Source organism: Sphingomonas sediminicola (genome assembly GCF_049991885.1).
In the GTDB taxonomy this organism is placed as follows: Bacteria; Pseudomonadota; Alphaproteobacteria; order Sphingomonadales; family Sphingomonadaceae; genus Sphingomicrobium; species Sphingomicrobium sediminicola.
The window spans coordinates 554,046-997,504 of the sequence record NZ_CP178916.1 but is presented as its reverse complement, the minus strand read 5'-3'; the positions used below and the strand labels follow the sequence as shown (position 1 = coordinate 997,504).

At 62.9% G+C, this 443,459-nt stretch carries 445 protein-coding genes, 8 tRNA genes, 2 other RNA genes, 5 pseudogenes and 2 riboswitches (2 of these 462 cut by a window edge); of the genes and pseudogenes, 206 read left to right on the top strand and 254 right to left on the bottom strand.

The window, feature by feature from the left end:
• Positions 1 to 408: the 3' portion of a hypothetical protein gene (locus ACMC5O_RS05245; protein WP_187709629.1), read on the top strand. Its footprint begins 234 nt before the window's first position; only the last 408 of its 642 coding nucleotides appear in the window; its start codon lies beyond the left edge, outside the window; its stop codon occupies positions 406 to 408.
• 20 nt (positions 409 to 428) lie between these two features.
• Here the strand turns inward: ACMC5O_RS05245 and ACMC5O_RS05240 are convergent.
• A tRNA-Ser gene (locus ACMC5O_RS05240) sits at positions 429 to 518 on the bottom strand.
• 118 nt (positions 519 to 636) lie between these two features.
• On the opposite strand from ACMC5O_RS05240, the gene ACMC5O_RS05235 reads away from it, so the two are divergent.
• From ACMC5O_RS05235 to mazG, 10 genes are all read left to right on the top strand, one after another.
• Positions 637 to 1,767, top strand: coding sequence for a lytic murein transglycosylase (locus ACMC5O_RS05235; RefSeq protein WP_426693370.1), 1,131 nt, complete (start codon positions 637 to 639; stop codon positions 1,765 to 1,767).
• Between the two features lie 73 nt (positions 1,768 to 1,840).
• A complete protein-coding gene (locus ACMC5O_RS05230; RefSeq protein ID WP_187709630.1) occupies positions 1,841 to 3,016 on the top strand; it encodes a D-alanyl-D-alanine carboxypeptidase family protein in 1,176 nt (391 codons plus the stop codon).
• Positions 3,013 to 3,639, top strand: a complete 627-nt coding sequence (gene tmk, locus ACMC5O_RS05225; RefSeq protein WP_187709631.1) for a dTMP kinase — start codon at positions 3,013 to 3,015, stop codon at positions 3,637 to 3,639. The genes ACMC5O_RS05230 and tmk overlap by 4 nt, the downstream gene beginning before the upstream one ends.
• Positions 3,636 to 4,607 (top strand): DNA polymerase III subunit delta', encoded by a 972-nt coding sequence (locus tag ACMC5O_RS05220; protein WP_187709632.1) that lies wholly within the window; start codon positions 3,636 to 3,638, stop codon positions 4,605 to 4,607. Before tmk ends, ACMC5O_RS05220 begins: the two co-directional genes overlap by 4 nt.
• A 33-nt stretch (positions 4,608 to 4,640) precedes the next feature.
• Positions 4,641 to 6,149: a methionine--tRNA ligase gene (gene metG, locus ACMC5O_RS05215; protein WP_187709633.1), complete on the top strand. Its 1,509-nt coding sequence runs from the start codon at positions 4,641 to 4,643 to the stop codon at positions 6,147 to 6,149.
• On the top strand, positions 6,146 to 6,925 hold the full coding sequence (locus ACMC5O_RS05210) for a TatD family hydrolase (RefSeq protein WP_187709634.1): 780 nt from the start codon (positions 6,146 to 6,148) through the stop codon (positions 6,923 to 6,925). Before metG ends, ACMC5O_RS05210 begins: the two co-directional genes overlap by 4 nt.
• A complete protein-coding gene (locus ACMC5O_RS05205) occupies positions 6,922 to 7,686 on the top strand; it encodes an MBL fold metallo-hydrolase (RefSeq protein ID WP_426693369.1) in 765 nt (254 codons plus the stop codon). Before ACMC5O_RS05210 ends, ACMC5O_RS05205 begins: the two co-directional genes overlap by 4 nt.
• On the top strand, positions 7,686 to 8,267 hold the full coding sequence (locus ACMC5O_RS05200) for a retropepsin-like aspartic protease family protein (protein WP_426693368.1): 582 nt from the start codon (positions 7,686 to 7,688) through the stop codon (positions 8,265 to 8,267). Before ACMC5O_RS05205 ends, ACMC5O_RS05200 begins: the two co-directional genes overlap by 1 nt.
• A complete protein-coding gene (locus ACMC5O_RS05195; RefSeq protein ID WP_187709636.1) occupies positions 8,267 to 8,854 on the top strand; it encodes a retropepsin-like aspartic protease family protein in 588 nt (195 codons plus the stop codon). Before ACMC5O_RS05200 ends, ACMC5O_RS05195 begins: the two co-directional genes overlap by 1 nt.
• Positions 8,855 to 8,903: 49 nt before the next feature.
• Positions 8,904 to 9,680 (top strand): nucleoside triphosphate pyrophosphohydrolase, encoded by a 777-nt coding sequence (gene mazG / locus ACMC5O_RS05190; RefSeq protein WP_187709637.1) that lies wholly within the window; start codon positions 8,904 to 8,906, stop codon positions 9,678 to 9,680.
• Here mazG and hflX read toward each other — a convergent pair.
• The 5 genes from hflX to dusB form a co-directional block, all read right to left on the bottom strand.
• A complete protein-coding gene (gene hflX, locus ACMC5O_RS05185) occupies positions 9,659 to 10,960 on the bottom strand; it encodes a GTPase HflX (protein WP_187709638.1) in 1,302 nt (433 codons plus the stop codon). The two genes, mazG and hflX, sit on opposite strands and share 22 nt — an antisense overlap.
• On the bottom strand, positions 10,957 to 11,445 hold the full coding sequence (gene hfq, locus ACMC5O_RS05180) for an RNA chaperone Hfq (protein ID WP_426693367.1): 489 nt from the start codon (positions 11,443 to 11,445) through the stop codon (positions 10,957 to 10,959). Before hfq ends, hflX begins: the two co-directional genes overlap by 4 nt.
• Positions 11,446 to 11,461: 16 nt before the next feature.
• Positions 11,462 to 12,841 carry a sigma-54-dependent transcriptional regulator gene (locus tag ACMC5O_RS05175; protein ID WP_426693366.1) on the bottom strand — a complete coding sequence of 460 codons (1,380 nt, stop codon included), beginning with the start codon at positions 12,839 to 12,841 and terminating at the stop codon, positions 11,462 to 11,464.
• Positions 12,831 to 15,050, bottom strand: coding sequence for an ATP-binding protein (locus ACMC5O_RS05170; protein ID WP_426693365.1), 2,220 nt, complete (start codon positions 15,048 to 15,050; stop codon positions 12,831 to 12,833). The genes ACMC5O_RS05175 and ACMC5O_RS05170 overlap by 11 nt, the downstream gene beginning before the upstream one ends.
• 144 nt (positions 15,051 to 15,194) lie before the next feature.
• On the bottom strand, positions 15,195 to 16,193 hold the full coding sequence (gene dusB / locus ACMC5O_RS05165; RefSeq protein WP_426693364.1) for a tRNA dihydrouridine synthase DusB: 999 nt from the start codon (positions 16,191 to 16,193) through the stop codon (positions 15,195 to 15,197).
• A 66-nt stretch (positions 16,194 to 16,259) separates the two neighbouring features.
• On the opposite strand from dusB, the gene ACMC5O_RS05160 reads away from it, so the two are divergent.
• Both ACMC5O_RS05160 and ACMC5O_RS05155 read left to right on the top strand, forming a co-directional pair.
• The gene (locus ACMC5O_RS05160) at positions 16,260 to 17,405 is read left to right on the top strand and encodes a bifunctional 2-C-methyl-D-erythritol 4-phosphate cytidylyltransferase/2-C-methyl-D-erythritol 2,4-cyclodiphosphate synthase (RefSeq protein ID WP_187709640.1); all 1,146 of its coding nucleotides are present in this window, start codon (positions 16,260 to 16,262) and stop codon (positions 17,403 to 17,405) included.
• Entirely contained in the window at positions 17,398 to 17,901 is a 504-nt protein-coding gene (locus ACMC5O_RS05155) for a CinA family protein (protein ID WP_187709641.1), read from the top strand. Before ACMC5O_RS05160 ends, ACMC5O_RS05155 begins: the two co-directional genes overlap by 8 nt.
• Here the strand turns inward: ACMC5O_RS05155 and ACMC5O_RS05150 are convergent.
• Together ACMC5O_RS05150 and lipA are read right to left on the bottom strand one after the other, a co-directional pair.
• Complete coding sequence (locus ACMC5O_RS05150) at positions 17,862 to 18,323, bottom strand: type II toxin-antitoxin system RatA family toxin (protein WP_187709642.1); 462 nt, start codon at positions 18,321 to 18,323, stop codon at positions 17,862 to 17,864. The genes ACMC5O_RS05155 and ACMC5O_RS05150 overlap by 40 nt on opposite strands.
• A complete protein-coding gene (gene lipA, locus ACMC5O_RS05145; RefSeq protein WP_187709643.1) occupies positions 18,323 to 19,240 on the bottom strand; it encodes a lipoyl synthase in 918 nt (305 codons plus the stop codon). Before lipA ends, ACMC5O_RS05150 begins: the two co-directional genes overlap by 1 nt.
• Before the next feature lie 65 nt (positions 19,241 to 19,305).
• On the opposite strand from lipA, the gene ACMC5O_RS05140 reads away from it, so the two are divergent.
• Entirely contained in the window at positions 19,306 to 19,941 is a 636-nt protein-coding gene (locus ACMC5O_RS05140) for a carbonic anhydrase (RefSeq protein WP_187709644.1), read from the top strand.
• A gap of 9 nt (positions 19,942 to 19,950) precedes the next feature.
• Here the strand turns inward: ACMC5O_RS05140 and ACMC5O_RS05135 are convergent, their stop codons facing one another.
• Entirely contained in the window at positions 19,951 to 20,292 is a 342-nt protein-coding gene (locus ACMC5O_RS05135) for a hypothetical protein (RefSeq protein ID WP_187709645.1), read from the bottom strand.
• 110 nt (positions 20,293 to 20,402) lie between these two features.
• Between ACMC5O_RS05135 and ACMC5O_RS05130 the strand changes: the two genes are divergently transcribed.
• Positions 20,403 to 21,131, top strand: a complete 729-nt coding sequence (locus ACMC5O_RS05130; protein WP_187709646.1) for an NYN domain-containing protein — start codon at positions 20,403 to 20,405, stop codon at positions 21,129 to 21,131.
• Between the two features lie 128 nt (positions 21,132 to 21,259).
• The gene (locus ACMC5O_RS05125; protein ID WP_187709647.1) at positions 21,260 to 21,820 is read left to right on the top strand and encodes a PAS domain-containing protein; all 561 of its coding nucleotides are present in this window, start codon (positions 21,260 to 21,262) and stop codon (positions 21,818 to 21,820) included.
• Here ACMC5O_RS05125 and ACMC5O_RS05120 read toward each other — a convergent pair.
• The 7 genes from ACMC5O_RS05120 to ffs all read right to left on the bottom strand — a co-directional run bounded on the left by ACMC5O_RS05120 (position 21,817) and on the right by ffs (position 28,580).
• Positions 21,817 to 22,104: a DUF1905 domain-containing protein gene (locus ACMC5O_RS05120; protein WP_187709648.1), complete on the bottom strand. Its 288-nt coding sequence runs from the start codon at positions 22,102 to 22,104 to the stop codon at positions 21,817 to 21,819. The genes ACMC5O_RS05125 and ACMC5O_RS05120 overlap by 4 nt on opposite strands.
• Complete coding sequence (locus ACMC5O_RS05115) at positions 22,101 to 23,015, bottom strand: DMT family transporter (RefSeq protein ID WP_426693363.1); 915 nt, start codon at positions 23,013 to 23,015, stop codon at positions 22,101 to 22,103. The genes ACMC5O_RS05120 and ACMC5O_RS05115 overlap by 4 nt, the downstream gene beginning before the upstream one ends.
• Before the next feature lie 4 nt (positions 23,016 to 23,019).
• Positions 23,020 to 24,699 carry an energy-dependent translational throttle protein EttA gene (gene ettA, locus ACMC5O_RS05110; RefSeq protein ID WP_187709649.1) on the bottom strand — a complete coding sequence of 560 codons (1,680 nt, stop codon included), beginning with the start codon at positions 24,697 to 24,699 and terminating at the stop codon, positions 23,020 to 23,022.
• Between the two features lie 72 nt (positions 24,700 to 24,771).
• A complete protein-coding gene (locus ACMC5O_RS05105; protein WP_187709650.1) occupies positions 24,772 to 26,376 on the bottom strand; it encodes a long-chain fatty acid--CoA ligase in 1,605 nt (534 codons plus the stop codon).
• Between the two features lie 102 nt (positions 26,377 to 26,478).
• Positions 26,479 to 26,808 (bottom strand): YbaB/EbfC family nucleoid-associated protein, encoded by a 330-nt coding sequence (locus tag ACMC5O_RS05100; protein ID WP_426693362.1) that lies wholly within the window; start codon positions 26,806 to 26,808, stop codon positions 26,479 to 26,481.
• 3 nt (positions 26,809 to 26,811) lie between these two features.
• Positions 26,812 to 28,440: a DNA polymerase III subunit gamma/tau gene (locus tag ACMC5O_RS05095; RefSeq protein WP_426693361.1), complete on the bottom strand. Its 1,629-nt coding sequence runs from the start codon at positions 28,438 to 28,440 to the stop codon at positions 26,812 to 26,814.
• Between the two features lie 42 nt (positions 28,441 to 28,482).
• Positions 28,483 to 28,580, bottom strand: an RNA gene (gene ffs, locus ACMC5O_RS05090) — signal recognition particle sRNA small type.
• Between the two features lie 220 nt (positions 28,581 to 28,800).
• Between ffs and ACMC5O_RS05085 the strand changes: the two genes are divergently transcribed.
• Positions 28,801 to 29,409 (top strand): hypothetical protein, encoded by a 609-nt coding sequence (locus tag ACMC5O_RS05085; protein ID WP_281389447.1) that lies wholly within the window; start codon positions 28,801 to 28,803, stop codon positions 29,407 to 29,409.
• 42 nt (positions 29,410 to 29,451) lie between these two features.
• On the opposite strand, the gene ACMC5O_RS05080 is transcribed toward ACMC5O_RS05085, so the two are convergent.
• Genes ACMC5O_RS05080 through ACMC5O_RS05070 form a run of 3 tightly spaced genes read right to left on the bottom strand, consistent with a single transcriptional unit; the run spans position 29,452 to position 31,972 of the window.
• Complete coding sequence (locus ACMC5O_RS05080) at positions 29,452 to 29,787, bottom strand: 2Fe-2S iron-sulfur cluster-binding protein (protein ID WP_187709652.1); 336 nt, start codon at positions 29,785 to 29,787, stop codon at positions 29,452 to 29,454.
• Positions 29,784 to 30,899 (bottom strand): cysteine desulfurase family protein, encoded by a 1,116-nt coding sequence (locus ACMC5O_RS05075; protein ID WP_426693360.1) that lies wholly within the window; start codon positions 30,897 to 30,899, stop codon positions 29,784 to 29,786. Before ACMC5O_RS05075 ends, ACMC5O_RS05080 begins: the two co-directional genes overlap by 4 nt.
• Entirely contained in the window at positions 30,896 to 31,972 is a 1,077-nt protein-coding gene (locus tag ACMC5O_RS05070) for a cysteine desulfurase family protein (protein ID WP_187709653.1), read from the bottom strand. The genes ACMC5O_RS05075 and ACMC5O_RS05070 overlap by 4 nt, the downstream gene beginning before the upstream one ends.
• A gap of 111 nt (positions 31,973 to 32,083) precedes the next feature.
• On the opposite strand from ACMC5O_RS05070, the gene ACMC5O_RS05065 reads away from it, so the two are divergent.
• Positions 32,084 to 32,755 (top strand): alpha/beta hydrolase, encoded by a 672-nt coding sequence (locus tag ACMC5O_RS05065; protein WP_187709654.1) that lies wholly within the window; start codon positions 32,084 to 32,086, stop codon positions 32,753 to 32,755.
• A gap of 3 nt (positions 32,756 to 32,758) precedes the next feature.
• Here the strand turns inward: ACMC5O_RS05065 and ACMC5O_RS05060 are convergent, their stop codons facing one another.
• On the bottom strand, positions 32,759 to 32,902 hold the full coding sequence (locus ACMC5O_RS05060) for a hypothetical protein (RefSeq protein ID WP_426693359.1): 144 nt from the start codon (positions 32,900 to 32,902) through the stop codon (positions 32,759 to 32,761).
• Positions 32,903 to 32,980: 78 nt separating this feature from the next.
• Here ACMC5O_RS05060 and ACMC5O_RS05055 point away from each other — a divergent pair, with 78 nt between their 5' ends.
• Positions 32,981 to 33,232 carry a hypothetical protein gene (locus ACMC5O_RS05055; protein WP_187709655.1) on the top strand — a complete coding sequence of 84 codons (252 nt, stop codon included), beginning with the start codon at positions 32,981 to 32,983 and terminating at the stop codon, positions 33,230 to 33,232.
• Here the strand turns inward: ACMC5O_RS05055 and ACMC5O_RS05050 are convergent.
• Positions 33,229 to 34,176: a threonine ammonia-lyase gene (locus ACMC5O_RS05050; RefSeq protein WP_187709656.1), complete on the bottom strand. Its 948-nt coding sequence runs from the start codon at positions 34,174 to 34,176 to the stop codon at positions 33,229 to 33,231. The two genes, ACMC5O_RS05055 and ACMC5O_RS05050, sit on opposite strands and share 4 nt — an antisense overlap.
• Positions 34,177 to 34,367: 191 nt before the next feature.
• On the opposite strand from ACMC5O_RS05050, the gene ACMC5O_RS05045 reads away from it, so the two are divergent.
• The 3 genes from ACMC5O_RS05045 to ACMC5O_RS05035 all read left to right on the top strand — a co-directional run bounded on the left by ACMC5O_RS05045 (position 34,368) and on the right by ACMC5O_RS05035 (position 37,302).
• Complete coding sequence (locus ACMC5O_RS05045; RefSeq protein ID WP_187709657.1) at positions 34,368 to 35,591, top strand: type III PLP-dependent enzyme; 1,224 nt, start codon at positions 34,368 to 34,370, stop codon at positions 35,589 to 35,591.
• A gap of 120 nt (positions 35,592 to 35,711) precedes the next feature.
• Positions 35,712 to 36,794 carry a 1,9-bis(guanidino)-5-aza-nonane synthase gene (locus ACMC5O_RS05040; RefSeq protein WP_187709658.1) on the top strand — a complete coding sequence of 361 codons (1,083 nt, stop codon included), beginning with the start codon at positions 35,712 to 35,714 and terminating at the stop codon, positions 36,792 to 36,794.
• A gap of 61 nt (positions 36,795 to 36,855) precedes the next feature.
• Complete coding sequence (locus ACMC5O_RS05035) at positions 36,856 to 37,302, top strand: MAPEG family protein (protein ID WP_426693358.1); 447 nt, start codon at positions 36,856 to 36,858, stop codon at positions 37,300 to 37,302.
• Between the two features lie 14 nt (positions 37,303 to 37,316).
• Here ACMC5O_RS05035 and ACMC5O_RS05030 read toward each other — a convergent pair whose 3' ends face one another.
• The 5 genes from ACMC5O_RS05030 to ACMC5O_RS05010 form a co-directional block, all read right to left on the bottom strand.
• Entirely contained in the window at positions 37,317 to 38,489 is a 1,173-nt protein-coding gene (locus tag ACMC5O_RS05030) for a class I SAM-dependent RNA methyltransferase (protein WP_426693357.1), read from the bottom strand.
• Complete coding sequence (locus ACMC5O_RS05025; RefSeq protein WP_246444520.1) at positions 38,482 to 39,840, bottom strand: NAD(P)H-hydrate dehydratase; 1,359 nt, start codon at positions 39,838 to 39,840, stop codon at positions 38,482 to 38,484. The genes ACMC5O_RS05030 and ACMC5O_RS05025 overlap by 8 nt, the downstream gene beginning before the upstream one ends.
• A gap of 10 nt (positions 39,841 to 39,850) precedes the next feature.
• Positions 39,851 to 40,657, bottom strand: coding sequence for a 4-(cytidine 5'-diphospho)-2-C-methyl-D-erythritol kinase (locus tag ACMC5O_RS05020; protein WP_187709886.1), 807 nt, complete (start codon positions 40,655 to 40,657; stop codon positions 39,851 to 39,853).
• Positions 40,654 to 42,210, bottom strand: coding sequence for a tetratricopeptide repeat protein (locus ACMC5O_RS05015; protein WP_426693356.1), 1,557 nt, complete (start codon positions 42,208 to 42,210; stop codon positions 40,654 to 40,656). Before ACMC5O_RS05015 ends, ACMC5O_RS05020 begins: the two co-directional genes overlap by 4 nt.
• 88 nt (positions 42,211 to 42,298) lie before the next feature.
• A complete protein-coding gene (locus tag ACMC5O_RS05010) occupies positions 42,299 to 43,948 on the bottom strand; it encodes an electron transfer flavoprotein-ubiquinone oxidoreductase (RefSeq protein ID WP_187709661.1) in 1,650 nt (549 codons plus the stop codon).
• 90 nt (positions 43,949 to 44,038) lie between these two features.
• Here ACMC5O_RS05010 and ACMC5O_RS05005 point away from each other — a divergent pair, with 90 nt between their 5' ends.
• From ACMC5O_RS05005 to ACMC5O_RS04980, 6 genes are all read left to right on the top strand, one after another.
• On the top strand, positions 44,039 to 44,755 hold the full coding sequence (locus ACMC5O_RS05005; protein WP_426693355.1) for a uracil-DNA glycosylase: 717 nt from the start codon (positions 44,039 to 44,041) through the stop codon (positions 44,753 to 44,755).
• Positions 44,752 to 46,602, top strand: coding sequence for a lytic transglycosylase domain-containing protein (locus ACMC5O_RS05000; protein ID WP_187709663.1), 1,851 nt, complete (start codon positions 44,752 to 44,754; stop codon positions 46,600 to 46,602). Before ACMC5O_RS05005 ends, ACMC5O_RS05000 begins: the two co-directional genes overlap by 4 nt.
• A 49-nt stretch (positions 46,603 to 46,651) precedes the next feature.
• Positions 46,652 to 47,722, top strand: a complete 1,071-nt coding sequence (locus ACMC5O_RS04995; RefSeq protein ID WP_187709664.1) for a PA0069 family radical SAM protein — start codon at positions 46,652 to 46,654, stop codon at positions 47,720 to 47,722.
• A 70-nt stretch (positions 47,723 to 47,792) separates the two neighbouring features.
• Positions 47,793 to 49,163, top strand: a complete 1,371-nt coding sequence (locus tag ACMC5O_RS04990) for a M28 family peptidase (protein WP_426693354.1) — start codon at positions 47,793 to 47,795, stop codon at positions 49,161 to 49,163.
• 21 nt (positions 49,164 to 49,184) lie between these two features.
• Positions 49,185 to 49,445 (top strand): hypothetical protein, encoded by a 261-nt coding sequence (locus ACMC5O_RS04985; RefSeq protein ID WP_187709665.1) that lies wholly within the window; start codon positions 49,185 to 49,187, stop codon positions 49,443 to 49,445.
• A 51-nt stretch (positions 49,446 to 49,496) separates the two neighbouring features.
• Positions 49,497 to 49,573, top strand: a tRNA-Pro gene (locus ACMC5O_RS04980).
• 79 nt (positions 49,574 to 49,652) lie between these two features.
• Here the strand turns inward: ACMC5O_RS04980 and ACMC5O_RS04975 are convergent.
• The 5 genes from ACMC5O_RS04975 to ACMC5O_RS04955 form a co-directional block, all read right to left on the bottom strand.
• Entirely contained in the window at positions 49,653 to 50,978 is a 1,326-nt protein-coding gene (locus ACMC5O_RS04975) for a sugar MFS transporter (RefSeq protein ID WP_187709666.1), read from the bottom strand.
• A 117-nt stretch (positions 50,979 to 51,095) separates the two neighbouring features.
• Positions 51,096 to 51,968, bottom strand: a complete 873-nt coding sequence (locus ACMC5O_RS04970) for an SMP-30/gluconolactonase/LRE family protein (RefSeq protein ID WP_426693353.1) — start codon at positions 51,966 to 51,968, stop codon at positions 51,096 to 51,098.
• 56 nt (positions 51,969 to 52,024) lie between these two features.
• Positions 52,025 to 53,611: an MFS transporter gene (locus ACMC5O_RS04965; RefSeq protein WP_426693352.1), complete on the bottom strand. Its 1,587-nt coding sequence runs from the start codon at positions 53,609 to 53,611 to the stop codon at positions 52,025 to 52,027.
• On the bottom strand, positions 53,604 to 54,590 hold the full coding sequence (gene glk / locus ACMC5O_RS04960; protein WP_187709667.1) for a glucokinase: 987 nt from the start codon (positions 54,588 to 54,590) through the stop codon (positions 53,604 to 53,606). Before glk ends, ACMC5O_RS04965 begins: the two co-directional genes overlap by 8 nt.
• A 74-nt stretch (positions 54,591 to 54,664) precedes the next feature.
• Complete coding sequence (locus ACMC5O_RS04955; protein WP_187709668.1) at positions 54,665 to 55,039, bottom strand: winged helix-turn-helix transcriptional regulator; 375 nt, start codon at positions 55,037 to 55,039, stop codon at positions 54,665 to 54,667.
• Between the two features lie 129 nt (positions 55,040 to 55,168).
• Between ACMC5O_RS04955 and ACMC5O_RS04950 the strand changes: the two genes are divergently transcribed.
• Both ACMC5O_RS04950 and ACMC5O_RS04945 read left to right on the top strand, forming a co-directional pair.
• Positions 55,169 to 55,720 carry an FMN-dependent NADH-azoreductase gene (locus tag ACMC5O_RS04950; protein ID WP_187709669.1) on the top strand — a complete coding sequence of 184 codons (552 nt, stop codon included), beginning with the start codon at positions 55,169 to 55,171 and terminating at the stop codon, positions 55,718 to 55,720.
• Between the two features lie 104 nt (positions 55,721 to 55,824).
• Positions 55,825 to 56,574: a class I SAM-dependent methyltransferase gene (locus ACMC5O_RS04945; RefSeq protein ID WP_187709670.1), complete on the top strand. Its 750-nt coding sequence runs from the start codon at positions 55,825 to 55,827 to the stop codon at positions 56,572 to 56,574.
• A 10-nt stretch (positions 56,575 to 56,584) separates the two neighbouring features.
• On the opposite strand, the gene ACMC5O_RS04940 is transcribed toward ACMC5O_RS04945, so the two are convergent.
• The 3 genes from ACMC5O_RS04940 to ACMC5O_RS04930 form a co-directional block, all read right to left on the bottom strand.
• Positions 56,585 to 56,659, bottom strand: a tRNA-Ile gene (locus ACMC5O_RS04940).
• 45 nt (positions 56,660 to 56,704) lie between these two features.
• Positions 56,705 to 58,363: a HAMP domain-containing histidine kinase gene (locus ACMC5O_RS04935; protein WP_187709671.1), complete on the bottom strand. Its 1,659-nt coding sequence runs from the start codon at positions 58,361 to 58,363 to the stop codon at positions 56,705 to 56,707.
• 171 nt (positions 58,364 to 58,534) lie between these two features.
• Positions 58,535 to 59,854: a tetratricopeptide repeat protein gene (locus ACMC5O_RS04930; RefSeq protein WP_187709672.1), complete on the bottom strand. Its 1,320-nt coding sequence runs from the start codon at positions 59,852 to 59,854 to the stop codon at positions 58,535 to 58,537.
• Positions 59,855 to 60,285: 431 nt separating this feature from the next.
• Between ACMC5O_RS04930 and gyrA the strand changes: the two genes are divergently transcribed.
• The 3 genes from gyrA to ACMC5O_RS04915 all read left to right on the top strand — a co-directional run bounded on the left by gyrA (position 60,286) and on the right by ACMC5O_RS04915 (position 64,060).
• Positions 60,286 to 63,096, top strand: coding sequence for a DNA gyrase subunit A (gene gyrA / locus ACMC5O_RS04925; protein ID WP_246444523.1), 2,811 nt, complete (start codon positions 60,286 to 60,288; stop codon positions 63,094 to 63,096).
• 90 nt (positions 63,097 to 63,186) lie between these two features.
• Positions 63,187 to 63,642, top strand: a complete 456-nt coding sequence (locus ACMC5O_RS04920) for a host attachment family protein (protein WP_426693351.1) — start codon at positions 63,187 to 63,189, stop codon at positions 63,640 to 63,642.
• A gap of 154 nt (positions 63,643 to 63,796) precedes the next feature.
• Positions 63,797 to 64,060, top strand: coding sequence for a hypothetical protein (locus ACMC5O_RS04915; protein WP_187709674.1), 264 nt, complete (start codon positions 63,797 to 63,799; stop codon positions 64,058 to 64,060).
• Positions 64,061 to 64,075: 15 nt separating this feature from the next.
• Here ACMC5O_RS04915 and ACMC5O_RS04910 read toward each other — a convergent pair whose 3' ends face one another.
• Positions 64,076 to 64,507, bottom strand: coding sequence for a DUF488 family protein (locus ACMC5O_RS04910; protein WP_187709888.1), 432 nt, complete (start codon positions 64,505 to 64,507; stop codon positions 64,076 to 64,078).
• Positions 64,508 to 64,548: 41 nt separating this feature from the next.
• Here ACMC5O_RS04910 and trmFO point away from each other — a divergent pair, with 41 nt between their 5' ends.
• A complete protein-coding gene (gene trmFO, locus ACMC5O_RS04905; RefSeq protein ID WP_426693350.1) occupies positions 64,549 to 65,880 on the top strand; it encodes a methylenetetrahydrofolate--tRNA-(uracil(54)-C(5))-methyltransferase (FADH(2)-oxidizing) TrmFO in 1,332 nt (443 codons plus the stop codon).
• Here trmFO and ACMC5O_RS04900 read toward each other — a convergent pair.
• The 7 genes from ACMC5O_RS04900 to eno form a co-directional block, all read right to left on the bottom strand.
• Positions 65,877 to 66,296: a BLUF domain-containing protein gene (locus ACMC5O_RS04900; RefSeq protein ID WP_187709675.1), complete on the bottom strand. Its 420-nt coding sequence runs from the start codon at positions 66,294 to 66,296 to the stop codon at positions 65,877 to 65,879. The two genes, trmFO and ACMC5O_RS04900, sit on opposite strands and share 4 nt — an antisense overlap.
• A 60-nt stretch (positions 66,297 to 66,356) precedes the next feature.
• Positions 66,357 to 66,677 carry a histidine kinase gene (locus ACMC5O_RS04895; protein WP_426693349.1) on the bottom strand — a complete coding sequence of 107 codons (321 nt, stop codon included), beginning with the start codon at positions 66,675 to 66,677 and terminating at the stop codon, positions 66,357 to 66,359.
• Positions 66,678 to 66,859: 182 nt separating this feature from the next.
• A complete protein-coding gene (locus ACMC5O_RS04890) occupies positions 66,860 to 67,465 on the bottom strand; it encodes a hypothetical protein (RefSeq protein WP_187709676.1) in 606 nt (201 codons plus the stop codon).
• Positions 67,466 to 67,505: 40 nt separating this feature from the next.
• Positions 67,506 to 68,915, bottom strand: a complete 1,410-nt coding sequence (locus tag ACMC5O_RS04885; RefSeq protein WP_187709677.1) for a pyruvate dehydrogenase complex E1 component subunit beta — start codon at positions 68,913 to 68,915, stop codon at positions 67,506 to 67,508.
• Positions 68,915 to 69,970 (bottom strand): pyruvate dehydrogenase (acetyl-transferring) E1 component subunit alpha, encoded by a 1,056-nt coding sequence (pdhA, locus tag ACMC5O_RS04880; protein WP_246444528.1) that lies wholly within the window; start codon positions 69,968 to 69,970, stop codon positions 68,915 to 68,917. The genes ACMC5O_RS04885 and pdhA overlap by 1 nt, the downstream gene beginning before the upstream one ends.
• An 83-nt stretch (positions 69,971 to 70,053) precedes the next feature.
• Positions 70,054 to 70,335 carry an FtsB family cell division protein gene (locus ACMC5O_RS04875; RefSeq protein ID WP_426693348.1) on the bottom strand — a complete coding sequence of 94 codons (282 nt, stop codon included), beginning with the start codon at positions 70,333 to 70,335 and terminating at the stop codon, positions 70,054 to 70,056.
• Positions 70,336 to 70,434: 99 nt separating this feature from the next.
• A complete protein-coding gene (eno, locus tag ACMC5O_RS04870; protein ID WP_426693347.1) occupies positions 70,435 to 71,724 on the bottom strand; it encodes a phosphopyruvate hydratase in 1,290 nt (429 codons plus the stop codon).
• 139 nt (positions 71,725 to 71,863) lie between these two features.
• Here eno and ACMC5O_RS04865 point away from each other — a divergent pair, with 139 nt between their 5' ends.
• The 5 genes from ACMC5O_RS04865 to ACMC5O_RS04845 are packed head-to-tail and all read left to right on the top strand — an operon-like array spanning position 71,864 to position 73,830.
• Positions 71,864 to 72,388, top strand: coding sequence for a hypothetical protein (locus ACMC5O_RS04865; RefSeq protein ID WP_426693346.1), 525 nt, complete (start codon positions 71,864 to 71,866; stop codon positions 72,386 to 72,388).
• 13 nt (positions 72,389 to 72,401) lie between these two features.
• Entirely contained in the window at positions 72,402 to 72,755 is a 354-nt protein-coding gene (locus ACMC5O_RS04860; RefSeq protein WP_187709680.1) for a phage holin family protein, read from the top strand.
• On the top strand, positions 72,752 to 73,120 hold the full coding sequence (locus tag ACMC5O_RS04855) for a DUF3618 domain-containing protein (RefSeq protein ID WP_187709681.1): 369 nt from the start codon (positions 72,752 to 72,754) through the stop codon (positions 73,118 to 73,120). Before ACMC5O_RS04860 ends, ACMC5O_RS04855 begins: the two co-directional genes overlap by 4 nt.
• Positions 73,117 to 73,542, top strand: a complete 426-nt coding sequence (locus ACMC5O_RS04850; RefSeq protein ID WP_187709682.1) for a hypothetical protein — start codon at positions 73,117 to 73,119, stop codon at positions 73,540 to 73,542. Before ACMC5O_RS04855 ends, ACMC5O_RS04850 begins: the two co-directional genes overlap by 4 nt.
• Before the next feature lie 51 nt (positions 73,543 to 73,593).
• Positions 73,594 to 73,830, top strand: coding sequence for a DUF4170 domain-containing protein (locus ACMC5O_RS04845; RefSeq protein WP_187709683.1), 237 nt, complete (start codon positions 73,594 to 73,596; stop codon positions 73,828 to 73,830).
• Here the strand turns inward: ACMC5O_RS04845 and ACMC5O_RS04840 are convergent.
• The 5 genes from ACMC5O_RS04840 to carA all read right to left on the bottom strand — a co-directional run bounded on the left by ACMC5O_RS04840 (position 73,827) and on the right by carA (position 79,807).
• Positions 73,827 to 74,453 carry a rhomboid family intramembrane serine protease gene (locus ACMC5O_RS04840; protein WP_187709684.1) on the bottom strand — a complete coding sequence of 209 codons (627 nt, stop codon included), beginning with the start codon at positions 74,451 to 74,453 and terminating at the stop codon, positions 73,827 to 73,829. The genes ACMC5O_RS04845 and ACMC5O_RS04840 overlap by 4 nt on opposite strands.
• A gap of 14 nt (positions 74,454 to 74,467) precedes the next feature.
• Positions 74,468 to 74,947 carry a transcription elongation factor GreA gene (gene greA / locus ACMC5O_RS04835; RefSeq protein ID WP_187709685.1) on the bottom strand — a complete coding sequence of 160 codons (480 nt, stop codon included), beginning with the start codon at positions 74,945 to 74,947 and terminating at the stop codon, positions 74,468 to 74,470.
• 83 nt (positions 74,948 to 75,030) lie between these two features.
• Positions 75,031 to 78,375 carry a carbamoyl-phosphate synthase large subunit gene (gene carB, locus ACMC5O_RS04830; RefSeq protein ID WP_187709686.1) on the bottom strand — a complete coding sequence of 1,115 codons (3,345 nt, stop codon included), beginning with the start codon at positions 78,373 to 78,375 and terminating at the stop codon, positions 75,031 to 75,033.
• Complete coding sequence (locus ACMC5O_RS04825) at positions 78,375 to 78,581, bottom strand: hypothetical protein (protein ID WP_187709687.1); 207 nt, start codon at positions 78,579 to 78,581, stop codon at positions 78,375 to 78,377. The genes carB and ACMC5O_RS04825 overlap by 1 nt, the downstream gene beginning before the upstream one ends.
• A 56-nt stretch (positions 78,582 to 78,637) precedes the next feature.
• Positions 78,638 to 79,807 (bottom strand): glutamine-hydrolyzing carbamoyl-phosphate synthase small subunit, encoded by a 1,170-nt coding sequence (carA, locus tag ACMC5O_RS04820; protein WP_426693345.1) that lies wholly within the window; start codon positions 79,805 to 79,807, stop codon positions 78,638 to 78,640.
• Positions 79,808 to 79,952: 145 nt separating this feature from the next.
• On the opposite strand from carA, the gene ACMC5O_RS04815 reads away from it, so the two are divergent.
• Positions 79,953 to 80,405, top strand: a complete 453-nt coding sequence (locus ACMC5O_RS04815; protein ID WP_187709688.1) for a GatB/YqeY domain-containing protein — start codon at positions 79,953 to 79,955, stop codon at positions 80,403 to 80,405.
• A gap of 52 nt (positions 80,406 to 80,457) precedes the next feature.
• Here ACMC5O_RS04815 and ACMC5O_RS04810 read toward each other — a convergent pair whose 3' ends face one another.
• Complete coding sequence (locus ACMC5O_RS04810; protein ID WP_187709689.1) at positions 80,458 to 80,835, bottom strand: hypothetical protein; 378 nt, start codon at positions 80,833 to 80,835, stop codon at positions 80,458 to 80,460.
• Positions 80,836 to 81,067: 232 nt separating this feature from the next.
• On the opposite strand from ACMC5O_RS04810, the gene dnaG reads away from it, so the two are divergent.
• Positions 81,068 to 82,924 carry a DNA primase gene (dnaG, locus tag ACMC5O_RS04805; RefSeq protein ID WP_187709690.1) on the top strand — a complete coding sequence of 619 codons (1,857 nt, stop codon included), beginning with the start codon at positions 81,068 to 81,070 and terminating at the stop codon, positions 82,922 to 82,924.
• A gap of 12 nt (positions 82,925 to 82,936) precedes the next feature.
• On the top strand, positions 82,937 to 84,988 hold the full coding sequence (gene rpoD / locus ACMC5O_RS04800) for an RNA polymerase sigma factor RpoD (RefSeq protein WP_187709691.1): 2,052 nt from the start codon (positions 82,937 to 82,939) through the stop codon (positions 84,986 to 84,988).
• 3 nt (positions 84,989 to 84,991) lie between these two features.
• Here the strand turns inward: rpoD and ACMC5O_RS04795 are convergent, their stop codons facing one another.
• Together ACMC5O_RS04795 and ACMC5O_RS04790 are read right to left on the bottom strand one after the other, a co-directional pair.
• Complete coding sequence (locus tag ACMC5O_RS04795; RefSeq protein ID WP_222949947.1) at positions 84,992 to 86,659, bottom strand: ATP-binding protein; 1,668 nt, start codon at positions 86,657 to 86,659, stop codon at positions 84,992 to 84,994.
• Positions 86,656 to 88,110 carry an ATPase domain-containing protein gene (locus ACMC5O_RS04790; RefSeq protein WP_187709891.1) on the bottom strand — a complete coding sequence of 485 codons (1,455 nt, stop codon included), beginning with the start codon at positions 88,108 to 88,110 and terminating at the stop codon, positions 86,656 to 86,658. Before ACMC5O_RS04790 ends, ACMC5O_RS04795 begins: the two co-directional genes overlap by 4 nt.
• A 427-nt stretch (positions 88,111 to 88,537) precedes the next feature.
• Here ACMC5O_RS04790 and ACMC5O_RS04785 point away from each other — a divergent pair, with 427 nt between their 5' ends.
• Positions 88,538 to 89,188 carry a hypothetical protein gene (locus ACMC5O_RS04785; RefSeq protein ID WP_426693344.1) on the top strand — a complete coding sequence of 217 codons (651 nt, stop codon included), beginning with the start codon at positions 88,538 to 88,540 and terminating at the stop codon, positions 89,186 to 89,188.
• A gap of 122 nt (positions 89,189 to 89,310) precedes the next feature.
• Positions 89,311 to 89,724: a hypothetical protein gene (locus ACMC5O_RS04780; protein ID WP_426693343.1), complete on the top strand. Its 414-nt coding sequence runs from the start codon at positions 89,311 to 89,313 to the stop codon at positions 89,722 to 89,724.
• Positions 89,725 to 89,909: 185 nt separating this feature from the next.
• Here ACMC5O_RS04780 and ACMC5O_RS04775 read toward each other — a convergent pair whose 3' ends face one another.
• Together ACMC5O_RS04775 and ACMC5O_RS04770 are read right to left on the bottom strand one after the other, a co-directional pair.
• Positions 89,910 to 90,425: a GNAT family N-acetyltransferase gene (locus ACMC5O_RS04775; protein WP_187709694.1), complete on the bottom strand. Its 516-nt coding sequence runs from the start codon at positions 90,423 to 90,425 to the stop codon at positions 89,910 to 89,912.
• Between the two features lie 223 nt (positions 90,426 to 90,648).
• Positions 90,649 to 91,101, bottom strand: a complete 453-nt coding sequence (locus tag ACMC5O_RS04770) for a pyridoxamine 5'-phosphate oxidase family protein (RefSeq protein ID WP_187709695.1) — start codon at positions 91,099 to 91,101, stop codon at positions 90,649 to 90,651.
• A 264-nt stretch (positions 91,102 to 91,365) separates the two neighbouring features.
• Here ACMC5O_RS04770 and ACMC5O_RS04765 point away from each other — a divergent pair, with 264 nt between their 5' ends.
• Together ACMC5O_RS04765 and ACMC5O_RS04760 are read left to right on the top strand one after the other, a co-directional pair.
• Positions 91,366 to 91,692, top strand: coding sequence for a PspC domain-containing protein (locus ACMC5O_RS04765; protein WP_187709696.1), 327 nt, complete (start codon positions 91,366 to 91,368; stop codon positions 91,690 to 91,692).
• A 103-nt stretch (positions 91,693 to 91,795) separates the two neighbouring features.
• Positions 91,796 to 92,467 (top strand): DUF6975 family protein, encoded by a 672-nt coding sequence (locus tag ACMC5O_RS04760; protein WP_246444530.1) that lies wholly within the window; start codon positions 91,796 to 91,798, stop codon positions 92,465 to 92,467.
• A 67-nt stretch (positions 92,468 to 92,534) separates the two neighbouring features.
• On the opposite strand, the gene ACMC5O_RS04755 is transcribed toward ACMC5O_RS04760, so the two are convergent.
• From ACMC5O_RS04755 to ACMC5O_RS04745, 3 genes are all read right to left on the bottom strand, one after another.
• Positions 92,535 to 93,932, bottom strand: a complete 1,398-nt coding sequence (locus ACMC5O_RS04755) for a methyl-accepting chemotaxis protein (RefSeq protein WP_187709697.1) — start codon at positions 93,930 to 93,932, stop codon at positions 92,535 to 92,537.
• Between the two features lie 76 nt (positions 93,933 to 94,008).
• Positions 94,009 to 95,205: an exo-beta-N-acetylmuramidase NamZ family protein gene (locus ACMC5O_RS04750; protein ID WP_187709698.1), complete on the bottom strand. Its 1,197-nt coding sequence runs from the start codon at positions 95,203 to 95,205 to the stop codon at positions 94,009 to 94,011.
• 9 nt (positions 95,206 to 95,214) lie between these two features.
• The gene (locus tag ACMC5O_RS04745) at positions 95,215 to 95,751 is read right to left on the bottom strand and encodes a DOMON-like domain-containing protein (RefSeq protein ID WP_187709699.1); all 537 of its coding nucleotides are present in this window, start codon (positions 95,749 to 95,751) and stop codon (positions 95,215 to 95,217) included.
• 46 nt (positions 95,752 to 95,797) lie between these two features.
• Between ACMC5O_RS04745 and tyrS the strand changes: the two genes are divergently transcribed.
• The gene (gene tyrS, locus ACMC5O_RS04740; protein ID WP_187709700.1) at positions 95,798 to 97,021 is read left to right on the top strand and encodes a tyrosine--tRNA ligase; all 1,224 of its coding nucleotides are present in this window, start codon (positions 95,798 to 95,800) and stop codon (positions 97,019 to 97,021) included.
• Here tyrS and recG read toward each other — a convergent pair.
• Together recG and ACMC5O_RS04730 are read right to left on the bottom strand one after the other, a co-directional pair.
• On the bottom strand, positions 97,018 to 99,078 hold the full coding sequence (gene recG, locus ACMC5O_RS04735) for an ATP-dependent DNA helicase RecG (RefSeq protein WP_426693342.1): 2,061 nt from the start codon (positions 99,076 to 99,078) through the stop codon (positions 97,018 to 97,020). The two genes, tyrS and recG, sit on opposite strands and share 4 nt — an antisense overlap.
• Positions 99,078 to 99,971 carry a LysR family transcriptional regulator gene (locus ACMC5O_RS04730; protein WP_426693341.1) on the bottom strand — a complete coding sequence of 298 codons (894 nt, stop codon included), beginning with the start codon at positions 99,969 to 99,971 and terminating at the stop codon, positions 99,078 to 99,080. The genes recG and ACMC5O_RS04730 overlap by 1 nt, the downstream gene beginning before the upstream one ends.
• Before the next feature lie 103 nt (positions 99,972 to 100,074).
• Here ACMC5O_RS04730 and ACMC5O_RS04725 point away from each other — a divergent pair, with 103 nt between their 5' ends.
• The 3 genes from ACMC5O_RS04725 to mfd are packed head-to-tail and all read left to right on the top strand — an operon-like array spanning position 100,075 to position 104,525.
• Entirely contained in the window at positions 100,075 to 100,710 is a 636-nt protein-coding gene (locus ACMC5O_RS04725; RefSeq protein ID WP_426693340.1) for a hypothetical protein, read from the top strand.
• Positions 100,711 to 100,764: 54 nt separating this feature from the next.
• Positions 100,765 to 101,031 (top strand): succinate dehydrogenase assembly factor 2, encoded by a 267-nt coding sequence (locus ACMC5O_RS04720; RefSeq protein WP_187709702.1) that lies wholly within the window; start codon positions 100,765 to 100,767, stop codon positions 101,029 to 101,031.
• Entirely contained in the window at positions 101,028 to 104,525 is a 3,498-nt protein-coding gene (mfd, locus tag ACMC5O_RS04715) for a transcription-repair coupling factor (protein WP_426693339.1), read from the top strand. Before ACMC5O_RS04720 ends, mfd begins: the two co-directional genes overlap by 4 nt.
• Here the strand turns inward: mfd and ACMC5O_RS04710 are convergent.
• Positions 104,522 to 105,352 carry an EAL domain-containing protein gene (locus tag ACMC5O_RS04710; RefSeq protein ID WP_187709703.1) on the bottom strand — a complete coding sequence of 277 codons (831 nt, stop codon included), beginning with the start codon at positions 105,350 to 105,352 and terminating at the stop codon, positions 104,522 to 104,524. The two genes, mfd and ACMC5O_RS04710, sit on opposite strands and share 4 nt — an antisense overlap.
• 120 nt (positions 105,353 to 105,472) lie before the next feature.
• Between ACMC5O_RS04710 and ACMC5O_RS04705 the strand changes: the two genes are divergently transcribed.
• On the top strand, positions 105,473 to 106,294 hold the full coding sequence (locus tag ACMC5O_RS04705) for an NAD kinase (RefSeq protein WP_425506902.1): 822 nt from the start codon (positions 105,473 to 105,475) through the stop codon (positions 106,292 to 106,294).
• Between the two features lie 72 nt (positions 106,295 to 106,366).
• A tRNA-Asn gene (locus ACMC5O_RS04700) sits at positions 106,367 to 106,441 on the top strand.
• A 150-nt stretch (positions 106,442 to 106,591) separates the two neighbouring features.
• Here ACMC5O_RS04700 and putA read toward each other — a convergent pair.
• The 5 genes from putA to ACMC5O_RS04675 form a co-directional block, all read right to left on the bottom strand.
• Positions 106,592 to 109,717, bottom strand: coding sequence for a bifunctional proline dehydrogenase/L-glutamate gamma-semialdehyde dehydrogenase PutA (gene putA / locus ACMC5O_RS04695; RefSeq protein WP_426693512.1), 3,126 nt, complete (start codon positions 109,715 to 109,717; stop codon positions 106,592 to 106,594).
• A gap of 5 nt (positions 109,718 to 109,722) precedes the next feature.
• A complete protein-coding gene (gene secA / locus ACMC5O_RS04690) occupies positions 109,723 to 112,458 on the bottom strand; it encodes a preprotein translocase subunit SecA (RefSeq protein ID WP_187709705.1) in 2,736 nt (911 codons plus the stop codon).
• A 212-nt stretch (positions 112,459 to 112,670) separates the two neighbouring features.
• Positions 112,671 to 112,991 (bottom strand): thioredoxin, encoded by a 321-nt coding sequence (trxA, locus tag ACMC5O_RS04685; protein ID WP_187709706.1) that lies wholly within the window; start codon positions 112,989 to 112,991, stop codon positions 112,671 to 112,673.
• A gap of 63 nt (positions 112,992 to 113,054) precedes the next feature.
• The gene (locus tag ACMC5O_RS04680; RefSeq protein ID WP_426693338.1) at positions 113,055 to 113,678 is read right to left on the bottom strand and encodes a PD-(D/E)XK nuclease family protein; all 624 of its coding nucleotides are present in this window, start codon (positions 113,676 to 113,678) and stop codon (positions 113,055 to 113,057) included.
• Entirely contained in the window at positions 113,675 to 116,467 is a 2,793-nt protein-coding gene (locus ACMC5O_RS04675; protein WP_426693337.1) for a UvrD-helicase domain-containing protein, read from the bottom strand. Before ACMC5O_RS04675 ends, ACMC5O_RS04680 begins: the two co-directional genes overlap by 4 nt.
• Before the next feature lie 71 nt (positions 116,468 to 116,538).
• Between ACMC5O_RS04675 and ACMC5O_RS04670 the strand changes: the two genes are divergently transcribed.
• Positions 116,539 to 116,685: a hypothetical protein gene (locus tag ACMC5O_RS04670; RefSeq protein WP_246444534.1), complete on the top strand. Its 147-nt coding sequence runs from the start codon at positions 116,539 to 116,541 to the stop codon at positions 116,683 to 116,685.
• Positions 116,686 to 116,687: 2 nt separating this feature from the next.
• Here ACMC5O_RS04670 and addB read toward each other — a convergent pair whose 3' ends face one another.
• The 10 genes from addB to ACMC5O_RS04620 form a co-directional block, all read right to left on the bottom strand.
• Positions 116,688 to 119,594: a double-strand break repair protein AddB gene (gene addB / locus ACMC5O_RS04665; protein ID WP_426693336.1), complete on the bottom strand. Its 2,907-nt coding sequence runs from the start codon at positions 119,592 to 119,594 to the stop codon at positions 116,688 to 116,690.
• The gene (locus ACMC5O_RS04660) at positions 119,587 to 120,348 is read right to left on the bottom strand and encodes a nucleotidyltransferase family protein (RefSeq protein WP_187709708.1); all 762 of its coding nucleotides are present in this window, start codon (positions 120,346 to 120,348) and stop codon (positions 119,587 to 119,589) included. Before ACMC5O_RS04660 ends, addB begins: the two co-directional genes overlap by 8 nt.
• Positions 120,345 to 121,331 carry an aminoglycoside phosphotransferase family protein gene (locus ACMC5O_RS04655; protein WP_187709709.1) on the bottom strand — a complete coding sequence of 329 codons (987 nt, stop codon included), beginning with the start codon at positions 121,329 to 121,331 and terminating at the stop codon, positions 120,345 to 120,347. The genes ACMC5O_RS04660 and ACMC5O_RS04655 overlap by 4 nt, the downstream gene beginning before the upstream one ends.
• Positions 121,328 to 121,762: a tRNA (adenosine(37)-N6)-threonylcarbamoyltransferase complex ATPase subunit type 1 TsaE gene (gene tsaE / locus ACMC5O_RS04650; protein ID WP_187709710.1), complete on the bottom strand. Its 435-nt coding sequence runs from the start codon at positions 121,760 to 121,762 to the stop codon at positions 121,328 to 121,330. Before tsaE ends, ACMC5O_RS04655 begins: the two co-directional genes overlap by 4 nt.
• On the bottom strand, positions 121,759 to 124,116 hold the full coding sequence (locus ACMC5O_RS04645) for a PAS domain-containing sensor histidine kinase (RefSeq protein ID WP_187709711.1): 2,358 nt from the start codon (positions 124,114 to 124,116) through the stop codon (positions 121,759 to 121,761). Before ACMC5O_RS04645 ends, tsaE begins: the two co-directional genes overlap by 4 nt.
• A gap of 150 nt (positions 124,117 to 124,266) precedes the next feature.
• On the bottom strand, positions 124,267 to 127,362 hold the full coding sequence (locus ACMC5O_RS04640; protein ID WP_187709712.1) for a TonB-dependent receptor domain-containing protein: 3,096 nt from the start codon (positions 127,360 to 127,362) through the stop codon (positions 124,267 to 124,269).
• 186 nt (positions 127,363 to 127,548) lie between these two features.
• Positions 127,549 to 128,670, bottom strand: a complete 1,122-nt coding sequence (locus tag ACMC5O_RS04635; protein WP_187709713.1) for a TIGR03032 family protein — start codon at positions 128,668 to 128,670, stop codon at positions 127,549 to 127,551.
• Between the two features lie 73 nt (positions 128,671 to 128,743).
• Complete coding sequence (locus ACMC5O_RS04630) at positions 128,744 to 130,639, bottom strand: sulfotransferase (RefSeq protein WP_426693335.1); 1,896 nt, start codon at positions 130,637 to 130,639, stop codon at positions 128,744 to 128,746.
• A 109-nt stretch (positions 130,640 to 130,748) separates the two neighbouring features.
• Entirely contained in the window at positions 130,749 to 132,161 is a 1,413-nt protein-coding gene (ahcY, locus tag ACMC5O_RS04625; protein WP_187709716.1) for an adenosylhomocysteinase, read from the bottom strand.
• A 113-nt stretch (positions 132,162 to 132,274) separates the two neighbouring features.
• Positions 132,275 to 132,847, bottom strand: coding sequence for a YqgE/AlgH family protein (locus tag ACMC5O_RS04620; protein ID WP_187709717.1), 573 nt, complete (start codon positions 132,845 to 132,847; stop codon positions 132,275 to 132,277).
• 99 nt (positions 132,848 to 132,946) lie between these two features.
• Between ACMC5O_RS04620 and ACMC5O_RS04615 the strand changes: the two genes are divergently transcribed.
• On the top strand, positions 132,947 to 133,426 hold the full coding sequence (locus ACMC5O_RS04615; RefSeq protein WP_187709718.1) for a peroxiredoxin: 480 nt from the start codon (positions 132,947 to 132,949) through the stop codon (positions 133,424 to 133,426).
• A gap of 101 nt (positions 133,427 to 133,527) precedes the next feature.
• Entirely contained in the window at positions 133,528 to 133,932 is a 405-nt protein-coding gene (locus tag ACMC5O_RS04610) for a hypothetical protein (RefSeq protein ID WP_187709719.1), read from the top strand.
• 54 nt (positions 133,933 to 133,986) lie between these two features.
• Here the strand turns inward: ACMC5O_RS04610 and ACMC5O_RS04605 are convergent, their stop codons facing one another.
• From ACMC5O_RS04605 to ACMC5O_RS04595, 3 genes are all read right to left on the bottom strand, one after another.
• Positions 133,987 to 135,867, bottom strand: coding sequence for a M2 family metallopeptidase (locus ACMC5O_RS04605; protein ID WP_187709720.1), 1,881 nt, complete (start codon positions 135,865 to 135,867; stop codon positions 133,987 to 133,989).
• A gap of 89 nt (positions 135,868 to 135,956) precedes the next feature.
• Entirely contained in the window at positions 135,957 to 136,721 is a 765-nt protein-coding gene (locus ACMC5O_RS04600; protein WP_187709721.1) for an alpha/beta fold hydrolase, read from the bottom strand.
• Positions 136,718 to 137,164, bottom strand: coding sequence for a GFA family protein (locus ACMC5O_RS04595; RefSeq protein ID WP_187709722.1), 447 nt, complete (start codon positions 137,162 to 137,164; stop codon positions 136,718 to 136,720). The genes ACMC5O_RS04600 and ACMC5O_RS04595 overlap by 4 nt, the downstream gene beginning before the upstream one ends.
• Before the next feature lie 46 nt (positions 137,165 to 137,210).
• On the opposite strand from ACMC5O_RS04595, the gene ACMC5O_RS04590 reads away from it, so the two are divergent.
• Positions 137,211 to 138,215, top strand: a complete 1,005-nt coding sequence (locus tag ACMC5O_RS04590) for a hypothetical protein (protein WP_426693334.1) — start codon at positions 137,211 to 137,213, stop codon at positions 138,213 to 138,215.
• Positions 138,216 to 138,878, top strand: coding sequence for a Fe2+-dependent dioxygenase (locus ACMC5O_RS04585; RefSeq protein ID WP_187709725.1), 663 nt, complete (start codon positions 138,216 to 138,218; stop codon positions 138,876 to 138,878).
• 3 nt (positions 138,879 to 138,881) lie between these two features.
• Here ACMC5O_RS04585 and ACMC5O_RS04580 read toward each other — a convergent pair whose 3' ends face one another.
• Both ACMC5O_RS04580 and ACMC5O_RS04575 read right to left on the bottom strand, forming a co-directional pair.
• The gene (locus ACMC5O_RS04580) at positions 138,882 to 139,352 is read right to left on the bottom strand and encodes a YybH family protein (protein ID WP_187709726.1); all 471 of its coding nucleotides are present in this window, start codon (positions 139,350 to 139,352) and stop codon (positions 138,882 to 138,884) included.
• Positions 139,353 to 139,387: 35 nt separating this feature from the next.
• Entirely contained in the window at positions 139,388 to 140,416 is a 1,029-nt protein-coding gene (locus ACMC5O_RS04575) for an aspartate-semialdehyde dehydrogenase (RefSeq protein WP_187709727.1), read from the bottom strand.
• A gap of 168 nt (positions 140,417 to 140,584) precedes the next feature.
• On the opposite strand from ACMC5O_RS04575, the gene ACMC5O_RS04570 reads away from it, so the two are divergent.
• A complete protein-coding gene (locus ACMC5O_RS04570; protein WP_222949951.1) occupies positions 140,585 to 141,400 on the top strand; it encodes a DUF2189 domain-containing protein in 816 nt (271 codons plus the stop codon).
• Positions 141,401 to 141,403: 3 nt separating this feature from the next.
• On the opposite strand, the gene rplS is transcribed toward ACMC5O_RS04570, so the two are convergent.
• Both rplS and trmD read right to left on the bottom strand, forming a co-directional pair.
• On the bottom strand, positions 141,404 to 141,805 hold the full coding sequence (gene rplS, locus ACMC5O_RS04565) for a 50S ribosomal protein L19 (RefSeq protein WP_187709728.1): 402 nt from the start codon (positions 141,803 to 141,805) through the stop codon (positions 141,404 to 141,406).
• Positions 141,802 to 142,539 (bottom strand): tRNA (guanosine(37)-N1)-methyltransferase TrmD, encoded by a 738-nt coding sequence (gene trmD / locus ACMC5O_RS04560; protein ID WP_426693333.1) that lies wholly within the window; start codon positions 142,537 to 142,539, stop codon positions 141,802 to 141,804. The genes rplS and trmD overlap by 4 nt, the downstream gene beginning before the upstream one ends.
• Before the next feature lie 49 nt (positions 142,540 to 142,588).
• Here trmD and ACMC5O_RS04555 point away from each other — a divergent pair, with 49 nt between their 5' ends.
• The gene (locus ACMC5O_RS04555) at positions 142,589 to 143,503 is read left to right on the top strand and encodes an NAD(P)/FAD-dependent oxidoreductase (RefSeq protein ID WP_187709729.1); all 915 of its coding nucleotides are present in this window, start codon (positions 142,589 to 142,591) and stop codon (positions 143,501 to 143,503) included.
• On the opposite strand, the gene rimM is transcribed toward ACMC5O_RS04555, so the two are convergent.
• From rimM to ACMC5O_RS04535, 4 genes and pseudogenes are all read right to left on the bottom strand, one after another.
• Positions 143,495 to 143,980 (bottom strand): ribosome maturation factor RimM, encoded by a 486-nt coding sequence (rimM, locus tag ACMC5O_RS04550; protein ID WP_187709730.1) that lies wholly within the window; start codon positions 143,978 to 143,980, stop codon positions 143,495 to 143,497. The two genes, ACMC5O_RS04555 and rimM, sit on opposite strands and share 9 nt — an antisense overlap.
• 267 nt (positions 143,981 to 144,247) lie before the next feature.
• Positions 144,248 to 144,700 (bottom strand): annotated as a pseudogene (gene rpsP, locus ACMC5O_RS04545) (30S ribosomal protein S16); the annotation flags it as partial.
• A 27-nt stretch (positions 144,701 to 144,727) separates the two neighbouring features.
• Complete coding sequence (gene ffh / locus ACMC5O_RS04540; protein ID WP_426693332.1) at positions 144,728 to 146,206, bottom strand: signal recognition particle protein; 1,479 nt, start codon at positions 146,204 to 146,206, stop codon at positions 144,728 to 144,730.
• 219 nt (positions 146,207 to 146,425) lie between these two features.
• Positions 146,426 to 146,926 carry a cupin domain-containing protein gene (locus tag ACMC5O_RS04535; RefSeq protein WP_187709731.1) on the bottom strand — a complete coding sequence of 167 codons (501 nt, stop codon included), beginning with the start codon at positions 146,924 to 146,926 and terminating at the stop codon, positions 146,426 to 146,428.
• Positions 146,927 to 147,153: 227 nt separating this feature from the next.
• Between ACMC5O_RS04535 and ACMC5O_RS04530 the strand changes: the two genes are divergently transcribed.
• Positions 147,154 to 149,061 (top strand): winged helix-turn-helix domain-containing protein, encoded by a 1,908-nt coding sequence (locus ACMC5O_RS04530; protein WP_426693331.1) that lies wholly within the window; start codon positions 147,154 to 147,156, stop codon positions 149,059 to 149,061.
• Here the strand turns inward: ACMC5O_RS04530 and ACMC5O_RS04525 are convergent.
• A complete protein-coding gene (locus tag ACMC5O_RS04525) occupies positions 149,058 to 149,513 on the bottom strand; it encodes a hypothetical protein (protein ID WP_426693330.1) in 456 nt (151 codons plus the stop codon). The genes ACMC5O_RS04530 and ACMC5O_RS04525 overlap by 4 nt on opposite strands.
• Positions 149,514 to 149,574: 61 nt before the next feature.
• Here ACMC5O_RS04525 and dapF point away from each other — a divergent pair, with 61 nt between their 5' ends.
• Genes dapF through ACMC5O_RS04485 form a run of 8 tightly spaced genes read left to right on the top strand, consistent with a single transcriptional unit; the run spans position 149,575 to position 156,311 of the window.
• A complete protein-coding gene (gene dapF, locus ACMC5O_RS04520; RefSeq protein ID WP_187709735.1) occupies positions 149,575 to 150,375 on the top strand; it encodes a diaminopimelate epimerase in 801 nt (266 codons plus the stop codon).
• Complete coding sequence (gene mtaB / locus ACMC5O_RS04515) at positions 150,372 to 151,553, top strand: tRNA (N(6)-L-threonylcarbamoyladenosine(37)-C(2))-methylthiotransferase MtaB (protein ID WP_187709736.1); 1,182 nt, start codon at positions 150,372 to 150,374, stop codon at positions 151,551 to 151,553. Before dapF ends, mtaB begins: the two co-directional genes overlap by 4 nt.
• Positions 151,550 to 152,467 carry a signal recognition particle-docking protein FtsY gene (gene ftsY / locus ACMC5O_RS04510; protein WP_187709737.1) on the top strand — a complete coding sequence of 306 codons (918 nt, stop codon included), beginning with the start codon at positions 151,550 to 151,552 and terminating at the stop codon, positions 152,465 to 152,467. The genes mtaB and ftsY overlap by 4 nt, the downstream gene beginning before the upstream one ends.
• Positions 152,464 to 153,078 carry a septation protein IspZ gene (gene ispZ / locus ACMC5O_RS04505; protein ID WP_187709738.1) on the top strand — a complete coding sequence of 205 codons (615 nt, stop codon included), beginning with the start codon at positions 152,464 to 152,466 and terminating at the stop codon, positions 153,076 to 153,078. Before ftsY ends, ispZ begins: the two co-directional genes overlap by 4 nt.
• Entirely contained in the window at positions 153,075 to 154,013 is a 939-nt protein-coding gene (locus ACMC5O_RS04500; protein WP_187709739.1) for an ABC transporter ATP-binding protein, read from the top strand. Before ispZ ends, ACMC5O_RS04500 begins: the two co-directional genes overlap by 4 nt.
• Entirely contained in the window at positions 154,010 to 154,771 is a 762-nt protein-coding gene (locus ACMC5O_RS04495; RefSeq protein ID WP_187709740.1) for an ABC transporter permease, read from the top strand. The genes ACMC5O_RS04500 and ACMC5O_RS04495 overlap by 4 nt, the downstream gene beginning before the upstream one ends.
• A gap of 41 nt (positions 154,772 to 154,812) precedes the next feature.
• The gene (locus tag ACMC5O_RS04490) at positions 154,813 to 155,244 is read left to right on the top strand and encodes a hypothetical protein (RefSeq protein ID WP_187709741.1); all 432 of its coding nucleotides are present in this window, start codon (positions 154,813 to 154,815) and stop codon (positions 155,242 to 155,244) included.
• Positions 155,241 to 156,311: a hypothetical protein gene (locus ACMC5O_RS04485; RefSeq protein ID WP_426693329.1), complete on the top strand. Its 1,071-nt coding sequence runs from the start codon at positions 155,241 to 155,243 to the stop codon at positions 156,309 to 156,311. Before ACMC5O_RS04490 ends, ACMC5O_RS04485 begins: the two co-directional genes overlap by 4 nt.
• Before the next feature lie 3 nt (positions 156,312 to 156,314).
• On the opposite strand, the gene ACMC5O_RS04480 is transcribed toward ACMC5O_RS04485, so the two are convergent.
• Entirely contained in the window at positions 156,315 to 157,889 is a 1,575-nt protein-coding gene (locus tag ACMC5O_RS04480; RefSeq protein WP_426693328.1) for an FAD-binding oxidoreductase, read from the bottom strand.
• Positions 157,890 to 157,956: 67 nt separating this feature from the next.
• Positions 157,957 to 158,613 carry a superoxide dismutase gene (locus tag ACMC5O_RS04475; protein WP_187709742.1) on the bottom strand — a complete coding sequence of 219 codons (657 nt, stop codon included), beginning with the start codon at positions 158,611 to 158,613 and terminating at the stop codon, positions 157,957 to 157,959.
• A 144-nt stretch (positions 158,614 to 158,757) separates the two neighbouring features.
• Between ACMC5O_RS04475 and ACMC5O_RS04470 the strand changes: the two genes are divergently transcribed.
• Positions 158,758 to 159,336 carry a urate hydroxylase PuuD gene (locus ACMC5O_RS04470; protein WP_187709743.1) on the top strand — a complete coding sequence of 193 codons (579 nt, stop codon included), beginning with the start codon at positions 158,758 to 158,760 and terminating at the stop codon, positions 159,334 to 159,336.
• 15 nt (positions 159,337 to 159,351) lie between these two features.
• Here ACMC5O_RS04470 and ACMC5O_RS04465 read toward each other — a convergent pair whose 3' ends face one another.
• Both ACMC5O_RS04465 and pspF read right to left on the bottom strand, forming a co-directional pair.
• Positions 159,352 to 159,903 (bottom strand): tetratricopeptide repeat protein, encoded by a 552-nt coding sequence (locus ACMC5O_RS04465; protein WP_187709744.1) that lies wholly within the window; start codon positions 159,901 to 159,903, stop codon positions 159,352 to 159,354.
• 78 nt (positions 159,904 to 159,981) lie between these two features.
• Positions 159,982 to 161,025: a phage shock protein operon transcriptional activator gene (gene pspF / locus ACMC5O_RS04460; RefSeq protein WP_187709745.1), complete on the bottom strand. Its 1,044-nt coding sequence runs from the start codon at positions 161,023 to 161,025 to the stop codon at positions 159,982 to 159,984.
• 164 nt (positions 161,026 to 161,189) lie between these two features.
• Between pspF and pspA the strand changes: the two genes are divergently transcribed.
• Genes pspA through ACMC5O_RS04410 form a run of 10 tightly spaced genes read left to right on the top strand, consistent with a single transcriptional unit; the run spans position 161,190 to position 164,858 of the window.
• Positions 161,190 to 161,858, top strand: a complete 669-nt coding sequence (gene pspA / locus ACMC5O_RS04455) for a phage shock protein PspA (RefSeq protein WP_187709746.1) — start codon at positions 161,190 to 161,192, stop codon at positions 161,856 to 161,858.
• A gap of 3 nt (positions 161,859 to 161,861) precedes the next feature.
• Complete coding sequence (gene pspB, locus ACMC5O_RS04450) at positions 161,862 to 162,170, top strand: envelope stress response membrane protein PspB (RefSeq protein ID WP_187709747.1); 309 nt, start codon at positions 161,862 to 161,864, stop codon at positions 162,168 to 162,170.
• Complete coding sequence (gene pspC / locus ACMC5O_RS04445) at positions 162,167 to 162,562, top strand: envelope stress response membrane protein PspC (RefSeq protein WP_246444544.1); 396 nt, start codon at positions 162,167 to 162,169, stop codon at positions 162,560 to 162,562. Before pspB ends, pspC begins: the two co-directional genes overlap by 4 nt.
• Before the next feature lie 24 nt (positions 162,563 to 162,586).
• Positions 162,587 to 162,841, top strand: coding sequence for a hypothetical protein (locus ACMC5O_RS04440; protein WP_187709748.1), 255 nt, complete (start codon positions 162,587 to 162,589; stop codon positions 162,839 to 162,841).
• 2 nt (positions 162,842 to 162,843) lie between these two features.
• A complete protein-coding gene (locus tag ACMC5O_RS04435) occupies positions 162,844 to 163,104 on the top strand; it encodes a hypothetical protein (protein ID WP_187709749.1) in 261 nt (86 codons plus the stop codon).
• Between the two features lie 12 nt (positions 163,105 to 163,116).
• A complete protein-coding gene (locus ACMC5O_RS04430; RefSeq protein WP_187709750.1) occupies positions 163,117 to 163,452 on the top strand; it encodes a hypothetical protein in 336 nt (111 codons plus the stop codon).
• A complete protein-coding gene (locus tag ACMC5O_RS04425; RefSeq protein WP_187709751.1) occupies positions 163,452 to 163,736 on the top strand; it encodes a hypothetical protein in 285 nt (94 codons plus the stop codon). The genes ACMC5O_RS04430 and ACMC5O_RS04425 overlap by 1 nt, the downstream gene beginning before the upstream one ends.
• Positions 163,733 to 163,975 (top strand): hypothetical protein, encoded by a 243-nt coding sequence (locus tag ACMC5O_RS04420; protein ID WP_187709752.1) that lies wholly within the window; start codon positions 163,733 to 163,735, stop codon positions 163,973 to 163,975. The genes ACMC5O_RS04425 and ACMC5O_RS04420 overlap by 4 nt, the downstream gene beginning before the upstream one ends.
• Positions 163,976 to 164,016: 41 nt before the next feature.
• Positions 164,017 to 164,424 carry a SufE family protein gene (locus tag ACMC5O_RS04415; protein ID WP_187709895.1) on the top strand — a complete coding sequence of 136 codons (408 nt, stop codon included), beginning with the start codon at positions 164,017 to 164,019 and terminating at the stop codon, positions 164,422 to 164,424.
• Positions 164,421 to 164,858 (top strand): PaaI family thioesterase, encoded by a 438-nt coding sequence (locus ACMC5O_RS04410; protein ID WP_426693327.1) that lies wholly within the window; start codon positions 164,421 to 164,423, stop codon positions 164,856 to 164,858. The genes ACMC5O_RS04415 and ACMC5O_RS04410 overlap by 4 nt, the downstream gene beginning before the upstream one ends.
• Here the strand turns inward: ACMC5O_RS04410 and ACMC5O_RS04405 are convergent.
• From ACMC5O_RS04405 to ACMC5O_RS04365, 9 genes are all read right to left on the bottom strand, one after another.
• On the bottom strand, positions 164,855 to 165,394 hold the full coding sequence (locus ACMC5O_RS04405; RefSeq protein WP_426693326.1) for a J domain-containing protein: 540 nt from the start codon (positions 165,392 to 165,394) through the stop codon (positions 164,855 to 164,857). The genes ACMC5O_RS04410 and ACMC5O_RS04405 overlap by 4 nt on opposite strands.
• 48 nt (positions 165,395 to 165,442) lie before the next feature.
• Positions 165,443 to 165,817: RNase P RNA component class A (gene rnpB, locus ACMC5O_RS04400), an RNA gene on the bottom strand.
• A gap of 15 nt (positions 165,818 to 165,832) precedes the next feature.
• Positions 165,833 to 166,519, bottom strand: coding sequence for an N-acetylmuramoyl-L-alanine amidase (locus tag ACMC5O_RS04395; RefSeq protein ID WP_187709753.1), 687 nt, complete (start codon positions 166,517 to 166,519; stop codon positions 165,833 to 165,835).
• A gap of 44 nt (positions 166,520 to 166,563) precedes the next feature.
• Entirely contained in the window at positions 166,564 to 167,436 is an 873-nt protein-coding gene (locus tag ACMC5O_RS04390) for a CheR family methyltransferase (protein ID WP_426693325.1), read from the bottom strand.
• Positions 167,427 to 168,539, bottom strand: a complete 1,113-nt coding sequence (gene cheB, locus ACMC5O_RS04385) for a chemotaxis-specific protein-glutamate methyltransferase CheB (RefSeq protein ID WP_426693324.1) — start codon at positions 168,537 to 168,539, stop codon at positions 167,427 to 167,429. Before cheB ends, ACMC5O_RS04390 begins: the two co-directional genes overlap by 10 nt.
• Positions 168,540 to 168,549: 10 nt before the next feature.
• Positions 168,550 to 168,915, bottom strand: a complete 366-nt coding sequence (locus ACMC5O_RS04380; RefSeq protein ID WP_187709755.1) for a response regulator — start codon at positions 168,913 to 168,915, stop codon at positions 168,550 to 168,552.
• A gap of 63 nt (positions 168,916 to 168,978) precedes the next feature.
• The gene (locus ACMC5O_RS04375) at positions 168,979 to 169,416 is read right to left on the bottom strand and encodes a chemotaxis protein CheW (protein ID WP_187709756.1); all 438 of its coding nucleotides are present in this window, start codon (positions 169,414 to 169,416) and stop codon (positions 168,979 to 168,981) included.
• Positions 169,416 to 171,749: a chemotaxis protein CheA gene (locus tag ACMC5O_RS04370; RefSeq protein ID WP_426693323.1), complete on the bottom strand. Its 2,334-nt coding sequence runs from the start codon at positions 171,747 to 171,749 to the stop codon at positions 169,416 to 169,418. The genes ACMC5O_RS04375 and ACMC5O_RS04370 overlap by 1 nt, the downstream gene beginning before the upstream one ends.
• A 74-nt stretch (positions 171,750 to 171,823) precedes the next feature.
• Positions 171,824 to 172,465 carry a histidine phosphotransferase family protein gene (locus tag ACMC5O_RS04365; RefSeq protein ID WP_426693322.1) on the bottom strand — a complete coding sequence of 214 codons (642 nt, stop codon included), beginning with the start codon at positions 172,463 to 172,465 and terminating at the stop codon, positions 171,824 to 171,826.
• Positions 172,466 to 172,618: 153 nt separating this feature from the next.
• Here ACMC5O_RS04365 and ACMC5O_RS04360 point away from each other — a divergent pair, with 153 nt between their 5' ends.
• The 8 genes from ACMC5O_RS04360 (at position 172,619) to ACMC5O_RS04325 (ending at position 183,229) form a co-directional block, all read left to right on the top strand.
• Positions 172,619 to 173,845, top strand: a complete 1,227-nt coding sequence (locus ACMC5O_RS04360; RefSeq protein WP_426693321.1) for a serine hydrolase domain-containing protein — start codon at positions 172,619 to 172,621, stop codon at positions 173,843 to 173,845.
• 44 nt (positions 173,846 to 173,889) lie between these two features.
• Positions 173,890 to 174,843 carry an RluA family pseudouridine synthase gene (locus tag ACMC5O_RS04355; protein ID WP_426693320.1) on the top strand — a complete coding sequence of 318 codons (954 nt, stop codon included), beginning with the start codon at positions 173,890 to 173,892 and terminating at the stop codon, positions 174,841 to 174,843.
• A 57-nt stretch (positions 174,844 to 174,900) separates the two neighbouring features.
• Positions 174,901 to 175,803, top strand: a complete 903-nt coding sequence (rpoH, locus tag ACMC5O_RS04350; RefSeq protein ID WP_187709757.1) for an RNA polymerase sigma factor RpoH — start codon at positions 174,901 to 174,903, stop codon at positions 175,801 to 175,803.
• A 6-nt stretch (positions 175,804 to 175,809) separates the two neighbouring features.
• Complete coding sequence (locus ACMC5O_RS04345) at positions 175,810 to 176,472, top strand: hypothetical protein (RefSeq protein WP_187709758.1); 663 nt, start codon at positions 175,810 to 175,812, stop codon at positions 176,470 to 176,472.
• A gap of 401 nt (positions 176,473 to 176,873) precedes the next feature.
• Entirely contained in the window at positions 176,874 to 178,226 is a 1,353-nt protein-coding gene (locus tag ACMC5O_RS04340; RefSeq protein WP_426693319.1) for a vanadium-dependent haloperoxidase, read from the top strand.
• Positions 178,227 to 178,853: 627 nt separating this feature from the next.
• Positions 178,854 to 180,878: an elongation factor G gene (locus tag ACMC5O_RS04335; protein WP_426693318.1), complete on the top strand. Its 2,025-nt coding sequence runs from the start codon at positions 178,854 to 178,856 to the stop codon at positions 180,876 to 180,878.
• Between the two features lie 54 nt (positions 180,879 to 180,932).
• Positions 180,933 to 182,237, top strand: a complete 1,305-nt coding sequence (locus ACMC5O_RS04330) for a lipopolysaccharide biosynthesis protein (RefSeq protein ID WP_426693317.1) — start codon at positions 180,933 to 180,935, stop codon at positions 182,235 to 182,237.
• Positions 182,237 to 183,229, top strand: a complete 993-nt coding sequence (locus ACMC5O_RS04325) for an ELM1/GtrOC1 family putative glycosyltransferase (protein ID WP_187709764.1) — start codon at positions 182,237 to 182,239, stop codon at positions 183,227 to 183,229. Before ACMC5O_RS04330 ends, ACMC5O_RS04325 begins: the two co-directional genes overlap by 1 nt.
• On the opposite strand, the gene ACMC5O_RS04320 is transcribed toward ACMC5O_RS04325, so the two are convergent.
• The 5 genes from ACMC5O_RS04320 to ACMC5O_RS04300 are packed head-to-tail and all read right to left on the bottom strand — an operon-like array spanning position 183,209 to position 187,523.
• Positions 183,209 to 184,084 (bottom strand): hypothetical protein, encoded by an 876-nt coding sequence (locus ACMC5O_RS04320; protein WP_187709765.1) that lies wholly within the window; start codon positions 184,082 to 184,084, stop codon positions 183,209 to 183,211. The two genes, ACMC5O_RS04325 and ACMC5O_RS04320, sit on opposite strands and share 21 nt — an antisense overlap.
• The gene (gene kdsA, locus ACMC5O_RS04315) at positions 184,081 to 184,932 is read right to left on the bottom strand and encodes a 3-deoxy-8-phosphooctulonate synthase (RefSeq protein ID WP_187709766.1); all 852 of its coding nucleotides are present in this window, start codon (positions 184,930 to 184,932) and stop codon (positions 184,081 to 184,083) included. Before kdsA ends, ACMC5O_RS04320 begins: the two co-directional genes overlap by 4 nt.
• A gap of 10 nt (positions 184,933 to 184,942) precedes the next feature.
• Positions 184,943 to 185,746, bottom strand: coding sequence for a TIGR01459 family HAD-type hydrolase (locus tag ACMC5O_RS04310; RefSeq protein WP_426693316.1), 804 nt, complete (start codon positions 185,744 to 185,746; stop codon positions 184,943 to 184,945).
• A complete protein-coding gene (locus tag ACMC5O_RS04305) occupies positions 185,743 to 186,540 on the bottom strand; it encodes a 3-deoxy-manno-octulosonate cytidylyltransferase (RefSeq protein ID WP_187709769.1) in 798 nt (265 codons plus the stop codon). The genes ACMC5O_RS04310 and ACMC5O_RS04305 overlap by 4 nt, the downstream gene beginning before the upstream one ends.
• Positions 186,537 to 187,523, bottom strand: coding sequence for a KpsF/GutQ family sugar-phosphate isomerase (locus ACMC5O_RS04300; RefSeq protein ID WP_187709770.1), 987 nt, complete (start codon positions 187,521 to 187,523; stop codon positions 186,537 to 186,539). The genes ACMC5O_RS04305 and ACMC5O_RS04300 overlap by 4 nt, the downstream gene beginning before the upstream one ends.
• 97 nt (positions 187,524 to 187,620) lie before the next feature.
• On the opposite strand from ACMC5O_RS04300, the gene ACMC5O_RS04295 reads away from it, so the two are divergent.
• The gene (locus tag ACMC5O_RS04295) at positions 187,621 to 188,937 is read left to right on the top strand and encodes a dicarboxylate/amino acid:cation symporter (RefSeq protein WP_426693315.1); all 1,317 of its coding nucleotides are present in this window, start codon (positions 187,621 to 187,623) and stop codon (positions 188,935 to 188,937) included.
• Between the two features lie 4 nt (positions 188,938 to 188,941).
• On the opposite strand, the gene ACMC5O_RS04290 is transcribed toward ACMC5O_RS04295, so the two are convergent.
• Positions 188,942 to 190,201 carry a M24 family metallopeptidase gene (locus ACMC5O_RS04290; protein ID WP_187709771.1) on the bottom strand — a complete coding sequence of 420 codons (1,260 nt, stop codon included), beginning with the start codon at positions 190,199 to 190,201 and terminating at the stop codon, positions 188,942 to 188,944.
• 63 nt (positions 190,202 to 190,264) lie between these two features.
• Between ACMC5O_RS04290 and ACMC5O_RS04285 the strand changes: the two genes are divergently transcribed.
• Positions 190,265 to 191,539 (top strand): multidrug effflux MFS transporter, encoded by a 1,275-nt coding sequence (locus ACMC5O_RS04285; protein WP_281389444.1) that lies wholly within the window; start codon positions 190,265 to 190,267, stop codon positions 191,537 to 191,539.
• Positions 191,540 to 191,548: 9 nt separating this feature from the next.
• Here the strand turns inward: ACMC5O_RS04285 and recA are convergent, their stop codons facing one another.
• From recA to dapA, 7 genes are all read right to left on the bottom strand, one after another.
• Entirely contained in the window at positions 191,549 to 192,631 is a 1,083-nt protein-coding gene (gene recA, locus ACMC5O_RS04280) for a recombinase RecA (RefSeq protein ID WP_187709773.1), read from the bottom strand.
• 159 nt (positions 192,632 to 192,790) lie between these two features.
• Positions 192,791 to 193,144, bottom strand: coding sequence for a response regulator (locus tag ACMC5O_RS04275; RefSeq protein ID WP_187709774.1), 354 nt, complete (start codon positions 193,142 to 193,144; stop codon positions 192,791 to 192,793).
• A 44-nt stretch (positions 193,145 to 193,188) separates the two neighbouring features.
• Positions 193,189 to 195,561, bottom strand: coding sequence for a response regulator (locus tag ACMC5O_RS04270; RefSeq protein WP_187709775.1), 2,373 nt, complete (start codon positions 195,559 to 195,561; stop codon positions 193,189 to 193,191).
• Entirely contained in the window at positions 195,561 to 197,627 is a 2,067-nt protein-coding gene (locus ACMC5O_RS04265; protein WP_187709776.1) for a M13 family metallopeptidase, read from the bottom strand. Before ACMC5O_RS04265 ends, ACMC5O_RS04270 begins: the two co-directional genes overlap by 1 nt.
• A gap of 10 nt (positions 197,628 to 197,637) precedes the next feature.
• The gene (locus ACMC5O_RS04260; RefSeq protein ID WP_246444552.1) at positions 197,638 to 198,222 is read right to left on the bottom strand and encodes a DUF2062 domain-containing protein; all 585 of its coding nucleotides are present in this window, start codon (positions 198,220 to 198,222) and stop codon (positions 197,638 to 197,640) included.
• Entirely contained in the window at positions 198,215 to 198,697 is a 483-nt protein-coding gene (smpB, locus tag ACMC5O_RS04255) for an SsrA-binding protein SmpB (protein WP_187709777.1), read from the bottom strand. Before smpB ends, ACMC5O_RS04260 begins: the two co-directional genes overlap by 8 nt.
• A gap of 12 nt (positions 198,698 to 198,709) precedes the next feature.
• Entirely contained in the window at positions 198,710 to 199,585 is an 876-nt protein-coding gene (gene dapA, locus ACMC5O_RS04250) for a 4-hydroxy-tetrahydrodipicolinate synthase (protein WP_187709778.1), read from the bottom strand.
• Between the two features lie 20 nt (positions 199,586 to 199,605).
• On the opposite strand from dapA, the gene ACMC5O_RS04245 reads away from it, so the two are divergent.
• Positions 199,606 to 201,717, top strand: coding sequence for a transglycosylase SLT domain-containing protein (locus ACMC5O_RS04245; RefSeq protein WP_426693314.1), 2,112 nt, complete (start codon positions 199,606 to 199,608; stop codon positions 201,715 to 201,717).
• 24 nt (positions 201,718 to 201,741) lie between these two features.
• Here ACMC5O_RS04245 and ACMC5O_RS04240 read toward each other — a convergent pair whose 3' ends face one another.
• Complete coding sequence (locus ACMC5O_RS04240; RefSeq protein WP_187709783.1) at positions 201,742 to 201,903, bottom strand: YdcH family protein; 162 nt, start codon at positions 201,901 to 201,903, stop codon at positions 201,742 to 201,744.
• Between the two features lie 164 nt (positions 201,904 to 202,067).
• Between ACMC5O_RS04240 and ACMC5O_RS04235 the strand changes: the two genes are divergently transcribed.
• The 4 genes from ACMC5O_RS04235 to ACMC5O_RS04220 all read left to right on the top strand — a co-directional run bounded on the left by ACMC5O_RS04235 (position 202,068) and on the right by ACMC5O_RS04220 (position 204,439).
• Entirely contained in the window at positions 202,068 to 202,262 is a 195-nt protein-coding gene (locus ACMC5O_RS04235) for a YdcH family protein (protein WP_222949954.1), read from the top strand.
• A gap of 96 nt (positions 202,263 to 202,358) precedes the next feature.
• Complete coding sequence (locus ACMC5O_RS04230; protein WP_187709899.1) at positions 202,359 to 202,844, top strand: DUF1465 family protein; 486 nt, start codon at positions 202,359 to 202,361, stop codon at positions 202,842 to 202,844.
• A gap of 21 nt (positions 202,845 to 202,865) precedes the next feature.
• Positions 202,866 to 204,011 carry an iron-containing alcohol dehydrogenase gene (locus tag ACMC5O_RS04225; RefSeq protein ID WP_187709785.1) on the top strand — a complete coding sequence of 382 codons (1,146 nt, stop codon included), beginning with the start codon at positions 202,866 to 202,868 and terminating at the stop codon, positions 204,009 to 204,011.
• Positions 204,008 to 204,439, top strand: coding sequence for an acyl-CoA thioesterase (locus ACMC5O_RS04220; RefSeq protein WP_246444556.1), 432 nt, complete (start codon positions 204,008 to 204,010; stop codon positions 204,437 to 204,439). The genes ACMC5O_RS04225 and ACMC5O_RS04220 overlap by 4 nt, the downstream gene beginning before the upstream one ends.
• Here ACMC5O_RS04220 and ACMC5O_RS04215 read toward each other — a convergent pair.
• A complete protein-coding gene (locus ACMC5O_RS04215; RefSeq protein WP_222949973.1) occupies positions 204,432 to 205,388 on the bottom strand; it encodes an NAD(P)H-dependent flavin oxidoreductase in 957 nt (318 codons plus the stop codon). The genes ACMC5O_RS04220 and ACMC5O_RS04215 overlap by 8 nt on opposite strands.
• Before the next feature lie 70 nt (positions 205,389 to 205,458).
• Positions 205,459 to 205,992, bottom strand: coding sequence for a CAP domain-containing protein (locus ACMC5O_RS04210; RefSeq protein ID WP_187709787.1), 534 nt, complete (start codon positions 205,990 to 205,992; stop codon positions 205,459 to 205,461).
• A 142-nt stretch (positions 205,993 to 206,134) separates the two neighbouring features.
• On the opposite strand from ACMC5O_RS04210, the pseudogene ACMC5O_RS04205 reads away from it, so the two are divergent.
• A pseudogene (locus ACMC5O_RS04205) lies at positions 206,135 to 206,227 on the top strand (hypothetical protein); the annotation flags it as partial.
• Between the two features lie 79 nt (positions 206,228 to 206,306).
• On the top strand, positions 206,307 to 206,441 hold the full coding sequence (locus ACMC5O_RS04200; protein ID WP_187709901.1) for a hypothetical protein: 135 nt from the start codon (positions 206,307 to 206,309) through the stop codon (positions 206,439 to 206,441).
• A gap of 13 nt (positions 206,442 to 206,454) precedes the next feature.
• Here the strand turns inward: ACMC5O_RS04200 and ACMC5O_RS04195 are convergent, their stop codons facing one another.
• From ACMC5O_RS04195 to tkt, 29 genes are all read right to left on the bottom strand, one after another.
• On the bottom strand, positions 206,455 to 207,126 hold the full coding sequence (locus tag ACMC5O_RS04195) for a biotin--[acetyl-CoA-carboxylase] ligase (protein ID WP_426693511.1): 672 nt from the start codon (positions 207,124 to 207,126) through the stop codon (positions 206,455 to 206,457).
• Between the two features lie 11 nt (positions 207,127 to 207,137).
• On the bottom strand, positions 207,138 to 208,574 hold the full coding sequence (gene nuoN, locus ACMC5O_RS04190; protein WP_426693313.1) for an NADH-quinone oxidoreductase subunit NuoN: 1,437 nt from the start codon (positions 208,572 to 208,574) through the stop codon (positions 207,138 to 207,140).
• A complete protein-coding gene (locus tag ACMC5O_RS04185; protein WP_187709788.1) occupies positions 208,574 to 210,106 on the bottom strand; it encodes an NADH-quinone oxidoreductase subunit M in 1,533 nt (510 codons plus the stop codon). The genes nuoN and ACMC5O_RS04185 overlap by 1 nt, the downstream gene beginning before the upstream one ends.
• Positions 210,103 to 212,139, bottom strand: coding sequence for an NADH-quinone oxidoreductase subunit L (gene nuoL / locus ACMC5O_RS04180; RefSeq protein WP_187709789.1), 2,037 nt, complete (start codon positions 212,137 to 212,139; stop codon positions 210,103 to 210,105). Before nuoL ends, ACMC5O_RS04185 begins: the two co-directional genes overlap by 4 nt.
• Entirely contained in the window at positions 212,139 to 212,444 is a 306-nt protein-coding gene (gene nuoK, locus ACMC5O_RS04175) for an NADH-quinone oxidoreductase subunit NuoK (protein ID WP_187709790.1), read from the bottom strand. Before nuoK ends, nuoL begins: the two co-directional genes overlap by 1 nt.
• Positions 212,441 to 213,049, bottom strand: a complete 609-nt coding sequence (locus tag ACMC5O_RS04170; protein WP_187709791.1) for an NADH-quinone oxidoreductase subunit J — start codon at positions 213,047 to 213,049, stop codon at positions 212,441 to 212,443. Before ACMC5O_RS04170 ends, nuoK begins: the two co-directional genes overlap by 4 nt.
• Before the next feature lie 24 nt (positions 213,050 to 213,073).
• Positions 213,074 to 213,556 carry an NADH-quinone oxidoreductase subunit NuoI gene (gene nuoI, locus ACMC5O_RS04165; protein WP_426693312.1) on the bottom strand — a complete coding sequence of 161 codons (483 nt, stop codon included), beginning with the start codon at positions 213,554 to 213,556 and terminating at the stop codon, positions 213,074 to 213,076.
• Positions 213,553 to 214,626 carry an NADH-quinone oxidoreductase subunit NuoH gene (nuoH, locus tag ACMC5O_RS04160; RefSeq protein ID WP_187709793.1) on the bottom strand — a complete coding sequence of 358 codons (1,074 nt, stop codon included), beginning with the start codon at positions 214,624 to 214,626 and terminating at the stop codon, positions 213,553 to 213,555. Before nuoH ends, nuoI begins: the two co-directional genes overlap by 4 nt.
• Complete coding sequence (gene nuoG, locus ACMC5O_RS04155) at positions 214,623 to 216,632, bottom strand: NADH-quinone oxidoreductase subunit NuoG (RefSeq protein WP_187709794.1); 2,010 nt, start codon at positions 216,630 to 216,632, stop codon at positions 214,623 to 214,625. Before nuoG ends, nuoH begins: the two co-directional genes overlap by 4 nt.
• Positions 216,625 to 216,765 carry a hypothetical protein gene (locus ACMC5O_RS04150; protein ID WP_187709795.1) on the bottom strand — a complete coding sequence of 47 codons (141 nt, stop codon included), beginning with the start codon at positions 216,763 to 216,765 and terminating at the stop codon, positions 216,625 to 216,627. Before ACMC5O_RS04150 ends, nuoG begins: the two co-directional genes overlap by 8 nt.
• The gene (nuoF, locus tag ACMC5O_RS04145; protein ID WP_187709796.1) at positions 216,762 to 218,072 is read right to left on the bottom strand and encodes an NADH-quinone oxidoreductase subunit NuoF; all 1,311 of its coding nucleotides are present in this window, start codon (positions 218,070 to 218,072) and stop codon (positions 216,762 to 216,764) included. The genes ACMC5O_RS04150 and nuoF overlap by 4 nt, the downstream gene beginning before the upstream one ends.
• On the bottom strand, positions 218,065 to 218,220 hold the full coding sequence (locus tag ACMC5O_RS04140; protein ID WP_187709797.1) for a hypothetical protein: 156 nt from the start codon (positions 218,218 to 218,220) through the stop codon (positions 218,065 to 218,067). Before ACMC5O_RS04140 ends, nuoF begins: the two co-directional genes overlap by 8 nt.
• A complete protein-coding gene (locus ACMC5O_RS04135) occupies positions 218,217 to 218,912 on the bottom strand; it encodes a complex I 24 kDa subunit family protein (RefSeq protein ID WP_426693311.1) in 696 nt (231 codons plus the stop codon). The genes ACMC5O_RS04140 and ACMC5O_RS04135 overlap by 4 nt, the downstream gene beginning before the upstream one ends.
• A complete protein-coding gene (locus ACMC5O_RS04130) occupies positions 218,912 to 220,141 on the bottom strand; it encodes an NADH-quinone oxidoreductase subunit D (RefSeq protein WP_187709798.1) in 1,230 nt (409 codons plus the stop codon). The genes ACMC5O_RS04135 and ACMC5O_RS04130 overlap by 1 nt, the downstream gene beginning before the upstream one ends.
• Entirely contained in the window at positions 220,138 to 221,025 is an 888-nt protein-coding gene (locus ACMC5O_RS04125) for an NADH-quinone oxidoreductase subunit C (RefSeq protein WP_426693310.1), read from the bottom strand. The genes ACMC5O_RS04130 and ACMC5O_RS04125 overlap by 4 nt, the downstream gene beginning before the upstream one ends.
• Complete coding sequence (locus tag ACMC5O_RS04120; protein WP_426693309.1) at positions 221,025 to 221,606, bottom strand: NuoB/complex I 20 kDa subunit family protein; 582 nt, start codon at positions 221,604 to 221,606, stop codon at positions 221,025 to 221,027. Before ACMC5O_RS04120 ends, ACMC5O_RS04125 begins: the two co-directional genes overlap by 1 nt.
• Complete coding sequence (gene ndhC, locus ACMC5O_RS04115) at positions 221,597 to 221,974, bottom strand: NADH-quinone oxidoreductase subunit A (protein ID WP_426693308.1); 378 nt, start codon at positions 221,972 to 221,974, stop codon at positions 221,597 to 221,599. The genes ACMC5O_RS04120 and ndhC overlap by 10 nt, the downstream gene beginning before the upstream one ends.
• A gap of 92 nt (positions 221,975 to 222,066) precedes the next feature.
• Positions 222,067 to 222,879 carry an inositol monophosphatase family protein gene (locus ACMC5O_RS04110; protein WP_187707613.1) on the bottom strand — a complete coding sequence of 271 codons (813 nt, stop codon included), beginning with the start codon at positions 222,877 to 222,879 and terminating at the stop codon, positions 222,067 to 222,069.
• Between the two features lie 11 nt (positions 222,880 to 222,890).
• Positions 222,891 to 223,454 carry an elongation factor P gene (efp, locus tag ACMC5O_RS04105; protein WP_187707614.1) on the bottom strand — a complete coding sequence of 188 codons (564 nt, stop codon included), beginning with the start codon at positions 223,452 to 223,454 and terminating at the stop codon, positions 222,891 to 222,893.
• 64 nt (positions 223,455 to 223,518) lie between these two features.
• Positions 223,519 to 224,163, bottom strand: coding sequence for a M23 family metallopeptidase (locus tag ACMC5O_RS04100; RefSeq protein ID WP_426693307.1), 645 nt, complete (start codon positions 224,161 to 224,163; stop codon positions 223,519 to 223,521).
• Between the two features lie 8 nt (positions 224,164 to 224,171).
• A complete protein-coding gene (locus ACMC5O_RS04095) occupies positions 224,172 to 225,239 on the bottom strand; it encodes a L,D-transpeptidase family protein (protein WP_187707615.1) in 1,068 nt (355 codons plus the stop codon).
• A 117-nt stretch (positions 225,240 to 225,356) separates the two neighbouring features.
• On the bottom strand, positions 225,357 to 226,361 hold the full coding sequence (locus tag ACMC5O_RS04090) for an outer membrane protein (RefSeq protein ID WP_426693306.1): 1,005 nt from the start codon (positions 226,359 to 226,361) through the stop codon (positions 225,357 to 225,359).
• A gap of 163 nt (positions 226,362 to 226,524) precedes the next feature.
• Positions 226,525 to 227,199 carry a thiamine phosphate synthase gene (gene thiE / locus ACMC5O_RS04085; protein ID WP_343070156.1) on the bottom strand — a complete coding sequence of 225 codons (675 nt, stop codon included), beginning with the start codon at positions 227,197 to 227,199 and terminating at the stop codon, positions 226,525 to 226,527.
• A 2-nt stretch (positions 227,200 to 227,201) separates the two neighbouring features.
• Positions 227,202 to 228,101, bottom strand: a complete 900-nt coding sequence (locus ACMC5O_RS04080) for a fructose bisphosphate aldolase (protein ID WP_187707617.1) — start codon at positions 228,099 to 228,101, stop codon at positions 227,202 to 227,204.
• 22 nt (positions 228,102 to 228,123) lie between these two features.
• Entirely contained in the window at positions 228,124 to 228,732 is a 609-nt protein-coding gene (locus tag ACMC5O_RS04075) for a TIGR02466 family protein (protein WP_426693305.1), read from the bottom strand.
• A gap of 8 nt (positions 228,733 to 228,740) precedes the next feature.
• Positions 228,741 to 229,940 carry a phosphoglycerate kinase gene (locus ACMC5O_RS04070; protein WP_187707620.1) on the bottom strand — a complete coding sequence of 400 codons (1,200 nt, stop codon included), beginning with the start codon at positions 229,938 to 229,940 and terminating at the stop codon, positions 228,741 to 228,743.
• Positions 229,937 to 230,380 (bottom strand): MOSC domain-containing protein, encoded by a 444-nt coding sequence (locus ACMC5O_RS04065; protein ID WP_187707621.1) that lies wholly within the window; start codon positions 230,378 to 230,380, stop codon positions 229,937 to 229,939. Before ACMC5O_RS04065 ends, ACMC5O_RS04070 begins: the two co-directional genes overlap by 4 nt.
• A 1-nt stretch (position 230,381) precedes the next feature.
• A complete protein-coding gene (gene gap / locus ACMC5O_RS04060; RefSeq protein ID WP_426693304.1) occupies positions 230,382 to 231,389 on the bottom strand; it encodes a type I glyceraldehyde-3-phosphate dehydrogenase in 1,008 nt (335 codons plus the stop codon).
• Positions 231,386 to 233,374, bottom strand: coding sequence for a transketolase (gene tkt, locus ACMC5O_RS04055; RefSeq protein ID WP_426693303.1), 1,989 nt, complete (start codon positions 233,372 to 233,374; stop codon positions 231,386 to 231,388). Before tkt ends, gap begins: the two co-directional genes overlap by 4 nt.
• 154 nt (positions 233,375 to 233,528) lie before the next feature.
• Between tkt and ACMC5O_RS04050 the strand changes: the two genes are divergently transcribed.
• From ACMC5O_RS04050 to ACMC5O_RS04030, 5 genes are read left to right on the top strand one after another with little or no spacing between them, the layout of a single operon-like run.
• Positions 233,529 to 233,705 carry a hypothetical protein gene (locus ACMC5O_RS04050; RefSeq protein ID WP_426693302.1) on the top strand — a complete coding sequence of 59 codons (177 nt, stop codon included), beginning with the start codon at positions 233,529 to 233,531 and terminating at the stop codon, positions 233,703 to 233,705.
• Entirely contained in the window at positions 233,705 to 234,019 is a 315-nt protein-coding gene (locus tag ACMC5O_RS04045; protein WP_187707623.1) for a cell division protein ZapA, read from the top strand. The genes ACMC5O_RS04050 and ACMC5O_RS04045 overlap by 1 nt, the downstream gene beginning before the upstream one ends.
• 1 nt (position 234,020) lies before the next feature.
• Positions 234,021 to 234,758 carry a 5-formyltetrahydrofolate cyclo-ligase gene (locus tag ACMC5O_RS04040; RefSeq protein WP_426693301.1) on the top strand — a complete coding sequence of 246 codons (738 nt, stop codon included), beginning with the start codon at positions 234,021 to 234,023 and terminating at the stop codon, positions 234,756 to 234,758.
• Positions 234,758 to 234,985, top strand: a complete 228-nt coding sequence (locus ACMC5O_RS04035; protein ID WP_187707625.1) for a DUF2842 domain-containing protein — start codon at positions 234,758 to 234,760, stop codon at positions 234,983 to 234,985. The genes ACMC5O_RS04040 and ACMC5O_RS04035 overlap by 1 nt, the downstream gene beginning before the upstream one ends.
• A gap of 35 nt (positions 234,986 to 235,020) precedes the next feature.
• Complete coding sequence (locus ACMC5O_RS04030; protein WP_246443969.1) at positions 235,021 to 236,112, top strand: cell wall hydrolase; 1,092 nt, start codon at positions 235,021 to 235,023, stop codon at positions 236,110 to 236,112.
• 34 nt (positions 236,113 to 236,146) lie between these two features.
• Here ACMC5O_RS04030 and ACMC5O_RS04025 read toward each other — a convergent pair.
• From ACMC5O_RS04025 to ACMC5O_RS04005, 5 genes are all read right to left on the bottom strand, one after another.
• Positions 236,147 to 236,223: transfer RNA gene (locus ACMC5O_RS04025), tRNA-Asp, on the bottom strand.
• A 20-nt stretch (positions 236,224 to 236,243) separates the two neighbouring features.
• Positions 236,244 to 237,443: an AI-2E family transporter gene (locus tag ACMC5O_RS04020; protein WP_426693300.1), complete on the bottom strand. Its 1,200-nt coding sequence runs from the start codon at positions 237,441 to 237,443 to the stop codon at positions 236,244 to 236,246.
• A 54-nt stretch (positions 237,444 to 237,497) separates the two neighbouring features.
• A tRNA-Leu gene (locus ACMC5O_RS04015) sits at positions 237,498 to 237,582 on the bottom strand.
• Between the two features lie 52 nt (positions 237,583 to 237,634).
• Complete coding sequence (locus ACMC5O_RS04010; protein ID WP_187707626.1) at positions 237,635 to 238,081, bottom strand: DUF805 domain-containing protein; 447 nt, start codon at positions 238,079 to 238,081, stop codon at positions 237,635 to 237,637.
• Positions 238,082 to 238,262: 181 nt separating this feature from the next.
• Positions 238,263 to 238,760, bottom strand: a complete 498-nt coding sequence (locus tag ACMC5O_RS04005; protein ID WP_246443972.1) for a DUF805 domain-containing protein — start codon at positions 238,758 to 238,760, stop codon at positions 238,263 to 238,265.
• A 306-nt stretch (positions 238,761 to 239,066) separates the two neighbouring features.
• On the opposite strand from ACMC5O_RS04005, the gene ACMC5O_RS04000 reads away from it, so the two are divergent.
• The 7 genes from ACMC5O_RS04000 (at position 239,067) to ACMC5O_RS03970 (ending at position 243,211) form a co-directional block, all read left to right on the top strand.
• Positions 239,067 to 239,423, top strand: coding sequence for a hypothetical protein (locus ACMC5O_RS04000; protein WP_246443975.1), 357 nt, complete (start codon positions 239,067 to 239,069; stop codon positions 239,421 to 239,423).
• 88 nt (positions 239,424 to 239,511) lie between these two features.
• Positions 239,512 to 239,646 carry a 50S ribosomal protein L34 gene (rpmH, locus tag ACMC5O_RS03995; RefSeq protein ID WP_037504084.1) on the top strand — a complete coding sequence of 45 codons (135 nt, stop codon included), beginning with the start codon at positions 239,512 to 239,514 and terminating at the stop codon, positions 239,644 to 239,646.
• On the top strand, positions 239,646 to 239,969 hold the full coding sequence (gene rnpA, locus ACMC5O_RS03990; RefSeq protein ID WP_187709907.1) for a ribonuclease P protein component: 324 nt from the start codon (positions 239,646 to 239,648) through the stop codon (positions 239,967 to 239,969). Before rpmH ends, rnpA begins: the two co-directional genes overlap by 1 nt.
• Positions 239,966 to 240,178: a membrane protein insertion efficiency factor YidD gene (gene yidD / locus ACMC5O_RS03985; protein ID WP_426693299.1), complete on the top strand. Its 213-nt coding sequence runs from the start codon at positions 239,966 to 239,968 to the stop codon at positions 240,176 to 240,178. The genes rnpA and yidD overlap by 4 nt, the downstream gene beginning before the upstream one ends.
• 13 nt (positions 240,179 to 240,191) lie before the next feature.
• Positions 240,192 to 241,889 (top strand): membrane protein insertase YidC, encoded by a 1,698-nt coding sequence (gene yidC, locus ACMC5O_RS03980; protein WP_222949975.1) that lies wholly within the window; start codon positions 240,192 to 240,194, stop codon positions 241,887 to 241,889.
• Complete coding sequence (gene yihA / locus ACMC5O_RS03975) at positions 241,849 to 242,532, top strand: ribosome biogenesis GTP-binding protein YihA/YsxC (RefSeq protein ID WP_426693298.1); 684 nt, start codon at positions 241,849 to 241,851, stop codon at positions 242,530 to 242,532. Before yidC ends, yihA begins: the two co-directional genes overlap by 41 nt.
• Before the next feature lie 13 nt (positions 242,533 to 242,545).
• Positions 242,546 to 243,211, top strand: coding sequence for a glutathione S-transferase family protein (locus ACMC5O_RS03970; protein WP_222949976.1), 666 nt, complete (start codon positions 242,546 to 242,548; stop codon positions 243,209 to 243,211).
• Here the strand turns inward: ACMC5O_RS03970 and ACMC5O_RS03965 are convergent.
• Positions 243,208 to 243,654 carry a cupin domain-containing protein gene (locus ACMC5O_RS03965; protein WP_187707628.1) on the bottom strand — a complete coding sequence of 149 codons (447 nt, stop codon included), beginning with the start codon at positions 243,652 to 243,654 and terminating at the stop codon, positions 243,208 to 243,210. The genes ACMC5O_RS03970 and ACMC5O_RS03965 overlap by 4 nt on opposite strands.
• Positions 243,655 to 243,681: 27 nt before the next feature.
• On the opposite strand from ACMC5O_RS03965, the gene dapE reads away from it, so the two are divergent.
• On the top strand, positions 243,682 to 244,806 hold the full coding sequence (gene dapE, locus ACMC5O_RS03960) for a succinyl-diaminopimelate desuccinylase (RefSeq protein ID WP_187707629.1): 1,125 nt from the start codon (positions 243,682 to 243,684) through the stop codon (positions 244,804 to 244,806).
• Positions 244,807 to 244,813: 7 nt separating this feature from the next.
• Here dapE and ACMC5O_RS03955 read toward each other — a convergent pair whose 3' ends face one another.
• The 5 genes from ACMC5O_RS03955 to ACMC5O_RS03935 all read right to left on the bottom strand — a co-directional run bounded on the left by ACMC5O_RS03955 (position 244,814) and on the right by ACMC5O_RS03935 (position 249,194).
• On the bottom strand, positions 244,814 to 245,056 hold the full coding sequence (locus ACMC5O_RS03955) for a hypothetical protein (RefSeq protein WP_187707630.1): 243 nt from the start codon (positions 245,054 to 245,056) through the stop codon (positions 244,814 to 244,816).
• Between the two features lie 20 nt (positions 245,057 to 245,076).
• On the bottom strand, positions 245,077 to 246,756 hold the full coding sequence (locus ACMC5O_RS03950; RefSeq protein WP_426693297.1) for a putative bifunctional diguanylate cyclase/phosphodiesterase: 1,680 nt from the start codon (positions 246,754 to 246,756) through the stop codon (positions 245,077 to 245,079).
• Positions 246,757 to 246,842: 86 nt separating this feature from the next.
• Positions 246,843 to 247,382: a Smr/MutS family protein gene (locus ACMC5O_RS03945; RefSeq protein ID WP_187707631.1), complete on the bottom strand. Its 540-nt coding sequence runs from the start codon at positions 247,380 to 247,382 to the stop codon at positions 246,843 to 246,845.
• Positions 247,360 to 248,544 carry a murein transglycosylase A gene (mltA, locus tag ACMC5O_RS03940; RefSeq protein ID WP_426693296.1) on the bottom strand — a complete coding sequence of 395 codons (1,185 nt, stop codon included), beginning with the start codon at positions 248,542 to 248,544 and terminating at the stop codon, positions 247,360 to 247,362. Before mltA ends, ACMC5O_RS03945 begins: the two co-directional genes overlap by 23 nt.
• Positions 248,541 to 249,194 carry a Tim44/TimA family putative adaptor protein gene (locus ACMC5O_RS03935; RefSeq protein ID WP_187707632.1) on the bottom strand — a complete coding sequence of 218 codons (654 nt, stop codon included), beginning with the start codon at positions 249,192 to 249,194 and terminating at the stop codon, positions 248,541 to 248,543. Before ACMC5O_RS03935 ends, mltA begins: the two co-directional genes overlap by 4 nt.
• A 184-nt stretch (positions 249,195 to 249,378) precedes the next feature.
• On the opposite strand from ACMC5O_RS03935, the gene secB reads away from it, so the two are divergent.
• The 4 genes from secB (at position 249,379) to ACMC5O_RS03915 (ending at position 253,324) form a co-directional block, all read left to right on the top strand.
• Positions 249,379 to 249,927 (top strand): protein-export chaperone SecB, encoded by a 549-nt coding sequence (gene secB / locus ACMC5O_RS03930; RefSeq protein WP_187707633.1) that lies wholly within the window; start codon positions 249,379 to 249,381, stop codon positions 249,925 to 249,927.
• A 29-nt stretch (positions 249,928 to 249,956) separates the two neighbouring features.
• Positions 249,957 to 251,516 (top strand): murein biosynthesis integral membrane protein MurJ, encoded by a 1,560-nt coding sequence (gene murJ, locus ACMC5O_RS03925; RefSeq protein WP_187707634.1) that lies wholly within the window; start codon positions 249,957 to 249,959, stop codon positions 251,514 to 251,516.
• A gap of 7 nt (positions 251,517 to 251,523) precedes the next feature.
• Positions 251,524 to 252,519, top strand: a complete 996-nt coding sequence (gene trpS, locus ACMC5O_RS03920) for a tryptophan--tRNA ligase (protein ID WP_187707635.1) — start codon at positions 251,524 to 251,526, stop codon at positions 252,517 to 252,519.
• 82 nt (positions 252,520 to 252,601) lie between these two features.
• The gene (locus ACMC5O_RS03915; protein WP_187707636.1) at positions 252,602 to 253,324 is read left to right on the top strand and encodes a DUF4136 domain-containing protein; all 723 of its coding nucleotides are present in this window, start codon (positions 252,602 to 252,604) and stop codon (positions 253,322 to 253,324) included.
• A 78-nt stretch (positions 253,325 to 253,402) separates the two neighbouring features.
• Here the strand turns inward: ACMC5O_RS03915 and dnaA are convergent, their stop codons facing one another.
• The 3 genes from dnaA to mutM form a co-directional block, all read right to left on the bottom strand.
• A complete protein-coding gene (gene dnaA / locus ACMC5O_RS03910) occupies positions 253,403 to 254,803 on the bottom strand; it encodes a chromosomal replication initiator protein DnaA (protein WP_187707637.1) in 1,401 nt (466 codons plus the stop codon).
• Positions 254,804 to 255,174: 371 nt separating this feature from the next.
• Complete coding sequence (rpsT, locus tag ACMC5O_RS03905; RefSeq protein ID WP_187707638.1) at positions 255,175 to 255,438, bottom strand: 30S ribosomal protein S20; 264 nt, start codon at positions 255,436 to 255,438, stop codon at positions 255,175 to 255,177.
• A 107-nt stretch (positions 255,439 to 255,545) separates the two neighbouring features.
• On the bottom strand, positions 255,546 to 256,352 hold the full coding sequence (gene mutM, locus ACMC5O_RS03900; protein WP_187707639.1) for a bifunctional DNA-formamidopyrimidine glycosylase/DNA-(apurinic or apyrimidinic site) lyase: 807 nt from the start codon (positions 256,350 to 256,352) through the stop codon (positions 255,546 to 255,548).
• A 48-nt stretch (positions 256,353 to 256,400) separates the two neighbouring features.
• Here mutM and ACMC5O_RS03895 point away from each other — a divergent pair, with 48 nt between their 5' ends.
• From ACMC5O_RS03895 to ACMC5O_RS03865, 7 genes and pseudogenes are all read left to right on the top strand, one after another.
• Entirely contained in the window at positions 256,401 to 257,141 is a 741-nt protein-coding gene (locus ACMC5O_RS03895; RefSeq protein WP_426693295.1) for a class I SAM-dependent methyltransferase, read from the top strand.
• Positions 257,138 to 258,670 carry a 2-polyprenylphenol 6-hydroxylase gene (gene ubiB / locus ACMC5O_RS03890; RefSeq protein WP_426693510.1) on the top strand — a complete coding sequence of 511 codons (1,533 nt, stop codon included), beginning with the start codon at positions 257,138 to 257,140 and terminating at the stop codon, positions 258,668 to 258,670. Before ACMC5O_RS03895 ends, ubiB begins: the two co-directional genes overlap by 4 nt.
• A gap of 171 nt (positions 258,671 to 258,841) precedes the next feature.
• Positions 258,842 to 259,795, top strand: coding sequence for a hypothetical protein (locus ACMC5O_RS03885; RefSeq protein WP_187707641.1), 954 nt, complete (start codon positions 258,842 to 258,844; stop codon positions 259,793 to 259,795).
• A 117-nt stretch (positions 259,796 to 259,912) separates the two neighbouring features.
• A complete protein-coding gene (locus tag ACMC5O_RS03880; RefSeq protein ID WP_187707642.1) occupies positions 259,913 to 261,580 on the top strand; it encodes a DUF885 family protein in 1,668 nt (555 codons plus the stop codon).
• Between the two features lie 44 nt (positions 261,581 to 261,624).
• A pseudogene (gene coaBC / locus ACMC5O_RS03875) lies at positions 261,625 to 262,802 on the top strand (bifunctional phosphopantothenoylcysteine decarboxylase/phosphopantothenate--cysteine ligase CoaBC).
• On the top strand, positions 262,799 to 263,236 hold the full coding sequence (gene dut, locus ACMC5O_RS03870) for a dUTP diphosphatase (protein WP_426693294.1): 438 nt from the start codon (positions 262,799 to 262,801) through the stop codon (positions 263,234 to 263,236). The pseudogene coaBC and the gene dut overlap by 4 nt, the downstream one beginning before the upstream one ends.
• A complete protein-coding gene (locus ACMC5O_RS03865; RefSeq protein ID WP_426693293.1) occupies positions 263,233 to 263,991 on the top strand; it encodes a HesA/MoeB/ThiF family protein in 759 nt (252 codons plus the stop codon). Before dut ends, ACMC5O_RS03865 begins: the two co-directional genes overlap by 4 nt.
• Here ACMC5O_RS03865 and topA read toward each other — a convergent pair.
• The 3 genes and pseudogenes from topA to plsY all read right to left on the bottom strand — a co-directional run bounded on the left by topA (position 263,988) and on the right by plsY (position 267,763).
• The gene (gene topA, locus ACMC5O_RS03860; RefSeq protein WP_187707643.1) at positions 263,988 to 266,462 is read right to left on the bottom strand and encodes a type I DNA topoisomerase; all 2,475 of its coding nucleotides are present in this window, start codon (positions 266,460 to 266,462) and stop codon (positions 263,988 to 263,990) included. The genes ACMC5O_RS03865 and topA overlap by 4 nt on opposite strands.
• Positions 266,463 to 266,513: 51 nt before the next feature.
• Positions 266,514 to 267,099 (bottom strand): annotated as a pseudogene (locus tag ACMC5O_RS03855) (DNA-processing protein DprA); the annotation flags it as partial.
• Between the two features lie 73 nt (positions 267,100 to 267,172).
• The gene (gene plsY / locus ACMC5O_RS03850; RefSeq protein ID WP_187707644.1) at positions 267,173 to 267,763 is read right to left on the bottom strand and encodes a glycerol-3-phosphate 1-O-acyltransferase PlsY; all 591 of its coding nucleotides are present in this window, start codon (positions 267,761 to 267,763) and stop codon (positions 267,173 to 267,175) included.
• A 74-nt stretch (positions 267,764 to 267,837) separates the two neighbouring features.
• On the opposite strand from plsY, the gene murI reads away from it, so the two are divergent.
• The 9 genes from murI to rpsD all read left to right on the top strand — a co-directional run bounded on the left by murI (position 267,838) and on the right by rpsD (position 274,913).
• The gene (gene murI, locus ACMC5O_RS03845) at positions 267,838 to 268,626 is read left to right on the top strand and encodes a glutamate racemase (RefSeq protein WP_187707645.1); all 789 of its coding nucleotides are present in this window, start codon (positions 267,838 to 267,840) and stop codon (positions 268,624 to 268,626) included.
• Between the two features lie 119 nt (positions 268,627 to 268,745).
• The gene (gene hemA, locus ACMC5O_RS03840; protein ID WP_187707646.1) at positions 268,746 to 269,960 is read left to right on the top strand and encodes a 5-aminolevulinate synthase; all 1,215 of its coding nucleotides are present in this window, start codon (positions 268,746 to 268,748) and stop codon (positions 269,958 to 269,960) included.
• Between the two features lie 53 nt (positions 269,961 to 270,013).
• Positions 270,014 to 270,346: a GFA family protein gene (locus ACMC5O_RS03835; RefSeq protein WP_187709911.1), complete on the top strand. Its 333-nt coding sequence runs from the start codon at positions 270,014 to 270,016 to the stop codon at positions 270,344 to 270,346.
• 200 nt (positions 270,347 to 270,546) lie between these two features.
• Positions 270,547 to 271,035: a hypothetical protein gene (locus ACMC5O_RS03830; protein WP_187707647.1), complete on the top strand. Its 489-nt coding sequence runs from the start codon at positions 270,547 to 270,549 to the stop codon at positions 271,033 to 271,035.
• Positions 271,036 to 271,204: 169 nt separating this feature from the next.
• On the top strand, positions 271,205 to 271,654 hold the full coding sequence (gene rpiB / locus ACMC5O_RS03825; RefSeq protein ID WP_187707648.1) for a ribose 5-phosphate isomerase B: 450 nt from the start codon (positions 271,205 to 271,207) through the stop codon (positions 271,652 to 271,654).
• Complete coding sequence (glyA, locus tag ACMC5O_RS03820) at positions 271,654 to 272,958, top strand: serine hydroxymethyltransferase (RefSeq protein ID WP_426693292.1); 1,305 nt, start codon at positions 271,654 to 271,656, stop codon at positions 272,956 to 272,958. The genes rpiB and glyA overlap by 1 nt, the downstream gene beginning before the upstream one ends.
• Positions 272,958 to 273,437, top strand: coding sequence for a transcriptional regulator NrdR (gene nrdR / locus ACMC5O_RS03815; RefSeq protein WP_187707649.1), 480 nt, complete (start codon positions 272,958 to 272,960; stop codon positions 273,435 to 273,437). Before glyA ends, nrdR begins: the two co-directional genes overlap by 1 nt.
• The gene (locus ACMC5O_RS03810) at positions 273,434 to 274,165 is read left to right on the top strand and encodes an RNA methyltransferase (RefSeq protein ID WP_426693291.1); all 732 of its coding nucleotides are present in this window, start codon (positions 273,434 to 273,436) and stop codon (positions 274,163 to 274,165) included. The genes nrdR and ACMC5O_RS03810 overlap by 4 nt, the downstream gene beginning before the upstream one ends.
• A gap of 133 nt (positions 274,166 to 274,298) precedes the next feature.
• Positions 274,299 to 274,913, top strand: a complete 615-nt coding sequence (gene rpsD, locus ACMC5O_RS03805; RefSeq protein WP_187707650.1) for a 30S ribosomal protein S4 — start codon at positions 274,299 to 274,301, stop codon at positions 274,911 to 274,913.
• Between the two features lie 57 nt (positions 274,914 to 274,970).
• On the opposite strand, the gene ACMC5O_RS03800 is transcribed toward rpsD, so the two are convergent.
• Positions 274,971 to 276,761: a M61 family metallopeptidase gene (locus tag ACMC5O_RS03800; protein ID WP_187707651.1), complete on the bottom strand. Its 1,791-nt coding sequence runs from the start codon at positions 276,759 to 276,761 to the stop codon at positions 274,971 to 274,973.
• A gap of 121 nt (positions 276,762 to 276,882) precedes the next feature.
• Here ACMC5O_RS03800 and ACMC5O_RS03795 point away from each other — a divergent pair, with 121 nt between their 5' ends.
• The 3 genes from ACMC5O_RS03795 (at position 276,883) to ACMC5O_RS03785 (ending at position 279,253) form a co-directional block, all read left to right on the top strand.
• Positions 276,883 to 277,860 (top strand): agmatine deiminase family protein, encoded by a 978-nt coding sequence (locus ACMC5O_RS03795; RefSeq protein WP_426693290.1) that lies wholly within the window; start codon positions 276,883 to 276,885, stop codon positions 277,858 to 277,860.
• A complete protein-coding gene (gene aguB, locus ACMC5O_RS03790) occupies positions 277,857 to 278,708 on the top strand; it encodes an N-carbamoylputrescine amidase (protein WP_426693289.1) in 852 nt (283 codons plus the stop codon). The genes ACMC5O_RS03795 and aguB overlap by 4 nt, the downstream gene beginning before the upstream one ends.
• A 62-nt stretch (positions 278,709 to 278,770) precedes the next feature.
• The gene (locus ACMC5O_RS03785; RefSeq protein WP_426693288.1) at positions 278,771 to 279,253 is read left to right on the top strand and encodes a YybH family protein; all 483 of its coding nucleotides are present in this window, start codon (positions 278,771 to 278,773) and stop codon (positions 279,251 to 279,253) included.
• Here the strand turns inward: ACMC5O_RS03785 and ACMC5O_RS03780 are convergent.
• On the bottom strand, positions 279,243 to 279,911 hold the full coding sequence (locus tag ACMC5O_RS03780; RefSeq protein ID WP_426693287.1) for a uracil-DNA glycosylase: 669 nt from the start codon (positions 279,909 to 279,911) through the stop codon (positions 279,243 to 279,245). The two genes, ACMC5O_RS03785 and ACMC5O_RS03780, sit on opposite strands and share 11 nt — an antisense overlap.
• A 23-nt stretch (positions 279,912 to 279,934) precedes the next feature.
• Here ACMC5O_RS03780 and folK point away from each other — a divergent pair, with 23 nt between their 5' ends.
• Entirely contained in the window at positions 279,935 to 280,426 is a 492-nt protein-coding gene (gene folK / locus ACMC5O_RS03775) for a 2-amino-4-hydroxy-6-hydroxymethyldihydropteridine diphosphokinase (protein ID WP_426693286.1), read from the top strand.
• 16 nt (positions 280,427 to 280,442) lie between these two features.
• A tRNA-Lys gene (locus ACMC5O_RS03770) sits at positions 280,443 to 280,518 on the top strand.
• A 60-nt stretch (positions 280,519 to 280,578) separates the two neighbouring features.
• On the opposite strand, the gene ACMC5O_RS03765 is transcribed toward ACMC5O_RS03770, so the two are convergent.
• On the bottom strand, positions 280,579 to 283,365 hold the full coding sequence (locus tag ACMC5O_RS03765) for a TonB-dependent receptor plug domain-containing protein (RefSeq protein ID WP_426693285.1): 2,787 nt from the start codon (positions 283,363 to 283,365) through the stop codon (positions 280,579 to 280,581).
• Positions 283,366 to 283,520: 155 nt separating this feature from the next.
• Positions 283,521 to 284,294: a Crp/Fnr family transcriptional regulator gene (locus ACMC5O_RS03760; RefSeq protein ID WP_222949787.1), complete on the bottom strand. Its 774-nt coding sequence runs from the start codon at positions 284,292 to 284,294 to the stop codon at positions 283,521 to 283,523.
• A 71-nt stretch (positions 284,295 to 284,365) separates the two neighbouring features.
• Between ACMC5O_RS03760 and ACMC5O_RS03755 the strand changes: the two genes are divergently transcribed.
• The 3 genes from ACMC5O_RS03755 to ACMC5O_RS03745 all read left to right on the top strand — a co-directional run bounded on the left by ACMC5O_RS03755 (position 284,366) and on the right by ACMC5O_RS03745 (position 286,343).
• Positions 284,366 to 284,791 carry a hypothetical protein gene (locus ACMC5O_RS03755; RefSeq protein ID WP_187707654.1) on the top strand — a complete coding sequence of 142 codons (426 nt, stop codon included), beginning with the start codon at positions 284,366 to 284,368 and terminating at the stop codon, positions 284,789 to 284,791.
• Between the two features lie 65 nt (positions 284,792 to 284,856).
• Positions 284,857 to 285,600: a cytochrome b/b6 domain-containing protein gene (locus ACMC5O_RS03750; RefSeq protein ID WP_187707655.1), complete on the top strand. Its 744-nt coding sequence runs from the start codon at positions 284,857 to 284,859 to the stop codon at positions 285,598 to 285,600.
• Complete coding sequence (locus tag ACMC5O_RS03745; protein ID WP_187707656.1) at positions 285,597 to 286,343, top strand: molybdopterin-dependent oxidoreductase; 747 nt, start codon at positions 285,597 to 285,599, stop codon at positions 286,341 to 286,343. The genes ACMC5O_RS03750 and ACMC5O_RS03745 overlap by 4 nt, the downstream gene beginning before the upstream one ends.
• Here the strand turns inward: ACMC5O_RS03745 and ACMC5O_RS03740 are convergent.
• From ACMC5O_RS03740 to ACMC5O_RS03705, 8 genes are all read right to left on the bottom strand, one after another.
• Positions 286,340 to 287,509 carry an NnrS family protein gene (locus tag ACMC5O_RS03740; RefSeq protein ID WP_426693284.1) on the bottom strand — a complete coding sequence of 390 codons (1,170 nt, stop codon included), beginning with the start codon at positions 287,507 to 287,509 and terminating at the stop codon, positions 286,340 to 286,342. The genes ACMC5O_RS03745 and ACMC5O_RS03740 overlap by 4 nt on opposite strands.
• Before the next feature lie 114 nt (positions 287,510 to 287,623).
• On the bottom strand, positions 287,624 to 289,216 hold the full coding sequence (locus ACMC5O_RS03735; RefSeq protein WP_426693283.1) for a serine hydrolase: 1,593 nt from the start codon (positions 289,214 to 289,216) through the stop codon (positions 287,624 to 287,626).
• Positions 289,217 to 289,232: 16 nt separating this feature from the next.
• A complete protein-coding gene (locus ACMC5O_RS03730) occupies positions 289,233 to 290,366 on the bottom strand; it encodes a YkvI family membrane protein (protein ID WP_426693282.1) in 1,134 nt (377 codons plus the stop codon).
• Positions 290,363 to 291,430 (bottom strand): DUF1611 domain-containing protein, encoded by a 1,068-nt coding sequence (locus ACMC5O_RS03725; RefSeq protein ID WP_187707657.1) that lies wholly within the window; start codon positions 291,428 to 291,430, stop codon positions 290,363 to 290,365. The genes ACMC5O_RS03730 and ACMC5O_RS03725 overlap by 4 nt, the downstream gene beginning before the upstream one ends.
• Positions 291,431 to 291,441: 11 nt before the next feature.
• Positions 291,442 to 293,586: a TonB-dependent receptor gene (locus tag ACMC5O_RS03720; protein ID WP_426693281.1), complete on the bottom strand. Its 2,145-nt coding sequence runs from the start codon at positions 293,584 to 293,586 to the stop codon at positions 291,442 to 291,444.
• 165 nt (positions 293,587 to 293,751) lie between these two features.
• Positions 293,752 to 295,077: a peptide MFS transporter gene (locus tag ACMC5O_RS03715; RefSeq protein WP_187707660.1), complete on the bottom strand. Its 1,326-nt coding sequence runs from the start codon at positions 295,075 to 295,077 to the stop codon at positions 293,752 to 293,754.
• Positions 295,074 to 296,084: a dipeptide epimerase gene (locus ACMC5O_RS03710; protein WP_426693280.1), complete on the bottom strand. Its 1,011-nt coding sequence runs from the start codon at positions 296,082 to 296,084 to the stop codon at positions 295,074 to 295,076. The genes ACMC5O_RS03715 and ACMC5O_RS03710 overlap by 4 nt, the downstream gene beginning before the upstream one ends.
• The gene (locus ACMC5O_RS03705; protein ID WP_187707661.1) at positions 296,084 to 298,102 is read right to left on the bottom strand and encodes a serine hydrolase domain-containing protein; all 2,019 of its coding nucleotides are present in this window, start codon (positions 298,100 to 298,102) and stop codon (positions 296,084 to 296,086) included. The genes ACMC5O_RS03710 and ACMC5O_RS03705 overlap by 1 nt, the downstream gene beginning before the upstream one ends.
• Positions 298,103 to 298,224: 122 nt before the next feature.
• Here ACMC5O_RS03705 and ACMC5O_RS03700 point away from each other — a divergent pair, with 122 nt between their 5' ends.
• A complete protein-coding gene (locus ACMC5O_RS03700) occupies positions 298,225 to 298,878 on the top strand; it encodes a helix-turn-helix domain-containing protein (RefSeq protein ID WP_425506876.1) in 654 nt (217 codons plus the stop codon).
• 8 nt (positions 298,879 to 298,886) lie between these two features.
• Here ACMC5O_RS03700 and ACMC5O_RS03695 read toward each other — a convergent pair whose 3' ends face one another.
• The 7 genes from ACMC5O_RS03695 to ACMC5O_RS03665 form a co-directional block, all read right to left on the bottom strand.
• A complete protein-coding gene (locus ACMC5O_RS03695; protein ID WP_187707662.1) occupies positions 298,887 to 300,056 on the bottom strand; it encodes an MFS transporter in 1,170 nt (389 codons plus the stop codon).
• A gap of 13 nt (positions 300,057 to 300,069) precedes the next feature.
• Positions 300,070 to 301,137: a LacI family DNA-binding transcriptional regulator gene (locus tag ACMC5O_RS03690; RefSeq protein WP_187709914.1), complete on the bottom strand. Its 1,068-nt coding sequence runs from the start codon at positions 301,135 to 301,137 to the stop codon at positions 300,070 to 300,072.
• Positions 301,138 to 301,166: 29 nt separating this feature from the next.
• Complete coding sequence (locus ACMC5O_RS03685; RefSeq protein WP_426693279.1) at positions 301,167 to 302,669, bottom strand: tryptophan halogenase family protein; 1,503 nt, start codon at positions 302,667 to 302,669, stop codon at positions 301,167 to 301,169.
• Positions 302,666 to 303,697 (bottom strand): cupin-like domain-containing protein, encoded by a 1,032-nt coding sequence (locus ACMC5O_RS03680; protein WP_187707663.1) that lies wholly within the window; start codon positions 303,695 to 303,697, stop codon positions 302,666 to 302,668. The genes ACMC5O_RS03685 and ACMC5O_RS03680 overlap by 4 nt, the downstream gene beginning before the upstream one ends.
• Positions 303,690 to 304,406 (bottom strand): SapC family protein, encoded by a 717-nt coding sequence (locus tag ACMC5O_RS03675; protein ID WP_187707664.1) that lies wholly within the window; start codon positions 304,404 to 304,406, stop codon positions 303,690 to 303,692. The genes ACMC5O_RS03680 and ACMC5O_RS03675 overlap by 8 nt, the downstream gene beginning before the upstream one ends.
• Positions 304,403 to 305,965 carry a tryptophan halogenase family protein gene (locus ACMC5O_RS03670; protein ID WP_426693278.1) on the bottom strand — a complete coding sequence of 521 codons (1,563 nt, stop codon included), beginning with the start codon at positions 305,963 to 305,965 and terminating at the stop codon, positions 304,403 to 304,405. Before ACMC5O_RS03670 ends, ACMC5O_RS03675 begins: the two co-directional genes overlap by 4 nt.
• 111 nt (positions 305,966 to 306,076) lie before the next feature.
• Complete coding sequence (locus ACMC5O_RS03665; protein WP_426693277.1) at positions 306,077 to 309,142, bottom strand: TonB-dependent receptor; 3,066 nt, start codon at positions 309,140 to 309,142, stop codon at positions 306,077 to 306,079.
• A 417-nt stretch (positions 309,143 to 309,559) separates the two neighbouring features.
• Between ACMC5O_RS03665 and ACMC5O_RS03660 the strand changes: the two genes are divergently transcribed.
• Positions 309,560 to 312,058, top strand: a complete 2,499-nt coding sequence (locus tag ACMC5O_RS03660; RefSeq protein WP_426693276.1) for a TonB-dependent receptor — start codon at positions 309,560 to 309,562, stop codon at positions 312,056 to 312,058.
• Positions 312,059 to 312,127: 69 nt separating this feature from the next.
• The gene (locus ACMC5O_RS03655; RefSeq protein ID WP_187707670.1) at positions 312,128 to 312,793 is read left to right on the top strand and encodes a PilZ domain-containing protein; all 666 of its coding nucleotides are present in this window, start codon (positions 312,128 to 312,130) and stop codon (positions 312,791 to 312,793) included.
• A 2-nt stretch (positions 312,794 to 312,795) separates the two neighbouring features.
• Here ACMC5O_RS03655 and ACMC5O_RS03650 read toward each other — a convergent pair whose 3' ends face one another.
• The 8 genes from ACMC5O_RS03650 to ACMC5O_RS03615 all read right to left on the bottom strand — a co-directional run bounded on the left by ACMC5O_RS03650 (position 312,796) and on the right by ACMC5O_RS03615 (position 320,022).
• Positions 312,796 to 313,206 (bottom strand): PilZ domain-containing protein, encoded by a 411-nt coding sequence (locus ACMC5O_RS03650; RefSeq protein WP_187707671.1) that lies wholly within the window; start codon positions 313,204 to 313,206, stop codon positions 312,796 to 312,798.
• Between the two features lie 35 nt (positions 313,207 to 313,241).
• The gene (locus ACMC5O_RS03645) at positions 313,242 to 313,892 is read right to left on the bottom strand and encodes a DUF938 domain-containing protein (protein WP_187707672.1); all 651 of its coding nucleotides are present in this window, start codon (positions 313,890 to 313,892) and stop codon (positions 313,242 to 313,244) included.
• Entirely contained in the window at positions 313,893 to 315,458 is a 1,566-nt protein-coding gene (gene gcvPB / locus ACMC5O_RS03640; RefSeq protein WP_426693275.1) for an aminomethyl-transferring glycine dehydrogenase subunit GcvPB, read from the bottom strand. It lies immediately after the preceding gene.
• Positions 315,455 to 316,813 carry an aminomethyl-transferring glycine dehydrogenase subunit GcvPA gene (gene gcvPA / locus ACMC5O_RS03635; RefSeq protein WP_187707673.1) on the bottom strand — a complete coding sequence of 453 codons (1,359 nt, stop codon included), beginning with the start codon at positions 316,811 to 316,813 and terminating at the stop codon, positions 315,455 to 315,457. The genes gcvPB and gcvPA overlap by 4 nt, the downstream gene beginning before the upstream one ends.
• Positions 316,814 to 317,578 (bottom strand): class I SAM-dependent methyltransferase, encoded by a 765-nt coding sequence (locus ACMC5O_RS03630; RefSeq protein WP_187707674.1) that lies wholly within the window; start codon positions 317,576 to 317,578, stop codon positions 316,814 to 316,816.
• Positions 317,560 to 317,931 carry a glycine cleavage system protein GcvH gene (gene gcvH / locus ACMC5O_RS03625; protein WP_426693274.1) on the bottom strand — a complete coding sequence of 124 codons (372 nt, stop codon included), beginning with the start codon at positions 317,929 to 317,931 and terminating at the stop codon, positions 317,560 to 317,562. The genes ACMC5O_RS03630 and gcvH overlap by 19 nt, the downstream gene beginning before the upstream one ends.
• Positions 317,928 to 319,052 (bottom strand): glycine cleavage system aminomethyltransferase GcvT, encoded by a 1,125-nt coding sequence (gcvT, locus tag ACMC5O_RS03620; RefSeq protein ID WP_426693273.1) that lies wholly within the window; start codon positions 319,050 to 319,052, stop codon positions 317,928 to 317,930. The genes gcvH and gcvT overlap by 4 nt, the downstream gene beginning before the upstream one ends.
• A 55-nt stretch (positions 319,053 to 319,107) precedes the next feature.
• A riboswitch (glycine riboswitch) is annotated at positions 319,108 to 319,201 on the bottom strand.
• Position 319,202: 1 nt separating this feature from the next.
• A riboswitch (glycine riboswitch) is annotated at positions 319,203 to 319,306 on the bottom strand.
• An 83-nt stretch (positions 319,307 to 319,389) separates the two neighbouring features.
• The gene (locus tag ACMC5O_RS03615; protein WP_343070168.1) at positions 319,390 to 320,022 is read right to left on the bottom strand and encodes a hypothetical protein; all 633 of its coding nucleotides are present in this window, start codon (positions 320,020 to 320,022) and stop codon (positions 319,390 to 319,392) included.
• Positions 320,023 to 320,114: 92 nt separating this feature from the next.
• Here ACMC5O_RS03615 and ispH point away from each other — a divergent pair, with 92 nt between their 5' ends.
• Positions 320,115 to 321,071: a 4-hydroxy-3-methylbut-2-enyl diphosphate reductase gene (ispH, locus tag ACMC5O_RS03610; RefSeq protein ID WP_426693272.1), complete on the top strand. Its 957-nt coding sequence runs from the start codon at positions 320,115 to 320,117 to the stop codon at positions 321,069 to 321,071.
• Complete coding sequence (gene rnhA, locus ACMC5O_RS03605; protein WP_426693271.1) at positions 321,071 to 321,541, top strand: ribonuclease HI; 471 nt, start codon at positions 321,071 to 321,073, stop codon at positions 321,539 to 321,541. The genes ispH and rnhA overlap by 1 nt, the downstream gene beginning before the upstream one ends.
• Here rnhA and ACMC5O_RS03600 read toward each other — a convergent pair.
• The gene (locus ACMC5O_RS03600) at positions 321,538 to 322,581 is read right to left on the bottom strand and encodes a rod shape-determining protein (RefSeq protein ID WP_281389361.1); all 1,044 of its coding nucleotides are present in this window, start codon (positions 322,579 to 322,581) and stop codon (positions 321,538 to 321,540) included. The genes rnhA and ACMC5O_RS03600 overlap by 4 nt on opposite strands.
• Positions 322,582 to 322,738: 157 nt before the next feature.
• Complete coding sequence (locus tag ACMC5O_RS03595; RefSeq protein ID WP_426693270.1) at positions 322,739 to 323,833, bottom strand: NAD(P)/FAD-dependent oxidoreductase; 1,095 nt, start codon at positions 323,831 to 323,833, stop codon at positions 322,739 to 322,741.
• Between the two features lie 50 nt (positions 323,834 to 323,883).
• On the opposite strand from ACMC5O_RS03595, the gene ACMC5O_RS03590 reads away from it, so the two are divergent.
• The 8 genes from ACMC5O_RS03590 (at position 323,884) to ACMC5O_RS03555 (ending at position 331,230) form a co-directional block, all read left to right on the top strand.
• Positions 323,884 to 324,357: an A24 family peptidase gene (locus ACMC5O_RS03590; RefSeq protein ID WP_187707675.1), complete on the top strand. Its 474-nt coding sequence runs from the start codon at positions 323,884 to 323,886 to the stop codon at positions 324,355 to 324,357.
• 45 nt (positions 324,358 to 324,402) lie between these two features.
• Positions 324,403 to 325,431, top strand: a complete 1,029-nt coding sequence (cpaB, locus tag ACMC5O_RS03585; RefSeq protein WP_426693269.1) for a Flp pilus assembly protein CpaB — start codon at positions 324,403 to 324,405, stop codon at positions 325,429 to 325,431.
• Positions 325,432 to 326,859 carry a type II and III secretion system protein family protein gene (locus tag ACMC5O_RS03580; protein WP_187707676.1) on the top strand — a complete coding sequence of 476 codons (1,428 nt, stop codon included), beginning with the start codon at positions 325,432 to 325,434 and terminating at the stop codon, positions 326,857 to 326,859.
• Positions 326,860 to 326,888: 29 nt separating this feature from the next.
• Positions 326,889 to 327,527, top strand: coding sequence for a CpaD family pilus assembly lipoprotein (locus ACMC5O_RS03575; protein WP_187707677.1), 639 nt, complete (start codon positions 326,889 to 326,891; stop codon positions 327,525 to 327,527).
• Positions 327,527 to 328,810 carry a pilus assembly protein CpaE gene (locus tag ACMC5O_RS03570; RefSeq protein ID WP_187707678.1) on the top strand — a complete coding sequence of 428 codons (1,284 nt, stop codon included), beginning with the start codon at positions 327,527 to 327,529 and terminating at the stop codon, positions 328,808 to 328,810. The genes ACMC5O_RS03575 and ACMC5O_RS03570 overlap by 1 nt, the downstream gene beginning before the upstream one ends.
• Positions 328,811 to 328,864: 54 nt before the next feature.
• Positions 328,865 to 329,836, top strand: a complete 972-nt coding sequence (locus ACMC5O_RS03565; RefSeq protein ID WP_187707679.1) for a type II secretion system F family protein — start codon at positions 328,865 to 328,867, stop codon at positions 329,834 to 329,836.
• A gap of 16 nt (positions 329,837 to 329,852) precedes the next feature.
• On the top strand, positions 329,853 to 330,842 hold the full coding sequence (locus ACMC5O_RS03560; RefSeq protein ID WP_187707680.1) for a type II secretion system F family protein: 990 nt from the start codon (positions 329,853 to 329,855) through the stop codon (positions 330,840 to 330,842).
• 118 nt (positions 330,843 to 330,960) lie between these two features.
• A complete protein-coding gene (locus ACMC5O_RS03555; protein WP_187707681.1) occupies positions 330,961 to 331,230 on the top strand; it encodes a hypothetical protein in 270 nt (89 codons plus the stop codon).
• 36 nt (positions 331,231 to 331,266) lie between these two features.
• Here ACMC5O_RS03555 and glyS read toward each other — a convergent pair whose 3' ends face one another.
• A complete protein-coding gene (glyS, locus tag ACMC5O_RS03550) occupies positions 331,267 to 333,297 on the bottom strand; it encodes a glycine--tRNA ligase subunit beta (protein WP_246444584.1) in 2,031 nt (676 codons plus the stop codon).
• 47 nt (positions 333,298 to 333,344) lie between these two features.
• Positions 333,345 to 334,205, bottom strand: a complete 861-nt coding sequence (locus ACMC5O_RS03545) for a glycine--tRNA ligase subunit alpha (protein WP_187707683.1) — start codon at positions 334,203 to 334,205, stop codon at positions 333,345 to 333,347.
• A 132-nt stretch (positions 334,206 to 334,337) separates the two neighbouring features.
• Between ACMC5O_RS03545 and ACMC5O_RS03540 the strand changes: the two genes are divergently transcribed.
• The 5 genes from ACMC5O_RS03540 to ACMC5O_RS03520 all read left to right on the top strand — a co-directional run bounded on the left by ACMC5O_RS03540 (position 334,338) and on the right by ACMC5O_RS03520 (position 338,349).
• Positions 334,338 to 335,237, top strand: a complete 900-nt coding sequence (locus tag ACMC5O_RS03540) for a TraB/GumN family protein (RefSeq protein WP_187707684.1) — start codon at positions 334,338 to 334,340, stop codon at positions 335,235 to 335,237.
• A gap of 244 nt (positions 335,238 to 335,481) precedes the next feature.
• Complete coding sequence (locus ACMC5O_RS03535; protein ID WP_426693268.1) at positions 335,482 to 336,294, top strand: TraB/GumN family protein; 813 nt, start codon at positions 335,482 to 335,484, stop codon at positions 336,292 to 336,294.
• A gap of 110 nt (positions 336,295 to 336,404) precedes the next feature.
• Entirely contained in the window at positions 336,405 to 337,085 is a 681-nt protein-coding gene (locus tag ACMC5O_RS03530) for a 50S ribosomal protein L25/general stress protein Ctc (protein ID WP_187707687.1), read from the top strand.
• An 86-nt stretch (positions 337,086 to 337,171) separates the two neighbouring features.
• Entirely contained in the window at positions 337,172 to 337,753 is a 582-nt protein-coding gene (gene pth / locus ACMC5O_RS03525; RefSeq protein ID WP_187707688.1) for an aminoacyl-tRNA hydrolase, read from the top strand.
• Positions 337,750 to 338,349 carry a TIGR02466 family protein gene (locus tag ACMC5O_RS03520; protein ID WP_187707689.1) on the top strand — a complete coding sequence of 200 codons (600 nt, stop codon included), beginning with the start codon at positions 337,750 to 337,752 and terminating at the stop codon, positions 338,347 to 338,349. The genes pth and ACMC5O_RS03520 overlap by 4 nt, the downstream gene beginning before the upstream one ends.
• Here ACMC5O_RS03520 and ACMC5O_RS03515 read toward each other — a convergent pair whose 3' ends face one another.
• Together ACMC5O_RS03515 and ACMC5O_RS03510 are read right to left on the bottom strand one after the other, a co-directional pair.
• Positions 338,350 to 339,036, bottom strand: a complete 687-nt coding sequence (locus ACMC5O_RS03515; RefSeq protein WP_187707690.1) for an alternative oxidase — start codon at positions 339,034 to 339,036, stop codon at positions 338,350 to 338,352.
• Between the two features lie 136 nt (positions 339,037 to 339,172).
• Positions 339,173 to 339,871, bottom strand: coding sequence for a glutathione S-transferase N-terminal domain-containing protein (locus tag ACMC5O_RS03510; RefSeq protein WP_187707691.1), 699 nt, complete (start codon positions 339,869 to 339,871; stop codon positions 339,173 to 339,175).
• 155 nt (positions 339,872 to 340,026) lie between these two features.
• Here ACMC5O_RS03510 and ychF point away from each other — a divergent pair, with 155 nt between their 5' ends.
• Positions 340,027 to 341,127, top strand: a complete 1,101-nt coding sequence (gene ychF / locus ACMC5O_RS03505) for a redox-regulated ATPase YchF (protein ID WP_187707692.1) — start codon at positions 340,027 to 340,029, stop codon at positions 341,125 to 341,127.
• Here the strand turns inward: ychF and ACMC5O_RS03500 are convergent.
• The 5 genes from ACMC5O_RS03500 to ACMC5O_RS03480 form a co-directional block, all read right to left on the bottom strand.
• On the bottom strand, positions 341,117 to 341,311 hold the full coding sequence (locus ACMC5O_RS03500) for a hypothetical protein (protein ID WP_187707693.1): 195 nt from the start codon (positions 341,309 to 341,311) through the stop codon (positions 341,117 to 341,119). The genes ychF and ACMC5O_RS03500 overlap by 11 nt on opposite strands.
• Complete coding sequence (locus tag ACMC5O_RS03495) at positions 341,308 to 341,925, bottom strand: phosphatase PAP2 family protein (protein ID WP_426693267.1); 618 nt, start codon at positions 341,923 to 341,925, stop codon at positions 341,308 to 341,310. The genes ACMC5O_RS03500 and ACMC5O_RS03495 overlap by 4 nt, the downstream gene beginning before the upstream one ends.
• Before the next feature lie 42 nt (positions 341,926 to 341,967).
• Positions 341,968 to 342,231, bottom strand: coding sequence for a hypothetical protein (locus ACMC5O_RS03490; RefSeq protein WP_426693266.1), 264 nt, complete (start codon positions 342,229 to 342,231; stop codon positions 341,968 to 341,970).
• Positions 342,232 to 342,261: 30 nt separating this feature from the next.
• Positions 342,262 to 344,577 carry a TonB-dependent receptor gene (locus ACMC5O_RS03485; RefSeq protein ID WP_426693265.1) on the bottom strand — a complete coding sequence of 772 codons (2,316 nt, stop codon included), beginning with the start codon at positions 344,575 to 344,577 and terminating at the stop codon, positions 342,262 to 342,264.
• A gap of 111 nt (positions 344,578 to 344,688) precedes the next feature.
• Entirely contained in the window at positions 344,689 to 346,278 is a 1,590-nt protein-coding gene (locus tag ACMC5O_RS03480) for a tetratricopeptide repeat-containing sulfotransferase family protein (protein ID WP_426693264.1), read from the bottom strand.
• Positions 346,279 to 346,340: 62 nt separating this feature from the next.
• On the opposite strand from ACMC5O_RS03480, the gene ACMC5O_RS03475 reads away from it, so the two are divergent.
• Positions 346,341 to 346,793: a MaoC family dehydratase gene (locus ACMC5O_RS03475; RefSeq protein WP_187707695.1), complete on the top strand. Its 453-nt coding sequence runs from the start codon at positions 346,341 to 346,343 to the stop codon at positions 346,791 to 346,793.
• Positions 346,794 to 346,834: 41 nt separating this feature from the next.
• Here ACMC5O_RS03475 and ACMC5O_RS03470 read toward each other — a convergent pair whose 3' ends face one another.
• The 4 genes from ACMC5O_RS03470 to petA form a co-directional block, all read right to left on the bottom strand.
• Entirely contained in the window at positions 346,835 to 347,461 is a 627-nt protein-coding gene (locus ACMC5O_RS03470; RefSeq protein WP_187707696.1) for a hypothetical protein, read from the bottom strand.
• 141 nt (positions 347,462 to 347,602) lie between these two features.
• The gene (locus tag ACMC5O_RS03465) at positions 347,603 to 348,526 is read right to left on the bottom strand and encodes a cytochrome c1 (protein ID WP_426693263.1); all 924 of its coding nucleotides are present in this window, start codon (positions 348,524 to 348,526) and stop codon (positions 347,603 to 347,605) included.
• Positions 348,527 to 348,540: 14 nt separating this feature from the next.
• Complete coding sequence (locus ACMC5O_RS03460) at positions 348,541 to 349,851, bottom strand: cytochrome b (RefSeq protein WP_187707697.1); 1,311 nt, start codon at positions 349,849 to 349,851, stop codon at positions 348,541 to 348,543.
• Positions 349,852 to 349,868: 17 nt separating this feature from the next.
• Entirely contained in the window at positions 349,869 to 350,441 is a 573-nt protein-coding gene (gene petA, locus ACMC5O_RS03455; protein WP_187707698.1) for a ubiquinol-cytochrome c reductase iron-sulfur subunit, read from the bottom strand.
• A gap of 176 nt (positions 350,442 to 350,617) precedes the next feature.
• Here petA and hemF point away from each other — a divergent pair, with 176 nt between their 5' ends.
• Positions 350,618 to 351,481 (top strand): oxygen-dependent coproporphyrinogen oxidase, encoded by an 864-nt coding sequence (hemF, locus tag ACMC5O_RS03450; protein WP_187707699.1) that lies wholly within the window; start codon positions 350,618 to 350,620, stop codon positions 351,479 to 351,481.
• A complete protein-coding gene (locus ACMC5O_RS03445) occupies positions 351,478 to 352,059 on the top strand; it encodes a GNAT family N-acetyltransferase (RefSeq protein WP_426693262.1) in 582 nt (193 codons plus the stop codon). The genes hemF and ACMC5O_RS03445 overlap by 4 nt, the downstream gene beginning before the upstream one ends.
• Here the strand turns inward: ACMC5O_RS03445 and ACMC5O_RS03440 are convergent.
• Positions 352,056 to 352,877, bottom strand: coding sequence for a glycerophosphoryl diester phosphodiesterase membrane domain-containing protein (locus ACMC5O_RS03440; RefSeq protein WP_426693261.1), 822 nt, complete (start codon positions 352,875 to 352,877; stop codon positions 352,056 to 352,058). The two genes, ACMC5O_RS03445 and ACMC5O_RS03440, sit on opposite strands and share 4 nt — an antisense overlap.
• A 40-nt stretch (positions 352,878 to 352,917) precedes the next feature.
• Between ACMC5O_RS03440 and lipB the strand changes: the two genes are divergently transcribed.
• The 3 genes from lipB (at position 352,918) to ACMC5O_RS03425 (ending at position 354,400) form a co-directional block, all read left to right on the top strand.
• A complete protein-coding gene (lipB, locus tag ACMC5O_RS03435) occupies positions 352,918 to 353,637 on the top strand; it encodes a lipoyl(octanoyl) transferase LipB (RefSeq protein WP_187709917.1) in 720 nt (239 codons plus the stop codon).
• Between the two features lie 87 nt (positions 353,638 to 353,724).
• A complete protein-coding gene (locus tag ACMC5O_RS03430) occupies positions 353,725 to 353,982 on the top strand; it encodes a hypothetical protein (protein ID WP_187707702.1) in 258 nt (85 codons plus the stop codon).
• A 97-nt stretch (positions 353,983 to 354,079) separates the two neighbouring features.
• Entirely contained in the window at positions 354,080 to 354,400 is a 321-nt protein-coding gene (locus ACMC5O_RS03425) for a membrane lipoprotein lipid attachment site-containing protein (protein WP_187707703.1), read from the top strand.
• A gap of 1 nt (position 354,401) precedes the next feature.
• Here ACMC5O_RS03425 and queE read toward each other — a convergent pair whose 3' ends face one another.
• The 6 genes from queE to ACMC5O_RS03395 form a co-directional block, all read right to left on the bottom strand.
• Entirely contained in the window at positions 354,402 to 355,034 is a 633-nt protein-coding gene (gene queE / locus ACMC5O_RS03420) for a 7-carboxy-7-deazaguanine synthase (protein ID WP_426693260.1), read from the bottom strand.
• The gene (gene queC, locus ACMC5O_RS03415; RefSeq protein ID WP_426693259.1) at positions 355,034 to 355,741 is read right to left on the bottom strand and encodes a 7-cyano-7-deazaguanine synthase QueC; all 708 of its coding nucleotides are present in this window, start codon (positions 355,739 to 355,741) and stop codon (positions 355,034 to 355,036) included. Before queC ends, queE begins: the two co-directional genes overlap by 1 nt.
• Positions 355,742 to 355,908: 167 nt before the next feature.
• Complete coding sequence (locus ACMC5O_RS03410) at positions 355,909 to 356,268, bottom strand: hypothetical protein (protein WP_187707705.1); 360 nt, start codon at positions 356,266 to 356,268, stop codon at positions 355,909 to 355,911.
• A gap of 81 nt (positions 356,269 to 356,349) precedes the next feature.
• A complete protein-coding gene (locus ACMC5O_RS03405; RefSeq protein ID WP_426693258.1) occupies positions 356,350 to 357,252 on the bottom strand; it encodes an Hsp33 family molecular chaperone HslO in 903 nt (300 codons plus the stop codon).
• A 39-nt stretch (positions 357,253 to 357,291) separates the two neighbouring features.
• Positions 357,292 to 358,482 carry an aspartate aminotransferase family protein gene (locus tag ACMC5O_RS03400; RefSeq protein WP_187707706.1) on the bottom strand — a complete coding sequence of 397 codons (1,191 nt, stop codon included), beginning with the start codon at positions 358,480 to 358,482 and terminating at the stop codon, positions 357,292 to 357,294.
• Positions 358,483 to 358,615: 133 nt separating this feature from the next.
• On the bottom strand, positions 358,616 to 359,095 hold the full coding sequence (locus ACMC5O_RS03395) for a hypothetical protein (protein WP_187707707.1): 480 nt from the start codon (positions 359,093 to 359,095) through the stop codon (positions 358,616 to 358,618).
• Positions 359,096 to 359,302: 207 nt separating this feature from the next.
• Between ACMC5O_RS03395 and ACMC5O_RS03390 the strand changes: the two genes are divergently transcribed.
• Positions 359,303 to 359,824, top strand: a complete 522-nt coding sequence (locus ACMC5O_RS03390; RefSeq protein ID WP_426693257.1) for a carbohydrate binding domain-containing protein — start codon at positions 359,303 to 359,305, stop codon at positions 359,822 to 359,824.
• A 3-nt stretch (positions 359,825 to 359,827) separates the two neighbouring features.
• Here the strand turns inward: ACMC5O_RS03390 and ACMC5O_RS03385 are convergent, their stop codons facing one another.
• Positions 359,828 to 360,712 carry an ABC transporter permease gene (locus tag ACMC5O_RS03385; RefSeq protein ID WP_187707709.1) on the bottom strand — a complete coding sequence of 295 codons (885 nt, stop codon included), beginning with the start codon at positions 360,710 to 360,712 and terminating at the stop codon, positions 359,828 to 359,830.
• 15 nt (positions 360,713 to 360,727) lie between these two features.
• Between ACMC5O_RS03385 and ACMC5O_RS03380 the strand changes: the two genes are divergently transcribed.
• Complete coding sequence (locus tag ACMC5O_RS03380) at positions 360,728 to 361,387, top strand: GcrA family cell cycle regulator (protein WP_187707710.1); 660 nt, start codon at positions 360,728 to 360,730, stop codon at positions 361,385 to 361,387.
• Positions 361,388 to 361,390: 3 nt separating this feature from the next.
• Here ACMC5O_RS03380 and ACMC5O_RS03375 read toward each other — a convergent pair whose 3' ends face one another.
• A complete protein-coding gene (locus tag ACMC5O_RS03375) occupies positions 361,391 to 364,096 on the bottom strand; it encodes an alpha/beta fold hydrolase (protein WP_426693256.1) in 2,706 nt (901 codons plus the stop codon).
• A gap of 323 nt (positions 364,097 to 364,419) precedes the next feature.
• Here ACMC5O_RS03375 and ACMC5O_RS03370 point away from each other — a divergent pair, with 323 nt between their 5' ends.
• The 4 genes from ACMC5O_RS03370 to ACMC5O_RS03355 are packed head-to-tail and all read left to right on the top strand — an operon-like array spanning position 364,420 to position 367,239.
• On the top strand, positions 364,420 to 365,325 hold the full coding sequence (locus tag ACMC5O_RS03370) for a diiron oxygenase (RefSeq protein ID WP_426693255.1): 906 nt from the start codon (positions 364,420 to 364,422) through the stop codon (positions 365,323 to 365,325).
• A 27-nt stretch (positions 365,326 to 365,352) separates the two neighbouring features.
• The gene (locus ACMC5O_RS03365; RefSeq protein WP_187707715.1) at positions 365,353 to 365,916 is read left to right on the top strand and encodes an OsmC family protein; all 564 of its coding nucleotides are present in this window, start codon (positions 365,353 to 365,355) and stop codon (positions 365,914 to 365,916) included.
• 56 nt (positions 365,917 to 365,972) lie between these two features.
• Positions 365,973 to 366,806 carry a class I SAM-dependent methyltransferase gene (locus ACMC5O_RS03360; RefSeq protein ID WP_246443986.1) on the top strand — a complete coding sequence of 278 codons (834 nt, stop codon included), beginning with the start codon at positions 365,973 to 365,975 and terminating at the stop codon, positions 366,804 to 366,806.
• A 22-nt stretch (positions 366,807 to 366,828) separates the two neighbouring features.
• A complete protein-coding gene (locus tag ACMC5O_RS03355; protein ID WP_222949791.1) occupies positions 366,829 to 367,239 on the top strand; it encodes a hypothetical protein in 411 nt (136 codons plus the stop codon).
• Between the two features lie 105 nt (positions 367,240 to 367,344).
• Here ACMC5O_RS03355 and ACMC5O_RS03350 read toward each other — a convergent pair whose 3' ends face one another.
• Positions 367,345 to 367,854: an Hsp20 family protein gene (locus ACMC5O_RS03350; RefSeq protein WP_187707717.1), complete on the bottom strand. Its 510-nt coding sequence runs from the start codon at positions 367,852 to 367,854 to the stop codon at positions 367,345 to 367,347.
• A 182-nt stretch (positions 367,855 to 368,036) separates the two neighbouring features.
• Between ACMC5O_RS03350 and parE the strand changes: the two genes are divergently transcribed.
• Together parE and ACMC5O_RS03340 are read left to right on the top strand one after the other, a co-directional pair.
• On the top strand, positions 368,037 to 370,034 hold the full coding sequence (gene parE, locus ACMC5O_RS03345; RefSeq protein WP_426693509.1) for a DNA topoisomerase IV subunit B: 1,998 nt from the start codon (positions 368,037 to 368,039) through the stop codon (positions 370,032 to 370,034).
• 159 nt (positions 370,035 to 370,193) lie between these two features.
• Positions 370,194 to 370,790, top strand: coding sequence for a DUF4142 domain-containing protein (locus ACMC5O_RS03340; RefSeq protein ID WP_187707718.1), 597 nt, complete (start codon positions 370,194 to 370,196; stop codon positions 370,788 to 370,790).
• 19 nt (positions 370,791 to 370,809) lie between these two features.
• On the opposite strand, the gene ACMC5O_RS03335 is transcribed toward ACMC5O_RS03340, so the two are convergent.
• The gene (locus tag ACMC5O_RS03335) at positions 370,810 to 372,714 is read right to left on the bottom strand and encodes a TIR domain-containing protein (protein WP_187707719.1); all 1,905 of its coding nucleotides are present in this window, start codon (positions 372,712 to 372,714) and stop codon (positions 370,810 to 370,812) included.
• A 69-nt stretch (positions 372,715 to 372,783) separates the two neighbouring features.
• Entirely contained in the window at positions 372,784 to 374,874 is a 2,091-nt protein-coding gene (locus ACMC5O_RS03330; RefSeq protein WP_426693254.1) for an EAL domain-containing protein, read from the bottom strand.
• Between the two features lie 88 nt (positions 374,875 to 374,962).
• Between ACMC5O_RS03330 and ACMC5O_RS03325 the strand changes: the two genes are divergently transcribed.
• Together ACMC5O_RS03325 and ACMC5O_RS03320 are read left to right on the top strand one after the other, a co-directional pair.
• Positions 374,963 to 376,240, top strand: a complete 1,278-nt coding sequence (locus ACMC5O_RS03325; RefSeq protein ID WP_222949978.1) for an MFS transporter — start codon at positions 374,963 to 374,965, stop codon at positions 376,238 to 376,240.
• Positions 376,237 to 376,911, top strand: a complete 675-nt coding sequence (locus ACMC5O_RS03320; protein WP_187707724.1) for an HAD family hydrolase — start codon at positions 376,237 to 376,239, stop codon at positions 376,909 to 376,911. Before ACMC5O_RS03325 ends, ACMC5O_RS03320 begins: the two co-directional genes overlap by 4 nt.
• Here the strand turns inward: ACMC5O_RS03320 and ACMC5O_RS03315 are convergent.
• Positions 376,908 to 378,221, bottom strand: coding sequence for a UDP-glucose dehydrogenase family protein (locus ACMC5O_RS03315; protein ID WP_187707725.1), 1,314 nt, complete (start codon positions 378,219 to 378,221; stop codon positions 376,908 to 376,910). The two genes, ACMC5O_RS03320 and ACMC5O_RS03315, sit on opposite strands and share 4 nt — an antisense overlap.
• 143 nt (positions 378,222 to 378,364) lie before the next feature.
• On the opposite strand from ACMC5O_RS03315, the gene ACMC5O_RS03310 reads away from it, so the two are divergent.
• Genes ACMC5O_RS03310 through rimO form a run of 3 tightly spaced genes read left to right on the top strand, consistent with a single transcriptional unit; the run spans position 378,365 to position 380,746 of the window.
• Positions 378,365 to 378,934, top strand: a complete 570-nt coding sequence (locus tag ACMC5O_RS03310) for an isochorismatase family protein (RefSeq protein WP_187707726.1) — start codon at positions 378,365 to 378,367, stop codon at positions 378,932 to 378,934.
• 36 nt (positions 378,935 to 378,970) lie between these two features.
• On the top strand, positions 378,971 to 379,303 hold the full coding sequence (locus ACMC5O_RS03305) for a hypothetical protein (protein WP_187707727.1): 333 nt from the start codon (positions 378,971 to 378,973) through the stop codon (positions 379,301 to 379,303).
• Positions 379,304 to 379,348: 45 nt separating this feature from the next.
• Positions 379,349 to 380,746, top strand: coding sequence for a 30S ribosomal protein S12 methylthiotransferase RimO (gene rimO, locus ACMC5O_RS03300; protein ID WP_426693253.1), 1,398 nt, complete (start codon positions 379,349 to 379,351; stop codon positions 380,744 to 380,746).
• Here the strand turns inward: rimO and ACMC5O_RS03295 are convergent.
• Positions 380,743 to 381,201, bottom strand: coding sequence for a PilZ domain-containing protein (locus ACMC5O_RS03295; RefSeq protein ID WP_187707728.1), 459 nt, complete (start codon positions 381,199 to 381,201; stop codon positions 380,743 to 380,745). The two genes, rimO and ACMC5O_RS03295, sit on opposite strands and share 4 nt — an antisense overlap.
• Before the next feature lie 109 nt (positions 381,202 to 381,310).
• Here ACMC5O_RS03295 and ACMC5O_RS03290 point away from each other — a divergent pair, with 109 nt between their 5' ends.
• The 3 genes from ACMC5O_RS03290 (at position 381,311) to ACMC5O_RS03280 (ending at position 383,510) form a co-directional block, all read left to right on the top strand.
• Entirely contained in the window at positions 381,311 to 382,723 is a 1,413-nt protein-coding gene (locus ACMC5O_RS03290) for a leucyl aminopeptidase family protein (RefSeq protein WP_426693252.1), read from the top strand.
• 135 nt (positions 382,724 to 382,858) lie between these two features.
• Entirely contained in the window at positions 382,859 to 383,206 is a 348-nt protein-coding gene (locus ACMC5O_RS03285) for a MarR family winged helix-turn-helix transcriptional regulator (protein WP_187709919.1), read from the top strand.
• Positions 383,115 to 383,510 (top strand): hypothetical protein, encoded by a 396-nt coding sequence (locus ACMC5O_RS03280; protein ID WP_187707729.1) that lies wholly within the window; start codon positions 383,115 to 383,117, stop codon positions 383,508 to 383,510. Before ACMC5O_RS03285 ends, ACMC5O_RS03280 begins: the two co-directional genes overlap by 92 nt.
• Here the strand turns inward: ACMC5O_RS03280 and mltG are convergent, their stop codons facing one another.
• The 3 genes from mltG to ACMC5O_RS03265 form a co-directional block, all read right to left on the bottom strand.
• Complete coding sequence (mltG, locus tag ACMC5O_RS03275; RefSeq protein WP_187707730.1) at positions 383,511 to 384,479, bottom strand: endolytic transglycosylase MltG; 969 nt, start codon at positions 384,477 to 384,479, stop codon at positions 383,511 to 383,513.
• On the bottom strand, positions 384,479 to 385,738 hold the full coding sequence (fabF, locus tag ACMC5O_RS03270; RefSeq protein WP_187707731.1) for a beta-ketoacyl-ACP synthase II: 1,260 nt from the start codon (positions 385,736 to 385,738) through the stop codon (positions 384,479 to 384,481). The genes mltG and fabF overlap by 1 nt, the downstream gene beginning before the upstream one ends.
• 107 nt (positions 385,739 to 385,845) lie before the next feature.
• A complete protein-coding gene (locus tag ACMC5O_RS03265) occupies positions 385,846 to 386,082 on the bottom strand; it encodes an acyl carrier protein (protein WP_187707732.1) in 237 nt (78 codons plus the stop codon).
• Between the two features lie 187 nt (positions 386,083 to 386,269).
• Here ACMC5O_RS03265 and ACMC5O_RS03260 point away from each other — a divergent pair, with 187 nt between their 5' ends.
• From ACMC5O_RS03260 to ACMC5O_RS03250, 3 genes are all read left to right on the top strand, one after another.
• Positions 386,270 to 386,668 carry a vgr related protein gene (locus ACMC5O_RS03260; protein ID WP_187709920.1) on the top strand — a complete coding sequence of 133 codons (399 nt, stop codon included), beginning with the start codon at positions 386,270 to 386,272 and terminating at the stop codon, positions 386,666 to 386,668.
• 126 nt (positions 386,669 to 386,794) lie between these two features.
• Entirely contained in the window at positions 386,795 to 389,389 is a 2,595-nt protein-coding gene (locus ACMC5O_RS03255; RefSeq protein ID WP_426693251.1) for a TonB-dependent receptor, read from the top strand.
• Positions 389,390 to 389,504: 115 nt separating this feature from the next.
• On the top strand, positions 389,505 to 390,671 hold the full coding sequence (locus tag ACMC5O_RS03250) for an FAD-dependent oxidoreductase (RefSeq protein ID WP_426693250.1): 1,167 nt from the start codon (positions 389,505 to 389,507) through the stop codon (positions 390,669 to 390,671).
• Here ACMC5O_RS03250 and grpE read toward each other — a convergent pair.
• Both grpE and hrcA read right to left on the bottom strand, forming a co-directional pair.
• Positions 390,668 to 391,222 (bottom strand): nucleotide exchange factor GrpE, encoded by a 555-nt coding sequence (gene grpE, locus ACMC5O_RS03245; protein ID WP_187707735.1) that lies wholly within the window; start codon positions 391,220 to 391,222, stop codon positions 390,668 to 390,670. The two genes, ACMC5O_RS03250 and grpE, sit on opposite strands and share 4 nt — an antisense overlap.
• The gene (gene hrcA, locus ACMC5O_RS03240) at positions 391,219 to 392,253 is read right to left on the bottom strand and encodes a heat-inducible transcriptional repressor HrcA (RefSeq protein WP_187707736.1); all 1,035 of its coding nucleotides are present in this window, start codon (positions 392,251 to 392,253) and stop codon (positions 391,219 to 391,221) included. The genes grpE and hrcA overlap by 4 nt, the downstream gene beginning before the upstream one ends.
• 73 nt (positions 392,254 to 392,326) lie before the next feature.
• On the opposite strand from hrcA, the gene rph reads away from it, so the two are divergent.
• The 3 genes from rph to hemW are packed head-to-tail and all read left to right on the top strand — an operon-like array spanning position 392,327 to position 394,781.
• Entirely contained in the window at positions 392,327 to 393,043 is a 717-nt protein-coding gene (gene rph / locus ACMC5O_RS03235; protein WP_187707737.1) for a ribonuclease PH, read from the top strand.
• A complete protein-coding gene (gene rdgB / locus ACMC5O_RS03230) occupies positions 393,040 to 393,648 on the top strand; it encodes an RdgB/HAM1 family non-canonical purine NTP pyrophosphatase (protein WP_246443996.1) in 609 nt (202 codons plus the stop codon). Before rph ends, rdgB begins: the two co-directional genes overlap by 4 nt.
• Positions 393,645 to 394,781 carry a radical SAM family heme chaperone HemW gene (gene hemW / locus ACMC5O_RS03225; protein ID WP_187707738.1) on the top strand — a complete coding sequence of 379 codons (1,137 nt, stop codon included), beginning with the start codon at positions 393,645 to 393,647 and terminating at the stop codon, positions 394,779 to 394,781. Before rdgB ends, hemW begins: the two co-directional genes overlap by 4 nt.
• Positions 394,782 to 394,784: 3 nt before the next feature.
• Here the strand turns inward: hemW and ACMC5O_RS03220 are convergent, their stop codons facing one another.
• Positions 394,785 to 395,102 carry a hypothetical protein gene (locus ACMC5O_RS03220; RefSeq protein ID WP_187707739.1) on the bottom strand — a complete coding sequence of 106 codons (318 nt, stop codon included), beginning with the start codon at positions 395,100 to 395,102 and terminating at the stop codon, positions 394,785 to 394,787.
• Positions 395,103 to 395,227: 125 nt separating this feature from the next.
• On the opposite strand from ACMC5O_RS03220, the gene rsmI reads away from it, so the two are divergent.
• The 4 genes from rsmI (at position 395,228) to ACMC5O_RS03200 (ending at position 398,444) form a co-directional block, all read left to right on the top strand.
• Complete coding sequence (gene rsmI / locus ACMC5O_RS03215; protein WP_426693249.1) at positions 395,228 to 396,064, top strand: 16S rRNA (cytidine(1402)-2'-O)-methyltransferase; 837 nt, start codon at positions 395,228 to 395,230, stop codon at positions 396,062 to 396,064.
• A gap of 257 nt (positions 396,065 to 396,321) precedes the next feature.
• On the top strand, positions 396,322 to 397,284 hold the full coding sequence (gene gshB, locus ACMC5O_RS03210) for a glutathione synthase (protein ID WP_187707740.1): 963 nt from the start codon (positions 396,322 to 396,324) through the stop codon (positions 397,282 to 397,284).
• A gap of 4 nt (positions 397,285 to 397,288) precedes the next feature.
• The gene (locus ACMC5O_RS03205; RefSeq protein ID WP_187707741.1) at positions 397,289 to 397,897 is read left to right on the top strand and encodes a DedA family protein; all 609 of its coding nucleotides are present in this window, start codon (positions 397,289 to 397,291) and stop codon (positions 397,895 to 397,897) included.
• A gap of 43 nt (positions 397,898 to 397,940) precedes the next feature.
• On the top strand, positions 397,941 to 398,444 hold the full coding sequence (locus tag ACMC5O_RS03200) for a hypothetical protein (protein WP_187707742.1): 504 nt from the start codon (positions 397,941 to 397,943) through the stop codon (positions 398,442 to 398,444).
• Between the two features lie 9 nt (positions 398,445 to 398,453).
• On the opposite strand, the gene apaG is transcribed toward ACMC5O_RS03200, so the two are convergent.
• The 6 genes from apaG to ACMC5O_RS03170 all read right to left on the bottom strand — a co-directional run bounded on the left by apaG (position 398,454) and on the right by ACMC5O_RS03170 (position 404,248).
• Positions 398,454 to 398,840 (bottom strand): Co2+/Mg2+ efflux protein ApaG, encoded by a 387-nt coding sequence (apaG, locus tag ACMC5O_RS03195; protein ID WP_187709922.1) that lies wholly within the window; start codon positions 398,838 to 398,840, stop codon positions 398,454 to 398,456.
• Positions 398,841 to 398,903: 63 nt separating this feature from the next.
• Positions 398,904 to 399,641 (bottom strand): DNA repair protein RecO, encoded by a 738-nt coding sequence (recO, locus tag ACMC5O_RS03190; protein ID WP_187707743.1) that lies wholly within the window; start codon positions 399,639 to 399,641, stop codon positions 398,904 to 398,906.
• A 3-nt stretch (positions 399,642 to 399,644) separates the two neighbouring features.
• Positions 399,645 to 401,588 (bottom strand): excinuclease ABC subunit UvrC, encoded by a 1,944-nt coding sequence (gene uvrC / locus ACMC5O_RS03185; protein WP_426693248.1) that lies wholly within the window; start codon positions 401,586 to 401,588, stop codon positions 399,645 to 399,647.
• A 39-nt stretch (positions 401,589 to 401,627) separates the two neighbouring features.
• Positions 401,628 to 402,344: an aspartate/glutamate racemase family protein gene (locus ACMC5O_RS03180; RefSeq protein WP_187707744.1), complete on the bottom strand. Its 717-nt coding sequence runs from the start codon at positions 402,342 to 402,344 to the stop codon at positions 401,628 to 401,630.
• A 209-nt stretch (positions 402,345 to 402,553) separates the two neighbouring features.
• A complete protein-coding gene (locus ACMC5O_RS03175; protein WP_426693247.1) occupies positions 402,554 to 403,963 on the bottom strand; it encodes an NAD(P)(+) transhydrogenase (Re/Si-specific) subunit beta in 1,410 nt (469 codons plus the stop codon).
• Positions 403,964 to 403,966: 3 nt separating this feature from the next.
• On the bottom strand, positions 403,967 to 404,248 hold the full coding sequence (locus ACMC5O_RS03170) for an NAD(P) transhydrogenase subunit alpha (protein WP_187707745.1): 282 nt from the start codon (positions 404,246 to 404,248) through the stop codon (positions 403,967 to 403,969).
• Between the two features lie 269 nt (positions 404,249 to 404,517).
• Between ACMC5O_RS03170 and ACMC5O_RS03165 the strand changes: the two genes are divergently transcribed.
• The 3 genes from ACMC5O_RS03165 to ACMC5O_RS03155 all read left to right on the top strand — a co-directional run bounded on the left by ACMC5O_RS03165 (position 404,518) and on the right by ACMC5O_RS03155 (position 408,179).
• On the top strand, positions 404,518 to 406,815 hold the full coding sequence (locus ACMC5O_RS03165) for an EAL domain-containing protein (RefSeq protein ID WP_426693246.1): 2,298 nt from the start codon (positions 404,518 to 404,520) through the stop codon (positions 406,813 to 406,815).
• A 462-nt stretch (positions 406,816 to 407,277) separates the two neighbouring features.
• Complete coding sequence (locus tag ACMC5O_RS03160; RefSeq protein WP_187707748.1) at positions 407,278 to 407,700, top strand: secondary thiamine-phosphate synthase enzyme YjbQ; 423 nt, start codon at positions 407,278 to 407,280, stop codon at positions 407,698 to 407,700.
• Positions 407,697 to 408,179 (top strand): YbaK/EbsC family protein, encoded by a 483-nt coding sequence (locus tag ACMC5O_RS03155; RefSeq protein WP_187707749.1) that lies wholly within the window; start codon positions 407,697 to 407,699, stop codon positions 408,177 to 408,179. Before ACMC5O_RS03160 ends, ACMC5O_RS03155 begins: the two co-directional genes overlap by 4 nt.
• Here ACMC5O_RS03155 and ACMC5O_RS03150 read toward each other — a convergent pair.
• The 3 genes from ACMC5O_RS03150 to ACMC5O_RS03140 are packed head-to-tail and all read right to left on the bottom strand — an operon-like array spanning position 408,144 to position 410,563.
• Positions 408,144 to 409,274 (bottom strand): NAD(P)/FAD-dependent oxidoreductase, encoded by a 1,131-nt coding sequence (locus tag ACMC5O_RS03150; RefSeq protein ID WP_426693245.1) that lies wholly within the window; start codon positions 409,272 to 409,274, stop codon positions 408,144 to 408,146. The genes ACMC5O_RS03155 and ACMC5O_RS03150 overlap by 36 nt on opposite strands.
• Positions 409,271 to 410,407, bottom strand: a complete 1,137-nt coding sequence (locus ACMC5O_RS03145) for an NAD(P) transhydrogenase subunit alpha (protein ID WP_187707751.1) — start codon at positions 410,405 to 410,407, stop codon at positions 409,271 to 409,273. Before ACMC5O_RS03145 ends, ACMC5O_RS03150 begins: the two co-directional genes overlap by 4 nt.
• 6 nt (positions 410,408 to 410,413) lie before the next feature.
• On the bottom strand, positions 410,414 to 410,563 hold the full coding sequence (locus ACMC5O_RS03140) for an aa3-type cytochrome c oxidase subunit IV (protein ID WP_187707752.1): 150 nt from the start codon (positions 410,561 to 410,563) through the stop codon (positions 410,414 to 410,416).
• Between the two features lie 125 nt (positions 410,564 to 410,688).
• Here ACMC5O_RS03140 and ACMC5O_RS03135 point away from each other — a divergent pair, with 125 nt between their 5' ends.
• Together ACMC5O_RS03135 and ACMC5O_RS03130 are read left to right on the top strand one after the other, a co-directional pair.
• Positions 410,689 to 412,125, top strand: coding sequence for a sigma-54-dependent transcriptional regulator (locus tag ACMC5O_RS03135; RefSeq protein WP_187707753.1), 1,437 nt, complete (start codon positions 410,689 to 410,691; stop codon positions 412,123 to 412,125).
• A gap of 48 nt (positions 412,126 to 412,173) precedes the next feature.
• Positions 412,174 to 412,884, top strand: coding sequence for a phosphodiester glycosidase family protein (locus ACMC5O_RS03130; RefSeq protein ID WP_187707754.1), 711 nt, complete (start codon positions 412,174 to 412,176; stop codon positions 412,882 to 412,884).
• A 15-nt stretch (positions 412,885 to 412,899) separates the two neighbouring features.
• Here ACMC5O_RS03130 and folP read toward each other — a convergent pair whose 3' ends face one another.
• From folP to ACMC5O_RS03100, 6 genes are all read right to left on the bottom strand, one after another.
• Positions 412,900 to 413,979, bottom strand: a complete 1,080-nt coding sequence (gene folP / locus ACMC5O_RS03125) for a dihydropteroate synthase (RefSeq protein WP_187707755.1) — start codon at positions 413,977 to 413,979, stop codon at positions 412,900 to 412,902.
• 55 nt (positions 413,980 to 414,034) lie between these two features.
• Positions 414,035 to 414,451 (bottom strand): ExbD/TolR family protein, encoded by a 417-nt coding sequence (locus ACMC5O_RS03120; protein ID WP_187707756.1) that lies wholly within the window; start codon positions 414,449 to 414,451, stop codon positions 414,035 to 414,037.
• A 77-nt stretch (positions 414,452 to 414,528) separates the two neighbouring features.
• The gene (locus tag ACMC5O_RS03115; RefSeq protein WP_187707757.1) at positions 414,529 to 415,164 is read right to left on the bottom strand and encodes a hypothetical protein; all 636 of its coding nucleotides are present in this window, start codon (positions 415,162 to 415,164) and stop codon (positions 414,529 to 414,531) included.
• A 66-nt stretch (positions 415,165 to 415,230) separates the two neighbouring features.
• A complete protein-coding gene (locus ACMC5O_RS03110) occupies positions 415,231 to 416,778 on the bottom strand; it encodes a DHA2 family efflux MFS transporter permease subunit (RefSeq protein WP_426693244.1) in 1,548 nt (515 codons plus the stop codon).
• A gap of 1 nt (position 416,779) precedes the next feature.
• Positions 416,780 to 417,862, bottom strand: a complete 1,083-nt coding sequence (locus tag ACMC5O_RS03105; RefSeq protein WP_426693243.1) for an HlyD family secretion protein — start codon at positions 417,860 to 417,862, stop codon at positions 416,780 to 416,782.
• Positions 417,859 to 418,302 carry a MarR family winged helix-turn-helix transcriptional regulator gene (locus tag ACMC5O_RS03100; RefSeq protein WP_187707758.1) on the bottom strand — a complete coding sequence of 148 codons (444 nt, stop codon included), beginning with the start codon at positions 418,300 to 418,302 and terminating at the stop codon, positions 417,859 to 417,861. Before ACMC5O_RS03100 ends, ACMC5O_RS03105 begins: the two co-directional genes overlap by 4 nt.
• Before the next feature lie 179 nt (positions 418,303 to 418,481).
• On the opposite strand from ACMC5O_RS03100, the gene ACMC5O_RS03095 reads away from it, so the two are divergent.
• Positions 418,482 to 418,658, top strand: coding sequence for a hypothetical protein (locus tag ACMC5O_RS03095; RefSeq protein WP_187707759.1), 177 nt, complete (start codon positions 418,482 to 418,484; stop codon positions 418,656 to 418,658).
• Positions 418,659 to 418,784: 126 nt separating this feature from the next.
• The gene (locus tag ACMC5O_RS03090) at positions 418,785 to 418,958 is read left to right on the top strand and encodes a hypothetical protein (RefSeq protein ID WP_222949793.1); all 174 of its coding nucleotides are present in this window, start codon (positions 418,785 to 418,787) and stop codon (positions 418,956 to 418,958) included.
• Here ACMC5O_RS03090 and ACMC5O_RS03085 read toward each other — a convergent pair.
• A complete protein-coding gene (locus ACMC5O_RS03085; RefSeq protein WP_246444008.1) occupies positions 418,955 to 419,179 on the bottom strand; it encodes a helix-turn-helix domain-containing protein in 225 nt (74 codons plus the stop codon). The genes ACMC5O_RS03090 and ACMC5O_RS03085 overlap by 4 nt on opposite strands.
• Positions 419,180 to 419,222: 43 nt before the next feature.
• Positions 419,223 to 419,561 (bottom strand): P-II family nitrogen regulator, encoded by a 339-nt coding sequence (locus ACMC5O_RS03080; protein ID WP_187707761.1) that lies wholly within the window; start codon positions 419,559 to 419,561, stop codon positions 419,223 to 419,225.
• A 92-nt stretch (positions 419,562 to 419,653) separates the two neighbouring features.
• Here ACMC5O_RS03080 and ACMC5O_RS03075 point away from each other — a divergent pair, with 92 nt between their 5' ends.
• Positions 419,654 to 420,403 carry an NTP transferase domain-containing protein gene (locus tag ACMC5O_RS03075; protein ID WP_187707762.1) on the top strand — a complete coding sequence of 250 codons (750 nt, stop codon included), beginning with the start codon at positions 419,654 to 419,656 and terminating at the stop codon, positions 420,401 to 420,403.
• A gap of 290 nt (positions 420,404 to 420,693) precedes the next feature.
• Here the strand turns inward: ACMC5O_RS03075 and ACMC5O_RS03070 are convergent, their stop codons facing one another.
• Positions 420,694 to 421,455 carry a LytTR family DNA-binding domain-containing protein gene (locus ACMC5O_RS03070; protein WP_426693242.1) on the bottom strand — a complete coding sequence of 254 codons (762 nt, stop codon included), beginning with the start codon at positions 421,453 to 421,455 and terminating at the stop codon, positions 420,694 to 420,696.
• A gap of 111 nt (positions 421,456 to 421,566) precedes the next feature.
• On the opposite strand from ACMC5O_RS03070, the gene ACMC5O_RS03065 reads away from it, so the two are divergent.
• On the top strand, positions 421,567 to 422,004 hold the full coding sequence (locus ACMC5O_RS03065) for a hypothetical protein (RefSeq protein WP_187707764.1): 438 nt from the start codon (positions 421,567 to 421,569) through the stop codon (positions 422,002 to 422,004).
• 77 nt (positions 422,005 to 422,081) lie between these two features.
• Here the strand turns inward: ACMC5O_RS03065 and ACMC5O_RS03060 are convergent, their stop codons facing one another.
• Both ACMC5O_RS03060 and map read right to left on the bottom strand, forming a co-directional pair.
• Positions 422,082 to 422,492, bottom strand: coding sequence for an acyl-CoA thioesterase (locus tag ACMC5O_RS03060; protein WP_187707765.1), 411 nt, complete (start codon positions 422,490 to 422,492; stop codon positions 422,082 to 422,084).
• A 58-nt stretch (positions 422,493 to 422,550) separates the two neighbouring features.
• The gene (gene map, locus ACMC5O_RS03055; RefSeq protein WP_426693241.1) at positions 422,551 to 423,381 is read right to left on the bottom strand and encodes a type I methionyl aminopeptidase; all 831 of its coding nucleotides are present in this window, start codon (positions 423,379 to 423,381) and stop codon (positions 422,551 to 422,553) included.
• Positions 423,382 to 423,444: 63 nt separating this feature from the next.
• On the opposite strand from map, the gene ACMC5O_RS03050 reads away from it, so the two are divergent.
• Positions 423,445 to 424,203, top strand: coding sequence for a competence/damage-inducible protein A (locus ACMC5O_RS03050; RefSeq protein ID WP_187707766.1), 759 nt, complete (start codon positions 423,445 to 423,447; stop codon positions 424,201 to 424,203).
• A gap of 140 nt (positions 424,204 to 424,343) precedes the next feature.
• Here ACMC5O_RS03050 and ACMC5O_RS03045 read toward each other — a convergent pair.
• Positions 424,344 to 424,417: transfer RNA gene (locus ACMC5O_RS03045), tRNA-Gly, on the bottom strand.
• 72 nt (positions 424,418 to 424,489) lie between these two features.
• Here ACMC5O_RS03045 and ACMC5O_RS03040 point away from each other — a divergent pair.
• The 4 genes from ACMC5O_RS03040 to ACMC5O_RS03025 all read left to right on the top strand — a co-directional run bounded on the left by ACMC5O_RS03040 (position 424,490) and on the right by ACMC5O_RS03025 (position 428,578).
• Positions 424,490 to 425,227, top strand: coding sequence for a queuosine precursor transporter (locus ACMC5O_RS03040; RefSeq protein ID WP_187707767.1), 738 nt, complete (start codon positions 424,490 to 424,492; stop codon positions 425,225 to 425,227).
• A gap of 57 nt (positions 425,228 to 425,284) precedes the next feature.
• Complete coding sequence (locus ACMC5O_RS03035; RefSeq protein ID WP_187707768.1) at positions 425,285 to 425,614, top strand: PilZ domain-containing protein; 330 nt, start codon at positions 425,285 to 425,287, stop codon at positions 425,612 to 425,614.
• Positions 425,615 to 426,194: 580 nt separating this feature from the next.
• Complete coding sequence (glnA, locus tag ACMC5O_RS03030; RefSeq protein ID WP_187709926.1) at positions 426,195 to 427,607, top strand: type I glutamate--ammonia ligase; 1,413 nt, start codon at positions 426,195 to 426,197, stop codon at positions 427,605 to 427,607.
• Between the two features lie 41 nt (positions 427,608 to 427,648).
• Positions 427,649 to 428,578, top strand: a complete 930-nt coding sequence (locus tag ACMC5O_RS03025) for a PilZ domain-containing protein (RefSeq protein ID WP_187707769.1) — start codon at positions 427,649 to 427,651, stop codon at positions 428,576 to 428,578.
• Here ACMC5O_RS03025 and ACMC5O_RS03020 read toward each other — a convergent pair.
• The 3 genes from ACMC5O_RS03020 to ACMC5O_RS03010 are packed head-to-tail and all read right to left on the bottom strand — an operon-like array spanning position 428,575 to position 432,695.
• The gene (locus ACMC5O_RS03020; protein WP_426693240.1) at positions 428,575 to 429,975 is read right to left on the bottom strand and encodes a hypothetical protein; all 1,401 of its coding nucleotides are present in this window, start codon (positions 429,973 to 429,975) and stop codon (positions 428,575 to 428,577) included. The two genes, ACMC5O_RS03025 and ACMC5O_RS03020, sit on opposite strands and share 4 nt — an antisense overlap.
• Entirely contained in the window at positions 429,975 to 431,273 is a 1,299-nt protein-coding gene (locus tag ACMC5O_RS03015; protein ID WP_426693239.1) for an MFS transporter, read from the bottom strand. The genes ACMC5O_RS03020 and ACMC5O_RS03015 overlap by 1 nt, the downstream gene beginning before the upstream one ends.
• A 3-nt stretch (positions 431,274 to 431,276) precedes the next feature.
• Positions 431,277 to 432,695 carry an amino acid permease gene (locus ACMC5O_RS03010; protein WP_187707771.1) on the bottom strand — a complete coding sequence of 473 codons (1,419 nt, stop codon included), beginning with the start codon at positions 432,693 to 432,695 and terminating at the stop codon, positions 431,277 to 431,279.
• A 570-nt stretch (positions 432,696 to 433,265) separates the two neighbouring features.
• Here ACMC5O_RS03010 and ACMC5O_RS03005 point away from each other — a divergent pair.
• Positions 433,266 to 434,306, top strand: a complete 1,041-nt coding sequence (locus tag ACMC5O_RS03005; protein WP_426693508.1) for a fatty acid desaturase — start codon at positions 433,266 to 433,268, stop codon at positions 434,304 to 434,306.
• A 29-nt stretch (positions 434,307 to 434,335) separates the two neighbouring features.
• Positions 434,336 to 434,509, top strand: coding sequence for a hypothetical protein (locus ACMC5O_RS03000; protein ID WP_187707772.1), 174 nt, complete (start codon positions 434,336 to 434,338; stop codon positions 434,507 to 434,509).
• 48 nt (positions 434,510 to 434,557) lie between these two features.
• Here ACMC5O_RS03000 and ACMC5O_RS02995 read toward each other — a convergent pair whose 3' ends face one another.
• The 5 genes and pseudogenes from ACMC5O_RS02995 to ACMC5O_RS02975 form a co-directional block, all read right to left on the bottom strand.
• The gene (locus ACMC5O_RS02995) at positions 434,558 to 434,809 is read right to left on the bottom strand and encodes a hypothetical protein (protein WP_426693238.1); all 252 of its coding nucleotides are present in this window, start codon (positions 434,807 to 434,809) and stop codon (positions 434,558 to 434,560) included.
• 161 nt (positions 434,810 to 434,970) lie between these two features.
• Positions 434,971 to 436,170, bottom strand: a pseudogene (locus ACMC5O_RS02990) (translocation/assembly module TamB domain-containing protein); the annotation flags it as partial.
• A gap of 2,220 nt (positions 436,171 to 438,390) precedes the next feature.
• Complete coding sequence (locus ACMC5O_RS02985; protein ID WP_426693237.1) at positions 438,391 to 439,137, bottom strand: hypothetical protein; 747 nt, start codon at positions 439,135 to 439,137, stop codon at positions 438,391 to 438,393.
• On the bottom strand, positions 439,138 to 441,087 hold the full coding sequence (locus ACMC5O_RS02980) for an autotransporter assembly complex protein TamA (protein WP_246444020.1): 1,950 nt from the start codon (positions 441,085 to 441,087) through the stop codon (positions 439,138 to 439,140).
• A gap of 78 nt (positions 441,088 to 441,165) precedes the next feature.
• On the bottom strand, positions 441,166 to 441,375 hold the full coding sequence (locus ACMC5O_RS02975) for a hypothetical protein (protein WP_187707774.1): 210 nt from the start codon (positions 441,373 to 441,375) through the stop codon (positions 441,166 to 441,168).
• A 115-nt stretch (positions 441,376 to 441,490) separates the two neighbouring features.
• Here ACMC5O_RS02975 and ACMC5O_RS02970 point away from each other — a divergent pair, with 115 nt between their 5' ends.
• Complete coding sequence (locus ACMC5O_RS02970) at positions 441,491 to 441,664, top strand: hypothetical protein (protein WP_426693236.1); 174 nt, start codon at positions 441,491 to 441,493, stop codon at positions 441,662 to 441,664.
• Here ACMC5O_RS02970 and ACMC5O_RS02965 read toward each other — a convergent pair.
• Entirely contained in the window at positions 441,661 to 442,068 is a 408-nt protein-coding gene (locus tag ACMC5O_RS02965; protein WP_187707775.1) for a GNAT family N-acetyltransferase, read from the bottom strand. The genes ACMC5O_RS02970 and ACMC5O_RS02965 overlap by 4 nt on opposite strands.
• 58 nt (positions 442,069 to 442,126) lie before the next feature.
• A complete protein-coding gene (locus ACMC5O_RS02960) occupies positions 442,127 to 442,771 on the bottom strand; it encodes a S24 family peptidase (RefSeq protein ID WP_187707776.1) in 645 nt (214 codons plus the stop codon).
• Positions 442,772 to 443,185: 414 nt separating this feature from the next.
• Here ACMC5O_RS02960 and ACMC5O_RS02955 point away from each other — a divergent pair, with 414 nt between their 5' ends.
• The gene (locus ACMC5O_RS02955) at positions 443,186 to 443,371 is read left to right on the top strand and encodes a hypothetical protein (protein ID WP_187707777.1); all 186 of its coding nucleotides are present in this window, start codon (positions 443,186 to 443,188) and stop codon (positions 443,369 to 443,371) included.
• Position 443,372: 1 nt separating this feature from the next.
• Here the strand turns inward: ACMC5O_RS02955 and ACMC5O_RS02950 are convergent, their stop codons facing one another.
• Positions 443,373 to 443,459, bottom strand: partial view of a hypothetical protein gene (locus ACMC5O_RS02950; RefSeq protein ID WP_187707778.1) — the end only. Its footprint extends 444 nt past the window's final position; 87 of the gene's 531 nt are visible here — the last part of the coding sequence; the start codon falls outside the window, past its right edge; the stop codon is at positions 443,373 to 443,375.

The window sequence follows — 443,459 nt, the reverse complement described above, 5'->3', positions numbered from 1 at the left end:
GCATTCGGGCTTGAGCTTCAGCCCTTCGGGATGATGCAGGTGGCGGACTTGCTCTCGCGGACCCAGCAGATGCCAAAGCGAGCATACCGGATGCTCATCGACCCTGCCTTCACCTGTGGTCGAGCAGTCGCCGTGGTTCCGTCGCCGGAGGGGGAGGGTTGGCTCTATGTCCCCTACGGTCCCGGCACGGCAAGGTTGGGCCACGACTTCAGAGCGGCGGTGATCGTCGATGTCGATCGCCTAATCCTCGAAACTCTCGAGCGCATGGTTGCGGTCGCCAATGGTGGAAAGGCTTTCACACCTGACGGCGAAGAGGGAATGAACGTCCAGCGCTGGAGCGGCGAGATTATCGACGAGGACTTTGGCGACGATTATCTAATCGTCTCAACAATACCGACCAAGTACTAGAAAATAAGCTTTAAAGTCGCTGGCGGATGGGGTGGGATTCGAACCCACGGTGGGCTTGCACCCACGGCGGTTTTCAAGACCGCTGCCTTAAACCACTCGGCCACCCATCCTTCGTTCAGCTTTTCCCGCTATCGCGTGTCGGGATGGGACGTGCAAGGCGCGCGGCGAACACGGCTGGCCTAAAACAGCGTTTAGCCCGTAGCGTCACGCGGTGGAGGGAGTGTCGAATTGCGGTTGATTGGTGCCTGGATTCTGGCGGCTGGAGCGGTGCTGGCCTCGTGGCCTGCGCGTGCTCAGTCCGACCCGCTGGGGCCTCTTCCTCAGCCTGCGCAGTCATCTGCCGTGCTCCAGCCGGTCTCCATGCAGCCGGTTCAAACATACGTCACGCGACCCACTTACGCCGCACCGACCGGATTCGACGCCTACAAGCTGTACCTGGCGGGGCGGGCGCGTAGCGCAGGAATACGTGAGGCGACGATCCAGGCGAATGTCCTGGGCCTGGATTTGAACCGGCGAGCCATCCAGCTCGACCAGTCTCAGCCGGGCGGGCCGCCGAACAGCAGCTACATCCCGCCGTTCGCGCCCTATCAGCGCGACCATGTCACTCCGACCCTGATCCGGCGCGGGCAGGATCGCTACGCTTCGATCTACGGCAATCTCGCCCGGATTCAGGCGCGCTACGGCGTCGATCCGGGCATTCTCATGGCCATTTACGGTCACGAGACCAGCTATGGCGCGGTCACCGGCGGATTCGATCTGCTCGAAGCCTTGGCGAGCCTCGCTTACGAGGGACGTCGACGCCCAATGTTCGAGAGCGAGTTCATCGCCGCGCTTCGGCTTATCGACATGGGTGTTCCGCGATGGCGCCTGAAGGGCAGTTACGCCGGCGCGACGGGATATCCCCAATTCATGCCTTCGGTCGTCGTCCGGCTTCGTGCTGACGGCGACGGAGACGGTTATGCGGATATCTGGGGAAGTGAATCAGACGGTCTCGCGTCGATCGCCAATTATCTTCGCAATGCCGGGTGGAAGCCGGGCGTGCCTTGGGGCGTCGCGGCCCGGGTTTCGCCGACGTTGAACCGAGCAGCTATCCGGTCGACGCTTCGGGCCCCGCGCTGCGAGCGCGTGTATGCGCGGCACAGCCGATGGCTCACGGTTGGCCAATGGCGATCGATTGGAGTCGTGCCGTACGGTTCGTCGCTTTCCGACCAGGAGGTGGCCACCCTGCTGGAGCCGGACGGGCCGAACGGAACGGCCTATCTGCTGACCGGCAACTATCGCGCGATCCTCGATTACAACTGCTCGAATTTCTACGCTTTGTCCGTCGGTCTTCTAGCAAACGCGATAACCCGCCGCTGAACCCCCTCGCGCGAGTGGAATCGCGGCGATAGGAGGGTGTTCCAATAAGCCCAGCAGGACGAACCCCGAGTCGATGAAACGCGCAATACTATTCGCTTCAGCCGCCGCTCTCACACTTTCCACCGCTGCTCCGGCCAAGGCACCCCCGTTCGATACGCCAGCGAGGGTCGCCTATCTGATCGACCTTTCGTCCGGTGCGGTCCTGCTGTCCAAAAATGCCGACGTCCGAATGCCGCCGGCATCGATGGCGAAGATGATGACGACCAACGTCGCCTTCGAGCTCATCAAGAAGGGCGACCTTAAGACGGACAAAATGTGCACGGTCCGGCCCGAGACCTGGCAAAAGTGGCACGGTCCGCAGGCGGGCTCGACGATGTTCCTGAGCCCCAACGAGCAGGTGTCGGTCGATGAGCTGCTCAAGGGCATCATCACCTTGTCCGGCAATGACGCGTCGGTGGTGCTCGCTGAGTGCATTGCCGGCACCGAAGAGGCATTCACCAACATCATGAATGAGAATGCGAAGCGGCTGGGACTTACCAACAGCCACTTCGGCAACTCGAACGGCTGGCCGGATGAGGGTCGCACTTATGTCACTGCGCGCGACCTCGCGACCCTCGCTCGCGCCGAGATCGAGAACTATCCGGACCTCTACAAGAAATATTACAGCCTGACTGAGTATACCCACGGCCAGACGCTGGGGTCGGGCGCCGCGATCACTCAGGCCAACCGCAATCCGCTCTTGGGCAAGGTCCCGGGTGCCGACGGTCTGAAGACGGGCCATACCGAAGAGGCCGGCTACGGCTTCACCGGATCTGCCGAGCAGAACGGGCGCCGCCTGATCATGGTTGTCGCCGGGCTCGACAGTTACAACGGGCGGATTCAGGAGTCGGTGCGGCTGATGCAGTGGGGCTTCAACGCCTGGCAGTCGAAGCCGCTTTTCAAGTCTGGAACCAATATCGGCTCGGCGAAGGTTCAGATGGGAAGCAGCAGCGAAGTGCCGCTGATCGCACCGCGCGACCTTGCCTTGACCATTCCTGCAGGCATCCTTTCGAAGACCGGAGCGATGAAGATCCGCTATCAGGGGCCGGTAAAGGCGCCGATTGCCAAGGGGCAGCACATCGCTGACCTGGTTGTCGTGATGCCCGACGGCGAGCAGGTCATGCCGCTGGTCGCTGGTGAGGACGTCGGACAAGCGGGCTTCTTCGGACGCATCTGGATCGGGCTCAAGCAGCTGTTCGGGATGGCGTGAACCCGACCCCACGCTTCATCACGCTCGAAGGCGGTGAAGGGGTCGGCAAGTCGACCCAGCTGAAGGCTCTTCAAGCTGCGCTGGCCCAGCGCGGTGTCGACTGCGTCGTCACCCGCGAGCCGGGCGGAAGCGAGGGAGCCGAAGCCATTCGAGCGCTTTTGCTCTCGGGAGATGAGGCGCGCTGGTCGGCCGAATCGGAAGCGTTGCTCTTCGCAACGGCACGTGCCGACCATGTGGAGAAGACGATCCGCCCTGCGCTGAGCCAAAGGAAATGGGTGCTTAGTGACCGTTTCCTCGATTCCTCGCTTGCCTATCAGGGCGGTGCCGGCGGGCTCGGAATCGAGCGAGTGCGGGATCTTTATCGTTTCGCGTGCGGCGACTTCCTGCCGGATCGCACGCTGGTCCTGATTCTGGATGAGGGCGCGGAGCGTGCCCGTGCCCGCGACACCGACGGAGCCGACAGAATAGGCGGCCGCTCGGCCGAATATCACCATAAGGTCGAGACGGCCTTCCGGATCATCGCCGCGGAAGAGCCTGAGCGCGTTCGGTTGATCGACGCATCCGGCACTCCAGAGCAAGTTACGCAGCGTTTGCTCGACGGCCTGAAGGATCTTCTGTCGTGATCGTCGGCCAGGATCGCGCCGTAGGACAGTTCTCGGACGCGTGGAAGCGCGGCGCGCTGCACCATGCGTGGCTGCTCGCAGGGCCCAAGGGGGTAGGGAAAGCGACTTTCGCTCGCGAAGCGGCGACGCGAGTTCTCGCGGACGCCGCAGGGCCGCAAGTCGATGCTCCCGGGCTGGAAACGCCTGAAGATCATCGCATCGCAAAGCTGGTGGAAGCAGGCAGCCATCCGGACCTGCGCTGGCTCGAGCGATTGGTGAACGACAAGACGAACAACCTCGCCCGCAATATTACGGTCGACCAGGTGCGGTCGCTCGCTGACCTGTTCGACCTCACGCCGGCACTGTCGCCTTGGCGCGTCGTGGTGATCGACTCCATCGACGACCTCGAAAAGTCTGCTGCGAATGCGCTCCTGAAGATGCTTGAGGAGCCGCCCGCGAACACGATATTCTTTCTCGTCAGCCATTCACCGGGTCGGCTCCTGCCGACCGTTCGCTCGCGCTGCAGGAGGCTGGATTTTCAGTCGCTCGATGACGACGCCATGACGTCAATTCTCGCCAAGGCATTGCCGGAACAAAAGGATTTCGAGCGGGCGCGAGTCATTGCGGCAGCGGACGGATCGGCGGGAAGGGCCATTGCCTTGGCCGGGCTCGACCTCGTCAGTCTCGAAGACAAGGCAATCAAGATCCTGCGGCAGGGCGATCCGACCAACGGCCGCCGATCGGATCTGGCTCTTGAGCTTGGGAAACGCGGCGCCGGCGATCGCTATGCAGCCTTCCTGGAAATGCTGCCGTCCGTAATCGCAAGGGAGGCGCGATCGCTAACCGGCGCGCCTCGGCTGCGGGCAGTCGACGCTTATGCTCGCACGCGCGAATTGGTGGCGATTGCTCCCCGGCTGTCCCTCGATCCCGCGTCGACCGTGTTCCAGCTTGGCGGGATCCTGGCATCGGTTGCCGACCCGCTTCCTTGAAGCGCCCAACCGCCGCCGCTAGGGCGGTGAGGAATGTCCGAACCTTTCTACATCACCACCGCAATCAGCTACCCGAACGGCCCGCCGCATATCGGTCACGCCTATGAGGCGATTGCCGCCGACGTGATCGCGCGCTTCCAGCGTTCGCAGGGGCGCGACGTGCGCTTCCAAACCGGCACCGACGAACATGGGTTGAAAATGGCCCAGACTGCCCGTGCCGAGGGCATTGAGCCGCGCGCACTTGCGGACAGAATGTCACTCCTTTTCCGAGAGATGTGCGACACTCTTAACGTGTCGTACGATCGTTTCATTCGTACATCTCAGCCCGATCATTATCGCGCAAGCCAGGCGATCTGGAAGGCGATGGAGGAGAGGGGAGACCTCTATCTCGACCGCTATGAAGGTTGGTACTCGGTCCGCGACGAGGCCTATTACGAGGAAGACGAGCTCGTTCCCGGTGAGGACGGCGAAAAGCTGTCTCCGCAGGGAACGCCGGTCGAATGGACCGTCGAGGAGAGCTGGTTCTTCCGTCTGTCGAAATATCAGCAACCCCTGCTCGACCTTTACGCTGCAAAGCCGGAGTTCATTCGGCCCGATAGCCGCCGCAACGAGGTCGTCCGCTTCGTCGAGGGCGGCCTCAAGGATCTCAGTATCTCGCGCACCAGCTTCGACTGGGGCGTGCCGGTGCCTGGGAGCGACAACCATGTGATGTACGTCTGGCTCGATGCCCTGACGAATTACATCACCGGCCTCGGCTATCCCGACGAAACCGAGCTCTGGAAGCGGTATTGGCCCGCGGACGTCCACCTGATCGGCAAGGACGTCGTCCGGTTCCACGCGGTCTACTGGCCGGCGTTCCTGATGTCGGCTGGGATCGATCTGCCGAAGATGATCTACGGTCACGGCTTCCTGCTCAGCCGCGGCGAGAAGATGTCCAAGAGCGTAGGTAATGTCGTCGACCCGCTGGCGCTGGCCCAGGGCTTCGGCGTTGACCAGCTGCGCTACTTTCTGATGCGCGAGGTCACTTTCGGCCAGGACGGCAGCTATAGCGCGGAAGCGATCGTCAATCGCGTGAATGCGGAGTTGGCGAACAGCTTCGGCAATCTCGCGCAGCGCACCCTTTCGATGATCTTCAAGAATTTGGAGGGCATCATTCCGGCTGCTGGAGACGCCGCCGAAGACAAGGACCTGCTTCAAAAGGTGGATCAGGCCTGTGCCGAGTTGACGCAGCGCTTCGGCGATTACGCGTTCTCAGTGGGGCTAGAGGCGTGGATGGGCGCTGTGTTCGCCTGCAATGCCTATATCGACGCTCAGGCGCCGTGGGCGCTGCGCAAGACCGACCCGGAGCGCATGATGGCGGTTCTCGGCACGTTGGTCGTGGCTGTTCGGAAGCTGACTGAAGCGGTCGCGCCCGTCATTCCGGCCTCGGCGGAAAAGCTGCTGGCCCATATCGATAGCGGTAAAGCCGGCCAGCCGATCGCCCAGCCTCAGCCGCTGTTCCCGCGCCTCGAGCTTTCGGAGGACGAGGAGGCAGCCGCTTGAGACTCATCGATAGCCATTGTCACCTTAATTACGCGGGTCTCGCTGAGCGCCAGGACGAGGTACTCGCGAACGCTCGGGCGAACGGCGTGACGGGCTTCCTGAATATCTCCACGCGCCAGAGCGAGTGGGGCGATGTGCTTGGCGCTGCCGAGCGTAACTCGGACGTCTGGGCCACCGTCGGCGTTCATCCGCACGAGGCCGATGCGCATCCCGATCTCGGCGCCTCGGCGCTGGTCGAGGCTGCATCACATCCGCGTGTGATCGGCATCGGGGAATGTGGGCTCGACTATTTCTACGACAATTCTGAGAGAGATGCTCAGAAGGAGCGCTTCGAAGCCCACATTGACGCGTCCCGCCAGAGCGGCCTTCCGTTGGTCGTTCACACTCGAGACGCCGAGGAAGACACGGCGGAAATCCTCGCCCGCGCGGTGCGGGAAGGGGGCGTCAGCGGCGTTCTCCACTGCTTCACCGGTACGGCCGACCTTGCCCGCAAAGCCCTCGACCTTGGCTTCTACATCTCGCTGTCGGGCATCGTGACCTTCAAGAATGCGAAGGAATTGCAGGAAACGGCCAGCTGGCTTCCGTCCGATCGCATGCTGGTCGAGACAGACTCGCCATTCCTCGCTCCTGTCCCGCACCGCGGGCAAACGTGTGAGCCGGCCTTTGTGGCCGACACGGCCCGGTTCGTTGCTGAACTGCGTAGCGAACCGCCCGAAGCGCTGGCAGAGACGACGACTGCCAATTTCTTCCGGCTGTTCTCCCGGGCCTCTGCGTGAAGGTAAGAATTCTCGGCTGTGGAACGTCATTCGGTGTTCCGCGGATCGGGAATGACTGGGGCCAATGCGATCGAGCTGAGCCGCGCAATCGACGCCTACGCTCATCGATCCTTCTCGAGGGTGGGGGCAGCAGGCTCCTTGTCGACTGTGGGCCCGACATCCGCGAGCAACTGCTCCAGGCGCAGGTTGCGACGGTCGAGGGCGTGATCATCACCCACGATCATGCCGACCATTGCCATGGCATCGACGAATTGCGGGCAATCTCGCAGACCCTGGGCAAGCCGGTTCCATTCTATGGCCGAGCCGACGTGCTTGAGCGGCTCCGGAGACGGTTCGGTTACATCTTCAAGTCGGCGAGCTTCTATCGTGCGGTAGGCGAAGCGGTCGAAGTCGGTTCGGAATTGACCTTCGGCGGCGCACAGATACGCTTTGTCGACCAGCCGCACGGAGGAATCACGTCGCTTGGGTTGCGTATCGACATCGGCTCGCGGTCACTGGCTTATGCCATAGATTTCAATGAGCTGACCGATGACATGCGGACACTGTATGAAGGTGTGGACGTGTGGGTCAGCGACTGCCTCAGCCGGCGACCGCATCCAACGCATACCCACCTCGACGCTGTCCTTGGCTGGGCGGAGGAAATGAAGGTGGGGCAGCTCTACCTCTCGCACCTCAACAACAGCATGGACTACACAACGCTGGTCGATGAACTGCCGTCCTGGGCGGCACCGGCGCATGACGGACTGGAGATCGAACTCTGATGGAAGAGCGGGGGCCTTACATCATCTATTATGTGGTGGCGGCCGTGTTCGTCGCCAGTTCGCTCATCGGGATGCGCCAGCCCATCGGCAAAACTCTGAAGATAGCCCTGGCCTGGGTGGCAATCTTCGGGGTGGGATTCCTTCTCTTCTCGTTTCGAAGCGAATTCTCCGGCGTTGGCCAACGGTTGAAGGCCGAGGCCATGGGCACCCCCATCCTCGACGGCCGGCAGATCAGAATACCCATTGCCGATGACGGTCACTTCTGGGTCGCGGCCAAGCTGAACGGACGTGATGTGCGCTTCATGGTGGACAGTGGAGCTTCGGTAACGACCGTATCCAGGGAAACCGCTGTCGCGGCCGGAGTTCCAATCGGCAACGAGCATGTGATCGTGAACACTGCGAACGGACCGGCGCGTGCGACCAAGGCATATGCGGAACAGCTTCAGATCGGCTCCATCGAGAAGACCGACTTTCCGATTGATATCAATGAGAACGACGACACCAATCTACTCGGGATGAACTTCCTGTCGTCGCTTCAAGGTTGGCGTGTCGAGGGTACTTACCTGGTGCTTCAGCCGTGATGACGAACAGCCTCATGCTGGGCGGCGTCTATCTGGTCATGGCGATCATGCTGGTGCTGGGGAGCCTTATGGCCCGGCGGGAGCCATTTGCCCGGAAACTGACCATGGTGCTCGCCTGGATTGCAATCTTTGCCGGCGGTTTCGTCGTCTTCACGTTTCGTGACGATCTTGGCTATGTCGGGCAAAGGCTTCGAGCCGAAGCGACAGGCGAGCCCGTCAAGCAAGGACGGGAAATTCGCATTCCGATGGCGCTGGACGGCCATTTCTGGGTCGACGGACTGGTCAATGGAAGAAAGGTGAAGTTCCTGATCGATAGCGGTGCGACCATGACGACGATCGGGCGGGAAACTGCGGCTGAGGTCGGAGTCCGGGCAAGCCCAACACGCAATCAGATCGTCCGGACCGGAAATGGATTCATTCGTGTGGCTACAGGTACGGCGCAAGAACTGGAAGTCGGCGACATTGAGCGCCGGGATCTCGCGCTGCACATTGCCGACGATGAGGACTTGAACGTCCTCGGAATGAATTTCCTGTCCTCTTTGCAGCGTTGGGGAGTGGAAGGGCGATGGCTGATCCTCGTCCCCTGATTACTCGGGAACTTTACATAATACATATTATCATACTTACGAGGTAGAAATGGAAATCGCCGTGGGGACGTCCTTTAGCCTCGATCGGCTCGTTTCAATCATGAAGCGGCTTCGCGACCCCTCGACCGGCTGCGAATGGGACAGCGTGCAGACATTCGCAACGATCGCGCCGTACACGATCGAAGAAGCCTATGAAGTTGCAGACGCAATTGCTCGCAATGATATGGGCGCGCTGGTCGACGAGCTCGGCGACCTCCAGCTCCAGGTCGTCTTCCATGCACAAATGGCTGAGGAAGCCGGCCATTTCGCGCTCGACGACGTCATCAACGGCATATGCGACAAGATGGAGCGCCGGCATCCGCACATCTTCGGCGACGCTGAGAACGGCGGCCATCACCTGTGGGAGATCATCAAGGCCGAAGAACGCTCGGCAAGCGAAGACAAGAGCGCCCTCGCGGGTGTTGCTCTGGCTCTCCCGGCGCTGGAACGAGCGGCAAAGCTCCAGCGACGCGCTGCGCGGACCGGTTTCGATTGGCCCGATGCGTCAGGGCCTCGTGCGAAGATCGATGAGGAACTGGAAGAGCTGGAGCTCGAAACCGAGCATCAGGGCATGCTTGAGGAGATGGGAGACCTCCTCTTCGCAGTCGTTAACCTCGCACGGAAGCTTAACATTGAGCCGGAAGCTGCTCTCCGTGAGGCCAATCGGAAGTTCGAGCGGCGCTTTCGGGCTATCGAGCAGGAACCCGGCTTTTCCGATATGACGCTGGGTGAAATGGAAGAGCTTTGGAGGCGCGCGAAGGCTGATCAGGCGGACTCGCTCGCCTGAAAACGCGCCCAATTCTCAGGCGAAAGTCGAACAGAAAGCTCGATCTCATCGCCGTCAACGCGTTGTTCGAGGACTTCTCCACGCGAGTGCAGCCAGGCGAGCCGGCTTCCTTCGCTGGAGCTCAGCCGGATCACATGGACCTGCGTGTCCTGCTGCAAGGCTTCGGCAATCCTTTCTCTAATGTGGTCGACGCCCCATCCGCTAAGCGCTGAAATTGGAACGACATCTGCTCGCCGCTCGGCTTCGGCCAAGAGCGCCCGCCGGTCGGTCTCGTCCAGGAGATCCACCTTGTTCCAGGCCTCTATCCGGGCCGGACCCTCCCCTTCCCCGATGCCAAGCGAAGACAGCACGTCTTCGACGTCCTCTGCCTGCGCTTCGTGGTCCGGGTGCGCCATGTCACGCACGTGGATTAGCAGGTCGGCCGACGCGACCTCTTCCAGCGTGGCCCTGAAGGCAGCGATCAGCTCGGTCGGAAGGTCGGAAACGAAGCCGACCGTGTCAGACAATATGGCCTTGTCGAAGCCCGGGATTTTCACGTTCCGCATCGTTGGATCGAGCGTCGCGAAGAGCATGTCTTCGGCAAGCACGCCGTCACCGGTCATCATGTTGAAAAGGGTGGATTTCCCGGCGTTCGTGTATCCAACAAGCGCAATGACGGGCCATGGTGCGCGCTGACGACGGCCGCGATGCAAAGCGCGGGTTCGCTTGACCTGCTCCAGCTCGCGCCGAATACGCGCCATGCGGTCGCGGATCAGCCGACGGTCGGCCTCGATCTGTGTTTCACCCGGGCCGCCGAGGAAACCGAAACCACCGCGCTGCCGCTCGAGGTGGGTCCACGTTCGCACTAGGCGGCCCGCCTGATAATCGAGATGGGCAAGTTCGACCTGAAGCCGTCCCTCCGCAGTGGCCGCCCTTTCCCCAAAGATTTCGAGGATGAGGCTCGTGCGATCGATCACCTTTGTACCGACCTGCTCTTCGAGTGATTTTTGCTGAACCGGCGACAGCGCCGCATCGACGATTAGAAGCTTTGCGTCGCTTTCACTGGCAAGTTCCGCGATTTCCTCCACCTGCCCCTTGCCGAGCAAAGTTGCCGGACGAACTTGCCGGAGGCGAAACGCCTTGCGAGCGACCACGTCGACGCCAATCGCACCGGCCAGCCCTTCCGCTTCGTCCAGCCGCGCTTCCGTTGAGCGGCGGGATCCCTCGCCAACGCGCTCCGGCACGACGACGACCGCTCGTTCGCCGCGGGCAACATCGTTGACGGGGTCGTAGAAGGTCACGCGTTCGGCTCTTCCGTCGCGCCCTGATCGCCAAGATCCAGCGCGTGCGGCGGTTGCAGGGTCGAAACCGCGTGCTTGTATACCAACTGCAATTGTCCATCGCGTTCGAGCAACATGGAAAACTGGTCGAAACCGGCCACATGACCCTGCAGCATGACGCCATTGACGAGAAACAGGGTCATTGGCGCCTTCTCGCGGGCGGCGGCAGCAAGAAAGATGTCCTGCAGGCTCCCCCGGCCTCCTTGCGGCTCAAGAAACCCCTTCGGCAGGTCCGTCGGAGTGCGTTGCGGCATGATCGTCGAAATCGCGTGCTTGTAGACAAGCTGCGAAGACATGTCGCGCCGCAGAAGGATAGAAAAGGCATCAAACCAGGTGATTACGCCCTGAAGCTTCACACCTTTGACAAGAAAGACGACCGCCGGCGATTTGGATCGCCGGACGCTGTTCAAAAACTGATCCTGGAGGCTGAGGGGCTTGTCCGGCATTTGCGATCGCCCGAGCTCAATCCTCTCCGTCGCGCTTGTCTGCAATGCCCAGCGCCTTGAGTTTTCTGTGAAGCGCCGATCGCTCCATTCCGATGAACGATGCGGTGCGGGAGATGTTGCCGGAGAAGCGGCGGATTTGGATCTTAAGATATTCGCGTTCGAAAGACTCACGCGCTTCGCGAAGCGGGCTGCCCATGATCGTGAGCGTCGCGCTCGAAAGACCCGCCGCCCCCTGGTTGTCGAGCACCTCCGACGGCAGGAGATCGACGTCGATGCACGAAACGTCGCCAGGCGCCAGGATCACTGTCCGCTCGATGATGTTACGAAGCTGGCGGACGTTGCCCGGCCAGTCGTGGGCTTGCAGCGCCGCGATGGCCTCTTCGGAAAAGCTTGGCGGGGTAATGCGACGCTCCGCGGCGAAGCGGGTCAGGAAGTGGTTCGCAAGCTCGGGAATGTCTTCACGGCGTTCGCGCAGCGGGGGAATGCGAACGGGAACGACATTGAGCCGGTAATACAGATCCTCGCGGAAGCGGCCATCGGTGATCTCGTCGGCCAGGTTTCGCGAGGTCGCCGAGAGAACCCGGACGTCGACCTTGATCGGCCGCTGGCCTCCGATCCGGTGGTAACTCTGATCCGTCAGCACCCGCAGGATCTTGCCCTGCGTGGTGAGCGGCATATCGGCGATCTCGTCGAGGAACAGGGTCCCGCCATGAGCCTGCTCGAGAAGGCCAGGCCGCGCGACACCGTCCACCTCGCTGCCGAAAAGCTCCTCCTCGACCCTGTCCGGGCTCATCATCGCTGAAGACACCACGATAAAAGGCGCCTTCGCGCGCGGGCTCCACTGATGGATCATCCGCGCCGCAATCTCCTTCCCCACGCCTGCGGGGCCGGTGATGAGGACGCGGCTTCCAGTCGGGGCAACGCGCTTCAGCGTTGCCCTGACATTGTTGATTGCGACTGAAGTGCCATGAAGCTGGTCGTCCTGCCCCACCTGCTGGCGGAGATTTTCGTTTTCGCGCCGTAACCGGTCGGTTTCCGTAGCTCGCGCAACCAGATGGACGAGCCGCTCGGCCTCGAAGGGCTTCTCGATGAAGTCGATCGCTCCTTCACGAATGGCGGCGACGGCCGTGTCCAGATTGCCATGGCCGGAGATCATCAACACGGGCAGATTCGGGTCGCGGCGCTTTACCTCCTGAAGAATCTGCAGACCGTCCATGCGAGAACCCTGAAGCCAGACGTCGAGAAGCACGAGCGAAGGCCTGCGCTCTTCGATTGCGTCGAGCGCGGCGGAACTGTCGGCGGCAGAGCGCACCGAATAGCCCTCGTCTTCCAGCACCCCGCTTACCAGGTCCCGGATATCGGCCTCATCGTCGACTACGAGCACTTCAAGCGCCATCAATTACTCCATTATCGCTGTCCCCCTGTTGACCCCCTACAGGTGAGTTTTCCGCGGAAGAGTCCGCTGGTGCTTCCGATTCAAGCGTAGCAAGCTGCTCCGCATCGAAAGCAATTCGCACGTGCGTGCCACCGCCCGGTCGATCAAGGAAGGCAATCTCGCCGTGATGCTCCTCGACAATCTTCTTGACGATCGCGAGGCCCAGGCCGGTCCCGCGCACTCGGGTGGTCATGTACGGCTCAGTCAGTCGCTCGCGCTCTTCAGGTAGCCCCACTCCCGTATCTGTGAGGTCGAAAATCAGCTGCCCGCCGACCTTATGCAGCTTCAAATCGACGCGATCGCCGGCAAGGTTGTGTTCGCCCCTGCTCCGCCGAGCCTCGATCGCTTCGACCGCATTCTTCACGACATTGCTAAGCGCCTGGCCCAGCTGTCGGCGATCACAAACCATCTCGAAGTCGCCCTGCGGCGGCTGGAGCGCGAAACTGATTCCCGGATGGGCGACTTCGTGCAGGAACAGCGACTGACGCGCGATTTCATGCACATTTTCGCGCCGGAACACCGGCTTCGGCATTCGTGCGAAGTTCGAGAATTCGTCGACCATCCGCCGAAGATCGCCGACCTGCCTTACAATCGTTCCGGTCAGCCGCTCGAACGTCTCGCTGTCCGAGGCGATCTCCTTGCCGAAGCGCCGTTGCAGGCGCTCGGCGGCAAGCTGGATCGGGGTCAGCGGGTTCTTGATCTCGTGCGCGATGCGGCGGGCGATATCCGACCAGGCGGCGCGGCGCTGGTCCGAAAGCTGATCTGTGATATCGTCGAAGGTAATGACCGCACCCTGCTGATAACGCACACGCTTTACCGCCAGCGTGCGCTCGCCGGACTTGGACTCCACAAGCACATCGGCCTCACGCTGCTCACCCGCCATGAACTCGCCCAACTCCGGCGAAACATCGGCCAGCGGAACGCCTTCCAGCCCCTCCTGCTCATGTTGCAACAGGCTCTCGGCCGAACGATTGATCAGCAGAATTCGATTGTGTGCATCCAGGGCGACGACACCGGCGGTCACGCTGGAAAGCACGGCCTCGGTAAACGCCCGCCGAGCGTCGAGCTGAGCGTTCGCGGACATCAAGGCGCCCGTCTGCTCTTCCAAGCGCCCGGACATGCGGTTGAAAGCGCTGGCCAGCGTCTGGATCTCGTCCTCAGTCTTCGCGACCGGGACGCGCGTTGAGAAATCGCCCTCTTCAATGCGCCCTGCAGCAGTGACCAACTGACCCACCGGTCGAACGAGCCGGTCCGCGAGCTTCAGGGCCGCAGATATCGCCAGTCCCACGATGACCAAGGCGACGACCAGCAGAGCGCCGTTGAAACGAAGCTGGTTCGTTCGAGAACGAGCGAGAAGGGCCTGATAATCATCAAGCACTTCATTCGCTCGACCGACCTGAAGCGCGATCTCCGGGTCAACGTCGCGTGCGACATAGAGATAGCTGTTAGGCCCGTATGATAGGCGCGTGAGCACAGAAATTCGGTCGGGAGTGTCTGCATCGACCACCGTGTCTGGCGGCGTGCCCTTGAGTTTCCGGACGGCGCTATTGATCCGCTTCTCGTCGATCATCCCGTCGTAGCCATTTACGACAGCCAGCGACTGAACCTGCCCGTTTTGCCTGATTTCAAGAAGCGCCGCCTGGTTCAGCGAACGGAGATAGACTTGCTGAGCCAACGCTTGCTGAAAACGAGGGTCGTCGAGGGTGATCTGTTCCAGAATATCGCCGACGTTTCCGGACATCGCAGTCGCCTCAGCGCCCACTCGGCCCAGTTCATATCGATAAGTGGCATGTGCGACCTGGACCGTGTTCTCGAGCATCGACCGAGCCCGATCCGAGAACCAAAACTCCAAGCCACTTTGAAAAAGCAGTGAAGCGAAAATCGCCACAAATACGGTCGGAACGGCGGCGAGCACTGAGAATAGGGTCACCAGCCGGGCATGAAGCTTTCCGCTTCCCAGCCCCTCCCTCTTCGCGCGACGCCGAGCGACCCGGCGAGAGTAAAGGACCATCAGGGCGATAGCGGGGATGAGGTTTGCCACCAGCAGGAGCGCTATCAGGGGCGGTGAAAGCAGCGACCCCGGCACCGAGCTACGCGTCAAAGCCCAGACACTGAACGCCACCGTCACGACCAGGACGGCCGCAACACCCCAGGTCGCGTAACGGGTCACTCGGCCGTTCGCTCGATTGCGAGCGAGCCAAGCGGCGAAGTCAGACCTGGTCAGATTCGATTCGGATGCAGGCGCGTCCACGGGGGCGGCCTAGCACGGCAGTTGCACAAAAAACACAGCTACTGAAGCCTATTTGCCGCTTTTTCAGGCTGCGGCCCGGGACAACCAGGGCGAATAGAATTCCCGAAGCATTTCAATGACTACCCGCGGGTCGTCCTGCTGGTTGATCTTGTTTCGAAGCTCGGCCGACCCCGGAAGCCCCTTGGTATACCAGCCGATATGCTTGCGGGCGAGGTTCACTCCCGTGTGCGTGCCGTAGAGCGAGAGCATGTCTTCGTACTGCTCGAGCATGGTCGAAAGTTGCTCATCCAGCTCCGGATCGGGCTTGCCCCCTCCTCCGCCCAGCTCGGCCATCGCCTGGCCCAGCAGCCACGGCTTTCCGTAGGCGCCTCGGCCGATCATGACACCGTCGGCACCCGACTGACGAAGCGCCTCTCGCGCATCTTCGATCGAGCAAATGTCGCCGTTGACGATGACCGGGAGCGAAACGGCATCCTTCACGCTGCGGATGAACGCCCAGTCGGCGGTGCCCTTGTACAGCTGGCAACGCGTGCGTCCGTGGACGGTGATCAATTTGATGCCCAGGTCCTCGGCGATGCGGGCGAGCTCGGGCGCGTTAAGGCTCGAATGATCCCAACCCATGCGCATCTTCAGCGTGACAGGCACCTGCACGGCCTTCACCGTAGCTTCTATGAGCGCAGCAGCGAGCGGCAGGTCGCGCATCAAGGCCGAGCCGGCATCGCCGTTTACGACCTTCCTGACCGGACAGCCCATATTGATGTCGATGATCGCGGCACCGCGCTGCTCGTTCAGCCTCGCGGCCTCAGCCATGACGTCAGGCTCGCACCCCGCGAGCTGGACCGATACCGGCTCCTCCGCGGGGTCCCACAGAGCCTTTTGCAGCGACTGACGCGTCTCACGGATCATCGCCTGGCTGGCGATCATCTCGCTGACGGTCAGACCGGCGCCATAGCGCTTCACGACCTTCCGGAACGGGAGGTCGGTGACGCCAGTCATCGGCGCCAGAATCACTGGCGACGCGATCTGGACGGGGCCGATCGATATGGGCTTCAGCTCGGTCATGAGTTCGGCGCATTTAGGGGAACGGCCCTTGGCGGACAAGGCAAGCCGCCGTAAGGCGCCCGCCGCATGACCGTTACCGCTCTCATCGTGGCCGCCGGCAAGGGCGAGCGCCTTGGCGGAGACGTGCCGAAACAGTTCCGTCCGATCGGCGGAAAGCCTGTGCTGCGCTGGGCAGTCGAGGCGATGGTTCGCCACCCTTTGATCAACCAGGTTCGCGTGGTGATCGGAGCAGGCCAGCGCGATCTTGCCGAGGCGGCGCTTAGCGGCCTGCCGGTTGGCGAACTAATTGAGGGTGGCGTGGAACGGTCGGACAGCGTTCTCAACGGCCTCATGGCGATCGCCGAAGGTACGGTGCTCGTCCACGATGCGGCTCGGCCCTTTTGTCCAACTGACGTCATCGACCGCCTGCTTGGCGCCCTGGAAGGCTGCGACGGGGCGGTTCCGGTTGTTGCAGTGGCCGACACGCTCGGGAAGGGCTCCGGTGGCGTCCTCGATGAGCCAGTCGATCGCAAACAACTCTTTCGCGTGCAGACCCCGCAGGCATTTCATGTGGAAGACTTGATCTACGCCTATGAGGAAGCGGGTCGTAATTCCGCAACCGATGAATCTACGGTGATGCTGGCGGCTGGATTGAAGGTGGCGACGGTGGAAGGCGATCCAATGCTTGAGAAGCTGACCACACCGGCGGATTGGTCCCGTGCCGAAGCGATCCTGTCATCGCGTTTCGTTTCAAGGACCGGCCTGGGTTTCGACGTCCACGCCTTCGAAGGTGAAGGACCAATCATGCTCGGCGGAATCGCCATCCCGCACGGACGCGGCCTCGCCGGGCATAGTGATGCCGACGTCGCCTTGCACGCGATCACCGACGCCCTTTTCGGCTGCGCAGGGCTTGGAGACATTGGCCAGCACTTTCCGCCCTCCGACCCCCAATGGAAAGGCGCATCGTCGGACCTGTTCCTTAAGCACGCTGCTGGCATGATCCGCGAGCGCGGTGGCATCATCGATCATGTTGACGTTACGATCATCGCCGAGGAGCCGAAAGTCGGCCCACATCGTTCTGCGATCAGAACGAGGGTCGCGGAGATCCTGGAGCTTGGTGAGAATCAGGTGAGCATCAAGGCGACGACGACCGAGGGCATGGGCTTCACTGGCCGCCGCGAAGGCATTGCGGCACAGGCCGTTGCCAGCATACGGATGATGCGCAATGCCTGACGCCCTGCTCCCCAAAGAACTTGTCGAAAAAGCGCAGCAGGTGGTCGACGCCAATCGCGCCGCCGGGAAGCGCATTGCCGTGGCAGAAAGCTGCACGGGCGGTTTGGTGAGCGCCGCCATCACCGAGATCGCGGGTTCATCAGACGTATTCGAGGCTGGCTACGTCACCTATTCGAACGCCGCCAAAATCGCCGACCTTCACGTCAGCCAGGAAGTCGTCGAGACGTTCGGCGCTGTCAGCATTGCGACCGCCTGGGCAATGGCTCGAGGTGCGCTCCAAGCCTCGGAGGCGGATACTGCGGTTGCTATCACTGGCGTTGCCGGCCCCGGCGGCGGCTCGCCGAGCAAGCCGGTAGGCACTGTCGTCTTCGCCAAGGCGGAGCGCGGAAAGGACCCGTCTCAGATCGTCGCGGACCAGAAGTTCTTCGACGAGCCAAACCGGGCCGGCGTCCGATTTCAGGCTGCGCTTTGCGCGCTCGAATTGTTGATGCCGTAAAGGACGGCAGCGCGCTCCTCGAAGGCACGCGTCATCCGCCGAAGAGCCCTGTCGAACATCTGACCCGCAAGCGCTTCGAAGATGCGTGACCGAAAGGCGAAATCCACCGAAAAGCAGAGGTTCGTGCCGCCGTCGTCCGCAGGCTCGAATTTCCACTCGTTGTGAAGATACTTGAGCGGGCCTTCGACATAATCGACGCAAATTCGGCCGGGCCGCTCCTTAACCACGCGGCTGGTGAAGCGCTCCTTGAAGGCATTGAAGCCCACGACGAGGTCGGCGACTGTTTCCCTTGGGCTCGATGAGCGCACGCGAACAGCGACGACCCAGGGCAGAAATTCGTCATACCGGGCAACGTCCGCAACGAGTTCGAACAACTGCTCGGGTGAGTATGGAAGATGCTTCGTCTCGCTGTGACGCGGCATCAGCCGTTCGCCCGCTCCAGTTGCGCGTTACGGTTCGCCTGCATCTTCTTGAAGTCGTCGCCGGCGTGATAGCTCGACCGCGTCAGCGGCGATGCTGCGACGAGCAGGAAACCCTTTGCACGAGCGATCGCCGCATAGGCGTCGAAAGCCTGAGGAGGGACGAATTCCTCCACTTTCGCATGCCTCGGAGTAGGCTGCAGGTATTGGCCCATGGTCAGAAAATCGACGCCGGCGGAGCGCATATCGTCCATGACCTGGTGCACCTCAAGGCGTTGCTCGCCTAGGCCGACCATCACGCCCGATTTGGTGAAGATATGCGGCGCCTTCCGTTTGACGCTCTCCAAGAGCCGCAGCGACGCATAATATCGAGCACCCGGGCGGATCGTCGGATAGAGCCTCGGTACCGTCTCCAGATTGTGATTGTAAACGTCCGGACCGGCTTCGACGATCGCATCGACCGCGGCTTCGCTCTTGTTCCGGAAGTCGGGCGTCAGGATCTCGATGGTCGTGTTCGGCGTCTGTTTGCGAAGAGCTTCGATCACCTTCACGAACTGCGACGCGCCGCCGTCCGGCAAATCGTCGCGGTCGACCGAGGTCACGACAATATGCTCCAAACCAAGCTCGGCGGCCGCGATCGCCACATGCTCAGGCTCAAGCGGATCGACCGCGCGCGGCATCCCCGTCTTCACGTTGCAGAAGGCGCAGGCTCGCGTGCAAGTGTCGCCAAGGATCATCACGGTCGCGTGTTTCTTGGTCCAGCATTCGCCGATGTTCGGGCAAGCGGCTTCTTCACAAACCGTCGCTAGTCCAAGGTCGCGCATCAATCGGCGCGTCGAATGATACCCTGGGCTGGTCGGCGCCTTTACCCGGATCCAGTCCGGCTTGCGTTGACGAATTACCTGTGCGGGCTCGGTCATGCGGGCCAGATAGCGACTGGCTGAGCCGCTTGCCACCCCTGCCCTCGTGACGCTAGCGGGCACGTATGACGCGCTTCACCGACATGGTCGACGGATATCGACGCTTCCGCACGAACGAATGGCAAGACGAACGGGAACGCTGGAACGAATTAGCCGACGGTCAGAGCCCGAAGGTGATGGTCATCGCCTGTTCCGACAGTCGCGTCGAGCCTGCGATCATTTTCGACGCACGGCCCGGCGAAATGTTTGTGGTGCGCAACATCGCCGCTCTCGCCCCACCATATGAGACGACGCCCGGCCACCACGGCGTTTCGGCGGCGTTGGAATTTGCGGTGACCCAGCTGGAAGTGGAAGAGATCGTCGTCATGGGCCACGGTTCATGCGGAGGTTGTGCCGCGGCTTTGACCGGCCAGTTCGACGAGGCCGAACACGGCGCTGGCCGATTCATCGCCAATTGGGTGAGGATGCTGGATGGGGCCCGGGATGCCGTGACGGCCGAGCACTCTCATCTCGACCCTAAGGCGTTTCTAGAGATGGAGCTGAGGGCGGTTCAGGTGTCCCTCGCCAACCTTCGTACGTTCCCATGGATCGCGGAACGCGAAACAGCCGCGAAGCTCGCGCTTCACGGCTGTCACTTCTCCATCAACGATGGAAAACTTTACGTGCTTGACGAGGCGGAAGGTGTTTTCCGCCCCGCCTGACACGTTCGCCTAGCAGCGAGTGTTGTAGTCGTAGACCGGACGACCGTACTGGTCGACGTAGTAGCAGTAGCCGCGGGTATCGCGGTAATACTGACGGCCATTGACGACAGCGCCGAGAACACCGCCGAGGACAGCGCCAGCGACAGCACCTTCGACCGTGCTCACGCCCGGAACGACAGCGCCCAGGACGCCGCCGGCAACCGCGCCGGCTGCGGCGCCGGTTGCGGCACGGCGAGCCTGATCGTTGCTCTGGCCGTTGTAGTACGGGTCATTGTATCCGTACGGATTGGTAGCGCACGCACTCACAGCGAAACTCGCGGCAAGGGCGGCAGTTATTGCAAACTTCTTCATCGACTGATCCTCCAAGCCCGTTACTCTCCCAATGCGGGTTCAGTGCTCGAACAGGCGTTTCGTTCCCGCATCGATCTATTACGGTACGGTAACATGAATGGATTCCGAACATGAATGACAGGCTCGAAGAGCGCGAAGACAACATCGCTTTGCTCATTGACGCTGACAATGCGAGCCCGGAGCACCTGGACGAGGTCTTGCTCGTCCTCGGCGAGCTAGGTGCGATAAACGTGCGCCGGGCCTACGGAAATTGGGCAAAGACCAGCCTCAAGGGCTGGGGCAATCTCACCGGCATCCATTCAATCGTCCCGATGCAGCAGTTCGACGTTGCCAAGGGTAAGAGCGCAACCGACATGCGCATGACCATCGATGCGATGGATCTCCTCTATCGCGGCCATGTCGACGGATTTGGGATCATGTCCAGCGACAGCGATTTTCTGCCGTTGGCCCAGCGTATTCGCGAGGAAGGCCTTCCGGTCTACGGCTTCGGCACAGCGAAAACGCCATTGGGCTTCCGCCAGGCCTGCACCCGCTTCTTCGATGTCGCGGCGTTGCACTTGCCGCATGACGTTGAGGCCGCCGGAAAGTCAGCGGATGATTCAGCTGGCGTGGTCGACGACGAACTCATTGATCTGCTTGGACAAGCCTACAAAGCTTCGAAGCGCGACGACGACGGCTATGCCTCCCTGTCGGAGCTCGGACAGCGAGCAACCGCGGTCTCGAGCTTCGCGGCGCGCAACTACGGGTTCACGCGCTTGTCGGACCTCATTCGTTCGGTCCCGAATTTCGACGTGCGAACTGCTACCGACGGCAGCTTATTAGTGAAGAGGCTCCGCTAGATTCGGACTGTTGCCTGACTGACACAGGATTCCGAAAGCTGCGTTTCCCACAAGCAACTTAGGAACATAATTTCCGAGCGAAGGTTGTCCCTCGCCGAAGAGGGACGTGGGCTAGACCGGGATTTTGAATGCTGGAAACGAGCCAACCAGAGGCTTTGCTCAACAGCGCGCTTGCCGCTGTAGAAGACGGCGACGGATACCGCGCTGAGCTCGATAAGATCCGGATTCCAATCTACACCACAGATGCGGACGGCTGGGTCACCTACTGGAACCAGGCGTGCGTCGATTTCGCGGGCCGCGAACCTCAACTCGGGGAAGATCGATGGTGCGTAACCTGGCGACTTTTCACGCAGGAAGGCGAATCCCTACCCCACGATGAGTGCCCCATGGCGACGGCAATCAGGGAAAGACGGTCGGTAAGGTCCGAGATCGCGATTGCCCTGCGCCCGAACGGAAGCCGGGTGGCCTTCCGCCCATACCCCACACCTCTATTCGACAAAGCAGGTGATCTCCAGGGTGCAATCAATATGCTGATCGATATCAGCGAAGAGCAGGCCGAAACGCTCAAGGAGCAGGCCGCTCGTTGTAGGCGGCTCGCCAACTCGACCGAAGATCTGTCCGCGCGTGAGATCCTGCGCTCAATGGCCGCGGGCTATGACCGGTCTGCCCAATCTCTCCAGCACAGCTAGAGAATCTCGAGGACCAGCTCGACTTCGTCTCCAGCGGCAATTCCGGCGCGGCGACGGACGTCCGCTTTCACGGGCAGGATGTAGCCTCCGCTCTTCTGCGGAAAAACGGACGTGCGCCACGTCACGTCACCAACCGTCGCTTCGACACGGACTGATCCGAACCCGCCCCGCCGAGCGAAGCTCTCGGCACGGATTTCGCCGGCCATTGCCTCCGGCACGGTCATGAAATGCCAGGTCGCGCTCTCACCGCTCCAGATCCAAAGGGTCGCGGTGAGCTTGATCATACTGCCGGCACCGCGGTCGGGCCCTCCCTCAATCGCCGGCGATGCTCGCGAAGCGCGGTGTAAATGCCGCTGCCGGCGATGAGGGCTGCCCCTAGGATCGTGTGAAGGCTCGGCACGTCGGAGAACAGCAGCCAGCCGTAGATCGTGGCCGCGACGATCTGGAGATAATCGAATGGCGATACGACGGACACGGGAGCGCGCAGCGATGACGTCATGAGCAGCTGGCCGACACCTCCGGCAAGACCGCCCGCAACCACCAGGGCCAAGGCGGTCAATCCGTGCAGCCGCCCGAAGAAAGGCATGAGAAGCCCGCCCACGACTATCCCCGCAATCGCGAACCAAAACACGATCGCCGCAACATTCTCGCTTCGCTGAAGATGCCGCAGGGTGGTCGTGACACCGGCCTGCCCAACTGCGCCGACCAGCGCGATCGCGATGCCGAGGATTGGCAGGCTCGAACCGCCCGGGCGCGCGACGATCAGCACTCCGATGAAGCCAAGCACCACGGCGCCCCAGCGATGCAGGCCGACATCCTCTCTCAGGATGAGAAACGAAAGGATGGTGGCAAAGATCGGCGCGGTGAAGTTGATCGCCGTGGCGTCAGCGAGCGGGAGCAGGATCAAGGCCTGGAAGGTCAGACCCATCGAGAGCAGCCCGAGGCAACTTCGCCAGACATGGGCCAAGGGCCGGTTCGGCTTCAACGATGTCAGGCTCTCGCGTTTCAGCACCCAGAACAGGACGACCGGCAAGCTGAAGAGCGAGCGATAAAAGACGAGCTCCGGCGCGTTGAGCCCTTCCATGGACGCCAGCTTGAGCAAGGCGCCCATGGTCGAGAAGCTCACCCCCGACCCGACCCTGCAGAGGATACCGCTAACGACATGATCGTGGTCATGCGCGGTCCCCCCAGGCATCGGATTACCGGGTCAGCTTGCGGTAGCTCATCCGGTGCGGGCGGGTAGCTTCCTCACCCAGGCGCCGGACTTTGTCCTCTTCGTACGCCTCGAAGTTGCCCTCAAACCACTCGACGTGGCTGTCGCCCTCAAACGCCAGAATGTGTGTGGCGAGACGATCGAGGAAGAAGCGGTCGTGGCTGATGACCACGGCGCAGCCGGCGAAGTTCTCGATCGCTTCTTCGAGCGCACCCAGAGTCTCGACGTCGAGATCGTTGGTCGGCTCGTCGAGCAGCAGGACGTTGCCACCGCGCTTCAGCATCTTGGCGATGTTGACGCGGTTGCGTTCACCGCCGGACAGCTTGCCGACGTTCTTCTGCTGGTCCTGGCCCTTGAAGTTGAAGGCCCCGACGTAGGCGCGAGTGGACTGATCGTGGCCGTTGACCTTCATGTAGTCGAGACCGTCCGAGATCTCCTCCCAGACGTTCTTCGAATTATCGAGGTGGTCCCGGCTCTGATCGACGTAGCCGAGGTGCACCGTGGGCCCGATATCGATCTCACCTGAGTCCGGTTTTTCTTGGCCAGTGATCAGCTTGAACAGGGTCGACTTTCCGGCGCCGTTCGGACCGATGACTCCAACGATTCCGCCCGGCGGCAAGGTGAACGACAAATTCTCGAACAACAGCTTGTCGCCATACGCCTTGCTGACGTTCTTCACCTCGATGACCTTGCCACCGAGACGCTCGGGCACCTGGATGAGGATCTCGGCCTTGCCCGGGACGTGCTTTTCCTGCGCAGCCACGAGCTGGTCGAACTTGGCGATACGAGCCTTGGATTTCGTCTGGCGGGCCTTGGCGCCCTGGCGGATCCACTCGAGCTCGTGCCGGATTGCCGTCTGGCGGCCGGTTTCCTCACGCTCTTCCTGCTCAAGGCGCTTGGCCTTCTTCTCCAGGTAGGTCGAATAATTACCCTCGTACGGGAAATACTTCCCGCGATCGATTTCGAGGATCCAGCTCACCACATTGTCGAGGAAGTAGCGATCGTGGGTGATCATCAGGACCGCGCCCGCATATTCCTTGAGGTGCGCCTCGAGCCACTGAACGCTTTCTGCGTCCAGGTGGTTGGTTGGCTCGTCGAGCAGCAGGATCGACGGTTTCTGGATCAGGAGCCTTGTCAGAGCGATACGGCGCTTCTCACCGCCTGAGAGGTTTTCGACCGACCAGTCGGACGGCGGGCAGCGCAGCGCTTCCATCGCAACTTCGAGCTGGTTGTCGAGCGTCCAGCCGTCGACCGCGTCGATCTTGCCCTGAAGTTCGCCCATTTCCTCCATCAGCGCATCGAAGTCGGTGTCGTCCTTCGGATCGCCCATTTCGGCCGAAATTGCATTGAAGCGCTCGACCATATCGGCGACGTCGCGGGCGCCGTCCCTGACGTTCTCGAGCACGTTCTTGTTCGGATCGAGCTGCGGCTCCTGCGGCAGATAGCCGACCGTGACGTTCTCGCCCGGCCAGGCCTCGCCTTGGAAGTCCTTGTCGATGCCGGCCATGATTTTCATCAGCGTCGACTTGCCGGCGCCGTTGGGCCCGACGATGCCGATCTTGGCGCCGTGATAGAATTGCAGATTTATGTGGTTCAGCACCGGCTTCTGGGCGCCGGGGAAGGACTTGGTCATGTCCTTCATGACAAATGCGTATTGGGCGGCCATTGGGTCGCAAGCTTCCTTCGAGTTCGGGATTTGACCGCGAGTTAGGCGATGAACGGCGGGATTTCCACCCCGTCAGTCGCGCCCGACCATCTCCTCGGCATTCCGGAAGCGATAGTCCTTGAACTGCTGCCGGAGCTGGAGCTTTGAAAGCTTGCCTGTCGCCGTATGCGGAAGCTCATCCACGAACTCGATGGCATCCGGCATCCACCACGATGCCACATGCTTTTTCATATGATCGCGGATCTCACCCTCGGTGATGCTGCTTCCCTTGGCACGGACGACGCATAGGAGCGGCCGTTCGTCCCATTTCGGGTGCGGAATTCCGATAGCAGCCGCCTCTGTGACCCCGCCGCAACCAACCGCCGCATTCTCAAGCTCGATCGAGCTGATCCATTCGCCTCCCGACTTGATCACGTCCTTCGACCGGTCGGTGATCTGCATCGTACCGTCGGGATGAAGGACGGCTACGTCGCCGGTATCGAACCATTGCTCTTCGTCGGTCGCGTCCTGCTCGGCTTTGAAGTAGCGCTTGATGACCCACGGTCCGCGGCATTGAAGCCGGCCCGACGACTTGCCGTCGCGCGGCTGAACATTGCCCTCGTCGTCGACGATACGAAGCTCGACGCCGAAAGGCACTCGTCCCTGCCGCGCGATATATTCGACCTGTTCGTCGTCGCTCATCTCATCGAATCCTTGCGGAGGCGCTCCGCAAGTTCCGATCGGCGACGTCTCGGTCATTCCCCAGGCATGGCCAACCCTAACGCCGCGCTCGCGAAGCCAGCGGATCATCGCTCTTGGAGCAGCGGATCCGCCGATCGTGACCTGCTGAAGATCGGGGAACGTGTCTCCTGTGCGCTCGACGTGTTCGATCATCGTCAGCCAGACGGTCGGGACGCCGGCTGAATGGGTGACCCTTTCATCGCGGAAGAGCTGGCACATCTTTTCCGGACGATAGTCGGCCGACAGGACGAGCTTCGCACCTGCGGCCGGCGCAGCCCAAGGCACGCCCCAGGCATTGGCATGGAACATGGGGACGATTGGAAGCACGATCGCCTGCTTCGAAATGCCCATGATGTCGGGGCTCAGCTGGGACAGCGTGTGAAGCATCGTCGAGCGATGCTCGTAGAGCACGCCCTTGGGATTCCCCGTGGTGCCGCTCGTGTAGCAAAGGCCGATCGGTTCGCGCTCGTCGCCATCAATCCAGGTGTAATTGCCGTCTTCGGAATCGATCCATTCACGGAAACCCGGCTGGCCTGGTTCCGGGTCAAAGCAGATGTAATGCTCGATCGTTTTCCACTTCGGCTTCATCCGCTCGACGATCGGCGTGAAGACCCGGTCGTAAAACAGGACGCGGTCCTCGGCGTGGTTCGCGATATAGTCCAGCTGGTCGTCGAACAGCCGCGGATTGATCGTGTGAAGCACCCCACCCATGCCGGTCGTGCCGTACCAGGCAATCAAGTGGTGCTCATGGTTCATCGCGAGAGTGGCGACGCGATCACCTCGGTTGATCCCTAGCCGCTCAAGGGCCTGCGCCATTTTCCGCGCGTCGCGAGCGACGTTGCGCCAGTTCGTTCGTGTCAGCCGTCCATCGGCCCAAGCGGTCACAACCTCCCCGTCGCCATGCTCGCGTTCGGCATGATCGATCAGCCGCGTGACGCGCAGCGACCAGTCTTGCATCGCCCCAAGCCGCACCGTTCTCTCCCCAACTGCAGCGGGAGCAGTGTGTACTTTCAGTTCGAAACCGACAACTGGTTCGTTTTCGCTACGGAAATCAGCTGTTTAAAAGGGCATTTTCATTCCCGGCGGCAGGGGCAGGCCGCTGGTTACCTTCTGCATTTCCGAATTCGCCGCCTGGTCAGCCTTGGCGCGGGCGTCATTGATGGCAGCGGCGACCAGATCCTCTACCATCGCCTTCTCGGACGGCTGGAGCAGGCTCTCGTCGATATCGATGCCGAGGATGGTGCCCTTGGCAGTCGCACGAATCTTCACCAAGCCCCCGCCCGCGATGCCTTCAACCTCGATGCTTTCGAGGTTCTGCGTAGCCTTCTGAAGCTCGCTCTGGGCGTTCTGCGCCATCTCCATGAGCTTGTTGAGGTCTAGGTCGGGCATGTTTCAGGCGCCTTTCGTGGAAACAAAGGATTCAAGCGTGGCATCCGGAAACGCTTCGAACGCAGCGCGCACCGCCGGATCGGCCAGCACTTCGGAGCGAACGCGCTCCTCGGCGATTTTCTCCTGATCCAGCAGCGACGGCTCGCCCGTCTCGTCAGAAAGCGACACTTGCCAGTTGCCGCCCGTAGCATCTTTCAGGGCAGCCGCTAGGTCACGCGGCCAATCGCCGCCAAGCGGACGCAGCGGCCTCAGAACAATCTCTGGCGGCGCAAAGCGAACGAGGCCGACCTGATCGTGAAGCTGCACGGCAAGCTGATGCCTTCCCGACCTTTCAAGCGAAGCGATGAGAGCCGGGAAGTCAGCGGGAAGCTGGGCTCTCGGCCCGGCTGGCCGCGACGTCGCGGGCGCCGAGACCGGGACAGCCCCCGCCTCACCAGACAGGCGCGACAGGACGCTTGCGGGATCGGGCAAGTCGGCCGCGTGGATCAGCCGAAGAAGCGCCATCGTCGCCGCTTCCCGGGGATCCGGGGCGACCTGGACGTCGGAGAGACCCTTCAGGAGCATCTGCCAAACTCTGTGGATCTGTCCCCACCCGAGTTGCTCGGCAAGCCGCTCAGCCGATTCGCGCTGCTCGACTGGAAGAGATTCGGCAGAGGCCCCAGCCTTGGTCCGAGTCGCCAGATGCAACTCTTCCATCAACCCACGGATCAGCGAGCCCGGATCGATGCCAAGATCATGCGCTTCATCGAGGTCGGCGAGTGTCGCTCCCGCGTTTGCGGAAAGCACATGTTCCAGCAATCGACGAATGCGGCCACGATCCGCGAGGCCGAGCATGTCACGGACCTGCTCGGCGGTCACGGTACCGCCGCCGTGAGCAATCGCCTGGTCGAGGATAGAGAGACCGTCGCGGGCGGAACCTTCGGCTGCCCGTGCAATCATCCTGAGCGCGTCCTCGTCCACTTCGACACCCTCGGCCTTCGAAACTTCCGCGAAATGAGCCGCGAGCTTTTCAGCTGGAATCCGCCGGAGGTCGAAACGCTGGGTCCGCGACAGGACAGTGAGCGGAACCTTTTCCACTTCGGTCGTTGCGAAAAGGAATTTCACATGCTCAGGCGGTTCTTCAAGAGTCTTCAGCAACGCGTTGAAAGCGCTCTTTGAAAGCATGTGGACTTCGTCGATGATATAGATCTTGTAGCGCGCGCTGACCGAGGCATAGCGGACCGCGTCGATGATCTCCCGGACGTCGTCCACACCCGTGTGTGATGCGGCGTCCATTTCGATCACATCGATATGTCGTCCTTCCGCGATCGCCTTGCACTGTTCGCAAATGCCGCAAGGCGTGATGGTCGGACCGCCTTGCCCGTCCGGCCCAATGCAGTTGAGCGCTTTGGCCACGAGACGCGCGGTCGAGGTCTTGCCGACCCCTCGGACGCCGGTGAGCAGGAATGCGTGGGCAATGCGGCCGCGCTGGATCGCGTTGGCGAGCGTTTGCACCATGGCATCCTGCCCGATTAGCTCGGAGAAATCCTGCGGGCGGTACTTTCGCGCAAGCACGCGATACGGAGAGGCGGCAGCCTTCTGAGGCACTTCGGGCAAGTCGAGGCCCAGGCCAGGCGATTCGGATTCGTCCATCAGCTGTGGTTTAGGGGCGCTGTGGGGTCCGCGCCAAGGGCTGGAGGTGGGAGCCGGAACGACCCGAGACGAAATCGTTGTGGCTGCTTCCTTCCGGATCTGACCAGGTTGGCGACAGCCTCGTCCGCCCGACTCCCGCGGCGCATATGGGTTAAGACCTGGGGGCGCGCAAGTTTGCTGCGTATCATGCCCCTTCATCGACCATTCACGCAGCCTGCAGGATGTCGCGATAGCCGAGCCGGAGGCGCCTGCATGTTCCTATTCGCTTTGATTTCATTTCTCGCTTCCGCAACGCAGGCGGAGGAACCAACGGCGCCGATCATTGTCAGAGCATATCCCTGGGCGCCGTTCATAAGCCCGATGGGAGAGCCGTTTCGGTCGCACGCGCCGGATGATGATCCGTTTGCACGCTGGTTTCACCAAGCCGACCGAAACCAGGACGGAATGCTGACAGCCGACGAAATGCGTAGCGACGCGGAGCGGTTCTTTGCCAGGATCGACGCCAATCAGGACGGCAGAATCGATTCCGAGGAACGCATGACTTACGAATCGGAAATCGCACCGGAGGTTCAGTCCGGCTCACAGTGGAAGCGCAGGCGCCAGGAGAGCACTGCAGAGCCTTGGTTGGGGGATGATTCGCAACGAAGCGAACGGCACCGGCGATGGGCGAACGACATCGACGGATATCAACCGGACGGCCTGCAGGGTGCGGCCCGATACGGCTTACTCAATCTCCCGGAACCCGTCGCGGGCGCGGATGCGGATTTCGACCGATTCGTTTCGCTGGACGAATTCAGGCGCGCTGCCTCATATCGCTTTCAACTGCTCGACAACGATCGCTCGGGCCGGCTCTCAATGCAGAACCTCAAAGTGCTTCTGCCGTCCCGACCGAAAGAGGGAAAGCGCGTCAAGCGCCCCAAGAACGCCCCCGACACGAGAATCGGTCTTCCCCTGCCAGAGAGGAGCTAGGTCCTCGGGGACCCGTGCCCTCAATCCATTAATCCGCCTTCTTCAGCCGTACAGCCAATTCTTGGAACCCGCTGGAATGCGGACGCCCAAAGTCTCCATGTCCTCGGTAAGGATGATCTGGCAGGCGAGCCGAGACGTTCTGGTCGCGTGGGCGGCGAGATCCAGTAAGTCCTCTTCCTCGTCGCTTGCATGCGGCAATTTCTCGAAATCCACCTTGTCGACGATTACGTGGCAGGTCGAGCAGGCCATGACGCCCTCACAGGCACCCTCAATGGGCTGGCCCGCGGCCCAGGCGACATCGAGCAGCCGCTGACCGGACTTGGCCTCGACTTCCTTGTCGAGGGTGCCGTCCGGCTTGTGGAAACGCACCTTGATCACGCGGCCAGGCCTCGTTGGGTGCGGGCAGCCGCGTCAATGCGGTTCACGGCGTCGAGGACCTCTTCCTTGCTGGTGTACCTTCCGAACCCGAGCCGGATGGATGAGCGGGCATCGCGATCACTGAGACCGATGGCGCGCAACACGTGGCTCGGGCGGCCAGATCCGCTTGCGCAGGCTGAACCGAGAGAAAAAGCAACATCCCGAAGCTCGGCGATGATCCGAGCCGCGTCGACGCCGGGCCAGCATATATTGAGGTTCCCATGGTAGCGCTGGGTCATGCTGCCGTTGATGATCCAATCGGTCATCAGTGAAGAACCGGCTGCGATCCAAAGCTCTTCGACATGCTCGTGATCGGATTGGCGGCGCTCCGTGGCCAGCTTCGCCGCAACTCCGAATCCGACGCACAGTGCTGGAGACAAGGTTCCTGAACGCAACCCCATCTCCTGCCCGCCTCCATGGATCAACGGCGCCGGCTCAACGCCGTCCCGCATCCAAAGCGCTCCGATGCCCTTCGGCCCGTGAATCTTATGGGCAGATACGGCGGCGAGATCGGGTCCCTCCGGTATTTCGACACGCCCAAGCCCCTGAACCGCGTCGCAAAGCATCAGCGCTCCAACCTCATGCGCGAGCTCCGCAATTTCGGCGATCGGCTGGATCACACCGATCTCATTGTTGACGAGCATGACTGCGACAATCGCAACGCGGTCATCCAACTCGGCCTTCACATTTTCGAGATTGAGCAGGCCGTCGGCCCCGACGGGAAGGCGCGTAAGGTCAAAGCCCCTCCCCTTGAGCCACTCGCACGTATCGAGGACCGCGGCATGCTCGGTGGCGACCGTAACGATTCGATTGCGGCCCTTCGTCTTTTCCAGCGTGCCCTTGAGGGCCCAGTTGAGAGCCTCTGTCGCGCTCCCGGTAAACGCCAGGCGTCCGCCAGTGAGCCCGATCGCCTCTGAAACCTCCTTACGGGCCATTTCGATGGCCGCAGCGGCCTCACGGCCCCAGCGCGAGGGCGAGTGAGGATTGGCGAACTTCTCCTCGATCCAGGGCCGCATCGCGTCCGCGACTTCCGGAGCGACCGGAGTGGTGGCCTGATAATCGAGGTAGATCATGCCGCCCTGGACGCGGCTCGCTCGTATATCCGCCGCCATTCACCAAGGAAGCGATCGATATCCGCTTCATTCGTCTGCGGACCGAAGCTGATGCGGATGAAGCAGCTGCCGACTTCCGCTGGCAGACCCATTGCCTCGAGAACCCGGCTCGGCTTCATGCTCCCCGATGAGCAGGCGCTACCCGCAGACACTGCTATTCCGGCTAGGTCGAACTGGACCAGCTGGCTCGAACTGGCGACGCCCGGCATCGCATAGGCTCCGATCGTCGGATTGCGCGGACTGTCGCCGGCAATGACAGTACCACCTGCCGATACGATTGCGTCCTCGAGGCGAGTGCGCAACGCGGTCAGGCGGTCCATGTCATAGGGCTTCGCTGCAAGTGCCGCAGCGAAACCAGCTGCGCTCGGAACATCCTGGGTACCGCGCCTATAGCCCTTCTCCTGCCCGCCGACCGGCTCAAGAGTTGCGAGATCCCTGACCAGCAACACACCGACGCCAGGTGGTCCGCCAAGCTTGTGAGCACAGGCCGCGATGAAGTCGGCATCGGGAAGCGGCAATTTGCTCGCTGACTGAGCGCAGTCGGCCAGAAGCAACGATCCCGCCTCACGAATACGCGGCGCCAATCGCTCCAGCGGCTGGACGACCCCCGTTTCGTTGTTCACGTGCTGAATCGCGACGAGGGCCGGCCCATCGGCAATGATCGCGTCGAGAGCATTCTCGTCGACTAGACCGTCCGAACCAACCGGTATGACCTTTGATGCCTCACCCATGGCATGCGGGACGATTGCATGTTCCGTCGCCCCGTAGACCCGCCCTGGAATTCGCGCGCGGCTGCCCGCGATCTCCACGGCCTCACTCGCACCTGATGTGAAGATGACGTCATGGCGCCAGTCGAGAACCTCGGCGATTGTGCCGCGCGACTGCTCGAGCAGCCCGCGGGCAGCGCGTCCCTCGGCATAAGGCGAATTCGGATTCGCCCATGAGTCGAGTGCATTGGCGATGGCTGCTCTCGCCTCCGGAAGAACGGGAGTAGTCGCTGCATGGTCGAGATAGAGGCGGTCGTTGACGGTCAAAACGCTCGGATTCCTGCCGATTGCCAGTTGAACGGCCGCACCTATATAGGAGCCACCGCCGCGGTGCACCCGCAGTTGCGGCCAAAGCTATACGCGAACTCACGGAATTCCATGCCCGAAGTCATTTTCCCTGGCCCCGAGGGCCGCCTCGAAGGTCGTTTCCATCCCGGCACGCGCCCGCGCGCGCCGGTCGCCATGGTCCTGCACTCACATCCGCAGGCCGGCGGCACGATGAACAACAAGATCGTCCAGCTGCTCTATCAAACCTTCGTGAAGCGCGGCTTTGCGACCCTGCGGTTCAATTTCCGCGGCGTTGGCAAGAGCCAGGGCACGTTCGACAACGGCATCGGAGAGCTCAGCGATGCAGCTTCGGCCCTCGACTGGGTGCAGCAGATTCACCCGGAGGCCGAGACGACCTGGGTTGCCGGCGTCAGCTTCGGTGCCTGGATCGGCATGCAGCTTCTCATGCGCCGTCCGGAAATCCGCGGTTTCATCTCGATCGCTCCGCCGGCGAACATGTACGACTTCAGCTTCCTAGCGCCATGTCCCTCTTCAGGCATCATCATCCAGGGCGAGGCGGACGAAGTCGTGACGCCAAGCGCTGTCCAGAAGCTCGTCGACAAGCTCCGCACCCAGCGGCACATCACCATTCATCACGACACGATCCCGGGCGCGAACCACTTTTTCGCGAACGAACTCGATCTGCTGATGAAGAGCGTCGACGATTATCTCGACATGCGGCTGGCAACCGACAAACCGGCTCCGGCGATCACCAAGCGCTAAAGCTCAAACCGTCCAGATCAGGACGTTCGCCACCAAGACGGCCGCGGCTCCCAGCATCAGGAGTCCGCGGCCGCGGTCTTCCTTGCGCCTGAGCATCCGGACCCCGCCGATGACCAGCAGGAAGGCGGCGATCATCACGATCGCCATCAAAGTCGAACCTAAGCCCCCCAAAATTCCGCTCCCGTTTCACCAAGACTTAACTGCTGCTGCCTTAAGGCAGGCGTCATGCCGATCGAAGAGCAGCAGGCACGCCTGGAAGAGGCGTTCGACCGAATCGAGGAAACGATCCTCCCCTGCATCGCAATGATGCTGGAGACGTTGCTCGAAGCCTCGGAAAGCGTCGCGAAGACCGACCCGAAAGCCCTGGCCGCCGAATTGCAGATCCTCGCTGCCGAACTCGAAGAGCTCACCCGCGCCGTGGAGCGCAGCAGCCCGGTCCACGTCGAGCCCGGCGAATACAAGACGGCTGCAGCCTAAGCGACGATCTCGGCATGCAGCGCCGGATCGATATTTCCGCCGGACAGCACAACAACAGTTCCATCGGCAGGTTCGACCTGGCCCGACAACAATACAGCAAGCGCGACTGCACCTCCCGGCTCGACGACCAATTGATGCCTCTCCCAGGCCCAGCGGATCGCCTTGCGGACCGCCTCCTCGCTGGCTGACAGCGCTTTCGCATCCCCATTGCGCAGAATTTCGAACGTAATCGGCGAAACTCGCGGCGTCTGGAGCGCGTCACACAGCGTGGGCGACGCATCGGAGCTGACGGGGACGATCTCTCCGACCTCCAGCGAGCGTTTCATATCGTCCCAGCCTTCCGGCTCGACGATGACGATCTCCGTGTCCGGACATGCCAGCACTATGCCGGATGCCAACCCGCCGCCGCCGCAGGGCACCACAATGCGCGTGGGTGCTTCCGGCATCTGCTCCAGTATTTCGAGGCCGACCGTGCCTTGTCCGGCCACGATGTGTGCATCGTCGAAGCTGGGAACGACAGTTGCACCGGTTTCCTTGGAGATTCGCTCAGCGATCGCCTCGCGGCTTTCGCGATAGCGGTCGAAGAAGATGATTTCGGCGCCCTCAGCCCGGGTGCCGTCGACTTTCACTGCCGGCGCATCCTTCGGCATGACAATTATTGCCCGAATCCCGAGGCGTCTGGCCGCGATTGCGACCCCTCGGGCATGATTTCCCGAAGAAAATGCCACCACCCCGCTCTTCCGCTCTTCTTCCGATAGCTGGAGCAGCCGATTGCTCGCTCCGCGCAGCTTGAAGGCGCCGCCCGTCTGTAAACACTCGCATTTGAGCCAGATCGTCCGGCCATCCAGGTCGGATCCAATCAGTGGAGTGTGCTCGATCGAGGCTGCAATGCGTCTTCCAGCCTCGACAACGTCGGTTCGCGTCACCGTCTGAGTGTCGTTCAAGACTTTGATTTTCCTACCGTTTCGACCAACCGTTGCACGAAGGGGACAAAAGTTCTCCTTCGAGCCTTAATTGTTCGGAAAATTCTTTACTTGAGGATACCCCATACATATATCGCGCGTCCGCTGCCCCATGGGACTTCCAACCGCAAGGCAGCTCTCTCTGTCGAACTACCAGTTGGAGGTCCCTTGAGTTGCACAAGCACCATAGCGCGCTGGGGCTAGCTGCCACCCCTCTCGGCAATCCAGTTGCCGATATCGCAAATAGCCGACCCGCTCAGCCGGTGACGCTTCTCCGACCGCATGCTGCGCGCCGCGCGGCTCGCTTCTTCGTGGACAAGTTCCCGGGACGGTCGCTGTACGCTGTGAAGGCGAATCCGTCGCCGGAACTGCTCAAGATCCTCTGGGACGAGGGCGTGACTCACTATGACGTCGCGTCGATCGGCGAGGTGCGACTGGTTCACGAGACGCTGCCCGAGGCAGTGCTCTGCTTCATGCACCCGGTGAAGGCCGAGGAAGCCATTGCAGAGGCCTATTTCGGGCATGGCGTGAAGACCTTCAGCCTCGATACGCTCGAAGAGCTGGAAAAGATCGTTCGCGCGACCTCGAGGGATGGCGTTGCGCCGACCGATCTCAACCTGCTCGTTAGACTTCAAGTGAGCAACGAACACGCCAAGCTCAGTTTGGGAGCCAAGTTCGGCGCTGCGGCCGATGAGGTAAAGGCGCTTCTGTTCGCAGTTCGCCAGGCTGCCGATGCCTTGGGAATCTGCTTCCACGTCGGAAGCCAGGCAATGACTCCCTCGGCGTACGCCCAGGCGATGTCCCGAGTTCGCGACGCGATCGTCGAAGCAGCGGTTACCGTCGACATCGTCGATGTTGGCGGCGGTTTTCCGTCGACCTACCCCGGCATGGAGCCTCCGCCCCTGGAGGCTTATTTCGAGGTCATCCACTCGGCGTTCGAAGCACTTCCGATCAGCTACTCGGCCGAGTTGTGGTGCGAGCCGGGCCGTGCGCTTTGCGCCGAATATGCGAGCCTGCTCGTGCGTGTCGAAAAGCGCCGCGGCAGCGAACTGTACATCAACGACGGTGCTTATGGCGCCCTCTTCGATGCAGCGCACATCGGCTGGCGTTATCCCGTACGGTTGATCCGGGACGGCGGGTCCAACACACGCCCGATGGATTTTAGCTTCTACGGGCCGACCTGCGACGACCTCGATCACATGACGGGACCGTTCCAGCTTCCGGGCGATGTCGCCAACGGCGATTACATCGAGATCGGAATGCTGGGCGCATACGGTTGCGCCATGCGCACCGCGTTCAACGGTTTCGGCGCCGAGCGCACCGAAATCGTCGACGATGAGCCGATGGCGACGCTCTATGCGGGCGAGACCAAGCGCTCCAACGTCGTGACGCTGTAAGGAACCCTCCCCTCCTGCTTCGCGTAGGAGGGGAATGGGGTGAGGCTGTCCCCCGCTAACAAAACGACATGCCCTTTTCCGATGTCGAGCCTATAGGCGCGGCAACCATTGGAGCATGAAATGACGACCGATACGCTGAACAAGGTTCAGGACGCCGAGCGCATCAACGACACGCGCAAGTCCGAGCTTCTTTCGACGCCGATCGAGCATATCGACATCACCAAGTTCGATGCCCGCCCGATCATCGATTCAATGGGCAAGATGAGCTTCACCAGCCGCGACCTGTCCCGCGCCACCGGCATCTACAACACGATGCTGGAGGACAAGGACTGCTCGATCATCCTGGTGATCGCCGGATCGACCTCGGCCGGCGGCTGCATGGATCTCTATGCTGAGCTCGTGAAGTCCAATATGGTCGACGCGATCGTCGCCACCGGCGCCTCGATCGTCGACATGGATTTCTTCGAAGCACTTGGCCACAAGCACTACCAAGCCAATGAAATTCCTGACGATGATACGCTGCGCTCGCTCTACATCGACCGCATCTACGACACCTACATCGACGAGCAGCAGCTACAGGATTGCGACTTCACCATCGGCAAGATCGCCGACAGCCTGGAGCCGCGCGCGTACTCCAGCCGCGCCTTCATCCGCGAGATGGGCAAGTGGCTGAGCGAGGGCAATGCCAAGAAGCAGGGCAGCCTCGTCCAGCTAGCCTACGAGCATGACGTGCCGATCTTTTGCCCGGCGTTCGTCGACAGCTCGGCCGGCTTCGGCCTTGTGAAGCACCAGGTCGACGCGATGAAACGCGGCGGCCACTATATGGTGCTCGACGCGATCGCGGACTTCCGCGAGCTCACCGATATCAAGATCAAGGCGGGCACGACCGGCCTGCTGATGATCGGCGGCGGCGTTCCCAAGAACTTCACCCAGGACACTGTCGTCTGCGCCGAAATCCTCGGTCACGACGATGTCGAGGTGCACAAGTACGCAGTGCAGATCACCGTCGCAGACGTCCGCGACGGTGCCTGCTCCTCCTCGACGCTTCAGGAAGCGGCGAGCTGGGGCAAGGTCTCGACCGCCATGGAGCAGATGGTATTCGCCGAAGCGACTAGTGTCCTTCCGCTGCTGGCGTCCGACGCCTGGCACCGCGGAGCATGGCGTAATCGCGAGAAGCGCCGCTTCGCCAAGCTCTTCGACTAATCGATTGCCAACCGTAACGAACTGAAGCAGCCTCCCTCTGGAAGCAGGGGGAGGCTTTTTCATGGAATACAGCCCGATTCTCGTACCGGTGGTGGCGCTGGTCGCGTGGACCCTCGTGGTGATGGTCTGGATGGTCGTGACCCGCATCCCGGCAATGAGAAAGGCGGGGATAACGTTGGGCACAGCTCGCCGGGGTGGGCGCGGCGCGAACCTCGACGGAGTTCTACCTGACGAAGTCCAGTGGAAATCCCACAATTACATGCACCTGATGGAACAGCCGACGATCTTCTATGCGATCGCGCTGACCCTCGCACTGATGGGCATGGGCCACGGCATCAACTACTGGCTCGCCTGGGGTTATGTCGGCCTGCGCATCCTCCACAGCCTCATTCAGTCGACTGTGAACATCGTCCTCTACCGGTTCACGATATTCGCCTTGGCCTCATTGTGCCTGCTCGGCCTGACGGTGCACGCAGGCGCTCGCATACTTCACGATTGCCTGGGCTGAGGCCTGTTCGTCCACTAACGGCTGAAGGCGGCTCCCAGCTCGACGTGGGTCGACCAGCGAAACTGGCCGACCGGGCGTATCCAATCGATCCGGTAACCACCATCGGCCAAGATCATCGCGTCTCGGGCGAAGGTCGCAGGATTGCAGCTGACATAAGCGATCCTCGCGACGCCCGAGGATGCGAGCTCTTTCACCTGTTCCTCGGCCCCTGCTCTCGGCGGATCGAGAACAACTGCGTCGAAGCTCTTCAGATCGTCCTTGTCGAGCGGACGGCGGTAAAGGTCCCGATGCTCGACCGCGATATTGGGCGCGGCACGTTTCAGCGCCTGAACCGCGTCGCGAGACGCCTCGGCAGCATAGACCTTTCCGGGCAGGGCAAGAGCGAAGGTACCGAGCCCAGCGAACAGGTCGGCAATACGCTCGCCCCCTTGAACCGCTTCGCGAACGCATGAGCCGAGCGTCTCTTCGCCGTCCTCGGTCGCCTGGAGGAAGCCACCGACCGGGAATCCGACGGGCACGCCAGAGAGAGATATCGTCGCCGGGAAGGGCTCGTACAGCGTCTCCGGCCCCAATCCCTGGTCGACCGACAGCCGCGCCAGCCGATTGCTCTCGCAAAAGCTGGTAAGGCCCTCCATCGCCTCATAGCCTTCAGGCTCGACGCCCTTGAGCAGAACGTCCGCGCCCTGCTCGACGAGCGTGAGTTGGACCTCGGCCGTCCGGCGCTGAAGCAACAGGCCTCCAAGCAGCGATCTCAAAGGGGCGATCAAGTCGAACAGTTCGGGCCGAAGGATATGGCACTCGCGCATGTCGACGACGCGGTTTGATTTAGCCGCGTTGAAGCCGATCACGGCTCCCTGCCCGACTTTCAGCGCGCGAAGACTCGCTCGACGGCGTGTCCGCGGCGGCGACAGGTGCGGGTCGCGGATATCGGTCGTCAGGCCGTGCTGCGCAAGCGCCGTCACCACCCGCGAGACAAGGTAATTGCGGTAGGCATCGTCATCGACATGCTGGAGTTGGCATCCCCCGCACTCGGGAAAATGACGGCATGGCGGTTGCTGGTGATGAGGACCGGGGGCGATGGTCCCGTCGCCCAACAGCATGTCACCCGGAACGCCGAAAGGCACATGCCTGCCGGTCGAGCTGACGCCATCGCCCCGTGCGGCAATGCGAACGATCTGCTCAGTCATTCAGTAGTGCGAGCGCTTGTGGAATGGCCGCGGCGAGGTCGTCGGCGATCATCTGCGCACCCGCGATCTCGGCAGCACGCCCGTGGAGCCAGACGGCGGCGCTCGCGGCTTCGAATGCCTCCAGGCCGCGGCCACGCATGGCAGCAATCATTCCGGCAAGGACGTCACCAGTTCCGGCGGAGGCGAGCCAGGCCGGGGCCGGCGGAGCGAAACCGAGGCGCCCGTCAGGGGAGGCAACAAGGGTGTCTGGTCCCTTATAGACAATAACCGCCCCGGAACGCTTCGCAGCTTCGAGCGCGCGATCTGCCTTCGAACCCTCGAGTTTGCCAAACAGACGCTCGAACTCGCCTTGGTGCGGGGTGATAATCGCGTCCTGCCCACGAAGCCGTTCTGGTTCGCCCAGATGAGTGATCGCGTCGGCATCGATGACCTTGGGCGCGTGTGACGTCAGAGCGAGGGTTAGAACCCGCGGGATGTCCCCCATGCCCGGACCGACGATCAAGCACCCGATCCTCCCATCGTTGATCTCAGCTGTGTCGGTCTGGACGATAGCGGAAGGCAGGCCGTCGATGCTCCGCGATGTGCTGACGCGGACGTAACCTGCGCCCGAATAGGCGGCCGCTTTCGCGGAGAGCGCGATCGCGCCCGGCATCTTGCCTGCGAGGGCATGAACAAGTCCGCGTGAGTATTTGTGACCACCAGGGTCGAGCGCCGGAAGAACGGGCTGCCCAAGCTCATGCCATTCTGGGCTCGCCTCGATCCCAATGTCGGCCAGCACGACCCTACCGCATTTGCCCATCGAAGGCATGAGGCGGTGCGCAGGTTTCAGCGCCCCGAATGTCACCGTCATTTCGAAGCCTGGGACTGAGCTCAGTTCAACTCCGGAATCGCTGTCGACGCCGCTCGGAACGTCGCAGGCAATCCGCATCTGTGAGTCTGCAGCCAGGCGATAAAACTGTTTCTGTAGAGCATCTTCCAGCCCTTCTCTGAGACCTGTCCCGAACAAAGCGTCAATCAGGAGCAGCGATGGACCGGTCGAAGAGTTCAGCGCCTCGACCTCGCCACGCCACTGTCCCCGCGCCCATTTGGCGGCTTCGCTTTTCGGTTCGGAGATCGCTGCGATGCGAACCTCGACGCCCCTGTCGGCCAGGTGTCGCGCGGCCACGTAGCCATCACCGCCATTGTTGCCGGGGCCGCACAGGATCAGCGCGGGCATTTTTCCAGCGTGGCAGTAGGCCGCCTCCGCCAGCGCAGCCCCCGCTCGCTCCATCAGCGCTTCCACGCTGGTCCCCGCAGCGATTGCGCGTTGCTCGGCGGCCCTCATGGCCTCGGCGGTCAGAATTGGTCTCACGCGGCGCGCCTTAGCGCAGATAGGTCGAGAGCCGCCACCATTCGCGAGGCACAGCGATTTCGACCTGGTCCCTCGCAATTTCCGTATCGAACAAGGCGAAGCAGGTCGCGCCGCTGCCCGACATGCGGACGAAATGAGCCCCCGGCTGAACCGAAAGCCACGCGAGGACGGTGCCGATCAGAGGAAACTGCTTCACGGCTGCTTCCTGCAGGTCGTTCCGTCCCGCCCGCCAATCGTCGAGCGGGCCCTTGTCCTCACCGCTCCAGGCTGTGAACACCTCTGCGGTCGAGACCGCAACGCGCGGATTTACGAGCAAGATTGGCGTGCCGCTCACTCCGGCATCGACCGACTTGAGCTCGTCACCGGCGCCGTCGCCCCGGACGCTCATGCTCAGCAGGCACGCCGGGACGTCGGCACCCAGCGCTGGAGCAACGGCGGACGCGTGTGACGGGTCGATGCTCCACATGCGCGTGAGCAGACGAAGGACGGCTGCAGCGTCCGCCGACCCGCCGCCGATACCCGACGCAACCGGCAGGTTTTTGGTCAGCACGAGAGACGCGCCTCCGCTGACGCCTGCATCCTCCCGGAGCGCACGGGCGGCTCTCAGCGCCAAATTATCGTCAGGATCGCCCAATTCGCCGGAAAACGGGCCTTTCACCTGCAACGACACTTCTTCGGCTGGACCCGCCGCGACCCGATCACCGTCCGTGCAGAAGGCAAAGACGGTCTCCAGCCGATGGCGGCCATCCGGCAGCTTCCCGCGGACATGGAGGGCCAGGTTGATCTTGGCTGGTGCTAGCTCTTCCAGCTGCATCAGGGTGCAGCGGTCGCAGGCGTCAGGCCGGTTTCGATCTTCGTTTTCAGCCGCGTGGCGACTTCATCCTCGGCGGTCTGCAAAGCGGCCGACCACGCATATCGCGCCTCGAAGCGGTTTCCGGCCCGGTAGAGCGCGTCACCGAGGTGCTCGTGGATCTCGGCCTGGGCCGGATCCCCTTTTGCTGCCCTGGAGAGGATCTCGATCGCTTCCTTGATCCGCCCGCGCTTGTAGACCGCCCAGCCAAGCGAATCCGTGATCGAGGAGTCGTCCGGAGCGAGCGCGCTGGCCTTGCGGATCATCGCTTCAGCTGAATCCATGTCCTCGCCGCGCTCGAGCTTCGCGTAGCCGAGGAAGTTGAGGATGACGGCTTCGTTCGGCGCGAGCGCGAGCGCCTGTGTCAGGAGCCCGCGGGCCTCCGGCCAGCGATTGCCTTCTTCAAGCGCGCTAGCCTGGAGGATGAGGAGCGGCCACCGATCTTCCGGTCGGCCTTGCCCCACCAGCTGAAGCGCTTGTCCGTAGGCTGCGGCGGCTTCGTCATTGCGCTTCATGTTCGCGAGGACGTCGCCAAGGCGAGCGTAGTCGGCAACCCCGGCATTCCCTCCGGAGATGGCTCGCTGCGCAGCCTGAAGCGCTTCCCCTTGACGCTTTGCGCCAAGCAAGGTCCTTACTTCGGCATCCCTTGCCTGAGGCGACAAGGGATCTGAATCGGGCACGGTTCGCAGCGCGATTACGGCCTCATCGACCCTGTCGCGGCTGCCGAGCATCAAGCCGAGCATCACCGAAGCCGCGCTATTGTCGGGGGCCGCGTAGCGCGCGACCTGAGCCAGCGCGACCGGCATCTTCTCATTGCGAAGGCGGTTCAGCTCTGCAGCGAGCACCACGAGCAGCTCGGAGAAAGCCCGCCGGCCATTGTCGATGCGGATTCCGCCGGGCCTGCCCTGCAACACCTTGTCGCCGGCCTTGCCCAATTCCGTGCTCATGCCCTGAACGATCGCGGACGCACGCGCTTTGTCTCCGGCCCGCAGGTAGGCGTCCGAAAGGGCCAGGCGAAGGCGCGCCTCACGGCCGCCGCTCACCTTGATCGCCTGGTCGACGAACGGCTGCGCCTCTGCGGTCCGGCCGAACTTCAGCAGAATCAACGCCCGATGCTCGGGCACCAGGGCACTCAGAAGGTTTCGCGACGAAACGGCGTCGAGAGCCGTGAGCGCGCGAGCCTGATCTTTCGCGTCCGCAGCTGCCCAAGCCCGTAGGAATGGCGCCACGAAAGCGAGATCTCCCGCCGCCGATCCGCTCTGAAGAAGGGAGATCGCCCGAGCCGGATCATCGGAGCGCAGAGCGTCCGCTGCCTGAAGCATTTGCGCTTCGATCGGCGTGCTGGTGGCGGGAAGTCCTCGGACCAGGCGAAGCGCCAGTTTCATGTCGCCGGCGCTGATAGCCTGCGAAACCGCTTCGCGCGTGATGTCCGCATTGGCCGAACTGGCGTCGACCAGTTGCGCAAGCAGCTCCGCCGAGCGCAGGTGATTTCCCTCGATCGCCGCTGCACGGGCTTCCATGTACGTCCAGGCTGCATTCGACGTTCGGACTGCTAGCGCTGGTGACGGCCAGAGTGCGGCTAGAATGACGGCAGCAGCGGGAAGTGACTTACATGTTCGGATAATTGGGTCCTCCACCGCCCTCCGGAGTAACCCAGTTGATGTTCTGGGTTGGGTCCTTGATGTCGCAAGTTTTGCAATGGACGCAGTTCTGGGCATTGATCTGCAGCCGCGGCCTCCCATCCGCCTCCTCGACGAACTCGTAAACGCCTGCCGGGCAATAACGCTGCTCCGGCCCGTCATAGAGTTCGAGGTTCACCTCAACAGGTATGGCTGGATCCTTTAGCGTCAGGTGAACGGGCTGGTCTTCTTCATGGTTGGTGTTCGACAGGAACACTGACGTAAGGCGATCGAAGGTCAGCACGCCATCGGGCTTGGGATAATCGATCTTCCGGACCTCGCCCTTCCGCTTGAGGGTCGTGTTGTCGGCCTTGTGCTTGAGCGTCCACGGCAGTCGGAGTCCGAATTGGCCAAGCCACATGTCGAACCCCGCATAGAGCGTTCCGAGAAAACCGCCGAAATGCGCCACTGCCGGTTGGGCATTGCGAACGAGACGCAATTCCTTGTCGATCCAGCTCGAACGGACAGCCGGTTCGTAGGCCTCGAGGACATCGGCAGACCGATCCTTGCAGAGAGCATCGAACGCGGCCTCGGCGGCCAGCATCGCCGATTTCATCGCCGTGTGCGTGCCCTTGATGCGTGGAACATTCACGAAGCCGGCAGAGCAACCGATCAGCGCTCCGCCCGGGAAAGCCAGTTGCGGAATGGCCTGCCAGCCGCCCTCGTTGATGGCGCGAGCGCCATAGGAGACGCGGCGGCCGCCCTCGATCTCGGCGCGAATAGCCGGATGGGTCTTCCACCGCTGGAATTCCTCGAACGGCGAAATGTACGGGTTCGCATAGTCGAGCGCGACGACGAAGCCGAGCGCGACCTGGTTGTTTTCCTGATGGTAGAGAAAGCCACCACCCCAGGCGTCCTCGAGCGGCCAGCCCTGCGAGTGGATAACTCGGCCGGGCTTATGCTTGTCGGCAGGAACGTCCCACAACTCCTTGACGCCAAGGCCATAAACCTGCGGTCCCGACTTGTCACGAAGACCGAAAAGTCGGCTCAGCTCCTTGGTCAGGCTGCCCCGCGCACCTTCCGCGAAGAAGGTGTATTTCGCATGGAGTTCCATGCCCGGCTGGTAATCGGCACGGTGAGAGCCGTCGCGGGCGATGCCCATGTCGCCGGTTGCCACCCCTTTCACCGAGCCGTCCTCGTTGAACAACACCTCGGCGGCAGGGAATCCTGGGAAGATTTCGACGCCTAGCTCTTCGGCCTGCGTGGCAAGCCAGCGGCAAAAATTGCCTAGGCTCAGCGTGTAGGTGCCCTTGTTGCGCATGAACGGCGGCAAGGCGAAGTGCGGCATGCCCCACTTGCCGGTCTTCGTGAGCACCCAATGATGGTTTTCCGTCACCGGCACTGTGAGCGGCGCTCCCCGTTCCTTCCAGTCCGGGACCAGCTCGTTGAGCGCCTTCGGGTCGACAACTGCACCTGACAGGATATGCGCGCCGACCTCGCTACCCTTCTCAAGGATGCAAACCGAAATCTCGCGTCCCGCGGCCGCTGCAAGCTGCTTCAGCCGGATCGCCGCGGACAGGCCGGCGGGTCCCGCACCGACGATTACCACGTCATAAGCCATGGACTCGCGTTCGCTCATCGTTCCCCTCGTCGTGCAGGCAGGGCGCCTTGCCCGCGCTAGCCCTGCTTTTCCTTGACCTCGGCGTCAATGCTGAGGCCTAATCAAATCATGGGTGGGGAGCACGACCGCTTGACTGCGGCCGAGGCTGCCAGCGTCATTGGCTGGTGGATCGAGGCGGGAGTCGATGTTGCGATACAGGAGCAACCGCGCGCCTGGCTCGGCGCGACCGCGGCCGTGACTTCTGTCGAGACCCACACGCTCGGCGCTCCCGAGCCAACCCCGGAACTTCCTGCAAGTCTCGAGGCATTTCGACACTGGCTCGGTGAGACGCCTTCTCTTCCGTTGGCAAAGGCCAATGCTCGTCGTGCTCTTCCGATAGGAATTGAAGCGGCCGAGGTGATGCTTCTTGCCGATATGCCTACGCCCGAGGATGTTGCCGAAGGACAACCCATCGCGGGGCCGGCTTGGGAACTCACCCAGCGCATGCTTGCAGCGATCGGCTTCGATAGCAACCAGGCCTATGTCTCGGGCCTGACCTGCTTCCATAGCCCGGGCACCCGCCTTTCCGGCAACGATCTTGAAGCCTGCGCGACACTTGCGCGAAGGCACGTCGCCCTCGCCAAGCCGAAGCGACTGCTGCTTCTGGGGGATGCACCATGCCGGGCACTGCTCGGAAAGCCGCTCACAGTCGCCCGCGGTCATGTTCACAAAGTTGAAGGGGTGCGTGCGGTAGCAACCTTCCATCCGCGGTTCCTGCTCGATCGACCGTCGAACAAGGCGCTGGCGTGGCGTGACCTTCTACTTCTGATGGAGGAAGAGGTTTGAGCATTCATCTGTTTCTTGCAGCAGCTGCAGCCGCGGCGGTGCAGGGCCAGGCCTCGGACCCGCTCGCACCGCTTCCGTCACAACCGTCAGTTAGCCCGCTTCCAGTCCTCGTTCCTGTGGCGGGAACGGAGCAGGCCCAATCGAACGTAACTTCCGATCCCGTCGCTCAGGGTCCGGTGACCGTCGTCCCGCCCGTAATTGCTCCTCCGCCGACGGCACCGGTCGTCGCGGTCCGGGTTCCCCGCAACTACGGAGAGGTCTTCTCCGCAATTCGCGGCGGCCGCTGGGCCGAAGCGCAGATCGGAATCGCGACGCTTCCGCAGAGCATCCTTACCCCCGTGGCCAAGGCCGAGCTTTATACCGCCAAGGGATCACCGGTCGTGTCGCTTGGACAGATCCAGGCCCTTCTTGCTGAGGCGCCGGAGCTCCCGGAGGCGGAGCAGCTTGCGCGAATGGCGCTTACGCGTGGCGCAACGACGCTTCCGCAATATGTCACGCGCCGCCCGACGACCTGGCTAGGCAACTCTCCCAGCCGGTACAAGGCTAAGGCCGTCACCGGCGAGCCAGCAGCAGATGCGCTCCGGGCGCAGCTCGATCCGCTCATCAAGGTGGACGACGCCGTCAACGCGGAGCTCCTGCTGATGCAGGCAACGCCGCTCCTCTCCTACGAAGCGCGTGCGGAAGCGGGTCAGCGGGTCGCCTGGTCCTATTTCGCCGTTGGCCGCGATGCCGATGCCCGCCGGGTCGCCGATACATATCGGGTTGGCGCCAGCGGCGATTGGGCGAGCCAGTCGGCATGGGTTTCGGGCCTTGCCTCCTGGCGGCTCAACGACTGCAATTCCGCGTCCATTGCCTTTCGCGAGGTCGGATCCCGGGCACAGCAGCGGGAGCTGGCTGCGGCCGGCTACTACTGGGCGGCCCGCGCCGAACAGGCATGCCGCAGACCAAACTCGGTAGCGCCTTTGCTAAAGGTTGCCGCCAACTCGCCCGAGAGCTTCTACGGCCTTCTGGCGCGCGAGACCCTCGGCATCGACAAGAGGCTTCCGCCGGATATCCACAACGGCATTGGGCGCATCGAAAACCTTCCCAACGTCCGCCGCGCCGAAGAATTGGTTCAGATCGGCCAGCCCTGGCTCGCGGAAGCGCTGATCAAGCACCAGGCGCAGATCGGGCGCGTCCAGGACCATCACTCGCTGATCGAGCTCTCGAAAAAGCTCGATCTGCCGTCGGCGCAATATTGGCTCGCCCATAACGGCCAGTACGGCGCCGTCGTCGATGCGGTCGACCGCTACCCCATCCCGCGCTGGATGCCGCGCAGCGGCTGGCGGATCGATCCGGCGCTTGCGCTTGCGCATATGCGGCAGGAATCGAACTTCCGTGTCGATGCGGTCAGCCCGGCTGGAGCGGTCGGACTGATGCAGGTACTGCCGACCACCGCGAACGCGATGGCCCGGCGGAATGGCTATGACGCCGGAAGCCTGTTCGACCCCACAGCCAACATCGAGTACGGCCAGAGCTTCATTGAGACGATGCGCGTTTCGACGTCCACGCAAGGTCAGCTTCCAAAGATCATCGCGGCTTACAATGCGGGTCCACTGCCCGTCGCTCGTTGGTCGACGTCCTTGGGCGGTCAGGGCGATCCCCTGCTCTGGATCGAGTCCATCCCCTATTGGGAGACGCGCTACTACGTCCCGGCGGTGTTCCGGAACCTGTGGGTCTATCAGGGTCTCGCGAAAGCCGACACGCCGACGCTGAGCGCTCTTTCGCAACATCGCTGGCCTGCCTTCCCAACGGCGCAGACCAACCTTGCCGCAGCAACTCAGATGGCACCCACCGGCGAGCCCTGATCGCCCATTTGTTCTTGTTCTGTTCTTACTGTCGGCGTAGTTTGCCGGCATGCCGGTCGAGTCGATCAAAGGGCGCGGAGCGACGCGCAATTCAACGCCGAAGCGCTTCAATCTTCAGGAGCGGCTGGTCGAAGGTGAATGGCTCGACAGCGTAGAGGCGCTCGATGGAGTTCCGAAGCGCCGAACGACGGTCACGATCGAGCATCCGAAGTCGATCCTCACCCGCAATCGCTCGCCGGACATTGGTTTCGACCGATCGGTGAATGCGTATCGCGGCTGTGAGCATGGCTGCATCTACTGCTTCGCCAGGCCGACGCACGCCTATCATGACCTGTCGCCGGGCGTGGATTTCGAATCCCGGCTGTTCGTGAAGCCCAAAGCCGCCCAGCTTCTCCACGCAACGCTGTCGCGGCCGGGCTACGAATGCGCGCCGATCGCAATGGGGACAAACACGGATCCCTACCAGCCGATCGAGGAAAGATGGCGGATCACGCGCTCGATCATAGAACTACTGGTGGAAACCAAGCACCCATTCACGATCACCACCAAGTCGGATCGCGTTCTGCGCGATCTCGACCTGCTGAAGCCCGCGGCCGAGCTCGGGATCGTATCGGTCGCGCTGTCGGTGACGTCACTTGACCCGAAGATCGCCCGGACGCTCGAGCCTCGCGCTCCAACCCCACATCGGCGGATCGCGGCGATCAAGGCGCTCAATGAGGCGGGCGTCCGATGCCACATCGCCATTGCCCCGGTCGTCCCGCAGATCACCGACCACGAGCTCGAGGCGATCGTCGAAGCGGGAGCTGGAGCCGGCGCATGCGGAGGTTTCTATTTGCCGGTGCGGCTTCCGCATGAGGTGGCGCCACTGTTCCGGGCATGGCTGGACGAGCATTTTCCCGATCGGGCCAGCAAGGTGATGTCAACCATCCAGTCGCTGCGCGGCGGCCGCGAGAACGATCCCAACTTCTTCAGCCGCATGCAGGGTCAGGGGCCGTGGGCGGACCTCATCCGGACTCGCTTTGAGAAGGCGGCCGCTCGCTATGGCCTGCAGCGATCGAAGTTCGGCCTTCGCCGCGACCTGTTCCAACCGCCTCAAGGCAACCAGCTTCGCCTTCTTTGATGGAGTGCCGCATGCTTTTTATCGAAGCGCATGGTGACTTGGCGTGCGTCCCTGCCCTAGGCAATCGCCCATGACCAAGCATCTGTTCGCCGCGTTCCTGCTCGCATCCGCCGCCCCTTCCCTCGCTCAGCCTGCGCCTACGCAGGTTGCCCAGCTTCGCGATGACGCGCTGAAGGACAATTATGCTTGGGACATCGTCGAAGGCCTTACGACAGAGGTCGGCCCCCGGATGGCCGGAACCGAGGCCGAGGCGCGCGCTCGCGAATGGGCGGTGAAGAAGCTCAAGGCGATGGGCTTTGCCAATGTCCGGATCGAGCCGTTCGATATGCCTGTCTGGACACGGGGCGCGGAAGGCGCGGAGGTTCTCACACCGTTCCCGCAGCGGATGGTGATCACGGCGCTCGGCAACAGCGCATCGACGCCTCCTGAAGGGATCACCGGGGAAATCGTCGGGTTCAACTCGATGGCCGAATTCGAAGCCGCGCCGGCTGACGAAGTGCGCGGAAGGATCGTCTTCGTCTCCCACGCGATGCCGCGAACGCAGGACGGTTCGGGCTACGGCTTCTTCGGAGGGCCTCGCCGGCAGGGCCCGACCGTCGCGAGCAAGAAAGGTGCCATCGCAATCGTCGTGCGCTCGATCGGCACCGACTATCACCGGAACCCGCACGCGGGTGTCCAGACCTTCGCGGATGGTGTGAAGCCGATTCCCGCTGGAGCACTCAGCATTCCTGACGCGGAGCAGCTTCAGCGCATCCTGAAGCGTGGCCAACCGGTGACGATGCATCTGACGCTCGTTTCGCAGGTAACCCAGGGGAAGTCGGGCAACGTGATCGCCGAGGTCCCGGGGCGAGATCCCAAGGCACCCTTCATCCTCGTCGGCGGCCACCTCGACAGCTGGGACCAGGGCACCGGCGCTATAGATGATGGGTCAGGCGTCGCCATCACGACCGCCGCCGCAAAACGCATCATGGACGCGGGGCGGCCGCTCCGCACCATTCGCATCGTCTGGTTCGGTGCCGAGGAAGTCGGCCTCTTTGGCGGCATCGACTACCAGAAGAAGCATGGCACCGAGCTGCATTATGCGATCGCAGAGAGCGACTTCGGCGCTGACCGCATCTGGAAGGTCGACAGCAAGCTCGGCAAGGACCGCGAAGCGGAGGCCAAGGCGCTTCAAATCGCGCTCGCACCGCTAGGAATCGTGCCGGGCTCGCTTGAGAAAGCGGACGGATCCGACATCGAGCCCCTGCTGAACGCTGGCCTGCCAGGTGTCGGCCTGAGTCAGGACGGCACTCACTATTTCGACATCCACCACACGCCCGACGACACACTCGACAAGATCGATCCGGAGGCGCTTCGCCAGAATGTCGCGGCATGGACCGCCATGCTTGGCGTGCTGTCGGGCGGAATCGAGCCGGAGCCGAAACGGGCCAAGCGGCGTTGAGCCCCCAAAAGGGAGGAAACTATGCGAGTTCTTTTTGCCGTTCCGCTTCTTCTGCTCGGTGCCTGCCAAGTCACGAAGGACGACAATTCGACGACCTTGTCGTTCAATGAAGACGTTGCCGCGAATGCCGCCGAAGACATCGGAAACGCCGCCGAGAACCTGGGTGGCGCAATCGCCAAGGAAGCCGATCAGACCGCCGCAAAGGTCGAGAACAAGGTTGGTGACGTCGATGTCGACGTGAATGTTACGCATAAGGACGACGAGCACACCAACCAACAATAGGCGGATTCAGGCGGTTGTTCCTGGCGGCGCTGCCGTGTAGCAGGCCGCCGTCGGGGAGTAGCGCAGCCTGGTAGCGCATCTGCTTTGGGAGCAGAGGGTCGCAGGTTCGAATCCTGTCTCCCCGACCATCCTCACCATTTCGTGCGGCCACGAGCGTCCAATTCTCGCGGCGTACGAGTTCCGGCTAGCTGCAGTGGCGAGCGCGCCTCAGGCGGTGAGCGGCGCCATCACCGGACCTTCCGCCGGACGCCGGGCGAAGATGCCGAACCCTGCGATGATCGCGTAGCAGAGCGCGGGGAGTAGCAGCGCGAACTGCAGGCTACCCGACTGGTCGGCCAGGAAGCCGGTCGCCAGCGGCACTACGGCCCCGCCGAAAATCGCGATATTGATGATACCGGAGCCGTCCGCAGCACGCGGACCGAGCTTTTCGCACGCCAGGCTGAAGATCGTCGGAAACATGATCGAGTTCATGAGCCCGATCGCGAGCAGGCTGTAAGCAGACAGCGTGCCGGTCGTGTTGGCCGAAATCGCGATCAGCAGGATCGCGCCCGTCGAAACCGAGGCCAGGATCTTGCCCGGGCTCATGACCCGCAGGAAGTAGGATCCGATAAAGCGGCCGACCATCGCGCCGCCCCAATAATACATGATCAGCTTGCCCGCGGCCGCATCGGAGATTCCGAGCACGTGCTTCTGCATCAGGTAATTGACGATCAGCGACCCGATCGACACTTCCGCGCCAACATACAGGAAGATACACAACGCCCCGAAGCCGAAGCGAGGGCGCTTCAGCAGGGAAAAGCCCGCGAGCGGCGAGCTGTGATCGTGCTTTTCACCGGGAAGCTTGTCGCGGAACATCCAGACCACCGCAGCGATCACCGCGAGAGCGACGGCGAGGCCGATGTAGGTCGAGACGATCGCCTGGGTCTCTTCCATCCGATACTGGTCGAGCGCCGCGCCCGAGAGCTGCGAAGCCGACACGCCGGCGAGACCACCGAGAATGAGCGCCGAGCCGACACGCGGGAAAATGGTGGTGCCGAGGCTGTTGAACGCCTGGGCAAAGGTCAGCCGGCTGTGCACCGTCTTTGCGGGGCCAAGCAGACTGATGAGCGGGTTGGACACCACCTGCACGACGACCACGCCGCTGGCGAGGACGAACAGAGCAAGCAGGAACAGGCCGTAAGTCGCGGTCCGCGATGCCGGAATGAACAGCAGGCATCCCACCATCATGATCAGCAGGCCCGCCGCTGCTCCACGCATGTAGCCGATCTTCTTGACGAGCTGAGCTCCGGGAATTCCGATCACGAGATAGGCCGTGAAGAAGCAAAACTGGACAAGCATCGCTTGCGTGTAATTGAGCGTGAACAGCTCCTTCAGCTTCGGGATGATCACATCGTTGAGGCTGGTGATGCCGCCGAAGATGAAGAACAGCGCGAACACGAAATAACGCAGGCTCGGAGCGTCCACTCCGCCGTCCGGCAACTCCAGCGGAGTTGCATTGGCCTCGCCTTCGCCGATCCCAGTTGCGATAACCATTCTGCGGATGCTCCCTCTCTGCCGGCACCGCCGAATGGCGCGACCTTGAAGACCATGGGTGCATAGGAACGCATGGCGTTGTCAACGCATTCGCGCTCCGTGGCATGACATTGATCGTCAGTCTGCGATCGGCGGCGTGGGGATTCCCGACACACCCGCCTGAAAGGCGAACAACGACCCAGCAAGCGGCTCCCTCAGCAGCTTTTCGGGTGACAGCAAATGTTGGGCTGTGGTCGCGAAGGCCGTGTTCAGGTCTCGCCCTCCGAACGCAATCTTCGTGATGTTCGAGACGGGAAAACGAACCCGCTCCAGCAGCTCGCCTGCGGGCGAATATCGACGCGCTTCCGATCCGGAATAGAGGCTGATCCAGATCGCGCCCTCGCGATCTACGGTCGGACCGTCCGGATGACCTTCCCGCGGGTCGATTCTTACCACCAGTTGGGAGGGCCCCAGCTGTCCATCACCCCAAATCTCGCACGCGGAGATCGTGCCCCTCAGCGTATCGACCCAATAAAGGATGGCCCCGTCGGGGGAGACCGCCGGGCCATTCGTGATCGCGATGCTCGTGACATTGGTTCGCGTGAGCTTGCCGCGATGGAAGCAGTAATAGGCGCCCGTCTTGGACTTTTCGCTGTCGTCCATCGTGCCGAACCACAGGCGACCTTTCGGATCGACTACGCCATCGTTCAACCGATTGTCCGGGCTACCGGGTTCCACGGCAACCAGGAGCTTGAACTTTCCCTTCTTCGAATCGAACCGATGAAGGCCACTCTGAAGTCCGACGATGTAACCGCCGCTCTTTGCGGGGAAGATGAAGCCGGCCTGCTCTGGCGTATCCCAGCTGTGATGGTCGCCGCTTTCGGGATCGTAGCGGTGGATCTTCTTGCGCTTGATGTCCGTAAACCAGAGCGCCTGGTCGCGCTCTACCCAGACAGGCCCCTCGCCCAGCTGGGCGCCAACTTCCAAGGCCAGATGAGCTTCACGGGTCATTCCCCCTCCGTCACTCAGCTCGCGCGCCGCAATAGGCGCCAATCGTTTACACCGGACTACACACCCGTCGCCGCAAATGTATGGCCATCGGGATCAAGATCACGAAGGTCGCGGCCGCGTGTTTCCTTGCCGAACATGGCTACGAGGACGAGCGCACCGATCGTCGGAACGATGATGATCAGCGACACGACATCAAGCGGCGGGACGAGCGCGAGGATCGCCAGGAATTGCGCGAACATGCCACCCGCCTTCGTGCAGGCCGCCACCGTGCCGGTTGTCCTGCCGCGAATCCTGAGCGGGAAGCTTTCGGCCGCATACGGGAGCAGCATCGCAATCAATCCGTTCGTGCCGACGATCAGGAGCGCGACGGGAAGGACCGGGCTCCCGCTTCCGGTGAACTCCAGCCAGAGGACGCCGGCAAGCCCGGCAAGAGTCACCGCGATGGACCCGACAACGGACCATTTGGTGCTCCAGCTGCTGTACAGATAGGCAACAATGAACACCGTCGGGAATGCGATCAGAGCGGATTCCGCCAGCAGCTTGCTGGTCACCTCCATGCTGTAGCCCCGCGATACGAGGTCCGCGGGCAGCCACAGGAGCAGCCCGAAATTGATGAGACCGTAGCAGATAGCCGCAAGACTCAGTGCGAACAATTTGCCGAAGAAAGCCTTGCCGGTCAGAGCGACCGACGGCCCTTTCGTAAAAGCGGCTTCTTCGGCGCGGGTAGTGCTGCGCGCCTCCGACCCGAAGCGCGCCATCACCGCCCTCGCCTCTTCGCGACGGCCGCGAGCGAGGAGGAACTTCGCGGACTCGGGAATGAACGCGCCGAGCAAAACGAGCGACAATCCAGTCGGCAGGTTCAGCAACCAGAGGATGCGCCATCCGAAGAAAGGCTGGAGGAGCGCGGAAAAGCCGCTCGCAGCGAAATAGCCGCCCACGGCACCCAGCCCCCCGACGAGCACAAGCGCCCAGCCGCGGTGCTTGCTGGGCATCATTTCGGCGAGAAGCGCGTAGGTAACCGGCAGCATGCCGCCCGCCGCCGCGCCCATCATGAAGCACATGCCGATGTTCCAGGCGAGCGATGGCATGGCGCCGCAGATGGAGGTCCCGACGAACATCACAGCCGAGAGCAGAATGGAAGCTTTTCGGCCATAGATGTCGGCAAGAATTCCCCAGACAATCGAGCCTACGACCGTCCCAACCAATGCGAAGAAGGGTACCATCGAAGCGGTCTGCTTCGGAACCCGATACTCGTCGATCATTCCGGGGATCGTGAATCCGAGGCTCGCGGGCTTCATGATGTCGATGACGAGGGCGAGAACGAGAACGCCCATCAAAACCCAGTGTGCTCGAGACAATGGCGCGTCTTCGGGCGGAGATACGACAATGTCCTGAGAGGCCGACAGGATACCCGAGACGTTTCGTGGCAACAGCCCGTAAGCCGCGACACCGACCCCGCCGACAATGAGGAACATACCGGCGATCATGTCCGCGCCCATCGGCATGCCCGCGAGCATGAAATGCAGGTTCCGGCCCATCCAGAACATGGGCGCGTGAAGGAGCACGCCCGCAGTAACGGCGATCACGCCGATACCGAAGGCCACCAGGCCCCGGCGGTCGGAAAGCGTGCTGGCGCTAAGCATTGGCCTCGATCACGCCGTGGCCGCTCGCGAACGCCTCTGCAGCGCCGAAAAGGCCAGGCTGTGGATGGGTGATCACTTTGACCGGCATCTCATCCATCATTCGCTCGAAGCGCCCCTTGGCGATGAAGCGATCGCGGAAGCCCGATTTCGGCAAATAATCGACGAGCCGCAAGCCAAGTCCCCCCGCAAGAACTACGGCATGCCCGCCCTGCGCGAGTGCGAAGTCCCCGGCGGCGGCCCCGAAGGTCAGGCACAAGCGGTCGAGCGCCGCGGACGCGAGGGTATCGCTCCCAGACAAGGCCGCGGTCCACAGGTCCTTCTCGTCGCGGAGGGTGAACTGGCGCTTCTCCATCGTTCCGAGCGCTTCGTAGATGTTGAGAAGGCCTCTGCCCGACACAAGCCGTTCCACCGACACGCGCCGGAAGTTCTCCCGCAAATGCTGCAGGATCCCATCCTCGAGCGAGTCGAGAGGTGCGAAGTCCACGTGGCCTCCCTCGGTCGCGATGACCTCATATCCGCCTGCACGCTTTAGCAGGCTCGCAACGCCAAGGCCGGTGCCGGGTCCGACGATCGTGATCACGCCTGTGTCGGGCAGACCCCGCTCAGGGCCACAAACGTGACGGTAAGCCGATGCATCCAGCCCCGCGACGGCATGGGCGATTGCAGCGAAATCGTTGACGATTACGAAGCGCTCGACGCCGAGCCTCTCAAACATAAGCGCGGGGCGGATGACCCACGGATTGTTGGTGAGCTTCAGCACGTCGCCGCCGACGGGGCCCGCAAAGGCGATCGCCAGTTCCTTGGGAAGCGGCTGCTCGATGCGACGGCCGAATTCCTGCCACGCATGTTGGAAGCTCGCGAATTCACCGGTCTTGACCGTCACCGGCTCGCCGAGGTCGACCACCTGGCAGTCGTCGATTGCTGCCAACGCGAAACGCGCATGCGTTCCACCGACGTCGGCAGTCGCAATCACTCTCATCCGCGTTTTCTCCCCATTCCGTGGAATGGGCGCCCTCGTACTAAGCTGCGTCCGCAGCCGCCAGTGCCGATCTCCTAGGCCGCGTCGCGCGCGTCCTGCTCCGCGTCGAAGCGCGCCTGGGCACCATGGATCGCGTCGACATTTTCCATGGCCCAGGTCGCCAGACCGCAAATCGGCTTCTGAAGCGATTTGCCGAGCTCGGTCAGCTCATAGTCGACCCGCGGCGGGATTGTCGGAGTAACGGTCCGGTTGACCAACCCGTCCCGCTCCAGGTTGCGTAGCGTAAGCGTCAACATGCGCTGGGACACGCTCGGGATCTCGCGCCGAAGCTCGTTGAACCTCTTCGATCCATCGCCGAGCGTCTGAACGACAAGCACGGTCCACTTGTCGCCAATGCGCGAAAGCAAGGTGCTGATCGTCCGGCAGACTGGATTCGCTGGATCTTTCATCTCGTGGTCACCTCAATGTTCCCGGCTCACAAATTTGTTCGTCCGCCACAAAAAAGTGCGTTCTTGCCAGCGCTTTTCATGTGGTTACTTAGGGTGCCTCGGTAACAAATACATACCAAGGAGGCAATAGTGACCATCCTGCATATTGACAGCAGCATCAGTGGCGAAAACAGCGCCAGCCGCGCGGTCAGCCGCTCCATCGTCGATCGGCTTCGCGCTCAGACGCCCGAGGCCGATATTGTCGTCCGCGACCTGGTGTCTGACCCCCTGCCCCACCTGACCTTCGATGCATTCGCCGACGGGACAGTCCTCGACGAATTTCTAGGAGCGGACACGGTGGTGGTCGGCGCGCCAATGTACAATTTCACTCTGCCGACCCAGCTCAAGGCCTGGATCGACCGGCTGCTGATCGCCGGCAAGACCTTCCGCTACACGGAGACAGGCCCCGAAGGCCTGGTCAAGGGCAAGCGCGTGATCGTCGCACTCGCCCGGGGCGGTTTCTACGATGACGGCTCGCCGGCCGCGTCGCTCGAACATCTTGAGAGCTACCTCCGTGGGGTCTTCAACTTCATCGGTGTCGAGCCGGAGTTCGTTGCCGCCGACGGTCTCGCCGTGAGCCCCGAACAGCGGGAGAGCTCGATCAAGCAGGCGGTTGGGGAAACCCTGCGCCTCGCAGCCTAAGCTTTCACCGAGCGCTCCGGTCGCGACTTCACCGCGCGGCCGGAGCACCAGTCTTCCGTAAAACACCGTTGCAGTCGATGCTCGGGTCGGCTGTGGTGGACGCGATGCTCAATACCGACAAAGCGTGGGAAAAATTAGGGAAGCGCGATCCCTATTTCGGCGTTCTCGCGGACGAGAAGTTCTCGATGAACAAGATCCTCGAGAATCGCGACGAGTTCTTCCAAACGGGCCGACAGACAATTGCCCACATCATCAAGCGATATGAGACGCATTTCGGTAGCTTTCCTCGGGGACGCGCTCTCGATCATGGCTGCGGCGTCGGCCGGCTTGCGTTGCCGCTTACGCAGGAATTCGAAAATGTATTGGGACTCGATGTCTCACCATCGATGATTGCCGAAGCTAGGACCAATGCCGAACAGTTCGGCGTAGCGAACGTGCAATTCCTGCTCGCCGACGATGAGCTTTCAAATGCACTGGGGCAGTTCGACTTCGTCACCAGCTACATGGTCCTTCAGCACATACCGGTCCGCCGCGGACTGCCGATCATCTCGCGACTGATTGACAAGGTGAGCCCGGGCGGCGGCTTTCATATCCACTTCTCGCTGAGATCGGACGGCCTGGCATCCCGCTCCCTCTGGTGGGCTAGCCACCACATTCCCGGCGTGAAGATCTGGCAGAACATCTGCGCCGGTCGTGACTGGAACGCACCGGGGATGCAGATGAACAACTACCGGCTTAACAAGATTGCCATGATCATGGCGGCACACAGCATTGGCGAGTCCGCTCTGCTCACCGAGCATCATGGAAAGTTTCTAACTTGCAGCCTGATCGGCAAGAAACCCGATAGGGATTGAATTCGGGGTTTGGTGGGCCCGGAGGGATTCGAACCCCCAACCTAGCCGTTATGAGCGGCCGGCTCTACCGTTGAGCTACAGGCCCTCCCCGGTTCAGAAGCGTTAGCCCCCGCCCCGCATTGGGCGCAAGCTAGGTCCTGCGCCGGGGTAGAACCAGCGCCAGCTTGTCGCCGGCGACCCGGAGATCGCCGCCAGCGGTCTGCGCGATTCCGCGTGCCAGCTTCAGCGAAAAGCTGCTGGCGAGCACGTCCGCACTGTCGGAACTTCGTCCGAACAATTGCGCGTCACTAAGGCCGCTCAGGGACTGCGGACGGTTCATGGTAACGAGGCATTGCCCGACGTCGCAATCGACCGCGATCGAGAGGCGCTCGCGAGACGAAGCTACATCGACAAGCGCGAAACAGAATCGCCGCATCAAGCGCTCGAGCACGGCGCGGTCGAGCGAACAGATCGCCGGTGCACGTGAGGTCGTGACCGCGAGTGCTGCTCCACGCTCGCCTGCCCGTTCCTTCAACTCGGGCGTCAACTCCGTGAGCAACTCGTTTAGGTCGGTCGACGTATCCGAGAATGCGGACGACGAACGTAGCTGCGCGGCAACATCAAGATCCTCGATCGCCGAAAGTAGCAACCGCGCCTGGCTGACGATCTCGGCGGCGCGCTCGCGATAACTGTGATCGGCGGGGCCAAGATACTGGCCGTCGATGATCTCTGCGAACCCGATGATCGCGTTCAGGGGCGTCCTGAGCTCATGAATCAACTCGCGCAGGGCGTCTTCGTCGAGCGGCTCCTCATCAGCTTCGGCCGACGGCTGTTCCTCCTCGTCCGTGTCGGCCGAACGGATCCCAACGCCGCGGTAGCCGGCAAATCGGCCGTCTGCCGGTTCGAATGCCGGCACACCACTAAGCTTCCAGTCACCGGCGGCGGGTCCGTCCCCCGAGACGGTCAGCATCGCGTCGCGAAAGGGCGCCCTCACGGCGAAGGCACGCTGGATCCGCTGGTCTACGCCATTGTGCTCGCCCGGGTTTGCGAGGGACCGTCCGATCAAGGGTCCGCGCGGAACCCCCTCGACCCAGGCGATTTCGCCGGATGGTCCGCATTCCCAACGAAACAGGGGCGCAGCGCCAAATCCGGAGCTTGCAACGAAGGCGGGCTGCGGACGCGCTTGAGGCTGTGGGCGAACGACGTGCCGCTCCTGCCGCAGATGCTCGATCCGCGCGAGGACTTCGCTGATCGATGGAATGGGCCCGCTCGGCGCCGCCGGAGCTGCCGGAGGTGGCGTCGGCTCAGCCTCCGGTTCCTGCTCCGGCTGCGGTTCTGGTGGCGTTGCTGTTGCCGGCTCGGTTCTACGCTCGGGCTCAGGCACGGCAACGACCGCCTCTGCCGGCGGCGCTGCAGCAAGCGCCCAGGCGGACAGATCGGGATAGAGCGACGCGATGAACCGGCGGCTATCTGGGCTCGCTGTTGCAAGGGCGTCCCGCCATTGCGACGGCTGGAGCGAAGACGCCGACAACACCGGCGCGGCGACTGCAAGATTGTCGGCAGCAAAGACGATCACCAGTGGCAGCGGCAAGTGTGGACCAGCGACCGAGCGCGCAGCGGCAGCCCGCAATTGCGGATCGATCAGGGCTGCTTGCGCGAGGACTTCCTCGAGCGCTCTTTGAGCGGACGGCGAAGAGAGATCGTTCGAGCGGGCAAGCAACTCCACCAACTGACGCCAGCGGACGGCGCGGTCGTGCGGGTTGGCTGCAGGCTGTGCCAACACGGTATCCAGGCGATCATCGAACCGCACCGCTTACATCCGCTTCCTTCAAGATCGGTCGATGCACCGTTCACGTGGTGCACAGTCCTAAGGAAGAGGCTGATGCTTAACTATCCCGAAATGGCACAGGCCTAAACGCAGAAAGAACAAACGAAAAAGGGCGCCCGGAGCCGGACGCCCTCTCCCGAAACTCAACGTGGCTTAAGCCAGCGTCGAGACGTAGGTCAGCCAGTATTTGGCAATTTCGGCGCGCGGTCCGGTCACGGCATTGAGAGCTGCGGTTGCACCCGCCTTGTCGCCCGCCCTGGCCAAAGCCATTCCCAGGTGGAGATTGATCATGTTCGCATCGGCACCCGGCTTCTTGAGCGCGGCCCGGAAGATCTCGGCCGCCTTTGCATATTCGCCATAGCCATAAAGGAGGTCGCCGTTCGCAAGCGCCGCCTTGGCGGTCGGAGCGTTAAGGCCTTTCGTGGCCGCCGCGCCGAGAGTCGCAGCTTCGCCGGCCGACTTCGCCTTGGCCTGCTCCATTTCCTCCTTGAAGGGCGACTTGCTGAGATCGACGAGCTTCGCAGCAGCGCCCTCCTCGAGAACGAGCTTCGCCTCGCCTGGATAGCCCTTGCTAAGAGCCAGATAGGCGTAGCGGTCGTAATCGCCGTCGTCCTTCATCGCCTTGGCGGCGCGGGTCAGACGGAAGAGGTCAAGAGTCGCGGCCTCGTCGGTGTTGTTGAGGTTGCGATAGATGCGAATCGCATCGCTCCAGTTCGCAGCCGTCGGATAAGCGGCCACCCACTGCCGGCTGATTTCCGCAGTTACCGGGAGCTTCGCCTTGTAAGCGACTGAAATCGTGCGTTTGTAGAGATCTTCAGGCGCTTTGGCTCCGTTCGCGCTCTGCTGGGCAATCGCCTGGCGAAGCGTTGCTACGGCGTCTGCCGGATTGCCGCCGATCGAGCGGGCCTGTGCGAGCAGCGGAATGATCTCCTGGTTACCCGGCTCTAGCTGCTGGACCTTCTCGAAGGCGGCGATCGCCTGCGGGAACTGCTTTAGGTTGTAGCGGGTCTTGCCGAGGTTGAGATAGGCGTTGGACATCTGCCCCTGGTCCAGCATCCCCGAAGAAATCAACGCTTCAAGCGCGGTCGCCAGCTCGGCGTCGTTCTTCGTCGCGACAGCCGCCTTCAGCTGCGCCTGAGAAGCCAGGTAATGCTCTTCCTTGGTCTGCGCCGCTGCGTGCGCGGCGGCGACCTTGGCCGGAAGCGTTGCGGTATCGTTTGCTTCGACAGCCGTGACCAGGTCCTGGTAGGCCTTGGCGAATGCCGCCGAGATCTTGATCTTCTTGTCGCCTAGCGTGACAGTCGCGCTGCCCTTAGGCGCCTTCTCCTGCTTTTCTGCCGCCTTTTCGCTGCGGCTTTGAGGATCCGTCGTCTGCGGTCCTCCCCCACCATAATCGCGCTGCGCCTGCGCGCCGGTTGCAAGGACTGTCGAAGCGGCAAGGGCAATGCCAAGCGTTTTGATCGTTGATTTCACTGTTGGTCTCCCGCGCGCCCTACATGGCGCTTCCCGAATGTGGTGCCGGCGCAATAAACTCCGCCGATTGGATCGCCAAGCCGCTGCGAGATTCTGCCTGAACCGAATTTGAACTCGAGGCCGCGCCCGCGCGCTAACTTCTGATAACTACAAAGGTAATCGTGCATGCGGGTATCTATTGCACGGGGCTCGCCATCCCTTGGCATCGACACCTCAGGAATTGGCGGGTCCCACCCGACAAAGGCGATCCGGCATCCCTCCACTCTGCTGCCGGGTCGCCTTTTTCGCATGAATTAGCCTCGCGCGCGCCCGCGCGCGCACTGGTGCGAGGGTTCAAACTGGGCTAGGCCTCCCTATCTGGGGGGCAGCGCCGCGCAAAGCGGCGATTCTCCCTGCGTATTCGCATAAACAGAACCCACAGGATCTTTCACTTGGCCACCGAACCGCCGGCAGAACTTCCCGGCCAGACCGACGACATTGCGCCCATCTCCATCGTCGAGGAGATGAAGACCTCCTACCTCGATTACGCGATGAGCGTGATCGTGAGTCGCGCGCTTCCGGATGTGCGCGACGGCTTAAAGCCGGTCCACCGCCGAATCCTCTACGCCTGCCAAGAAGCGGGCTACGTAGCCGGGCGGCCGTATCGCAAATCGAGCCGCATCGTCGGTGACGTCATGGGTAAATATCACCCACACGGCGACAGCGCGATCTACGATGCTCTCGCCCGCATGGTACAGCCATGGTCGCTCCGCGTCCCCCTGATCGACGGTCAGGGCAACTTCGGCTCGATGGATCCCGATCCGCCAGCCGCCATGCGGTATACGGAAGCCCGGCTCGCCAAGGTCGCCAACTTCCTCCTCGCGGACATCGACAAGGACACTGTCGATTTCCAGCCGAACTATGATGCGTCGGAGCGAGAGCCGCAGGTCCTGCCGGCGCGCTTCCCGAACCTGCTCGTCAATGGCGCAGGCGGCATCGCCGTCGGCATGGCTACCAACATTCCGCCGCACAATCTCGGTGAAGTGCTGGCTGCCTGCCGCGCCTACATGGACGATCCGGCAATCACGTCCGAAGGCCTGATGGAACATGTAAAGGGCCCCGACTTCCCGACGGGCGCCTTCATTCTCGGCCAGGCCGGAATTCGCAGCGCATACACGACGGGCCGCGGCTCGATCATGATGCGCTCGCGTTACAAGATCGAAGAAGGCCGCAACGACCGCCGCTCGATCGTCCTCACCGAAATCCCGTACCAGGTCGGCAAGTCAGGTCTGGTCGAAAAGATCGCAGAAGCCGCCAAGGACAAGCGGATCGAGGGCATTTCGGACATCCGCGACGAGTCCAACCGCGAAGGCGTCCGGATCGTCATCGACCTGAAGCGCGACGCGACGCCGGACGTAGTCCTCAATCAACTCTGGCGGCACACGCCAGCGCAGTCGTCTTTCCCGGCGAACATGCTCGCGATCCGCGGCGGCCGCCCGGAAACTCTCGCGCTTCGCGACATTATCGAGAGCTTCGTCAAGTATCGCGAAGAGGTCATCACCCGCCGCTCGAAGTTCGAGCTGCTGAAGGCCCGCGAGCGCGCGCACATCTTGCTCGGCCTGGTTGTGGCCGTCACCAACCTCGACGAGGTGGTGAAGCTGATCCGCGGGTCGGCAAGCCCGGCGGAAGCGCGCGAAAAATTGCTCGACCGCAAATGGCCCGGCGCCGAAATCCGCCCTTACATTGCCTTGGTCGAAGCCGTCGAACCGCAGGGCAAGTCGGAGACGTACCAGCTCTCCGAAGCGCAGGTGAAAGCGATCCTCGAGCTTCGCCTGCACCGCCTAACCGCGCTCGGCCGCGACGAGATCGGCAATGAGCTTGCTGGGCTCGCGGACTCGATCGGCGAGCTGCTCGAAATCCTCGCCAATCGCGCCCGACTCTACGAGGTCATGCGCGAGGAATTCGACGAGGTCGAAGCCGAGTTTGCAACGCCGCGCATGAGCGAGCTCGCGCCCGCCGCCGACGGAATCGAAGACGAAGACCTCATCGAGGTCGAGGACATGGTCGTGACCGTGACCATGACCGGCTACATCAAGCGCACTCCGCTGGCATTGTTCCGCGAGCAGAAGCGTGGCGGCAAGGGCCGCGCTGGAATGCAGACGAAGGATGAGGATGCCGTGACGACCCTGTTCGTCACCTCGACTCACAATCCGGTACTGTTCTTCTCCAACCTAGGGCGCGTGTACCGAATGAAGGTGTGGCGCCTCCCGGAAGGCGGCCCGAATACGAAGGGCCGTCCGATGATCAACCTGCTGCCGCTTGCGGAAGGCGAGACCATCTCTACCGTGCTTCCTTTGCCCGAGGACGAGAACGAGTGGGGCGGCCTGCATATCATGTTCGCGACCGCGCACGGCACGGTGCGCCGCAACAGCATGGCGGCGTTCACGAACATCCCAACCGCCGGCAAGATCGCGATGCGCTTCGGCACTTCGGCGGTCGAAGGCGCGGACAACGGCGATGACAGCGAAGAGCAGTCCGACCTCTCCGACCGCCTCATCGGCGTTGAGCTTCTGACCGAGGAAGACGACGTCCTCCTCGCCACCCGCAACGGCAAAGCGATCCGCTTCAGGTCCACCGACGTCCGCGAATTCCAGTCACGCACCTCGACGGGCGTACGCGGCGTTCGACTGCTCGCCGGCGACGAGGTCATTTCAATGTCGATCCTCCACCGGGTCGGCACCACTCAGGAAGAACGCGAGGCCTACCTCAAGTGCCCGCCATGGCGTGACCGCGAGGACGTCGAATGCTCGCTACCCGCGGAGCGCGTGGCCGAAATGGCGGAGAAGGAACAGTTCATCCTCACCGTTACCGAGAACGGCTACGGCAAGCGTTCGTCCGCTTACGAGTACCGCCGCACCAACCGAGGCGGCCAGGGCATCACGAACATCGACACGTCCGAGCGTAATGGCCGCGTCGTCGCCAGCTTCCCGGCGCATACCGGCGAGCAACTCATGCTCATCACCGACCAGGGCAAGATGATCCGCACGACGGTCGGCGACATCCGGGTCATGGGCCGCAATACTCAGGGCGTGACCATCTTCCGCGTCGCCGAGAACGAGCACGTCGTCAGTGTCGCTCGCATCGATGAGAGCGACGAGGACGAGATTGAGCTTGACGCGGGCGACGAGAAAGCGCCGGAGGAAGGCGCCGTCGTGGGCGAGAGCGAGCTCGATCGCTCGGCCGATCCGGAACTTGGGGCGTAGCATCCGAACCCCGTAAGATTGCGGATGAACAGTAGGAACGACGGTGGGTTAGCTCGCGTTCGTTGTTGAAACGAAAGCAAGGAGAAATTCATGGCCCTTCCCCATCGCGCTCTGGTCCTTGTCGCCGACGGAAAGAAGGTTCTCTTCCTTCGCAATCACGGTGACCAGAACCAGATCGACCTGCGCACAGAATCCCACGATGCTCGCAAGGACCGCAAGGACAGCGACATCAAGACGGACGCGCCCGGCGCGACGAAGCAGAGTATGGGATTTGGCCGCGCTGCGATGGAGGAAACCGACTTTCACCAGCAGGAGGAAGACCGCTGGGTGAAGGACGCGGCGGACGAATTGAAGAAGCGCGCTCTCCGGAATGACTTCGATGCCCTGGCGGTCATCGCTCCACCTAAGGCGCTCGGTGTCCTCAAGAAGTGCCTCCACAAGGAAGTCCAGAAACGCATCGTCGTGACCATCAACAAGGAAATGACGGATCGCCCGATTCCCGACATCGAGGAGTTGCTCGTCGGCGAGGGAGCTCCCCCGGCCTGAGGCTGTGGTGTATTGCTAATATATAGCACCTGATCCCATTCGCTCGTCCCGCCGCTGGCCGATTTGTCGGCCAATCCCCTGTGCTCGTCGAGTTGGCATGGTTCTTGAAGTGATCTCCCTGCAGCGCCCCCGCTGCGCAAAAAGGGAGACAAGAATGACGATAATGACGACGATCGTAGCCGTCGCGCTTGGACTGGCGCCAATCGGCAAGGATGGGATCGTACAGCCGGTGAACGCGAAGGACGCGCATGAGATCGGCCGCTATTCCGAAACGGTGGACGATACCGGCACGACTCACCTGCAGGGCATCAATCGCCGGACCGGCGAAGTCTTCCACCTGACGGTCAACCCCTTTGGCCGCGTTGAAGGATCGGTCGGAAACTGGGTCGTAACATTTCAAGTCAGCGAGACTGCCTGACGTCCACAGAAATTGTCAGGCGAAGAGGTCCTCGATCTCCGCGTCCGGCGCCACGGCTTCGAGCAGCAGTGTGCGATGGCACGCTGCGGGATCGCGCTCATAACAAAGGAGAGCGCTCGGCTTCTCGCGGGAGAGGTCGAGCATCTTCCCACTCTCGGCTATCGCTTCGGGCAGCTCCAATTGTCCTGCGTAGATGCGTTTGAGCTCGTCTTTCCGACCCGCTCGCGCTGCGGCGCGCCCATCCGCGGGCGTCCCAAGGGCGCGCAGGTGGACATAGTCGATCCCCGCCTCGGCGAGCGCATTGCGCAATGGCGTCTTCGAAAAGCCGGGCCGCCGTGAATTGGGCACGGCCCTGATGTCTATGATCCGTTCGACGCCTGCTTTCTGAAGCGCCGCCAGGAATTCAGCGACCGTCGCGCCCTCATAGCCGATGGTGAAGATGCGCATGGCGGCTGGATAGCGCCTCACGGGACGACTAACAGCCCTCCATGTCCTTCGACATCCACATCATAGGCGGCGGGCTCGCCGGATCCGAAGCAGCCTGGCAGCTTGCCGAAGCGGGCCTCCGAGTCCGTCTTTCCGAGATGCGTGGCGGTGGCGCCATGACCCCGGCGCATGAAACCGATCGCTTTGCCGAGATGGTCTGCTCGAACAGCTTCCGCTCCGACGACGCCGAGAACAATGCCGTCGGCCTCCTTCACCAGGAGATGCGGGCGCTCGGCTCGCTGATCATGACCGCCGCCGAAAAACACCGCGTTCCCGCCGGCTCGGCCCTGGCCGTCGACCGCGAAGCCTTTGCTCTTGAAGTCACGCAAGCAATCGAAGGTCATCCGAACATCGAGATCGTCCGCGAGCGTATCGATGCGCTTCCCGATCATCCGACGATCATTGCGACCGGGCCGCTGACCGGGTCGAAGCTCGCCGAGGCGATCGCCGCCGAAACCGGCCAGGGTGCCCTTGCCTTCTTCGACGCCATCGCGCCCATCGTTCATCGCGACAGCATCGACATGGACATCTGTTGGATGGCCGCGCGGTGGGACAAGGGCGGCAAGGACTACATCAACTGCCCGCTGGACAAGGAGCAGTACGAAGCTTTCGTCCAGGCTCTTCGCGACGGAGAGAAGACCGAGTTCAAGGACTGGGAAAAGGACACCCCCTACTTCGAAGGCTGCATGCCGATCGAGGTGATGGCGGAGCGCGGTTTGGACACGCTTCGCTATGGCCCGATGAAGGGCGTCGGCCTCGATAATCCGCGAACGGGACGCTGGCCTTACGCCGTCGTCCAGCTTCGGCAGGACAATGCGCTCGGAACCCTATGGAACATGGTCGGATTCCAGACCAAGCTGAAGCATGGCGAACAGGTACGGATTTTCCGCACCATTCCGGGATTGGAGAATGCGGAGTTCGCACGGCTTGGCGGGATCCACCGCAACAGCTTCATCAATTCCCCTCGCCTGCTCGACGGCGAACTGCGCCTGAAGTCGAAGCCCAACATCCGCTTCGCCGGCCAGATCACCGGCTGCGAAGGCTATGTCGAAAGCGCCGCGATTGGATTGATCGCAGCACGTTTTGCCATCGCGGAACGGACGGGTGAAACGTTGCCTCCGCCACCTCCCGAGACGGCTCTGGGGGCTCTCCTCGGTCACATCACCGGCGGCGCCGATGCCGAGAGTTTCCAGCCGATGAACATCAACTTCGGACTGATGCCTCCGCTCTCCGGGCGTCAGAAGAAGGCCGAGCGGAAGAAGGCCTACACCGACCGTGCGCGAGAGAAATTGGCCGGGTGGTTGGAGCGCGAGCCGGTCGCCGAGCCGGCCTAACTGGGGAACTCAATCGTCGAGATCAGCTCCGTCATCCGAAGCAAGCGCGCCCTGATCGCTTCGGGGACGGTCTCGGGCAGCCGCTCAGCAATTGCATCCCTGGCCTCGAAGAAGCTCGGGTTCACCTGAACCAGTTCCATACGCCAATCGGGAAAGCTCCGTCTCTCGATCTTGCGCTTGTCACGGATTTCGAAACCCGAATGACGACTATCCTTTCGCAGTCGATCGACCAGATCCTCAATCGCTTTTTCCGATCCCTCTATGATCTGGAGAAAATGCGTGCCGTTGAATACCAGCAATCCGGTTATCCCGTCGGCCGAATTTCTGGTTCTAGATACCTGGTGAATTTGGTCCAAATCGGAGGATTGAGGGTCGAGACGGGCAAGGCTTGTGTACGTCACCGAAGTCAACTGCATACCTGATCGCTAGCCGCATTTTTGCCAGTCTCAAGCGGTAACGTCGGGTTGAAGACATAATTAACACGAACAGCGCTTTTTCTTCGGCGGAAGGGCTGCCGTAGTCGCATATTCGGCCGCATTCAGCCATCCGGACCGGTCCTTGTCGGCCCCAGCGAACTTGTCGATCGTCTTCACGGCCCATTCGTCGAACGACAGCGAGCCGTTTCCGTTCTTGTCGATCTTGGCGGAGGCCTTGCGACGGCTTGCGAGCAGTTCCTCGCGCTCGATGCGCTCTTTCTTGTCCTTGTCGGCGCGAGAAGATCGCTTCTCCTCGCGGCTCTTGGCGGACGCTTCGGGCGGCGCGGGCAAGCTCGGCGCTTGCACGCCGGACGATGCCATTCGCGCTGGGGGTGCAGGGGGAAGCTGTGGCGCCTCGGCTCTGCCAGAAGAGGAAGGCTCCGGTCAGGGGTAGGAAACAGGCCGCAGCCCCGGTTAGGAAACGCGCTAATGCGGTTCTCCTTCAACATAAGGAGATTCGGCATGGCAAAACTTGCGTCGGGAACGGACGGTCTCAGCGGCGATTAAATGCGTCCTGTCAGCTGATGCCGAAGCATCGCCGCCAAACGCGGCGGTGAGCCCTCAATCTCGAACGGCGCGCCCTGCTTCAGGTCGCGCGTTGCAAGCTTGGCTAGGGCCGTCAAAGGGCGCAGGGGTTGCGGGAAGCGCTGCCTCACAAGGGCTGGCGCGTAGGTCTCGGCCTCATCCAGCAGTTCCAGAACGCCACGTCGGACGACTGAGACCAAAGCGTAAAGTGCACCCGCTTCAAGGGTCCGGGTTTCGTCGGCACCAAGCAACCGGGCCGCGAGGCGGAAAAGCTTTATCCCACGCTCCGCCACACGGGCCGCATCGACATGCTCCTCCAGCAGAGCCACCCAACCGTCTTCAAGTGCCGCCAACTCTGCACCGGTGACGTTCGCGGGGAGCAAATGTTCGGCAGCTGCCTGCAGTCGAGGCTCGGCCGGAGCCGGCCCAGTATCGAGTTCCGCCAGCCTGTCACGCCACCAGGCAAGCTTGATGGCGGCAAGCGCCGGCTGTGTCGCTCGCGCGACCACATCGCCCATCGCAGCATCGACCTGCCACAAGGCTTCGGTAGCCGCGCGAACCTCAGCAGGGACTTGACGGAGCATAAGCACGCGATCGCCACCGATCGCAGCCGCTAGCTCCTCGTCAGCGGTAACAGACAGCCTTTGCGGCCTCGACAACGTCCGACGCCTTGATCAGCGCCAATTTCTCAAGGTTGGCGGCATAGGGCAGCGGCACATCGACGTTGGTCACGCGCAACACCGGCGCATCAAGGTCGTCGAACCCTTCGGTCATCGCGATGGCGATGATCTCCGAGCTGATCGAGCAGGTCGGCCAGCCTTCTTCGACGACAATCATGCGGTTGGTACGCTTGAGGCTCTCCAGCACCGTCGCTTTATCGAGCGGTCGCAGAGTGCGGAGATCGATGACCTCGGCATTGATACCCTGCCCCATCAACTCCTGCGCGGCCTCCAGAGCGACACCGACGCCGATGGAATAGCTGACGATCGTAACGTCCTTGCCCGGACGAACGATGCGGGCCTTACCGATCGGAAGGACGTAATCGTCCATCTGCGGCACGTCGAAATGCTGGCCGTAGAGCAATTCATTCTCGAGGAAGACGACCGGATCTTCACTCCGAATCGCGGCCTTGAGCAGTCCCTTGGCGTCCGACGCACTGTACGGCGCGATGACGATCAGGCCGGGCACGCTCGCGTACCACGGGCCATAGTTCTGGCTGTGCTGGGCACCCACCCGCGCCGCGGCACCATTCGGGCCGCGGAACACGATCGGGCAGCGCATCTGGCCGCCGGACATGTAGTTCGTCTTCGCGGCCGAATTGATGATGTGGTCGATCGCCTGCATCGCGAAGTTGAAGGTCATGAACTCCACGATAGGACGAAGGCCGCCCATCGCGGCACCCGAACCGAGACCCGCGAAGCCATATTCCGTGATCGGCGTATCGATGACCCGCCTCGGACCGAACTCGTCGAGCAGGCCTTGCGTCACCTTGTAGGCGCCCTGGTACTGAGCGACTTCCTCGCCCATCACGAAGACGCGATCGTCCTTGCGCATCTCCTCCGCCATGGCGTCACGGAGGGCCTCGCGGACGGTCGTGCTGACCAGCGGCGTGCCTTCAAGGACTTCCGGCTCGTCGACGGTATTGGCAACGTCGGCGACCAGGTCGCGTGCTGCTGTCTCGAAGACGTGCGGCGTCGGGGTTGCTTCCTCTTTCTGCTCCGCGGGCTGCGGTGCCTGAGCAGCCGGCTCTTCGGCCTTCCCTGGCGCCGCAGGAGCATCGCTCACTGCCTCGCCATCCGCTGCGAGCAGAGCGATCGGCTGGCCGACCTTCACGCCGTCGGTGCCTTCTGGAACGAGGATCTTCGCGATCTTGCCCTCGTCGACAGCTTCGAATTCCATTGTGGCCTTGTCGGTCTCGATCTCCGCAAGAATATCGCCCGACTTCACGTCGTCGCCTTCTTTGACGAGCCACTTCGCAAGCGTGCCCTCTTCCATCGTCGGCGACAGCGCCGGCATCTTCAGCTCGGTCGCCATCAGTAGGTCTCCACCAGCACGTCGGTATGGAGCTCGCCAGGATCCGGCTCCGGCGCCTCTTCGGCGAACTTCGCGGCTTCGACAACGATGTCCTTGATCTCCTTGTCGATCGCCTTGAGCTCTTCCTCCTTCACGCCCATCGCCTCCAGTTCCTTGGAGACGCGGTCGATCGGATCGTGATGCTCGCGATAGTCCTGCACTTCCTCGCGTGACCGGTATTTGGCCGGGTCGGACATGGAGTGGCCGCGATAGCGATAGGTCAGGAATTCGATGATGATCGGGCCCTTGCCGGCGCGCGTCCATTCGAGCGCGACTTCGGCCGCGCCGCGAACCGCAAGCACGTCCATGCCGTCGACCTGGATACCCGGAATGCGAAAGCTCTCGCCGCGCTTGTAGAGCAAAGGCTCGGACGACGAGCGCTCGATGCTCGTGCCCATGGCGTACTTGTTGTTCTCGATCGCGTAGATGACCGGCAGGTCCCACAGCTGAGCCATGTTGAAGCTCTCGTAGACCTGGCCCTGATTGACCGCGCCATCGCCGAAATAGGTGAGGCAGACGCCGCCATCCTCGCTATACTTGTGCTTGAGTGCGAGGCCGGTCCCGAGCGATACCTGCGCGCCGACGATGCCGTGGCCGCCGTAGAAGCCATGCTCAACGCTGAACATGTGCATCGAGCCGCCCTTGCCCTTTGAAATGCCGGCGGCGCGTCCAGTCAGCTCGGCCATGATCACCTTCGGGTCGATGCCGTAAGCGAGCATATGTCCGTGGTCGCGATAGCCGGTGATCACACTGTCCTTGCCGACGGTCATCGCCGACTGGAGGCCGACAGCGACGGCTTCCTGGCCGATGTAAAGGTGGCAGAAACCGCCGATCAGGCCGAGGCCGTAAAGCTGGCCCGCGCGCTCCTCGAAGCGGCGGATGAGCAGCATCTCGCGGTAGAATTGTAGAAGCTCGTCCTTGGTCGCTTTGTAGCGCTTGGGCTCCGCGGGGCGTTCCCTGTTCGGGATTTGCGGTGCTGCGCTTGCAGCGGCTTTGGTCTTCGCGGAACGCGCCACGTCTATCCCTCTTTATCGCGCTAATGGAATGAGCGGCGCGTCTATAGGTTGCACCGCTTCAGGCGGCAATGGCAGCCGTAGCGTCAATCGAGCGGGACGATAACCTCATCGGGCCGGACAAGCCCGAGGTCGCGGCGCACGAGTTCGTCGGCCATGTCCGGGTCTGCCTTGCGGGGATCCAACAGTGCCGAACGATGGCGCAGCTGCTGCTTTTGGGCCTCAAGTTGTGCCAACTCTAGCTTTCGGGCCTGAAGGTCGCGGTGATAGCCGCCCCAGGCGAGCAGGCCGTTGGGTCCGGCAACCGCATAGCCGGCAAAATTACCGACCACGATCAGCGCAAGCGCGGGCCAAAACGCCCGACGCATCAACCCGAAACTGCGAGCAGCACCCCCCATAAGTTCTAAGAATCACGATGGAGTCATGAAGGCAAGGAAAAAGAGCCCTTTGGGGGATAATGCTGTGGATTATGCGGACTTGTATGCCTTCAGGGCCGCAATTCCTGGATATCGGGCCGAATCACCCAACTCTTCTTCGATCCGGAGCAGCTGGTTGTACTTCGCGGTCCGGTCGGACCGCGCAAGGCTGCCCGTCTTGATCTGCCCGCAGGCCAAGGCGACCGCGAGATCGGCGATCGTCGAATCCTCGGTTTCGCCCGACCGGTGTGACATGACCGCCGTATAGCCGGAGGTCTGGGCCAGCCGCACCGCGTTGATGGTCTCGGTCAGTGTGCCGATCTGGTTGACCTTTACCAGGATCGAGTTTGCAAGCCCGTTTTCAATGCCTTGCGAAAGTCTCTTCTCATTCGTTACGAAGAGATCGTCGCCCACGACTTGCACATGGTCGCCCACCATGTCGGTCAGGATTTTCCATCCCTCCAGGTCGTCTTCTCCCATCCCGTCCTCGATCGACGCGATCGGATAGGCGTCCACGAGCTCGGCGAGATAGCTTGCCATTTCGATCGGCGAGAGGCTTCGGCCTTCGCCTTCCAGTTCGTACTTACCGTTCTTGAAGAACTCGGTCGAAGCGCAATCAAGAGCGAGAACGACGTCGCTTCCGGCCTTGTATCCGGCGCTTTCCACCGACCTGAGGATAAAATCGAGCGCTTCACGGGCCGAAGCAATGTTCGGAGCGAATCCGCCCTCGTCCCCAACGGACGTCGCGAGGCCCGCCTTGGCCAGCGCAGACTTCAGCGAGTGAAAGATCTCGGTGCCGCAACGCAGGGCCTCCGAAAAGGTCGGAGCGCCGACCGGCATGACCATGAATTCCTGGAAATCTATCGGATTGTCCGCGTGGGCGCCGCCATTGAGGATGTTCATCATCGGCACCGGAAGCACGTCGGCGCTTACTCCACCGACATAGCGATAAAGCGGCGTCCCGAGCGCATCCGCCGCAGCCTTTGCGGCTGCCAAGCTTACGCCAAGGATCGCATTGGCGCCGAGCCGGGACTTGTTCGGAGTGCCATCGAGGTCGATCAAGGTTCGGTCCAGCTCCGCCTGCTCTTCGGCATCCAGGCCGAGCACCGCGTTAGCAATCTCGTCGTTGACGGCCCGGACCGCCTTTTCGACACCTTTCCCGCCCCAGCGGCTCTTGTCGCCGTCGCGAAGCTCCACCGCCTCGTGCGCCCCCGTAGAGGCGCCGGATGGGACCGCGGCACGGCCCATGCTTCCGTCTTCGAGCGTGACGTCAACTTCCACGGTTGGGTTTCCGCGGCTGTCGAGGATCTGGCGGGCGTGGACGTCGACGATCGCAGTCATGGCAATCCTTCTTGCGCAGGCGTAATGATTTTGGTGTGCGCAGCACCTATAGGCGGCGCGCCGGAGCGTGCAACTTTCGCTTCAGCAGTCAGGAACGACGGTAACGGTTCAGGGTTGAGGAAGGACAAGGAGACTCGCCATGGGTGACGACAGAACCGACCTTCCCGAAGGCACCGACACGATACTTGCGGGCGCATCGAATACGGACGACACCACGAACGTGGATACAACGGAGACAGGCCTGGTGACTGAAACGAGAACTCCCGCAACTCGAAGCAATCCGGACCTGCGGAAGCGCATTCGGGAGGGCGGAGAGCGGCTTTCCACGGAAGCAACCGATCGCGCCCGCGGCCTTGTCAGCCAGGGACTCGAACGTTCGGCCGAAGCCCTTGCAAACGTCAGCAAGCTGGTCGGCGACACCGCGGACGGCCTCGATGAACGGCTCGGCCAGGAATATGGCGACTACGCTCGCCGCGCCGCAACAGCGATCGAAGATACGGCCAACAAGATCGCATCCAAGAACCCCGATGAATTGATCGAGGACACCCGCGACTTCGTTCGCAACAGTCCCGGACTCGCCGTTGCGGGAGCCGCAATCGTCGGCTTCGTCGTCGCTCGGCTGCTCAAGTCCGGACTGAACCGCGACGAGGAAGACGATAGCTAGGGGCGAACCGGACTTGCTGAAGCCGCCCAACGAACCCGAAGGAGCGACGGGCGACAATGAGCGCCCGATTGGCGAGCTCGTCCACGAACTGATCGAGGACGGCAAGGCCTATGCACGGGCAGAGGCGGAGGTGATCAGGGCGATCGCCACCGCGAAGGCCAATGCGCTGAAAATCCCGTCCATCATGTTCGGGATGGCGTTCCTACTTGCGTTGGCGGCGATCGCCGCCCTCGCCGTCGGCGTGGCTATGGGTCTCGCTACATTGATCGGACCGCTAGCCGGCGGAATTGTCGCTTTCCTCCTTTTGGCGGCCGTTGCCGGCGGCCTCGGCTGGTACGGCGCCAAGCGTTTGCGGGAGGATCTATGACCCGCGAATTGCCGGAAGTGACTGCCGCCAAGCTCGAAGCGGAGCGCGCCCGCTTGCAACTGATGAGCACGGCCAATCGCCTCCAGGCGCGGATGAGTCCCGGCACGCTTGCTTCCAACGCTTGGCATGATGCGAAGAACAAGGGCGCGGATCTCGCGGAAAATGCAGTCGACGCAGTTCGCAAGCGACCTGTCGCCGCGACAGGCGTTGTCGCCGCAATTGCCTTGTTCCTCGCCCGCGAACCGCTGATGGATCTCGCAGGAAAGGTGGCCAACGGCGTGAAGCGCAAAGTGCCGAAGACAACCCAGCCAAAGCCAAGACCAAAGCCTAGGACACGAACCAAATCCACGGAGAATCCCGTATGACCGAGAATCGCAATTCCAATCGGGACGAAGCTCGCCACTCAACGCCCCGCCAGCGGGCAATTGAGGCCTATGGCAACGCCCGCGACCGGGTCTCGAACGCCGGACGCCGCGCAGGCGAGACGATCGAAGAAGCTCCGCTGATCGTGCTGGCCGCCGGGCTGGCTGCGGGTGCGGCCATCGCCGCACTGCTTCCGCGCACCCGGGCGGAGGATAAGCTCGTCAAACCGGTGGCCGATCGTGCGCGGGAAACCGCCCGCACTGCGGTCCAGGCTGCCAAGGATGCCGGTCAGGACCGGCTCGATGAGCTCGGCCTCACGCGTCAGAAGGGATCAGACGTCATCCGTTCAATCCTCGAGGGCGCGGGCGACGCTGCGAAAGCTTCGGCGCAGGCGGCGCTGGGCACTGTCCGACGCGGCGAATGATCGTCCGAGAGCCGGTTCGCATGGCCTTAGAATCCTGCTAGCGGGCGCGCCATGAGCAAGCTTCATCTCGTTTTCGGAGGCCGCGTTAAGGACCCGCGCGGCCTGGACTTCGTCGATCTCGACCACATCGACTTCGTCGGCCTTTTCCAGAGCTATACCGAAGCCGAAGAGGCCTGGCGCGGCCGGGCCCAGCGGACCGTGGACGACGCGGAAATGAAGTATGTCGTCGTCCACCTACACCGGCTGCTCGAGCCGGAGAGCGACAGCGGCACCGCCTCGGCCGCCTAGGCGTTCCTGTACCGCCAGATCAGCAAGGGACGCTGCAGAAGCAGACCGGCCACGAAGCCGCCAATGTGTGCGGGCGTCGCGAGCAGGAACCCCTGCGTGCCGGCGAGTAACCCGGTCATGACCTGAAGCACGACCCAGGCAGCGAGCAGCCATAAGGCATTCAACGATCGGTTGAGAGCCGCCGAGCTGACGATCTTCTTTTGCTGGCCGAAGCTGAGCGCGAACGCGCCGATAATCGCGCTGATCGCACCGCTGGCACCAATCATTGGCGTCGCCGAGGCCGGATCGACCAGCCACTGCGCGATGGCGGCCGTGTAGGCACCGACTGCATAGAGGAAGACCAAAGGTCCCGGACCGAGAATGCGCTCGACCTGCGTTCCGCACCATACGAGCATCAGCATGTTGAGGGCCAGATGAAGCCCACCGCCGTGCACCAGAGTTGACGTCAATGGCGTCAACCAGGCGGGAACAGCCGGCGTGAGGTCGATCAGGCCGCTTAGACGGGCCGGGATCACGCCCATTATCACCGCTGCCCGGCTGTCTGCACCGAGCAGGGCCGTGAGCAGCCATGCGATGGCCGTCACGACGGTGATAGTGACGGTTGCGGTGCGTGGTAGGCGCATCAGCGCGTCACGGCCTAGATGAACTCGATCTTCTTGATCTCGTAGTAGCGGTCACCCGACGGCGTCGACACTTCCACTTCCTCACCCTTGTGGCGGCCGATCAAAGCGCGGCCGAGGGGAGAATTGTAGCTGATGCGGCCATCCTTCGCGTCGGCCTCGACCTGGCCAACGAGCTGGTAGCGAACTTTCTTCTCGTCCTCGTCCAGCAGGGTGACGGTGGCGCCGAACACCACCTTGTCGCCCGAAAGCGTGGTCGGATCGATCACCATCGCGCGGCTCAGCTGGTCGTCGATGTCGGCGATCATCGCCTCGATCTGACCCTGACGCTCCTTCGCCGCGTGATATTCTGCGTTCTCGGACAGGTCGCCATGCGCGCGAGCGGCTTCAATCGCCTCGACGACCGCCGGGCGCTCGACCGTTTTCAGGTGCCGCACCTGCTCGCTGAGCTTGCGGTGGCCCTCGGCCAGCATCGGGACCTTTTCGGCAGTCGCCATGTCAATGGCCTTCCTCTTCAAAACGCCGCCTGCCGCGCCCTGACCAGGGTTCGCGAAGCTTCAGGCGGATTGTATGGTGAATTTCAGCTTTCGGAGGCGGAATAATAGGATTGGAGGGAGCGGACTTCAAGCGCATGTCCTCTCAGCGCTTCGATTGCCCGTGCCGTAGCCAGGCTCCCTGCCGCCGTCGTGAAGTATGGCACTTTCCTGATAAGCGCCGTCGAACGGATCGAATGGCTGTCCTTCAGCGACTGCCAACCCTCGGTCGTGTTGAAGACAATCTGGACCTCACCATCCATCAGCTTGTCGACGATGTGCGGACGTCCCTGGGCAACCTTGTTCACTCGTTCGATCGGTAGGCCTTTGCCCGCCAGATGATCGGCAGTGCCGCCCGTAGCGATGATCGAATAACCGAGTTCAATCATCTTCTCGACGGCAGGAATGATATTGTCCTTGTCGGCGTCTTTTACCGATACGAAAACCGTTCCCTTGTTCGGAAGGCTGATGCCTGCGGCGATCAAGGCCTTGCCGAAAGCAAGGTCGAATTCCCTGTCAATTCCCATGACTTCGCCAGTGCTCTTCATTTCCGGTCCGAGAACGGGATCGGAACCCGGGAACCGGGCGAAGGGGAAGACGGACTCTTTTACTGCGACATGGTCGATGGCGCGGTCAATGCCGCCTAGGTCGGCCAGCTTCTCACCGGCCATGACCCGTGCTGCAAGCTTGGCAACGGGACGTCCGATCGCCTTGGCGACGAACGGCACCGTACGGCTGGCACGCGGATTGACTTCGATAAGGTAGACCTGGTCCTCCCTCACTGCGAACTGGACATTCATCAGCCCGCGGACGTCGAGCGCCAGGGCAAGTTCCTTTGCCTGCCGTTCGATTTCCGTCACCACCTCATCTGAAAGGCTGTGTGGCGGGATGGAGCAGGCGCTGTCGCCCGAGTGCACACCGGCTTCTTCGATGTGCTGTAGAATTCCGCAAACCGCGACGTCGGTTCCGTCGCAGATGGCATCAACGTCCACCTCGATCGCATCTCGAAGGTAACGGTCAATGAGGACAGGGCTCGATCCCGACACAGCCACGGCGGTCGCAATGTAGTGATCGAGCTGCTCCGGCCCGTCGACCACCTCCATGCCCCTGCCGCCGAGCACGTACGATGGCCTAAGGAGCACCGGATACCCAATGCGCGAAGCGACCTGGATTGCCTCTTCCCGGCTTCGCGCAAGCCCGTTTTCAGGCTGCTTGAGGCCCAGTTTGTCGACGAGCTGGGCAAAGCGCTCCCTGTCTTCCGCCAGATCAATCGAATCCGGCTTGGTGCCTAGGATCGGGATGCCCGCCGCACCCAGGTTCGCCGCCAGCTTCAACGGGGTCTGGCCACCCAGCTGGACGATGACGCCCAGCAATTCCCCCTTCTCCACCTCGCGGTGCAGGATCTCGAGCACATCCTCCGCTGTCAGAGGCTCGAAATAGAGTCGATCCGACGTGTCAGGGTCGGTCGACACCGTCTCCGGGTTGCAGTTGACCATGATGGTCTCGAACCCCGCCCCATCACGCCCGAGCGCAAACGCCGCGTGGCAGCAGCAATAATCGAACTCGATGCCCTGCCCAATGCGGTTTGGTCCGCCGCCAAGGATGGCGACCTTCTTACGATCGCTGATCTCCGCTTCGTCCTCGGGCTCACCGAACAGCGGAGCCTCATAGGTCGAGTAGAGATATGGCGTCGCCGCATCGAACTCCGCGGCGCAGCTGTCGATCCGCTTGAACACTGGCCTGACGCCGAGCTTGTGCCGATGATCCCGCACTTCCGTCTCGGTAACGCCACCCGTCATGTGCTTCAGCGCGTCGTGCATGATGCCCGAACCGCCGGCGATCATCTCGCTCATCTCGCGCTCAACGTGCGCCGACCGGAGCGCCAGCTGTGCAAGGCGCGCATCCGAGAAACCCATCGCTTTCAGCCGCCGCATCTCCGCCGGGTCCTGCGGCAGGCCGTCGCGCCGGACTTGCGCCTCCGCGTCCACAATCTCCTGCAAGCGCTGGAGGAACCAGGGATCGAACCCAGCAATCTGGGCGATCCGCTCGACTGTGAAGCCCTGACGGAGAGCTTCGGCAGCCACCAGTAGACGGTCCGGAGTCGCCTTCGCCAGCGCATTCTCGATCACCACCGGGTCGGCGCCGTCGTACTGCATTACCCGATCGAGACCGGTGAGGCCCGTCTCCAGCCCGCGAAGCGCCTTCTGGAGGCTCTCCGCGAACGAACGGCCAATGGCCATCACTTCGCCGACCGACTTCATTGACGTGCTTAGCAGCGCCGGAGAACCTGCGAATTTCTCGAAAGCAAAGCGCGGGATCTTGGTCACGACATAATCGATGGTCGGTTCGAAGCTCGCGGGCGTTGCGCCGCCCGTGATGTCGTTGGCGATCTCGTCGAGCGTGTACCCAACGGCCAGCTTCGCCGCGACCTTGGCAATCGGGAAGCCGGTAGCCTTGGACGCGAGCGCCGAGGACCGCGAAACGCGCGGGTTCATCTCGATCACGACCATGCGACCAGTCTTCGGATCGACTGCGAACTGGACGTTAGAACCGCCTGTTTCGACGCCGATTTCCCGAAGGACGGCAATCGAAGCAGAGCGCATCCGCTGATATTCCTTGTCGGTCAGCGTCAGCGCCGGAGCGACAGTGATGGAATCGCCGGTGTGAACGCCCATAGGATCGATATTCTCGATCGAGCAGATGATGATGGCATTGTCGGCGCGGTCGCGGACGACCTCCATTTCAAACTCTTTCCAGCCGAGCACCGATTCCTCGATCAGCACCTCGGTGGTCGGGCTGGCCTCCAAGCCGCCCCTAACGATCGCCTCGAATTCCTCGCGGTTGTAGGCGATGCCCCCGCCCGTCCCGCCAAGTGTGAAGCTCGGGCGGATGATCGCCGGCAGCCCGACGCTTTCGAGCGCCGCCCAGCCGTCGTCCATGCTGTGCGCGATTGCCGAGCGCGGGCTTTCCAGCCCGATCTTGTCCATCGCCTCACGGAACTTGAGCCGGTCTTCGGCCTTCTCAATCGCCTCGGCATTGGCTCCGATCAGCTCAACCCCAAGCCGTTCCAGCGTGCCGTCCTTCGCGAGCGATAGCGCCGTATTCAGCGCTGTCTGACCACCCATCGTCGGGAGGATGGCGTCAGGCTTCTCCTTCTCGATGATCTTGGTGACGAACTCTGGCGTGATCGGCTCGATGTAGGTCGCGTCCGCAAGCTCCGGATCGGTCATGATCGTCGCCGGGTTCGAATTGACGACGATGACCCGGTAGCCCTCTTCTTTCAGGGCCTTGACCGCCTGGCTTCCCGAATAATCGAACTCGGCGGCCTGGCCAATGACGATCGGGCCGGCGCCGATGATCAGGATGGAGGATATGTCGGTGCGTTTTGGCATCAGCTCGCTGGATAATTGATGGCGTTGACGAAGACGGTCTTGAGCCCGTTTTTCCGCGCCCATTTGGCAACGCAGGCGCGCTCCTCGGGTGAGGAATCCGGACGGAACAGAAAGATGAGGCGCTTCTCGCTCTCATCCTGGAACAGCTCTCCCACGGCGAGACCACAATTCTGGCCGACGTCGTTGAGTTCGGCCTGGGTGTGCATGCGGGCAGTGACACAGGCGGGTAAAGCAAGAGCAGTGCAAACGAGAGCCGCCATCCTCACTTCATGGCCCCGACGAACTTCTTGAACAGGTAGAAACTGTCCTGCGGCCCCGGGCTTGCCTCTGGGTGATATTGCACGCTGAACACCGGGCGGTCCTTCAGTTCAATTCCGCAATTGCTGTTGTCGAACAGCGAGACGTGCGTCTCGCGCACATTGTCCGGCAGGCCTTCACGCTCGACTGCGAACCCGTGGTTCATGCTGGTGATCTCGACCTGACCGTCCTCGAGCCGCTTCACCGGATGGTTCGCGCCGCGGTGGCCCTGAAACATCTTGCTGGTCTTGCCGCCGACCGCGAGCGCAAGCATCTGGTGACCAAGACAGATACCGAACAGCGGCTTGCCGGTTTCCAGCATCTTGCGGATCACCGGCACCGCATATTCGCCCGTCGCCGCCGGATCGCCAGGCCCGTTCGACAAGAAGAAGCCGTCCGGATTGTGCGACATGACCTCGTTGAATGACGCACTCGCCGGTACCACCGTAACCCGCGCGCCGGCCTCGACCAGGTTGCGGAAAATGTTGCGTTTGGAGCCATAGTCGACGGCGACAACGTGCGGACGCTCGTCATCGTCCCCACCCATTTCATAGCCCTCGCCCCAGACCCACTTGCCGCCGGTCCAGCGCTCGACCTGAAGCCGACTGACGTCCTTCGCCAGATCCATGCCTTCCAGACCCGGCCAATCCGCCGCCATCTTCTGAAGCCGCTCCAGGTCGAACTCGCCAGTAGCGTTGTACGCGATCGTGACCGTGGGCGGCCCCTCTTCACGGACGAGCTTCGTCAGCGCCCGTGTATCGACTCCGGAAATGCCGATCCGGCCCCACTTCCGCATCCAGTCGGAAAAACCCTGGTTCGCCCGGTAATTGCTCGGCTCGGTGACCACCTCGCGCACCAGGCAGCCGAGCGCGTGCGCTTCCCCTGCCTCGACGTCCTCGTCGTTGGCGCCGACATTGCCGATGTGCGGGAAGGTGAAGGCGATGACCTGCTTCGCGTAGGAAGGATCGGTCATCACTTCCTGGTAGCCGGTCATGGCGGTGTTGAAGCATAGCTCGCCGACGGCTTCGCCCTCGACCCCGAAGCCCTTGCCCCACACGACCCGGCCATCGGCGAAGACCACGACTCCCGTCGCGCCTTTCGGTTGAGGCGCGGACAAGGGTCGAGCGTCGGCCATGGGCGGGAAAGCCTTCCGTCAAAGAGTTTGCAGCGATGTCGCTAAGACACTGCCGCTAGGCCCCAGCGGACTTGAGGTCAACGCTGTAAAATCGCGAATTTCCGCGTTACGGGCTGTCCTTTCCACCAAAGGGCACAGGGCGAGCATGATTCGCGACGAAATCAAGGCGGCATTGGTCACGGCGATGAAAGGTGGCGACAAGGCCGCGACGGGCACGATCCGCCTCATCCAGTCGGCTATCAAGAACCGCGACATCGAGCTTCGGACTTCCACTGCCACCACGGACGACGACCTGGTCGTCACCGACGTGCTCCAGAAAATGATCAAGCAGCGCCGCGAATCCGCAGACCTCTACCGCAAAGGCAACCGCGAGGAGCTCGCCGCGACCGAAGAGGCCGAAATCGCGGTTATCGAGCGCTTCCTGCCCAAGCAGATGAGCGACGAGGAAGCGAGCGCGGCGATCCAGACGATCATCGCCGAGACCGGCGCCTCGGGCATGAAGGACATGGGGAAGGTCATGAGCGAGGTGAAATCGCGTCTCGCCGGCCAGATCGATCCGGCGCGGGCCAGCGCAATGGTCAGGACTGCACTGGTCTGACGAAGAAGGCCCCGCCGCGGTAAGCGGCGGAGCCTCTCAAAATGTTCGAAGATTATCTTGCGGTTGCGGCAGTTCCGCTTGCGGCGGCGCTGCCGGTTAGGCCCATCACCCCTTCCATGACGAGTTCATACATCAGCATGGCAAGTGCGGTGGCGGCTGCGCCGGCGATACCCATTTGGAGATTGCCCATCACGGCACTGAGTTGGGCGCCGATGGCCGGGATCGTCGAAAGCGCCGTGCCTATGATCGGCAGTGCGACGACCGCCACCATGGCAAGCACCAATCTTTCCCTGGGCATCGAGAGTCCGGCGATCAGGCCGAGGACGACAAGTATCAACGCAACATTCAACCCACCCATGGCGACAAATCCAGCCACGATCGCGAGGACGATGTAGATTGCGCGGGCAAGCCCGCCGACCTTGTTCATCATGGTAACCCCTCCAATTCGTTCCGCGCAGCGGCTCCCCACCGCTGCACTTCGGAACAAAGAAGAGATTAACCCTATTTCCGCTCATTCCGCAGGAGAAATAATCCCGTCGATTCCGTCCCTTGCGGGCATGGTCAAATCTTCACCTGCAAAATCGGCCCACCTCATCTGTGGATAAATCGCCTTCATGCGCTTGCCGCGCGCCGAGTCGGATGCGAGAAAATCCGGTCGCCCAATGAGCTTAAGTCCCGCCTTCCTCGACGAGCTTCGTGCCCGGACCTTGCTGTCGGCGGTTATCTCGCCGTCGGTGAAGCTGATCCGCGCTGGCCGCGAATGGAAAGCCTGCTGCCCCTTCCACAATGAGAAGACGCCCAGCTTCACGATCAACGACGAAAAGGGCTTCTATCACTGCTTCGGATGCGGCGCGCATGGCGACGCGATCCGCTTCCTGACCGATGCGCGGGGCTTGCCCTTCATGGATGCGGTGAAGGAGCTTGCGGGCAAGGCCGGGCTCGAAGTCCCTGCCCCCGACCCACAAGCACGCGAACGATCCGAGCGCACCTCAACGCTGACTGACGTCATGGCGTCGTGCCAGAAATGGTTCGCCGAGCAACTCGCCGGGATCGAAGGCGCAGAGGCCCGCGAATATTTGAAAAACCGCGGCATCGGCCCAGCAACCGTCGCCCGCTTCGGCATCGGTCTAGCGCCTGAGGGACGAAACAAGCTCAAGACCGGACTATCGAGCCTCGGCGAGGACAAGCTCGTCGAGACGGGCATGCTCGTCAAGAATGACGAGGGCGAGACCTACGACCGCTTCCGCGGCCGGATCATGATCCCGATCCGCGACGCCCGTGGTCGGGTGATCGCATTTGGCGGCCGCATCCTGGGCGCCGGCGAGCCCAAGTACCTCAACTCCCCCGACACACCGCTCTTCGACAAGGGCCGCACCCTCTACAACCTTGATCTCGCCAGCCCGGCGACCCGTTCGGCGAAGCGCCTGATCGTCGTCGAGGGCTACATGGACGTGATCGCCCTCGACCGAGCCGGCATCGCCGAGGCCGTGGCGCCCAACGGCACCGCCGTCACCGAGCACCAGCTCGAGCGGATGTGGCGGCTCGATCCGAACCCGATCCTCTGCTTCGATGGCGACAGCGCAGGCCAGAAGGCCGCCATCCGCGCAGCAACCCGCGCCCTTCCCCACCTCGGCCCTGAACGGACCCTGCGGTTCGTCGAGCTTCCGGCGGGCCAGGACCCGGACGACGTCGTCAACAACGGCGGCCGCGAGGCATTGGAAGCCCTGTTTGCCGAACCCGAGCCGCTGGTCGACCGCCTCTGGCGCCACGAGCTCCAGGCGCAGCCGCTGACGACGCCCGAGGCCCGAGCCGGTCTCCGCCAGCGCCTGATCGAGCATTCTCAGGCGATCGGCGACCAGGCGCTTGCCCGCCTCTACCGCGAAGAGTGGCTTCGGCGATTCCACGATGAGGTCACACCCGCCCGCCCGCAATTCCAGCCGCGCCGCGAGTTTCAGTCCAGATATTCTGGCCAGCCAAACCAGCGCGGCGCGCGCTGGGTACCGCCCAAGCCTCCCGCGGGCCCTGCCGTACGCGCCATTGCAGCGACTGGCATCGACCGAACCATGGCCCGCGCCCTGGTCCTCGGTTTTGTTAATTTTCCGGAGGCGCTGGAGCATCATTGCGAGCAACTGGCCTCCCTTCCGATCGGCGAGGCGACCCTCGCACGGATACGCGACCGGCTGGTCGATGCAGCCGTTTCCGGCGAAATGCTTGATCGGGAGGCACTTGCTACCATATTGCGCGACAGTGGAGCGGCGGCCGACCTCGAGAAAGCGCGCCGAACCGGAACAATGGCTTTTTCCTTCACCCGCAGCGACACGGATCCAGACCGGGCCGTACGCGACCTCGGGACCGCGATCGATGCGTTGATGGCGGACGGGGAGATAGGTGCGGCCCTGAAAGCCGCGACCGAGCGTTTGAAGGAAGGCGAAGAGGATGCGTTCGAGGAGCAGCGTCGGCTGCACTCGAAACGTGAGGAAATCAAGGAGCGGCTGGCGTCTCTCGCCGGCAGTGACTAAGCGGCGGCACACATGGCGAAAAACGAAGCAGTAGAAACCGAGACCCAGGACAGCGGCGATGCACCGCTGATCGATCTCAACGACGCGTCGATCAAGAAGATGATCGCCCGTGCGAAGAAGCGCGGGTTCATCACCATCGACGAGCTGAACGAAGCTTTGCCCCAGGACCAGATGTCCTCGGAGCAGATCGAGGATATCATGTCCGCGATCAACGACATGGGCATCAACGTCGTCGAGAATGAGGAAGCCTCGGACGACGAAGAGGACAAGCAGGAAGAGGACACGACCGAAGACGAGGTCGATCCCCTCGACGACGGCGGCCCGCGCCCTGCCGCCGCGACTAAGAAGGAACCTACCGACCGCACCGACGACCCCGTCCGCATGTACCTTCGCGAGATGGGTGCAGTGGAACTCCTCTCCCGTGAGGGCGAGATTGCCATCGCCAAGCGCATCGAGGCGGGCCGCGACATCATGATCTGGGGCCTTTGCGAAAGCCCCATGACCTTCAACGCCATCATTGATTGGTCGAACGCCCTCAACGAGGGCCGCATGCAGCTGCGCGAGATTATGGATCTCGAAGCCATGCTGTCGAAGGGCCCGACCGCCGAGCAGATCGCGCAAAGCGAGGAAGGCGATGAAGGCGGAGCCGAGGGCGAAATAAGCGAGAAGACCGCCGGCCCGTCCATCAAGGAAGAGGACGAGGTCGCCGATGAGCCCGAGGCCGGGACCAACGAAGACGACGAGGACATGGTCGACCGCCGCACCAAGCCGCAGGTCGAAGAGGAAGACGACGAAAACGCCCTGTCGCTCGCCCAGATGGAGGAGCAGCTCAAGCCACAGGCGCTGGAGAAGTTCGCGACCATCACCTCGCTCTTCAAGAAGTTCTCGAAGCTCCAGGCCGCGCGCCTTGATGCGCTTCAGAGCGGCTCGGAATTCCCGCCCGCCGATGAGAAGAAGTACCAAAAGCTCCGCGAGCAGCTTACCGCCGAGGTCGAGAGCGTCCAGTTCCACAACGCGAAGATCGAGTTCCTCGTCGAGCAGCTCTACAGCTACAACCGCCGCCTAATGGCACTGGGCGGACAGATGCTGCGCCTTGCCGAGCGGCATCGCGTGCCGCGCCGCGCTTTCCTCGACAGCTATACGGGCAATGAGCTCGACGACAGCTGGCTCGACCGCGCCGCCGGAATCGACAAGAAGTTCGCGGCCTTCGCAACCGCCGAGCGCGAAAGCGCCGAGCGTATCCGCACCGACATCAGCGAAATCGCGCAGGCCGTCGGCACCTCGCTCCCCGAATACCGCCGCATCGTGAACATGGTGCAGAAGGGCGAGCGCGAGGCCCGCATCGCGAAGAAGGAGATGGTCGAGGCCAACCTCCGCCTCGTGATTTCCATCGCCAAGAAGTACACGAACCGCGGCCTGCAGTTCCTGGACCTCATCCAGGAAGGCAACATTGGCCTGATGAAGGCGGTCGACAAGTTCGAGTACCGCCGCGGCTACAAATTCTCGACCTACGCCACCTGGTGGATCCGGCAGGCGATCACCCGCTCGATCGCCGACCAGGCGCGGACCATCCGCATCCCGGTCCACATGATCGAGACGATCAACAAGCTCGTCCGCACGGGCCGCCAGTTCCTGCACGAGACCGGCCGCGAAGCGACACCGGAGGAACTCGCCGAACGCCTTTCGATGCCGCTCGAAAAGGTCCGCAAGGTGATGAAGATCGCCAAGGAGCCGATCAGCCTCGAAACGCCGATCGGCGACGAGGAAGACAGCCACCTCGGCGATTTCATCGAGGACAAGAACGCCGTCATCCCGGTGGACGCGGCGATCCAGTCGAACCTCAAGGAAACGGTGACGCGAGTCCTCGCATCACTCACCCCACGCGAAGAGCGCGTGCTGCGCATGCGTTTCGGCATCGGCATGAACACCGATCACACGCTGGAGGAAGTCGGGCAGCAGTTCAGCGTGACCCGCGAACGTATCCGTCAGATCGAGGCGAAGGCGCTGCGCAAGCTGAAGCATCCAAGCCGCTCGCGGAAGATGCGGAGCTTCCTGGACCAGTAGCCGCTAGGCGCCTGTCTTGGCGCGCGTCGGAAACCGAACGACCTTCTCGTCTCCGGCGGTAAGGTTTGCCAGCGCGGCCGCAATCTCGGCTTGGCCAAAGGGCTTCGCCAGCCGCGGCAGGTTCAGGGCGTCGCCGCTTACACCCGTGTAACCGGTGATGATCAGGACTGGGACCGATGGACGCGTCTCGCCGATTTGCTGCGCAAGCTGGGCTCCATCCATCCGCGGCATTTTGTAGTCAGTAATCACGACGTCGACTTCCAGACCCTGACGGAGTTGCTCCAAGGCTTCGACGCCGCTTCCAACGTCGGTCACCCTGTGGCCGAGCTCACGAACCATTTCCGCCGTTGCAAACCGGACGAGATCCTCGTCGTCGACGAGGAGTACCGACAGCTTGCGCTGGCTGGGTCGCGACGTGCCGGCGGAGGGAATATCCGTCTCGGAGGCCTGCTCGGCCGCGATCGGGAAGTAGAGATCGACGGACGTCCCCTCGCCCAGTTCGCTGGAGATGGAAAATCCACCACCCAGCTGGGCGGCAAGACCATGAACCATCGACAAGCCGAGCCCGGTCCCTCGTCCAACCTCCTTGGTAGAATAGAACGGCTCGATCGCGCGGGCGAGCGTGTCGCCGGACATGCCGCAACCGTCGTCGATGACCGACAGCCGAACATAATCGCCTGGCGCCAGCATGGGGACTTCGCCTGCGCGCACAGACTCCTGTCGAAGAGCGATCGTAAGATGGCCGCCGTCGGGCATGGCGTCACGCGCGTTCACGCAAAGGTTCAGGATCGCGAGTTCGAGCTGGTTCGGGTCGACGACGGCGCCCGGAAGCTCAGCCTCATGCTCGAAACGAATTTCAATGGTCGGACCGATTGAGCTCGCAATAAGGTCGCGCATTCCCGTGATCAGACGAACGATGTCCACCGCCTCGGTCTGCAGCGTCTGACGCCGCGCAAAGCCAAGCAACCGTTGAACAAGCGTCTTGGCCCGGTCCGCCGCTTTCAGCGCATTGCCAAGAAGCCTCGCCGAGCGAGGGTCCGTATCGCCATATTGCTTGTGAAGAATATCGAGGGCGCCGGTGATCGGAGTGAGCAGATTGTTGAAGTCGTGCGCCACTCCGCCCGTCAACTGGCCCAAGGTTTCCAGCTTCTGCACTTCATGCAGCTGGGCCACGGCCGCTTCATGCTCGGCCGTGCGTTCCTCGACCCGGCGCTCCAAATCCTTGGCCAGGTCATTGAGCTCCTTGAGCCTTGCACGCGCTTCATATTGCCTGCGCCGCCCCCTGAGTGCGGACTGGGCCAGGCTGACCAGAGTCGTCGGGTGGAACGGCCGCTCCAGGAACGTGGCGTTGCCCAGCAACTCCAGATAGCGGGCGGCCGACGGGTTTCGCTCGAGCCCGCCACCGCGCCGCGTCAACAGGACGAACGGAAAGTCGGACCATTCCTCCTGACCCGCGATCCAGTCAGACAGGCCATGAAGAGGCGAACCAGCCAACGCCTCCTCCGTTACGATTGCGAAACCGGCGCCGGCATCCAGATTGGCGATCAGTTCGCCGAGGTCGCCGACGATCTGGCTTCGCAATCGAGCCTCGTGCAGCATCGCGGCCGCTACCGCAGCATCACGCCCCTGCGGAGCCAGTATCAGAGCTCGTTCCGAGAGGTGTGGAATCATACTGTAGCGGGCTCGAGCAACGATTCCCCTTTGCCGACGAGCTCAGGGACGCCGCGAAGCACGCCCTGAAAGTTCATCAGTGGCTCACCCAGTGTGATTCCCTCGCTGCCGATGCGATATTCGCGGATCGTATCTTCGTGGGCGCTCGTGCGCTTCTTGATTACCGAGATGGCGCGCCGAACCCGCCCGCGCGCTTCGAAATAGCGAAGCAGGATGACCGTGTCGGCGAGGTAGGTCACATCGACCGGCGACTTCATGTCGCCGACCAGCCCATGCTGGGCCACGGTCAGGAATGTCGAGGCGCCCTTGCGGTTCAGATACTGGAGCAGCTCGTGCATGTGCAGGATGAGCGACTGCTCCTCCGGCATCGCCGCCTGGTATCCGTTGAGGCTGTCGATGACGACGGTTCGCGCGCCGCTGTCTTCGACGCAGTACCGAACGCGCTCGGAAAGCTCGCCCGGCGTCAACTCCGCCGCATCCACCTGCTCGATCAACAGCCGCTCGCTGTCGACCATTGCCTGAAGGTCGATCCCGAGCCCTTTGGCGCGTTCGAACAACAGCCCGAGTTCCTCGTCGAACACGAACATCGCGGCCCGCTCGCCGCGGCTCAACGCGCCGACGACGAAATTGAGCGCCAGCAGGGACTTCCCGGTGCCGGCCGGGCCCAGGATCAGCGTGCTGGAGCCGCGCTCCACGCCGCCGCCCAGCAGCGCATTCAGCTCCGCGGACCTGCTCGGGACAACCTCGCGCTTGAATGGCCGGCGATGCTCCGACGACACCAGCCGTGGGAACACGCGCACCCCGCCGGTGTCGATGACGAAGTCGTGATTGCCGCCGCGATACCTTTGTCCGCGATACTTGATGACGCGAAGCCGGCGGCGTTCCGCTCCATATTCGGGCGAGAGCTCCTCCAGGCGGATGACGCCATGCGCGACGCTGTGCATCGTGCGGTCGTTGGCCTCGCTCGAAAGGTCGTCGAGCATCAGCACGGTCGCGCCGCTTCGGGCGAAATAATGCTTCAGCGCCAGGATCTGGCGGCGATACCGAAGCGAGGATTGCGCCAGCAGGCGAATCTCCGACAGGCTGTCGAGAACCACCCGCTTCGGCTTCACATTCTCGAACGATTCGAAAATGCGCTTGGTCGTCTCACCAAGTTCCAGGTCGGAGGAATAAAGCAGGCTCTGCTGCTGGTCCTCGTCGAGCAGGCTCTCAGGCGGCACCAGCTCGAAGATGTCGATGCCCTCCAGCGACCACCCGTGCGACGCGGCGCTGGCGCGAAGCTCGTCCTCCGTTTCGGACAAAGTGATGTAGAGCGCGCTTTCCCCGGCGGCGGCGCCGGCCATGAGGAATTGCGTGGCAATCGTCGTCTTGCCCGTGCCCGGGCTTCCTTCCAGCAGGAACAAGCGGCCTCGGGAAAGGCCTCCCGCGGTGATATCGTCCAGTCCCTGCACGCCCAATTGGGCTTTCTGCTCGGCCTCCGCCAAGTGACGTCTCCAATTCTCGTTTCGGGATCAACCCTTTGACCACATACAACCCCCACACCCGCAATTCGTTTCGCCGGGCGCACGATCGAGCAGATGATGTCACGCGGGTCGACACGGCGCTTAAGAAAGCCGTGACGCGCATGCTGGCGTCCCCAACTCCCCGCGAAGAACGCGCGCTCCGCATGCGTGCTCGCGGCGCGGCTTAGGAAATCAACCGCCATTCTGCTCGCCCGAGCGACTTTCACTCGCGGTTCAACTTCGCTCGGGCTAGTGGCGTTCTTCGCGACGCTGAAACCAAGACCAGATCCTGTCCACCTATCGCCTCCGCTCCGCGTATGACGAGACGCCGCTTCGACGCCGCGCGTCCGGAATCGCGCTCGCGGTCGCGATCAACGTGGTGCTCATCATCGTATTGCTGGGGATCGGCGCCCTGCGCTCTGGCCCGCCACTGAAGCCATCCGACGCACTGATCGTGAACCTCGTGCCCGAATCGAGCGGAGCGTCGAGCAAAGCCGAGAAGGCGGAGAGGCCGAAACCCACGGCGCAAATCACCCCGCCCCGTCCCCGCCTACCCCACGTCCTTCCGATCAAGCCCCCCATCCCCGATGAACGCCCACTCGACCTCATTCCAATGACCAAGGAAGAACTGGCGGCGGCGGAAATCACTCGGCTTCCGAAGGCCGTGGGCTCCGGATCGGGCTCGGGCGGTGCCGGCGATTCGCGGACGGTCGGCCGTGGCCCGAACGGCGAAGTACTCTACGCCGCCGAATGGGCTCGCGAACCGACCTCCGCCGAGCTTCGCGGTTACCTCCCCCGCAACGCTCCGGATGGTTACGGCCTGATCGCCTGCAGAACCCTTCCGCAGAACCGTGTCGATGACTGCATCGAGCTGGGCCAGTCGCCGCGCGGCTCTCACCTGGCGAGCGCGGTCCGGCAGGCCGCCTGGCAGTTCCGGGTAAGGCCGCCCCGCAAGAATGGGAAGGAGCTGATCGGCGAGTGGGTGCAGATCCGCATCGACTACGAAACGACCATCATCCAGCAGTGATTCAGCCTTCGTTTCGCTGGCGTTCACATAGGACGGGCCGACGCGAGCGAGCCGTCAGGCCGTGCAACGCTTCGGGACTCAGGTCCGTTCTCACCGTCAAGATCCGAAGGAGGGATCAGATAATGAGAACATATGTCCTGATGTCCGCCCTGGCCCTCGGCGCCGCAGGAATGGTCGCCGCCGTCCCCGCCGATGCACAGCAGCGCCATCACGGCGGCTCCTCCTGGCGCACCATCGGCTACAAGACCGTCAGCGGGGGCGTCGACACCGACCGGATTTCCGTCCAGGGCCATGCCCTTTATCGCCAGGTTCGCCTGTGCGTCTTCAACGCACCGATCGTCATGCGCGACTTCGACGTCCGCTTCGAGAATGGCGGGCATCAGGACGTCCGCGTCCGCCAGCGCATCGGCGCTGGCGCCTGCACTCGCAACATCGACCTCGCCGGCAACCGCGGGGACATCGAGACCGTGCGCCTGAAATATTCGCCGATCCGCCGCGGCTGGACCCGTCCTCTCGTCCGCGTCCAGGCCCGATAAGCCAGTCGAAATATGAGGATTTCGGTAACCAATTGCTTTGGTACCAGCTTAAGCGGTGACCGGTAAATAAGGTCCTCAGCAGCGTTGCCCCGGCGTTTTTTGGAGCGGCTCTGCCGGAACGACTAGAGAAGCCCTGCCCCACCCTTCGCCTTCCCCAGAGGGCAGGGCTTCCACCTCCTCCCAGATCAGATATTCGGCGGCTCGCTCGACCCTTCCCCGAGCGCGATCTGCATGTAGACGCTGTCGAGCCAACGCCCATGCTTCCAGCCAACCGCATGCAGCCTGCCGACTTCACGGAAGCCGCAGCCAGCATGAAGCCGGATCGATGCCGGCTCCGCTCCGCCGATCACCGCGGCCATCTGCCGGAAGCCAAAAGCCTCCGCCCTCCGCAGAAGCTCCTGCAGCAGCCCTTTTCCAATTCCACGGCCCTGCCAATCCGGATGGACATAAATGCTGTCCTCGCAAGTCCAGGCATATGCCGCCCGGTCGCGAAATTGCGTGACGTAGGCATAGGCGACGACGGACCCACCCTCATCGGCGACAATGAACGGCCAGCTCGCACCGATGATGCGGCGGATCTTCGCACTAGTCTCGTCTACTGATGGAGCACCAATGTCGTACGATGCTGTGCCATGAGCAACGTGGTGCGCATAGATTGCGGCGATCGCTTCTGCGTCTTCCTCTGTCACATCGCGGATCATGGCGGCGGTTGGTTGCACCGCATCCTGACTTCATCAACGTGAGGAATTGACCAAGCCGTTAACCGTCATCCTTCGGACAGGCTTAAGGCTGGAAGAGTAAATATCGAATTCTGTCCTGATAACGCTCCTCCCCTTGCGAGGTCAGGACCAGTGGACACAGCGTCAGGGAAGCCCTGCCCGACCCTTCGCCTTCCCCAGAGGCAGGGCTTCCACTCTCCCCAGATCAGGCAGTGGCCCGCTCCTTCAGCGCGATCTCACCGGAATCATAACCATCCCAATAGTGCAGACGCTCCGCGACAACCTTGATGAGCGTAAGACCTCGGGTGTCGATGCCCTGCTTGAACCAGGCGTCGAGGTCCTTCGTCCAATGCTCGGCGAACTCCGCTTTGTCCTGGATCAGCTCTGCCCGGCCTTCGACAGTGATAAAGAAGGGCTTCATCCCAAGCATTCCGGACTTCGCCTGGTAAGTCAGCCCGACATTCGGATCGCGGCGAATGTCGCTTACCGTCCGTGAGTCTTCACAGGTGAAAAAGAAGCTGTCGCCGTCATAATCGACCTGGCGGTTATTGCTCATCGGCCGACCCGCGACCGCGCCGCCGTCCGTGCGGGTCGAAAGCACCGCGAAATCGATGTCGCGCATTTTCTCGGAAATGTCGGTCAGGCTTAGGTCGGCCATATCCATGCTCCTGTCTGTTTGTTGACGGTCAAACGCAGGAATGGCGGCAGACGGTCCGGCTTACGGCAGAAAGCCCGTAGGCCCCGCACCAAGGTTCGTGGATTTTCCCAACATTGGGGCTGCAGCCCGTGACGAGGACGTCCTCAGTTGCTCATCATTCTAATGAAAATCCCGTTAAACGGCCATTTTCCAGCTCTGGCATGCGCCTTGCTTATTCCAGTGCATCAAGAAAGGCCGATGGCCACACGCAATAAGGAAAGTTCGATGCACGACACTCAGTACGCCGCCAACGAAGTCGACAATTCCGAGCCGGGCCAGCCTGAGCGTCTGTTCGGGATCTGCCAGGCGGTCGGCGATCATCTGGGTTTCAACCCGATCTTCCTTCGCATCGGCCTGATCGGCCTACTCTTTTTCGGTCCTGCCCTGATGATCGGCGCCTATGTCGGCCTCGGCCTCATCGTCGGCGTGTCCCACCTTGTCTTCCCGAAGCCCCAGTATGCCGAAGCGACGGTCGAGGATGCCGGAATCGTCGAACTGCCGGCGCACGTCGAGTTCCATTCTCAGCCCGAGCGGGAGCTGATCGCCGCCTGACCGGTCCTTTCCGCCAATCTAACGCCGCATAAACCTCCTCTTTACGCCCTTGGGCTAGGGTCCACGGACTAGGGCTTTCGCTCCGCGTGATGAGGGGAACAGAATGGCGATCAATCGGTCCGTCGGCCGTTCAGCGGTCAGCGTAGCCGAAGCGCACCTCGCGCGCGTCGCCGCGGATGGATCGTCACGCCATCGCTATCTGAATGCCCTTCTCGAAGGTTCCGGCACGAACACGGCGCGCGACATCGCCGATTCAGTGCACTTGCTCTGTGGTTTGCATGGCAGCCCACCCAGTCTCGTCGAACTCGCGCACCAAATTGCCGAAGCAGGGCCGGCCCGCGACTGGCTAGCCCGCGCCGCCGAAGGTTTCGAGCGTGAACGCCTGTTCCTTGTCCGGCTGACCTCCGCGGTCGGGCCGCTGCCGAGCACCCCTGGCGCCGCCGAGACCGAAGCGGCCATGAACGCTCAACGCAATGCGCTGGAGATCCTCGCAACTTCCGAGCGCCGTGGATGCGCACTTGGTGCTGCCGCTGCGCTAGTCGGCGATTGGTGGCCCATCCGCCGCCTGCTGGATCGTGCCGCTGCTCGAGCCGGCGTCGATTCCCCGGCGCCCGCGCTGCCGGACGAAGCATCGGTCGTGGCGGTGATCGAAGCTGCCTCCGACACGATGGCCAGCGAGCGAGCGCTTGGATTCGGCGGCGAGCAGCTTCTGCTCCAGCACCGCGGCCTGTTCGACCTGCTCGAGGCCCGCGCCGAAGCCCGCGGCGATTATTAAGAGAACGGGCCCCTGCTACGAAGCAGATGCCCACGTTATCTTCAGTTCATAATCTCGGAAGCGACGATCAGTCGTCGCGGTAAGCGAGCTCGTAATTGCCCCAGCGGCGGCCCTTGATCCACAGCGGAACGAACACGTTCTTCACCGGGATGAACTTCTCGCCAAGCTCCATGCGATAGGTCGCGAGCATCGCAGGCTTCTCGCTCACGATCGCCGCGGCGGTCGTATCGTCCATCATGATGCGCTTGTTGCGGCAGTGCGCATCGTTCCAGAGCGGATCCGGACCTGGAACATGACTGCGCTCCGTGAGGTGCGTCGGCAAATAGCCGTTCACATCGGTGATCGCGGAACCGATCAGGCGCTCGTCTCCACCCTTCACCCGGTCCAGGATCGGCCGAACATAGCGGTCCGCATAGTCGCAGAAACGATTGTCATACTGCTCGGGATTCGATCCCTCGATCAACCGATATTGGCGATCGAACACGTCATCCAAGGTGATCTCGCCACTTTCGAGACCGCGCTCGATAACCGCCTGGATGGCGCGCATCGTTTCCTGAGCTTTCAGGATGAACGGCGTGTCGTCGATCTCCGCGCCCGAATTGGCGAGCGTGTCGAGCATCGTGTTCGACAGCATTTCGAGGTGCTCGAGACGCTTCTGCGCCTGGAGCAACTGGCTGCCATTGTTGCGTGCATCGCCGGCAAAGTCGGTCAGCCCGGCCTTCACGCGGTCGACGCTGGTCTGGATCATGCTGGTCGAGTGCGCGATGCCCTCGGTCTGGCGGTCGACCATCGTAACGATCTCGGCGACCTCGCGGACGGTCTCGCTGATCTGGCCGAAGCCTGACTGGGCTGCACGGCTGCGTTCGACGCCGGTCTTGATCTCGGTGGTGACGGCTCCCGCCTCTCGGGTCAACTCGCCGATCGTCGATGCGATCTGGCTGGTGGCGGCGCGTGTGTCGTGCGCGAGCTTTTTCACCTCGGCGGCAACGACCGCGAAGCTGCGGCCGGCATCACCGGCGCGGGCAGCCTCGATCGTCGCGTTGAGCGCGAGCATGTTCGTCTTGCGGGCAATCGTCTCGATGGTGGAGGAGACCGTCTGAACCTGGTTCATGGCCGACGCGAAGCCTGCCATGCGCTCGCCAAGCTGGACGACGAGATCGGTCAGACCCTTGAAACCGGCGATCGTCCCGTCGATGGCTTCGCGGCCGGCCTCGAGCTTGGCGCGGGCCTGCTCGGACAAGAGCCGGGCCTCGTCGGTCGAATCCGAAACGCGCGCCTGGTCGCCAAGAAGGCGGGTTGTTACCTCTTCGAGCTGGTCGAGCATGCTGAGATGCTCGGTAATGCGGGTCCCGACATCCCTGACGTAACCGGCGACGTCACTGCATTCCATCGACAGGGAGCCACAGTCCCGCGCAACGCTGCGGATCGCGTTCTCAGTGACTTCCTCGATACCGTGTGTGGCCATGACCCGCGTGCGCTCCAACGAATTCCTTCGTGAGCGGGATAGAGCGAAGCCCCTACTCTTTCGTTAACCACGCCATTCAGTAGCGAAGAAAGGCGCGCCTCTGTTCATTCCAAGCACGTTCGTCGGGGAGTGTGATTGCGTCGAGATCGTCCGGCGTCCCGTTCGGATCCTCGACCCATTCGCGGAGCAATGGCGAGCCGTTGATCACGTCGATGGCGAGCTTGTCGAACTCATACTCGTAGGGGAAATCGCGCCATAGCTCGTAATCCGGATTGAGATTGCGGATTACCTTGAAGGCGAGCGCCTGCAGCCGCCACGGCTTGAAATAAGTGTGATCGTAGAAGGGCCCTTCGGCGTGGATGTGCACGCCGTTGCACAGCGTTCCGACATGCTTGTGGAAGGTCGGCTCGAACCAGATTTCGCGCAGCTTGCAGCCTTCGAGCCAGCGCGGTGCAAGGGCGTGCATCTCAGCGATGACCTTGCCCGCATCGATGTCCGGCGCACCGAAAATTTCCAGCGGGCGCGTTGTGCCCCTGCCTTCACTAAGCGTCGTGCCTTCGAGCATCACCGTGCCCGCATAGGCGCGCGCCATGTTGAGGTTGGCGGCGTTGGGGCTCGGGTTGATCCAGACGCGCTCCTGCGGCCAGCCGAAGCCCGGGCCTTCAGGTTGCCAGTCGGCCATTTCGATCACGCGATAATCGACATCCAGCTTGAAGCAATCGATGAACCAGGCGCCCAATTCACCAAGCGTCAGCCCATGACGCATCGGGATCTCAGCGGCGCCGACGAAACTTTCCCAGCCCGATCGCAGGATCAACCCTTCGATCGGCCTGCCTGCGGGATTGGGGCGGTCGAGAACCCAGACACTCTTTCCGTGCTCGGCTGCAGCTTCGAGCACGTAAAGCAACGTCGTGACGTAGGTGTAGATTCGGCAGCCCAGGTCCTGCAGGTCGATGAGGATCGTGTCGAAGGTGCTCATCGATTGGCCGGTCGGACGGCGAACCTCGCCATACAGGCTGAATACCGGGATACCGTAGGTCGGATCGGTGAAGTCGGGCGACTCCATCATATTGTCCTGGAGGTCGCCGCGGACGCCATGCTGCGGGCCGAAGACGGACGAAACCTTCAATCCCGCCGCGAACAAGGCGTCGATACTGTGCGTCAGGTCCTTGGTGACAGAGGCCGGGTGCGCGAGCAGCGCGACGCGCTGTCCTTCGAGCGGGCGTCGCAATTCCGGGTCCGCCAAGAGGCGATCGATTCCAAACAGGCTCATGAAGGCTGCTTAAGGGAGCTTGGCGACGAAGCAATCGGGATGATGGAAATCCGGCTTGTCCGGCGCATGGGCCACCGCCCAGTAGGATTTGGTCCCATCCTTTTCCTCAAGGACCGCAGTGAGATTGAACTCCCAGCTCTTGCCGGCTTCGACCGCAATGGTCGCGCCGAGCGTCCACCATGTCAGATTGTCCTCCATGCGGATGTAAGGCGGGGCGCTCACCTCAAACTCGGTCATGTCTTCGCGGTGATTTGAAAAGCGATAGGCGGCCCAGTCTCCGGACGGGGCGAAATTCCACTCCTGATAGGCGTCCGAGCCTGCCTCTTGCAGGAAGATTTCGAAGCAGGTGGTCTTCCATAGCTCATCGGCTCGAGACGGCTCCTCGGCCGCTGGAATGGCGAAACGCGATGCAGGCGCACCGACCCCGAACCAGATGTTGGTCGTCGCCGTCGCGCCGAAAGCCCCTGCATGATCGACACTCGCCCACACCTTGAAGTCGGGCTGCGAAGGCGGCGTGTCCGGATGCGGAATGAGGTTCAGCTGCATTGCGCCCACAGTAGCAGGACGGAGAGCATCACGCTAAGCGGCGAGCATGACCGAGTTCCGTTCCTCTCTCCTAAAGCTGCTCGACGAGCGCGGATACATTCACCAGCTGACTGACGCCGAAGGTCTCGATGCCCTGGCGTCGAAGGAGATCGTGACCGGCTACATCGGCTTCGACGCGACCGCGCCGAGCCTTCACGTCGGCAGCCTTGTCCAGATCATGATACTCCGCCGCATGCAGCAGGCCGGTCACAAGCCGATCGTGCTGATGGGCGGCGGAACGACCAAGGTCGGCGATCCGACCGGCAAGGACGAGAGCCGCAAGCTTCTCACCGATGCGGAGATCGACGCGAACATCGCCGGCATCCGACGCGTATTCGAGCGCTTCCTGACCTTCGGTGAGGGCCCGACGGACGCGGTGATGGTCAACAACGACGACTGGCTGAGCAAGCTCGAGTACGTCCCCTTCCTTCGCGATGTCGGCCGGCACTTTACCATCAATCGCATGCTGACGTTCGACAGCGTCCGCCTGCGCCTTGATCGCGAGCAGCCGCTCACCTTCCTCGAATTCAATTACATGATCCTCCAGGCCTACGACTTCCTGGAGCTGTCGCGGCGTCACGGCTTGCGGCTGCAGCTCGGCGGGTCGGACCAGTGGGGCAATATCGTCAACGGTATCGAGCTCACGCGCCGCATCGAGGGCACGGAGGTGTTCGGTGTGACGACGCCCCTGATCACCAACCCTGACGGCTCGAAGATGGGGAAGACCGCGCAGGGCGCCGTCTGGCTCAACGAGGAACAGCTGAGCGCCTACGATTACTGGCAGTTCTGGCGGAACACGGACGATTCCAGCGTCGGCAAATTCCTGCGGCTTTTCACCGACCTCCCGCTCGAAGAAGTCGAGCGACTTGAGGCTTTACCGGGCGCCGGGATCAACGAGGCGAAGATTGTGCTGGCTACCGAGGCGACCGCGATGCTGCATGGCCGCGAGGCTGCATCGGCAGCGACTGATACGGCGCGCGCAACCTTTGAGCAGGGTGGTAGCGGCGATAACCTGCCAACACTGTCGGTCGGCGAAGGAGTCAGCCTCGCCCATGCACTGACTCAGCTTGGCTTCACGCCATCGAACAAGGAAGCCCGCCGCAAGATCGCCGAGGGCGCAGTGCGGCTGAACGACGAGGCCGTGTCGGATGCCGCGCTGGTCGTCGAAGTCGGAGGCGAGCCGGTGAAGCTCAGCCTGGGCAAGAAGCGGCACGCGCTTCTGGTGCGCTAACCGCTCCTGATCAGGCCGACCGCTTGATCTCGCTCGAACAGGTAAAGGCAAATCCGCGCGGCTTGTCCCCGAGGCCCAGCAAGGCCTCCGTCGCGGTCGAGCAAGATAAGCGCATCGTCCTGCGCAATCTGGGCGAGTTCCTCGACGTCTTGAGCCGTTGCTACCCGGAAAGCGACTTCGCCCGACTGGCGGGTACCAAGGATTTCTCCCGGACCGCGCAGGCGCAAATCTTCCTCGGCGATGCGGAAGCCATCACTGGTCTCTCGCATCAGGCCTAGCCGGGCGCGTCCTACCTCAGTGAGATTCTGACCGCGGATAAGCAGACAGGTGCTCTTGCCCGTACCACGTCCGACGCGCCCGCGAAGCTGGTGCAGCTGGGCAAGGCCAAAGCGCTCGGCCCCCTCTACAATCATCAAGGTCGCATTGGGCACATCGACGCCCACCTCGATCACGGTCGTGGCGACCAAGACGGCAAGCTCATTGGCAGCAAAACGGGCCATGACCGCGTCTTTCTCCGGGCCTTTCATGCGCCCGTGGACGAGCCCAACCTTGTCGTCGCCGAAGCGCAGGCGGAGTATGCGGGCCCGTTCTTCGGCTGCCGCGGCGTCGCTCTTCTCACTTTCCTCGACCAGCGGGCAGACCCAATAAGCCTGGCCGCCAAGTGCGTGATGGCGCCCCAGACCATCGACCACCTCGCTGAGTCTCTCTTCGCTGATCACGCGCGTTTCGACGGGGGTGCGGCCCGGCGGCATTTCGTCGATCCGGCTGACGTCCATCTCGCCATATTGGGTGAGCGTCAGGGTCCGCGGGATCGGCGTGGCAGTCATGACCAGCAAGTGCGGAGGCTTTTCTGCTTTCGAGGCAAGCAACAGGCGCTGCGACACGCCGAAGCGATGCTGTTCATCGATGATCGCGAGCCCGAGATTCTTGTAACCGACCTTCTCCTGGAAGATCGCGTGCGTGCCGACGAGGATGTCGATCGAACCGTCGGCGAGGCCCATCAGGACGGACTCCCGCGCCTTCCCCTTCTCCCGCCCGGTCAGGATCGCGACACGCACGCCGATGCTGTCGAGTTGCTTCAACAACGTCGCATGATGCTGGCGCGCGAGAATCTCTGTCGGGGCGAGCAAGGCGGCCTGAGCGCCGGATTCGATAGCGGTCAGCATCGACATTAGCGCCACCAGCGTCTTGCCCGAGCCGACGTCGCCCTGGAGGAGCCGCAGCATCGGCGCGGTCTGCGCCATGTCGCCACGGATCTCCTCGACCACGCGCCGTTGCGCGCCCGTCAGATGGTACGGCAGCTTGAGTTTGCCGATTAGCTTCCCGTCTCCTGCAAGTGCGACTCCGCGGTTGCGCCGGGAGGCCTGCCGAAGAAGCAGGAGAGCGAGCTGATTGGCGAACACTTCGTCATAGGCGAGGCGCCGGCGCGGATCGTCCGTCCCCGGATCGCGATGCGCTTCGGCGATCGCCGCGCGCCACGGCCGCCAAGCCTCGCGAGCGGCAAGGCTCGGCTCGATCCACTCGGGCAGCTCCGGGGCACGCTCCAAGGCCATCACGGCCAATTCGCGAAGGCGCTTGTTCGTCAGCCCTTCGGTCAGGCCATAGACGGGCTCGCGGATCGAAAGCTCCGAGCCCTTATCCGCCGTAAGCACTTCGGGGTGGATGATCTGCCATTCGTCACCGTAGGCTTCGAGCTTTCCGGCGACCGTCCTCTTTTCACCCATCGGCAGGCTCTTCTTCGCCCAGCCGGGATTGTTGAAGTAAATGAGACTGATCGAGTTACCGTCCGCGTCCGATGCGAACACGCGCATCGGTCCCCTGCCCGACCGTGGCTCGCGCGTCTGGAAGGGCGTTAGATCGAGGATGACATTGCATCCGAGCAGGTTGCCGGTTGCCGCTCGTGCCCTGACTCGCTCGATCACGCCGGTCGGCAGGTGATAGAGGAGGTCCACGACACGTGTGATGTCGAGACGCTTGAGGAGTTTCGCGACCTGCGGGCCGACGCCCGGCAGCGTATCCACCTCTGCGAATAGTGGATTGAGAACGTCGGGCCGCATCAGCGCACGCCCATCAGCAGTTCCGGATGGCGATCGAAATGCGCGGCGATCGAATCGAACAGATCGCGCGCCGGAGGCCGACGCAGGATCGCACGCCGTCCGATAAGATAAATCGGCACATCCCATTCTTCGAGTGGAGGAAAGCACCGAACCAGATCCGAATCGCCATCCCCGATTGTGCAGGGCAGCGCCGACAAAACCGATCCGGAAGCGACAAGCGATTTGATCGCCCGATAATTGTTGCACCGCGCGGGAGGAGGACCAGACGACGCAAACTCTTCAAGCCACAGATAGACCGGGAGGGTCGCGGGGACGCCCCCGACCAGCGCAATCGGATGTCCGGCAACGTCCGCGGGGGCGCGCGGCCGCTCCTCTGCCGAAGAGTGGGCCGAAGCGTAGATTGTCCATCCGCTCGGCGGCAGCTGGCGGACAATCAGTTCGTCGCTGGTCGGCCGGTCGCGTCCGCGAACCCCAATGTCGGCTTCGCCCCGTGCAAGATCGTAGATGTGATCGCTTGCAAGGAGCTGCGTCTGGACACGTGGCCATCGGGATCGGAAGTCGCGTAGAACCGGAATCAACAATTGCTCGAAATGATCGAGGAACGTCAGCCGGATCAGATTCACTTCAGCGCCGGTGAGCCCGTCCACCTCGGCGGTGAACTCGCAAACCGACCGCTCGATGCGCTGCGCGGATGCATACAAGCCGTGCGCGGCATCAGTGGGCATCAGGCCCGTAGGACTGCGCTCGAACAACGCTAGGCCGAGGTCATTCTCGAGAGCAGCAATGCGCCGGACGATCGTCGGCTGGCTAACTCCCCGGGCGTTTGCGGCGCGGCCGGTCGTTCGCTCCCGATAGAGCGCGAGAAACACGCCGATATCGTCCCACGAGAACACCGCCGACAGCTATTCACATCTGCATAGCCCCTTGCAAGCATTTCGATTGAGCAACGACTTGTCGAGGCGTAGCCGCGCCCTCGCAAAAGGGAGCATCACCAATATGTTGAAAGTTGCGATTGGCCTCGCGGCTGTGTCCGCGAGCGCCTTGCTATTAGCGAATCCGCCCGGGACCACGGCAATTCCTGCCGAGCCCACGCTGGACCAGGTTCGGGCGGCCACCGAGCGCTTCAAGGATGTGAAGGTCGCTTTGGCGGAAGGTTATATCCGCGATCCGTCGGACACCTGCGACTCAGCGGAGATGATGGGCCGGCCCGCAAGCCTCGGGGCCATGGGCATCCATTTCTTCCGGCCCGACATGCTGGGAATCTCTGCGCCGCCCAACCCGCGAGTCAACGGCAACGGGACGCACACCGACTTCAACAAGCCCGCGATCCTCATCTACGAACCTCATGCCGATGGTTCGCTCCAGCTGGTCGCCGTCGAGAACTTGGTCTTCCGGAAGTCCTGGCATGCCGCCGGTAATACAAAGCCGCCGAGCTTCCACGGCGTCGAATGGGACACGATGCAGGATGACCCTGCCACCAAGATCGACGAGGCCCACATGTTCGAGCCCCATTACGACCGCCACGTCTGGCTCTATCGCGAGAACCCGAGCGGGATATTCGCGCAATTCAATCCGAACGTCAGCTGCAAGGCGCACAAGCAGACGCACCAGATGGCTGGAATGAACATGTAAATTGCGTGGGGGGACGGACTTTCTTTGAGGGCATCCCTCCACTACATCGCAGGCATGCTTCCAGACGAGGAATTGAAGCGCCTGCGCTGGCGCGCGCACCATCGTGGCACGCGCGAAGCGGACATGCTGATCGGCGGGTTCTTCGACGCTCACAATGCGTCGTGGAGCACTGATGAGCGCGCGCTTTTCTCCGCCTTGCTGGAAGAGCAGGACGTCGACATCATGGCCTGGGCCATCGGAACCGCCGAGGCACCACAGCGCTTCGCTGGTCCCATGATCGATGCCCTGAAGCTTCTCGATTACATCCGGAGCGCGCGATGACGGACACGTTGCAGCACGTCCTCCGCGCTTCCGAACCGCTGACTCTTGCCGGCGTACCGCCGGGCTTCCTGCCGGTGCTCGCTGCCGATCTCGCTCGCGCGGCGCATGGATCGGCGAAGGGCGGCCGTGCGGTACTGATCGCTTCGGACGAAATGGCAATGCGGGCGCTGGCGGAGACCGTCCCGCTTTTCGCGCCGGAAGTGGAAGTGCTGACCCTTCCTTCGTGGGACTGCCTGCCATACGACCGCACCTCCCCAGCCCTGCGCGTCATGGCCGAACGGCTGGCAACGCTGAACGCGCTGCAGCTGAAGGCCACGAGTCCTCAGCTATTGGTCGTTACGGAGAATGCAGCGACGCAGCGCCTGCTGACCCCGTTTCGCGTACGTCAGCTTACCCAGCGTATCGAAGAGGGCGCGCGCATCGACCGCAACCGGCTGGTCGCCCAGCTGAGCTCGCTAGGATACGAGCGGGTCGAGTCCGTCGCCGAGCATGGCGAATATGCCGTACGTGGCTCGCTGGTCGATCTTTTCCCGGCCGGCGAGACCATGGCGCTCCGCCTCGATTTCTTCGGCGACGAGATTGAGAGCCTTCGCCGTTTCGATCCCGCCGACCAGCGCTCGACGGACCGAGCCAAGGCCTTCACGCTCACGCCGGCGTCCGAGGCTCTGCTCGACGAGGAGACTATCAAGCGTTTCCGCTCTCGCTATCGGGAAACGTTCGGAGCGACTGCGACAGGCGACCCCCTTTACGAGGCCATCTCGGACGGGCGCCGAATGAGCGGGATGGAGCATTGGCTCCCTTTATTTGAAGAGCGGCTGACAACCCTGTTCGATCATCTTGGCGAGGCGGACATCATCGTCCGTGACGCCGGTGTGGACCAGGCGCTTGCCGCGCGGCGGGAGTCGATCGACGATTATTACGCCAACCGTCGCAAGACGATGTCCGGCGAAGCGGGCAGCTACCGTCCATTGGAGCCGGGCGCGCTCTACCTGACGGAGGAGGAATGGAATGCAGCCGTCGCCGAACGGCCCATCCACCTGACGTCACAATTCCCCGAGCCCGAAAGCGACAGGATCGTCAGCTTCGGAGTCGAAACTGCTCGAGACTTCACGCCCGAGCGCACCCAGCAAGCCAATATCTACGAAGCTGTCTCTAATCATATCTCGAAGCTTCGGAAAAGCGGACATAAAGTCGTTCTGGCAAGCTACAGCGTCGGTGCCCGCGAGCGCCTGTCTGGCCTACTTGGCGATCACGGCTTGAAGACCCAGAAGCTCGTCGACAATTGGCAGGAGGCGCTCGGCAGCAAGACCCAGCCTGCGCTGATGGTCTTGCCGCTCGACCATGGCTTCACCGCGCCGGACGTCGCCGTCCTCACCGAACAGGACATGCTCGGCGACCGGCTGGTCCGCCGCCGCAAGAAGCGCAAGGGCGCGGCCGCATTCCTATCCGAGCTTGCGACACTCTCGCCTGGCGATCTCGTCGTCCACAACGACCATGGCATCGGCCGCTACGAAGGCCTGACATCGATCATGGTCGGCAAGGCGCCGCACGACTGCGTGGCGCTGGAATATGCGGGCGGGAACAAGCTCTACGTCCCGGTCGAGAACATCGACCTGCTGACGCGCTACGGCAACGAGAGCGAGGGCGTCGCGCTCGATCGCCTTGGCGGCGAAGGCTGGCAGCGCCGTAAGTCGCGGATGAAGGAGCGCATCCGCGAGATCGCGGGCGAGCTCATCAAGACCGCGGCGATGCGCGCCACACGCCCCGGCGTTGTGATCGAGGCGGACAGCGCTTTTCCCCAGTTCGTCGATCGCTTCCCTTACGAGGAGACGGACGACCAGGACCGCGCCATCGAGGACGTCCTTGCGGATCTAGAATCCGGCAAGCCGATGGACCGCCTGGTTTGCGGCGACGTCGGCTTCGGCAAGACGGAGGTCGCGCTTCGCGCTGCCTTCGTCGCTGCGATGTCAGGAATGCAGGTCGCGATCGTCGCTCCGACCACTCTTCTCGCGCGGCAGCACTATCGAAATTTCACGGAGCGGCTTGAAGGATTTCCAATTAAGGTTGGGCGGCTGTCGCGACTGGTCCCCGCGACCGAGGCGAGGAGCACTCGTGAAGGTCTTGAGAATGGCCAGGTCGACATTGTCATCGGCACGCACGCGATTCTCGGGAAAGGGATCAAGTTCAAGAAGTTGGGGCTCGTCATTGTCGACGAGGAGCAGCATTTCGGAGTGACCCACAAGGAACGGCTGAAGGCGCTGAAAGCCGACGTTCACGTGCTGACACTGACCGCAACGCCAATCCCGCGCACGCTCCAAATGGCGATGAGCGGTCTCCGTGAGCTCAGCGTTATCCAGACGCCACCGGTCGATCGCCTCGCCGTCCGCACCTACGTCACGCCGTGGGATCCAGTTGTCGTTCGCGAAGCACTGCTCCGTGAACACTATCGCGGCGGGCAAAGCTTCTTCGTCGTTCCTCGCATCGCTGATCTTCCGGACGTGGAGGAATGGCTTCGCGAGGAAGTGCCGGAGGTCAAGGCGGTCACCGCCCACGGCCAAATGGCGCCGACCGAAGTGGAAGAGCGCATGAGCGCCTTCTACGATCGCAAGTATGACGTGCTGCTTTCGACCACGATCGTCGAGAGTGGCCTCGACATTCCGAGCGCTAACACGTTGATCGTGCATCGCGCCGACCGGTTTGGCCTCGCCCAACTCTATCAACTCCGCGGCCGGGTGGGCCGTTCGAAGGCTCGCGCTTACGCTTACCTCACGACCCCGGCTGATCGTTCGATCACGGAGACTGCGGAGAAGCGCCTTCAGGTGCTTGCCAATCTCGACAGCCTCGGTGCCGGATTCCAGCTTGCGAGCCACGACCTCGACATTCGCGGCGCGGGTAACCTGCTCGGCGACGAGCAATCAGGACACATCAAGGAGGTCGGTTTCGAGCTTTATCAATCGATGCTGGAGGACGCGATCGTCGAGCAGAAGGCCGGCGGCATTCCACGGCCCGAGGGGTTCACTCCGCAGATCAGCGTCGATGCACCGGTCCTCATTCCGGAAACCTATGTGCCGGACCTCGACCTGCGCATGGGCTTGTACCGTCGCCTCGGCGAGCTGGACGACAAGCAAGGCGTGGAGTTTTTCGCGGCCGAGATGATCGATCGGTTCGGAGCGCTTCCGTCGGAGACACAGAATTTGCTCAAGATCGTCGAGACAAAGCTCAACTCGAAGAAGGCGATGATCGCCAAGCTTGATGTTGGGCCCAAGGGTGCGCTCGTCACCTTCGCGGACGGCGGGTTCCCGGATCTCGCGGGCCTCCTCGGCTATATCGACCGGCTGAAAGGCACGGCTAAGCTCCGACCGGACAGCAAGCTCGTTGTTTCACGGGATTGGCCGACGCCAGAAGCACGGCTCAACGGCGCGTTGCAGCTTTCAACTGGGCTGGCGCGTGTGGCCGCGGCAAGTGATCGTGCGAAGGAGCCGGTGGCCGCCTAGGCGGCATTGGCCTGCGAAACGGCGACGAAGCGTGAGAGCTCCACTTCGTCGAGCGCCCCGGCGCCCAAGAATCCCTGGTAGAGGTCGCAGCCCCATTCCGCGAGCAACACGAGCTGAGAAGTGCACTCGACGCCTTCGACGATGACGGTCAGGCCAAGGTCACGGGCAAGAGAGAAGATCGACCGAACGACGATGCGGTCGCGCTCACTGGTGCCAATTCTGGCGACCAAACCGCGGTCGATCTTCAGCGCGTCCAATGGAAGGCTGCCGAGATAGGAAAGGCTTGCGTAGCCTGTTCCAAAGTCATCCAGCGCAACCTTGATTCCTTCCTGGCGAATTCTCGTCAGTCGCTCCGCAACCGCTTCCAGGTCGCTGAGCAAGGCATTCTCGGTAATCTCGATTGTGACCCTCTTGGGGTCGATCCCCACGGAATTGATCTGGCCGATAAGCCAGTCGACGTAGTTGTCCTGCAGTATGTCTTCCGGAAGAAGGTTGATCGAAACACGGAGGCGCCGCAGCGGCCCTTCCCATGCCGCTGCAGCGCGCAACGCCTTGAATTGAACAAGGCGCGAAAGGGGTTCGGAGAGCCCGGCTGCTGCCGCCCGAGCGAACAATTGTTCTGCTCCAGCAACACGATCCCATCTCGCAAGGGCCTCGGCACCGGCGACTTCGCCGCTGGCAGGATCGATCTGCGGCTGGAAAACCACGCCGATCTGCTGGTGAGCAATGACCGCCGCTAGGAGATCATCCTTGCGCCGCCGAGGTACGGGAGACTCCCGCCGGTCCTCGTTGCGTTCCCTGGTCTCTACGCCATCCCGCTTCAACATGGATGATTGGCTAGCGCTCCCGTCGTCCCGCCGAAACCGGCCATTAAGGCCTCGCCCCACAACGGGACAGTGGCGCGCCCTGCCAAAATCCCTATGCTCGAAAGCAGAAGGGAGCGGCAGTTGAGCGCTGACGCAGCCAAGATCGGTGGTGGCAAAGAAAAGGTCGACCTTGCCGGCCTGAGGATCGGGTTGCTGTCGTCGCACACGGAGGTCGCCAAAGCGGCCGAGACGATGCTTCGTCGCCGTTACACCTGGGCCAAGGAAGAAGAGGCGGACACCCTCGTGGCGCTCGGCGGCGATGGGTTCATGCTCCAGACTCTGCACGCGATGCTGGATGCCGGAGTACCGAAGCCAGTGTTCGGAATGAACCGGGGCACGGTCGGCTTCCTGATGAACGAATGGCGGCTGGACCGCCTCGCCGAGCGCATCGCCGGTGCCAAAGCGATCCGCGTCGCACCGCTGCAGATGACAGCGACAACGGTTTCGGGAGAAATCTTCCGCCACGCCGCAATCAACGAAGTATCCCTGCTTCGCGAGACGCGGCAGACCGCGAAGATCGAAATCCTGGTGAACGGCCGGGTTGCCCTGCCGGAACTGGCTTGTGACGGCGTTCTTGTCGCGACCCCCGCGGGATCGACCGCGTACAATCTCTCTGCGCGGGGCCCGATCCTTCCGCTTCAGGCCAAGATGCTTGCCCTCACGCCGATCAGCCCTTTCAGGCCACGCCGCTGGTCGGGCGCTATTCTCCCTGACGACACGGCCGTCTGTTTCCGGATCCTGGAAGCCAAGAATCGGCCGGTTTCCGCTGTTGCCGACCAGAAGGAAGTCCGCGAAGTCGCGAAGGTAGAGGTCCGCCTGGACCGCGAAAGATCGCTCACATTGCTGTTCGATCCGGAGCATGCGCTCGACGAGCGGATCGCGATGGAGCAATTCGCCACCTGAAGGGTCAACGGCACTTGCCTTTGGAGTGAGCTTCGCTATCTAGCCGCCTCGCCCTGCAGCAATGCGGGTCGCTCCCCGGTAGCTCAGCGGTAGAGCGTTCGACTGTTAATCGAATGGTCGCCTGTTCGAATCAGGCCCGGGGAGCCATTTTTTCGCGCAAATGCAAACGGAGCGGCCAGGCTTTCGCCCGACCGCTCCGGCGGAGCGCGTTCGTGCCTGGGAAGGCCACCCCGCCCTCTAAAAACGGCTGCTCTTTCCTGCCGCTCCCCGGTGTCCCGTGAAGGGACAAACGAGGCTTTAGCCCTCGATCGCTGCCATCAGGGTAGCGTTGCCGCCTGCTGCGGTGGTGTCGATGCAGGTGACCCGCTCGGTCGCGAAGCGCGCGACGTAATGCGGCCCGCCGGCTTTCGGGCCCGTTCCTGACAAGCCCTCGCCTCCGAAGGGCTGGCTTTCCACCACCGCGCCGATCTGGTTGCGATTTACGTAGAAATTGCCGACGTGGGCATGCGCCTCGACGTAATCGCGCACCGTGTCGATGCGACTCTGAAGCCCGAGGGTCAGTCCGTAGCCGGTCGCATTGATGGCCTCGACGACTTTGTCGAGCTTGTCGCTGGCAAAGCGGATGACGTGAAGGATCGCACCAAAGTTTTCGCGATTCAATTGGCTTAGCGACTGAATCTCATAGAAAGCGGGAGGAACGAACCAACCGTTCGCAGCCTCCTTTGGCGCGTTCAATCGGCAGATCTTTTGCGCATTATTGTCGAGCCACTTGAGGTGGTCATCGAGCACTTTCTTTGCAGCCTCGTCGATCACGGGGCCGACGTCGGTCGTCAGGTCACTCGGGTCACCGACCTTCAGCGCCTCCATCGCGCCGGCGATCATCTCGATCATGCCGTCGGCAACGTCTTCCTGGACGAACAGGACCCGCAGGGCCGAGCAGCGCTGGCCCGCGCTCTGGAATGCCGACGAGATAACGTCGCGAGTCACCTGCTCGGGCAAAGCCGAGCTGTCGACGATCATCGCATTCTGCCCGCCGGTTTCGGCAACGAACGGAATGATCGGGCCATCGCGCTCGGCCAGCGTGCGGTTGATCATCCGCGCGGTCTCGGTCGAGCCGGTGAAGACGACGCCCGAAAGCAGCGGATGAGCAGTCAGCGTTCCGCCGACTACCCTGCCCGAGCCCGGTGCGAGCTGGACGATGTCCTTGGGAATGCCCGCCTGATGCATCAGCTCGATAGCCAATGCGCCAATTAGCGGCGTTTGCCCGGCTGGTTTCGCAATAACCGCGTTACCGGCAGCCAACGGCGCCGACACCAGGCCAGTGAAGATGGCGAGGGGGAAATTCCACGGCGAGATGGCCGCAATCACCCCACGGCCGTGCAAGCGCATTTCGTTCCGCTCTCCAGTGGGACCCGGAAGCGGGAGGGGCCTAGTGAACTGCCGGCGCGCTTCGGACGCGTAGAAGCGCAGGAAGTCGATCGCTTCGCGAACCTCGAGCACCGCGTCGACCAGGGTCTTTCCGGCTTCTCGTGTGCAGAGCGAGAAGAACTCCTCCGCATGCTCTTCGTAAAGATCGGCCGCTCGTTCGAGCAACTTTGCGCGCGCTTCGCCGCCAAGCGCATCCCAGGCGACCTGCGCAGCGTGCCCGGCACGAACCATCCGGTCGACGTCATCGGCCGTCGCTTCAAACGTCATACCTACAGTGATCCGATGGTCGTGCGGCGAGACGATCGGCCTGCCCTCACCTTTTCCAATTCCCGGCTTCGCTGACCAGCTGCGAGCCTCAAGCTTTTTCAGCCGCTGCATCAACGGCTCGCGCACCAATGGGTCGCTGAGGTCGACTCCGGCGCTGTTGCGGCGCCCGTTCCCGAAAAGTTCGCTCGGCAGGATGATATTCGGATTGCGCTTGGGCTGGAGAGCTTCAAGATCTGCAACCGGATCGCGAACCAGGTCGTCGAGACTGACATGCTCGTCCGCGATACGGTTGACGAAGGAGGAATTGGCGCCGTTTTCGAGCAGACGGCGTACAAGATAGGCCAGCAATTCCTTGTGGCTACCGACCGGAGCGTAGATCCGCACCGGCGTCTGCGGGTCGCCGATCGCCTTTTCGAGCTTCGCGACTTCCTCATACAGCCCCTCGCCCATGCCGTGCAGGCGCTGGAACTCGAACGGCGTCTTGCCAGCGAGCGCCTTCACGGCGGCGATGGTGTTGGCGTTGTGCGTGGCGAACGCCGGATAAATCGCATCCTTTGCAGAGAGCAGGATCTTGGCACACGCGAGATAGGAAACGTCGGTCGCAACCTTGCGGGTGAAAACCGGATAGTCCGGCAATCCCGCAACCTGAGCGGCCTTGATCTCCGTGTCCCAGTAGGCACCCTTCACAAGGCGGACCATCAGCTTGCGCCGATGAGCGCGCGCGGCTGAGACCGTCCATTCGCAGAGTGGCAGAGCGCGCTTCTGATACGCCTGAATCGCTACGCCCAGTCCGCCCCAACCATTTGCGAACAGGCTGTCGTTTAAAAGTAGCTGTTCGAGCATGTCCATCTGAAGCTCGAGGCGGTCGGCCTCTTCGGCATCGATCGTCAGGTGGACGTCAGCCTTGCTCGCCTTATGCGCAAGCTCCTGCAGGATCGGCAGGATGAACGCCTTCGCCTCTTCGGCATGGCTCCATTCGTAGCGGGGGTGGAGCGCCGACAGCTTGACGGAAATTCCCGGCGACTTCGCGAAGCCTCCCTTGGCCTCCTTGGCGATACGATCGAGGGCATTGCGGTAAGCGTCCGCGTACCGTTCCGCGTCCGCCATCGTCCGCGCTGCCTCCCCGAGCATGTCGAAACTATGCGTCAGCCCCTGCGACCGTTCGGGTGCGGCCCGGCGAAGCGCCTCGTCGATCGTGCGGCCGAACACGAAATTGCGGCCGAGGATCTTCATCGCCTCCCGGACTGCAGTCCGGACGACCGGCTCGCCAAGCCTGCCAACCGCGCGGCCAAGCGCGGCCTTCCAATTGTCGGAGCGGTCCGACGCGCCTTCCAGCACCTTGCCCGTCAGGAGCAGGGAAAAGGTCGCTGCGTTCACGAAGGAGGAATCCGACTGGCCCAGTTTTTCGGCCCAGTCCGGGCCCGAGAGCTTGTCGGCGATCAACTCGTCGGCGGTGTGTGCATCAGGGATACGCAGCAGCGCCTCGGCAAGGCACATCATCGCGATGCCCTCGTCGCTGCCAAGGTCATAGGCCTGCAGGAAGGCGTCGAGACCCGACGGCTTATGCGAGCGAACGCCCTTCACCAGTGCTCGAGCCGTCGCCGTCGCCTCGCCCAGAGCGGCGCTGTCGAGACGGGCCTGAGCAAGACGTTCACGCGCGACGAATTCCTCGTCGGCCCGATAGGCATGCCTCAGCTGTGAACGGTCAACCTGCGCCGGTTCCGGCATCGCCGTCAGGCCAGCTGGCCGTGACAATGCTTGAACTTCTTGCCCGAGCCGCACGGACAGGGCGAGTTACGGCTGATTGGCTGCTCGACCGTCTCGCCATTCTCACCCTGCGGCAAAGCCGGCTGCGGGATGTTCAGCGACGAAATGCCGAGGCTCGACAGGAGTGATCCTCCGGCATCCACGTCGACAGTATCGTCCTCGCCCGACAACGGGTCGATGTGCTGCGTGATAAAATCGGGAAGCTCGAGCGGCGGCGGTTCCTGGAACTGGACCTGAGCGCGCATGAGCACCCGCGTCACTTCCTCGCGGATCGAGATCAGCAGGCGCTCAAACAGCAGGAAGGCCTCCTGCTTGTATTCGTCGATCGGCTTCTTCTGCGCATAGCTGCGAAGGTGGATGACCGCCCGAAGGGCATCCAGCGTGGCCAGATGCTCTTTCCAGAAGTGGTCGAGGGTCTGGAGAAGGATGTTCTTCTCAACCTGGTTCCAGCGTTCGGGCTCGAGCTCGCTGAGCTTGGTCGCCATTGCGTCGTCTGCGAGCTGCTGGACCCGCTCGATGATCAATTCCTGCTCGACCGCCTCTTCCTCGAGCCAATCGTCGATTGGTGGCTGAAGGCCGAATACGGCTTCGACGCTCTCCTTCAGGCCTTCCTTGTCCCACTGCTCGGGATAAGTGCCCGGCGGACAGAAAGCCGTCACGATCGACGCAACCGTCTCCGCGCGCATGTCGGTGACGACCTCGTTGACGTCCTCCGCATCCATGATGTCCGCGCGCTGCTCGTAAATGACCTTGCGCTGGTCGTTCATCACGTCGTCGAATTCGACGACCTGCTTGCGGATGTCGTAGTTGCGGGCTTCCACCTTCTTCTGCGCCGTCTCGATCGCCTTCGAGATCCACGGGCTGATGATCGCCTCGCCGTCCTCAAGGTTCTTGTTCATCAGCCGCGCGAACATCGTCTGCGGCCCGAAGATGCGCAGGAGGTCATCGTCGAGGCTCAGGTAGAAGCGCGACAGTCCCGGGTCGCCCTGACGGCCTGAACGACCGCGAAGCTGGTTGTCGATGCGCCGGCTCTCGTGGCGCTCAGTTCCGAGAACGAACAGGCCGCCCACGTCGAGCGCTCGCTGTTTCTCCTCGATGATCTCAGCGCGGACTTTCTCGGCCTGCGCCTCATATTCCGGCGTCCCCGCGACGAGATGCGCGAACTCGTCCTGCATCCGGAATTCTAGGTTACCGCCAAGCTGAATGTCCGTTCCGCGGCCGGCCATGTTGGTGGCGATGGTAACCGCTCCCAGGCGACCCGCCTGCGCGACAATATGCGCCTCGCTTTCGTGGAAGCGGGCATTCAGGACAGAATGTTTGATGCCCTCGCGCTCCAAGAATTCCGAGAGCATTTCGGACTTCTCGATGGAGACGGTACCGACCAGCACCGGCTGGCCGATCTCCTGCCGATGTTTGATCTCCTTCGCGATCGCAGCGAACTTGTCGGTGATGTTCTTGTAGAACTCGTCGTCCTCATCGACGCGCTTCACCGGCACGTTGGTCGGGATCGAAACGACATTCATCCGATAGATGTCGAAGAATTCCGGCGCCTCGGTCATTGCCGTGCCGGTCATTCCCGACAGCTTCGGATACATGCGGAAGTAGTTCTGGAAGGTGATCGAAGCGAGCGTCTGATTCTCCGCCTCGATGTTGACGCCTTCCTTCGCCTCGACTGCCTGGTGGAGACCGTCCGACCAGCGGCGTCCATCCATCATGCGGCCGGTGAACTCATCGATGATGACGACCTTCTCGTCCTTCACGATGTAGTCGATGTCCCGCTTGAACATCACGTTCGCCTTCAGCGACTGGTTCAAGTGGTGGACGACCTGCGTGTTGGCGATGTCGTAGAGGTTGCGGCCCTCGATCAGACCCGCCTCCTCGAGCATCCGCTCAGCCTTTTCGGTGCCGTCCTCGGTAAGGACGACGGACTTCTGCTTCTCGTCCTTGTCATAGTCTTCGGCGACTAGGCTCTTCACGATCTTGTCGACGGAGACGTAGAGCTCCGACTTGTCGTCGGTCGGGCCGGAAATGATCAGCGGTGTGCGGGCTTCGTCGATCAGTATCGAGTCCACCTCGTCGACGATCGCGAAGTTAAACGGCCGCTGGACCATCTGCTCCCGCGAATATTTCATATTGTCGCGGAGGTAGTCGAAGCCGAGCTCGTTATTGGTCGCGTAGGTGATGTCGCTTTCGTATGCCTCGCGCCGCTGCTGGTCGGTCAGGTTGGGCACGATCACGCCCACCGTCAGCCCGAGGAAGCGGTAAATCTGACCCATCCAATCCGCGTCGCGGCGGGCGAGATAATCGTTTACCGTGACTACGTGGACGCCCTTGCCGGGTAGCGCATTGAGATAGGTCGCGAGTGTGGCGACGAGCGTCTTTCCTTCGCCCGTCTTCATCTCGGCGATTTCGCCACGGTGAAGCGCGATGCCGCCGATCAACTGGACGTCGTAATGCCGCTGGCCGAGCGTCCGCTTCGCCGCCTCACGAACCGTAGCAAAGGCTTCCGGTAGCAGATCGTCGAGCTTGACTCCATCGGCCAGGCGGCGGCGAAAAACCTCGGTCTGACCGCGAAGCTCATCGTCCGTCATGGCCGAAATCGTGGGCTCGAAACCATTCACGGCATCGACGTATTTTCCGAGGCCTCGGACATAGCGGTCGTTTGCCGATCCGAAGATGCTCTTTGCCAGTGCGGCGATCATGGAAATCCTTTACGTGCCGGGCGCTTGGACGGGCCTGAACGACTGCCCCCACACAGCCGGCAAATTGTGGCGGGCGATGTAGGCAGCGCCCTAAGCGTAGTCAATGAAAGGCAGTCTTAATGGGAGCGCTGGAATGCAGCCTGGCCCAACTGCAAAAAATCGGGCCCGGCAAGCGCGGGCCCGACTAATTCAATGCATTCCGCCGGAAAGACCTAGAGGTTGCCCTCGAGCCACTGCTGGATCTGGCTGCGCGGAGCTGCTCCGACCTTCTGTGCGATCGGCTGACCGTCCTTGAAAAGAAGCATCGTCGGGATGCCGCGAACGCCATAGCGGCCCGGCGTGTCCGGGTTCTCGTCAATATTGATCTTCACGACCGAAACCTTGTCGCCAAGTTCGTTCGAAATCTCCTCGAGCGCCGGAGCGATCATCCGGCACGGGCCGCACCACTCCGCCCAAAAATCCACGAGAACTGGACCCGAAGCACCCAGCACATCGTCCTGGAAGCTCTGGTCGGTGACGGATTTGGTGGCCATTTCAACATGTCTCCGTGACAAAAGTTAACAGGCATATGGGGACTGTGCGCGATAGTCTCAACACTACAGTTCGAAGAGCTGGGGACCGCTCGTGTAGAGCAAGGCGGCGCGTACCTCCCGACCCGGAAAAATGACTCGCAACGCCGCTGTATAGGCGCTCATCTGAGCCTTGTGGGAGGCTGGAATCGCATCGTGCGATTGCGGCACCTTGCCGGTCTTGAAGTCGACAACCGAAATCCGGTGTTCTTCGACCAACAGACGATCGACGGTCCCCGCGACGACCGTCCCGTCAGCGATGGTTGCCGCTATTGGAGCTTCCGCGAGAGATCTTTCGCCAAACAGAGCTGAAAAGCGCGGATCCGACAGGACTTCGCAGACAGTATCCGCGATTTCGCCGCGGGCACCTGCATCCGTCATCCCTGCGCTTCGCTCCAGCCATCGTAGTGCGGCAGCGTGACGCTGTAATCGTTCTACGTCCGCGAGCCGTTCCAGAAGCAGGTGTATCATCGTACCGCGCTCGGCCGCGAGGCGCATGGACTCGCTCGGAGGCGGCAGTGACTCGCGATCCTCGGCAATTGCCGAAGGAGCGAGCGGCTGCGGGGGACGCGCTTCAGGAGGCACGCGTGTCGTCGCCCACGCCGGAATGCTCGGGCGAGCGAGCGCGGCCGACACAGACTTCGCCTTCACTGCGCCTGCCGGGACTCCCCCTGGTAACGAAGTGCAGACCCCCAATGCTCGTCCTCGATCCAGTGGGCGCCTAGCGACACAAGTGCCCGCTCGACGCTCGTATGCCAGGAGTTCTCGGGACGGATTCCGTCCTTTGTCTTCGGCTGCAGGCCAGCGATCACGAGCCGCTCCTCGGCGCGGGTCAGCCCAACATAAAGTAGCCGCCAATGCTCCTCGAGATCCCGCGCTTCCTCTTCGACGATCAGTTCGGAGAAGGGCGAAACGCGTTCCGCTTTGCGGGGCCGAATGAGCGGCACTTCGCCCGCTCCGGCAACGGGGAAATCGAGCGTCCTCGATGTGCCACCAAGCTTTGCCGGGTCGGCGGTAGCGTCGGCGAGGATTACGACGGGGGCTTCCAAGCCCTTGGCGCCGTGCACGGTCATTACTCGAACCGCATTCGCCGGAGCGGAAGGGTCGCGTTTGATTTCGACCTCGCCGCGCGAAAACCACGCCAGGAACCGGTCGAGCGACGCTATTTCCTGATGCTCGAAATCGAGGGCGCTTGCCAGCAGCTCGTCGATGGGGTCGCGAGCAGCCATACCGAGGCGACCATAGAGCTTGCGCCGTCCGTCCATTGGTCCGGAGAGGATGGTCTCCAGAAAGCGGTGGGGCGTCGTAAAGTCGGCCGTCGCAAGGAGTTCGCCGAGCTGGTCCCGGGCCGTCCGGAATTCAGGTTTCAGGTCGGCGCGTTCGCCGAGCCTCTGCCACAGCGATATGCCTCCCCGTCCGTAGGCGAGCTCGAGCAAAAGCTCCTGGCTCCAGCCCATCAGGGGAGAAACCAGCAGGTTCGCGAGGTTCAGGTCGTCCAGCGGCTGTGCAGCGAAGGCGACGGCTGCGAGCAGATCCTTGACGGCCAGCGGCTCCTGGAGATGCAGGCGGTCTATACCCGCTACGGGCACACCTTCTTCGAAAAGGCGCGCGACGATCAGCGAAGCCAGTTCGCCGCGGCTTCGGACTAGAATGAGCACATCGCCGGCGCTCAGCGGTCGTTTCGTAGAGGCAAGGATCGGCGCCTCTTCGATCCAGCGCCGCACTTGCCTGGCCAACGCGCTGGCATACAGGCGGGCCTCCTCGCCGAGCCAGCCTTCCTCCCCGTCCTCACTGTCCTCGACGTTCTCAACCGCGAATGGCTTCCAAAGTTCGACGACACCGGGACGCGCATGAAAATGGGCGCGGTGAAGGTTCGGGTGATCGGGAAGGCCCATGTTTCGGTAGCCAACATCACCGATGACGGCGTCCACAACGTCGAGAACAGCTGGTGCTGACCGATAGCTCGCCTCGATGGAAAGATCGCGAAATTCCAGCGCCGCGCCGGCCCGCGCATCTTCGTCGGCCTCCAGCAGTGCCGCGGACTGCTGCCGAACCCAATCGCGAGCGCGCTTGAACTCCTGGGGGTCCGTACCTTGGAAGCCGAAAATCGCCTGCTTGAAGTCGCCGACCATGAATATGGTCCGACCACGGCTCTCGACCGCTCCCACTCCGGCGAAGAACTCGGCAGCAAGCGCCTGAACGATCTCCCACTGTTCGCGGTTCGTGTCCTGGGACTCGTCGACAAGGATGTGATCGGTTCGCCGGTCGAGCTTGTAGCGAACCCACTCGCCCATCCCCGGCCTGTCGAGCAGCCGCCGCGTCCAAGCGATCAGGTCGTTGAAATCCGCAACTCCGGCGCTTCGCTTCGCCTTCGTGTAAATAGCCGCAAACGCCTGCCCGGCCCGCAGTCCCGCCGCCATTTCGCCAGTCAATCGAACGCCATTCTGCACCGCGAGCAAATCGCCGATCAGGGTCGCGAGGCGGCCCGCATGATCCTCATAGGCCGGCTCCACTTTCGTCTGGCCCGTCGAGACACGTGGGGTACCCTTGTCCGTGAGGACGACTTTGCGAAGTTTCTGCAGTCCTGCCGCCCGCTCGATCGGCGTCAGTTCGAGCCAGTCTTCGATGGCTTGGGCATAGGTGAGGCCGCTTTGCGCGCCCCACCTGCGGTTGGCATCGGCAATTGCTTCGAGAAGGTCGCAATCGAAGCGATCCTCATGGCAATGGTTAGCAAGAAAGTCCTCAACCGAGCTGTCTGGCAGGTCCATCAGATGCCGAAGCGCGGGTTCGATTTTCTCCGGTGATCCGAGCGCGGCCATCGCGTCCGGCGATTGGGCGCAGAGCATCAAATATTTGACGGCCCCTTCCTCGCCTAGACGGAGGCTGAGGCACTGGACGTCGGCAATTAGCTGCTCGTCGCGGCGAGATTCGGCGTCGGCAAGCAAGCCAGCCAAGGTTGTCTTCGCCAACTCTTGCTCCGCACGGCCCTCGATCGGCTTGAAGCCGGGCGTTATTCCCGCTTCTGCCGGGAATGCGGATAGAAGCGTCTGGGCAAAGCTATGGATCGTCTGGATGCGCAGGCCGCCCGGAGCCTCCAAAACCTTGGCGAACAGACGCCGCGCTCGCTGAAGCGCGGCCGGATCGTTCGGGCCGCGCAGAGCGTAGAGTTCCTTGCGAAGCTGAGCATCCGACAAGCGTACCCAGGCCGCCAGACGCGCACCGATGCGGTTCGCCATCTCCGCCGCACCTGCCTTCGTGAAGGTCAGGCAAAGGATCGATTCTGGATCGGCCCCGTTCATGAGCAGGCTGAGCACTCGACCGGTCAGGACCTGCGTCTTACCCGAGCCTGCCGATGCCGACACCGAGGCATGGACGTTCGGATCGACCGCCGCGGCCTGCGCTCCCTCGAGAATTGGAAGAGGCTTGAAGCGTTTTCCCATCAGCCTTCCGCTTCCATTGTCGGCTCGTCGAACATAGATGTGCGCGGAAGAAAGGCATTCAGGGGTTCGAGATGGCCGACAGCAACGACAGGGATGACGCCAGCGAGCAGCGCAGGTCGAAGCTCGTGAAAGCCGGCGTCGCGGTCGGGATCGGATCGGCCGCCATCGTCGCCGCGCTCCTCTACGCTTCCAAGATCAAGAAGAAGCCGCGCCGATAGCGTCATTTGCGGCCGTACCATTCTTCGAGCCGCATCAGCTGGTCGTAATCGCCATAAGGAGCGTAGGCCGGGTTCAGCTTAGCGGTGAACGGCTCCACGCCGGTCAGCCACTTTCGCGCGGCCTCGCTGAAGTTGCGGTGGGCATGCTCCAGGAACCCGTCCGGACCCATCTTCTTGTCCGGGCGGACGCATTTGCCGAACTGGTCGCCGTATTTGCTGAGCGACCAATATTCGTGAGTTCGCGCGTGGCCGGATATGCCTTCGAACCCTCCGGCCTCCGCGATTAGGCCAAGTAGCCCCAGCTGCAGAGAGAAGCCGGCCTCGACGGCCTTCTGCGCGGGCGCCTTGCCGGTCTTGTAATCGACAATTGCGAGCGCCCCGTCCGGCAACCGGTCGATGCGGTCGGCCTTGCCGTGAAGCAGGACTCCATCGAGCTTAACCTCGCCCCTTTTCTCCGCCGCTATCGGAAGGCGGCCCAGCGCCTGGTTCGTAACCTCCTGCTCTTCAATCCACCGGATCGCCTCCATAAGGCGCGGCTGCCATAGGGCGCGGAGCATCGGATGAATGGTCTCGCTCGCGAGAAGAGACCGCGCGCGGTCGACTAGCTTTGCAGGGTCGCAACCCTCGTCGCGAAGCCAAGCCTCGAGAACCTCGTGAACTGCGGTTCCCTTCCAAGCGGCACTGTGGTCGGCATCGACCGGATCGAGACGGCGCAATCCCAGGACCGCCTGCGCATAAAATGCGAACGGATCAGCCTTCAGCCTGTCGACGGACGTGACCGAGATCTTCGTTGGCCGCTGTTCACGCGGCGGCTTCGGCGCCGGACGGTCGACGGGCCGCGGAGCTCCGGGGTCGTCCAGTGCGAGCGCAAGGCGCTCCAGCCTCGTGTCGCGCACAAGGCCACCGGTCATGGCCTGAAGCCTGAGCCACAGACGCGACGCGATCGTCGGCGAACGGCTGTCACGGCGCGCCCGGGTAATGCGCACGTGTGGCGCTCCCAGTGCGCTGGCAAAGTCGTGCGCCGAAAGCCCGACCCGGAACTCGAGGTTCGGCAACCCGAGATTTGCGCGAATTCTGGGTGCGAGCCAGGGATCAGGCGAGGGAAGCGACGGCCATACGCCTTCGTTCAGTCCACCCAAGATCATCAGGTCCGCCTGTTGAAGACGGGCTTCAAGCAATCCCCAGATGAAGACCCGGGGGTGTCCACCGTAAGGTGGTCGGATGCGAATGCCGTCGAGCAGCTGCCCAATGATCGGGACAGCGTCCTCGGAAGCAATCGCCAGGTCTGAATCAGGAAGGGACTGGATTCGGGCGAAGAGATCGGCCGCGGAGCGACCATCCAACCCGGCCCAAACCCGATCACCCGCAAGCTGCTTGGCGGCCCCAGCTATTCCAGAGGCAAGGTCCGAAAGCGTGACCGCGAACTTCAGGCCTTCGAGCTTGCCCAAATGAGGGCGGATGCGCTGCCACGCCTTCACGCAGCCTCGAACCTCCTTCTCCTGTCGCGCGAAATGCTCGTCGAGCCCTTCTAGCCCACTCGCCGGCCTCGGACCGCGCAATGCGCGATCGAGCACGCGAACATCGTCGACCCATTTGCGGCGAGCTTCGCCCTCACCGCCTACCAGCGGATGCTTGAGCAGGGCGAGCAAGGCCACCGGTGCCAGGTCCTCAGCCGCCGCCGACGCAATAGCGAGCAACAAGGTCCCCGGCGGAAGCTGCGAAAGCGCACGCCCCGCGCTGTCGTCAGCATCGATCCCCCAACGGCGGAGAAGCGCCGAGACTCGCTGCGCCAATAGCCTGTCTGGAGTTACTAGCGCTGCAGTGCGGCCCGAAGTTTCCAGCGCCTCGCGAATTGCCAGCGCTATTGCCTGCGCCTCTGCCGCCGGATCGGGTAATTCCGCGGACTTGATGCCTGTCAATCGGCGCTCAGCCGGCTTGAGCCCATTCCACTTGTCGCTGAAATCCGCGGCGGTCATCGCATGCGAGACCGCGCGAGTGCGAACGGCCGGTGATGCCGCCCTTCCCGATGACGGCCACAATAGGACCTCTCCTCGCGCGACGCCAATTCGGTCGAGCAAGACCTTCAGATGAAATTGGGGGTGGGTTTCCTCGGTGCGGCCCCGGTCGTCCGGGCCAAGCGCATCCCACTCTTCGTCGGACATTGACCCGGCTAGGCTGAGGCCCGGAAGAACGACCATCCCTTCCGGCATTCGAGCGACCCGCGCCAAGACCGCTGCGATCGCGGGAGCAGCCGTCGTAATGCCCGCTGCGACGGTGAAGCCGGTTGGCGGTTTTTCAGCCCAGCGGTCGGAAGTGCGTCGAAGCAGGCGATTGCGGCGATCGGTCAGATCGATACGTCCTCGCTCGGCGAGGATCGCTGGCCACCGTTCGAGCACCGCCCGGAATCGCTCCAGCGCCTTCTCCCAATGGGCGGCGAGCTCCGGCGCATCCGCGACGGCGTCGGCGAGCCTTGCGGGATCGACCTCCTCGATGATCAAGGCGTCGATGGTTCGGGCCAGCTCGGAAGCGAGGCGCATCGCTTCGGCGGCGGACTCGTCGGGTCCGCGCACCAATGCCGCGAGCATCGCCATTCGCTCCAACGGCTCGATCGCAGGCGGCACGGGCTCCTCGTCACCAGCGGGATCGAGCGCGCCGCCGATCCGCTCGTCCAGCTCCGGATCACCGATGGGGATCAGGCGGGGCAACAAGAGGCCGGATCCGCTCGCCCGAACGAACGCATCGGTGATCGTCCTGACAGCACGGTTGTTCGGAAGGAGGATCCGGCCCGAAGCCAGCCGAAGTGGGTCGTCCCCGAATTTCGCGATCAGGCCCGCCGCAAGCGAATCCGCGAACGAGCGATGCGTCGGTATGCTGTAAACGGCAGGGCGCGCAGCGCGGCCGTCAGACATTCTGCAAGAAAGCTTCGGTTTCACCGATGGACTTCGGTGTTCCGACGTCGAACCACAGGCCTTGGTGGACCGCTCCGAAGCAGCGGCCCGCCTCGATCGCACGATCCCAGAATACATTCGTTGAGAAAGCTCCGTCGGGCGCGTCCTTTAGGAGCGCCTTCGACACGATTTGAATCCCGGTGAACACGAACGGGGCAACACGCGACTTCTCGCGGCGCCGGAGGCGCCCGGTCCGGTCCATGTGGAAATCGCCCAAGCCGCGATGATTTTGGGCTCGCGCGTGCGGCACGAGCAACAGAAGCGCGTCCATCCGCGCGCTATCCCAGTGAGAAGCCAGCAGCTTGAGCGTATCGGCCGGCCCATCGACCCACAGGTTATCGCTGTTGACTACCAGGAACGGGTCGTCGTGAATCAGCGGAGCCGCCTTCACCATTCCACCCCCGGTCTCGAGCAGCAGGCCTCGCTCATCGGAAATGGTGACGTTCAGGTCCTGCGCCTTGGCCGCGAGATGCGCTTCGATCGAACCGGGAAGATAATGAACGTTGACGACGATGTTCTCGACACCCGCTGCCCGAAGCCGGTCCAGCACATGATCGATCAGCGGCTTGCCCGCGACCTCGATGAGCGGCTTGGGCCGAGTGGCGGTCAGCGGGCGCATTCTCTTGCCGAGGCCAGCGGCCATCACCATCGCTGTCTTGGGCACATCCGCCGCGACTTCGGCGCGGAGCCTTAGTGCACGGCGTGCAGCGGTCATGCGGCTTCTTTCCACGGGGCCACGCGATAGTCCGCGCCGACATTGGCATCGAACCATTCGCGAACCGGCTCCAGGCCGGGCTGCGAGAGATCGCGTTCGAGCAAACCCCACATCCGCGGCTGGAAATGCGTATAGTGCGGCTTGTTGTCGCGCTTCCAGAGGCGGGTGAAGACACCAAGGATGCGCGTGTTGCGCTGCGCGGCCAGCGTCCAATAAGCTCGCTCGAAATCCTGCCCGTTGCCGGTTGCCTCAATGTAGCGGTCGAGCATCGCTCGCTCGATTTCCTGCGGAACATCGCGTCGGGCATCTTCGAGTACGGACGCAAGGTCGTAGGCGGGATGGCCCGCGAGAGCGTCTTGGAAATCAAGCAGACCAAAATGGGCCACACCCTCGCGGCCTTCCACCAGCATCACGTTCTCGGCATGGTAGTCGCGAAGGACGGTAACTGGTGCCAAACCATCGTTCGCAACCGGCTCGAGCACCTTCGTCCAGGCGTCCCGGTATGCCCCGGCATCAACGGACAATCCTACCGCCGGACAATACCAATCGGTGAATAGCTTCAGTTCTTCCAGCCACTGTTCGAGACCGTGCGGCGGCAGGCCCGGCATCGGCTCATGCCGGTGGAGGTGGATGAGAACGTCGGTCGCGAGCTCGTAAAGCTCGCGCTCGCGCGACGGTTCGCTGTCGAGATATTCCCGCAACCGCCAATCGCCGAAGTCGCCGAGCAGAAGTAGTCCCCGTTCAATGTCCCGAGCCAGGATTTCCGGCGCTGTAAGGCCCTTCTCGGCAAGCCACTCGGCAACGGCGACGAACGGCCGGACATCCTCACGCTCGGGCGGCGCGTCCATCAGCACGGCCGAGCGATCGCCCTGGACTATCCGAAAGTAGCGGCGGAACGATGCGTCGCCTGCGAGCGGCAGGATTTCGGCTCCCGCCCATCCGCAGGAAGCGAGGAATGCGGGCGCGTGGGGCGGCGGAATCATTGAGGAGGCCATCGCGACTGCCATGAAGGCGGGACTTTCGCTGTCAAGCGCCTCGCGTTGCCTTCAGCAAATTCCAAGGTGAGTCCAAGGGCTTGCGGCCACGCCTGATCGCCCGCTTTTTCCGGCCATTCGATTAGTAGAACGCCGTCTGCCGCCGCTTCGAGGCCGAGCTCTTCCAACTCACCGACATCGTTTATCCGAAACAGGTCGACGTGCCAGACGGGCGGTTCGAGGTCCTCATAGGGCTGAACGATCGCGAAGCTCGGGCTCGGCGCCTCGCCCTCATGACCAAGCGCACCGAGGAAGCCTCGTGCCAGCGCAGTTTTCCCCACACCGAGTGGCCCAGACATTGTGATCACGTCCCCGGCTCGCGCGGCACGGGCAAGCAGCCTCCCCAAAGCTTCGGTCGCTTGTTCATCCGCAAGATTCATTTGCTTCCGCGCGGGATGGTCAGGGTCACGGTCGTCCCCTTCCCCTTCTTCGATTCCAGCTCGACATGACCACTGTGTGCCTCGATGAACTGCCGCGTCAGTGGAAGGCCAAGGCCAAGCGCAGCCTCGCCGCGGACACCAGTCTCGTTGATCCGGTCAAAACGTTCGAAGACACGCGGCAGGTCCTGCTTGGAGATACCGATACCGTTGTCGACGATCCGGATCACGGCCTGTTCGTCATCGCCCGATGCTTCAATCCGAATGCGACCCTTCTTGTCGGTGTAAGCGATGGCATTCGTAAGCACGTGCTCGATCGATTCCCTGAGGCGTCGGACGTCACCGAACGCAAACCCCGTGCTGGGCGCAATGTCGACTTCCAGCTTTTGGTCCTTTTCGATCGCTCTCGGCTGGACCGTGTCGACCGCCATCCGGCACAATCCCGACAGGTCCACTCGCTCGCGCTCCAAAGCGATCCCGCTCGCCGTTCCCTGAGTTAGCGCGAGGACGTCGTCGATCAGCTTCGAAAGGCGGTCCACCGCTTCGAGGATGGCACTCACGTAATCGGCTGCCGCCGGAGCCAGCTTGCCCGCATAACCACCAGCCAGCATCTCGGCGAATCCGCCGATCGAAGTCAGAGGGGTCCGCAGCTCATAACTGACATTAGCGACGAAGTCGGTCTTTACCCGATCGGCTTGCTCTAGCGCGGTCGCGCGTTCGCGCAGCGCCTCCTGAATGCGCGTCGAGTCCGTCACATCGACCATCGTGAAGAGCGCATTTCCGTCTGGCAGCGGTACCGCCGCGAATTCGAAATGCCTGCCGTCCGTCAGCGAAATGTGGCCACTCGCGGGCTGGCGCTCATTCGTCGTGTGCCGCACCATCTCGCGAATCTGGGCGGCAGCGGTCGGATTGACGAGTTTCCGAGCCATCGCCGGCACCAGCTCGTCGACACGCGGGTGTTCGGTCAGCCGTTCTTCCTCAAGATCCCAGACGTCGCGGAACCTCTTGTTCCATAGGTAGAGACGGCCGTCGCTAGCGAAGACGCTGATGGCCTCGAACAAATTGTCGAATGTCGCAGCGCGAACCCGCAACAAGGTATCGCGCGCGGACGCAAGCCTAACCTGCTCTGTGCGGTCCTCCAGGAACATGCGAAGGCCGCCGTCGGGAAGCGGCTGAGCGACCATTCTCAGGTGATCGCCGTCGGCGAGAATCCAGTCCTCCTCGATGACCTCCTGAGGACTGGTGAACCACTCGCGTTTCTCGGCCTTCCACACGGGAAAGTCGCGGACCTCCGGAAGGCGGTTGCGCTCCCGCATCCGCTCCAGGACGCGATCAAATTCGGGCGCTTCCGCAAGCCATTCCGGATCAAGCTGCGCCATGACTGCAAAAGGCTGGTTGAAGAAACTGACATTGCGATCGGCGTCGAACTGGACCGTGCCCGCGGTCATGCGGTCGGCCAGGTCACGCTGAGATTGCACGTGGCGGGATAGCTCCGAGCGGGCGTCTTCCAATTCCTGGATATCGATCGCGAAGCCGGCGACCGCGCCTGTCGTCAGCGGCACGTTCACAATGCGCATCACGCGCCGCTCGCCACGAATTGTTGCAGGCTGGATGCGTGTCTGGAGCCTGCCGGATTCGAGCGCCGCCTCCGCCGAAGCCCGCGCGCTATCCTGTCCGCTTGCATCGACCAGCTCGATCGACCGGGAAATGACGTCCGAGGCATCGCGTGCTTCCACAGCCTCGACAAAGGCGCGATTGACAAGGCCGAGCCGTAAATCGGGGCCGCGGTACCACATTGGAAATGGGGCGGCCTCGATCAGGTGAGTGAGCGAATCGAACGCTGCTTCGGTCTGCCGGATGCGAAGTGACAACTTCGACCGTTCCGCCTCCGCTGCGCTGGTATCGGAGAACCAGAGAAGGATGGTGCCCGCGGGCTCATGGGCCGGAGCAGGACCGCCACGCACATCGAACACGCGGTCCGATCCGGAGGCCCTCACCTGGCGCTGTATCGACGTTCCTGAGAGGGCCGAAGCGTCCACTGCAGACTTCAGCGCGGCCAAGTCCTCGTCGATCAGTCCTTGATCGTCGCCGCCAAGATCAGCCCATCGCGTAACGGAGCGCTCCAACCCGAGTTCTCTCAGGAGGCGTTGATCCGCTTCGAGCGATCCGTCCGGTCGAACGAGAAGCGGTCGCGCTGGCGCAACGTCGAGAAGAGCCGCCATCGACGTGGCAGCGTCAATGACTGCCCCAGCTTCCCGCATTCGGCGCACGGCAAGCACGAGCAAAGCGGCTGCGATCGCGAGCCAAAGACCCGCAATCACCAATGCCAGCCATGCTGAGCCCCCCAGCTCGCCCATTCGTCTCCCTACTTCGCGAAGCGATCATGACTTTAGTCGCTGAGCTACGCTTGCAAAGGATAGAAAGCGCCCCGTCGCAACCATCGGAGCAAAATAAAAAAAGACGGGCGGGATTTCTCCCGCCCGTCGAGTTGTTCGCTTGGACCGATCTTAGAAGATCTTGGCCTGCGCGTTCACGAAGAACGTACGTCCGCGCATGTCGAAGCCCGACTGCAGCGGAACGTTCGAGATCGTGTTCACGAACGGATCCTCGGCGGTGATCTTCGGCGGCTTCTTGTCGAAGATGTTCCGAATACCGAGCGTCAGGCTGTAGCGGTTCGACGGCTCAAAGCGGATCGTGGCCGTGTGCAGCCAGTAGTCCGGCATCGAGAAGTCGTAGACAGCCGGATCGTAACCCAAGTCCTCGGTGAGGAACCGGTCGTCCGTTCCCTTGATGTAGTCGACGCCCCAGCGCGCGTACCACGAGCCCCAATCGTAACCGATGTGAGCAGTGCCCGCCCACTTCGGATTGCCGATCGAGCCGGCGTAATCGACCGCTTCCGAGTCCGGGTCGGTCTGGTTCACGCGGTCGATAATCTTGATCGCCTGGACGCCGATGTCGAGCTTACCTGGGCCCAACTCGCGATCGTAACGGAGCACGAAGTCAATGCCCTTCACGATATCGGTCGCGATGTTGATGTAGGTCTGCACGACCGACAGCGCTCCCGTACCCGGTCCCGTGTAAGGCGCGCGGGTCACGAACTGACAGTATTCCGGGTGAGTGCCGTTGTAGCAGCCACGGGTCAGGGTACCCGCACCGAGCTGCGACACACCGCCGTTGATCTCGACACGGAAGTAATCGATCGCCAGCGAGAGGTTACCGAAGTCCGGACCAAGGGTCGGCTGGAGAACCCCGCCGAAGGTCAGGTTCTTCGACGTCTCGGCCGACAGACCAGCTTCCGCACCACCACGCTGGAAGACAGTGACGCTTCCGTTGTTGATGAAGTTGTTCGGAAGCCCCTGAGCCAGACAGTTCGCCCGGATGGTCGGGTTGGTGACGTTGAACAAGCTGGTGCAAGGATCCGTGCTTTGCGCCGACAGGAAGCCCGTCGTCGATCCCAGGAACTGCTCGAACAATGCCGGAGCGCGGTACGACGTTCCGTAGCTGCCGCGGAACGACAGCCAGCGGGTCGGCGAGTAGAGACCGCCGATCTTGTAGGTCTCGTCCGAACCGTACGACTTATAATCCGTGTAGCGGCCCGAAGCGTTGAGCGTCAGAGCCTCGGCGAACGGTACGTTCTTGAGGATCGGGAACTCAAGCTCGGTGAACGCTTCCCAGACACTGTCCGAACCACGGGTGATCGGAGCGGACGAGAAGTTGTACAGGTTGTTCCGCTGCGCGTCTTCCGACGGGACGTCGTTGATGCTCGACTTGCGGTACTCCATGCCGACAACCATCTGCGCGTCGCCGCCCGGGAGGCGGAACAGCGGACCGTCGAGGGTGAGGTTGGCAGTCCATTCGCGGAACGCCGTGTGGCCGACGACATCGTCCGTCACATAGTCGAACCACGCAGGCGCAGCCGTGCGAGCCTGACCACCGATGATCGCGCCGCTGATTGGCGGAGCGGCAACGCAGCCACCCTGAGTGTTGCGGCAGACGAAAGTGCCGGGGGTTGCACCCGGGACCACGTCGAGGCTGCGCTGTAGACGGTCGGCAAGGATCTGCTCGAAGCTGTACGTACCGTCCGGCCAGCTCTTCGCTGCGTAGAGGTCGTAGCGCCACGTCGGCAGGAACGGCAGGTCGCCACGGAAACCGCCGGACATCTTGACGAAGTCCTGGGTCTGGCTGCTGTCGTAGATGCCGTAGTCGGCGAACACGCGAACACCGATGTTCGAAGCCGTGCTGACGCGCCTCGGAATGCTGGTGAATAGACCGCCATTCGAAGCAAGGAGCAGCGGGCTGTTGACCGGATAGTCCAGCGTGAACTGACGCTGGCCGTTCTGCTGCGACTTACGACGGGTTGCGAGCAGCTCGAAGTAGAGCTGGCCGTTGCCGAAGAAGTCGGTGTCGTACGTGCCGGTCAGGTAGCCGGTGTAGTTCCGCGTCGGCGAAATGATGTCCTGCTGGAGCATCGACGGCGCGAAGGTGTCACGAACGTTCAGGTTCGTACCGAAGCCGGCGCCAGTGGTGTAGTTGTACAGAAGGCCACCAACGCACTCGAAGCCCGGCAGGGTCGTTCCGACCTTGGCCGGATTCGGACGCCAACGGTTACAATAAAGGTAGTAACCCGGAGGTGCCGTCTCGAAGCCCGGGGCGAGGTCAGCCGGGTTATTCGTGAAGTAGAAACCGGTGCCGATCGTGTTGACCGTCACACCACCCTCTTCAAGCGGCCAGCACTTGTTCGAGTCGTTCACGCCGAGCGGGCTCAGGCGGCGCTGCTGCGGGCAGCGGGCCCAAGGCTGGTCGCCCTGCGTGATGCGGTTACGGTCGAACAGCTCAAGCGATCCGAGAATCGAGAAGCGCTCGCCCGACGTACCGGCGGTGATCGCGTAACGCTGCGTCGTGCCGGCGCCGATTTCCGGAGCGCCAACCGAGACTTCCGCGGCGATGCCGTTGAACTTGCTGAGCGTGACGATATTGACGACGCCCGCGACTGCGTCCGAACCGTAAATCGACGACGCACCGGTGTTCAGAACCTCGATACGGTCGAGAATGGCGTTCGGAAGGACGTTCAAGTCGGCCGCGCCAACCTGACCGCGCGTACCGGCCGGAGCAATGCGGCGACCGTTGAGCAGGATCAGCGTGCGGGTCGGGCCAAGGCCGCGCAGCGACAGCGTGTTGACGCCCGGACCACCCTCGACGACGAAGCCGCCGAACGTGTCGTTGATCTGGCCCGTGCCGCCGGTGACGCCGACGCTCTGAAGAACTTCAGCCGTCGAGTTGAAACCTGCGTCGACCGCAGCCTGACGGTTGATGATGGTGACCGGATCAGCGGTATTGAAGCGGTCGCGGCGGATGCGCGAACCGACAACGACGACGCCGCCTTCTTCACCAGCCGGGGTCGCAACTGCGCCCTGCTGGATGGCTTCGCCCGCCGGAGTGTCGGCGGCCGGGCAATTTGCCTTCGGATCCCGCTGGTCGGCTGGTGCCTGGCACGGGTCACGATCCGGATTGACCGGATCCGGTGTCTGCGCGTTCGCAGGCGTCGCAACCGCGAGCGCTGCGAAGGACGCAGACGTCAGAAACGCATAGGAAAGTGAGCGCATGGCTATTTCGATCCCCTCGGAGGTGGTGATTGGTTCCCCGATGGGTGACTTACGAAACCGGTAACGAAAAGAAAGTGAAGAGCGCGCCAGTCTCAATTTCCGCGGGCGGTTGTAGCATTAATGCAACATGACTGTACGAGCCGGTAAACGCGAATTGTCGCACAGCCGACACAGCTAGGTTATCGCTTAGGCGGCGCTCGTCTGGAACTCCCCGTCGAAGGTAATCGTCTCCGGGAATTCTTCCGTCGCCGGGCCGACGACCATCGGGCATTTGACGCCCGGCATCAGCTCGACCGTGAACAGCTCGTGCACGTCGCCATCAAGCTTCAGCCACTCCACCCCTTTCCCGGTGGCAAGCTCGATGATTAGAACCCCGCACATGGGCGTCCCGTTACGCTTCGCGAGCTCGTCAGCGATCGGCATATCTTCGAACTTGCCGTAACGGGGCTTGGAGACGGTCACGATCGCATAGCCGTTGACGATGGCCAGTCCGCGAAGGAATCCCGGGCAGAACATGATGTCGCGTAGGTCGCCGGTCTCCTTGTCGACCTCGACGAGAAATCCGCGTCCGCTGTCGACAGCATAGAGCTTCCCGTCCGGCCCCGCCCTCGGCGAGTGCGGCATCGACAGCTGGTCGGTGACGACGCGGCCAGTCTCGACGTCGATGACTACGCCCTTCGGAAGCGGACGGCCATGCCAACCGTCGGCGACGTCGGTCTGGCTTACCGCCGTCACGTATTTCGGCTTCCCGTCCAGCATGCCGAGGCCGTTCATGTGGCAACGGTCCTCCCTGGCGAGCTCGGTAATGAAGCTCGGTTTCCAGATCGGGCGGAAGCTGTGCACCGGATCGATCGTCGCCAAGCATGAATAGCTTGTGTTTACGAAGACCGGCTGACCCTCACCGTCCACGCCCACCTCGTGGATATCGATGTCACCAGTGATGAAGGTCTGCCGGGGCATCAGCGACAGATCGTAGGTGCCCTGCGCGGTCATCCCCTCAGGCAGGATATTCTCCAGCCGCCACAGCTGAACCCGCGAAGCCAGCCACAGGCCGTTGCGATCCCAGCAAACGCCCATGGCACGGCTGAATGCCGACTGATGCACGGAGACCGTTCCGTCCGGCATCGTGCCGACCAGGAATAGCCGGCCGCTCTGGTACGACGTGATTGCAAGGCTCGTGTGGTTCGCAGTCAGCCAGGAAGCCAGTCCGCGCGATACGCTGATCTTTGTGTCTTCGGGCGGAGGCGCTGGCGGAGCCGCAGTTTCACTTGCTCCGGCAGCAGCCGGCGGGGTGACTTGGTATGTCATGGTTGGCGCAAACTCCGTGGGCGCAATGCTGCCGGCGCTCTAACCGGCGTCAAAGGAATCGCCAAGCTGGTGACTAAGCGGCCGCGCGGATCGGGACGCGCCTGTCAGCCAGGAATTGCCGGGCGCGTTCATCGGCTTGCTCGACGATCGGCCAGACTGCTTCGATGACATGCGCCAGCCGACGCCATTTCTGGCGGTCCGGCTTTGAAACGGTCGTCTTCGAAAGCGGCAAAGTGTCGCCGAGCTTGCGATCCCAACCGAGTCCCACGGCCGCTGCCAGCCGCTCCATTTCGGACTGCGGAGAACCAAGGAAGGTTCCGTAGTCGATCGCCTGCACGCGGCCTTCGCCAAGCCGTTCGAGGTCATCGAGCAGGACCTCGGTAGTGATCGCCCATTGGTGCGCAACGATCTCCGGGATCTGCATCCGCTTGAGCTGCTGCCAGCCGGGGACAAGCAGAAGCGACCATGTTCCGTCAGGCCAGCCCGGCAGGCCAGGATAGGTCCTGAAGCCGCCCGAGTGCCAGGCCTCCATCATGCTGTAGAGCGTCTCGCGGGCATCGCGGTACAAATAGATGAACTCGGCGTCCGGCCAGATCGCGTCGAAGAACGGAACGCGAAGAGCATTCTTCGGCGTCTTCTCAACCATCCGGACCCGCCCTGTCGGACGGCGACCGTCGCGATCCTTGAGCTGCCGGTAGAAACCTTCGGCAAGGCGTTCGGCGCGCTCGGGCGTCGCATCGTGCGCAACGAGCTGGTTCGACAGCCATCCGCGTTGCGGTGGCGCAAGGCCGGGCACGTTCTCGATCAGGCGATGGCTCTCGTCCCCAGTGGCGAAAAGCCCGGGCGCCTTGACGAACGTTTCGTAGAGAAGGGTCGACCCCGATCTCGGGGTGCTCACGACGAAGAGCGGCCGGTCGAAGCGATTTCGGTACGGCTCCCTGTCGGCGGGACGAAACGCCTTTGCCGACCCGGAAAGGATCACGCTTCCGGTTGCCTTCTCTTCCGGCTCGGGGTGAGCGACCGGGGCCTCCGACTTTGCGACACGGCTATCCGGATGGGCAAGCGCCATCTGGAAGATCAATTGTTCGAGGATGCGCCCAAGGAAGACCTCATTGGGCATTTCCAGCGACGAGACCTCCAGCTTCGTCAGGCTCGCCCGAATGTCCTTCAGCAGGCCTTCATAGACCGCGCGCCCTTCAACTTCGGTTCCAAAGCGGGCCCAGTTGGCGGCCCAGGCGTCGATGAAGGATTCAACCCTGTCGAGAGACTCCACGATCTTCGGATCAGTGCCGGCCTGTTCGCGGATGAATGCGAGGTGGCATCGCATCTCCCAAGGTGACATGACCTTCGGCGAATTGACCCGCTCGAAGACTAAGCTTTGGCCAGAGCGAGCGCCAGGAGCCAACAGCCGCGGTTCAGTGCCCCCCTTCTCTGCCGCCCTCATCAGTTCAGGGAGAATTCCTCCGCCCACCGTATCGAGCACAAGATGGATGCGCTGCGCATCGCCCTTGTTCTGAACGTCATGGCGGAGGAAGCTGTTGAACACCCAGCATTCGCCCGCCGCCATGTGGACGGTCTCGTCGCCACAGGTGAACAGGACGCCCGGATTGGTGATCACCGGAATGTGAATGCGCAGGTGCGTGCGCCAGTAATAATGGATATCGATGTGCGGCGGCACTTCCCGTCCCGGCGCCAGGCCCATGAACCGGCTGCGGCCCCAGACACCCCCGATCTCCGCCATGATCTGCCGGACGTAGTGGCAGCGGTTCAGGCTGTCGGTCGCCGCCATCGGCCCTTCGATATTGTCGCTATCCTCGCCGGCGGGCGTCACCAGCCGAACGGCCTCGTTGCCGACGAAGCCCGTCGGGTGTGGAGTCCAGGCCGAAGGCGGAAGAGCACGCGCCTCTGCCGCCAGGGCGTCCGCGTCAAAACGGATCGGCAGTTTCAGGAAGGGCTGCTTCAGGCGCATTCGAATTTCATCCTTTCCGCCCTTCTAATCAAACCGGCACGGTCGGCAAACAGAAGGGGCGCCTCCATCTCTGGAAGCGCCCCCCCGAATTGTTCGCCCGAATACTGGCTTAGTAGCGGTAGTGCTCCGGCTTGAACGGGCCTTCCGGGGACACGCCGATATAAGCGGCCTGCTTGTCCGAAAGCTTGGTCAGGTGCACGCCGAGCTTTTCGAGGTGGAGCGCGGCAACCTTCTCGTCAAGGTGCTTAGGAAGAACGTAGACGTCGTTCTTGTACTGGTCGCTCTTCGTCCAGAGCTCGATCTGCGCGAGCACCTGGTTGGTGAAGCTCGAACTCATCACGAAGCTCGGATGGCCCGTTCCGTTCCCAAGGTTCACGAGGCGCCCCTTCGACAGGACGATGATCTTCTTGCCGTCCGGAAATTCGACCTCGTCGACCTGCGGCTTGATCTCGGTCCACTTCATGTTGGCCAGCGCGCCGATCTGGATCTCGCTGTCGAAGTGGCCGATGTTCGAAACGATCGCCATGTTCTTCATCGCCCGCATATGGTCGAGGGTGATGACGTCCATGTTGCCGGTCGCGGTGACGAAGATGTCGGCGCGCGGAGCGGCCTCTTCCATCGTCACGACTTCATAGCCTTCCATCGCAGCCTGAAGCGCGCAGATCGGATCGACCTCGGTCACGATGACGCGTGCGCCGCCGTTGCGGAGCGAAGCTGCCGAACCCTTGCCGACGTCGCCGAAGCCGGCGACGCAGGCGATCTTGCCGGCGAGCATGACGTCGGTCCCGCGGCGGATCGCGTCGACCAGCGACTCCTTGCAGCCGTACAAATTGTCGAATTTCGACTTTGTCACGCTGTCGTTGACGTTGATCGCCGGGAACGGGAGCTTGCCCTTCTTGGCGAGGTCGTAAAGCCGGTGAACGCCCGTCGTGGTCTCTTCCGAGACGCCCTTAATGTTCTGAACGGTCTTGGTCAGGTAGCCCGGACGCTCGGCCAGGAACTTCTTCAGCGTCGCGGCGAAGATTTCCTCTTCCTCGTTCGACGGGGTGAACAGCTCTTCCCCGGCTTCGACGCGCGCGCCCCAGAGTGCAAACATGGTCGCGTCGCCGCCATCGTCGAGGATCATGTTGCAGGTCGTGTCACGACCCCAGTCGAAGATGCGGGTCACGTAGTCCCAATATTCCTCGAGCGTCTCACCCTTCACGGCGAAGACGGGAATACCACGAGCCGCAATGGCTGCCGCCGCGTGGTCCTGGGTCGAGAAGATGTTGCAAGATGCCCAGCGGATTTCAGCACCCAGCTCGGCCAGCGTCTCGATCAGGACGGCAGTCTGGATCGTCATGTGCAGCGAGCCGGTGATCCGCGAACCTTTCAGCGGCTTCGACGCGCCATATTCCTCGCGCAGCGCCATCAGGCCCGGCATTTCGGTCTCGGCGATCTCGATCTCCTTGCGACCGAAATCGGCGAGGCCGAGGTCTTTCACGACATAATCGGTGAAACGCGTTTCAGCCTGGGTCGCCACGTCAAAAGTCTCCAATTGTGAATGCTGGTGCGCGAGGTGCGCGTCGCGCCGCCTCTAGCCGCAGCGCGCCGTCAAAGCAAATATAAAGAATTCTTTATATGATGAACAGAGAGCTAGGCGACCCCTGTTTCGCTGGAGAGCAGCCTCGGGTCGACACCTTGCGCCTTGAAGGCCGCTGCCCAGCGTTCATCCGCCGGCGTGTCGAAGAGCAGCTTCTTGCTACTCTCCGCCGCAAACCAGCCATGCCGCGTCATCTCCTCGTCGAGCTGACCTTCACCCCAGCCGGCATAGCCAAGCGCGACCACCCATTGCGATGGTCCTTTTCCCTCCGCGATCGCTTTCAGGACATCGATCGTGCCGGTCATTGCGAACACTGCCCCATCCGGCCCGTTGACCTGGAGCGAGTCCTGTCCGCCCCAGTCCGTGGAATGAAGCACGAAGCCCCGCCCCGGCTCTACCGGTCCTCCATGGTGCACGGCGCAGTCCGGCGCCTTGCCGGCGTCGATGTCCAGCTGCTCCAGAAGTGCGCGGAACCGCATTCCGGCACGCTTGTGACCGATGCCGATCCCGACCGCACCATTCTCGTCGTGGACGCAAACGGCAATCACTGCCCGCTCGAAACGCGGATCGGCCATTCCGGGCATCGCAAGCAATAGCTTGCCCGAAAGAAAACGCGGCTCTTCCATGAATCCGTAATGAGCCGCACAGCCGTAACGGGCAAGCCTTGAGGGGGAACCCATCGCGGCTGTAGGGGCTTCAAGCGCAATGCCTCGAGGAGACAAGAAATGACGATCAATGTCGGCGACCGCCTGCCAGATGTAACGCTTACCGTTGCGACCCCGGATGGCCCGGAACAAACCACCACCGGAGAATTCTTCAGCGGCCGCCGCGTCGCGCTGTTCGCGGTGCCTGGCGCCTACACGCCGACCTGCTCGGCACGCCACCTTCCGTCCTACGTCGACAAGGCGTCCGACCTGAAGGCCAAGGGCGTCGACGAGATCGCTTGCATCTCCGTCAACGACCCGTTCGTCATGTCCGCCTGGGGCAAGGCTGACGGATCGAGCGATATCACCATGATCGCCGACGGGAACGGCGCATTCGCCGACGCAGTTGGATTATCGATGGATGCCAGCAAGTTCGGCATGGGCAAGCGCAGCCAGCGCTATTCGATGCTCGTCAACGACGGCGTCGTCGAACAGCTGAACGTCGAAGCTCCGGGCGAATACCGTGCTTCCAGCGCTGAGACATTGCTCGAACAGCTCTGACTTTCGGCGTCTGTCGCTCTCCAGTCTCCCCCTGTCGCTGGGCCGAAACGCTGTTCGGTCCAGCGCGTTGTTTTCACAACGAAAGTAGGAGGAGATTGGAGATGTCGAGAACCAGCAATCGCGGCCGTAACAACAACCCCACGGGTCGCAACCAGTACAGCAGCGATTGGATGAGCACGGTCAAGGAACGACCGATGACAGCAGCTGCGGTCGCCGCGGCGTCTGTCGGCGCGGGTGTGTTCCTCTGGTCGAAGCGCAACCAGATCAGCGAGCAGCTGAGTAACCTCAGCGATCAGATCAGTGAGTGGACCGAGAGCATGCGTTCCGGTGACTTGGAGGAAGAGTTCGCTACGGGCGGCGCAGCGACGGGAAGCACGTCCTCGCGTTCGACGGGCTCGCGCAGCACAAGCACGCGGAGCAAGAGCTCTAGCGGCATGAGCGAAACGGGCGGCGGCAACGCCTCGCTCGGCGCTCATACGGGTTCGGGATCGGGCGCAATCTCCTGATACCACGCCCACGCATTCGAAGGGGCGCCTCGCGGCGCCCCTTCTCTTATCTGCTTACCAGCCGCACTGCTTCCCGCGATTCTGCTCTTCTAGCCAGCGCTGAAGGGGCGCAAAATATTCGAGCATCGGCTTTGCCGACATTTCGCGGCTGCCGGTGAATGCCTGAAGCGCATCAGGCCATGGCTTCGATGCGCCCATCGCCAGCATTGCATTCAGCCGCTGGCCGACTTCTTTGTTGCCGTAGAAGCTGCAGCGGTGGAGCGGGCCTTTCCAGCCCGAGATATCGCAGGCCGCCTTGTAGAACTGGAACTGAAGGATCCGCGCGAGGAAGTAACGCGCGTATGGCGTGTTCCCCGGAATGTGGAACTTGGCGCCCGGATCGAAGTCCGCTTCCGAACGAGCGACCGGCGGCGTGATGCCCTGATACTCGCGCTTCAGGTCGACCCAGGCCTGGTTGTAGTTCGCCGGCGTGATCGAGCCGTTGAACACGCCCCAGCGCCACTTGTCGACGAGCAGGCCGAACGGAAGGAAGGCGACCTTGTCCATTGCCTGCCGCAGAAGGAGGCCTGTGTCCTTGCTCTCGTCGGGGACCTTCTTTGGATCAAGCAATCCGATCTGCACCAAATATTGGGGTGTGATCGAAAGCGCGACAAAGTCGCCGATCGCCTCGTGGAAGCCGTCATTGGCTCCGTTGAGATACAGGTACGGCTGCTGGTTGTAGGCGCGCTGATAATAGTTGTGACCCATCTCGTGGTGGATGGTCACGAAGTCGTCCGAGTTGACCTTGGTGCACATCTTGATGCGCAGGTCGTCCTTGTTGTCGACGTCCCAAGCCGATGCGTGGCAGACCACTTCGCGGTCGCGCGGCCGGGTGAACTGCGTCCGCTCCCAGAAGGTCTTGGGCAGCGGCGCGAAGCCGAGCGAGCTGTAGAAGCCCTCGCCGATCTTGAACATGTCGAGAGGCGTCTTCTTCTGCCCCTCCAGCAGCTTACCGATATCATAGCCGACGTCGCCCGAGCCCTTCGGCGCCACAACGTCGTAGATGTTGCCCCATTCCTGGGCCCACATGTTTCCGAGCAGGTCGGCACGGATCGGGCCGGTCGCGGGCTGCACTGCGTTCCCATACTTCTGGTTGAGCTTTGTCCGCGTGTAGCAGTGGAGCTGATTGTAGAGCGGCTTCGTCTCCGCCCACAGGCGATCATACATCGCCGAGAATTCCTCGGGCGACATATCGTACTGCGAGCGCCACATCGCGCCCGTGTCGGCGTAACCGAGCTCCTTCGCGCCCTGGTTCGCGATCTCGACCATGCGCGTGTAGTCGTTGCGCATCGGGCGGCCGACATTCTCATGCCAGCTTTGCCAGACTTCCTTCAGTTCGGCGGGATTGCGAAGCTCGCCCATCAGGGCTTCCGCATCGTCCCCGGTGATGACTTTGCCCTTATGCATCGCGCGGCCCTTGCCGTAGGTCGATTGCAGGCGGGTCGAAATGTCGTTGAGCTCGGCGGCCGCGCCCGGTGTCGAAGGCGCCGCAAGAACGAGCGCGCCGCGCAGGATATTCAGCTTGCGAGCAGTGTCAGCGTCGAGACCCTGCACCTGCAAATATTGCGCTGCCTGAGTCGCATATTTGACGCCTTTCTCGGTCGTGATCGTCCCGAAGTAGGCGTTTAGCGCGTCCGTATCCTCGTTGATGTAAGTGTTGTTCACCCAGGCGGCGTGCTGGGTGATCACGTTGAGGTCGAACAGGTCCTTTTCGACGTCGGCAATGAACTGGCGAGCACCCTCAGGGGTCTGCGGATAGGGCAACGCATTGGCGGCAGGAGCCGGCGCAGCGGCGGCGGTCGCCGGAACTTCGGCGACCGGCGAGGTCGAAGACGTATTGGCGGCGCAACCAGCCAACGCAAGCGCCGCAAGCGACACGGAAGCAGCAAATTTCATGGATTCAACTCTCCCCAATTTTGGACGTCTCCGGAGGCGTGCCGAGTGGAACCGGCAAGCCCCTTTCGTCAAGCGGTCAACTTTGCTCTTCAAACGGCCGCGAGAAACTCCGCGATCTTTTCGCCAAGATCAGGCTTGGTCACCGAACTCATGTGCGTGCCCGGGATCTCCTCATAGCGAGCGTTGGGAAGCGCCGAGGCGAACTCGCGCGCGGACCCATTATCATGGTCCTCGCTTCCGCAGACGACGAGTGTCGGCATGGTGAAGGCGGCAAGCGCCTGTTCGGGGCTCGGATGATCGCCGAGCGCCTTGAGCAGGAGCGCCGCAGCTACGCGATCAACCTTCATCGTGCGCATGAACTGGATCGAGAGCCAATACGGATCGCCGCGCCGCGCCTGGTCGAACCGGTCGATCGCCTCGAGGAAGAAGCTGCTCCGACGATCCCAGTTGGTCAGCACCTTCACGCCGGTGCCGGACAGGATCGCACGTTCCGGCTGGACACCGCTGCTCACAGCATCGATGGTCGTCCGCGCCCCCAGCGAAAAGCCGCCGAGATCGAAGCGCTCGAGCTTCAAATGGGCAATGAGTTCCTTGAGGTCGCGGACGAGGATGTCCGCCGAATATTTCGCCGGGTCGTGTGGCTTGCCGCTTTCCCCGTGAGCCCGCAGGTCCGGCATGATCACTCGCAAACCCTCGGACGCGATGCGATCGGCATGGCCGAACTTGATCCAGTTCATCTGGGCACTGGAGAAGAGCCCGTGCAGCAGGATGACCGGCCTGCCCTCGCCCACCTCGTAATAGGCGAGCTCAACACCGTCGGAAGTGGTCCAGCGATTGAGGACGGCATCATTCATTCCGGCATCATCCCAGTGGCCTCGATCCACTTGTTGACGAGCACGTCGTAGTCGCTGCTCTTGTATTCCGGCAGGCCATCAGTATTGAGCCAAGGGCGCTGGATGCTCTCCGCTCCGAAATGGTGCCTCGGCCTGAAGCGTGACGGATCGTCGAAGCTCGCGACCGTCAGGTCCATGTTCTCGCTGCCTTCCTTGTACTGGTAGCCCAGCGAAGTTCCGCACTCGCGGCAGTAGGGCCGCTTCCCGATCGGAGAGCTGTCGTACCAGTCGGGCTGATGCTCCCATGCGACGTCCGCCTGCTTGACGTTCTTGAATGCGACTGAGACCGAGCCCGTCGCCCGCTGGCACATCCGGCAATGGCAGAGATAGGCGTCATCGTTGGCGATCTTCACCGTGTAGCGGACCCGCCCGCACGCGCAGCCGCCAGTCATTTCGTCGGGCAAAACATCCTCCCTTGGAGCATCACCATTTGCGCGGCTAAGGGGCGGCATGTCCAGCGCACCGCCTGCGGAAGAGATTTGGAAGGACGCCCGCTGGCTGGGCCAGGCGGTCGACCCTCGCGCTGGGCTAGTGCGGTTCGTCGAGATGACGCCGGAAAACTATCGCTCGGCGAGCTTTCTCGATGATCGGATGTTCCAGCAGCAGCACCGCGTCACGCACCTGCTTCCTTGGGGAAATATCGCAGACTCGGTCCCAGTGGATGCTCGCCGCGACGCACGCTGGATCTTCCACATCAGCCATGTCGGCTCGACCCTGATCGCGCGCCTGCTTGGCGAACTGGACGGGATTCTGTCCGTTCGCGAGCCGCGCGCTCTCCGCGACCTGACTTTCTTCCCGCGAGACGTGCGGGCACGGTTCATCCCAACGCTGCAGGCCCTGTTCTCCCGGACCTTCGAGCCGAATGGCGCGGCACTAATCAAGGCGACGAGCTTCGTCAGCGAAATCGCGGGCGAGTTGATGGTGGAGGGAGAACCCGCGCTATTCCTCTACGCCACGCCTCGCTCCTTCATCTCCGGGATCCTGGCGGGCGAGAACTCACGGAAGGAGTTGGCCGGACGGTCGGAGCAGCGTACCGGCCGCCTGGTCGCACGAGGCGTGAATCTTTCTGCTCCGCGTAGCGAAGCCGACCTCGCGGCGGCGGCTTGGGCCTGCGAAATGGTCGCGCTGGAATCGGCGGAAGGAGCCAACATCTTGTGGGCCGATTTCGACCGCGTCCTCTGTGACCTGGATGGATTCCTGAGAAAGCTTGCCGGCTTCTTCGCGTTCCCCGCGACGGCCGAGCGCCTGGCCGAGATCGCCAATGGGCCGCTCACTCGCCGCTACTCGAAGGCCACCGAGTACGAATACAGCCCGGAGCTGCGTCGCGAGTTGCTGGCCGAGGCGGAACGGAACCATCGTACTGACATCGAAAGTGCGCTTGCCATGCTCGACGCGGCGGCCGAAACAGCGCCCTTGCTTCGGAAGGCCCTCGACCGGGCGCAGGCGGAGAGCTGAATGTATCGGGTGCTGGACATACTGACGCCGGAGGAAGTCACGGAATGCCGCCAGATTGCGGCCAATGCGACCTTCGTTCACGGCAAGATCAGCAACCCGCACAACAAGGCGAAGCAGAACGAGCAGCTCCATGAGGCGGCCGCCTACGAACGGAGCGCGAAGCTCGTCCTCCAGGCCATGATGCGTAGTGACGAGTTCCGCGAGTTCGCATTCCCCGCGCAAATCGCTCCGCCGCTGCTGACCCGCTACAAGCCGGGGATGCACTATGGCGCGCATGCCGATGCCGCCTATCTGCAACTTCCGCACGGGACGGTGCGTAGCGACCTCAGCTGCACGATCTTCCTCAACGAGCCCGGGGATTATGAGGGCGGCGCGCTCCACGTCCGGCTGTCGGACGGGAGCATGCGGTTCAAGCTGAAGCCCGGCCAGGCAATCGTCTACCCGTCGGACACGCTCCACGAGGTCGAGCCGGTCACGCAGGGAGAGAGGCTCGTGGCGATCACCTTCATTCAGAGCCGAGTGAAAGATCCCTTCCAGCGGCACATGCTGTTCGAGCTGAACGAAGTCGCGGCACTCGAGGGCCTGAAGATGGATCCGGAGAACTTCAGCCGGATGCAGCTAATACAGGCGAACCTGCTTCGCTACTGGGGCGACCAGCCCTAGGGCCTAATTGCCTTGCGACGCCGGCGGCAGCGAGACGTGCTCGTGGACGATTTTCCAACTTCCGTCTGGCTGGCGCTGAAATACGTCGGTGAACCGAGCGCTAAGCGTCGGTCGAGTGGTTCCGGACTCGATGGTGAAGACTTCGGTACCCGAACTTATGAACGCATCGGGACCGAGCAACTGAATTTGCCGGTCAGGGACGTGATAGTCCGCGGGCTTCATGCTGACAAAGTCCCGCGCCCAGCCGGTTTGGACTTTCCTGTCGGTGCTCAAGGTGGGATGCCCGGCGTCGAACAGGACGGCGCCTTCGGCATATTGCCGCATGACATCGTCGACCTTGCCGGTTGTGAAATTCGCTTCGGCCTGCTCGGCGATCGTTGCCGCCTCCGCCTTGGTCACCGCCGCATGCCCGGCCGGCGCCTGCTTGCAGGCGGCAATGGCGAGAATGCCAAGGCATAGAACGAAGACGCGCATCGCTACCTCCCCGTAAAGGAAGCGAGGCTATTGGGTTAGGCGGCCTTCTGCAAATGCTTGCGGCCGAGAAGCTCGGCGATCTGCACGGCGTTCAGCGCCGCGCCCTTGCGGAGATTGTCACTGACCACCCACAGGCTGAGCCCGTTCTCGACTGTCGAATCCTCGCGGATTCGGGAGACATAGGTCGCATATTCACCGACCGCTTCGACCGGCGTGACGTAGCCGCCGTCCTCGCGCTTATCGACGACCATCACCCCCGGTGCTTCGCGCAGGATGTCACGCGCCTCTTCGGCAGAAATCTCGTTCTCGAACTCGATGTTCACCGCTTCGCTGTGACCGACAAAGACAGGAACGCGCACACAGGTCGCGGTCAGCTTGATCGAGGGGTCGAGAATCTTCTTGGTCTCGACCACCATCTTCCATTCTTCCTTGGTCGAGCCGTCGTCCAGGAAGCTGTCGATGTGCGGGATAACGTTGAAGGCGATCTGCTTGGTGAACTTCCTCGGCTCGTTCGCGTCGCCGACAAAGATGTTGCGCGACTGCTCGAATAGCTCGTCCATGCCCTCTTTGCCGGCACCAGAGACCGACTGATAGGTCGCGACCACGACACGCTTGATCTTCGCGGCGTCGTGAAGCGGCTTGAGAGCGACCACAAGCTGAGCGGTCGAACAGTTGGGGTTCGCGATGATATTCTTGCGGGTGTAGCCGGAAATCGCTTCGGCATTCACCTCCGGCACGATCAGCGGAACGTCCGGGTCCATCCGGAACAGCGAGCTGTTGTCGATGACCGTGCAACCAGCCTGAGCGGCACGCAGTGCGTGGACCTTGCTGACTTCCGAGCCGGCCGCAAACAAAGCGATGTCCCAGCCGCTGAAATCGAAATGCTCGAGATTCTTGACCTTGAGCTCCTGCCCGCTGTCGCCGAAGTCGATGATGTCGCCCGTCGAGCGCGCAGATGCGACGGCCGCGACCTCATCCAGCGGGAATTGCCGCTCGGCGAGGATGTTCAGCATCTCCCGCCCGACATTGCCCGTCGCTCCGACAACTGCGACCCGATAGCCCATTTCAATCCTCCGTTGCGGGCACGCACCTAGTGTTGTCGGTCCGCTTTACCAAGGGGCAGCAACCCTCGCCCGTCGAATCCGTTTCGATTCTTTGGTAATGGAGTCGGTTCCAGCGACGCGCCCCGCGCAGTTCGCGAGACGCGCCCTTTGTTCGAAGGGAGGTCTTCGGTGTCCGCAACAACCGTTTCCGCATCGCCCAAATCCAAATCTGCGACTCCGGTCCGCCGCATCACCAGCGCCGACGCCGATGCCGCTCTTAGCGAAGGCTGGGCGGATTTCATGGACATGCGAGGGGACCTGATCTTCGTCGGTCTGATCTATGTCCTGGTCGGAGTCGTGGCTGCGACAGCGGTCATGGGTGGCGCCCTGCTGCCGCTGCTATTCCCGATCATCGCCGGGGTCGGACTGATGGGACCAGTCGCCGCTCTCGGCTTCTACGAAATGGCGCGCCGGAGGGAGAGTGGCCTCCATTCGAACTGGCAGCACTTCCTCGACGTTCGGAAGCGGCCGGGAGCTGACGAGATCGCGATCGTCGGAGCTCTGCTGCTCGGGATCTTCGTAGCCTGGGTTTTCGTCGCCAGCGGGCTCTACGTCGCCCTCTTTGGATGGTGGGAGCCGCCGTCGATCGGAGCATTCCTCTCGCGAGTGTTCACCACCCCCGAGGGATGGGCGCTGATCCTGATCGGAAACGCAATCGGGCTTGGCTTCGCAGCGCTGGTGCTGGGACTCAGCGTGGTGTCCATGCCGATGCTCGTGGATTGCGACATCAGCGCAGCCGAGGCCGTTTCCACGTCATGGCGCGCCGCCCGGGCGAACCCGGGCGTGATGTTCCGATGGGGCGTGACCGTTGCCGCGCTGCTCGTGATCGGCTCGATCCCACTGTTCGTGGGACTCGCGGCTGTGCTCCCGTGGCTGGGCTACGCCACGTGGCATTTGTACACGAAGCTGGTGGATCGCAGCGCGATCAAGTCGCGCCGCGACTGAACCTTAAGCGTCGGTCTTTTCGGCCTGCTTCGCCTCTTCGCGGCGAGGGTCGCGGCGCTCGGCGATACGAGCCGACTTACCACGACGGCCACGGAGATAGTAAAGCTTCGCCCGACGGACTGCGCCGCGACGAACAACCTCGATCGAATCGATGGCCGGCGAGTAGAGTGGGAAAACGCGCTCGACGCCTTCGCCGAAGCTGATCTTCCGGACGGTGAAGCTGGAACCGACGCCCTTATTCGAGCGGGCGATGCAAACGCCTTCGAACGCCTGGACGCGGCTGCGGTCACCTTCGATGACCTTCACGCCAACGCGGAGGGTATCACCAGGGCGGAATTCGGGGACCTTCTTGTCGGCGGTCAGCGCTTCAATGGCTTCACGTTCAAGAGTCTCGATCAGGTTCATTTCTTACTCGCTCTATCTTCACGCTGCGCGCCAGAGGGCGGTGCCTGCGATGCGCCCCCGTGGCGCTCGATCAGGTCCGGCCGCCTTAGCCGTGTATCTTCGACCGCTTTTGCGTGTCTCCACGCGGCGATCTTCGCATGATCCCCCGACCGCAGCACTTCGGGGATCGTGCGTCCTTCCCATGTTACTGGTCGGGTATAGTGCGGATATTCGAGTAGCCCCGCTTCGAAGCTCTCCTCCTCACCGCTGGAGGCCGCGCCCATTACCCCGGGAAGCAGTCTCACGCAAGCATCGAGGATCACCATCGCCCCAAGCTCTCCGCCGGAGAGGACGTAATCGCCGATCGAGACCGCTTCGATGTCGCGGGCTTCGAAGATTCGCTCATCGAATCCCTCGAAACGGCCGCAGAGGAGAATGACGCCCTCGCCTGACGCCAATTCGCGAACGCGCTCCTGGCTCAGCGGCTTCCCGCGAGGCGTAAGCGCGAGGATCGGGCGGCCGTCGGCCACGCTGTCCACCGCTGCGGCCAGCACATCCGGCTTGAGAACCATCCCCGCCCCGCCCCCTGCTGGCGTATCGTCAACACTCCGGTGCTTGTCGGAGGCGAAGTCACGGATTTGAACAGTCTCGAGCGACCAGGTGCTCTCGCCCAGCGCCCTGCCTGCGAGGCTGACGCCCAGCGGACCCGGAAACATCTCCGGATAGAGGGTCAGAACGGACGCGGTGAAGGCCATGCAGGCGGGCTAGTCGGGAACCGCTGTTGCGGCAATCCATTGGGCGGGAATGGCCGAACAACTCGACTGCCTGATCATCGGCGGAGGACCCGCCGGGCTGACCGCCGCGATCTATCTCGCGCGCTTCCATCTCGACATCCTCGTGGTGGACGATGGCAAGGGCCGCGCGGAGAGCATTCCCTGCACGCACAATCATGCCGGCTATCCGGACGGGATCAGCGGCAAGGAGCTCGTGCGGCTGATGCGAGAGCAAGCGCATCGCTACGGCGCCCGGATCGAACGGGACTATGTGACCCGTCTCGACAAGACCAACGAAGGCTTTTGCGCGACCTGGGGCTCAGGCTCGGTGAAAACGAAGACCGTGCTGCTGGCCACAGGGGTCAAGAACCGTCGTCCGCCAATGGACGAGGAACTGCATGATGAAGCGCTTGCCAAAGGCCTGATTCGCTATTGCCCTATCTGCGATGGCTATGAGGTAACCGATAAAAATGTCGGCGTGATTGGAAGCGATAGCCGTGGCGTCGCGGAGGCGGTCTTCCTCCGGAGCTTCACGCCGGCTGTAACCCTGATCGCTCCAGACAAGGCGCTCAGCCTGACGCCGGAAGACCAGGAGAAGTTGAAAGCGGCCGGGATCCACTGCATCGACGGGCCCGCACAGGCCGTTGCCATTTCGGACAAGTGCATCGTCGTAGATACGGCCGAAGGGCATTTCACGTTCGACAGTGTTTATCCGGCCCTTGGGAGCGACACGCATAACCAGCTTGCCGAACAGGTCGGAGCGCGTCTCAACGAACAGGGATGCATTGGCGTCGATACCCGCCAACGAACCAGCGTTCCAGGTCTTTACGCCGCGGGAGACGTGGTAATCGGCCTGGACCAGATCAGCCATGCGATGGGTGAAGGCGGCGTCGCAGCGACAACAATCCGCAACGACCTGGCGAAAGACCGACCAATCCTACGCTAGGAACTGGGGATCGAGGACGACGCGGCCTTCATCGAGATCCGCAATGCCGTCGCGGAACGGGATCAATGAGCGCTTTCCATCGGGCAGCTCGACTTCGAGCAGGTCACCCGCGCCGAAGTTCTCAACCGCAACGACGGTGCCAACTGATTGACCCTCGCGGTCGACGCAAGCGAGCCCGACCAGGTCCGAATGGTAGTACTCGCCCTCTTCGAGCGGTGGGAGTGCCGAGCGATCGACCTCGACGAGAGACCCGCGAAGGGCTTCGGCTGACGACCGATCGCCAATGCCCTCAAAGCGCGCGATCGCGGTCTTGCCACCATCGCGGGCAAAAAGAAGGCGGCGCATGGCACCGCCCACGTAGACCTCTTCATGCCGGGCGAGGCTGGCTGCGCTATCCGAAAACAGCTTCAGCCGAACCTCGCCCTTCACGCCATGCGCGCCGGCCACAGCGGCGAGTGCGACGCGCTTGTCGGTCATTGGATCGGGCTAGGCCTGCTCGGCCTTCTCGGCGCCCTCGGCAGGAGCATCCTCGGTCGAACCCTCGGCCGGCTCCTCAGCCGAAACGCCTTCTGCCTCGGCAGTCGGCTGTTCCGAAGTCTCGGCGCCCTCAGCTGGAGCGTCTTCGGCAGCGCCTTCGGCCGGCTCAGCAGCAGCTTCTTCAGCAACCGGAGCTTCTTCAGCGGCGGCTTCGGCTTCCGCCGGAACTTCCTCCGCCGGTGCTTCGGCTTCTTCAGCGACCGGAGCTTCGGCGGCTGCCTCTTCAGCCACAACTTCCTCAGCAGGCGCTTCAACCGGAGTTTCCTCGGTCACAGCCTCTTCCGCCGGAGCAGCAGCGGCCTCGGCAGCAGCGGCTTCAGCGTCCGCAGCGCGCTTCGCACGCTCTTCGACGCGCTCCTTGGCCTTCTCGCCCGGCTCGGCCTTCTTCGGGTTGTTGCGGGCAGGACGCTCCTTGATGCCGGCGGCATCGAGGAAACGCAGGACGCGGTCCGACGGCTTGGCGCCAACCGACAGCCAGTGCGTGATACGCTCGCCGTCGAGCTTCACGCGCTCCGGCGAATCCTTCGCCAGCAGCGGGTTGTAGGTGCCGACCTTCTCGATGAAGCGGCCATCGCGGGCATTGCGACTGTCGGCAACGACGATCCGATAATAGGGGCGCTTCTTGGACCCACCGCGGGCTAGACGAATTGCTACTGCCATTTCTTCGATCCTTCTTCTAAGTCTCTATTATTTCTTGCTAAACTTGTCGAAACCTGGGGGCAGGTTGAACGGCTGACCGCCGCCGAGACCTGGCAAAGCCGGGCTTCCGCCTCCGCCTAATCCGGGCAATCCACCGGCACCGCCCGCGCCGCCGAGACCACCAAGGCCCCCGCCGCCGCCGAACATCGCCGCAAGCTTGCCCAGCCCGCCCATCTTCTTCAGCCGCTTCATCACCGTGGACATTTCCTGGTGCATTTTCAGCAGCTTGTTCACATCCTGAACGGTCGTTCCGCTGCCCTTGGCGATGCGGATCTTGCGCTTGGCGTTCACGACTTCCGGCTTCGCCCGCTCCTTTGCGGTCATCGAGGACAGCATCGCCTCCATGTGGACCAGCGCCTTCGAATCCTGCGCCTTGTCCATCGCGCCCTTCATGCCCTTGAGGCCGGGCATCATGCCCGCGAGCGCGCCTAGGCCGCCCATGCGCTGCATCTGCTTGAGCTGGGACCAGAGATCGTCGAGATCGAACTTGCCCTTCGCCATCTTGGCCGCGAGCTTTTCCGCATCCTCCATCTCGATGGTTTCAGCTGCTCGCTCAACCAGGCTGACAACGTCGCCCATACCGAGGATCCGGCCGGCAACGCGGTCCGGGTGAAAGGCCTCGAGCTTATCAAGCGCTTCGCCGACACCGGCGAACTTGATCGGCTTGCCCGTGACTGCACGCATCGACAGCGCGGCGCCGCCACGTGCATCGCCGTCCAATCGGGTCAGGATCACGCCGGTGAGGTCGACTTCGCCTGCGAAGCCCTTGGCAACGTTGACGGCGTCCTGGCCGGTCAGGCTGTCGACGACGAGAAGTGTCTCGGTCGGACTCGATGCCTGCGCGACGGCTTTCATCTCGCCCATCAGCGCGTCATCGACGTGGAGACGGCCCGCAGTGTCGAGCAGGACCACGTCATAGGCCTGCAGCTTGGCGGCCTGGATCGCGCGCTTGGCAATATCGACCGGCTGCTGGCCGACGACGATCGGAAGCGTGTCGACGTTGGTCTGGCGTCCCAGCACCGCAAGCTGCTCCTGCGCGGCCGGGCGGGCGACGTCGAGCGACGCCATCAGAACGCGCTTGCGATCACGCTCCGACAGGCGCTTGGCGAGCTTGGCGGTCGTGGTTGTCTTACCGGAGCCCTGGAGGCCGACCATCATGATGATCGCCGGCGGGTTCACGTCGAGGTTCAGTTCGGCAGTCTCGGAACCAAGCGTTTCGATCAGCGCATCGTTCACGATCTTGACGACCATCTGGCCCGGCGTGACCGAGCGGATGACTTCCTGTCCGACCGCGCGCTCGGTGACCTTGTCTACAAAGTCGCGGGCTACCGGCAGCGCGACGTCCGCCTCAAGCAGCGCAACGCGAACCTCGCGCATTGCTGCGCGCACGTCGGCCTCCGTGAGCGCACCGCGTCCACGAAGCCTGTCAAAAACGCTGCCGAGCCGATCGCTCAGACTATCGAACATTCACGTCTCCCAATCGATGTCTGCCCCCAGTAGGGACGCAAAACGAAAATGCGCCGGCGAACGAAACCTCGTTGGCCGGCGTGCACCCTCGGGCGCGATCATCGATGTTGTGTCTAAAAGACCGGGGGCAGTTAGTCGAAAGCGCTCACCCGGTCAAGAAATCGCCAGCGGCAGAAGCCCCCCAAGGCCTCCGCCGCCGGCCGCCCCTGCGGCGGGACCTTAAAAGTTACAGTTATTGGGCTTGTCCCGATTCAACCGGAATGCCGGGCCCGGGAATCCCGACGGCTTGATGACGACCGCTACGAACTCCGCGCCGCTTGCGCTTGTGATGTTGTGAGTGACGTAAGCGTCTTCGATGAAGGAATCACCTGCGCTGTGCGGAGTACCCGTGCAGAGCGGATCGGATCCGTTGTACCAGATGATGCTCCCCTGCGTGACGGTAACGAAGACAGGAGCCGGATGGGCATGCCAGCCGCTGTAGCCTCCGGACTGGACGGTCAAGCGATCCGCACCGATGTCGGTGCTGGATAGCGTCTTGAGGATCATCCCCCATTTGTCGGTCTTGTCATTCGAAGTGTTGACGGTGAGCGTGCCGAAAGTCCCATTGACGATGGGAGAAGGCGCGAAGCCCGATCCCGGCGTCGCCGATGCCGGTGCGGAGACGATCGAGGATGCAATCAGCATCGCGGAAACCGGTATGAAACGAAGGATGCGGTTCATTTGCTTTCTCCATACTTGATGTGGCCGATTTCAATCGGATTTGGTGATCAAGGATGCTGCTGAACTCCCCCAGCACCCGGCCTTCACGGGGCAAAGCGATCCCTCCGGTTTGAGGCGCCTAGACGACGCCAGACCTTGCAGTCTTGCTGCGCCGGACCGGGACAGACGATGGAGGAAAGCTGATTTATTCCTGATTTTTGCTAATCTGCGGCTAGAGGGGGCGTTTCATGGATCGTCCGGCCGCCTGGCGAACCATTGCTGTAGACCTTGAGGCCGAACGCCCTTTCCGCGTCGGCAACGCGACCGTCGACCCCCTCTCCCGCGAGGCAGAATTTCCCGGCGGGCGTGAGCGGATCCAGCCCCAACACCTGAAGGTCCTGATAGCGCTCGTCCGTCAGACCGGTGATGTCGTGACCCGCTCGACTTTGATCGATTCCTGCTGGGGAGGGCGGATCGTCGGCGAGGACGTCATCAACCGCTCGATCTCCATCTTGCGCGATTTCGCAGAACGAGTTGGCGGCTTTTCGATCGAGACGGTGCCAAAGGCCGGTTATCGCTTGCTCGAGGAAGGAGCGAAAGGCTCGTCGGCAAGGCACCCACTGCGTTGGACGCTCTTCGCCGCTTTGCTGATCGCCATCGCGGTCGGGTTCTGGCTTGCTCCTCGATTGCTGGGCGGCCCAGATTCAAGGCCGCCCCTGGTGGCTCTGAAGCCTCTGACCTCCAGCGGAGACCCCGGCACTCGCGAACTTGCAGCAGCGACCGGCGACGCCCTCTCGCACATGATGGTCGCGGCTAGCTTTCACGGCAAACTCGCATGGCCGGCTACCTCAAAGGATGAAGCAAAGGCCGACCTCGTCCTGTCCGGAGACGTAAGACGCAACGGAAATACGTATTCTGCCCTGATGCAGCTCCGGGACCGACGAACCGGCACGTTGCTGTTTTCACAGCTTTATGAGGCCCCTGTCGCAGACGCCGGACCCCTGCCGGAACAGATCGGGGCCCAGATCACCAGCAATCTGACGGGCGTTCTCGCATTGATGGTCCTCGACAGGAGCCACTCCAGATCTCCCGAGCTCGCCGCCGAGAAGCTGAAGACCATTGCCGTGACGGTGACCGATGACGATCCCCTGATCAGCTATAAGATTTCCAACCGGATCGGCGCCAGCCATCCGGACTGGTTGCTGGCCCAGCTCGGCGTCGCATACGACACGGCCTTCGCCCTCAGTTCTCTGCCAAAGGCGGAGCGACAAGAAGCCGTCCAGAAGGCCCGAGTTGCCGCCGATAAGGCGCTTCGGATGGCGCCCGATTTCGGCGACACCTACGCACCGTGGTGCCTCCTCCACCCGTCGACCTATTCCCGCGAGTGCGAGGATCGCCTTCGCGCGGGCATGGAGGCCGATCCGGATGCGCCATTCACGCCGGTCTTCCTGAGCTCACTCTTGTACAAAGTCGGAAGGTTCGAGGAATTGTCCCAGTTCGCTCGGACCGGACTGGCCGGGGATCCCTTCCATCCCCACAAGCTACGGCGGGTCATACGCACTTCGATCCTGCTCGGGGAAAAGGAAGAAGCGGAGCAACTGTTCGCGCAGGCAGTTCGGTGGTGGCCCAAGCATCCGGGTCTCCACTGGGATCGTCTCTTTGCTTACGCACTCACCGGCGATTTCGACGGCGCGGCGAAAGCGATTGGGCAATTGCCGTCGGGCGTATTGGACCGGGCGCGATCCCAGATTGCGGCTATGTTGTCCGCGTTCAACGCGCGTGATCTGGTCCGCCTGAGAGCAGTCTGCCTGGACCCCAAGGCCGACTTCCTCGCTAGGAACTACTGCCTGACAGCCCTGCATCGTCTCAATGATCACGACAGCGCGCTTCAGGTGGCTGACCATCTCTTCCCGCGCGTCGTCGGAGCCACGCCAAAAGAAGACGAAGCAATTTGGCTCGACGATCCTTCGGGAGGCCTAGAGCCTATGCTTTCCGCTCCGACGGCCGCATGGCTAAGATTAGACCCCAAGTTCCTGGTTTTCGCAGAGAGGACTGGAGCAATCCGCTATTGGCGAGCCGATCGGCTTCCCGATTTCTGCAGAAAGCGCCCCGAGCCGATCTGCAGCACACTGATAAAGTTCGGTCGGCGGTCTTAAGACAGCCGCGGTTTCCCTTTCGGCGGCTTGCGTGGACGCGATGGACCGCCACCCGGCCCACCGGGACCGCGCGGGCCCTTGCTCGGCCCATCCCCCTCCGGTCGTGGCGGACCGCGCCTCCCCTGGCCATGGCGGACCGTGCGACGATCATTGGGCACCCTGCGATCCCGCTCCGGAACGCGATCCATCGGTCGCTGCGCCTGCATCTGCTGGCGCGGTCCGACCGCATAGCCTTCTTTCAGGAGCTGCGTGAACGCAGAGCGCGTGCTGTTCACGATGGCGTCCTGAAGCGCCTTCGGCAGGTCGGCGAATGTCACGTTCGGATGAATTGCCTGGACGTCGCGCAATAGCTGGTTGGGAAGGCCGCCGGAGGCCGATTTCAGCGCGGCGACAGCATCGAGCACGGCCGAAAAGACGATCGACTGCATCACATCGTTGGCGGCTCTTTGCATTTGTCTCTACTCGCGGCTGGTGGACTTGCCCTCTGCCCGTCCCTAATTGCCGCTGCAAGTCATGACACGCACCTTTCACAAGATGCACGGGCTCGGAAACGACTTCGTAATCTTCGACGCGCGCGAAGAGCCACTCGCGATGGACGAGCCGCTTGCCCGCGCAGTCTCGGATCGCAAGACGGGTATCGGCTGCGACCAATTGGTCGTCCTTGAGAAGTCGACTGTCGCCGATTTGCGAATGCGGATCTGGAACCATGACGGGATCGAGGTCGAGAGCTGCGGCAACGCCTCGCGCTGCGTAGTCGCGCTAACTCACGCCAAGACGATTGAGACTGGCGGCGGCCTCGTCAGGGGTGAGGAAGACGGCAGCGATATCGAGGTATCGCTGGGCGAACCTCATTTCGAATGGGACCAAGTACCGGTCACCTACGCCATACCGACCAACCCGATGCCGATGGCGTGGGGTGAGCTTCACAATCCGGTGGCGCTCAGCGTCGGCAACCCGCACGTCGTCTTCTTCGTCGACAATGCCGACAGCATCGACCTCGACGAGCTCGGCCCGCGGATCGAACACGACCCGGTGTTCCCCGACCGGATCAACGTGAACGTCGCCGAGGTCCATCCCGACGGCATCCGCCTTCGGACCTGGGAGCGCGGCGCCGGCATTACCCGAGCCTGTGGCACCGGCGCCAGCGCAACGGCGGTCGCTGCAATCCTGACAAAGCGCGTTCAGTCGCCGGTGAAAGTCACCATGCGAGGCGGATCCCTGACGATTGCCTGGGCGCCGGGCGAGCCGATCCGCATGCGTGGCAGTGCAACCTACGTCTTCAAGGGCGAAATCGAGCTGGAGGCGCTTGCGTGAGCGTCGAGACGATTACGCTCGGGTGCCGGCTGAACTTTGCTGAAAGCGAAACCATCCGCCGGTTGGCAACGACCAATGAGGATTGGATCGTTGTAAACAGCTGCGCCGTCACGAATGAGGCGGTGCGGCAAACCCGGCAGGCGATCCGGCACACACGCCGCCAGCGACCGGATACCCGTATTCTCGTAACGGGGTGCGCGGCAGAGCTCGATCCGGCGACGTTTGCGGATATGCCGGAAGTCGACCGTGTCGTCGGAAACGACAATAAGATCGGTAGCTTACAGCTCGATGCCAGCAGGGCGTCGCAAATCGTTCCGGCCGGATTCCTGGGCCATGTCCGTAGCTTCGTCGCCGTGCAAAATGGCTGCGATCACCGCTGCACCTTCTGCTCGATCTGGCAGGCGCGTGGTCCGAGCAGGTCCCTTCCCTTCGCAGCAATCCGCGAGGCGATTGAACGAGAACTCGATCGCGGGGCGAAGGAAATTGCCCTCACGGGCGTCGATATCACCAGCTACGACCACGGCGGGATGAACCTAGGGAAGTTGTGCCAGCAACTCCTGAAGTCGATCCCTGCCCTCGCCCGCCTGCGGCTCTCATCGCTCGACAGTATCGAGATAGACGACGCTTTGTTCGAGCTGGTCGGGGGCGAGCCACGCTTGATGCCGCACTTCCATCTCTCGCTGCAGGCCGGCGACGACATGATCCTGAAGCGGATGAAGCGGCGCCACAGCCGCGCCGAGGCGGTCCGGACGGTCGAGCGCATCAAGGATGTCCGGCCGGACGCTACCATAGGAGCCGATTTGATCGCCGGCTTCCCAACCGAAACCGAGGAAATGGCCCTGAACAGTCTGAAATTACTTGAGGATTGCGACGTCGTTGCCGCCCACATCTTTCCCTTCTCGCCAAGGCCCGAAACTCCGGCCGACCGCATGCCCCAGCTTTCGCGGGAACTCGTAAAGGCCCGTGCTGCCCGGCTGCGACAGGCTGCCGCTCAACGGAGGACTCGCTGGCTCGGCGGCCTCGTTGGCTCCAACCAGCAAGTGCTCATCGAGAACAACAGCAAGGGCCATAGCGACGGCTTTGCCCCGGTCCGCATTGAAGGCACCTCGCGCGGCGACACCGGCACCGCGCGCATTGTCCGCAGCGACGGCGATCACCTGACGGCGGTGTGGGCATGAGTTGGCTCGACCGCTTGCGTGGCGGGTTTGCAAAGACAGCGGATCGTGTCGCGGAAAACCTGACCGGCCTGACCAGCCGTGCGGCACTGGATACGGCGACTCTCGACGACATCGAAGAAGCGCTGATCGCTTCGGACCTGGGTCCGGAAGCATCCCATCGCATCCGCGAAGCCATCGCCCGCCAGAAGTTCGAGCGCCTCGACGAACGGGGTCTTCGATCGATCCTCGCCGATGAGATCGAGAAGATCCTCACTCCCGTGGCCAAGCCTCTACAGGTGTGGGGCTTTCCGCGGCCGCATGTCATTCTGGTGATCGGGGTCAATGGCTCCGGCAAGACGACGACGATCGGCAAGCTGGCACATTGGCTGAAGGAGCAGGATTACGGCGTCCTGCTCGCTGCTGGTGACACTTTCCGCGCCGCTGCCATCGAACAGCTCAAGATCTGGGGCGACCGCATCGGCGCACCCGTCATTACGGGTAAGGAAGGCGGCGACGCGGCGGGCATCGTGTTCGATGGCGTGAAGCAGGCAACTGCAACGGGGATCGACGTGCTGGTCGTCGACACCGCTGGCCGCCTCCAGAACAAATCGCACCTGATGGAGGAACTGTCCAAGATCCGCCGCGTGCTCGGTCGCCTCAATCCCGAAGCGCCCCATGACATCTTGCTCGTGCTGGACGCGACGACCGGTCAGAACGCGCTTGCGCAGGTGGAGGTGTTCCGCGAGAGCGCCGGGGTGACCGGGCTCATCATGACCAAGCTGGACGGCACCGCGCGCGGCGGCGTGCTGGTAGCCGCTGCCGAGAAGTTCGGGCTTCCGATCCATGCGATTGGCGTCGGCGAGACGGCCGACGACCTGCGCCCGTTCGATCCGCGGGCGGTTGCGCGGGCCATTGCAGGACTGCCACCCGAATGAGCGAACCTGCACGCAAGGGATCGTCATGGACGATGCTGCTCGATTACGGGCCGCTCCTCGTCTTCTTCATCGCCTACAAGGTGGCTGGGTCCGGTTTGCAGGGGTCGCTGGTCGCGACCCTCGCCTTCATGGTCGCCGTGATCATCTCGATCGCCATCGGGCTCGCGGTGGTGAAGCGCGTGTCGCCGATGGTCTGGATCTCAACCATCCTGATCCTGGGATTTGGAGCGATCACGCTCTACTTGCGCGATCCGAAGTTCATCCAGATGAAGCCGACCGTTATCTACATCGGTTTCGCGGTGTTGCTCGGTGGCGGTCTTCTTCGCGGGAAGCCCCTTCTCAAATGGCTGTTCGGCCCCGTCTTTCCGGGCCTCACCCAGGAGGGCTGGATGAAGCTCAGCCGCAACTGGGCTCTCTTCTTCGTGGCTCTGGCCATCGCGAACGAGATCATGCGCGCGACCCTTGACTTCGACACCTGGCTGACAGTCAAGGTCTGGGGCGTCACGATCGTCTCGCTGGTCTTCGCTATCGCCAATATGCCAATGCTTCTTCGGCACGGGCTGGATCCTGAGAGCAAGGGCGAAGTGATCACGGACACGCCGGTAGAATGACCGATCCAATCCTATCCATTCGCGGCCTGACAAAAGTCTACGGCAGCGGTACCGAGGCGCTGAAGCCGATCAATCTCGATATCAGGCGCGGCGAGATATTCGCTCTTCTGGGGCCGAACGGCGCCGGCAAGACGACGATGATCAGCATCATCTGCGGTATCGTGAAACCGACCGCGGGCGAAGTGCTGATCGACGGCAAGGACTGGCAGCGCAACTATCGCGAAGCGCGCAAGCGGATCGGTCTCGTCCCCCAGGAACTCACGATGGACGTATTCGAGCCGCTGATAAGCACCGTCAGCTTCAGCCGCGAGCTGTTCGGCCGCCGTCCCGACCCGAAGCGGATCGAAGAGATTCTCCGCGAGCTGTCGTTGTGGGACAAGAGGAAGACGATCCTAAAGGAATTGTCGGGCGGGATGAAGCGCCGCGTCATGATCGCCAAGGCCCTCGCCCACGATCCGGACATCCTGTTCCTCGACGAGCCCACCGCCGGTGTGGACGTCGAGCTTCGCCGCGACATGTGGAACATGGTCCGCCGCCTTCGGGAGGACGGCACGACAATCATCCTGACGACGCACTACATCGAGGAAGCAGAGGAAATGGCCGACCGGGTGGGCGTCATCAACAAGGGCGAGCTCATCCTTGTCGAAGAGAAGAACGAGCTGATGAAGAAGCTCGGCCGCAAGGTGCTGCACCTGCAACTTACCGAGCGACTGGACGCGGTGCCGCCTGCACTTGGCGAGTGGAACCTGAAGCTGAGCGCCGACGGCGGGATGTTGACATACGAATTCGACGCCAAGGCTGAGCGAACCGGCATTCCCTCGCTTTTGACCGCGATGCGAGACGCCGGCATCGGCTTCAAGGACCTTGATACGCACCAGTCCAGCCTGGAAGACATTTTCGTGGGCCTGATCAACCACAAGAGGGCCGCGGCATGAATCTCCATGGCATCTGGGCCATCTACAAGTTCGAGATGCACCGTTTCCGCCGGACGCTGTGGACCGGGCTGGCGGTGCCGGTCATTACGACTTCGCTCTATTTCGTCGTGTTCGGGTCGGCGATCGGTTCCCGGATGCGCGAGATCAATGGAATCGACTACGGCAGCTTCATCGTCCCGGGATTGATGATGCTGTCGTTGTTCAATGAAAGCATATTCAATTCGAGCTTCGGCATCCACATGCCGCGCTTCACCGGTACCATCTACGAGATCCTTTCGGCGCCGCTGAGCGCTCTAGAGACAGTACTGGGCTATGTCGGTGCGGCCGCGAGCAAGGCGATTATCGTCGCTTTGGTGATCTTCGTGACCGCCCATCTGTTCGTCGACGTGCAGGTCAAACACCCCATCCTGATGCTTCTCTACCTTCTGCTGGTGGCGGGGACCTTTTGCCTGTTCGGCTTCATCGTCGGCGTCTGGGCCAAGGGCTTCGAGCAGCTCCAGATCATCCCCTTGCTGGTGGTTACGCCCCTCACCTTCCTCGGAGGTGCTTTTTATTCGATCGACATGCTGGGCCAGCCATGGCGGAGCATCACCCTGTTCAATCCGGTCGTTTATCTAATCAACGGTTTCAGGTGGACCTTCTTCGGAACTGCTGACGTGTCGTTCGAAGCGGCACTGACAGCTACGTTTGCGTTCTTCCTCGTCTGCGCGAGCGTGATCTGGTGGATATTCCGAACCGGCTATCGACTTAAGCAATAGGCGAAGGCACACTGCCTTCCGGGCACTACCGGGGGGTAATCATGCAGCAATTTGTGAGGCTTATCGGCTGGGCATACGCCCTGCTGTTCGTGGGCGTCACCGCCCTGGGCTACATGCCGCCACTGATGGACATGAACGGCTATCTTTTCGGACTGTTCAAGCTCCAGTGGTGGGACGATGCGCTCCACCTCGGCTCAGGTATTTGGGCAGCGATCGCAGCCTGGAAATCCTACGGCGCGACCCGCACCTATTTCCGCATCTTCGGCCCACTCTATTTCCTTGACGGGGTCTGCGGACTGCTGACTGGCATGGGCTATCTCGACCTCGGCATCATCCTTCACGGGCCTGCAAACATCCCGCTGGAGACCCGCATCGCGGCCAACTTGCCGCATATCGCAATCGGCGGCTTCGCGATCATCGTCGGCTACCTCATCGCGCGTCGCCGCAGCGCCGGTGAGCCCGCGACCGCGTGAAGCGCCGCTGGAAAGTCCTGCTGGGCATTGCCGGCGGGTTGGCAGCGCTCGCGGCGATTCCGATTCTCTACATAGAAATCGGCTGCTCAGGCGAGGCCAAAGCCGACGGTTACAAACCGCTCGTAAGGGACAAGGCATGGCAACGCGAGGAAGCGCGAACCTGGCTGACCTATCCCGAATGGCACATCGTCTATTCGGCGGAGAGCTTCGCCCGCTTCCTCGAGCGCAATCCGCCCAGCGGCTATTCCTACCTGCGTGACATCCGCGGCTTCTGGTCGAGCTATTGCGCGGTCAATCGCGCTTCAGCAGCAAGCGGAGGAGCAGACGGCGGCACGCGGGTCATGCTCTACACGATCGGTCTCAGCTTCTCGGCCGAGCTTCTGGTCAAAGGCTTCTACGAGAACACGGTCGGGCGGGTTTCCGAATGGATCGGGGGCTGGGACAGCGCCGACGATCGCTACGCGACCAAAATACAGCGGCGGTACGGCGCATTCATGCACGAAACGCCCTGGTATGAATTTCCGTTCGGGCGCGCCCTCTCGGGACTGTGGAGCACCACCGAACCGAAGCACAAGGTCCGTCACTGGGAACGGCGTCTCGCGCTCAGCGGCGAATATGGCGTGAAGGCCGGATATGCGTCGCTGATCGGATGGGCGTCCGGCGCCAGCCTGGGCCCTGACGAGCGGACGCTCCGCTTCGTTGCCAAGGGAAATCCGGAGCAGATTGAGCGCGTGGACGGGCGACTTAAGCCCGTTGGCAAGGTCGGCGCCGGCGATGCTTTGGTTGAAGCACCCCGCTACGCTCAGTTCAGCGACTTGCTGACAAAGCTGTCGCAAAGCCCCGTTCAGCTGGTTGAGATCAGCGGAAACGACGACATCTTCGTCACCGCGCTCGTTCCGATCAAAGCCAATCCCGTGACCGGTGCGACCAAATTGATGGCAATGCCCTTACCCGACCGGCCCGGTTGGCAGCGCATCGGCCTATCGACCAAGGTTCCTGCCCTGCTTCCGCTCTTTCGCTCCATCCGTTCGTCGGGCGGCGAGATCGAGCACGTCTACGACTATTGAGCGTCAGCTAAAGGCCGGCGCGTAGCGTTCGTACCAGGTGTTGCTAAAGCGATTTTCCGGGTCCCACTTCCGCTTGGCGGCGAAGAACTCGCGGATTTCCGGATAGGAATCGACAAGCTGCTGTGGACCGTAGTGAAGCTGGTAGGGCAGGAAGAAGCGCCCGCCCTTGGCGTGGGCCAGGTCGATCAGGTCGCTCGTCAGTCTGGCCATCTTCGCGTTGCCGTCCGCGTCGGTTCGCTGGTTGAAATAGAGCACAACCGAGTAGGCGGGCTCCGGCGCGTAGCTGAGCCTGTTCGCTTCCTTTCCGACGACCCTGACCGAAACGTTGAGCAGGTTCGCGTCATGCGTTCGGACGATGTTCCTCAGGCCGACGACGAATGGCAGCAATTGCTCGCGGGGGACGAAATATTCCTGAAGGATGTCGGTGTCATTCTTCATCGCGTTGCGGAGGTACGGGACGCTGTCGTGCATCGGGTCGTTGCGGGATACGAGGCAGGCCTCGCCGTCTTTCATCGCCTGAGCGCGGGTGACGGTGCAGGCCTCGAACCGGTGTTCGAGATTCTTCTCCGCCCACCATTTGAAGCTTCGAAACGCCGTCGAGCGCTTCGCAAGATTGACCGTCAGACGGCGCATTTTCACTGAGCCGACGTCCTTCAGCGGCGCCCGCTCGGCACCCCCCTCGTCGGTCTTGCGATAGGTGTAGATCAGCGCCTCATCGAGGAGTGACCCGGGCGCCGTCGAGATATGCGTGTACATCAGGCCAATTGACGGATCAGCGATGATCTTCGCCAGCTTTGCCGGCAGATCCCTCGTGGCGATGAGCTCGCGCTCAGACCAGTAGATGGAGTTCGGAACGACCTCCAGCTCGGCTGAAAGGATGATCCCGAACAGGCCATATCCGCCGACGATAAGGTCGAAGAGTGCCGGATTCTGTTCGCGCGAGACAGTTTCAATCCGGTCGTCGGCCAGCAATACCCTCAACGATCGGATGGAATTCCGGACCGCGCCGGCCTGATGATCCATTCCATGGGCATTGACCGAGATTGAACCGCCAACCGTGAAGATGTCCGTGGATTGCATCGCCTTGACCGCGAACCGCGGATGGATGGCGTTCTGAATGTCATGCCAGGTCGCACCCGCACCGACGACGACTGTCAATTTTTCCGGGTCGAGCCGGATGCTGTTCATGTGCCGCATGTCGAGCATCACGCCGCCCCGGCGGAAGGCGTGCCCCCCCATGCTGTGCCGGACGCCCGCTGGTGAAATCGAGAGGCCTGTGGCCTTCGCGTAGGCCAGCGCCTGCTGAACCTCCTTCTCGCTCCGAGGAGCGACGATCCCGGCGACCGCCGTCCTGCTGAGGCAGCTGGCGTCGTTGACGGTTCCGCCCTTCTGCTCCCAGCGAGGCTCCTGAACCTGCTGATCGGCAGAAACGGCGTGTGACGCCTGCACCGGCGGAAGGATGCTCCCGCAATCCTTTTCGCCTTCAGGCTCTGCGGCTAGCGGCTGTAAGGCAGCCGCAGCGCCGGCTGCGGTTACGGCGGCGACAGACGCGCCTATTACCAGCGTACGTCGCCTCATGCCTCGTATCCCCCCATACCGGCACAGGTATGGAGGGGCGTAAAGGGCTCCGCAAGAAGCGTGGCGGTTAGGTCGTCAGTTCAGGCTGCTTCGAGGTTGACGCTTCCTGGTTGGCACGGTCGGCGCCCTTCCCATCGAGGTTCTGGGCAACGAAATCCCAGTTCACGATGTTCGAAAGGACCGAGGTCACGAACTTCGGCCGCTCATTGCGATAGTCGATGTAATAGGCGTGTTCCCACACATCGAGCGTGAAGAGCGGCACCATTCCGTCGTGCACCAATGGAGTGTCCGCATCGTGCAGCGACGTGATCTTGAGTTGATCGCGGTCGAGCAGGAGCCACGCCCAGCCGTTCGAGAAGTGATTCACGGCCTCGTCGCCGAGCTTCTGGAGCATGGGTTCGATGCCGCCGAACCCGTCGTTGATCAGCTGCGCGAGCTTGCCGCTCGGCTGCTGCTTGTCGGGGCTAAGGCATTGCCAGAAGAAGCTATGGTTCCAGAGCTGGGCGCTGTTGTTGAAGAGCTTCTTGTCGCCGCTGGTGCCCGCCTTGCGCACCACGTCGACCAGCGAGGCGCCGGAGAGGTCGCCTTTCCCCTCGATCATCTCGTTGGTCTTCTTGACGTAGGTCGCGTGGTGCTTGCCGTGGTGGAACTCGAGTGTCTCGGCCGACATGTGCGGCGCAAGCGCGTCCTTCGAAAAGGGCAGATCGGGAAGCTGAAAAGCCATGGCGGTCATTCTCCTTCGGGTGTTGCCCGAACAACGTTGAGCGAGCCCAGTCGCTCCGCTGTTCATCGCAGATGTTGCGATTTGATGTTTCGGGGCCGTAAGTAGTTCCCCAGCGCCGCTCAAGCGGTGGACTGGGGGAGAGACATGGGAAAGTTTTTTGAAAACCTGAATGGCGTCCTGATCGCGGGACTCGTGCTGGCGATCCTGATCGCGGTGTTCCCGGACAGCGGTTACGGAAACTCGGTCGGTGCAGGCAATCTCTGGCTGGGCTTGTTCCAGTGGCTGCACGTATTCTTCGGCATCACCTGGATCGGCCTGCTCTACTACTTCAACTTCGTGCAGATCCCGACCATGCCGTCGGTCCCGGCCGAGCTGAAGCCAGGCGTGTCGAAATACATCGCGCCGAAGGCTCTGTTCTACTTCCGCTGGGGCGCCGCCTTCACCGTCCTGACAGGACTAATCGTCGCCTACCTGTACGGCGAGGAGAAAGCGCTTCTGCTCAACGATCCGTCCAACCGGCTGATCGGCATCGGCATGTGGCTCGCGCTGATCATGGCCTTCAACGTCTGGTTCGTGATCTGGCCGAACCAGAAGCGCGCGCTGGGAATCGTGGAAGCTGACGATGCAAGCAAGGCCAAGTCAGCGCGCACGGCGATGATCTTCTCCAGGATCAACACATTGCTGTCGATCCCGATGCTGCTGGCGATGACCAACCAGCACTAGGAATGGGCGAGCCGCTTAGCGGCGGCTCACCTTGTACCGTGCCAGGTCACGCCGCGGGGCATCCCACTTCGGCTTGAGCGAAGTCGCCTGCTGGAGGTCCGTGTAGGCGGCCTTCAAGTTGCCGACGTCCTCATTGGCAAGAGCTCGGCCGTAATAGGCCACTTCCGGCAGTTCCGTACGGAGCTCGATGGCTTTGGAGAACAGCGGCACCGCTTCCGCGCTCTTTTCGTTCCGAAGCTGCAGGATCGCCATGTTCAGATATGGCTCCGACCGGTTCGGATCCATCGCCATTGCCGTGCTGAAGTCGGAATAGGCGCGACTATAATCGTCGCGCAGCATCAGCAGGATGCCGCGGTTCACATGGGTCGCCAGCTCATCCTGAGGCGAAAGCGCTTCTTCCGAGAATGCGCTGTCGCATGTGTTGAGCGACTCCAGAGTCGTATTGTGCTGCTCGGCAGCCTTGAAGCAGCCCTGAGCGTAGCTGCCTCCGATGACCATTACGCCTGCATATGCTGGGAGTGCCGCGGTCAGAGCCGCGGTGCTGACAGCAAGGACCAGTGCTTTCATAAAAGCCTCCTCACTTGCTCTTGCAGGATACGCCAATCTGCGGCGGTTTTCAGCGCTGAATCGACGAACGGACGAACGTCAGGCGGTGTCGGTTTCCAGCAGCTTGTGGCGCTTCAGAGCGTGGCGAAGCTGGTCGTAGCTGAGATTGAGCGCGGTCGCGGTTGCGCGCTGGTTGAATCGGTTCGCCGCGAGCGCGTTCTGGAGAAGCGCTCGCTCATAGTCTGAAACCGCCGCACGGAAGTCGCTGGTCGATGTCGGAGGAGCGACCGGGGACGCGGCCTCCGATGCTTCGATCTCGGACTCCGGCTCGACCTGCGCGCGAGGCTGCGAAGTCGTTGCCTGCGGCGCCCAGGGCGAATGGAACGGGTCGAACTGGATGGCCTCGACCGGCCGTTCCGGATCCTCCCATCGGTAGACAGCACGTTCCACTACGTTCTTGAGTTCGCGAATATTTCCGGGCCAGGAATAGCCCTCGAGCTCTCCAACCGCGGTCGTGGAGAAACCGGGCCAGTTCGGCCAGTCCAGCTCGACGGCCATGCGGCGACCGAAATGATCGGCCAGCAATGGAATGTCGCCGGTCCGCGCACGAAGCGGGGGCAAGGTTACGACCTCAAAGGACAGCCGGTCGAGCAGGTCGGCGCGGAACCTGCCCTTCTCGACCTCGGCTGGAAGACTAGCATTGGTCGCCGCGACGATGCGGACGTCTACGTCGATCGGCTTGGACGCGCCAATCCGGGTGATTTCGCCATATTCCACCGCGCGGAGGAGACGATCCTGCGCCGGCATCGAAAGCGTACCAAGCTCATCGAGGAACAAGGTCCCGCCATCCGCTTCCTCAAAGCGGCCGTGCCGGGTCTTCGACGCACCGGTGAAGCTTCCGGCTTCGTGTCCGAACAACTCCGCCTCGATCAGGGTTTCGGGAAGCGCGGCGCAGTTCATCACGATCAGAGGCGCGGCCCAGCGGCCGGACAAATGGTGCAGACGTTCTGCGATCAATTCCTTGCCGGTGCCGCGTTCGCCGATCACAAGGACAGGGCGATTGAGCGGCGCCGCGCGGCTCGCGCGCTCGACCGCGTCGAGAAAGGCGAGGCTTTGCCCGACGAATTGATTTGTCCGCTCCATTGCACTGACAGTTGGTGTCAGACCCCATCTGTTGGCAAGATATTTCGACAGAATTTTTGGCGGATTTCGGTTGTTTTGGCGGACTTTTGAGAATTCCGTTAAAGTGGCACGAACCTTGTATAGAATTTAGGCATACAGGCCTGATTACGATTGCGGAGTACGAAATGGGTATCTTCTCTCGAACGAGGGACATCTTCGCGGCGAACATGACGGAGCTCCTCGACCGGTCAGAAGACCCGGCGAAGATGATCCGCATGATCATTCTCGAGATGGAAGAGACGTTGGTGGAAGTGCGGGCTAGCGCCGCGCGCTCGATTGCCGACGGGAAGGAAATGCGCCGGGCGCTCAAGCGCCTCGAAGATCTTCAATCGAGCTGGACCGAGAAGGCCGAGCTCGCGCTGAGCAAGGACCGAGAGGACCTGGCCAAGGCGGCGCTAATAGAGCGCCAAAAGGCCACCGACATGGCCGAGGGCCTTCGCGCCGAGATCGACCAGATCGACGAGACGCTGAAGACCTACGAAGCCGATATCTCCAAACTGCAGGGCAAGCTGCGCGAGGCTCGCGCCCGCCAGAATGCTATTGCGGCGCGGCTGGAAAGCGCGGTCACTCGCGCGAAGGCTCGCGAGATCCTTCACGGAGGGCGTACCGAAGACGCCTTCTCCAAGTTCGATGTTCTGGAGCGCCGCGCCGACTTTGCCGAAGGGCGTGCGGACGCGCTCGGAATGACCGGGCCGAAGAGCCTCGAAGAAGAGATTGCAGAGCTGCAGGCGTCCGAAAAGGTCGACGCCGAACTGGAAGCCATGAAGGCCGCGCTGAAGCGCAAAGGGGATTAGAATATGGAGGACGTGCTTATTCCTGTACTGGTCGTCGGAATCCTTTTCCTGGGACTGCCGTGGCTGGTGTTTCACTACGTCACGAAGTGGAAGCAGACGGCGACCATCACCGGCGCCGACGAAAAATTGCTTGACGAGTTGTATGATCTCGCCCGCAGGCTCGACGATCGCCTCTGCTCGATCGAGCGCATCATGACCGCCGAAAATCCGAACTGGAGGCAGCAGTGCCTGCCCGACGCCACGGACCGCATCGCCGAAGAGCTGAGCGAAGTTCGCAGCCGCGGCCGCTCGCGCGTCCGGACCGGAGAATGACCATGGCCTATCAGCCACCCAGCCGCACCCGCTTCTACCGGGACAAGCGCAACGGCAAGATCATGGGGATCTGCGCCGGACTCGCGGACTACACTGGTTTCGACGTGACCCTCGTCCGGATCACGATGATCGCGGCAGTGTTCCTGAGCAGCGGCTCCATCCTCCCGGTCTATTTCATCGCCGGATGGGTCGCGCCCGACAGGCCGCGCGAGCTTGAGGGGACGGACACGGAGACGCGCGAGTTCTGGCAGTCGGTTCGCCGGTCCCCAACCCGAACCGCTCGGGACATTCGGTTGCGGCTGAAAGACATCGATCGCCGGCTCGGTGATGTCGAGAGCTATGTGACGACCGAGAACCGCTCCCTCGCCCGCGAGATCGAGCAGCTTCGATAACAATTCCAAGCGGAGGGTGAGTCCATGAACTTTGCGCCCCTGATCCCGATTGCCGGCATAACGGCCGGCGTCGCCATCATGTGGATCTGCTATAAGGTCATGGAGCTTCGTGTGATCGGGCGGAAAGCTCTGGAAGAGGCCGCTCGAGAATCCGCAGAGAAGAAGAAGCTCGAAGCGAGGCTTGCGGTGCTCGAACGGATCGTCACCGATCGCGGAATCCAGACAGCCGAGCAGATCGACGCGCTTCTTGAGCGACAACCGACCCGCATCGAATCCTGACCATGTTCTGGATGCTCATCTTCTCGCTCGCGTTGGCCTTCATCGTTGCCGGCGTGGTCCTGAACCTGCTGAAGGTACAGGCCGGCTTCACGGCACCGGACCAGGCCGAGCGACTGTCCGAACGAGAGATGGATGCGATCCGGGCAGAAAACGTTGAGCTGAAACATCGCATTGCCGAACTGACCGAGCGCCTGACCGTCCTCGAGCGGATCGCGACAGATCCGGCCGAACGCGTCTCCCGTGAGATCGAAGAACTACGCTGAGGATATTGAGCCATGGATTCCGAAGTTCTGAGCCTTCTTGCAAACCTGTTCCCGATGATCGCGGTGATCGTGGCAGTCAGCGTCGGAGGCTGGGTGTTCACCACCTGGCTGAGAATCAAGAACGGCTATCCGCTGGAAACGTCCTGGGGAACGCCGCTGCATCCCTCGAACAGCCGCGAGCATGCTGAGCGCATCAAGTTGCTCACGAGTGAAAACGCCCAGCTTCGGGCCGAGCTCGGGTCCATCAAGGATCGGCTGGAGACGGTCGAGCGGATCGTGACCGACCAGCCGCATCGCCTCGCCCGCGAAATCGACGCGCTGGCGATCGACAAGGGGGGTAACGCCTGATGGGACCGGGAGAAGTCATAAGCCTTCTGATCGTCGTCCTCATTCCGACGATTTTCCTGTCTTACATGGCACGGCGCTTCTTCACGTTCCGTGAGAAGCAGCTCGATGCCCAAACCAGCCTTGCAGCCGAGAAGGCGGCCCAATATGCCGCGAACAACGCCGAGCTGGAGGCGCGACTCCGCGTGCTGGAGCAGATAGTCACGGATGGCGGCCTGCAAACGGCCGCGCAGATCGAAGCTCTTCGCGAGAAGCCTCGGCTGGAACATGGAGACAAGGCTCAATGAACCCCTTCGAAATGGTCGCGGTCATCGTGGTTGCAGTGATGATCGCCTCGGTTCTGAGAGCGAAATACGGTCATGCGCAACGTGGCGAGGCGCAAATCGATCCACGCGAGCACGCCGAGAATTTGCGGCTGCGCGACGAGGTGAAGGACCTAAAGGAGCGCATCCAGGTGCTCGAGCGGATCACGATCGAGAAGGAAAACACCCTCTCGAAGCAGATCGAAGAGCTTCGCGACCGCTAGAAGGCGGGTCGACCGGCTGCTAGGCGGGCGTGGTGACCGGCCTGCCCTCACTCCAAGACATCCTTGACGAGTATGAACTGCTCGAAGGCGAGGATCGTTACCGGTTGCTCATCGATCTCGGGCGCGAGCTTGACCCGATGCCTGAGGCGTTGAAGACCGACGCGACCAAGGTCCGCGGATGCTCTGCTTCGGTCTGGGTCTACCCGACGACCACGGAAAACGGGCGGTTGCATTTCCTTGCGGACAGCAATGCCGCGATCACCAAGGGCATTGTCGCGCTGATTCTCTCGGCTGTGCAGGACAAGCCAGCCGAGGAAGTGGCTGCGATGGATGTCACCGAAGCCCTGGCGCCGTTCGAGCTTCGCAAGCATCTGAGCGCGAACCGCACTCAGGGCGTCCCAAACATGATCGCGCTGATCCGGGAAACCGCCCAGCGGCTCGCCGCATGAGCGATACTGCGAAGACCGCGAGCTTCGATCCCGAGCGCTTTTTCGAACTGGCTCGCCGGGTCGGGCACGGCATGGCCCTGGGGCTCGAGTATCGCGCCTCCGGCGACAACTGGATGGAGCTTTGCCTCCCATGGCGCGAAGAGCTGGTGGGAGTGCCCGAGACAGGGGTGCTCGCGTCAGGCGCCATCGTCAGCCTCATCGATACGGCCAGCGGCGGCTCGGTCTGGATGACCCTCGGCCACTTCGTCCCGATCGTCACGCTGGATCTCAGGCTCGACTACATGCGCCCAGCCTTGAAGGGTGAAACCGTCATCGCGCGCTGCGAATGCGTGAAGCTGACGCGTCAGATCGCCTTCATTCGCGGCGTTGCCCACGGGGGAGATCCGGAACGGCCCATCGCGCATAGCGCGGCGACCTTCATGCTCAGCAGCTAGGCGACTTTTCCGTTCTTGCGTTCTTCTGCCTTGCGAAGGACTTCATAGGCCGCCTGGACCTTCTGAAACTTGTCGGCAGCTTTCCTATTGCCGGCGTTCGTGTCGGGATGATGCTCCTTGGCGAGGCGGCGATACGCCACCTTCACATCCTTGAATTCGACGTCCGGATCGAGCTCCAGCACTTCCAGCGCGCGCATCTCGTCTCGGCTGCGGCTGCCATCGCCGGGACCAGCCCATTGCCATTGAGCAGATGTGCGGAAGGCTGAAGCGCCCGATTCTTCTTCGGCGGCACGGCGCGCAGCTTCCTCGGGGCTAAGCCCGGCAAAGTAATTCCAGTTCTTGTTATATTCGGCGGCGTGCGCCTCGCAGAAGTACCAGCGGTCCTTGCTATGCGGCGCCTTGGGCGCGGGCCGATCGCCGACTTCGTTGCAGCCCTCGCGATCGCAAAGGCGAACCTTGGATGCACCGCGCCCCGCCGCACCATAGGCGCGCCACCGCGGGAAGCCCCAGTCGTTCGATCTCTTCGTGCCTACCATCTCCACTCCACCTAATGGCGAGCGGAGACGTTCGCCAGTCAGTCAGATATCGCCAGAGGGCCTGTAAGCCGGGTTCTGTCCAGCGCATTGCTGCGCCTGTGCGGCCATTCCTCTAGGAGACGGATTACTCCGTCCCTCAAGCAACCAACCCGGGCGACGAGCCGGAACAAGCTCATATGCCGCCCCTATTCGGTCTTGCACCCGGTGGGGTTTTCCGTGCCGGTGACGTTGCCGCCCCCGCGGTGCGCTCTTGCCGCACCCTTTCGACCTTACCCGCCCAAGGACGAGCGGTATGCTTTCTGTGGCACTTTCCCTGAGCCCTGCCGAAGCATGACCCGCCGGGCGTTACCCGGCACCGTTGTTCCGTGGAGCCCGGACTTTCCTCGTGTCTCTTGCGAAACCCGCGGCCGCCTGGCCCTCTGGCAGTCTGCATATGGGTTATTGCGGCCTTGGCAGCAACAGGGCCAGCAACTTGGCCCTGCATTCACCGTCGATTATGCCGTCGATCAGGTCCGGCCGGAAACGACGTTGAAAGGCAATCACAGCCTTCTGTTCGTCCGTTACATCGTAGCCGAAACGTTCGAGCGCGAGCAGGAAGGCCGCGTCCGTCCAGAAGGGATCGATCAGGTCGCGGATCGGGCTTGGAAGTGCCAGGCGGTAGCGAGCCAACGCCTCCCATGGGAACAGCTCGCCCGGATCTTCCTTGCGCGCGGGCGCGACATCGGAATGGCCGACGACATTGCCGCGGCCGATGCCGTGGCGCCCCTTGATGTCAGCGACGAGCGGGATGAGCGATGCCAGCTGCTCGTCAGGAAAATTGCGGTAGCCAAACTCGTGCCCCGGATTGACCAGCTCGATTCCAACGCTGGCCGAGTTCACGTCCGAAATGCCCCGCCAGCGCGACTTTCCGGCGTGCCAGGCGCGCATCTCCTCATCGACCAGCCGATAGATCGTGCCGTCCTCATCGACCAGGTAATGGCAGGAGACCTTCGCGTCCGGCGAGGTCAGCCGGTTCAGTGCGCCTTCCGCGTCGGGCATGCCCGTATAGTGCAGGACGATCATGGAAACTGGCATCGTCCGCTCGTCGAAATTCGGCGACGGCCTTTCGATCACGTCCAGATCCATGCGCCCAATGGCGCATCAGCCGCAGATTCGGTCAACCCCCAAGCTCAAGCTCGCGCGGCGGCCCGACGCTCCTGGATAGTCCTGCGATCCGATTTATCGCGATTTTCCAGCCGATAGAGACCGCGAGCCTTCGGATCCGCAGACAGCTTCTTCGTCTGACCGATGACTGTTTCGCCCGCGCCAAGCATCAACCAACCGTCGTCCGCCATCGCCGATGACAGCCGGTCGAACGCCAGCGCCTTCTTCTCCGAGCAGAGATAGAGCAGGACGTTCCGGCAGAGCACGATATCGAAGCCACCCGGCTGCGGCGGTTGCTCAAGCAGGTTGTGGACCTGGAACCGGACCTGCTTGCGAAGCGGCTCCGCAATCCGCCAGCCGTCTCCGCATTCCTCGAACCAGCGGATGGTCTGCGTGATTGCCAGCCCCCGCTGGACTTCGAACTGCGAGTAGACGCCGCTCTTCGCCCGGTCGATCACGCAGCTCGACACGTCGGTGCCAAGGATGTCGATAGTCCAGCCTTTCCACTTCTCCGCATCGTCGGCGAACAGCATCGCCAGAGAGTAGACTTCCTGTCCCGTCGAGCAGCCGGCCGACCAGATGCGGAGCCTCTTCTTCGAGGCACGCTTCACGGCCAGCGCCGGCAGCGCATATTTCGAGATCGTGTCGAACGGTGTCCGGTCGCGAAAGAAGTAGGTCTCGTTGTTGAGCAGAGCCTCGACCACCTGGTTCGACAGTCCCGGCTCCTTGTTCATGACAAGGATTGTGATGAGCTCGTCCAGCGTCGCGATTCCGCGCTCGCGGAGCAATGCCGAAAGCGCGGTCTCTATCCGCCAGCGCCGGCTCATCGTCAGTTGCTGGCCGGTACGCGCCTCGAGCAATCCGGCGAGGATTCGGCTGGAACTATCGCTTATCTGCAAGCGCCGCCTCCCACCCGCGACGCGATACGCCTTGCAAGTTTGTCGGGAGGCATAATCGCGCATGCGAGGCCAGCCTCCAGAATGGAGCGCGGCATGCCCCAGACGGCGCAGCTCGCTTCGTCCTGCGCAAGGACGGAGCCGCCTGCCGCGACCATTCGCGCCGCGCCCTGGACACCATCGCGGCCCATGCCGGTCAGGACCACGCCTGCAGCCGAAGCGCCATAGAGAGCACTGACCGACTGGAACATCGGATCGACGGACGGCATGCAGCCTGAATAGGACGCGCTGCGGTCGAGATGCACGACAGGGCCATCGGGCCCATCGACGACCATCAAGTGCGCATCGCCCGGGGCGATGATCACGCGGTCAGGAAGCAGCGCCATGCCCTCTTCCGCAACCAGCGTCTCGCGCTTGGCGGCAATGCCGAGCTGGCGAGCGAAGACCGGCATGAAAGGGACTGGCAAATGTTGGGTGACGAGGATCGGGATCCCGATGCGCCTCGGCAGAGTCTCGAAGAAGCTGTTGAGCGCGTGAATTCCGCCCGTAGACGCGCCGACCGCGAGCAGCTCGACTCGCTCGGCCGACATGGCGCGGAGGGGTGCGTTGACGACGGCGCTTACCGGAGCGACTGCCGCCGGCCGTTGATCCTCGGCATATCCAAGCGCTTTGAGGCGCGAGATCAGCACCTCGGAGAAGCGGCCGTTGAAGCGACCCGTGCCCGGCTTCGGCAAGGCATCCGCCGCACCGAGGGCAAGCGCTGCGACCGTCTCCTCGGCGCCTTCCTCGGCCACCGATGACACGATCATCACGTGCGCGCCGCAGGCGTTGTCGAGGATACGCGGAATGGACCGCAGCCCGCCCGCGCCCGGCATTTCGAGATCGAGAAGGATCGTGTCGACCCGAACCGCCTGAAGCGCGTCAATCGCGTCCTCGGCCGTTCCGGCAACCGCCGCGATTTCGAAGGAACTGTCGCTTTCGATCATCCGCGACAGGACGGAGCGCGCGACGGCGCTGTCATCCACGATCATCAGTCGGATGCGGCGGCGATGTTTTACTGGCGGGACCGACTGGCGATCCCGCGAACTGGCGAGCGCCCGCTCCACGGCCCGAACCTTAAGCTACGCCGACGAGCTGAAGCTTGATGTGCAGCGTTTCTCGGTCGAACGGCTTCATCACATATTCGTCGGCACCTGCTTCCAGCGCGGCGCGGATATGCGCCATGTCGTTCTCGGTGGTGCAGAAGACGACCTTGGGCTGGTCGCTATGGCCCCGCTGCCTGAGCATGCGGAGGAACTCCATTCCGCTCATGACCGGCATATTCCAGTCTAGCAGGACGACGTCCGGCATCTTTGCTTCGCAGCGCGACAGGGCCTCACGCCCGTCACCGGCCTCGTCGACTTCGAACTCGAGCGTCTCGAGGATGTGCCGAGCGACCTTTCGGATGACCTTGGAGTCGTCGACGATCAGACAGGTCTTCATAACTGGAACGCTTCCCACTCCCGGTTTCGATTAGGCACTTAAACGCTAAGGGTAACGAAGAGCTTAAGCGGCCTTGACTTCGACGCCGCTAACGAGAGCGGCAATATCGATCAGCAGGATCGGTCCCTGCTCGGTCTCGACCATGCCTTTGGATACGCGCTCCCAGCCCTCGCCCATGGCCGCTCGCACGATTACAGGCTCCGACAGAACCTCGACGACGTCTTCGACCAGGTCGACGATCAATGCGTAATGGTGACCGTCCAGTTCGACGACTGCTGCTTCGCGGATTCCGTCTGAGCAATCGGTCGCGCCAAGCTCGAGCGAGCGCATGCAGTCGATGACGGTAAGCACGCGGCTGCGCAAAGCCGAAAGGCCCGCGACATGAGGCGCGGCACGCGGAACCGGAATCAAGGTGTCCAGCTCGACAACGGACTCGACGGCTGCAGCGGGAAGCGCCACACGCTCGCCGCCGATGGTGACGATCAGAAGAAGCTCGGCCATCAGCGCCTCCCTGCGCCTGCGGACTTGAGCGCCGTCAGCAGAGCGGCCCGGTCATAGCGATAGATGGTTTCGTCCTTTGCTGAGGTCGGATCAGGCTCCGAGCGGAGACGGATGATGCGCGCCGCCGTGAGATCGCCGCTCGAAGCTTCCGACAGGATGGCGAGATCGACTTCATACTCGTCGGCTTCGGACACGACGCGGTAACCGGCGGCCTCGACGATCGGACGTAGCATGTTCTGCATCCATGGGTCATCAGCCGGAAGCCTGCAGACAGGTTGCTCAGACAGGCGCTCGGCCGCAGTCAGGAAGGTGGAGAACAGCCAGTGCGGATCGACCAGCTCAGCCGGTTCGCCGGCAACCAGGGTCACCGCGGAGACTTCGCCCGGATGCTCGGCCGGAATGATGTCGTGTGCAATGGCGGAGAGATCGATGACCTCCCGGAAGGCATAGCCAATCTCGCAAGTGCCATCATTGAGACGGAACAGCCTGACCTTTTCGGACGGCAATTCTCCATTGACGCCCGCAAGCGGAAGGATGGCTTCGCCGAGTTGCACACGAAGCTGCCCGGCGCCCGGCCGGATTGCCGTGGCCGGGACCTCCTCGATGCGGTCGACGATCGCCAGGCGCATGGCGCGCCGGCCGCCGTCCAGTCCGTGGAATAGCAGAACAGGTGTATCGACTTCGACGGCCGCTATCGGAGCGTCTACGATGCGGGCGGCGCGGTCGTGTGATTCGAGCTTCACCCCGCCAACCTGTGCAATTCCGGCCGGATCGAAGAGCAGGATCGGGCTGCCGTCGTCGGCGAGCGTCGTTCCCGCATAAAGACCGGTCGCCATGACCGCCGGCGCGGCCGGCTTCACGACGAGCTCCTCGTGATCATGGATTCGGTCGACCGCGAGGGCGTAGACATCGGTACCTGCCGGACGGAGGACGACAAGGCTGCGTTCATGCTCCGGAATGTCGCTTTTCAGTCCAAGAACGTCAGACAGTGCGATTTCGGGAACCCGACGACCGCGGATGGTTGCAACCCCTGCCCCGCCGAGTTTTTCGAGCGTGACGGATTCCCCATTTGCGCGCACGATCTCGTCGATCGCCGAACGTGGGATCGCGAAGCTTTGTCCGGCGACGGAAACGGTAAGCGCCGGAATGATGGTCAAGGTGAGCGGGACACGCAGGGTCATTCGCGTTCCGGCACCAAATGTGCTGTCGACCTCAACGATTCCGCCGATGCGCTCGATGTTAGACCGGACGACGTCCATGCCGACGCCGCGCCCGGAAATTGCCGTCACTTCCTTGGCGGTCGACAGGCCAGCTTCGAAGATGAGTGCAAGCTGCTCGCGCGGTTCGAGATCGGACGCCTCCGACTTCTCGATCACACCGGCTGCAATCGCCTTCTCGACGAGCTTCTTGCCGTTGATGCCTCGTCCATCGTCCTGGATGTCGATCAGGATCTGGTTGCCCGATTGACGCGCTGAGACGGACAGGATGCCAATCTCGCGCTTGCCGGCCTTGAGACGCTCGGCAGGAAGCTCGATCCCGTGGTCGACTGCGTTGCGGATGATGTGGGTCAGGGGATCGCGGATCATTTCGATCATTTCGCGATCGAGTTCGACGTCTCCGCCTTCGATGTCGACTAGCACCTGCTTGCCTAGTTCGGCCGACAGGTCACGGACCATCCGTGGAAGGGCGACGAACAGGTTCTCGATCCGCTGCATCCGAGTCCGGGTGATTGCATCCCGCATGTCTGCGATGATCGAGGAAAGACGCTCGAACGCGCCGTCGACGGCGACGTCGCCCGGAGCCTCACGCAAACGGCGCGCAAGCTCGTTACGGGCCAGCACCATGTCCGAAACGCCGCTCATCAGGCGGTCGAGCAGTTCGACGGAGAGCCGGATCGTGCGCGGGGCGACGGCCTTGCTCTGCGCTTCCGCCACGGTGGCAGCAACGGGTGCGAGAGGTGTCTCGGCCCCCTGTTCAAGCGCCTGAATCAGGATGCTGTCGTCACCAGTCGAAATATCCTCGCCAGCGTCCAGCGCCGCTACCATCTCGGCGATGCGGTCGATGACGGCGAGAACGGCGCTCACCAGTGGCCCGTCCGGCTGACGGCGGCCTGCGCGCACTTCTGCAAGCGCATCCTCTGCAGCGTGGCTGAGCGCCTCAAGCCGCGGGAAGTCGAAGAAGCCGCAATTGCCTTTGACGGTGTGGACGAAACGGAAGATGGAATCGAGACGTGCGCGGTCGTCCGGCGATGCCTCCCAGGCGACGATCTCTCCGCCCAGCGCCTCGAGCATCTCGCGGCATTCGGCAATGAATTCGGAAATCAGATCGTCCATCGGTACGCGGTCCCGCCCCTCTCGGGCCGCTTATGGCGCGCAGTTGTTAATGCGCCGTTATCCCTGATGGACGTTCAGTTCCGGGGAACGATCGCTCCGATGATCAGGACTTCGGGCGAAGGCTCCGAAAGACGGATCGCACCGCCAGCTTCCTTGGCGAGAGCCTGGGCCAGCCATGCCCCTGCAGCGCGCGGCTCGATTTGACCTTCGGCAGGTACGCCCTTCGTCAGCATCTCGCGAAGCCCGGCATCGAGCATGACGCGCGGCCCCTCACCCCGGATCGCGATTTCCAGTCCTTCTTGAGTCGTTTCCGCGCCAACGTCGAGGCGGCCGCCACGGACGAGCGCATCTCCTGCGATCAAAGCCAGGTTAAGTAGCAACTTCATCGCGCCTTTCGACAGCTTCTCCGGCGTGACCATCCAGCCAAACTCGATCCTGCGCTCCGCCCCGAAGATGCCTTGCAGCGCGACCTTCGCCTCATTGGCGTCGATCGCGTCCGCGAAGCCGCCACCCGCCCCAAAGGCCAGCCGGAAGAACTTGAGCTTATTTGCAGTCGCCTTCGCACTGTCGGCCAGCAATTCGACACAACGGTCGCGCATCTCCGGGTCCTGCTCGTCGGCCATCAACTCGATGCCGTTGTTGAGCGCTCCAACCGGAGACATCAGGTCGTGACAGAGCCTGGAGCAGAGCAGGCTTGCGAGATCAACGGCGTTCATGGCCGCGTGAATGAGCCAAGGTTTAACATCGCGCAAGTTCTTCCACTTTCACCCGCGGCCTAAGCCCTTTACGCGGACTTTCTGCGTTCGGAGTTGGAGGGACAGCTGAAGACCATTTTGCTTGCTGTGCTTGCTGCAGCGCTCTCGCCCACAATGGCGACAGCCGCTCCGGCCACGCGGACCGCGTCCGCGACGATGAATATCGACAAGGCGCGCATCGACCGAGCACTCGCGGAGATGGTGACAGGCGGCCGCGCCGCCGGTGCCTCTGCCCTCGTTTGGCGGGACGGCAAGGAAATCTATTTCGGTACCGCCGGCTATGCCGACCGCGAGGCGAAGCGGCCAATGCGCCGCGACACGCTCGCACAGATCTGGTCGATGACCAAGCCGGTCACCGGCGTCGCGCTGATGCAGCTGTGGGAGCAGGGAAAATTCCGGCTGGACGACCCGCTCTCCGATTATTTGCCCGAATTCGCGCAGACGAAGGTTTACGAAGGTGCGGACAGCGCCGGGAACCCGGTCCTGCGCCCGCCCCACCGCCCAATCCTGGTCCGCGATATCTTCCGTCACACGGCAGGACTGGGGGATGGTCCGGGAGATTCCTATCCGCAGAAGGCGCTCGCCGCCGCGGACCCGCTCAATCCCGGCAACGATCTGCCCGAATTCAGCCGGCGCATGGCCACGGTGCCTTTGGCGTACGAACCCGGCACCCAATGGCGATACAGCCTCGCCGTCGATGTCCAGGCCACGCTCGTCGAGAAGCTGTCCGGCCAGAAGTTCGAGGATTACGTCCGGCAGCACATCTTCGTGCCGCTGCGAATGAGAGACACCGCATGGACGCAGCCGCAGGAGCGCTATTCGCGCCTGGCCATACCCTACGCCAGAGGCTCTGACGGAAAGCTTCAGCGCAAGAACGAAGCCGACATACGCCTATGGAATTTCTCCAACAGGAAGCTCACTCGTGGCGGTGCCGGGCTGGTGTCGTCGCTCGACGATTACATGCGGTTCGCCCGAATGCTGCTGAACGGAGGCGCGCTTGATGGCGTGAGAATCCTCAAGCCCGCGACCGCCAAGTTGATGTCCACCGACCAACTCGACCCGCGGATCGTGGAGCGCTCTTGGCTTCCGGACAAGCTCAATGGGGGTTTCGGGCTGGATTTCGCAGTTCGAACGGGACAGCCGAAGAGCAAGAAGGAAAACCGCGGCGCCGTCGGAGAATTCTTCTGGGACGGCGCCTGGTCGACGCTCTTCTGGGTCGATCCGGCGAACAAGCTAACGGTCGTCTATTTCGTCCAGTCGGAGCCGTTCGACGGGACGCTCCACCACGACATCCGGCGGGCGGTCTATGGCGACAATTACCTCGGGCCAAAGGGCGACTAGCGCCAATCATTGAAAGACCTTCGCCAGATTCCCATATCCAACACGTGGGGGGCCACCAGGTCATCAGCGTCGAGCTAAAGTCGAGCCATGCAGGATGGCGGCTGGACCGCGCGCTGGCCGATGCCGTTCCAACCCTATCGCGCGAAAGGCTGAAAGCGCTGATCCGCAGCGGTGCATTGCAGTCGGAGGCTTCGGCCGCTGTTCGCGACCCGGCTCTCAAGGTCCGTGGAATCGAAGCGTTCACACTGACTGTTCCCGAAGCCCGACCGGCTCATAACGAGCCGCAGGACATTCCGCTGAGGTTGGTCTTCGAGGACGAACATCTACTGGTCGTCGACAAGCCGGCTGGCCTCGTCGTCCACCCTGCTGCCGGCAATCCCGATGGGACGCTGGTCAATGCGCTGCTTCACCATTGCGGTGGAACCCTGTCCGGTATCGGAGGAGTTGCCCGACCCGGCATCGTCCACCGCATCGACAAGGATACGTCAGGCCTGTTGGTGGTCGCCAAGACGGACGTAGCGCACGAAGGTCTCGCCAAGCAGTTCGCTGCTCACAGTATCGATCGGCGCTATCTCGCGATCGTCGCGGGGCTTCCGAAGACGGCAGAGGGAATTGTGGACGCTCCGCTCGCCCGTTCTTCGACCAACCGCAAGAAGATTTCGATAGTCGAAGGAAGTCGCGGGAAACGCGCCGTAACCCACTGGCGTCGCTTGCAAATCCTGCAGGACGCGGCTCTTGTCGAATGCAGGCTCGAGACGGGCCGAACGCATCAGGTTCGAGTCCACATGGCGTCGCTCGGCCATCCATTGCTGGGCGATCCGGTTTACGGCCATTCTGGAAAGAGCAGCCGCGAGCTGTTGAAAAGATTGAACTTTCATCGCCAGGCGTTGCACGCAGCGGAGCTTGGCTTCACGCATCCGGTCACCAAGCACCGCCTGTCGTTCGCCAGTGGCATGCCAGCGGACATGCAGGAACTGTTCACCGCCCTTTTGGTATAGGTTCTAACGAGCTAGGACGAGTAATAAGCGTCCGGCCCAGGGAGACGTAATAAGCGCATGGCACAAAGAAATGTCGTCTCGATCCCCGCCAGTGGCGGGGAGGCAGGGCTCAATCGCTATCTGTCCGAGATCAAGAAATTCCCGATCCTCGCTCCAGAGGAAGAGTATATGCTCGCCAAGCGCTGGCGTGAGCATGGGGATACGGACGCGGCCGCGAAGCTCGTCAATTCGCACCTCCGCCTCGTGGCGAAGATCGCCATGGGTTACCGGGGCTACGGCCTGCCGGTCAGCGAGCTGATCTCCGAAGGCAATATCGGCCTGATGCAAGGCGTGAAGAAGTTCGAGCCCGATCGGGGCTTCCGCCTCGCCACCTACGCGATGTGGTGGATCCGCGCGTCGATCCAGGAATTCATCCTGCGCTCGTGGAGCCTCGTGAAGATGGGCACCACCGCGGCGCAAAAGAAGCTCTTCTTCAACCTTCGCCGGATGAAGAACCAGATCGAGGCGTTCGAGGAGGGCGACCTCAAACCTGCCGACGTCGCCAAGATCGCCAAGGACCTCGGCGTCACCGAGGACGAAGTGATCTCGATGAACCGCCGCATGGGAATGGGTGGCGACACCAGCCTCAATGCCCCGCTGCGCGACACCGAGGGCGAAGGCCAGTGGCAGGACTTCCTTGTCGACACCGGCCCGCTCCAGGACGAACTGATCGCGGAGGACGAGGAAAGCCGCGTCCGCCATGACCTGCTCATGGATGCGCTCGAGACGCTGAACGATCGTGAGAAGCATATCCTCACCGAACGGCGCCTGACCGACGAGCCGAAGACGCTCGAGGAGCTCAGCCAGGTCTACAACGTCAGTCGCGAGCGTATCCGGCAGATCGAAGTCCGAGCGTTCGAGAAACTGCAGTCGGCGCTGATCCGGCTGGCGGGTGAAAAACGGCTGCTTCCGGCCGCCTAAGCCGCGGTGACAACAGCCCGCCGATCTGGCGGCAAGGGCCTGCGTCAGTTTCTGGACGCGGAGCAGCAGCGTGCCTGGCTGGAAGGCAATGCCGAGTTGTCCGATGCGGACGAGCGCGCGGAGTCGCTAGAGCAGCGTTTCAAATATGTTGCCCGGTTCGAGAAGTTTCTCCGTCGCCCGCAGGCGGAGGATGTTCTCGGCCTACTCCGGCTCTATGCCGAACGCTGCATACCCATCCCGCGCACGACCGAACGCTTCTACTGGTCCGTCTCCTGCCTTCCATCGACGTCCGACAAACCACTCGTTCGCATAAATGCGAGCTGGATGGAGTTGTTCACGCTCTACGCAGATGGCGAGGACGTCCGGGCGCGATTCATCGTCCATCTTTCGGATTTCACAACGGACCGAACCGCCACGGCGGACGATCTGGACGAAGGGCTTCTGGAACGATCCGTCGTCGAGCCAAACGACATCGCCTGCACTTTCCCGAGCGCGGTCGATCTATTCGTGATCAAGGTGCGGAGCTCTACCTCAATCCGCGCATTTCTCACCGATGATCGAGCGTTGCGCGGGATCCGGAATTTCAACCTTACCCACATGAACCGCGGGCGTAACGCATATCAGGCGAGCCACTCCTACAGCCTTGCCGACCATATGCTGGACGGCTGAACTCGTTCGTCGCCCGAGGGGCGCACTCGACTGTCTGCACCCCCTAGACGTGTACTTCAGAGCCTTTTCATTCCGCTTTCGTGGTCAAGACGAGGCTAGCTCTCAGCAGTGCCTAATCCAGTGAGGGAATGAAGATTTCTAACTTTTGATAAGGTTCGCGCAGGAACTAACAGGCGTATCTAGACAGCCCTCGGCGAAGCGCCCGGCAAGATTATTCCGGCCGCGCGCTCCGACGGCCAGTTACAAACCGGCCGCGACCACGATGATGACGAGCGGCAGAGCAGCAAAGCGGGTGTCGAGGAGGACGTCTCATGATGATCTCGAAATTCGATAGCGCACTTAACTCCTTCAGCTCTCCGAAAACGGCGAACAAATCGGACTCTCGTCTGCGAAGAGCGCGTGTGAAGCGGGGGGCGGGGCTCTTCGCCATCGCCCTGCTCGCTTCCGTCACCCTGGATCCCGGCCCCGCTTACGCTTCTGAGAACGATGCGGTGCGCGTATGGAATGAAAGAGCCGCAATCACTCTCGTCAACGGCCCAGCTGCCGCCACGCCAGGCGTCCAGTTTACGCCTCCGGTCGCGTTCATTCATATCGCGATGGTCCAGGGCGCCGTCTACGACGCCGTCAACGCCATCAAGGGCGGCCACGACCCCTACCTGGACGGACTGAAGGCACCTACCAGCGCATCCAAGGGCGCAGCAGCTTCGACAGCAGCGCATGATGTCCTGATCGGCCTCGTCAATCAGGCGCCGTTGACGGCAACGCTGACCGCCGCGGTCAAGACGGCAATCAAAGCCCGTCTCGATGCAGAATACGCCAGCTCGCTGGCCGAGATCCCCGCAGGCGACGCCAAGGCCAACGGGATCAAAGTCGGAGCCGCGGCTGCCGCGGCGATGTTGGCCAACCGGGCCGGTGACGGCCGCTTCGGCGCGCCCGGCTTTCCCTTCCCCGCCTCGCCGGGTCCCGGGCAATGGCGCCCGAACCCGGTAAACGACCCGAACGCATGGGTACGCAACGTGCGACCGTTCACCCTGCCGAGCTCGGATTACTTCCAAACGTCAGGGCCGCCGCTCCCTCTGACAAGCGCCCAGTACACGGCCGAGTTCAATGAGGTGAAGGCGAAAGGCCGGGCCACCGGATCTACGCGGACGGCGGCTGAGACATCGCTGGCGCAATTTACGGGCGGTCACCCGGTTCCCATGTTGTACACAGCCATGCGCCAGGTGGCGGCCGATAAGGGACTGACAATCACTCAACAAGCGCGATTCCACGCCATGACCGCCATGACAGCGGCGGACAGCCTGATCAATTGCTTTGCAGAAAAGGGTCGCTGGGGCTTCTGGCGGCCGACGAGCGCGATCCAGCTCGCCGACACCGACGGCAACGATGCGACCGAGCCCGATACCGGCTGGACCTCGCTCCTGCCGTTGCCGCCATACGCAGACGAGCCATCGGGCGCCAACTGCGTCTTCAGCGGGTTCCTGAACAGCGCCAAGGCGTTCTTCGGCAGCGACGCAGCGGAGTTCGATCTCGTGAGCCCGGGCGTCGGACCGGGGACGGGATCGACGCGGCATTACAGCCGCTTCACCGATGTCATCCCCGACATCATCGATGCGCGAGTCTTCGGCGGGCTTCACTTCCGCACGGCCGACGTACATGGCGCCCTGCTCGGGCAATCGGTAGCGGGCTATGTGGATGCGAACTTCTTCAACTGCCGCAACGCCGGCCAGTGCAAGCAGGAAGGACGCGAGTAACGCCGGCGGTGAAGCCCGGCCTGTGGGAGGTGTCAGCGTAATGCGAACCGCTCTGTGCATGGCGATTGGAATCGCGATCGTGGTTGGTGATGCCCCCGCGACCTTTGCCCAGGATTCGCGAGCTGCGGATCAGGGCAAATCCGCGGGGTCGGCAAAAACCCGGCAGACGCATCAAGGGCTCGACAGCAGTAAGGGCATTTCTCTCGTAGTGCCGATCGGCAAGATCTCGGTTGATCATGGTTCCCCGGGCGGCGAGCCCGTTTATGTACGCCGTTCAACTGTCAGGGAGGGCATGACAATCGTGGAAGCTTCTACAACGCCCTTCATGCCTGTTTTGGCCTCCAACGGAGGACCTCCGGGAGTCCAATTGATCGTTAGACCGGATCAGCCGGCGGGTTGGTAGCATTTCGAAGGTAACCGCAGCGTCCGTGTCAAACGCCTGGTGTAGGCCGACTGCCTCTTCTTCGCCGCTCTTGGAAAAACGTCAGCCCGTCGCATCGTTGCGGAAGCGAATCGTCGCACGCTCTTGCCAACGGCAGCAAAGAGTCCGACGCTAATCGTTTCGAAGAGCGCGTGAGCGCCTTCTAGCGACTCGCACGCCCGCCAAACGGACGAAGGGAGAGTCGCATGCCTGGTATTGCCAACGGCACTCGAGCAATCGCGCTGGTCGGACCGGCCGGCGCGGGAAAGACCAGCCTTGCCGAAGCCATGTTGTTCGCGGCCGGAGCAACGGATCGGCTGGGTTCGACGGCAAATGGCAGCAGCATCGGCGACAACAGTCCTGAATCGCGGCAACGCGGCGGCTCCACGGAGCTCAATCTCTACAATTTCAAATATCTCGACGACGAATTCGCACTGATCGATGTCCCTGGCTCGATCGGCTTTTCGGCGGATGGCGCCCGCGCGGTTGCGGCCGCCGATTTGGCGATTGTCGTGGTCGACCCGGACCCCTCGCGCGCGCCGCTGGCAGCCCCTGCCCTGCGGATGCTCGACGAGCTCGGCATTCCCCACCTGATTTACGTCAACCGGATCGACCAGGCGCACGGCCGGATCCGCGACTTGCTGACCGCACTGCAGCCGATGAGCGTGTCCCCGCTGCTCGCCCGCCAGATTCCGATCTGGGACGGCGAGAAGGTCAGTGGCTTCGTCGACCTCGCGCTGGAATATGCGTTCAAATATCGCGCAGGCCAGGAGTCCGAGCGGATCGAGATTCCATCCGATCTCCAGGACCGTGAGATCGAAGCGCGGACCCATATGCTCGAACAGCTCGCGGACCATGACGACGAACTTCTCGAGCAACTGCTGATGGACGAGACCCCGACCCGCGAGAAAGTCCTTCAGGACCTCGCCCGCGAGACCGGAGATAATATCGGCGTCTCGGTCCTGTTTGGGTCCGCGACAGGCTCATGGGGCGTTCGCCGCCTGCTGAAAGCACTCCGGCATGAAGCTCCAGGCCCGCAAGTCGCGGCGGCACGCCTCTCGGTTTCCGATCCGTCAATGTACGCGTTCAAGATCCTGCACGGATCGATCGGCCGCCTCGCCCTTGCCCGTGTGCTGGGCGGAAAGATTTCGGAAGGCTCGGACCTCAAGACCCAGGACGGCGATCACGCCCGCGCCGGATCGCTGTTCAAGGTTCAGGGCGAGAAGACCCAGAAGATCGGCGAGGCCCGCGCCGGCGACGTCGTTGCCGTGGCCAAGGTCGACTCCGTCAAGGGAGGACAGTGGCTGGGAACCGGCAAGTTGCCGCCGCCAGTCGAGATCGAGTTCCCGGCACGCAATTGCGCGCTCGCGATCGAGCCCGCCGACCGCAAGGACGACGTGAAGCTGTCCGGAGCCTTGCAGCGGCTCACCGAGGAGGATGCCGGCCTCATCGTCGAGCATGACGATGCAAATCATGAGATCCGACTTCGCGGGATCAACGACGAGCATCTCAACACCGTCATCTCTCGGCTCAAGCGCCGCTACGGCGTGGAAGTGAAGAGCCATGCTCCGGCAATCGGATATCGCGAATTTGTCCGGAAGCCGGTTCGCCAGCATGGACGCCACAAGAAGCAATCCGGCGGCCACGGCCAGTTCGGCGACGTGATCATCGAAATCCGTCCCGTAGGCCGCGGCGACGGCTTCCAGTTCGAAGAGAAGATCCACGGCGGCTCGGTGCCGAAGCAGTGGATTCCAGCCGTCGAGGAAGGCGTCCGCGAAGCAATGGCAAAAGGACCGCTCGGCTTCCAGGTCGTCGACGTTGCCGTGACCCTCGTCGACGGAAGCTATCACAGCGTCGACAGCTCCGAGCTTGCGTTCCGGTTGGCCGGCCGTCTGGCCATGCAGGAAGCGCTTACTGCGGCTCAACCCCACCTTCTGGAGCCCATGCATCGAGTCACGGTCGTTTGTCCGTCGAGCGCGACGAGCCGCATCACATCGGCTGTGGCAGGTCGGCGCGGGCAGATGCTTGGAATGGCGCCACGCGATGGTTGGACCGGCTGGGATCGCGTCGAGGCCCTTCTGCCGGAAGCGGAGCTTGGCGGCCTGGAGGCGGAACTGCGCTCGCAGAGCCAGGGCCTTGCAACCTACGAGGCGCAGTTCGACCATCTGGCGGAACTCAACGGCCCCTTGGCAGACAAGGTCATCCAGCAGCGCGTTCCCGAACCCGCCTGACAGCCTAAATTGCCGCGCGACATAGCCAGCCGGCTCGTCTAGGCGAGCCGGCGAATGAAGCACTGGTTCAAGGACGCGCATTTCAGGTCGCTGCTCAAGAACAGCAGCTACCTGGCCGTCTCGAAAGTCGTGGCCGCAATCGCCGGGATCGCGACGCTCGCTTTCGCGGGCCGCGGGCTCGGCGTGATGCTGTTCGGAATGCTGGTCCTCATCACCAGCTACGCAAAGGCCGCTAGCGGGCTCAGCAAGTTCCAGTCGTGGCAGCTGATCGTCCGCTACGGCGGACAGGCGCTGGCCCTTGGCGAGCACGAGGATTTCAAGTCGTCGACCGGCTTTGCCTTCGCTCTGGACGTGGTCAGCGGCATCGGGGGCATGATCGTTGCGGTCATGGTGCTCCCATTCCTCGGCGGCTGGTTCGGAATTCCCGACAAATATCTCTGGCTGGCAATGCTCTACTGCACGCTGCTTCCGACCATGGGAGCGGCAACGCCGGTGGGAGTTCTCCGCGCCCTGGACCGCTTCGACCTCATCAGCTGGCAAGGAACGACCTATCCGATCGCCCGGGCAGTCCTCGCCGGCATCGCCTTCGCGGCCGGAGCGCCGTTCGAAATCTATGTCGGGATCTGGTTCATCACAGACCTTGGCGGCGACATCTACTTCTGGTTCCTGGCGTGGCGTGAGCTTCGCAGGCGCGGGCTGCTGAAAGGCATTCGCCCGACGCTTCGGCCGACGACCCTGCCTGGCGCATGGCGCTTCGCGATCCATGTGAACCTGACGTCGAGCCTGATTACGGCCTGGGGGCCCATCGCCCGGCTCGTCGTCGGCGGCTTGCTGGGGCCGAGCGCGGCCGCACTGTTCCGCGTCGCGTCCAGCCTCGCCGACAGCGCGCAGAAACCCGCCGACTTCCTTTCGAAGGCCTTCTATCCGGAAGTCGTCCGGATGGACCTTTCCACCAAGCATCCCTGGAAGCTCATGCTACGAAGCGCGGCCTTTTCTGGAATGGTCGCATCGGCCGCAGTTCTGCTGCTGCTAGTTGGCGGCAAGTCGTTGGTTAGCCTCATTTTCGGCGACGAGTTCCTGGGAGCCTACCCGGTCCTCATGGTGCTTATCATCGCGCCGGTCATCGGCATCTTCAGCTTCCCGCTGCCCTCGATGCTTTATGCGCTCGATCGGCCCGACGCGCCGCTGAAGGCGCGGCTAATCGGAACGATCGTCTATTTCGGCCTGATCGCGCCGCTCTGCTGGAACTTCGGAATAATGGGCGCAGCCGTCGCTTTCGTCCTCGCCTATGCGTCGATGGGGATTGTCCTCGCGCTGCAGGTCAGGGCTGAATATCGGCGCGTCCGATCGAAGGCTTGATGAGCGCGCGGCGTCCGAGAATCTGGGTCCTGCTGGGACATAGGCGCGGCGACAACAACCAACTGCTTGCACTCGCGGAGGGACTTCGGCTCCCGTTCGAGACCCGGACGCCGACCTATCGGAAGTTCTGGCCGATCTTCCTAAAGTTGTTTCCGGCACGTCCGCATTTGCTTACCAGCGACGCCAGGCGAAATCTGCAGCCGCCCTGGCCAGATCTGGTCATCGGGATCGGCCGGCGCAGCGTCGCAGCCGCTCGTTGGATCAGAGGTGCCAGCGGCGGCCGGACGAAGATCGTCCGTCTCGGCAATCCGAGGGCCGAGGCGAAACTGTTCGATCTCGTGATCACTACGCCCCAGTATCCTGTGAGGGACCAAGGCAATGTATTGACCTTGCCCGTCTCGATGGCACGTTATCGCAAGGCTCCGAAACCGACGAACGAAGAAGAGAATTGGCTCGGCGAGCTGCCACGACCTCACTTTCTCGTGTCTGTCGGCGGAAAGACACGGTACTGGGCGCTGCAAGATGAAGTGCTCGCGAATGCAGTGAAACGGCTCGCAGACAAGGCACGATCAGCTGGCGGATCGCTGATCGTCGCAACAAGCCCACGAACGCCACCTTCCGCAATTGAAGCAATCGCTCGCTCAGGCGCCGAATGCGAGATCGTCGCCGACGGCAGAATTCGCTACCCCGTACTGCTCGCCGATGCTGACCAGCATTATGTCACGGCCGAGAGCGTTTCGATGATCTCCGAGGCGGTGCTGACGGGTAAGCCGGTTGGCCTCATTCCGGTTGATCTCGACGAAGAGGGACAGCGAGAGCTCGGCACGAACGGCCTTTCCGGCTCGAAACGCGACGTCCGCCGTTTCTGGACCGAGCTGCAATCGAAAGGGCTCGTGGGCACAATCGATGAGCCAAACGCCGGAGCCGTCGAAGACCCTGTTGAAACCGCCGTCGCGGCGGTGAAACGCTTGCTAGGCGACCGCGTCGAGTAGCTGCCACCCGCGATAGCGGTCGACCAGCCGAAGCGAGTCATGCCGGACATGATTCGCCGCCATTTCCGCCTTCAATTCCTCGCGTGTGACCTCCCCCGTATCCACGAGATCGGCGAGTAGCGAATAGACCAGGGCCTCCTGCTTCGGGTCCGGGTGCTCCTGATAGTGCCGGTTGGTCCAGCGCCGGAGAAAATCGAACGGCCCGCGCTCGCGGAGCGTGTAATCGACCGGAAGGCCGGTTTTCCAGGGCTGCGTCCGGCGCTTGGTCGTATGGAGAATCCCAGTCTCCGGCGAAAGGCGATCGAAATCGTTCCAGTGCGGGTCGAGAAACCCAATGGTCGAACGGTCTTCGCGCTTCAGCTCGATCCAGTCGACATAATCGAACCGGTGATTGAACAGGTCGTCGAGATCCCTCTCGAACTGCCAGTGCTTCAGCTTCGAGGTGTCGAGCAGCATGACCGATGTGGCGATATAGTCGGGCTGATTGTTATGGCCGGGACGGGCCACCGCCATGATGGCCTTGCCCTCCATATCCTGCTCCAGCAGGTCCGCGACGTCTCCTACGCCGAAGCAGTCCGGATCGGTGACGACTGCCCTTCCTTCGAAGTTCATCAGGCTTGGCGGTGCGAAACGCAGCGGCGTGAAGCTCTGCAGGTCGTCCGGCTCCCAGGGGCGCACGGTGCCGGCACGAAGGATCGACTGGCCCTGCTGCATGATGCGCGGAAAGTCCTGCACCCGCATGATCTTCACATCGAAACTGTCCGGCCTGGCACTTGCGCGCTTGTAGCTGTGGGCCGAAATCTTCGCGCCGAGCAGCTGCCGGTCGTTGGCCTGAATGAAGACCGTTGGTTTCACAGGCTTGCCTCTTCGAAGCCTCGCTCTTTCACCGTTCGATCGAGCTCCACCAGAGTGGTCAGCAGGCTTTCCATCCGGTCGAGCGGCCATGCATTGGGTCCGTCGGACTTGGCATTCGACGGGTCGGGATGGGTCTCCATGAAAAGGCCCGAAACGCCGGTCGCCACGGCTGCACGCGCAAGCACCGGCACGAATTCGCGCTGGCCGCCGGAGCTTGTCCCCTGCCCACCAGGAAGCTGCACCGAATGTGTCGCGTCAAACACGACCGGGCAGTTGGTCTCCCGCATGATCGCGAGACTGCGCATGTCGGACACGAGGTTGTTATAGCCGAACGACGCGCCCCGCTCACAGACCATGATCGTCTCCTCGTTGACGCCGGCCGCCTGGGCGGCGTTCCGGGCCTTGTCGACGACGTTGACCATGTCGTGCGGCGCCATGAACTGCGCCTTCTTGATGTTCACCGGCTTGCCCGAGGCAGCGACGGCGTGAATGAAGTCGGTCTGCCTGGCCAGGAACGCAGGCGTCTGGAGCACGTCCACGGCCTGCGCGACAGGCTCGATCTGCGGAATGTCGTGAACGTCCGTCAGGATCGGCACGTCCAGCGCCTCACGAACCTTGCTCAGGATCCGGAGACCCTCGTCCATCCCTGGGCCGCGGAAACTCTTGTCGGACGATCGGTTCGCCTTATCGAAGCTGGACTTGAAGATGAACAGGATGCCGAGCTTGTCGGTGATCGCCTTGAGCTTCTCCGCAGTGCGAAGCTGCAGTTCCTCGCTCTCGATCACGCACGGGCCCGCTATCAGGAAGAAGGGCCGATTCAGCCCGATGTCTCGTCCGAACAATTGCATGGCGGCCTATCTAGTGCAGGCCGTCGACAACCGCCACCGGTTGCCAGTCGCCGAGGCCGTTTTGCGGTCCGAAATCGTGCGGGAAAGGTTCGCCGGCGTGAATTCCACCGGCCACGAACACCACCTCAAAGCCCATCTTCGCTGCGCCAAGCACGTCCGTCTGAAGCGCGTCACCTATGGCGAGGACCGTGTCGGGAGGTGGATCGCCCGCTAGCCCAAGAGCATGCCTGTAGATCGAGGGAAACGGCTTCCCGTACCACTCGACGCGCCCGCCTAGACTCAGGAACACGTCCGCGAGCGCTCCGGCACATGGCTCCGGGACGCCGCCCCGGACGACCACCCGGTCGGGGTTCAGACAATGCATGAGAACGTCGCGGCGGCTGAGATCCTCAAGCGTAGACTTATAGTCGCCCACCTCCCTACGATCGTCGTCGAGACCGGTACACGCCAGCTGGTCGAACTCGCCGTCGTCAGCGAATTGAACGTCCCTGCCTTCGAGGATGACGCGATCCGCGTGTGTGCCGATGAACCCGACCGGGCGGCCGATCGACGTCAGGGCAGCAATTCCTGCCTCGCCGCTTGTGGATAGGGCATCCCATGCGTCGCGGGGCAGGCCAATGCGCGCGAGCTGGCTTTCGACCGCTTCGGCGGTTCGCGGCGCATTCGTGATCAGGATTACGGTGCGGCCTTCGCTCCGCCATTGGAGGAGTCGTTCGGCGGCTCCGGGATAAAGGTTCACGCCGTCATGAACCACGCCCCAGATATCGCAGAGTATGACCCGGTAGCGCTCTGGAAGCGCGTCGAGGTAGCTCATTCCAGCCCGGCGTCGATGAGCGCCTGCTCGATCGGCTCCACATCCTCTGGATTGTTCAGTTCTCGAAGCGCGTAGGGCGGTGGCTGCACGTCCACGACGGCTACCGGAAGGCCGGCAACGAGGAACCGTAGCTGCTCCAGCCCTTCGAGCGTCTCAAGCTCGCTCACCGGGGTCGTCACGTAGCGCTCCAGCGCTTCTGGGCGATAGGCGTAGACCCCGACATGAAGCCGCACGGGCGACATTTCGCCGTCGAGGGTACCGGCGGGCAAATGCGGGATGAGGCGCTTGGAGAAATAGAGCGCGTGCCCCTGGTCATTGATAACCGCCGAGGTTCCGCCGACGCGGCCCGCGGCTTCCTCCGCCTGGAGCGCCCGCACTTCGCTGCTCCGAAGTCGCATGGCCGGGGTCGCTACCAAGGCGTCCTGGTCGTCTCGCATACGATCGATCAGAGCTTCGACGAACCCGGGCGGCGTGAGCAGCGCGTCGCCCTGGAAATTGATGACCAGGTCCGGATCGTGAAGTTGGCCAAGCGCCTCTGCGCAGCGCTCTGTACCGTTGCGGCACTCCGGCGAAGTCATGATGACTCCGACGCCGTAGCGCGTGCATTCCTCGACGATCCGCTCATCGTCGGTCGTGACGAACACGCCGGACGCTTCGCGGACCCGACGGGCCGCTTCTACCGTCCGAAGGATCAGGGGCTTTGCCGTTCCGCTCGACCCTTTCAGCGGGACCAACGGCTTGCCCGGGTAGCGCGAGGACGCGAAGCGCGCCGGGATCAGGATGACCACGTTCATCGCGCGGACGGACAGTCGTGAATGTGGAGGACGCCGAGTGGTCTCTTCCGGCCATTGTCCTCGTCCACGACGAAAAGAGTCGTGATCCGATATTCGTCGAACAAGGTCAGGGCTTCATCGACGAGCGCGTCCGGCCCAATCGTCTTCGGGTCCTTCGTCATGAAGTCGCTCGCCACATGGTCGAGGCCCTCTTCCATGTGCCGACGAAGATCGCCGTCCGTAATCACGCCGATCAGGTAGCCTTCGCCGTCGACAACGCCGACGACGCCAAGACGCTTCTCGCTCATCTGCACGATCGTCTCGCGCATCCTGCTGTCGCCCGATGTGAGCGGCAGCTGATTGCCGGAGTGCATCAGCCGTTTCACCGGCTTCAAACGAGCGCCGAGCGATCCGCCTGGGTGCAAGCGCCCGAAATCGGTGCGCGTGAAGCCCTTCAGGTGCATGACCGTCATCGCGAGCGCATCGCCCAGCGCCAAAGTCATGGTCGTCGATGTCGTCGGGGCGACCGACTCCGGACCTACTTCCTGCCAATGCGGAAGAACGAGAGCGGCCTCCGCCGAGCTTGCGAGCATGGATTGCGGGTTGCCGGTGATCGCGATCACAGGAATTCCGACTGCAGAGAAATGGTCGATCACCGGCTCTAGCTCGGCCGTCTCACCGCTTTGGGAGATGAGAATCGCGATGTCGCCGCCGGCCGCCATGCCGAGGTCGCCGTGAATGGCCTCTGCAAGGTGCAGGAAGGTGGCCGTCGTCCCGGTCGAAGCAAAAGTGGCGGCGATCTTGCGGCCCACATGCCCGGATTTGCCAAGGCCGCTGACAATTAGTTTGCCTTTGCACTCGACAATCAGCCCGACCGCCCGCTCAAAGCTCTCGCCGAGACTGTCGGCAAGCGCATCCAGCGCCCGAGCCTCGTCGTGGAGCACATCGCGGCCGAAGCTCAGCAGATCGACAGCCGAAGGGTTTGACGCAGACGTTCCAGCCATTCGCCGCACCTAGCCAGAGCGCGGCCACCTGTGAAGTCGACCGCTTGACGAACCGCGGGGCACCCGCTTGTGTCGTGACCATTCAAGGGGAGACAATGTGGCAAAGCAACTGACCAGGTTCATCCTGATCGCACTGGTGCTCGGCGTCATCGCCGGTTGGGCGATCAATGCCGCGATCGACGACGGCTCCCCCGAGAGCGCGGAGCGGCTGAAGCAAATCGCCGAATATCTCAGCATCGTCACCGCCCTCTTCCTGCGGCTGATCAAGATGATCATCGCGCCGCTGGTCTTCTCGACGCTGGTCGCCGGCATTGCACACATGGGCGATATTGCCGCGCTCGGACGTGTCGGCCTGCGCTCGATCACCTGGTTCATCCTCGCGAGCCTGGTTTCGCTCACGCTTGGACTCGTTCTCGTCAACCTCCTCCAGCCTGGCGTCGGACTGAACCTGCCGTTGCCGCCGACAACAGCGGCGAGCGGTATCGAAACCGCTGCATTCAACCTGAAGGACTTCATCACCCACCTCGTCCCCGCGTCGATCTTTGATGCGATGAGCACGAACGAAATCCTGCCGATCGTCATCTTCTCGATCTTCTTCGGCGTCGCCCTGACAGCGATCGGTGATGCGGGACGACCGATCGTTCGCGGCGTCGAATCCCTGGTGAAGGTGATGCTCCAGGTCACCGATTACGTGATGCGGTTCGCGCCCTTCGCGGTCTTCACCGCGGTGACCAGCTCCATTGCCGAACAGGGACCGGAGATCCTCTTCACGTTCGGCAAGTTCGTCGGCAGCTTCTACCTTGGTCTCTTCGTTCTCTGGATGCTGCTGGTCGCGGCTGCATTCGTGATCGTCGGGCCGCGCACGCGCCACCTCGTCCGATACATCCGTGATCCGATCGTGCTCGCTTTCTCGACGGCGTCGAGCGAGGCCGCCTATCCACGGACCCTGGAAGCGCTCGACCGCTTCGGCGTCCCCCCGCGCATCGCCAGCTTCGTCCTGCCGCTCGGCTATTCGTTCAATCTCGACGGGTCGATGATGTACATGACCTTCGCGACGATCTTCATCGCTCAGGCATATGGAATCGATCTCAGCCTCGGGCAGGAAGTCACCATGCTCCTGGTCCTGATGATCACGTCCAAGGGGATGGCCGGTGTTCCGCGAGCGAGCCTTGTCGTGATCGCGGCCACCATGGCAATGTTCAGCATCCCCGAGGCCGGGCTGTTGCTTATCCTCGCGGTCGACCACTTCCTCGACATGGGCCGGTCAGCCACGAACGTCGTGGGCAACGCGGTCGCCTCTGCAGTTGTCGCCAAGTGGGAGGGCGAACTCGATCCGGAAGAGCCGGCGGACATCGAGCCGCCGCATGCGCCCTCACACGTCGCCCGGACGAAGCCGATCGACGACCACTTCTAGATTGTCACGCGAACGGCTGGTCGATGCTCGATGGCGGGACGGTGAACCACTTCGGGCCTGCCTCCGTCATGTGGAAACAGTCCTCCAGCCGGATACCGAACCTGCCGGGCAGGTAGATGCCCGGTTCGTTCGAGAAGCACATGCCGGGCGCGAGCGCCGTCTTCTCGCCGTGGACGAGATTGACGGGCTCGTGACCCTCCATGCCGATGCCGTGCCCTGTGCGGTGTGACGTCCCAGGGAGCTTGTACCCCGGTCCATAGCCCCAGCTTTCGTAAGCGCTCCGAACGGCATCATCGACGCTCCCGGCGGGCGCTCCGACCTTCGCCGCGGCCATTGCGATATCCTGCCCGCGCCGCATCTGTTCCCACACCTTGCGCTGATCGGCCGAAGGCGAGCCTCCAAAGACAAAAGTCCGCGAGATGTCGGATTGGTAGCCGTGGACCTCGCAACCGCAGTCGAGCAGGACGACCTCGCCCTTGCGCACATGCTGCGGCCTGCCCGATCCGTGCGGATAGGCCGCCGCTTCGCCGAGCAGGATCAACCCGCCGTCAGTGCTGGCGCCCTGGGCCTGTACCGCCGCGACATACATTTCGTTGATCTGCGTGGGCGTCATGCCCTCGCGGATCCTGGGATGGATGTGGCGGAATGCTGCGATGGTGATGTCCGCGGCCGACTGCATCAGCGCAAGCTCCGCGCTCGACTTGATCATCCGCTGTGCTCGAACGACCGGATTGGCGCTGACGATCTTTGCAGAGGGCAGCTGTTCCCTCAGGCGATCCAGGATCCAGAAGCGATTGGTCTCCTCGAACCCGATCGTTTCGCCTGCGACGCCCCGCTCCTTGAGGAAATCGGCGACGAACTTGAGCGGTTCCTCATCTTCCTGCCATGTCCGGACCTCGGCGGGAACGACGAGCATTTCCCTGATCGTCGGCCCCTCGAAGAAGGGCGTGACGATTATCGGATCGCCCTGGGCCGGGATGACTGCGCCCGTCAGGCGTTCGCTCCGCCACCACTGGATGCCCGTGTAATAATCGAGGCTCGGTCCGGACTCGACGAGCACTGCGCCAATGCCGTTGCGCTGCATGAGGTCGCGAGCCCTGGCCAAGCGCGCCAGCCGTTCCTCGTTTGAAATCGGCGGCGGCAATTTGACCGGACCGAGCTCGTCCTGGGCGGCAGCTGCGATCCTCGGTGGAATTGCGGCGGACGCCACAATCGCGCCCGCGCTCATCATCAATCCACGACGGCTCAAGGTCGTTTCAAGCATTTCTCGCCCCTTTTCGCTGCAACGACTGTTGCACGCGCTTCATGCTTAGGCCAGCAGGCGAAGATGCCGATAGACTTGCGACATTTGCCCGGTTCCGGGCCACGGCCTGGACCGCGCGAGACGATTGCGCTCCTCGCAGGGTTGATGGCTCTGAATGCCTTTGCCATCGACGCAATGATTCCGGCGCTCCCGGAGATCGGCAAATCGTTGAACATCGCTCGCGAGAACGACCAGCAGCTGGTGGTCGTGGCCTACTTCCTGGGCTTCGCATCGACACAGCTTCTGTGGGGCCCTCTCGCCGACCGGTACGGACGAAAGCCGATCCTGGCCGCCGGCGTATCGCTTTACATTCTCTTCGCCGGCCTCTGCGCCATTGCGGGAAGTTTCCCTCTCCTCATCGCCGGGCGGGTGGCGATGGGCGCGTCAGCTGCGGTTACCCGGGTGCTGGTCGTCGCAATGGTTAGAGACCTGTTCGAAGGCGAAGCCATGGCGCGGATCATGAGCCTCGTGTTCATGGTCTTCATGGTCGTCCCGGTGCTCGCGCCCAGCATCGGGCAATTGATCCTGCTTGTCGCGCCGTGGCGAGCCATCTTCCTCGTGCTCTCCTGCTACGGCCTCGTCATGCTTACCTGGTCCTGGCTTCGGCTTCCGGAGACCCTGCATCCCGAATATCGCCGTAATCTCGCTCCTTCCGAAATTGCCAGCGCGGTCGTCGCGAGCGTCAAGGAGCCGTTGTCGCGCGGATACACGCTGGCGCTGACCGCCACTTTCGGAGCCCTGGTCGCCTACATCAGCTCCATTCAACAGATTATCGCCGACGCCTTCGGAAGGCCCGAAATCCTTGGGCTGGCCTTCGGTGCGATCGCTGCGCCGATGGCCCTCGCCTCTTGGACGAACGCGCGCGTAGTTGGGCGCTTTGGATTGAGGCGGGTCGGCCATTGCGCGACGGTGGCGTTCGCCGTCGTCGCGATCACTCATGCTGTGGCGGTCAGTGCCGGGCTGGAGAGCCTGCTGGTCTTCATCATCCTGCAGGGTCTGACGATGGTCTGCTTTTCGTTTGCATCGTCCAATCTCAGCACGCTGGCGATGGACCGGATGGCTGAAATCGCAGGAACGGCTTCGTCGGTTCAGGGAGTCGTCGGTACGGTCGGTGCCGCGATCATCGGCTATGCAATCGGACAGGCGTTCGACGGCACAGTCCGTCCGTTCCTCTGGGGCATGACGGCCTGCGCAATCACTGCCTTGATCATCATTGTGCTGACAGAGCCGAAACGGCTCTTTGCGGGACCGTCCGCGGTCGGCGAGCAGATTGAACCGCACGCCGCCGCGGAAGCCTAATCAGTTGAATTACTCGGCGGCGATGTCGTCGTCAGCCGACGGACCCACCATCAACGCTTCGCCGACTTCATCGGTCTTTCCGCGAATTGCACGATCGATGCGGTCGGCGATCTCCGGGTTTTCCTTGAGATAGACCTTGGCGTTCTCCCGGCCTTGCCCGATGCGAATCGAGTCGTAGCTGAACCAGGCACCCGACTTCTCGATCAGGCCGGCCTTGACGCCGAGATCGAGGATCTCGCCCACCTTTGACACGCCCTCACCGTACATGATGTCGAACTCGACCTGCTTGAACGGTGGAGCGACCTTGTTCTTCACCACTTTCACGCGGGTCGTGTTGCCGACGATGTCGTCGCGATCCTTGATCTGTCCGGTGCGACGAATGTCGAGGCGGACCGAAGCGTAGAACTTCAACGCGTTGCCGCCGGTTGTCGTCTCCGGATTGCCGTACATGACGCCGATCTTCATGCGGACCTGGTTGATGAAGATCACCAGGCAACGCGAGCGGCTGATCGAGCCAGTCAGCTTGCGCAGCGCCTGGCTCATCAGGCGAGCCTGCAGGCCGACGTGACTGTCGCCCATCTCGCCCTCGATTTCCGCCCTCGGGACGAGCGCAGCAACCGAGTCCACGACCAGCACGTCGATCGCGTTCGAACGGACCAAAGTGTCGACAATCTCGAGCGCCTGCTCGCCCGTATCGGGCTGCGAGACGATCAACTCGTCGATGTCGACACCGAGTTTCTTCGCGTAAGCCGGATCGAGCGCATGCTCGGCGTCCACAAAGGCTGCAGTTCCGCCGGTGCGCTGTGCTTCGGCAATCGCATGCAAAGCGAGCGTCGTCTTGCCCGAGCTTTCCGGGCCATAGATTTCCACAACGCGTCCGCGCGGAAGACCGCCAACGCCAAGCGCGATGTCGAGACCAAGGCTGCCGGTCGAGATCGTGTCGATCTCGATCTTCTCGCGGCTGCCGAGCTTCATCGCCGAGCCCTTGCCGAAGGCGCGATCGATCTGCGCGAGCGCCGCCTCAAGAGCCTTTTGCCTATCCATTCCGGGTACTTCCAATCCGCTTCCGATGACCTTGAGCTGCGCTGCCATGCTATTCATCCTCTCGTCAACGGGCGGCCGAGCCCCACCGCCATAATCTTTTCGTACATGCTTTGTTCTATGAGAACAAGAGGGGAACGGGTGACCGGAAAGTCAAAGGATGATCAGGGCATTGAAATCGGGAAGAGCAAGCCGCCGTGGCTCGCAACTTCAAAGCGCGAACGCAGCATCCAGGGCGGGCGTTACGCGATCCACGGTGTAAGGCTTCTCAATCACGGGCACGTTGGCGAACTGGGCCGGCGGCGGATCCACGTGGCCACCAGTCGCAAGCACAAACGGGATTTGCATGTCACGAAGCCGTTGGGCGACTGGCCAGACGCTCTCACCCTTCAGATTGACATCGAGAATGGCGATGTCGAAACCGCCCTTGTCGGCTTCTGCCATTGCGTCCTGCACGGATTCGCATGTCGCGGTGACGGAATGGCCGAGCGACTCAAGGAAATCCTCGAGCATCATCGCAATTAGCGGCTCGTCCTCAACAACCAGGATACTACGCTGCCCCATATTGCCTCGGATACTGTGGGCCTTCGCTTCAGCATAGCCCTAATTCATTGAACAGGCGTAAGGGCCTTTCGGGCCGCCTCGGCCAGTTCCTGGACTGAGAAGGGTTTGGGCAAGAAGGCGACCTTGTCGATATCGATCGATTTGCGAAGCTGTTCCTCGGCGTAGCCGGACATGAACAGCACCGGTAGGTCGGGGCGGGATTTCCGCGCTTCGCGCACCATCGTCGGCCCGTCCATTTCCGGCATGACCACGTCGCTGATCAGCAGCGCGAACTCATCGCCGCGATCGAGAATCTCGAGAGCTTCCTGGCCATTGTTGGCGGTGACGACCGAATAGCCGTGCCGGGTGAGCGCCCTCTCGGCGACCGTCCGGACCATCGGCTCGTCCTCGACCAGCAGGACCGTGCCCGTGCCCCAAAGCTCGTTGTCGCCGCCCTTGGTCTCGCGTCGCGCCTTCGCCGGCTCCTCCGCCTGATGGACCGGGAGATAGATGATGAAGCGCGTTCCCTCGTCCACTTTCGAGTCCGCGAAAATGAAGCCGCCTGACTGCTTCACGATACCGTACACGGTAGACAAGCCGAGGCCGGTCCCCTTTCCGACCTCCTTGGTCGTAAAGAACGGCTCGAACACCTTACCGAGGACGTTCGCCGGAATCCCACAGCCAGTGTCGCTCACCGACAGCGCCGTATAATCGGCGATCGGAAGGATCTCCGATCCGAGCTCGGCGACCTGGTCGGCGCGCACCGCATAAGTCTGGATGGTTACGGTCCCGCCCCCCTTTGACGCCATGGCGTCACGCGCGTTCACCGCAAGATTGATGATGACCTGCTCGAGCTGGCCCGGATCGGCGCGGATCGAGCCGAGATTGCGGCCGTGTTTCACGACCAGGACGACTGTCTCGCCGAGAAGGCGCTTCAGAAGGTGCGAAACCTCGGAGACAACGTCCGGAAGCTGCAACACCTGCGGACGGAGGGTCTGCTGGCGAGAGAAGGCAAGCAGCTGGCGGGTCAGGCCGGCGGCGCGGTTCGAGTTCGACTTGATCTGCTGGATGTCGTCGTAGTCGCTGTCACCCGGCGTGTGCCGCATCAGCATCAGGTCGCAATGGCCGATGATGGCAGTCAGGATGTTGTTGAAGTCGTGCGCCACGCCGCCCGCGAGCTGACCGACTGCCTGCATCTTGGTCGCCTGGGCGATCTGTCGCTTGAGCTTCGCTTCCTCGCTATTGTCCTTGAGCAGGAGCAAGACCGCTGCATCGCCCAGCCCGCGCAATCCTGCAATTGTCAGCGCGACCGGTTCCTTCGGATCACGGGTAAGGCGGACGGCGATGTCGCCGGACATTGCCGGGCCTCGCGCGTTGCGGCGAACCGCGTCCGCGACCGCAGCCTTGTCCTCCTTCGCGACAAGGTCGCCGGGATAGACTGCCTTGCCCTTCATGCCAGCCGCGGTCCGGAAGGCCTGGTTCATTGTGAGGAAGCGGCCGTCACGATCGACCAGAGCGAGCCCGATCGGCATCATGTCGAGCAGGGCCTGAAGATTCGATGAGCTGCTCGAGGTTTCCGATCCATCGAACAGCAGGAAGGTCCCCGTCCCGGTCGGGTTTGCCGGATTCACGGGCACATGTACCGCGCGCAGCTCGCTACCGGCCTCGCCCTCGGCCGACAGGTGGAACATCCCATCCTCGGCGACATGTACGAGCTCCGAAAAGCGAGGACATTCGTCGGCGTGCCCGGCAGGTATTGCCCGGTCTGCAAACAGCTTGTTCGCGGCGAGGACTCGCCCTTCTCCGTCGACGAGAGCCGCAAGGACTCCTGCCCTCGTCAGGCGCTCGCCGGTGACTCCCGAAATTCCCTGAATGGCAAGTGCCATGGGATCCGCAGAGGGTGGATTTGGATAGCGCCAAAGGAGCATGTCATTGCGAAGTCCGGCGCGCTGCACCTCCACGGCGGCCGTCCCGGCCAGCGTGGCCACACCCGCAGCGCAGCCAGCACCATCGCGCCACGCCATCGACACCGCGGCAATGATTGACTGAGTCGACTCCTCATCAGCTGGCAATTTCAGCGGAGGAACGGCCTCGAAGCGCATCCGATAGGCTTCGTTCGCTGCCAGCAAGGCGCCGTCTTGCGACGTGATCGCGGCGGGCTCATCGCAAAGCGCGAGAGCGGCTCCAACGAGGCTGTAATCCGGGCCTTGAGCCAAAGTTTCTGAAGTTTCGACCTTGGCCGGCCGACGCAGCGCGAGAGCGCCGGCAATCGCGCCTGCTGCGGCGAGACCCGCGAGAACTAGCGCTGGAACGGGACCGACTAGAAACCACAGAGCCGCAAGGCTGAGCGCTGCGGCTCCGACGATACCCGGGAGCAGCCACCGACTGCCGCCGTCCAGTGGACGGGAAGCAATCGGCGGAAGCTCCTGGTGCAGCATTACCAGATACGTACGCGGTCAGCCGGTGCGAGGTAAAGCTTCTGTCCCTGCTGGACGTTGAACGCCGGGTACCAGGGGTCGAGGTTCCGGACGACGTTCGTGCGAACCGGACAAGGCGAGTGCGGATCGGTCAGCAGCTGCTGGCGGAGCGCCGGCTCGCGTTGCTTGCACCGCCACACCTGCGCCCAGCCGAGGTAGAAGCGTTGATCGCCGGTGGTGCCGTCGATGACCGGCGGCTCCTTTCCGCCAAGCGAAGCAAGGTAAGCGTCGTGAGCGACAGTCAGGCCGGCCAGGTCCGCGACGTTTTCGCCCATGGTCAGCTTGCCGTTGACGTGCAGTCCGGGCAGCGGCTCGTAGGCGTTGACCTGCTGTTCGTACTTGTCGAGGCGCGACTTGAAGGCCTTGCTGTCGCTGGGGGTCCACCAGTCGATCAGCTTTCCGGTGCTGTCATACTTCGCACCCTGATCGTCGAAATGGTGGCTGAGCTCGTGCCCGATCACTGCGCCGATACCGCCGTAGTTGACCGCCGGATCGGCGTTCGGGTCGAAGAACGGCGGCTGCAGGATGGCTGCGGGGAACACGATCTCGACCAGCCCGGAATTGGCGTAGGCGTTGATCGTCATCGGCGTCATGCCCCACTCCCAGCGCCGGATGGGGCCGCCGAGCTTGCCGATCTCGTAGGCATTCTCGAACTGCTTCGAGCGCATTGCGTTTCCGAGCAGATCGTTGGCGTCGATTGAGAGGCCACCCATGTCGCGCCACTGGCTCGCGTAGCCGATCTTCGGGGTGAACGCGGCGAGCTTTTGATGAGCCTTCGCCTTCGTTTCGGGGCTCATCCACTCGAGCGCGTCTATGCGCCGGCCCATCGCCGAGATGATGTTCTTCACCATCTTGTCGGCTGCAGCCTTTGTCTCGGGCGGGAAGTATTTCGCGACGTAGAGCTGGCTGACATCGTCGCCGAGCGCTGCGGTCGTGAAGTTCACGGCGCGCTTCCACCGCGGCTCCTGCTCCGGAATGCCCGACAAGGCGGTACCGGCAAAGCTGAAGCGCTCGTCATCGAACTTCTTCGGCAGGTACGGTGCGTAGCTGTCGATCGAGCGGACCAGGAGCTGGTCCTTGAGGACCGAAAGCGGCGCCTTGGCGATCGCCGCGGCTTCGCCGGTAAAGGCGCTCGGCTGAGCCACGAGCACTTCCGCGATCTTCGGCGAAATCGCGCCGAAGAATCCGGAGAAGTCGAAACCGGGAGCCCGCCTCTTGAGCTGCGCGATCGTGAACTTGTTGTACGTCTTGTCCGCGTCGCGGCTGTCGGCGCGCGTCCAGTGCGCTTTCGCGATCTTCGTCTCAAGGTCGAGGATCGCCTTGGCACGAGCCGCCGCATTGGCCTCACCCGCTAGGGTCAGCACATTGGTGAGGTGCGTCAGATACTTGGCGCGCGTGTCGACGAGCTTGGGATCGGTCGACAGGTAATAATCCCGATCGGGCATACCGAGGCCGCCCTGAAGGAGGTTCAGAATGTAATTTTCCGGCGCCTTGTCATCCTGCCCGACGAACATCCGGAAGGGGCCTGAAATGCCGATCTGGTCGGCCTTGGCATAAAGCCCACTGAGGCTGCTCTTGCCCTTGATCGCGCGGATCTCGTTCAGCCATGGCTCCAGGGGAGCAAGGCCTTTCGCCTCGATAGCCCCTTCGTTCATGAAGCTGTTGTAGGCCGCACCGATCTTGCTGTTCGGGTCCTTCGCCTGTTCTTCGATGATCCCGCGAGTTCGCGTCTTCGAAAGATCATCGAGCACGTTGAACATGCCGTAGCGAGCCTTATCGGACGGGATTTGCGTCGTCTGATCCCAGGTTCCGCTCGCGTAGCCGAAGAAGTCGTCACCAGCCTTGACGCTCGTGTTCATGCCCGCGGCATCGAAACCGTAGCTTCCATACTCAGGCTTCGGCACCGCAGGCGCTTCGGCTGCCGGCGGACCGGGCTCTTCAACTGGGGGCGGTGGGACATCGGCGGGACGGGTTACGCAGCCAGCGAGCGCCGTGCTCGCGGCGAGAACAACAATCAGACGATACATTTAACTTCCTTCAGGAGATCTCCGAAGCCGACACACCCTCCCGGTCGGCATAGCGGCGCTGTATCCATTTGCGCCCGATCCACCATCGCCATCCGACGAGCGACATCCAATATCCTGCGAACGCGAAAATCGCGGCTATCACGGCAAGGCCGGTCACCATCGCCGGAGCGGCATCGGACAGCAGCCAGGCAAGCCACCGCCATACGCTCGCATGGGTGTTGGAAAGCACCTGCAGCGTCGTAAGGTCCGCGTGGAACCCCATGCGGTTGCCGACGTCCACCGCAGCAATCAGGAAAAACGGGGTCGTCGCCGGGTTGGAGAGGAATGTCATCGCCGCGGCGATCGCGACATTACCCCTTAGCGCCATACAAACCAGCGCAGCGCCGACGATCTGGAGACCCGGCACCATCAGGAAGATGCCAACGAACAGGCCGATTGCCACTCCGCGTGGCACCGACCGGCGAGTGAAGCGCCACAGGTCCGATCCCCGGATGCGGTGACCGAACGGCTTCAGCCAGCGACTGTTCTGGACTTCCTCGCGGGAAGGCGCGTGCTTCGCCATGAAGCCGCGGATGGCGCTCGCAAAATCAGCCACGCGACCTCATTAGCCGCGCCTGCTCGCGCTTCCAGTCGCGCTCCTTCACAGTGTCGCGCTTGTCGTGCACCTTCTTACCCCGGGCGAGGGCCAACTCGACTTTCGCCCTGCCTTTCGAATTGAAATATATGGATAGCGGCACAAGGGTTAACCCTTGGCGAGTGACCGCGCCGTGCAATTTCGCGATCTCGCGCCCTTTAAGCAACAGCTTCCTCTTTCGCCGAGGCTCGTGGTTGAGGCGGTTTCCGTGGCTGTATTCGGGAATATGGCTGTTGATCAGCCAGATCTCGTCGCCATCGACCGTGGCGTAACTCTCCGCAATCGACCCTTCGCCCTGGCGAAGTGCCTTCACTTCAGTCCCGGTGAGGGCGATACCAGCCTCGAACCGGTCGTCGACGAAATAGTCGAAGCGCGCGCGGCGATTCTCGGCGACGACCTTCGTCTTGTCGAACGGGGATGGCAGAGGCTTGGACACGAAAATTCCGATTTAAAGCAGGCCGGCGTGCTCCAACGCCTTGTCGACCGCGCGCTTCGACGCATCCGACGGCTCGGTCAAGGGCAAGCGCAGGTCGGCCGGATAACCGGGCCGCACGCGGGTCAATGCATATTTGGTCGGCCCGGGCGACGCATCGGAAAACAAAGCGGCATGAAGCGGATAGAGTCGGTCCTGTAGCTCCAGCGCATCGTCCCAGCGGCCCTCGCGCGTCGCGGCCTGGAAATCCGAACACAGCTTGGGTGCGACGTTCGCGGTCACGGAAATGCAGCCGACTCCACCCATGGCATTGAAGCCCAATGCCATGTCGTCGTTGCCGGAAAGCTGAATGAAATCCTCGCCGCATGCGAGCCGTTGGGCGGTCACGCGGGCGAGATTGCCAGTCGCATCCTTGATGGCAACGATGCGCGGATGCTTCGCGGCTTCAGCCAAGGCTTCGACTGAAATGTCGGCAACCGTGCGGGACGGCACATTGTAGACCACGATCGGCAGCGGCGAAGCCTCGGCAACTGCCGTGAAATGGGCCACGAGGCCGGCCTGGCTCGGCTTATTGTAATAAGGAACGACAACGAGCGCGGCGTCGGCGCCCACGTCCGCCGCCGCGCGGACCATGTCGATCGCGGCCTGCGTCGAGTAGCTTCCGCATCCGGCGATGACTGGCACCCGGCCGTTCGAGACCCGCACGGTCGTCGCGATGACCTCGCGATGCTCCTCATGGCTGAGGGTCGCGCTTTCGCCCGTCGTCCCGCACGGAACCAGCGCGTTCGACCCTTCCGTAATCTGCCAATCAACGAACTCTCGAAGTGAGTCTTCATCGACACACTTGCCGGAAAAAGGTGTCACCAGTGCAGGTATCGACCCGTAAAACATGAACTTTTCGCCTTCACGACATGTTCGCCGAGGTGGATACTCAGCCGCGTTCAGCGACTGATAAGGAGGGCAGTCGGATAATGTCCAGCATGAGAGGTGTCGCTCTAATACTCTTGCTCGTCACGTCGACGGCTGCGTCCACGCAGACGACGTACCCAGCCTATTCAGCGCCGAGGCCGGCCTATGCGTCTCCAACCGCGGGCTACAGTGTCGGTTACGCACTGAACGACTGGCGTCGCCTGCGACAGAACAGCGGATTCACCTTCGGGGATTATGCCCGTTTTCTGAATGCCAATCCCGGCTGGCCCGAGGAATCCAAGCTCCGCCGCTGGGCCGAAGCGGCAATGCGCCCGGGCGAAAATGCCGGTGTGGTCCTGGCCTTCTTCTCGAATGAGCAGCCCAAGACCGGCAACGGCTACGCCCGCCTTGCCGACGCACTGAGCGCGACAGGACGGAATGCCGAGGCCCTCGCCGCCGTCCGGGCGGCCTGGGCTTCTTCCGATCTCAGCACGACCGACGAACAGAGCATTTTCGCCCGCTATGGCCAAAGCCTGACATGGCAGGATCATGATCGGCGGACGGATTCACTCCTGTTCGCGAAGGACGCGACTGATGCCGAGCGCTTCCTCCCGCTGACCTCCGCTGCGCGCCGCGGCGCATTCACCGCCCGCGTCGCGATGCAGAAGAGATGGCCGGATGCAGAGACCCGCTATCAGGCAGTCATGGGGCAGGTGGTCACGGATGCAGGCCTGATGATGGACCGCGCGCGCTACCTGCGCGACGCCAACTGGGAGCATTCCGCTCGTCAGCTTTTCGCCCGCGACCACAATTTCACCTACCGGCCCGCCGACCCGGACCGCTTCATGGACATGCAGATCCTGCTGGCCGACAGCGCTGCCCAGAACGGCTACTGGAGTATCGCCTACAATATCGCGCGCCAAACCGACGACGTCCTGACCCCTGGCGTCAATGTCAGCGACCAGGATCTTGGAATTCGAGACAAATATACGTCGCTTATGTGGCTTGGCGGGACCGCAGCGTGGAGCGGGCTCAACCGCCCGAACGACGCGATGATCATGTTCGACCGCTACTCGCGCGGCGGCAGGTCGCTGCAGGTGCTTTCGAAGGGCCTCTACTGGGCCGGCAAGGCCGCCATGTCCGCGCGTCGCGCGACCGAGGGAACCGCTTACTTCCAGCGAGCCGCTGCCTATCCTGAACTCTTCTACGGCCAGCTCGCGCTCGAACAGCTGGGGCGTTCGGTTCCGGCTCCTGGGCCGCTTCCGACGTTCGCGGTCAACCCTCAGCAGCGGGCCGAGTTTGGAACGAGACGCCTTGTGCAGGCTGTGCAAATCCTTGGTCAGCAGGGTCAGCGGGAAGAACAGACCCTGTTCGTTCGAGCCCTTGCCGAATCGCTCAACAATGATGCCGAGCGCGTCCTTGCGACCCAGCTTGGCCAGCAAATCGGTCGCGAGGATTTGGGAGTTTGGGTCGCTCGAATGGCCCGCATCAAGGGCAACGCGTTCTACGTCGAGTCCGCCTACCCGCGTCTGCAGGCATCGGTTAGCGGCGCACGCATGTGGTCGCTCGCGCATGGCATCACCCGACAGGAGAGCTCGTTCGATCGCGCCGCCGTCAGCCATGCCGGCGCACGGGGGATGATGCAGCTGATGCCCGGGACTGCTCGGGAGCAGGCTGGCAAGATGGGCATTGGCTATGATGGTTACCGGCTGACGACCGATCCCTCATACAACGTCATGCTTGGCACTGCCTACTTCCAGCGCATGCTCAATATCTGGGACGGAAACGTTCCTTTGGCGGTCGCCAGCTACAACGCCGGCTCGGGCAACGTCGGAAAATGGGTCAACCGCTACGGAGATCCCCGCGGCCAGAAGGACGTTCTACATTGGATCGAGCAGATCCCGTTCAGCGAGACCACCCGCGACCGTCAGCGCAAGCTGATCGCCAAGATCGATTGCGCGATCCGCCGCCTTTACGAAGGCGAATATGGCTATTGCGAAGTGACTGGCGATCCGATTTCGCTGGCTCGCTTGGAAGCCAGGCCGATCGCAACAATGACCCTGGAGGCGCAGGAGCGCCACGAGCGAATCGAGAAAGTGTCGCGGGACGACTGATTGCCGTCCCGCGGATGGCCGGTCCTAGTGGAAGTGACCGGCGAGTTCGTCCTTTAGCCTGAGCTTTTCTTTCTTGAGCTCATGAAGCTTGATCATGTCGGGGAGCGGGCGGTGCTCTTCCTCATCGATTTGCGCGGCGAGGGAAGCGTGCTGAGATGTGAGCTCCTCGACATGGGCCTTGTCCATCGGTGCCATTCCTTTCCTTCAATGCGTCTGAATAGCGTCGAGAGTAAAACACTTTTCTGACGGTTTGTCTCGTACCCAAAAGGTCCGTCCGCCCGACTGGAGTCGCGGCTCATCGCGGCCTAAGAGCAACGATGCGAAGGTGCTACGCGGAAGACACGAAGCGAATGGACGACGCAATCCGGGAGCAGCTCGATGCCATGAAGGCAGAGCATCGGCGGCTGGATGAGCAGATCAGCGCCCTTTCCGCGAACCCATTGTCCGACCAGCTGGAAATAGCCCGCCTGAAGCGCCGGAAGCTGATGCTGAAGGACCAGATCCAGCTGATTTTCGATCGAAATACGCCTGACATTATCGCCTGAGACTTGTCCCGTTACGGGATTTTTCAGGCCGTCATCGCATCCGGCACCTCTTTTCGGGCGTTTTCAGCAGCCATGAAGAATGGCACTGATTGCGAGATGGACGATTCGAGCATTGCGCAGTCTGAAGCGCGGATCACATCGCGGCTGATCGACAGCCTCTACACCGAGGCGATGCTGCTAGCCGATGAGGCGCGGTCTTACTTCGACGATGCCGGACGCGACGACCGCAACACGCTCGAGCCCTTCATTCGCGTTGGCTTTGCCTGCGAGTCGCTGAAGGTCACGACCCGGATCATGCACATCGTCGCTTGGCTCCTGACGCAGCGCGCGATCGAGACCGGAGAGCTTCCCGGCAAGGAAGGCCGGCGGCCCGAACGCCGCCTTGGCCATGCCGCCGACAGCGACCCGGAGCTCGTGGCGAAGCTTCCAGCGTCCGCGCAGCGCCTGATCGAGGCGAGCAGCGAACTGTACGCGCGCATCCAGCGCATCGACGAGGGCGTCGTGGCCGAGGAGCCGGCTGCCAGCCCTGCCCGCGCACTGATGGGCAGGCTCGAACGCGGCCTCGGTGGGAATCTCGCCTAAGCAACGCTAGTCTGCGCCGGAATGCGCAGCTTCACTTTCCATCCCGGACCCCGCCTGATCGCAGGCGAAGGCAAGTCGGACAGCATCGCCGATTTACTGCCCGAGGGGCCGGTCTTGTTCGTCACGGACGAACAGCTCGTCGGTCTTGGCCTGACCGACTCGTGCCTGGAAGCGCTCGACGCCTCAGGACGTCCGTCCATTGTGTTCGATGCGGTTGAAGCCGACCCGTCGCGAACCACTCTCGAAGCGGCCGTCAAGGCCGGACGTTCGGCTGGCGTGAAGTCGGTTGTCGGCTTCGGTGGTGGAAGCCCCATGGATGTGGCCAAGCTCGCCGCCTACCTGCTTGGTTCGGGCGACGATCTCGACGCAATCTGGGGAGTCGACGTCGCCAAAGGGCAGCGGCTTCCGCTCGTCCTTGTCCCGACAACAGCGGGCACCGGATCCGAAGCGACGCCTATCTCGGTCATCACTTGCAAAGGCGGGGTGAAGCTGGCGGTCAATGCTCGACCCTTGACGGCTGACTGGGCGGTCCTCGATCCGATCCTCACGATCGGCCTGCCGCGCAGCGTGACGGCGGCAACGGGTATCGACGCCATTGTGCACGCTGTGGAGGCATACACTTCAGCGCGTTTCAAGAACCCGGTTTCCGACGCGCTGGCGCGAGAGGCGCTGCGCCTGCTTTCGAGCAATCTGCTGACGGCCTGCACGAACCCGCAGGATCTCGAAGCGCGAGAAGCCATGCTGCTCGGCGCCCATCTCGCGGGGCTCGCCTTCTCGAACGCTCCGGTCGCCGGAGTGCATGCCCTCGCCTACCCGCTAGGCGGCCTTCATCACTTGCCCCACGGCGTGACAAACGCGCTGATGCTGCGACACGTGCTCCAGCACAATGCCGAGGCCGCGCGCGAGCATTATGCGGAGCTGGCGCTCATCGTCGTTCCAGAATGCGAACGCGAAGGAAGCCAGGCGCGCACCGCAATGCTGATCGATCGGCTCGACCAGCTCGTGAGCGAAAGCGGGATTGCGACGCGACTGCGCGACTACGGCATCGACATTGCCGAAGCTCCGACGCTTGCCCGCGAGGCGATGAAGCAGACGCGCTTGCTGGTGAACAATCCCTGCAAGATCACTGAAGCGGATGCGCAACGGCTCTATGAGGCAGCCTGGTGAGCCGAAAGCCGCCGGCCGGAAGGGCCGACTTCAAAGCGTGGCGCAAGATGACGACCCGCTGGGCGGACAATGATGCGTACGGCCACGTCAACAACACCGTCTATTATGAGTGGTTCGACAGCGCTGTGAATGCCTGGATGGTCGAGCAGGGCCTGCTCGACATCGCCAAGGGAGATCCCATCGCCCTGGTCGTCGAGACCCGCTGTACCTACGCGGCGCCGCTAGAATTTCCGCAGACGGTTGAAATCGGCCTGGCGGTCGCCGAACTCGGCCGATCCAGTATCCGCTATCGAATCGGCATCTTTGCTGAAGGCAGCGACGGCGCTGCTGCGGAGGGTGAATTCGTCCATGTGGTGGTGGACCGTGCCTCGCGTCGCCCGGTCGAAATACCTTCCCACTGGCGTCCGAAGCTCGAGGCGATCAGCTAGCGCAGAGTCTGGCTTTCGCCGCCTGATATTCCGCGGACATTCGCGCGACCAGCTCGCCTGCGGGAAGAACAGCGTTGACCGCCCCTACCCCTTGCCCGGAGCCCCAGATGTCGCGCCAGGCCTTGGCGCCGGTGGCCGACTGGAAGTTCATTGCGTCGGCGCCCGGAGCCGGCAGGTTGTCGGGGTCCAGCCCCGCCGCGACGATCGACGAGCGCAGGTAGTTGCCATGGATACCGGTGAAGAGGTTCGAATAGACGATATCGGCCGCGCCGCTTTTGACGATCGCCTGCTTGTACTCGTCGCTGGCTCGCGCCTCCGGCGTCGCAATGAAGGCGGAACCGACGTACGCGAGATCGGCGCCCATCGCCTGGGCCGCGAGCACAGCCTCGCCGGATGCTATCGCCCCTGACAGAGCTAGCGGTCCGTCGAACCAGCGGCGGATTTCGTGGACGAGCGCAAACGGAGACCAGCGGCCGGCATGCCCGCCGGCACCAGCCGCTACCGCGATCAGGCCATCGGCGCCCTTTTCGATCGCCTTCCGCGCGAAACGGTCGTCGATGATGTCGTGAAGGGTGATGCCGCCCCATCCGTGGACGGCGTGGTTCAATTCTTCCCGCGCTCCCAAGGAGGTTATGACGATCGGCACCTTCCACTCCGCACAGACCTGCATGTCGTGCTCGAAGCGGTCATTCGACCGGTGAACGATCTGGTTGACCGCAAAGGGCGCCGAGGGCGCGTCTGGATTATCGCGGTCATGCTCCGCAAGCGCTTCTGTGATTTCGTGCAACCACTCGTCGAGCTGAGACGCCGGGCGCGCATTCAGCGACGGGAAGCTGCCGACAACCCCAGCCTTGCACTGGGCAATGACCAGCTTCGGATTGGAGACGATGAAAAGCGGCGCGCCAATCACCGGCAACCGAAGGCGTTGAAGAATCGGCGGAAGCATCAGGCCGGTCGCACCATCATCGTCACGGCTTAGCCGCAGCCGTAACGATTGCGCCACTGCTAATTGTCTGAGGTCAGGCCGCCCGCCGGCCGTCGATATTTCCCGGCGGCGAGTAACGGCAGATCAGATAGTCCCAGTTGTCACTCGGATAGATTGCGCACCCGACATGAGTCGTGCCGCTCCAGACGACCTGGGTGTAATGGGCGACGTCCGCCCAATTCCCCGTCCTGCTGACATCAGGAAATGGCATGCCCGAACGGTAATAGGCTTTCTCCGCAATCCAGTTTCCGACCATCTGCTCTGGAGAATAGGCGCCGCGGGTTCCCATCCAGAGGTTTTCGCGTTGGCCGAGCCGGTCTGCGCGCGCCGAATGCCGAAGACCGCCGAGCCGAGCAAGGGTCGGCCCGTACGACGCCGCGGCGGCCGCCAATGCCGGGTCCCAACGGAGTGGCGGAATACCCAGGCGAGCGCGCTCACGATTATGCGCGGCCAGCAGCTTCGCCGCGGTCACTCCTGAACCGTAAGAAAAGTTCGCCGATTGCGCTGGAACCGGGGCCAGCCCGCACAAAAGCAGCGCTCCGCAAGCCATCAGAACTTTGCGCATCATTGCACCCCGCCCAAGCCTCAAATCTACGGCGAACTTGGCGAATGTCCGCACCCTTGGACACGGCTTGTCGCCCGTTGGACTCGCTCTGGCGATAATTTTGGCTCGACGGACCGATTAAGGTCAGTGTTGCGATAGTTTGGCGGTGGAGCTTTCCTTGCCGCAGGCTCCACCCGCGATCGCGGACGCAACGATCGGGCGCGGGGTCATCCTCAACACGGCCTGCTCGATCGACCACGATTGCGTCATCGGCGACGGCGTCCACATCGGGCCAGGCGTACGGCTCTGCGGAAACGTGAGGGTCGGCACCTCGCAGCCTGATCGGAGTCGGCTCCGCCTTTCGGCCAGGGGTCACCATCGGATCAGATGTCGTTGTCGGAGCCGGAAGCACCGTCGTTGCAGAAATTCCGGACGGAAGCGTCGTGGCTGGCTGCCCGGCCCCCCGTTTGTAGATGCTAGCGGCCTCTAGAGTTCGACGTCTCCGGCTCGGATCACGTCGACTTCACCGTCACGGCGCAGACGAAGCGCTCCGTCGGGATCGATGCCGTCAAAAGTGCCGGTGACCTTCTCATCTGCGCTCGAATGGACCGTGAGATGGGTCCCGACCGGATGGGCGCGAACGAGCCATGCCTGGGCGAACGCTTCGGGCGTCGAGCTGCGCCAAAGCGAGAGCATTCGCGCGAAGCTTCCCGCGAGCAGAGGCGCAAAGGCTTGAGGCAGGAGCGCGCCGTTCAGGGCTGCTGCGTCCCGGCCCTCCAGCTTGGGAGCAGATGAAAGATTCACACCGAAGCCGACGACGACCCGGTCACCGTTCCGTTCAAGCAGGATTCCCGCAAGCTTCGAGTGGCCGAGCATCAGGTCATTCGGCCACTTCAGCATAAGAGGCTGGCTCGGCACCGCGACGGCGACAGCTTCAATCAGCGCCAGTCCCGCGGCAAGTGAGAGCGACTGCGGAGCCGGATCGGCCGCGCCCAGCACGACCAAGGTACTGCCGAAGAAATTGCCGGCTTCGCTGACCCATTCGCGGCGTTGGCGGCCGCGGCCTGCGTCTTGTGTCATGGCGACGAGCCAGTCGCCCTCGATCGCGTTGCCGTCATTCAGGAGATCGGCATTGGTCGAGCCGGTTCGCTCTACAATCCGTATCCGGGTCAGAAGATCGACCCTGCAGCGCGATCGGTGATGGCACCGAGGGGACCGATCAGAAGATACCCGAGCGGCGACACTGCGATGGCTGCCAGGAAGATCAGCGCGCCCTGGATCGGCTGGGTCACGCGCGAGAACGGCTTGCCCGCCTCATCCATGTACATGACCTTGATGATCCGTAGGTAGTAATAGGCACCCACAACCGTGCCGACGATCGCTGCGACCGCCAAAGCGACCAATCCCGAGCTCACTGCTGCCTGGAAAACGAGCAGCTTCGGCCAGAAGCCGAACAAGGGCGGAATTCCAGCCAGGCTGAACATGAAGATCGCGAATGCGGCCGCGAAAGCCGGACGCGTCTGGGAAAGGCCTGAGAGTGAGGCGATGTCCTCGATCGGATCGCCATTCTCGTCGCGCATCCAGAGGACGCAAAGGAACGCTCCGAGGGTCATCACGACGTAGACCGCCATGTAGAACAACACCGACGAAGCGCCCTGCGGAGTGCCCGCGGCAAGTCCGACCAGCGCGAAGCCGACGTTGTTAATCGACGAATAGGCCAGCAGTCGCTTGATGTTCGTCTGCCCGAACGCGGCGACCGCGCCGAGGAAGATGGACGCAAGCGCAGCGAAGATCACAATCTGCCGCCATGCATCGGTCGCCGGAGCGAGCGCATCAAGGCAGACGCGCGTTCCCAGCAAGACGGCGGCGACCTTAGGAGCAGACGCGAAGAAGGCGGTCACTGGCGTTGGCGCGCCTTCGTAAACGTCGGGCGTCCACATGTGGAACGGCACGGCCGAGACCTTGAAGGCCACGCCGGCGAGGACGAATACGAGGCCGAAGAGCAGGCCAAGCGAGCTTGTCCCATCGCGAGCGAAGGCTGCGGCGATGCCGTTGAAGTTCATCGTGCCGGTGAAGCCGTAAAGCAGCGAGATTCCGTAAAGCAGGATACCGCTCGCGAGTGCCCCCAACACAAAGTACTTGAGGCCTGCCTCAGCCGAACGCTCGTCGGTCCGGCGGTAGGACGCCAGCACGTAGGAAGCGAGGCTCTGAAGCTCGAGGCCGACGTAGAGTGTGACAAGGCTCGTCGCCGAGACCATCACTGCGCCACCAAGCGCGCTGAACAGGATCAGGACCGAATATTCGGCGCTATGCTCGGTATCCCGCTCGAACCAGCCATAGGCGGCGATGATCGCGACGGCAGACGCGATGAAGATAATCGCCTTGCCGAACGACCCGAATAGGTCGGCCGTGATCAGGCCGCCGAACACGCCGCCTGCGTGGGACGGAGCGCCGATCAAAGCGAAAGTTGCTGCGACGAGGACCGCGACCGACGCCCAACTCGTGAATCCGCCGCTGCGACGCCCCCCCCAGGCAGCGACCATCATCAGGACGATGCCGCTGACCGTGAGGATCAGCTCAGGGAGGATGGGTGCGAACTGGTTCATTAGTGTGCTGCCTCGGCTGCGTGCTGTTCAGCCTGCGGCTGCGGCTTGCCCGGAGTAAGGTTCATGTCGCCGGCCGGCGTTGCGCGCTCGACGCGCTCCAGGATCCGGCCGACGTCGTTGCGGAACGGGCGGATGAAGCTTTCAGGATAAATGCCCATCCAGAAGACGCCTGCTGCGATCGGTGCCAGCAGCCACCATTCGCGAGCCGACAGGTCGGTCATCAGTGCGGCTTCCTTCGTCCGCGCCTCACCGAAGGCGATCCGCCAGTAGAGCAGGAGCATGTATGCCGCGCCGAGAATGATCCCCGTCGTCGCCACGACCGCTGCCCAGCTTGAAACCTTGTACGTTCCGACCAGGCTCAGGAATTCACCGACGAAGTTGCTCGTGCCCGGAAGTCCCACACTCGCCATGGTGAACACCATGAACAGTAAAGCATAGCCCGGCATGTTGTTTGACAGACCGCCATACTTGGCGATCTCGCGGGTATGCAGCCGGTCGTAGACCACGCCGACGCAAAGGAAGAGCGCACCCGACACGAGACCGTGGCCAAGCATGACCATCATCGCGCCTTCGATGCCCTGCCGGTTGAAAGCGAACAGGCCGAACGTCACGAATGCCATGTGCGCGACCGACGAATAAGCGATCAGCTTCTTCATGTCGGTCTGAACCAAAGCGACAAGGCTAGTGTAGACGACCGCAATCCCGCTCAGGACGAAGACGAACGGCACGAACATCGCCGAGCCCTCGGGGAACATCGGTAGCGAGAAGCGGATGAAACCGTAGCCACCCATCTTCAGCAGCACGCCCGCCAGGATGACCGAGCCCGCCGTCGGCGCCTGAACGTGCGCGTCGGGCAACCAGGTATGGACCGGCCACATCGGCATCTTCACCGCGAAGCTCGCGAAGAAGGCTAGCCAGAGCCATTTCTGCGCGTCGACCGGGAAGTCGTGTGCCATCAGCACCGGGATCGAGGTCGTCTTCGCCTGGAGCACCATGTAGATCATGGCGATCAGCATCAGGACCGAGCCGAACAGGGTGTAGAGGAAGAACTTGTAGCTCGCCTTGATGCGCTCGGCGCCGCCCCAAATGCCGATAATCAGGTACATCGGAATGAGGCCGCCCTCGAAGAAGACATAGAAGAGGAACAGGTCCTGCGCGGCGAACACGCCGAGCATCAATGCTTCCATCAGCAGGAAAGCCGCCATGTATTCAGGCACGCGCTTGTCGATTGAGCGCCAGCTGGCCCCGATACAGATCGGCATCAGGAACACTGACAGCATGATCAGCACCAAGGCGATGCCGTCGATACCGAGGTCCCAGTTGATGCCGGCGGCGAGCGGCAGATGCTCGACGAACTGCCACTGTGCTCCGTTCGGGTCGAACGCAGCCCAGAGGTAGGAGCCGAGAGCCAAGTCGATCAGGGTGGCGATCAGCGCGATCCAGCGCGCCGCGCTCGCGTTGACGAACAGGCACAGTCCGCCGGCGACGAGCGGAATGGCGACGAGCAGGGTTAACAAGGGAAGATTCGTCACTTGCTCGCCCACCAGATCGCCCAGCTTGCCGCGCCGATCAGGCCGAGAAGCATCACGAGTGCATAAGAATAGAGGTACCCCGACTGGAGGCGGGCTGTGATCTTGTTGCCGACGCCCACCGCATAGGCCGCGCCATGCGGGCCAAAGCGGTCGATCGTGCCCTCGTCACCGCGCATCCAGAACAGTCGGCCGAACCAAAGCGAAGGCCGAATGAAGAGGCGGTCGTACAGCTCGTCGAAGTACCATTTGTTCTTCACGAAGCGGTAGATTCCGCCGAACTGCTTGACGAAGCCGGCCGCATCCTGCGGGTTTCGTATGTAATTGTTGTAGGCAATCGCGAGGCCAATCAGCATCACGACCGTCGCAGTGTACTTCACCCAGGTCGGAACGCCGTGCATCGCGTGAGCGAGGTGCTCGTTGAACGCGACGCTGCCGTTCCAGAATTCGGCTGATTCCAGGAAGTAGTGGCTGAACGTGAAGCCGGCCGCGATTGCGCCGACAGCCAGCAGACCGATCGGAACCAACATTGTCAGCGGGCTTTCGTGCGGATGGTATCCTCCCGTGCCTGCCGGCGGCATGTCGTCATCATGCGAGCTGTCGCCATGCTCCGCGTCCGGATGATCGTGATCGCCATGGACGGCGTGCCGGATGTGCTCCGAGGCTCCCCAGCGCGGCTTGCCCCAGAAGGTCAGGAACATCAGGCGCCAGGAATAGAAGCTGGTGAGCAAGGCCGCGATCGCGCCTGCCCAGAAGGCGATCGTTCCGTGGACGGAGCCGCTCGCATAAGCGCTCTCCAAGATCGCGTCCTTCGAGTGATAGCCAGCGAACCCGACGCCGAGGATTCCGACGCCGGTGATCGCGAGCGTGCCGATCAACATCACCCAGAAGGTGAACGGGATTTCCTTACGAAGGCCGCCGTAGAAGCGCATGTCCTGCTCGTGGTGCATCGCGTGGATGACCGAGCCAGCGCCGAGGAACAGCAGAGCCTTGAAGAAGGCGTGCGTGAACAAATGGAACATCGCCGCGCCGTATGCGCCGACGCCTGCCGCGAAGAACATGTAGCCGAGCTGCGAGCAGGTTGAATAAGCGATCACGCGCTTGATGTCGTTCTGGGCTGTGCCAACCGTCGCCGCAAAGAAAGCAGTAGCCGCGCCGACGAAGGTCACGACCATCGTTGCCGTCGCGCTCTGCTCGAACATCGGGGACAGGCGGCAGACCATGAACACGCCGGCGGTCACCATCGTGGCCGCGTGGATCAGGGCGCTGACCGGTGTCGGGCCCTCCATCGCGTCCGGAAGCCAGGTGTGAAGGCCGAGCTGCGCCGACTTGCCCATCGCTCCGACGAACAGAAGCAGGCAGAGCAAAGTCATCGTGTCGACGTGCATGCCCGCGAAGCCGACCGTCGAACCGGCCATCGAGGGCGCTGCAGCAAGGATCGCCGGGATCGAAAGCGTTCCGAATACCCAGAAGGTACCGAAGATGCCGAGCGAGAAGCCGAAATCGCCGACGCGATTGACGACGAACGCCTTGAGCGCCGCCGCATTGGCGGATGGTTTATGGTACCAGAAGCCGATCAGCAGGTAGGACGCGAGACCGACCCCTTCCCAGCCGAAGAACATCTGGACGAGGTTGTTGGCCGTCACCAGCATGAGCATCGCGAAGCTGAACAGCGACAGGTATGCGAAGAAGCGAGGCTGGCTCGGATCCTCGGCCATGTAGCCCCAGCTGTAGAGGTGAACGAGCGACGAGACGGTCGTGACAACGACCAGCATGACCGCCGTCAGCGCATCGACGCGAAGCTCCCACGCGACCTGCAGATTGCCGGAGTTGATCCAAGACAGGACCTGGACGACCTGCTCCTGCGATCCGCCGGTCAAATAGCCGATGAAGATCGGCCAACTGAGCGCCGCGCCGATGAACAGCGAACCGGTCGTGACCACCTTAGACGGCGTCTGACCGATCCAGCGACCGCCAAGGCCCGCAATGATTGCGGCCAACAACGGCAGGAAGACGATGAAGATTACAGGGTGCATCAGCCGTGCATCCGGTTGACGTCGTCGACCGCGATCGAGCCGCGGCGACGGAAGAAAATGACGAGGATGGCGAGGCCGATGGCGGCTTCGGCGGCGGCGACGGTCAGGACGAACATCGCCATCACCTGCCCGACGAGATCGCCAAGGAAGGCGCTGAACGCGACCAGGTTGATGTTCACGGCGAGCAGGATGAGCTCGATCGCCATCAGGATGAGGATGACGTTGCGGCGATTGAGGAAGATGCCAAGCACGCCTAGCACGAACAGGATCGCGGCAACGGTGAGGAAATGAGCAAGTGTAATCACAGCTTCATGCCCTCGCCCACGGTTGGATTTTCAAGCTTGATGGCCTCGTCCGGGCGGCGATCAACCTGCTTCGAGACCTTCTGGCCGCGAACGTCGCCACGGCTGCGGTGCGTCAGGACAATCGCGCCGATCATCGCGACGAGCAGGATCAAACCGGCAATTTCGAATGGGTAGAGGAAGCGGCTGTAGAGTACCTGGCCGAGGGCCACGATGTTGGGTTCGACAGCAGTGTCACGTGGCACCGCGCCGCTGAGCACCGGGCCGGCCTTCCACGCGCTGATCGCAAGCACCATCTCGGCGAGCAGGACGATGGCGAGGATAATCCCGAACGGCAGATTCCTTGTGAAGCCGGACCGTAGCTCCGCGAAGTCGATGTCCAGCATCATGACGACGAACAGGAACAGCACCGCGACCGCGCCAACGTAGACGATGACCAGAAGCATCGCGATGAACTCGGCGCCGACGAGCAGCATCAGCCCCGCCGCGTTGAAGAACGCGAGGATCAGCCAGAGCACGCTGTGCACCGGATTGCGCGCGAAGATCACGCAGACCGCCGAGGCGATCATGACCGTCGCGAAGAGGTAAAAGGCAAGGAGTGCGATCAAGTCTTGGACCCTGTTGCGGCGCGCTTATCGGTAGGGGGCATCGGCGGCAAGATTGGCAGCAATCGCCCTCTCCCACCGGTCGCCATTGGCGAGCAGTTTCGCCTTGTCGTAAAGCAATTCCTCGCGCGTCTCGGTCGCGAATTCGAGGTTCGGTCCCTCGACGATCGCATCCACCGGGCAAGCCTCCGCGCACAGCCCGCAATAGATGCACTTCACCATGTCGATGTCGTAACGTGTGGTCCGGCGGCTGCCGTCCTCGCGCGGTTCTGCCTCGATGGTGATCGCTAGTGCCGGGCACACCGCTTCGCACAGCTTGCAGGCGATGCATCGCTCTTCCCCGTTCGGGTAGCGGCGCAGAGCATGTTCGCCGCGGAAACGTGGAGACTGCGGCGCCTTCTCGTAGGGGTAGTTGATGGTCGCCTTGGGCTTGAAGAAGTACTTCAAGGTCAGCCAGTGCGCTTTCACGAACTCCCAGAGGGTGAATGCCTTGATGGTGCGCGAAATCATGCCGCGCCTCCGTAGCGGGAGAACATGAGCCATCCAGAGATGATGACGACGAAAAGGATGCTGAGCGGCAGGAATATCTTCCACCCGAGCCGCATGAGCTGGTCGTAACGGTACCTCGGCACCGTCGCCTTCACCCAGCTGAAGACGAAGAAGAAGAAGCTCATCTTCAGGAACAACCAGAACAGACCGGTCAGCTCCGGCGTGAAGAAGAAGCCGTAGAGCGGTTTCCAGTTCACCGGCGGCAGCCAGCCACCCCAGAACAGGATGGCGTTGAGTGCGCACATCAGGATGACGTTGCCGTACTCGCCAAGCCAAAAGAGCGCGAAGGCCATCGAGCTATATTCGGTCTGGTGTCCGGCAACCAGCTCGCTCTCCGCCTCGACCAGGTCGAACGGCGTGCGGAAGGTCTCGGCCATCGAGCTGATCAGGAACACAACCGCCATCGGGAAAAGCAGAGGGTTGAAGCCGTAGCCGTTCAGCAGGCCGAAAAGCTTGTGGCCCTGCTGGGCAAGCACGATCCCGCTCAGGTTGAACGTGTTCGAATAGAGCACGACACAGATCAGCACGAAGCCGATCGAGACCTCGTAGCTCACCATCTGCGCGGCCGCGCGGAGCGCCGAGAAGAAGGGATATTTGGAGTTCGAAGCCCAACCCGCGACGATCACGCCGTAAACGCCGAGCGAGCTTGCAGCGAGGACGTAGAGCAGCCCCACGTTGATATTCGCGAGGACGACGCCCGGAGCGAACGGGATCACCGCCCAGACGATCAGCGCCACCGTGAAGGTGATAATCGGCGCGATCAGGAACAGGCCGCGATTGGCGCCCGACGGAATGATCGTTTCCTTGAGGAAGACCTTGAGGCCGTCAGCGAAGCTCTGCAGCAGGCCCCACGGCCCAACCACGTTCGGGCCACGGCGAAGGGCAATCGCCGCCCAGATCTTGCGGTCGGCATAGATGATCATCGCCACCGCCAACATCAGCGGAAGCGCGATGACGAGGATGCCGATGATCGTGGCGATGAACCACGACCATTCGTAGGTCATGCCCCAGGATTGGAACCAGGCCGTCACTCGGCAGCCTCCTGCACGCGGCGGCCCTGTACGAGTTCTTCCGAACAGACATGCATGGTCGGGCTGGAGCGGGTGATCGCGTTGGTCAGATAAAAGTCGCGAATCGGATAGACGACCGCACCCTCAGCCTTCGCGTCGGGCTTCGGCGGCGACCAATCGAACGCGATCAGGCCGTCGCGACCGAGCTGCGGATACTCCGCGACCATCTTCGCGCGAAGCTGGTCGAAACGGTCGAACGGCAAGGGCGAGCCGAACAGATCGGACACGGCGCGGAAAATCGTCCAGTCCTCGCGAGCCTCGCCCGGAGCAAACGTTGCGCGCTCGCTGCGCTGAACCCGCCCCTCGGTGTTAACGTAGGTGCCGTGCTTCTCGGCATAAGCTGCGCCGGGGAGCACCAGATCGGCCTGCCGGGCGCCATTGTCGCCGTGGTGGCCGATGTACACCTTGAAGCTTCCCGCGAAGCGTGCCGGATCGACTTCGTCCGCGCCCAGGAGCAGCACGACTTCCGGTTTCGCCTTATCGATATCGGCGATGCCGCCCTTCTGCGCGTAGCCAAGGATCAGGCCGGCCATGCGCGATGCGCTTGTGTGAAGGACGTTGAAACCGTTCCAGCCGTCGCGGACGAGCTTGAGCGATTTCCCCAGGCCAAGCGCCGCGCCGAGCGCGTTGGCTGCAAGAGCGCCCGCGCCGACGATGACGGCCGGACGCTCGGCCTTGGCGAACGCATCAGCTACTTCCTTGGGAAGCTTCCCAAGCAGCTTCAGGTCGTTTCCGATCCACGCGACCTTCATGCCGAGGTCGACTTCAGGTCCGAGACCGAAGATCTTGGCTCCCTTGCGCTGAGCCTTGCGAAGCCGCGTGTTGACCAGCGGAGCCTCCCAGCGCGTGTTCGATCCAACGAGGAGGACGACGTCCGCATCCTCGATGCCGGCGATGGTCGAATTGAAGTTGATCGCGGCAAGGCTCGACACGTCGTAGGTCAGCCCGGTCTGGCGGCCCTCGAGCAGCGACGAGCCCTGCGCCTCCAGCAGCTTCTTCGCGGCGTACATTGTCTCGGCGTCAAGGAGGTCGCCGGCAATGGCAGCGACATTCGCACCGGCCTTCTTCAGACGCTTGGCGAACAGGTCGAGCGCCTCGCTCCAGCTTGCCTCGCGAAGCTTGCCCTTCTCACGAACCCACGGACGGTCAAGGCGATTGCGTACCAGCGCATCGACGTGGTGCCGCGTCTTGTCGCTGATCCACTCCTCGTTCACGTCGTCATTGACGCGCGGAAGTATGCGCATGACCTGCCGCTGGCGGACATCGAACCGGATGTTGGATCCCACCGCGTCCATGACGTCGATGCCGGGAACGCGGCGAAGCTCCCACGGACGGCTTTCGAACGCCTGGGGCTTCTGAAGCAGCGCCCCAACCGGGCAAACATCGGCCAGGTTGCCGGCCATTTCGGTAGTCACGGCCTTCTCGAGGTAGGACGTGATCTGGCTGTCCTCGCCCCGATAAAGCATCCCGAGTTCGGGAACGCCCGCGACTTCTTCCGAAAAGCGGATGCACCGCGTGCACTGGATGCAGCGCGTCATCGCGGTCTTGATGACCGGGCCCATGTATTTGTCGTCAATGGCGCGCTTATTCTCGTCGAAGCGCGAGAACGGGCGGCCATAGGCCATCGCCTGGTCCTGAAGGTCGCACTCGCCGCCCTGGTCGCAGATCGGGCAGTCGAGTGGGTGATTGATGAGCAGGAACTCCATCACCCCTTCGCGGGCCTTCTTCACCATCGGTGTGTCGGTTCGGATCGTCTGGCCATCGGCGGCCGGAAGCGCGCAGCTCGCCTGCGGCTTGGGCGGTCCGGGCGCGACTTCGACCAGGCACATGCGGCAGTTGCCGGCGATCGACAGCCGCTCGTGATAGCAGAAGCGCGGGATCTCCTTGCCGGCGAGCTCACAGGCCTGCAGGACGGTCGCGCCCTGCGGGACCTCGATCTCAACCCCGTCGACGGTAACTTTAGGCATCGTCGCCGTTCTTTCGGTCTTCAGTTTCGCGCCGCCGTTCAATCGTCGTGATGCGCGGTCCACCGCCTCGCGCCACGAGAAGCGCAATGACTGCAACCACAGCGACAATGAGGATGATCGTCGTCGTGCTCATTCGGCTGCCTCCAGCATTCCACGGCCGGTGTGTTCGGCGATGCGGCGCTCCAGTTCCGGGCGGAAATGGCGGATCAGCCCCTGGATCGGCCAGGCGGCGGCGTCGCCGAGCGCGCAGATTGTGTGGCCCTCGACCTGCTTGGTGACGTCGTAGAGCTTGTCGATGCTCGCCACGTCAGCGTCGCCTTCGCGGAGGCGCTCCATCATGCGCCACATCCAGCCGGTGCCTTCGCGGCATGGTGTGCACTGGCCGCAGCTCTCGTGCTTGTAGAAATAGGAGATGCGGCTGATCGCGCGAACGATGTCGGTCGACTTGTCCATGACGATGACCGCCGCGGTGCCGAGGCCGGAACCGAGCGCTTTCAGCCCGTCGAAGTCCATCGGCGCATCCATGATCTCAGCCGCCGGAACCAGCGGAACCGATGAGCCGCCGGGGATTACCGCCAGCAGGTTGTCCCATCCACCGCGAATTCCGCCTGCATGCAGGTCGATCAGCTCACGGAACGAGATCGACATGGTCTCCTCGACCACGCACGGCTTGTTCACGTGGCCGCTGATCTGGAACAGCTTGGTGCCTTCGTTCTTCGGATTGCCGAAGCCCGCGAACCAGGTAGCGCCGCGCCGCAGGATCGTCGGGACGACCGCGATGCTCTCGACATTGTTGACGGTGGTCGGGCAGCCGTAGAGGCCCGCACCTGCCGGGAACGGCGGCTTCAAGCGCGGCTTGCCCTGCTTGCCCTCGAGGCTTTCGAGCATCGCCGTCTCTTCGCCGCAGATGTAGGCACCCGCGCCGCGGTGGACGAAAAGGTCGAAGTCATAGCCTGAGCCGGCGGCATTCTTGCCCAGCAACCCGGCTTCATACGCTTCCGCAACTGCTTTTCGTAAAACCTCAGTTTCACGAATGAATTCGCCACGAATGTAGATGTAGCCTGCCCGCGCCCGCATCGCGAAGCCGGCGATCAGCGCACCCTCGATCAGCTTGTGCGGATCGTGGCGGATGATCTCGCGGTCCTTGCACGAACCGGGCTCGGACTCGTCGGCGTTGATGACCAGGAAGTTCGGCTTACCCGGCTTCGGCTCCTTGGGCATGAAGCTCCACTTCATGCCGGTCGGGAAGCCAGCGCCTCCGCGACCACGAAGCCCGGAGTCCTTGATCTCCTCGATAATCCTGTCCTGGCCGCGCTTCATCAGTGTGGCTGTACCGTCCCAGTCGCCCCGGGCACGCGCCGCTTTCAGCCACGGCTCCTGGAAGCCGTAGACGTTGGTGAAGATTCGGTCCTTGTCGGAGATCGGGGTGACGCTACCCATTGCGCGGCCCCTCCAGCAGCTTCATTCCGCCGTAGACGACGAGGCCCGCGAGCGCGACGCCGATCGCGAGGCCGATCAGGCCCTTCAGGATCTTCCACGCCACGACGATGATGATGATCGCAAGGACGATCTTCAGGACGCCTTTCATTGCGCGCCCTCCCCGGCCGAACCGGCGTTCCACTGGCTGCGATAATCGTAGTTACGCTCGGCCATTTTCTTGAGGCTGGTCGGACCTCCCTCGGGGCAGCTCGTTTGCCGGTCGACCTGCGGCCCGGGCTTCGGCGTCTCGCCGCGAGCCAGCGCATCGAGGATCGCGCCCATGCTCTCCTCGGTCAGGTCTTCGTAATTGTCGTCGTTGATCTGGACCATCGGCGCGTTTGCGCAGGCGCCAAGGCATTCGACCTCGGTCAGCGTGAACAACCCATCCTCCGTCGTATGGCCCTTGCGCATGCCGCGAAGCTCACAGGCACGCAGCACGTCGTCCGAGCCGCGCAGCATGCACGGCGTCGTCCCGCAAACCTGCACATGGAAGCGGCCAACCGGCTGCAGGTTGAACATGGTGTAAAAGGTCGCGACCTCGAGGACGTGGATCGGCGCCATGTCGAGTTCGCGAGCGACGAATTCCATGACGGGCAGCGGCAGCCACCCCTGCGTGCTCGTCTCCGCTCCGACCTGCCGCTGGGCGAGGTCGAGAAACGGGATCGACGCCGACATCTGGCGCCCTTCCGGATAACGCGCGACGATCTCCTTCGCCTTGCGCGCATTCTCCGGCGTCCACTGGAAATCTCCCCAGCGCGCCCGGACTTCCGGATCGTCGATGATTCCAGCTTGGCCGGCCATCAGCGGTCGCACTCCCCAAAAACCACGTCGATTGCGGACAACACGGCCGTCACATCCGCCAGCATGTGGCCCTTCATCATAAAGTCCATGGCTTGGAGGTGGCTGAACGCCGTTGGGCGTATCTTGCAGCGGTACGGACGGTTCGTCCCATCGGCGACGAGGTAGACGCCGAACTCGCCCTTCGGGCTCTCCGTCGCGACATACACTTCGCCCTCGGGCACGTGATAGCCCTCGGTGTAGAGCTTGAAGTGGTGGATGAGGGCCTCCATCGAAGTCTTCATCTCGGAACGGCTCGGCGGGAACACCTTCCGGTCTTCCGATCCGACTGGCCCCTTCGGCATCTCTTTGAGGCACTGGCGCATGATCTTCGCCGACTGCCGCACTTCCTCCACGCGGACCATGAAGCGGTCGTAGCAGTCGCTGTTGGTGCCGACCGGAATGTCGAAGTCCATCCGGTCGTAGACTTCGTAAGGCTGCGAACGGCGGATATCCCACGGAATGCCGGCAGCGCGGATCATCGGGCCCGAGAAGCCCCAGGCGATCGCGTCTTCCTTGCTGACGACGCCGATATCGACATTGCGCTGCTTGAAGATTCGATTGTCAGCGACAAGGCTGATCGCGTCCTCGAACAGGTGAAGCCGGTTATCGAGCCAGTCGCCAAGGTCAACGAGCATCTTCTCCGGCAAGTCGTAGCGAACGCCGCCCGCGCGGAAGTAATTGGCGTGCATGCGCGCGCCGGACGCCCGCTCGTAGAACTGGAGCGTGTCCTCGCGGACCTCGAACAGCCACAGGTTCGGAGTCATCGCGCCGACGTCCATGATGTGGCTGCCGAGGTTCAGCATGTGATTGGAGATGCGGGTCAGCTCCGCCATCAGCACGCGAATGTACTGGGCGCGGAGCGGCACCTCGAGGCCCATCAACTTCTCGATTGCCAGCACGAAGCTGTGCTCCATGCACATCGGCGAGCAGTAATCGAGCCGGTCGAAGTAGGGCAGCGCCTGCTGGTAGGTCTTGTACTCGATTAGCTTCTCGGTCCCGCGGTGGAGCAGGCCGATGTGCGGATCGACGCGCTCGACGATCTCGCCGTCGAGCTCCATGATCATTCGAAGGACGCCGTGCGCCGCAGGGTGCTGCGGGCCGAAGTTGATCGTGTAATTGCTGACGGTGTCGTCGCCAGCCGTGCCGGCGCCGACGTTTACCTCGACCGTGCGCGAACGGGTGTCGGTCATGCAGCACCCCCGGGCCTACGGCGGCCGGTGCTCTGCGGCTTCGGAGCGGCGGTCTTGCTGGCCTTGCTCACTTCCGACTTCGCCTTTGCGGTAGCCGGCTTACGGGCCTGCTTCTTTGCCTCCGCATTCGCCGGAGCGCCGGCACCCGTGTCGGCAGGCTTTTCGGTCGTCTTCGGCGTTGCGACAGGAGTCTTCGGGTTCACGGCCGCCGGCGCGTTCGGCGCGGGCGCGGGTGAAGGCGCTCCGGCCGCCTCGGCGGTCGCTTTTTCATCGCCTGGAAGCCTGTACTCCGGGCCTTCCCACGGCATCAGGAAGTCGAACGTTCGGAAATCCTGTGGAAGCTGGACAGGTTCGTAGACGACGCGCTTCTCGACCTCGGAATAACGAAGCTCGACATGGCCGGTCAGCGGGAAGTCCTTGCGGTTCGGGTATCCCTCGAACCCGTAGTCGGTCAGGATCCGTCGCAGGTCGGGATGCCCCTCGAAGAGCACGCCGTACATGTCGAACACTTCGCGTTCGAGCCAATTGGCGACCGGCCAGACAACCGTCGCAGTCGGCACCGGAGAAGTTTCGTCGGTCAGCACCTTCACGCGAAGGCGGCGGTTCTTTGTCAGCGACAGGAGCTGGTAGTTCACCTCGAAGCGCTCGGGGCGCTCGGGATAGTCGGCTCCGGCGATCTCCATTAGCTGCTGATATTCGAGACCAGGCGTGTCGCGCAGAGTGCGCAGCGCATCGACGACACTGTCGCGGCGAACCGTCAGTGTGATTTCGCCGACATGATCCTTCACGTCGATAATCTTGTCGCCGAGAGCCTTCTTGGCGGCGTCGATGACCCCCTCGTCCGATGCGGTCTTGGGGACGTGCAGTGCGAGTTTGACGGCCATCAGCGTGCGATCGTCCCCTCGCGGCGGATCTTCCGCTGGAGCTGGAGGATTCCGTAGAGCAAAGCTTCCGCGGTCGGCGGGCAGCCGGGAACGTAAATGTCGACCGGAACGATGCGGTCGCAGCCGCGAACCACCGAGTAGCTGTAGTGGTAATAGCCGCCGCCATTGGCGCAGCTGCCCATCGAAATCACGTAACGCGGCTCCGACATCTGGTCGTAAACCCGCCGGAGCGCCGGAGCCATCTTGTTGCAGAGCGTCCCGGCAACGATCATCACGTCCGACTGGCGCGGGCTCGCGCGCGGAGCGACGCCAAACCTTTCAAGGTCATAGCGTGGCATGTTCACATGGATCATCTCGACCGCGCAGCAGGCGAGGCCGAAGGTCATCCACCACAGTGAACCGGTGCGCGCCCAGGTGAACAAATCCTCGGTCGTGGTGACCAGGAAGCCTTTTTCGTCCAGGCTCTGGCGCAACTCTTCGAGCTTCGCGCGGTCGATGTCGCCGGGAACGAGGCCCGCGAGACGCGCAAGCTCCTCCTCGGTCGGCATGCGATCGTGTCGGGGATCGAGCATCACTCCCATTCGAGGGCCCCCTTCTTCCACGCATAGGCAAGGCCAAGGCCAAGCTCCGCGAGGAAGATCATCATAGCGATCCAGCCAGACAGCCTGGTGAAGTCCAGGCTGACCGCCCAAGGGAAGAGAAAGGCCGCTTCGAGGTCGAACACGATGAACAGGATCGCGACGAGGTAGAAGCGGACGTCGAACTGGGCACGGGCATCCTCGAACGCCGGAAAGCCGCACTCATATTCGGCCAGCTTCGCGGGATCCGGGCGGTGGGCACCGGTCAAGCGCGACACGATCATCGGAAGCACGACGAAAGCGCTCGACAGCGCGAGCGCGATGCCGAGGAAGAGCAGGATCGGTAGATATCCGGCGGCTACGCTGGACAAGCAAATCTCCGGGGTTCGAAAACTTGGCGGGGCTTTAGGCCAGCAGGTTGCGAGGGGCAACCCGCCCGCCCTCACGAAAATGGCCAATTTTGCTAGCGCAAAGCACCGGCAATCAGCTTCTGCAGGCGGCTGTGGATGGCGCCGGACGCGGCGATATATTCACGACGTTCAAAGATGCGGTCCGAGCCCCGATAATCGCTCACGAAGCCGCCAGCCTCGCGGACCAGCAGGACACCCGCGGCGGTATCCCACCGATCCAGATCGTCTTCCCAGAAACCGTCCATCCGCCCCGCCGCGACCCAGGCCAGGTCGAGCGCGGCCGAACCGAACCGCCGGACGCCCGAAACGTGCGGGGCGACAGCGCCGTAAATCTTCGACCATTCAGCCGGGACACCTCGACCACAGTGAGGAATGCCAGTTCCAACCACGCAATCGGCCAGGTCGCGGCGAGACGAAGCGCGGAGACGGCGATCCTGAAGCCAGGCTCCCCTGCCTTTTTCGGCCCAGAAACCCTCGTCCGTAAGCGGCTGGTAGACCAGACCGTGCGTAATCTCCGGACGACCGTCGGGTCTTTTCTCCTCAACGGCAATCGAGATGGAGAAATGCGGGATGCCGTGAAGGAAGTTGGTGGTTCCATCGAGCGGATCAACGATCCAGCGCGGCTTGGAAGGATTTCCCTCCACCTCGCCGCCTTCCTCGAGGAGCAACCCCCAGTCGGGTCGCGCATTACGCAGCTCCTCGACAATTGTCTGCTCAGCGCGCTTGTCGGCCATCGAAACGAAATCGGCGGGCCCCTTTCGGCTGACCTGGAGCTGCTCAACCTCGCCGAAGTCGCGCCGAAGGCGCGGTGCCGCCTTGTGAGCGGCTCGCTGCATGACGGTGATCAGGCCGGAATGGGATACCAATGATCGTCTACTTAGTCGGCACGGCGAACATATTCGCGGCTGTACGTATCGACGACGATACGGGTTCCGCTCGCGATATGCGGGGGGACCATCACGCGGACGCCATTGTCGAGAACTGCCGGCTTGTAGCTGGACGAGGCCGTCTGCCCTTTCACCACCGCGTCGGCCTCGACGATCGTCGCTTCGATCTGGTCCGGAAGCTGAACGCTGATTGGACGCTCGTTGTAGAGCTCCATCACCACGTCCATGCCGTCCTGGAGGAAGGCCGCCGGATCGCCGATCAGGTCCTCGGCGAGCGAGACCTGCTCGTAATTCTCCTTGTCCATGAACACGAGCATGTCGCCGTCGTGGTAGAGGAACTGGAAGTCCTTGGTGTCGAGGCGGACGCGCTCAACGGTCTCGGCGGAGCGGAAGCGGACGTTGGTCTTGCGGCCGTCGATGAGGTTCTTCATCTCGACCTGCATGTAGGCGCCGCCCTTGCCGGGCTGCGTGTGCTGGATCTTCACGGCGCGCCAGATGCCGCCTTCGTACTCGATGATGTTGCCCGGACGGATGTCCACGCCGCTGATCTTCATGATCGCCTACCTGCTAAGACTGATGAAAGAGCCGCCGCGGGTTGAACCGCGATTGGCGGCGGCCTTAGCCGCTGGTCATTTTTCCGGCAAGAAGGGGGTAGGGATTGATCGGCGTGCCCTGCCACCATTTCTCGCCGGGCTTCATCTGGTTGATCGCGAAATGGAGGTGCGGACCTTCGGCGCTGGCGTTGCCGGTGTGGCCAACGCGGCCGATGAATTGCCCCCGCTTCACCTGCTGCCCTTCCGTGAGGCCCGGCGCGTAACCCTGCAGGTGCGCGTAATAGTAGGTCCAATGCTGATCGGGTGACCGGACGTAAGCCGTGATTCCACCACCACCCGGCGAAAAGAACAGCTTCTCCACCGTTCCGTTGGTCGCCGCGAGCACCGGCGTGCCCTCCGCAGCCATGATGTCGATCGCATCATGAATCCTGGCACCGCCTGCCCGGGCCTGGGTGAAGGTGTCGGTCAACTGCTTTGCCTGGATCCCCTGCACGGGGATCGCCAGACCGGCGGGGCCGACCTCAACGCCTTCCGCAATGGCGACTGGCGGGCCTGATGCCGGATCGATGACTTCGACATCTCCGGCGGCATGCACCTTGCGAGCCGCGGCGGTCGGCAAGGCGCCGGTGTTGTAGGCGAATATCCAGAAGGCGCTGGTCAGGGTTGCGGTGACCACGGCGGTCGATGAAACCGTAAACGCCTTCCCCATTGTTCCTCCTATGCGACGAACTTGGCCTGGAAGCCCGGCTTCATCATTCTCGAGAGGCGCATCACGTCCCAGTTCGTCATGCGCAGGCAACCATGGCTTTGAGTCTTGCCTATCAACTGCGGCTCGGGTGTCCCATGAATGCCGTAATGCTCCTTCGTGAGGTCGAGCCAGGCGACTCCGACCAAGCCGTTCGGACCCGGCGGAAGCTTATGTTCGGCCTTATCGTCGGAGACATCCCAGAACAGGTCCGGCTGATAGTTGAAGGGCGGCAGGAACGAGAAGGTCGGCACCTTCCAGTTCCCCAAGGGCAACGGATCGTGACCCGATCCGGTCGTGACCGGAAATTGAGCGACCAGCTTGCCCGACGGCTTCGACGATCCCTTCGGAAGATCGCCTTGATAGACCTTGAGCGTCCCCTCGCTCTTGTCGACGACGACATAATCGCCTTTGGGCTGGTTGCCGTCGACGTTCAGCGCGGCGAGCAACGGTTCCTGCTTGTCGATCGCGCCCGAATAGTCTCGCGACGACGGAGCCACGTTGGGGAGTGTTAGCGTCTGCCCAACGCCAATCCGCTTGTCGGCCCCATTCAGCGCAACGATCGTCTCGGGTGTCGTGTGATAGCGCTCAGCAAGCTTCTCCAGCATGTTCCGATAGCCGAGGAAGTCGAGCTTCTCCTGGTCTTCAGGCTTTTTCGGCATTGGAAAGGTGAACGGCCCACCGACGTCCTCCGGTGCCAGCTTCACCTCGAGCGTCGCGGGCCGGCTGTCGGGATTGAGCGCCTGCCTGGTCTGATCGTCCAGCTTGCCTGTGACAGTAAGACCGTTCGCCTGCTGGAAGCCCCGGATCGCTTTTGATTGAGAGGAACCCGCGCGCCCGTCGATGGGCCCGGGCGAGAAGCCGGCCTGGTCCAGCAGTACCTGAGCCTGAAGGAGGTCTTGATCGACCTTTGACCCCGGAGTTCCGGCCGCGGGTCCCACTGTGACGGCCTCGTTGCCGGCCGTTGTCGATTGGGCAATGGCGGCTCCGGCGATGAACGCGACGGCGGCCGCTGTGCTGAACAGGCGTTGATGGCGCACGCAACTCTCCAATTCGAATCTGTCCGATCACGAACGATGCAGCGCCGAACAGTTTCCCAAAGAAAATCCCGGGCGAAGCACGCGCTTCGCCCGGGATCACACGCAACTTGAAGTCGCTTATCCGCGCTCTGGCGCCGGCGGCGGAGGCGGAGGCGGAGGCGGCGGGGCCGGGCAGGCCTCGGTCGCCAGGATCACCGTGCCGTCCGGGCAGGTCTGCGTCGCCGGAGGCGGCGGAGCCGGAGGCGGCGGGGGCGGCGGAGGCGGAGGCGGCGGAGCCGCTTCTGCACCACCGAAGTTGAAGATCAGGCTGGCCATGAGACTGTGCGAACGGAACTTCTGTTCGAAGTTGGTGAACGCGGTCGCGTTCGTCGTCACGACCACAGGAGCCGTGGCGCCCACGGGGAGAACCGTCTCCGGGTTGCCCGAAAGAGCGAAGCCCGTGTCGTCCGACATGTCGAGCTTGCCGGTCGAGAAGTAACGATACTTCAGGCCGAAATCGATGTTGCGGCTGAGCGCGTAACGGACACCGGCAATGCCCTGCCATGCCCATGCGCTGTCGCTCTGACCGAGCGACTTGACGCGAGCACGACCGAAACCACCACCGCCGTAGAAGGACAGGCCGTCTTCGTTGCCGAAGTCCAGCAGCGCATTGATCATTCCCGATAGGACGCTGACGTGACCGCCAAGGTCGACGTCGGTAGCAACCAAGGCCGGCAGCGGATCGACCGGATCCGGAGCCACGTCGCGGTCAGGACGGTTCAGTGCCGTATTGATCGCGGCGAGGTCGGTGGAGTCGATTTCCAGGTCGTTGAGCTTGGCGCGCTTGTAACCAAGTTCGCCTTCTACCCGGAACATTCCGAAGTCGTAGCCGGCGATGGCGTCGACGTCGTAGCCCTTCTTGTAGTCGATGCCGAACGTGTTGCTGAACGTCGTGTCGGCGGGACCGACGACGACCGGCGTCGCCGGCGTCTGGGTGGTCGTATAGTCGACGAAGAGATCGGCATCCTGATCCTTCGGGAACATGATGCCGCCTTCGACTCCGACATAGCCGGAACCATCGCGGGCGGCGGCTGGAGACGCCACCGCAGCAACCGCGACGGCGGCCAGGAGATATTTGTACATGGAGTCTTCCCTTGCTTGTTTGTCGCGCCCCCAACTGGCCATGCCTGCGAAGGTTTCGTGAGAATGGCGGGCCGGCTTGATTAGGATTCGGAGTGATGCATTTGCGCCACAGTTTTCGCCAAGAATGGCGAAAAGCAGCCATTTCCAACAAGCGACAAGCTAACTAATTCTTCGTGGGAATCTTCAGCAAGTCACTGAATTCGCAAACCACCTTCGTAGGTTCGGAAGCCGACCAGATTGCCTGGCATACGGCAAGGAAGTCTGCCCCTGCATCCACCAGGACCTTGGCGTTCTGCGGAGTAATGCCGCCGATCGCGACGCAAGGAATTTCGAAGATCGACGACCACCAACTCAGGATCGAGGGATCAGGCCGGTAGGACGAAGGCTTGGTAATCGTCGGATAGAAAGCGCCGAACGCGACATAGTCGGCGCCGGCCTCGCCGGCGTCCATCGCGAGGTGACGGCTATCGTGACACGTGACGCCGATCTGCGCCTGAGGACCAAGGATAGCCCTCGCCTCCCGGACGTCGCCATCCTGCTGTCCGAGGTGGACGCCATCCGCGCCCAATCGCTTCGCCAGCGACACGCTGTCGTTGACGATGAACGCCGCCCCGGCATCGGAACAGATGCGCTGAAGCGGCTCGGCGAGACGCGCGAGCTGATGCTCGGGCACATCTTTCACGCGCAGCTGGAACGCCGCGACCACTTCGTCGGCAACAACCGCTTTCAGTCGTTCAGGAAAGTCGTCCCCAACGTTCTGCGGCGAGATGAGATAGAGACGGCAAGGTTCAGTCCGCCTCGGCGGTTGAAACTCGGCCGGGTCGAACTCGTCGTCCAATGCTATGCGGCGACCTTCTCGGTCGAAGCCTCATAGATCTCGTCGATCGCCTCACCCAGATCGCGGTCGAAATCGGCCTCGCTCGTGTCGTGTCGAAGATCTTCGAGCAAGGCGCGCGAGAAGCTGGCGATCATGCCGGGGTTCTTTGCAAGCTCACGGCAAGCGTCGGTGCGCGAGAAGCCGCCAGAAAGAGCCACGACGCGAAGGACCCGCGGGTGTCTGACCAGCGCATCGAAGGTGCCGGGATTGGCTGGAATCGACAGCTTCAACATGACTTCGCTGCCCTCAGGAAGGCGATCGAGGTGGCGCAGAATTTCGTCACGCAACAACTCGTCCGCCGCGGCGCGCTCCGCGCTCTTGATGTTCACTTCCGGCTCGATGATGGGGACCAGCCCGTGGCTCAACACTTGGGCACCGACTTCGAATTGCTGGGCCACAACGTCGGCGATGCCCGCCGCATTGGCGAGATGAATGACCGAGCGCTCCTTGGTCCCGAAGATCCCCTTCCGGACAGCGTGTTCCAACAGGGAACCGAGATCCGGATTTGGCTTCATCAGCTGCACGCCGTTGGCTTCGTCGGCGAGGCCCTTGTCGATCTTCAGGAACGGGACGACGCCTTTGCTCCACAGATATTCCGGTACCGGCTTGCCATTGGCATCACCGTCCATCGTCCGCTCGAACAGGATCGCGCCGAGAACCTTGTCACCGTTGAACACCGGCGAGGAGATGATCCGAACGCGCATCTTGTGGACGAGGTCGTACATTTCGTCGTCCGACGACCATTCGTCGCCCTTGTAGCCGTAGCCCTTGAGCGCGCCCGGCGTGGATCCGCCGCTCTGGTCCAGCGCCGCGATGAACCCGTTCGCGCTCTTCACCTTCGTCAGCATTTCCTGGTTCGGCATAATCGTCGTCCTTATCCTTCAGCTAGCGCCGCGCCATCGACGCACGAATGTTCATTGCAACGGAAATCCGGTGACCGTCCCCTTGCCACGGCTCGACGCTGTGCAACAGCCATGCGGGGAAAAGAACCATCAAGCCGCTCTTCGGTTCGATCGTGGTCCGCACGTCCGGTCCAGCGTCCTTGAAGCGCAAGCCCGGGGCATGCATGCGCAGGGCGGGCATGCGCGGGTCGTGGAGCACGAGCTGACCGCCCTCCCCCTCGCCTGCCCGGACATAATAAACCGCCGACCAGTATGTACCGCCGTGGATATGCGGCATGTTGAAGCCGCCGCTCTCATTGATGTTCGCCCAGACGTCGACTGACCAGTTGGGTGGCGGACGATTGGGAGCGTGACCGGTATTTTCGGTCGCAAGGCGGACGGCATGCTCGATGATACGCTTGCCGGCGTCGCCTCCCCATTGCGGAAAATCCCGCTTGGACTGCCACCCGCCCCGATTGGAGAGCTTTAGGCCAGAATCTCTTTGACGCTGATCGACTATCGCGGGCTCAAGTTCGCGATTGAGGTCTTCCGCGCCCTCCAACTCATCAATGATGACTGGCGTAGGAAAGAAATGAAGGACGCGAGCGGTCATTGGTCCGCCTACTGCTCGAGCGCGGCAACGCCCGGCAGAGTACGCCCTTCCATCCACTCAAGGAATGCTCCGCCTGCAGTCGAGACGAACGTGAAGTCACGTGCGACGCCTGCGTGATTTAGGGCCGCCACCGTATCTCCGCCGCCAGCGACCGAAACCAGGCTGCCCTCCTTTGTCAGCGCCGCAGCAGTCTTGGCAAGCGCAACGGTCGCAGCATCGAAGGGAGGCGTCTCGAAAGCTCCGAGAGGCCCATTCCAGACAAGCGTGCGGCAGGTTTTGAGCACGTCGGCCAGCGCTTCGATCGCGGCAGGTCCAACGTCGAGGATCATCTCATCCGACTGAACCTCGTGCACGTTCACGGTGCGCATGCTTGCCGGATTTGGCGCGAACTCCTTTGCGACGACCACGTCGTAGGGGAGGTGGATCGTGCATCCCGCCTCATCCGCGCGATCGAAGATCGAATTGGCCTCGCCAGTCAGCTCGTGCTCGCAAAGCGATTTGCCCACGTCGACGCCGCGCGCGGCAAGGAAGGTGTTCGCCATTCCGCCGCCAATGATCAGGTGATCGACCTTCCCGACTAGATGGCCGAGCACGGCAAGCTTGGTGGAAACCTTCGCGCCGCCGACAACCGCCGCAACAGGACGCTCCGGATTGCCGAGCGCTCGCTCCAGAGCCTTGAGCTCGGTCTCCATCGCCCGCCCGGCAAAGCTCGGGAGCAAATGCGCAATTCCTTCCGTCGAGGCATGGGCGCGGTGCGCCGCCGAGAAGGCGTCGTTGACATAGTAGTCGCCGAGCGCCGCCATAGCCTTGGCCAACTCGGAATCATTCTTCTCTTCGCCCGTGTGGAATCGCGTGTTCTCGAGGATGCCAACGTTACCCGGCAGCATCGTGCCGATCGCCCGCTCGGCCTCGGGACCCTGGCAATCTTCAATGAAGCGGACCGACCGCCCTGTCAGCGCAGCCAGCGGCTTCACGAGAAGCGCCGTCGACATATCGGGCCGCACTTGGCCCTTGGGCCGCCCAAAGTGCGAAAGCAGCAGGACGATCGCTCCGCGGTCGGAAAGCTCTGCAATCGTCGGAACGGCGGCGCGAAGCCGCGTGTCGTCACTGACCGAGCCATCCTGCATCGGTACGTTGAGGTCGACGCGAACGAGCACCCGCTTGCCGTTCAGATCCTCCGGCAGATCGTCGAGAGTCTTGAAAGTCACGCGTCCTCGATCCTGATCTCGTCGCCGACGGATACGGTCCCGCCGCTTATCACTTGGGCTCCGGCACCGCCCCGCCAGTCGACGGTAAGCGCCTGTCTCAGTCCCGGATGCAATTCCTCCATCCGGTCGCAGGGATCAATCTCGACTCTGACCTCGAGAACCACGTCATCGCCTATCCGCAGGCGAACGCCCTCGCGCTGAGGCAGATCAAATCCTTCGACAAGGAGATTTGCTCGCCGCTCCCACCACGGAAGACTGCCGCCGACCTCTCGCATCGCTTGAGCCCAATCCTCGGCTTCGAGCAGCGACACCTGCCGGCGCTGCTTTCCGCCGTTGCGATCGCCTTCGACGCCGAACTCCGGGCTGACCCGGACGCTGGTCAGCTGCTCGATCGGCCCTCGCCGCTCGCTATGGCGTGCGATGCCGGCGATCTGGCCCATCTCAGCCGAGCTTGGCCATCGCTGCAGCGGTGTCGACCATACGGTTCGAGAAGCCCCATTCATTGTCGTACCAACTGACGACGCGGACGAGCTTGCCTTCGAGCACGGCCGTTTCGAGGCTGTCGACGGTCGAGCTCGCCGAATTATGGTTGAGGTCGATCGAAACCAAGGGCTCGTCGGTGTAGGCGAGGATGCCCTTGAGGCGGCCGCTTTCGCTCGCAGCCTTCAGCGCACCGTTGACCTCTTCGAGCGTCGTGTCGCGCTTCGGCGTGAAGGTCAGATCGACGAGGCTTACGTTCGGAACTGGCACGCGGACCGCGGAGCCGTCGAGTTTGCCCTTGAGTTCCGGAAGCACCTCGCCCACCGCGCGGGCAGCGCCGGTGGTCGTCGGGATGATCGACATCGCCGCAGCACGGGCGCGGCGGGGATCGGAGTGGATCTGGTCGAGGATCTTCTGGTCGTTGGTGTAGGCGTGGATCGTCGTCATCAGGCCGCGCTCAATGCCGATCGTGTCGTTCAGCACCTTGGCGACCGGCGCTAGGCAATTGGTCGTGCAGGACGCGTTTGAGACGATCTTGTGCTCGGCGGTCAGCTTGTCGTCGTTGACGCCGTAGACGACGGTCAGGTCGGCACCCTTGGCTGGGGCCGAGATGAGGACGCGCTTGGCGCCTGCCGCGAGGTGCTTCTCGCCGCCTGCACGGTCCGTGAAGAAGCCCGTGCACTCCAGCGCGATGTCGACGCCGTTGGCTGCATGCGGGAGATTAGCCGGGTCGCGCTCCGCTGTGACGTGGATGCGCTTGCCGTTGACGATGATGTCATTGCCGTCGGTCGTCACTTCACCTGGGAAGACGCCGTGCACGCTATCGCGCTTGAACAGCCAGGCATTGGCCTTCGCGTCGGCGAGGTCGTTGATCGCGACCAGCTCGAGGCCGCTATCGGGCCGCTCGAGGATCGCGCGCGCTACCAGCCGGCCGATGCGTCCGAAGCCGTTGATTGCAACTTTGGTCATTGAATGCCTCTCTGTTTCATGTGGCCGAGTACGCGCTCGGCAACTGCGTCAGGGGTGAGCCCGAAGAATTCGTATGCGTCCTTGGCCGGAGCCGAGACGCCGAAGCGGTCGATGCCGATCCGAAGGCCGTGGAGCCCGGTGTAGCGCTCCCAGCCGAAGGTGGTGCCGGCCTCGATCGACACCCGGAGGATCTCGCGATTGCTGACGTCTGGCAGGATGTCTTCGCGATAATCGGCGGACTGCTCGTCGAAAAGCTCGGTGGACGGCATGGAGACCACATCGGTGCCGATGCCCTGCCCTTCAAGGCGTTCGGCGGCGTCGAGAGCGATCTCGACCTCCGAACCGGTGGCGATGATGATGACCTTGCGGGCGTTTCCAGCCGCCTTGAGGCGGTAGGCGCCGCGAGCGCAAAGGTTGCCGTCGACGGCTTCGGTGCGGACCGGGCGGAGGTTCTGGCGGGTCAGCGCGAGAACGCTCGGCTCCTTGCTCGCCAGAGCCAAAGCCCAGCATTCGGCTGTCTCGACCGCGTCTGCAGGGCGATAGACATTGAGACCCGGCATCGCTCGGAGGCTCTGCAGATGCTCAACCGGCTGGTGGGTCGGACCGTCCTCGCCAAGGCCGATGGAATCGTGGGTCATCACGTAGATAACCTTGGCCTGCTGCAGCGCCGACAGGCGGATCGCCGGTCGGGCATAGTCGGTGAAGACGAGGAACGTGCCACCGTACGGGATCACGCCGCCGTGCAGCGCCATGCCGTTCATCGCCGCGGCCATGCCAAACTCGCGGATGCCGTAATAGATGTAGCGGCCGCCGTAGTTGTCAGCCGTAAGCGGCTGAAGCGCCTTGGTTTTCGTGTTGTTGGAGCCAGTGAGGTCGGCTGAGCCGCCGATGGTTGCCTGCACCACCGGATTGATCGCTTCGAGCGCCATTTCCGAAGCCTTGCGAGTGGCAACCGTCGGCCGGTTTGCAATCAGGCCATCGACGTAGGGCTTCAGCCAGCTGTCGTCGGCCTCGTTGGCGACCCGGCTGGTGAACTCGCCCTTGTTACTGTTGGCGTCGAGACGCTTTCTCCATTCGGCGCGGGCCGATGCGCCTCTGCTTCCAGCCTCACGCCACGCGCTGAGCACGTCTTCGGGAATCTCGAAGGCAGGCAGGTCCCAGTCGAGTTCGATGCGCGCTGCGGCGACTTCCTCTTTGCCGAGTGCCGAGCCGTGCGTCGCCGCCGTGCCCTGCTTGTGCGGAGCGCCGTAGCCGATGATCGTCTTGCAGCGGATCAGCGACGGGCGCGGGTCGGCTTTCGCCTCTTCAATGGCGCGCGAAACGTCGTCGGCATCGAGACCGTCGCACTCAGTCGTGTGCCAGCCACTGGCCTGATGGCGAGCAACCACGTCCTCGTTCCGCGACAGATCGGTCGAGCCGTCGATGGTAATTTCATTGTCATCCCAAAGAACGATCAGCCGCCCGAGCTTCAAGTGACCCGCAAGGCCCACCGCCTCGTGGTTGATGCCTTCCATCAGGCAGCCGTCGCCCGCGATCACGTAGGTCCAGTGATCGACGAGGTCGTCGCCGTACACCGCGTTGAGGTGGCGCTCGGCGATTGCGGTGCCGACGGCCATCGCGACGCCTTGCCCCAGAGGACCGGTCGTGACCTCGACGCCGGGGAGCTCGAAATTCTCCGGGTGCCCGGCCGTCGGGCTGTGCAGCTGGCGAAAGTGCTCGATGTCCTCGATCGTCGGCCGCGCGTAGCCCGTCAGATAGAGCAGAGCGTAGATCAGCATCGATCCGTGGCCGGCCGACAAAATGAAGCGGTCCCGGTCCGGCCAATGTGGATCGGTGGGGTCGAATTTCAGATGGCGTGTGAAGAGCGCGGTCGCCGCATCGGCCATGCCCATCGGCATTCCTGGGTGACCGCTGTTAGCAGCTTCGACCGCATCCATCGCCAAGGCTCGAATGGCATTGGCAAGTCGGCGTTGAGTCGGCTGCAAGTCGCGCTCCATCTACGGGGTCGGCCTGCACGCGAGATTCGGCGGGCCGGATTGCGGTGGCCCTTGGCGGGTGAGCGGTGAACCGTCAACCTTGAGCCCCGCGGCAAGCACTCGCGTCTTGCCGGGAACGCGCTTTGTGCTTAGCTAAAATTATATGGATGAGGGGCGTCTGACTTCCGCGCTGGACAGAGCCGAGCGCGCTATCCTGCGCATCGAGCGCACAATTTCGCAACCGAAGCGGCTCGAGGGACGCGACGACGAGCTTCGCGCCCGTGTTCGGGAAGCCGTCGCCGAGCTCGACCAGCTCATCCGAGCGGCGGAGAACGCCTGATGTCCGAGATCGACGTCTTCATTGCTGGGCGCGCTTACAAGGTCGCCTGCCGCGACGGCGAAGAGGATTCTCTGCGCAAGGCTGCATCGCTGGTCGATGCGAAGAGCCGGGAGGCGTTATCCGGGCTTGGGACTCTCTCCGAAGCCCGCCAGTTGTTGTTCGCTTCGCTGCTGCTCGCCGATCAGTTGGTCGACGACGGACGCACTCCGGTGCCAGTTCTTCCCGATCCCGCTCTGGCCGAGCGGGCCGAGAAGATCGCCGATCGGCTCGAATCGCTCGCTGCGGCACTTGAGGCGGAGGCCGTCACCGCCTAGATTGGTTCTGACGGGTACTGCCCGGTACGAGCCTTTGAATATCCCTGAGGCTTATCGATCCAAATGGGAGCTGTCCCTGCCCGGACCCTGGTCCGACGCATATGGCGCCCACCTGACGTTTGTGGCGTCAGAGGATTTCCGGCAAACGGCCATGGTGGGCCCGTCACTTCCCTTTGACCTTTCCAAGGATTCCCTGCGCCGCACGGCGCTGGACGCGCGGAAGGCGTTCGCCAGCACCTTGGACGATGGTCACAAGGCCATTCTTGAGCGGAAGCTGGCGGAACATCTGACTTCACTCTGTGCGCATTCGTCTGTCGTCGCCGGCTATGCCCCGATGGGCAGCGAAATCAGCCCGATGCTGGCGATGGAGGAAGCGCGAGCAGTGGGCCGAATCGTCGCCTTCCCCGCCTTCTCAGATCCAGCAAAGCCGTTTCGCTTCCTTGCCGGCGATCCAGCGGAACCAGGTCCGTTTGGGTTCCTCCAACCGAAGCGTCGCGCACCCGTCGTGGAGCCAGATCTCATTTTCGTGCCGCTGATTGCCGTTGATGCGAAGGGAACGCGCCTCGGCCGGGGCAAGGGTCACTACGACCGCGCTCTTGGACGCCTGAAGAAGACCGGCGCCAAGCTGATCGGTGTGGGCTGGTCGATGCAACGTCTGGATACGATCATCCCAACCGATCCGTGGGACATCCCGCTACACGGCTTCGCCAGCCCCGACGGCGTTGAGGAATTCTCCTGATGCAGCCGAGTTGGAGACGTGGCGCCGGAATCGCGGCGATCCTGCTTCTGATCGTGCTTTGGGCGGTAATCGTCGCGAGCTTCTCGAGGATGGTCGGGCAATGGCCGGTTCTCGTTCAGGCTCTGTTTTATCTAATTGTAGGAATAGCTTGGATCGCGCCGTTGAAACCGTTGCTGAGATGGTCCCAAACGGGACACTGGCGACAAGGGCCTAACGTCCGCGATTGAAGCGAGCGTATTATTTCACTATATCACCGCGTCCCGTGACTCAGACCATCGCCTTGAACGCCGCCCGTTTTTGGCGCGAGCGCCCGCAGGAAGTACTCCTGGCGGGAGTCGTTGCGCTCGCCGGAATTGTGGCGCTCGCGGGATCGGCCGATTCGACGCCGAGTCTGTCAGGCGTTGGGTCGAATAAGGTTGCTGAAGCGCCACCTGCGCCCCCGCCGATGCTCATTCGTCAGCTTCCCGTCGACCAGGCACTGGCGATCAACCAGGGCATTGCACTCGATACGGGTCCAAACCCTGCTGCCAGGCCCTTTTCGCTTGGCAAGGTCGATGCGGCGACGCGCTCGCGTGCACTCGAATGCCTTACCAGCGCCGTCTATTACGAAGCGGGCCAGGAAAGCACAGACGGACAGCGTGCAGTCGCGCAGGTCGTTCTGAACCGCGTCCGCCACCCCGCCTTCCCCGCAAGCGTCTGCGGCGTTGTCTACGAAGGCTCGACGCGCGCGACGGGTTGCCAGTTCACCTTCACCTGCGACGGTTCGCTCTCTCGCGGTCCGGCTCTCGACGCCTGGCGCCGCGCAAAGTCGGTCGCCGAAGCCGCGCTTGCCGGCTACGTCTACAAGCCGGTCGGGAACGCGACCCACTATCACGCCGACTATGTCGTTCCCTATTGGGCGTCGACCCTCACCAAGAATGCCGTCATCGGCGCGCATATCTTCTATCGCTGGGCAGGCGACTGGGGACGTTCGACGGCTTTCTCGCAAGACTATTCGCACCGTGAAGCGAACGTCGACGCTCTGCGTGCGGCGGCATTGCTCGCCGAACAGCGCGACATCGCGACACGAGGGCAGTCCTCAGAGGTCGCGGAAGCGGTGGCTGAGATCCCTGGCGCCCAGGCGCTCGCTCCCTCAATGCGTGGTGACAAGCGCGTCGCGATTCGCTTCAACATGACGGCGCGCAAGGCGGCCGACGAAGCAAAGCACACCGACTATGTCGAGCAGGTGAAGGCGTCGGATAACCTCCGCTGGTCTCTGAATGGCGGCATGGCTGCGGCTGACGAAAAGCCTTTCGGCAAGGCGGCCACGCAATCGCCTTCAGCCACCGGCACTGCGAGTGGCTCACCCGAATAAGCGGCCTTTCCAGGCCCACTGCGAATTCCAGGAATGGCGCGAGTGACGGGGCTCGAACCCGCGACCTCCGGCGTGACAGGCCGGCGCTCTAACCAACTGAGCTACACCCGCGTTTTTGGCGTGGCGGCGAACTAGGTGGCAGCCCGCGGGGTGTCAACATCGCCAGCGTCTTTTTCCGCGTCTTCCTCGCCGGCGTGGGTCAACGTGCCGTGCTCGAAGAGGAAACCGGCGATGTCGGGGGTACCCGCCGCGGAGAAAATCGTCTTCATGATGATCAACAGCGGAACGGCCAGAAGCGCTCCGGTCGTCCCCCAGACCCATGACCAGAAACTCAGCGAGACCAGGATCGCGAGCGGGCTGATCGTCAGGCGCTTGCCGACAATCATCGGCGTAATCAGGTTGGCTTCAACCAGATGAAGCCCGACAAAGACGAGGGGCGGAAGCAAGGCCGACCAGACATCCGGGAAGGTCATCAGCCCGCCGAAGAAGAGCAGCAGCGCCGATCCGATCGGACCCAGATAGGGAATGAAGTTCAGCACCGCGACGATGCCGCCCCACATGATCGGCGAATCCATTCCAAGCTGCCACAGCACGAGGGCAGTGAGAGCCCCCAGCGTGACATTGATGAGCGTGATGGTGCCGATGTAGATCGACGTTGCGTCCACGACCTGTTGGATCACGCGAGCAGTTGTAAGCGCCCCCTCGAAGCTGCCTCGGCTGACGATCGTGCGCTTGCGCATGGACGTCCAGCCGGCGAGGAAGAAGAAGATCACCAGCAGCGAGAAGAACAGCTGGATGAGGAGGTGCGGCGCGGACGTAGCCAGCAGCCCCGAAAGGGAGTTTGGAGTTTCGATCCGCACTGTCCGGCCCTGCTCAGGCGAGATCGTGATTTGCGAGAAGATCCGCTCCACGAACTTGTCGAACGACTTGTAGAGGTCGAGAACCGGGCCGAGCGCTGCTTTCGCCTTCGGAATGCGCTCGGGAATCAGCGCAACCCAATCGATCGCCGGAAGGACAATCGAGCCGAGTGCGAAAGCAGCCAGCAGAATAAAGAAGATGATGCAAAGCCCGGCAGCGAGACGCGAGGGCACCCCTCGACGCTCCAGCCACTCCAGCATCGGCACGAGGGTGATCGCGACGACCAGCGCGGCAGTTACCGGCAGGAAGAACTCGGCTCCCGCCCTGAGCGCGAACGGCACCCCAAGCAGAATGCCCAAGCCCGCGATAAGGGCGATTGAAGCCAGCAGTCGGTCGCGCTTGGTACTGCTTTCAATAAAAGCGTGCGGCACTTCGACCGGAGGCGGCGCCTTCTTTCTGGTCCGAGCATCCATAAGATGACGATATCCGCCCGAACGCATACCCGCCAGCGGCTTGCGAAGAAATCATGGTGCCCCTGGTCCGACTCGAACGGACACTCCGGTTAGGAACTCGATTTTGAGTCGAGCGCGTCTACCATTCCGCCACAGGGGCCCCGTAGCGGGCTCTAGCTAGCGAGCGCCCGCCGGAAGGACAACCGCGGCGTTCAGCCGGCAAATGAGAATGCTGTCGGCGCCGCGCCGTAGCGGTTAGGAATCGTCGAGCCCTTCTTCATGAAAAGCGTAAGAAGATTGGCAAACGCGAGCACCGTGATGCCAAGGTAGCCGAGCGCGACGATCTGCGGCAGCGCTCCCCGGAATGCGAAAGCCACCGGCACGAGGAGCAGCATCACGCAGGGCACGATCAGCTCGCGGCCCGTCTTATTGACGTCGTGGAGACGCCTGACACCCACGGCCAGCTGCGGAATCAGCAGCAACACGCCGACCGCTCCCGCAAGCAGCGGCCCTAGGGCCAGGAGCGTTCCGACAAGGCTGGCAACTGCACTCGCAATGATCACGAAAACGAAGAAGAGCCAGAATTCCTCGCGCGAAGCCCGACCGGAGAAATCAGCATATTTCTTCAGCGTATAAAGCGCGCATTCGAACAGCTTCATGGTGACCCCCTCGATACGCGGCAGGTCGCTAGACGGTTGAGCACCGCTACCCACGCGCTTCCGAAAGTTTCGCTGAATTGCTGTTAAATATCAATTACGAAGGTTTGGTAATCCAGAAATTCACGTTTCCTTCTCGTAGGTTGAGGCGGGCCGCCGTCGAACAGCGGCCCGCCTCCTAACTTCAGACGGTCGCAGCTGCGGTGCCACCGGCGTACGGGTCGGGTCCGTAGCTATTTTCGCCCTTGGTTCCCGGAAGAACCATGAAAACCAGCAGCGCAATCCCACCGACGAGAGCCAGCAAGCCGAGCAGCATCGTCGCGCCTGCGAGCGCCATCATGCTTCCCGAGGCAATCGCCGCGCCGGCCGCGAGTGCGAAGATGAGGTAGGGCACGATCGCGATCAGCAACCACCAGCCGCTGCGGTTGGTGTCGTGCAGGCGCCGCACGCCGACAGCGATCGACGGAACAAGTGTTCCAAGCATCAGGAGAATGCTGAGGAAACCGTACGGACCGACCGTATGGTCGAGGCCGACGATGTTCTCCACGATGGAAATGACGATGTAGGCAACGACCAGAGCGAGCGTGAACCACCAATATTCCGCCCGAGGCGCGCGGCCCGAGAAATCGGCATATATTTGCAACGGGCGCTTCGCCCAATCGATCGGCGTCAGTTCAGTCATGTATTCCCCCTCTGTTGAAGACCGAGATGCTAGCCCGTCATTTCCCAACCGCAACTAATTCCGGGGTGCCTGCCGCCGGTAGCTGAGCGCCTCCGCCAAATGCACCCAGCGGAAAGCTGGACCTGGACTTCGATGGGCCGGGCTTCGAGCCCGAGGTACGCAACCGTGGCGACCGTGGCGGTCATTCGGCCCCGCCACAATGGGCTAAGCAGACACCCCCTAACTCGGCGGGATGCTGCTAGCGCGATGGCGCGACACACACTGCAAGTCCTTGCGAGGACAGGCGCCTCGCCCCACATCCGTTCGATGATTACCAGGGAACAGTGGCGTAAGTTTATCGACCAGCCCGCAGTCGAATGGACGATCTTCGTCCTCGGAATCCTGTTCATGATCGCGGCCATTCCGGTCGGAGCGCTTCCCGGACCGGGCGGTGTCTTCGTCTTTGCGATCGGCCTTGCGATGGTGCTCAAGACGAGCATGTGGGCGAAACGCCGCTACGTGCGGTTCAAGCGGTCCAAGCCGAAGGCGGGCAGCTGGGCCGACTGGGCACTTCGCCGAAGGAGCGCCCGGCGCCGCAGCAAGCTTCAGAAGGAGCGCGAGGCGGAGGCACTCACCACCTCACCAAGCGAAACCATCGCGGGTCCGGAGCGCAGAGCCAATTGACTTCCAGCCGCCCCTCCCTTATCGGCCCGCTGCAACAGCGGCTGCCGGAATGGCGGCCCTTTTCATTTAGATTTTGAGAGAATGAGCGATGAAGCGCACCTTCCAGCCGAGCAACCTCGTCCGCAAGCGCCGGCACGGCTTCCGGTCGCGCATGGCAACCGTGGGCGGTCGCAAGGTGCTGAACGCCCGCCGCGCGCGCGGCCGCAAGAAGCTCAGCGCCTAATCATCCTTCGGAAACGCTCGGACTTCCTCGCTGCGAACGCCGGTCGGCGCGCTGCGACGCCTGGCTTTATCCTTCTCGTCCGCGATCGTAAGGACGGCGATCCCTCCAAGCGCGTCGGATTCACCGTCAGCAAGAAGGTCGGCGGCTCCGTCGTGCGGAATCGCATGAAGCGCCGCTTCCGTGAACTCGCCCGCGAAATCATACCGGCGGGTGGACATTGCGGCTCCGACCATGTGATGATCGGCCGCTCCGGCGGAATTGAACGCGAGTTCGACGCTCTGCGGACCGATCTGGCCAATGCGCTGAAAAAGATGCGCCCGTGATCGCCAAGCTGCTCATCCTGATCGCGCGCGGCTGGCAGAAGGGTCCCTCCCGAGTGCTTCCGCCAAGCTGCCGTTATCAGCCGAGCTGTTCGGCCTATGCGATCACTGCACTTCAACGCTATGGCGCTGCCCGCGGCGGATGGCTCGCTCTCAAGCGGATCATGCGCTGTCACCCCTGGGGCGGCCAGGGCCCCGACCCCGTACCCTGATCGAGGATCACAAGTGAACGACAACAAGAACCTGATCCTCGCGGTCGTGCTGAGCGCGCTTATCCTGCTCGGCTGGAGCTTCCTGTCGAACAGGTTCATCCCGCAGAACCCGCCGCCAAAGGTCGAGAAGGGTAAGATCGAACCGCAGATCCAGCCGCAGAGTGGTCCGGTGGCAAACGCACCATCTCAACTGCGCGATCGCAACCTGGTCCTGCGCGAAACGCCGCGAGTGCTGATCGAAACACCGGCGCTTCGCGGTTCGATCAACCTCAAGGGCGCACGGATCGACGATCTGTGGATGCTGAAGCACCACGTCACCTACAAGAATAGCTCCTCTCCGGTAGCACTGCTCAACCCGCAGGGAACCGCGGCGTCGTCCTTTGTCGGCTTCAGCTGGAATGGGCCGAACGCGCCGAACGGCAACACCGTCTGGACGGCCAGTTCGCGAGTCCTCACGCCGGGCAAGCCGGTGACGCTCAGCTGGACCAGTCCAGCGGGCCAAACCTATCAGCTCGTCATTTCGGTCGACGATCTCTACCTCTTTACGGTCGAGCAGCGCGTCACCAATGGATCGACCCAGCCGGTCGCTGTCCAACCGTATAGCTATTCCAGCCGTGCAGGCCGTTCCGCCGACATTTCGAGCTACACCGTCCACGTCGGCCCCATGAGCGTCCGCGACGGCAAGGCCGATTACGAAACCAAGTGGCAAACAGTGCGCGAGGCCGGCCCGAACGGCCTGAATTACGACCCGTCGAAGGGCTGGATCGGCTTCACCGACAAATATTGGCTAACGGCCCTTGCCCCTCAGGGAACGACGCGGGATTCTTTCCGCTACTCCGCATCAGGCTCCTACCAGGCCGACGCGGTTGCGCCCCAATCCGTCGTCGCGCCGGGCCAGACGACCAGCTTCACGACTTCGGTTTTCGCCGGAGCCAAGGAAAAGGCCGCACTGGACCGCTACGAGAATGCGGGCATCACCAAGCTTTCCAAGTCGATCGACTGGGGCTGGTTTGAATGGTTCATGCGTCCGATCTTCGACCTGCTGAACTGGCTGTTCCACCAGATCGGCAACTTCGGCGTCGCGATCATCTGTCTGACGCTGATCGTTCGCGGCCTCATGTTCCCGATCGCCCAGAAGCAGTTCCAGTCGATGGCCGCGATGCGCAAGCTGCAGCCGAAAATGAAAGCGATTCAGGAGCGCTACAAGGACGACAAGCCCAAGCTTCAGCAGGAGATGATGAAGCTATACCAGCAGGAGAAGATCAATCCTGCCGCGGGCTGCCTGCCGATCGTGCTCCAGATCCCGATCTTCTACGCGCTCTATAAGGTACTGATGGTCGCCGTCGAAATGCGGCACCAGCCTTTCGCTCTGTGGATCAAGGACCTTTCGGCGCCGGACCCGCTGACGCCGATCAACCTTTTCGGCCTGCTGGACTTCGCGCCTCCGCACTTTCTTGCGATCGGCGTCCTGCCGATCCTGCTTGGCGTGACGATGTGGCTGCAGTTCAAGCTGAATCCGGCCCCGATGGACCCGACGCAGCAGCAAATCTTCGCGATCATGCCGTGGATCATGATGTTCGTGATGGCGCCATTTGCGAGCGGTCTGCAGCTCTACTGGGTCACCAGTAACGTCCTGACGATTCTGCAGCAGTGGTGGCTGTACAAGAAATATGGCCTGCACTTCTCCGACACGCATCCGGCGACGACCTGAGGTGGAGCAGGAACACGAAGATATTGTCGAGCAGGCCCGCAAGCTGTTCTCCGGGCCTGTCGACTTCCTGAAGTCGGCGCCGACCCTGAAATTCCTGCCTGACCCGGAGTGCCCTGAGATCGCCTTTGCAGGCCGTTCGAACGTCGGGAAGAGCTCGCTTCTCAACGCGCTCACCAACCGCAAGGGACTGGCGAGGACATCCAACACGCCTGGCCGGACTCAGGAGCTCAACTTCTTTGACGTGGGCCGCCCGCCGCAAATCCGACTAGTCGACATGCCCGGTTATGGCTTTGCGGAGGCGCCCAAAGACCTCGTGAAGCGCTGGCGTTTCCTGGTGAATGATTTCCTGCGTGGCCGTGCCGTCCTTCGCCGAGCCTTCGTACTCGTCGACTCCCGGCACGGGTTGAAGCCTGTGGACCTCGAGATCATGGATATGCTCGATTCCGCCGCAGTGAACTATCAGCTCGTCCTTACGAAAGCGGACAAGATCAAGCCCACCGAGCTCGCCGTGGTCCTGGAGCAAACGACGGCCGAGTCGGCCAAGCATGCTGCCGCACATCCGCAACTGATCGCGACGTCGAGCGAAACCGGCTCCGGCATTACCGAGTTGAGAGCAGCAATCCTCGAAGCTGCGACGTCGTAGGGAGATCGACTTGATCAAGCTCATCATCGGCAACCGCGCCTATTCGAGCTGGTCGATGCGAGGCTGGCTTGCGGTGAAGCACTCGGGCGAAGAGTTCGAAGAGCTCGTCGTGCCGATGTTCGACGAAGAGTGGGAAAAGCGGCGCGAGGGCGACGAATTCGCGCCATCGCTCGGGAAGGTGCCGATCCTGTGGGACGGCGCCTGCGTCGTCTGGGACAGTCTCGCCATCGTCGAATTCCTCGCCGACCGGGTAGGCAAGGACAAATATTGGCCGCAGGACGAGTCCGCCTGTGGAATGGCGCGCTCCATGGCCGCGGAAATGCATTCCGGGTTTGCCAACCTCCGGCGCGAATTGCCGATGAATGTCCGCAAGACCTTCCCGTTCAAACCGATATCCGAAGAGGTCCGCAACGAGATCGAGCGGATCCTGCAGCTTTGGGCACAGGCTCGGGCGCGGTTCGGCGGCAGCGGCGGCGACTTCCTGTTCGGGAACTGGTGCGCGGTTGACATGATGTACGCGCCGGTCGTGACGCGCTTCATCACCTATTCGGTGCCGATGCCACCGTTCGCCGAGCTCTACATGAAGGCCGTTCTGTCACACCCCGATGTCGGGGAGTGGATCGACAAGGCACAGGACGAGCCCTGGGTCATCGAGCATTACGAGCACGAGCCCGCCTAATAAGGCGATCCGTCCTTGTGGACGTAAGTGCCTTCGGGCGTGAATCGCAGATCGATATCCGAATAACCGCCGCCGGTGTTCGTCCCTCCGCCGAAGGCAAGAAAGGTGCAGTCTTCGGCGCTTTCATTGATCAGGTGATGGCCGTTCCCGGTCCCCTTGGGCCAGGCCGCGAGATCGCCCGCGTGGAGAAGCGTCCGGCCTTCGTCCTCGACCAGCACCGCCTCCCCGGACAGCATCACGACAAATTCGTCCTCTCCATCGTGCCAATGGCGTTGGCTGGACCAGGCCCCGGGCTTGAGCGTGACATGGCTTACCCCGAAGTCGGTCAGGCCCGTCGCAGGAGCCAATCGCCGATACCAGCGCCCGGCCACCGCCTCATTGTGCGGCGGCGGATAGCCGGTCCGGTTGATCTGCTCGATGCTTTCAAGGTCGACCTTGGGCATGCCCTCTTCCTTTGCTACGCCGCTGCAATGTCCGCCGACCCAATCGCCCTTGCGCGAGACCTTATCAACTGCCCGAGCGTCACTCCCGCCCACGGAAACGTCTTCGACGTTCTCGATGCAGCGCTGACGACGCTCGGTTTCACCGTCCATCGCTTCGTGCTTGGCGAGCCGCCCGACGGGCCGACGGAGAATATGGTTGCCATCCGTGGCGAGGGAGGTCCGCACTTCGGCTTCGCAGGTCACCTCGATGTTGTCCCTCCAGGCGACGGCTGGAGCAGCGACCCGTTCCAGACGCTGATCGAGGACGGCGTTCTTACAGGGCGCGGCGCGGTAGACATGAAAAGTGCAATCGCCGCATTCGTCGCCGCCGTTTCGCGTGTCGAGCAAGGCAAGGGGACGATTTCTTTCCTGATCACCGGCGATGAGGAGGGATATGCGACCTACGGCACGCCCAGGATCATCGACTGGCTGAAGGAACGGTCGATCCGCCCGGACATGATCCTCATCGGCGAGCCGACGTCGGTCGATCGTCTTGGCGACACGGTGAAGATTGGCCGCCGCGGCTCGGTAAACATGTGGATCGATGTGCCGGGCACGCAGGGACACGTCGCCTACCCGCACCGCGCGGACAATCCGGTGCCGAAGCTGGCAAGGGTCGTGGCAGCACTGAACGCCGTCCACCTGGACGACGGGACGGAAGCTTTCCCGCCCTCGAATCTCGAATTCACGGCGGTCACGACACCGACGCAGGCGAGCAACGTCATACCCGCGTCGGCGACAGCTCAGCTCAACATCCGCTTCAACAATCTGCAGCACGGTGCTGACCTTGTTCGAATGGTCGAGGAGATCGCCGAGCGCGAGGCCCCCGGCTCGACGGTGCGTGCGCGTATCTCCGGCGAAGCGTTCCTGACGCCGCCTGGCCCGCTCTACGACGTGATCGTCGCGGCTATCGAGGAAGAAACGGGCATTGCCCCGGAACTCTCCACGAGCGGTGGAACTTCCGACGGCCGTTTCCTGATCGAGCTGTGCCCGGTCGTCGACTTCGGGCTTCCCAACGCGACCATGCACAAGCTCGACGAGAGCGCTGCCGTGGAAGACATCCACGCCCTCTCACGGATTTATGAGCGGATTTTGCGCAAGGTTGTCGCTTAGGACGACCTCAGAGAATTTGGGCAAGCTCGGCCCAATTGACGTCCAGTACGGGATCGTAAGGCGGGTAGAACCGGCCATGACCGCTGTAGAGACCGTAAATCCAAGCAAATGGCGCGCCGTAAATTTCGGGCAGCGGGGCTTTCACCGCTGAATTCCACTTCCGGTGGGGGTCGTGCGGAACGGATGCCAGATCAAACGGCTTTCCGTCGGATGTAAGTCCGGCCGACCGGGTCTTGGAATCGACGATCATCCGGGTTGAAGCAGCCGGAGCTAAGCGACGATACGGGACGAACCGGCGTCGCGGGTCCAGCCGAGGTACTCGTCCTCAAACATCGGCTCGGCGAAGACGAAGCCCTGGATCGTGTGGCATCCCATCGCGCGGAGGATATCCGCCTGGGCCGACGTTTCGACCGCCTCGGCGACGATCTCACAATCGACGCCCTTGATCAGCTGGATCACCGCCTGGACGATGACGCGGGCCCGCTCGCTCTGCTCGATATCCGCGATCAGCGACGGATCGAGCTTCACCCGGTCGAGCGGAAGCGTGCGCAGCCGCGATAGATTCGAATAGCCCGTCCCGAAATCGTCGATAGAGATTCGCACTCCGTCGGCACGAAGCGCTGCGATTTCGACGACTACGGCTTCGCTGGCCCTCATCGCCGCAGTCTCGGTGAACTCGAGTTCGACCATCGAGAGCGGGACGCCGTTGTCGGCAAGCGCATGGCGGAGCCGGCTGAAGAAATCGACGCGGTCGAGCTGCCGCGGGCTGACATTGAAGGCAACCCGCCGATCGAAGCCGTCGCGGTGCCAGTTCCCGAGCGTCGCCGAGATCTCGCCGATCACCCAGTCGCCGATTTCCGAAATCAGGCCGGTGCTTTCGGCGACCGGAATGAAGCTGCCGGGCAGGCAGAGACCGTCGCGCGGGTGGTTCCAGCGCAGCAGGGCCTCGGTGCCGACCAGCTCGCCGGTGACGAGACTGAGCTGTGGCTGGTAGGCGAGCACGAACTCGCCCCGCTGGACCGCTTCGGTGAGCGCCTTCTCAATATCGATCTTGCGCTGATGGTCCGCCGCGAGCTCGTCGTTGAACAGGCAATGCTGCCCGCCCCCGAGCGCCTTTGCACGATACATCGCGATGTCCGCCGCGCGCATCAGCGATTCTATGCTGCTGCCATGATCGGGACTGATCGCCACGCCGATGGAAGCGCCGATATCGACGCTATGTCCGTAAAGCTCGAACGGCTCGGAAATGGCGAGGGCGATCCGTCGCGCAACCCGCTCGACGTCGCTAACCGAAGTGATCTCCGGGAAGAAGAGCGTGAATTCGTCGCCGGCAAGGCGCGCGAGCAGCGGCCTCTTTCCGGGGCCTTCGGCGACTTCCGCGGTGACTACGACCCGGAGCCTGTTCGCCACCATGATCAACAGCTGGTCGCCGCGTGCGTGGCCCAGGCTGTCATTGACCATCTTGAAGCGGTCGAGGTCGACGAAAAGCATCGCGCAGCTGCTCCCCGCCGCAGCCCCGCCCAGAAGCTTGTCGGCTTCGGAACGGAAATGAAGGCGGTTGGGCAGCGACGTAACCGGGTCGTACATGCCGAGCGCCTGCGCATTCTCGATCGATGCGCGAACCTCCGCGAACAATGTGTCCACGGCCGCTGCAAGTTTGGGCATGTTCTGCCGAACGATCGCGGGCGGCGGCGAGACAAGGTCGCCGTCCTCAACTGCGAGAAGCCTGTCTCCGAGCGCGGTCAACGCGCGGGCGCTTTCGCTGTTGGGCCGTTCCGAGGCGATGTAGCAGATGAGCAGGCAGAAGGCGCCGGCAACGATCGATGCGATGATCTGATCGTTCAAGTTCGTGATGTAGAGGAAGGCGCACAGCGAGAAGACGAACGAGGCGACCCCCGCCGCGCCCGAGAGCAGGGCGTTGCTGAATTTCTGGGCAGTGCCTGCTTTCATCGAATTGCGTAGCGCCCCGAGCGTCGGCACCTTGCCGATTGGCCAGACCTAAACGGGCAGGGTTAACAATCCGTGCAGAGACGACGTTACCGGCGCCGGAGCACGATATAGAGGCTACCCCCTCCGCCGTGGCGCGGATGAGCGCCTCGAACCGCAGCGATACGACCTGCGTGCCGCGATACCGCAAGCCAGTCGTGAACCGCCGCGCGAATGCGGCCGCGCTGGACCGGTGGCTCGCCCGGCCGATGGTGCCCGGTTATTAACAAAAGCACCCTGTCACCCGCGACTTCCGCACGTTCCAGCGCAAGGTCGATCGCCCGCCAGGCACCGTCGAGATTCAGGCCGTGGAGATCGATGATGCGGTCAGGCTGGATCGAACCGGAGCGCAACTTCCGGTCCCAGGTGCCGTCGAGCGTTATGCCCGGCCTGGGCGGCGGAGGAGGAACCGCTGCCCTGCGAGGGGCCGGGCCCTTCGGCTTCGTCGGCGGCGCCACAGGAGGCGGAGCAGCCTCGGCCTTGGCAACTGGAATAGGTCCGTCCGTGAGCGGCTCGCGCGATAGCGGACGGATGGTTGCGGTTACCCGAGCCCAGAGCTCGGATTCTTCAGGGTTGAGCGCGCGCGACACTCGCGGTGCCCTTCGGCACCAGGATCAGCGCCACGCCGTTCGCGGACATTCCGCCCGCAACCTGCGTCGCCTCGACCCCTGCCCCCCAGAACGTGTCGAACCTGTTCGCGCCCTTGATCGCGCCGCCCGTGTCCTGCGCAATCCAGAAGCCGTAAGCCTCCGGCCGATCAAGCGCGAGGAACACCGGCGCGCCGAGCGGAACGAACTTCGGGTCCGCTGCCACCGTCGCGCGAGGCGAGACAGGCACGTTGAGAGCGCCGAGCGGTCCCGGGCCCGTCAGCTCACGGAAGAAGATATAGGACAGATTTTCCCGCATCAGCGCCTTGCCCTGATCGGGGTTGGCCCGCATCCAATCCTTGATCGCCTGCATGCTGGCGCCGCCGGGAGGAAGGATTCCGCGCTCGCGAAGCAGGCGCCCTATCGCAACATATTCGCGGCCGTTCTGGTCGGCATAGCCAAGCCGCATGACGCTTCCATCCGGGAAGCGAACGCGGCCCGAGCCCTGGATTTCGAGGAAGAACAGGTCGACCGGGTCTGCCGCCCAGGCGATCTCCAGCCCCTTCCCGGCAAGGATGCCGTCCTCGATTTCCGCGCGGGTGTAGTAGAGGGCGCAGGTCCCGGTTTCGTCGATGCGTCCCCGGCCAGTCTGGCCATCTGCCCGCGTGCACCGGATCAAATCCGCAGGGACTTTGTAGATCGGAATGTATCCGGGTTGCGGAGTGCGTGATCCGGCAATTTCCGGTTCGTAGTAACCGGTCGCAAAAGCCTTGCCCTGGCCGACCGAGACCCAGTCGAAGCGGTCACGGAAGAAAGCCGCCGCGTTGGCGGGCGCAACGGTCGCAGCTTCCGCGCAAACCGCTGCCCAGTCCTGGGCTCCGGTCAGTCCGGACTGGTCCTGTCGCTTGAGGAGCACCGGGCAACTGGTCCGGAATGCCTGGAGCGCCCGGCTCGCATCGAGTTGCGTGATGAACGAGGGCGCTGCGGCGAGAGTGACGCCGGCGGCAATCGCATTCGCGGGAGGCGGCGGAACGACCGGCGCTGGCGCGGGAATTGTGGCCAGCGCAGGGGGCTGAGTCGTTGCCGGCGCCTCGATCGGACGCGTAGCGCAGGCGGACAGAATGATGAAAGTCGCGAGCGCTAGCGCTCTTGCGGAGCGCGTCACTCTTCCTCGTCGGTCTCGATCAAGAGCCAGTTCGGGTCGCGGGAACTTATCTGACGCCGGAAAGTCCAGAGGTCACGGGTCTGTACCGCGTCGCTCATCGAGCCGGCAACCACTTCGCCTTCCTTGTTGCGCGTCACTGCAGCAATATCGGCTTCGAAGCGGACGGTTACGACGGCAAGATCGTTGTCGCCGGACGCAGCTGTGATCAGCGCCTGCTCGACCTGAACCAGGCGGTTGTCGAGGATGAGACCGTCCTTCTCACGCTGCTTTATCGCGGAGTCGAACGTCTCGAAGACATGGTCGTCGACGTACGGACGAAGACCGGCCGCATCGCCCTTCCAATAGGCTTCGAGGACCATTCGGTAAGCCGACTTGGCGCCTTCGAGGAAGCGCGCGACGTCGAAGGCGGGGTCCGTCGCAAGAAGTGCGCGGACTCCGGGTCCGGCCGTCGGCAGGTATGCCAGATCGCCAGGGTCGGTCGCAGACGGCTGGACGACCGAGGGCCGATTCACTCGCGGCTCAACGACTGCTTCGGGGTCCGCAGGCTTCAGGATCGGCTGTTGCTCATGTCCGGTCCGCTCGCCGAGCACGCTGTAGAGCCTGAGGCCGATGAACAATGCCACCAATGCTAGGATGACGATTACAGTCAACGCTTAGATTCCGATCCTTCCAGTTTCGCCGCAAACATAGTGCGCGAAACCTTTCAATTCAAAGCCCACTTCACCATGCCGCCGCCATTGCGCGCCCGTTGGGCGACTGCTAGTCGGCCAACTCGAAACGCTCGCGGGCCCAAGCGGGTCCGCTACTCCCAAATCGATCGAAGGCGAAGAACAAATGGCCGATCAGGATATGCTCACGCCCGGAAACGGCTCCGGCGACCCAGCCGCAGGCCCGCAGGCCGCGACTTTGGCGCAATATATCAAGGATTTGTCGATCGAGAATCCGAACGCGCCTCAGGTCTTCCAGTGGACTGACCAACCCCGCGTAGACGTCCAGTTCAACATCAATGTCGACCGCGTTTCCGACGACGTTCACGAAGTCGTGATCAAGCTGGAGGTTTCGGCTCGTTCCGACAGTGGCGTCCAGTTCATGATCGAGCTGAGCTATGCTGGCCTCTTCGGCCTTCGTAACTTCCCGGAAGAGGCGCTTGGCCCGTTCCTCCTGATCGAGGCACCTCGTCTGCTCTTCCCGTTCGCGCGGCAGATCATTTCCGAAGCGACGCAGAACGCCGGCTTCCCGCCGCTCCTGCTCGACGGGATCGACTTCGGCGCGGCCTATCTTGCGCAGCTTCAGCAGCAGGCCCAGGAATCGCAGACGAACGGCGACGGTAGCGAGGGTGCTTCGGAGCCCGCGACGCCGCCCGAAGGCTCAGACCAAGCCTGATTTCGCTCTAATCAACGCGGGATCGGCGCATGAACCTGCTTAAGGCGACTGGAACGATCGGTGGGCTGACGATGGTCAGCCGCATTGCGGGCTTCGGCCGCGAAATGCTCATGTCGCGCGTGATGGGCGCGAGCTGGCAGGCCGACGCATTCTTCGTCGCATTCCGGCTACCCAACACGTTCCGGCGGCTCTTCGGCGAGGGCGCCTTCTCGGCGGGCTTCGTACCGCTCTACAGTCAGCGGCTGCAAGGCGAAGATGGCGAAGCGAAGGCCAAGCGCTTCTCCGAGGAAGTGCTGGCGGTTTTCGTCCCGACGCTGATCGTCTTCACTTTGGTCTTCGAGATCATCATGCCGCTCTTCGTTGCGGCGATTTCGGGCTACTCCGGTGACAAGCTCGGCCTTGCGACTTTCCTGACCCGGATCACCTTTCCGTATCTCCTGCTGATCAGCCTAGTCTCGCTATTCTCGGGTATTCTCAACAGCCTCGCGCGGTTCACGGCCGCGGCGTTCGCTCCGGCCCTACTGAACCTGGCGATGCTCACCGCGCTGATCTTCGTGCCGGTCGGTGGAACGATCACCGCGACGGCGCTTTCGATCGCGGTGACATTGGGAGGCGTTCTGCAGCTCGGATTGCTGCTCTACGCCTGCAAGCGCGCAGGCGTAGTCCTGAAACTGAAGCGGCCGAAGATGACCCCGGGCGTACGGCAGTTCATCCGGGTGGTCGTGCCGGCAACGCTCGGCGCGGGCGTCTATCAGATCAGTGCCTTCATCGACACGTTCTTCCTTGCCCGCCTCGGCACCGGGTCGCTCAGCTATTTCAACTATGCCGACCGCCTCAACCAACTCCCGCTCGGAGTCATCGGCGCGGCGCTGGGAACGGCCATTCTCCCGCAGGTCAGCAAACATGTCGGCGCCAACGAGCCCGACAAGGCCGCCAAGGTGCAGGGCCAAGCAGCCGAGCTCGCAATGTTGTTGTGCCTTCCAGCCGCGCTTGCCCTCGCCGTTAGCGCTCTCCCGCTCGTGTCCGCACTTTTTCAGGGTGGCCGCTTTACGGCCGAGGACGCACGCCTCACCGCGCTGACCCTCTCGATCGTCGTGCTCGGCCTGCCCGCCTATGTCCTCGTGAAGGTGCTGACGCCCGGCTTTTACGCGAGACAGGACACGGCAACGCCGGTGAAGATTGCGGCGCTGGTGCTGGTCGCGACCGTCCTTCTCAATTTCATCCTCATTCCGCCGTTCGGGATTGCCGGGCTCGCTTCCGCGATCGCGATCACATCATGGCTCAACTGCCTGCTGCTCTACGTCATTCTGCACCGTCGCGGGCATTTCCGGATCGAGGGCTGGCTGGCTTCACGCGTCTTCCGGCAACTCCTCGCCGGCGCGTGCATGGTCGCAGCACTCTATGGAATCCGTACATTGCTCGGAAGCTGGTTCGAGGGTTCGGTCGGCCATCGCCTCGTGGGTGTCACCGCTCTCGTAGGCGGCGGAATGGCGGTGTATTTTCCGGCAGTCTGGGTCTTCGGCGGAACCGACCGCGACGAACTGAAGTCCTTGTTCCGTCGCAGGAGGCCGTACACCGATGTCGGCTAACCCCAGCATGCGGGTCGTTTCGGGTATCCAGCCGACTGGCGGGCTTCACCTCGGCAACCTGCTGGGCGCCATTCTGCGCTGGGTCCGGATGCAGGAAGAGGCCGAGTGCCTGTTCTTCCTCGCCGATCTTCACGCGCTGACGATCGACGTCGATCCGCAGGAGCTTCGTTCGAACATCCGCGAGATGGCGGCAGCGTTGATCGCCAGCGGGATCGATCCAAAGAAGTCGATCCTTTTCCAGCAAAGCGCGATCCCGGCCCATGCGGAGCTAGCCTGGATCCTCCAGTGCACCGCTCGTGTCGGCTGGCTGAATCGAATGACGCAGTTCAAGGAGAAGTCCGGCAAGTCGCGAGAAGGCGCCAGCGTCGGTCTCTACACCTATCCGGTCCTGCAAGCCGCGGACGTGCTGCTCTATCGCGCCACGCACGTGCCGGTCGGCGAGGACCAGAAGCAGCATCTGGAGCTGGCCCGCGACATCGCGATCAAGTTCAACACCGATTACGATGTGGAGCTGTTCGTGCCGCCCGAACCGTACATCCCGGCCGGGGCCGCGGCTCGCATCATGAGCCTTCGTGACGGATCGGCGAAGATGTCCAAATCCGACCCGTCGGACATGAGCCGCATCAACCTGACCGACAGCGACGACCAGATTTCGCAGAAGATCCGCAAGGCCAAGACCGATCCGGAGCCGCTTCCCGACGATCCAGCTCTGCTGGATGGACGGCCCGAAGCGAAGAACCTCGTTGGAATTTACAGCGCAGTGACCGGTGAGTCCGTCGAACAAGTCCTGTCGCGATTTGCCGGCCAGGGCTTCGGCGCGTTCAAGCCGGCGCTTGCCGACGCGCTCGTGGCCCTGCTGCACCCGCTGCGCTCGCGGCTCGAAGAACTGCGCAACGATCCGGCTGAGCTGGATCGGCTGCTTGCTGACGGCTCCGCGCGCGCGGCCTCGCTCGGCCAGCCCGTTCTGAAGCAGGCTTACAGCGCGGTCGGCCTGCCGCGCTGACACCTCGCTTCATCGACAGTTCAGCACTGCCGGTGATATAAGGGCCCGAACCCAAACGGGTTTTCGGGAATCGAGGTGTAACATGCGTATTCGCAATCTTGTGGCCGCCGCCTTCATTGGCGTGGCGGCACTTGGCGTATCTGGCTGCGCCACCAGCCTTCCGACGAAGGTCACTCGCTATTCTGTTGCCATTCCGCAGGGGCAGAGCTTCTACGTAGTCCCGGGCCAGGGCGTCCAGTCCGGCCTTGAGTTCAACCGCTATGCGGCGCTCGTCGCCGAGCAGATGGCCGCGCGCGGTTATCAGCAGGCTGCAAGCACCGCTGCGGCCGATATGCTGGTCAAGGTCGGCTACGGCGTCGACAACGGCACCAAGGAAATCTCAGTCGATCCGTTCGCGCGGTCCCGTTACTACGACCCGTTCTATCGCGGCTTCTATGACCCGTTCTACGGCGGCTATTTCGGCCGGCCATACTGGTCGCGCTACGGTTATTACGGTTACCGCTCGCCCTTCTACTGGGGCTGGGACGATCCGTTCTGGTATAACTCGCCCTACTCCGGCTTCGGCGCCGATCCGATCCGGGAGTACACGGTCTACAAGAGCGAACTCGACCTCGACATCGTTCGGCGCGTCGACAACGCGCCGTTGTTCGATGGCAAGGCGGTTGCCCGTTCGCAGACCGATGAGCTTGGAACGCTCGTTCCGAACCTGATCGAAGCGATGTTCACCAATTTCCCGGGCGAGAACGGGAAGACCGTGAAGATCACGGTTCCGGGCCGAAAGCGCCCCGCCACCGCGACACGCTAAAAAGAAAGGCCCGGCTGGTTTTCGCCAGCCGGGCCAGTTCTTCGGCCGTTGGGGCGACCGAGTACCCCCTCCCCGGAATCAGCCTTCGAGTTGCCTCGTCAGCAGGCGGATGTCGGCGTCGAGCTCCGCATCGCTCGCGCGAAGCTTTTCAATCTGCCGGACGGCATGGATCACGGTCGTATGGTCGCGGCCACCGAAGCGCCGGCCGATGTCGGGAAGCGACTTCGGAGTCAGCTGCTTCGAAAGGTACATCGCGACCTGGCGCGGACGAGCCACTTCACGAGCGCGGCGAGCCGAAGTCATCTCCGCCTTGCGGATGCGATAGTGCTCGGCGACCTGAGCCTGGATCTCGTCGATCGTGATCCGCCGCTGGTTGGCGCGGAGCACATTGGCGAGAACCTCCTCGACGAAAGCAACGTCGATCGCGCGGCCAGTCATCATCGCGTAGGCGGCGATGCGGTTGAGCGCACCTTCGAGTTCGCGGATGCTCGACGTGACGCGGCGCGCAAGGAACTCGACGACGTTGCGCGGCATATCGACGGCCGGAAGAGCCGCCAGCTTGGTCTCGATGATATTGAAGCGAAGCTCGAAGTCGGCCGCGTTGATGTCGGCGACCAGACCCCACGACAGGCGCGACAGAATGCGCGGCGCAATGCCGTCCAGATCCTGCGGAGCGCGGTCCGACGTGATCACCAGCCGGCGGCCGGCCGTAATGATCTCGTTCATCGTGTGGAAGAATTCTTCCTGCGTCGAATCCTTGCCGGCGATGAATTGAACGTCATCGATCAGCAGGAGGTCAGCGCTCCGCAGCCGCTGCTTGAACCCGATCGTGTCGTTTTCCTTCAGGGCGCGGATGAACTCGACCATGAACTTCTCGGCCGACATCGACACGACCTTCGCCGAGCGGTTCTGCGCCAGGAAAGCGTGGCCGATCGCGTGCAGCAGATGGGTCTTGCCGCGGCCGGTTCCACCATGGATGAACAGCGGGTTGAAGCTGACCGATTTGGCAGTGGCGAGCGTCTTGGCGGCGGTCGCGGCGACTTCATTCGCCTTGCCGATCACGAAGGTCTCGAACCGATAGCGCGGATCGAAATTCGGGATCGAAGGATCACGGCCGCGGGCTGCTGGCTCCGGAGCTTCTTCAAGAATCAGGAGCGGCGTCGGACGGGGACCGTCGGAGCTCGCGACAACCCGGACTTCACGGACCAGCGGAAGCGTCGTTTTCCACGCGAGCGCGAGTCGATCACCGAAATGCGACCGCACCCAATCGGCCATGAACTGGCTCGGCATGACGACGTCGAGCGCGCCCATTTCCGGATCAAAATTGCCGAGCGCTGCCGGCTTGAGCCAACCGTCGAAAGTGCGGGCGCCGAGGTCACGGCGTAGTCCGGCCCGGATCGAGTCCCAGGCGGCCTCGAGCGGTGCGGCGACCTGCCCTTCAGTCCGCTCCTGGCACGAGTCCGAACGTTCTGCCTGCACTGAGTGGCGCCTCCTCACATTCCTCAAGAGCCAGAGACAAAAAGGGACCGTCGCGACCGACCGAGTCGGGCGCCCAAGGTTGCTTTTCTCTCTAGCCCCCCGACGCGGATTCGCGTCTGGAAGAATGGTTTTGGAAGCGTGCGGCGAGTCATTCAAGCGCGATTTTTCACAAGAACGAAATAATCAGCCTTGACAGCGCAAACGCGGGGATTTTGGCAGGAATTGGCGGATTTCTGGGGATTCCCTGTTTACTTTCCCGTTAACCGGAGCGCGAATCGCGGTAATTGCTGCATTTTTTTTACAGGCAGAAAAACGAAGGGCCGCCGGCAATGCCGACGGCCCGTATCGTTGCGGGACTGCAGCCCTCGAAATCAGCCGAGAGCGGCGACTCGCTTGGCCAGCCGCGAGAACTTCCTGGAAGCCGTGTTCTTGTGAAGAACGCCGCGAGCGACGCCGCGCGCCATCTCTGGCTGAGCCTCACGAAGTGCCTTTGCAGCCTCATCCTTCTTGCCCGCGTCCAGCGCCGACTCGACGGCCTTGATGAAGGACCGGATGCGGCTGACGCGGCTGTGGTTGATGGCTGCGCGCCGATCATTGCGGCGGATGCGCTTCTTGGCTTGCGGCGTGTTCGCCATGAATGTTCCTCTAAAACCCTGTGGCTCAATGAAAAAGCGGCGCGTAGCCAAGAGGCCGCGCCGATGCGAGCGATCCCCTAACGGGAGAGGTCCGAATCGTCAACCTGTCACCTCTGGCAGGCAGGACAATAGAACGTCGAGCGGCCGCCCTGCACGAATCGCTTGACGGTTCCCCCGCAACCGCAGGGCTGTCCCTCACGGTCATAGACGGCAAAGGTCTTCGAGAAATAGCCCAGTTCGCCATCGGGGCTGGCAAAATCACGCAGCGTCGATCCGCCCGCCTCGATTGCCTCGTCGATCACTTCCCTGATGGCGGCGACGAGCCGCTCGAGCCGGGCCAGCGACACGGATCCGCCTGCCCGCTTCGGGTGGATGCCCGCGCGATACAGCGCCTCGCAGACGTAGATATTGCCGAGGCCGGCCACGATGCCCTGGTCGAGGAGGAGCAATTTGATGGCCGCGCTCCGACCGGCCAGCCGCCGCTTGACGTCGCGAGCCTCGAGTTCGAGCGGCTCCGGGCCGAGCGCCGCGAAGGCGGGCCATTCATCCAGCTCGCCGGTCGGAACCAGGTCCACCGACCCGAATCGCCTCGGATCGTTGAGTGCGAGACGCGTCCCCTCCTCCGTCTCGAGCAGCAGGTGATCGTGCTTCTCCAGTTCGGAGCGGTTGATCCGCCAGCTTCCCGACATCCCGAGATGGAAGATCATCGTGTCGTCGCGGTCAGTGTGGATGAGGCCGTATTTCGCGCGTCGGCCAAGGCCGGTGACCTTAGCGCCGGTCAGCCGCTGGCCGAGATCCTTCGGAAATGACCGCCGGAGATCGGCACGCCGCGCTTCGACGCTGGTTATCCGCCTGCCCTCGAGAACACGCGCGAGACCGCGGACAGTGGTTTCTACTTCGGGAAGTTCAGGCATGGCTGGCGATATGGCGGACCGGCCCCAACCCCGCTAGAGGCCCGCCCCATGTCCGACAGAAGTGCAAAAGTCAGTTTCGGCGAAGAGCTTGTCAGCCCCGAAGAGAAGACGCGTCGTGTAGGCGAGGTCTTCAGCTCCGTCGCCCGCCGTTATGACGTGATGAACGACCTGATGTCAGGCGGCTTGCACCGGCTGTGGAAGGACAGGTTCGTCGCCAGGGTGAAGCCGCGGCCGGGCGAGCACATCCTCGATATGGCCGGCGGCACCGGCGACATTGCTTTTAGGATGGTGCAGCGCGGCGCCGAGGTGACCGTCTCCGACATCAATGCCGACATGCTCGCGGTCGGCGAGCAGCGCGCGGGGAAGCGCGGTCTCAAGGGGCTGACCTGGCAGGTTCAAAATGCCGAGAAGCTATCATTCGCCGACAATAGCTTCGATGCCTACACGATCGTTTTCGGCATCCGGAACGTCACCCACATCCCTCTTGCTTTGAAGGAAGCGCATCGCGTCCTGAAGCGCGGCGGGCGCTTCTTCTGCATGGAATTCTCGCGCAGCGACTGGCCCGGCTTTTCCGAGCTGTACGACGCTTGGTCGAAGAACGTCATTCCAAAGCTCGGTAAGGCGATCGCGGACGACGAGGCGAGCTACAAATACCTCGTCGAATTTATCCAGCGCTTCCCGCGCCCCGAGAACTTCCGGGCCATGGTGACGGAAGCCGGGTTCGTCCGGACCGCGGCCGAACCGATGCTGGGCGGCCTCGTGACGATCCACAGCGGGTGGAAGATTTGACAACAACCGTCACCCACCTGTGGCGTCTGTTGAAGTGGGGCCGGACGCTGGCTCGCCACGGCGCTTTGCGCGGGATCGAAAGCGACCCGCTCACGCCGCCGCAGGTGAGAAGATTGGCGAAGATCGCTCGCTTTGGAGCGCGGATCCCGCCGACGCCGGATTACGCGGCAGCGCTTCAGGAGATCGGACCGGCAGCGATCAAGCTGGGACAGGCCTTGTCGACCCGTCCCGACCTGGTGGGTGCCAAGGCGGCCGAGAACCTTTCGCGGCTCCAGGATAACCTGCCCCCTGCCCCCTTCGACGCAATCCGCAGGGTCGTCGAGGCATCGTTCGGAGCGAAGCTCGAAGAGCTCTACGAGAGTTTCGACCCGGAACCGATCGGCGCCGCTTCCATCGCGCAGGTCCACAAGGCCGTGACCAGCGAAGGCCGCGTCGTCGCGGTCAAGGTCCTCCGCCCCGGCATCGAGGAAGAGATCGCAAGAGCAATCGAGACCTATGAATGGGCGGCGGTGCACGTCGAAGCGATAGGCGGTGAACCGGCTCGCCTGAGACCTCGGCAAGTCGTTGCTCAATTCAAGCAATGGACCGCGCGCGAGCTGGACCTGCAGCGCGAGGCGGCATCCGCGTCCGAGCTTCGCGAGAACATGGTCGCCGAGCCGGGTTACTATGTCCCTGAAATCGACTGGCGGCGCACTGCGCGGCGCGTGCTCACGCTCGAATGGCTTGATGGGATCAAGCTCAACGACCGCGACGCGCTGATCGCCGCTGGCCAGGATTGCAACGCGCTCGCTTCGACACTGGTCCGGGCATTCCTTCGGCAGGCCGTGGTCGACGGCTTCTTCCACGCCGACCTGCACCACGGGAACCTGTTCGCGCTGAAAGACGGGCGGATCGCAGCAATCGACTTCGGCATCATGGGCCGCATCGACCGCCGCGCCCGCATGTGGCTGGCCGAGATCCTCTATGGTCTTATTACCGGCGACTATCGCCGCGTGGCCGAGATCCACTTCGAGGCGCAGTACGTCCCTCCACACCACAGCGTCGAGGAGTTCGCGACTGCGCTCCGCGCGGCAGGTGAACCGATCCGCGGCCTGCCGGTGAAGGAAATTTCCGTCGGCCGAATGCTCGAGAGCCTGTTCTCCATCACTCGGGACTTCGACATGCCGACGCAGCCGCACCTCCTGCTTCTTCAGAAGTCGATGGTGATGAACGAGGGCGTCGCAACCGCGCTCGATCCCGACATCAATATGTGGGAAACCGCCGAGCCCTTCCTCCGCGACTGGCTGCGCGCCGAGCTCGGCCCCGAGGCCTATTACGCCGATCGCATCATCGAGCTGGTCCGCGCGGCCAAGCTCGTTCCCGAACTCATCAAGCGGATCGACCAATATTATCCGCCGTTCGGTGCTGCTCCTCCGCCGCCCCCGCTGCCGGAGATCGCGGTGATCGAGCACCGTCACTGGCTGGGCTACGGTGTGATTGCAGCGCTGGCTGCAGCGGCCGGCGCGGCCGCCGTTCTGCTGATCGGCTAACCGGTCCTTTTCCACGTCGAATCAGGCGCTTCGTGAGAATTCTCCTCGCCATGCGCTAGTCGGATGCGGCGGCACGCCAAGCGACATGCCCGGACCGGAACGGCCATGATTCCCGCCCGTTGGATCGCCGTGGGCCCAATGCCCCGATTCCCACGGAAAAGGAGGCCTGTAATGGCGAGAGGATATAGCGAACCCGTCGGCAACGAATATGGCGCTGACGACAACAACCGCGATCGATGGCTCGACAGTGACCGCGAACGGTCCAACTGGCGTGACCGTGACGACAGCCGCGGATTTTTCGAGAAAGCCGGCGACGAGGTCCGGTCCTGGTTCAGCGACGATGATAATCGTGACCGTAATCTGAGAGGCTCCAGTTCGAGCTGGGATCGCGATCGCGAGTTCAGCCGAAGCGGCGCGCCGCGCAGCCCGTCCTGGGACCGGAACATGGACCGCAGCTCGTTCCCGGAACCGGGCAGGAGCCGGAACTTCGGACGCGAGGATCTCAGCAGCTTCGGCGGAATGGCGCAAAGCGGCTACAGCGGCCCGAGCGGCAGCTTCAGCCGCGAACGCGACCGGTTCGGGTCGTCGGAAAGGGGCTCCGGTGGCTTCCGCGACGAAAGAAACTTCCGCAGCCAACAGCGCAGCCACCCCCAAAGCTGGGGCGAAGCCAACCGTGGCCAGAGCAACTGGGATCGCGATCGTGAGCGCAACCTCGGTGACTCGCATCTAGGTTACGGCGATTTCAGCGGAACACTCGGAGGCTTCGGCAATCAGACCTTCGGATCCAGCGAGCACGACCACTATCGGAACTGGCGAGATCGCGAGATGGCGAAGCTGGACAGGGATTATGACGACTACTGCCGCGAGCGCGAGCAGCAGTTCAACCAGGACTTCGACAGCTGGCGCCGCAATCGCTCGAGCCAGAGCCAATCGAATGCCGATCTCGGCACAAGCTCGAACGCAGGCGTCGGGACCACGACCGCATCGATGACCGGGACCGCCGGAAGCGGCTCCGCGATCGGAAGCGCGACTGGCACGGGCGGGTCGATCCAGTCCGATACGACCGGCTCGACCGAAACCGCGGACGCCGGGACTGGCCGCTCGAGCTCACGTTCGCGCAGCTAGGCGAACAATTCATCACGCGAGGAGGCGGGGTCCGCAAGGGCCCCGCCTTTTCTGTGTCGGCTTGCGCGACGCACGCGGAGCTATAACCTCCGGCGCCAAACATTGGGGGACCGGTCGATGCTTCGATTTGCCTTGGCGCTTGCCATCTCGGCCATTGCCGCGCTGCCCGCTTCGCCCACGAAGGCGGCAGATGCGCCCGCCTCAACCCATCAGAAACTGGTGAGCCTGTTCGCCGATTGGCGGACACTCAACCGGGCCGAGCTGGTGAATGGGCGCCCCGACTACGGGCCGGCTGCCATGAACCGGAAGGCCCGGAACCTCGCCGACCTTATGCTGCAGATGTCGGGCATCGGGACCGAGGGTTGGACTGGCTCCCAAAAAGGCGACTACCGGCTCCTCCAGGCCGAGATGAACGGTCTCGATTTCTACTTCCGGGTGCTCAAGCCCTGGGCTCGCGATCCCGGCTTTTACCAGACCGTCTTTCCCGAGATGAGCGACGTGCCGGCGCATGAAGGCACCTATGCCGAGCCGGTCATCGACCTGTTCGTATATCGCTGGCCATTGAATGCCGCTGACCAGAAGAGCCTTGCGAAGCAGCTGGCGACCATCCCGCCGCTCCTGACCGATGCGCGCGCCAATCTTGCCGGAAGCAATGCGCACGATTTGTGGGCCTATGGCGACCGCGCCTTTCGCGAGCAGGCCGAGGCCCTCGCCGCGCTCGAAGCGGGGACACTCAGCCTCAATGATCTCGACGGCCGCCGAACCGCTTCTCTCAAGGGAGCCTCGCCGGAACTTAAATCGGCAGTAGCGCGGGCGCGCGAGGCAACCCTCTCCTTCGCCGACTGGATCAAGTCCGAGACGCCGAAGCGCAACGGGCCGTCCGGCGTCGGCAAGGACAATTACAATTGGTACCTGAAGAACGTACTGCTCAGCCCCTACGACTTCGACCAGCAGGTCACGTTGCTCCGGCGCGAGCTAGACCGTTCGCTTGCGTCGCTCAGGCTCGAGGAGGTGCGCAACCGCGAGGCGCCCCCGATTGCCGAGATCAAGGACCCGGCCGCCTACAAGAAGATGGCGCTGGCGCGGGAGGAGCGCCTCTACCGGCTGCTCGTCGACGGCGGGTTCATCACTGACAAGCCTTATTATCGCTCGGCACTGTTCGGACAGCTGGGCGACTACACACCACCCGACCAGCGCAACTTCTTCACCCATGTCACGGCGCTCGACCCGCTGCCTTTGTCCAGCCACCAATTCCACTGGATCGAGCTTGCACGTCTTCGGCACGAGCCGCACCCGAGCCCGATCCGCCAAGTCCCGCCCTTGTTCAACATCTACGCGGATCGCTCGGAAGGTTTAGCGACGGCGATGGAAGAGGTGCTGATGCAGGCCGGGCTCTACGATGACGAGCCGCATGGCCGCGAGCTGGTCTGGATCATGCTCGCCAATCGCGCCGCACGCGGTCTGGCGTCGCTGCGGGTCCAGGCGAATGAGATCGGGCTCGACGAGGCCGGGAAATATCACGCGAGCTGGACTCCGCGCGGCTGGTCCGACGCCAACAGCCGGCTGGTCGGTTTCGAGCAGCTGCTGTACCTCCGCCAACCCGGCTACGGGCCCAGCTACATCATCGGCAAGACCCAGTTCGACCGCCTGCTGGCGAAGGCATCGCATCAGGCAGAGCTCGACGGCAAGCCCTTCTCCGCCGGCGATACATTCGCGGCCATCTGGGCGTCGGGGATCGTTCCGCCATCGATCATCGAGGACGAGTTCCTTCAGCCGGCAAAGTAGGCGGAACTCGACTCTCCACCGCACACAGGGCTAAGCCGCGCGCAATGGCCAAGGTGCTGCTGATCGTTGGCGGGGGAATCGCCGCCTACAAGTCGCTCGAGCTTGTTCGGCTCTTCAAGAAGGCGGGTCACGAGGTCACGCCCGTGCTGACCCGAGGCGGCGAGCATTTCGTCACGCCGATGGCGCTCGGCGCCCTTGCGCAGAGCGAAGTCCACACGTCGCTCTGGGAGCTCAAGGACGAAGTGGAGATGGGCCATATCCAGCTTAGCCGTTCGGCCGATTTCATCCTCGTCTGCCCGGCGACCGCGGACCTTCTCGCGAAGATGGCGGCGGGCATCGCCGACGATCTCGCAACGACCCTGCTCCTTGCGACCGACAAGAAGGTCGTCGTCGCCCCGGCCATGAACGTCCGCATGTGGCAGCATCCGGCGACAGAGCGGAGTGTCGCCCAACTGAAGATCGACGGCGTGACCGTCATCGATCCGGACGAGGGCGAGATGGCTTGCGGCGAGTTCGGCCCCGGCCGCCTGCCCCAGCCTGACGCGATCGTCGATTTCCTTACCAAGAACGGGTTCCTCGGCACCAAGTGAGTCTCATCGGCAAGCATGTTCTGGTCACTGCCGGGCCGACGCACGAGCCGATCGATCCCGTGCGGGTGATCGCCAATCGTTCCTCAGGGCGACAGGGCTTCGCAATCGCCGCGGCGGCCGAGGAGCTTGGAGCGCACGTGACCCTGATCGCAGGTCCCGTTTGCCTCGAGACGCCACGGGACGTGAAGCGCGTGAACGTGGAGACCGCAGAGCAAATGGCCGATGCGGTCATGGCCGCTCTTCCCGCAGACGTTGCCATCTTCGTTGCTGCAGTGGCGGACTGGCGGGTCGAACCCTCGGCGACAAAGCTGAAGAAGGGCGAAGGGCCGCCGAAACTCCAGTTCATTCCGACCCGCGACATTCTCGCCGAGATCTCCAGTCACGAGCAGCGGCCTCACCTCGTTGTGGGCTTCGCTGCGGAGACGGACCGGGTCGTCGAGAACGCAATCGCCAAGCAGGTTGGCAAGGGCGCCGACTGGATCGTCGCCAACGACGTGTCGGGCGATGTCATGGGCGGACACAGGAACCGGGTGCACCTCGTCACCGGCGATTCGGTCGAGGACTGGCCCGAGGATTCCAAAGAAGAAGTCGCGCGGCACCTGATCCGCCGCGTCGCACAGGAGTTTGCATGATTGAAATCAAGCTTACCCGGTTGTCGCACGGCGCCGGGCTGCCCTTGCCGAAATACGCAACCGAACATGCCGCTGGCCTGGACGTGGTCGCTGCCGAGGACCTGACCTTGCAGCCGGGCAAGCGCCACGCCGTTGCAACCGGCTTCGCGATCGAGATTCCGCACGGCCATGAGGTGCAGGTACGCCCACGCTCGGGCCTCGCACTCAAGAACGGCATCACCTGCCTCAACACGCCCGGCACGATCGACAGCGACTATCGCGGCGAAGTGAAGGTCATCCTCGCGAATCTCGGCGATGAGCCTTTCGAAGTCCGCCGCGGCGAGCGCATCGCCCAGCTTGTGCCGGCGCCCGTCCTGCGCGCCCATTTCACCGAGGTGCACGAGCTTGAGGAGACGGCGCGCGGCAGCGGGGGGTTCGGAAGCACCGGGCGGTGACCGACCTCAGCGAGGACGAACTCGAACGCTACGCCAGGCACATCGTTCTTCCCCAGGTTGGCGGCGTCGGTCAGCGCAAGCTGAAGGCCGCGAGCATTGTGGTGGTCGGTGCCGGAGGCATCGGCAGCGCGGTGTTGCCGGCAATGGCCGGCGCTGGCGTGGGCCGGCTGACGATCATCGACGATGATATTATCGATCGAACCAATTTGCAGCGACAGCCGATCTTCCGCGACGATCAGATCGGCCAACCGAAAGCCGTTCTGGCATCCGAGTTCGTCCGCAACCTGAACCCGTACGTGGAAGTCGAAGCAGTGCAGCAACGGCTGACGGCCGAAAATGCCGAGACACTCCTCAGCGGCTACGACCTCGTTCTCGACGGCTGCGACAATTTTGCGACGCGGCTGGTCGTTGGTGACACGCTCACGCGCCTCCACATCCCGCTCGTTTCGGCGGCCGCGGTCCAGTTCCAGGGCCAGGTTGGGCTCTTCCGGGGTTGGGAGGCCGACAGGCCCTGCTATCGCTGCTTCGTCGGGGACGCTTTCGACAGCAACGATTGCGACACCTGCGCCGAACAGGGCGTGCTCGGAGCGCTTACGGCGACCGTCGGCGGTTTCGCGGCGCTGATGGCGATCCGCGCGACGGTCGGCATCGGCGAGGACGTCGCCGGAAGCCTGTTCCTGTTCGACGGAGCCGCGCTCGACTGGCGGAAGATTTGCCTGCCGAAAGACCCGAATTGCCGGACCTGCTCGGCCTAGGCTTTTTTCTTCCGGGCCGGCTTCCTTTTGCCCTTCGCCGACGGCCCCTTCGCCGCCTTTGCATCGATCCATTCGAGCGCCTGCTCCAGCGTCACCGACTTCGGATCCGAGCTTTTCGGCAAGGTCGCATGGGTCGTGCCGTCGCTGACGTACGGACCGTAGCGGCCAGCCATCACCTTGATTTCCTTGCCGCTGCTAGGGTGCGCGCCGAGCACGGCAATGGGCTCACGCGATGCGCCTTCCCGGCGGCCAGCACCTGAAGCGGCGTCCGCGAGTTTCACGACAGCGGCGTTCATGCCGGTCTCGAAGACTTCGGCGGTCGAGGCCAGGCGCGCATATTTGCCGTCATGCTCGAGATACGGGCCGTAGCGCCCGATCGAGGCCTTGATCGTCTTGCCCGTCTCCGGATGCGGACCAATCTCGCGAGGCAAAGACAGCAGGCGCTCGGCCATTTCCGCATCGACGTCCGCAACCGGCACGTCCTTCGGGATCGATGCACGCTTGCCTTCGCGCTCCAGATACGGGCCGAAGCGGCCGGACTTGAGCTCAATGCCGTTGCCGAGGTCCTGCGGGCCTTCGCTCGCCTGGCCTTCCGCACCGCCCTGGCCGAACTTCTGCGTGTAGCGACACTCGGGATAGTTGGAGCAGGCGACGAAAGCACCGAACTTGCCGCCACGGAGCGACAGCCGTCCGTTGCCGCAAGCCGGGCAGACGCGCGGGTCCGAACCGTCCTCGCGCGGCGGATAAAGCCATGGTGCGAGGAACTCGTCGAGCGCCGCTGTGACCTCGGACGGCTTCTGCTCCATCACCTCGCCCGCCTTGGGCCTGAAATCATGCCAGAATTCTTCCAGCAATTTCTGCCAGTCGAGTCGGCCACCTGAGACGTCGTCGAGCTCTTCCTCAAGCTCGGCCGTGTAATCATAGCTGACATAGCGCTCGAAGAAGCGCTCGAGGAACGCGGTGACGAGCCGGCCGCTCTCTTCCGGGATGAAGCGCGCCTTGTCGACGCGCACATATTCGCGGTCCTTCAGCGTCTGGAGGATCGACGCGTATGTTGACGGCCGACCGATCCCCAGTTCCTCCAGGCGCTTTACAAGGCTCGCCTCGGAATAGCGCGGCGGCGGCTGGGTGAAATGCTGGGTCGCCTCGACGCCGGTCTTCGCTGGAGCATCGCCTTCGCGAAGCGCGGGCATACGGGCGCCCTCTTCGTCCTCCGCCTTCTCGTCGCGACCCTCTTCGTAGAGCGCGAGAAAGCCCGGGAAGAGGACGACCTGGCCGGTCGCGCGGAGGACTGCCCTGCCTGCTCCGTCGGTCAGCTCCACGGTGGTGCGTTCCAGGCGAGCAGACGCCATCTGGCTTGCGAGCGCGCGGTTGTAGACCAGCTCGTAGAGGCGCGCATGATCGCCGGATGCAGCGCGCGACTTGCTGAAGTCGGTCGGACGGACTGCCTCGTGGGCCTCCTGCGCGTTTTTCGCCTTGCTCGTGTAGCGGCGCGGCTTGTCGGGCACGTAGCCGCCGTCATAGCGGTTCGCGATCGCCTTGCGGGCGGCGCTGATCGCCTCCTCCGCCATGTCGACGCCGTCGGTCCTCATGTAGGTGATCAGCCCGTCCTCGTAGAGCGACTGGGCGACCCGCATGGTGTGGCTGGCCGAGAAGCCGAGCTTGCGCGCGGCCTCCTGCTGCAGCGTCGAAGTGGTGAACGGCGGAGGTGGGTTCTTGGCGAAAGGTTTTGTCTCTACCGACGAGACGGTGAAGCGTCCGGCTTCGACCATCGCCTTGGCGGCGTCGGCCTCACCCTTGCTGCCGATCGACAGGCGGTCGAGCTTCTTGCCGTCGAGCTGAACGAGACGACCCGTGAACTGCTGGCCGTCCGCTTCGAACGTCGCGCTGACCAGCCAATATTCCTGGGTCTTGAAGACCTCTATCTCGCGTTCTCGGTCGACGATGAGGCGTAGAGCAACGGACTGGACACGACCGGCCGATTTGGCACCGGGCAACTTGCGCCACAGGATCGGCGAAAGCGTGAAGCCGACGAGATAGTCGAGCGCCCGACGCGCCCTGTAGGCGTCGATCAGATCCTCATCGAGCTCCCGCGGATTGCGCATCGCCTCGGTGACTGCGGCATTCGTGATCGCATTAAAGGTGACGCGCTGCACGCTCGCGGGAAGCGCCTTCTTCTGCCGAAGCACCTCCTGCACGTGCCAGCTGATCGCCTCGCCCTCACGATCGGGGTCGGTGGCGAGGATCAAGGTATCGGCCTTCTTGGCCTCGTCAGTGATCAGCTTCAGCTGCTTCGACCGGTCCGGCGAGACCTGCCACTGCATGTCGAAGTTTTGTTCGGGATCGACCGAGCCATCCTTCGGCGGAAGATCGCGCACGTGCCCGTAGCTGGCGAGCACTCGATGCCCTCCGCCCAGATACTTCTCGATGGTTTTCGCCTTCGCGGGCGATTCAACGACTACCAGCTTCAAAATTTGCCCTCACGCATACGCGTATAACGTGGGGTCGACGGATTCGGCTCGTCAAGCGGGTCGAAGACTGACCTTTCCACCCGCATGTCGGTCGAGGCACCCGGCGAGGTCCAGCTCACGGAGGGCCATCTGCACCGCGCCAGTCGGAGCACGGACAGGCGGATGATCTCGTCGACCGGTACGGGCGCAGGGCCGAGCAGTTCCTCGACAAGCCCGAGCGCGCCGGCATCGCCGTCCATCCATCGCGGCTCAGCGGGCTCGTAGGTGGCGCGGGGCGATGCGAAGCCAGGCTGGATCGGCCGAACCGCCTCCAGCACGTCCGCCGCGTTCTGGACGAGAGTTGCGCCCTACCGGATCAGCTGGTTTCAGCTGGGCTCCCGGATCGAGGGGCGGTCCGGGGACGGCCATGACCTCCCTGCCCGCTTCCGCGGCAAGCCGCGCGGTGATCAATGAGCCAGACTTCGGAGCGGCTTCGACAACGACTGTGCCGAGGCTGAGGCCGGCGATGATCCGGTTGCGATAAGGGGAAGTGGCGTGCGCGCGGCTCTGTCCCCGGCAGCATCTCCGCGATCACCAACCCGCACTCGAACATCGCTTCCTGCCGCGTCTGATTTTCCGGCGGATAGAAGACGTCGATCCTCAGCTGGCGGTAGGTAACGGCCCGATGCCGGGCGAACGGACCAGCCGGAGCCGGTCGACCAAATCATTACTCACTCGGTCTTTTTTCCTACCTTCGGTTCGGTGCCCGCCCGCAGGCGCGCGATGTTGGCCTTGTGCTTCCAGACGACGAGAAGCGCGAACGCCAGGAGCATCGGAAACAGGAGTTGATCGCCCAGAATGGCCGCGCTGACCGGAGCGCTGAGGGCCGCAATCATGCCGGCCACCGACGAAATCCGAAGGGTAAGCAGAAGGCCGATCCAAACGACCGCGTAAATGAGGGCCCCAACCGGCAGCAGCGGGATCAGGACACCGAGCAATGTGGCAACCCCCTTGCCGCCCTTGAACCTGAGCCAGACCGGGTAGAGGTGCCCGATCAGCGCCCCTGCCGCCGCGAAATTCTCAGTGCCCGGCCAGAGCTGGCGGACTAGCAGGATCGCTGCAGTCGCTTTCAGGCAGTCGAGAATGAGCGTTGCAGCGGCGAGCAGCTTGCTTCCGGTCCGAAGAACATTGGTCGCGCCTATGTTGCCCGACCCGATATCACGCACGTCGCCTTTGCCCGCGAGGCGCGTCAGTACCAGCCCGAACGGGATCGATCCGAGGAGATAGCCGAGCGCAAGCGCAAGGAGCAGTTCGCTTCGCATGAAACGCGGTTGGTAGCACAAGGACGAACGCCTGCAATTGCGTGCGCCCAATTCGCGTGCAAAGCCGCGCAGCCATGGACGCGAACTCGCCCCTCTTGTTCTTCGATTCCGGTGTCGGTGGCCTGTCGGTCCTGGAGCCGACGCGAAAGCTGCTTCCCAACGCTCCGATCGTCTACGTCGCTGACAACGCCGGCTATCCGTACGGCAAGCGAAGCGAGGCGGAGATCGCCAGCCGGGTGCCTGCATTGCTTGGCCGGCTGGTCGAGCGCTTCCATCCGCGCCTTGCCGTGATCGCCTGCAACACGGCTTCGACCATCGCGCTCGATCACGTCCGCTCGGCGCTCGACCTGCCGGTCGTTGGAACGGTCCCGGCGATCAAGCCGGCCGCGGAGATGTCGAAGACCCGGGCGATCGGCGTCCTCGGAACGGAAGCGACCGTCCGCCAGCCCTATGTCGACAACCTCGCCGCCGAATTCGCGGCCGATTGCACGATCATCCGCCATGGCTCGCCGGAACTCGTCGATCTCGCCGAGGCCAAGCTCGCTGGAGAAGAAATCACCGTCGACGCAGTTCGCTCGGCAGCGCAGCCCATGTTCGATGCGCCGGGCGGTGACCGGATCGACGTGGGTGTCCTCGCCTGCACCCATTTCCCGCTCCTTCGGACGGAACTGAGCCAGGCATTTCCCGGCGTTCAATGGATTGACGGCGGACCGGGCATCGCTCGTCGCATCGCCTACCTGACCCGCGAACAGCCGTGGCCAACCGAGCCATCGGAAGGCGTCATGGTCTTCACTGCCGAACCTAGATCGACATTGTTGAGCACCCTCGCCCACTACGGAATCGGGGAAGTCCAAACGCTCTAGTTGCGAGTCGTTCGCAATGGAAATCCGGTGGACCGAACGGTAATGGCGCGGGATACAGGGCAAGCCTAGGGGAATTTCCCTAGTCAAGTTTGGTGCCGGCGTCGGATAGACAGAACATAATGGACTACGACAGCATCTTCAGGGCCGCGATCGACCGGCTTCACGAGGAAGGGCGCTACCGCGTCTTCATCGATATCCTGCGCACAAAGGGCAATTACCCCAACGCGCAGTGCTTCGCCGGTCACAACGGCCCTAAGCCGATCACGGTGTGGTGCTCGAACGATTATCTATCGATGGGCCAGCATCCGACCGTCGTCGAAGCAATGGAACGCGCTCTTCACGAAGTCGGAGCAGGCGCCGGCGGGACCCGCAACATCAGCGGCAATACCCACTACCACATCGAGCTGGAGGCCGAGCTCGCGGGCCTTCACGGCAAGGAAGCCGGCCTGGTCTTCACGTCCGGCTACATTTCGAACGAAGCCACCTTGTCCACGCTCGGCAAGCTACTTCCGGGCTGCGTGATCTTCTCGGACGAGCTCAATCATGCCTCAATGATCGCGGGGATCAAGAATTCGGGCTGCGAGAAGCGAGTCTTCCGCCACAATGACCTCGAACATCTCGAAGAGCTGCTGGCGGCCGAAGACCCGGAGACGCCGAAGCTGATCGCGTTCGAGAGTGTCTATTCGATGGATGGCGACATCGCTCCGATCGTGGAAATCTGCGACCTCGCGGACAAATATGGAGCGCTGACCTATCTCGACGAAGTCCATGCCGTCGGCATGTACGGCGCCCAGGGCGGCGGTATTTCGGAACGCGACGGTGTCGCGGACCGGCTGACCCTGATCGAGGGAACGCTTGGCAAGGCGTTCGGAGTGATGGGCGGCTACATCACCGCTTCCAAGACGATCGTCGATTGCATTCGCAGCTACGCGCCGGGCTTCATCTTCACGACCTCGCTCTCGCCGGTGCTCGTTGCCGGCGCGCTCGCGAGCGTCCGCCACCTCAAGGCTTCGTCAGTAGAGCGCGACGCGCAGCAGGCGAAAGCAGCCCTCCTGAAGGCGAAGTTCACAGAGTTCGGGCTGCCGGTGATGCCGAGCGTGACGCACATCGTCCCGCTGCTGGTAGGTTGCCCAGTCAAGGCGAAGCGGATCAGCGACATTTTGCTCGCCGAGTACGGACTCTACGTACAGCCGATCAATTTCCCGACCGTCCCACGCGGCACGGAGAGGCTGCGATTCACGCCGGGCCCGTCCCACACCGCCGAGATGATGGACGAGCTGACATCGGCGCTAATCGAGATCTGGGACCGGCTGGAGCTGAAACTGGCCGCTTGAGCCTTCCACTTTCGTGCATTGCGGACCTTCCTGCCCGGCGATTACATGTCGTCATGGGTGTTCAGGGAAGCTGCCACTGCGGCAACGTGCGGATCGAGCTGCCAAGCAAACCCGAGTGGGTCGCAGACTGTAACTGCTCCCTCTGTCGCCGGCTTGCATGGCGTACTGCCTATTTCCCACCGGACCAGGTACGCATTTCCGGTGAGACGACAGCCTATGTCTGGGGCGATCGAATGATCGGCATTCACCACTGTCCGGTCTGCGGCTGCGGCACACACTGGGAGTCTCTTGGCGAAGATTTCGGCAAGATGGGCATCAATGCACGCTTGCTCGACGATTTCGATGAAAGCGCCGTCGAGGTCAGGAAAGTCGACAATGCCGGGTGATCGGGTTCGGCGCTAAAGTCCGCTTTCGACCCAAAGCTGCCATTATGGTTTACTCAACGGTCGGCTGTTGCCTCAGCCGCTTGGGTTCCCAGCTAACTAAAGACAAGCTCACCAGTCTTCCGATCGAGATTATTCAAGAGGTTGCGAGGTGCGCTGCTCGATTAAGTCTCGGGCCACGAGGGTACCGAAGGAGACAAGGCATGAAGACTTCATTCCCCTCACTCGTCCTCCGTTCAGGGGCAATCGGCTTGTCTATTTTGGTGTCAATTGGGCCGCAACGGGCCGTTGCCGAGGTGCAGACGGATGCCACGTGCACAAGCGACTCGAAGCTCCTCAATGGCGGACCGACGGAAGTCTTCGGGGACGGCCCTGGCACATATTGGAACCTTATCGAGGCTGGTCTGCAATCCGCATTCGGAGACGACGAAGCGGCAAAGATACAATACTTGAGCGGCGTGTTCGGCCAGCAGTTCACGACGCTGGGCGCTGCGCGGGATTACAACCTGCAAGTCCTCAGCGACGCCTTCGACAAGAACCAGGACGGACTGGTCTGTGTCTACGATCTGCGGGGGACGCGAGCCAATCTCAGGGACCCGTACAGCAAGTACACTTATTTCTCGGTGAGTGACGACAAGATCACGAAGAAGGCCGATAACGCGCTGCAGTTCCGCAGTGCTCCAGGTCAGTGAGACGTCCAGCTCCGGATTCAGCACTTGATCGCTGGGCCTAGCTACATGGCCCCGCCAGCCGATTGTGCGGCTCAGTCAAGTCAGTCACCCTCGCGACCGAGATTGATCCTCGGAGCCTTGCGATGCGGTGACGGTGGCGCGTCGAGAACTTGCACGCTAGGAAACTGGCATGCGCATTGCCCTTTCCGCTGACCATGCCGGATACGTTCTGAAGGACCAACTCGCGAGCTGGCTGGTCGAGCAGGGTCATGAAGTCGAGGATCTCGGAACCAATGGTCCCGAAAGCGTCGATTACCCCCGCTACGGAGCCATGCTAGCCGAAGCGCTCGCTGATGGGCGAGCCGATCGCGGAATCACCGTTTGCGGGTCGGGAATCGGCGTTGCGATCGCCGCCAATCGCAACTCCGCCTGCCGCTGCGCCCAGGTCGCGGAGCCGCTTTCGGCATCGCTCGCCCGCCAACACAATGACGCCAACGCCATCGCCCTCGGCGCCCGGCTGATCGGGATCGAGATGGCCAAAGCCTGCGTCACTGCCTTCCTTACCAGCGATTTCCTCGGCGGCCGCCACCAACGGCGCGTCGACCAGCTGGCCAACCCCTCGGAACAGGAACCCGCCTGATGGCCTCCGCCGCCAATTTGAACGACGTCCAGCCCGACGGCTTCTTCACCCGCACGCTCGCCGACGCCGATCCGGCGGTCTTCGAGGGCATCAAGGCCGAACTCGTCCGCGAGCAAACGCAGATCGAGCTGATTGCGTCGGAAAACATCGTCAGCCGCGCGGTGCTAGAGGCGCAGGGCTCTGTCCTGACGAACAAATATGCGGAAGGCTATCCGGGCCGCCGCTACTACCAGGGCTGCGCGCCGTCCGACACGGTCGAGACCCTCGCTATCGAGCGCGCCAAGCAGTTGTTCGGATGTGGCTTTGCCAACGTCCAGCCGCACTCAGGCGCGCAAGCCAACGGCGCGGTGATGATGGCTCTGCTGCAACCCGGCGACACGATCATGGGCATGAGCCTCGCCGCCGGCGGTCACCTCACCCACGGCGCTCCTCCGGCCCAGTCGGGGAAATGGTTCAACGCGGTCCAGTACGGGGTTCGGCAGGACGACCATCTCGTCGACTTCGACGAGGTTGAGCGGCTGGCGAAAGAGAACAAGCCGAAGATGATCATCGCTGGCGGCTCGGCCTATCCACGCCATCTCGATTTCGCGCGCTTCCGCGCGATCGCGGATGAGGTCGGAGCCTATCTGTTCGTCGACATGGCGCACTTCGCGGGGCTGGTCGCAGCGGGCGAGCACCCTTCACCGTTCGGTCACGCTCACGTCGTCACGACGACCACGCACAAGACCCTCCGCGGCCCGCGTGGCGGCATGGTGCTGACAGACGACGAGGCCATAGCCAAGAAGGTCAATTCGGCCGTTTTCCCGGGCCTTCAGGGCGGTCCCCTGATGCACGTCATTGCCGCCAAGGCGGTCGCCTTCGGCGAGGCGCTGCAGCCGGAATTCAAGACTTACGCCAAGGCCGTGATCGCCAACGCCCAGACACTCGCCAACCGCCTCAAGGAGCGTGGCGCTGACCTCGTTGCCGGCGGCACCGACACGCACCTGGCACTAGTTGACCTCCGTCCGCTCGGCCTTACCGGCAAAGACGCCGACGAGAGCCTCGAGCATGCCGGCATCACCTGCAACAAGAACGGCGTTCCTTTCGACCCGCTTCCACCGGTGAAGACCAGCGGCATTCGCGTAGGCTCGCCGGCCGGCACGACCCGCGGCTTCGGCAAGGCGGAATTCCGCGATATCGGGGACATGGTTGCCGACGTCCTCGACGGTCTGGTCAAGAACGGACCGGAGAATAATGGCGAGGTCGAGCGCGAGGTGAACGGACGCGTGCGTGAACTTTGCGCGCGCTTCCCCATCTATAGCTGATGCGTTGCCCTTTTTGCGCCCATGAAGACAGCCAGGTGAAGGACAGCCGCCCGTCCGAGGATGGGGCGGCGATCCGCCGCCGGCGCCAATGTGAAGCCTGCGGCGCGCGCTTCACGACCTTCGAGCGCGTCCAGCTCCGCGATCTCACCGTCGTCAAGAAAGACGGCAAGCGCGAGCCGTTCGACCGCGCCAAGCTGGAGCGCGCCATCGGCCACGCCTGCCGCAAGCGCGACGTGGACCCGGCCAAGATCGACCGCCTCGTCAGCGGCGTTCAGCGGCAGATGGAAACGCAGGGGGATGAGGTCACATCCGTGAAGATCGGCGAGGCCGTCATGTTCGGCCTGCGGACGATCGACCACGTCGCCTACATTCGCTTCGCCAGCATCTACAAGGACTTCAGCGACCCGAGCGAGTTCGCCGAGATCGCCGAGCGGGTGGAGAAGGAATCCGTCCCGCCCGGCCACGACAAGTTGCTGTGAGCGCCAGCAAGCCCGTCATCGTCCTCGTCCGTCCGCAGCTTGGCCAGAACATCGGCAAGGCGGCGCGCGCGATGCTCAACTTCGGCCTCACCGATATGCGGCTGGTCGCCCCTCGCGACGGCTGGCCCAATCCGGATGCCGGACCGTCGGCGAGCGGCGCCGACATCGTTCTGGAGCAGGCGCAGGTCTTTGACACCGTCCAGGAAGCGATCGGGGACTGCTCGACCGTGTTCGCCTCCACCGTCCGCCGCCGCGATCTCGTGATGCCGGTAGTCACGCCCGAGAAGATGGCCGACAACATTGTCGCTTCGGCTGGCAGGACTGCAATCCTCTTCGGACCCGAACGCTCGGGCCTCGAGACCGAAGACGTCGCTCTATCGAACGCCATCGTCACGGTGCCCATCAACCCCGAGTTCGGCTCGCTCAACCTTGCTCAGGCTGTGATCCTGCTCGCCTACGAATGGTCGAAGCGGTCGGAGCTGGCGTCGCCGACGGCCAAGGAGCTGGAAGAGCCCGCCCCGCACGGCGAAGTCGAAGGTATGATCGCCCAGCTGGAAGAAGAGCTCGACGCCAAGGGCTATTACCACCCGCCGTCGCGGACCCAGGCGACCAAGAACACCATCCGCACTATCTTCACTAAAACCGGCTGGTCGTCGCGCGAGGTGAAGGCCATCCGCGGAATCATCCGTGCCCTCGTGGGCCCGAGCCGAAACCGCTCTGAAACTTGACCTCTGGCGCCCTCTCCCCTAGGTGCGCCGCTCGCAATTGATCCCGCATGCCCGGTGAAGCGGTGATCGCGTAGAGCGCAATGCTCTGCGGTGCGGTCCCGGGCGCAACGATAACGCAAGTTGGAGAATTGACGTGAGCAAGCGCTCTAGCGCCAAGTATAAACTCGACCGCCGCATGGGTGAGAACGTCTTCGGACGCCCCAAGAGCCCGGTCAATCGCCGCGAATATGGTCCCGGTCAGCACGGCCAGCGCCGCAAGAGCAAGGTGTCGGACTTCGGCATCCAGCTCCGCGCCAAGCAGAAGCTGAAGGGCTATTACGGCGACGTCACCGAGAAGCAGTTCAAGCGGACGTACCAGGAAGCGAGCGCCATGAAGGGCGACGCTTCGCAGAACCTGATCGGCCTGCTCGAGCGCCGTCTCGACATGATCGTCTACCGTGCCAAGTTCGCGCCGACGATCTGGGCGGCCCGCCAGCTGGTCAGCCACGGCCACATCCGCGTCAACGGCGTGAAGTGCAACATCGCCAGCCGCCGCGTGAACGTCGGCGACGTGATCGAGCTCGGCCCGAAGGCCCAGGAAATGGCTCTCGTGATTGAGGCGCAGAGCCTCGCCGAGCGTGACGTTCCCGATTACGTCTCGCCGGACGGCACCTCGAAGGTGACCTACACCCGCGTTCCGACGCTGGACGAGGTTCCGTACCCGGTCCGCATGGAACCGAACTTGGTCATCGAATTCTATTCGCGCTGATCTCTCGATCGGTTCGAACAAGCGGGTCGGTCCTTCGGGGCCGCCCTTTTTGTTTGATCAGTTGGTCGGGTACGGCGCCAGCAGCCAGCGCTGGTAAAGCGCCTTCTGAGCCGCGGTCGGACGAGCGACCTTCACCACCTTCGGCTTGTTCTTCGGGATTGAGCCAAGCGTCAGCTTCTTCTGAAGCAACTGATCGCGCCGGAAGTAGCTGACCGTGACGACCTCTCCGGCCTTCCGTTCCATCAGCGCATCCTCGAAGCGGTCCTTCGTGACGCGCCTGCCATCGAATGCCGTGATGATATCGTCCGGAACGAATCCGGCATCCCAGGCGGGACTACCCCGCTCCACGCCCGTCAGCTTCATGCCGCCCTCGGCCTGATCAGCTTTCCAGCCCGCCCATGGATTGGTCGGCACCGTCTTGTCGCTGTCCTCATAGGAAATGCGAAGGCCGACGGCGGCGAGCAGGCGAGCAAAATCCACCGGCGCTGGAGCGTCGACGTTCCGCGTCCACCAATCTTCCCAGGAATGACCCGTCAGTTCGGCAAGGATCGCTTTCACGTCTGTCGCATTAAAACCTTTGCCCTGCTCCGACGGGAATCGTCGGTACAGCGCCTCATGGACATTCCGGTACGAAAGCTTCCCACCGCTTTCCTGCAGGAGCTTGATGTCGAGCAGCCAGGAGACCAGCGATCCCTCCGCGTAAATATCCGCCCAGGCGTTTGTCGCGCGGTCACCGCCGGGTGCAATCCACTCGTCGAATGACGTCGACGCCACCGACTGCGCCGAGGCTCCGGGCGTCCGTCGATAATGGTCGACCGCATCGGCCAGAGCAGCGAAATATTCGTCCGGCTTCATGATACCGGCGCGAACCAGGAATTGGTCGGCGAAATAGTCGGTCGAGCCTTCCTCCAGCCAGAGGAGGTCTGTGTAGTTCTCCTCCTGGTAGCGATACGGGACCATCGCGCTCGCCCGGTAGGCCTTCACGTTCCAAGTGTGGATGAACTCGTGCGAGGCCGTGCTGAGGAATTTCAGGTACTTCTCGCGCGGCTGAAATGAATTACGCGGGATCTGGATGACCGTCGAGTTGCGGTGTTCCGTTGCCCCGCCAACGCCGTCCGTCGCGTGGATCATGAAAACGTAGCGCTGGAAGGGATAGGAGCTCCAGATGCTGGGAGCCTGCGCGACAATCTTCTTCAGGTCGCCAACAGTTTGAGTTGTGTCGTAATTCCCATCGCCCCAGAACACGACCTCATAGTCGCGGTTGCCTTCCTTGAACTGGAACGAGCGGTTGATTCCCGTCTCGATCGGGGAGTCGACGAGGATGTCCCAATTAGCGCCCTTGAACCGGTCCGCGCCATCGGATTGCAGGCCCGAGAAGCTGCGCCATCCGGCAGGCACCTTGAGCGAGACGGTGACATCGTCCGCGCGGGACGCGTCGGAGTACATGAACACCGCAGAGGCATCGAGATATGCGTGGCTGTCGTCGATGTGGCGCGACCGGAGGCCAAGCTCGTTCGCGTAGAGATCATATTCGACGGTGACCGGACCAGTGCCGGCCCGCTGTATCCGCCACGTGGACTTGTCGATCTTCTGCCACGGCAGGGAATGGCCATTACCCTCGCTTGCGGAGAACTGGCTCACGCCGTTCGCGAGGTTCAGGATCTGGTATCGCCCTGTACGCCACGCCGGCATCTTCAAATCGAGAGTGTTGCCGGTAGTTGCCGGGAAGGTGATCCTGACCTTGCCGCTGTGATGCTCAGGCGATGTCAGGTCGATCGCGTAATGGACGGTCGCTTCCGCCGTACTGGTGAACGCCAACGCAAATGCGGCAACCGCCAATCTCAACATCCGTCACTCCCCGCCGTAGATCCGCAACTGTTAGCAGCAGCGAGCGAAAGGCACATGCCGGATCGACGAACGGTGCGCGGCAATCTTTGCTCTTCGTTTCACAACGCTTTAGGCGCGCGCGATGACTTTGCCTCCTCTTCCCGAATGGGCGCCTCACGAAGCCGTCTGGATCGGCTTTCCGTCAGATCCAGAGCTATGGCTTTCGGACTTGAAAGAAGCCGAGAAGGAGGTGGCGGCCTTCGCAAAGGCCGTGCACGCCGGCGGCAAGGGTGAGCAGGTCTGGCTCGTTGCCGCTCACGAGGACGCCGCGACGAAGGCTCGCCAGCTCGCGCCGTTCGCGACCGTGATCGTCGAGAAGTTCGGCGACATCTGGCTTCGCGACAGCGGGCCAATCGTCATGGGCTCGGGCAAACAGCGCCGGGCGCAGGGTTTCCGCTTCAACGGCTGGGGCAACAAATACGATCTCGAAGGCGACCAGGACGTGGGCGAGCGCATCGCGAAGGCCGCGTCCCTGCCATACGCGCAGGCCGATTGGGTGCTCGAAGGCGGAGCGATCGACGGAGATGGGTCGGGCACGGTTATTACGACCGAGCAATGCCTTCTGAATCCCAATCGCAATCCCGGCGCGACCCACGAGGACATTGAGGGCCGGCTGGAGCATGATCTCGGTTTCGAACGCGTCGTCTGGCTCGGCGAAGGTCTGCTCAACGACCATACCGACGGTCACGTCGACAATCTCGCGAGGTTCGTGGCCCCCGGCCGCGTTGCGATCCCCACGGCGGCGAAGGACGACCCTAACGAGACCGTCTACCGCGATGCTGCCAAGCGACTGAGGGCAGCAAGGCTCGATGTTGTCACTCTGCCCTCGCCCGGCCGCATCGAGAGTGAGGACGGAGACGTCATCCCGGCGAGCTACATGAACTTCTACATCGGCAATGCCGCAGTCATTGTCCCGCAGTATGGCGCTCCGAACGATCGCGCTGCCGTGGACGTCGTCCAGGCGCTGTTCCCTGGCCGCGTTGCAATCGGGTTGCGCGCTGACCATGTGCTGACCGGAGGCGGAAGCTTCCACTGTATTTCCCAGCAGGTTCCCGCATGACCAAGCTTACCGTCGCCGCGCTTCAGCTCGCTTTCACCGAAGACACGGTCGCCAACATCAAGGCGGTCGCCGACCTCGTGCGCGAAGCGGCTTCGAAAGGCGCGGAGGTCGTCCTTCCGCCGGAACTGTTCGAAGGCCCTTATTTCTGCCGCGTCGAGGACGAGAGCCTGTTCGCGAACGCGCGCCCGACTGCCGAGCATCCCTCGGTCCTTGCGATGCAGGAGCTAGCGAAGGAGCTCAAGATCTGGATCCCGACCAGCTACTTCGAGCTGGACGGCCCGCATCATTACAATTCGCTCGCGATGATCGGCCCGGACGGGAAAATCGCCGGCGTCTACCGTAAGAGCCACATTCCCGACGGGCCCGGATACGAAGAGAAGTTCTACTTTCGGCCCGGAAATACCGGTTTCAAGGTTTGGAACGGACCGCACATGTCGACGCTCGGCGTCGGAGTCTGCTGGGACCAGTGGTACCCCGAAACGGCGCGAGCGATGATGCTGATGGGCGCGGACATCCTCTTCTACCCGACCGCCATCGGCACCGAGCCGCACGACCCCGACCTCGACACGTCGCGCCTGTGGCGGAGGGCGATGATCGGTCACGCCGTCTCGAATGTGGTTCCCGTCGTCGCCGCCAACCGGATCGGCACCGAGCACGGGCAGCGCTTCTACGGCCACAGCTTCATCTGCGACGAGCGCGGGGACATGCTCGCCGAGTTCGGAGCGGACGAAACCGGGGTGCTGGTTGCGACGCTCGACCTTGCGCAGGCGAAGAAGCACCGCGCAGCCTTCGGGTTCTTCCGCGACCGACGGCCGGAGCTTTACGGACGGCTCGTCGAGGATCGCTGATCCTCATTGACTCAAAAACGTTAGAGGCGCTTGTTCCGCCCCTCAATGATGGGGGACGAATCATGCGCACGATACTGACTTGTGCCGTCCTTATGGCCTGTGCCGCGTGCACCCAGAATGCGCCCTCTCCGTCGGCAAAGCCCGACACAGCCGCCGAGACCGCGGCGATCGAGAAGCTGGAGCAGGCCCAGATCGCGGCAATCACGGCGCGGGACCCGGCGAGCGCTACTTCGCTCTACGCCGACGACGCGGTGTTTATCGGTGATCGCGGCGAAACGAGCCGTGGCAAGGAGGCCATCGTAGCCGGGTTCAAGAGCTTCCTGAGCGATCCGGCGATCAAGGTCGATTACAAGCCAGGCGCGAAGGTCTTCAGCGAGAGCGGCGACATGGCCTACTCGACCGCAGAATATACGGAGACCTACACCGATTCCGCGACGAAGAAGCTCGTCAACATAAAGGGAACGAACCTCAGCGTCTGGAAGAAGCAGCAGGACGGAAGCTGGAAGCTGGTCGCCGACAGCAATCCCGCCGGCCCTACCGGATAAGGGAAAGAGCCCGCTCGAACACAGCCTCGAACATCGGGCGGTCGAGCCGCCCGGTGTTCTGGTTGTAGCGGGAGCAATGATAGCTGGAGAGCAGCAGGCGGCCATCGGCCGCTTTCGCCTCCGCGGCATGGCCGAACTTCGTGGTAGTCGGGGGCAGACCCAGTGCCCGCGCGGCGGCGACGTGGGCAATCTGGCCTAGAGCGAGAAGCACGCGAACCTTGGGAAGGGAAGCCAGCGCGGCTTCGAAGTAATTGCGACACGTCCTGATCTCGCCCGGCTCCGGTTTGTTGGCCGGCGGAAGACATTTCACCGCGTTGAGTATCACCGCGCCCTTTAGCTTCAACCCGTCGGTCGGGTCAGCGCCATACTCACCCTCCGCCAACCCAAACTTGAGCAGCGTCTCGTACAGCAGCTCGCCGGCATAATCGCCGGTAAAGGGACGGCCTGTGCGGTTCGCGCCATGCTTTCCAGGAGCAAGGCCGACAATGGCCAGCCACGCCTCGGGATCGCCGAAAGCCGGAACCGGCGCATTCCACCAGTCGGGATGCTCGTCGCGGCATTCGTGGCGGAAGATGACCAGCCGCGGGCAGAGCGGGCAGTCGCGCGGAGCCTCGGCATTGGGGACCGGCGACAGGTCGGCGGGGCTGGCGAACTGCATGATCGTGCCGTAGGCGACCCGCTGTGTCAGGCGCAACGCAACTCTATGCCATCGCCATCGGCTCGAACCGGCCGCACGGCCGTCATGGCCGGCCGCCGCAGGTGATCGAGGCCGCTATTGCCAGGCTCGATCAGCAGTTCGGCCTGTTCGACGCAGCTCCGATAATCCTCAACCCGGCGCACGGCGGCGCAGGCCGCGATTTTGCCAATTCCGTTGCCCTGATCGAGAGCGCGCTGGAGCCGCCCGAAGTGCTGCGGCAGCTGAAAACGATCGAGCGGGAGTTCGGCCGTCGGCCCGGCCGTCGCTGGGGCTCGCGGGTGCTCGACCTCGACATCATCGTCTGGAGCGGCGGAAACTGGAGCGAACGCGGGCTCTCCATCCCGCATAAATCCGCGACCGAGCGCAGCTTTGTGATCGGCCCTCTGGCAACGATTGCTCCTAGCTGGCGGATCGACGGCCACCAGACTGCACATCATTTCGCCCATCGCCTTGCCCGCCGCCGCCCTCGCAGGTAACGGGGCACGGCTGGTCGGGCCCTTAGCTCAGTCGGTAGAGCAACTGACTTTTAATCAGTAGGTCGCTGGTTCGAATCCAGCAGGGCTCACCAGCACCGAACTCGCCCGACACCCGTTGGAAACAGGGCGGATTGAAGCCCGCCCGCCACCTCTCAGAACGTCACCGAAACCCGGCCGTAAACGTAGCGGCCATTGAAGCCGAACGGCGAGAAGATCGAGTACGGGATGTAGATCTGGTTCACGGGGTAGACGCCACCGACCGACGTTGGTCGCGGCCCGAACGGCGAGCGGTCAGGATACACGTCGAACAAATTGTCCGCACCCAGCGCAAACTCGGTGCCGCCACCGGGCTTCCAGCGAAGCTCGGCGTCGGTGATCCACTTCGCGCCGAGGAAGATATCATCGGGGCCGTATGCGGTCAGGCTCGTCGGATCGGAGATTGGCGCCGCGGCACCCGGAGACACGACCTTGCCGTAACGGGTGGTCCGGGCGGTCAAGCCCAGCTTGCCGAAATCGCCATCGGCGCTGAGGACGATCTTGTCTCTCGGCTGGCCCTTCGTGAACCGAAGGCCTTCGACTCGGCCGAACAGGACAAGCCCGGGAATTTGCGCGAGCGGGCCAAGTGCGTTCAACCGCTTGTCGATCTTCGTCTTGTTGTAATTGTAGGCGGCAGTCAGCGTCCAGCGGCCGAGGTCGCCGGCGCGGAAGTTGTAGGCGCCGACAAGGTCGATGCCCTTGGTGGTAGTGTCGAGACCGTTGATGAAGAAGCGAGCCGCGCCGACGCTCGGGAATCCGTTGGCATCGAGGATGGCCTTCACCGCGGCGTTCTGCGCCGAGGTTCCGCTACCCGCGGCACCCAGGTTCTCGGTCAGGACGATGCGGTCCTTGATCTTGATCTTGTATAGATCGGCGGTGAGCGTCAGGCCGCGGAACGGGTTTGCCGTAGCACCAAGGCTGAGGTTGACCGACTTCTCGGGCTTGAGCGGCGTCGAGCCGAGCGCCTGGGCTACTGGGCTGTCCACCGCGACGGTCGAGATGTCGACTGGCAAGCCTCCGATGAAATTGGTCGATGTCGTGGTGAAGAATTGCTGGTGAAGCGACGGTGCACGGAAGCCGTTCGAGACGGAACCGCGGATCGCATATCCCTCAATCGGCTCGTAGCGAGCGGCAAACTTGCCGTTCCAGGTCGAGCCGAAGTCGGAATAATCCTCGAAACGACCGGCGAGAGTCGTCGTGAAGCCCTCGAACGGATCGGTATCGAGCTCGGCATAAGCGGCCCAGCTGTGGCGGCTCTCGTCCGTCCTGCTGTTCTCCGGAATGCCGGGGAAGCCCTGCGCACCGACCGGAGCCTGGCGGCCCGGGAAGCTGCAGATGCCGGTCGAGACGTTGTAAACGCCCTGCTCGGTCGCGCAGTTCGCTGAGGTGGTCGCAAAGGACGCGCGGAAGAGAGGACCGATCGCCCAGGAGAAGGTGTCGCCCGGCCGGATCTTGAACTGCTCTCGACGATGCTCGGCGCCCACGGCGACCGAGAGCGGCTTCGCGAATCCAATGTCGAACTGGTTCGAGAAGTCGAGGTTGAAGATCGTCTGTCCATAGCGCAGGCCACCCGCGTCGAAGTCGCTGGGGCTGTCCGGTCCAAAAGATGAGTTCAGCGTATCGTGGACTTGATAATCGAAGCTGTCGTGGCCTCGACCGACGGAGAAGTCTGCCTTCCAACCCTTGATCTCGCCGCGGACGCCGACGGTCCCGGCATAATCCTCGAGTTCGGTCTCGATCAGGGGGAGAAAGCCGATGTCCGTCAGCGGCACGAAATTTGCTGCGGTCGGCGAGACGTTGGGCGCTAGCGCGCTCCAGTCCCGGTTCGCCGAATTGCTTTGCTGGCGCCAGTTGGCGGCGCTCTCCGCGTTGCGGTGCCCGTACGAGCCGAACGCGTAGGCTTCCCAGCCGGGGCTGACCTCCAGGCCGGCGTTGAGGAAGAAATTGTAATCCTTCGAATCCGGGTCGCCGAAGCGGAACTGAAGCCGGTTGAAGCTGACTTCCCGTGGGTCGAACGCAGACGTCGGCCGAATGAAGTTCGGTCGCAGGTCATATCCGGCACGGTTGGTACGGTCGCGGTTGTGAAACTCGCCGGTGAGATTGATGTAGCCGTTAGGGCCGATCGGCAGGCCGAGGTTCGCGGCGAGCGTCACCTGGGTCCCGTCATGTGCCTTCCGCTCCCCGTCCATATTGGCGAGGAAGTAGCGGCTGTCGGTGGGATCGAGCTGCGGCTGGCCGTTGGCGTCGAGTTGCAGGCCGGTAACCCGAGCCACGTCATTGATCGTCGTGTAATATTGTCCGTAGGTCAGGCTGACCCGACCGCCGTGGTTGGCGTTCTTGATCTGGATGTTGATGACGCCGGCGATGGCGTCCGAGCCGTATTGCGCGGCCGCACCGTCGCGCAACACCTCGACCCGGCCGATGGCAAGGCTGGGAATGAGGTTCATATCGACTGCGGCGCTGCCGCGACCGACCGTGCCGTTGATGTTGAGCAGCGCGGACACGTGCCGGCGCTTGCCGTTGACGAGGACCAAGGTCTGGTCGGGGCTGAGGCCGCGCAATGTCGCCGGGCGAAGCGCGTCCGAACCGTCGGCAATGGATGGCGACGGAAAATTGAAAGACGGTACTAGCTGGTTGAGGATCCGGTTCGTCTCCGTCTGGCCAGTATTCGCGATCGCTTCCGAACCGATCACGTCCACCGGAACGGGGCTGTCGGCCACGGTTCGGTCGGAACGCCGGGTACCGGTGACCACGATCGTCTCTTCGTCGGGCGTGGTGCTCTGCGTCGCCGCAGCTGGAGCGGGTTGGGCTGCAGGCTGATTGGTCTGCTGCGCCTCAGCGGCGGTCGCGAATGCGAAAGGGCTGAGGGTGGCGAGAAGCAGGCTGCGGGAATGGAGTTTCATGGTGGCTCCTTGATGCAACAACGGTGCGTATCTGGCTGAAGCACAAGGAATTCTGAAAAGGCGTCCATGGCAAGCAGTGCGCCCTGGCCGTCTCAATTCTGTCGCACTGCTGTTGCAGTGCAGCAACATAGTTACCGCTGCATTGGAGGGCCTGACTAGGCGTCGAGATCGCCCGCCGCGACCTGCTCAAGAGACGCGCGATCGAGGATCTCGATGCGGTCGATTGCATCCAGCCGGATCAGCCGCTGCCGCTTCAGGAGAGCGAGTACCCTGCTCACAGTCTCTTTGGTCAGGCCAAGATAATCGGCAATGTCCGAGCGGCTCATCGGCAGGCGGATGAAGCGGATTTCGCCATCGATCGCACGCTCGGCGCGCTCCGCGAGCGCAAGGAAGAAACTGGCAAGGCGCTCCGTCGCCGTCTTGCGGCCGAGCAGGACCATCTGCTGCTGGGCGGCGGCAAGCTCGTGCGCAGCGAGACGATAGAGCTCACGCTCAACCTCGACATTCTCCTCGACGAAATTGTCGAAGCGCGAGCGCGGGAAAGAGCAAAGCTGGGAATGCTCGAGCGCCTCCGCTGTGAAGGCATGCTCGTCGTCGACGCTGATGCCGAGGAAATCGCCAGGCTGCATGAACCCGGTCACCTGGCGGCGCCCGTCGGGAAGGAGCTTGTAGAGCTTGATCGCTCCGCTGGTGAGGGTGAACACGCTCATGGCGGGATCGCCTTCGTGGAATAAAGGTTGCCCGGCACCCAGCCGAAGTTGGTTGCCCATGCCCCGAAGCTTCGAGAGCTTGTCGCAGTCGAGCACTCCGCAAACGGCCGCCGTGCGGACCGCGCAGCCCATGCACGGATGTCCTGCAGGTAGGGTGCTTTGGTGGCGGACAGAAGGTGCGAGCACGGGCGGCCTCTTGCGTTTGATGATCTGGATCATTCGATAGAGTGACCTGCCTCAAACCGGACATACGCATCTTCCCGTAGTCGCGAAGGTGGGAGGTCTGCGCGATGCCCGATTTGAGGATCCGACAACTCGATCGTGAGGACGTAGCCCGTGCATGGCCGCTGGTGAGGAGCAAATCGCGCCTTTCTTCTCTGTCCGGCTGGAATCGGTTCGCGCACGACCTGTTCGAACGAAGCGGCGGAATCATAGCCGTCTCGGCGGAAGACGGCTGCCTGCACGGGATCGCGACGTACGAGCCAATCACGAAAGGAAACTCCGGCCGAGTACTTAATGTCGAAATCATGGTGGCCTTCGAGTTGAGCCGAAGGGCGCCGGTTCGGCAGGCGCTTTGCGACGCGCTGCTCGGCTTCGCGCGGCTTTTCGACTGCGATTCCGTGCGTATCACGATGCTCGACGGCACAGTCGTCGAGCATCCAGCCGGACCGGCGGGCGCGGAGCAATGCCGCGAGGCCTCTCGTAGAGTAGAATAGAAGCCAGCTCCGCTGCTCCGAGGCTACCGCTGCTCCCAGGCTTCCGCTACAGAATGCGGTGAGCGATGAATCGCATCGAGATCGACGAGCCCGCACCCGCCGAGGCCTCTCAAGTCGTCGTCAGACACAGGCTCGGCACGCGCATCTGGCACTGGGTGAATGCGGTGACCGTGTTCGTCATGCTGATGTCCGGGCTTATGATCTCCAACGCTCATCCGCGACTCTACTGGGGCAATTACGGCGCGAACTTCGATCACGCCTGGCTCCAGCTCCCGCGCTTCCCCGGATGGCTGACGATCCCGTCCTACTACAGCCTGTCCGGTGCCCGCCGATGGCACCTGGCCTTCGCGTGGCTATTCGCCGCCGGGCTGGTGATCTTCCTGCTCGTCAGCCTGTGGAACCGGCACGTTCAACGCGATCTTGCTCCGACGCGCGATGAGCTTCGGCCTCGCCACATCTGGCACGACATCAAGGAGCATGCCCGGCTGAGCTTCCCGACCGGTGAGGCGGCGGCGCGCTACAACACGCTGCAGAAGCTGAGCTACGGCGCGGTGATCTTCGTGCTGCTGCCTCTCCTCGTACTCACCGGCCTTGCAATGGCGCCGGCAATGAGCGCGGCATGGCCGTGGCTGGTAGAAGCGTTCGGGGGCCGTCAGTCGGCGAGGTCAATCCACTTCCTTTGCGCAGCCGGAGTCGGCCTGTTCATCATCATCCACCTGATCATGGTGGCGCTCGCCGGCCCGGTGAACGAGATCGGGTCGATGGTCACCGGCCGCTTCAGGCTTCGCACGGAGGCCGGTCAACAATGATAAGCCGCCGCAAGTTCATCGCCGCCGGTACCAGTGGATTGCTGGTCGCAGGCTGCGACAGGCTCGATCGGAGCGAGACCTTCCGTGGGATCCTGCGCTCATCCGAAGGCCTGACGATGAAGGCGCAGCGGCTGATCACATCTCGCGACGCACTCGCGCCCGAATATCGCGCAGCGGACATGTCGCCCATCTTCCGATCGAACGGGACCCGGCTTCCGAATACGAACGAATACGCCCGGCACCTGAACGAGAACTTCGCCAACTGGCGCATCAACGTGGATGGCCTTGTGGCGCGCCCGCTATCCATCCCGATCCAGAAGCTGCGCTCACTACCGCATCGGACCCAGATCACCCGGCACGACTGCGTCGAAGGCTGGAGCGCGATCGGAAAATGGCACGGCGTCCCCTTGGCGACGATCCTGGGAGCCGCGGAGCTGAGCACGCGCGCCAAGTATATCGTGTTCCATTGCGCGGACCGGTTCGGCGACCGGCAATATTACGAGAGCATCGACCTCATCGATGCATTCCACCCGCAGACCATTCTCGCCTGGGCAATGAACGACCGGCTGCTCCCGGTTCCGAACGGCGCGCCACTCCGGCTGAGGGTGGAACGGCAACTCGGCTACAAGCAGGCGAAGTACATCCAGCGCATCGAAGCGGTTGAGAGCCTTGCCGGGGTCTACGGCGGCCGTGGCGGCTACTGGGAAGATACCAACGATTACGAGTGGTACGCGGGCATCTAGGCGCTTTCACCCAATCTCGGGCGCCAGAGGACTGGCGCGTAGGCGATCAGGAACAATAGCAATGCGCCGCCCCAGGCCAGGCCAGCAACCTCGATCGCAGGGCGATAGTCGAGAAGCTGCAACGGTGCTGAAACGCGCAGCAACGCGCCAACCGTAATCAGTCCGTAGATGGCGACCGTCGCGCCATTTGCCTTCAGGTCGCGGCCGGTGTGACCGAGGCTCGCGCGGGTCATGACGGCAAGGATCATCGTCGTCATCGCGCCTGCGGTGAGCGCATGGATGGCGGCGCTACGGGGGATCGGCACGCCAATTTGGCTGGCACCCAGCAGGGCCAGGCCAATCGGAACCCAGGCGTAACCGACATGGAGAATGAGGACGAGCGGATCGGAGACGGTGCGAACCCCGCTCCAGCGTGCGAGCCGGACGAACTGAAGGGCGGCTGCGGCTAGCAACAGGCCCCCTGAGAGATAACCTGCCGGAGCTGTGACCCAGCCCAGCAAGGCCAGAGCCGTCGCTCCGATGACAAAGATGTCGAAGCGGCCAGGCTGCGACGGCAATCTCAATTTGACACCCTGCTTCATGAGCCAGTTACGGGTGAAGGACGGGGTTATCCGTCCCCCGATCAATGAGATCATCAGGACGACGAGCGACAAGGCAAACATCCAGCCGAGATCGCTGTTGCCAATCAGGCCAGCCGCGCCTGCGTGATCGAGCGCATTGGCAAATCCGAAGAGGAGCACCATCCCGACAATGGGCAGGTTTCGGTTTTTCGACTGGAGGACCTCGCGGGCTCCAACTAACGCAAGCGTTAGATAGAAGCCGACGTCCAGCACCGCAGGAATCAAGCGGCCAATCTCGCCGGAGAAAAGGACGGCAATTCGCGCTGCAAGCCACAGGCCGAACAGCGAAGCGAGCGGCGGACCGGCGATCGGCAATCGCCCTGTCCAGTTCGGAATGGCCGTGAGCAGGAACCCGGCGACGATTGCACCCACGAAGCCGAACAGCATTTCGTGCCGGTGCCAGCTGAGCGGCTCGAACGCCGTTGGCAACGAGACCTCTCCGGCGAGAGTCCAAATCCAGAGCGCGAGTGCGATCAGCCCCCACGCCGCTCCCCCGAAAAAGAATGGCCGAAATCCGCCACGCAGGAATGGATGGGTTGCCGCCATCCGGCTTCTGCGGAGCGCAAGCATCTGTTCACCGCGCGTTATCATGCTCGAGCGAGTAACGCGCTCCTCGCACGGGAAGGATAAGTAACTTCCCTAGGATCGGCTAACGCAAGTTTACTTGCTCGCGGCTGCGGGAGTGAACAGCAGGTCCTGATAGTCCCAGCTGAAGTCCGCTCTCGGCGAGACGGGTTTCATCGTTATCCGGTTGACCTTGCCGTCGGCGCCGATCGAAAATGTAACATAGGCCGGCTCGACCCAGTCGAGTGACGGATTCATCCTGAACGTGTCGTACTGATAGTGCGTCAGCGGCCCCTCCATTCCCGTCGAGTGCGGGAATTCGATCGCGAGATTATGCCCGGCCTGACGCACCTTGATCGTGCCGTACCAAGGGTCGGTGTAGTCGCCGACGTAGTTGGCTAGTGGAAGCGACGGACCGATCTTGGTGGGCTTCGCTTCCGCGGTCCGAACCGCCTTCGCCGCCGCGTTCAGGCGAGCGACCTTGAAGGCGTGCCACTTCTCCGGCCAATGGGCTTGCGGATGGCCGAGATAATGGTCCAGCAGCTCGTACAGCAGGCCGCGGATGATCTCGCCGTCCTCGCTGTTCGACGCGATGAAAATGCCGACGTTCTTTTCCGGCAGGAGAGCGACAGTCGCCTGCGACCCGAGCACGGCGCCATCGTGCCCGACGACCTGAGCGCCGCGATAATCGGACAGGTCCCAGCCAAGGGCATAGAGATCGTAATGGGGCTGCGCCGCAGCGAACTCGGGCGGATATTGCGGGACTGGCGTGATGACCGCCCCAGTCCACATTTGCTCGGACTGTTCTTTTGAGAACAGCCTTTTCTCGCTGCCCGGGATCTTGCCCCGCCCAAGCTGCGTCAGCAGCCATTGGCTCATGTCGTTGGCGCTGATTGCCAGCCCGCCGGCCGGCGCAGCGTTTTGGGCAATTGTCGCATTCTCATCGAGCGGAGCCTGCGTTCCCATTCCGTGAACTGGGCCGTCGTTGCGGCTGTGCGGCCGCGCATGATTGGGATTTGCCTGGAATTCCTTGTCGGTGTTGGTCGAACTCTTCATCCCGAGCGGGCCGAAGACATGGTCGTGGATATACTGCTCCCACGTCTTGCCGCTGACTTCCTCGATCAGCTGGCCAGCCGCCATGTAGAGGATATTGTCGTAGGCATAGCCGCTGCGGAAACTGCTCGTGGGCTTGAGGTAGCGGATACGCCGCACCGTTTCCTTGCGCGACAAAGTGCTGTTTGGGAGGAACAATAAGTCCCCCTGGCCAAGGCCGAGGCCGCTGCGGTGGACCAGCAAATCACGGATCGTCATCTCGCGCGTGACCCACGGATCCCACATGCGGAAGTCGGGCATGTAATCGATGACCTTGTCGTCCCAGCCGAGCTTGCCTTCATCGACCAAAGTCGCGAGCGCCGCGTTGGTGAAAGCCTTGCCCGTCGATCCGGTGAAGAAGATCGTATCGGCATCGACCGCCTTGTTCGTGGTGACGTCTCGAACGCCCCAGCCGTGCGCGAGGGTGACCTTGCCGCCCTCGACGATGGCAATGCTGACTCCGGGGACGCCGATGTCTCTCCGAAGCTGCTCGACCCGCCGCTCGAACCCGGCCGGCGGGGCGGCGCTAGAGGTGCCGCTGAGCGCGGCGAGCGAGACTGCCGCAAACATTGTGCGCAACGCGACACGAGGCTTCATTGCATCCCCCCTTTGCTTAAGTCTCGAGCGCATGCTCCGGCGCCCGTTCGTTTCGGAAGATCTTCCAGACGCCGATGGTCAGCAGCGGCAGGACAAATACTGCGAGGAAGATGTAGGCCAGAGCCCGGTAGCCGTTGGCGATCAGGGCAACGAGGCCAAAGCGGCCCGCTGCGAACATGCACAATGCAAGCAATACCAGGCCGATGGTCAGGCGCGCGCGGTGTGACAAGGGAGCTCGGCCCCGAGATTCCCAAGCAATGTCGATGCGCTCGTTGATCGCGTGGACGGCGCTCGTCCCGCTTTCGAGAAGCGCCGAGAAGATCATAGCTTGAAACAGCAAGTGGAACCACGGCAGTCCCATGCGCTGCAGCAGGACATCTGACGGAAGCTGCGCGTCCTTGATGGCAGGATAGAAAGCCACCATCGGAATGAAGAACATAAGCGCCGGTAGCATTGTAAGCGGCCCAGCGAGCACGCCAGAGATCACTGCGTCGCGATCGCTGACGAGGTGCCGAAGCACGGGCAGAATGATTACTGCGCCGACCGTATTGTAGCTGGCGTACGTCAGGCCTCCCATCGCCCACCCGGCAGTTTCGGGGTGGGCCGCGAATGACGGCGCGATCAAATGGCCGAACGAATAGAGCGCGAAGACGATGAAGAGCGCGTACACCCCGTAAAGGAGATAGGAGACGTCGCGGAAAAGGCGTTCGACGGCCCTGTTCCCGAACGCAACGACGCCCGCGATCCCGAACATGAGCGCAACCGTTCCGACCCATTCCGGCGCCCCGAACACCGCCCCCGCGATCGCTCCCGCCGCCGCACCGTAAACGGCGAGGATCAGCACCACGAGAAGCAGGTAGGCCAGTTCAAACAGAATCCAGCCGGGACCGACAATCTCTCTGAAAAAGTTGCGGTAGTCGAAAGTTTGTAGCCGCCGTGCAATTACGAAGGTGATCACCGAAAGAAGGCTCATGATCACGGTCGCGAGGCCGATGGCCATCAGTCCACCGCGCGGCCCGGACGGCAGGAAGAATTCGGCGAGCTCGCGGCCGGTCGCGTAGCCCCCGCCGATCACGAACGCCTTGAGCGCAAGGCCGGGCAGCAGGATGCGCTTGAACCAAGTGTGCTCGGCGTTCGCTGCGTCGGTCACGCCTTCAGGCAATCCGTAATTAGCGCGTCGAAAGCCGGTCCGCCGCGAACCGGATCGGCAACTGGAAGCCCCAATCGAGCAGACTCCGCGTCGCATTGGGAGGTCGCATCCGCATCGCTCAACGAAGACGTGTTCAGAGAAATCCCGCCGCAACGGATTGCGGGATTGGTCCGTCGTCCAAGCGAAATCGTGAGATCGATGATCTCCTCAACCGGCGGAACCGCGAAGTCTTCATCGCCGAGCAAGCGCGTTCGGCTTGGATCGTGGCACACGACGAACACGTCGGGCTGGCTGCCGTGCAACAGAGCTAGCGACACGCCGGCATAGGCCGGGTGAAGGATCGAGCCCTGCCCTTCGATCACGTCCCAGTGGTCAGGTGCGGCCGCAGGGCTCAGCAATTCAGCCGCCCCGGCCGCGAAATCGGAAACGACCGCATCCATTGGAATGCCGCCGCCGGAAATCATGATTCCGGTCTGACCCGTCGCCCGGAAATCGGTAGCGACCCCACGCGCGGCAAAGGCGCGAGCGATCGACAGAGCAGTATATTTCTTGCCGAGCGCGCAATCGGTCCCGACGGTAAGCAGCCTCTTGCCGCTGCGCTTGAGGCCGGTGGCGATTGGAATGTTCGCGGGCGGCGTTCGAATGTCGATCAGGCGCCGCCCGAGACGCTCCGCTGTATAGCGGAGCTCCGCGATTTGCCCGAGCTTCGCGTGCATTCCACTTACGATGTCGAGCCCCGCTTCAAGCGCATCGACCAGCGCAGGAACCCAGGCCTCGGCAATGAAGCCGCCCGAATTGGCAACGCCGATTACAAGCGCGCGAGCGCCCCGGTCGTACGCTTCCGACGGCGACAGCTTCGGCAGTCCGAGGCTGATCCGGGCGCTCGGAAGTGCATACTCGCCGATGCACAGTTCGGGCGCCCAGTCACGCAACCCGAACGCAGTCTTCGCAAAGCCCGCTTCAACGGTGTCGCCGAGAAACAGGAGGTACGGGCGCGGCAGCTGCCCCACCCGCGCGTCCGACCTGTCCGCTGTCCGCGCTCGTTCCTCCACGCCCTGCGCCATTTAGCGATCCCCTATTGGCGAACGCTGAAGGACAGACCGACCGTGCGTGGCCGGATGACGGATGCAGCGAGGTTCCCGTTGAGATCGCCGAAGAACCCGAGATTCACGATCCCCCGAGCATCGGTCAGGTTTCGCACGAAGGCGTCGAGACGGTAACGGCCAAATTCCAGGCCAGCATGGGCGTCGACCTGCCCGAATGAGTCCAGCTTCCGCTGCCCGTTTGTGGCGTCGAAATCGCTGAACCTCCGGCCAGTGTAGTGCCAGCTGATCCCTCCGCGGGCCGTCAATGAGTCGCTCAGCGGATGCTCATACTCGCCGCCAAGCGTCCACTGCCATTTGGGATTGTAAGGCAAGGGATCGCCCTTGACGCCGCCGACGATGATTGGCGCGTCCTTCGTCAAATATGCATCGACGTATGACCCATTGGCGAAAAGGGACAGGTTTCGGTTGGGATTGACGCCGACCGTCACCTCGACGCCCTTGCTTCGTGCGCTTCCGCCGTTGGTGTTGACGCCGAACCCTTCGACCTGTGCGAGGAGCTGAATGTCCTTCCAGTCGATCAGGAACGCGCTGGCTTCGAAGGTCAGCAGGCGGTCGTTCGTCTCGGTCTTCACGCCAAGTTCGTAGTTTGTCGTCGTATCGGGACCGAACTGCCGAGGCACGCCTTCCGGAGCGAGCGGCGAGACCGCATTCGGCCCGCCCGGACGATAGCCCTTGGCGACACGAGCATAGATCCGCGTGTTCTTGTTGGGCTTGAACGTGGGGGCGACCGAATAGGTGAAGACGTTGTCCGACGACTTTCCGTCGAAGCTGCTCGCACCACCAGCCAGGAGGCCGTCCGTTTTCTGCACTACCGACTGACTGTTGTGGCTGTAGCGGCCGCCCGCGGTCAGATCCAATTTCGGAGAAATGTGCCAAGTCGCATTCGCGAAGCCTGCATATTCCCGGTAGCGCGACGGCAGGGCGACAATGACGAGACCATCCAGGCCCGGGAACAAGTCACCGGTCAGCGCATCGACCCCGTACAGGTTCTGCGTCAACTCATTCTTCTCGCGCGTGTAGAAGCCGCCGACCGTCCACTCGATCGTCTGCTTTCCCGTAGAGGCCAGCCGTACCTCCTGCGTAAAGCGACGCTGGGTCATCCCCTGGTCGACCGCGGCGCCCAGCGGCACACCGAAGAAGAAGGTCAGCAGCGGCCCGTAGACACTGCTTGCATCGACGACGGCCGTCTGATCGAGCGTGCCGTAACTTGTCGATGACACCAGCCCGACAGACCCGAAGTCGTAATCGATCGTCCCGTTGTAGATCCGATAGTCGATGTTGTTGGGCTGTTGCAGAACGCGCGACTGGGTCAGTCTTCCGTAGGCCGGCTTGAACGTGACGGGATCGAGATCGACCTCGTTCGTCCCATTGCTGCGGATGTTCTGGAGATGGACTGACGCCCGCACCGTCAGCCTGTCCGTTGGCCGTACGAGGAACGACACGCGTCCGCCGTAGGTCTTCCCGTCGTTGATGTCTTTTCCGAGGCTCGGGTCGTCGATGTAACCCGGGTCCTGGCGATAAAAGCCGCTCGCCCGGAAGGCTGCGTTATCCGAGAGCGGCACGTTGACCGCAGCACGACCCCACCAGGCCGTGTCACCGTGAGAGACGCCCTCAACACCGAGTTCGGCGGCGCCCCCGAATGAACTCGTCCCCGGTTCCACCGTCACGAATTTGACGAGACCGCCGAGCGAGTTAGCGCCGTACAGAGTGCCTTGCGGCCCACGCAGGACCTCGACCCGTGCAAGGTCGAACGGATCGATATCCGGCGTGAGAATTGCACCGTTCGCAAGCGCGGTTGCCGAACCGAACGGCGTTTCATCCACGTACGTCGCGACGGTAGCACCGACGCCGCCGGTGTTGACACCGCGCAGCACGATCCGGGAATTGCCAGCCTGGGTTTCGACGATGTTCGCGCTCGGAAGCCGGGTCAGGTAATCCGAAAACCGTGTCGCATGCAGGTTCTCGAGCGTCTCGGCGGTGACAACCGAAATCGACTGTGGAACGTCGAGCAGCGCCTGCTCACGCTTCTGGGCGGTGACGATGATTTCATCGCCTTCAGGTTGCTGTGCTTGCGAAGCCGCCGGCGCGTTTTGGGCGAGCGCCCCCGATGGCAAGCCAAGACAGAAGGCGGCTGCTGAGCCCAAGAGTGCAATTCGCGATGCGTTTCCGAGCCTAGTCATTTTCAACTCCCCTTGATCGATGGCCTGCGTCTCCGCGTCAGGCCTTGATGGCGCGGAACAGGCGCCGAAAATCTGCTCAGAATTTGAATTCGTCGGACCTCAGGCATTTTGAGGCCTCGCAATTCCCTCCGGGACGTCGGTCAGATCGACGACGCCTGACTGCTGCGCCTGAGCGAGTATCCGCCTGGTCGGCCGGTCGAGCAGGTAAAGCATGACCGCCGCAGCGCTCGCGATTGCCGCGAGCAGTACGAAGAACTGGATGTGCCCGAGGTGGCTCCAAAGCCGCCCGACCTGTCCCGCCAGTAGGCTTCCACTGAAGATGGCGAGATACCAGGAGGCAACCGTGGTTGCGCCGAGCTTCGGAGGCGCGAGCCGGGCGAACACGCCGAGGCCGTTGGGCAAGATGTAGAGCTCGCCCAGCGTGAAGATCACGAAATAGGTCAGCAGCCAAAGCCAGTGCGCGCGGCCACCACCGCTGAATGCCTCGGCGCCAGCGATCAGGAGATATGACGCGGCGACTATCAGCGCGCCGCACGCCATCTTTTGCGTCGGCGACAATTCGCGTCCTTGCTCCGCCTGCTTTTTCCAGCGGGCCAGCAGCAGCGGGGTCATGACCATGACAAGAAGCGGGTTCAGCGAGAAGAACATTGCAGCGCCGATCTCGACACCGCCGATCACCCGATCGACATCATCGCGCATCCACAGCGCGAACGTGTTGCCGATCTGCTCGTAAGCACCGCGGAAAATCGTCACAGCCAAGCCGATTCCGAGCAGCAGCAGGACAGTGTCGCGGCCCCTGTGCGTCTGCTTGCTGGCGGGAAGCACCGGCTCCGCCTCGTTGCGTTCAACCGGCAGGTAGGGCTGGCCCCAGACGTAGATGACGAGTCCCGCGAGCATTCCGACGCCGGCGGCTCCGAAGCCCCAGTGCCAACCGTAGGATTCGCCGAGGAATCCACAAATCAAAGGCGCGAGGAACGCGCCGAGGTTCACGCCGACATAATAGACGTTGTACGCCCACGGACGCCGCGGATCGTCGGCCTTGTAGAGGTCGTTGATCTGGCTCGGCAGGGTCGGAAGGAACAAGCCGTTGCCGAGCGCAATGGTCGCCAGCGCGAAGTAAAAGGCGGGCTGGAACGCCATCATGAAATGGCCCGCCGCCATGATCGCCGCGCCGATGATCACCGCGCGACGCTTGCCGAGCCAACGGTCCGCGATCGTCCCGCCGATGATCGGCGTGAAGTAGGCGAAGGCCGTGTAGAAGCCGTAGATGCTGGAGGCCTTCTCCTGCCCGAACAGCATCGTCGTCGTCATGTAATAGACGAGCAGCGCCCGCATTCCGAAGTAGGAGAATTGCTCCCACATGTTCGTGAGGAATAGGATCGTCAGTCCGCGCGGCTGACCGAACCAGTTCGACTTCTCACTCATGCGGCCAGTACCGCGGCCGGAGTTCCCCAGACCTCATCGGGGCACCAGATCTGGCCGTCGCTGTAATGAACGCCCGGAACGCGATCTTCCTTGAGGAAGGTCGGTCCGTCGAGGTCGACGTAATCGCACAGCTGTCCGAGGATGAACGCCGGAGCCATCGCAAGGCTCGTTCCGACCATGTTGCCGACCATCACGCCGAGGCCCAGCCGACGGGCTTCCTCGGCCATCAGCAGCGCCTCGGTAAGGCCCCCGCACTTGTCGAGCTTGATGTTGACCACCTGGAAGCGGCCGACGAGGCCCAGAACGTCCGCGAGGCCGAGCACGCTCTCGTCCGCGGCGATCGGAATCGGGCTCTCGAAGCCCTCCAGATCGGCTTCGCGCCCCCGCGCAATCGGTTGCTCGATGAGGGACACGCGCTGTTCGCCCATCGCCGCTACGAGCGCGTCGAGCTGGCCGACACCAAAGCCTTGGTTGGCATCGACCCCGAGCCAGACGTCCGGCCGGGCGTCACGGACTGCCGCTACGCGATTGATGTCGAGAGACAGTTCGCCGGTAAGCTTGAGCTTGATTGCGCGAGCATCGGCGTAGCGCCGCGCTCCTTCGGCCATCTTCGCCGGATCGTCCGCACCCAGAGTGAACGTGGTGATCAGCGGGCGCGGAACTTCGATACCTGCCAGCCGATACGCGGCAATTCCGGAACGGTTCGCTTCCAGCTCCCACAGGGCGCAGTCCACCGCGTTGCGGGCTCCACCGATAGGAAGGATTTGCCGAAGCTCCTCGCGGCTCTCGCAGGCTTCGATCGCCGAACGGTTCGCTTCCAGCGCCTCGACGATCTGCGGCGCTTGGTCGCCGAGATAATAGACGCCGCCCGCCTCCCCCCGCCCCCGATGCTGCCCGTCTGTGAGCTCGACGACGACCAACTCCGAAGCCTCGAACACGTAGCCGGAGATCCGGAACGGGGCGGCGAGACGGTGGGTCTCAATCCGGTAGGCGAGCGCCAGGCCCATCAGTAGTTCGTCGCGAAGCCGATGAGATGATAGGTGAGCGCAACCCAGAGGACGGTCAGTGCGGAGACGACCAACAGAGCGCTCCAGGCCTTGGCTTTCCAGGTCGCCTTCCAGCCGCCTTTCCGGCGCCAGACCGTCGCCGCGTACCAAAGGATCGCCGCGGCGCCTCCGATGAAGGCGATGAAGCTGATCACCTGGACCGTCAGGACCACCGGCAGGAAGCTGACGCTGAGATAGTTTAGGTCGTCGAACATCACCGAGATCATGACCACCCAACCGATCAAGGTCAGGAAGATGGCGGTGGCGGCGATGCGGCTGGCCCGATACGCCTTCAACTCACGACCCTCGAGTCCGAGCGCCGCACCGTAGCGGCGGCGAACGATCGCCCTGACCGGCCAGAAGAGCATGGTCAGGAAGAGGACTGCGAGACTGAGATAGGTCAGGGGGAGCAGCCAGGATGAGTTCTGGTACCAGGGCGTCCGGTCCCAGACGATGATCGGGGCAACGCTGCCAAGGCTGAAGCGAACCGCCTGGCCGTCGACGACCTTGGCGCCGAGCATCTCGTGGCTGTTTGCGTCGCGCCAGAGCATCGGACCGACGGCAACCCACTTGCGAGGCTGGCCGTTCAGTCCAAGGAACAGGCCGTCGGTCAGGACAGGTTCGCCGTCCTTGCCGACGCCGACCTTCGTCTGGCTGATGAAGTCGGTGATGCTGATAAAGCTGGAGAAGGACCGGCGCGAGGTCGACCAGGTACCGGCGAGCTTTTCGGCATTCGCCTTTGCTTCCTTCGCAGCGAGCTTCCGGGTGTCGGCGGGCGCCGGGAAGTAACGATCGGCGAACTCCTCCAACAACGTGTTGCGAAGCGCATGCGCTGCGCCTTCCTTGCCGGGGCTGTTGAACGAGACGAACAGGCCGACGTCGTCATTCAGAAAGAGATGAAGGTCGCTGTGGAAGGCGACCGTGTCGCCGCCGTGCGAAATCACCGGATGACCGTTGATGTTCGACTGGTAGAAGCCGAGCGACATCTTCTGCAGGCCCGGAATCGGATCGTTGGCGGTGGAATGCATCAGCTGCGCCGTGGCCGGCTTCAGCAACGGCCCGCCGTTCGCGAGATGCGCGATCATGAAGCGGCCCATGTCGTCGCCGCTCGCCGACAGGCTGCCGGCCGGCGCGACACCGACAAATTCATACCCGTAGGGCTTGTCGTTACCCGGCTGGTAGCCCTCGCCCATGAAGGGCTTCAGGTTTGCTGGAAGCGGCTGCCGGAAGGTCGCATACTTCATGCCCGTCGGCGCGAAGATATGGCGCTCTATGTAAGCCTCGAACGGCTCGCCCGAGACACGGCTGACGATGTAGCCCGCCAACGCCGTCGCCCAGTTGGAATAGGCCGGCGTCGTGCCCGGATCATAGACCCGCTTCGGCACCCAGCGCTTCAGGATCGTGTCGTAGGGAACGTACTTCTTCTGATCGACTGCGATCAGGTCCATCACCTGCTCTTCGAACCCCGACGTGTGCGTCATGATGTTGCGAAGGGTGATCGGCTTGCCGTTGCGCGGCGGAATCTTGAAATCGAGGTACTTGTTGACGTCCTCGTCGAGGTTGAGCTTGCCCTGCTCGACCTGCTGCATGACCGCCGTCCAGGTGAAGAGCTTCGAGGTCGAGCCTGGACGGAAAAGCGTGGTGTGCGGGTCGACCGGCTTGCGCTTCTCGACGTCCGAGAAGCCATAGCCGCGGCTGGTCAGGATCTGGCCGTCCTTGACGACGACCACCACTGCGCCGGGAATGTCCGCACGGCCGATCGAAATCGGCATGTAGCCATCGAGCCAGGCATCCACGTTCTCCGCCGTCAGCGGTTGCGCGCTGCCAGTCGGGAGCGCCGGTTTTACGAGTGGCGGCTGGAGTTGGCTGGCGATCGGCGCGGGCTTTGGAACCAGCGTCGGTTGAACCGCCTGGGCGTATGCGCCAGACAGAAACGCAGCGCCAATGATGACCGAAACCAATGCAGCCGCTTTCCGCATTTTCTCTCCCCCTGACAGCGATTTGCTCAAACGGGCCAAATCGACTTATCATGCCAACAAGTGTCGGATGAGGACATAATGAGCCTGATTGGAAAATTGTCAAACGCGCGGCGGCAAGCGCTGTGAGCGGGCCGACGCTTGGCCAGATCATCCGCGACCTGCGGGCGAGAAAGGGCTGGACGCTCAAGGAGATGAGCGAGCAGAGTGGGATTCCGGTCTCGACCCTATCGAAGGTCGAGAACGGTCGGCTCACGCTGACTTACGACAAGCTCCAGCAGATGAGCGCTCGACTCAAGATCCGAATGTCCGACCTTTTTGCCGAGGTGGACCCGCAGGTTGAAAGCATCACCGCTCGCCGGAGTATTGGCCGGATCGATGACGCTGTCCGCGTGACGACGCCGAACTACGACTATTACTATCTGTGCCCGGAGCTTCGGCGGAAGCGCATGATCCCGATCGTGACCCGGATCGCGGCCAAGTCCCTCAACGAGTTCGGCGATCTCGTCCGGCACTCGGGCGAGGAATACATTCATGTGCTTGAGGGCAGCATCATCGTACATACGGAATTCTACGATCCGGTCGCGCTGAAGGCCGGCGAGGGAATCTACATCGATTCCAACATGGGCCACGCGTACGTGGCGGGCGAGGATTGTGAGGAAGCAGTCGTTCTCGGTGTCTGCTCGAGTGCGGACGAGGGCTTGATAAACTCGCTCATGAACATCCACGGTCCCGACGACGAGGCGGAGTCAGAACGTAAGGCGCGACCCGCCGCCTGACGTCCTGATCAGGCCGATTGTTGGTCGGTGCGGACGAGCGCCACGCAAAGGCCGGACAGCACCAGCATTCCTGCGAGGACCGTCAGTAGGAGGCTGAAGCCGCGTCCCGGCACCAGCCAGATCGCCAGCAGCGGCGCAATGATAGACGGCAGCGTGTTCGTCAGGTTGAGGATGCCCATGTCGCGGCCTCTCCGGCCCGGCGAGGGAAGCAGCTGCATCGAATAGGCCGAATGCAGGGACAGGTAGACCGCGGTCGCGCAGCCGAACGTTCCGTATCCGATGATCGATTGGGTCGTTCCGCCGTCCATCGCCATCAATCCAAGGCCGACGGCCGCTACGAGGGCCGCGGCGATCAGGAACGGCTTTCGCGGCCCAAGACGGTCCGACAACCGGCCGAACGCCAGGGTGATTGGAAAAGCGCAAGCGAGGGTGACCGCGCTGATCAGCGCAACCTGCGCCTGCGTCTCCGGAACGGCGAGACTTTGGAAATAATAGAGCAGGAATGCGAACAGCATGGCCCCAGCGATTTGCACCAGCAATCGCGCCAGCCAGAGCAAGCCGAAATCGATCCGAAGCTTGCCAGTCCGCCGCGGCTGGTTCGGGATTGTTTTGAGCTCGGATGGCGCCCGCACGAAAAGGAGCGGCATCACCAGGCCCAGGATCAGAATGCAGACCAGGCCAAGCTGCAGGCTTTGCGACGACACGCCCGGCAGCGTTACGAGGACGCCCGCCACAGCGCCAATGGGTGGGCCTGCGGCGAGCAGTCCGCCAAGCAAACCCTTCTCACTGTCAGGCACCGTGTCCGCGGCCCATGCGGTCAGCGGCGAAAGGAGCATGTTCAGTACGAGCTGATAGGCAATGATCGCCGCAATGATCGCAGCTTCAGATTGCGCGAAATGGAGCAGCAGGTAACTGCCGAGGGTGAGGACAAGCCCCGCCCCCGCCCAGCCGCGGCGGCTGCCGACAACGTCGCTCGCCCAACCGAATGCGATATTCCCGACGCTCGCGGCGATCGCTCCGAAAAGGGTGATGGCGCCAAGCCATTCGATCTTCGCATCACCCGCGAGCCCCGAGATCTTGTCTGGCAGAAGAAGCGTAAGGAGCGGCGCGTAGGCAACGACGCCGCCCGCGTTCGCAAGTCCGAAAAGGATGAGAAAGCGCCGGCGCGAGTCAGCCATCAAGGCCGATTGTCTAACCTTTTAGCGGTCCAGTGGAACTACGAACGATCAACGAGAAGGGCACGATTTGGGTTTTGGTCGGCCCTGGCTCCCCGATGTTGACCTTGATCAGCAGCTCGGCTGCGCGGGCCGTCATCTCTGCAATCGGCTGCCGGATGGCGGTCAGCGGAGGCGCGCTGAACTTGACGATCGGCGTATCGTCGAAGCTGATGATCGAAAGATCGTCGGGAACCCTGAAACCCATCGACTTCGCGACTTCGAGCGCGGCCAGCGACATATGGCCGCTGCTCGCCAGGATCGCGGTCGGCGGGTTCGGAAGTGAAAGCAGTTCTCGTGTCGCGGCCTCGCCGGACTCGAAGGTGAAATCGCCCTGCGCAATCAGTCGCGGATCATCTTCGATTCCGGCAGCGCGGACGGCACGCTGGTAGCCCTCGCGGCGATCGGTGCTCAGCGCATATTCGAGGCTGCCGGTGATGAAGCCAATTCGGCGATGACCGAGACGGGCGAGCTCCGCGGTCGCAGCAGCGGCGGCCGTTGCATCATCCATCGCAATTCCGAAACCCGCGCCTTTTCTGGTCGAACCGATCCGCGCGAACGGAATTCGGCGTTCGTTGAGCAGATTGGTGATGGTCGGATTGTCGCCGTGCGGCGGCGTCAAGATGACCCCGTCGGGATGTAGCGCCCCCAGGGCCGAGGTCAGTTCGCGCTCGACGTTCGAGCTGTGCGTGTCGACCAGCTCGAAGATCATCCGATAGCCATGCTCCGCGCATTTAAGCATTCCGCCAAGCAGCATCTGATCGACCCAGTCTGTGCCATCGCCAGACCGCCAGTCCTCGATTGTACGGTCGCGGTCGTTCAGCGCCAGCAGAAGGTACGACTTCTTCCCCGCCATGCGTCGAGCGGCGAGGCTCGGCACATATCCGAGCTTCTCGATCGCCTTGAGAACGCGTTCCTTGATCGCCGGCCGGACATTCGGACCGTCGTTGATGACACGCGACACAGTTTGAAGCGACACGTCCGCCTCGGCCGCCACGTCCTTGATCGTGACGGGACGCGGACGCGCGCCTGGATTTCGTTGGATTACGGAAATGGCGGCTGCCCTCCCCCGCCTCAGGCCGCTGCCGCGCGGGCGATCCCGCAATAGCGCGACACATAAGCCGCATGTTCGGGCAGCGACTTTACGGTCTTCGCGACCGTGTCTCGGATCGTTGCAAGAAAACGCGCGAGCTCTTCGTTGGTCAGTTTCTCGGCGATCGGATGATGGGTCTGCGGCATGATGCCCTGCCCCATCATCACCTGCACCCAGCTGTTTTCCACGAACAGTTCTTCGTTCTTCCGGAACACCAGCCCGGCTTCACGGAACAGCTCGATCTTCTGCTCCAGCGTGTCCGGGATCGGCATCGATTTGCAGTAGCGCCAGAACTCGCTGTCGGTTCGTTCGGTCGCCTTGTAATGCAGGATCAGGAAGTCGCGGATCTGAAGCATGTCGGTGATCTGCTGATCGTTGAACTCCGCGACGTCCCGTTCGCTGGTCTTGCCGAGCGGGAGCATTCGGATAAGCCGCAGCACTGCCCTCTGGATCAGATGGATGCTGGTCGATTCCAGCGGCTCCATGAACCCGCCGGACAAGCCGATCGCGACGCAATTGCGATGCCATTGCTTCTTCCGCATGCCCGCGCCGAAGCGCAGGATATTGGGCTTGGTCAGGACCTCCCCTTCGATGTTGCCGAGGAGCCGCTCCATCGCGGTGTCCTGATCGAGATAGCGGCTGCAGTAGACGATGCCGTTGCCCACACGACTTTGAAGCGGGATTCGCCATTGCCAGCCGGCATCGTGGGCTATCGCCCGCGTGTAAGGCACTGCAGGACCGACGCTTTCGGTCTGTAGCGCAATCGCAGAATCGCACGGCAACCAGTGCGTCCAGTCCTCATGTCCGACGCCGAGCGTCTGACCGATCAGGACTGCGCGAAATCCGGTGCAGTCGAGAAAGAGATCGCCCTCGATCCGCTCACCGCTGTCAAGAACGAGTGCGGCAATCTCGCCCGTCTCCCCGTCAAGATTGACGGTTGAGATCTTGCCCTCGACGCGTCTGGTCCCATCCCCCTCGGCCATGCCGCGCAGGAATTTCGCGTAGAGCCCGGAGTCGAGCTGGTACGCATAGTTCATGCGGTCGTCGGGCAGGTGCGCGAATTTGCCTTCGCGGGCCGCGATCAGCTCCAGGCAATAATCGTCGTAAGATTGCTCGTGACCCTTCTCGCGTCCGTACAGCCAGAAATGCCAGAAGCCGGCGGACCAATGATCCTTTCCGGTCAGCCCAAATGAGTGGAAGTAGTTGTGACCCTGCTCCTTCCAATTATCGAACATGATGCCGAGTTTAAATGTCGCCTGCGTGGCGCGCATGAACTCGGCCTCATTGATGTTGAGAAGGCGATTGTATGTGACGAGCGGAGGAATGGTGGATTCGCCCACGCCAATCGTTCCGATTGCATCGGACTCAACCAGGGTCACATCGACGGTCCTGCCGAGAGTGCGTGCGATTGCTGCCGCGGCCATCCACCCTGCGGTCCCGCCGCCCGCGATCACGATCCGCCGCATCCGCTTTTCGCCGTTCATCTGCTGAGTTGCCGCAAGAGGTAGGCGCGAATGCGCGCTGCGCTTTCCGGAGTGAGCGGCGCAAGGACGCTGCGCGCTTCTTCCGGGATATGCGCTACGACCTCGTCGCCATTGCTGAACACGTAATACTCGAAGAGATCGCGCCAATGCGCCTTCTCATCCTCTGGCAGGTCGCGGATCGCCATGATCGCAAGATTTAGCGCGTCCTGCGGCTGGCCCAGCCAACGCGGCGTGTCGCGCCACCAGTAATTCACCAGCACGTTGAAGGGATCGAGGCCCTCGACATGGTGATACCACATCGATGGAATGTGGATCGCGTCGCCTGGCTCCAAATCGGCAACCATGGCGTGATGAAGCGCCTCACGGAAACGCGGATGCGCCGCGAAATCGGGCGCGTGCAGATCGACCATGCTGACGGCTCGACCTGCGGGCGTGTTGTCGATCGGGCCGAGATAGAGGTTCCTGAACTGATCCGGCGGAAAGAGCGTGAACCGCCGGCGTCCGACTGCAACACAGGCCAGATTGTCCGGAAAGTCGTTGTGCGCCGCTATGCGCGTTCTCGTCCCCATCCAGATGCTGGCCAGGCATGAGCGGTCGCCGAGGTCGACATGGTTGGCCTCGTGAAGGCCATCGAAGAAATCGTGAACGTCGATCGACGCGAGGTAGACCGCAGGCGCGTTCGCGTCCGACTCAACCGCTTCGATCGCCGCGAACAAATCCGGAAGCTTCGCTCGCACCGTGCGGAAATTCATCTGCATGGCTTCGTCGTAGAACAGGCGTTCGCCCGCGCCCGCCTGCCCGATCGATGCCGTGAACAACGCGTTTCGCCGAAAGCGGAGCAGATAATCACGGGCTTCACGGCCCGAGCGGCGTCCCGCCTCAACCAAAGGCCAATCGGAAACCAGTCCACGCACCACGAACGGCTGCTTGTTCTCCCGAAGCAGCGCGTCGAGCTCGGCGGTTGTTGCGGCCTTCGCCTCCGCAACGGGCCGCAGCTTGCCGACCGATGCGGGATCCGCCTCAGCCATTCCGAAGCCGCTGGTTCTTGCGCGCGATCAGCGCGGTGAGATTGCCGAGCGATGCGACCGCCATGAAGATCGGCAACAAGTGACCGTCCGAATGAAGTTCGCCGAGCGATGCTTCGTCGAGCGAGGCCAGCCGCCCCTCATTGATCACGTGAAACTCGACCAGTCGATGCGTCGAACCATCGTCGAGCGTGACCTCGAGGGACATGGGTTCGAGCAAGTCGTGCCTGCGCAATGCAGCAAAGAAATCCGCTGACGACCGATACCCGGCATCGAGCTCACCAAGCTGCTCCGCAATCGTCTCGAGGAACGGCGTCGGACTGCCGTGCTCATCGAACACGCGGATGCCCTCACCCTTGCCGATCCGGCTGCTCGAAACATCGACGTGGACCTGCTTTTCACCGTCCGCGTCGGGCGTGCCCCCGATCAGGAACGGCTGAATGTCCATCGCCAAAGGCCGATAGCGAGCGTCCCATCCCCCGTTCTCGAGAAACAGGTTCTCGCCTGCCTCAAATCCGAAGATCGCAAGCGCCGTGAAGCTATCGCGTTCAGGATTGAGCCGGAAAAGGATCGGATATTCGTTCTGGACCCGCCTGAATTCATTCGGAACGACGACGCAGGACATCACCGCGTCCCCAAGCTCCGCGCCCCGGTCGGTGCGAATGCGAAGGTCGCGATGCGCTTCCGCAGTGAGGATCTCGTGCGAACTCATTGAACCGAGATCCCCTCTGCGATCGGTAGCGCGGCTGTGGACCGAAGCGCGTTCAGATATTCGCGATTGGTTGGAAGCGCGGAAGCAAGTGCCCTGGCGCGTTCGCGAACCTGCCGTACCGCCGCAGCTTGGTCCGCGGGGGCTTGCCCGAGCGCGCCTTGTCGAGGCGCGGAAAATCCCATGCCGTACAGGACATACTGATAGCTCGCGGCAGGGAATACTTCGTCGACTTCAGGAAAGTCGAAGCTGGACGGCGGCTGGTCCCTCCAGATCCGCAGCAGGTCGCGCAGGCGATCCGGCGTCGCACCGGGTTCCCGATGCTCCTTCCAGTATGGCTCGTCGCGCCGGCTGATCGCATAGTGAAGTTTCAGGAAGTCGATGACCCTGTCCCACCGATACGAGAAAAGTCGGTTGAACCTGCTCGCGTGCAATTCCATCGCGTCGCGAGAGGCCGGAAAGTAGTCGATCAGAGCATCAAGCGACAGCTCGATCGAGACAATCGCGGACGCTTCCAGCGGCTCTAGGAAGCCGGCCGACAAACCGATCGCCACGCAATTGTGGGACCAGAAAATTTCGCGATGTCCGGAACGGAACGTAAGCCTTCGCGGCGAAAGGTCCGCAACTGCAACCTCCGGCGCCGTTCGGCGGAGGTAGGCCTCCAACTCGTCGGACGCCTCCTCGTCACTCAAGTGGGCGGAGGAATAGACGCATCCCACGCCGCGCCGGGTCGGCAAGCCGATGTCCCACATCCAACCCGCTCTGTGCGCGGTCCCGATAGTCTGGGAAGCGATGGCGCTTTCCGCATCGACCGGCACCTGAACGGCGAGCGCGCGATCGTTGAAGAGTTGGGCCGACCGGTCGACAAACGGAACACCATACTGTCCGCCGATCAGGAGAGCGGCGTGTCCCGTGCAATCGAGGAACAGATCACCCTGGATCTCGCCATTGGCACGCGCGGTGACCGAGGCGATGTCTCCATTGTCGGCCATCGTTACGGCGGTAACGTGATCGCGAACGTGCCTGACTCCAAGGCGCTGCGTGGCGTGTCGGGTCAGCAGTGCGGCGAGCTTCGCCGCGTCGAGATGGTAGGCGTAGTTCAAGGCGCCAGCATAATCGGGCATCGCCTTTTGCCGCGGCGCGAGATCCAGAGCGCAGACTTTGGGTTGAGCGCAGACGGCCTCGGCGAACGACATGCCGGAAGCACGCCATGCAGCGATCATCTCCCGCGGATCGCCGCCGATCGGCGGGACGAAGGGGTGATAATAGCCGTCCCCCGCCTCACCCGTCGCCCAGCCGTCGAAGCGCGACCCTTGCTTGAAGGAGGCATCGCAGCTGACGAGAAAGTCGCTCTCCGAAATGCCGATGCGCTCGAGCGTCTTGCGGATTGTCGGCCAAGTCCCTTCGCCGACCCCGATCGTCGGGATATCGGGAGATTCGATGAGGGTAACCTCGACCGGGTGCTCCGCGGCCGGATTGGACGCCGCGGCGAGCCTGCACGCTGCGAGCCAACCGGCGGTTCCGCCGCCGACGACAACGATCCTGGCAACTGAGGTCCTCAAGCTTCCAATCCAGTCGCTGGGCCAGCTTTCCCGGCCTCGCAAGTCCGAGGCCGGTCCATCCTTGCAGGCGGTCGGTTCGACCGCAAGGTCGCTACCGCTGCCGTGTCAGGTTCAGAAGGTGAACCTAAAGCCTGCCGCGTACCTTGCATAACCCGGCGACGCGAAGGTCACGTTGCGGTCCGACCGGCGGTGCCCCCGCCGGCTTTCGCCAGTCAGGTTGATCACCTCGCCGAAGACTTGGAACCCCTTCCGGAACTCCCAGCTCGCGCTGGCGTCCACCTGCCCATAGGCCTCGATGTAATATGGGTTCGGCCCCGTTCCGGCGAGATACTGGTCACGCCAGTTGTAGGCCACGCGGGCCTGAATTCCGTTCTTGTCGTAGAACAATACCGCGTTCGCGCTGTCGCTCAGCCCGGTCAACGCGAATTGCGACACGTTCCAGGGAAGCGAATTGTCGTACTCCGCGTCGCCCCGGACGATCGTGTAGTTCAGGATCGTGCCGAAGCCGGTGTCCCAAAAGTTGTGCTGTACGGCGAACTCGAACCCGTAGAGCCGTGCCTTCTGGTCGCTGTTGAACGGCGTCGTGATCTGGAAGTTGAGGAGCGGGTCCTCCGGCAGTGACAGCACGAAGATCTGTCCGTTGGGCTGAATCTGGACCGTGCCCGGGTAATTGGTCGCAATATACTGCCTGATGTCGGTCGCGCTGGCATTCGGGCCCAGCGCCGCGATCGCAGCCTCATAACGCGGTCCGCCGATTGGCGTTCGCAGACCGAATGCGTCGGAGCTTATCTGCGTCGTCGACAGGAAGTTGCTGACGCTCTTGTGGAAATAGCCGACCGAAACGTAGCTCGCCGGCCCGTAATACCACTCCGCCGACAGGTCGAAGTTCTTCGACAAATACGGAAGCAGGCCGGGATTGCCCTGGCTGCCCGTGCCGCCGCCAACCCGGAACAGGGAGTCGAGCGTGCGGCCGCCCTGCAGGCTCGCGTAGTCGGCGCGCGTGATCGTGTGACTGTAAGAGGCGCGCAGCTTCACGTCTCTCATCGGCGACATGTCGAAATCGATCGACGGCAACCAATTGCTGTAGCTGCCCTTGAACGTCGTGAAGTCGCTGTCGCCCGAATAAATAATCCCGAACTCATTGTCCGCGACCCAGCGCGTGCCGGACGGCACCGGGACGAGCGCCGACGAGGTGACCTTTGTCTTCTCGTAGCGCATGCCCGCGACAAGGTGTGCCGGGTGATCGAGCAGATCAAACTGGCTGTTGATCTGAAGGTACGGCGCGAAGGTCCGCTCTTTCGTCCGGCGGTCGACAGTGAATTGGGCAAGGCAACTGTTCGCTTGCGAGCTTCCCGTCAGCGGGTTGCTGCACGTGCCGTACAGGTCCTGGATGAGGTCTACCATGCGTTCGAAGTCGAAGGTGTAGAAGCTCTGGATCATGCTCGGGTCGTCGGCACCCGAGACACCGTCGAAGCGATCCGGCAAGCTTTGGAGTTGGAAGATGTCGTCCGGGATGTCGGATGCCGGTCCGGCCCCGCCCCACGTATCGTTCTGAATAAACCCGTAGGCGGAACGAATCTTGTTATCGATGTAGGACACGCCGAAATCGAGACTGTCGACGACGCTATTGTCGAAGTCGTAACGGCCGATCAGCTGCCCCTGGTTTATCCTGTCCTTGAAGTATGCGTTGCGGAACGCATTGCCGGTCGGCGTGATCAGCGACGCATTAAGCGGATCGATGCCCGGCGCCATATTGTACGAGATGACCGGCAAATCGTTGTCGAAATTGATTGTCTGATTTGCGACCCCGAAGATCGCGTTACCGACGGCCACGCTGCTGCCATACTTGTTGCTCGGCTTGGATTCGGCCGTCGAATGGTGAGCGTCGACGGTAAGGGTCAGGCCGCCGAGCCCTTTCCAGGAAAGGTTCGCGCCAAGCGACTTGTTGATGCTGCGATTGGCGGTCAGCGCGCCGCTGTAGGACAGGTCCTTACCGATATTGCAGGTGCCGGAAGGCGCAACGCAACCCGGATCGGGCGCAGTGAAACGCTCAGTGTAGAACACCGGTCCGGCAACGGGGCCGTCGGTCCACTCGCTCGACGTGTCGCCGTGGTTGAACCACACGCCGACGTTGCTGTTCCGAACTTCAACCGTGTTCTGTGAATAGGTGTAGTCGATTGCTCCAGAAAGCGAGTCCGTCGGCTTGAATTGGAGCACGAGCTGGCCGTTGATCCGCTCGCGGTCGATATCGTTGAGATCGTACGACGCGTTCTGCGGAACTTCGTAGACGTCGTTCGGTCCCGGGCGGTTGGTAATATTGACGTACCGTGGATCGCCCACCTGCGCGAGCGAACCCCAATTGTTTTCCGAACCAAGATAGCCGTCGCGCCAACCGACATTGGCCTGGTTCACGCTCGCCTTGCGCTTCTGGTAGGCGCCGGTGACGAGAATTCCGATCCTGTTGTCGGCGAACGTGTCGCTGATGATTCCGGAAATCTCTGGTGTGATCGGGTTGCCGTCGTTCCGCGAGGAATCGAGGACGCCCTTGGCTGCGATACTGCCGCGGAATCCCGGCCGATCGAGCGGGCGCGGCGTCCGAATGTTGATGGTCGATCCGATGCCGCCCGACGCGACCGATGCTCGGCCGGTCTTGTAGACTTCGACGGCCGCGATCCCTTCCGAGGCAAGGTTGGCGAAATCGAAAGAACGTGACGAAGGCGGGCTGGCACCGTCGCCAAGGCTCGACGTCGGCATCTGCCGGCCGTTGAGCGTGACCATATTGAATTCAGGGCCAAAGCCGCGAACCGTCACGAACGATCCTTCGCCGTTGTCGCGCTGGATCGACACGCCGGTGATGCGCTGAAGCGATTCTGCAAGGTTCGTGTCGGGGAACTTGCCGATGTCCTCGGCGGAGATCGCGTCGACGACGCCGATGGAATCACGCTTGATGTCCATCGATGCCCTCAAGCTGGCGCGGATGCCGGTAACGACGATCGCTTCGCTCTCGGGCTCGGCGGTCGAGGCGGCCGCCGGAGGCGGGGGCACTTCCGAGCTTTCGGGCCGGCCGGCTGCTGGTGCCGTATCCTGGGCGAAAGCGGTTCCGGGAACCGCGGCAATCGCCATTGCAGAAACGCCAACGAAGAAGTGCAAAGGCGAGCGAGTGGCAGTTCGACGCATCGATATATCTCCCCCCTCAAGAATCGGCGCGGTCTCCCTTCCCACCGAAATTGAGAACGTTCACTTTTCATTGCGCCACACCCTGTTTGTCAAGCCCCCGACGAAGCCGGTCGGAGCTTTCCAGCCGGATTTGGGCGCTCATCCGGGGGCATTTCTCTCGGCGGAGCGAGCAAAGTGGTGAATTCTCAACCTTGGTTAGGTGGGACCACCAAAGCTTCGATGATATGTTCCCGGCATGAAACTGCTCGAGAACGGTTCCTTGGCCTTGCAGGCCGTACGTCGGATGAGCCCGCCCGTTTGCCGAAGGAAGAGGTCAGGTCAGGAGACGTTCAGCCTCGACCGTCAACCGGACGATGCATGCGAGATTATAGTAATCCGTTAGTTCCCGTTGGAACCTGGACCGCCACCGCGATCGCGTTGGCCCTTTCCACACCTGCATACGCGCAGGCCGCCACGGCGACCGACGTCCCTGTCACCACAACAGCGGCGGAAGCCCAAGCCCCGGCGACGGCCGCTCAGCAAGCGCCAGCAACCGAAGAAGACATTTACGGCGAGGAAGGCGACGCGATCGTCGTCACCGGCATCCGCCGCGGCAGCGTCGTCGGCGACATCCCTCCGGAGAATGTGCTCGGTGGCCGCGACGTGCGGGCGACGGGCGCGACCGATATCAACGAGCTTCTCGATGCGCTCGCCCCACAGATTGGAAGCGCTCGCGGTCGCGGCGGCGAGCGCCCCATCCTGCTCCTAAACGGGCAGCGCGTTTCCAGTTTCCGGGAAATGCGGGACATCCCAACCGAAGCCATCGAGCGGGTCGAGATCCTGCCTGAAGAAGTCGCGTTAAAGTACGGATATCGCGCCGATCAGCGGGTCGTGAACATCGTCCTTCGGGAACGCTTCCGTTCCACCGTTGCGCGCCTGGAAGGCAATACCGCGACCGAGGGTGGCTATCTGGGCGGAACCGGGGAACTGACCCAGCTTCGAATCCAGAGGAACGGCCGGACGACATTCAACGTGCGGGGCGAAGCCAATTCGCCGCTTACAGAAAATGAGAGAGACATCCGCCTTGAGGATACATCCTCTCCTGACGAGCGATCGGCAAGAACCCTCATCGGCTCGAAGCAACTCCTGCGCGGTGCCGCCACGCTCAACCGGACAATCTGGAACGACGTTGGTGCAACGCTGAACGCGGAAGTCGAGCACAACCAGGGACGATCCCTGTTCGGATTATCCGACTTCGCGATTGACCCGTTGGTCCGCAACACGAGCACCGACAGCGCGCACCTCGGCTTGGCCCTCAACGGTAACAAGGGAAAATGGCGTTGGTCGGCGACGGGCAACGGCGACGTCGGCCGCTCCCTCACGCGAAGCGACCGCAAGGACGAGACCGAACGCGATCGTTCAGAAAGCGTGACGATTTCGGGCGACGTCGATCTCACCGCCAACGGCCCTATGTTCGCCGTGCCCGCCGGTGACGCCAGCATGACTGTCCGCATCGGGGCCAGCACGCTCCACTTGGACAGCGAGCGGCGGAATGCAGGCGGCTTCTCCGACAATGATCTGAGCCGCACCCGCGGAAGCGCGAGCGCGAATTTCGACCTTCCGATCTCGCGCCGCAATCGGGATTTCAGCGCGCTAGGCAATCTTACGCTCAACGCCAATGCCGAGATCGAGCAGCTTTCCGACTTCGGAACGCTGACGACGATCGGAGCCGGCGTGAACTGGTCGCCCGTCGATCGCCTCAGCTTCCTCGCGAGCTGGACCCGTGAAGAAGGCGCGCCGACCGTTCAGCAGCTTGGCGACCCGATCCTGGAGACCCCCGAAACGCGCGTGTTTGATTTTACGACCGGGGAAACGGTGCTCGTCAACGCGATCACTGGCGGAAATCCGGACCTTCTCGCCGACAAGCGCAACGTTCTGAAGATCGGTGGCAACTGGAAGCCGCTGGAAAAGACGGACCTCGGGCTTCGAGCCGAGTACGTCCGCTCGCGCCTGGACCGCCCGGTTTCCACATTTCCCGGCGTTAGCGAAGCGCTCGAAGCCGCCTTCCCCGAACGCTTCGTCCGGGATTTGTCCGGCCAGCTTGTCAGCGTCGACTTCCGGCCGGTGAACTATGACGAGGCACGGCGCGACACACTGCGCTGGGGCTTTGATTTCTCGATGCCGCTAACGTCGGCGCGGCCTTCGCAAGCCGCAATCGACCGCTTCCGCGCTCGCAGAGCGGCCGATGCCGGCCAAGCCGCCAATACGCCTCGGGGAGCCCCGCCGCCCGACGGACCACCGCCAGAGGGTGGCCCACCGCCGGAAGGCGCCGGTCCGTCCTCGGGCGGCCCCGGCGGCGGCGGATTCGGTCCCGGCGGGGGATTCGGCGGACGGTTCGGCGGCGGACGCCAAGGCGGCCGGCTTCAGTTCTCGCTGACACACACCGTCAATCTCATCGACGAGGTAACGATCCGGCAGGGCGTGCCGAAGCTCGACTATCTCCACGGTGATGCCTTGGGTTCGACCGGCGGGCGCCCTCGCCACCAGGTCGAGGCGCAAGGGGGTTATTTCAACAACGGCCTCGGCGCCCGCGTCTCCGCCAACTGGCGCAGTGGAACGCGCGTCGACAGCAGCACTGGCGACGACCTTCGCTTCTCGCCTCTGGCCACTTTCGACCTCAGGCTCTTCGCCAATCTCGGCGAGCGCTTCGATCTCGTGTCGAAATATCCGGTGCTTCGAGGAACGTCGCTTCGTTTCGAGGTGAACAACATTTTCAATTCGAGGCCGCGCGTTCGCGGCGCCGCCGGAGAGGTGCCGTTCAATTACCAGTCCGACCTGCTGGATCCGCTTGGCCGAACGATCTCGATCTCTTTCAGGAAACTGTTCCTGCCTCCGCGCAGCTTCTTCAGGCGACAAGCTGCGGAAGGACAGGATTGAGAGAACAAATTCGCCATTGCGGAGCGAGGGTCAACGATCTGGTAAGCGTAAGCAGTTACGCCTGAAGATATGAGCGACCGGAAGCCGGAGACGTTGGTGGAAGAACAACCGGTTGAGACGACGCTTTATTCGCTGTCCGATCGTACACCGAATCCTGCCGAACGGCGGGATGGCGAGCGCTACCTGACTCTGTTCAGGGTTGGCTCGGTCATGATCGGCGACAGGCGCGAGCTCTGTCTCATCAAGAACATCTCAGCCGGCGGGATGATGATCCGGCCCTATTGCAAGCTGGAAGAGGGCACGCGCGTCTCGGTCGAGCTCAAGAGAGGCGAACAGATACCCGGAATGATTAGCTGGGTCCGCGAGGATTCCGCCGGGGTGGAATTTGAGCAGCCGATCGATGTCGTGGAATTGCTCGCAAGCTCGATGGAAGGGCCCCGCCCTCGCATGCCGCGAGTCGAGGTTCGGTGCATCGCCTCGATCCGCCAGGGATCGAACGTCTACGGCATGCGCGCCCACGACATTTCGCAGGGCGGAATCAAGGTCGAATCGAACCGAGACCTCGATGTTGGAGCCGAGGTACTCGTCACTCTTCCTGGCCTGCCTTCAAAGGCGGCGGTCGTCCGTTGGCGCGAAGGCAATGCCTACGGCATCACTTTCCAGCGCCTGCTGGCGCTTCAGGAACTTGTCGACTGGTTGAGGGAGCAGCGCGAGCTGCTGCGTTCCAAGAACTGATCTTATTCGCCCGGTCGGCTGGCCGACGGACTCCAGACCCAGCTTTCCGCCAATCTCTGCTGCTCCGACGTCATTTCGCGAGCGGTGAAACCGGGTCGCCAGTAGCGTGGCTGGAGCTTGGGACGCGGCACCGGAACGTGGCGAAGTACTTCGCTCGGCTCCAGCTTCGAATCGAATGCAATGCCGGCGTAGTGGCCGTTGACCCACACCACCCGGCCCTGCGCGTTCAACTCATTGCGGACGAAATGCACCGACGTGCCTTCGATCGGCAGCTTCTCGCTTTCGACAAGCGCGCCTTCAGCCGAGAGATTGCGCAGCTTCACGGCCTGCGAAGTGCCGCCGTGCTCGAGCTTGGCTACGAGCAAAACCTGCGAGCGACGCGAGCGGCGGTTCTGGCAATTTCTTTCGTCCATGTCCGTTCAGATAAACGACCACGGTAAAGCTTTGCTTAAGTGCGTTGGCTGCCAGTCAGCCGAAAGAGCAGCATCAAGTTGTTCGCGGGCATCCGGCGCCACTCCACGAGCTGGAACCGGTGAGAGGCGGCGGCGGCCTCGAAATCCTCCACCCGCCGCAAGCCCCACTTCGGATCGCGAGCCTTTAGGTCTGCATCGAAAGCAAGATTCGACGGCGCCGTCTCGAGGTCGTCCTTGAGCCACGGACCGTAGAGGATGAGCGGACCGCCTTCGGGCAGGATGCGCGCAGCCCCGACAATCAGTCCAAGCGACGCCGCCCACGGGCTGATGTGCGCCATGTTGATGTTGAGGACCGCATCCGCCCGTTCGATCGGCCAGGCGCCCGCGCTCGCGTCCAGGGCAATAGGAGGCTTGATGTTGGACGCACCTGAAGCCGCTCTCCACGCTTCGATCGAAGCGAGCGCGTCCGGGTGCATGTCGCTCGGTTGCCAATCGAGCTTCGGAAACTGCTCGGCAAACCAGGCCGCATGCTCGCCCGTTCCGCTTGCAACCTCGAGAACGGTGCCGCCTTCAGGAAGCCAGTCGGCGAGCACTTCCGCGATCGGCTCGCGGTTGCGGAGCGCCGCGGGAGCCGACCGGCGAGCGTCCTCTGCCGGCGGTCCCTCGTAGAAGCGGCGCTCGTTCATTTACTCCGCCGCCTGGGCCGGCTCCGGATCCTTGTAGACCAGCACAGGCTTCCGGGCTGCGAGCGTCTCGTCGAGACGGCGGCGCGGCGCATGGACCGGAGCGGCTTTGAGAGCCTGATCACCCGACTTCGCCCGCCCAGCGATCGAGCGCAGGGCAAAGATGAACTGGTCGAGGCTCGCCTTGGACTCCGTCTCGGTCGGCTCGACCAGCATCGCGCCGTGAACGACCAGCGGAAAGTACATGGTCATCGGGTGGAAGCCTTCGTCGATCAGCGCCTTAGCCACATCGATCGTGCTGAGGCCCTCCCCGAATCCACGGTCCGAGAAAAGTGCTTCGTGCATGCACGGTCCGCTTGCCCCGAACGGCGCTTCGAGCACGTCCTCGAGCGAGCGGAGAATGTAGTTGGCGTTAAGGACCGCATCCTCCGCGACGCGGCGAAGTCCATCCGAACCGTGGCTAAGCATGTAGGACGCAGCGCGCGTGAACATGCCCATCTGGCCATGGAACGCGACCATCCGGCCGAAGCTCTTCGAGTGATGCTCGCCCGCCGTCTCCTCCTCTACGAGAACGAAGCGGTCGCCCTGCTTCTCGACGAACGGAAGCGGCGCGAACGGTGCAAGCGCCGCGCTGAGCACGACCGGCCCCGCACCCGGACCGCCGCCGCCGTGCGGCGTCGAGAAAGTCTTGTGCAGGTTGATGTGCATCGCGTCGACGCCGAGGTCGCCCGGACGGACCTTTCCGACGATCGCGTTGAAATTCGCGCCGTCGCAATAGACGAGAGCGCCGGCCGCATGGACGGCATCGCTGATCGCCTTCATGTCCGGCTCGAACAGGCCGCAGGTGTTCGGGTTGGTGATCATCACCGCCGCGACGTCGGGCCCGAGCCGCGCTTTCAGCGCTTCAAGGTCGACGCGGCCGGCCTTGTTCGCCGGGATGTTCTCGACGCGATAGCCGGCGAAGGCTGCGGTCGCCGGGTTGGTGCCGTGCGCACTCTCCGGAACCAGCACGACCTCCCGCTTGTCGCCGCGGGCCTCGAGCGCAGCGCGAATGCAGAGCAAGCCGCAGAGTTCGCCATGGGCACCGGCCTTGGGGCTCATCGCGACTGCCGGCATCCCGGTCAGCGTCGTCAGCCAGCGGCCGACGAGATCGATGACCTCGAACGCGCCTTGCACCGTGTCGGTCGGCTGAAGCGGATGGATGTCGGCAAAGCCGGGCATCCGCGCGATTTTCTCGTTGAGGCGCGGATTGTGTTTCATCGTGCACGACCCGAGCGGGAAGAGCCCGAGGTCGATTGCGTAGTTCTGCCGCGAAAGGCGCGTGTAATGACGCACTGCTTCCGGCTCGCTGAGACCGGCAAGGCCGATCTCGCGATTCCGATCCAGCCCGCCGAGACGGCCTGCATTCGATTTGAACTCAGGGAAATCGACGCCGGTCTGCTCGGTCGACCCGATCTCGAACAGCAGAGGCTCCTCGAGCATCAGCGCGCGGTTACCGGTCACCGTCTGCGCCTCGCCCTGCTCGTTCGCAGGAGTGGACGGCCGCCAGCCTGAAGGATTGACGGTCATTGGCACACCTCCTTCAGACCCGCTTCCAGGGCCGCGATATCCTCGTCGGTCACGGTTTCGGTCACTGCGATGATCAGCCCGTTCTGCAGCGCGTTCGCGCCCGGATATAGCCGCCCGAGCGACACGCCGCCGAGAATGCCCTTCTCCGCAAGGTCGCGGACCACTGGACGGGCTTCGACAGGAAGCTCGATCGTGAATTCGTTGAAGAAGCTGTCGTTGATCAGCTTCACACCCGGAATTGCCGACAGCCGGTCCGCAGCTTCGCACGCGCGCGCGTGATTCAGCTGAGCGAGCTGCCTCAAACCCTTCTCGCCAAGCAGGCTCATGTGCACCGAGAAAGCCAAGGCGCAGAGACCAGAGTTCGTGCAGATATTCGATGTCGCCTTCTCACGGCGGATGTGCTGTTCGCGGGTCGAGAGCGTCAGAACGAAACCGCGCTTGCCACCCGCGTCGACGGTCTCGCCCGCTAGGCGGCCCGGCATCTGCCGCACAAATTTCTCACGGGTTGCGAAAAGCCCAACATACGGGCCGCCGAATTGAAGGCCGACGCCGATCGATTGGCCCTCACCCACCACAATGTCCGCGCCCATTTCGCCCGGCGACTTGATCAAGCCGAGCGCCACCGGTTCGGTTACAACCGCGATCAGAATTGCCCCGTTGGCGTGAGCGGCCTCTGCAATCGGGGTCAGATCGGTGATACGGCCGAGAATGTCGGGATACTGGACGACAATCGCGCTGGTCTCGCCGTCGATCGCGGCGATCAGCTTTTCCGCGTCCGTTTCAGCGCTCAGGTCCGGCTGCGAGGTCTCAAGCCGGTCCTCGGTGAACTTCGCCATCGTCATCGCGACGCTGACGTAATGCGGGTGCACGCCCGACGAGATGATCGTCTTGTTCCGCCGCGTAATGCGGTGGCCCATGACGATCGCTTCCCACATCGCGGTCGAGCCGTCGTACATCGACGCGTTCGCGACTTCGCAGCCGAACAGCCGCGCGACCTGAGTCTGGAACTCGAACAGGACCTGGAGGGTGCCCTGCGCGATTTCCGGCTGGTACGGCGTGTAAGCCGTCAGGAACTCACCGCGCTGGATGATGTGATCCACGCTCGCCGGAATGTGATGCTTGTAGGCACCGCAGCCGAGGAAAAACGGCGCCTCGCTAGCCGCCAAATTCTTGCGGGCAAGGGCTCCAAGCTGGCGCTCAACGGACAGTTCGGAGGCATGCGGCGGAAGCTCCGCAATCGGCCCGGACAGCAGCGCGTTGGCCGGCACATCTTTGAACAGGTCATCGACAGTCGTGGCGCCGATCGTCTGCAGCATCGCGCTGCGGTCGGCGTCCGACAGGGGCAAGTAACGCATCTAGTTGGGCTTCCTCATGATGAAGCGAAGGCGGACATAATCGGCATTGTTGGTGCCCACGGCTTCGGCGACGGCCTCGCCGATCTGGGCGCGTTCGTCTTCGGGCACGCCGGCGCGGTCGAGCCAGCCGCGGCGGAAGGTGGTGACCCACTGGCCGATACCGTTGGGCATGGGGGTGGGACGTTCGATCAGGCGGGCATCGAGCTCGGTGAAACCAGCGGCCTCGTAGACAGCGGCGAAGTCTTCGACCGAGGGATACCAGTTCGACGATTCCAGCGGGGGCGGATAGCCTCGTGCGACCAGCTCGGCGTCGAGCGTCTGCCGCAGCTTCGCGAGATTGCCGTCGCCTCCCATCTCACCGGCATATCGGCCACCCGGTTTGAGAGCGCGGATGGTCGCGTGGGCTACTCGGTCCTTGTCGAGCATCCAGTGAAGGGCTGCATTCGAGAAAGCCGCGTCGAATTCGGCATCGAACGTCATATCGGCCGCGTCCATCTCGAGCACGTCGAGCCCGATCGCCCGCGCCGCGGCGACCAGCTCGGGCGAGTTGTCGACACCAACGACATCGGATCCGCGCTCGACGATCTTGTGGGTCAGTGCACCATCGCCACAGCCGACATCGAGGATCCGCTCTCCCATCTTCGGATCAAGCAGATCGAGCGCGGCTTCTCCAAGATCGGAAACGAACCGTCCGACCCGGGCATAGTCAGCCGCGTCCCAGCGGCTCGTCGAGGCGATGACGTCGCTCAGAGCGTCGCCACCCATTCCCGATATGAGGCCTCGTCCATCAGGCCCTCGACCTCGCCCGGATTGTCGAGCTTGATCTTGAAGAACCAGCCCTCGCCTTCCGGGTCGCGGTTGATCAGCGCCGGGTCGTCAGCAACCGCCTGGTTGCCCTCGGTCACCTCGCCCGCGACCGGCGAATATACATCTGAGGCTGCCTTCACCGACTCCACGACGGCTGCTTCCTGGCCCCTGTTCAGCTTGCGGCCCGTTTCGGGCACTTCGGCGAAAACAATGTCGCCAAGCGCTTCCTGCGCGTGGTTGGAAATACCGACGGTCGCTTTGTCGCCTTCGACGCGGATCCATTCATGCTCACGGGTGAAGTAGACCGTCATGCACTTGCTCCCTTGCGGTGATATCGATGGGGTACGAACGGAAGCGCCGCAACGCGTGCGTCGAACAGCTTTCCGCGCTGTTCGAGTTTTAGCGCCGTGCCGACTTCCGCAAGATGGTTTGCGACATAGCCCATGGCGATCGGCCGCTGCAGGCTGGGTGAGAAACCGCCGCTGGTAATCCGGCCGATTTCATTGCCTTCGCCGTCCAGCACCAGCGCGCCTTCACGAACCGGCTGGCGACCGTCGATTTCGAACCCGACGCGCTTCTGGGCCGGCCCATTCTCCATTTCGGCGAGGAACCGGTTGTAGCCGGGGAACCCGCCCTCGGCCCGACGACGCTTGCCGATCGCGAATGTCAGTCCGGCCATCACGGGGGTCGTCGTCCGGTCGATGTCGTGCCCGTAAAGCGGAAGTCCGGCTTCGAGCCGCAGCGAATCTCGCGCGCCGAGGCCGATCGGCTTCACGCGCTCATCACCCACCAGCCAGTCAGCGATGGTCTGAGCCGCGGCCGAATGGATGGAAATCTCGAATCCGTCTTCCCCGGTATAGCCGGAGCGGCTGATCCATGCCTGGTGGCCGACCACCCGGAACGGCCCACCCTGCATGAAGCCAAGCTCGGAGACGCCAGGAGCGATGGCCTCAAGAACTTCGACTGCCTTCGGCCCTTGCAGGGCGAGCAAAGCCTGTCCCTTCATATGGTCCATGACCGTGCTGCGCGGCATGAGATTCTCGAAAATTTCGAGGTCGCCGTGCTTGGTCGCTCCGTTGACGACGACGTAGAATTCCTCTCCGCGGCGCGTGGCCATCAGGTCGTCGATGATCGTGCCGTCTTCGGCCAGCAGCATGGAATAGCGCAGCTTCATGTCGCCGAGCAGCTTCAGCTCGCCAGGAAGCAGCGTCTCCAGCGCGGCGTCGACCTGGCTGCCATGGAAAAGGATCTGGCCCATGTGGCTGACATCGAACAGGCCGGCGTTCTCGCGCACCCACAGGTGCTCGGCCATGATGCCCTCGTACTGGACGGGCATTTCGTAGCCGGCGAAGGGAACCATGCGCCCCCCCTGAGCGCGATGCCATTCGTCCAGCGGAAGCTTCTGAAGTTGCTCTTGATCGACTTCGCTCATCGCGCACTCCGGTTGCGACAGCCGCACGGGTGGATCCCGTCCGACGCCGTCGCCCCCGTCTGTCGCGCGACCTGAGAGCTTTCACCAGCCCGAGGCCGGCTTACCCCTTCGGTGGTCCGTCATCGTCGTGACGGACACTTTCCAGACTGTCAGGCGCGCGCGGTCCCTTTGCCTGAGAGATTCCGGGGGCGGTTGCTCCTTCGGCGCCGCGACAACCCGTTGAGGGCTATCACGAACTCTCCCGCGCGGCCTTCCGGCGAACTAGCCACCGGAGACGGGCGGAGCCTTGGCTTCACGCGCACGCGAAGTCAACGCGCTAATCGGGCAGCCGGACTCCCTAGCGGGTGACGTTGTAGCGGAGCTGCTGCTCGGTCAGCTGGAAGCCGACCAGATGCTCGAACGTCGCATTGGCGACCGCCGACCGAATGGCCGGATCGGTCATCGGATCGACTGCGGCAGACGCATCGCCGGCCTTGCGCGGGCGGGTAAGCTGCTTCTCGATGTCGGCCGGAAGCTGCGCAGAAGAGCGGCTCACTCGTGCGGTCGCCTGGCCATTGGTCTGTGCGCGCAGGCTACCCGGCGCAAAGTCGAGACCGACGCGACCGACGCGCTTGGCGACGACCTGATTGCCGGCCTGGAGGACGACATCGAAATACGGAAGCACAACCTGACGGGCGGCCGTCGGATCGCGGCGCGTAGCAACCACATCGAAGGTGACCGTCGAGATGATTTGGTCCCCTGCTTCCTGGCAGTTGGCGCGAAGGTTGGTGATCGTCGCCGTCACATCGATCGCGTCCGCTGTAATGCTGTTCGCGGGATCGAAGATGGTGACATCGCCTGTGCCGGCAGGAATACCGGGGATCGGGCAAGCGCTTCGGCGGACGTAAATTCCGCCCTGCTCGGGGTTACCCTCGCGCGAACAGGCCGGCAGGAGGGCGAGAATCATCAGCGGAATTAGACGAAGCTTCACTGGGATTGGGTTCCTTGTCGGCCTGGGCAAGTCGCAGCAGTTCATAGGAAGCGCCTTCAAAGGCTGCAAGCGATGGCTTACATGGCCCGCCAATGCCTGAACCTAAGCCTAACCCCAAGCCTTCGTTGCGCGTCCTGATTGCGGCCCCGCGCGGATTCTGTGCCGGCGTCGATCGTGCGATCCAGATCGTCGAGCTCGCGCTCGAGCGTTTCGGCGCACCTGTCTACGTGCGCCACGAGATCGTCCACAACCGCTTCGTCGTCGAACGGCTGAAGGGAATGGGCGCCATCTTCGTCGATGAGCTGGACGAAGTACCGGACGATCGCCCGGTCGTTTTCTCCGCCCACGGGGTCCCGAAGGCCGTGCCAGCCGAGGCGCAGGGCCGCGGGCTGACCTATGTCGATGCCACCTGCCCTCTCGTGTCGAAGGTCCATCGCCAGGCCGAGCGCCTGATCGAGGAAGGGCGCCACATCCTCTTCATCGGCCACGCGGGCCATCCGGAAGTGATCGGCACGTTCGGCCAGGTTCCCGCCGGATCGATGACCCTTGTCGAGACCGTGGAGGATGCCGAGGCGGTCGAAGTTCCCCCCAGCAATCTGGCTTTCCTCACCCAGACCACGCTTTCGGTTGATGACACAGCGGCGGTCGTGGGCGCCCTCAAGGCTCGTTTCCCGGAGATCCGCGCGCCCCGCAGCGAGGATATCTGCTACGCCACTTCGAACCGACAGGCGGCCGTCAAGGCGATCGCGCCTGAATGTGAGCGGCTTCTGGTCATCGGAGCGCCCAACAGCAGCAATTCACTTCGCCTCGCCGAGGTTGCCGAGCGTATGGGCGTCTCGTCGCGGCTAATCGAACGGGCAGCGGACATCGACTGGGATTGGCTCGGTCAGCCCTCCACCATCGGCCTCACGGCGGGTGCGTCGGCACCCGAGCTTCTGGTCCGGGAGGTGTTCGACGCGCTGCGCGAGCGTTTCGACGTAACGGAAGAAATCGCCGACCACACGCCGGAGCGAATGACCTTCAAGCTGCCGCGCGAGCTCGTCACCTAGTGGCGGAGCTCCCGCTCGTCGAAATCTTCACGGATGGAGCTTGCCGCGGGAACCCCGGGCCGGGAGGCTGGGGCGCGATCCTTCGCAATGGAACGAAGGAGCGCGAGATTTCGGGTGGCGAGCAGCTGACGACCAACAATCGGATGGAGCTCACTGCTGCGATCAAGTCACTGGAGGCGCTCAAGCGGCCGTGCCGAGTCCAGCTTCACACCGACAGCAATTATGTCCGCGACGGCATCACCAAGTGGATCCACGGCTGGCGGCGTAATGGCTGGAAGACTGCCGACAAGAAGCCGGTGAAGAATGCCGAGCTTTGGCAAGAATTGATCGACGCCTCCGCTCGCCACCGCGTGGAATGGCATTGGGTGAAAGGCCATAGCGGCCATTCAGAGAACGACCGCGCCGACGCGCTGGCCTGCGCCGAAGCCGACAAGTTCAAGGCTTCGCGAATCGAGCCGCCCGCCGCCTAGAACGCGACAAGCGCTCCGCGATACGTCGGATCCTCAAGCGTCTGGCCGGCGCCCAAGGCGACGCAATCTAGGGGTGAGTCGGCAACCCGCACCGGCAGGCCGGTCTCATATTCGAGAACGGTGCTGATCTCGCGGAGCAATGAGCCGCCCCCGGTCATCGTGATCCCGGCATCGATCACGTCGGCCGCGATTTCCGGCTGCGTGTGCTCGAGCGCCGAGCGGACGACATGGACGATCCGGGCGACCGGCTCCGCCACCGCATCGGCGACCTGCGCCTGGGTCAGCATGATCTCGCTGGGCACACCACGCGCAACGTCGCGCCCGCGCACATAGGTCGAGACATTGTCCGATTCCTGCGACCTCTTGGCCGCGCCGATTTCCATCTTCACCCGCTCGGCCGTGCCTTCGCCGATCAGCAAATTGTAGTTGCGTCGCACATAGGAGGAGATGGCCTCGTCCATCTTGTCGCCGCCGACTCGGGATGACTCGCAATAAGCCAGTCCTTGCAGCGAGATGACGCCGACCTCGGTCGTCCCACCGCCGATGTCGACGACCATCGATCCGATCGGGTCGCGGACCGGAAGGCCGGCGCCGATGGCGGCAGCCATCGGCTCGTCGATCAGGGAGACCTTGCCCGCTCCAGCATTGGAAACTGCGTCGCGAATCGCCCGTCGCTCGACGGACGTCGCGCCTGACGGGACGGAGATCACGACCTCCGGACTGCTCGTGAAGCGGCTTCCGCCGGCCTGCGCCTTGCTGATGAAATGCTTGATCATCTGCTCGGCGACTTCGAGGTCGGCGATCACGCCTGCCCGCAACGGACGAATCGTTTTGATGCCTTCTGGCGTCTTGCCCATCATCAGCTTGGCATCGTCGCCGACGGCCCGCACCTTACGCAGGCCGTTGAACCATTCCATCGCGACAACAGAGGGCTCGTTGATGACGATCCCGCGGCCCTTCACGTAGACGACGGTGTTCGCGGTGCCGAGATCGATGGCGATGTCGCGCGAAGCGAACTTGAAGATGCTGGTCACGCCCACTGCGCGATATCCCCCGGATGAAACACCCGGCCCGCTCAAGCCAGGAATATCAAAGGAGTAGACAGATGCGCCGTGGCGACTAGTCGTTCGCGATGCGGCCGAACCACCTCAGCTTTCGTCTCATCGTAAACGATAAGCCGTTGCACGGACGGAAGAATTAACGGACGAAGCGCGACGCCCGATATGGCTGCGGATCGATCCTGCTGACCATCGAATCCGGCTCGGCCCCTAACAGCTGTGAGGCCGCGAGCTTGCTGGCGGCGGGGGCGGTTTGGATGCCAAACCCGCCCTGCCCCACGCACCAGAAGAACAACGGGACATCCGTGTCGAACCCGTAGACAGGCTTGCGATCGGGCGCGAAGCTCCGGAGGCCGGCCCAACTTCGTTCGACCGCTTCTACTGGCCAGTCGACAACCTGCTCGAACCGATCGATCGCCGTCGCCACATCGATTTCTTCGGGAGCGGCATCGCAGGGATCGCTGTCGATCTCGTCGTGCGGGCTGAGCCAGATGCTTCGGTCGCTCTCGCCTTTGAAGTAGAATGTGCCCGAGGCGTCGTCGACGAGCGGGAGATCGCGCAGTCCCGAATGGCCGACCCTCAGCTGCACCATCGTCCGACGCTTCGGCGCGATACCGAGCGGGCGAACACCGCACGCCTCGGCGACCGTATCCGCCCAAGCACCCGCCGCATTGACGAGAATGGAGGCCGAAATGCTCGATCCATCGCGCAGCTCGACGCGCCACGCGTCCTGCCGAAACGCAGCCCTTTGAAGCGCTGAATCCGTAGAAACTGTCCCGCCATTGAGTCGGAACTGGCGAAGATAGGCCGAATGCAGCGCTGCAACGTCGATGTCGGCGCAGCCCGGTTCGAGCAGTGCCCGGCGCCATTGCGACTTTATGCCGGGAACTAGCAGCTCCAGCTCGCCGCGCTCGACCACCCGGGAACGGACGCCGTTCGGTAGCTCCGGCAACTCGTCCCGGGTGAGATGCACCGCTCCTCGGGTCCGAAGGAATCCGCGATCGGAAAAGTCCTCCGGAGGCCGCTCGAGAAAGTCGTGCGAGGCAGCACTCAGCTTCGCGACATCCGGGCCGCCGTAACTCTCAAGCCAGAACGCCGCCGAGCGCCCGGTCGCATGCATTCCGCAGTGGGATTCCGCCTCGACGATCGCGGCTCTCGACCGCCCCGCGATCTCGGCGCCAAGGCTCGCCCCGGCGATTCCGCCGCCGACAATCAGGACATCGAATTCAGCCATTCTTGAGCGCGGTTACGGTTTGGAAAGCCCTGCCGTCTAGGTCTGGCGGCATGACGAACGGCGCGTTTACCGAAATCCTGCTTGGAATTCTCGCATTGCTGCTCGTCCTGGCGGCGGTGATCGACGTGCGCACGTTCACGATTTCCAACCGGCTGAACCTGGGAGTGGCGCTGATGGCGCCCCTCTACTGGTGGTCGGCTCATTTGCCGCTCTGGCCGGACATCGGGATCCAGGTCGCGATCGCAGCCGGCGTCTTCGCGTTGCTCGCCGTGGCCTTCTACGCCGGGATGATGGGCGGCGGTGACGTCAAGCTCGCCGCGGCACTCGCGCTTTGGTTTTCGCCGCAGTCCACATTGCGATTCCTGGTCTTCATGTCGATCGCGGGCGGAGTGCTGACTCTGGTCGTCGTCGGCCTTCACCGGCTGAAGAAAAAGCCCGGAAAACCGGAAGTTCCGTACGGCGTAGCGATCGCCGCCGGCGGCCTCCTCATTCTTATCCAACGGTTTCTTAACCAATTTGCCTGATGTCTGTCAGCGTACTGGGGCCCGAAAAGGGGAGGCGATTTCGCCATGAATGTTAAGAAGATCATGCTGCTCGTGGGAGCGCTCGTGATCGCGGCAGTAACCGCAATCATGGCCAAGAACATGTTCGCGGGGGCCGGTGCCGAGCAGGCGCAGGCAGCAGCGGCAACTCCGGCCGTTCCGGTCGGACCGAAGGTTCTGGTGGCCCGCAAGGACCTGCCGGTCGGCACCATCATCGATGCCGAGAGCCTCACCTTCCAGCCCTGGCCGAAGGAAATGACGCAGAGTGCGTACTACACGGAAGGCGCTCCGGACGCTGATATGTCCAAGCTGCTGGGTACCGTCGTGCGCTATCCCGTTACTGCCGGCCAGCCGATGACCCGCGGCGCCCTTGTCGGCCCGAACGATCGCGGCTTCCTTGCCGCGGCGCTTGGCCCGGGCATGCGTGCGATCACGGTTCCGGTGAACTCGTCGACCGGCGTCGCCGGCTTCGTCTTCCCGGGTGACCGCGTCGACATCGTCCTGACCCAGGAAGTCGCGGGCGGTGGCGATGGCCCGCCGCTCAAGGTTTCCGAGACTGTCGTCCGCAACGTTCGCGTCCTCGCGACCGACCAGCGCACCGACAGCAAGGGCGAAGATGGCAAGACCCTGGTCAAGACTTTCTCGAACGTCACGCTGGAGGCAACTCCGCGCATCGCCGAGAAGGTCGCCGTCGCCCAGAGCATCGGTCAGCTGTCGCTGTCGCTGCGCTCGATCGCCGACAATACGTCGGAGCTGGAGCGCGCGATCGCCTCGGGCGAGGTGAAGGTCCCGGAAGGCACCAACCCCTCCCAGGAGCGCCAGATGCTGCTGGCGGTCGCCAATCGGCCGATCGATACCAATACGACCTATTCCACCGGTGGTGATGTCTCGCGCTTCCAGCGCCGTAGCGTCCCTGCCCGCGCGCCCGCTTCGGGTGGTGGCCAGGTCTCGAATGCCGCCCTTGCGGGCGGAGCGTCAGCGGGAGTTGCGGCCGGTCCGGTCGTTCGTGTTGCCCGCGGCAATAATGTCACCGTCGTTCCGGTGGGAGCTCGCTAAATGACCTGTCGTTCCAAAACTCGCCGGGCTCGTCTCGGCACCGCCTTCGTGGCCCTGGCGATCGGCCTCGGCACGGTGGCGGCTCCGGCCCCGGCCGTTGCCCAGTCGGGCGCGGCGCGTCCGTCGGAAACGCTGAACCTCAGCGCCGGCACGGGGACCCTCGTTCGCCTGCCCGCCCCGATGAGCGACGTGTTCGTCGCCAACGATGCGGTCGCAGACGTCCAGGTTCGCTCCAACCGCCAGCTGTACATCTTCGGCAAGGGCCGCGGCGAAACCACCGTCTATGCGACGGGCGCCAATGGCAAGGTTGTCTACGCAGCCAATGTACGCGTCGGCAACAACCTTGGTTCGGTCGACGAGATGCTTCGCCTGGCAATGCCGGAAGCGAACGTCCGTGCAACCCCGATGAACAACCTCGTGCTCCTCACCGGCACGGTCGCTTCGCCGACCGACGTCGAGGAGGCCCAGCGCCTGGTCCAGGCCTATGTCGGTGAAGGCACCCAGGTGGTCAGCCGCCTGCGTTCCGCGACACCGCTGCAAGTCAACCTGAAGGTCCGCATTGCCGAGGTGAACCGCTCCCTGCTCAAGCAGGTTGGCGTCAACCTCCTGACGAAGGATCTCACCGGCGGCTTCCAGTTCGGTATCGGCCAGGGCAATCCCGGCACGATTACGGGCGCAGGAAAGACGTTCAATGTCAGCTCCGTCGGCACCACTCTTGGCGCTGCCGGCAAGCTGTTCGGCCTCGACATCCTGAGCACTCTGGATCTCGCAGAGACCGACGGCTTCGTCACCACGCTCGCGGAGCCGAACCTGACCGCGCTCTCGGGAGAAACCGCAAGCTTCCTCGCAGGCGGGGAATTCCCGATCCCGATCTCGCAGTCGCTCGACTCGATCTCGATCGAGTACAAGCAATACGGTGTCGGTCTCGCCTTCACACCGATCGTCCTTGCGGACGGCCGGATCTCGATGCGCGTCCGTCCCGAGGTCAGCGAGCTTTCGAACGAAGGCAGCGTCAAGACTGGCGACTTCACCGTTCCAGCGCTGACTACCCGCCGCGCTGAAACGACGGTGGAGCTCGGCTCCGGCCAGAGCTTCATGATCGCCGGCCTGCTTCGGAACTCGTCGTCCAATGACATCGAGAAAGCTCCGTTCCTCGGCGACCTGCCGATCCTCGGCGCCCTCTTCCGCTCGACGCGCTTCCGTCGCGCCGAGACGGAGCTGGTGATCGTCGTCACTCCGTATCTCGTCCGGCCGGTTTCCAACCAGCTCGCCTTGCCGACCGATGGACTGCGCATGCCGTCCGACCCGGTACGTGTGATCGAGGGCCAGTCCTACAGCAGCCAGGGCCGCCCGGCGGCTTCGGCTCCGGCACCCGCTCCTGCCTTCGGTGGCGCAGCGGCTGCCGCAACTCCGGGGTTCAAGCTGTGATCCGCCGCTTCATCAGGAAGGATGCCAAGATGGCTTCGAAAACCGCACTCCTGCTCGTCGCAGCGGCACTCTCGGGTTGTGCATACCACCCGGGACCCGATCCCGAGGCGGGCATGGCGGCTGTGCATGTTCCGGTCGTCAGCCGCGCGGACTATGTGTTCGATGCGGCCGCCCCCGGCGGAACGCTTGCTCCCTCGGAAGCAGCGCGTCTCGACGCCTGGTTCAACAGCCTGGACCTTCGTTACGGCGACAGCGTCTACGTTGACGGGGGCCCCTACTCGGAAGCCGCTCGGGCCCAGGTTGCCGACATTGCCGGCAACTACGGAATGCTGGTCTCGCAAGGAGCTCCGGTGACCGCCGGCGCCGTCGGCTCAGGCAATGTCCGCGTTGTCGTCAGCCGCAACGTCGCTAGCGTTCCGGACTGCCCGAATTGGGAGCGCAAGTCGCAGCCCAATTACAACAACCGGATGCTTCCGAACTACGGCTGCGGCGTGAACTCGAACCTCGCCGCGATGGTCGCGAACCCCGAGGATCTGATCCACGGGCGTGAGGGCAGCGGCATTGGCGATGCGGCAACGGCTTCGCGGGCGATCAACGCCTACCGCACCGCTCCGACGACCGGCAGCAAGGGTCTGCAGGACATCAGCACGAAGAAGGAAGAAAAGTGATGAACGCTCCGTTCCAGGCACGCGCCGGGCTGCGAGATCCATTCCAGGCCTTCGTTTGCGACGATGCGACTGCTGACATGCTGCGTCCCGTGGCTGTCGAGCACGGCTGGTCGCCGGAGAAGGTCAACAAGGGTGGTCTGCGCAATGCGGTCCAGTCGCTGTCGGTCTCCGCGAGCCCGAACATCCTGTTCGTCGACCTGTCGGAGTCCGCTGACCCGCTGAACGACATCAACGCGCTTGCGGAAGTCTGCGAGCCGGGGACGATCGTGATCGCATCGGGCCAGGTCAACGATGTCCGCCTGTATCGCGACCTCGTCGCCAGCGGCATCCACGACTACCTTCTAAAGCCATTCACGGTCGATCACCTGCGAGACACCTTTGCACACGCCCAGACAATTCTATCGGGGCCGCGCGGCGAGGCGCAAGTCGACAAGCCGCACATCATGGCCGCCGTCATGGGCGTCCGTGGAGGCGTCGGCGCCTCGACCATCGCGACTTCGCTCGCATGGCTGCTTGGTGAGAAGGCTCATCGCTCCACCGCTCTGCTCGACCTCGACATCCACTTCGGGACCGGCGCCCTTGCGCTCGACCTGGAGCCGGGCCGCGGTCTGACCGACGCGATCGAGAACCCAAGCCGCATCGACGGCCTGTTCATCGAGCGCGCAATGGTTCGTGCGAACGAGCGTCTTTCGGTCCTTTCGGCCGAGGCTCCGATCCATCAGCCGCTGATTACGGACGGCACCGCCTTCTTCCAACTTCAGGAAGAGATGCGGAACGCGTTCGAATCGACGGTGCTCGACCTGCCGCGCCACATGCTGATCCAGTATCCGCACATGGTGCACGATGCGCACGTTGCCGTGGTTGTCTCCGAGCTCACGCTCGCCGCCACCCGCGACACCATCCGTATCCTCGCCTGGCTGAAGTCGAATGCCCCGCAGACCAAGGTGATCGTCGTTGCCAACGGCGTCCCCTCGGGCGGCGCGCTGGAGATCAGCCGCAAGGACTTCGAGCAGTCGATCGAGCGTCCTGTCGACATCGTCATCCCGCATGACGGCAAGCTGGCTGCCCAGGCTGCCAAGCTCGGCAAGCCGATGGCGGAAGTTGCGACAGGCAAGATGGCTGCGCCCTTCTCGACCCTCGCGAACATGGTTCTGAGCCATGCGACCGAAGAGGGTGCGAGCGGAAGCGCCGGCAGCAGCAGCGAAGGAGTCGCCGCTGGCGCCAAGTCGCTGGTCGATAATCTTAAGTCGATGCTCAACAAGCCTAAGGCAAAAGCGGCTTAATCGGGCTGCGCTCGGCTTCCTGCCGGGCGCATTGGGGAAGGATTGGATGGTCGAATGCTGTTGACCCTCATCATCGTCCTGGGCGGCGTCGCAGCGCTTGTGCTCATGCTCAACGCCGCGCGCGGCCCTTCGGCATCGAAGGCCCTCAAGCGCCGCGTCGAGATGATCAAGGAGCGACACGGCGATGCTATCGCCGCCAGCGCCCAGGCGCAGATTCGCAAGCTATTTGCGAACCGGACAACCAGCCACATCGAAGGTCTGGCGTCGACGATCATCCCGAAGCCTGCGCTCTTGCGCAAGCGTATCGAGATGACGGGCCGAAACATCACGCTCGCGCGCTACCTCATGATCTCGGTCGGCCTCGCGGTCGTCGTGATGGTCCTGCTACTGATGCGCGGAGCACCGTTCCTGCTTGGACTGTTTGCCGGCCTGTTCGTTGGCATCGGCCTGCCGCACATGGTCATCGGCAAGATGATCAAGCGCCGCGTCGCCAAGTTCAATTCGAACTTCCCGGATGCGATCGAGCTGATGGTTCGCGGGCTTCGCTCCGGTCTTCCGATCACCGAGACGCTCGGCATCGTGTCGAGCGAAATCCCGGGCCCGGTTGGACTCGAGTTCCGCGCCGTATCCGACAAGATGAAAATCGGCCGCACCATGGAAGCGGCCCTGCAGGAGACTGCAGATCGCCTCGGCACGCCCGAGTTCCAGTTCTTCGTGATCACTCTGGCCATCCAGCGCGAGACCGGCGGCAACCTCGCCGAGACTCTCTCGAACCTGGCCGACGTGCTTCGCAAGCGTGCACAGATGAAGCTGAAAATCCGCGCCATGAGCTCGGAATCAAAGGCATCGGCGTACATCGTCGGCGCCCTGCCCTTCATCGTGTTCGGCCTCGTTTACATGATGAACCCCGATTACATGGGCGGCTTCTTTGTCGACCAGCGCTTGATCGTGGCCGGCCTTGGCGCCCTCTGCTGGATGGGCATCGGCGTCTTCATCATGGCCAAAATGGTTAACTTCGAGATCTGAGGGGGGACGGTTAGACATGCCTACTGGAGGCCCCACTCTTCTCGGCTTCGACGTCATCCTGATCGCGACGATCCTAAGTGGTATCGCGACAATGGCGGTGATGACCGCAATCTATGCGGCGACGACCGTCAAGGATCCCATGGCCCGCCGCGTCAAGGCGCTCAACGAGCGCCGCGAGCAGCTGAAGGCCGGCATCGTTGCGTCGACCAACAAGCGCAAGAAGCTCACGAACAAGAGCCAGGCGGCGGACCGCGTCCGTTCGATCCTGAGCCAGTTCAAGATGCTTCAGGACGATCAGCTGAAGAAGGTCCAGACCAAACTGATGCAAGCAGGTATCCGTACCAAGGATCTCGCCTTCTTCATCATCGCCGCGCGGTTCCTCCTGCCGGTGGCGCTCGGCCTGACCGCCGTCGTGCTGATCTACGTCGTCGATTATTGGCCGGCATGGTCATGGCTGCGCCGTTACATGACGGTCGCCGCCATCCTGGTCGGCAGCTACAAGGCGCCGGACATCTGGCTGAAGAACAAGGTCACCAAGCGCAGCCATGCGGTGCGCAAGGGCCTCCCCGACGCGCTCGACCTCCTGGTCATCTGCGCCGAGGCCGGCCTCACCGTCGACGCCGCCTTCGGCCGTGTCGCGAAGGAGTTGGGCAAGGCCTATCCGGAGCTGGGCGACGAGTTCGGCCTGACCGCGATCGAGCTGGGCTTTCTAGCCGAACGCCGTAACGCTTTCGAGAACCTCGCCACCCGCGTCGATCTGGAAGCGGTTCGCGGCGTGGTCACGACCATGATCCAGACCGAGAAATACGGTACTCCGCTGGCGTCCGCACTTCGCGTGCTGTCGGCCGAGTTCCGCAACGAGCGCATGATGCGCGCCGAGGAAAAGGCCGCGCGCCTTCCGGCCATCATGACCGTTCCGTTGATCCTGTTCATCCTGCCGACCCTCTTCATCGTCATCCTGGGTCCGGCGGCATGCGCGATCAGCGATAACTTCCTGAACACGTGATCCAAGCTGAGTGGGGGGTGCCGCCCGCGTCGAAAGACGCGGGCGGTTTCCGCTTGTGCTGGAACCATTGCCCGCGCCCGCGCTTGTTACCTGAACGGAACAATCGAGGGATTGCGCAATGACCGCCTTTACCCAGGACCAGTGGATCATCCTTGCGCTGGTTTTCGTCCTAGGAATTCTGCTCGGCATCTTCCTGACCGCCGGCGGACGCAAGAAGTGGAAGACCCGCTATTACGACGAGCGCACGCGGCTCGAGACTCGCGAGCGCGAGTACAACGACCGCGAAACGCACTGGGCAAACCAGGAAAAGGAATGGCGCGAGCGTGACAGCCTGCGCGCCGCAGCGATCAAGGACCGCGGTGACCCGGCCGACGAACGGCCGCTATGATGCGCGCAGCCTAGTCCAGAGGACTAGGCGAGCACATTATCCTTCGATCTTCGAGAAGTCCGCGACGCGGTTCACGGCGTCGCGGAACCGTGCGAGCAGGTTTAGCCGGCGCTCGCGCTTGGCGGCATCCGGATCGTTAACGGTGACCTTGTCGAAGAACGCATCGATCGGACGGCGAAGCTGCGCCAGTGCTCGCATCGCTCCGGTGAAGTCCTCGGCCTCGACAGCCTTGCTTGCTTGAGGGTCGGCTGCATCGAGCGCCTGAATGAGCGCCGCCTCTTCCGGCTCCAGCTCCTGCCCGCCTGAAGCCGCGGTCGACTCCCACTTCTCCTTCTTCAGGATATTGGCCGCCCGCTTGTACGCCGTGAGCAGGTCCGCACCGTCTTCGCCTTCGACGAAGCTCTGCAGCGCCTTCACCCTCGCCAGAAGCCGGACGAGATCATCCTCACCTCCAAGCGCAAACACCGCATCGATCAGGTCGTGTCGAACGCCAGCATCGCGCTGCTGCACCTTCAGACGATCAGCGAAGAAGTCCAGAATGTCGGGCGCTGTCCGATCCAGTCGATGCGCGTCCGCAGCCTCTCCCGATTGACCGGCGCGGTTCGCCAATGTTCCGCGCACTGCGGTGATGAGCGGAAGCCGCAGCGAGTTGCGTACGATCAGCTCGATCGACGAGATTGCGGCTCTGCGAAGTGCGAATGGGTCCTTTGACCCGGTTGGCTTCAACTCAACGCCAAAGAACGCGGAGATAGAATCCAACCTGTCGGCAAGCGCCAAAGCAATGGTCGCAGGCGATGTCGGAACGTTGTCACCCTGCCCCGCCGGCTTGTAATGATCGCGGATAGCTTCGGCGACTGCCTTTGGCTCGCCCTGCCGCTCTGCGATGTAGCCACCGACGACGCCCTGCAACTCGGGGAACTCGCCGACCATGCCAGTGACGAGATCCGCCTTCGCCAGCCTTGCCGCGCGCTCAACCTGGCCTGCGTCCGCGTCCTTCACGACGCCTTCTTCGACCAGCCACCGAGCCAGCTTCGCCACACGTTCGACCTTGTCGGCGATGGTCCCGAGCTTCTCGTGGAAGACGATCCCGGAGAGTTTCACGGCCTGCTCTTCGAGGGAAACCTTGAGGTCTTGCTCCCAGAAGAAGCGCGCGTCGGCAAGGCGCGCAGCGAGCACTCGGCGATTGCCTTCGACGATCGCCTCTCCGCCGTCCTTTGCATCGATGTTCGCGACGCAGACAAAGGCGGGCGCGAGCACTCCCAGGTCGTCCGTGCAGGCGAAATATTTCTGGTTCGTCCGCATGGTGAGGACGATCACCTCGCGCGGCACGTCGAGATAGTCGGGATCGAAGCGCCCGAGCAAAGGCACCGGCCACTCGGTCAGGCCCGCATTCTCAACGACCAGCCCTTCGTCGGGGACGAGCTGCAGCTTCGCGTCCGCTGCCGCCTTCGCAGCACCGTCGCGGACGATCCGCTCGCGCTCTTCCTGATCGACGATCACGTGGCAGGCGCGCAGCTTCTGCGCATAATCGTGCGCACCGCCGATGGTGATCGGACCCGGATGATGAAAGCGATGACCAACCGTCGTCGCCCCGGACGCAATATCGTCGATCTGCACCGGGACGATGTCCTCGCCAAGCAGGGCGACAATGCCGTGAAGCGGTCGCACCCAGCGCAGGGAGGCCGTGCTTTCCGATGCTGCACCCCAGCGCATCGACTTCGGCCACGGAAAGCCCGCGACGATTCTCTCGACGATCGGGCCGAGCAGGTCGCGCATCGCCTGCCCCGGCCTCTCGACCACCCCGAAATAGACGCCATCGCGGTCCTCGAGCCGTTCGCGTGTCAGACCCGTCTTGCGTAGGAACCCGTCGAGGGCCTGCTCCGGAGCGCTCGTCCGAGGACCCTTCAGCTCTTCGCTGACCGCCTGCGTTTCGAGCGGCAGGCCACGGGCAACCAGCGCAAGCCGTCGCGGCGTCGACCAGACGTCGATCGCTTCGGCCGCCACACCCAGCGCATCCAGTTCCTGCGCGACCAGCCGAGCCAGGTCGTTCCGCGCTCCGGCCTGCATGCGTGCCGGGATCTCCTCGGACCGCAACTCAAGCAGGAAGTCCGCGCTCACGCCTGCCACCCGTTGGTTTCCATCCAGGTCGCACACGCCGCCTTCGCGAGGTCGCGCACCCGGCCGATGTAGGCCTGCCTCTCGGCAACGGAGATCACGCCCCTCGCCTGCAGCGTGTTGAAGATGTGGCTGGCCTTGATCGCCTGCTCATAGGCCGGGATCGGCAGCTTGTTCGCGACGCAATTCTCGGCTTCGGCGGCGGCCTTGCGGAAGAGATCGAACAGGCTCTCCGTGTTGGCGACCTCGAAATTGTAGCGCGACAGCTCTTTCTCGTTCTCGAGGAAGACGTCACCGTAGCTCACGCCGGCATCGTTGAACTTGAGGTCGAAGACGTTGTCGGCGCCCTGGATGTACATCGCCAGCCGCTCGAGCCCGTAGGTCAGTTCACCTGAGACGGGCTTGCAGTCGAAGCCGCCAACCTGCTGGAAATAGGTGAATTGGGTGACTTCCATCCCGTCGCACCAGACTTCCCAGCCGAGCCCCCAGGCGCCGAGTGTCGGGCTCTCCCAATCGTCCTCGACGAAACGGATGTCGTGCTTCAACGGATCGATCCCGATCTGGGCAAGGCTCCCGAGATAGAGTTGCTGAAGGTCCGGCGGGCTCGGCTTCAGCAATACCTGGTACTGATAGTAGTGCCCGAGCCGGTTCGGGTTCTCGCCATAGCGGCCGTCGGTTGGCCGCCGCGAAGGCTGGACGTAGGCCGCCTTCCACGGGTTAGGCCCGAGCGCGCGCAACACCGTCGCCGGGTGGAACGTCCCCGCCCCCATCTCCATGTCGTACGGCTGCAGCAGCACGCACCCTTGCGCGCTCCAATAGCGATGCAACGTGAGGATCAGGTCCTGAAAGCTGAGGGCCAAGGCGGTTCGCGTTTCACTGTTGGTCTGGAGTTTCCGCGAGGCTTTGGCGCATCCTCCGCGACCCGGCAAGTGGACGCCGGGCAGTTGCGTTCATACATCCGGGGTCAAGGAACGCGTCTCCAAAGGAATTCCATGCTCTCCAAACTGATCCGGCGCGGGCTTGCAGCCCTTGGCCTTGCGACGATGGCCATTGCGCCGACGGCGACCGCACTCGCTCGTTCGAACAGCGGCCCTGCGTTGTGGCAGGTCTCCGACAAGGACACGACGATCTACCTGTTCGGTACCATCCACCTCCTGCCGAAGGATTCCCGCTGGCGGACCCCGAAGTTCGAGAAGGCGGTGGAAGGCTCGCAATCGCTCGTGCTTGAGACGCTGATCGACACGGCCAACCCGCAGCAGCTCGCCGGAATCATGGCCGCGCTCGGCTTCTCCAGCGGCCTTCCGCCGATCGCCAGCCGTGTGCCTGCGGACAAGCGCGCCGCGCTCGAAGCAGCAATCGCGAAGACCCAGATCCCGCGCCCGATGTTCGACCGGATGGAGACCTGGGCGGCCTCGTTCACTTTGCTCGGCGTGCAATTCCAGACGCTTGGAGTCGAAGGCGAACAGGGCGTCGAAGCAGTTCTGCGCCAGTCCTTCACCGCCGCCGGCAAGCCGGTCGGGCAGCTCGAGACGAACCAGGAGCAACTCACCTTCTTCGACCGGCTTCCCGAGGATGCGCAACGTCAGCTTCTCGAAGGCGCGATCGAGAACCCGGTCGAGATGAAGAAGCAGTTCGGCGACATGCTCCAGTCGTGGCTGAGCGGCGACGTCGACAAGATTGGCAATTCGTTCAACCGCGACCTGCAAAGCTCGCCCGAACTGAGGGCCGCGCTGCTCACCCGCCGCAACTTCAATTGGAGCCAGTGGATCGAGCGCAGGATGGCTCAGCCGGGCACTGTAATGGTCGCCGTCGGCGCCGGCCATCTGGCGGGCGAGTCATCGGTCCAGAAGTATCTCCAAAGCCGCGGTTACAAGGTAAAACGCCTGCAATAAGCGGCCGGCGCTTCAGCTCGTCGCGAATTCTTCGCTTCCCGCTGTTTTTGCTAGACATTTCTTAATCACTCAGTGACCATCATTGCCGGGTATCGGGCTGGGGGGCCACGATGAACCGGATACTGGGACGCGCATTTGCGTGCAGGAGGCGAAACGGGGGCGTTTAGGCGCCCGCGAACGCTGAATGATGTCCTGGTAACCGATGCGTCCCACCTCCCCCGCCGTCTGGGTGTGGAGACCTGGGATGATTGCTGCGCTGATTGCCGCCGCGATTTCGACATCGGCACCTGCCGGACCACCCGTGCAGGCGTCGGTCCCGAACGCCCGCCCCGCGCTTTACGTCGTGAACGACGAAGACACGGTCATCTATCTCTTCGGCACCTTCCACGCGCTCGACGGCAAGAGCGAATGGTTCAACGACGAGGTCCGGACGGCCTTCAGCGGCTCTGACGAGTTGGTCCTTGAAACGCTCGTTCCGACATTTCTCCTCAAGAAGCCGCCCGTCCAACGGACGCCCCCTCAGGGTCTCGGCATTCAGCCGGTGGGTCCCTTCGCGGGCTCTGCGTCCTTCCTGACGACCAGCAAGACAGTCATGTCGGCTGGGCGCTCGCAGGGCATGTCGACCGACCAGGGCGCAGACGCCGTCCTTCGCGAAGCCGCCGATGAAATCGGAATGCCGGTCGGCGGGCTCGAGAGCTTCGAGTTCCAGCTTGGGATGTTCGCCAGGATGCCCGGCGCCAAGGGGCCTTCGAACCCCGAAGAGGCCGCCCGGACAAAAGCTTCCGTCGCGGCGATGCTCGAGCAGCTCCAGGCCGCCTGGAACCGCGGCGACATCGAGAGCTTCACGCCGATGCTGGAGCAGATGGAGGCGCGCTCGCCGGAAACGTACAAGCTGCTCTTCAACGACCGGAACAGCCGCTGGGCGCAATGGATCGCGCGCCGTCTACAGCAGCCGGGCGTGGTCTTCGTCGCGGTCGGCGCAGGCCATCTCGCAGGCAAGGACAGCGTCCAGCATAAACTGGGCCAATACGGCATCCGAACCGCCCGGATTAACTGACACCACCGTAACTTGCCTTAGAGGCGCCTCTAACCTATAGGCGCGCCCTTCCTGGCCATGGTCATCCCTGGAGGCGTGGCGGGAAGTAACTCTATCAAGGAATACGCAACATGAGCGATCAGCTGACGCTGCCCGCCGAGACGCGCGAACGGAACGGCAAGGGAGCCTCCCGTGAACTGCGTCGTGATGGACGGGTACCCGCCGTGGTTTACGGCCAGAAGAAGGACCCTCTTTCGATTCACGTCGAAGAGAAGCTCCTCTCCAAGATGCTTTCGAGTGGCCACTTCATGAACTCGGTCGTGATGGTCGAGGTTGGCGGAAAGCCGACCCGCACGCTGCCGAAGGCGGTGGACTTCCACCCCGTCACGAGCCGTCCGATCCACGTCGACTTCCTGCGCATCAGCGAGCACACCAAGGTGAACGTGAACGTTCCGGTCCGCTTCGACAATGAAGAGGACTCACCGGGCCTGAAGCGCGGCGGCGTTCTCAACGTTGTCCAGCACGAGCTCGAGCTGGTCTGCGACGCGGCGCACATCCCGAACGAGATCCACATCCCGCTCGACGGACTGGAGATCGGCGATTCGATCCACATCAGCCAAGTGAAGCTGCCTGACGGCGTATCCGTCGCCAATCAGGACGAAGACTTCACCGTCGCCACCATTGTCGCCCCGTCGGCGATGAAGGCCGAAGAGGAAGAAGCCGCGGCTGAGGGCGAGGTTCCGACCGTCGGTGAGGAAGGTGAAGAAGGCGAAGGCGAAGGCGGAGCTGCCGAGGGCGGCGAAGAAGCCTAAGCTTCCTCAACTTGCGAATACGGAAGCCGCTCACCCGAAAGGGTGGGCGGTTTCTTTTTGTGGGCCGCTCACGCTAGGTGGACGCGATGCAGATCTGGGTGGGCCTCGGAAATCCTGGCGCGAAATATGCGCTTCACCGACACAACGTCGGGATGATGGCTGCCGACATCATCGCCGAGGTGCATGGCTTCGGCCCCTGGACAAAGAAATTCCGAAGCCTGATCTCGGAAGGCCGGATCGGCCGCCACAAGGTGCTGCTGGTAAAGCCGCAGACCTTCATGAACGACAGCGGCGACGCGGTTCAGCAGGCGCTGCACTTCTACAAGCTCGACGAGGAGGCGCTGACCGTCTTCCACGACGAACTCGACCTCGCACCGTTCAAGGTGAAGGTACGCGTCGGCGGCGGCCTGGCGGGCCACAACGGCCTCCGTTCGATCAATGCCTCGCTAGGCCCAGACTTCCGCCGCGTCCGCATCGGCATCGGCCACCCCGGCCCCGGCCAGAAGGAGAAGGTCACGCCGCACGTGCTTGGCAACTATCACAAAGCGGAGATGGAGGATCTCTCCGACATGCTGGCCGCGATCGCAGCCGAAGCAAACTGGCTGGCGGACGGTGACGAAGTGCGCTTCATGAGCGAAGTCGCCCGCCGGATGCAGGACGAGACATGACCGTCCGTAATCTCTTCGTGACCCCACTTTACGAAGCTCAGATTGCCGACGACGCATTGCTGGCGGAGCTAGCCCATTCAATCCGCAGCCTCGCCGAAGACGATGAGGCCGGACAGCGCTGGTCGAAGGAGCATCGCTATGTCGGCTACACCAGCTACGCGTCGCTCAATGACCTTCCGAAGCGCGACCCAGTCATCGGCGACCTGGCCAAGATCCTAACGAAGCACGCCGCGGCTTTCGCCGACGACTGCGCGTTCGATCTTCCACGCAAGCCGCGCCTCGACAGCCTCTGGGCGAACCTTCTACGCGGCTCGGGTCATCACAGCGCACACATCCATCCGCACAGCATCATCTCGGGAACGCTCTACGTGGAGGTGCCGAAAGGCTCCGGCGCGATCCGCTTCGAGGATCCGCGGCTGCCGATGATGATGGCCGCCCCGACCCGCCAGGCAAACTCGCCGGAAAAGCTTCAGCCTTTCGTCGCGGTGGAGCCCTACCCCGGGCTCCTGCTCCTGTGGGAAAGCTGGCTTCGGCATGAAGTGCTGCCTGCCGCCGCGAAGGGCGACCGGCTCAGCATTTCCTTCAATTTCGCCTGATCAGGCGGCCAGCTTGATCCCGGTGTCGTGGTACGGCGACGGCGCAATCCTGGCCTTGTCGACAGGCAGCCCGTCAAGCTCGTTGGCGAAGCCGTGGTTGACATCGCGATGGTGCGCCTCGTCCGCCCGGACGACCAGAACCACGTCCCGCAGAGTCGAGCCTTCCGGCAGGTTCCAGTAGCGCTTGGCGATCTCGGGCGCGGGCACGTTCTTGCTGCGCCCCTCATCGATCTCCTTGAGGTAGAGAGTGTAGCTCAGCACCGCCTCCTCCTCGAAATAGCCGACGATCCGGTGCGCAGTCTTCGAAGAGACCAGGTAGAGCGCGAAGAAGGCCAGGTAGAACACCCACTGGACGCCCATGATGACGAGGCGCTCGAACATGGTCGGCTTCGCAACCTCGATGAAGGTCATCAGGTGCATCCGCTCATTCTCGGCTTCGTCCATCAGGGTGCGGATCCAACCCTTGTCGTCGCACATGCGGCGGAGGCACTTGAGGTGGTTGATGGTCGCGCCGACCATTCCGGGGACCGCCGCGACTGTTTCCAGGACAATCGCGCGATGGCCGTAGCGCTTGGCGAAAAAGGTATCGGCGCAGAAGCGCAGCATCTTGGTGAAGCCATAGGCAATTCGGTCCGAAACGCCGGTGGGCTGATGGTGGACTGACAGATCAACGATTGGGGCCGACACTCTTCATTCTCCCGTCTCTACAAACAGAAGCAGATGCGAGGGATCATCCCGGCATCTGCTCGGCGAGGGCGGATTAGAAGAGCGCCAGGCGCGCGTGGATAGAGGATTATACGTACGCCCGGCGTAACGCCGACCGTCAGTCCTTTGACGGGATCTTCAGGCCGCGCTGGACGGCAGGACGGTCGAGACCGCGCTCGAGCCACGCCTGAACGTTCTTCATCGGCGCGTAGTCCACCAGTTCGGCTGCATCATAGAAGGTGATCAGATTGCGGACCCATCCGAGCAGCGAGATGTCGGCGATGGTATAATCGTCCATCACCCATTCCCGGCCCGCGAGCCGGTTGTCGAGAACGTTCAGCAGCCGCTTTGACTCGTCGGCGTACCTCTGAAGCGGGCGTTTGTCCTCCCAGTGCCGTCCGGCGAACTTGTGAAAGAAACCGACCTGGCCAAAGAACGGACCGATGTGGCCGACCTGCCAGAACACCCACTGAAGCGTCTCGTAGCGGCGGGCTCCCTCCGGCAGAAGCATACCCGTCTTGTCGGCGAGGTAGGTCAATATCGCTCCGGATTCGAACAGCGCGAGCGGCTTCCTGTCGGGCCCGTTCGGATCGATAATCGCCGGGATCTTCCCGTTCGGGTTCAGCGACAGGAATTCCGGGGTCCAGCTCTCATTGTCGCCGATCACGACCAGGTGAGGCTCGTACGGAAGCCCCGTTTCTTCCAGCATTATCGAAGCCTTCACGCCGTTGGGCGAGTTGATGGAATAAAGCTGGAGGATGTCGGGATTCTCGGCCGGCCAGCGGCGCGAAATCGGGAATGCGGAGAGGTCGGCCATGAAGTTCAGCTAGGGAGCCGCTAGCGCTGTTGCAAACCGCTGTTGAGGAATTCCTCCGCCTTGCCTAAATGCCCGCCAAACCCCGTCATTCGAAACGCAGTGACGCGATCCAGCGGTGGATTGCCGCGCCACGATGACAAGATCTCGGAGTACTCATGGGCTTTCGCTGCGGCATCGTCGGCCTGCCGAATGTCGGCAAATCCACGCTCTTCAATGCGCTGACCGAGACTGCGGCCGCGCAGGCGGCCAACTATCCATTCTGCACGATCGAGCCGAACGTCGGCCGCGTCGCTGTTCCGGATGAGCGGCTGGACCGCGTCCGCGACATTGCCAAGTCGGCCCAGGAAATCGAGACCCAAATCGAGTTCGTCGACATCGCCGGACTCGTCCGCGGCGCATCGCAGGGCGAAGGCCTCGGCAACCAGTTCCTCGCAAACATCCGCGAGGTTGACGCGATCATTCACGTCCTGCGCTGCTTCGAGGGCGGCGACGTGACCCACGTCGAGGGACGCGTCGATCCCATCGCCGATGCCGAAACGGTCGAGACGGAACTGATGCTCGCGGACCTCGACAGCCTCGAGCGCCGCGTGCCGAACCTCGTCAAGAAGGCGCAGCAGGGCGACAAGGAAGCGAAGATCGAGGCTTCCGTGCTCGGCCAGGCGCTCGATCTTTTGCGGGAATCCAAGCCCGCCCGCCTGACAAAGCCGAAGGACGCCGAAGAAGAAAGGGCCCTCGCCCGCGCTCAGCTTCTGACTGCGAAGCCCATTCTATACGTCTGCAATGTCGACGAAGGCGAAGCAGCAGCCGGCAACGCCCTATCCGAACGCGTGTTCGAGAAAGCAGCCGCGGAGGGCGCAAGGGCGGCCGTCATCTCCGCCGCGATCGAGGCAGAGATCGCTACTCTTCCAGCCGAGGAGCGCGACGCCTTCCTGTCGGACCTCGGCCTGCACGAAACCGGTCTCAACCGCATGATCCAGGCAGGTTACGAGCTTCTCGGCCTGATTACCTTCTTCACCGCCGGCCCGAAGGAGTCGCGCGCTTGGACGGTGCGCCGTGGCGCCAAGGCTCCGGAAGCGGCAGGCGTCATCCACTCGGACTTCGAGCGCGGCTTCATTCGCGCCGAGACCATCGCCTACGACGATTTCATCAAGTTCGGCGGAGAGACGGGCGCGAAGGAAGCGGGCAGAATGCGCGCGGAAGGCAAGGAGTATGTCGTGCAGGATGGCGACATCCTGCTCTTCCGCTTCAACGTCTAGCTTCGCGGAACAGCATCGCCGCAAGCAATCCGGTGAACACCAAGGCGATCCAGCGGAGCGACTGCGAGATGTGCGTGCCTGCGACCGAGACATCGAAGCCGACGACAAGTCGGTAGAGGTGCGCCAGCGCGATCAGCAGGAAGATCGCCGCAGCGAACATCGTAAAGGGGCGTCGAGCAGTCATGCCGTCCTCCCTGGGTTGAACCTCAGGCTTATAGCGTAAAGAAGCAGCGCCCACACCAGCCCGTAGGACCAGCCCCCAATCACGTCGCTCGGCCAGTGTACGCCAAGAACGACCCGACTAAGCCCCACGAGGAGGGCAGCCAGGACGGCAATACCGAGCCATATCTGCCGCCGCTCCTGCGGGGCCAGAAAGAGCGCGAGTGCGACGTAGGTCATCATCGCATTGGCGGAATGACCGCTAGGAAAGCTCAGGCTGTGAACGACGACCAAGTGCGGATCTTCCGCCGGGCGCATCCGGTTGAATTCATACTTCTGAACTTCCGTAATTGCCTTCCCCAGCAATGGACCGACGACCAGGATGACCGCCGGCCAATGCTGCTTCCGAACGACCAGGACGAATCCCCCGATCACCGTGAGCAACGCCACAATGCGGCCGTCGCCCAACATGGTGATGAGCCGCGCAGAATCGGCCAGCGCCGGACGATGTCCGCCATAGACTTCGTTGAGAACGTCGCGGTCCATATTACCGGTGCCGAACAACAGCATGCTCAGCCAGACCAGCACGAGGCCGCCGACCAGTCCCAGGACCGGCTTGTTTAATCGGATTTCAGTCACGTCAGGCGCCCAACGCTGTCAGGCGCCTTCCTGCTCCCCGCCTTAGAACTTCGTGCCGACCCTGATACCGAGAGTACGCGGCCGGCCCGGGACGATGTGGACGTTCGTACAGATGCTGCACGACACAGAACGCGACAATTGGTTGCGCTTGTCGAACACGTTCGTGGCGAACAACTCGACGCTGTACTTGCTCCAATCAAAGCCCGCGAACAGGTCGACCAATGTGTACGAAGGCAACGTCCCGGTCACGAGATTGTCGTCAATCCTGAGAGCCGAACGAGCCGAGCCCTGGTGGACAATCGCCACCTGTCCATGTGCCCTGCCCGGTCCGACGTTTCAGGTGTAGCGCGCGGTTCCAGTCACCTTGAACTTCGGAGTGACCGGAAGACGCGATCCCTTCGGTGCCGTGATTTCGTCGTCCGGCACGCCGTCACAGTTCGGCGCTGTGTCGGCGGCTATTGCGCAAATGTTCTGCTTGGTCTTGGCGTCGGTATATGCCGCCGCCGCGTTCAGCGTGAGCCCGCCGTGCACGTAATTGATGTCGGTCTCAATACCGTTGATCCTGGCATCGCGGCCGTTCTGAACGACGGTCAGGCTGTTCTCACCAAGGAAACTGAACTGAAACTTCTTCCACTCCTGGTGATAGATGGCGCCGTTCCAACGCAGTGGTCCGAGTGTAGTCTTCCAGCCCAGCTCGTAGTTGATCAGGAAGTCCGGATCGTAAGGCGCGAGGCCCGGCTGCCGGTTGATGCCGCCAGGCCGGAAGCCCTTCGACCAGGTTGCATAGAACAACAGGCCCTCGCGCGGCTTCCAATTGCCGTTGAATCGATAGGTCCAACCTGAATCCTTGCTCTGCTTCGGCTTCAGTTTCCCGTTTGCGAACGTCGCGACGTTGATGCACGGAGTGCCCGAGAGAACGCCGTCGAGGATGAGCGTCGTGTCGGTACCGTTGATCTGCGATTCCCGAAGCGTGTCGCCGCTGGTTGTGTAGCATTGAGCCACGCCGGTCTTGGTGCTGTACACCGCATTCGGCACGATCGACGGGTCTATAGGATCGCCGTTAGCGTCCTGAATAAACAGCGGGTCGCGTCCAAACCCGGCAAAACCGAACACGGTGTTGTCGAACTTGTACCAGCGGCCACCGCCGGTGAGCGTGATTTGCGGCGTTACGTCGAAGCTGGCTTCGCCGAAGATCGCATAGTCGCGATCGATACGCTTCTGCTTGGTCAGCCAGATCAGGCCGGGACGTCCATTGACCGACAGGCTATCAGCCAAATTATCGACGTGATATTCTTGGAGGATGTCGTTCGATTGGCGCTGGTAGAATGCGCCTGCGATCACCCGGAACGGCTTGTCCGCCGGCGACGAAACGCGCAGCTCCTGGCTCATCTTTTTGAAGTTGTTGCCGCCCGTGATGTACTGGCGCGGATCGATCGGATCGCCGTTATTATCGAAATAATACTGATAGTTCGCGATGCCGCCGTAGCTTTCGTAATAGGCATCATAGGCGTCCGCGTAATCAGTGTAATCATTGGTCCCGTGGTTCGGGCGATGCATGTAAGCACCGGCGTAGGTGATGTCGAAATTACCGACCTTGCCTTCGACGGTCAGCGCATATTGGGTGAACTTGTCCCGGCCCGGCTCTTTGCGGAACCGCTGGGTTTCCAGATCGCCTAGCCGCTCGTCGTAATACCAGACCCCGCGCGTCTTCGAATTCTGGTGCATGATCGTCGGGGTGACGGTCCAATTCTCGTTGAGGTCGATCTTCAGCGCAGCGCGCCCGCCATAGGTGGTGTTGGTGTTGAAGTTCTTCTTTACGAAGGCCGCGTTGTCAGCGTGGAAGCCGTTTCGAACGCAGCCGATGGTGTCGCCTGTGTCGGGGTCGGTGACTACGTCGCCGCAATAATCGCGGGTCCCGCGAACGTTATCGATGTATCCTGCGTCACGCTGCCAGAAAGCGACACCGCGAAATGCGATGTTGTCCGACACGGGGAGGTTGATCATCCCTTCGAGGCTTCCGCCCACGCCGCCGTTCGCGACCGTATTGAGCTCTGCATCAACCCTGCCATCGGTCACCCCGAGTTCGGGCTTGTTGGTGATGATGCGGATCGTGCCGGCTTCGCTCGATGCACCGTACAGGGTGCCCTGCGGGCCGGCGAGGCTCTCGATGCGGGCGATGTCGTAGATGTGGACGTCGAGCGTACCGCCGATGGTGGTGACCGGCTGCTCGTCGAGATAGGAGCCAACTGAAGGCAGCGAGCCAGTGTGGTTGCCATCTCCGCCCGTCGCGACGCCGCGCATGTAAACGACCGTGTAGCCCGGCGCCGCCGTTTGGAAGCTGACCGACGGCAGCTGCTTCGTGTAGTCCTCGAAGTTCGAGATGTTCAGCTGGTCGAGGCGGCGAGTGCCGATCGCCTGCACGCTAATCGGGACGTCCTGGAGATTCTCCTCGCGCTTCTGCGCGGTGACGATGATCTCGTCGGAGTCCGATGGCTGAGAGGCCGGAGTCGCAGCAGGCGCCGTCGGCGCGGGTGCCGCTTCAGGCGCTGTAGGTTGGGTTGTGTCGGTGGTAGTTTGTGCAAAGGCTGGCGTAGCGATCGCCGTCGTTGCGAGAAGTCCAAACGTAAAAGCGCGCAGTGTGCGAGCGGTCATGATTGCCCCCAATCGACCAATGTGTCCGCATAGCGGCAGAGCCACGACGGCTTGTCAACGGCCAAACGTTGCGTAGCCGACACATACTCGGCGAACTGTGACCTCGCCGCTTCAGAATGTGACCGGGGCGTCCGGATAAGCATTGAGAACCGGCCCCAATGCCTCCTTCAGCGGCCCGAGGTGCGGTTCGTATGAAATCCACTCCTCGGTCGCGTCGCGGTAGATTGGCCGGCGGACCTGCTCGGAGCTCGGAGTCCTCACCGCCCGGTCGGTTTCGTAGAACGACAGGCACGCCGGCTCGAACTCGAGTCCGCAATAATCGAGCAGCGCCCGAATCTCACGCTCGGTATCGTCGACCATCCGCTCGTAGATCACCCGGTGGACACGTCCCGGAAGGACATTGTCGACATGGGCCATCAGCCGGACATAGTCGGAGTAATAGCGGCCGAGATCTTCGAGGTCGTAGGTGAAGTCCTGCCCCCGCGCGAAATGCTGGCGGTAATTCGAGAAGCAGCAGCCGAGCGGATGCCGCCGCGCATCGATGATCTTCGCATTGGGAAGCACGAGCTGGATGAACGGCACGAACGTCCAGTTGTTCGGCAGCTTGTCGACAAAGAACGGCCGATCAGTCCGGCGCTGCACAGCGCTTCGCTTCAGATACTCTTCTCCGGCTTCCTTCCGCTCTTCGACACTGAGCCCGACCGCGGATGTCGGATAATTCCCTCTCCCGCGAGCGATCGCCGGCATGTCCGGCAGTTCGGACGTTCCCTCGACGAGGCTGTGCGAGGACAGGATCTGCTCGACCAGGGTCGATCCGGCGCGAGGCATGCCAACGATGAAGATCGGGTCTGGGGCCGGGCTTCCGCCAGGGCTCTTCAGGACTTCGGCAGTGAAAAGCTCGATGCTTCGATCGACGAGCTGGCTCAAATGGCCGGCGTTGAACGGGTGGTATTTGCGCCGAAGCCTATTCCCCGCTTCGAGATGTGCGAAGGCGGTATCGCTCCGGCCAAGGTCGTGGTGCGCCTTGGCCAGCGCGAACTCGACATGGAACCGGTCGTCGTCCCTGAGGTCTGAGCGCCCGAGCGCTTGCTCCATCGCCGCAATGTCCCCCTCGGAGAAACGGACGGTCTTGAGATTGGCCAGGCTCCACCAGACTTCTCCAAGGGCCGGGTTTAGCTCGATCGCCCGGCGATAGGCCGCTATCGCCTCGTCCAGGCGCCCGACAGTTTTGAGCATGTGGCCATAGCTCATCAGCACTCGAGGCTGGTTCGGCGCGCGGTCCAGCACTTGCCGATAGAGTTCCAAAGCCTGCTCGAAATCACCGAGCCGACCGAGCGTGGCCGCCTTGAGGTTCAGGTGTCCGACGCGGTCGGGTTCCGCCTCGAATATTTCGTCGAGCAGCCCGAGCGCTTCCGACGGTCGCCCGAGCCGCCCCAGGACCATCGCGAGGTTCGCTCGCGCGGCGGTAAAATTCGGGTCGATCTCCAGTGCGCGCCGCAACAGTGTTTCGGAATCCTTGAGCCGTCCGATGCGCGCCGCCAGTTCGGCGAGCATGCGGATCGCGCGAACGTCGAACGGATCGTCCTGCAGGTGCGGCTTCAGCAAGCGCTCGGCTACGTCGAGGCGATTCTCGTTGAGCGCGGCCGCGGCCTCGATGAGCCGCGGATGCCAATGCCCTGCCCTTGTTGCCTCGGTCCCCACGCCTGTTTCGTAGCCTGCCCTTTGGCCTCGCGCCAAGCGGTACTGCCAGCTATGCGCTGCCGATGCGTTATTTCGAGGATCTGGAAATCGGGGCCGAGACCTACTTCGGCTCGTATGCAGTCACTCGCGAGGAAGTCCTGGAGTTCGCGCGGAAATACGATCCGCAGCCTTTCCACCTTTCCGACGAGGCAGCGGCCAGGACGCACTTCGGGCGCCTCGCGGCAAGCGGTTGGCACACTTGTGCGATGACAATGGCGGTGATCGCCCGCCACGTCGTCGAGGAAGAGCAGGCCGGCCTCGGCTCGCCGGGCGTCGACGAGCTCCGGTGGCTGAAGCCCGTCTATCCGGGCGACACGCTTCACGTCCGCGGAAAGATCATTGAAACACGGCCTTCGCAGTCGAAGCCGCATCTAGGGTCGTTCCGAACGGAGACGACGGTCACCAACCAGGACGACGTCCCGGTTATGCGATTCGCGTCGATCGTGCTGATCCTGCGCCGGCCAGACCAAGCCTGAAGTAAACGCCGGAGCGGCACGCAGCCGCCTCGGCGATTGTCTTAGTCGTTGTCGACCTTGTGGTTGCGGCCGCCGCGATTGTTGCGTCGCTGCTGCTGAAGCTCGGTCTGGACGGTCTGCCGCTGTTGCTGGCGCTCGATCCGCATCTGCTGGCGTTCGCTGCGAACCTGCTGCTGCTCGATCTGCACCTGGCGGCGCACGTCGGGCCGATCGCGGAACGTCTGATTGTTGACCTGACGAACGGTCTGGTTGGTCGTCGGCGTCCGATTCTGGAAATCTGCCCAGTTCTCGATCACCGGAGCAACGCCGCCCGTCGAGCTAGCAGTGCCGCGACGACGCTCCCAATAGCGGCGCTGGGCGTCTGACCACCGTGTGCGGTTACGGTACTGATCGTACACGTAATAGCCGGTGCCCGGATAATAGTAGCCGTCGTACCAGCCGTAGTACGGCGAGCCGTAGCCATAGCCGTAGGGCGACCCGTAGCCCGCATAACCGTACGGGTAGCCGCCACCGTAGTAGCCGTTCCCGTAATAGGGGTCGCCGTAACCGTAGCCGTCGCCGTAACCGACGCCAACGCCGAGCCCGCCGTACGGGCCATAGGCGCAGCCGCTGAGGCCAACACCCGCAGCAATCGCCAATGCGGCAGTCTTAAGATTGAATACGCTCATGATACATCTCCAAGCAAAGGAGTTACCAGCGCATTCTGCTTTATGAGGTGAATGGCGACTGAACTAAGTCGCTGAAACACGGTGGGAAATCACAGGCCGCCAAATGCAGCAAAAGGGGCCGCGCGGACGCGGCCCCAATGCTTAGCCCGTGACGCCGGCCTTACGCTTGGCGCTCCGTGCCTTAGCCTGGTTCTTCGGATCGAGCGGGCCCGTCGCGCGGACGACCGCCTTTTCGCCATACCAGATATTCCGGTACGCGAGGTAACCGAAGACAGTCGCGAACAGCAGAAACACTACGACAGCAAGACCCGTCGCGTGGCGCTTCTCGAGCTTTGGCTCGGCCGTCCACACGAGGAACGCCGCGACGTCCTTCGCCATCTGGTCGACCGTCGGCTTCGGATTGCCCGGAGCATAGGTGACCTGCCCGTCGCTCGTAAGCGGCTGCGGCATGGCGAGGTTCAGGTTCGCGAAGTACGGGTTGTAGTGCAGGCCCTGCGGCGTCTTCGAGGCCGGGAACTTCTGGATGAGCTCCGCCGGCTGCTGGCGATAGCCGGTCAGCAGCGAGTAGACGTACGCAGCGCCACCCTCACGAGCCTTGGTGATCAGCGAAAGATCGGGCGGAAGGGCGTTGTTATTCGCCGCGCGAGCCGCAGTCTCGTTCGCATAGGGGCTCGGGAAGCGGTCGGACGGCAGCGCCTTGCGCGTCGACGCTTCACCCGTCTCCGGATTCACCGTCGGAACTTCGGTCTGCCACTGGTTGGCGATCGCCTTCACCTCGGCCTCGTTGTAGCCGAGCGCTTCCAGGTCGTGGAACGCGACCAGGTTCAGGCTGTGACAAGCCGAGCAGACTTCCTTGTAGATCTGGAAGCCGCGCTGGACCTGCTTGCGGTCGAACTTGCCGAACGGCCCGTCGCTCGCGAGCTGCAGGTGCTTCGGATGCAGGTGGAACTCCTCCTCAGCCGTCGCCGGGGGCGGGCTGGTGAGGTACGTCGACACGTTGCTGAAGAACGAGATCAGCAAGACCACCGAGAATACGGCGCCGACCAGGCCCAGGATGTAACGCATTCGCTTCTGTCCCCCTACTCGGCGATCGCCGTGGCGCCGCGCCGAGGCATAATGCCCGCGGGCGCTGCTTCCCTCTTCTCACCGTGCAGCGCCGACGAGCTGATCGAGTCCGGCAGCGGAAGCGTCCGCTCGAACGCCGACACCAGCGGCAGGATGATGAGGAAGTGCGCGAAATAATAAGCTGCGGCCAACTGGCTGATCGCCACATACAGCGGTGTGGCAGGAGCGCCGCCGCAGAAGCCAAGGATCAGGACGTCCAGCACCAGCAGCAGGAAAAAGCGCTTGAACACCGGACGGTACGATCCCGAGCGAACCGGCGACTTGTCGAGCCATGGCAGGAAGAACAGGATCAGGATCGAGCTGAACATCGCCAGCACGCCCCACAGCTTCGCCGGCAGGATGAAGTCGACGGTGAAAGCGCGAAGGATCGCGTAGAACGGCCAGAAGTACCATTCGGGAACGATGTGCGCAGGCGTCGCCAGCGGATTCGCAGGAATGTAATTGTCCGGGTGCCCGAGATAGTTCGGCGCGAAATAGACGAACAGAGCAAACACCGTCAGGAATGCCGCGGCCGCCCAGCCGTCCTTCGCCGTGTAGAACGGGTGAAACGGAAGCGTGTCCTTTTCTTCCTTCACGTCGACGCCGGTCGGGTTGCTCGATCCGGGGATGTGAAGCGCCCAGATGTGCAGGATCACGACCGCCGCGATCACGAACGGCAGCAGGTAGTGAAGCGAGAAGAAGCGGGTCAGCGCTGCTTGGTCAGGAGCATAGCCGCCCAGCAGCCAGACGCGGACGGGCTCGCCGACCAGCGGGAATGCCGAGAAGAAGCCGGTGATGACCTGCGCACCCCAGTAGCTCATCTGGCCCCAGGGAAGGACGTAGCCCATGAACGCCGTCGCCATCATCAGCAGGTAGATGACGAGGCCGAGCATCCACACCAGCTCACGCGGCGCCTTGTACGATCCGTAGTAGAGCCCGCGGAAGATGTGGATGTAGGTGACGATGAAGAAGAAGCTCGCGCCGTTCATGTGGATGTAGCGGAGCGCCCAGCCGGCGTTCACGTCGCGCATGATGTGCTCGACGGAATTGAAGGCTCCGTCCGCGCTTGCGTAATACCACATGGCCAGGACGATGCCGGTGACGATCTGGATCGTCAGGAACAGGCCGGCGAGGACGCCGAAGTTCCACCAGTAGTTGAGGTTGCGCGGAACCGGATAGCCGCCCCCTATCGCGCCGTAGACGAGGCGCGGAAGCGGAAGACGTTCGTCCAGCCAGCGCATCAGCGGCGCCTTCGGTTCGTACTGTTTTGCCCAGGCAAAGCTCATTTTACGGCTCTTTCCCCTCAGCCGATGCGAACGGTCGTGTCGGATACGAATTCATAGTTGGGAACCATCAGGTTCTTCGGCGCGGGCCCCTGACGGATACGTGCGGCCGTGTCGTAGGCCGAACCGTGGCACGGGCAGAAATAACCGCCGAACGGTCCGCGATTCTCGCCCTCACCGGTGCCAAGCGGCACGCAGCCAAGGTGCGTGCAGACGCCGAGCGTGATCAGCCAGTTGGTCTTGCCGGGCTTGGTCCGCTCGGCGAGCGACTGCGGATCGCGAAGCTCGGACAGCGGAACCGCATTGGCGGCCTGGATCTCGGCCGGAGTCAGGTTGCGGATGAACACCGGCTGCTTGCGCCAAACGGTCTTGATGGCCTGTCCCGGAGCGATCTTCGAGATGTCGACCTCGGTCGACGCCAGTGCGAGCACGTCGGCCGGCGGATTCATCTGAGTAATCAGCGGGAGCGCGACCGCCACGACGCCCATCCCGGCGAAGCTCACGGCTGCGACGTTCAGGAAATCCCTGCGGCGTGCGCCGCCTTCCGTTTCAGCCGGGTCCGAACCCTGAGCGGATTGTTCCAGCGTGGCCATGCTTCCCCTTGTAACGCCCAAGATTGACGCGATGTGCTGCACGTGCCCGACAGGCACATAACGAATTCGCCCGAGAGAGGACCTCAAGGGCGAGTGGCGGGCCTGATAGCGAGGCGTTTCGGGGCTGCCAAGGGGCACAATTGGCATTCGCGCGCACGACGCTATGTGAGCGGTCCATGCTCGAACTCGACGAACAGCAGCAGGCGGCGCGCGACTGGTTCGAATCGCTGCGCAATCGCATCTGCGCCGCCTTCGAGGAGATCGAGCGCGAGCACGGCAGCGAGGCTTCCTTCCAGTTCACTCCGTGGGAGCGCACCGACCCCGGCGAAGGTCCGGGTGGCGGCGGAGTCCGCGGCCAGATGAACGGAAAGATCTTCGAGAAGGTCGGCGTAAACGTTTCGACCGTTGGCGGCAGCTTCTCGCCCGAATTCGCCGCGAGCATCCACGGAGCATCGGAGGATCCGCGATTCTTCGCGACCGGAATCAGTCTCGTCGCGCACATGGCCAATCCGCACGTCCCCGCAGTCCACATGAACACGCGGTTCCTGACGACGACCAAACGCTGGTTCGGCGGAGGCGCCGACCTCAACCCCGCCATCCCTTACGTGGAAGACACGGAAGCCTTTCACGCCAGGCTCCGCGCCGCCTGCGCGGCTCACGATCCCACCTTCTATCCGCGCTTTTCCAAGTGGGCGGAGGACTATTTCTTCATTCCACATCGGGGCGTCCCGCGCGGCGTCGGCGGCATTTTCTACGACCATCTCGAATGTTTCGAGCCTGGCGAGGGGCCGACGTTCGACGCCAATTTCGCCTTCACCCGGGATGTCGGCGAAGCGTTCCTGGACGCCTTCCCGAAGATCGTCCGAAAGCGCGTGGACACGCCGTTCACCGAGGAAGACATGCGGCGCCTCCTCGAATTCCGCGGCCGCTACGTCGAATTCAACCTGCTCTACGATCGCGGCACCTTGTTCGGGCTGAAGACCGGCGGGAACATCGACGCCATCCTGATGAGCCTGCCGCCGCTGGCGGCCTGGAAATGAGCTACGAGAAGGTCGCTGACGGCGAGCTCGCCGCCGTCGTCACTTTCCTCGAGATGCGCGAATCACCTCGCGCTGATGTCCCCCCTTCCCCGCTCTCCCTCCGCCGAAGCGAATATCCCCGGCCTGACGATTACCGGGAGCTGTTCCGCAAGGTCGGGGCCCGCTGGCTGTGGTTCTCACGCCTGGTCATGGACGACGCAGCGCTGGCGGCCATCATCCAGCACTCTGCGGTGGAGCTCTTCACGGTCGTCGACGAAAGCGGCAGCGAGGTCGGCATGCTCGAACTGGATTACCGCGAGCCCGGAGAGTGCGAGCTGTCTTTCGTCGGACTGGTCCCCGAACTGTCAGGGCAAGGCCACGGCCGCTGGCTGCTGGCCGAGGCGATCAGCCGGGCGTGGCGGGAAGGTGTGTCCCGCGTCCACGTCCACACCTGCACGCTCGATCACCCCGCAGCGCTCAGCGCCTACCGGCGGGCCGGATTCGTGCCGTACCGCCGCTCTGTCGAGCGCTTCCCGGACCCTCGCCTGCTCGGCTTCCTGCCGCGGGACTGCGCGCCGCAGATCCCCCTGATCGGCTAGCGCAGCGCTTCCTCGATATTCTCGCTCTGCCCGGCCGCCTGGGCATAGACCCGGGCGAGCATCACCGAGGCGAGGATTGAAAAGGCCCCCTGCGCCGCCCCCGCGAAGGAAGCGAGGATCAGTGCCCCGATCGACATCGGCTCGATCGAGGGGCTGAACATGCGGGCAAGCAAACCGCCGACCACTCCGGCCGCCATCATCAGGATCAGGGTCGCGACGATCAGCAGCAGGATGAAACCTAGAAGGCGCCAGTAGTTTCCGGAGGTGAGGCGCCAGCTCCGCTTGATGATCGCCAGCGGACCGATGTTCTCGGCGCTCGCAACCGGCGAGACCAGGGTGAAGCGCACCGAAATAATAAGCGCCGCAAGCCCGATGATCCCGAACATCAGCGCGGCCGGACCACTGGGCGGGCCGCTCAAATGTTCGAGGTCGACTCCCAGCCCCAGAGACAGGATGATGATCAGCGGTACCGCTAGGATAGCCAAGCCGACGATCAGAAGAACGACCGCTCCCAAAGCCGACGGAAAGCGCCGCGCGCCGTGTCCGATGGCCGCCCCGACCGTCGTCGAAGGCCCGAGGGCAAGGCGGATGAGGGCAAGCTGACCAATCAGTGAAATGAGCGCGACGGCCAACCGTAGCAGTTGCATCGAAGCCGGCGCATCGGCGCCCACTGTCGCTTGCGGGGGCGAGACGATTCCGACGACGACCTCTGGGAGGACGATCAGTGCAAGGGCGACCGAAACGAGAAGTCCGCCGTCACGCCGAAAGATTTCTCGCGTCTCGTCCCAAGCCCGCGAGATCGAAAGGCTGCTTGCCACCACGTACCCCTATTCCTGTTGCCGCCTGGTTATGCGGGGCATGCGCTCCGCTTGCAACGCGCTTGCGGTGAAGGCGGCCAGAGGCCATCTGCCGCCCGTGGAGACGATCGACCAAGTAGAATGGCGCGTCAGTGAGGGCATCATTCCCTATGAGGAGGCTCGCGGGTTCATGGAGCAGCGCGCCGCGGCAATCCGCGCCGGGGAAGCCGCCGAATGCGTCTGGCTGCTCGAACATCCGCCTCTGTTCACCGCCGGCACGAGCGCCGACCCCGCCGAGCTATTCAATCCGTCGGGCTTCCCCGTCTACGATGCAGGTCGCGGCGGCCGCTACACCTATCACGGACCCGGCCAACGCGTCGGCTATGTCATGCTCGACCTCGAAAAGCGTGGTCGCGACGTCCGCCGCCTTGTCCATTCCCTCGAAGGCTGGATTATTGCTTCCCTCGCCGATCTCGGCGTCTCAGCCCATCGCGCGGAGGGCCGGATCGGCATCTGGGTCGGCGAAGGCGGCGAAGAGGCGAAAATCGCCGCGCTGGGCATCCGCATCAAGCGCTGGGTGACCCTCCACGGCTTCTCGATCAACGTGTCGCCGGACCTCTCGCACTTTGGCGGGATCGTCCCCTGCGGCATCAGCGAGTTCGGCGTGACGAGCCTTCAGGCGCTCGGCAAAGAAATGCCGATGACGCGCGTTGATGACAGTCTGAGACGTGCTTTTCCGCTGTTTATCAAAGACTTGTCACAGTCGTGCAAAGTAGCTTGATGGCGGCGGACGCTTCAGACTATTGTGCGCGCGATTTGTGAGGTGGGCGCCGCTCACTTTCAGATCGGATAATCTAGGGAGTTTTGAATGCGTGCTCTTATCCTGGTCGCCGGTGCGGCCCTGGCGGTTTCGGCTTGCAGCAGCAACGAAGCCGCAGACAACACGATGAACGTTGACAACCTCGCTGTCGACAACCTGGTCGTTAACGACACGGGTATGGACGCGAATATGGACATGAACGCGACTGCCGATGCGAATGCAGCAGCCGACGCAGCCAATACCGCTGCCGACGCCGCGAACACCGCAGCCGACGCCGCGAACAGCGCCGCGAACAACGCGATGTAATTCGACGGCTCTCCGTTTGGAGTGCCGACGACTTAAGAGGCTGCCGGTTCGTCCGGCAGCCTCTTTTTTTGGCTGTCGCGAGCGGTATGGAGAATACATGAGACGTTTGTTTCTTATCGCCGGCGCTGCGGTCGCGCTGAGCGCCTGCGGCGGCAAAGGCGAGGTCGCCGAGAACGGGAGCCTGGCTGAGAACCTCTCGTTCGATTCGAAGCCCGCAAATGATGCCAGCGCGCTTGAAGCGGTGGAAGCAGAGGGCTCCAGACTTGCGGCCGCCGAAGGGGCCAACGAGGTCGAAGCTGACAATTCCGCCGAATTGAACGCGGTCAAGAACGCCCCCGCGAAGGCGGACAAGGGCGACTCAAATTCCGCTGCGAATGCGGACCAGGCCGACACGAACGCCGCCGGAAATTCGGACTAGGCTAAGGCAGGCCGATCAGTTTGTGCGACTGCAATGAAAGGCGCCATTTGGGGCGATCCATCACCAGTCGGATCGCCGCATCGAGCGCCTGTTCGCGCGCCTCGCAATCCATCGGTTGAATGAGGAAGTTGGCGAAGTTCCAGCTTTCGAATTCCGCCGGATCCACGCCCTCCTGGGGCCAGACCAGCTTCAACTCATCGCCGCTGCGCTGAACGACATCGGTCCCGGCCTTCGGGCTGATGCACAGCCAGTCGATGCCCTCGACGGCGGGCAGCGTTCCATTGCTTTCGACGGCAATTCGGAAGCCGCGATCGTGCAGGGCGTCGATGAGGGCCGGGTCGAGCTGGAGCATCGGTTCGCCGCCGGTGATCACCACCAGCCGCGCCCCTTCCTCCGCACCCCATGTGGCCAGCGCCCGCTCCGCCAGCGAATCGGCGTCGGCGAACTTGCCGCCCCCCTCACCGTCCGTGCCGACGAAATCCGTGTCGCAGAAATGGCATGGGGCCGTCGCGCGATCCTGCTCGCGACCCGACCACAGATTGCACCCGGCGAACCGCAGAAAGACTGCCCGACTGCCCGATTGGACCCCCTCGCCCTGGAGGGTGAGGAAGCATTCCTTGACTGCGTACGCCATCAGGCTTCGTCCGTGACCGCCGCGTAACGCGTTGGGTCGGTGATCCCGGCCTCGGCAAAGCCTTTCGCCCGCAACCGACACGCGTCGCAAAGTCCGCAATGGCTGCCATCCGGCAAGGGATCGTAGCAGCTATGGCTTAGCGCGGCGTCGAGCCCGAGCCTTTGTGCTTCGCGCGCAATGTCGGCCTTGGTCATATGCTGTAGCGGGGCGTGAATCGTGAACTCGCGTCCTTCGGTACCCGCCTTGGTCGCAAGCCGCGCGAGCGCCTCGAATCCCTCGATGAACTCCGGCCGGCAGTCGGGATAGCCGGAATAGTCGAGCGCATTGACGCCGATGAACAGGTCGCGTGAGCCTTCGGCCTCGCCCCAGCCCAGCGCGAGGCTCAGGAAGATGAGATTGCGGGCCGGCACGTAGGTCACGGGTATCCCGGGCTGCACGCCGTCCTTGGGAACGGATTCGTCGCTGGTCAGGGCCGAGCCGCCAAAGGCGCGCAAATCCAGCGGAAGAACGATGTGCCGATCGGCCAGCGCGGAGGCGATTCGCCTCGCCGCCTCGAGCTCGACGCGATGGCGCTGGTTGTAGTCGACCGTCAGCGCGAGGACCGAATAGCCCTGCTCCCGCGCCAGCGCGGCGCAAACCATGGAATCGAGCCCCCCCGAAAGGAGCACGACCGCTTTTCGTCCATGGCCTATCTGCGTTGCCGCCATGGCCGCGCATCTAGGCGGTGATCGGCGACAAAAGAAGGGCCGCCCACCGGTGGTGAGCGGCCCAGTTCCGGGACAAAGCCCGTTTGGGAGGAAAGCGTGCCGAATCCGGCACAACCCTTTCCTACCTCATGCTGGTTAAACCCTTGCTTAATGAACCGGGAATTTTCTCAGCAATTCCCAACTCTTCGTGCCTGGAGCACGTAGTGGAACGGCGCGTTGCCGGAAATTCCCTGGGTTTCGATCCGCAATGCGCGCGGAGTGATCAGGTCGACGGTCGATTGTCCAAAAGCGCCACCCGCGCACGTGTAATGGATCTCGGCGCGGCGCTGTTGATCGCGGACGATGTCGCGCGCGCAATTCGCACGCAGATGCTCGAACTGGGCCAGGACGACGGGGTCGGGAACGCAGACGCTGCGACGGAATTCGTTACCACGGCTGACTTCCCATAAGCCGCCGGTCGTCTGGCTGAAGATCGTCGGACGAACGGCAGCCGCCAGGCCGAGGAGCGCCAATGCTGCCCCCGCCACTCGGACTGTCGTTCTCAAAGGTCGCTTCATCGTGCACCATTTAGCACGAAACCATTAACAAGAGGGAGACGGTTCAATGGCTCAGGACACATCTTCCAACGTGATCGGGAAGCTCTGCGAGCAAAACGCGCAGTCCACCGTGATGAACCCGTCCGGCCCGACCATCGCTTCGCGCTCCTCTTCCGGGAAGCGCGCGATCACTGAACGCACATAGTCCGGATCGCACCGGCAGCCCTTTCGCAGGTGCACGGGCGTGTAGGTGCGGACCTCGGCCTCCTCGTGGAACAGCCGCCAGATGAGGTCGTCGAGAGGAAGATCGGGATCGACCAGTTCCCCCTCCTTCACCGAACCGGCGAGAATCGCGACGTGCGGCCAGTCCGGATGGTCGAGCTGCGTGTGGATTCGCTCGCGCCCCTCCTCGCCTTCCGGCAGGTGCTGGAAGAGGATTCCACCGGCAATCCACTTCCCATCGTGCTTCTCGGCGTTGAGCCTCACCAGGCTCGGAATCTGCTCCGACTGGGCGAAGTAGCTCTGCGCCGCGTGAGCCAGGCTGTCGCCCTCGAGCGGCACGATACCCTGGTAACGCTCGTTGCTGAGCGGCTGGTCGAACGTGATTGCGAGATAGCCCTTCCCGAACAGGGCAAATAGCGACGGATTCGGGCCCGCGTCGGCAAGCCGCTCCGGGTCGTGTCGGACGTACCCGCGAAGCTCTCCACCGAGATAATCGCAGACCAGAAGGTCGATTGCGCCATTCTCCGTTTGCGCCTGGAGCGTCATCTGTCCCTGCGGATCCTTCAACAGGGTACCGAGCAGCGCGGTCAGCGTCAGCGCCTCGGCAAGCAGTCGCTCGACGACCGGCGGATAATTGTGGTTGGCCAGAATCTCATCGAGCACAGGCCCGATGCGCGCAGCGCGGCCACGGGCGTCACGCGCCGGGATCGTGACGCCGATCGCGACGTCAAGGGACAGTTTTTCTGCGGGCATGACGCCTAGATAGGAGCCGGTTGGCCGCCTTCCAACTGCTCAGGCAGCCGCGGCAGGAACCTCATATTGCGCTGCGGCCGCGGACAGGCCTTCGACGAATTCCTTGATATGGCCCTCGTCGATGACCAGCGGCGGAAGGACGCGCATGACATTGTCGCCGGCGGCGACCGTCAGCAGGCCCTGGCCGCGAAGCCAATTCACGAAGGCGCGGCTGTCCGTCTTCATCTTGATCCCGAGCATCAGGCCCTTGCCGCGGACGCTCTCGAAGATGTGATCGTGGTTGGGGATCATCTGCTCGAGCGCGGAGCGCAGGCGCTCGCCCATCTGGCGGACGTTCGCGAGGAATTCCTCGTTGGCGACCACGTCGAACACGGCCTGCCCCGCCGCCATCGCCAGCGGGTTACCGCCGTAGGTCGATCCGTGCGTACCGATGACCATGCCGCTGGCGGCCTTCTCGGTTGCGAGGCAGGCGCCGAGCGGGAAGCCGCCGCCAATGCCCTTGGCCGACGCCATGATGTCCGGCTCCACGCCATACTGCTCGTAGGCATAGAGCGTGCCGGTACGGGCGACGCCGCACTGCACCTCGTCGAACACCAGCATCAGGTCCTTCTCGTCGCAAACGGCGCGAAGGCCGGCAATGAACTCGTGGCTGGCCGGACGGATGCCCCCCTCGCCCTGGACCGGCTCAAGCAGGAAGCCCGCCGTATTCTCGTCGACCGCGGCCAGCGCTGCGTCGAGATTGTCGAACTCGACGACCTTAAAGCCCGGAAGCAGCGGCGCGAAACCGTCGCGAAGCTTCTCCTGATTGGTCGCGCTGATCGTCGCCATCGTCCGCCCATGGAAGGCGTTCGAGAAGGTGATCAGGTCGTGCTTGTGCGGATTGCCCTTGGCATGATGGTAGCGGCGCGCCGTCTTAATCGCGCACTCGACGGCTTCCGCGCCGGAGTTGGTGAAGAAGACAGTGTCGGCGAAGGTCAGGTCGACCAGCCGCTGCGCGAACGCCTCGCCTTGCGGGCTGCCGTACAGGTTCGACACGTGCATCAGCGTCGCGGCCTGCTTCTGGATCGCCTCGGTCAGGTGCGGATGACCGTGGCCGAGAAGGTTCACCGCGATGCCCGAGGCGAAGTCGAGATATTTCTCGCCATTCTCGCCGTAGAGATAGACGCCTTCGCCTCGAACCGGCCTCACCTCGCAACGAGGATAAACGGGCATGAGCGGAGTGATGGCCATCTCGGGCGGGTCCTTCTGTGGTCTGTGGGATACGGCTGATTACCGGCTCGGCGCTATAGCCAGACGGCCGACAAAGGAAAAGGCGCGCCGGGGACTGCCGGGCGCGCCTCTCGTTTGGACCTAGCGAAGACGCTTAGTCGTGGCGGTAACCACCGTCGTCTTCCCACCGGTCATTCCGACCGTCACGGTCGCGATCCGACCAGTTGTCACGCCGGTCATTCCGACCCCAACGATTGCCATCGCGAGCTTCGTACGCAACTCGCTGCTCAAGGCGGTTGATTCGATAGTTGATCGAATTCGCCTCGTTCGGGTTCAGGCCGTTGCGGGCCATGTATCGAAGCTGGCGCTCGATATCGCGCGACTCATTGCGAAGGCGATAGGCTTCGCGTTCGCTCAGGATATTGCGCTGGTCGAGACGGCTGATCTGCCGCTGAACCTGGTCGATATGCGCCTGCAGGCTGCGGACATGCCCGTAATTGTTGTAGCCATAGGCATTACCGTACGGCGCCTGCTGACCCGGATAGTATTGGCCCGGGTAGTTCTGAGCCGAAGCCGGCGCGGCGAATGCGAGAGCCGAGGCGGCTGCAGCAACCGTGAAAAGAACTTTACGCATTGTGGCTCTCCTACTGAGCGTTGAATGCGCATCTTCTGGGCCATTGCTGTTGCCCGCACCCTGAACGCGTCAGTTATCAGCCGTTCAATTTCGTAAACGAGGCCTAGGCGGTATTGTAAGGTCGAACTCCCTGCGTGGAGAACGGTCCTGGTCTCTCTCAGCCGCTCAATTCTCTCGCTTTCCATTATCAGCATGGCGGCGGGCAATGTGTCCGCAGCATCTACCGAGCTGATGGTCGCGGACTTCGATTCGGGCCACAAACCGAACAATCTCGGCGGTGAATTCGGCTGCTGGATCAAGGATCCTGGCGATCCCATGCAGGGCTGCATCGAATCATTCGATCGCGGCGCCAACGGGAACGCATTGCGGATCATCTACAGCGTGGATTCGGACAAGCCCGCCTTCGGTGGCTTGTGGATGCGGCTGCAGAATCTCGATGCGGCGAAGTTCGATACGCTGGCACTTCGAGTCAAAGGCGATGCCGGCATGGGTTACACCAAAGTCTTCAAGGTCGAACTCAAGGACGCCATGGACGTGGGCAGTCACTATTACGTGCGCGGCATCACCGATCAGTGGCAGGACATCACCATCCCCCTGAAAGATTTCGAAGGGATGGCAAACCCCAGGAAGCTCAAGGAACTTGTCCTCGTCATCGAGGATACGACCGCAACCGCGAAACGTGGCGTGATCTACCTCGATGACGTGCGGTTCACGAAGACCGGCTCGTAGGGCCTACTGCTTGATTTTCCAGCCGCGCTTCAGGAGCGAATAGCAGAGAGCCCAAAGCGCAACGTTCACCGCGAGAAGTGCTGTCGCTCCAATCACGATCGGCGAATCGCTGATCCCAAGAAACCCGTACCGGAATCCCGAGATCACGTAGAAGAACGGGTTGGCGTGGCTGATCGCCCGGAACGAGGGCGCGAGTTGCTCGACCGAATAGAAAGTGCCGGACAGCAACGACAATGGGGTCACCACGAAATTCGTCACCGCTGCCGCATGATCGAACTTGTCGGCCCACAGCGATGTGAGGAGGCCGAGGAAGCTGAGCAGCAGCGCGCCCATCAGGCCAAACCAGAAGGCCCACAGCGGATGCTCGACGCCAACGTGAACGCCGGGCCACAAAAGCATCGCCAGCCAGACCGCGCAGCCGACCAGGAAAGCCCTCGTCACCGCCGCTCCCACGAGTCCCGCAATCAGCTCGCCGGTCGATAGCGGCGGCATCAGATAGTCGACGATGTTCCCCTGCATCTTGCCGACCAGCAGCGAGAAGCTAGCATTGGCGAAGGCGTTCTGGATCATCGCCATGACGATCAGGCCCGGAGCGATGAAATCGGCGAAGTTGACTCCCATCACGGTACGTCCGCCGCGGCCCAATGCCACCGTGAAAATCGCCAGGTAAAGAAGCGTCGTGATGGCCGGCGCCCAGACCGTCTGCATCTGGACCTTGAAGAACCGGCGCACCTCCTTGATATAAAGGGTCTTGAGCCCGCCCCAGTTGACGCCGTGCAATATCGGCTCTCCTGGTGGCGTTTGAACCCAGATTGGAGATTGCTCGCTCGGAGTGGTCACGCGGGTGCGCCTATCGGTTGGCGCTTGTCGCGGCAAGCCGAGCGGCATTGGAGAAGCATTTAGATGTCGTGGACTGAAGAGCGGATTGAGCGCCTGAAGGCGATGTGGACGGAAGGCGCGACCGCCAGCCAGATCGCCGACGAGCTTGGGGGCGTCAGCCGCAACGCGGTCATCGGCAAGGCGCATCGCCTCGGCCTCGAAGCCCGTCCGTCGCCCGTGAAGCCGGGCGAAGAGAAAGAGCATCGCAGTCCCGCCGCCGCCGCGCCAACGCCGAAGCCCGCTCCGGCCGAGCGTCCCGCGCCTCGCCCGGCAGCGGCTGCCGCCGCGCCCGAGCAGGCAGCGCCCGCTCATCCGGCGCCGCAGCGCCAGCGCGCCCAGTCCGACAATATTCAGTACCGCTCGATCGGTCCGGGCGGCTTTATCCGCCAGGGCCCAGGCGACCAGCAGGCGCCGATTCCGCCCGCTCCACCGCGCCGGCTCGTTCCAGCCAAGCCGAGCCCCGAGGTCGCCGACAAGACGAGCCTGCTCGATCTCAACGACCGCATCTGCAAGTGGCCGATGGGTCACCCCGGCGAGCCCGACTTCCACTTCTGCGGCAACGCCTCGAACCCAGGCTTCCCGTATTGCGTCGAGCATTGCGGAGTGGCCTACCAGGCGCAGCTTCCGCGCCGCGACCGTCGCCCGCCGCCACCGCTTCCGTTCGGCGGCCCCCGCGTCCGCTAAAGCCTAGCGCGCGTCCGCGAGGGCGCGCTCTTGAGCTTTCAGGAAAGTTCGAAGCGCCGCGCGTGCTGCCGGCCATCCCTTGTCGTGCTCGAGAGGGATGTGGTTTTCGGAATCGATCATCACCAGCTCCGATTTCCGGATCTGCGCTGCCAGCGTCTCGGAGCAGCTTGGCGGGATGATCCGGTCCCCGCGGCTGTGCATGATCAAGGTCGGCGCCTCGATCTTCGCCAGTAGGGGTCGCAGGTCGATGGTCCTGAAGACGTCCTGCAATTGCTCGCTCAGCACGCTGATCGTTCCGAGGCGGTCCACGAACCAGTCCATCATCTCGTTGCTCGCGTCGGGCCAGTAGAGCGCGCCGAGCATACGAGCGAACGAAACCCGGTCGCTCGGCGCATAGCCGCGACCGAGATTGAGCAGGGTCTCACGCCGCTGGATCTCCTCGGGATCAGCCCGTACTCCGAAGCCTTCGGCATAGCCCCCGACCAGGACCATCCTCCGGACCCGCTCCGGAAAGCGCGCTGCGAATGCGATCGCGACGAGAACGCCATGGGACATCCCGAAGATGTCGAACGTCTCCAACTCCGCGTCGTCCACGACGGCGATGAAGTCCTCAAGTAGCGACTCGAAGTCCCAGCGCTGCGGATCCGGGTCCGACAGGCCGACGCCGCGCATATCCGACCGGATCAGGCGCCGCCCGCGCAACGCCTCTTCCATCCAGTGGCTCCAGGTCGGAGCAGCAAAGTCCTTCTCAACCTGATGAAACCAGACCGCGGGCATGGCCATGGGGAAGCCATCGCCCACGCTGGACCATGCGATCTTCGCGCCATCCGAGGAAGTGCAGACCTCATTCTGCTCCGCCGTCTTCGCCTCCGCGATCACGGCATCGCTCCCCTCGCCCTCGGACTTCAGGAACTGCCGAGCGTGCTTCACGAACTCGTGCCACCCTGGCTCCTTCTCCAGAAGGAGGTGATTCTCGCCGTCGATCGGGATGAAGGTCGCGCCCGGGATGTGCTGGGCCAAATATTCGCCTGCGGTGAACGGCACGACCTGGTCGTCCCGCGAATGGAAGATCAGGGTCGGGACCGTGACTTTCGGCAATAGGTCGCGGACGTCGATCAGCGACAGCGCACGCTGCAGCTTCACAGCATTCTCCGGCGAGCAGCTGACCCGCTGCATCTCGTTCCACCACTTGATCTGCTCCGGCGTACCTTCCGGAATGTAGAGGCTCGTGAAGACCTGACGGTAGGTCGGGTGGTCCGAGCCCCAGCCGACCTCCGTCAGCTTGAGTAGCGCCTCGCGCCGGGCGATCTCCCCGGGATCACCGCGCGCCGCCCACCCTGCCGAATAGCCGCCGAGAATCAGCAGCCGGCGCACCTTCTCCGGATGGCGGACCGCATAGGCGATCGCCACGGCGGCGCCCTGGCTGATGGCAAGCAGGTCGAAGCTTTCGAGGCCGGTCGTCTCGACCACGCATTCGAGGTCGTCGACGAAGGCGTCAAAAGAGATTTCCGGCGTATCCCAGTCGGACAGGCCGTTCGCGCGCTCATCGTAGCGGATCAAAGTATGGCCGCGCGTGAACTCGTGGAGCCAGTGCTTCCAGACCGGGCTCTTCCAATCATGCTCGAGGTGATTGAGCCAGTTGGCCGCTTTCACCAGCGGCGGCCCCTCGCCCATCACCGAATAGGCCAGGCGGGTGCCATCTTTGGCCATCGCATGACGGACGAGCTGCTTCGGAAGGCCAATGCGCTGGGCCTCGCCGCGCGACTTCGCGTCTTCCTCAAACTGGCGGCGCCAGGTCGCTGGAGGCACTCCGTATTCGCGCTTGAAGGCACGGGTGAACGCGGCTTCCGAATTGAAGCCGACTGAATAGGCCACGTTCGATGCGTTCTGCTTGCCGTCCCGAAGCATGTTCGCGGCCATGCGCATCCGCCACCGCGCGCAGTAACGCATTGGAGGCTCGCCGATCAGCTCGGCGAACTTCTCGCCCAGGACGGTTCGCGAAACGCCCGCCTCGCGCGCGAGGCTTTCGACATCAAGGTCCTCGGCGTAGCGGCTGTGGATAATCGACAGCGCCTTGGTCACTGCCGGGTCCGTCAGTCCGCGAAGCCAGCCGCTCGCGCCGAACGGCAGGTGATCGACATATTCCCGGACGGCCTGCGTCAGGAATAGCTCGGCAAGTTTCGCCACGACTTCCGAAGATGGTTTCTGCTCGGCCAGGAAGCGCATCGACGTGTCGAGCCATTCGGCCTCCCCCCCAACGATCTTTAGGGTCAGGAGCGGTGGAAGAGCATCGAGAAGGGGATGGTCGCTGCTGTTCGCGGCCTCGAGGAAGCCGCACCACACTTCGGCCTTCGCACCGTCGGTCCCGGTCGAGACCCGGTGGACCCCATCGGCCGTAATCTTGCTAATTTCGTTCGCGTCCGTCGGGGGAAGGCCGGCCCTGCTCGCCAACCTATGAGGTTCATTTCGCGGAATGATGGCGACGGAGCCCGCTTCAAGTGTCACCGGAGCCATGCCCTCGACTTCGACGATCAGCTTGCCCGAGCGAACATAGTGATAGCTGATGAGCTTGTCGGGCACCGGGAAGAAGGGCTCGAAATGCCCGGGGGTGAACTCGGCGGCGACGCAAAAGTCTCCACTGAACTCCCCGTCGACGACCACGCCCCCTCTGAGGCGAAGCGAGCTCAGGATATCGTCCAGAACGTCCATCGATAGCTCCGCGGCGCATACGTATGCGGCGTTTCAGTCAAGTTATCCGGCAAGCCGGTCATGTTTGCAAACGAGTCGCAAGTGTAGAGACCGCATCATCGAGTTGAAAGCCCGTCCAGTTGGTTCGGAAAGCATTGCTTCCGAAGACGTGGCTTCTTGTACCTAGAAAAATCAAGGGGATCTGAAATGCCAAGTATTGAAAGGGATATACGTGCGCGAAGAGCAGTGGTGCTCTTCTTCGCCGTTGTTTCCGGGGTCTCTGCAGTTGCGACTGCGGTGATGCCCGCGATTGTACACGCTTAAGTCAAACCAAGGGGAATATCATGTATCACGACTTCAACTATGAAGCGACGCTCTCATCGTCGCTTAGGGCCCAGTGGCAGCTCGACGACGTCCTTCGGGAAGACCAGGAGCTGGATTTCAGCCGTAACTTCATGCCGGAGAGCCTGGCTCGCACCGGCGCGATCAGCAGCCTGAATGCTTTCGAGCAAAAGGTCCTGAACCAGATCTCGGCCCACCAGTATCTGACGATCTTCGGGGTGGTCGAGGAATTCATCCTTCCGTTCCTGCTCGATCATGCTCGTCCGCACTTGCTCAACGACGACTGGCGCGTCCGCGCGATCCTCAACTTCGCGAGCGAGGAAGCGAAGCACATCCACCTGTTCAAGCGCTATCATGCGGCGTTCGCACGGGGCTTCCCGGTCGAATGCGAAATGATCGGTCCGTCCGAGGCGATCGGCGCGGAAGTGCTCCGCCACGACCCGCTCGCGGTCGGTCTCGTCATTCTGATGATCGAGTGGATGACCCAGCAGCACTACCTGGGCAGCATCAAGGACGATGGCGACATCGACCCGCTGTTCAAGAGCCTGATGAAGAATCACTGGGTCGAAGAAGCCCAGCACGCGAAGCTCGACACCCTGATCGTCGACGCTCTTGCGGAAGGCCGTACCGAGGAGGAGATCGACGCCGCAATCGACGAGTTCTTCGAGATCGGGGGGTTCCTCGACAACGGACTGAAAGCCCAGGCCGCCTACAATCTAGACGCGCTCGAGAAGGTGATCGGCCGCAAGCTCGAGGACCGCGCGGAGATTGAGGAGCAGCAGCACCAGGCCGCACGCTGGACCTACATCGGTTCCGGCATGGTCCACGAGCGCTTCAAGGCGACGCTTCTGAACATCTCGGCGAACGCCGCGGCCCGCATGGCGGAAGCCGCTCCCGTCTTCGCCTGAACCCGATGAACCCAAAGGAGAATGTGAATGTTGGACACCGTAAAGAATGCGCCCGTGAACGGGCTCGACCTCGAAGCCCTCGGCGAAGTCGTCGAAGCGATCGAGAAGGACTCGTCAAAGGGCATCGTCGGCTTTGACGTCGTCACCCGCTGGAAAGGCCAGACGCGCAGCGAGACGACCGTGACCGGCTTCGACATCGGCGGCGAGCGCGTCGAGCGCAGCCACAAGATCGTTGCCGACGAGCCGTACGAGCTGCTCGGCGCCGACACCGCCCCGAACCCGCAGGAACTGCTGATGGCGGCGTTCAATGCCTGCATCACCGTTGGTTACGTCGCCGGTGCGTCGCTCAAGGGAATCACGCTGGAATCGCTCGAGATCCGCACCAAGGGTCAACTCGACCTGCGCGGCTTCCTCGGCCTCAGCGACGCGGTGCCCCCGGGCTACGAGCACGTCGACTACGAAGTCGTCATCAAGGGTGACGGATCGGCCGCGGATTTCGAGGAGATCCACCAGACGGTCATGAAGACGTCGCCCAACTACTTCAACATGAGCCGTCCGATCAAATTGAACGGAACGCTCAGCGTCGGCTGACGCACGATACGGCGCCGCGTCTCCGGGCGCGGCGCCACTCAATAAGGGGTGTGAGAATGTCAGACCTGGTTATCGATAAGATCAATCCGAACAAGGCCCTTTGGGAAAAGGGCGACTTCACCCGCATCGCCGACACGATGCGGCAGAGCGGCGAGGAGCTCGTGAGCACGCTCGGCATCACGCCGAGCATGAACGTGCTGGACCTCGGCTGCGGCGACGGAACGACCGCCCTTCCGGCCGCGAAGCTCGGCGCAACCGTCACCGGCGTCGACATTGCGGCCAACCTCGTTGCTGCAGGCAATAAGCGCGCTGCCTCGGCCGGCCTCACCAACCTTCACTTCCGCGAAGGCGATGCGTCGAACCTCGAGGGCATCGATTCCGACAAGTACGACCTGGTCGTCAGCATCTTCGGTGCGATGTTCGCCCCTCGGCCGTTCGACGTGGCCAAGGAGATGGTCCGCGTCACCAAGCCCGGCGGCCGCATCGTCATGGGCAACTGGATCCCCGGCGACCCGACGCTCGTCGCTCAGATCCTGAAGATCAGCGCCGCCTACACTCCACCCCCGCCCGAGGGCTTCGTTTCGCCGATGACCTGGGGCGACGAAAACCAGGTCCGCGAGCGCTTTGAGACCGCAGGAATCAAGCCGGAGAACGTCGGTTTCGAGCGGGTGACATGGCTCTTCCGTCTGCCGGGACCGCCGCGCGAGCTGCTGGCGACCTTCCGCGACTATTACGGTCCGACCATGAACGCCTTCGAAGCGGCCTCGAAGGCTGGCCGAGCCGATCAGCTGGAGGCCGAGCTCATGGCCCTGTTCGAGTCCCAGAACCGCGGCGGCGACAGCACGGAAGTGCCCGCCACCTTCCTCAAAGTCACAGCAAAGAAAGGCTGAGCGCTCGCGCCCGGGAAACTCCATGCTCCACGCACTCATCGAACGCACGAACCGCCAGTTCCTCGATCGGCCCAACCGACGCCACGAGCGGCATCGTATTTCACCGCGCCCGCGCACTTCGCCGTCGCTGCCGCATTCCTCGGCCGCGAGCCGGTTCGCGGAGACCTGCGCCGGGATCGGCGGAACAACGATGCTTCACGACCTGATGCCGGACATCGTCACCGTTACCTTCGGCGCCAGGACCAAGGAGATCCACGCCCGGCTCAAATCGCGCGGGTGGAAATCCGTCGGTCTCGGTGATTGGCAGGGCGAGCGCGTGCTGGGCGTCTCATTCGGCGGTGATCGCCGGGCGAACTGCACCGCCGACGATCTGGTCGAAGCGTTGATTACCGTGGTCGGCGAGATGGAGATCGCCGAGACCCGGATCTGGTAACTCCCCGCGTCGGCTCTCCCCTCGACACCCCCCCGCCGACGCAAAAAGGAAGGCCCCGGAGCGCGATCACGCTCCGGGGCCTTTTCTTTTCGCTAAGCCAATGCCTTACGCGTGCTCAGCCTCGGCATCCACTGTCTGCTTCGAAGCAGGCTTCTCACCGCCCTCGATTGCAGACTGCTTGCCCTCGGCACCGCCGATGTCGATCTTCCGCGGCTTCATCGCCTCGGGGATCTCACGCACCAGCTCGATTGCTAGCAGGCCGTCCTTCAGGTCCGCACCGCGCACCTGGATATGGTCGGCGAGCGCGAAACGCCGCTCGAACGAGCGCGTCGCAATCCCGCGATACACATAGTCCTGGCCGCGGTTCTCCGACTCCTCGCTCTTCTTGCCGCTGACGAGCAGCACGTTCTGCTGGGCAGTGATGTCGATCTCTTCGGGCTTGAAGCCAGCGACGGCCAGCTCGATGCGATACTCGTTGTCGCCAAGCTTGATCAGGTCGAACGGGGGATAGTTCTCCTGGGTCTGGCTGGCGCTGCTGTTCTCGAGCATGTCAAACAGCCGGTCGAAGCCGACGGTGGAACGCCGGAACGGCGCAAAGTCGAAAGCACTACGCATGTCTTGTCCTCCAATTTGAGCAACAAGGCGGGGCTTGGGCATGAGGCCTCGGCCCCGTCACCGGACCCGTGTGGCGCCCGGCACAGTGGATTTGGAAACGCCCTTTCCAATTTCAAGCCTGTGGAAAACACCTAGTCGCAAGCTTGGCACGGCTTGAATCCGCGCCCTATAGCTGTTCCCACATCATGGCAGACCTGTTCGCTTCCCCCGCCGCTGCGCCCTCACCTGAAAGCTACGACGCTTCCTCGATCGAGGTCCTTGAGGGCCTGGAGCCCGTCCGCCGCCGCCCCGGCATGTACATCGGCGGCACCGACGCCCGGGCGCTCCACCACCTCGCCGCCGAGGTCATCGACAATGCGATGGACGAGGCGGTCGCCGGTCACGCCAGCCGCATCGAGGTCACGCTCGAGCCGGGCAACCGCCTGACCGTCTTCGACAACGGCCGCGGCATTCCCGTCGACCCGCACCCGAAGTATCCGGGCAAGTCCGCGCTCGAGGTCATCATGACCACCCTCCACTCGGGCGGTAAGTTCGAGGGCAAGGCGTACAGCACCTCCGGCGGCCTCCACGGCGTCGGCGTCAGCGTCGTCAACGCGCTCTCGACCGAGACGATCATCGAGGTTGCCCGAGACAAGAAACTCTACCGCCAGGCCTTCTCCAGGGGCGTCGCCACCTCCCCGCTCGCAGAGGTCGGCGCTGCCCCCAACAGGCGCGGCACCACCGTCACCTTCACCCCCGACCCGGAGATCTTCGGCGCCGAGTCCAACTTCGACCCCGGCCGCCTCCTCCGCCTCGTCCGCTCCAAGGCCTATCTCTTCGCGGGCGTCGAGATCCGCTGGCGCTGCGACCCGTCGCTCGCCTCCGCCGACGTCCCCGAAAGCGCTACCTTCCAGTTCCCCGGCGGCCTCGCCGACAGTCTCGCGCAGCAGATCGGCGACCGCCCCGCCGTCACCAACCAGCCCTTCGTCGGCAAGCAGGACTTCCCCGCAGCCGACGGCGCGTCGCAGGGCAGCGCCGAATGGGCGGTCGCCTGGCCGCTCTATTCGGACGGCTCCGAAAGCTATTACTGCAACACCATCCCCACGCCCGACGGCGGCACGCACGAAGCGGGCCTTCGCGCCGCTTTGACTAAGGGCCTGCGCGCCTTCGGAGAGCTGGTCGGCAACAAGAAGGCGAAGGAGATTACAGCCGACGACGTCTTCAACGGCGTCGAGCTGATGCTGTCGGTGTTCATCCGCAACCCGCACTTCCAGAGCCAGACCAAGGACCGCCTCACCAGCCTCGAGGCCGCGCGTTTCGTCGAGAATGCGGTCCGCGACCATTTCGACCATTACCTCGCCGACAATATGGACCGCGGCCGCGCTCTTCTCGGCTCGATCCTCGAGCGGATGGAGGAGCGCCTCCGCCGCCGCGCAGAGCGCGAGGTCAAACGCAAGACCGCGACCAGCGCCCGCAAGCTCCGCCTCCCCGGCAAGCTCACCGACTGCTCGTCCGACGATCCCGAAGGCACCGAATTGTTTATCGTCGAAGGCGACAGCGCCGGCGGCTCGGCTAAGCAGGCGCGCGACCGCAAGACGCAGGCGATCCTCCCCATCCGCGGCAAGATCCTCAACGTCGCCAGCGCTACCGCCGACAAGATCCGCGCCAATACGGAAATCGCCGACCTCAACCTCGCTCTGGGCTGCGGCAACCGCGACAAGTTCGACGAGGATTCGCTGCGCTACGAAAAGATCATCATCATGACCGACGCGGACGTAGACGGCGCCCACATCGCGACCTTGCTGATGACCTTCTTCTTCCAGGAAATGCCGGAGCTGGTCCGCCGCGGCCACCTCTTTCTCGCCCAGCCGCCGCTCTACCGCCTGACCGCCGGAGCGAAGACGCTTTACGCCCGCGACGACGCCCACCGCGCCGAGCTCGAAGCGACCGAGTTCAAGGGCAAGAAGGTCGAGGTCAGCCGCTTCAAGGGCCTCGGCGAGATGAACCCGAACCAGCTCAAGGAAACCACCATGGACCCGAAGACGCGGTCCATGCTGAAGGTGACGCTCCCGTCAGCCTATGAGGATCGGCAGCCGGTCAAGGACCTGGTCGAACGCCTGATGGGCAAGGACCCGGCGGAACGCTTCAAGTTCATCCAGTCGCGAGCGAGCGCGGTGGATGAAGAGGAGATTGATGCTTAGCTAATACAGCTAGCGTCAGCGAAGAAATTCATAATTGCCAAGCGTATTTTAATTGGCGTGTTCTTCTTGGCTGCAATTGCAGTTGCATACCTCCTTGTGATGACAGGAACGGGCGGCACTGCTGCACGTTTTGCCGGCACAAAAAGGATGGAGATTGGAATGCGTTTCGGAGCACTCGTTTTGGCAGGCGCTTTGCCTTTTGCGCTTGCCGCCTGCGGTCAGAGCGAGACAGCGACCACAGCCGAAGCGAACGACGCAACGGCGGCAAATGAAGTCGCTTCCGCCAACGACAGCGCTCCCGTCGCCGCGTCCGGCGCCCAGGGTTTCGTCAACACAGTCGCCGCCAGCGACCGGTTCGAAATCGAGACGTCGAAGCTCGTCCCCAGCTCGGCAGCTTCGGCGCAGGTGATGGATTTCGCCAAGCAGCTGATCGCGGCTCACACCGCCTCGACTGCCAAGCTGAAAGCCATTGTCGCGAAGGACCCGTCCGGCATCGTCATCGACGATCAGCTGAGCACCGCCCAGCAGGCCACCCTCGAGGACATGAAATCGAAGAAGGGCTATATCTTCGACGCGGCCTATCTGGCGGCGCTGGCGCACGGCCACGACCAGACCCTGACCAAGCTTAAGAATTACGCGGCGTCAGGCGACAATCCCGCGCTCAAGGAGTTCGCCGCAGGGCTAATCCCGACCGTTTCCGAGCACCTTGAGAAGGCTAGGACCCTGACCGGAAAGATCGGCCCTCACGCCCAATGACGGTCGCCGACCTGCGCGACTACGGAAAGTTCAATTTCGCGATCAAAGACGCATATCGCGGATCGTTGCGGATCGGGTCCATGAACGGGTCCTTGCGCAAGCCCGTCAGCCCGGGATCTCGTACACGCAGCGCCTCGTCGAGAGCCGCGAAAGCCTCTGACATTTCTCCGCGCTGCGCATGAACTTCCGCGATCTGATAGATCGCCGACAAGCCGTAGAGCCGCCTCGCTTTTTCCAAGAGCATCGTCGAGGCCGCATGATCGCCACCCCGCTCCGCGGCGATTGCCCTGCTGGCCAGTCCGTAGAGATCGTCGGGCGGCAATCGGGAATAGGCCGCCTCGGCCTCGTCGAGCCTGCCGAGAAGCAAAAGCGAGTCGCCCATGACGGAGATGGTCGGCTCTCGATCGGGAACCAACTTCAAAGCAATCTGCGCCGCTTTGAGGGCATCGTTGTAGCGATGAGCGTAGAACAGCATCCGCGCCTTGGTGCCATGAGCTCGCGGATTGAGCGGATCGAGAGCGATGAACCTGTCGGCGAGGTCTCGCGCTTCCGCGCTAAATCCGAGAGCCCCGAGGAAGAACACATAATTCGCCAAGGACTCCCCATCAGCGCCGGGGAGAGAATTGGCTCTTCGGAATTCCGCCAGCGCTCCTCGAAAATCGAGGCGATACCAGCGTACGAAGGCCAACGCCGAATGCCCGTTCGTAAGGTTCGGAGCGAGCTGGATTGCCCGCCTCGCGAACGCCTCGGCGTCGGCGAATCCCTTATCCCAGTCGGCAAAATTTGATTCGGAGCCGGTAAGCTCCGTGAGCACCACGGCCTTTCGGGCGTAGGCCTTTGCGTAGTTCGGATCGTTTTGGATAGCGGCGTCATAGAGTGTGATTGCCCGGCGGAACGTTCCCACATTGGGGCTGGATTGGAGGACCGCCTCAGCCTGGAGGAACAGGTCGTGCGCCTTCTGGTTGGCGCTTCCACCGACGGAAAGTTCACCGACACCGTCCTCCGCGAGCGTCAGACTAAGCGCTTGCGCGACCTGATTGGCGATTTCGGTCTGGATCCGGAGCGTGTCCCCGATCGGCCTGTCATAGACCTGCGACCAGCGTTCGCTGCCGTCTCCCCCGTCGACGAGCTGAGCGGTGATACGGATCATCTCGGACGACCGTCTCACGCTTCCAGTGACAATGTCCCCCACTCCCAGCGTGCTCGCAGCGGCCCTAGCGTCGACATCGCGAACCAGCTCCGAAGAGGTGCGTGCGATCACCTTGAGCCCGGGAATGCGGGACAGGGCGCTGCGAAGCTCTTCCGCAATGCCGTCCGAAAAATAGGCTTGGTCCGGATCGCCGCTGAGATTGGCAAACGGGAGCACGGCAATGCTGTTGGATTCGCCGGCGCTTCGCCTGCCAAACACGAACCAGGTTCCGGATGCTAACGCTAGGGTCGCCGCTGCGCCGCCAACCACGAGAGCGCGCCTGCCGACAACCGGCCGGTGCGTAGACGCTGGCCCTCGAGGCCGCTCACCGGCAATAATCCCGCGCGTAGCCGCAAGCACTGCTTGGTACCGCCGGTCGGCCGGGTCGCCTTTCCAGCCCTTGATCTTAATGGCCTGGACTTCACCGAACCCGAGCGGCGGGGCGACGTCGTCGATACAGACGGGGAGATAGGTGCCCCGCCGCCTCGCCCGCTCCGCTTCGTCGCGGACGAATTCGCCTTCCGGGCCGACCGACCGCCTGCTCCACGCAACGATGACGCACTTCGCGGCTTCCAGCTGCTCCTGGATTTCCTGCCGCCAGCTGCTACCACCGCCGATGTCGGCGTCCCACCAGACGCTCAGACCTTCGCTTTCAAGTGATTTGACGAGCGGCGCCAGCCGAGCGCGGTCCTCGGCCTTATAGGATACGAAAATGTCCGCATCTGACCCGGGCACCGCATCCCCCCGCGCAACGTCGGCCTTACGAGTTTACGGCAGGACTGCGGTTTAACAAGCGGCTGACAATCAGCCTGCTTGCGAGGAGTCGCCGCTGAGATAGTTCGGTCGCATGACCTTCGCGCCTTTCGGCAAGGGAGCCGCGGCGACCTGGAGAAGCTTGAGGTCGAACTTTTCGGCGAACTGCACACCGAACTGCGTACCCTTCGCCCACACGATCTTTCCGGCGATTACGCCGCCGGCGCCGAAATCGAGCCCGATGTCCGTACCGACCTCGACCTCGTCGCGGCACTCGACCAGGGCGCCTCCGCTGGAGATGTTTCGCAGTCGCGCGCCCTTCACTCGACCATGATAGTGAAGCAATGCCGCGCGAATGATGCGGATGCGCGGTTCGCGCTGGATCAGATGGGCATCCGGTCGGGTAGCAGCGCCTTTCGCCGCAAGCTCCGCAGCCTCTTCAGCCGGCATCGGCTTGCCGAAATAATAGCCCTGGATGAGCGAGCAGCCGAGATTGCGGATCAGCATCAACTCTTCCTGCGTCTCGACGCCTTCGGCCGTCGTCTCCATTTGCAGGTCGGCCGCGAGGCCCACCATCGCTTTGATCAGCGCCGCGTTCCGGCTTTCGGGGCCCGAGGCACCGCGAACGAAGGACTGGTCGATCTTGATCTTGTCGAACGGAACCCGAAGCAAATAGCTGAGCGACGAATAGCCCGTGCCGAAGTCGTCCAGCGCGAGCTTCACGCCGATCTTCTTCAGATTGTGGATCATCTCATGGACGTGCTCGTCGTTGCTTAGGAACACGCCTTCGGTGATCTCGAGCTCCAGCCGTTTCGCGGCCAACCCGGTCTCGTTGAGCACCGCCCGCACAGTCGAGGGAAGCGACGGCAGCTTGAATTGGACGGGGGACATGTTCACCGCGACCGAAACCTGTGGCGGCCAGTTCGTAGCCTCAGCGCAGGCGGTCCGAAGCACCCATTCGCCGATCTCGTTGATGAGCCCGATTTCCTCAGCAAGCGGGATGAACAGCGCCGGACTAACCGCTCCATGCTCGGGGTGGTCCCAGCGGATCAGGGCCTCGAACCCGGTCACCTTCTCGCTCGATGCATCGACGCTGGGCTGGAAGACGACCCTCAGTTGGCCTTTCTCGAGTGCGACGCGCAGGTCGGATTCCATCCGCTGCCGCTCGCGGGCCGTTTCGTGCATCTCCGGCGCGAAGAAGCGGAAACATCCCTTGCCCGCGGCCTTGGCTGCGTACAGTGCAAGGTCGGCGTCGCGCATCAAATCGTCGGACGTGCGGTCGTCATAGTCGGATGTGACGATCCCGACCGACGCGCCGATCGAAACCGCGGTCCCGTTGATCGTATACGGGCGCGAGAGGCTGTCGATGATCCCCTGGGCGAGCCGCGACAGGTCTTCCTTGGACGACGTGGATGGAAGCACCACCTCGAACTCGTCGCCGCCGAGTCGGCCGACCTGCCCAAACTTGCCGATGACGTCGCGAAGCCGGAGCGACACAAGCCGGAGCAGGGTGTCGCCCGCAGGATGGCCCAGCGTATCGTTCACCGCCTTGAACCGGTCGAGGTCGAGCAGGAAGACGGAGCAACGGTGCTTGCGGCGGGCCGCTCCGACCAGCGCATCGTCCAGCGCCCGGCGCAGCGCTTCACGGTTCGCGAGTCCAGTCAGCGAATCCTGCCGGGCGAGCCGATCGAGCTCGACTTCCGATTGCCGAACCTTGGTCAGGTCGGATGCAAAGCCGCGGTAGCCGAAGAAGCGTCCGACCTCGTCGTGGACGGGTCGGCCGGAAATCGACCACCAAATCTCATTCTTCGTTTTCGCCCGGACGATGAGGTCCTGGAACGCCACGTGTGACAGGAGGTAGAAGCCGAGGCTCCTTTCGGAGGTCGCGCTTCCGTCCGCGGTTTCCGTCGAGATCAGATCTGTGAAAGGCCGATCGATCAGCTCGGCGGGCTCCCGGCCGAGAGCAGTGGCAACGCTGTCGCTGATGTAGGACAGAGTACCCTCGCGGCCGGTCTCCCAGAACCAGCCTTTCTCGCTACTTTCGAATTCCTGGATCAGCCCTTCTGCCCGTGAGTTCGACGGACGCGACTCTTCATGCGAAGAGCTGCTCCCCGTCCTCAACAGGTTTCTAATGCTCGCCACTCATTACTCCAGTCGCGCTGAAGCCTAGAAGATTGTGGTTTAAATTGAGTTAGTTTCCATCCGGTAACGGAGTGAATTTGTGCCATCGATCGATGCTACCGGCCATCGACCTGTTTCTCGCGGCTCGCTCGCGATCGCCGCCTTTTCGACAATCGTCGAATGGTATGATTTTACGCTCTACCTCTATTTCGCGACCGTTTTGGCGCGCGTCTTTTTCGGGCCGGGCGAGGCATCGCTGCTGGTCGCGCTAGGCGGGTTCGCGATCGCCTATCTGATGCGGCCGCTCGGCGCGGTCTTCTTCGGCCATATCGGCGACCGCCGGGGCCGGCGGCACATGCTCCTGCTGTCGGTCACGCTCATGACGGCGGCCATGCTCGCGACCGCTTTACTTCCAACTTACGCCCAGATCGGTCCTGCCGCGGGGTTGCTCCTGATCCTCCTCCGCTGCGTGATGGGGTTCTCGGTCGGCGGAGAATATACCGGCGTCGTCGCCTATCTGCTGGAAGGCGCTGCACCGCACCGGCGGGGCCTCATAGCCTCCTCCGCCTCGGCGGCAAGCGAGGTCGGCGCGTTGCTTGCCGTCGGCGTATCGGCGCTAACCGTCGCGTCGATGAGCGAAGCGGACCTCGCGAGTTGGGGCTGGCGGATTCCCTTCTTCGTGGGCGCGGCGCTCGCAGGAACCGTGTGGATCGCCCGATCGACCATGGAGGAGTCACCGGAGTTCCATCGGCAGGTCAGGGAGCGGACCATCCCCGAAAGCCCCCTGCGCCACAGCTTCGGCAATCATCGCGGAGCGATCGGCCGCGCCTTCGCAATCTCGGCGCTCGGGTCAATCACTTATTACGTCGGCATCACCTATGTGCCGGCCTTCATGACTTCAGCGGGCGCGCTCAGCGAAAAAGTGTCGCTTTGGCTGTCTACGATCGCGGCTGTGATGGTGATTCTCGTCACGCCGCTCGTCGGGATCCTGTCCGACCGCATCGGCCGAAAACCGGTTCTCATCTCGCTCGCAGTTGGAAGCGCTCTTCTTCCCGCGACCATGTTCGCGCTGATGGCGAGTGGGTCCCATCTTCAGGCCCTGGCAGGTGCCCTGGTGCTCGCCTCGCTCGCCGGAGGCGTCAGCGCTGTTGGCGCGGTGGCCACCGCCGAGCAATTCCCCGGCGAGGCCCGAGTTACCGGCCTTGCTCTCGGCGCGACGATGGCGACCGCGATTTTCGGCGGCCTGACGCCCTATGCCGCACAATTGCTGGTCGAGCGGACAGGCTGGGAGATGGCGCCGGGAGCAATGATCGCCCTCGTGAGTCTGTGTGTTTTGCCCATCTTCCTGATCATGAAGGAAACCGCTCCCCCGGTAGGACAGCGATGAACACGGCCTTCCTCTTCGACCTCGACGGGACGCTCGTCGACAGCGTCTACAACCATGTCCGCGCCTGGCATTTGGCACTGCGCGAGGAAGGCATCGAGCTGTCCGTCTGGCGAATCCACAGGAAAATCGGGATGAGCGGCGGTCTGTTCACGCACCAGCTCCTCCGTGAGGTCGGCCGGGAGATCGACAAGGAAACGATCGATCGCCTGCGCAAGCGCCACGCGGAGAAGTTCGTCGAGTTGTCCGAGGATGTCGCCCCGCTTCCCGGCGCGGTGAAGCTTCTGAAGGAGCTGACGCGCCTCGAACTGCCGTGGGCCATCGCGACCAGCGGGCGGATGGAGACCGCGCGGTCCAACCTCGAAAGCGTCGGCGTGGACCCCGACAAGGCGGTCGTCGTCACCCGCGACCAGGTAAAATACGCCAAGCCGGACCCCGACCTTTTCGTCGAAGCCGCAAGGCGGCTCGGGACGACGACCACCGGCTCATACGTTATCGGAGACAGCATCTGGGACATGATTGCCGCTGCCCGTTGCGGGGCGCTTGGCATCGGACTGCTGTCAGGCGGCTACGGCCGCGACGAGCTGGAGCGGTCGGGCGCCATCAGGGTCTACGACGACCCTGCCGACTTGCTCGTGCATCTGGATGAGATCGCGCCAAGGACGCGCGACTAATCGATCCGGCCGCGGCCGAGCCCAATGTAAGAGAGGCCCGCTTCTTCCGCGTCGGCACGGTTGTAGACGTTGCGCAGATCCACGATGAGCTTGCCCCGCATCGATTTGGCGAAGCGATCCAGATCAAGGCCGCGGAACTCGTCCCACTCGGTCACGACAACGAGGGCATCGGCATCCTTCGCTGCCCCGTAGGCGTCCTTCGCGAATTCTGCGCCCGGCAAAAGTTTGCGGGCATTTCCGGCAGCAACCGGATCATAAGCTGAAATACTTGCGCCCATTTCGAGGAGTTTGGTCACCAGCGGGATCGAGGGCGCATCCCTCATGTCGTCGGTGTTCTGCTTGAATGCCAGCCCGAGGATGGCGATGCGCTTGCCCTTGGCGCTGCCACCGAGGGCCTTGGCAACCCGGTCGGCCATGCTCGCCTTGCGATCGTCATTCACCTCGACGACCGTCTTCACAATGCGCTGCTCGACACCCGCATCTGCCGCCGTCTGTAGCAGCGCCAGCGTATCCTTGGGAAAGCAGCTTCCACCGTAGCCAGGCCCGGGGTGCAGGAACTTTGGTCCGATGCGGTTGTCGAGGCCAATGCCGCGCGCGACATCGTGCACGTCTGCATCCACCGCTTCGCAGAGATTGGCCATCTCGTTGATGAAGCTGATCTTCATCGCGAGGAAGGCGTTCGCCGCATATTTGATCAGCTCGGAAGTACGGCGGCCGGTGAACAGCAAAGGCGCCTGGTTCAGGAACAACGGACGATAGATTTCGCGGAGCACTTCGCGGGCCCTCTCGTCCTCTGCACCGACGACAATGCGGTCCGGAATCTTGAAGTCGCGGATCGCGGCTCCTTCGCGCAGGAACTCGGGGTTCGACGCAACCGTCGTGCCGGCGGGCGCGCCTTCCTCGGCCAGGAGCTCGGTAATGCGGTCGCCGGTGCCAACCGGAACGGTCGACTTGGTGACGACGACGACCGGACCCTTCAGGACTTTGGCAAGCTCCCGGACCGCCTCGAAAACGTAAGTCAGGTCGGCGTGGCCGTCGCCGCGGCGCGCCGGAGTTCCGACAGCGATGAAGACCGCCTCGGCTCCTTGGACGCCTTCAGCAAGATCGGTCGTAAAGTTGAGCCGCCCGCGCTCGACATTGGCCTTCACCAGGGACTCGAGGCCCGGCTCCCATATCGGCATGATGCCATTCTTCAGCGCCTCGATCTTCTTCGAATCCTTGTCGATGCAGGTCACTTCGTGGCCAAAATCGGCAAGGCAGGCGCCGGATACGAGCCCAACATAGCCGGTGCCAATCATCGCAATGCGCATTCTTCACTCCTGGGGAGGGGCTGAGCGGGCGCGTCTTAGACGGCAGTTCCGCCCATTGCCAGCGAGCGGTTCGACGGCTCCACTTATGGGACGGTCAGTCGTTTTTGTGAGCATCGCCACAGCCGCGAGCGTATTGAAGCGCTATGAAACTCGATCTCGACCGCGCCGTCCTCCTCCCCATCGACATGCAGCAGGCTTTCGACGGTCCGTCATGGCCGCGCCGCTGGAACAACAAGGTGGATGAGAATGGACTGGCCCTACTCGCCGCGTGGCGCGCCGCCGGACGGCCGATCATCCACGTGCGGCATGATTCCGTTCAGCCGGGCTCGTCGCTCGCTCCTGGCGCTCCCGGAAATGCCTTCCGCCCCGGGTTCGAACCGCAAAAAGGCGAGCAGCTGGTCACCAAGAGCGTGAACTCTGCCTTCATCGGAACCGACCTCGACCTCAGGCTGAAGCGGCTTGGCGCGAAGCATGTCGTCACGTTCGGGATTTCGACCGACATGTGCGTGTCGACCACCGTTCGAACGGGCGCGAACATGGGCTGGGACATGATCCTGGTGCCCGATGCCAGCGATTGCTTCGACCTGCCGGACGGCCACGGCGGCACGATCGCGGCTGAAGATGTCCAGCGTGCGCACGTGGCGACTTTGGGCTTCGAGTTTGCGCGTTTGATGCCGACGGCCGAGCTGACGGGTCTGCGCGTCGCTGCCTAGATTGCCGAGAAACGTGTCGTAGGACATTCTCGCTGCATGGCAGTGCATCCTCTCGACGCAATGCAGTCCGCGCCGGATCACCACGACGTCCTCTACGAAAACGAAAAAGTCAGGATCCTGGACACACGCCTGGCTGCCGACGATCGTACGCCCGTCCACGCGCATGAGTGGCCGGCCGCGCTGTACGTGTTGAGCTGGAGCGATTTCATCCGGCGAGACGATCAGGGCAACATTCTTGCCGACAGCCGCGGCAAGCCGGCGCCTGCCGCCGGAGAGGCTCTATGGATCGAGCCCTTGCCTCCGCACTATGTGGAAAACGTCGGGTCTTCGGACCTGCACATCATCGCCGTCGAGGTAAAATCATCTTAAGCCTCGATTCAGCCGCACTTTTTCACTAAGGGCGCTCCCTTCCCGATGGAAACGACAACTCTGCCTCGACCCCCGCGCGTGGGCCTGGTGTCGCTTGGCTGTCCCAAGGCTTTGGTCGACAGCGAGCGGATCATCACCAAGCTACGCGCTGACGGATACCAGATGTCGCCCGATTATGCGGGCGCGGACGTCGTGCTCGTGAACACCTGCGGCTTCCTCGATTCCGCAAAGGAAGAGAGTTTGGAAGCGATCGGTGAGGCCATCGCCGAGAACGGCCGCGTCGTCGTCACGGGTTGCATGGGCAATGAGGCGGATGTCATCCGCAAGCGCTTCCCGGATGTGCTCGCGATCACCGGGCCGCAGCAGTACGAGGAAGTGGTTTCGGCGGTTCATGAAGCAGCGCCCCCTGCCCCTTCGCCCTATCTAGACCTAGTCCCGGAAGCGGGGCTGAAGCTGACACCGCGCCACTACAGCTACTTGAAGATTTCAGAGGGCTGCAATCACCGCTGCAGCTTCTGCATCATCCCGAGCATCCGCGGCGACCTCGTCAGCCGTCGCCCCGACGCGATCCTCCGCGAGGCGGAAAAGCTGATCGAGGCGGGCACGAAGGAGCTGCTCGTCATCAGCCAGGACACGTCGGCCTATGGCGTCGACATCCGCCACCAGCCGCGCATGTGGAAAGGCGAGGAAGTCCGCGCTCACATGACCGACCTGTCGCGTGAGCTTGGCAAGCTCGGCGCGTGGGTGCGGCTGCACTACGTCTATCCCTATCCGCACGTCGACCAGGTCATCCCGCTAATGGCTGAGGGACTGGTCCTCCCCTACCTCGACATCCCATTCCAGCACGCGAGCCCGAAGGTGCTTCGCTCGATGAAGCGGCCTGCGAATGAAGCGAAGGTGCTCGAACGGCTGAGGAGCTGGCGCTTGATAGTGCCCGACATGGCGGTTCGCTCGTCCTTCGTCGTCGGCTTCCCCGGCGAGACGGAAGAGGATTTCCAGTACCTGCTCACCTGGCTCGAAGAAGCGCAGCTCGACCGCGTCGGCGCATTCAAGTTCGAGCCGGTATCAGGTGCTGCGGCGAACACCCTCCCCGACCCCGTGCCGGAGGAAGTGAAGCAGGAGCGCTACGACCGCGTGATGGAGATTTCCGCTCGCATCAGCGCCGAGAAGCTGGCCGCCAAGGTCGGCAAGACGATCGAGGTGCTGATTGATCGGGTGGATGAAGTTCCTCCGCCGGAGGAAGGCGCGGACAGGGGTCATTTCGATGCTCCCCATCCTCAACATCATCATGGCATCGGCGCGACAGGCCGCTCGAAGGCCGATGCGCCGGAGATCGATGGGGAAGTTCACTTGCGTGACGCTGGCCACCTGTCGCCCGGCGACATCGTCAGCGTAAAGGTCGAGGACAGCGACGAGCACGATTTGTTCGGAGTGCCGGCTTAGTCCTTTTTCTGGTTGAGACGATCGATCGCCTGGTCGACGGCCTTCGTCACCCGCCGGATCGCGAACGACAAGGCTTCGAGCTCGATCAGCGCCTTTTCGACGACCTCGGCATTAGGGGCCTTCTGGTTCTCGGACGGGCTTCGCAAGAGCGCCGCGCTGACGGCCGCCGTCGAAACGGATTGGGTGAATTTGCACCCGAAGAAGCGTCCGCTGCTCCACGCAACTTCAGCCTGTGCCGTTCCCGCTTCGGGAATGACCACCTCGAGAAGCTCGCCTGCAACCAGGTCGATCGGGCTTTCGACGAGCAGGCCCTCTTCCGAGAGATCGTGGATCACGACCTGAGTCTGCGAGGTCGAGGCGCTGACTCCTTCCACCTCCAGGCGAAGCTTGCGGCGGCTGGCCGACCTACGTTCGCCCTTGTCGGGTTCGGTATCGAGTTGGGCGCGCAAAGACATTCGGGCGAAGCTGGCCCGTCATGGCTAAGAAGAGGTTAACATGCTTGGCCGTTTGGCTTGGCAGTCGGGCATTTCGCCTGTTCGTGCATCCCGCTAAGGCGTCGGACCCATGACCGACTTCAATTCCCTGCTCGTGGCGGACCGCGGCCAGAAGGCGCATCCGATTCATCTCGTCGACAAGAACAGCTTCGAGGATTGGGCGAAGACCCGCCCGGCCGAGGATCTCGCGCTCCTCAAGGCCCACCGGTTCGACGGGAAGACGGGTTTCGCTTTCGTCATCCTCCCGCGAAAGGCGGACGAGCTGGAAGTCGTGAGCGCGGTCGCGGACACCGAGTCGCTGTCACCCTGGTGTCTGGCGAAACTCGGCGAAAGCCTGCCCGAGGGGACCTACAAGCTTGCATCGGGAGAGCCCGGCCAGGCAGCGCTCGGCTGGTTGCTCGCGCAGCACCGCCTCGAAGCCTACCGCTCTAAAAACGACGAGCCGGAACGCGGCCCACGCATCCTGGTGACGGGCGAACCGGCAAGGGTCGACCCGACCGTCCGGCAGGCGGAAGCGGTATCGCTGGTTCGCGATCTGGTGGACACGCCGGCTGGCGACCTCGGCCCGGCCGAACTTGAAAAGGCCGTGAGACAGGTCGCCGAACTGATCGGCGCCGAGATTCGAGTCACCTCCGGCAAGGACCTCGACGAAGGCTATCCCCTTATCGCTGCGGTCGGGCGCGCGGCGACGGCGGAGCGTGCGCCGCGCCTGATCGAGCTGGAATGGGGACGCCCGGATCACCCGCGCGTGGCCGTGATCGGCAAGGGCGTCTGTTTCGACAGCGGCGGCCTCGATCTCAAGCCGGCCAGCGGAATGCGGCTTATGAAGAAGGACATGGGCGGAGCAGCCCACGCCCTCGCGCTCGCAAGGCTCGTTGCGGGAGAGCGGCTTCCTGTCCGGCTCCATCTCCTGATTCCGGCTGTCGAGAATGCCGTGTCCGGCAATGCCCTGCGGCCGGGAGACATCGTGAAGTCCCGCCAAGGGCTTCACGTCGAGATCGATAATACGGATGCAGAGGGCCGGCTGGTCCTCGCCGATGCGTTGACCAAGGCAGGCGAGAGCGAGCCCGAGCTGATCGTGGACTTTGCAACGCTTACGGGCGCGGCGCGGGTTGCGCTGGGCCCGGACCTCCCTGCCCTTTTCTCCAACAATGACGAGCTGGCGGACCAGCTGGCTCGCTCGGGCAAAGAAATTGCGGATCCTACATGGCGGATGCCCATCTGGGACGCTTACGAGGAGATGCTGAAGAGCGATGTCGCGGACCTGGCCAATGCGGCCGGATCGCCGATGGCCGGGGCGGTCGTCGCCACAATGTTCCTCAAGCGCTTCGTGCCCAAAGAGACCCCTTGGGCCCATCTCGATACCTATGCGTGGCGGGACAAGGCCAAGCCGGGGCGCCCCAAGGGAGGCGAAGCCCTTGGGCTAAGGGCATTTTTCGCCGTCCTAGAAGAACGTTACCGACCGCTACCGACCCAACGGTAACAGCCCTTTTTGCGGTCTTCCGGTCCTAAAACCGGACCGCACCTGCAACATTTCGGCAACTCACCTGTTTACTTGCCCATCACGGGATGGACGGGAGAGAGAGCCGAAATGGGCGACGAATCGCTAGCTGGTTGGATGCGGGCGCTTATCGCCTATGTCCGATCTGGCGAGCCGGACCTCACCAACCGGCAAATGGCCCTCCTGATGATGGTCTATCTGACGCCCGGGCCCCATACGGTCCGCGGCCTCGCCAAGGTGCTTGGCGTGTCCAAGCCCGTCGTCACCCGCGCCTTGAACACCTTGGGTACCCTCGGTTATCTGCGCCGCGAACGTGATCAGGACGATCGAAGAAACGTGTTCGTCGTCCGCACCAGCAACGGGGCGAACTTTCTTGAAGGGTTCAAACGAAACCTCCGCGAGAGCGACCGGCTCGCCTCGCACCGGCCGGTCATCGGACAGCAGCCGGCCTACGCGCACCGTTAGCGGGTTCGCCCTCAGCGGCCGTTCGAGCCCGCCCGATCCAGCCTCCCACGCCTATCGCCCAGACCTCGCCGACGTCGCGCTCGCCGGTCAGGTCATCGCGTCGCACTATGCGGAGCCGATCGACAAGATCGTTATCGCCAATTCACCGCTACGCATTGCAGCGTCCGATGAAGCGGAGGAGCTCGCGGAGTTGGAGGTCGACGACCCGTTCAGCATGCTCGACGACACGCTCGGCTGGGCATGGGGCTATGCGGGGCGGGATCGCAGGGTCGGCTACGTCCGCTCGGAAGCGCTGAGCGGCTAGCTACATCTCGCCGCGCTGGCGGCGGATCGCATACCAACGCTGAACATTGGCCTGATGCTGCTGTAGCGTGTCAGCGAACACATGTCCCCCGGTGCCGTCCGCGACGAAGTAGAGCGCCTTCGTCTGCTCCGGATTCAGGACCGCGGCGATGCTTTCCTTACCCGGATTGGCGATGGGTCCCATCGGTAGGCCGGGCTCGCGATACGTATTGTAGCCGGTAATGGCCATTAGCTCCGACTTTTTGATCCTTCGGCCGAGCGGCTTGCCCTTGGTAATCGGGTAGATGACGGTCGGGTCGGCATCGAGCTTCATGCCGATGCGCAGGCGATTGCAGTAAACGCCCGCCACCATCCGGCGCTCGGACGCCTTCCCGGTTTCCTTCTCGACGATCGAGGCCAAGATGACGACCTCCTGCCGTGACGCGACGGGGCAGTTCGCGGGCTTCCTGAGCAGCTGGTCGAGAGTCTTCGTCATTGCCACTTGCATCCGAGCGACGACCGCCGCTCGGCTTTCATCGCGCTCATAGCTGTAGCTGTCGGGCAGAACCGAACCTTCAGCGATCGTCGGTGTGGGGCCGGTCAGGAATGGGTTTGCCGCCAGTTTCTCCTGGACGATGATCGACGGCATTCCCTCCGTGACGGTGATCAGCCGCAGCAAGGGCTTGCCGTGTTGGAGCAAGTCGAGAATGCTCGCAGCGCTGGCGCCCTTCGGAATCTCGAATTCGCCGGCCTGAACCGGATCGGCGCCACCGAACAGCCGGGCACCGACTTTGAAGCGCCGTGCGGAAGATATAAGTTTCGCCTTTTCGAGCTGACCGGCGACCGCCGCGACGCTCGATCCTTCCTCCACGGTGAAGTCTGAAACCCGCGCGCTAGGTCCCGGGCCGTACCAGCCGTAAAGCAGTATCGCGACGGGGATGCCCACCGCGATAGCAATCCCCAGCGCCAGGCGGCGCCAGAGAGTGCGCATTAGACGGCCTTCATGATCAGCGAGGCGTTCGTGCCGCCGAAGCCGAAGCTGTTGTTGAGGACGGCGCGGACGGAGCGTTCCTTCGCCTTGTGTGGAACGAGGTCGACGCCGGCGGTGCCCTCACTAGGATTGTCGAGGTTGAGCGTCGGCGGGACGATCTGGTCGCGAAGCGCGAGGATGCAGAAGATGCTCTCCACCGCACCGGCGCCGCCGAGAAGGTGGCCGATGGCCGACTTGGTCGAGCTCATCGAGACGGTGCCGATGGCATTGCCGAACAGTCGGCGGACAGCCCCGAGCTCCAATTCGTCGCCGAGCGGCGTCGAAGTGCCGTGCGCGTTGATATAGTCGATATCGGACGGCTGCAGGCCCGACTTCTTCAGCGCCATTTCCATCGACCGATAGCCACCCGATCCTTCGGGGTGCGGCGCGGTCACGTGATAGGCGTCGCCCGAAAGTCCGTAGCCGACAACCTCGGCGTAGATCTTCGCGCCGCGGCGCTTCGCATGCTCATATTCCTCGAGCACGACGACGCCGGAGCCCTCGCCCATGACAAAACCGTCGCGATCCTTGTCGTAGGGACGGCTCGCCTTCTCGGGCTGGTCGTTGAACGCCGTCGACAGTGCGCGAGCTTGCGCGAAACCGGCGATTCCGATTGGGCAGATGGTCGCCTCCGCGCCGCCGGCGAGCATGATGTCGGCATCGTCGTCGCGGATCATCCGCGCGGCGTCGCCGATCGAGTGCGCACCGGTCGAGCAAGCCGTTACGACCGCATGATTCGGGCCCATCAGGCCATACTTGATCGAGACCTGTCCGGAGATGAGGTTGATCAGGCGGCCATGAACGAAGTGCGGGCTGACGCGGCCCGGCCCCTTCTCGTGAAGGACGAGGCTTTCGCTCTCGATCCCCGGAAGACCGCCGATGCCCGAGCCGATGGAGACCCCGGCGCGAAGGCGGGTCGTTTCGTCCATGTCGGTGAGGCCCGCGTCCTCGATCGCCTGACCGGCCGCATCGATCCCGTAGATGATGAACGGGTCGACCTGACGCTGGACCTTGTGATCGACGCGCTTCGACGGGTCGAAGCCATATTCGTGATCGGTCGGCTTTACCTCACAGGCGATCCGGCATTTCTGGTCGCTGGCGTCGAAATGGGTGATCGGCCCGGCGCCGCTTTTGCTCGCAAGGATATTCTTCCAGGTCGTTTCAACGTCGCCGCCAAGCGGCGTTACGAGGCCGAGACCAGTCACCACGACACGGCGCATGTCTTCACTCCACTATAGACATCAAAAACAAACGGCCTCCCGACAGGCTGCGGGAAGCCGTTCGTACCGCCAGCATCAAATGCAGCGGCGGCAGTTATCGGACCCGATCAGCCCTTGTTCTGCTCGATATAGTCGATCGCGTCCTTAACAGTGCTGATCTTCTCGGCTGCATCGTCGGGAATCTCGACACCGAATTCCTCTTCGAACGCCATCACCAGCTCGACGATGTCGAGGCTGTCGGCGCCGAGATCGTCGATGAAGCTCGCGTCCTCGGTAACCTTGTCAGCTTCGACACCGAGATGTTCGACGACGATCTTCTTCACCCGATCGGCAGTCTCGCTCATGGAAGATTCCTCCGTTTTCTGATTTTGGCCTGCCCTAGCCCCGCAGTTGTTTCCCGGCAAGTAGCGCAAATCAGGGTTCCGCTACTGCCCGTGGACGCTACGGAGGGCTGGATTGAGGGATGAACGCTTGAACGGAGGGAATGCCTCACGACCGCTGACACCCGGCGAAATCGTGCTCGCCCGATCGATGTTCGGCGACGCGATCGACTACGGCCGCGTAAGGATGGTGCGGCGCAAGTGGTGGCCGTTCCAGCCCCAGAGCGTGGCGATGGCTCCGATGGGCAACATCCATTTTCATCCCCATTCCGACCTTTGGTCCGAGGATTTCTCGCGCGAGCCGCTCCATCGGCAAGGCCTATTCATCCATGAATTGACCCACGTGTGGCAGACTCAGAAGCGCGGGCGTTTCTACCTTCCGCTCATGCGCCATCCGTTCTGCAGATACGGCTACGACCTCGAGCCCGGACGGCGGTTCGAGGACTATGGCCTTGAGCAGCAAGCCGAAATCGTCCGCCACCGCTTTCTTGCCGACCATGGGCGCGCGCTGACCATCTGCCCGCCGCGCGAAATCCTGCCGTTTTACTAGGAAAATTGCCGTGTCACCCGGCAGCAACACAGAGGGGACAAAGCTGACACATTTGTTAGCCTCGGTTCCCATACACGGCCGTTCCGCCTAATCATTACGGGTCCGCGCAAACAAAGGGGGCTTTCTATGCGCCGCTCGGCAATTCTTCTCGTCGGCACCGCTGCCGTCGCACTCGCAACACCGTCATTCGCCCAAACCGCTCCGGAGGCGACCGCGCAAGCGGCAAACCAGCCCGAAGACATGCAGGGCGACGAAATCATCGTCACGGCGACCAAGCGCGCCACGACGGTCCAGGACGTTCCCTTCTCGATCAACGCACAGACCGAGCAGGACATCCAGCGCGCGAACGCCCAGACTATCGAGGACTTGAGCCGCAACATCGCGGGCCTCACCGTCCAAAACCTCGGGCCGGGCCAGAGCCAGGTTTCCGTGCGCGGCGTCTCGGCCGGCCAAATCGTCCGCGACCAGCCGGGCGTGAAGGAGCAGGTCGGCGTCTATCTCGACGAGAGCGTGATCTCGCTCTCGCTGTTCACACCCGACCTCGATCTTTTCGATCTGAACCGCGTCGAAACCCTTCGCGGCCCTCAGGGCACTCTGTTCGGTTCGGGATCGGTCGGCGGCACCATCCGCTACATCACCAACCAGCCGAAGCTCGGCACGACCGAGGGCTTGGTCGAGGCCAATATCAACACCGTCGACGAAAGCGACATCGGCTATCACATGAAGGGCGCGATCAACGTGCCTTTGGGTGACACCGCCGCGTTACGCGCAGTCGCCTACGGCACCAAATATGCCGGCTTCATCGACGCGGCCGGCCCCGCCGGCGGAAAGAATATCAACGACGGCAGCCGCGTCGGCGGCCGCGTTGCGGTGTTGTGGGAACCCACGGCGAATATCCGCATCACGCCGCGCGTCGTCTACCAGCAGATTCGGGCAGACGGCTTCAACCGCGAAGAGCATTACAACCTCTTCGACAACCAGTTCACGACGACTGGCGGCGACCTGATCGGAAAACGCAAGCAGTACCTGCGGCTTCGCGAGAAGTTCAAGGACGACACGCTCCTCGCCGACCTGACGGCAGCCGTCGACCTTGGCGGCGTCGAGCTCACCTCGGTCACCAGCTACATCAATCGCGACATCCTGGTCAGCCGCGACGCATCGGCGCTCACGGCCTCCGTCTATGTCTCGTTCGCGGGCGCCGCTCCCCTTGCGATCGGCGGCGCGGATCTGGCCTCCAATCTCCGCGACACCACCAAGTTGAAGACGTGGACGCAGGAACTCCGCCTCGCCTCAACCGGCAGCGGGCCGTTCCAGTGGGTCTTCGGCGGATTCTATTCGAAGGTCGACCGCAAGTATGCCCAGCGGCTCCCAACTCCGGGCTCAGATGAGTTCGGTCAGGACTTCCTCGACGTGATCGCGCCGGGAGTAGATATCGCGGACACGCGCAACGGCTTCCCGGCAGATTCGCCGTACAACGCCGACCTTCCATACGACATCAAGCAAGGCGCCCTGTTCGGCGAAGCGAGCTACGACTTCGGCCAGTTCAAGCTGACCGCAGGCGGACGCTACTACGACTTCAAAGAAACCCGCGACTTCATCTCGGGCGGCATCTTCGCCAACGGCGACACCCGCATCGGCGACAAGACCAAGTCGAACGGCTTCAACCCGCGCGTGATTGCGACGTGGGAGCCGACCAACAATCTCAGCGTCAACGTCCAGGCGGCGAAGGGCTTCCGGCTTGGCGGCATCAACGATCCGCTCAACCTCCCGCTCTGCAGCGCGCAGGACGTTTCCATCTACGGCCCATTCCAGTCGAACTCGTACGACGATGAATCGCTGTGGAACTACGAGGCCGGCGTGAAGTATCAGCGTCGCGGCATCACGTTCAATGCGGCGGCCTTCACCAGCCAGATCAGGGATTTGCAGGTCACGGTGGACGCCGGAAGCTGCTCGTCGCGCATCGTGCTCAACGTTCCGAAGGCCCATACGGTGGGCTTCGAGGCTGAGTTTGCGGCGCATCCGGCACCGGGTCTCGAGCTCTCGCTTGCGGGCAGCATCGTCAGCGCCGAGTTCGACTCAACCGTGCCTGAACCGTTGGCAACCCGGACCGGCATTCGGAAGGGCAACCGCCTGCCGACCGTTCCGAAATACCAGCTGGCTGCGAGCGCAACCTATGGCACGCGCTTCAGCGACAATGCCGATTGGTATGCGACTGCAAGCTATCAGTACGTCGGCAGCCGATACACGCAGCCGAGCGACCAGGAGCCTGGTGCCGGCTTCGTCGGCAATGCCTTGTTCTACGATCCGATCACCGGCGACTTCGGCTCGGGCGTCAACGACTTCGGCTCGCTGAGGCTCAAGGCATACAATCTGGTCAACCTGTCGACCGGAATCGAATGGGACAGTGGCCTAGAGCTCGTCGCCTACGTCCAAAACCTGTTCGACACGAACCCGAAGCTGTCATTCGACCGCGAGCGCGGCATGCGCGCCCGTATCGGCTACAACATCGGAACCCCTCGTACGATCGGCCTGACCGCCCGGTACAAGTTCAGGGAAGCACCGCCGGTAGCGGCTCCGCCGCCGCCTCCTCCGCCCCCGCCGCCTCCGCCGCCTCCGGCGACGCAGACCTGCGCGGACGGATCGGTGATCCTGGCGACCGAGGCCTGCCCGGTTCCGCCGCCTCCTCCTCCGCCGCCGCCACCGGCTCCGGAACGCGGTTGATCGGACTGGGATGAGCAACGGCGAAGCTTCAGCCAAGCCGAAGTTCAAGGTATCGCGCCGCTCGCTCCTACAGGGGGCGGGCGGCGCTGCCGTTTTGGCGGCTGGGAGTTCGGCGATGGCACAAGGGAAGAAGGGTGAGCATGTCGCCATTGTAGGGGCTGGCGTGTTCGGTTCCTGGACCGCTCATCACCTCCAGAATGCCGGGCACCGAGTTACCCTGATCGACGCTTGGGGCGCATCGCACAGCCGGGCTTCGTCCGGAGGCGAATCCCGCCTGACCCGCGCCGCGTACGGCAAGGACGCGATCTACACGCGGTTCGCGTCCGAGAGCCTCCCGCAATGGCAGGCGCTGAGCGCAGTCTCGGGACTGCCAATCCTCATCCCGTGCGGAGTTTTGTTCTTCAGCGCTGTGGAAGACGATTATTTCCGCGGCAGCATGGAAGTGCACAAGCAGCTCAGCCTGCCGATCGAGCAGATGGACCGTGCGACGATGCAGCGCCGCTTCCCGATGATCGACTTCACCGGGATCGAGTTCGGTCTGTTCGAGGCGAAGTTCGGTGCACTGATGGCGCGGCGTTCGGTGCAAACGCTCGTCGACCGCTTCGTCCGGGCCGGCGGCGAATGTCGGCTGGGGTCTGCACTACCTATTCACGCGGGCGGCTCGAGGCTCAATGGCGTTAAGCTCCAGTCGGGCGAGACCCTGATGGCGGACCGTTATGTCTTCGCGCTCGGTCCGTGGCTGCCGAAAATCTTCCCAGATGTGCTCGGCAAGAAGATTTTCGCCACCCGTCAGGAAGTCTTTTATTTCGCAAAGCCGGCCGGCGACAAAAGCTATTCTCCCGAAGCGATGCCCGGATGGGCGGACTTCAACGACGGGGACATCTTCTACGGGTTCCCAGACCTCGAGAACCGCGGGGCGAAGTTCGCCCATGACAAGCATGGCGTCCTAGTCGATCCGGATACGCATGATCGCCGCCCTACGCAGGCGGCTCTCGACGAGATCATCGCCTTCCGCGACCGCCGCTTCCCGGGATTGCGCAATGCTCCGCTCATCGGAGCGGAAGTCTGTCAGTACGAGAACAGCTCGAACGGCGATTTCCTGATCGACACGCACCCAAGCCTGTCGAACGTGCTGCTCGTCGGCGGCGGGTCAGGACACGGCTTCAAGCACGGCCCGGAGGTCGGACGCTATGCCGCTTCGCGCCTCTTCGGAGCGTTGAAGGAAGAACCGCGCTTCAGCCTCTCCACCAAGGGCGAGACCCAGCACCGCGAGGTCCATTAGTCGGGCTTGCGAGCCACCCCGACGAGCGCGGGCCGCAGCAGGCGATCCTTGAGCATGTAGCCGGGCTGCATTTCCTGGACGATCGTGCCCGGTTCGGCGTCCCCGTCCGGGATCTCCATCATCGCCTGGTGCCTGTGCGGGTCCAGCTGCTCGCCGAGGGCGGCGATGCGGGTGATGCCGTGACGGGTGAAGACCGCCTCCAGCTCGCGCGCAGTCGATTCCATCCCCGCGAGGAAGCTGCTTGCCACCTTGTCGTCCCGAAGCTCTTTAGACACCGCGTCGAGAGCCCGTTCGAGGTGATCCTTGATGGCGAGCATGTCGCGAGCGAACTGCGTGGTCGCATAGTTCGCAGCCTGCTGCTTTTCCGTTTCCAGCCGGCGGCGCACGTTCTGGATTTCCGCGGCAGCGTAAAGCGCCTTGCTGTTCGCTTCCTCCAGGGCAGCTTCGAGCTCCGCAACGCGGTCGTGCTCGGCGACCTCGGGCGCGCCTTCAGCGGTTTCGCGGCGGATTTCCTCCGCTTCTTCTCCAAGTTTGTCGTCGTTCTCGTTCATGCCATCAGTCTCGTAAGGGCCTTCGCCGTGAAGTCTACCATTGGGATGACGCGCGCGTAGTTCAAGCGCGTGGGGCCGATGACGCCGACAACGCCGACAACGTCGCCCTGGCTCCCGCGATAAGGCGCGGCGATCACCGACGAGCCCGAAAGGGCGAACATCCGGTTCTCGCTGCCGATGAAGATACGGCAGCCCGGAGCATCGCGTGCGCCTTCGAGCAGGCGGGCGATTTCCTGCCTGTTCTCAAGCTCTTCAAGCAGGCTTCGAACGCGTTCGAGGTCGGCCGCGGCATTGTCGTCGATCAGGTTCGCCTGCCCGCGGACGATCAACACTGGGCGCCGCGCGTGATCTTCGCTCCAGGCGGCGAGGCCCGATGCGATCAACTCGGCGGCGGCGCGATCCAGCGCTTCGCGGCGGTCGCGAATTTCCGCCAGGAGCCGCGCCTGCGCCTCCTGAAGCGTCAGCCCGGACAGGCGCGCATTGATGAAGTTGGTGACCTCGTTCAGCGCTTCCGAACTCGTCACGCCGTCGAGATTGACGATCCGATTCTCGATATTCCCGTCGGCGCCGACGAGTACGGCCAGCGCGCGATCCGGCCCGAGCGGCACCAGTCCAAGCTGCTTCAGCCGCATCTCGCTTTTCGGAGCCAGGACCACGCCCGCCGCCTGCGACAGTCCTGAGAGTGCCGCAGAGGCGGCTGCAAGCGCATCCTCGACCGGTTGGTCGCGGGCGATCTGCCGCTCGATCTCGCGCCGCTCGCGCGGATCGGGTGCAGCGACCTGCATGATGCCGTCGACGAACAGCCTCAGCCCCGTCTCGGTCGGAATCCGTCCGGCGGACGTGTGCGGATGGGTGAGCAGGCCCCGCTCCTCCAGATCCTGCATCACGCCCCGGATCGAAGCCGGCGACAAGTTCACGGTCCCGGTGAGCGTCTTTGACCCAACCGGAATCCCGCGCTCGAGATAGGCTTCGACCACACGGCCGAAGATCTCGCGCATCCGATCGCTAAGCTCGCCGATATGCTGGGCCATTCCAGTCCCGCATCTAGGATTGGCGTGCCGCCCGGTCTAGGGGAGCCCACGAATCCACCATCAGGAGCACCCAATGCGCCCGAGCGGCCGCGCCCCCGACCAAATGCGAACTCTGACCTTCGAGCCCGGCTTCACCCGCCACGCGGAAGGCTCATGCCTCGTCTCATTCGGCGATACGCGCGTGCTCGTAACTGCGTCGATCGACGACAAGGTCCCGCCCTTTCTCCGCGGTAAAGGACAGGGTTGGGTCACCGCCGAATACGGCATGCTTCCTCGCGCCACCCACACGCGCGGCAATCGTGAAGCGGCCAAGGGCAAGCAGTCGGGCCGGACCCAGGAAATCCAGCGACTGATCGGTCGCAGCCTTCGCGCCGTGGTCGACCTTCCGAAACTCGGCGAGCGGCAGATAATCGTCGATTGCGACGTGATCCAGGCCGACGGTGGAACCCGCACCGCATCGATCTCGGGCGCATGGGTCGCGCTTCGAATCGCGGTGGACAAGCTGATTGCGTCTAAGTCCGTCGCCGAAGATCCCATCCGGACGCAGGTCGCGGCGGTCAGTTGCGGTATCCATCAGGGAACCGCAGTGCTCGATCTCGATTACGACGAGGACAGCACGGCGGGGTCGGACGGCAACTTCGTCCTGACCGCCGACGGCGCGATCGTGGAGGCGCAGTTGACGGCTGAAGGCGAAACCTTCGACGAAGAGGGCCTGTTGAGACTGCTTCGCCTCGCGCGCATCGGCTGCACCGAAATCTTCGCCGCACAGCTCAAGGCCGCCGGCCGGTGAGGCCGATCGGCGACAAGCTTGTCATTGCGACGCACAATCCGGGCAAGCTTCGAGAGATCGCGGATCTCGTCGAACCGCTCGGTATAACCTGCGTAAGCGCGAAGGATTTGGATCTTCCGGAGCCCGAGGAGATCGGGAACACGTTCGTCGACAATGCCGATTTGAAGGCCCGCGAGGCGGCCGACCTCTCGGGCCTTCCCGCCCTCGCCGATGACAGCGGACTTTGCGTCGATGCTCTCCAGGGCTCGCCGGGCATCTTCTCCGCGCGCTGGGCGGAAGACGAGCAGGGCAATCGCGACTGGATGCGCGCAATGGAGCGCGTCTGGCGCGAGGTCGAGGCAGCCGGCCCTGACGCCGGCCACGACGCCCACTTCGCCTGTGCGCTGGCGATCGCATGGCCGAACGACGGTCAGGTCGAGAATTTCGAAGGACGCGTCGATGGCACTTTGACCTGGCCGCCGCGCGGCGCCAACGGATTCGGATACGACCCGATTTTCGTCGCGAATGGTCGCGAGGTGACGTTCGGCGAGATGGATCCGGCTGAAAAGCACGGCATCAGCCACCGCGCCGACGCCTTCCGGAAGCTGGTGAAAGCGCTGAAGTGACCGTCGAGCCTCTGGCGCTTTACGTCCACTGGCCGTTCTGTGTCAGTAAATGCCCCTATTGCGACTTCAACAGCCACGTCCGGTCGACCATCGACCAGAATGAATGGCGCGACGCGCTGCTCGCCGACCTCGCCTACGAAGCGAGCTTGCTCCCCTACCGGCGCCTGACCTCGATCTTCTTCGGCGGTGGCACACCATCTCTGATGGACCCAGCAACCGTATCCGCCATCATCGGCCGTGCGCGCGAGCACTGGCAGGCCTCGGAAGACATCGAGATCACGCTCGAGGCGAATCCGAACTCAGTGGAAGCTGATCGCTTTGCGGACCTTGCTGCAGCAGGCGTCAATCGCCTGTCACTTGGGCTCCAGAGCTTTGACGACACCGCCCTCGCGTTCCTCGGACGAGCTCACTCAGCCGACGAAGGACATCGCGCTCTCGATATCGCCCAGAAGCACTTCCCGCGCGTCAGCTTCGATCTGATTTATGCCTTGCCGGGGGACACGGAGACGAGTTGGGCCAAGACGCTCGACTGCGCGCTCGAAAAGGGCACGTCGCATCTGTCGCTCTACCAACTGACCATCGAGCCGGGGACGCGATTTGCTTCGATGGTCGCAAAGCACGAGTTTGAACCGCTCGACTGCGACGAAGCGGCTGGCCTGTACGAAGTGACCTGGGAGCGTACGTCCGCCGCCGGCATCCCGGCATACGAAGTCAGCAACCACGCGCGTGCCGGCCAGGAGAGCCGCCACAACCTCACCTACTGGCGCTACGGCGATTATGCCGGCGTGGGACCCGGAGCGCACGGACGGAGGCTCGGCAAGCGCACGGTTCGGCATCGCAAACCCGAGAACTTCCTGTCCGGGATGAAGCGGAACGGTCACGGCATGGTCGAGGAAGAAATGCTCGATCCGCGTGAGGCAGCCGACGAAGCCTTGGTCATGGGCTTGAGACTGTCGGAAGGCATCGATCCCGCAGCATTGTCCGATCGGTTCGGGAGGCCGGTCGTCGATGACCCCGCCGTGGAGCGCCTCTTCGCTTCGGGCCATCTGGAGCGCGAAGGCGGTCGTCTTCGCGCAACGGCGTCGGGCCGTCTGCTGCTCGACCGCGTGCTTGCGGAGATTGCCGCGGACTAGACCTTACTGCGGATCGTTCGCGTAGTGATCAGCTGCCATCGACAGGAAATCCTCGATTTGGAATTCCGCGTCGGATTCCGACTGCTTCTTTGACACCTTGTTCTTGGAATCGAACGCCCAGACCGCTGACTTGAAGCTCGTCTCCTGCGCCGAGCATTTCTGCCGAACGAAGGCGGTGAAGCCGTCGTTCGTCACCTTCGCGCTTTTTGCTTCGACGGTGGCTTGCTTGATGCAGGTCCTGAGCGCGGTTCGGGCGCCATCCGCGGCCGCCGTCTGAAACGCCGCCGCAAAAATTGCCGATGCGATCGCCAACTCGAACATGACCCTCTCCCCAAGGCCTTAGGTACTGAAGATGAACCTATTCTCTCTGGTTTAAAAGAGCCTAGCGATACGGGGTTAAACGTAGCTTGCATGGGCGCCACCGCGGGTGCGATGCACGGTCGGGAATGGACGAAGATCGGCTACCGCCCGGGCTCTACATCGTTGCGACGCCGATCGGGAACCTCGGCGATCTGACGCCGCGCGCGGCAGACGTGCTCCGGCGCGCGGATCTCGTGCTGGCGGAAGACAAAAGAGTGACTGCCAAGCTGCTGGCCCATTCGGGCGCGAAGACACGGCTCGCGAATTACAACGATCATACGAACGAAGCCGAGCGAGCAAGGATCGTTTCACAGCTGGGCGAGCAGGCCATCGCGCTCGTCAGCGACGCCGGGACCCCCCTGATTTCCGATCCGGGCTACAAGCTGGTGCGCGATGCCCGGGCAGCCGGTCACCCCGTTCATACCTTGCCGGGTCCGTCGGCCGTGATCGCGGCGCTGACTCTCGCAGGCCTTCCGACCGACCGGTTCCTGTTCGCGGGGTTTCTGCCGTCGAAGGCCAAGGCCCGGGCTGACGCAATTGCGGAGATTGCAGGCGTTCGCGCGACATTGGTGTTCTATGAGAGCGGTCCGCGCCTCGCGGACGCCCTGGCCGCGCTTGCTGACGGGCTCGGGCAGCGGGAGGCGGCAGTCTCTCGCGAGATCAGCAAGTTTCACGAGGAAACGGTAACGGGGTCGCTGGGCGAGCTTGCGGATCGCTATGCAGACCATCCGCCCAAGGGCGAGATCGTGATCATCGTCGGCCCTCCGGCCGAACGTGTAGCAGCAACCGACGACGAGTTGGATGCCGCACTCGACGAGGCGCTGAAGCGTATGTCCCCTTCGCGCGCGGCAGCCGAGGTGGCCGCTGCTCTCAACGTCCCAAGGAAGCGCACCTACGCCCGCGCCCTCGAACTCTCGAAGTGAACCGCGAAGCAGCCGAAAAGCGCGGCCGCGGGGCGGAGACCCGCCTACGTGTGGCTCTGCCTCCACGGCTGGCGCATCGTCGCCTGGCGCGCTAGCTTTCCCGGCGGCGAGGGCGGAGCGTCTCACGGCGCGCTACCAAAAGCCCGATGACGATGTGCGCATCGACGCAATCTTCATCGTTCCGGGCCGCCTCCCCCGCCACGTCCCGAACATCTGGCAAGGGTGACAAAGCCTTGGGCGTCAATTAGGCGGCGGCAATGTCGCTGCGCATAGCCGTTCAGATGGACCCGCTGGAGAGCATCAATATCTCCGGCGATTCAACGTTCGCCATCATGCTCGGCGCGCAGCAGCGCGGGTACAAGCTGTTCCACTATCTCGCGGAAGACCTCACCTGGCAGGATGGCCGGCTTTACGCGGGTGCTCACGAGGTGACGGTCCAGCCGGTGGCGGGCGACCACTTCCGCAAGGGCAACTTCGCCATCCTCGACCTGGGCAAGGACGTCGACGTCGTCCTGATGCGGCAGGACCCGCCGTTCGACCTCGGCTACATCACCGCGACGCACCTGCTCGAGCGGATCCAGGACGAGACTTTGGTCGTCAACGACCCAGCGGCAGTCCGGAACTCGCCGGAAAAGGTCTGGGTCCTCGATTTCGCGCGCTTTATGCCGCCGACCATGGTCACGCGGTCGATCGGTGCCGCTAGACACTTCCTCGCCGAGCATGGCGACATTGTCGTGAAGCCACTTCACGGCTTTGCGGGAGGCTCGGTCTTCCGGGTCAGCTCGGACGGCCGGAACCTGGCGTCTTTGATAGAGCTGTTCAACCGGACGTATCGCGAGCCGCACGTAATCCAGAAATTCCTTCCGGAGATCGTGGAGGGCGACAAGCGTATCGTCCTCGTCAATGGTGAAGTCGCAGGCGCGGTCAATCGGGTACCCGGCGAAGGCGAGATCCGGTCAAACCTGGCCGTCGGCGGCAAGGGCCAGAAGACCGAGCTGACGCCGCGGGAACTGGAAATCTGTTCGGTCCTGGGCCCGGAGCTCAGGCGCCGAGGTCTGCTCTTCGTCGGGATCGACGTGATCGGCGGCAGATGGCTGACCGAGATCAATGTCACGTCTCCGACCGGCATCGTCGCCATCGACAAGTTCAACGGCACAGACACGCCGGGCCTCATCTGGGATGCGATCGAAGCAAGCCTGGAACTGAGGCGGAGCGCCTGATCGCATGAGTGACTGGGTCATCCGCCTGATCGAGCAATCAGGCTACCTCGGCGTCGGCTTCCTGATGTTCCTGGAAACGGTTTTCCCGCCGATTCCGTCGGAAGTGATCATGCCCGTCGCGGGCATGGCCGCTGCAGAGGGTAAGATGAGCTTCCCGCTCGTGGTTGCCAGCGGGACCGCGGGCGCGATGCTGGGCAACATCGTCTGGTATCTTGCGGCCCGGGCGCTGGGCGTGAACCGGCTGGAGCCGCTCATCCGGCGCTACGGCCGCTGGATCACGATGACCTGGAAGGAAGTCGAGCGAGCGCAGGTCTGGTTTCGCCGGAACGGCGTGTTCTTCGTCTTCTTGGGACGGCTGCTTCCCACCGTACGGTCCCTCGTGTCGGTTCCAGCCGGCCTGCTGAAGATGCGGTTCAAGACCTTCTTCTTCGCGTCGACGCTGGGTACGGCGGGATGGACCGCTTTGCTCGCGACCGCAGGCTTCAAGCTGCGCGAGAATTTCAGCGAGATCGACCAGTATGTCGGCGCGGCATCCAACGCGATCCTGGTGGTGCTCGTCGCCGGATACTTCTGGCGCCTCTGGACGCATTTTCGTGTGGAAGAGGGCGAATAGACCCGCCGTTGCAAATGAGGGCGTCGCCCGCCAGCGTTAAGCCATGAGCGGCAAGACGGTTCTTATCCTCGGTTCCTACGCGCCGTCGCTCGTGCACTTCCGCGGCGCGCTCATCGCCGCGACGGTCGAGCGGGGGACATACGGTCTTCGCCGCCGCGCCGGCGATTTCCACCGAGGTTGCAGAACAGCTCAAGGCGATGGAGCCGAGCCGCGCGAGTTCCCGCTCGTCAGTGCGAGCCTCAATTCGCCCGCGATGCTGCGATCTTTGCGGGAGATCCGCCGGCACCAACACCGTCTTCTTCGACCCGGGCGGAGTCGCGCGAACCCAGACTCCAGCGGAAAATCGGTCCCGGGGACGTGGGCGGCGGCAAACGGTCAGCTTTGCCTGACCACGGGCGCGGCGCAGGAATGCTGGCCCTATTCCCGGCCGTTCCAACCCGGTCAGCAGATCAGCCTGACCAGCAGCTGCAACTCCGCCTCCAGGTGGACAGCGCTCGGAACGAACCAAGCTGCGCCAGTTCAGCAGGGCGCCGGAGAACGCGGCTAAGCCACCGCCTCAGTTCGTAGGCGCGAGAAGCGCGAACTTCGGAATCTCGACGTCGAAAGTTCCACCGTCCTCATCGACCATCCGATAGCTTCCGCTCATCGACCCGATGGGCGTGTCGAGCGGGCATCCGGAAACATAGTCGAAGCTGCCATCGGGAGCGATCAGCGGCATCTCGCCGACTACGCCTTCGCCTTGTACTTCGTGAACCGCTCCGCGTCCGTCGGTGATCGTCCAGCTTCGCGAAAGCAATTGGATTGAACGACCGCCGCCATTTTCGATCCGCACGTGATAGGACCAAAACCAGCGGTTGATCGAAGGGTCTGACTGCTCGGCGAGGTAGCTGACTGCGACCCGCACGGTGATTCCGTGCGTCGTCGCGACGTTCGGAAAAAGCATCGCGAGCGTATCGAGACCAGTCACGGTTGAAACGCTAAGACAGGTTAGCCCCGCAAACAACGGCTAGATGAGGCCGCCCGCGCGAAGAAGGCGCTCAACGAGGCGGGAGCGCGCTTCCGCGAGCCCAGCCGTTCGGCCGGTCAGAACGTCGCGAAGGAGGAAGTAGCCGCTCAACTCCAGGCCGTCGCGAATTTCCGGCCAGTTGGCGGCGCCGCCCTCGCGGACGAACTTCGGCAGTGATAGCAGCTTTCCCGAATATGGCTCCGCCTCCGTTGCGCTGACCGCACGCCCCGAGCGCGGGCTTACGGCCACCAGATCGTCGTTCGAGCCGGTGACCGCACAGCGGTCGAGGTCGAGACCGAAACCGAGTTCAGCTAGAACCAACAACTCGTACCGAACGAGAAGGCTCGCCCAGCCAAGCGCTGACGGTGCGGCCTCGATCAAAGCCAGCAGCGCATCGAGAGCGGCGTATAGTCGCGGATAGGGCTGTCCTTCCGGAAGCGCGGTCGCGGTCAGCGCCGTGACCCAATCGATTGCCGCAGCCGGAAGTGGCTCGGACAGCAAAGGCGCGCGGCTGTGCACCAGCTCCAGCTCGGCATGCGCCAGTTGTTCTTCGGTCCGCGAGCGCAGGCGAGCTTGGACCTGGTTTCCCGGAACGACGACCGGCCGCATCCGCCGCCCACGGGCACCGCGCACATAGGCGGCCTGAAGGCCATCGTCGGGCGTCATCAGGCGGACCACCGCGCCGTGCTCAGCGTGCATTCTCAGGGCACAGACTATCGCGGGCGTTTCGATGTTCACGCGTCAGCCGGCCGGGTGGAAATAGTCGTACAGCTGTCGCGCCATCGTCTTACTGATACCTGGTGCGCGCTCAAGATCCTCAAGAGCGGCTCCCTTCACCGCCCGCGCAGTCCCGAAGTGCATGAGCAGCGCTCGCTTCCGGTTTGGGCCGATGCCTGGGACATCATCGAGCGTCGACGTCGTCAGGCTCTTGGCCCTCTTCGCGCGGTGCGTGCCGATCGCGAAGCGATGCGCCTCGTCGCGCAGCCGTTGGATGTAGAAGAGCAAGGCCGAGTTCGGCGGCAGCGTGATCTCGCGGCCGCCGGGGAAGTGGAAGACCTCCCGGCCTTCACGACCGTGATGCGGACCCTTTGCGACGCCGACAACCGGTACGTCGTGGACTCCAGCATCCTCCATCACTTCGCAGACCGACGACAGCTGGCCCTTGCCGCCGTCGATAAGCAGCAGGTCAGGCCACTCGCCGCTCTGCCGATCGGGGTCTTCTTTCTCCAGGCGAGCGAAACGGCGTTCGAGGACCTCGCGCATCATCGCGTAATCGTCGCCTGGATTCGTCTCGGGCCGCTTGATGTTGAACTTGCGATAGCTGTTCTTGCGGAAACCCTCGGGGCCCGCGACGATCATCGCACCGGTCGCGTTCGTGCCCATGATGTGACTGTTGTCGTAGACTTCGATGCGCTTCGGCACGTCCGGAAGCTCGAACGTGTCGGCCAGCTCGCGCAGGATCTTGCCCTGCGTGGTCGCCTCGGCAAGGCGGCGGTCTAGCGCTTCTTCCGCATTCCGGCGAGCCTGGTCGAGCAGCTTCTTGCGGTCGCCGCGTTTCGGGATCTCGATCGCGACGCGACGCCCTGCTCGCTCCGACAGCGCTTCTTCGAGGACCTCGGTGTCAGCTACCTCGCGATCGACGAGAATGCGCTTGGGAGGCGGCATGTCCTCATAGAACTGGACGAGAAAGCTCGACATCACCTCGGCTTCGGGGACATCGCTGGTATGCGCCGGAAAGAAGGCGCGGTGGCCCCAGTTCTGGCCGCCGCGGATGAAGAAGCCCTGGATCGACATGGTCCCGGCCTTGCAGGCCAGAGCGAACACATCTGCATCGCCCAGCCCTTCGGCGTGCACCGTCTGCGATCCCTGGATGTAAGTCAGCGCGCGGAGCCGGTCGCGGTAGACCGCAGCGAGCTCGTAATCCTGCTTCTCCGCCGCCTCGGCCATCTGCTTCGACAAGCGAGCCTGAACGCCGGTCGACTTGCCCGACAGGAAGTTCTTCGCGTCGTCGACCAGTTCATCATAATCGGCTTCGCTGATGCGGCCGACGCAAGGGGCCGAGCAGCGCTTGATTTGATAAAGCAGGCAAGGCCGCGAGCGGTTCTCGAAATAACTGTCGGAGCAGCTCCGCAACAGGAACAGCTTCTGCAGCGCGTTGAGCGTGCGAGTGACCGACCCGGCGCTCGCGAACGGCCCGAAATACTGACCCTTCGCCCGCCGTGCCCCGCGGTGCTTCTGCACTCTTGGAAAGGCGTGGTCCTCGCGGAGAAGGATGAAGGGGAAGCTTTTATCGTCGCGGAGTAGGACGTTGTAAGCCGGACGGAAGCGCTTGATCAGCTGCGCTTCGAGCAGAAGCGCCTCCGCTTCGGTTCGGGTCGTCACGATCGTCATCGACCGCGTCTGGGCCACCATCCGCTGCAGCCGTTTCGGCAGCCGGGCGACCTGCGTGTAGTTGGTTACGCGGTTCCTCAGCGCGCGCGCCTTGCCGACGTAGAGCACGTCCCCGCGAGAATCTTGCATCCGGTAGACACCAGGCCTGACTGGCAGCGTCTTCAGCACCTCGCGGATTGCGGCGACGCCTTTCTCAAGGTCCGGTTGTTCCGCACCGCGTACGGCATAGGTCGCCTGATCCTCGTTGAAGCGCTCCTGCGCTCCTGGTTGATCGGGACGGTCGGCCTTGCTCACCCGGACGAGATAGGCGCTAGCCAGTGCTGACGCGAGGGGTCAGGCTGCCGCCCGAGCCTGCTCTTCCTCCGTGAGCATCCATTCGACTGCGGCCCGGGCGTGGATCGCGGTCGTGTCGTAGACTGGCAGCACGTTCGCGCGCGTGTCGACGGCGAGCACGAGTTCCGTGCAGCCGAGGACAACCGCCTGCACCTTTAGCTTCGCAAGTTCGGTGATGAGGGTCTTCAGCTTGCGCTGGCTATCGCGGACAACCCGTCCCCGTGCCAGCTCCTCAAAGATGATGCGGTCGACCTCCGTAATCCACGACTGTTCGATCGGGACGAGGTTGATTCCTCGAACCTCAAGCCGGCCCCGAACATATTGCTCGGTCATGGTGAAGCGCGTGCCCAGCAAGGCGACGCGCGACAAGCGATCGGCGACGAGCTTGTCGCCTGCCGCGTCGGCAATGTGCAGCACAGGCACGTCAACGTTCGCGGCAACGGCGTCGTAGACCTTATGTGTCGTGTTGCAGGCGATCAGCACGCCTTCCGCGCCCGCCGCCTGAAGCTTCTGCGCTGCGTCGACGTTGAGCTTGGCGACGCCGTCCCAGTCGTTTGCGTCCTCGAGCGAGACGAGATCGGCGAAGTCCACGCTCTCGATCGTCAGCCGCGCGCTATGGAATCCTCCCAGGCGTTGGGCGATGCCCCGATTGATGTGCTCGTAATAAAGGGCGGTCGAGGACCAGCTCGTCCCGCCAATGATCCCCAGCTTGCGCAAGACGCCTGCCCCTTCCCCACTCTCGCTCTGTCGTGAACGGAGCAGACGCGACACCTGGCTCCGACTCTCGAATTGTCTCGCGCTCGCAGCAATTGGCAAGACTTAAACTTCTGAATTTACGCGAAATGAATCAGGTTTGCGCCGAGCCGTTTATCGCAGGCATCAACCGATGTTCTTGCCAGATCGTGAAATGGCTAAGTCCCCCGGACTCAGCCAATATTTTTCACGATCTCCTCGACCATCTTCTTGGCGTCGGCGAGGAGCATCATCGTGTTGTCGCGGTAGAAGAGTTCGTTGTCGACGCCGGCATAGCCGACGCCCCCCATCGAGCGCTTCACGAACAGCACGGTTCGCGCCTTCTCAACGTCGAGGACCGGCATTCCGTAGATGGGCGAACTCTTGTCGGTCTTGGCGGCTGGATTGGTAACGTCGTTGGCGCCGATGACGAAGGCGACGTCTGTCTGAGCGAACTCGCTGTTGATGTCTTCCAGCTCGAAGACCTCGTCGTAGGGGACGTTCGCTTCGGCAAGCAGCACGTTCATATGGCCCGGCATGCGGCCTGCGACCGGGTGAATCGCATATTTCACACGCACGCCCTGTTCCTTGAGCAGGTCGGCCATCTCACGGAGCGCGTGCTGCGCCTGACTGACCGCCATGCCGTAGCCGGGGACGATGATGACCTGGTCGGCCTGGCTCATCAGGAATGCAGCGTCCTCGGCCGAGCCGCGCTTGTAGGGACGGTCGATGACCTCGCCACTTGCGCCCGCCACTGCATCGCCGCCGAAGCCGCCCGCGATGACCGAGATGAAGCTGCGATTCATCGCCCTGCACATGATGTAGCTGAGTATCGCGCCCGAGCTGCCGACCAGAGCGCCGGTGATGATCATCGCGCTGTTGTGCAGCGTGAAGCCCATCGCCGCCGCGGCCCAGCCCGAGTAGCTGTTCAGCATCGAGATCACCACCGGCATGTCGGCTCCGCCGATCGGGATGATCAGCAGGAAGCCGATGGCGAAGCTGAGCGCCATGACCGTGAAGAAGATCCACGGCGCCTGATCCTGCGTGAAATAGGCGATGAGCCCGAGGATCGCGACGAGCGTACTGAGATTGATGACATGGCGGCCGGGCAGCAGGATCGGCTTGCCCGACATGTTTCCGTTGAGCTTCAGAAAGGCGATCACCGAGCCGGAGAACGTAATTGCGCCGATAGCGACGCCGAGGCCCATTTCGACCCGGCTGACCTGCAGAATGCCGTCAGGGCCCAGGATCCCGAACGCGTCGGGATTCAAGAACGCAGCCGCGCCGACGAGCACGGCAGCCATACCAACGAGGCTGTGAAAAGCCGCGACCAGCTGCGGCATCGCCGTCATCTGGATCTTGCGAGCGGTGACCAAACCTATGCCCCCGCCAATCACCATCGCTCCGATGATCTCGGGCAAGCTCGCAATCTGGTGGACGGCGAGTGTCGTCACGACCGCAATCGCCATGCCGATCATGCCGGCGCGATTGCCTCTCTGGCTACTGACCGGGCTCGAAAGCCCCCTTAGCGCGAGGATGAAGCAGATGCCGGAGACGAGATAAGCGAGAAGCACCCAGGCGGGCGTGTCGTGCACGGCCTCCACGCTCTAGCGCTCCTTCTTTTTGTACATGGCGAGCATTCGCGCCGTGACGGCGAAGCCTCCGAAAATATTCACGCTCGCAAGCGCTACCGCGATAAGACCGAGCCACTTCGACGAAGGGCTTCCGCCAGCAGCGGCTGCGATCAGTGCGCCGACGATGATCACGGAGGAGATGGCGTTGGTCACGCTCATCAGAGGCGTGTGGAGTGCCGGGGTAACCGACCAGACGACGTAATAGCCGACGAAGCAGGCGAGAACGAAGATCGACAGGATCGAGATGAATTCCATCAGGGCCTCTCCGAGAATGGAAGTTCGCCAAGTTCGCTTTTCAACGCGCGAGTTCGCACGCGCGCGCGGCGGATTGGAGCGAAGGTAACGGGAACGGGTGCGCTGTGATTGCAGGTCATCCGGGCGCGACCATGCACAATTCGGCAGCGATAGGACAGTGCCAAATCGGAGGAGGATTTTTGTCGTTAACCGAGTCACGGTTTCCGATTTGATAACCTTTATTCGGCAGACCCGAAGCACGAAAGTTGAAGGATTCGTGCTCGGTGCGCTTGCGCAGGCCACAAAAGGGTGAGGCCCCAAGCTGGAAGCTACTGCTCTGGACGGCAGTGGCTGCGATCATCTTCGGCCTGATCGGAGCCGGCGAACTGCCCGAAGACATGCTGCGGGCGAGCCGCAACAGCCTTCATCAGCACAAAGCCACCGGTGATATCGTGCTGGTGGCGATCGACGATCGGTCGCTGCGAGAAGTTGGACGCTGGCCCTGGCCGCGCAGCCGGCATGCCGAAATCATCAACAAGCTCAGCCAGGCCGGCGCAAATCGCACGTTCGTTGACATCGTCTTTAACGGCCGGAGCGATTCGACAGACGATGCGAAATTGGCCGATGCCGTCAGCAACGCCCGCAACGTAACCCTTGCAGTCAGCACTCGATCGGGGATTACGAGGACCGGTATCACCGGGTCCGGCGACCCCGACCTGCTGCCTCCCGAAATGTTCAGTAAGCATGCGGAGCTCGGCCTGATCAGCGTTGCGTACAATTACCAGAACGCGGTCTGGCACCTCGACTATTCGAGGAAGGTCCAGGGCAAGGCTGTTCAATCGTTCTCGGCCAAGCTCGCGAAGGTGGATTCGCGGCTGAACGGCGACTTCATGCCCGATTACTCGACCGACCCGACGACGGTGCCGGTCATTGCGGCGGCAGACATTCTCAACGGCCGGTTCGACCCCAAGTCGGTCCAGGGCAAAGACGTCGTCGTCGGGACCGCCTCCGAGGGGATCGGCGATCAGTATTTCATTCCCGGCTGGGGGAAGATGGCCGGTGCGTACGTTCACATCATCGGAGCCGAGACACTGAAGTCCGGTCGGCCAATGTCCTTCGGCTGGCTGGCTCCTCTGCTTCTCGCGCTCGGCGCCTGCTGGGCTGCAGCGACCCGCAAGTCGGCGGGACAGGTTGGCTCGATCCTGCTGAGCGCGGTGCTGCTTCTTCTGTTTGCTCCGGTCGGCCTTGAGAGCGCGCTGATTTTTGTCGATGTCACGCCTGCGCTTTTCGCTGTCATCGTTGTTTCGACCGTGCTCGCACTTCGCCGGTGGAAACAGCGTGGGCTAGTGAACACCGTTTCGGGTCTGCCGAACCTGAGCGCGCTGAAGGCCAACAAGGCTGGCCGCGATAAGGCGCTGATCGCGGCCCGCGTGCTGAACTATGCGGAAATCGCCGCCGCACTGCCTCCGGAGCAGGAACGCCAGCTCGTCGACCAGATCGTGTCGCGCCTCCGCGTCGGCGCTCCCGATCGTACTTTGTACGAAGGCGACGGTGGAATCTTCGCCTGGTTCGAAGAACCGGAACTGCCCTTCGCCAACCATATCGAGGCGCTCTACGCGCTGTTCCGCAACCCCGCACGGGTCGAGGGGCAGTCGATCGATCTGGCGATCAGCTTCGGCGTGGAGATTGGAAGCGGCCGCTCGCTGACCAACCGGCTGGCGAGCTCGCTCGTCGCCGCGGAAGAAGCCGCGCACGACGGCCTCAAGTGGAAATACTACGATCCGGAAGCGCTTGAGGACGCTTCCTGGAAACTGTCGATCCTCAGCCAGCTCGACAGCGCCGTCGACAAGGGCGAGGTCTGGGTCGCCTACCAGCCGAAATTCGACCTCAAGCAGCGCAAGATCGTCGGCGCCGAGGCGCTTGCACGATGGACTCACCCCGAGAAGGGGCCGATCGCCGCGTCCGAATTCATTGCCGCCGCCGAGCAGCATGATCGCATCGGAAAGCTAACCGACTTCGTGCTGGAGCAGGCGATTTCCGCTGCCGCGATCGTGAACCGGAAGCACCCCGGCTTCGGCATCGCCGTAAACCTTTCCGCCCGGCTTCTTACCGATCGAAGTCTCGTGCTTCGACTTGGCGCGATGATGGCTCGCCATCATCTGTCGCCTGACCTTCTTACTCTTGAGCTGACCGAGACGGCCGAACTCGCTGGCAGCGGGGCGGCATTCGACATGCTCTCGTCGCTTCGAGATCTGGGCGTCACGATCGCCATCGACGATTACGGCACCGGCCTATCGACTCTCGATTATCTGAAGAAGATCCCGGCCAGCGAAATCAAGATCGATCAGAGCTTCGTGAAGACGATCCTCGACAACCGCAGCGACCTGGTGATGGTCCAGTCGACGATCGCCCTGGCCCACTCGCTCGGCCGCAAGGTCGTCGCCGAGGGCGTCGAGCACCAGGGTGTGCTCGACGCGTTGGTCGACATGGGCTGCGACGTCGCGCAGGGCTACATCATCGGCCGTCCGATGAGTATCGACAGCCTAACGAAGCGCCTGTCCGCCGACCGCCGCTCCAGCGTCGCCTAAGACTCCCCAATTTCCACGCAAATGTGAGGGCAGTTCTGCCCAAGTAACGACTGCGCGTTAATAAAGGTTAACTTGTTGCTAACCAATTTTATTAGGGTTAACGTCCCTGTCAGCTGCCGAATCGCAGTTCGAAGGACAGGGGTTCAACATGAAGAAGCAAGCACAGACCAAGGGTCTCTGGAGCTGGCTCCTCGGCCAAGGCTGGAGCAACGCTGGTAGCCAGGGTTAACGAAAACGGCCGCTCTTAAGCGGCCGTTTTTTGTTACATATTACAACTAGTTAGCTAAGGCGTCCGTGTAACATCGGACGCTTTCGTGCGTCCTATTGCGCAGCTCTTCAATCAGCCCACGTTCTTCCGCTCACTGGTGAAGTGATTTGGCGCCCGATCTCCGACTCAGCGGCGCGACTCGTTAACCATCCGATTCGCTGGAAATGTCGAAATCGCGCGACTAACGCTGCAAAATGCTTCGTCAGGCGTCCACGACTTTGAATCTTTCCGGCCCTCGACAGGGGCTTCACGAGATCACTGACGAGATCGATTCCTGGGTCCGCGATCAGGATTTCGGGACCGGCTTACTAACGATTTTCTGCAAGCACACTTCGGCATCGCTGCTGATCCAGGAGAACGCCGCAAGCGCAGCCCGGCGAGATCTGGAAACCTATTTCAGCCGTATCGCGCCTGAAGACCCGGCGCTCTACACGCATAATGATGAAGGTCCCGATGATATGCCGGCGCATTTGAGAAGCGCACTCACCCAGACCCAGCTGTCAATCCCCGTCGGCGACGGCCGGATGGTGCTCGGGAAGTGGCAGGGCATCTACCTCTTCGAGCATCGCCGCGAGCCGTCGCTCCGGCAAATCGCTTTGCACCTGGTCGGCGAATGAGCCTCGGGTCCGTCCGCGCCTGGCTCGCAAAGCACGCGCCCGACCTGACCCTGATCGAAGTCGAGGAGACCACGGCGACAGTCGATACGGCGGCCAAGGCTCTTGGCGTCGAGCCGGGGCGGATCGCCAAGACGCTCGCCGTGCGCGCGGGGGACGAGACGTTTCTACTGGTCACGCGCGGCAATGCGCGGCTCGACAATGGGAAGTCGAAGCGGGCGTTCGGAGCGCGGCCGAGGATGCTTGGGCCAGAGGAGACGTTTGCGCTCACTGGCCATCCGGTCGGCGGCGTCTGCCCGTTCGGCCTGGCGACGGAACTGCCGATCTATGTCGACGAGTCGCTAAAGGCTTTCGACGTAGTCTACCCGGCGGGCGGTTCGCTGAACACGTCGGTCAAGGTTTCGACCAACCGCTTGTTCGAACTGGTCGGGAAGAAATGGGTCGACCTATGCCGCCTGCCCGAGGAAGCGGCCGGGGCTTAGCTGTGCGGCGGTGGCCGCTTCGAGTGGCCAGGGCGTCGCGGCGATCAAGGATTCCGCAATCTGCGCCATGGCCGGGGATGTCTGGAGGCCGTAACCGCCCTGCCCCGCGAGCCAGAAGAACCCCTCGGCCTGCTGGTCGAACCCCACGACTGGATGACGATCGGGCGCAAAGGTCCGCAGGCCCGCCCATCGGCTTTGGATCCGGCCGACCTTCATGGTGGTGCGTTCCTCGATCCGGTGAGCCGCGAGCGCGATCTCATATTCATCGGGCTGGGCGTCGCAGGGGTCGGTAGGCCCCTCGTCCATCGGCGATGCAAACAGGCGCCCGGACTCCGGCGCGAAATAGAGCTCATCGCCAACTGTCTTCGCGAACGGCCAGCCCGACAGGTCCTCGCCGTCCGGTGCGTCAAACGTGATGATCGTGCGGCGAAGCGGGGCAAGACCAATTGGCCGAACGCCACCTAGCGTCGCGACTGCGTCGGCCCAAGAGCCAGCCGCGTTGATCAGGATGGGCGCAGCGAGGCTGTCCCGGTGCTCGGTCGTGACAGTCCAGACTTCTCCCGAACGTTCCACTTTAATCGCGCGCGCGACCGTGACGATTTCACCGCCGTTCTGGCGGAGCGCGCGAACGTGTCCCTGCAGAAGCGCATGCGTGTCGAGCCTTATGCCATTGCGATCGACCAGCCCCGCGACTGCGGCGCCCTCGCCAGTTCGAACGACCGGGCAAAGCTCGCAGATGCCAGCCCCGTCTACGCGCTCCAACTGCGCGAACGGCGCGATCGCGGATTCGAGCTGATCCAGAGCGGCGAGCTCATCCTCGCGGGAGTGGATCAGCACCGGCATGCGATGTCCCAACGGGACGTCGGTGAAGTCCCTCGGCGGTGCTTCGAAGAATCCGCGGCTCGCGTGTGTCAGCGCACGGACGAGCGGATCGCCGAGCGCATAATGCAGCATCGTCGCGCTTCGGCCCGACGAATGGTAACCGACTGCTCCCTCGGCCTCGAGGACGGTGACTCTGGCATGCTTCGAGAGAGTCGAGGCAGCGGAAAGCCCCGCAATCCCCCCGCCTATCACGATGATGTCGCTCGACTTCAACTCGCCGGGCCCGTCAGCCTTTCGTTTACGACCTTCCCGCCGTGCGTGAGGCGGATCGCCTTGACGATCTCGTCATCGTCCGGAAGCACCGGCCTGTTTTGCTCCTTGTCCCAGAAGGCGGACAGGAAATTGAACAGGTTGCGCGCGAACAAGGCCGAGGAGTCGGCTGCTAGCGTCCGGGCAAGGTTCGAGGCACCGATGATCGTGACGCCGTGCTTCACGACATTCTGCCCCGCGACGCAGCCCTCGACGTTTCCTCCAGCATCTGCGGCAAGATCGACGACCACGCTGCCCGGACGCATGGTCGCGAGCTGGGCATCGCTGATCAGCCGCGGCGCAGGCCTTCCGGGAATCAGGGCCGTCGTGATGACCATGTCCTGCTTGGCGATATGTCCGGAAACCAGTTCGGCCTGGGCCTTCTGATAATCCTCGGACATTTCCGTGGCGTATCCGCCACTCCCCTCGCCCTCGATGCCCGCGACATTCTCGACGAAGATGGGCTTGGCGCCGAGAGACTGGATCTGCTCCTTGGTCGCGGATCGAACGTCGGTCGCGCTAACCTGCGCGCCAAGGCGGCGGGCAGTTGCGATCGCCTGAAGCCCTGCGACGCCCACGCCCATCACGAAGACGCGAGCGGCACTGATCGTGCCCGCAGCAGTCATCATCATCGGGAATGCCCGGCCGTAAGTTGCTGCACCGTCGACGACCGCCTTGTAGCCGGCGAGGTTCGACTGCGACGACAAGATGTCCATAGACTGTGCGCGAGTGATGCGCGGCATCCATTCCATCGCCAGCGCCTCGAGTCCCGCCGAAGCGTATCCGTCGATCTTCTCGCGGCGTCGGAACGGATCGAGAGCACCGACGAGAATCGCACCCGGCTTGGCGCCCTTCAGGCTGCCGGCATCAGGACCGCCGATGCAGAGAACAAGGTCGGCACCGTCGAGGGACTTTGCACGCGGCGATACAGACGCGCCTGCCGCTTCATAGTCTGCGTCAGAAATCGACGCCGACTCACCCGATCCGGTCTCGACGGCGACCTCGGCGCCCAGCCCAATGAATTTCTTCACGGTTTCCGGCGTTGCGGCGACCCGCGTCTCCCCCGGCGCGGTCTCCCTGACGACTGCGATTTTCATCGGCGCCTAGCTGATGATCATGACTACGAGGAACGCGATAACCAGGCAAACAATCGCGCCCCACTTCAGCAGCTTCGTGAAACGCTCATAGTCCTTCACGTGGTGAGCGACTTCCTGCGTCGGCGGATTGTTCAGCAACGGCTCCTCATGCGCCATGTCTTACCCCTCTTCGAATTCAAAGTGTTGGAGCTGTCCATAACAAGCAGGTTCGCCGCCCCCAACCCCTGAAGTCTTAAGACGGCATTTACTCCTTTCGTCGTAGGACACGCGCAGGAACTGCGATGCGCGAGCAAGAAACCAAATCTCTCCTGTTGGTCGAAGCCGATCCAGCCGAACGGCGTCTCGTTTCGGCGGTCGCAGCGCGCGCCGGCTGGAGCACGGTCGGTGCGGATTGCACGGAGATGGCGATTAGCCTTCTCCAGGGGCCGCATGGGCGAGAAGTCCAGGCCGCCTTTCTCGCGAACTGGGATGAGGGATCGGGTCCCGCGGCCATTGCCGCACTGCGATCCAGCCGTCCATCCCTGCCCGTCATTGTCGCCGCCAAAGGCGAATCGGTGGCGCAGGCGGTCAACGCGATGCGCGCAGGCGCCACGGATTTCCTGACCCTGCCGGTCGCGCCCGAGCGGCTCGTCGAGGCGCTTGCGGCCAATTCCGACCGCCGCAAGCCCGCCGGCGAACTGATCCCGGTCTCCGAGAAGCTTGCTCCGGCGCTGTCGCTCGAACAGCTCGTAGGCTCCTCTCCGCAGTATCGGGCCGCCCTCGCCGTCGCAGCCAAGGCCGCGCGCAATCGCCTTCCGATCCTGATCGTCGGCGAGCCCGGCACGGGCAAGGAGACGGTCTCGCGGGCTATCCATGCAGCAAGTCTTCGGGCCCGCGGTCCGCTGGTCATCGTCGATTGCAAGGCCGTTCCCGGCAACGTCGTCGACAGCGAGCTGTTCGGCCACGTGAAGGGTGCCTTCCCCGGCGCCTTCGCGGAGAAGTCGGGCCGGATGCTCGAAGCGGACATGGGCACGCTTGTCCTCGACGAGATTGGCGCCTTGCCGCAGTCGACCCAGGAAACGCTGGATCGCGTGCTCGCCACCGGCGAAGTCCGTCCGGTCGGATGCAACGGCAGCTCCTCCGTTGATATCCGGCTGATCGCCACGACAAGCGCTCCGCTGGCCGAAAGCTTCAACCAGATGCTCGGCGAGCGAATCTCCGTCACCGTCGTGAATCTTCCGCCGCTGCGCGACCGCAGCGCGGATATTCCGAACCTGGCCAGGCACCTCCTTCAGCGCTTTGCCGAGCAGGAGCTGATCCCGCCGCTGTCGATCGGAAACGACGCGCTCGCGGTCCTCATGCGGTATGGCTGGCCGGGCAACGTCCGGCAACTCGCCAGCGTTCTCTTTCGCGCAGGACTCCAATGCGACCGCGGCGGCCTGACTGCCGAAGACTTCCCTCACATTGCGTCGCAGTCGCGCTTCACCGGGCGCAAGAGCGACTTCGCTCCTTCCTTGAGCGCCCAATCCAGCGAAGCTGCGATGAGCGGCGTTTCCGGAGTGACCCTGTTCACGAACGACGGACATTTGCGCACGCTCGAGGAGATCGAGGCCGACATCATCCGCCTAGCCATCGGCCACTACCGCGGCCGCATGACCGAGGTAGCGCGCCGGCTCGGCATTGGCCGCTCCACGCTTTACCGCAAGCTGAGCGACATCGGCATCGACACCGCCGCCTGAGGCGCTAGCACTCGCCGGGTGCGAGTGTTCCTCTTTCTTGCCTTTTTCTTGGCCGGTTGCGCGAAGACCGGTGCGACCGCCGAAGCGGCGCAGTCTGCCTGTCGTGTGGAAATGTTCGAAGAGAGCCGATTCACGGTCTGCGATCCCGGAAAAGGCAATCTCGAGCTGATCGCCGCGGGTCGTGATGAGCCAGCGGTTCGGCGGCTGGCCGACCTGGATACGAATCTCGGCCCCAAAGCCGGCACGGTCGCCTTCGCGATGAATGCCGGAATGTACGACGACGACGGGCGGCCGATCGGGCTCGCAATCGTCGAAGGACGCCAGAAACACGCGATCAACCGCCGGAAGGGCGGCGGCAATTTTCACCTGATGCCGAACGGCGTGTTCCAGGTTCGCAAGAATTGCAGTGCCGAGGTCGTGACGAGCGACAAATGGCGCCCCTCGCCCGACATACGCATCGCGACCCAATCGGGACCGATGCTCGTAATCGACGGCAAGCTTCACCCCGCATTCGAGCACGACGGCATGTCCCGGAACATTCGGAACGGCGTGGGAGTGACAAGCGGCAAGGCCCTGTTCGTCATCAGCGACGATCCCGTCTCATTCGGGAAGTTCGCCCGCTTCTTCCGCGACCGGCTGAAGGCGCGCAATGCGCTCTTCTTCGACGGCTCGGTGAGCGCGCTCTGGGACCCGGCGAATGGGAGGCGGGACCTTACCAAGCCGCTGGGACCGATGGTAGTTGCGTACAGGCCGCGGTAAGGTGTGCGACGCGCTCTAGCCGAGCCGAGGGGTTAGCGCCTGGTCGCGAAGTCCTCGCCAGATCCTGAGCGCCTGCACGGTCTCCGGCACATCGTGGACGCGGACGATCTGAGCGCCCTGTTCCGCTGCCTTGAGCGCGAAAGCGATGCTGCCGCCGAGACGCCGGTCGGCCGGCGCTTCGTTCGATAGCGCGCCGATCGTGCGCTTTCGGCTCGCACCAACGACCAGCGGGCAACCGAGCGAATGGAAAAGAGCGAGCCCGTTCATCAACTCGAGATTGTGGGCGACGGTCTTTCCGAAGCCGAAGCCGGGATCGATCAGAATTCGTGACCGGTCGATTCCGGCGGCCTCGGCAGCGGCGATGCGCTCCTCAAGCCAAACATAAATCTCGACCAGCACATCGTCGTAGCGCGGGTCCTCCTGCATGGTCTCGGGACTTCCGAGATGATGCATCAGTATCACCGGCGCGCCCGAGGCAGCGACGACCTCCGCCGCGCGCGGGTCGAAGGTCAGAGCAGACACATCGTTCACAAGCCGCGCGCCGGCCTGGAGAGCAGCCGTCATCACCTCGCTCTTGCGCGTATCAATGGAGACGGCCGAACCGCCCGCAGCGAGGCGCTCGACTACAGGTCGGACGCGCTCGATCTCATCCTGTGCCCAGACGGTCTGCGCGCCCGGACGGGTGGACTCCCCGCCGACGTCGAGGATCGCGGCCCCTTCGCTGGCCATCTGCACCCCCGCTTCGACGGCTGAGCCCGCGTCGGCGAGCTGGCCGCCGTCGGAAAAGCTATCGGGCGTAACGTTGAGAATGCCCATGACCTGCGGTTGGTCGAGCCGGACCGTGCGATCGCCCAACTGCAGTGGTTGCCGGGGCGCAGTGAGTGCCGCCCATTGGGCTGCGGTGTCCCCGCCGAGGCGTCCTTCGATCGCTTCCACGGGGAGCAACTCGGCCGAAACACGCCGGCTGCCCTCGACGCGGAGCAACTCGACGCTCGCGAAGAAGTTCAGCCCGCCGGCAAGCCTGGCGACCTTCCCGTCATGGCCGAACGGGGCATCAACGAAACCGGTGGGGCGGACAAGAGTGCGTGCGGCCATCTGCCGCTAGTGTCGGGACGAGAGCGGATGTTCAAGTCCTGCAGGCGATCTCGCCCTAGAAGGCTCGGTAAGTCTCGTTTCCGACGAACCCCAAGCGGGTCACTCCAACGCGCTTCGCGGCAACGAAGACGTCGTTCACCAATTCGTATCGCGCCTCCGACTCAGGCTGGAGATGCAGCTCGGGTTCCGGCGAGATTCGGGTCGTCGCGGCAAGGTTGTGGGCTAGCGTGTCTTGGGAAACCGGCGTTCCGTTCCAGAGGATCGCACCTCCATTGGTGACCACGATCTTGTTCTTCAGCAGGCGAACCTCCGGACACGTCGGGCAGTCCTGCGGACGATCGAGCTTCAACGCGTGCGTCTGAAGCGGGATTGTGATGATGAACATCACCAGCAGCACGAGCATCACGTCGATGAGTGGGGTCATGTTGATCTCCCGCATCGGGGATGATTCAGCCGCAGCGATAAGAGCCATGCCTGCCTCCTGCGATTGATGTTACATCATCACATTCTTCACTGGATCGCAAGCGTAAGTGCGAATGTAGAGTTAATTCAGGAGAAGGCCCGGAAGAGCGCCTTGAAGCCCCGCTTGCGATTGGCGCGGCGCGCAGCTTCTTTCGAGATCGCCGGAAGGTCGAGGTCCGCGCCAAGCGTCCGGTACGCGCCTTTTGGGCATGCGATGACGAAGAAACCTTTGCGGACCTGCTGAACGTGGAGGATGTCGAAATGGGGCTCGAACCTGGACAGCCACCAGCTTGTGCTTTCCTGGATCAGATGGGCGTTGCGCCCGTCCGTCAGCACCTTCTTCGCCGGGCCGGTGTGGACCGTCAGAAACGCCAGCCGCTGGGAGATGGAAGAGATCTCGGACAGCACGGCGTCCAGCGACGCTGGCTCGATATGTTCCAGCACGTCGATGCAGGTCACGAGGTCAGCAGGCCGCGGCGTGCCATATTCAGGGAAAGCGGGATCGTACGGCTGGTAACGGACCTTCCCCCCGTCGCGCAGATGCAGTGCCTTCTTCAGGTTGCATTTGCCAGCGCCATAGTCGGACAGGCTCTCGCACTTTCCGAGCCGCAGGAGCGACCGGACGACCGGGGCGAACGACAGGGACGCGACGCCGTATTTCGGGTTTTTGTGAAGCTTCTGCTGCTCCGCCAAATAGGAGTCGGAAATCGTCGCCGCAGTCATTCTCGAGAGGCCTCCCCGCCTCGTTGCGTCGTCCTTTAAACGCAGCGCGGCGGTGGGTCTATCGGCTTAGTCCATTGCCACCTGGGGCGGTCCGCCGGTCTGCTGACCGCGGCGCATCAGCAGAAGCAGCGGCAACACAGCGAAGGTCACTAGCATCATCAGCTTGAAGTCATCGAGATAGGCGATGAACAAGGCCTGCCTCGTCACTTCCGCATTGATGACCGCCAGGGCTGTAGAGCCCTGCGGAGCGATCGTCTGGAGAAGCGTCGGATCGACGGTCGGGATCGTCTGCTCGGTGATCGAGCTCGCAATGTCGGCGTGCGCAACCTGGGTCATCCGCACGAGCTGGGCGCTGACGATCGAAATGCCCACAGAGCCGCCGATGTTGCGCGACAGGTTCAGGAGCGCGGCAGCGGTCGTCCGCATCTTGGGGGCCAGCGTTTCGAAGGCCAGGCTCTGCAGCGGCACGAAGATCAGGCCAAGGCCGAGGCCCTGCACCACGCCGCTCATAATCACCGGCTGCGACGGCTGATCCAGCGCGAAGCCGGTCATCATCCATAGGGAAATACCCATCAGGGCGACGCCGATCCCGACAAGCAATCGGGCGTCGATCCTTCCGGTCAATCGCCCTGCAAGAAGCATGGAGATCAAGGTCCCCACCCCGCGTGGTGCCGTCAGGAATCCCGACTGGAGAACGGAATAGCCGTACAGGTTCTGGAGTAGCGGTGGCAGGAGCGCGAGGCCGGCGAGCAGAAGTACGCCGGTAACCGCCATGAAGATCAATCCGGTCGAGAAGTTGCGGTCGGTGAACATCGAGCGGTCGAACAGAGGATTCTTCGCCGTGATCATGTGCACGACGAACATCCAGGCGGCACCAATCGCGAGGCCCGCCTCGAAAATGATCTCCCAGCTTTCGAACCAGTCCTTCTGCTCGCCGCGGTCGAGGAACATCTGCAGGGCGCCGAGCGCAATGGCGAGAAGAGCAAAGCCGAGGATATCGAAGCTGCGCCGATGCTTCTCAGCCTTCGGCATGAACCGCAGCATTATGAAGGTGCAGATCACGCCGACCGGCAGGTTGACGAGGAACACCCAGCGCCAATTGTAATTGTCGGTAAGCCAGCCGCCGAGGACCGGGCCGAGGATCGGGCCGATCATCACGCCGCCCCCGAACAGGGCCATCGCCTGGCCGTGCTTTTCACGCGGGTTGATGTCGAACAGGGTCGCCTGCGCGAGCGGAACGATGAACGCTCCGCTTACGCCCTGGAGAGCGCGGAACATGACCATCTCGGTCAGCGACACCGCTGAAGCACAGAGCACCGACGCGATCGTGAAGCCGACAACGCTGATGAGGAGCAGCCGCTTGCGGCCGACCCGGTCGGCGAGCCAGCCACTGATCGGCAAGGCAATCGCCGACGCGACGATATAGCTGGTCAGCACCCAGTTGATGCTTTCCTGCGTCGCGCTGAGGCTCGCCTGCATGTGCGGGAGTGCGACGTTCGCAATAGTCGTATCCAGCACCTGCAACAGCACGGCCATCATCACGCCGATCGTGACGATGATCCGCTCTCCCGCGGGAAGCGGGTGCGACGCTACATTTGCCGGGGTGTCGGCCATTCTACTTGTCGAGGTAGACCGTCACCGTGGTGGAAAGTCCGGCGATCAGCGGCTTGCCCGGGTTGCCGTCGAACGCGATCCGAACGGGGACGCGCTGAGTCACCTTGACCCAATTGCCGTTGGCATTCTGGGCCGGAATGATGGCGAATTCGCTGCCCGTGCCTGCGCCGACGCTCTGAATGTGAGCCTTGAAGTCCATGCCGGGATAGGCGTCGATTTCGATCTTGGCCTTCTGTCCGGGCACCATTTTGCCGACGTCCTTCTCTTTAAAGTTCGCCTCGACCCAGGCGGTCTGGTCATGGACGAGCGACAGCATGCCGACGCCCTGGACGGCCATCTGGCCCACCTGAAGCCGGTCGGAATTGGCGATCGTACCCTCCATCGGAGCGCGAACTTCGGTGCGGGAAAGGTCTAGCCGAGCCTTGTCGACGGCGGCCTGGGCCTGCGCGATCGACGGCTGCTCGCCCGGCGCAATCGCGGCATGGGCATTGGCGGCGCGTGCCCGGGCGTCGGCGAGAGAAGTCTCGGCCGTGCGCACCTCGTTGAGGGCGTCCTCATAGTCGGCGCGTGTCGTGAACCCGCGCTTCAGAAGCGCTGCCTGACGGGCGAGCGCGTTACGCTTGATCTGAAGATTTGCCCCCGCGCCCGTGATGTCGGCGCCGGTGCCCGCAGCCTGTGTGCGAAGCTGGGAGGTTTGCAGGTGCGCCGCAGCAAGCTGTGCCTCCGCCTGTTCCAGCGCGACGCGGAACGGCGCCGGATCGATGCGGAACAGGATATCACCGCGCTTCACCTTATCGCCGTTCTTCACGTTGACGGCGATGACCGGGCCGTTCACCTGGGCGCTAACCGAGACGATGTCCTGCTTCACGGAAGCATTGTCGGTAGACACAGTGCCGCCGCTGGAAACCCAATAATAGATGCCGCCGAGCAGCAGCAGCGCCGGCACGAGCAGCATCAGCACCGGACGAACCCAGCGCTTCTTTTCTTTCCGGGGCTCCCCGACCGCATCGGCCGCGACTTCGGCGGTCCGCTCATCCACAGCAGTCGGCTCGCCGCTGATCTTTTCCTGCTTCATCTCGTTCATGCCTCGGCTGCTTTTCTGCCGCGTTGCACCGCGGCGACATTTTCACGCACTCGCGCGAGGACGCCGCGCACCTGGTCGAGTTCTGACCGGTCGATGTCTGCAAACGCCTCCCCGACAAGCTCGCTGCCCAAAGACTTCAGCCGCTCGACGAGCGGCTTCGCCTTGTCGGTGACCTGAAGCCGCCACGCGCGACGGTCCTCCGGATCGCGCTGGCGCTCCACGAGCTCCGCTTCCTCGAGACGGTCGACGATCCGGCAAAGCGTGATCGGCTCTACGTCGAGCATGTCCGCAAGCTCGACCTGCCTCAGCCCCGGATACCGGGTGAGGCGGAACAGGACTTTCCATTGCGCGCGAGTGACGCCGAGGGCAGACGCACGGCGATCGAATGCCTTGCGCAGAGCATGCGCCGTCTCCGCAATCTCGAAGGGCAAGTCTTCCATAGCCCCCATATAATGAGTGTGCTTACTAATTCAACGCATTTGGGCGGAGCCTGTTCCAAATGTCCAGGCGTGAATCCTGCCGCGTTGGAAGCACCGCTCGTCACACCCGGGCCGTTGATCGCTGGAATCCGCTGCGGCTCCGTGTTCTGGTGAAGCAGTCACGGGCCGGGGGGTCCAAGGTGTATTATCGACTGTATCTGATGCGCGGAGATCGCTTCCGCGACGCAATTGAAATCCATGCCGCCGACGATGAATCGGCAATGTTGCAGGCCGAGCAGCGCAAGGAAGCCTTGCCCGCCGAGCTTTGGTGCCGCGGCCGCCGCGTAGCGACTTTGCTTGGAACATCCTCGGCTTAAGTCGGCTAGCCGACAATCAATCCACATCCGAAACAGTCGGCACTACGGCCGGAATGCTTCGTTACTAATTGAGGTTAGTTGCGGAGCACCGATCTGGCCCAGGAACGAATCGTAGCCGTAGGTTTGTTGACACAGCGCGAAGTCGAGCTGCTGGGTCAGGGTTTCTCGCGCCTCTGGCCGGTAGACGAAACGCCTTGCTTCACCGAGCTCATCAAGGCCATCGATGACGCCGACGAGCAGCTGCATCAGGAACATAGCCAGAAGATGGAGCCGCCTGTTACAGGCGGCGACTGCCTCTAATAAGCGCGCCGCTGCGCCGCGATCAGCATCCGGAGCAGCATCGCCACCGGCCGAGGCACCCCGACCTTCCCCTCAAGCCACAAGCTGACTGCCGAACGTGACACCCCGATCGCATTGGCGAGGTCGTTCTGCGTCCGGTAGCCGAGGGTCCGCATCGCACTCCGAAGCTCATCGGGCGACATGGACGCAAGCATTTCCCTGTTGGGCGTGTCGCCGGTCATCGACCGGCCCTGTAGCGGCACAGGAGCACGTGCGAAAAGGGCCTCAGATGGCGTCGGCGCCACGATCACCGGTCCGGATGCGCACTGCCTGCTCGATATTCATGACGAAGATCTTGCCGTCCCCAATCCGGCCGGTCCGGGCGGACTCGGCAATCGCCTCGACCACATTGTCGACCAAGCCGTCCTCAACCACGACCTCGATCTTCACCTTTGGAAGGAAGTCGATAACATATTCGGCGCCGCGGTAGAGCTCCGTATGCCCCTTCTGTCTGCCGAAGCCCTTCACCTCGGTGACGGTGATGCCGGAGACGCCGGCGTCGTGAAGGGCGTCCTTCACGTCGTCCAGTTTGAACGGCTTGATTATGGCCTCGACTTTTTTCACCGAGCCTCCGCAGCAGCGTGTTGAAACATCCATGCCCAATCAGGGCCGCATTTGAAAGGCAGTGGGCCGCACAAATCGATTGAAAGCCTGAAATGAAAGCCATCATTCTTTCCGCCGGCCAGGGTTCGCGCCTCGGCCACATGGTCGACGACCGCCCCAAGTGCCTGATCGAGTTCAGCGGCCGTACCCTGCTCGACCGCCAGCTCGACACGCTCGAAGCGAATGGCGTGCACGAAGTCGTGGTCGTCACCGGCTTCCACGACGAATTGGTCAATCAGGCGATTGCGCGGCGGACCGGCGGGCCAAAGGTGCGGACTATCTTCAACCCCTTTTACAAGGTCGCCGACAATACCGGCTCGCTCTACATGGCGCGCGAGGAGCTGAGCGGAGATTGCCTGGTATGGAACGGCGACACTTTGGTCTCGAAGGCCTTGATGGCGAAGGTCGTCAGCAATGACCGGCCGGGCATCTGCGTCACCATCGACCGCAAGGAAGGGTACGACGAGGACGACATGAAGGTCGTGGCCGCCGACGACGGCCGGCTGCGCGCGATCGGCAAGAGGATCAGCGAGGGTGTGAACGCCGAGTCCATCGGCCTGCTGGCCTTCCGCTCAGGCGGAGCCGAGCAATTCCGCGAAGCCATCGAGCGCGCAATGCGCACCAGCGAGGGTACCACGATCTGGTACCTTCGAGTGATTCACCACCTCGCTCAGAACGGCGACGTGTGGACGCTCGACATCAACGGCGCCGAATGGGGCGAAGTCGACTTCCCGCCCGACGTCGAGGCGGCGCAAGAGCTTACAGCGCGGTGGGATGCAGCAGCCGAGGCAGTCGCTGCTTAACTAATGTCCAGAATGGGTGGAAAGCGGACATCAGCTTCGACTGAGGAGAGCCAAGGCAGCATCCGGTGGGTCGGATAATTCTCGACGAGGCGTAAGACTATCCCTGTCAGCATCCCACCAACCCGGAGGCTGATCGAACACAATTACGTCGCGGTATTTGGCGACGATTGCGTCGGGCGATGACGCCGTAATCCACCACCAGACGCCTCCGGTGCCGTAATCAGAGCAGACGAGAAACGGCCTCTCCGGCTCGTGAACCATAGGTGGAATCCCAAATCGGTTAGATAGAGCTAATCTTCTGGCAACATTGTCCGCGCTGCCGACAAATGTGTCCTGCTGATTGGAACTGCTGTGTCATCAACCAGCCGAGCAATTGCTCGTCCGGGCGTTCTTTCCAGCGTGCGAACACCGCCTTTGGCCACCCACCAGCTACGGTGCACGCGAAGGCCCAGCCGGGGATCGATGAGCGCCGCCGCGTCCGCCAGCCGCATCAAGATCAGTGCCGAGCCGTGGACAGTGTGCACGCGAACGTAATGATCCTCAGCTTCAAGTGCGAGTATGTCCCGGCGCAAGGCAGCCGGCAGCTTCGAAATGAACTCGGGCGGGTATTCGGGAGCGGCGGCTGGCTGTTCCACGGATGCGGCCACAGTCATCTGGTCGTCCGGAGATATGATGCGGGCAATCAGCAGCTGGACGAGGGCCACGTACGGGAACAACCCCAGCAGTTGTACGAGACTGAACGTTCTACCTGGCCGGACCACCCCCATGGCCCACGCCACAAAGAACGTCATGGGCACCGCGGATGCGGCTGCTACCGCGGCGATCCGTGTTGCCGTTCTTCTGCCCGGCGAGGTGGAGGGGAGCAGTCGATCGGCTGCAGCAGCGGCTGCGTAACCGGCGAGCGAAACGACCATCCAGAACGCATATTTCACCGCCGGCGCGTAAGCGGTTTGCGATCCGAACGGACCCATCACACCAAGCAGCGCGCCGATCGCGACGGCGCTTATCAGTCCCCGCCACTTCGCCATTTGCCGCCATTCACGCTTCGCCAACTGCATCCGCCCACCGCTCACGAATTAGCGAAGGCTATTCACGACTTTCCCCGTTGTCGACCGGCATCGCGACCAGCCAACCCGCCGGCACAACGTCAAATGGAGAAAGCAATGAATCGGATTATCGCCGGCATAGCATTGGCATCTGCGTCTGTTCCGGCCGCAGCAAGCGAGGCCGTAAGCATGCGTTTTGACTGCCCCGCGTCGACCACAAAGCCAAGTCAGCCGCCTGAGCTCTCGGGTCAGTGGGACATGGTCATGGATGTGGGAGGCATTCCCAGCTTCGGTCTCCTCTCTCTCGGGGTGTCCGATAAACGGCTGGCGGGATCGATCGCGCTCAACGCCGGCGTGGCGGTAGTTCGCAGCCTGACGTCCGATGGCAGGACCGTGGCAATGATCGTGTCGACGGGCGAGGGAGACGTTCGCTTCGACGGCTCTCTTGCATCCGATGGAAGGCGGATGTGCGGCATCGTGAGCTACCATGGCGGTCAAAAGCTCGGGATGATCGCGCAAAAAAGATCGGACAGAGGGAGTCGGCGCAGCGAGTAGCCGAACGGGGTAAGTATCCGTTGCTAACAGGTTCGCTTATGTCCGATTTGGGTTGAAAGCAGGCCAAAGGACGCTTCCTAAGGAGTAGGCGGAAGGAACCTGCTCGCTACGTCCCGCGCCAGTCGCGCCGGCCGCTGCGTGACCGCGTCGAGGCAGCACCAGCAGCTTTTCACTTCGCTGAGCACGTCCTGGCCGCGGCGAACGATTGTGGTGAAATAGGCGCGCGCGCCTTCCATCTTTTCAGCGATCACCTCGGCGACGACATTGTCCTGGAGGAAGGTCGGCTTGCGGTACGAAATCTCGTGCTTGAGCGCGACCCAGAGGTGCCGCGCCACCGCGTCCGGCGGAGCGACGCTTTGCCAATAGTCGATCACCGCATCCTGCACCCACTTCAGGTATACGCTGTTGTTGACATGACCCATGTGGTCAATGTCCGACGGGTCGATCGCCACGGCGTGGCTGAACATTTTGGGCAGGGTGGAATCCATCCGGACGCAAGCTCTCATCAACTGACATCAGTGTCAATAAGTGATGGCGGCGTCTGCCTTAGCTGTAAGGCGGATTGTGGAGTCCGGCCGGGCTCTTCGTGAAAATCTCGTGGCCCGTCTCGGTGATTCCAATCGAATGCTCGAACTGCGCCGACAGCGAGCGGTCGCGCGTGACGGCCGTCCAGCCATCGTCGAGAAGCTTCACGTCCGGACGGCCGATGTTGATCATCGGCTCGACCGTGAAGAACATGCCTGGGCGAAGCTCGGGTCCGGTGCCGGGACGGCCAGCGTGGACGACTTCCGGGCTGTCGTGGAACAGGCGCCCTACTCCATGGCCGCAAAAGTCGCGGACGACGGTGTAGCGACGCGCCTCTGCATGGCGCTGGATCGCGGCGGCAATGTCGCCGAGGCGATTGCCCGGCTTCGCCTGCTCCAGACCGACCATCAGGCATTCGTAGGTCACGTCGACCAGCTTGCGCGCCTTCAAGGGCACGTCGCCGACCAGGAACATGCGGCTGGTGTCGCCGTGCCAACCATCGACGATCGGCGTCACGTCGATGTTGATGATGTCGCCGTCCTTGAGCGCCCGGTCGCCCGGGATGCCGTGGCACACAACGTGGTTGATCGAGGTGCAACAGCTCTTCGTATACCCGCGATAGCCGAGCGTCGCCGGAATACCTCCCTCGCGAAGCATGTGCTCGCGCGCGATGTCGTCGAGCTCGCCGGTCGTCACGCCGGGAACGACGTGGGGGACGAGCGCATCGAGAATCTCGGCGGCAAGGCGCCCGGCCTTGCGCATGCCTTCGAACCCTTCCGGTCCGTGCAGCTTGATCACGCCGTTGCGGGCTTCGACCCGATCCTCGGCTCCTACGGTGATATATTCGGTCATCGCCTGCAACATAGGCGCGCCGGCCGGATTTTGCACCCACATGAGAACGCGTATGGGTCAGAAATGGGAAACAACAGGATCTGGACCGCTGCGCTTTTGGTCATTGGCGACGAGATCCTGTCCGGCAGGACGCAGGACAAGAATATCGCCCAGGTCGCGACCTGGTTGAATCGCCAGGGCATTCGCCTGGAAGAGGTCCGCGTCGTTCCGGACGTCGGCGCGCGCATCGCGAGCGCAGTGAACGAGCTTCGGCGGACCTATGACTATGTGATGACGACTGGCGGTATTGGGCCGACCCACGACGACATTACCGTGGACTCGATTGCGGCAGCCTTCGAAGTCCCGGTCATCGTCCATCCGGAAGCGCGCCGCATCCTGGAGGATTATTATGCGACCCGCGGAGGCGTGACCGCCGCCAGGCTCCGCATGGCTAGGGTGCCCGAGGGCGCGGAACTTCTTCCAAACCCTACGTCGGGGGCGCCGGGCGTGAGGATGGACAACGTCTTCATCCTCGCCGGCGTGCCGGGCATCGCCGCCGCCATGATGGAGGCGCTCGACGGAAAGCTCGAAGGCGGGCGGCCGATGGTGTCCGCCACCGTCGGAGCCTATGCGGCGGAAAGCGAAGTCGCCGACCTGTTGCGGGAAGCGGAGGCCGCGAACGACGGCGTCGCGATCGGCAGCTATCCCTTCTTTAAGGACGGCCGGTACGGCGCGAATTTCGTCGTGCGCTCCGACGACGGGAATCTGGTCGAGCGCACCGCCAAGGACCTTGAGCGGCGCCTTTCCGAAGCAGGGATCGAGCCCTTTTCAGGTGGCATTTAGGCGCGGTCGCCCCTGCGCTTCGCTCCGGGCGCTCCAGCCTGCGACATGCCCCCGGCATGTCACTTGATTGGCTGTCGCCGCTTCACTGCGTTCACGCGTTCCGTATGCTGCTGCTCGACCATCCGCCGAACGGTCTGCGGTGGAGCGGGTAACGGGAATCGAACCCGTGCGTTCAGCTTGGGAAGCTGACAGGCTACCATTACATCATACCCGCGTCGTAGCGGCTCCGAATTAGGTCTTGCCTCCCCCACCGTCAACGCGCTCTACAGCCGTGGTGACGGGGGAAATGGAACATCATCCGGTAAGGATCGAAGCCGAGGCGCTGGGCGGGCGGCGCCTGCGTTACTTCGACTTCGTCATGGTGGCGTTCGTCACCATCCTGCTGCTTTCGAACGTACTCGGCGCGGGCAAGGTCGCCATCATTCATTTGCCCGTGATCGGCGACTGGCCGTTCGGAGCAGGCATCCTCTTCTTCCCCTTGTCCTATGTGATCGGCGACGTGCTCACCGAGGTTTACGGCTACGCTCGCGCACGGCGCTGCATCTGGGCGGGAACGGCAGCGCTTCTCTTCATGGCGATCATGGCGATGGTCGTGGTTGCGCTTCCGCCAGCCCCCGACTGGACCGGACAGGCGGCCTACGAGCAGGTGTTCGGCCAGGTGCCGCGCATCGTCTTCGCGTCGATCCTCGCATTCTGGGCCGGCGAGTTTGCGAACAGCCTGGTTCTAGCCAAGATGAAGATCTGGACCGAAGGCAGGCATTTGTGGACCCGGACGATCGGAAGCACGGTCGTCGGCCAGGGCGTCGACAGCCTTATTTTCTACCCGCTGGCATTCTGGGGCGCGGTGGGCTGGACCAACGACCTCGTGATCAAAGTGCTGATTACACAATGGGTGCTGAAGGTAAGTTGGGAAGCGATCCTGACGCCCGCGACCTACGCGGTCGTCGGCTTCCTGAAGGGCCGCGAGGGCGTCGATGTGTACGACGAGCGGACCGATTTCAGTCCATTTCATGCCAAGATTTAACATTTGTTTACGGGTAAGTAGACTGTATTTGACGCGTACCTCTTGAGGGGTCGATGCGTGGAAAAGGATATCGAGAGCGGGCCCGGACCTGAGGGTCCGCGGGAAAGGCGAAGCACCCGAGTCAGCTTGCAGGCCGAAGTGAAGCTTCGCCGCAGCGGACACCACCATTTCCTCGTAAACGTTCACGACATTTCGCCCGAAGGCTGCAAGCTGGAGTTCGTCGAGCGCCCGCGCCTCGAGGAGACCGTGTGGGTGAAGTTTGACGGGCTCGACGCAATCGAATCCAACGTGTGCTGGGTGAAGGGATCGGACGTCGGAATTTCGTTCGCGCACCCGATCTACCCAGCCGTGTTCGAGGGTCTCGTGCGTCGCCTCGCAGGTCGCTGAACTCCCCTTTTTGGACAGACTTAGGCGTTACGGAACGGCATCGAGCTCTGGCGGCTCGATAGGATGCCCGCGTTCATAAGTCCTCGTGAGCGTGGGGGCACGTCGGCGGTTCGGGATGCGCACCGGCCACTCCAGAACCGCCAATCTTTCGCTCATTCTATGGGCCGAGCGAGCACGCTCACATAGGTTAGTCTCATCCCGAGCGATGACGCGCTACGGCTGTTTCCGGTTCGTGACCTTGTTGCGTAACTGGCCGCGGATCGAGATCCGCCAGCGTGCTAAGCGACGCGTTGCTGGCGGATCTCACATTTGCCTGCTGGACAGCCCCGTTAAATTGTCATTTACTCGTGAAGAGAGTCGGCGGCGCGGCTCGGCAAGACTGCCTGTCGCTCTCACCCTTGCTTGTCACAAGGACCGAAGCGGTCTGGATCGATCAGCTCGATCCAGACCGCTTCTTTCTTACGGGGCGCCCCTGCCCGCTCGTGAAAAGTTCACCGGCCTCCTGACTCTTCGCCCAGCTTGGGGAATCGCTGTGGACAGGCCGCTTTTCGCGGCGAATCACAATTCAGACGAGGTCATGATGGCAACCGAAGCGGGCAGCATCCTTTCGCGCATCAAGGACGAGGAGATCGATTGGGTCGACCTCCGCTTCACCGATCCCAAGGGAAAATGGCAGCATTTGACCATGGCATCGGGCCTGATCGACGAGGACCAGCTGACCGATGGCTTCATGTTCGACGGAAGCTCGATTGCCGGCTGGAAGGCCATCAACGAGTCCGACATGATCCTGAAGCCCGACCTCGACGCTGCGTATGTCGATCCGTTCAGCGCGACGCCGATGCTCGTCCTCTTTTGCAACGTCGTCGAACCCTCGACCGGCGAGCTTTACGGACGCGACCCTCGGTCGACCGCGACGCGGGCCGAAGCCTATCTGAAGCAGACGGGCATCGCCGACACCGTCTACGTCGGTCCGGAAGCCGAGTTCTTCATGTTCGACGACGTGCGGTTCGAAGACGGCTACAGCGCCTCGTCCTACCGCATCGACGACATCGAGCTTCCGACAAACACTGGACGCGAATATGAGGGCGGCAACCTCGCGCACCGACCGCGCGCCAAGGGCGGCTATTTCCCGGTCGCTCCGGTCGACAGCGCCCAGGACATTCGCGCCGAGATGCTCTCGACGATGATCGAGATGGGCCTGCCCTGCGACAAGCATCACCACGAAGTCGCCGCCGCTCAGCACGAGCTTGGTCTGACCTATGGCGAACTGGTCACTACCGCCGACCGCATGCAGATCTACAAGTATGTCGTGCACATGGTCGCTCATGCCTACGGCAAGACGGCGACTTTCATGCCCAAGCCGATCGCGCAGGATAACGGCTCCGGCATGCACACCCACATGTCGCTGTGGAAGGGCGGCAAGCCGCTGTTCGCCGGCAATGGTTACGCGGGCCTCAGCGAGACGGCGCTCTACTTCATCGGCGGCGTCATCAAGCACGCCCGCGCACTGAACGCGTTCACCAACCCGACGACCAACAGCTACAAGCGTCTAGTTCCCGGCTTCGAGGCACCGGTGCTGCTCGCTTATTCGAGCCGCAACCGATCAGCTTCCTGCCGCATCCCGTACGGAGCGGGCGAGAAGGCGAAGCGCGTCGAGTTCCGCTTCCCGGATGCCCTGGCGAACCCGTACCTTGCCTATGCGGCGCTCCTGATGGCCGGCCTCGACGGCATCCAGAATCGCATCCATCCGGGCGATCCGATGGACAAGAACCTCTACGACCTGCCGCCGCAGGAGCTGGTGAACGTTCCGACCGTCTGCGGCTCCCTCCGCGAAGCCCTGGTCAACCTTCAGAACGACCGCGCTTTCCTTACCCGCGGTGACGTTTTCAGCGACGATCAGATCGACGCCTACATCGAGCTCAAATGGGAAGAGGTCATGCGCTGGGAGACCACGCCGAGCCCGGTCGAATTCGACATGTATTATTCGTCGTAAGGCTCACCTCTTATTAACCGAGATTAGCTATTCGTGGCCTCATGGGTGTCGAGGCTACGCGTAACAGCTTCAGGGCGGCGGTCCTTCACGGGGTCAAAACCGCACTGGTCGTGACCGACAAGAATCCGCTTCGCGAAGGCGACGGCGATGCGCTCGACGGCGTGAAGGTTCCGCGCTCGGAAACGCGGCGGGGCGATCATCGCGGCGGCGATCGCCATCGCCTCAGCGGCGAAACAGCTACTATCGTCTACGAGGACCAATCCCACGACGTTGAGGTCGTGAATCTGTCGCGCGGCGGCGCAATGATCCGTTGTGGTTTCGCTCCACGGCTGTGGGACATCGTCGAGCTGCAGCTGGGCGAAGGCTCCGGCCTCCATGGTGCCGTCCGCTGGATCAAGGGCGACTCCATCGGCCTCGAGTTCGCTCATGAGACGAGGATCGAGTGCGACCGGGAGCAACGCGCCGAACTTCTTCTCGCGGTCATCCAGCGCAGCTTTCCGGACGAAGTGCGTCTCGAAGAACTGCAACCCGAGGAAGGGCGCGAGGAAGTCGAGGAGGATCTCGGCAATCGCGATGAAAAGCGCCATCCGCTGATCTGGAAAGGCGAGATCCACTACGCGCACGACAGCAACCCGGTGCGCCTTCGCAATATCTCCGCTGGCGGCGCGCTCGTAGACGTCGCCGTCGACTATCCACTGGGTGCCGAGGTCATGCTCGATCTTGGCAATGCCGGTCAGCATTTCACGACCGTCCAATGGGTCTGTGGCGACCAGGCGGGACTTCGTTTCGTCTGCCCGTTCGATATCGGCTGCCTTGCGAATGCGCGGCCGGATGTGATGCCGCACAGCTGGAACGTCCCAACCTTCCTCAATCCGGACGACGATGAAGACGATTCTCCGTGGAGCTCGCATTGGAGCCGAAGCTCGATTGAGGAAATCCGCAGCGACCTCGAGGGCTACCTCAAGCGCTAGTCGCGAACGTAGACTACGCCGACCTCATCCTGGTGAATCCGCTTCCAGCCCGGTGAGCGATCAATAAGAGCAACGAGCTTCCTGTAGCGGTGAGGCAGGATCGCCCACCGGATGCCCCATCGCTGAACCGCCTCTTCGAACTTCGCGGCGTCGCCATCCGTGATGCTCTTGTATCCGATGACGAGCTCGTCGCCGTACATGTCCCCCCGCCCGTCGACGTAGGTCCGGATGCCGGACAGGATCAGCGGCCCGCCCATCACATAGCCGTTCAGCACCGGCTGCGACCGCAAATCAGGCGGAACAGCCGCGATCAGATTCCACGGGTTCGCTTCATTTTCGGGAGGCGTCATCGGCATGAACAGCCGAACGACAATCAACGTCGCGGCAGCTGCGCCAACGAGCCACCAAATCCTTCCTTCAGCCTCCCCGCGCGCGGAGCCTTTAGCGAAAGCCTCGGGCAGGATCACGGCCGCGACGATTGCCAAAACCGCTTGGTGCCTCACCTGGAGAAGCGCCAACCCAAGGAGCGCGCATAACAACACCCATCGCACCGGGTGCATTGCCGGCCGCTTCACCCAGATCAGCGCCAGCACGCCGGCAAGAACCACGAAGAAGAACGGCGTTACTGCAGGATTGGACGGCTTCCACTCGTCGACGAGAGGAAGCATCGACAGATTCGCGATCTTCAGCGGGTGGAGGACTCCCTCCAAACCGTTCGCGTTGACGAAGACGGCGATCAGGCACGCTACGCCGAACAGTCCCCACTGGCGCAGAGCTCGCGACCGGTCGCTAGAGGCAAGCAAGGCTTCCAACCCCAAAGCGGCAGCAACGACCAGACCGATCACGAAGCTTCCGTGGAGGTTGGTCCACACCACCATCAGCAAGGCGGCTGCGAGCGGTGGCACGCCGTCCTTCTTCCGGGCGTGGACCATCAACACCGTCCAGAATGCCAGTAGCGCCCAGGCAAGGAGATGCGGCCGTGCGAGCATCATGGGGATCAGCACGACGTCCATCGCAACGATCGCGCCGAGTGCGGAAAGCGGACGAACGAAGCGCGTGGCGTTGGAGACAATGACCGCGTGCAGCGCGATCAGGGCGGCCGTGGCCAGTGCGCTGATGCCGCTGTAGCCCGCAAACCTGTACGCAGATGCCATGATCGTCTCGGCAAACCACTCGATCGGGACCCATGGCTTCCCGGCCCAGGTGAAGGAGAATGGGTCCGTCCGCGGGATCTGGCCGTGAGCCAGGATCCACTGTCCGGTGGCAATGTGCCAGCTAACGTCGCCGTCATTGAAGATCGACTTCGAGCTACCCAGCGTGGCCGGAATGAGAAGTGCTGCAGTGAGAACGATCAGATAGTATTTGGCGCGCTCGTCGACCCGGCCGGCTTGCGTCATCAGTCCTCCAGAATCAGGCTCTTCGTCTTCGTTTCCGGCAACATCAAGAAGCCGATCGCGGCCATCCCGATGACTGCGGACAGATACCAGTAAAAGCCGCTCTCCATCCCGGCCTGCTTGAACCAAAGCGCAACATATTCCGCCGTGCCGCCGAACAACGTGTTGCCGACCGCGTAGGGCAAGGCCACTCCGAGGGTCCGGATGTGCGCCGGGAAGAGCTCGGCTTTGATCAGGCCGCTGATGGACGTGTACGACCCCAGAATGACGAGTGGGACGAGGACGAGCGCGAGCGCCGTCAGCGGTGCAGTGACGACGCTGATTGCGCTGTAGATCGGCACGGAAACCAACATTCCGCCGAAGCCGAAGACATAGAGCATCGGCTTCCGGCCCCAGCGGTCCGCGGCCATGCCCCACCACGGCTGGATCAGCATGAATATCACGAGCGCGATGGTCATGATCATCGTCGCTGTCGGCCTCGAGAACCCGCTCGTGTTGACGAGGAATTTCTGCATGTAGGTCGTGTAGGCGTAAAAGGCCGCCGACCCGCCCCCGCTGATCGCCGCGACGATCAGGAACTCGCGGGGATGATTGCGCCACAGGTTGATCATTGATGACCGCGCGCGATCCGCGCCCTGCCTGACGAAGGATTCCGTTTCCGTCAGTCGCGCGCGCAGGAAATAGACGCCGAACGCCAATAACGCCCCGACTCCGAACGCGATGCGCCAGCCCCATTCCTGCAATTCGGAGTCCGGCATCACGCTTTGCAGCAAGACTACGACAGCCAGAGCGAGGAGTTGTCCTCCGATCAGCGTGATATATTGAAAGCTCGCCCAAAACGCGCGGCGATTGCGCATCGCCTTCTCGGACAAATAGGTCGCACTGGCCCCATATTCGCCGCCGACCGATAGCCCCTGCAGCATACGCGCGAGCACCAGGACTGTCGGCGCGACCCATCCGGCAGCTGCATAGGTCGGCGCTGCAGCGATCATCAGCGATCCACCGGCCATCAAGGCCACCGACAAGGTCAGGCCCGACTTGCGGCCGTGGCGATCGGAATAGATGCCCATCAACCATGCGCCGATCGGGCGCATCAGGAAGCCGACAGCGAAGATGGCGGCGGCACTGAGGAGTTGCGCTGTGGCGTCCTCCTTGGGGAAGAAGACAGGCGCGAAATAGATCGTCAGGACCGAATAAGCGTACCAGTCATACCACTCGACCAGGTTACCCGCCGAGCCGCCGAGGATGTCCCGGATGCGCTTCGCATTGCTCGAATCACTAGACGCCACCGCGGTCGCCACGGTCTAGGCGGTCTGCGCAGCCCGGGCGCGGGCGGCGGCGCCATGACCGTAGATGAAATAGAGCACGATCCCGATCGCCTGCGCCGCGAAGAAGAAAAGCTGGGTGCGGTTCGGCAGGCTGATGAACAAGTAGATGCAGCCGAGGATGCCGACCGTCGCGACGAGGGTCGCGGCGGGTGCACGGAACTTCCTCTCCCGGTCGGGCTCCCTGCGACGGAGCACCAGCATTGCCGCGCAGACCGCGACGAAAGCGGCAAGCGTTCCCGCGTTCGCAAGCGCCGCGATAGAAGCCAGCGGGATCAGGCCGGCGAAGATCGACGTTACGATGGCGGTGAAGATGGTGATGCGCACCGGCGTGCCTCGGCTTGAAACGCGCGCCAGCGACGCAGGCAGCAATCCATCGCGAGCGACCGTGAAGAAGATCCGGCTCTGGCCATAGAAGAAGGCCAAGATGACGGTGGGCAGAGCGATCACGGCGGATGCGCCGAGAACACGTGCGGCCCACGGCTGGCCAATGTCGCGAAGGATCAGCGCCAGAGGCTCCGCACTGTCGGCAAAGTCGGTGTAGGCGACCGCGCCGATCGCCGCTGCGGCCACCAGCATGTAGATGATTACGCAGACGACCATCGATCCGACGATGCCGATGGCAAGGTCGCGGCTCGGGTTCTTGGCTTCCTCCGCCGCGGTAGCGATCGCGTCGAAGCCGTAGAAAGCGAAGAAGATGATCGCCGCCGCAGCCATCACTCCAACCTCGCTGCCCGAAGGCCCGCTCCTCGGGAAACCGTAGGGCATGAAGGGCTCGAAGTGGGATGCATCGAAGACCGGAAGCGCGACCGCAATGAACAACGCCAGGGCAGCCAGCTTGATGACCACCAGGATGGCGTTGAGGGTCGCGCTCTCGCGCGTGCCCGCAATCAGCAGCCCGCCAACGACGAATATGATGAAGATGGCCGGAAGGTTGATCACCCCGCCCAGTTCGGGTCCCTGTATTAAAGCGTCTGGCAATCCCATCCCGATCGAGCTGAGAAACCCGGCCGCATAGCCCGACCAGCCGACCGCGACCGCGCTGACCACAAGCGTATATTCGAGGATCAAAGCGACCCCGATCATCCAGGCGATGAGCTCGCCGAACACCACGTAGGAATAGGTATAGGCGCTGCCCGAAGCTGGGATCATCGTCGCCACTTCCGCATAAGCCAGCGCAGCGCAGGCACAGATGCCTCCGGCGATCGCGAAGGAGAGAATGACGGCGGGGCCCGCCTTGCCGGCGCCCACGCCAATCAGCGTAAGAATACCGGTGCCGACGATCGCTCCGACGCCGAGCGCGACGAGGTGCGGCCACGACAGGGTCTGCGCCAGTCGATGCTCTTCCGGGAGGTCCTCACGAGCGACGACCGCCTTGCGCACTTTCCAATTCTTCATAAGCCTCCCCCGCCGTCCCGGCATTCAGCCGGAATCCGCCTGTGCTTCGATGGTAGAAGAGAAGGCGGTTGCCGGGTCAAGCCCGGCATGGTGAGTCCGCGGAAGTTGACCAAATCGACTCTGCCGGACAGGGCGGCCCCCTGTCACCCTGAACGAGTGAATTCGGGGGTCTTCCACGTCCTCCACTTCGTCACCTTCACGCCGTCACATGACGCCACCGGAGCCGGTCCTAGGGCAAGCAGGCATTCTGCACGAAAGTACGGCAGCAAGCCTGTAAGACAGCTATTTCGTCCTGATTTCTGCTTTCGGCCCATTGCGGACACTGGCAGTGCAATTCAAATCTCGCGTCTTATTGGCGCACTTGCAATTAGCGACGCGCGCGGCCACTTTGGCTGGAATTGAGGCCAAAGCCTCGAAATGCTGCGGGCGCCGCGAGAGTGGCCCGGTGCCTTGCAGTTCCGTCCAACCGAATTCGCGATTGCTGTCCGGCGGCATGTCGCCGTCCTACGCAGCAAAATCGCGCAAGTTTCTGCCTGAAAGTCCCCCGCATTGAGTGTGCTTCCGAACGAAATTCCGCAGGGGCAAGCTATCGGCCACGCGCTTCCGGGGGCAGAAGCTCTCGGACCAGTCCTATCCCGGCGGTTCAAAGCCTATGGCCCTGACGCCAAGCGGAGCATCTTTCAATTAGTCACGACCGCAGCGGCGTTCATCACGCTGCTCGTGGTTATGGGCTCCGCGTCGCATGACCACTACTGGCTGACTTTGTTCTTGGCGATTCCGGCGGCCGGGCTGCTCGTCCGCCTGTTCATCATCCAACATGACTGTGGTCACGGCTCTTTCTTCAAATCACGAGGCGCCAACGACTACCTCGGGCGCGCCCTTTCCGTGCTGACGCTCACTCCTTACGGCAGCTGGAGCCAGGGCCATGCCGCGCATCATGCCTCCACCGGCAATCTCGACCGCCGTGGGCGTGGAGATGTGGAAACCTGGACCGTTGAGGAATACCAAGCCTCGGGGTCGCTCAAGAAGCTCTTCTATCGTCTTTATCGCAACCCCTTGGTGATGGTCATTCTCGGTGCGCCGATCAATTTCATCGTGCTTCAAAGGTTGCCGCTGGGTCATGGGCTTCGCGACCGTAAATCTCGCCGCAGCATCCTAGCCCTGAATTTCGCGTTGCTCGTGGCGTTCAGTCTTTCCTTCAGCTTGATCGGCGTTCGTCCGGTAGTGGTGACCTATCTCCCCGTGATGGTCATCGCATCCTGGATCGGAAACTGGCTGTTTTACGTGCAGCACCAGTTCGAGAGCACTGGTTGGGAGCGCGACGCCGATTGGAGTTTTCACGAAGCTGCCTTGAGCGGCAGCTCATATTTCAAGCTTCCGGCGGTTCTCCAATGGTTTTCCGGGAACATCGGGCTGCACCACGTGCACCACTTGTGCAGCCGGATTCCAAACTATCATCTTCAGGCCTGTCTCGACTCCGCGCCAGAACTGAATCGCGTCGCCAAGGTGATAACCTTGCGTGAGAGCTTGGGATGCTGGCGCCTGGCGCTGTGGGACGAGCGTCGCCGCTTGCTAGTGGGGTTCCGCGATCTGAAGTCTCGCGTCGCTTAGTGTATACGCGACGCTGACAGGAGGAATTTATGCCCCGGTTCACTGAGGGTCGATACCGCACCGAAGCATCGGAGCACCGCCCGGCTCGTGCTTATGTGATCGACGGAGCAAAGGCCTATTTCGTAACCGAGGAGGTCTACCGCTCAAGGCAGTTCCGGCCACCTTTCGAAACGCTTCCAACCGAAGACCAATATCATGCCTGAGGCCTCTGGCCGCTTGGGCCGGACTTCGAGCCGGTGCGGAACTGTAAGCTAAAACGAGCCACCCGCCTCCGCTCCGTAAGCCCAGCGAATCTTCCCTGGAACGTCACGAAGACCCACGACACGAAGCAAGACTAACTCGCCTAGCTTTGGCCTCAGCGAGACGGCCAGCCGGAACCCTGTCGTCGTAAATTCCGTGATCGTGACGTCGTCTTCCGACCCATCATCCCGCACGAGCAAGGCCGGGTGCCGAGTTCGCGGATTGGTTCGGAAAGCGTCCAGTATGCTGTGCTCTTCTGCCATGTTTGATCGCCCTCAACGGCGGGAGCACAATCTCTCTCAGTCGCCGAGTGGCCATGAATTAAGCTCGACGATACCAGCATAGCGCCTTGACGAACCTCTCGGTTCCGCCGCTTGGCCGAATGTCCGCTTTCCATCAGTTCCGGACATAAGCGACTTCCGCGCTAGTAATCCTTGCTAACGCGAACGTTCGCGCTCGTCCTGCCGATCGTCGAGATTGACGAAAGCAGCGAGAGCCAGCGGGTCACCTGATACTCGGCGCGCGTGGCGGAATAGCCCTGGCCGTCGGTGATCACCTCCACAAACAATTTGCGGGTGACGTACTTGCCCGCTGCAACGGCCGTCTTCTGGCCCGTGGCGATATCGGCCGGAAGGATTCGAAGCCGGTCGAGGCCGACGGCGCGGCGAACGCTGTTGATCGGGTCGAGATTGCCCGATCCCGACTGGAGCGCCGCAACCGCACTGGCGAGTTGAAGAGCCTCGGGCGCGGACAAGTTGGTGATCGACGTGCCGAACAGGATGCGCGACAGCAGCTCGTCCTGCGGCAGCTGAGGGACGCTCGCGAACGTGATCTCAGGATGAAGTCCCGTGCCGCCGACGACGACGTTGGCGTTCAGGCCCTGGACGTTGGCCTCGGCTCGAATGTCGAGGAGCGGATCGGGCGGGCTTTCGCCGCGGAAGCGGATCACGCCGCGATCGAGGCGGAAATTGCGTCCGGCGAAGTCATAGTCGCCGCGCACGAGATCCGCCCGGCCGGTGAAGCGCGGTGCATCCGCGGTCCCGCCTACGTGGAGGTTGGTGCGCCAGATACTGTCGATGCCGAGGCCACGCGCGCGAAGGTCGTTCCCGGCAACCTCCAGATCGAGCTTCCACGGGTGGAGGTCGGCAGTCTCGATGACATCTTCCTCGTCCAGGCCGACATGCCGGACCTGGAGCTGCGGGACTGCCGCCGCCGCACTGGCCCGGCCGAGCGTGAAACTGCCCTTGTCGAGGCGAAGGTCGCCGGAAATCGTGCCGTTTCGCCCATCCGAACGCACCTTCAGTGGTCCGGTCACCCGGGCAGTGATGTCGTCCCGATTCAGCAACAAAGCCTGGCTGGCGTTGAAGCTCAGATCGAGCGCGGCTGCACCTCCCGAGAAATCAACCGTTCCGCTACCCTCGATAGTTCCGCCGCCGCTCGTCGTTCCGGCCAGCCGGCTGAAGATCAGGCGCGATCCGTTGAAGCGCCCGTCCGCCTGGAGTTGCTCGATCAGCGTCCCGGTAACCGGGCTTTCAAGCCTCGCACTGGCGCTGCGCACCGAGCCGCGGATTGTCGGATCGACGAGGCGGCCGCCAATATCCGCGCCAATCGCGACTTGCCCGGTCAAATCGAAGATCTCGGTGCCGGATAGCCGCCAGAGCGTATCGGCCGGTCCGGCGTAGCGGAGTTGGGCGAAAAGCGGCGCGTTCATCAGCTCGGCCATCAGGTCGCCGCCGCCGATCGGTGCAAAACGGGCCTGGGCGCGACCGATCGTCTGTCCGCCACTTACTGCGACGGCCCGGACCGCCGCCTGATTGCCGGAGACGATCGCGGCGAGCCCGACATCGATGGGCTTCGAGGCGAGCACCAAGCCGGCTCGGCTGAGGCCACGAATCTTGAGATCCGCACGGCCGCTGCGGTTGCCTTTCCAGGCATAGTCCAGACGTCCGGTGGCGACGCCGCTCATGTCTAGGTCAGACCACCCAAGGTCCAACACCTCGAGCGGCATCGACTGGAGCTGGGCGTGGACCTCCGGTCGCGATCCGCTTCGGCCAGAGACCACGGCGCGACCGCCCGCGAACGATACGCTGGTGGGCGACAACGCCCAGCCATCGCCGGAACGGATGAGGACCGCGGCCTGATTGAGAATGAGAGGCCGCCGTTCGACCGAGCCTCGGCCGGTGAGCTCGATCCGATCGGCCGCGACGTTGGCCAAAGTGCTGAACTCGAAAGCAGCGCCACGGCGGCCTGCAAGCAGGGCTCGGACTTGGCCCTCGCCGTTCACCAGCTTCGCGTTCGCCGTCAGCCTGGCGAGCGAAATGCCCGTCATCTGAAGTCCGCGAGCATCGACGGACCCGTCGAGCGTCGTCCGGCCGTCCGCAAGAATGACGTTTCCATCGAGTCGCCCTGACCGGACCGCAAGCGACGGTAAGCGGGCATTGCTGGCCTGCAGATGGGCCTCGATCTTCTGCGCATCGCCGGCGGGAACGAAGCCGAGCGTTCCGTCCAGGCCGCCGCCCGCGACATTCAGCGTTCCCGTAAAGCCGCCCGGGTCGGAGCGAAGATCGCCGCTTGCGCGTGTCCCGCTGACGTCGAGCGCGGCGATGGACACGACAGCCCTGCCCCCTTTCGGAAGGAGTATCCGGCCGTTGCTGGTGAACGGTCCAAGACGCGACTGGCCATTTGCGCGATAGTCGAAGCCGGCCGCCGTCGGCGTCAGCAGTAGCTCCATGCCGCGAACGCCCAAGGTCTCATTGGGGCTTTCGAGGAAAAGCTGGACCTTTGGCCGCTCGATGTGGCCGTCCAGGATCATGCGAAGCGGGCCGTAGGTTGCCTGCCTGCCTCTCGCGACGATGTGGAACGTGCCGTCGCGGTTACGGTAGCCCTCACCGGCCAAACGCAGCTTGGGCGAGTAGAATTGCATCCCGCTGAAGCGGACGATGCCGTCAGTCCCTCGTTCGAGCTGCGTCTCGATCCGCGGAAGCCCGCCGGTGAGGCTGGCAAAGAAACTGTTGTCCCAGCGCCGGACCCAGGCTTTGCCAGTCCCGATGACTCGCGAGCCCTTGCCGTTCGGGCCGGGCACGACCGTCAGCTCCGACTGAACATCGACGATGCCGAGACCTTCGATGAAATAACGGGTCAGGCCGCCCGAAAGAACGACCTCGAACCGCCCGGTGACGAGGTCGATCAGCAGTCCCATTTTCGCGTTCAGCTTCGCGCTGCGCAGTTGCAGGCCTTCGCCCCGAACGAGCTTCGGAGTGATCGTCAGGATTCCGTCGAGGTGTGCGTTGGCAAGGATTGCGCCAGCAACGTCGCCAACGCCGGTGATCGCGCGAGCGGTCAAGCGGAGAGGCACGCGCATCGGCCACGGCGAAAGCTTCCCACTGCCTTCCGCTCGAACGTCGACGAAGCCGGTGTCGTCGAATTTCACCGCCGGCGACGTCAGCCGATAGGAGTAGCGAGCAGTCGCGTACGGGCCGTCGAGCGTCCACAGCATGCGAACGTTCCGGCCGGTCATGTTGGTGAACAGCGCGGGCGGACGCAGCAGGTCGAGGCCGAGCCGGACGTTCCGGTATTGGCCCTCGGCCATGTCGATCGTGCCGGTCGCGACTGCGCGAAGCGAGGCCGAACCGATCGTCAGTCGGCCGTTCAGATTTCGTTCCTTCAGGGTGGCGTTGCCGAGGACTTTAACGGTCGGCGAGGTCAGCCGCTGAAGCCTGCCCTTGAGGAACGGCGCGGGTGCAAGTGCACCGTGGAGGCCGTATCGGCCTTTGCGAGCGGTGAGCTGGAGCCGTGCCGTCGGTCGTTCGGAAATATTCAGCGCCGCAACGCCGCGCCAGGCACTTCAGGTGCCGTCTCCAGTGACGACAAAATCGACGGATCGGTTCCAGCCTAGCAAGGCCGGCACTACGCCATTGGCCGGCGAGTGCGACCGCACTTCGAGATCGAATTTGTCGCCATCCGGCTCGGCATCGAGCGCAAGGGCAAGGCGATCCCCACCTTGGTCCATTGAGAGGCGGAGGCCGACGACGGCCCGTCCTGCCCGCACATCGGCCGTGCCCTGAAGCGCTCCGGTACGTGCGACACCCGTCACCGCTGGAGCCAGTTCGAGACGGTTTATCTTCAAGTCGCGGATGTGAATGTCGAACTTGGGAAGGATCGGTCCCTTCCGTCCGGTTTTCCTAAGCTTCGGCAGGCGAAGCAAAATGAGGCGATCCGCCTCCACGCGCTCGATATCGAGCTTGTTGCGGAGCCACGCGCCCGGCGTCCAATCGACGTCGATCTCGGGGGAAGTCAGAAAGACGCCGCGCTGGTCGAGCACGGCGACGTTCTTCAGACGCGTCTCACCGAAGATGGAGCCTTCAATCCGCCCGATCCGAAAGCGTAGTCCCGACGCGGTCTCGATCTGCGCCAGCCGGTCGACGATGAAGCGGTGTCCGGGTGCAGTGTCGAGCACGAGCAAGCCGATGACCGCGAGCGCCAGCAGAACGACGAACAACGTCCCGAGCTCGATTGCGAGACGGCGCGCCCAGTCGTGCCTAAGGCGAAGGCGCCGCCGCTGACCGGCTTCGCGGGTGACGGTTTCAGCCACCTAAAACGCCTGCCCGAGCGAGACGACAACTGCGACCGGCGCGTCGCCTGAGCGCGGGTTGAGCGGCGTTCCGACATCTACGCGGATCGGCCCAAAGCTCGAATAGTAGCGGACACCAATACCGGCCCCCAGTTGCCACTTGCGGAAGTCCGGAGTGACGTCGGAGGTCAGCGTTCCTCCATCGAGGAAGGGCACGATCCCGAAATTGCCGCCGAAGGCCTTCAGTCGAACGCGGGCTTCGAGCGCGAACTCGGCAAGTCCGCGACCGCCGATCGGGTCACCGAAATCATCCCTCGGCCCAAGCTGCTGATAGCCATATCCACGGACCGACCCACCGCCGCCCGAATAGAATCGGCGCGACGGCGCAATGTCGGACGACTTGGCTCCGACGATCGTTCCCAGCCGCACGCGGCCGGCGACGACGACGCTGTCGGACACCGGGTGATAGGCGCTCGCGTCGATCTGGATGCGGCCGTAAGTGAACTTGCCTCCGCGCGCGGAGATCTCCGGGCTAATTCGTCCGCCGAGCCGGAAGCCGGTCGTCGGGTCGAGGAGATCGTTGCTCCCGTCATAGCGCAAGCTAACCGGCGCTGCCGCGATCAGGAAGGTGCGCGTTTCCTTGTTGCCAAGATCCTCGAAGATGCCGCGCTCATCGGTGGCGATGAGATCCGCGCCGTAGCTCCAGGTCCATTTCTTGCGCCAGATGATGTTGCTCTGGCGCTCGATCAGGGCGCTGAGCTGAAGCGTCTTCGCGCGATAAGCGTCGCGATCGACGTTGCTCGCAACGGCCAGCAGGTCGAGCACTTGGTCCCGGCGCATGAAATTGCTTCGCCGGAACTCGGCGGAGACGAGTTGCTCGTTGGTCCCGGCGACCCCGCGAAGGGTCAACGCACCTTCCGGATTGACGAAGTTGCGATGCTGCCAGCTTGCCTCCGCGCGGACGCCCTCGCCCGTTCCGTAACCGAGCTCGCCGGCCACGGTCCGCGTCGGCGCGGGCTCGAGGTGCACGTCGACGTTCACGGTCTGCCGGTCCGGCGAAGGAACGACGCGGACCTCCGCAGATGCGACGAGGCCTGTCGCAATAAGGGCCCGGCGCAGATCGTTGACCTTCGACCGCTTGAACGGATCGCCCGGATCGAAGCGCGCGATGATTTGGATATGCTTCGGCGAGAATGGCGGATTGCCGCTGACGCTGATCTGCCCGAAGTGCGCCACCGGCCCTGGCTGCACCGGAAGGATCAGCGATGCGGTGTGAGTTTGGTGGTCGACCTCGACCTGCTGCTCGCCGACTTCGGCCAGCGCGAAGCCCTCCTCGCCGAGCGCGACCTGCAACGCCGTGCCAGCGTCGATGACGTTCTGTGCAATGACCGGGTCGCCGGTTTGTACTGCAAATGCCTTGCGCAATGCCGCGGCTTCGGACCCCGCCGCTTCGAGCCCCGGAAGTTCGACGGACTGGAAACGGTACTGGCGGCCCGGTTCGGCTGCGAGCACGACCTGCAGCGTTTGCTGCATAGGCTCGATGCGAGGCTCGACGACCGCATCGTAATAACCCCGCGAACGCAGCAGCTCTTCCAGCAACTCGCCGTCGGCGCGAGAACGCCGGTCGATCTGCGCCGCATTGGCTGCCTCGCCCCGCCCCTCTCGCAATGCCGACTGCTCGTCGAACGACTTGGCGAGCACGGGCTCATCCTCGATCCCCTGAAGACCTTCGATGATTACCGAGTAGCGCCGCTCCTCAGCTGCATCGATCGTGACGGCGGGCGCCGGAGTTTCCGCACCATCTGCAGCGGGAACAGTCGCATCCGGCGCATTCATGTTCGGCCATTCGACGCCAATGTCCGGCATAGGGTCGAGCGGCGCGGTGGGGTCGAGTTCTGCGGAGCCAGGTGTCTGGGCCCAGACGGCAAGCGGGGATGCGAGCATCGCGGTCGCGCATGACAGGCGCAGCACGACCCCCACTCTTGCCCTCGATCTCATCGATTTCGAGCCTAACCGGCGCTCCTGAACGGCGCCAGTCCAAGGAGGGTCTTAGTGAACCGTTCCCCGCACTTCTTCGTCGGAAAGTGTTGCGATGACACGTTCGATCTGCCGCCAATGGCAGAATCTCAGGACATTGCCGGCGTCGCGGCTGCTTTCCGCGCGCGCGGCGGCCTCCAGCCCGGCGTCGTCGCCGAACCGATCGAGCAGGTCCGATGCCTCTTCAAGGGCAATGCGACCGGAGATGAAGGGCGAGTCCATAGACGGTCATTAACCCGGAACCTCTTTCCCGAAAGCCGACGAAGCTGGTCAACCGACCGTTCACCATGTTCGGCTGGGGCTGGAGCGGCGCGTCCGCCTCTGTCATGGGCGAGGCATGGCAAAACGAACACCAATGGCAGGCGGCTTCCTCTTGATGGCGGCGATCCTGATCGGCGCGGTCTGGGGCGTTGCGACGGGCAATCCGATGAAGGGCATATTGATCGGAACCGGCATCGGAATCGGCGTGGCAGCGCTGATCTGGCTGCTCGACAGCCGAAGCCGGAGTTAATCGAGCGCCAAGTCGAAATGTAACGGCTGCTCTTCCACACCCATGCTCCGGTAGAGCGCTACCGCCGGCTCGTCCTCGCGATCGGCCTGCACGAAAACGACCCACGCGCCCGCATCTCGAGCAATCGGCTTCAGGGCCTCGATCAGCGAGCGAGCGATGCCGCGGCGCCGGAACGGCTTTGCGACCGCAAGGTCGTAGATATAGAACTCGCTCCGCTCCTGTTCGTATTTCATGAGCTCGTACGCCGACAGCGCGCCGACCACTTTGCCGTCAGACTTGGCAGCAAGAAGGACAAAGTGACCGTCGGAAAGGAGTCGCCGGAGATAGGCGTCTCCAGGCGGCGCCGAGAAGAAATTCTCCTCCTCTTCGAACGAGTCGGCGAAGACTCGCAGGGCCTCACGCATTTCCGCAATCTGGCGCGAGGACAGGCGCTCGATTTCAAACGGGAATGACTTCACGGGCTTAACCGATCTTCCGGCCCGCCCAGACCACCCGGCCAATGCAGTTGAGCTCGTCGATTCCGCAGTCGGGCCAGTCGGGATAAGCGGGATTGTCGGACTGAACGGTAACCCGTCGTCCGGCTGGGTGAAGCGCCAGCCGCTTCACGACCAGTGCCTCGTCGGCGCGCAGCACGTAGATCCCGTCGCGTAGACGCTCGTCGCAGTCGCCCAGGTCGACGAGTATGTCATCGCCCGCGTTCAAAGTGGGCGCCATTGAATCACCCTCAACCCGAATGATCGACAGCCTGCCTGACGGCGAGGCGGTCAGGCCCTTCAACCAATTCTCGTCGAAAGCGAAATAGGCCTTACCCGCCTGATCGTAGGGGATTGCACCGGGACCTGCCGAAGCCCTCACGGGGCTCCGTTTCACGGGAACCAGGCCACCGACGGGTTCGTCGTCCGCTGGCCCGCCAAGGAGGGTCTCGGAAATCGAAAAATAGCGAGCGAGCTTTCGTCGCTCTGCCTCGCCTAGCCGCTTTGGCACTCCGCGCCTCACAAATTGCTGAATGTAGGCCGGATTGCGACCGAGCATCCGCGAAAGGCCGGCAAAGTCCTCCCCGCGCTCGGCACAGAGCCGTTCGAGCACCACACGCGGGTCGTTCAACATGGTTTCGTCATAGTTATAGGAGAATCCCTAGACAAGTAGGAATTGCACTGGGAGTTGATAGGGCCCGCGTCGCCTGGGCGAAGTTGAAGGATAGCAAGTGCATTTACTTCGGGAAGTCGAGAAGTTCCTGAATCGGAGCCAAACTGCGCCAACCGGTTTCGGGCGCGATGTAGTTGGAGATCCGCGTTTCGTGTTCGATCTGCGTGAGGGAAGAGAGCCCCGCCAGACGACGGTCGAGCGTGTTCGCGCATTCCTGGAGACCGTCCGATGACCCGCCTTCCCATGCCCAAAGCCGGCGCTTCCTTGCTACGCGCCCTCCTCGCCCGTGCACTCGTCGATCATGATAGGATTTTGCTTACCGAGTATCGCTCAACCGACTGGCAGTAGCTGACCTTCCTCGGTGAGCGCCATGAAATGCGCTTCAGGATTCCGGGCCTTGGAGCGGAAGGCATTTTCGCCCGAATGACCGGAGACCTTACCGACGCCGAGTTTGCGATCCCGAAGCAGATTGTGGCGGATGTCGTGGTGTACGGAGCACCGGCGCGCGAGCGCGACGGCTCCATCAGCTTCAGCATCGAGGCTCTGACGATCGAGGAGTGATCTAGCGGAGCGAACGGCGGAGAGCTGCAAGCGCGTCGTGCAGCTCCTGCGTGGCATCGGGCGGAGTCTGCCGCGGTGTCGAGCGCAG

What these genes read in the sequence shown, in the direction of transcription:
- queC (WP_426693259.1), bottom strand. Translation starts at nt 355,741, where the DNA reads ATGGCGGCAACGCAGATAGGCCATGGACGAAAAGCGGTCGTGCTCCTT.
- ACMC5O_RS04885 (WP_187709677.1), bottom strand. Translation starts at nt 68,915, where the DNA reads ATGGCGACCGAGCTGAAGATGCCGGCGCTGTCGCCGACGATGGAAGAG.
- ACMC5O_RS04050 (WP_426693302.1), top strand. Translation starts at nt 233,529, where the DNA reads ATGGATGAGGGGCGTCTGACTTCCGCGCTGGACAGAGCCGAGCGCGCT.
- apaG (WP_187709922.1), bottom strand. Translation starts at nt 398,840, where the DNA reads ATGCTTTTTCCGAACGTCGCGACGACGCACGGAATCACCGTGCGGGTC.
- ACMC5O_RS05030 (WP_426693357.1), bottom strand. Translation starts at nt 38,489, where the DNA reads ATGACTGAGCAGATCGTTCGCATTGCCGCACGGGGCGATGGCGTCAGC.
- ACMC5O_RS03540 (WP_187707684.1), top strand. Translation starts at nt 334,338, where the DNA reads ATGCTCTCCAAACTGATCCGGCGCGGGCTTGCAGCCCTTGGCCTTGCG.
- ACMC5O_RS04440 (WP_187709748.1), top strand. Translation starts at nt 162,587, where the DNA reads ATGAACTTTGCGCCCCTGATCCCGATTGCCGGCATAACGGCCGGCGTC.
- mltG (WP_187707730.1), bottom strand. Translation starts at nt 384,479, where the DNA reads ATGCGCACTCTCTGGCGCCGCCTGGCGCTGGGGATTGCTATCGCGGTG.
- ACMC5O_RS04990 (WP_426693354.1), top strand. Translation starts at nt 47,793, where the DNA reads ATGACCAAGCATCTGTTCGCCGCGTTCCTGCTCGCATCCGCCGCCCCT.
- dut (WP_426693294.1), top strand. Translation starts at nt 262,799, where the DNA reads ATGATTGAAATCAAGCTTACCCGGTTGTCGCACGGCGCCGGGCTGCCC.
- trmD (WP_426693333.1), bottom strand. Translation starts at nt 142,539, where the DNA reads ATGGCCTTCACCGCGTCCGTTCTGACCCTCTATCCGGAGATGTTTCCG.
- lipA (WP_187709643.1), bottom strand. Translation starts at nt 19,240, where the DNA reads ATGACCGAGCCCGCACAGGTAATTCGTCAACGCAAGCCGGACTGGATC.
- ACMC5O_RS03120 (WP_187707756.1), bottom strand. Translation starts at nt 414,451, where the DNA reads ATGGCTCTTATCGCTGCGGCTGAATCATCCCCGATGCGGGAGATCAAC.
- ACMC5O_RS03780 (WP_426693287.1), bottom strand. Translation starts at nt 279,911, where the DNA reads ATGCAGTTCGCCAGCCCCGCCGACCTGTCGCCGGTCCCCAATGCCGAG.
- ACMC5O_RS03020 (WP_426693240.1), bottom strand. Translation starts at nt 429,975, where the DNA reads ATGACGCAAGCCGGCCGGGTCGACGAGCGCGCCAAATACTATCTGATC.
- ACMC5O_RS04745 (WP_187709699.1), bottom strand. Translation starts at nt 95,751, where the DNA reads ATGCAGCTGAACCTCATTCCGCATCCGGACACGCCGCCTTCGCAGCCC.
- ACMC5O_RS04580 (WP_187709726.1), bottom strand. Translation starts at nt 139,352, where the DNA reads ATGCGCGTCTTCGTTCTATGCCTTGGCATTCTCGCCATTGCCGCCTGC.
- ACMC5O_RS03220 (WP_187707739.1), bottom strand. Translation starts at nt 395,102, where the DNA reads ATGTTCGAGTTGGCGATCGCATCGGCAATTTTTGCGGCGGCGTTTCAG.
- ACMC5O_RS03590 (WP_187707675.1), top strand. Translation starts at nt 323,884, where the DNA reads ATGACGAACGGCGCGTTTACCGAAATCCTGCTTGGAATTCTCGCATTG.
- ACMC5O_RS03695 (WP_187707662.1), bottom strand. Translation starts at nt 300,056, where the DNA reads ATGGCTGACTCGCGCCGGCGCTTTCTCATCCTTTTCGGACTTGCGAAC.
- ACMC5O_RS04655 (WP_187709709.1), bottom strand. Translation starts at nt 121,331, where the DNA reads ATGATTCCGCCGCCCCACGCGCCCGCATTCCTCGCTTCCTGCGGATGG.
- ACMC5O_RS03065 (WP_187707764.1), top strand. Translation starts at nt 421,567, where the DNA reads ATGAATCGGATTATCGCCGGCATAGCATTGGCATCTGCGTCTGTTCCG.
- ACMC5O_RS02965 (WP_187707775.1), bottom strand. Translation starts at nt 442,068, where the DNA reads ATGCGTGAGGCCCTGCGAGTCTTCGCCGACTCGTTCGAAGAGGAGGAG.
- ACMC5O_RS02975 (WP_187707774.1), bottom strand. Translation starts at nt 441,375, where the DNA reads ATGGACTCGCCCTTCATCTCCGGTCGCATTGCCCTTGAAGAGGCATCG.
- ACMC5O_RS03115 (WP_187707757.1), bottom strand. Translation starts at nt 415,164, where the DNA reads ATGACTGCGGCGACGATTTCCGACTCCTATTTGGCGGAGCAGCAGAAG.
- ACMC5O_RS03265 (WP_187707732.1), bottom strand. Translation starts at nt 386,082, where the DNA reads ATGAGCGAGACTGCCGATCGGGTGAAGAAGATCGTCGTCGAACATCTC.
- ACMC5O_RS04670 (WP_246444534.1), top strand. Translation starts at nt 116,539, where the DNA reads ATGGCCGACAGCAACGACAGGGATGACGCCAGCGAGCAGCGCAGGTCG.
- ACMC5O_RS03170 (WP_187707745.1), bottom strand. Translation starts at nt 404,248, where the DNA reads ATGGAATTCATCTCGATCCTGTCGATCTTCGTTCTCGCCTGCTTCGTC.
- ACMC5O_RS04725 (WP_426693340.1), top strand. Translation starts at nt 100,075, where the DNA reads ATGTTGAAAGTTGCGATTGGCCTCGCGGCTGTGTCCGCGAGCGCCTTG.
- ACMC5O_RS04660 (WP_187709708.1), bottom strand. Translation starts at nt 120,348, where the DNA reads ATGACCGCTGCACGCCGTGCACTAAGGCTCCGCGCCGAAGTCGCGGCG.
- ACMC5O_RS04910 (WP_187709888.1), bottom strand. Translation starts at nt 64,507, where the DNA reads ATGCGCATCTTCACCATCGGCTATGAGGGCGCGACGGTCGCTGAATTC.
- kdsA (WP_187709766.1), bottom strand. Translation starts at nt 184,932, where the DNA reads ATGCAATTGTTCGGACGAGACATCGGGCTGAATCGGCCCTTCTTCCTG.
- rpsT (WP_187707638.1), bottom strand. Translation starts at nt 255,438, where the DNA reads ATGGCGAACACGCCGCAAGCCAAGAAGCGCATCCGCCGCAATGATCGG.
- ACMC5O_RS03405 (WP_426693258.1), bottom strand. Translation starts at nt 357,252, where the DNA reads ATGCCCGCAGAAAAACTGTCCCTTGACGTCGCGATCGGCGTCACGATC.
- ACMC5O_RS04430 (WP_187709750.1), top strand. Translation starts at nt 163,117, where the DNA reads ATGGATTCCGAAGTTCTGAGCCTTCTTGCAAACCTGTTCCCGATGATC.
- ACMC5O_RS03360 (WP_246443986.1), top strand. Translation starts at nt 365,973, where the DNA reads ATGTCAGACCTGGTTATCGATAAGATCAATCCGAACAAGGCCCTTTGG.
- ACMC5O_RS02960 (WP_187707776.1), bottom strand. Translation starts at nt 442,771, where the DNA reads ATGTTGAACGACCCGCGTGTGGTGCTCGAACGGCTCTGTGCCGAGCGC.
- ACMC5O_RS03135 (WP_187707753.1), top strand. Translation starts at nt 410,689, where the DNA reads ATGCGCGAGCAAGAAACCAAATCTCTCCTGTTGGTCGAAGCCGATCCA.
- ACMC5O_RS04090 (WP_426693306.1), bottom strand. Translation starts at nt 226,361, where the DNA reads ATGTACAAATATCTCCTGGCCGCCGTCGCGGTTGCTGCGGTGGCGTCT.
- ACMC5O_RS03260 (WP_187709920.1), top strand. Translation starts at nt 386,270, where the DNA reads ATGTTCGGCGACGCGATCGACTACGGCCGCGTAAGGATGGTGCGGCGC.
- eno (WP_426693347.1), bottom strand. Translation starts at nt 71,724, where the DNA reads ATGACTGCGATCGTCGACGTCCACGCCCGCCAGATCCTCGACAGCCGC.
- glyA (WP_426693292.1), top strand. Translation starts at nt 271,654, where the DNA reads ATGGCCTCCGCCGCCAATTTGAACGACGTCCAGCCCGACGGCTTCTTC.
- ACMC5O_RS03310 (WP_187707726.1), top strand. Translation starts at nt 378,365, where the DNA reads ATGAAACTCGATCTCGACCGCGCCGTCCTCCTCCCCATCGACATGCAG.
- tsaE (WP_187709710.1), bottom strand. Translation starts at nt 121,762, where the DNA reads ATGAATCTTGCGGATGAACAAGCGACCGAAGCTTTGGGGAGGCTGCTT.
- ACMC5O_RS03560 (WP_187707680.1), top strand. Translation starts at nt 329,853, where the DNA reads ATGCCTACTGGAGGCCCCACTCTTCTCGGCTTCGACGTCATCCTGATC.
- ACMC5O_RS04865 (WP_426693346.1), top strand. Translation starts at nt 71,864, where the DNA reads ATGGGTGACGACAGAACCGACCTTCCCGAAGGCACCGACACGATACTT.
- ACMC5O_RS04495 (WP_187709740.1), top strand. Translation starts at nt 154,010, where the DNA reads ATGAATCTCCATGGCATCTGGGCCATCTACAAGTTCGAGATGCACCGT.
- ACMC5O_RS04235 (WP_222949954.1), top strand. Translation starts at nt 202,068, where the DNA reads ATGGACGACGCAATCCGGGAGCAGCTCGATGCCATGAAGGCAGAGCAT.
- ACMC5O_RS02995 (WP_426693238.1), bottom strand. Translation starts at nt 434,809, where the DNA reads ATGGCAGAAGAGCACAGCATACTGGACGCTTTCCGAACCAATCCGCGA.
- ACMC5O_RS04920 (WP_426693351.1), top strand. Translation starts at nt 63,187, where the DNA reads ATGGCCCTTCCCCATCGCGCTCTGGTCCTTGTCGCCGACGGAAAGAAG.
- ACMC5O_RS04845 (WP_187709683.1), top strand. Translation starts at nt 73,594, where the DNA reads ATGAGCAAGCTTCATCTCGTTTTCGGAGGCCGCGTTAAGGACCCGCGC.
- ACMC5O_RS04230 (WP_187709899.1), top strand. Translation starts at nt 202,359, where the DNA reads ATGGACGATTCGAGCATTGCGCAGTCTGAAGCGCGGATCACATCGCGG.
- ACMC5O_RS04375 (WP_187709756.1), bottom strand. Translation starts at nt 169,416, where the DNA reads ATGGCCGAGCTTCTTCTGATCGTCACCATCGGCGGCGAGCGTGTGGCG.
- ACMC5O_RS05135 (WP_187709645.1), bottom strand. Translation starts at nt 20,292, where the DNA reads ATGAAGAAGTTTGCAATAACTGCCGCCCTTGCCGCGAGTTTCGCTGTG.
- folP (WP_187707755.1), bottom strand. Translation starts at nt 413,979, where the DNA reads ATGGCCGCACGCACTCTTGTCCGCCCCACCGGTTTCGTTGATGCCCCG.
- ACMC5O_RS05125 (WP_187709647.1), top strand. Translation starts at nt 21,260, where the DNA reads ATGCTGGAAACGAGCCAACCAGAGGCTTTGCTCAACAGCGCGCTTGCC.
- ACMC5O_RS03735 (WP_426693283.1), bottom strand. Translation starts at nt 289,216, where the DNA reads ATGAAGCCTCGTGTCGCGTTGCGCACAATGTTTGCGGCAGTCTCGCTC.
- ispH (WP_426693272.1), top strand. Translation starts at nt 320,115, where the DNA reads ATGCCTGAACCTAAGCCTAACCCCAAGCCTTCGTTGCGCGTCCTGATT.
- ACMC5O_RS03575 (WP_187707677.1), top strand. Translation starts at nt 326,889, where the DNA reads ATGGCTTCGAAAACCGCACTCCTGCTCGTCGCAGCGGCACTCTCGGGT.
- ACMC5O_RS03470 (WP_187707696.1), bottom strand. Translation starts at nt 347,461, where the DNA reads ATGAGCGTATTCAATCTTAAGACTGCCGCATTGGCGATTGCTGCGGGT.
- nrdR (WP_187707649.1), top strand. Translation starts at nt 272,958, where the DNA reads ATGCGTTGCCCTTTTTGCGCCCATGAAGACAGCCAGGTGAAGGACAGC.
- ACMC5O_RS03160 (WP_187707748.1), top strand. Translation starts at nt 407,278, where the DNA reads ATGCTTCGTCAGGCGTCCACGACTTTGAATCTTTCCGGCCCTCGACAG.
- ACMC5O_RS03755 (WP_187707654.1), top strand. Translation starts at nt 284,366, where the DNA reads ATGCCCGATTTGAGGATCCGACAACTCGATCGTGAGGACGTAGCCCGT.
- ACMC5O_RS03320 (WP_187707724.1), top strand. Translation starts at nt 376,237, where the DNA reads ATGAACACGGCCTTCCTCTTCGACCTCGACGGGACGCTCGTCGACAGC.
- ACMC5O_RS03255 (WP_426693251.1), top strand. Translation starts at nt 386,795, where the DNA reads ATGCGCCGCTCGGCAATTCTTCTCGTCGGCACCGCTGCCGTCGCACTC.
- gcvH (WP_426693274.1), bottom strand. Translation starts at nt 317,931, where the DNA reads ATGACGGTCTACTTCACCCGTGAGCATGAATGGATCCGCGTCGAAGGC.
- rimO (WP_426693253.1), top strand. Translation starts at nt 379,349, where the DNA reads ATGGAAACGACAACTCTGCCTCGACCCCCGCGCGTGGGCCTGGTGTCG.
- ACMC5O_RS03705 (WP_187707661.1), bottom strand. Translation starts at nt 298,102, where the DNA reads ATGCGGAAAGCGGCTGCATTGGTTTCGGTCATCATTGGCGCTGCGTTT.
- ACMC5O_RS04810 (WP_187709689.1), bottom strand. Translation starts at nt 80,835, where the DNA reads ATGATGAACAAGGTCGGCGGGCTTGCCCGCGCAATCTACATCGTCCTC.
- ACMC5O_RS03745 (WP_187707656.1), top strand. Translation starts at nt 285,597, where the DNA reads ATGATAAGCCGCCGCAAGTTCATCGCCGCCGGTACCAGTGGATTGCTG.
- dnaG (WP_187709690.1), top strand. Translation starts at nt 81,068, where the DNA reads ATGAGCTTAAGTCCCGCCTTCCTCGACGAGCTTCGTGCCCGGACCTTG.
- ACMC5O_RS03290 (WP_426693252.1), top strand. Translation starts at nt 381,311, where the DNA reads ATGACCGACTTCAATTCCCTGCTCGTGGCGGACCGCGGCCAGAAGGCG.
- ACMC5O_RS03675 (WP_187707664.1), bottom strand. Translation starts at nt 304,406, where the DNA reads ATGAGTTCGCACGAGATCCTCACTGCGGAAGCGCATCGCGACCTTCGC.
- ACMC5O_RS04895 (WP_426693349.1), bottom strand. Translation starts at nt 66,677, where the DNA reads ATGGCATCGTCCGGCGTGCAAGCGCCGAGCTTGCCCGCGCCGCCCGAA.
- ACMC5O_RS03685 (WP_426693279.1), bottom strand. Translation starts at nt 302,669, where the DNA reads ATGAACGGCGAAAAGCGGATGCGGCGGATCGTGATCGCGGGCGGCGGG.
- ACMC5O_RS04530 (WP_426693331.1), top strand. Translation starts at nt 147,154, where the DNA reads ATGGATCGTCCGGCCGCCTGGCGAACCATTGCTGTAGACCTTGAGGCC.
- ACMC5O_RS03715 (WP_187707660.1), bottom strand. Translation starts at nt 295,077, where the DNA reads ATGAGTGAGAAGTCGAACTGGTTCGGTCAGCCGCGCGGACTGACGATC.
- hfq (WP_426693367.1), bottom strand. Translation starts at nt 11,445, where the DNA reads ATGCCGGACAAGCCCCTCAGCCTCCAGGATCAGTTTTTGAACAGCGTC.
- ACMC5O_RS03665 (WP_426693277.1), bottom strand. Translation starts at nt 309,142, where the DNA reads ATGCGTCGAACTGCCACTCGCTCGCCTTTGCACTTCTTCGTTGGCGTT.
- ACMC5O_RS04405 (WP_426693326.1), bottom strand. Translation starts at nt 165,394, where the DNA reads ATGGTAGGCACGAAGAGATCGAACGACTGGGGCTTCCCGCGGTGGCGC.
- nuoF (WP_187709796.1), bottom strand. Translation starts at nt 218,072, where the DNA reads ATGGGTAGCGTCACCCCGATCTCCGACAAGGACCGAATCTTCACCAAC.
- ACMC5O_RS04140 (WP_187709797.1), bottom strand. Translation starts at nt 218,220, where the DNA reads ATGAAAGGCGTCCTGAAGATCGTCCTTGCGATCATCATCATCGTCGTG.
- murJ (WP_187707634.1), top strand. Translation starts at nt 249,957, where the DNA reads ATGAACCTGCTTAAGGCGACTGGAACGATCGGTGGGCTGACGATGGTC.
- greA (WP_187709685.1), bottom strand. Translation starts at nt 74,947, where the DNA reads ATGGCGACTGCCGAAAAGGTCCCGATGCTGGCCGAGGGCCACCGCAAG.
- ACMC5O_RS05160 (WP_187709640.1), top strand. Translation starts at nt 16,260, where the DNA reads ATGACCGTTACCGCTCTCATCGTGGCCGCCGGCAAGGGCGAGCGCCTT.
- ACMC5O_RS03395 (WP_187707707.1), bottom strand. Translation starts at nt 359,095, where the DNA reads ATGCGTAAAGTTCTTTTCACGGTTGCTGCAGCCGCCTCGGCTCTCGCA.
- ACMC5O_RS04555 (WP_187709729.1), top strand. Translation starts at nt 142,589, where the DNA reads ATGGCCGAACAACTCGACTGCCTGATCATCGGCGGAGGACCCGCCGGG.
- tyrS (WP_187709700.1), top strand. Translation starts at nt 95,798, where the DNA reads ATGACCGAGTTCCGTTCCTCTCTCCTAAAGCTGCTCGACGAGCGCGGA.
- ACMC5O_RS04135 (WP_426693311.1), bottom strand. Translation starts at nt 218,912, where the DNA reads ATGGCCGGCCAAGCTGGAATCATCGACGATCCGGAAGTCCGGGCGCGC.
- ACMC5O_RS03580 (WP_187707676.1), top strand. Translation starts at nt 325,432, where the DNA reads ATGACCTGTCGTTCCAAAACTCGCCGGGCTCGTCTCGGCACCGCCTTC.
- ACMC5O_RS05085 (WP_281389447.1), top strand. Translation starts at nt 28,801, where the DNA reads ATGGGAGAGCCGTTTCGGTCGCACGCGCCGGATGATGATCCGTTTGCA.
- ACMC5O_RS04080 (WP_187707617.1), bottom strand. Translation starts at nt 228,101, where the DNA reads ATGCCGAACCAGGAAATGCTGACGAAGGTGAAGAGCGCGAACGGGTTC.
- ACMC5O_RS03530 (WP_187707687.1), top strand. Translation starts at nt 336,405, where the DNA reads ATGAGCGATCAGCTGACGCTGCCCGCCGAGACGCGCGAACGGAACGGC.
- ACMC5O_RS03400 (WP_187707706.1), bottom strand. Translation starts at nt 358,482, where the DNA reads ATGGCCATCACTCCGCTCATGCCCGTTTATCCTCGTTGCGAGGTGAGG.
- ACMC5O_RS03205 (WP_187707741.1), top strand. Translation starts at nt 397,289, where the DNA reads ATGAGTGACTGGGTCATCCGCCTGATCGAGCAATCAGGCTACCTCGGC.
- ACMC5O_RS03145 (WP_187707751.1), bottom strand. Translation starts at nt 410,407, where the DNA reads ATGAAAATCGCAGTCGTCAGGGAGACCGCGCCGGGGGAGACGCGGGTC.
- ACMC5O_RS04065 (WP_187707621.1), bottom strand. Translation starts at nt 230,380, where the DNA reads ATGGGCCAGATCGCCGGCATCGCACGCCATAGCGAGCGGCGAGGGCCG.
- ACMC5O_RS04490 (WP_187709741.1), top strand. Translation starts at nt 154,813, where the DNA reads ATGCAGCAATTTGTGAGGCTTATCGGCTGGGCATACGCCCTGCTGTTC.
- ACMC5O_RS03465 (WP_426693263.1), bottom strand. Translation starts at nt 348,526, where the DNA reads ATGCGTTACATCCTGGGCCTGGTCGGCGCCGTATTCTCGGTGGTCTTG.
- ACMC5O_RS03830 (WP_187707647.1), top strand. Translation starts at nt 270,547, where the DNA reads ATGAAGACTTCATTCCCCTCACTCGTCCTCCGTTCAGGGGCAATCGGC.
- ACMC5O_RS04975 (WP_187709666.1), bottom strand. Translation starts at nt 50,978, where the DNA reads ATGGTTATCGCAACTGGGATCGGCGAAGGCGAGGCCAATGCAACTCCG.
- ACMC5O_RS03950 (WP_426693297.1), bottom strand. Translation starts at nt 246,756, where the DNA reads ATGAAAGCAGGCACTGCCCAGAAATTCAGCAACGCCCTGCTCTCGGGC.
- ACMC5O_RS03880 (WP_187707642.1), top strand. Translation starts at nt 259,913, where the DNA reads ATGCTTCGATTTGCCTTGGCGCTTGCCATCTCGGCCATTGCCGCGCTG.
- ACMC5O_RS04605 (WP_187709720.1), bottom strand. Translation starts at nt 135,867, where the DNA reads ATGAAATTTGCTGCTTCCGTGTCGCTTGCGGCGCTTGCGTTGGCTGGT.
- addB (WP_426693336.1), bottom strand. Translation starts at nt 119,594, where the DNA reads ATGTCTGACGGCCGCGCTGCGCGCCCTGCCGTTTACAGCATACCGACG.
- ACMC5O_RS04270 (WP_187709775.1), bottom strand. Translation starts at nt 195,561, where the DNA reads ATGCTGCACCAGGAGCTTCCGCCGATTGCTTCCCGTCCACTGGACGGC.
- ACMC5O_RS04600 (WP_187709721.1), bottom strand. Translation starts at nt 136,721, where the DNA reads ATGAATGATGCCGTCCTCAATCGCTGGACCACTTCCGACGGTGTTGAG.
- ACMC5O_RS03475 (WP_187707695.1), top strand. Translation starts at nt 346,341, where the DNA reads ATGCGTTATTTCGAGGATCTGGAAATCGGGGCCGAGACCTACTTCGGC.
- ACMC5O_RS05195 (WP_187709636.1), top strand. Translation starts at nt 8,267, where the DNA reads ATGACGAACAGCCTCATGCTGGGCGGCGTCTATCTGGTCATGGCGATC.
- ACMC5O_RS03760 (WP_222949787.1), bottom strand. Translation starts at nt 284,294, where the DNA reads ATGATCCAGATCATCAAACGCAAGAGGCCGCCCGTGCTCGCACCTTCT.
- secB (WP_187707633.1), top strand. Translation starts at nt 249,379, where the DNA reads ATGGCCGATCAGGATATGCTCACGCCCGGAAACGGCTCCGGCGACCCA.
- ACMC5O_RS03355 (WP_222949791.1), top strand. Translation starts at nt 366,829, where the DNA reads ATGCTCCACGCACTCATCGAACGCACGAACCGCCAGTTCCTCGATCGG.
- ACMC5O_RS02970 (WP_426693236.1), top strand. Translation starts at nt 441,491, where the DNA reads ATGGCAAAACGAACACCAATGGCAGGCGGCTTCCTCTTGATGGCGGCG.
- ACMC5O_RS04610 (WP_187709719.1), top strand. Translation starts at nt 133,528, where the DNA reads ATGTCGAGAACCAGCAATCGCGGCCGTAACAACAACCCCACGGGTCGC.
- ACMC5O_RS03795 (WP_426693290.1), top strand. Translation starts at nt 276,883, where the DNA reads ATGACTTTGCCTCCTCTTCCCGAATGGGCGCCTCACGAAGCCGTCTGG.
- ACMC5O_RS03250 (WP_426693250.1), top strand. Translation starts at nt 389,505, where the DNA reads ATGGCACAAGGGAAGAAGGGTGAGCATGTCGCCATTGTAGGGGCTGGC.
- lipB (WP_187709917.1), top strand. Translation starts at nt 352,918, where the DNA reads ATGCGCTCCGCTTGCAACGCGCTTGCGGTGAAGGCGGCCAGAGGCCAT.
- ACMC5O_RS04265 (WP_187709776.1), bottom strand. Translation starts at nt 197,627, where the DNA reads ATGTATCGTCTGATTGTTGTTCTCGCCGCGAGCACGGCGCTCGCTGGC.
- ACMC5O_RS05060 (WP_426693359.1), bottom strand. Translation starts at nt 32,902, where the DNA reads ATGGCGATCGTGATGATCGCCGCCTTCCTGCTGGTCATCGGCGGGGTC.
- recG (WP_426693342.1), bottom strand. Translation starts at nt 99,078, where the DNA reads ATGCGGCCCGACGTTCTCAATCCACTATTCGCAGAGGTGGATACGCTG.
- trmFO (WP_426693350.1), top strand. Translation starts at nt 64,549, where the DNA reads ATGTCCTTCGACATCCACATCATAGGCGGCGGGCTCGCCGGATCCGAA.
- hrcA (WP_187707736.1), bottom strand. Translation starts at nt 392,253, where the DNA reads ATGGCCCAGCATATCGGCGAGCTTAGCGATCGGATGCGCGAGATCTTC.
- ACMC5O_RS04290 (WP_187709771.1), bottom strand. Translation starts at nt 190,201, where the DNA reads ATGCTTGAAACGACCTTGAGCCGTCGTGGATTGATGATGAGCGCGGGC.
- ACMC5O_RS04850 (WP_187709682.1), top strand. Translation starts at nt 73,117, where the DNA reads ATGACCGAGAATCGCAATTCCAATCGGGACGAAGCTCGCCACTCAACG.
- ACMC5O_RS05155 (WP_187709641.1), top strand. Translation starts at nt 17,398, where the DNA reads ATGCCTGACGCCCTGCTCCCCAAAGAACTTGTCGAAAAAGCGCAGCAG.
- ACMC5O_RS04310 (WP_426693316.1), bottom strand. Translation starts at nt 185,746, where the DNA reads ATGAGCTACCTCGACGCGCTTCCAGAGCGCTACCGGGTCATACTCTGC.
- rpoD (WP_187709691.1), top strand. Translation starts at nt 82,937, where the DNA reads ATGGCGAAAAACGAAGCAGTAGAAACCGAGACCCAGGACAGCGGCGAT.
- ACMC5O_RS03365 (WP_187707715.1), top strand. Translation starts at nt 365,353, where the DNA reads ATGTTGGACACCGTAAAGAATGCGCCCGTGAACGGGCTCGACCTCGAA.
- ACMC5O_RS04825 (WP_187709687.1), bottom strand. Translation starts at nt 78,581, where the DNA reads ATGCACACCCAGGCCGAACTCAACGACGTCGGCCAGAATTGTGGTCTC.
- ACMC5O_RS05230 (WP_187709630.1), top strand. Translation starts at nt 1,841, where the DNA reads ATGAAACGCGCAATACTATTCGCTTCAGCCGCCGCTCTCACACTTTCC.
- ACMC5O_RS04125 (WP_426693310.1), bottom strand. Translation starts at nt 221,025, where the DNA reads ATGGCCGTCAAACTCGCACTGCACGTCCCCAAGACCGCATCGGACGAG.
- ACMC5O_RS03725 (WP_187707657.1), bottom strand. Translation starts at nt 291,430, where the DNA reads ATGGCGCAGGGCGTGGAGGAACGAGCGCGGACAGCGGACAGGTCGGAC.
- ACMC5O_RS04475 (WP_187709742.1), bottom strand. Translation starts at nt 158,613, where the DNA reads ATGGCTTTTCAGCTTCCCGATCTGCCCTTTTCGAAGGACGCGCTTGCG.
- ACMC5O_RS04240 (WP_187709783.1), bottom strand. Translation starts at nt 201,903, where the DNA reads ATGGACAAGGCCCATGTCGAGGAGCTCACATCTCAGCACGCTTCCCTC.
- glk (WP_187709667.1), bottom strand. Translation starts at nt 54,590, where the DNA reads ATGAGAGTGATTGCGACTGCCGACGTCGGTGGAACGCATGCGCGTTTC.
- dapF (WP_187709735.1), top strand. Translation starts at nt 149,575, where the DNA reads ATGACACGCACCTTTCACAAGATGCACGGGCTCGGAAACGACTTCGTA.
- ACMC5O_RS05055 (WP_187709655.1), top strand. Translation starts at nt 32,981, where the DNA reads ATGCCGATCGAAGAGCAGCAGGCACGCCTGGAAGAGGCGTTCGACCGA.
- ACMC5O_RS05200 (WP_426693368.1), top strand. Translation starts at nt 7,686, where the DNA reads ATGGAAGAGCGGGGGCCTTACATCATCTATTATGTGGTGGCGGCCGTG.
- ACMC5O_RS04750 (WP_187709698.1), bottom strand. Translation starts at nt 95,205, where the DNA reads ATGAGCCTGTTTGGAATCGATCGCCTCTTGGCGGACCCGGAATTGCGA.
- ffh (WP_426693332.1), bottom strand. Translation starts at nt 146,206, where the DNA reads ATGTTCGATAGTCTGAGCGATCGGCTCGGCAGCGTTTTTGACAGGCTT.
- dapE (WP_187707629.1), top strand. Translation starts at nt 243,682, where the DNA reads ATGTCCGCCGACCCAATCGCCCTTGCGCGAGACCTTATCAACTGCCCG.
- fabF (WP_187707731.1), bottom strand. Translation starts at nt 385,738, where the DNA reads ATGCGCCGTGTCGTGGTGACTGGTCTCGGCCTCGTAACGCCGCTTGGC.
- ACMC5O_RS04615 (WP_187709718.1), top strand. Translation starts at nt 132,947, where the DNA reads ATGACGATCAATGTCGGCGACCGCCTGCCAGATGTAACGCTTACCGTT.
- gap (WP_426693304.1), bottom strand. Translation starts at nt 231,389, where the DNA reads ATGACCAAAGTTGCAATCAACGGCTTCGGACGCATCGGCCGGCTGGTA.
- ACMC5O_RS04435 (WP_187709749.1), top strand. Translation starts at nt 162,844, where the DNA reads ATGTTCTGGATGCTCATCTTCTCGCTCGCGTTGGCCTTCATCGTTGCC.
- ACMC5O_RS04395 (WP_187709753.1), bottom strand. Translation starts at nt 166,519, where the DNA reads ATGGATCTGGACGTGATCGAAAGGCCGTCGCCGAATTTCGACGAGCGG.
- ACMC5O_RS04000 (WP_246443975.1), top strand. Translation starts at nt 239,067, where the DNA reads ATGATTACCAGGGAACAGTGGCGTAAGTTTATCGACCAGCCCGCAGTC.
- pspF (WP_187709745.1), bottom strand. Translation starts at nt 161,025, where the DNA reads ATGGAGCGGACAAATCAATTCGTCGGGCAAAGCCTCGCCTTTCTCGAC.
- ACMC5O_RS05105 (WP_187709650.1), bottom strand. Translation starts at nt 26,376, where the DNA reads ATGCAAGACTGGTCGCTGCGCGTCACGCGGCTGATCGATCATGCCGAA.
- mazG (WP_187709637.1), top strand. Translation starts at nt 8,904, where the DNA reads ATGGAAATCGCCGTGGGGACGTCCTTTAGCCTCGATCGGCTCGTTTCA.
- ACMC5O_RS04815 (WP_187709688.1), top strand. Translation starts at nt 79,953, where the DNA reads ATGATTCGCGACGAAATCAAGGCGGCATTGGTCACGGCGATGAAAGGT.
- ACMC5O_RS04425 (WP_187709751.1), top strand. Translation starts at nt 163,452, where the DNA reads ATGGGACCGGGAGAAGTCATAAGCCTTCTGATCGTCGTCCTCATTCCG.
- ACMC5O_RS03645 (WP_187707672.1), bottom strand. Translation starts at nt 313,892, where the DNA reads ATGAACGAGCGCCGCTTCTACGAGGGACCGCCGGCAGAGGACGCTCGC.
- ACMC5O_RS03595 (WP_426693270.1), bottom strand. Translation starts at nt 323,833, where the DNA reads ATGGCTGAATTCGATGTCCTGATTGTCGGCGGCGGAATCGCCGGGGCG.
- ACMC5O_RS04985 (WP_187709665.1), top strand. Translation starts at nt 49,185, where the DNA reads ATGCGAGTTCTTTTTGCCGTTCCGCTTCTTCTGCTCGGTGCCTGCCAA.
- ACMC5O_RS04780 (WP_426693343.1), top strand. Translation starts at nt 89,311, where the DNA reads ATGAGAACATATGTCCTGATGTCCGCCCTGGCCCTCGGCGCCGCAGGA.
- recA (WP_187709773.1), bottom strand. Translation starts at nt 192,631, where the DNA reads ATGGCAGCGCAGCTCAAGGTCATCGGAAGCGGATTGGAAGTACCCGGA.
- ACMC5O_RS03915 (WP_187707636.1), top strand. Translation starts at nt 252,602, where the DNA reads ATGCGTATTCGCAATCTTGTGGCCGCCGCCTTCATTGGCGTGGCGGCA.
- ACMC5O_RS03380 (WP_187707710.1), top strand. Translation starts at nt 360,728, where the DNA reads ATGTCGTGGACTGAAGAGCGGATTGAGCGCCTGAAGGCGATGTGGACG.
- ACMC5O_RS04965 (WP_426693352.1), bottom strand. Translation starts at nt 53,611, where the DNA reads ATGCTTAGCGCCAGCACGCTTTCCGACCGCCGGGGCCTGGTGGCCTTC.
- ACMC5O_RS03025 (WP_187707769.1), top strand. Translation starts at nt 427,649, where the DNA reads ATGGGTGTCGAGGCTACGCGTAACAGCTTCAGGGCGGCGGTCCTTCAC.
- ACMC5O_RS03740 (WP_426693284.1), bottom strand. Translation starts at nt 287,509, where the DNA reads ATGGCGGCAACCCATCCATTCCTGCGTGGCGGATTTCGGCCATTCTTT.
- murI (WP_187707645.1), top strand. Translation starts at nt 267,838, where the DNA reads ATGGACGCGAACTCGCCCCTCTTGTTCTTCGATTCCGGTGTCGGTGGC.
- ACMC5O_RS04590 (WP_426693334.1), top strand. Translation starts at nt 137,211, where the DNA reads ATGTCCAGCGCACCGCCTGCGGAAGAGATTTGGAAGGACGCCCGCTGG.
- ACMC5O_RS03040 (WP_187707767.1), top strand. Translation starts at nt 424,490, where the DNA reads ATGGAACATCATCCGGTAAGGATCGAAGCCGAGGCGCTGGGCGGGCGG.
- rplS (WP_187709728.1), bottom strand. Translation starts at nt 141,805, where the DNA reads ATGAACCTGATCGAGACTCTTGAACGTGAAGCCATTGAAGCGCTGACC.
- ACMC5O_RS04100 (WP_426693307.1), bottom strand. Translation starts at nt 224,163, where the DNA reads ATGGGGAAGGCGTTTACGGTTTCATCGACCGCCGTGGTCACCGCAACC.
- metG (WP_187709633.1), top strand. Translation starts at nt 4,641, where the DNA reads ATGTCCGAACCTTTCTACATCACCACCGCAATCAGCTACCCGAACGGC.
- gshB (WP_187707740.1), top strand. Translation starts at nt 396,322, where the DNA reads ATGTCGCTGCGCATAGCCGTTCAGATGGACCCGCTGGAGAGCATCAAT.
- pth (WP_187707688.1), top strand. Translation starts at nt 337,172, where the DNA reads ATGCAGATCTGGGTGGGCCTCGGAAATCCTGGCGCGAAATATGCGCTT.
- ACMC5O_RS03085 (WP_246444008.1), bottom strand. Translation starts at nt 419,179, where the DNA reads ATGACCGGCGACACGCCCAACAGGGAAATGCTTGCGTCCATGTCGCCC.
- ACMC5O_RS03445 (WP_426693262.1), top strand. Translation starts at nt 351,478, where the DNA reads ATGAGCTACGAGAAGGTCGCTGACGGCGAGCTCGCCGCCGTCGTCACT.
- ACMC5O_RS04970 (WP_426693353.1), bottom strand. Translation starts at nt 51,968, where the DNA reads ATGACCCGTGAAGCTCATCTGGCCTTGGAAGTTGGCGCCCAGCTGGGC.
- ACMC5O_RS04760 (WP_246444530.1), top strand. Translation starts at nt 91,796, where the DNA reads ATGGCGATCAATCGGTCCGTCGGCCGTTCAGCGGTCAGCGTAGCCGAA.
- ACMC5O_RS04575 (WP_187709727.1), bottom strand. Translation starts at nt 140,416, where the DNA reads ATGGGCTATCGGGTCGCAGTTGTCGGAGCGACGGGCAATGTCGGGCGG.
- ACMC5O_RS03105 (WP_426693243.1), bottom strand. Translation starts at nt 417,862, where the DNA reads ATGAACGAGATGAAGCAGGAAAAGATCAGCGGCGAGCCGACTGCTGTG.
- ACMC5O_RS03565 (WP_187707679.1), top strand. Translation starts at nt 328,865, where the DNA reads ATGCTGTTGACCCTCATCATCGTCCTGGGCGGCGTCGCAGCGCTTGTG.
- rph (WP_187707737.1), top strand. Translation starts at nt 392,327, where the DNA reads ATGCGCCCGAGCGGCCGCGCCCCCGACCAAATGCGAACTCTGACCTTC.
- ACMC5O_RS04285 (WP_281389444.1), top strand. Translation starts at nt 190,265, where the DNA reads ATGCCGATAGACTTGCGACATTTGCCCGGTTCCGGGCCACGGCCTGGA.
- rimM (WP_187709730.1), bottom strand. Translation starts at nt 143,980, where the DNA reads ATGACCGACAAGCGCGTCGCACTCGCCGCTGTGGCCGGCGCGCATGGC.
- ACMC5O_RS04225 (WP_187709785.1), top strand. Translation starts at nt 202,866, where the DNA reads ATGCGCAGCTTCACTTTCCATCCCGGACCCCGCCTGATCGCAGGCGAA.
- queE (WP_426693260.1), bottom strand. Translation starts at nt 355,034, where the DNA reads ATGGCGTACGCAGTCAAGGAATGCTTCCTCACCCTCCAGGGCGAGGGG.
- ACMC5O_RS05130 (WP_187709646.1), top strand. Translation starts at nt 20,403, where the DNA reads ATGAATGACAGGCTCGAAGAGCGCGAAGACAACATCGCTTTGCTCATT.
- ACMC5O_RS04245 (WP_426693314.1), top strand. Translation starts at nt 199,606, where the DNA reads ATGTTCGCCGAGGTGGATACTCAGCCGCGTTCAGCGACTGATAAGGAG.
- ACMC5O_RS03655 (WP_187707670.1), top strand. Translation starts at nt 312,128, where the DNA reads ATGAGCGACCGGAAGCCGGAGACGTTGGTGGAAGAACAACCGGTTGAG.
- ACMC5O_RS04900 (WP_187709675.1), bottom strand. Translation starts at nt 66,296, where the DNA reads ATGCAGTTGACTTCGGTGACGTACACAAGCCTTGCCCGTCTCGACCCT.
- ACMC5O_RS04755 (WP_187709697.1), bottom strand. Translation starts at nt 93,932, where the DNA reads ATGGCCACACACGGTATCGAGGAAGTCACTGAGAACGCGATCCGCAGC.
- ACMC5O_RS05040 (WP_187709658.1), top strand. Translation starts at nt 35,712, where the DNA reads ATGACGACCGATACGCTGAACAAGGTTCAGGACGCCGAGCGCATCAAC.
- ACMC5O_RS04710 (WP_187709703.1), bottom strand. Translation starts at nt 105,352, where the DNA reads ATGTTGAAGCGGGATGGCGTAGAGACCAGGGAACGCAACGAGGACCGG.
- ACMC5O_RS04470 (WP_187709743.1), top strand. Translation starts at nt 158,758, where the DNA reads ATGGGAAAGTTTTTTGAAAACCTGAATGGCGTCCTGATCGCGGGACTC.
- ACMC5O_RS04480 (WP_426693328.1), bottom strand. Translation starts at nt 157,889, where the DNA reads ATGAGGCGACGTACGCTGGTAATAGGCGCGTCTGTCGCCGCCGTAACC.
- ACMC5O_RS03140 (WP_187707752.1), bottom strand. Translation starts at nt 410,563, where the DNA reads ATGGCGCATGAGGAGCCGTTGCTGAACAATCCGCCGACGCAGGAAGTC.
- glyS (WP_246444584.1), bottom strand. Translation starts at nt 333,297, where the DNA reads ATGCAGGCCGGAGCGCGGAACGACCTGGCTCGGCTGGTCGCGCAGGAA.
- ACMC5O_RS04130 (WP_187709798.1), bottom strand. Translation starts at nt 220,141, where the DNA reads ATGACCGACACCCGTTCGCGCACGGTCGAGGTAAACGTCGGCGCCGGC.
- ACMC5O_RS03750 (WP_187707655.1), top strand. Translation starts at nt 284,857, where the DNA reads ATGAATCGCATCGAGATCGACGAGCCCGCACCCGCCGAGGCCTCTCAA.
- trxA (WP_187709706.1), bottom strand. Translation starts at nt 112,991, where the DNA reads ATGGCCACCAAATCCGTCACCGACCAGAGCTTCCAGGACGATGTGCTG.
- ACMC5O_RS04765 (WP_187709696.1), top strand. Translation starts at nt 91,366, where the DNA reads ATGCACGACACTCAGTACGCCGCCAACGAAGTCGACAATTCCGAGCCG.
- ACMC5O_RS04370 (WP_426693323.1), bottom strand. Translation starts at nt 171,749, where the DNA reads ATGGACGATCTGATTTCCGAATTCATTGCCGAATGCCGCGAGATGCTC.
- ACMC5O_RS04875 (WP_426693348.1), bottom strand. Translation starts at nt 70,335, where the DNA reads ATGCGTCGGGCGTTTTGGCCCGCGCTTGCGCTGATCGTGGTCGGTAAT.
- ACMC5O_RS03965 (WP_187707628.1), bottom strand. Translation starts at nt 243,654, where the DNA reads ATGCCCAAGGTCGACCTTGAAAGCATCGAGCAGATCAACCGGACCGGC.
- rpiB (WP_187707648.1), top strand. Translation starts at nt 271,205, where the DNA reads ATGCGCATTGCCCTTTCCGCTGACCATGCCGGATACGTTCTGAAGGAC.
- ACMC5O_RS04075 (WP_426693305.1), bottom strand. Translation starts at nt 228,732, where the DNA reads ATGACCGCTCGCGTCCTTCATTTCTTTCCTACGCCAGTCATCATTGAT.
- mutM (WP_187707639.1), bottom strand. Translation starts at nt 256,352, where the DNA reads ATGCCTGAACTTCCCGAAGTAGAAACCACTGTCCGCGGTCTCGCGCGT.
- ACMC5O_RS03650 (WP_187707671.1), bottom strand. Translation starts at nt 313,206, where the DNA reads ATGGACGAAAGAAATTGCCAGAACCGCCGCTCGCGTCGCTCGCAGGTT.
- ACMC5O_RS05120 (WP_187709648.1), bottom strand. Translation starts at nt 22,104, where the DNA reads ATGATCAAGCTCACCGCGACCCTTTGGATCTGGAGCGGTGAGAGCGCG.
- trpS (WP_187707635.1), top strand. Translation starts at nt 251,524, where the DNA reads ATGCGGGTCGTTTCGGGTATCCAGCCGACTGGCGGGCTTCACCTCGGC.
- ACMC5O_RS03075 (WP_187707762.1), top strand. Translation starts at nt 419,654, where the DNA reads ATGAAAGCCATCATTCTTTCCGCCGGCCAGGGTTCGCGCCTCGGCCAC.
- ACMC5O_RS03630 (WP_187707674.1), bottom strand. Translation starts at nt 317,578, where the DNA reads ATGGGTGGCGACGCTCTGAGCGACGTCATCGCCTCGACGAGCCGCTGG.
- ACMC5O_RS03385 (WP_187707709.1), bottom strand. Translation starts at nt 360,712, where the DNA reads ATGCCGCTCGGCTTGCCGCGACAAGCGCCAACCGATAGGCGCACCCGC.
- ACMC5O_RS04525 (WP_426693330.1), bottom strand. Translation starts at nt 149,513, where the DNA reads ATGCAAAGAGCCGCCAACGATGTGATGCAGTCGATCGTCTTTTCGGCC.
- ACMC5O_RS05005 (WP_426693355.1), top strand. Translation starts at nt 44,039, where the DNA reads ATGGGTGGGGAGCACGACCGCTTGACTGCGGCCGAGGCTGCCAGCGTC.
- ACMC5O_RS03100 (WP_187707758.1), bottom strand. Translation starts at nt 418,302, where the DNA reads ATGGAAGACTTGCCCTTCGAGATTGCGGAGACGGCGCATGCTCTGCGC.
- ACMC5O_RS04995 (WP_187709664.1), top strand. Translation starts at nt 46,652, where the DNA reads ATGCCGGTCGAGTCGATCAAAGGGCGCGGAGCGACGCGCAATTCAACG.
- ACMC5O_RS03050 (WP_187707766.1), top strand. Translation starts at nt 423,445, where the DNA reads ATGGGAAACAACAGGATCTGGACCGCTGCGCTTTTGGTCATTGGCGAC.
- ACMC5O_RS04945 (WP_187709670.1), top strand. Translation starts at nt 55,825, where the DNA reads ATGCTCAATACCGACAAAGCGTGGGAAAAATTAGGGAAGCGCGATCCC.
- grpE (WP_187707735.1), bottom strand. Translation starts at nt 391,222, where the DNA reads ATGAACGAGAACGACGACAAACTTGGAGAAGAAGCGGAGGAAATCCGC.
- ACMC5O_RS04635 (WP_187709713.1), bottom strand. Translation starts at nt 128,670, where the DNA reads ATGACATACCAAGTCACCCCGCCGGCTGCTGCCGGAGCAAGTGAAACT.
- ACMC5O_RS03200 (WP_187707742.1), top strand. Translation starts at nt 397,941, where the DNA reads ATGAGCGGCAAGACGGTTCTTATCCTCGGTTCCTACGCGCCGTCGCTC.
- ACMC5O_RS03060 (WP_187707765.1), bottom strand. Translation starts at nt 422,492, where the DNA reads ATGGATTCCACCCTGCCCAAAATGTTCAGCCACGCCGTGGCGATCGAC.
- ACMC5O_RS03500 (WP_187707693.1), bottom strand. Translation starts at nt 341,311, where the DNA reads ATGACTGCTCGACGCCCCTTTACGATGTTCGCTGCGGCGATCTTCCTG.
- ACMC5O_RS04840 (WP_187709684.1), bottom strand. Translation starts at nt 74,453, where the DNA reads ATGCGCCTACCACGCACCGCAACCGTCACTATCACCGTCGTGACGGCC.
- ACMC5O_RS03555 (WP_187707681.1), top strand. Translation starts at nt 330,961, where the DNA reads ATGACCGCCTTTACCCAGGACCAGTGGATCATCCTTGCGCTGGTTTTC.
- ACMC5O_RS05010 (WP_187709661.1), bottom strand. Translation starts at nt 43,948, where the DNA reads ATGAGCGAACGCGAGTCCATGGCTTATGACGTGGTAATCGTCGGTGCG.
- ACMC5O_RS03785 (WP_426693288.1), top strand. Translation starts at nt 278,771, where the DNA reads ATGCGCACGATACTGACTTGTGCCGTCCTTATGGCCTGTGCCGCGTGC.
- hemF (WP_187707699.1), top strand. Translation starts at nt 350,618, where the DNA reads ATGCTCGAACTCGACGAACAGCAGCAGGCGGCGCGCGACTGGTTCGAA.
- aguB (WP_426693289.1), top strand. Translation starts at nt 277,857, where the DNA reads ATGACCAAGCTTACCGTCGCCGCGCTTCAGCTCGCTTTCACCGAAGAC.
- ACMC5O_RS05100 (WP_426693362.1), bottom strand. Translation starts at nt 26,808, where the DNA reads ATGCCCGACCTAGACCTCAACAAGCTCATGGAGATGGCGCAGAACGCC.
- ACMC5O_RS04675 (WP_426693337.1), bottom strand. Translation starts at nt 116,467, where the DNA reads ATGGGAAAACGCTTCAAGCCTCTTCCAATTCTCGAGGGAGCGCAGGCC.
- ACMC5O_RS05075 (WP_426693360.1), bottom strand. Translation starts at nt 30,899, where the DNA reads ATGATCTACCTCGATTATCAGGCCACCACTCCGGTCGCTCCGGAAGTC.
- cpaB (WP_426693269.1), top strand. Translation starts at nt 324,403, where the DNA reads ATGAATGTTAAGAAGATCATGCTGCTCGTGGGAGCGCTCGTGATCGCG.
- ACMC5O_RS03155 (WP_187707749.1), top strand. Translation starts at nt 407,697, where the DNA reads ATGAGCCTCGGGTCCGTCCGCGCCTGGCTCGCAAAGCACGCGCCCGAC.
- pspB (WP_187709747.1), top strand. Translation starts at nt 161,862, where the DNA reads ATGGAGGACGTGCTTATTCCTGTACTGGTCGTCGGAATCCTTTTCCTG.
- ACMC5O_RS03350 (WP_187707717.1), bottom strand. Translation starts at nt 367,854, where the DNA reads ATGCGTAGTGCTTTCGACTTTGCGCCGTTCCGGCGTTCCACCGTCGGC.
- ACMC5O_RS03885 (WP_187707641.1), top strand. Translation starts at nt 258,842, where the DNA reads ATGGCGAGAGGATATAGCGAACCCGTCGGCAACGAATATGGCGCTGAC.
- ACMC5O_RS03010 (WP_187707771.1), bottom strand. Translation starts at nt 432,695, where the DNA reads ATGAAGAATTGGAAAGTGCGCAAGGCGGTCGTCGCTCGTGAGGACCTC.
- ACMC5O_RS04380 (WP_187709755.1), bottom strand. Translation starts at nt 168,915, where the DNA reads ATGAAGACCTGTCTGATCGTCGACGACTCCAAGGTCATCCGAAAGGTC.
- ACMC5O_RS03305 (WP_187707727.1), top strand. Translation starts at nt 378,971, where the DNA reads ATGGCAGTGCATCCTCTCGACGCAATGCAGTCCGCGCCGGATCACCAC.
- ACMC5O_RS03340 (WP_187707718.1), top strand. Translation starts at nt 370,194, where the DNA reads ATGCGTTTCGGAGCACTCGTTTTGGCAGGCGCTTTGCCTTTTGCGCTT.
- nuoL (WP_187709789.1), bottom strand. Translation starts at nt 212,139, where the DNA reads ATGCACCCTGTAATCTTCATCGTCTTCCTGCCGTTGTTGGCCGCAATC.
- ACMC5O_RS03295 (WP_187707728.1), bottom strand. Translation starts at nt 381,201, where the DNA reads ATGTCTTTGCGCGCCCAACTCGATACCGAACCCGACAAGGGCGAACGT.
- ACMC5O_RS04645 (WP_187709711.1), bottom strand. Translation starts at nt 124,116, where the DNA reads ATGGGCGAGCTGGGGGGCTCAGCATGGCTGGCATTGGTGATTGCGGGT.
- ACMC5O_RS04770 (WP_187709695.1), bottom strand. Translation starts at nt 91,101, where the DNA reads ATGGCCGACCTAAGCCTGACCGACATTTCCGAGAAAATGCGCGACATC.
- ftsY (WP_187709737.1), top strand. Translation starts at nt 151,550, where the DNA reads ATGAGTTGGCTCGACCGCTTGCGTGGCGGGTTTGCAAAGACAGCGGAT.
- ACMC5O_RS05175 (WP_426693366.1), bottom strand. Translation starts at nt 12,841, where the DNA reads ATGGCGCTTGAAGTGCTCGTAGTCGACGATGAGGCCGATATCCGGGAC.
- ACMC5O_RS04005 (WP_246443972.1), bottom strand. Translation starts at nt 238,760, where the DNA reads ATGACTGAACTGACGCCGATCGATTGGGCGAAGCGCCCGTTGCAAATA.
- ACMC5O_RS04720 (WP_187709702.1), top strand. Translation starts at nt 100,765, where the DNA reads ATGCTTCCAGACGAGGAATTGAAGCGCCTGCGCTGGCGCGCGCACCAT.
- nuoI (WP_426693312.1), bottom strand. Translation starts at nt 213,556, where the DNA reads ATGATTTCGCGCACCATCAAGGCATTCACCCTCTGGGAGTTCGTGAAA.
- mfd (WP_426693339.1), top strand. Translation starts at nt 101,028, where the DNA reads ATGACGGACACGTTGCAGCACGTCCTCCGCGCTTCCGAACCGCTGACT.
- secA (WP_187709705.1), bottom strand. Translation starts at nt 112,458, where the DNA reads ATGATCGCCGCACTGGCAAAGAGCATCTTCGGATCGGCAAACGACCGC.
- nuoG (WP_187709794.1), bottom strand. Translation starts at nt 216,632, where the DNA reads ATGCCTAAAGTTACCGTCGACGGGGTTGAGATCGAGGTCCCGCAGGGC.
- plsY (WP_187707644.1), bottom strand. Translation starts at nt 267,763, where the DNA reads ATGCGAAGCGAACTGCTCCTTGCGCTTGCGCTCGGCTATCTCCTCGGA.
- ACMC5O_RS03765 (WP_426693285.1), bottom strand. Translation starts at nt 283,365, where the DNA reads ATGAAACTCCATTCCCGCAGCCTGCTTCTCGCCACCCTCAGCCCTTTC.
- rpmH (WP_037504084.1), top strand. Translation starts at nt 239,512, where the DNA reads ATGAAGCGCACCTTCCAGCCGAGCAACCTCGTCCGCAAGCGCCGGCAC.
- ACMC5O_RS04955 (WP_187709668.1), bottom strand. Translation starts at nt 55,039, where the DNA reads ATGAAAGATCCAGCGAATCCAGTCTGCCGGACGATCAGCACCTTGCTT.
- ACMC5O_RS04305 (WP_187709769.1), bottom strand. Translation starts at nt 186,540, where the DNA reads ATGAACGTGGTCATCCTGATCCCGGCGCGCTTCGCGTCCTCGCGCTAC.
- ispZ (WP_187709738.1), top strand. Translation starts at nt 152,464, where the DNA reads ATGAGCGAACCTGCACGCAAGGGATCGTCATGGACGATGCTGCTCGAT.
- hemA (WP_187707646.1), top strand. Translation starts at nt 268,746, where the DNA reads ATGGACTACGACAGCATCTTCAGGGCCGCGATCGACCGGCTTCACGAG.
- ACMC5O_RS04365 (WP_426693322.1), bottom strand. Translation starts at nt 172,465, where the DNA reads ATGAACGCCGTTGATCTCGCAAGCCTGCTCTGCTCCAGGCTCTGTCAC.
- ACMC5O_RS03425 (WP_187707703.1), top strand. Translation starts at nt 354,080, where the DNA reads ATGAGACGTTTGTTTCTTATCGCCGGCGCTGCGGTCGCGCTGAGCGCC.
- ACMC5O_RS04500 (WP_187709739.1), top strand. Translation starts at nt 153,075, where the DNA reads ATGACCGATCCAATCCTATCCATTCGCGGCCTGACAAAAGTCTACGGC.
- ACMC5O_RS04035 (WP_187707625.1), top strand. Translation starts at nt 234,758, where the DNA reads ATGCAGCCGAGTTGGAGACGTGGCGCCGGAATCGCGGCGATCCTGCTT.
- ACMC5O_RS03485 (WP_426693265.1), bottom strand. Translation starts at nt 344,577, where the DNA reads ATGACCGCTCGCACACTGCGCGCTTTTACGTTTGGACTTCTCGCAACG.
- ACMC5O_RS05115 (WP_426693363.1), bottom strand. Translation starts at nt 23,015, where the DNA reads ATGCCTGGGGGGACCGCGCATGACCACGATCATGTCGTTAGCGGTATC.
- pspA (WP_187709746.1), top strand. Translation starts at nt 161,190, where the DNA reads ATGGGTATCTTCTCTCGAACGAGGGACATCTTCGCGGCGAACATGACG.
- ACMC5O_RS04045 (WP_187707623.1), top strand. Translation starts at nt 233,705, where the DNA reads ATGTCCGAGATCGACGTCTTCATTGCTGGGCGCGCTTACAAGGTCGCC.
- dusB (WP_426693364.1), bottom strand. Translation starts at nt 16,193, where the DNA reads ATGACCGAGCTGAAGCCCATATCGATCGGCCCCGTCCAGATCGCGTCG.
- ACMC5O_RS04620 (WP_187709717.1), bottom strand. Translation starts at nt 132,847, where the DNA reads ATGGAAGAGCCGCGTTTTCTTTCGGGCAAGCTATTGCTTGCGATGCCC.
- ACMC5O_RS04585 (WP_187709725.1), top strand. Translation starts at nt 138,216, where the DNA reads ATGTATCGGGTGCTGGACATACTGACGCCGGAGGAAGTCACGGAATGC.
- ACMC5O_RS04890 (WP_187709676.1), bottom strand. Translation starts at nt 67,465, where the DNA reads ATGCTCCGTCAAGTCCCTGCTGAGGTTCGCGCGGCTACCGAAGCCTTG.
- ychF (WP_187707692.1), top strand. Translation starts at nt 340,027, where the DNA reads ATGGGCTTTCGCTGCGGCATCGTCGGCCTGCCGAATGTCGGCAAATCC.
- ACMC5O_RS03375 (WP_426693256.1), bottom strand. Translation starts at nt 364,096, where the DNA reads ATGGACGTTCTGGACGATATCCTGAGCTCGCTTCGCCTCAGAGGGGGC.
- ACMC5O_RS04360 (WP_426693321.1), top strand. Translation starts at nt 172,619, where the DNA reads ATGGCGACAGCCGCTCCGGCCACGCGGACCGCGTCCGCGACGATGAAT.
- ACMC5O_RS03895 (WP_426693295.1), top strand. Translation starts at nt 256,401, where the DNA reads ATGTCCGACAGAAGTGCAAAAGTCAGTTTCGGCGAAGAGCTTGTCAGC.
- ACMC5O_RS03955 (WP_187707630.1), bottom strand. Translation starts at nt 245,056, where the DNA reads ATGATCGTCGATTCCAAGACCCGGTCGGCCGGACTTACATCCGACGGA.
- ACMC5O_RS03710 (WP_426693280.1), bottom strand. Translation starts at nt 296,084, where the DNA reads ATGGGCCTGGCGCTCGCCTACCGGATTGAGACCCACCGTCTCGCCGCC.
- ACMC5O_RS03000 (WP_187707772.1), top strand. Translation starts at nt 434,336, where the DNA reads ATGCCCCGGTTCACTGAGGGTCGATACCGCACCGAAGCATCGGAGCAC.
- ACMC5O_RS03285 (WP_187709919.1), top strand. Translation starts at nt 382,859, where the DNA reads ATGCGGGCGCTTATCGCCTATGTCCGATCTGGCGAGCCGGACCTCACC.
- ACMC5O_RS03570 (WP_187707678.1), top strand. Translation starts at nt 327,527, where the DNA reads ATGAACGCTCCGTTCCAGGCACGCGCCGGGCTGCGAGATCCATTCCAG.
- dapA (WP_187709778.1), bottom strand. Translation starts at nt 199,585, where the DNA reads ATGTTTTACGGGTCGATACCTGCACTGGTGACACCTTTTTCCGGCAAG.
- rsmI (WP_426693249.1), top strand. Translation starts at nt 395,228, where the DNA reads ATGGACGAAGATCGGCTACCGCCCGGGCTCTACATCGTTGCGACGCCG.
- gcvPB (WP_426693275.1), bottom strand. Translation starts at nt 315,458, where the DNA reads ATGACCGTCAATCCTTCAGGCTGGCGGCCGTCCACTCCTGCGAACGAG.
- ACMC5O_RS04855 (WP_187709681.1), top strand. Translation starts at nt 72,752, where the DNA reads ATGACCCGCGAATTGCCGGAAGTGACTGCCGCCAAGCTCGAAGCGGAG.
- ACMC5O_RS04640 (WP_187709712.1), bottom strand. Translation starts at nt 127,362, where the DNA reads ATGCGCTCACTTTCCTATGCGTTTCTGACGTCTGCGTCCTTCGCAGCG.
- ACMC5O_RS04775 (WP_187709694.1), bottom strand. Translation starts at nt 90,425, where the DNA reads ATGATCCGCGATGTGACAGAGGAAGACGCAGAAGCGATCGCCGCAATC.
- ACMC5O_RS05035 (WP_426693358.1), top strand. Translation starts at nt 36,856, where the DNA reads ATGGAATACAGCCCGATTCTCGTACCGGTGGTGGCGCTGGTCGCGTGG.
- gcvPA (WP_187707673.1), bottom strand. Translation starts at nt 316,813, where the DNA reads ATGCGTTACTTGCCCCTGTCGGACGCCGACCGCAGCGCGATGCTGCAG.
- ACMC5O_RS05095 (WP_426693361.1), bottom strand. Translation starts at nt 28,440, where the DNA reads ATGGACGAATCCGAATCGCCTGGCCTGGGCCTCGACTTGCCCGAAGTG.
- ACMC5O_RS04210 (WP_187709787.1), bottom strand. Translation starts at nt 205,992, where the DNA reads ATGATGCGCAAAGTTCTGATGGCTTGCGGAGCGCTGCTTTTGTGCGGG.
- ettA (WP_187709649.1), bottom strand. Translation starts at nt 24,699, where the DNA reads ATGGCCGCCCAATACGCATTTGTCATGAAGGACATGACCAAGTCCTTC.
- ACMC5O_RS05150 (WP_187709642.1), bottom strand. Translation starts at nt 18,323, where the DNA reads ATGCCGCGTCACAGCGAGACGAAGCATCTTCCATACTCACCCGAGCAG.
- rpoH (WP_187709757.1), top strand. Translation starts at nt 174,901, where the DNA reads ATGGCACAAAGAAATGTCGTCTCGATCCCCGCCAGTGGCGGGGAGGCA.
- efp (WP_187707614.1), bottom strand. Translation starts at nt 223,454, where the DNA reads ATGAAGATCAGCGGCGTGGACATCCGTCCGGGCAACATCATCGAGTAC.
- carA (WP_426693345.1), bottom strand. Translation starts at nt 79,807, where the DNA reads ATGGCCGACGCTCGACCCTTGTCCGCGCCTCAACCGAAAGGCGCGACG.
- ACMC5O_RS04465 (WP_187709744.1), bottom strand. Translation starts at nt 159,903, where the DNA reads ATGAAAGCACTGGTCCTTGCTGTCAGCACCGCGGCTCTGACCGCGGCA.
- pspC (WP_246444544.1), top strand. Translation starts at nt 162,167, where the DNA reads ATGACCATGGCCTATCAGCCACCCAGCCGCACCCGCTTCTACCGGGAC.
- map (WP_426693241.1), bottom strand. Translation starts at nt 423,381, where the DNA reads ATGACCGAATATATCACCGTAGGAGCCGAGGATCGGGTCGAAGCCCGC.
- ACMC5O_RS02955 (WP_187707777.1), top strand. Translation starts at nt 443,186, where the DNA reads ATGCGCTTCAGGATTCCGGGCCTTGGAGCGGAAGGCATTTTCGCCCGA.
- ACMC5O_RS04020 (WP_426693300.1), bottom strand. Translation starts at nt 237,443, where the DNA reads ATGGATGCTCGGACCAGAAAGAAGGCGCCGCCTCCGGTCGAAGTGCCG.
- ACMC5O_RS04535 (WP_187709731.1), bottom strand. Translation starts at nt 146,926, where the DNA reads ATGAACCGCATCCTTCGTTTCATACCGGTTTCCGCGATGCTGATTGCA.
- glnA (WP_187709926.1), top strand. Translation starts at nt 426,195, where the DNA reads ATGGCAACCGAAGCGGGCAGCATCCTTTCGCGCATCAAGGACGAGGAG.
- ACMC5O_RS03430 (WP_187707702.1), top strand. Translation starts at nt 353,725, where the DNA reads ATGCGTGCTCTTATCCTGGTCGCCGGTGCGGCCCTGGCGGTTTCGGCT.
- ACMC5O_RS04010 (WP_187707626.1), bottom strand. Translation starts at nt 238,081, where the DNA reads ATGAAGCTGTTCGAATGCGCGCTTTATACGCTGAAGAAATATGCTGAT.
- ACMC5O_RS04330 (WP_426693317.1), top strand. Translation starts at nt 180,933, where the DNA reads ATGAAGCACTGGTTCAAGGACGCGCATTTCAGGTCGCTGCTCAAGAAC.
- ACMC5O_RS03835 (WP_187709911.1), top strand. Translation starts at nt 270,014, where the DNA reads ATGGGTGTTCAGGGAAGCTGCCACTGCGGCAACGTGCGGATCGAGCTG.
- gcvT (WP_426693273.1), bottom strand. Translation starts at nt 319,052, where the DNA reads ATGAGCGAAGTCGATCAAGAGCAACTTCAGAAGCTTCCGCTGGACGAA.
- ACMC5O_RS04120 (WP_426693309.1), bottom strand. Translation starts at nt 221,606, where the DNA reads ATGGGAGTGATGCTCGATCCCCGACACGATCGCATGCCGACCGAGGAG.
- ACMC5O_RS03520 (WP_187707689.1), top strand. Translation starts at nt 337,750, where the DNA reads ATGACCGTCCGTAATCTCTTCGTGACCCCACTTTACGAAGCTCAGATT.
- nuoN (WP_426693313.1), bottom strand. Translation starts at nt 208,574, where the DNA reads ATGAACCAGTTCGCACCCATCCTCCCTGAGCTGATCCTCACGGTCAGC.
- ACMC5O_RS04410 (WP_426693327.1), top strand. Translation starts at nt 164,421, where the DNA reads ATGAGCGATACTGCGAAGACCGCGAGCTTCGATCCCGAGCGCTTTTTC.
- petA (WP_187707698.1), bottom strand. Translation starts at nt 350,441, where the DNA reads ATGGCCACGCTGGAACAATCCGCTCAGGGTTCGGACCCGGCTGAAACG.
- ACMC5O_RS05065 (WP_187709654.1), top strand. Translation starts at nt 32,084, where the DNA reads ATGCCCGAAGTCATTTTCCCTGGCCCCGAGGGCCGCCTCGAAGGTCGT.
- ACMC5O_RS04335 (WP_426693318.1), top strand. Translation starts at nt 178,854, where the DNA reads ATGCCTGGTATTGCCAACGGCACTCGAGCAATCGCGCTGGTCGGACCG.
- ACMC5O_RS03800 (WP_187707651.1), bottom strand. Translation starts at nt 276,761, where the DNA reads ATGTTGAGATTGGCGGTTGCCGCATTTGCGTTGGCGTTCACCAGTACG.
- ACMC5O_RS04630 (WP_426693335.1), bottom strand. Translation starts at nt 130,639, where the DNA reads ATGCGCCTGAAGCAGCCCTTCCTGAAACTGCCGATCCGTTTTGACGCG.
- ACMC5O_RS04420 (WP_187709752.1), top strand. Translation starts at nt 163,733, where the DNA reads ATGAACCCCTTCGAAATGGTCGCGGTCATCGTGGTTGCAGTGATGATC.
- ACMC5O_RS03510 (WP_187707691.1), bottom strand. Translation starts at nt 339,871, where the DNA reads ATGGCCGACCTCTCCGCATTCCCGATTTCGCGCCGCTGGCCGGCCGAG.
- ACMC5O_RS03460 (WP_187707697.1), bottom strand. Translation starts at nt 349,851, where the DNA reads ATGAGCTTTGCCTGGGCAAAACAGTACGAACCGAAGGCGCCGCTGATG.
- ACMC5O_RS04150 (WP_187709795.1), bottom strand. Translation starts at nt 216,765, where the DNA reads ATGAGCACGACGACGATCATCCTCATTGTCGCTGTGGTTGCAGTCATT.
- ACMC5O_RS05015 (WP_426693356.1), bottom strand. Translation starts at nt 42,210, where the DNA reads ATGGAAGCCCGTGCAGCGGCGATCGAGGGAAATCACCTGCGCTCGGCG.
- ACMC5O_RS04915 (WP_187709674.1), top strand. Translation starts at nt 63,797, where the DNA reads ATGACGATAATGACGACGATCGTAGCCGTCGCGCTTGGACTGGCGCCA.
- ACMC5O_RS03110 (WP_426693244.1), bottom strand. Translation starts at nt 416,778, where the DNA reads ATGGCCGACACCCCGGCAAATGTAGCGTCGCACCCGCTTCCCGCGGGA.
- ACMC5O_RS04795 (WP_222949947.1), bottom strand. Translation starts at nt 86,659, where the DNA reads ATGATTCCACACCTCTCGGAACGAGCTCTGATACTGGCTCCGCAGGGG.
- ACMC5O_RS03315 (WP_187707725.1), bottom strand. Translation starts at nt 378,221, where the DNA reads ATGCGCATTGCGATGATTGGCACCGGCTATGTTGGGCTCGTATCCGGC.
- ACMC5O_RS04325 (WP_187709764.1), top strand. Translation starts at nt 182,237, where the DNA reads ATGAGCGCGCGGCGTCCGAGAATCTGGGTCCTGCTGGGACATAGGCGC.
- ACMC5O_RS03680 (WP_187707663.1), bottom strand. Translation starts at nt 303,697, where the DNA reads ATGGCTGAGGCGGATCCCGCATCGGTCGGCAAGCTGCGGCCCGTTGCG.
- ACMC5O_RS03370 (WP_426693255.1), top strand. Translation starts at nt 364,420, where the DNA reads ATGTATCACGACTTCAACTATGAAGCGACGCTCTCATCGTCGCTTAGG.
- ACMC5O_RS04275 (WP_187709774.1), bottom strand. Translation starts at nt 193,144, where the DNA reads ATGGGGCAGCGTAGTATCCTGGTTGTTGAGGACGAGCCGCTAATTGCG.
- carB (WP_187709686.1), bottom strand. Translation starts at nt 78,375, where the DNA reads ATGCCAAAACGCACCGACATATCCTCCATCCTGATCATCGGCGCCGGC.
- putA (WP_426693512.1), bottom strand. Translation starts at nt 109,717, where the DNA reads ATGCCGGAACCGGCGCAGGTTGACCGTTCACAGCTGAGGCATGCCTAT.
- yihA (WP_426693298.1), top strand. Translation starts at nt 241,849, where the DNA reads ATGGCCTGCACTTCTCCGACACGCATCCGGCGACGACCTGAGGTGGAG.
- ACMC5O_RS03535 (WP_426693268.1), top strand. Translation starts at nt 335,482, where the DNA reads ATGATTGCTGCGCTGATTGCCGCCGCGATTTCGACATCGGCACCTGCC.
- ACMC5O_RS05140 (WP_187709644.1), top strand. Translation starts at nt 19,306, where the DNA reads ATGACGCGCTTCACCGACATGGTCGACGGATATCGACGCTTCCGCACG.
- ACMC5O_RS04300 (WP_187709770.1), bottom strand. Translation starts at nt 187,523, where the DNA reads ATGGCTGGAACGTCTGCGTCAAACCCTTCGGCTGTCGATCTGCTGAGC.